Source organism: Pseudomonas sp. B21-017 (assembly GCF_024749245.1).
GTDB lineage: Bacteria > Pseudomonadota > Gammaproteobacteria > Pseudomonadales > Pseudomonadaceae > Aquipseudomonas.
On record NZ_CP087194.1, the window covers coordinates 2,371,533 to 2,832,905 of the forward strand.

The 461,373-nt window shown below is 59.6% G+C and carries 396 protein-coding genes, 3 tRNA genes, 9 pseudogenes and 2 riboswitches (2 of these 410 running past the window's edge); of the genes and pseudogenes, 192 read left to right on the forward strand and 216 right to left on the reverse strand.

The genetic code is table 11. From position 1 onward, the window contains the following. Positions 1-7, forward strand: the end of a protein-coding gene (locus LOY28_RS10770) for a DUF6124 family protein (RefSeq protein ID WP_258613722.1). The gene continues 353 nt to the left of window position 1, outside the view; only the last 7 of its 360 coding nucleotides appear in the window; the start codon falls outside the window, past its left edge; it ends in the stop codon at positions 5-7. Between the two features lie 274 nt (positions 8-281). On the opposite strand, the gene ppnN is transcribed toward LOY28_RS10770, so the two are convergent. Continuing rightward, complete coding sequence (ppnN, locus tag LOY28_RS10775) at positions 282-1,655, reverse strand: nucleotide 5'-monophosphate nucleosidase PpnN (protein WP_018928007.1); 1,374 nt, start codon at positions 1,653-1,655, stop codon at positions 282-284. Between the two features lie 228 nt (positions 1,656-1,883). Here ppnN and LOY28_RS10780 point away from each other — a divergent pair, with 228 nt between their 5' ends. After that, entirely contained in the window at positions 1,884-2,411 is a 528-nt protein-coding gene (locus LOY28_RS10780) for a DUF3087 domain-containing protein (protein ID WP_258613724.1), read from the forward strand. A 150-nt stretch (positions 2,412-2,561) separates the two neighbouring features. Beyond that, a complete protein-coding gene (locus tag LOY28_RS10785; protein WP_258613730.1) occupies positions 2,562-4,139 on the forward strand; it encodes a sensor domain-containing diguanylate cyclase in 1,578 nt (525 codons plus the stop codon). A 2-nt stretch (positions 4,140-4,141) separates the two neighbouring features. On the opposite strand, the gene LOY28_RS10790 is transcribed toward LOY28_RS10785, so the two are convergent. Continuing rightward, on the reverse strand, positions 4,142-4,537 hold the full coding sequence (locus tag LOY28_RS10790; protein ID WP_258613732.1) for a DUF2784 domain-containing protein: 396 nt from the start codon (positions 4,535-4,537) through the stop codon (positions 4,142-4,144). A 60-nt stretch (positions 4,538-4,597) separates the two neighbouring features. After that, entirely contained in the window at positions 4,598-5,473 is an 876-nt protein-coding gene (dapA, locus tag LOY28_RS10795) for a 4-hydroxy-tetrahydrodipicolinate synthase (RefSeq protein WP_258613734.1), read from the reverse strand. A gap of 379 nt (positions 5,474-5,852) precedes the next feature. Between dapA and LOY28_RS10800 the strand changes: the two genes are divergently transcribed. The 5 genes from LOY28_RS10800 to LOY28_RS10820 all read left to right on the forward strand — a co-directional run bounded on the left by LOY28_RS10800 (position 5,853) and on the right by LOY28_RS10820 (position 8,728). Beyond that, positions 5,853-6,551 (forward strand): AzlC family ABC transporter permease, encoded by a 699-nt coding sequence (locus LOY28_RS10800; RefSeq protein WP_018928001.1) that lies wholly within the window; start codon positions 5,853-5,855, stop codon positions 6,549-6,551. Further along, a complete protein-coding gene (locus LOY28_RS10805; protein ID WP_162830927.1) occupies positions 6,551-6,862 on the forward strand; it encodes an AzlD domain-containing protein in 312 nt (103 codons plus the stop codon). The genes LOY28_RS10800 and LOY28_RS10805 overlap by 1 nt, the downstream gene beginning before the upstream one ends. Positions 6,863-6,923: 61 nt before the next feature. Continuing rightward, positions 6,924-7,082, forward strand: coding sequence for a hypothetical protein (locus tag LOY28_RS10810; protein WP_173861163.1), 159 nt, complete (start codon positions 6,924-6,926; stop codon positions 7,080-7,082). A gap of 219 nt (positions 7,083-7,301) precedes the next feature. Next, positions 7,302-8,201 (forward strand): polysaccharide deacetylase family protein, encoded by a 900-nt coding sequence (locus LOY28_RS10815; RefSeq protein WP_018927998.1) that lies wholly within the window; start codon positions 7,302-7,304, stop codon positions 8,199-8,201. Between the two features lie 275 nt (positions 8,202-8,476). Then, positions 8,477-8,728: a DUF1652 domain-containing protein gene (locus tag LOY28_RS10820; protein ID WP_258613736.1), complete on the forward strand. Its 252-nt coding sequence runs from the start codon at positions 8,477-8,479 to the stop codon at positions 8,726-8,728. A 158-nt stretch (positions 8,729-8,886) separates the two neighbouring features. On the opposite strand, the gene LOY28_RS10825 is transcribed toward LOY28_RS10820, so the two are convergent. Beyond that, positions 8,887-9,774, reverse strand: a complete 888-nt coding sequence (locus LOY28_RS10825; RefSeq protein ID WP_018927996.1) for a LysR family transcriptional regulator — start codon at positions 9,772-9,774, stop codon at positions 8,887-8,889. Between the two features lie 129 nt (positions 9,775-9,903). On the opposite strand from LOY28_RS10825, the gene LOY28_RS10830 reads away from it, so the two are divergent. From LOY28_RS10830 to LOY28_RS10865, 8 genes are all read left to right on the forward strand, one after another. Then, positions 9,904-11,052: a muconate cycloisomerase family protein gene (locus LOY28_RS10830; RefSeq protein ID WP_018927995.1), complete on the forward strand. Its 1,149-nt coding sequence runs from the start codon at positions 9,904-9,906 to the stop codon at positions 11,050-11,052. Between the two features lie 10 nt (positions 11,053-11,062). Continuing rightward, complete coding sequence (catC, locus tag LOY28_RS10835) at positions 11,063-11,353, forward strand: muconolactone Delta-isomerase (RefSeq protein WP_007936026.1); 291 nt, start codon at positions 11,063-11,065, stop codon at positions 11,351-11,353. A gap of 51 nt (positions 11,354-11,404) precedes the next feature. Continuing rightward, a complete protein-coding gene (catA, locus tag LOY28_RS10840; RefSeq protein ID WP_018927994.1) occupies positions 11,405-12,334 on the forward strand; it encodes a catechol 1,2-dioxygenase in 930 nt (309 codons plus the stop codon). Positions 12,335-12,454: 120 nt separating this feature from the next. Next, positions 12,455-13,414 (forward strand): AraC family transcriptional regulator, encoded by a 960-nt coding sequence (locus LOY28_RS10845; protein ID WP_018927993.1) that lies wholly within the window; start codon positions 12,455-12,457, stop codon positions 13,412-13,414. A 275-nt stretch (positions 13,415-13,689) separates the two neighbouring features. After that, positions 13,690-15,054, forward strand: coding sequence for a benzoate 1,2-dioxygenase large subunit (gene benA, locus LOY28_RS10850; RefSeq protein ID WP_019649241.1), 1,365 nt, complete (start codon positions 13,690-13,692; stop codon positions 15,052-15,054). Beyond that, on the forward strand, positions 15,051-15,539 hold the full coding sequence (benB, locus tag LOY28_RS10855) for a benzoate 1,2-dioxygenase small subunit (RefSeq protein WP_018927991.1): 489 nt from the start codon (positions 15,051-15,053) through the stop codon (positions 15,537-15,539). Before benA ends, benB begins: the two co-directional genes overlap by 4 nt. A gap of 10 nt (positions 15,540-15,549) precedes the next feature. Next, positions 15,550-16,563, forward strand: a complete 1,014-nt coding sequence (gene benC / locus LOY28_RS10860; RefSeq protein ID WP_018927990.1) for a benzoate 1,2-dioxygenase electron transfer component BenC — start codon at positions 15,550-15,552, stop codon at positions 16,561-16,563. A 208-nt stretch (positions 16,564-16,771) separates the two neighbouring features. Then, complete coding sequence (locus tag LOY28_RS10865) at positions 16,772-17,545, forward strand: 1,6-dihydroxycyclohexa-2,4-diene-1-carboxylate dehydrogenase (RefSeq protein WP_018927989.1); 774 nt, start codon at positions 16,772-16,774, stop codon at positions 17,543-17,545. 29 nt (positions 17,546-17,574) lie between these two features. Here the strand turns inward: LOY28_RS10865 and LOY28_RS10870 are convergent, their stop codons facing one another. Further along, positions 17,575-17,937: an NUDIX hydrolase gene (locus LOY28_RS10870; protein ID WP_018927988.1), complete on the reverse strand. Its 363-nt coding sequence runs from the start codon at positions 17,935-17,937 to the stop codon at positions 17,575-17,577. A gap of 222 nt (positions 17,938-18,159) precedes the next feature. On the opposite strand from LOY28_RS10870, the gene LOY28_RS10875 reads away from it, so the two are divergent. Continuing rightward, positions 18,160-18,363 carry a hypothetical protein gene (locus LOY28_RS10875; protein WP_007941550.1) on the forward strand — a complete coding sequence of 68 codons (204 nt, stop codon included), beginning with the start codon at positions 18,160-18,162 and terminating at the stop codon, positions 18,361-18,363. 51 nt (positions 18,364-18,414) lie between these two features. On the opposite strand, the gene osmE is transcribed toward LOY28_RS10875, so the two are convergent. Further along, on the reverse strand, positions 18,415-18,774 hold the full coding sequence (osmE, locus tag LOY28_RS10880) for an osmotically-inducible lipoprotein OsmE (RefSeq protein ID WP_018927987.1): 360 nt from the start codon (positions 18,772-18,774) through the stop codon (positions 18,415-18,417). 11 nt (positions 18,775-18,785) lie between these two features. Beyond that, positions 18,786-19,025, reverse strand: coding sequence for a hypothetical protein (locus tag LOY28_RS10885; RefSeq protein ID WP_018927986.1), 240 nt, complete (start codon positions 19,023-19,025; stop codon positions 18,786-18,788). A 91-nt stretch (positions 19,026-19,116) separates the two neighbouring features. Here LOY28_RS10885 and LOY28_RS10890 point away from each other — a divergent pair, with 91 nt between their 5' ends. The 3 genes and pseudogenes from LOY28_RS10890 to LOY28_RS10900 all read left to right on the forward strand — a co-directional run bounded on the left by LOY28_RS10890 (position 19,117) and on the right by LOY28_RS10900 (position 21,120). Next, positions 19,117-20,343, forward strand: a complete 1,227-nt coding sequence (locus tag LOY28_RS10890) for an RtcB family protein (RefSeq protein WP_018927985.1) — start codon at positions 19,117-19,119, stop codon at positions 20,341-20,343. A 98-nt stretch (positions 20,344-20,441) separates the two neighbouring features. Then, a pseudogene (locus LOY28_RS10895) lies at positions 20,442-20,677 on the forward strand (hypothetical protein). Between the two features lie 107 nt (positions 20,678-20,784). Next, positions 20,785-21,120, forward strand: coding sequence for a hypothetical protein (locus LOY28_RS10900; protein ID WP_258613750.1), 336 nt, complete (start codon positions 20,785-20,787; stop codon positions 21,118-21,120). Between the two features lie 282 nt (positions 21,121-21,402). On the opposite strand, the gene LOY28_RS10905 is transcribed toward LOY28_RS10900, so the two are convergent. Beyond that, positions 21,403-21,597 carry a hypothetical protein gene (locus LOY28_RS10905; RefSeq protein ID WP_081625797.1) on the reverse strand — a complete coding sequence of 65 codons (195 nt, stop codon included), beginning with the start codon at positions 21,595-21,597 and terminating at the stop codon, positions 21,403-21,405. A gap of 178 nt (positions 21,598-21,775) precedes the next feature. Between LOY28_RS10905 and LOY28_RS10910 the strand changes: the two genes are divergently transcribed. The 3 genes from LOY28_RS10910 (at position 21,776) to LOY28_RS10920 (ending at position 22,952) form a co-directional block, all read left to right on the forward strand. Next, a complete protein-coding gene (locus LOY28_RS10910; RefSeq protein ID WP_018927982.1) occupies positions 21,776-21,970 on the forward strand; it encodes a hypothetical protein in 195 nt (64 codons plus the stop codon). A gap of 343 nt (positions 21,971-22,313) precedes the next feature. Next, entirely contained in the window at positions 22,314-22,445 is a 132-nt protein-coding gene (locus LOY28_RS10915) for a hypothetical protein (protein WP_256597093.1), read from the forward strand. Positions 22,446-22,697: 252 nt separating this feature from the next. Beyond that, entirely contained in the window at positions 22,698-22,952 is a 255-nt protein-coding gene (locus LOY28_RS10920; RefSeq protein WP_258613752.1) for a hypothetical protein, read from the forward strand. A 187-nt stretch (positions 22,953-23,139) separates the two neighbouring features. Here LOY28_RS10920 and LOY28_RS10925 read toward each other — a convergent pair whose 3' ends face one another. Continuing rightward, positions 23,140-23,553, reverse strand: coding sequence for a CBS domain-containing protein (locus LOY28_RS10925; protein ID WP_018927979.1), 414 nt, complete (start codon positions 23,551-23,553; stop codon positions 23,140-23,142). 327 nt (positions 23,554-23,880) lie between these two features. On the opposite strand from LOY28_RS10925, the gene LOY28_RS10930 reads away from it, so the two are divergent. After that, positions 23,881-24,456: a hypothetical protein gene (locus tag LOY28_RS10930; RefSeq protein ID WP_018927977.1), complete on the forward strand. Its 576-nt coding sequence runs from the start codon at positions 23,881-23,883 to the stop codon at positions 24,454-24,456. 204 nt (positions 24,457-24,660) lie between these two features. On the opposite strand, the gene LOY28_RS10935 is transcribed toward LOY28_RS10930, so the two are convergent. After that, complete coding sequence (locus tag LOY28_RS10935) at positions 24,661-25,404, reverse strand: anti-sigma factor (protein ID WP_018927976.1); 744 nt, start codon at positions 25,402-25,404, stop codon at positions 24,661-24,663. Continuing rightward, entirely contained in the window at positions 25,397-25,909 is a 513-nt protein-coding gene (locus LOY28_RS10940) for a sigma-70 family RNA polymerase sigma factor (RefSeq protein ID WP_007941935.1), read from the reverse strand. Before LOY28_RS10940 ends, LOY28_RS10935 begins: the two co-directional genes overlap by 8 nt. 153 nt (positions 25,910-26,062) lie before the next feature. On the opposite strand from LOY28_RS10940, the gene LOY28_RS10945 reads away from it, so the two are divergent. Then, positions 26,063-27,031, forward strand: a complete 969-nt coding sequence (locus LOY28_RS10945; protein WP_018927975.1) for a metallophosphoesterase — start codon at positions 26,063-26,065, stop codon at positions 27,029-27,031. Between the two features lie 14 nt (positions 27,032-27,045). Beyond that, positions 27,046-27,354 carry a cupredoxin family copper-binding protein gene (locus LOY28_RS10950; protein WP_007941931.1) on the forward strand — a complete coding sequence of 103 codons (309 nt, stop codon included), beginning with the start codon at positions 27,046-27,048 and terminating at the stop codon, positions 27,352-27,354. A 163-nt stretch (positions 27,355-27,517) separates the two neighbouring features. Here LOY28_RS10950 and LOY28_RS10955 read toward each other — a convergent pair whose 3' ends face one another. From LOY28_RS10955 to LOY28_RS10965, 3 genes are read right to left on the reverse strand one after another with little or no spacing between them, the layout of a single operon-like run. Beyond that, positions 27,518-28,162, reverse strand: a complete 645-nt coding sequence (locus LOY28_RS10955) for a TetR/AcrR family transcriptional regulator (RefSeq protein WP_111453849.1) — start codon at positions 28,160-28,162, stop codon at positions 27,518-27,520. Further along, entirely contained in the window at positions 28,149-29,000 is an 852-nt protein-coding gene (locus LOY28_RS10960; protein WP_258613762.1) for a 3-hydroxybutyryl-CoA dehydrogenase, read from the reverse strand. The genes LOY28_RS10955 and LOY28_RS10960 overlap by 14 nt, the downstream gene beginning before the upstream one ends. 16 nt (positions 29,001-29,016) lie before the next feature. Then, complete coding sequence (locus LOY28_RS10965; RefSeq protein WP_064617060.1) at positions 29,017-30,201, reverse strand: acetyl-CoA C-acyltransferase family protein; 1,185 nt, start codon at positions 30,199-30,201, stop codon at positions 29,017-29,019. Positions 30,202-30,333: 132 nt separating this feature from the next. On the opposite strand from LOY28_RS10965, the gene LOY28_RS10970 reads away from it, so the two are divergent. After that, entirely contained in the window at positions 30,334-31,350 is a 1,017-nt protein-coding gene (locus LOY28_RS10970) for an AraC family transcriptional regulator (RefSeq protein WP_018927971.1), read from the forward strand. Between the two features lie 360 nt (positions 31,351-31,710). On the opposite strand, the gene LOY28_RS10975 is transcribed toward LOY28_RS10970, so the two are convergent. Together LOY28_RS10975 and LOY28_RS10980 are read right to left on the reverse strand one after the other, a co-directional pair. Continuing rightward, the gene (locus LOY28_RS10975; RefSeq protein ID WP_026286569.1) at positions 31,711-32,385 is read right to left on the reverse strand and encodes a polysaccharide lyase family 7 protein; all 675 of its coding nucleotides are present in this window, start codon (positions 32,383-32,385) and stop codon (positions 31,711-31,713) included. Between the two features lie 327 nt (positions 32,386-32,712). After that, a complete protein-coding gene (locus LOY28_RS10980) occupies positions 32,713-33,441 on the reverse strand; it encodes a helix-turn-helix transcriptional regulator (RefSeq protein ID WP_018927969.1) in 729 nt (242 codons plus the stop codon). Positions 33,442-34,113: 672 nt separating this feature from the next. On the opposite strand from LOY28_RS10980, the gene LOY28_RS10985 reads away from it, so the two are divergent. Further along, entirely contained in the window at positions 34,114-34,491 is a 378-nt protein-coding gene (locus tag LOY28_RS10985) for a cytochrome c (RefSeq protein ID WP_258613764.1), read from the forward strand. 289 nt (positions 34,492-34,780) lie between these two features. On the opposite strand, the gene LOY28_RS10990 is transcribed toward LOY28_RS10985, so the two are convergent. Next, on the reverse strand, positions 34,781-35,740 hold the full coding sequence (locus tag LOY28_RS10990) for a GlxA family transcriptional regulator (protein WP_064617065.1): 960 nt from the start codon (positions 35,738-35,740) through the stop codon (positions 34,781-34,783). A 96-nt stretch (positions 35,741-35,836) separates the two neighbouring features. Between LOY28_RS10990 and LOY28_RS10995 the strand changes: the two genes are divergently transcribed. The 6 genes from LOY28_RS10995 to LOY28_RS11020 all read left to right on the forward strand — a co-directional run bounded on the left by LOY28_RS10995 (position 35,837) and on the right by LOY28_RS11020 (position 42,893). Then, complete coding sequence (locus LOY28_RS10995; RefSeq protein ID WP_138867248.1) at positions 35,837-36,292, forward strand: tautomerase family protein; 456 nt, start codon at positions 35,837-35,839, stop codon at positions 36,290-36,292. Between the two features lie 1,793 nt (positions 36,293-38,085). Further along, positions 38,086-38,754, forward strand: a complete 669-nt coding sequence (locus LOY28_RS11000) for a GntR family transcriptional regulator (RefSeq protein WP_018930317.1) — start codon at positions 38,086-38,088, stop codon at positions 38,752-38,754. A gap of 72 nt (positions 38,755-38,826) precedes the next feature. Further along, positions 38,827-39,633 (forward strand): ABC transporter substrate-binding protein, encoded by an 807-nt coding sequence (locus tag LOY28_RS11005; RefSeq protein WP_007941906.1) that lies wholly within the window; start codon positions 38,827-38,829, stop codon positions 39,631-39,633. Between the two features lie 12 nt (positions 39,634-39,645). Continuing rightward, a complete protein-coding gene (locus LOY28_RS11010; RefSeq protein WP_258613767.1) occupies positions 39,646-40,419 on the forward strand; it encodes an amino acid ABC transporter permease in 774 nt (257 codons plus the stop codon). A 2-nt stretch (positions 40,420-40,421) separates the two neighbouring features. Then, positions 40,422-41,201, forward strand: a complete 780-nt coding sequence (locus tag LOY28_RS11015) for an amino acid ABC transporter ATP-binding protein (protein WP_018930320.1) — start codon at positions 40,422-40,424, stop codon at positions 41,199-41,201. A gap of 81 nt (positions 41,202-41,282) precedes the next feature. Further along, a complete protein-coding gene (locus LOY28_RS11020; protein ID WP_258613769.1) occupies positions 41,283-42,893 on the forward strand; it encodes a gamma-glutamyltransferase family protein in 1,611 nt (536 codons plus the stop codon). Positions 42,894-43,152: 259 nt separating this feature from the next. On the opposite strand, the pseudogene LOY28_RS11025 reads toward LOY28_RS11020, so the two are convergent. Next, positions 43,153-43,314 (reverse strand): annotated as a pseudogene (locus LOY28_RS11025) (EamA/RhaT family transporter); the annotation flags it as partial. A 345-nt stretch (positions 43,315-43,659) separates the two neighbouring features. Here LOY28_RS11025 and LOY28_RS11030 point away from each other — a divergent pair. Next, complete coding sequence (locus LOY28_RS11030) at positions 43,660-44,316, forward strand: HAD hydrolase-like protein (protein ID WP_018930324.1); 657 nt, start codon at positions 43,660-43,662, stop codon at positions 44,314-44,316. Between the two features lie 153 nt (positions 44,317-44,469). After that, positions 44,470-45,039: a DJ-1/PfpI family protein gene (locus tag LOY28_RS11035; protein WP_082920838.1), complete on the forward strand. Its 570-nt coding sequence runs from the start codon at positions 44,470-44,472 to the stop codon at positions 45,037-45,039. A gap of 271 nt (positions 45,040-45,310) precedes the next feature. On the opposite strand, the gene LOY28_RS11040 is transcribed toward LOY28_RS11035, so the two are convergent. The 5 genes from LOY28_RS11040 to LOY28_RS11060 all read right to left on the reverse strand — a co-directional run bounded on the left by LOY28_RS11040 (position 45,311) and on the right by LOY28_RS11060 (position 49,780). Continuing rightward, positions 45,311-45,472 (reverse strand): hypothetical protein, encoded by a 162-nt coding sequence (locus LOY28_RS11040; RefSeq protein WP_018927603.1) that lies wholly within the window; start codon positions 45,470-45,472, stop codon positions 45,311-45,313. A gap of 349 nt (positions 45,473-45,821) precedes the next feature. Beyond that, the gene (locus LOY28_RS11045) at positions 45,822-46,820 is read right to left on the reverse strand and encodes an NADP-dependent oxidoreductase (RefSeq protein WP_258614434.1); all 999 of its coding nucleotides are present in this window, start codon (positions 46,818-46,820) and stop codon (positions 45,822-45,824) included. A 67-nt stretch (positions 46,821-46,887) separates the two neighbouring features. Beyond that, the gene (locus LOY28_RS11050; RefSeq protein ID WP_258613770.1) at positions 46,888-47,757 is read right to left on the reverse strand and encodes an alpha/beta fold hydrolase; all 870 of its coding nucleotides are present in this window, start codon (positions 47,755-47,757) and stop codon (positions 46,888-46,890) included. An 81-nt stretch (positions 47,758-47,838) separates the two neighbouring features. Next, positions 47,839-48,627: an SDR family oxidoreductase gene (locus LOY28_RS11055; protein ID WP_019649210.1), complete on the reverse strand. Its 789-nt coding sequence runs from the start codon at positions 48,625-48,627 to the stop codon at positions 47,839-47,841. A gap of 52 nt (positions 48,628-48,679) precedes the next feature. Next, positions 48,680-49,780: an alkene reductase gene (locus tag LOY28_RS11060; protein WP_258613772.1), complete on the reverse strand. Its 1,101-nt coding sequence runs from the start codon at positions 49,778-49,780 to the stop codon at positions 48,680-48,682. Between the two features lie 149 nt (positions 49,781-49,929). On the opposite strand from LOY28_RS11060, the gene LOY28_RS11065 reads away from it, so the two are divergent. From LOY28_RS11065 to LOY28_RS11075, 3 genes are all read left to right on the forward strand, one after another. Continuing rightward, complete coding sequence (locus tag LOY28_RS11065; RefSeq protein WP_258613776.1) at positions 49,930-50,529, forward strand: TetR/AcrR family transcriptional regulator; 600 nt, start codon at positions 49,930-49,932, stop codon at positions 50,527-50,529. 167 nt (positions 50,530-50,696) lie between these two features. Then, positions 50,697-51,233 (forward strand): dihydrofolate reductase family protein, encoded by a 537-nt coding sequence (locus LOY28_RS11070; protein WP_258613778.1) that lies wholly within the window; start codon positions 50,697-50,699, stop codon positions 51,231-51,233. A gap of 156 nt (positions 51,234-51,389) precedes the next feature. Continuing rightward, positions 51,390-51,974 (forward strand): contractile injection system protein, VgrG/Pvc8 family, encoded by a 585-nt coding sequence (locus LOY28_RS11075; protein WP_258613780.1) that lies wholly within the window; start codon positions 51,390-51,392, stop codon positions 51,972-51,974. 1,098 nt (positions 51,975-53,072) lie between these two features. Here the strand turns inward: LOY28_RS11075 and LOY28_RS11080 are convergent. The 4 genes and pseudogenes from LOY28_RS11080 to LOY28_RS11090 all read right to left on the reverse strand — a co-directional run. Beyond that, positions 53,073-53,261, reverse strand: a pseudogene (locus LOY28_RS11080) (integrase); the annotation flags it as partial. A gap of 22 nt (positions 53,262-53,283) precedes the next feature. After that, positions 53,284-53,790, reverse strand: coding sequence for a transcriptional regulator (locus LOY28_RS30070; protein WP_408981035.1), 507 nt, complete (start codon positions 53,788-53,790; stop codon positions 53,284-53,286). 311 nt (positions 53,791-54,101) lie between these two features. Further along, a pseudogene (locus tag LOY28_RS11085) lies at positions 54,102-54,310 on the reverse strand (hypothetical protein). 205 nt (positions 54,311-54,515) lie between these two features. Then, positions 54,516-54,603 (reverse strand) — tRNA-Ser (locus LOY28_RS11090). Positions 54,604-54,726: 123 nt separating this feature from the next. Between LOY28_RS11090 and LOY28_RS11095 the strand changes: the two genes are divergently transcribed. Further along, positions 54,727-55,398, forward strand: a complete 672-nt coding sequence (locus tag LOY28_RS11095) for a Bax inhibitor-1/YccA family protein (protein WP_018927616.1) — start codon at positions 54,727-54,729, stop codon at positions 55,396-55,398. A gap of 88 nt (positions 55,399-55,486) precedes the next feature. On the opposite strand, the gene LOY28_RS11100 is transcribed toward LOY28_RS11095, so the two are convergent. Then, entirely contained in the window at positions 55,487-55,924 is a 438-nt protein-coding gene (locus tag LOY28_RS11100; RefSeq protein WP_007941786.1) for an Lrp/AsnC family transcriptional regulator, read from the reverse strand. Positions 55,925-56,059: 135 nt separating this feature from the next. Here LOY28_RS11100 and LOY28_RS11105 point away from each other — a divergent pair, with 135 nt between their 5' ends. Beyond that, positions 56,060-56,953, forward strand: coding sequence for a DMT family transporter (locus tag LOY28_RS11105; RefSeq protein ID WP_258613782.1), 894 nt, complete (start codon positions 56,060-56,062; stop codon positions 56,951-56,953). A gap of 8 nt (positions 56,954-56,961) precedes the next feature. Here LOY28_RS11105 and LOY28_RS11110 read toward each other — a convergent pair whose 3' ends face one another. After that, positions 56,962-57,981, reverse strand: coding sequence for an FUSC family protein (locus LOY28_RS11110; protein ID WP_019578458.1), 1,020 nt, complete (start codon positions 57,979-57,981; stop codon positions 56,962-56,964). 86 nt (positions 57,982-58,067) lie between these two features. Beyond that, the gene (locus LOY28_RS11115) at positions 58,068-59,693 is read right to left on the reverse strand and encodes an NADP-dependent glyceraldehyde-3-phosphate dehydrogenase (RefSeq protein WP_018927619.1); all 1,626 of its coding nucleotides are present in this window, start codon (positions 59,691-59,693) and stop codon (positions 58,068-58,070) included. A 216-nt stretch (positions 59,694-59,909) separates the two neighbouring features. Between LOY28_RS11115 and LOY28_RS11120 the strand changes: the two genes are divergently transcribed. Next, positions 59,910-60,797, forward strand: a complete 888-nt coding sequence (locus LOY28_RS11120) for a Dyp-type peroxidase (RefSeq protein WP_064617076.1) — start codon at positions 59,910-59,912, stop codon at positions 60,795-60,797. 100 nt (positions 60,798-60,897) lie between these two features. Here LOY28_RS11120 and LOY28_RS11125 read toward each other — a convergent pair whose 3' ends face one another. Together LOY28_RS11125 and LOY28_RS11130 are read right to left on the reverse strand one after the other, a co-directional pair. Next, positions 60,898-61,635, reverse strand: coding sequence for a TorF family putative porin (locus tag LOY28_RS11125; protein WP_258613790.1), 738 nt, complete (start codon positions 61,633-61,635; stop codon positions 60,898-60,900). Positions 61,636-61,739: 104 nt separating this feature from the next. Further along, positions 61,740-63,482, reverse strand: a complete 1,743-nt coding sequence (locus LOY28_RS11130; RefSeq protein ID WP_258613797.1) for an amidohydrolase — start codon at positions 63,480-63,482, stop codon at positions 61,740-61,742. 103 nt (positions 63,483-63,585) lie between these two features. Here LOY28_RS11130 and LOY28_RS11135 point away from each other — a divergent pair, with 103 nt between their 5' ends. The 7 genes from LOY28_RS11135 (at position 63,586) to LOY28_RS11165 (ending at position 72,983) form a co-directional block, all read left to right on the forward strand. After that, the gene (locus LOY28_RS11135) at positions 63,586-64,503 is read left to right on the forward strand and encodes a LysR family transcriptional regulator (RefSeq protein ID WP_258613802.1); all 918 of its coding nucleotides are present in this window, start codon (positions 63,586-63,588) and stop codon (positions 64,501-64,503) included. A gap of 38 nt (positions 64,504-64,541) precedes the next feature. Then, the gene (gene lexA / locus LOY28_RS11140; RefSeq protein ID WP_258613807.1) at positions 64,542-65,159 is read left to right on the forward strand and encodes a transcriptional repressor LexA; all 618 of its coding nucleotides are present in this window, start codon (positions 64,542-64,544) and stop codon (positions 65,157-65,159) included. Continuing rightward, positions 65,159-65,776, forward strand: a complete 618-nt coding sequence (gene imuA / locus LOY28_RS11145) for a translesion DNA synthesis-associated protein ImuA (RefSeq protein WP_019578465.1) — start codon at positions 65,159-65,161, stop codon at positions 65,774-65,776. Before lexA ends, imuA begins: the two co-directional genes overlap by 1 nt. Positions 65,777-65,783: 7 nt before the next feature. Beyond that, entirely contained in the window at positions 65,784-67,199 is a 1,416-nt protein-coding gene (locus LOY28_RS11150; RefSeq protein ID WP_258613812.1) for a DNA polymerase Y family protein, read from the forward strand. Continuing rightward, on the forward strand, positions 67,175-70,273 hold the full coding sequence (locus tag LOY28_RS11155; protein WP_408981036.1) for an error-prone DNA polymerase: 3,099 nt from the start codon (positions 67,175-67,177) through the stop codon (positions 70,271-70,273). Before LOY28_RS11150 ends, LOY28_RS11155 begins: the two co-directional genes overlap by 25 nt. Positions 70,274-70,453: 180 nt before the next feature. Continuing rightward, positions 70,454-72,565, forward strand: a complete 2,112-nt coding sequence (locus LOY28_RS11160; protein ID WP_258613821.1) for a PAS domain-containing sensor histidine kinase — start codon at positions 70,454-70,456, stop codon at positions 72,563-72,565. A 175-nt stretch (positions 72,566-72,740) separates the two neighbouring features. Further along, positions 72,741-72,983, forward strand: coding sequence for a DUF465 domain-containing protein (locus tag LOY28_RS11165; RefSeq protein ID WP_019649197.1), 243 nt, complete (start codon positions 72,741-72,743; stop codon positions 72,981-72,983). Positions 72,984-73,119: 136 nt separating this feature from the next. Here LOY28_RS11165 and LOY28_RS11170 read toward each other — a convergent pair whose 3' ends face one another. From LOY28_RS11170 to LOY28_RS11200, 7 genes are all read right to left on the reverse strand, one after another. Beyond that, entirely contained in the window at positions 73,120-74,208 is a 1,089-nt protein-coding gene (locus tag LOY28_RS11170) for an SMP-30/gluconolactonase/LRE family protein (protein ID WP_018927631.1), read from the reverse strand. Then, complete coding sequence (locus tag LOY28_RS11175; protein WP_258613827.1) at positions 74,205-75,350, reverse strand: SRPBCC family protein; 1,146 nt, start codon at positions 75,348-75,350, stop codon at positions 74,205-74,207. Before LOY28_RS11175 ends, LOY28_RS11170 begins: the two co-directional genes overlap by 4 nt. Before the next feature lie 114 nt (positions 75,351-75,464). Beyond that, the gene (locus LOY28_RS11180) at positions 75,465-76,328 is read right to left on the reverse strand and encodes a LysR family transcriptional regulator (RefSeq protein WP_007941771.1); all 864 of its coding nucleotides are present in this window, start codon (positions 76,326-76,328) and stop codon (positions 75,465-75,467) included. Positions 76,329-76,485: 157 nt separating this feature from the next. After that, entirely contained in the window at positions 76,486-78,204 is a 1,719-nt protein-coding gene (locus tag LOY28_RS11185; RefSeq protein WP_258613831.1) for a hydrogenase maturation protein, read from the reverse strand. A gap of 198 nt (positions 78,205-78,402) precedes the next feature. Beyond that, complete coding sequence (locus LOY28_RS11190) at positions 78,403-80,250, reverse strand: amidohydrolase (protein WP_064621239.1); 1,848 nt, start codon at positions 80,248-80,250, stop codon at positions 78,403-78,405. A 305-nt stretch (positions 80,251-80,555) separates the two neighbouring features. Further along, positions 80,556-80,870 carry an SCP2 sterol-binding domain-containing protein gene (locus tag LOY28_RS11195; protein ID WP_007941766.1) on the reverse strand — a complete coding sequence of 105 codons (315 nt, stop codon included), beginning with the start codon at positions 80,868-80,870 and terminating at the stop codon, positions 80,556-80,558. 64 nt (positions 80,871-80,934) lie between these two features. Next, the gene (locus LOY28_RS11200) at positions 80,935-81,645 is read right to left on the reverse strand and encodes a histidine phosphatase family protein (RefSeq protein ID WP_018927636.1); all 711 of its coding nucleotides are present in this window, start codon (positions 81,643-81,645) and stop codon (positions 80,935-80,937) included. 330 nt (positions 81,646-81,975) lie between these two features. Between LOY28_RS11200 and sohB the strand changes: the two genes are divergently transcribed. Further along, positions 81,976-82,998 (forward strand): protease SohB, encoded by a 1,023-nt coding sequence (sohB, locus tag LOY28_RS11205; protein WP_018927637.1) that lies wholly within the window; start codon positions 81,976-81,978, stop codon positions 82,996-82,998. A gap of 189 nt (positions 82,999-83,187) precedes the next feature. Then, on the forward strand, positions 83,188-87,018 hold the full coding sequence (locus LOY28_RS11210; RefSeq protein ID WP_258613834.1) for a dermonecrotic toxin domain-containing protein: 3,831 nt from the start codon (positions 83,188-83,190) through the stop codon (positions 87,016-87,018). A 42-nt stretch (positions 87,019-87,060) separates the two neighbouring features. Here LOY28_RS11210 and LOY28_RS11215 read toward each other — a convergent pair whose 3' ends face one another. Then, on the reverse strand, positions 87,061-87,555 hold the full coding sequence (locus LOY28_RS11215) for a DUF934 domain-containing protein (RefSeq protein WP_018927639.1): 495 nt from the start codon (positions 87,553-87,555) through the stop codon (positions 87,061-87,063). After that, on the reverse strand, positions 87,539-89,197 hold the full coding sequence (locus LOY28_RS11220; RefSeq protein WP_258613836.1) for a nitrite/sulfite reductase: 1,659 nt from the start codon (positions 89,195-89,197) through the stop codon (positions 87,539-87,541). The genes LOY28_RS11215 and LOY28_RS11220 overlap by 17 nt, the downstream gene beginning before the upstream one ends. A gap of 522 nt (positions 89,198-89,719) precedes the next feature. Between LOY28_RS11220 and LOY28_RS11225 the strand changes: the two genes are divergently transcribed. Then, entirely contained in the window at positions 89,720-90,805 is a 1,086-nt protein-coding gene (locus LOY28_RS11225) for an ABC transporter substrate-binding protein (protein WP_111453873.1), read from the forward strand. 6 nt (positions 90,806-90,811) lie between these two features. On the opposite strand, the gene LOY28_RS11230 is transcribed toward LOY28_RS11225, so the two are convergent. Both LOY28_RS11230 and metH read right to left on the reverse strand, forming a co-directional pair. After that, positions 90,812-91,042, reverse strand: a complete 231-nt coding sequence (locus LOY28_RS11230) for a DUF2970 domain-containing protein (protein WP_258613839.1) — start codon at positions 91,040-91,042, stop codon at positions 90,812-90,814. Positions 91,043-91,225: 183 nt separating this feature from the next. After that, positions 91,226-94,936 (reverse strand): methionine synthase, encoded by a 3,711-nt coding sequence (gene metH / locus LOY28_RS11235; RefSeq protein ID WP_258613842.1) that lies wholly within the window; start codon positions 94,934-94,936, stop codon positions 91,226-91,228. A gap of 155 nt (positions 94,937-95,091) precedes the next feature. Between metH and LOY28_RS11240 the strand changes: the two genes are divergently transcribed. Both LOY28_RS11240 and nfuA read left to right on the forward strand, forming a co-directional pair. Continuing rightward, complete coding sequence (locus LOY28_RS11240) at positions 95,092-97,377, forward strand: fatty acid cis/trans isomerase (RefSeq protein WP_018927644.1); 2,286 nt, start codon at positions 95,092-95,094, stop codon at positions 97,375-97,377. A gap of 106 nt (positions 97,378-97,483) precedes the next feature. Beyond that, positions 97,484-98,068 carry a Fe-S biogenesis protein NfuA gene (gene nfuA / locus LOY28_RS11245; protein WP_007946504.1) on the forward strand — a complete coding sequence of 195 codons (585 nt, stop codon included), beginning with the start codon at positions 97,484-97,486 and terminating at the stop codon, positions 98,066-98,068. 204 nt (positions 98,069-98,272) lie between these two features. Here the strand turns inward: nfuA and cobM are convergent, their stop codons facing one another. The 4 genes from cobM to LOY28_RS11265 form a co-directional block, all read right to left on the reverse strand. Beyond that, complete coding sequence (gene cobM, locus LOY28_RS11250) at positions 98,273-99,019, reverse strand: precorrin-4 C(11)-methyltransferase (protein ID WP_096480601.1); 747 nt, start codon at positions 99,017-99,019, stop codon at positions 98,273-98,275. Positions 99,020-99,101: 82 nt separating this feature from the next. Continuing rightward, a complete protein-coding gene (locus tag LOY28_RS11255) occupies positions 99,102-99,515 on the reverse strand; it encodes a cobalamin biosynthesis protein (RefSeq protein WP_258613843.1) in 414 nt (137 codons plus the stop codon). After that, a complete protein-coding gene (locus LOY28_RS11260; protein ID WP_258613844.1) occupies positions 99,512-100,216 on the reverse strand; it encodes a CbtA family protein in 705 nt (234 codons plus the stop codon). The genes LOY28_RS11255 and LOY28_RS11260 overlap by 4 nt, the downstream gene beginning before the upstream one ends. Positions 100,217-100,227: 11 nt before the next feature. Then, entirely contained in the window at positions 100,228-100,431 is a 204-nt protein-coding gene (locus LOY28_RS11265; RefSeq protein WP_018927647.1) for a CbtB domain-containing protein, read from the reverse strand. A gap of 121 nt (positions 100,432-100,552) precedes the next feature. Beyond that, a riboswitch (cobalamin riboswitch) is annotated at positions 100,553-100,781 on the reverse strand. 118 nt (positions 100,782-100,899) lie between these two features. Continuing rightward, positions 100,900-101,113, forward strand: a riboswitch (cobalamin riboswitch). Between the two features lie 101 nt (positions 101,114-101,214). Between LOY28_RS11265 and cobW the strand changes: the two genes are divergently transcribed. The 5 genes from cobW (at position 101,215) to LOY28_RS11290 (ending at position 109,774) form a co-directional block, all read left to right on the forward strand. Then, positions 101,215-102,282: a cobalamin biosynthesis protein CobW gene (cobW, locus tag LOY28_RS11270; protein ID WP_309475740.1), complete on the forward strand. Its 1,068-nt coding sequence runs from the start codon at positions 101,215-101,217 to the stop codon at positions 102,280-102,282. Positions 102,283-102,285: 3 nt separating this feature from the next. Continuing rightward, positions 102,286-106,194 carry a cobaltochelatase subunit CobN gene (gene cobN, locus LOY28_RS11275; protein WP_258613846.1) on the forward strand — a complete coding sequence of 1,303 codons (3,909 nt, stop codon included), beginning with the start codon at positions 102,286-102,288 and terminating at the stop codon, positions 106,192-106,194. A 184-nt stretch (positions 106,195-106,378) separates the two neighbouring features. Further along, positions 106,379-107,386 carry an ATP-binding protein gene (locus LOY28_RS11280; RefSeq protein WP_018927650.1) on the forward strand — a complete coding sequence of 336 codons (1,008 nt, stop codon included), beginning with the start codon at positions 106,379-106,381 and terminating at the stop codon, positions 107,384-107,386. A gap of 119 nt (positions 107,387-107,505) precedes the next feature. Continuing rightward, positions 107,506-108,045: a VWA domain-containing protein gene (locus tag LOY28_RS11285; RefSeq protein ID WP_309475741.1), complete on the forward strand. Its 540-nt coding sequence runs from the start codon at positions 107,506-107,508 to the stop codon at positions 108,043-108,045. Between the two features lie 82 nt (positions 108,046-108,127). Continuing rightward, the gene (locus LOY28_RS11290) at positions 108,128-109,774 is read left to right on the forward strand and encodes a phospholipase D-like domain-containing protein (protein WP_018927652.1); all 1,647 of its coding nucleotides are present in this window, start codon (positions 108,128-108,130) and stop codon (positions 109,772-109,774) included. A 63-nt stretch (positions 109,775-109,837) separates the two neighbouring features. Here the strand turns inward: LOY28_RS11290 and LOY28_RS11295 are convergent, their stop codons facing one another. Beyond that, positions 109,838-110,293: a co-chaperone YbbN gene (locus LOY28_RS11295; protein WP_018927653.1), complete on the reverse strand. Its 456-nt coding sequence runs from the start codon at positions 110,291-110,293 to the stop codon at positions 109,838-109,840. A gap of 340 nt (positions 110,294-110,633) precedes the next feature. On the opposite strand from LOY28_RS11295, the gene LOY28_RS11300 reads away from it, so the two are divergent. The 8 genes from LOY28_RS11300 to LOY28_RS11335 all read left to right on the forward strand — a co-directional run bounded on the left by LOY28_RS11300 (position 110,634) and on the right by LOY28_RS11335 (position 117,169). Then, positions 110,634-111,482 (forward strand): transporter substrate-binding domain-containing protein, encoded by an 849-nt coding sequence (locus LOY28_RS11300; RefSeq protein WP_018927654.1) that lies wholly within the window; start codon positions 110,634-110,636, stop codon positions 111,480-111,482. A 52-nt stretch (positions 111,483-111,534) separates the two neighbouring features. Beyond that, positions 111,535-112,197, forward strand: a complete 663-nt coding sequence (locus LOY28_RS11305; RefSeq protein WP_019649174.1) for an amino acid ABC transporter permease — start codon at positions 111,535-111,537, stop codon at positions 112,195-112,197. A gap of 8 nt (positions 112,198-112,205) precedes the next feature. Then, positions 112,206-112,868: an amino acid ABC transporter permease gene (locus tag LOY28_RS11310; RefSeq protein WP_018927656.1), complete on the forward strand. Its 663-nt coding sequence runs from the start codon at positions 112,206-112,208 to the stop codon at positions 112,866-112,868. Then, a complete protein-coding gene (locus LOY28_RS11315) occupies positions 112,865-113,656 on the forward strand; it encodes an amino acid ABC transporter ATP-binding protein (protein ID WP_018927657.1) in 792 nt (263 codons plus the stop codon). The genes LOY28_RS11310 and LOY28_RS11315 overlap by 4 nt, the downstream gene beginning before the upstream one ends. A 30-nt stretch (positions 113,657-113,686) precedes the next feature. Continuing rightward, positions 113,687-114,076, forward strand: a complete 390-nt coding sequence (locus tag LOY28_RS11320) for a RidA family protein (RefSeq protein WP_018927658.1) — start codon at positions 113,687-113,689, stop codon at positions 114,074-114,076. A 124-nt stretch (positions 114,077-114,200) separates the two neighbouring features. Continuing rightward, positions 114,201-114,965, forward strand: coding sequence for an IclR family transcriptional regulator (locus LOY28_RS11325; RefSeq protein ID WP_258613847.1), 765 nt, complete (start codon positions 114,201-114,203; stop codon positions 114,963-114,965). Positions 114,966-115,002: 37 nt separating this feature from the next. After that, complete coding sequence (locus tag LOY28_RS11330) at positions 115,003-116,220, forward strand: amino acid deaminase (RefSeq protein ID WP_018927660.1); 1,218 nt, start codon at positions 115,003-115,005, stop codon at positions 116,218-116,220. Between the two features lie 13 nt (positions 116,221-116,233). Then, on the forward strand, positions 116,234-117,169 hold the full coding sequence (locus LOY28_RS11335) for a sugar kinase (protein ID WP_192351068.1): 936 nt from the start codon (positions 116,234-116,236) through the stop codon (positions 117,167-117,169). Positions 117,170-117,240: 71 nt separating this feature from the next. Here the strand turns inward: LOY28_RS11335 and LOY28_RS11340 are convergent, their stop codons facing one another. After that, positions 117,241-117,516 (reverse strand): peptidylprolyl isomerase, encoded by a 276-nt coding sequence (locus tag LOY28_RS11340; protein WP_007933743.1) that lies wholly within the window; start codon positions 117,514-117,516, stop codon positions 117,241-117,243. 66 nt (positions 117,517-117,582) lie between these two features. Then, positions 117,583-120,120: a PAS domain S-box protein gene (locus LOY28_RS11345; RefSeq protein WP_258613848.1), complete on the reverse strand. Its 2,538-nt coding sequence runs from the start codon at positions 120,118-120,120 to the stop codon at positions 117,583-117,585. 119 nt (positions 120,121-120,239) lie between these two features. On the opposite strand from LOY28_RS11345, the gene LOY28_RS11350 reads away from it, so the two are divergent. After that, the gene (locus LOY28_RS11350; RefSeq protein ID WP_086946288.1) at positions 120,240-121,349 is read left to right on the forward strand and encodes a PilT/PilU family type 4a pilus ATPase; all 1,110 of its coding nucleotides are present in this window, start codon (positions 120,240-120,242) and stop codon (positions 121,347-121,349) included. Positions 121,350-121,409: 60 nt separating this feature from the next. Here the strand turns inward: LOY28_RS11350 and LOY28_RS11355 are convergent, their stop codons facing one another. The 11 genes from LOY28_RS11355 to LOY28_RS11405 form a co-directional block, all read right to left on the reverse strand. Continuing rightward, complete coding sequence (locus tag LOY28_RS11355; protein WP_258613849.1) at positions 121,410-123,365, reverse strand: acetoacetate--CoA ligase; 1,956 nt, start codon at positions 123,363-123,365, stop codon at positions 121,410-121,412. A 152-nt stretch (positions 123,366-123,517) separates the two neighbouring features. Then, positions 123,518-124,291 (reverse strand): 3-hydroxybutyrate dehydrogenase, encoded by a 774-nt coding sequence (gene hbdH / locus LOY28_RS11360; protein ID WP_018927665.1) that lies wholly within the window; start codon positions 124,289-124,291, stop codon positions 123,518-123,520. Positions 124,292-124,298: 7 nt separating this feature from the next. Further along, positions 124,299-125,690 carry a GntP family permease gene (locus LOY28_RS11365; RefSeq protein WP_258613850.1) on the reverse strand — a complete coding sequence of 464 codons (1,392 nt, stop codon included), beginning with the start codon at positions 125,688-125,690 and terminating at the stop codon, positions 124,299-124,301. A 287-nt stretch (positions 125,691-125,977) separates the two neighbouring features. Further along, a complete protein-coding gene (locus tag LOY28_RS11370) occupies positions 125,978-127,393 on the reverse strand; it encodes a sigma-54-dependent Fis family transcriptional regulator (RefSeq protein WP_258613851.1) in 1,416 nt (471 codons plus the stop codon). Between the two features lie 44 nt (positions 127,394-127,437). After that, complete coding sequence (locus LOY28_RS11375) at positions 127,438-129,018, reverse strand: ABC transporter ATP-binding protein (RefSeq protein WP_018927668.1); 1,581 nt, start codon at positions 129,016-129,018, stop codon at positions 127,438-127,440. Between the two features lie 14 nt (positions 129,019-129,032). Further along, positions 129,033-130,055 (reverse strand): ABC transporter permease, encoded by a 1,023-nt coding sequence (locus LOY28_RS11380; RefSeq protein ID WP_258613852.1) that lies wholly within the window; start codon positions 130,053-130,055, stop codon positions 129,033-129,035. Continuing rightward, a complete protein-coding gene (locus LOY28_RS11385; protein WP_064617099.1) occupies positions 130,055-131,116 on the reverse strand; it encodes a microcin C ABC transporter permease YejB in 1,062 nt (353 codons plus the stop codon). The genes LOY28_RS11380 and LOY28_RS11385 overlap by 1 nt, the downstream gene beginning before the upstream one ends. Then, a complete protein-coding gene (locus LOY28_RS11390) occupies positions 131,116-132,984 on the reverse strand; it encodes an extracellular solute-binding protein (RefSeq protein WP_258613853.1) in 1,869 nt (622 codons plus the stop codon). Before LOY28_RS11390 ends, LOY28_RS11385 begins: the two co-directional genes overlap by 1 nt. Before the next feature lie 135 nt (positions 132,985-133,119). Continuing rightward, positions 133,120-133,401 (reverse strand): peptidylprolyl isomerase, encoded by a 282-nt coding sequence (locus tag LOY28_RS11395; RefSeq protein ID WP_007933754.1) that lies wholly within the window; start codon positions 133,399-133,401, stop codon positions 133,120-133,122. 95 nt (positions 133,402-133,496) lie between these two features. Beyond that, positions 133,497-134,378, reverse strand: coding sequence for a triacylglycerol lipase (locus tag LOY28_RS11400; RefSeq protein WP_018927672.1), 882 nt, complete (start codon positions 134,376-134,378; stop codon positions 133,497-133,499). A 276-nt stretch (positions 134,379-134,654) separates the two neighbouring features. Next, positions 134,655-135,743 (reverse strand): 3-deoxy-7-phosphoheptulonate synthase, encoded by a 1,089-nt coding sequence (locus tag LOY28_RS11405; RefSeq protein WP_258613854.1) that lies wholly within the window; start codon positions 135,741-135,743, stop codon positions 134,655-134,657. Positions 135,744-136,388: 645 nt separating this feature from the next. On the opposite strand from LOY28_RS11405, the gene LOY28_RS11410 reads away from it, so the two are divergent. The 6 genes and pseudogenes from LOY28_RS11410 to LOY28_RS11435 all read left to right on the forward strand — a co-directional run bounded on the left by LOY28_RS11410 (position 136,389) and on the right by LOY28_RS11435 (position 140,918). Further along, complete coding sequence (locus LOY28_RS11410; protein ID WP_018927674.1) at positions 136,389-137,147, forward strand: carbon-nitrogen hydrolase family protein; 759 nt, start codon at positions 136,389-136,391, stop codon at positions 137,145-137,147. Further along, a pseudogene (locus LOY28_RS11415) lies at positions 137,148-137,590 on the forward strand (GNAT family N-acetyltransferase). It begins immediately after the preceding gene. Positions 137,591-137,717: 127 nt separating this feature from the next. Then, on the forward strand, positions 137,718-138,359 hold the full coding sequence (uvrY, locus tag LOY28_RS11420; RefSeq protein ID WP_008015884.1) for a UvrY/SirA/GacA family response regulator transcription factor: 642 nt from the start codon (positions 137,718-137,720) through the stop codon (positions 138,357-138,359). A 2-nt stretch (positions 138,360-138,361) separates the two neighbouring features. Further along, positions 138,362-140,185 carry an excinuclease ABC subunit UvrC gene (gene uvrC / locus LOY28_RS11425; protein WP_007933764.1) on the forward strand — a complete coding sequence of 608 codons (1,824 nt, stop codon included), beginning with the start codon at positions 138,362-138,364 and terminating at the stop codon, positions 140,183-140,185. Positions 140,186-140,218: 33 nt separating this feature from the next. Next, positions 140,219-140,779, forward strand: a complete 561-nt coding sequence (gene pgsA / locus LOY28_RS11430; protein WP_007933765.1) for a CDP-diacylglycerol--glycerol-3-phosphate 3-phosphatidyltransferase — start codon at positions 140,219-140,221, stop codon at positions 140,777-140,779. 63 nt (positions 140,780-140,842) lie between these two features. Further along, a tRNA-Gly gene (locus LOY28_RS11435) sits at positions 140,843-140,918 on the forward strand. A 441-nt stretch (positions 140,919-141,359) separates the two neighbouring features. Here LOY28_RS11435 and LOY28_RS11440 read toward each other — a convergent pair. The 8 genes and pseudogenes from LOY28_RS11440 to LOY28_RS11470 all read right to left on the reverse strand — a co-directional run bounded on the left by LOY28_RS11440 (position 141,360) and on the right by LOY28_RS11470 (position 145,849). Then, positions 141,360-141,965, reverse strand: coding sequence for a hypothetical protein (locus LOY28_RS11440; protein WP_258613855.1), 606 nt, complete (start codon positions 141,963-141,965; stop codon positions 141,360-141,362). Positions 141,966-141,978: 13 nt separating this feature from the next. After that, positions 141,979-142,101: pseudogene (locus LOY28_RS30075) on the reverse strand (RHS repeat-associated core domain-containing protein); the annotation flags it as partial. Beyond that, positions 142,044-142,331 (reverse strand): hypothetical protein, encoded by a 288-nt coding sequence (locus LOY28_RS11445; protein WP_258613856.1) that lies wholly within the window; start codon positions 142,329-142,331, stop codon positions 142,044-142,046. The gene LOY28_RS11445 and the pseudogene LOY28_RS30075, both read right to left, overlap by 58 nt. 50 nt (positions 142,332-142,381) lie before the next feature. Further along, positions 142,382-142,954 (reverse strand): hypothetical protein, encoded by a 573-nt coding sequence (locus tag LOY28_RS11450; protein ID WP_258613857.1) that lies wholly within the window; start codon positions 142,952-142,954, stop codon positions 142,382-142,384. Further along, positions 142,911-143,270 (reverse strand): hypothetical protein, encoded by a 360-nt coding sequence (locus LOY28_RS11455; RefSeq protein WP_258613858.1) that lies wholly within the window; start codon positions 143,268-143,270, stop codon positions 142,911-142,913. Before LOY28_RS11455 ends, LOY28_RS11450 begins: the two co-directional genes overlap by 44 nt. 24 nt (positions 143,271-143,294) lie before the next feature. Further along, positions 143,295-143,783 carry a hypothetical protein gene (locus LOY28_RS11460; protein ID WP_258613859.1) on the reverse strand — a complete coding sequence of 163 codons (489 nt, stop codon included), beginning with the start codon at positions 143,781-143,783 and terminating at the stop codon, positions 143,295-143,297. 328 nt (positions 143,784-144,111) lie between these two features. Then, positions 144,112-144,450 (reverse strand): hypothetical protein, encoded by a 339-nt coding sequence (locus tag LOY28_RS11465; protein WP_258613860.1) that lies wholly within the window; start codon positions 144,448-144,450, stop codon positions 144,112-144,114. A gap of 70 nt (positions 144,451-144,520) precedes the next feature. After that, positions 144,521-145,849 (reverse strand): hypothetical protein, encoded by a 1,329-nt coding sequence (locus LOY28_RS11470; RefSeq protein WP_408981037.1) that lies wholly within the window; start codon positions 145,847-145,849, stop codon positions 144,521-144,523. A gap of 507 nt (positions 145,850-146,356) precedes the next feature. Here LOY28_RS11470 and LOY28_RS11475 point away from each other — a divergent pair. Beyond that, positions 146,357-146,989, forward strand: coding sequence for a LysE family translocator (locus LOY28_RS11475; RefSeq protein ID WP_018927726.1), 633 nt, complete (start codon positions 146,357-146,359; stop codon positions 146,987-146,989). Between the two features lie 84 nt (positions 146,990-147,073). Here the strand turns inward: LOY28_RS11475 and LOY28_RS11480 are convergent, their stop codons facing one another. From LOY28_RS11480 to LOY28_RS11500, 5 genes are all read right to left on the reverse strand, one after another. After that, entirely contained in the window at positions 147,074-147,730 is a 657-nt protein-coding gene (locus LOY28_RS11480; protein WP_309475742.1) for an aminotransferase class I/II-fold pyridoxal phosphate-dependent enzyme, read from the reverse strand. A 71-nt stretch (positions 147,731-147,801) separates the two neighbouring features. Next, entirely contained in the window at positions 147,802-148,329 is a 528-nt protein-coding gene (locus tag LOY28_RS11485; protein ID WP_256597204.1) for an aminotransferase class I/II-fold pyridoxal phosphate-dependent enzyme, read from the reverse strand. A gap of 61 nt (positions 148,330-148,390) precedes the next feature. Next, positions 148,391-149,536, reverse strand: a complete 1,146-nt coding sequence (locus LOY28_RS11490) for a PLP-dependent aspartate aminotransferase family protein (RefSeq protein WP_258613861.1) — start codon at positions 149,534-149,536, stop codon at positions 148,391-148,393. Beyond that, positions 149,533-151,017 (reverse strand): AmmeMemoRadiSam system radical SAM enzyme, encoded by a 1,485-nt coding sequence (gene amrS / locus LOY28_RS11495; RefSeq protein ID WP_018927729.1) that lies wholly within the window; start codon positions 151,015-151,017, stop codon positions 149,533-149,535. The genes LOY28_RS11490 and amrS overlap by 4 nt, the downstream gene beginning before the upstream one ends. A gap of 100 nt (positions 151,018-151,117) precedes the next feature. Further along, positions 151,118-151,837, reverse strand: coding sequence for a YitT family protein (locus LOY28_RS11500; protein WP_018927730.1), 720 nt, complete (start codon positions 151,835-151,837; stop codon positions 151,118-151,120). 200 nt (positions 151,838-152,037) lie between these two features. Here LOY28_RS11500 and LOY28_RS11505 point away from each other — a divergent pair, with 200 nt between their 5' ends. Then, entirely contained in the window at positions 152,038-152,469 is a 432-nt protein-coding gene (locus LOY28_RS11505; RefSeq protein WP_019578517.1) for an Lrp/AsnC family transcriptional regulator, read from the forward strand. 139 nt (positions 152,470-152,608) lie between these two features. Continuing rightward, positions 152,609-152,797 carry a short-chain dehydrogenase/reductase gene (locus LOY28_RS11510; RefSeq protein WP_081791079.1) on the forward strand — a complete coding sequence of 63 codons (189 nt, stop codon included), beginning with the start codon at positions 152,609-152,611 and terminating at the stop codon, positions 152,795-152,797. Between the two features lie 72 nt (positions 152,798-152,869). On the opposite strand, the gene LOY28_RS11515 is transcribed toward LOY28_RS11510, so the two are convergent. The 3 genes from LOY28_RS11515 to LOY28_RS11525 form a co-directional block, all read right to left on the reverse strand. Beyond that, positions 152,870-154,078 (reverse strand): MFS transporter, encoded by a 1,209-nt coding sequence (locus tag LOY28_RS11515; RefSeq protein ID WP_258613862.1) that lies wholly within the window; start codon positions 154,076-154,078, stop codon positions 152,870-152,872. 89 nt (positions 154,079-154,167) lie between these two features. Then, complete coding sequence (locus tag LOY28_RS11520) at positions 154,168-155,190, reverse strand: alpha/beta hydrolase (protein ID WP_018927734.1); 1,023 nt, start codon at positions 155,188-155,190, stop codon at positions 154,168-154,170. 44 nt (positions 155,191-155,234) lie between these two features. Continuing rightward, positions 155,235-156,284: an NAD(P)-dependent alcohol dehydrogenase gene (locus LOY28_RS11525; protein ID WP_019649142.1), complete on the reverse strand. Its 1,050-nt coding sequence runs from the start codon at positions 156,282-156,284 to the stop codon at positions 155,235-155,237. A gap of 165 nt (positions 156,285-156,449) precedes the next feature. On the opposite strand from LOY28_RS11525, the gene LOY28_RS11530 reads away from it, so the two are divergent. The 3 genes from LOY28_RS11530 (at position 156,450) to LOY28_RS11540 (ending at position 159,912) form a co-directional block, all read left to right on the forward strand. Continuing rightward, positions 156,450-157,376, forward strand: a complete 927-nt coding sequence (locus tag LOY28_RS11530) for an AraC family transcriptional regulator (RefSeq protein WP_258613863.1) — start codon at positions 156,450-156,452, stop codon at positions 157,374-157,376. A 439-nt stretch (positions 157,377-157,815) separates the two neighbouring features. Further along, positions 157,816-158,442, forward strand: coding sequence for a TetR/AcrR family transcriptional regulator (locus LOY28_RS11535; protein ID WP_018927737.1), 627 nt, complete (start codon positions 157,816-157,818; stop codon positions 158,440-158,442). Between the two features lie 198 nt (positions 158,443-158,640). Next, the gene (locus tag LOY28_RS11540) at positions 158,641-159,912 is read left to right on the forward strand and encodes an OmpP1/FadL family transporter (RefSeq protein WP_258613864.1); all 1,272 of its coding nucleotides are present in this window, start codon (positions 158,641-158,643) and stop codon (positions 159,910-159,912) included. A gap of 111 nt (positions 159,913-160,023) precedes the next feature. On the opposite strand, the gene LOY28_RS11545 is transcribed toward LOY28_RS11540, so the two are convergent. Together LOY28_RS11545 and LOY28_RS11550 are read right to left on the reverse strand one after the other, a co-directional pair. After that, positions 160,024-160,809, reverse strand: coding sequence for an SDR family oxidoreductase (locus tag LOY28_RS11545; RefSeq protein WP_064617137.1), 786 nt, complete (start codon positions 160,807-160,809; stop codon positions 160,024-160,026). Positions 160,810-160,948: 139 nt separating this feature from the next. Next, positions 160,949-162,409 (reverse strand): efflux transporter outer membrane subunit, encoded by a 1,461-nt coding sequence (locus LOY28_RS11550; RefSeq protein WP_258613865.1) that lies wholly within the window; start codon positions 162,407-162,409, stop codon positions 160,949-160,951. 220 nt (positions 162,410-162,629) lie between these two features. Between LOY28_RS11550 and LOY28_RS11555 the strand changes: the two genes are divergently transcribed. Next, complete coding sequence (locus LOY28_RS11555) at positions 162,630-163,739, forward strand: efflux RND transporter periplasmic adaptor subunit (protein ID WP_258613866.1); 1,110 nt, start codon at positions 162,630-162,632, stop codon at positions 163,737-163,739. Continuing rightward, positions 163,736-166,885 (forward strand): efflux RND transporter permease subunit, encoded by a 3,150-nt coding sequence (locus LOY28_RS11560; RefSeq protein WP_258613867.1) that lies wholly within the window; start codon positions 163,736-163,738, stop codon positions 166,883-166,885. Before LOY28_RS11555 ends, LOY28_RS11560 begins: the two co-directional genes overlap by 4 nt. 98 nt (positions 166,886-166,983) lie before the next feature. Here LOY28_RS11560 and LOY28_RS11565 read toward each other — a convergent pair whose 3' ends face one another. From LOY28_RS11565 to LOY28_RS11580, 4 genes are all read right to left on the reverse strand, one after another. Then, the gene (locus tag LOY28_RS11565) at positions 166,984-167,940 is read right to left on the reverse strand and encodes a 2-hydroxyacid dehydrogenase (RefSeq protein WP_258613868.1); all 957 of its coding nucleotides are present in this window, start codon (positions 167,938-167,940) and stop codon (positions 166,984-166,986) included. Positions 167,941-167,973: 33 nt separating this feature from the next. Continuing rightward, positions 167,974-168,732, reverse strand: coding sequence for an SDR family oxidoreductase (locus LOY28_RS11570; RefSeq protein WP_138867308.1), 759 nt, complete (start codon positions 168,730-168,732; stop codon positions 167,974-167,976). Between the two features lie 43 nt (positions 168,733-168,775). Then, complete coding sequence (locus LOY28_RS11575) at positions 168,776-169,468, reverse strand: fumarylacetoacetate hydrolase family protein (protein WP_258613869.1); 693 nt, start codon at positions 169,466-169,468, stop codon at positions 168,776-168,778. A gap of 98 nt (positions 169,469-169,566) precedes the next feature. Then, positions 169,567-170,916 carry an MFS transporter gene (locus LOY28_RS11580; protein WP_258613870.1) on the reverse strand — a complete coding sequence of 450 codons (1,350 nt, stop codon included), beginning with the start codon at positions 170,914-170,916 and terminating at the stop codon, positions 169,567-169,569. A 584-nt stretch (positions 170,917-171,500) separates the two neighbouring features. Between LOY28_RS11580 and LOY28_RS11585 the strand changes: the two genes are divergently transcribed. After that, complete coding sequence (locus LOY28_RS11585; protein WP_026286543.1) at positions 171,501-172,433, forward strand: AraC family transcriptional regulator; 933 nt, start codon at positions 171,501-171,503, stop codon at positions 172,431-172,433. Between the two features lie 139 nt (positions 172,434-172,572). On the opposite strand, the gene LOY28_RS11590 is transcribed toward LOY28_RS11585, so the two are convergent. Genes LOY28_RS11590 through LOY28_RS11620 form a run of 7 tightly spaced genes read right to left on the reverse strand, consistent with a single transcriptional unit; the run spans position 172,573 to position 180,798 of the window. After that, positions 172,573-173,838 carry a TIGR02270 family protein gene (locus tag LOY28_RS11590; RefSeq protein ID WP_258613871.1) on the reverse strand — a complete coding sequence of 422 codons (1,266 nt, stop codon included), beginning with the start codon at positions 173,836-173,838 and terminating at the stop codon, positions 172,573-172,575. Between the two features lie 22 nt (positions 173,839-173,860). Beyond that, the gene (locus LOY28_RS11595; RefSeq protein WP_258613872.1) at positions 173,861-174,769 is read right to left on the reverse strand and encodes a hypothetical protein; all 909 of its coding nucleotides are present in this window, start codon (positions 174,767-174,769) and stop codon (positions 173,861-173,863) included. A 29-nt stretch (positions 174,770-174,798) separates the two neighbouring features. Beyond that, a complete protein-coding gene (locus tag LOY28_RS11600) occupies positions 174,799-175,974 on the reverse strand; it encodes a PAAR-like domain-containing protein (protein ID WP_018927754.1) in 1,176 nt (391 codons plus the stop codon). After that, complete coding sequence (locus tag LOY28_RS11605; RefSeq protein WP_258613873.1) at positions 175,974-177,011, reverse strand: hypothetical protein; 1,038 nt, start codon at positions 177,009-177,011, stop codon at positions 175,974-175,976. The genes LOY28_RS11600 and LOY28_RS11605 overlap by 1 nt, the downstream gene beginning before the upstream one ends. Next, a complete protein-coding gene (locus tag LOY28_RS11610) occupies positions 177,011-178,123 on the reverse strand; it encodes a DUF2169 domain-containing protein (RefSeq protein WP_258613874.1) in 1,113 nt (370 codons plus the stop codon). The genes LOY28_RS11605 and LOY28_RS11610 overlap by 1 nt, the downstream gene beginning before the upstream one ends. A 15-nt stretch (positions 178,124-178,138) precedes the next feature. Further along, positions 178,139-178,585 carry a DUF6484 domain-containing protein gene (locus LOY28_RS11615; RefSeq protein ID WP_028940907.1) on the reverse strand — a complete coding sequence of 149 codons (447 nt, stop codon included), beginning with the start codon at positions 178,583-178,585 and terminating at the stop codon, positions 178,139-178,141. 11 nt (positions 178,586-178,596) lie between these two features. Next, complete coding sequence (locus LOY28_RS11620) at positions 178,597-180,798, reverse strand: type VI secretion system Vgr family protein (RefSeq protein ID WP_258613875.1); 2,202 nt, start codon at positions 180,796-180,798, stop codon at positions 178,597-178,599. Positions 180,799-181,455: 657 nt separating this feature from the next. On the opposite strand from LOY28_RS11620, the gene LOY28_RS11625 reads away from it, so the two are divergent. Next, positions 181,456-182,475 (forward strand): substrate-binding domain-containing protein, encoded by a 1,020-nt coding sequence (locus tag LOY28_RS11625; RefSeq protein ID WP_018927759.1) that lies wholly within the window; start codon positions 181,456-181,458, stop codon positions 182,473-182,475. Further along, the gene (locus LOY28_RS11630) at positions 182,463-185,483 is read left to right on the forward strand and encodes an EAL domain-containing protein (protein WP_258613876.1); all 3,021 of its coding nucleotides are present in this window, start codon (positions 182,463-182,465) and stop codon (positions 185,481-185,483) included. The genes LOY28_RS11625 and LOY28_RS11630 overlap by 13 nt, the downstream gene beginning before the upstream one ends. Here the strand turns inward: LOY28_RS11630 and LOY28_RS11635 are convergent. Beyond that, a complete protein-coding gene (locus LOY28_RS11635) occupies positions 185,480-185,692 on the reverse strand; it encodes a hypothetical protein (protein ID WP_018927761.1) in 213 nt (70 codons plus the stop codon). The two genes, LOY28_RS11630 and LOY28_RS11635, sit on opposite strands and share 4 nt — an antisense overlap. A gap of 154 nt (positions 185,693-185,846) precedes the next feature. Continuing rightward, positions 185,847-187,412 carry a PAS domain-containing methyl-accepting chemotaxis protein gene (locus LOY28_RS11640; RefSeq protein ID WP_026286544.1) on the reverse strand — a complete coding sequence of 522 codons (1,566 nt, stop codon included), beginning with the start codon at positions 187,410-187,412 and terminating at the stop codon, positions 185,847-185,849. Positions 187,413-187,708: 296 nt separating this feature from the next. On the opposite strand from LOY28_RS11640, the gene moaC reads away from it, so the two are divergent. The 7 genes from moaC to LOY28_RS11675 all read left to right on the forward strand — a co-directional run bounded on the left by moaC (position 187,709) and on the right by LOY28_RS11675 (position 193,033). Next, entirely contained in the window at positions 187,709-188,182 is a 474-nt protein-coding gene (moaC, locus tag LOY28_RS11645) for a cyclic pyranopterin monophosphate synthase MoaC (protein WP_026286545.1), read from the forward strand. Beyond that, a complete protein-coding gene (locus LOY28_RS11650) occupies positions 188,179-188,424 on the forward strand; it encodes a MoaD/ThiS family protein (RefSeq protein ID WP_018927765.1) in 246 nt (81 codons plus the stop codon). The genes moaC and LOY28_RS11650 overlap by 4 nt, the downstream gene beginning before the upstream one ends. A 4-nt stretch (positions 188,425-188,428) precedes the next feature. Next, positions 188,429-188,875: a molybdopterin synthase catalytic subunit MoaE gene (gene moaE, locus LOY28_RS11655; RefSeq protein WP_018927766.1), complete on the forward strand. Its 447-nt coding sequence runs from the start codon at positions 188,429-188,431 to the stop codon at positions 188,873-188,875. Positions 188,876-188,929: 54 nt separating this feature from the next. Next, positions 188,930-189,373: a CopD family copper resistance protein gene (locus tag LOY28_RS11660; protein ID WP_018927767.1), complete on the forward strand. Its 444-nt coding sequence runs from the start codon at positions 188,930-188,932 to the stop codon at positions 189,371-189,373. Positions 189,374-189,492: 119 nt separating this feature from the next. Further along, on the forward strand, positions 189,493-190,878 hold the full coding sequence (locus LOY28_RS11665) for a coproporphyrinogen III oxidase (protein WP_026286546.1): 1,386 nt from the start codon (positions 189,493-189,495) through the stop codon (positions 190,876-190,878). After that, on the forward strand, positions 190,862-192,250 hold the full coding sequence (gene hemN / locus LOY28_RS11670; protein ID WP_018927771.1) for an oxygen-independent coproporphyrinogen III oxidase: 1,389 nt from the start codon (positions 190,862-190,864) through the stop codon (positions 192,248-192,250). The genes LOY28_RS11665 and hemN overlap by 17 nt, the downstream gene beginning before the upstream one ends. A gap of 39 nt (positions 192,251-192,289) precedes the next feature. Then, positions 192,290-193,033 carry an SDR family NAD(P)-dependent oxidoreductase gene (locus LOY28_RS11675; RefSeq protein WP_018927772.1) on the forward strand — a complete coding sequence of 248 codons (744 nt, stop codon included), beginning with the start codon at positions 192,290-192,292 and terminating at the stop codon, positions 193,031-193,033. A gap of 186 nt (positions 193,034-193,219) precedes the next feature. On the opposite strand, the gene LOY28_RS11680 is transcribed toward LOY28_RS11675, so the two are convergent. The 12 genes from LOY28_RS11680 to LOY28_RS11735 all read right to left on the reverse strand — a co-directional run bounded on the left by LOY28_RS11680 (position 193,220) and on the right by LOY28_RS11735 (position 202,655). Further along, complete coding sequence (locus LOY28_RS11680; RefSeq protein ID WP_018927773.1) at positions 193,220-194,713, reverse strand: cytochrome D1 domain-containing protein; 1,494 nt, start codon at positions 194,711-194,713, stop codon at positions 193,220-193,222. Further along, positions 194,710-195,546, reverse strand: a complete 837-nt coding sequence (cobA, locus tag LOY28_RS11685; protein WP_018927774.1) for a uroporphyrinogen-III C-methyltransferase — start codon at positions 195,544-195,546, stop codon at positions 194,710-194,712. The genes LOY28_RS11680 and cobA overlap by 4 nt, the downstream gene beginning before the upstream one ends. A 70-nt stretch (positions 195,547-195,616) precedes the next feature. Beyond that, a complete protein-coding gene (gene nirJ, locus LOY28_RS11690) occupies positions 195,617-196,795 on the reverse strand; it encodes a heme d1 biosynthesis radical SAM protein NirJ (protein WP_258613877.1) in 1,179 nt (392 codons plus the stop codon). A gap of 212 nt (positions 196,796-197,007) precedes the next feature. Further along, positions 197,008-197,523, reverse strand: a complete 516-nt coding sequence (locus tag LOY28_RS11695; protein ID WP_018927776.1) for an Lrp/AsnC family transcriptional regulator — start codon at positions 197,521-197,523, stop codon at positions 197,008-197,010. Beyond that, complete coding sequence (locus tag LOY28_RS11700) at positions 197,498-197,941, reverse strand: Lrp/AsnC family transcriptional regulator (RefSeq protein WP_064617203.1); 444 nt, start codon at positions 197,939-197,941, stop codon at positions 197,498-197,500. The genes LOY28_RS11695 and LOY28_RS11700 overlap by 26 nt, the downstream gene beginning before the upstream one ends. Then, entirely contained in the window at positions 197,934-198,449 is a 516-nt protein-coding gene (locus LOY28_RS11705) for an AsnC family protein (RefSeq protein WP_258613878.1), read from the reverse strand. The genes LOY28_RS11700 and LOY28_RS11705 overlap by 8 nt, the downstream gene beginning before the upstream one ends. Then, positions 198,446-198,904 (reverse strand): Lrp/AsnC family transcriptional regulator, encoded by a 459-nt coding sequence (locus LOY28_RS11710; protein ID WP_064617206.1) that lies wholly within the window; start codon positions 198,902-198,904, stop codon positions 198,446-198,448. The genes LOY28_RS11705 and LOY28_RS11710 overlap by 4 nt, the downstream gene beginning before the upstream one ends. A 1-nt stretch (position 198,905) precedes the next feature. Beyond that, complete coding sequence (locus tag LOY28_RS11715; RefSeq protein WP_258613879.1) at positions 198,906-200,084, reverse strand: cytochrome D1 domain-containing protein; 1,179 nt, start codon at positions 200,082-200,084, stop codon at positions 198,906-198,908. Continuing rightward, positions 200,081-200,407 (reverse strand): cytochrome c, encoded by a 327-nt coding sequence (locus tag LOY28_RS11720; protein WP_018927781.1) that lies wholly within the window; start codon positions 200,405-200,407, stop codon positions 200,081-200,083. Before LOY28_RS11720 ends, LOY28_RS11715 begins: the two co-directional genes overlap by 4 nt. 15 nt (positions 200,408-200,422) lie before the next feature. After that, entirely contained in the window at positions 200,423-200,737 is a 315-nt protein-coding gene (locus LOY28_RS11725; RefSeq protein WP_192351166.1) for a c-type cytochrome, read from the reverse strand. Between the two features lie 24 nt (positions 200,738-200,761). Then, a complete protein-coding gene (locus LOY28_RS11730; protein ID WP_408981038.1) occupies positions 200,762-202,453 on the reverse strand; it encodes a cytochrome D1 domain-containing protein in 1,692 nt (563 codons plus the stop codon). Continuing rightward, positions 202,437-202,655 (reverse strand): hypothetical protein, encoded by a 219-nt coding sequence (locus LOY28_RS11735; RefSeq protein WP_064617208.1) that lies wholly within the window; start codon positions 202,653-202,655, stop codon positions 202,437-202,439. Before LOY28_RS11735 ends, LOY28_RS11730 begins: the two co-directional genes overlap by 17 nt. A gap of 7 nt (positions 202,656-202,662) precedes the next feature. On the opposite strand from LOY28_RS11735, the gene LOY28_RS11740 reads away from it, so the two are divergent. The 6 genes from LOY28_RS11740 (at position 202,663) to LOY28_RS11765 (ending at position 208,339) form a co-directional block, all read left to right on the forward strand. Next, on the forward strand, positions 202,663-203,445 hold the full coding sequence (locus tag LOY28_RS11740; protein WP_370695265.1) for a CbbQ/NirQ/NorQ/GpvN family protein: 783 nt from the start codon (positions 202,663-202,665) through the stop codon (positions 203,443-203,445). Beyond that, on the forward strand, positions 203,429-204,016 hold the full coding sequence (locus LOY28_RS11745) for a cytochrome c oxidase subunit 3 (RefSeq protein ID WP_018927785.1): 588 nt from the start codon (positions 203,429-203,431) through the stop codon (positions 204,014-204,016). The genes LOY28_RS11740 and LOY28_RS11745 overlap by 17 nt, the downstream gene beginning before the upstream one ends. Positions 204,017-204,027: 11 nt before the next feature. Further along, positions 204,028-204,285 carry a cytochrome C oxidase subunit IV family protein gene (locus LOY28_RS11750; RefSeq protein ID WP_028940889.1) on the forward strand — a complete coding sequence of 86 codons (258 nt, stop codon included), beginning with the start codon at positions 204,028-204,030 and terminating at the stop codon, positions 204,283-204,285. Positions 204,286-204,548: 263 nt separating this feature from the next. Beyond that, positions 204,549-204,989, forward strand: coding sequence for a cytochrome c (locus tag LOY28_RS11755; RefSeq protein WP_018927787.1), 441 nt, complete (start codon positions 204,549-204,551; stop codon positions 204,987-204,989). A 3-nt stretch (positions 204,990-204,992) separates the two neighbouring features. Then, positions 204,993-206,420, forward strand: a complete 1,428-nt coding sequence (locus tag LOY28_RS11760) for a cbb3-type cytochrome c oxidase subunit I (protein WP_018927788.1) — start codon at positions 204,993-204,995, stop codon at positions 206,418-206,420. 77 nt (positions 206,421-206,497) lie between these two features. Next, on the forward strand, positions 206,498-208,339 hold the full coding sequence (locus LOY28_RS11765; protein ID WP_258613880.1) for a nitric oxide reductase activation protein NorD: 1,842 nt from the start codon (positions 206,498-206,500) through the stop codon (positions 208,337-208,339). A 171-nt stretch (positions 208,340-208,510) separates the two neighbouring features. Here LOY28_RS11765 and LOY28_RS11770 read toward each other — a convergent pair whose 3' ends face one another. Both LOY28_RS11770 and LOY28_RS11775 read right to left on the reverse strand, forming a co-directional pair. Then, positions 208,511-208,705 (reverse strand): protein DnrP, encoded by a 195-nt coding sequence (locus tag LOY28_RS11770; protein WP_258613881.1) that lies wholly within the window; start codon positions 208,703-208,705, stop codon positions 208,511-208,513. Continuing rightward, positions 208,702-209,385, reverse strand: coding sequence for a Crp/Fnr family transcriptional regulator (locus tag LOY28_RS11775; protein ID WP_018927791.1), 684 nt, complete (start codon positions 209,383-209,385; stop codon positions 208,702-208,704). The genes LOY28_RS11770 and LOY28_RS11775 overlap by 4 nt, the downstream gene beginning before the upstream one ends. 584 nt (positions 209,386-209,969) lie before the next feature. Here LOY28_RS11775 and LOY28_RS11780 point away from each other — a divergent pair. Beyond that, a complete protein-coding gene (locus tag LOY28_RS11780; RefSeq protein WP_258613882.1) occupies positions 209,970-211,160 on the forward strand; it encodes an NnrS family protein in 1,191 nt (396 codons plus the stop codon). Between the two features lie 28 nt (positions 211,161-211,188). Then, the gene (locus tag LOY28_RS11785) at positions 211,189-211,626 is read left to right on the forward strand and encodes a membrane protein (RefSeq protein ID WP_018927795.1); all 438 of its coding nucleotides are present in this window, start codon (positions 211,189-211,191) and stop codon (positions 211,624-211,626) included. Positions 211,627-211,702: 76 nt separating this feature from the next. Here the strand turns inward: LOY28_RS11785 and ytfE are convergent, their stop codons facing one another. After that, positions 211,703-212,377 (reverse strand): iron-sulfur cluster repair protein YtfE, encoded by a 675-nt coding sequence (gene ytfE / locus LOY28_RS11790; protein WP_018927796.1) that lies wholly within the window; start codon positions 212,375-212,377, stop codon positions 211,703-211,705. 154 nt (positions 212,378-212,531) lie between these two features. On the opposite strand from ytfE, the gene norR reads away from it, so the two are divergent. From norR to LOY28_RS11825, 7 genes are all read left to right on the forward strand, one after another. Beyond that, the gene (gene norR, locus LOY28_RS11795; RefSeq protein ID WP_026286548.1) at positions 212,532-214,061 is read left to right on the forward strand and encodes a nitric oxide reductase transcriptional regulator NorR; all 1,530 of its coding nucleotides are present in this window, start codon (positions 212,532-212,534) and stop codon (positions 214,059-214,061) included. 99 nt (positions 214,062-214,160) lie between these two features. Then, the gene (gene pdxH, locus LOY28_RS11800) at positions 214,161-214,808 is read left to right on the forward strand and encodes a pyridoxamine 5'-phosphate oxidase (RefSeq protein ID WP_258613883.1); all 648 of its coding nucleotides are present in this window, start codon (positions 214,161-214,163) and stop codon (positions 214,806-214,808) included. Between the two features lie 162 nt (positions 214,809-214,970). After that, positions 214,971-215,525: a molybdenum cofactor biosynthesis protein B gene (gene moaB / locus LOY28_RS11805; RefSeq protein WP_018927799.1), complete on the forward strand. Its 555-nt coding sequence runs from the start codon at positions 214,971-214,973 to the stop codon at positions 215,523-215,525. After that, positions 215,522-216,757: a gephyrin-like molybdotransferase Glp gene (gene glp / locus LOY28_RS11810; RefSeq protein WP_258613884.1), complete on the forward strand. Its 1,236-nt coding sequence runs from the start codon at positions 215,522-215,524 to the stop codon at positions 216,755-216,757. Before moaB ends, glp begins: the two co-directional genes overlap by 4 nt. 214 nt (positions 216,758-216,971) lie before the next feature. Beyond that, positions 216,972-217,967: a peptidase U32 family protein gene (locus LOY28_RS11815; RefSeq protein WP_064617223.1), complete on the forward strand. Its 996-nt coding sequence runs from the start codon at positions 216,972-216,974 to the stop codon at positions 217,965-217,967. A 10-nt stretch (positions 217,968-217,977) separates the two neighbouring features. Next, entirely contained in the window at positions 217,978-218,868 is an 891-nt protein-coding gene (locus LOY28_RS11820; protein WP_018927802.1) for a U32 family peptidase, read from the forward strand. Next, positions 218,862-219,332, forward strand: coding sequence for an SCP2 domain-containing protein (locus tag LOY28_RS11825; RefSeq protein WP_018927803.1), 471 nt, complete (start codon positions 218,862-218,864; stop codon positions 219,330-219,332). Before LOY28_RS11820 ends, LOY28_RS11825 begins: the two co-directional genes overlap by 7 nt. 219 nt (positions 219,333-219,551) lie before the next feature. On the opposite strand, the gene LOY28_RS11830 is transcribed toward LOY28_RS11825, so the two are convergent. The 4 genes from LOY28_RS11830 to LOY28_RS11845 all read right to left on the reverse strand — a co-directional run bounded on the left by LOY28_RS11830 (position 219,552) and on the right by LOY28_RS11845 (position 223,220). Next, positions 219,552-219,938 (reverse strand): putative zinc-binding protein, encoded by a 387-nt coding sequence (locus LOY28_RS11830; RefSeq protein ID WP_258613885.1) that lies wholly within the window; start codon positions 219,936-219,938, stop codon positions 219,552-219,554. Between the two features lie 74 nt (positions 219,939-220,012). Continuing rightward, positions 220,013-220,687, reverse strand: a complete 675-nt coding sequence (locus LOY28_RS11835) for a Crp/Fnr family transcriptional regulator (protein WP_258613886.1) — start codon at positions 220,685-220,687, stop codon at positions 220,013-220,015. A gap of 86 nt (positions 220,688-220,773) precedes the next feature. Beyond that, entirely contained in the window at positions 220,774-221,421 is a 648-nt protein-coding gene (gene narL / locus LOY28_RS11840) for a two-component system response regulator NarL (RefSeq protein ID WP_028940874.1), read from the reverse strand. After that, positions 221,418-223,220, reverse strand: coding sequence for a HAMP domain-containing protein (locus LOY28_RS11845; protein ID WP_018927807.1), 1,803 nt, complete (start codon positions 223,218-223,220; stop codon positions 221,418-221,420). Before LOY28_RS11845 ends, narL begins: the two co-directional genes overlap by 4 nt. Before the next feature lie 303 nt (positions 223,221-223,523). Here LOY28_RS11845 and LOY28_RS11850 point away from each other — a divergent pair, with 303 nt between their 5' ends. From LOY28_RS11850 to LOY28_RS11900, 11 genes are all read left to right on the forward strand, one after another. Beyond that, on the forward strand, positions 223,524-224,828 hold the full coding sequence (locus LOY28_RS11850; RefSeq protein WP_018927808.1) for a nitrate/nitrite transporter: 1,305 nt from the start codon (positions 223,524-223,526) through the stop codon (positions 224,826-224,828). Then, a complete protein-coding gene (locus tag LOY28_RS11855) occupies positions 224,806-226,203 on the forward strand; it encodes a NarK family nitrate/nitrite MFS transporter (RefSeq protein ID WP_018927809.1) in 1,398 nt (465 codons plus the stop codon). The genes LOY28_RS11850 and LOY28_RS11855 overlap by 23 nt, the downstream gene beginning before the upstream one ends. A 68-nt stretch (positions 226,204-226,271) precedes the next feature. After that, positions 226,272-230,045 carry a nitrate reductase subunit alpha gene (locus LOY28_RS11860; RefSeq protein ID WP_018927810.1) on the forward strand — a complete coding sequence of 1,258 codons (3,774 nt, stop codon included), beginning with the start codon at positions 226,272-226,274 and terminating at the stop codon, positions 230,043-230,045. A gap of 1 nt (position 230,046) precedes the next feature. Further along, positions 230,047-231,585 carry a nitrate reductase subunit beta gene (gene narH / locus LOY28_RS11865; protein WP_258613887.1) on the forward strand — a complete coding sequence of 513 codons (1,539 nt, stop codon included), beginning with the start codon at positions 230,047-230,049 and terminating at the stop codon, positions 231,583-231,585. A gap of 2 nt (positions 231,586-231,587) precedes the next feature. Further along, a complete protein-coding gene (narJ, locus tag LOY28_RS11870) occupies positions 231,588-232,343 on the forward strand; it encodes a nitrate reductase molybdenum cofactor assembly chaperone (protein WP_018927812.1) in 756 nt (251 codons plus the stop codon). Further along, a complete protein-coding gene (narI, locus tag LOY28_RS11875; protein ID WP_018927813.1) occupies positions 232,336-233,016 on the forward strand; it encodes a respiratory nitrate reductase subunit gamma in 681 nt (226 codons plus the stop codon). The genes narJ and narI overlap by 8 nt, the downstream gene beginning before the upstream one ends. A gap of 10 nt (positions 233,017-233,026) precedes the next feature. Further along, on the forward strand, positions 233,027-233,983 hold the full coding sequence (locus LOY28_RS11880; RefSeq protein ID WP_018927814.1) for a peptidylprolyl isomerase: 957 nt from the start codon (positions 233,027-233,029) through the stop codon (positions 233,981-233,983). 25 nt (positions 233,984-234,008) lie between these two features. Then, positions 234,009-235,001: a GTP 3',8-cyclase MoaA gene (gene moaA, locus LOY28_RS11885; RefSeq protein WP_028940866.1), complete on the forward strand. Its 993-nt coding sequence runs from the start codon at positions 234,009-234,011 to the stop codon at positions 234,999-235,001. A gap of 175 nt (positions 235,002-235,176) precedes the next feature. Beyond that, positions 235,177-237,192, forward strand: coding sequence for a ribonucleoside triphosphate reductase (locus LOY28_RS11890; protein WP_258613888.1), 2,016 nt, complete (start codon positions 235,177-235,179; stop codon positions 237,190-237,192). A gap of 32 nt (positions 237,193-237,224) precedes the next feature. Beyond that, positions 237,225-237,392, forward strand: a complete 168-nt coding sequence (gene nrdD, locus LOY28_RS11895; protein ID WP_028940864.1) for an anaerobic ribonucleoside-triphosphate reductase — start codon at positions 237,225-237,227, stop codon at positions 237,390-237,392. Further along, on the forward strand, positions 237,389-238,084 hold the full coding sequence (locus tag LOY28_RS11900; RefSeq protein WP_173861141.1) for an anaerobic ribonucleoside-triphosphate reductase activating protein: 696 nt from the start codon (positions 237,389-237,391) through the stop codon (positions 238,082-238,084). Before nrdD ends, LOY28_RS11900 begins: the two co-directional genes overlap by 4 nt. Before the next feature lie 16 nt (positions 238,085-238,100). On the opposite strand, the gene LOY28_RS11905 is transcribed toward LOY28_RS11900, so the two are convergent. Genes LOY28_RS11905 through LOY28_RS11920 form a run of 4 tightly spaced genes read right to left on the reverse strand, consistent with a single transcriptional unit; the run spans position 238,101 to position 241,202 of the window. Next, positions 238,101-239,480: a 4Fe-4S binding protein gene (locus LOY28_RS11905; RefSeq protein WP_258613889.1), complete on the reverse strand. Its 1,380-nt coding sequence runs from the start codon at positions 239,478-239,480 to the stop codon at positions 238,101-238,103. Continuing rightward, on the reverse strand, positions 239,468-240,322 hold the full coding sequence (locus LOY28_RS11910; protein WP_026286551.1) for an FTR1 family protein: 855 nt from the start codon (positions 240,320-240,322) through the stop codon (positions 239,468-239,470). The genes LOY28_RS11905 and LOY28_RS11910 overlap by 13 nt, the downstream gene beginning before the upstream one ends. A 22-nt stretch (positions 240,323-240,344) precedes the next feature. Beyond that, on the reverse strand, positions 240,345-240,677 hold the full coding sequence (locus LOY28_RS11915; RefSeq protein WP_192351189.1) for a cupredoxin domain-containing protein: 333 nt from the start codon (positions 240,675-240,677) through the stop codon (positions 240,345-240,347). Next, complete coding sequence (locus LOY28_RS11920) at positions 240,678-241,202, reverse strand: iron transporter (protein ID WP_018927822.1); 525 nt, start codon at positions 241,200-241,202, stop codon at positions 240,678-240,680. Positions 241,203-241,426: 224 nt separating this feature from the next. On the opposite strand from LOY28_RS11920, the gene LOY28_RS11925 reads away from it, so the two are divergent. Continuing rightward, complete coding sequence (locus LOY28_RS11925; RefSeq protein ID WP_018927823.1) at positions 241,427-241,639, forward strand: DUF3079 domain-containing protein; 213 nt, start codon at positions 241,427-241,429, stop codon at positions 241,637-241,639. A gap of 71 nt (positions 241,640-241,710) precedes the next feature. Here the strand turns inward: LOY28_RS11925 and antC are convergent, their stop codons facing one another. The 15 genes from antC to LOY28_RS12000 form a co-directional block, all read right to left on the reverse strand. Beyond that, positions 241,711-242,742 carry an anthranilate 1,2-dioxygenase electron transfer component AntC gene (gene antC / locus LOY28_RS11930; RefSeq protein ID WP_064617268.1) on the reverse strand — a complete coding sequence of 344 codons (1,032 nt, stop codon included), beginning with the start codon at positions 242,740-242,742 and terminating at the stop codon, positions 241,711-241,713. Between the two features lie 18 nt (positions 242,743-242,760). Further along, on the reverse strand, positions 242,761-243,249 hold the full coding sequence (antB, locus tag LOY28_RS11935) for an anthranilate 1,2-dioxygenase small subunit (RefSeq protein ID WP_018927825.1): 489 nt from the start codon (positions 243,247-243,249) through the stop codon (positions 242,761-242,763). Position 243,250: 1 nt separating this feature from the next. Continuing rightward, a complete protein-coding gene (gene antA, locus LOY28_RS11940) occupies positions 243,251-244,636 on the reverse strand; it encodes an anthranilate 1,2-dioxygenase large subunit (RefSeq protein ID WP_086945715.1) in 1,386 nt (461 codons plus the stop codon). Between the two features lie 154 nt (positions 244,637-244,790). Further along, positions 244,791-245,615: a DUF4198 domain-containing protein gene (locus LOY28_RS11945; RefSeq protein ID WP_028940857.1), complete on the reverse strand. Its 825-nt coding sequence runs from the start codon at positions 245,613-245,615 to the stop codon at positions 244,791-244,793. Between the two features lie 8 nt (positions 245,616-245,623). Further along, the gene (locus LOY28_RS11950; RefSeq protein ID WP_026331603.1) at positions 245,624-245,947 is read right to left on the reverse strand and encodes a hypothetical protein; all 324 of its coding nucleotides are present in this window, start codon (positions 245,945-245,947) and stop codon (positions 245,624-245,626) included. Between the two features lie 30 nt (positions 245,948-245,977). Further along, positions 245,978-246,775: a metal ABC transporter solute-binding protein, Zn/Mn family gene (locus LOY28_RS11955; protein ID WP_258614442.1), complete on the reverse strand. Its 798-nt coding sequence runs from the start codon at positions 246,773-246,775 to the stop codon at positions 245,978-245,980. Between the two features lie 194 nt (positions 246,776-246,969). After that, positions 246,970-247,875 (reverse strand): metal ABC transporter permease, encoded by a 906-nt coding sequence (locus LOY28_RS11960; RefSeq protein WP_258613890.1) that lies wholly within the window; start codon positions 247,873-247,875, stop codon positions 246,970-246,972. Then, entirely contained in the window at positions 247,872-248,579 is a 708-nt protein-coding gene (locus LOY28_RS11965) for a metal ABC transporter ATP-binding protein (RefSeq protein ID WP_064617283.1), read from the reverse strand. Before LOY28_RS11965 ends, LOY28_RS11960 begins: the two co-directional genes overlap by 4 nt. Continuing rightward, entirely contained in the window at positions 248,576-249,508 is a 933-nt protein-coding gene (locus tag LOY28_RS11970) for a metal ABC transporter solute-binding protein, Zn/Mn family (RefSeq protein ID WP_018927832.1), read from the reverse strand. The genes LOY28_RS11965 and LOY28_RS11970 overlap by 4 nt, the downstream gene beginning before the upstream one ends. Next, positions 249,505-250,227 carry a DUF6162 family protein gene (locus tag LOY28_RS11975; protein ID WP_018927833.1) on the reverse strand — a complete coding sequence of 241 codons (723 nt, stop codon included), beginning with the start codon at positions 250,225-250,227 and terminating at the stop codon, positions 249,505-249,507. The genes LOY28_RS11970 and LOY28_RS11975 overlap by 4 nt, the downstream gene beginning before the upstream one ends. A 38-nt stretch (positions 250,228-250,265) precedes the next feature. After that, positions 250,266-250,754 carry a DUF6644 family protein gene (locus tag LOY28_RS11980; protein ID WP_018927834.1) on the reverse strand — a complete coding sequence of 163 codons (489 nt, stop codon included), beginning with the start codon at positions 250,752-250,754 and terminating at the stop codon, positions 250,266-250,268. A gap of 32 nt (positions 250,755-250,786) precedes the next feature. After that, positions 250,787-251,275, reverse strand: a complete 489-nt coding sequence (locus LOY28_RS11985; protein WP_018927835.1) for a DUF6644 family protein — start codon at positions 251,273-251,275, stop codon at positions 250,787-250,789. A 20-nt stretch (positions 251,276-251,295) separates the two neighbouring features. After that, positions 251,296-252,804 (reverse strand): alpha/beta hydrolase domain-containing protein, encoded by a 1,509-nt coding sequence (locus tag LOY28_RS11990; RefSeq protein WP_019649039.1) that lies wholly within the window; start codon positions 252,802-252,804, stop codon positions 251,296-251,298. A 32-nt stretch (positions 252,805-252,836) separates the two neighbouring features. After that, the gene (locus LOY28_RS11995; protein ID WP_019578579.1) at positions 252,837-253,619 is read right to left on the reverse strand and encodes a hypothetical protein; all 783 of its coding nucleotides are present in this window, start codon (positions 253,617-253,619) and stop codon (positions 252,837-252,839) included. A 67-nt stretch (positions 253,620-253,686) separates the two neighbouring features. Continuing rightward, on the reverse strand, positions 253,687-254,079 hold the full coding sequence (locus tag LOY28_RS12000; protein WP_019649037.1) for a DUF6152 family protein: 393 nt from the start codon (positions 254,077-254,079) through the stop codon (positions 253,687-253,689). 237 nt (positions 254,080-254,316) lie between these two features. Between LOY28_RS12000 and LOY28_RS12005 the strand changes: the two genes are divergently transcribed. Beyond that, a complete protein-coding gene (locus LOY28_RS12005) occupies positions 254,317-255,654 on the forward strand; it encodes a hypothetical protein (protein WP_019649036.1) in 1,338 nt (445 codons plus the stop codon). Positions 255,655-255,775: 121 nt separating this feature from the next. On the opposite strand, the gene LOY28_RS12010 is transcribed toward LOY28_RS12005, so the two are convergent. From LOY28_RS12010 to LOY28_RS12030, 5 genes are all read right to left on the reverse strand, one after another. Further along, positions 255,776-256,099, reverse strand: coding sequence for a DUF190 domain-containing protein (locus LOY28_RS12010; protein WP_019578582.1), 324 nt, complete (start codon positions 256,097-256,099; stop codon positions 255,776-255,778). A gap of 10 nt (positions 256,100-256,109) precedes the next feature. Beyond that, entirely contained in the window at positions 256,110-256,493 is a 384-nt protein-coding gene (crcB, locus tag LOY28_RS12015; protein WP_064617293.1) for a fluoride efflux transporter CrcB, read from the reverse strand. A gap of 154 nt (positions 256,494-256,647) precedes the next feature. Continuing rightward, on the reverse strand, positions 256,648-257,211 hold the full coding sequence (locus LOY28_RS12020) for a cytochrome b (protein WP_018927842.1): 564 nt from the start codon (positions 257,209-257,211) through the stop codon (positions 256,648-256,650). A gap of 105 nt (positions 257,212-257,316) precedes the next feature. Further along, positions 257,317-258,771, reverse strand: a complete 1,455-nt coding sequence (locus LOY28_RS12025; RefSeq protein ID WP_026286552.1) for an aldehyde dehydrogenase — start codon at positions 258,769-258,771, stop codon at positions 257,317-257,319. A 33-nt stretch (positions 258,772-258,804) separates the two neighbouring features. After that, entirely contained in the window at positions 258,805-260,181 is a 1,377-nt protein-coding gene (locus tag LOY28_RS12030; RefSeq protein ID WP_018927844.1) for an aspartate aminotransferase family protein, read from the reverse strand. Positions 260,182-260,395: 214 nt separating this feature from the next. Here LOY28_RS12030 and LOY28_RS12035 point away from each other — a divergent pair, with 214 nt between their 5' ends. The 3 genes from LOY28_RS12035 (at position 260,396) to LOY28_RS12045 (ending at position 263,809) form a co-directional block, all read left to right on the forward strand. Continuing rightward, complete coding sequence (locus tag LOY28_RS12035; RefSeq protein WP_258613891.1) at positions 260,396-261,370, forward strand: helix-turn-helix domain-containing protein; 975 nt, start codon at positions 260,396-260,398, stop codon at positions 261,368-261,370. Between the two features lie 60 nt (positions 261,371-261,430). Further along, complete coding sequence (locus tag LOY28_RS12040; RefSeq protein ID WP_018927846.1) at positions 261,431-262,171, forward strand: IclR family transcriptional regulator; 741 nt, start codon at positions 261,431-261,433, stop codon at positions 262,169-262,171. A 189-nt stretch (positions 262,172-262,360) separates the two neighbouring features. Continuing rightward, positions 262,361-263,809, forward strand: coding sequence for an APC family permease (locus tag LOY28_RS12045; protein WP_018927847.1), 1,449 nt, complete (start codon positions 262,361-262,363; stop codon positions 263,807-263,809). A 39-nt stretch (positions 263,810-263,848) separates the two neighbouring features. Here the strand turns inward: LOY28_RS12045 and LOY28_RS30080 are convergent, their stop codons facing one another. The 4 genes and pseudogenes from LOY28_RS30080 to LOY28_RS30095 form a co-directional block, all read right to left on the reverse strand. Further along, positions 263,849-264,196 carry a hypothetical protein gene (locus LOY28_RS30080; protein ID WP_258613892.1) on the reverse strand — a complete coding sequence of 116 codons (348 nt, stop codon included), beginning with the start codon at positions 264,194-264,196 and terminating at the stop codon, positions 263,849-263,851. After that, positions 264,196-264,543 (reverse strand): annotated as a pseudogene (locus LOY28_RS30085) (MFS transporter); the annotation flags it as partial. The gene LOY28_RS30080 and the pseudogene LOY28_RS30085, both read right to left, overlap by 1 nt. A gap of 86 nt (positions 264,544-264,629) precedes the next feature. Beyond that, positions 264,630-265,385 (reverse strand): methyl-accepting chemotaxis protein, encoded by a 756-nt coding sequence (locus LOY28_RS30090; protein ID WP_408981047.1) that lies wholly within the window; start codon positions 265,383-265,385, stop codon positions 264,630-264,632. 102 nt (positions 265,386-265,487) lie between these two features. Next, positions 265,488-266,759 (reverse strand): annotated as a pseudogene (locus LOY28_RS30095) (HAMP domain-containing protein); the annotation flags it as partial. Between the two features lie 265 nt (positions 266,760-267,024). On the opposite strand from LOY28_RS30095, the gene LOY28_RS12065 reads away from it, so the two are divergent. The 3 genes from LOY28_RS12065 (at position 267,025) to LOY28_RS12075 (ending at position 271,325) form a co-directional block, all read left to right on the forward strand. Beyond that, positions 267,025-268,473: an APC family permease gene (locus tag LOY28_RS12065; protein ID WP_018927850.1), complete on the forward strand. Its 1,449-nt coding sequence runs from the start codon at positions 267,025-267,027 to the stop codon at positions 268,471-268,473. A gap of 89 nt (positions 268,474-268,562) precedes the next feature. Beyond that, a complete protein-coding gene (locus LOY28_RS12070) occupies positions 268,563-269,996 on the forward strand; it encodes an aldehyde dehydrogenase family protein (protein ID WP_018927851.1) in 1,434 nt (477 codons plus the stop codon). Between the two features lie 3 nt (positions 269,997-269,999). Continuing rightward, entirely contained in the window at positions 270,000-271,325 is a 1,326-nt protein-coding gene (locus LOY28_RS12075) for a hypothetical protein (RefSeq protein ID WP_018927852.1), read from the forward strand. A gap of 49 nt (positions 271,326-271,374) precedes the next feature. Here the strand turns inward: LOY28_RS12075 and LOY28_RS12080 are convergent, their stop codons facing one another. Then, on the reverse strand, positions 271,375-272,133 hold the full coding sequence (locus LOY28_RS12080; RefSeq protein WP_018927853.1) for an IclR family transcriptional regulator: 759 nt from the start codon (positions 272,131-272,133) through the stop codon (positions 271,375-271,377). A 248-nt stretch (positions 272,134-272,381) separates the two neighbouring features. Here LOY28_RS12080 and LOY28_RS12085 point away from each other — a divergent pair, with 248 nt between their 5' ends. The 9 genes from LOY28_RS12085 to LOY28_RS12125 all read left to right on the forward strand — a co-directional run bounded on the left by LOY28_RS12085 (position 272,382) and on the right by LOY28_RS12125 (position 281,845). Continuing rightward, positions 272,382-273,923 (forward strand): acetolactate synthase large subunit, encoded by a 1,542-nt coding sequence (locus LOY28_RS12085; RefSeq protein WP_258613894.1) that lies wholly within the window; start codon positions 272,382-272,384, stop codon positions 273,921-273,923. 11 nt (positions 273,924-273,934) lie between these two features. Further along, positions 273,935-275,425 (forward strand): aldehyde dehydrogenase family protein, encoded by a 1,491-nt coding sequence (locus tag LOY28_RS12090; protein ID WP_018927855.1) that lies wholly within the window; start codon positions 273,935-273,937, stop codon positions 275,423-275,425. Between the two features lie 26 nt (positions 275,426-275,451). Further along, positions 275,452-276,246, forward strand: a complete 795-nt coding sequence (locus LOY28_RS12095; RefSeq protein WP_018927856.1) for an SDR family NAD(P)-dependent oxidoreductase — start codon at positions 275,452-275,454, stop codon at positions 276,244-276,246. A 12-nt stretch (positions 276,247-276,258) separates the two neighbouring features. Next, on the forward strand, positions 276,259-277,299 hold the full coding sequence (locus tag LOY28_RS12100) for a VPS10 domain-containing protein (protein WP_018927857.1): 1,041 nt from the start codon (positions 276,259-276,261) through the stop codon (positions 277,297-277,299). A gap of 11 nt (positions 277,300-277,310) precedes the next feature. Then, complete coding sequence (locus LOY28_RS12105; RefSeq protein ID WP_018927858.1) at positions 277,311-277,769, forward strand: VOC family protein; 459 nt, start codon at positions 277,311-277,313, stop codon at positions 277,767-277,769. 10 nt (positions 277,770-277,779) lie between these two features. After that, entirely contained in the window at positions 277,780-278,382 is a 603-nt protein-coding gene (locus tag LOY28_RS12110; RefSeq protein WP_018927859.1) for an amino acid synthesis family protein, read from the forward strand. A 62-nt stretch (positions 278,383-278,444) separates the two neighbouring features. Further along, positions 278,445-280,052 (forward strand): bifunctional 3-(3-hydroxy-phenyl)propionate/3-hydroxycinnamic acid hydroxylase, encoded by a 1,608-nt coding sequence (locus LOY28_RS12115; protein WP_064617307.1) that lies wholly within the window; start codon positions 278,445-278,447, stop codon positions 280,050-280,052. Beyond that, complete coding sequence (locus tag LOY28_RS12120) at positions 280,049-280,828, forward strand: 2-keto-4-pentenoate hydratase (RefSeq protein ID WP_258613895.1); 780 nt, start codon at positions 280,049-280,051, stop codon at positions 280,826-280,828. The genes LOY28_RS12115 and LOY28_RS12120 overlap by 4 nt, the downstream gene beginning before the upstream one ends. Positions 280,829-280,903: 75 nt before the next feature. Further along, the gene (locus LOY28_RS12125) at positions 280,904-281,845 is read left to right on the forward strand and encodes a helix-turn-helix domain-containing protein (RefSeq protein ID WP_019649023.1); all 942 of its coding nucleotides are present in this window, start codon (positions 280,904-280,906) and stop codon (positions 281,843-281,845) included. A gap of 89 nt (positions 281,846-281,934) precedes the next feature. Here LOY28_RS12125 and LOY28_RS12130 read toward each other — a convergent pair whose 3' ends face one another. Next, the gene (locus LOY28_RS12130) at positions 281,935-282,762 is read right to left on the reverse strand and encodes a helix-turn-helix domain-containing protein (RefSeq protein WP_018927863.1); all 828 of its coding nucleotides are present in this window, start codon (positions 282,760-282,762) and stop codon (positions 281,935-281,937) included. Positions 282,763-282,947: 185 nt separating this feature from the next. On the opposite strand from LOY28_RS12130, the gene LOY28_RS12135 reads away from it, so the two are divergent. The 5 genes and pseudogenes from LOY28_RS12135 to LOY28_RS30100 form a co-directional block, all read left to right on the forward strand. Beyond that, complete coding sequence (locus tag LOY28_RS12135) at positions 282,948-284,087, forward strand: tyramine oxidase subunit B (RefSeq protein WP_018927864.1); 1,140 nt, start codon at positions 282,948-282,950, stop codon at positions 284,085-284,087. A 34-nt stretch (positions 284,088-284,121) separates the two neighbouring features. Beyond that, positions 284,122-284,544 (forward strand): RidA family protein, encoded by a 423-nt coding sequence (locus LOY28_RS12140; protein WP_111454530.1) that lies wholly within the window; start codon positions 284,122-284,124, stop codon positions 284,542-284,544. Positions 284,545-284,601: 57 nt separating this feature from the next. After that, positions 284,602-285,894 carry an FAD-binding oxidoreductase gene (locus LOY28_RS12145; RefSeq protein ID WP_026345799.1) on the forward strand — a complete coding sequence of 431 codons (1,293 nt, stop codon included), beginning with the start codon at positions 284,602-284,604 and terminating at the stop codon, positions 285,892-285,894. 34 nt (positions 285,895-285,928) lie between these two features. After that, the gene (locus LOY28_RS12150; RefSeq protein WP_258613896.1) at positions 285,929-286,777 is read left to right on the forward strand and encodes an alpha/beta fold hydrolase; all 849 of its coding nucleotides are present in this window, start codon (positions 285,929-285,931) and stop codon (positions 286,775-286,777) included. Between the two features lie 10 nt (positions 286,778-286,787). After that, positions 286,788-286,895: pseudogene (locus LOY28_RS30100) on the forward strand (aldehyde dehydrogenase family protein); the annotation flags it as partial. Here the strand turns inward: LOY28_RS30100 and LOY28_RS12155 are convergent. After that, a complete protein-coding gene (locus LOY28_RS12155; RefSeq protein ID WP_258613897.1) occupies positions 286,883-287,626 on the reverse strand; it encodes a GntR family transcriptional regulator in 744 nt (247 codons plus the stop codon). The pseudogene LOY28_RS30100 and the gene LOY28_RS12155 sit on opposite strands and share 13 nt — an antisense overlap. Before the next feature lie 135 nt (positions 287,627-287,761). Between LOY28_RS12155 and LOY28_RS12160 the strand changes: the two genes are divergently transcribed. From LOY28_RS12160 to LOY28_RS12175, 4 genes are all read left to right on the forward strand, one after another. Continuing rightward, positions 287,762-288,601: an ABC transporter ATP-binding protein gene (locus LOY28_RS12160; RefSeq protein WP_192351221.1), complete on the forward strand. Its 840-nt coding sequence runs from the start codon at positions 287,762-287,764 to the stop codon at positions 288,599-288,601. Next, complete coding sequence (locus LOY28_RS12165) at positions 288,598-289,599, forward strand: ABC transporter substrate-binding protein (protein ID WP_258613898.1); 1,002 nt, start codon at positions 288,598-288,600, stop codon at positions 289,597-289,599. Before LOY28_RS12160 ends, LOY28_RS12165 begins: the two co-directional genes overlap by 4 nt. 7 nt (positions 289,600-289,606) lie before the next feature. Then, positions 289,607-290,356: an ABC transporter permease gene (locus LOY28_RS12170; RefSeq protein ID WP_192351225.1), complete on the forward strand. Its 750-nt coding sequence runs from the start codon at positions 289,607-289,609 to the stop codon at positions 290,354-290,356. A gap of 61 nt (positions 290,357-290,417) precedes the next feature. Next, positions 290,418-292,787: a hypothetical protein gene (locus LOY28_RS12175; protein ID WP_258613899.1), complete on the forward strand. Its 2,370-nt coding sequence runs from the start codon at positions 290,418-290,420 to the stop codon at positions 292,785-292,787. A 50-nt stretch (positions 292,788-292,837) separates the two neighbouring features. On the opposite strand, the gene fdhA is transcribed toward LOY28_RS12175, so the two are convergent. Next, complete coding sequence (gene fdhA, locus LOY28_RS12180) at positions 292,838-294,037, reverse strand: formaldehyde dehydrogenase, glutathione-independent (RefSeq protein ID WP_018927872.1); 1,200 nt, start codon at positions 294,035-294,037, stop codon at positions 292,838-292,840. 390 nt (positions 294,038-294,427) lie between these two features. Here fdhA and LOY28_RS12185 point away from each other — a divergent pair, with 390 nt between their 5' ends. The 3 genes from LOY28_RS12185 (at position 294,428) to LOY28_RS12195 (ending at position 298,288) form a co-directional block, all read left to right on the forward strand. Then, complete coding sequence (locus tag LOY28_RS12185) at positions 294,428-295,690, forward strand: serine hydrolase (protein WP_258613900.1); 1,263 nt, start codon at positions 294,428-294,430, stop codon at positions 295,688-295,690. A 117-nt stretch (positions 295,691-295,807) separates the two neighbouring features. Then, the gene (locus tag LOY28_RS12190; protein WP_258613901.1) at positions 295,808-297,145 is read left to right on the forward strand and encodes an alginate export family protein; all 1,338 of its coding nucleotides are present in this window, start codon (positions 295,808-295,810) and stop codon (positions 297,143-297,145) included. 39 nt (positions 297,146-297,184) lie between these two features. Further along, positions 297,185-298,288 carry a polyamine ABC transporter substrate-binding protein gene (locus LOY28_RS12195; protein ID WP_258613902.1) on the forward strand — a complete coding sequence of 368 codons (1,104 nt, stop codon included), beginning with the start codon at positions 297,185-297,187 and terminating at the stop codon, positions 298,286-298,288. A gap of 91 nt (positions 298,289-298,379) precedes the next feature. Here LOY28_RS12195 and LOY28_RS12200 read toward each other — a convergent pair whose 3' ends face one another. Together LOY28_RS12200 and LOY28_RS12205 are read right to left on the reverse strand one after the other, a co-directional pair. Further along, entirely contained in the window at positions 298,380-298,991 is a 612-nt protein-coding gene (locus tag LOY28_RS12200) for a TetR/AcrR family transcriptional regulator (RefSeq protein WP_028940835.1), read from the reverse strand. A 217-nt stretch (positions 298,992-299,208) separates the two neighbouring features. Next, complete coding sequence (locus LOY28_RS12205; protein WP_258613903.1) at positions 299,209-300,984, reverse strand: sigma-54-dependent Fis family transcriptional regulator; 1,776 nt, start codon at positions 300,982-300,984, stop codon at positions 299,209-299,211. A 293-nt stretch (positions 300,985-301,277) separates the two neighbouring features. On the opposite strand from LOY28_RS12205, the gene LOY28_RS12210 reads away from it, so the two are divergent. From LOY28_RS12210 to LOY28_RS12255, 10 genes are all read left to right on the forward strand, one after another. Next, the gene (locus LOY28_RS12210) at positions 301,278-302,753 is read left to right on the forward strand and encodes a benzaldehyde dehydrogenase (protein ID WP_111454916.1); all 1,476 of its coding nucleotides are present in this window, start codon (positions 301,278-301,280) and stop codon (positions 302,751-302,753) included. A 71-nt stretch (positions 302,754-302,824) separates the two neighbouring features. Then, positions 302,825-303,592: a coniferyl-alcohol dehydrogenase gene (locus LOY28_RS12215; protein ID WP_064617331.1), complete on the forward strand. Its 768-nt coding sequence runs from the start codon at positions 302,825-302,827 to the stop codon at positions 303,590-303,592. 185 nt (positions 303,593-303,777) lie between these two features. Continuing rightward, on the forward strand, positions 303,778-305,427 hold the full coding sequence (locus tag LOY28_RS12220; protein WP_064617333.1) for a DUF1302 domain-containing protein: 1,650 nt from the start codon (positions 303,778-303,780) through the stop codon (positions 305,425-305,427). Between the two features lie 15 nt (positions 305,428-305,442). Next, entirely contained in the window at positions 305,443-306,804 is a 1,362-nt protein-coding gene (locus tag LOY28_RS12225; protein ID WP_018927881.1) for a DUF1329 domain-containing protein, read from the forward strand. Between the two features lie 71 nt (positions 306,805-306,875). Continuing rightward, positions 306,876-307,976 (forward strand): YCF48-related protein, encoded by a 1,101-nt coding sequence (locus tag LOY28_RS12230; RefSeq protein WP_258613904.1) that lies wholly within the window; start codon positions 306,876-306,878, stop codon positions 307,974-307,976. A gap of 52 nt (positions 307,977-308,028) precedes the next feature. Next, positions 308,029-310,452, forward strand: coding sequence for an RND family transporter (locus LOY28_RS12235; RefSeq protein WP_258613905.1), 2,424 nt, complete (start codon positions 308,029-308,031; stop codon positions 310,450-310,452). Positions 310,453-310,596: 144 nt separating this feature from the next. Further along, complete coding sequence (locus LOY28_RS12240) at positions 310,597-311,580, forward strand: helix-turn-helix domain-containing protein (RefSeq protein WP_064617340.1); 984 nt, start codon at positions 310,597-310,599, stop codon at positions 311,578-311,580. 78 nt (positions 311,581-311,658) lie between these two features. Continuing rightward, positions 311,659-312,594, forward strand: coding sequence for a transporter (locus LOY28_RS12245; protein ID WP_258613906.1), 936 nt, complete (start codon positions 311,659-311,661; stop codon positions 312,592-312,594). 10 nt (positions 312,595-312,604) lie between these two features. After that, positions 312,605-313,852: an MFS transporter gene (locus LOY28_RS12250; protein WP_258613907.1), complete on the forward strand. Its 1,248-nt coding sequence runs from the start codon at positions 312,605-312,607 to the stop codon at positions 313,850-313,852. A gap of 16 nt (positions 313,853-313,868) precedes the next feature. After that, positions 313,869-315,329, forward strand: coding sequence for an amidase (locus tag LOY28_RS12255; protein ID WP_258613908.1), 1,461 nt, complete (start codon positions 313,869-313,871; stop codon positions 315,327-315,329). 205 nt (positions 315,330-315,534) lie between these two features. On the opposite strand, the gene mhpT is transcribed toward LOY28_RS12255, so the two are convergent. Next, positions 315,535-316,761: a 3-(3-hydroxy-phenyl)propionate transporter MhpT gene (gene mhpT, locus LOY28_RS12260; protein ID WP_018927888.1), complete on the reverse strand. Its 1,227-nt coding sequence runs from the start codon at positions 316,759-316,761 to the stop codon at positions 315,535-315,537. Positions 316,762-317,093: 332 nt separating this feature from the next. Here mhpT and LOY28_RS12265 point away from each other — a divergent pair, with 332 nt between their 5' ends. Then, positions 317,094-318,404 (forward strand): OprD family porin, encoded by a 1,311-nt coding sequence (locus tag LOY28_RS12265; RefSeq protein ID WP_258613909.1) that lies wholly within the window; start codon positions 317,094-317,096, stop codon positions 318,402-318,404. Between the two features lie 6 nt (positions 318,405-318,410). Here the strand turns inward: LOY28_RS12265 and LOY28_RS12270 are convergent, their stop codons facing one another. Next, a complete protein-coding gene (locus LOY28_RS12270) occupies positions 318,411-318,899 on the reverse strand; it encodes a MarR family winged helix-turn-helix transcriptional regulator (protein WP_018927890.1) in 489 nt (162 codons plus the stop codon). Positions 318,900-319,111: 212 nt separating this feature from the next. On the opposite strand from LOY28_RS12270, the gene LOY28_RS12275 reads away from it, so the two are divergent. The 5 genes from LOY28_RS12275 (at position 319,112) to LOY28_RS12295 (ending at position 325,576) form a co-directional block, all read left to right on the forward strand. Further along, the gene (locus LOY28_RS12275; RefSeq protein ID WP_007895816.1) at positions 319,112-319,942 is read left to right on the forward strand and encodes a p-hydroxycinnamoyl CoA hydratase/lyase; all 831 of its coding nucleotides are present in this window, start codon (positions 319,112-319,114) and stop codon (positions 319,940-319,942) included. A 129-nt stretch (positions 319,943-320,071) separates the two neighbouring features. After that, on the forward strand, positions 320,072-321,520 hold the full coding sequence (locus LOY28_RS12280; RefSeq protein WP_258613910.1) for an aldehyde dehydrogenase: 1,449 nt from the start codon (positions 320,072-320,074) through the stop codon (positions 321,518-321,520). Between the two features lie 143 nt (positions 321,521-321,663). Further along, positions 321,664-323,547 (forward strand): feruloyl-CoA synthase, encoded by a 1,884-nt coding sequence (locus LOY28_RS12285; RefSeq protein WP_258613911.1) that lies wholly within the window; start codon positions 321,664-321,666, stop codon positions 323,545-323,547. Beyond that, positions 323,544-324,785 carry a thiolase family protein gene (locus LOY28_RS12290; RefSeq protein WP_258613912.1) on the forward strand — a complete coding sequence of 414 codons (1,242 nt, stop codon included), beginning with the start codon at positions 323,544-323,546 and terminating at the stop codon, positions 324,783-324,785. Before LOY28_RS12285 ends, LOY28_RS12290 begins: the two co-directional genes overlap by 4 nt. A gap of 77 nt (positions 324,786-324,862) precedes the next feature. After that, positions 324,863-325,576 carry a GntR family transcriptional regulator gene (locus LOY28_RS12295; protein ID WP_019578625.1) on the forward strand — a complete coding sequence of 238 codons (714 nt, stop codon included), beginning with the start codon at positions 324,863-324,865 and terminating at the stop codon, positions 325,574-325,576. Between the two features lie 10 nt (positions 325,577-325,586). On the opposite strand, the gene LOY28_RS12300 is transcribed toward LOY28_RS12295, so the two are convergent. The 3 genes from LOY28_RS12300 to LOY28_RS12310 all read right to left on the reverse strand — a co-directional run bounded on the left by LOY28_RS12300 (position 325,587) and on the right by LOY28_RS12310 (position 329,195). Further along, positions 325,587-326,537 carry a PDR/VanB family oxidoreductase gene (locus LOY28_RS12300; protein ID WP_258613915.1) on the reverse strand — a complete coding sequence of 317 codons (951 nt, stop codon included), beginning with the start codon at positions 326,535-326,537 and terminating at the stop codon, positions 325,587-325,589. Further along, a complete protein-coding gene (locus tag LOY28_RS12305) occupies positions 326,534-327,580 on the reverse strand; it encodes an aromatic ring-hydroxylating dioxygenase subunit alpha (RefSeq protein WP_258613917.1) in 1,047 nt (348 codons plus the stop codon). Before LOY28_RS12305 ends, LOY28_RS12300 begins: the two co-directional genes overlap by 4 nt. 127 nt (positions 327,581-327,707) lie before the next feature. Continuing rightward, positions 327,708-329,195: an aldehyde dehydrogenase family protein gene (locus LOY28_RS12310; protein ID WP_258613919.1), complete on the reverse strand. Its 1,488-nt coding sequence runs from the start codon at positions 329,193-329,195 to the stop codon at positions 327,708-327,710. A gap of 274 nt (positions 329,196-329,469) precedes the next feature. Here LOY28_RS12310 and LOY28_RS12315 point away from each other — a divergent pair, with 274 nt between their 5' ends. Continuing rightward, entirely contained in the window at positions 329,470-330,639 is a 1,170-nt protein-coding gene (locus LOY28_RS12315; protein WP_028940823.1) for a p-hydroxyphenylacetate 3-hydroxylase oxygenase component, read from the forward strand. A 68-nt stretch (positions 330,640-330,707) separates the two neighbouring features. Further along, entirely contained in the window at positions 330,708-331,664 is a 957-nt protein-coding gene (locus LOY28_RS12320; RefSeq protein ID WP_018927899.1) for a p-hydroxyphenylacetate 3-hydroxylase reductase component, read from the forward strand. 108 nt (positions 331,665-331,772) lie between these two features. On the opposite strand, the gene LOY28_RS12325 is transcribed toward LOY28_RS12320, so the two are convergent. The 4 genes from LOY28_RS12325 to LOY28_RS12340 form a co-directional block, all read right to left on the reverse strand. Beyond that, entirely contained in the window at positions 331,773-332,879 is a 1,107-nt protein-coding gene (locus tag LOY28_RS12325; protein ID WP_018927900.1) for a class II histone deacetylase, read from the reverse strand. Positions 332,880-332,914: 35 nt separating this feature from the next. Continuing rightward, positions 332,915-334,078, reverse strand: a complete 1,164-nt coding sequence (locus LOY28_RS12330) for an MFS transporter (protein ID WP_096480355.1) — start codon at positions 334,076-334,078, stop codon at positions 332,915-332,917. A 22-nt stretch (positions 334,079-334,100) separates the two neighbouring features. Further along, positions 334,101-334,982 carry a transporter gene (locus tag LOY28_RS12335; protein ID WP_018927902.1) on the reverse strand — a complete coding sequence of 294 codons (882 nt, stop codon included), beginning with the start codon at positions 334,980-334,982 and terminating at the stop codon, positions 334,101-334,103. Between the two features lie 128 nt (positions 334,983-335,110). Beyond that, a complete protein-coding gene (locus tag LOY28_RS12340) occupies positions 335,111-336,088 on the reverse strand; it encodes a helix-turn-helix transcriptional regulator (protein WP_064617365.1) in 978 nt (325 codons plus the stop codon). Positions 336,089-336,354: 266 nt separating this feature from the next. Between LOY28_RS12340 and LOY28_RS29925 the strand changes: the two genes are divergently transcribed. After that, the gene (locus tag LOY28_RS29925; protein ID WP_018927904.1) at positions 336,355-337,260 is read left to right on the forward strand and encodes a methyl-accepting chemotaxis protein; all 906 of its coding nucleotides are present in this window, start codon (positions 336,355-336,357) and stop codon (positions 337,258-337,260) included. Between the two features lie 39 nt (positions 337,261-337,299). Here the strand turns inward: LOY28_RS29925 and LOY28_RS12355 are convergent, their stop codons facing one another. After that, on the reverse strand, positions 337,300-338,628 hold the full coding sequence (locus LOY28_RS12355) for a hypothetical protein (protein WP_018927905.1): 1,329 nt from the start codon (positions 338,626-338,628) through the stop codon (positions 337,300-337,302). Positions 338,629-338,933: 305 nt separating this feature from the next. On the opposite strand from LOY28_RS12355, the gene LOY28_RS12360 reads away from it, so the two are divergent. The 3 genes from LOY28_RS12360 to feaR all read left to right on the forward strand — a co-directional run bounded on the left by LOY28_RS12360 (position 338,934) and on the right by feaR (position 342,079). Then, on the forward strand, positions 338,934-340,433 hold the full coding sequence (locus LOY28_RS12360; protein ID WP_096480354.1) for an APC family permease: 1,500 nt from the start codon (positions 338,934-338,936) through the stop codon (positions 340,431-340,433). After that, positions 340,414-340,998 (forward strand): DUF3156 family protein, encoded by a 585-nt coding sequence (locus LOY28_RS12365; RefSeq protein ID WP_096480353.1) that lies wholly within the window; start codon positions 340,414-340,416, stop codon positions 340,996-340,998. The genes LOY28_RS12360 and LOY28_RS12365 overlap by 20 nt, the downstream gene beginning before the upstream one ends. Positions 340,999-341,116: 118 nt before the next feature. Further along, positions 341,117-342,079, forward strand: a complete 963-nt coding sequence (gene feaR / locus LOY28_RS12370) for a transcriptional regulator FeaR (RefSeq protein ID WP_018927908.1) — start codon at positions 341,117-341,119, stop codon at positions 342,077-342,079. Between the two features lie 59 nt (positions 342,080-342,138). Here feaR and LOY28_RS12375 read toward each other — a convergent pair whose 3' ends face one another. From LOY28_RS12375 to LOY28_RS12400, 6 genes are all read right to left on the reverse strand, one after another. Further along, positions 342,139-342,906: an SDR family oxidoreductase gene (locus LOY28_RS12375; protein WP_111454930.1), complete on the reverse strand. Its 768-nt coding sequence runs from the start codon at positions 342,904-342,906 to the stop codon at positions 342,139-342,141. Beyond that, positions 342,899-343,699, reverse strand: a complete 801-nt coding sequence (locus tag LOY28_RS12380; protein WP_258613924.1) for an SDR family NAD(P)-dependent oxidoreductase — start codon at positions 343,697-343,699, stop codon at positions 342,899-342,901. Before LOY28_RS12380 ends, LOY28_RS12375 begins: the two co-directional genes overlap by 8 nt. Next, positions 343,692-344,513 carry a molybdenum cofactor biosynthesis F family protein gene (locus LOY28_RS12385; RefSeq protein WP_111454932.1) on the reverse strand — a complete coding sequence of 274 codons (822 nt, stop codon included), beginning with the start codon at positions 344,511-344,513 and terminating at the stop codon, positions 343,692-343,694. Before LOY28_RS12385 ends, LOY28_RS12380 begins: the two co-directional genes overlap by 8 nt. A gap of 93 nt (positions 344,514-344,606) precedes the next feature. Next, positions 344,607-345,272 carry a LuxR C-terminal-related transcriptional regulator gene (locus LOY28_RS12390; RefSeq protein WP_018927912.1) on the reverse strand — a complete coding sequence of 222 codons (666 nt, stop codon included), beginning with the start codon at positions 345,270-345,272 and terminating at the stop codon, positions 344,607-344,609. Positions 345,273-345,324: 52 nt separating this feature from the next. Beyond that, positions 345,325-345,690 (reverse strand): cupin domain-containing protein, encoded by a 366-nt coding sequence (locus LOY28_RS12395; protein WP_018927913.1) that lies wholly within the window; start codon positions 345,688-345,690, stop codon positions 345,325-345,327. Between the two features lie 53 nt (positions 345,691-345,743). After that, on the reverse strand, positions 345,744-347,042 hold the full coding sequence (locus tag LOY28_RS12400; RefSeq protein WP_018927914.1) for an FAD-binding oxidoreductase: 1,299 nt from the start codon (positions 347,040-347,042) through the stop codon (positions 345,744-345,746). Positions 347,043-347,274: 232 nt separating this feature from the next. Between LOY28_RS12400 and hpaR (LOY28_RS12405) the strand changes: the two genes are divergently transcribed. After that, positions 347,275-347,697, forward strand: coding sequence for a homoprotocatechuate degradation operon regulator HpaR (gene hpaR, locus LOY28_RS12405; RefSeq protein WP_064621252.1), 423 nt, complete (start codon positions 347,275-347,277; stop codon positions 347,695-347,697). 63 nt (positions 347,698-347,760) lie between these two features. Here hpaR (LOY28_RS12405) and LOY28_RS12410 read toward each other — a convergent pair whose 3' ends face one another. The 9 genes from LOY28_RS12410 to LOY28_RS12450 all read right to left on the reverse strand — a co-directional run bounded on the left by LOY28_RS12410 (position 347,761) and on the right by LOY28_RS12450 (position 356,684). Continuing rightward, positions 347,761-349,215 (reverse strand): NAD-dependent succinate-semialdehyde dehydrogenase, encoded by a 1,455-nt coding sequence (locus tag LOY28_RS12410; RefSeq protein WP_258613928.1) that lies wholly within the window; start codon positions 349,213-349,215, stop codon positions 347,761-347,763. Between the two features lie 16 nt (positions 349,216-349,231). Then, a complete protein-coding gene (gene hpaI, locus LOY28_RS12415) occupies positions 349,232-350,032 on the reverse strand; it encodes a 4-hydroxy-2-oxoheptanedioate aldolase (RefSeq protein WP_258613929.1) in 801 nt (266 codons plus the stop codon). A gap of 18 nt (positions 350,033-350,050) precedes the next feature. Next, complete coding sequence (gene hpaH, locus LOY28_RS12420; protein ID WP_111454934.1) at positions 350,051-350,854, reverse strand: 2-oxo-hept-4-ene-1,7-dioate hydratase; 804 nt, start codon at positions 350,852-350,854, stop codon at positions 350,051-350,053. A gap of 12 nt (positions 350,855-350,866) precedes the next feature. Continuing rightward, a complete protein-coding gene (locus tag LOY28_RS12425) occupies positions 350,867-352,171 on the reverse strand; it encodes an MFS transporter (protein ID WP_018927919.1) in 1,305 nt (434 codons plus the stop codon). A gap of 49 nt (positions 352,172-352,220) precedes the next feature. After that, the gene (locus LOY28_RS12430) at positions 352,221-352,613 is read right to left on the reverse strand and encodes a 5-carboxymethyl-2-hydroxymuconate isomerase (RefSeq protein ID WP_018927920.1); all 393 of its coding nucleotides are present in this window, start codon (positions 352,611-352,613) and stop codon (positions 352,221-352,223) included. Between the two features lie 201 nt (positions 352,614-352,814). Beyond that, positions 352,815-353,672 carry a 3,4-dihydroxyphenylacetate 2,3-dioxygenase gene (hpaD, locus tag LOY28_RS12435; RefSeq protein WP_018927921.1) on the reverse strand — a complete coding sequence of 286 codons (858 nt, stop codon included), beginning with the start codon at positions 353,670-353,672 and terminating at the stop codon, positions 352,815-352,817. Positions 353,673-353,780: 108 nt separating this feature from the next. Beyond that, positions 353,781-355,241, reverse strand: a complete 1,461-nt coding sequence (hpaE, locus tag LOY28_RS12440) for a 5-carboxymethyl-2-hydroxymuconate semialdehyde dehydrogenase (RefSeq protein ID WP_258613933.1) — start codon at positions 355,239-355,241, stop codon at positions 353,781-353,783. Further along, entirely contained in the window at positions 355,213-356,016 is an 804-nt protein-coding gene (locus tag LOY28_RS12445; RefSeq protein WP_258613936.1) for a fumarylacetoacetate hydrolase family protein, read from the reverse strand. Before LOY28_RS12445 ends, hpaE begins: the two co-directional genes overlap by 29 nt. Before the next feature lie 11 nt (positions 356,017-356,027). Next, positions 356,028-356,684 (reverse strand): fumarylacetoacetate hydrolase family protein, encoded by a 657-nt coding sequence (locus LOY28_RS12450; RefSeq protein ID WP_028940811.1) that lies wholly within the window; start codon positions 356,682-356,684, stop codon positions 356,028-356,030. Positions 356,685-356,873: 189 nt separating this feature from the next. On the opposite strand from LOY28_RS12450, the gene hpaA reads away from it, so the two are divergent. Further along, complete coding sequence (gene hpaA, locus LOY28_RS12455; RefSeq protein WP_018927925.1) at positions 356,874-357,776, forward strand: 4-hydroxyphenylacetate catabolism regulatory protein HpaA; 903 nt, start codon at positions 356,874-356,876, stop codon at positions 357,774-357,776. A 115-nt stretch (positions 357,777-357,891) separates the two neighbouring features. On the opposite strand, the gene LOY28_RS12460 is transcribed toward hpaA, so the two are convergent. Beyond that, positions 357,892-359,148 (reverse strand): OprD family porin, encoded by a 1,257-nt coding sequence (locus LOY28_RS12460; RefSeq protein WP_018927926.1) that lies wholly within the window; start codon positions 359,146-359,148, stop codon positions 357,892-357,894. A gap of 254 nt (positions 359,149-359,402) precedes the next feature. Between LOY28_RS12460 and hpaR (LOY28_RS12465) the strand changes: the two genes are divergently transcribed. The 4 genes from hpaR (LOY28_RS12465) (at position 359,403) to pcaG (ending at position 362,340) form a co-directional block, all read left to right on the forward strand. Then, on the forward strand, positions 359,403-359,825 hold the full coding sequence (gene hpaR / locus LOY28_RS12465) for a homoprotocatechuate degradation operon regulator HpaR (protein ID WP_026286558.1): 423 nt from the start codon (positions 359,403-359,405) through the stop codon (positions 359,823-359,825). 145 nt (positions 359,826-359,970) lie between these two features. Next, the gene (pcaQ, locus tag LOY28_RS12470; protein WP_258613938.1) at positions 359,971-360,900 is read left to right on the forward strand and encodes a pca operon transcription factor PcaQ; all 930 of its coding nucleotides are present in this window, start codon (positions 359,971-359,973) and stop codon (positions 360,898-360,900) included. 103 nt (positions 360,901-361,003) lie between these two features. After that, positions 361,004-361,723, forward strand: a complete 720-nt coding sequence (gene pcaH / locus LOY28_RS12475) for a protocatechuate 3,4-dioxygenase subunit beta (RefSeq protein ID WP_258613939.1) — start codon at positions 361,004-361,006, stop codon at positions 361,721-361,723. An 11-nt stretch (positions 361,724-361,734) separates the two neighbouring features. Continuing rightward, positions 361,735-362,340: a protocatechuate 3,4-dioxygenase subunit alpha gene (pcaG, locus tag LOY28_RS12480; RefSeq protein WP_258613940.1), complete on the forward strand. Its 606-nt coding sequence runs from the start codon at positions 361,735-361,737 to the stop codon at positions 362,338-362,340. 105 nt (positions 362,341-362,445) lie between these two features. On the opposite strand, the gene LOY28_RS12485 is transcribed toward pcaG, so the two are convergent. The 10 genes from LOY28_RS12485 to bcsQ all read right to left on the reverse strand — a co-directional run bounded on the left by LOY28_RS12485 (position 362,446) and on the right by bcsQ (position 379,750). Next, the gene (locus tag LOY28_RS12485; RefSeq protein ID WP_258613941.1) at positions 362,446-364,869 is read right to left on the reverse strand and encodes a glucose/quinate/shikimate family membrane-bound PQQ-dependent dehydrogenase; all 2,424 of its coding nucleotides are present in this window, start codon (positions 364,867-364,869) and stop codon (positions 362,446-362,448) included. Positions 364,870-365,112: 243 nt separating this feature from the next. Further along, the gene (locus tag LOY28_RS12490) at positions 365,113-366,267 is read right to left on the reverse strand and encodes an alginate O-acetyltransferase AlgX-related protein (RefSeq protein ID WP_064617408.1); all 1,155 of its coding nucleotides are present in this window, start codon (positions 366,265-366,267) and stop codon (positions 365,113-365,115) included. Next, entirely contained in the window at positions 366,267-367,676 is a 1,410-nt protein-coding gene (locus LOY28_RS12495; RefSeq protein WP_258613942.1) for an MBOAT family protein, read from the reverse strand. Before LOY28_RS12495 ends, LOY28_RS12490 begins: the two co-directional genes overlap by 1 nt. A gap of 18 nt (positions 367,677-367,694) precedes the next feature. Next, complete coding sequence (locus tag LOY28_RS12500) at positions 367,695-368,369, reverse strand: alginate O-acetyltransferase AlgF (RefSeq protein WP_258613943.1); 675 nt, start codon at positions 368,367-368,369, stop codon at positions 367,695-367,697. After that, positions 368,366-369,034 (reverse strand): SGNH/GDSL hydrolase family protein, encoded by a 669-nt coding sequence (locus tag LOY28_RS12505; protein ID WP_026286561.1) that lies wholly within the window; start codon positions 369,032-369,034, stop codon positions 368,366-368,368. Before LOY28_RS12505 ends, LOY28_RS12500 begins: the two co-directional genes overlap by 4 nt. A 17-nt stretch (positions 369,035-369,051) precedes the next feature. Further along, positions 369,052-372,912: a cellulose biosynthesis protein BcsC gene (locus tag LOY28_RS12510; RefSeq protein ID WP_258613945.1), complete on the reverse strand. Its 3,861-nt coding sequence runs from the start codon at positions 372,910-372,912 to the stop codon at positions 369,052-369,054. Next, the gene (gene bcsZ, locus LOY28_RS12515) at positions 372,888-374,129 is read right to left on the reverse strand and encodes a cellulose synthase complex periplasmic endoglucanase BcsZ (RefSeq protein WP_258613946.1); all 1,242 of its coding nucleotides are present in this window, start codon (positions 374,127-374,129) and stop codon (positions 372,888-372,890) included. Before bcsZ ends, LOY28_RS12510 begins: the two co-directional genes overlap by 25 nt. Positions 374,130-374,136: 7 nt before the next feature. Beyond that, entirely contained in the window at positions 374,137-376,440 is a 2,304-nt protein-coding gene (bcsB, locus tag LOY28_RS12520; protein ID WP_258613947.1) for a cellulose biosynthesis cyclic di-GMP-binding regulatory protein BcsB, read from the reverse strand. After that, complete coding sequence (gene bcsA / locus LOY28_RS12525) at positions 376,437-378,668, reverse strand: UDP-forming cellulose synthase catalytic subunit (protein WP_258613948.1); 2,232 nt, start codon at positions 378,666-378,668, stop codon at positions 376,437-376,439. The genes bcsB and bcsA overlap by 4 nt, the downstream gene beginning before the upstream one ends. Further along, positions 378,665-379,750: a cellulose biosynthesis protein BcsQ gene (gene bcsQ, locus LOY28_RS12530; RefSeq protein ID WP_111454945.1), complete on the reverse strand. Its 1,086-nt coding sequence runs from the start codon at positions 379,748-379,750 to the stop codon at positions 378,665-378,667. Before bcsQ ends, bcsA begins: the two co-directional genes overlap by 4 nt. 614 nt (positions 379,751-380,364) lie before the next feature. Between bcsQ and LOY28_RS12535 the strand changes: the two genes are divergently transcribed. Next, on the forward strand, positions 380,365-381,141 hold the full coding sequence (locus LOY28_RS12535) for an alpha/beta fold hydrolase (protein WP_018927942.1): 777 nt from the start codon (positions 380,365-380,367) through the stop codon (positions 381,139-381,141). Positions 381,142-381,338: 197 nt separating this feature from the next. On the opposite strand, the gene LOY28_RS12540 is transcribed toward LOY28_RS12535, so the two are convergent. The 8 genes from LOY28_RS12540 to LOY28_RS12575 all read right to left on the reverse strand — a co-directional run bounded on the left by LOY28_RS12540 (position 381,339) and on the right by LOY28_RS12575 (position 392,341). After that, positions 381,339-382,037 carry an outer membrane protein gene (locus tag LOY28_RS12540; RefSeq protein WP_258613949.1) on the reverse strand — a complete coding sequence of 233 codons (699 nt, stop codon included), beginning with the start codon at positions 382,035-382,037 and terminating at the stop codon, positions 381,339-381,341. 84 nt (positions 382,038-382,121) lie between these two features. Next, positions 382,122-382,598 carry a polyketide cyclase gene (locus LOY28_RS12545; protein WP_019578642.1) on the reverse strand — a complete coding sequence of 159 codons (477 nt, stop codon included), beginning with the start codon at positions 382,596-382,598 and terminating at the stop codon, positions 382,122-382,124. Positions 382,599-382,660: 62 nt separating this feature from the next. Next, positions 382,661-386,071, reverse strand: coding sequence for a beta-ketoacyl synthase N-terminal-like domain-containing protein (locus tag LOY28_RS12550; RefSeq protein ID WP_258613950.1), 3,411 nt, complete (start codon positions 386,069-386,071; stop codon positions 382,661-382,663). A gap of 83 nt (positions 386,072-386,154) precedes the next feature. Further along, complete coding sequence (locus LOY28_RS12555) at positions 386,155-387,240, reverse strand: acyl carrier protein (RefSeq protein ID WP_018927946.1); 1,086 nt, start codon at positions 387,238-387,240, stop codon at positions 386,155-386,157. Positions 387,241-387,358: 118 nt separating this feature from the next. After that, entirely contained in the window at positions 387,359-389,122 is a 1,764-nt protein-coding gene (locus LOY28_RS12560; protein WP_018927947.1) for an FAD-dependent monooxygenase, read from the reverse strand. 3 nt (positions 389,123-389,125) lie between these two features. Next, the gene (locus LOY28_RS12565; RefSeq protein ID WP_018927948.1) at positions 389,126-389,737 is read right to left on the reverse strand and encodes an HAD-IB family hydrolase; all 612 of its coding nucleotides are present in this window, start codon (positions 389,735-389,737) and stop codon (positions 389,126-389,128) included. Beyond that, on the reverse strand, positions 389,727-391,247 hold the full coding sequence (locus tag LOY28_RS12570) for a class I adenylate-forming enzyme family protein (RefSeq protein ID WP_064617441.1): 1,521 nt from the start codon (positions 391,245-391,247) through the stop codon (positions 389,727-389,729). Before LOY28_RS12570 ends, LOY28_RS12565 begins: the two co-directional genes overlap by 11 nt. Positions 391,248-391,327: 80 nt before the next feature. Beyond that, entirely contained in the window at positions 391,328-392,341 is a 1,014-nt protein-coding gene (locus LOY28_RS12575; protein ID WP_018927950.1) for an SDR family oxidoreductase, read from the reverse strand. Between the two features lie 532 nt (positions 392,342-392,873). Between LOY28_RS12575 and LOY28_RS12580 the strand changes: the two genes are divergently transcribed. Continuing rightward, entirely contained in the window at positions 392,874-393,470 is a 597-nt protein-coding gene (locus tag LOY28_RS12580) for a TetR/AcrR family transcriptional regulator (protein ID WP_018927951.1), read from the forward strand. A 117-nt stretch (positions 393,471-393,587) separates the two neighbouring features. Here the strand turns inward: LOY28_RS12580 and LOY28_RS12585 are convergent, their stop codons facing one another. Continuing rightward, on the reverse strand, positions 393,588-394,208 hold the full coding sequence (locus LOY28_RS12585; protein WP_064617447.1) for a glutathione S-transferase family protein: 621 nt from the start codon (positions 394,206-394,208) through the stop codon (positions 393,588-393,590). Positions 394,209-394,578: 370 nt separating this feature from the next. On the opposite strand from LOY28_RS12585, the gene LOY28_RS12590 reads away from it, so the two are divergent. Beyond that, a complete protein-coding gene (locus LOY28_RS12590; RefSeq protein WP_018927953.1) occupies positions 394,579-395,451 on the forward strand; it encodes a DNA/RNA non-specific endonuclease in 873 nt (290 codons plus the stop codon). A gap of 182 nt (positions 395,452-395,633) precedes the next feature. On the opposite strand, the gene LOY28_RS12595 is transcribed toward LOY28_RS12590, so the two are convergent. From LOY28_RS12595 to LOY28_RS12610, 4 genes are all read right to left on the reverse strand, one after another. Next, the gene (locus LOY28_RS12595; protein WP_258613954.1) at positions 395,634-396,674 is read right to left on the reverse strand and encodes an ABC transporter substrate-binding protein; all 1,041 of its coding nucleotides are present in this window, start codon (positions 396,672-396,674) and stop codon (positions 395,634-395,636) included. Between the two features lie 388 nt (positions 396,675-397,062). Then, a complete protein-coding gene (locus LOY28_RS12600) occupies positions 397,063-398,028 on the reverse strand; it encodes an FAD:protein FMN transferase (RefSeq protein ID WP_111454955.1) in 966 nt (321 codons plus the stop codon). After that, complete coding sequence (locus LOY28_RS12605) at positions 398,018-400,198, reverse strand: PepSY domain-containing protein (protein ID WP_111454956.1); 2,181 nt, start codon at positions 400,196-400,198, stop codon at positions 398,018-398,020. The genes LOY28_RS12600 and LOY28_RS12605 overlap by 11 nt, the downstream gene beginning before the upstream one ends. A gap of 24 nt (positions 400,199-400,222) precedes the next feature. Further along, positions 400,223-400,693, reverse strand: a complete 471-nt coding sequence (locus tag LOY28_RS12610; protein ID WP_018927958.1) for a DUF2271 domain-containing protein — start codon at positions 400,691-400,693, stop codon at positions 400,223-400,225. Positions 400,694-400,855: 162 nt separating this feature from the next. On the opposite strand from LOY28_RS12610, the gene LOY28_RS12615 reads away from it, so the two are divergent. After that, positions 400,856-401,515, forward strand: coding sequence for a response regulator transcription factor (locus LOY28_RS12615; RefSeq protein WP_111454957.1), 660 nt, complete (start codon positions 400,856-400,858; stop codon positions 401,513-401,515). Then, positions 401,512-402,852 (forward strand): ATP-binding protein, encoded by a 1,341-nt coding sequence (locus tag LOY28_RS12620; protein WP_111454959.1) that lies wholly within the window; start codon positions 401,512-401,514, stop codon positions 402,850-402,852. Before LOY28_RS12615 ends, LOY28_RS12620 begins: the two co-directional genes overlap by 4 nt. 118 nt (positions 402,853-402,970) lie before the next feature. Here LOY28_RS12620 and LOY28_RS12625 read toward each other — a convergent pair whose 3' ends face one another. Beyond that, a complete protein-coding gene (locus tag LOY28_RS12625; protein ID WP_258613959.1) occupies positions 402,971-403,636 on the reverse strand; it encodes a bifunctional 2-polyprenyl-6-hydroxyphenol methylase/3-demethylubiquinol 3-O-methyltransferase UbiG in 666 nt (221 codons plus the stop codon). Between the two features lie 188 nt (positions 403,637-403,824). Between LOY28_RS12625 and LOY28_RS12630 the strand changes: the two genes are divergently transcribed. The 4 genes from LOY28_RS12630 (at position 403,825) to LOY28_RS12650 (ending at position 409,616) form a co-directional block, all read left to right on the forward strand. Then, positions 403,825-405,603, forward strand: coding sequence for a type I secretion system permease/ATPase (locus tag LOY28_RS12630; RefSeq protein ID WP_258613960.1), 1,779 nt, complete (start codon positions 403,825-403,827; stop codon positions 405,601-405,603). Next, positions 405,581-406,894, forward strand: a complete 1,314-nt coding sequence (locus tag LOY28_RS12635) for an HlyD family type I secretion periplasmic adaptor subunit (protein WP_018927963.1) — start codon at positions 405,581-405,583, stop codon at positions 406,892-406,894. The genes LOY28_RS12630 and LOY28_RS12635 overlap by 23 nt, the downstream gene beginning before the upstream one ends. Before the next feature lie 2 nt (positions 406,895-406,896). Further along, positions 406,897-408,276, forward strand: coding sequence for a TolC family outer membrane protein (locus LOY28_RS12640; protein ID WP_018927964.1), 1,380 nt, complete (start codon positions 406,897-406,899; stop codon positions 408,274-408,276). A 623-nt stretch (positions 408,277-408,899) separates the two neighbouring features. After that, positions 408,900-409,616, forward strand: a complete 717-nt coding sequence (locus LOY28_RS12650; protein WP_026286568.1) for a LuxR C-terminal-related transcriptional regulator — start codon at positions 408,900-408,902, stop codon at positions 409,614-409,616. Between the two features lie 117 nt (positions 409,617-409,733). Here LOY28_RS12650 and LOY28_RS12655 read toward each other — a convergent pair whose 3' ends face one another. The 6 genes from LOY28_RS12655 to LOY28_RS12680 all read right to left on the reverse strand — a co-directional run bounded on the left by LOY28_RS12655 (position 409,734) and on the right by LOY28_RS12680 (position 431,955). After that, entirely contained in the window at positions 409,734-415,796 is a 6,063-nt protein-coding gene (locus tag LOY28_RS12655; protein WP_138867393.1) for a DUF5801 repeats-in-toxin domain-containing protein, read from the reverse strand. Between the two features lie 285 nt (positions 415,797-416,081). Then, positions 416,082-422,111, reverse strand: coding sequence for a DUF5801 repeats-in-toxin domain-containing protein (locus LOY28_RS12660; RefSeq protein ID WP_408981039.1), 6,030 nt, complete (start codon positions 422,109-422,111; stop codon positions 416,082-416,084). Positions 422,112-422,406: 295 nt separating this feature from the next. After that, complete coding sequence (locus LOY28_RS12665) at positions 422,407-426,603, reverse strand: DUF5801 repeats-in-toxin domain-containing protein (RefSeq protein ID WP_138867686.1); 4,197 nt, start codon at positions 426,601-426,603, stop codon at positions 422,407-422,409. A gap of 211 nt (positions 426,604-426,814) precedes the next feature. Continuing rightward, positions 426,815-428,791, reverse strand: coding sequence for a metallophosphoesterase (locus LOY28_RS12670; RefSeq protein WP_258613962.1), 1,977 nt, complete (start codon positions 428,789-428,791; stop codon positions 426,815-426,817). 157 nt (positions 428,792-428,948) lie between these two features. Next, the gene (locus tag LOY28_RS12675; RefSeq protein ID WP_258613963.1) at positions 428,949-430,688 is read right to left on the reverse strand and encodes a dipeptidase; all 1,740 of its coding nucleotides are present in this window, start codon (positions 430,686-430,688) and stop codon (positions 428,949-428,951) included. Between the two features lie 154 nt (positions 430,689-430,842). Next, a complete protein-coding gene (locus LOY28_RS12680; protein ID WP_018928888.1) occupies positions 430,843-431,955 on the reverse strand; it encodes a CapA family protein in 1,113 nt (370 codons plus the stop codon). Between the two features lie 224 nt (positions 431,956-432,179). Here LOY28_RS12680 and LOY28_RS12685 point away from each other — a divergent pair. Further along, positions 432,180-432,254: transfer RNA gene (locus LOY28_RS12685), tRNA-Gln, on the forward strand. Positions 432,255-432,425: 171 nt separating this feature from the next. On the opposite strand, the gene LOY28_RS12690 is transcribed toward LOY28_RS12685, so the two are convergent. Together LOY28_RS12690 and LOY28_RS12695 are read right to left on the reverse strand one after the other, a co-directional pair. After that, entirely contained in the window at positions 432,426-434,423 is a 1,998-nt protein-coding gene (locus LOY28_RS12690; RefSeq protein WP_018928889.1) for a U32 family peptidase, read from the reverse strand. 83 nt (positions 434,424-434,506) lie between these two features. Continuing rightward, positions 434,507-436,030: a PLP-dependent aminotransferase family protein gene (locus tag LOY28_RS12695; protein WP_258613964.1), complete on the reverse strand. Its 1,524-nt coding sequence runs from the start codon at positions 436,028-436,030 to the stop codon at positions 434,507-434,509. 129 nt (positions 436,031-436,159) lie between these two features. Between LOY28_RS12695 and LOY28_RS12700 the strand changes: the two genes are divergently transcribed. Then, positions 436,160-436,795, forward strand: coding sequence for an FMN-binding negative transcriptional regulator (locus LOY28_RS12700; RefSeq protein ID WP_204125426.1), 636 nt, complete (start codon positions 436,160-436,162; stop codon positions 436,793-436,795). Between the two features lie 37 nt (positions 436,796-436,832). On the opposite strand, the gene LOY28_RS12705 is transcribed toward LOY28_RS12700, so the two are convergent. From LOY28_RS12705 to LOY28_RS12730, 6 genes are all read right to left on the reverse strand, one after another. Then, complete coding sequence (locus tag LOY28_RS12705; RefSeq protein ID WP_028940763.1) at positions 436,833-437,825, reverse strand: LacI family DNA-binding transcriptional regulator; 993 nt, start codon at positions 437,823-437,825, stop codon at positions 436,833-436,835. A 75-nt stretch (positions 437,826-437,900) separates the two neighbouring features. Further along, positions 437,901-439,403 carry a sucrose-6-phosphate hydrolase gene (locus LOY28_RS12710; RefSeq protein WP_258613966.1) on the reverse strand — a complete coding sequence of 501 codons (1,503 nt, stop codon included), beginning with the start codon at positions 439,401-439,403 and terminating at the stop codon, positions 437,901-437,903. After that, positions 439,400-440,533, reverse strand: coding sequence for an ABC transporter ATP-binding protein (locus LOY28_RS12715; RefSeq protein WP_258613967.1), 1,134 nt, complete (start codon positions 440,531-440,533; stop codon positions 439,400-439,402). Before LOY28_RS12715 ends, LOY28_RS12710 begins: the two co-directional genes overlap by 4 nt. 27 nt (positions 440,534-440,560) lie before the next feature. Beyond that, complete coding sequence (locus LOY28_RS12720; protein WP_086945641.1) at positions 440,561-441,403, reverse strand: carbohydrate ABC transporter permease; 843 nt, start codon at positions 441,401-441,403, stop codon at positions 440,561-440,563. After that, positions 441,400-442,362 (reverse strand): carbohydrate ABC transporter permease, encoded by a 963-nt coding sequence (locus LOY28_RS12725; protein WP_028940760.1) that lies wholly within the window; start codon positions 442,360-442,362, stop codon positions 441,400-441,402. Before LOY28_RS12725 ends, LOY28_RS12720 begins: the two co-directional genes overlap by 4 nt. Before the next feature lie 21 nt (positions 442,363-442,383). Further along, the gene (locus LOY28_RS12730) at positions 442,384-443,658 is read right to left on the reverse strand and encodes an ABC transporter substrate-binding protein (RefSeq protein ID WP_258613970.1); all 1,275 of its coding nucleotides are present in this window, start codon (positions 443,656-443,658) and stop codon (positions 442,384-442,386) included. A 167-nt stretch (positions 443,659-443,825) separates the two neighbouring features. Between LOY28_RS12730 and LOY28_RS12735 the strand changes: the two genes are divergently transcribed. Next, positions 443,826-445,391 (forward strand): carbohydrate porin, encoded by a 1,566-nt coding sequence (locus LOY28_RS12735; RefSeq protein WP_258613972.1) that lies wholly within the window; start codon positions 443,826-443,828, stop codon positions 445,389-445,391. A gap of 120 nt (positions 445,392-445,511) precedes the next feature. On the opposite strand, the gene LOY28_RS12740 is transcribed toward LOY28_RS12735, so the two are convergent. Then, complete coding sequence (locus tag LOY28_RS12740; protein ID WP_258613973.1) at positions 445,512-447,398, reverse strand: sigma-54-dependent Fis family transcriptional regulator; 1,887 nt, start codon at positions 447,396-447,398, stop codon at positions 445,512-445,514. Between the two features lie 346 nt (positions 447,399-447,744). On the opposite strand from LOY28_RS12740, the gene LOY28_RS12745 reads away from it, so the two are divergent. The 5 genes from LOY28_RS12745 to LOY28_RS12765 all read left to right on the forward strand — a co-directional run bounded on the left by LOY28_RS12745 (position 447,745) and on the right by LOY28_RS12765 (position 453,152). After that, the gene (locus tag LOY28_RS12745; RefSeq protein WP_258613974.1) at positions 447,745-448,803 is read left to right on the forward strand and encodes an ATP-NAD kinase family protein; all 1,059 of its coding nucleotides are present in this window, start codon (positions 447,745-447,747) and stop codon (positions 448,801-448,803) included. Between the two features lie 33 nt (positions 448,804-448,836). Beyond that, complete coding sequence (locus tag LOY28_RS12750; RefSeq protein ID WP_018928914.1) at positions 448,837-449,814, forward strand: thiamine pyrophosphate-dependent dehydrogenase E1 component subunit alpha; 978 nt, start codon at positions 448,837-448,839, stop codon at positions 449,812-449,814. A gap of 33 nt (positions 449,815-449,847) precedes the next feature. Continuing rightward, positions 449,848-450,867, forward strand: coding sequence for an alpha-ketoacid dehydrogenase subunit beta (locus tag LOY28_RS12755; protein WP_258613978.1), 1,020 nt, complete (start codon positions 449,848-449,850; stop codon positions 450,865-450,867). Further along, the gene (locus tag LOY28_RS12760; RefSeq protein ID WP_258613981.1) at positions 450,864-451,976 is read left to right on the forward strand and encodes an acetoin dehydrogenase dihydrolipoyllysine-residue acetyltransferase subunit; all 1,113 of its coding nucleotides are present in this window, start codon (positions 450,864-450,866) and stop codon (positions 451,974-451,976) included. Before LOY28_RS12755 ends, LOY28_RS12760 begins: the two co-directional genes overlap by 4 nt. Positions 451,977-452,066: 90 nt before the next feature. Further along, the gene (locus LOY28_RS12765) at positions 452,067-453,152 is read left to right on the forward strand and encodes a 2,3-butanediol dehydrogenase (protein ID WP_258614443.1); all 1,086 of its coding nucleotides are present in this window, start codon (positions 452,067-452,069) and stop codon (positions 453,150-453,152) included. A 71-nt stretch (positions 453,153-453,223) separates the two neighbouring features. Here the strand turns inward: LOY28_RS12765 and LOY28_RS12770 are convergent, their stop codons facing one another. From LOY28_RS12770 to LOY28_RS12795, 6 genes are all read right to left on the reverse strand, one after another. Then, positions 453,224-454,279, reverse strand: a complete 1,056-nt coding sequence (locus LOY28_RS12770; RefSeq protein WP_258613982.1) for a hypothetical protein — start codon at positions 454,277-454,279, stop codon at positions 453,224-453,226. A 33-nt stretch (positions 454,280-454,312) separates the two neighbouring features. After that, positions 454,313-456,121 (reverse strand): hypothetical protein, encoded by a 1,809-nt coding sequence (locus LOY28_RS12775; protein ID WP_018928920.1) that lies wholly within the window; start codon positions 456,119-456,121, stop codon positions 454,313-454,315. A gap of 3 nt (positions 456,122-456,124) precedes the next feature. Beyond that, a complete protein-coding gene (locus LOY28_RS12780) occupies positions 456,125-457,435 on the reverse strand; it encodes a hypothetical protein (protein WP_258613984.1) in 1,311 nt (436 codons plus the stop codon). A gap of 19 nt (positions 457,436-457,454) precedes the next feature. Further along, complete coding sequence (locus LOY28_RS12785) at positions 457,455-458,378, reverse strand: hypothetical protein (RefSeq protein ID WP_138867414.1); 924 nt, start codon at positions 458,376-458,378, stop codon at positions 457,455-457,457. Positions 458,379-458,445: 67 nt separating this feature from the next. Further along, positions 458,446-460,824, reverse strand: coding sequence for a hypothetical protein (locus LOY28_RS12790; protein WP_258613985.1), 2,379 nt, complete (start codon positions 460,822-460,824; stop codon positions 458,446-458,448). A 10-nt stretch (positions 460,825-460,834) separates the two neighbouring features. After that, on the reverse strand, positions 460,835-461,373 hold the 3' end of the coding sequence (locus tag LOY28_RS12795; RefSeq protein ID WP_019651677.1) for a hypothetical protein. Its footprint extends 601 nt past the window's final position; the window shows 539 of its 1,140 coding nt (coding positions 602-1,140); the start codon falls outside the window, past its right edge; its stop codon occupies positions 460,835-460,837.

Below are 461,373 nucleotides of genomic sequence, written 5' to 3' on the forward strand. Positions count from 1 at the left end.
GAACTGAGTGACCCATTGTGGCGAGGGAGCTTGTCGGATCGCCGCACCGTCCCGCTCGGCTGCGCAGCAGTCGCAAAACCGGCATATGCGGTGTGCCAAAAAAATGCGGTTGCTGGATTTGGGGTCGCTTCGCAACCCAGCGGGAGCAAGCTCCCTCGCCACAGTGGGCTCCACTGACTCAGTCCCCAAAAACAAGAAACCCCGCATCACGCGGGGTTTCTTGTTTCCGGTGGTTCGGGAAAGCGGGCCATCGCGGGCCTGCTTCCACAGGGTTTCGCGTATCAAGCCACTACTTGGTAACACGGCACATACGCCGCGCCACCCGGCAGTTTCATCCGGTGCTGGGCAACGAAGGCTTTGAGCAAGTGGTCCAGCGGCTGCAAGACCTCGGCATCACCGCGAATCTGGTACGGCCCGTGTTCTTCGATCAGGCGGATGCCCTTGTCCTTGACGTTGCCGGCGACGATGCCGGAGAACGCGCGGCGCAGGTTGGCGGCCAGTTCGTGGGGCGGCAGGTTGCGGCTCAGTTGCAGGTTGGCCATGTTGGCGTGGGTCGGGTCGAACGGGCGCTGGAAGCCTTCGTCGATCTTCAGTAGCCAGTTGAAATGGAACGCGTCGTTGCGCTCACGGCGGAACTGTTTGACCGCTTTGAGGCCCTGAGTCATCTGCCGCGCTACTTCGGCCGGGTCGTCGATGATGATCTCGTAGTGCTGCTGCGCTTCTTCACCGAGGGTTGCGCCGACGAAGGCGTGCAGTTGCTCCAGATACGGTGCGGCGCTTTTCGGCCCGGTAAGGACCACCGGGAACGGCAGGTCCTGGTTGTCCGGGTGCATCAGGATGCCGAGCAGGTACAGGAATTCCTCGGCCGTGCCCGCGCCACCCGGGAAAATGATGATGCCGTGGCCAACCCGCACGAACGCTTCCAGGCGTTTCTCGATGTCCGGCAGGATCACCAGTTCGTTGACGATCGGGTTCGGTGCTTCGGCGGCGATGATCCCCGGCTCGGTCAAGCCGAGGTAACGGCCGCCGTGGATGCGTTGCTTGGCATGGGCGATGGTCGCGCCTTTCATCGGGCCTTTCATCACGCCAGGGCCACAACCGGTGCAGATGTCCAGGCTGCGCAGGCCGAGTTCGTGGCCGACTTTCTTGGTGTATTTGTATTCTTCGGTGTTGATCGAGTGGCCGCCCCAGCACACCACGATTTTCGGCTCGACGCCGGGGCGCAGGGTGCGGGCGTTGCGCAGCAGGTGGAAGACGTAGTCGCTGATGCCCTGGGAGGTGCTCAGGTCGATGCTCAAGGCGTCGAGTTCGTTTTCGGTATAGACGATGTCGCGCAGGGCGCTGAAGAGCATTTCGCGGGTGCTGGCAATCATTTCGCCATCGACGAAAGCGTCGGCGGGGGCATTCAGCAGTTCCAGGCGTACGCCACGGTCTTGCTGGTGAATGCGGATTTCGAAGTCTTTATAGGCTTCCAGAATGGTCTTGGCGTTATCGACATGGGCGCCGGTATTGAGGATGGCCAGGGCGCACTGGCGGAAGAGGGTATAGGTGATGCCGGATGAGGCTTCGCTCAGTTGCTGTACTTCACGCTGGGAGAGCGTTTCCAGGCTGCCTTTAGGGCTGACCGAGGCGTTGATTACATGTCGTTGGGTCATTCAATGATCCTTAAAACGATGTCACCCGCCAGCAACGGCGCATGGCATCCGAATAGTGTGTATCCATGATGAAGATGGCACGAACTGCGCTGTATCGCCATGCTCCCGTTTGACGATGAAAAGATGAAAAGGAGCTCCAGCATAGCTAAATCCTTCGGGGAGGCGATAATGCCTCGCAGTCTTTTTGTCACAGCGCCTTTTACCATCGATGCAAGGAACCCCGTCGCGATGTTCGAAATCCAGCCAATGAATGCCGAAACCTATCGACGCCAGACGCGGCGCAGCACGGTGATCATCGCCCTGATGTTCCTGGCGCTGGCGATGGTGCTGTCGACGGCGGCGGTGACGTTGTTCGGTGAACCCGGCGGCGATAATCTGCGGTTCAACGTGGGCGGTGTGTTTGCCGCGTTGTTGCTGACAGTGGCGCTGATGCGCGGCAAGTTCTGGAGCCAGGAGTGGATGGCGCCAGCGGTCTATGGTTGGCAGCTCAAGCGCAGCCTGATGAGCGTCACCAACGTCATGCACCAGGTGACGGCGGCGGTGAAGCAGGGCGACCCTGCCGCCATGAAGCTGCTGCGCTTTTATCACTTGGGGCTGAGCCAGATGCACCAGTTGGACGGCAATTCCAGCGACCATAGTCAGCTGGCCCGAGAGATGGACCAGCACAAGGCACGGATGGAAGCGTTGGGCATCGATACCGAACAGAGGCGATTGAATCCGGCCTGGTTTGAGGCGATCAAACAGACGCCGATGTAGCGATTACGATCGCTGGCAATGAGCGTTTTTGTGCAAATCACCTATCGTATCGGTATCGGGTTGTAATGGTTTGAGCGCCGGTCACGGCTGGCTGGCGCTAAAAGGGCGAACGGGAAAATTCGCCATGTCATAAGGGATTCAGGGAGCGTCATGGGGCATCCGTCCGTCAAAGATCGTATTGAACACACCCGGTTCGCCAAGCCTTGGGTGCCCGAGCCGGTTGAGACAACGCTCAAGGTTCGATACGCGGTTTCTCTGCTGATTGCGGTGTGCCTGTCCTTGATGGCCATTGTGATCGGTGAAAGCTGGAACTCGCGTCAGTACCATCTGCGTGAGAGCGAAGTGGCGATGTCCAACCTGGCGCAAACCCTGGCCTCGCAGGCGCAGGCATCGATCAAACAGGCCGACACGCTACTGTTCTCCCTGGTGGACCGCCTCGAAATCGATGGCATGCAACCGGAAAAATTTCCCCGACTGCAACGTTTGCTCCAGGCTCAGCGCAGTGAGTTGGTACAGATCCATGGGCTGTTCGTGTTCGATGAAGAAGGACGCTGGCTCGCCAACGCCATTAACGTCATACCGCCCAATGCCAATAATTCCGACCGTGAATATTTTATCTACCACCGTGATCATCCCGACCGCGGCCCTCATATCGGTCCGTCGATAAAAAGTCGCTCGACCGGTGAGTGGATCATGACCGTGTCACGCCGGATCAATCACGCTGATGGCCGGTTTGCCGGCGTGGTGGTGGCTTCGATCTACCTCGAGCATTTCCTGGATTTGTACAACAGCATCGACATGGGCAATAACGGCGTGATCAACCTGATCTCCGATGACGCCACCATCGTCGTTCGGCGCCCGTTCAACGAAGCCGATATCGGCACCAGTGTTGCCAAAGGGCCGCTGTTTACCCAGCTGTTGCCCAAGGGCGATTCCGGTACGGCAACGGTCAGGTCCTTTGTCGACGGGGTGGTGCGGGTCGTGGGGTTTCGACGGGTCGAGGGGTATCCGCTTGTCGTCTTTGCCGGGCTCGACAAGGATGAAGTCCTGGCCAGTTGGCGGCAGGAATCAATATTCAGTGCGGGCATCGTCCTGTTGCTGCTGGGGTTTCTGGGGGCTCTCGGTTATCGCCTGATCCGCCTCATGAAGCAGCAGAATCATATTCAGAACAATCTGTTGGAGACTCAGGACAAACTCATTGAGGTCAACCGCAGCCTGGAGTTGCTGGCACTGGAGGATGCACTGACCGGACTTTCCAACCGGCGTCAATTCGACCTGTTCATGCTCGCGGAAATGGGCCGCGCCAGGCGTAGCCAGGCCCATCTTGCGCTGTTGATGATCGATGTCGACCACTTCAAGAACTTCAATGATCACTACGGTCATTTGGCGGGCGATGAGTGTTTGCGCAAAATCAGCACGATCATCACCGAAAACATCAAACGCCCCGGCGATCTCGCGGCTCGCTTCGGTGGTGAGGAGTTTACGGTGGTGCTGCCTGGTACCGACTACGTGGGGGCGTTTCTGGTAGCGGAAAACATCCGCCGTGCGGTTCAGCAGGCCGGCATCAAACACGTTGAGGGTGTGGAGGGCGTGGTCACGGTCAGCGTGGGTGTCTGCGCTTACGACCCGGCCTCGCAAGCCCAGCCCGACGACATTGTCGGCGCCGCGGACAAGGCGCTGTATGTGGCCAAGGCCAGTGGCCGGAACATGAGTGTTATCGCCAACTGAGTTCAACCGGACCGGTGGTTACTGCCTGAACGGGTCGGATGCTTCCAGTGCCGGAACAGCCGCACATAGATCAGCACGTTGAGCGCCAACACCACACTGCCCAGTGCCAGTTGAATCGTGGGCGTCAGCCCGGCCGGATAAATGATCGGCCACACGTAGTGTTCGATAAAACCGCCGCCGTAACCGGTTTGCCCGGCCGCGTGGCGCATGCGGTTTTCCCATTCGGTGAGTGGGCACGCCAGGTGGAAGACTTCCACGATCACACCCCATGCAGCGGCGGGCAGGTGCCACCAGATCAGGTGGCGCCATTTGAGCACCAGCAGCCCGCCGAACAGCACGAACAGAATGAACAACAAGTGAGACAGCACCAGCCCGTCGGCGGCGATTCGGTAAAGCATGTCGATTCCCTGACGCGTTAGGTGAATCGCTCCATGGTACTCGGGCTGGACGCTTGTGCTCTATCGATTGCCGCCTTCAAGCGCTGCCAGTACTTCTTTCAAACGCACCGTCGTGCTTTCACTGCTGCGTTGCATTGGCGCTCGCAGCTCGTCGTGGATCAATCCTCCAAGGGCCAGGGCAGTTTTCACCGGAGCGGGATTGGGCTCGATGAACAGGCTGTGGATCAGCGGCAGCAACTGGAAGAAGGTCGTTCGGCCGGCCGCTAAGCGGTTGTCGCGAAGCTGTTGATACAGCGTCACGAACAGCTCGGGATGAACATGGGCCGAGGCGGCAATTGCGCCTTTGGCCCCCAGGCATAGCGCGCCGAAGATCTGATTATCTTCGCCGCACAGCACGTCGACGTTACCGCTGGAGAGCAATGCGAAGGTGTTGGCTGGGTTGCCGCCGCAGTCCTTGATCGCGACGATCCGCTCATGGGCGACGATCCGGAGCAGGGTCGCCTGCTCGAAGGCTATGCCGGTGCGATAGGGGATGTCGTAGAGAATAATCGGGACGCTGGACGCATCGGCGACGGTCTTGAAAAAGGCTTCGAGGCCGGCCTGGGAAGGGCGGATGTAGTAGGGCGGCGGCACCAGCAAGCCCGCCAGGGGACGCTTCAGGATTTCGCTTTGAAAGTGCAGCAACTCGGTGAGGTTGTTGCCGGCCAGGCCCATGACCACGCGTTCTGGTGGAACCTGTTCCAGCACCGCATCGAGCACCGCCAGTTGTTCATGTTTGGCCAGCGCCGCGGCTTCCCCGGTGGTGCCGCAGACCACTATGCCATCGACGCCTTTTTCCAGCAGATGACTGACCAGCCGCCGCAATCCGGCGAAGTCGATCGCGCCATTGTGAAACGGCGTAACGATGGGAACCCAGATACCTTGAAACGATGACATGCACTTTCTCCTGAAGGTTGACCGATTTCGTCACCGTCAGAAGCGTAGAAGGAAGTCAGCAAGAGGAGGGGTGTCCGTCGCGCTCAATGTCCTGTCAGCTCATCTGACGGGACAGCGCGCCCCGGTCACATGAGCGACTGTTTCTTCGATTTAGGGGCGTGCGCAACGCAACCTTGCGCCTTGGCAATCAAGCCAATGACGACAGTGTTGAGGTTGAAGGTTGCGGACATGGTTGCTTACACCCTGAATGAGGCGCCCAGTTTTAAAAGCCGACGGGGTATTTGTCAATCGTGAAGTCGTTGCAAGTGCGCAAGATTGTTCAAGCCATCGGCCATGACTGCTGGCACAGTCTGAAGACTTTTCCTGGTTGTAGAGCGTTATGTCCAACTCATTCATGCCGCGCACTGCATTCCTTCGTGGCGCCGCGGCCATCATGCCGTTGTCCCTGGCGACCGCGCCCTGGGGATTGCTGGCCGGTTCCATGGCCATCGAGGCCAACCTCACGCCCCTGCAAGGCCAGGGGCTGTCGAGCATCGTGTTTGCCGGCGCGGCGCAATTGGTCGCCATCGGCATGCTCAAGGGCGGCGCTGGGGTCTTTTCGATTCTGTTGACCACGTTGCTGTTGACCTCCCAGCATTTGCTGTACGGGATGAGCATGCGCTCGGTGATTTCCCCGCTGCCGGGCCGCTGGCGTATCGGGCTGGGCTTTTTGCTCACCGACGAGTTGTTCGCCCTGACCAGCCAGCACGACAAACAGCAGTTCAACCGCTGGTACGCCCTCGGCGTGGGCCTGACGTTTTACATCGCATGGAACCTCTTCACCCTGGCGGGCATTGTGCTGGGCAGCAGCATTCCGGGCCTTGAACACCTGGGGCTGGATTTCTCCATCGCCGCGACCTTTATCGCCTTGATCACGCCGGTGGTGCGCAACGTTCCGACGGTAGTCTGCGTGGCGGTCTCGCTGTTCTGTTCGGTGCTGTTCAGCTATTGGCAATGGGGCTCGGCGCTGGTGCTGTCGGGATTGGCGGGCATGACCGCAGGGTTCATCTGCAACAAACTCTACGTGGGGCGCACATGATGGTCTGGGCTGTGATTATCGGGATGGGCCTGCTGGTGTTCCTGAACCGCTACGTATTTCTCGAACCTCGGCTGCCGGTGCGCTTGAGCAGCAATGCCCGGCAGTTCCTCGGTTTCGCGGTGCCGGGCATGCTCACCGCGATCTGCGGGCCGATTGTGTTCATGCCCGACAAACAGTTGAACCTGCAGTGGGACAACCCCTACCTGATCAGTTCGCTGGTGGCCGTGGGCCTGGTGCTTTACACCCGCAATACTCTGCTCAGCATGTTGTTGAGCATGGGCTTTTTCTTTTTACTGCGCTGGTGGCTCTGAGTCGTCCGGCGCGAAACTGTTCTACGCTTAACGGATGATCCCTTGAGGACGGGAGGTGGACATGGCCACTGAACCAAAGCGTCCGGACCTGGATGATGAGACCGATGAACCGACAGAGGAAGAAATCGAGCGGCAGAAGCGTTCGACGCCGGACTGGAAGCACCCCGACGACGGCAAAGAGCTGTCGGACCGCGACCAGGAACGCCCGCTGAAGCCCTGATCGGTTTGCACATCCCCAAAGCCCCGCCAATAGATGGCGGGGCTTTTTAGTTTTTGTAGTTTGAAATGCAATCACCTGGGGAGCAGGCGCTGGAACCAAACACTGTGTACCCTTATCCAACCTCGGCTCGCAGCGATTGGCGGGCCGGTCGAAGGATGAATGGGCGAGGGGTTTTTGCCATTAAACGTGACGGTCGCAAGGTCTGGCCCAAGGCAAAACATGAAGCAGTTGATCAAGGTTCTATCCGTATTCGCCATCGCTGTCGGCCTGTTTGGCTGCATCGCCGCGCCCATTGAAATGACGCCGCAGACGCAACAGCGTCTGCAAGCGCAGGCGCCGATCCGCTTTCTGCTGACCTTCGACGACGGGCCCAGCGCGTCCGGTTTTTACAACCCGACCGCCACTGTACTCGACAGCCTGGCGCACAATCCGCTGCAACCGGACATCAAAGCCGTGTTCTTCGTGCAGACCCGAGCCTCGGGCGCCGGCGGCAGTGACGTGGGGCGCCAACTCATGCGGCGCGAACAGGCCGAAGGGCATCTGCTGGGCTTCCACACGGCCACTCCCCACCACACCAACCATCGCTCCCTGGAGCCGGAGCAACTGGAGCAATCGCTGACCAACGGCAGCGCAGACATCGCCGCGATCACTGGCGCCTCGCCGATCCTGGTGCGTCCGCCGTTCTGGAATTATGACAAGCGCACTTTCGCGGCCTATCAGCAGCACGGCATGCATGTACTGCTGACCGACCTGAGCGCCAATGACGGCAAGATCTGGGGCTTCAACGCCAGCCCTCGGCGGCGGGCCAATATGCTGCGGCAGCTGTCCGAAGTCCGCGAGCGCATAGCCCTTGGCGAGTTGCCGACGGTGGATGGGGTGATTCCGGTGGTGGTGACCTTTCACGACCTCAACCGCTACACCGCCCGGCATGCCCGCGAATACCTGCAAATCCTCCTCGACAGTGCCAACGCCACCGGTCTGGCCACGGCGCAGAAGCCGTTTTACGACGACACGGCAGCGCTACAGCGGGCGGCCATGGCGCGCACCGTCAAGCAGAGTTCCGAGCCTGTTCGTTTGCCAGGGATCTGGAATTGGATATGGGATGGGGATGCTCACTGAACGACGTCGGGGGTGATTGACTGTGTAGCAGCTGTCGAGCCTGCGAGGCTGCGTTCGGCTGCGCAGCAGTCGTGAATCCGGCTGGCGGGGTTTGCCTGATGCACCGCAAGTTCTGGTTTGACGACTGCTGCGCAGCCGAACGCAGCCTCGCAAGCTCGACAGCTGCTACGGCGAACGCGGGCTCGCCAGCTCCTACGAAGCTCACTGGCGCATTGCGCAAGCTGAACTAATCTCAGTGGATCCAATCGGGAGGCCGTCCAGGGAGGGCGTCTGTCATGGTTTCAATTGAGCAGCTTTGCCAGATTGTCGAGTCCGGTTTCAAGCCGCTCTCCTGCGAATGCACCGTGAACCATGATGAAACCTTGCGGATCAAGGTTTTCGATCAGAGCACCGGGCGGATTGAATTGTTGATCACCGGCGTATCCCCCGACAAACTGATCAGTGTTCGCGATATTTCCAACCTGATCGGCGAACTTCGCATAGAAATGCGTGCCGGTCGCCGAGCGTTCGCCGGTGTCGTGGCCTAACCGCGACTTCTTGTAGCAGCTGCCGAAGGCTGCGTTCGGCTGCGTAGCAGTCGTAAAATCGGAGATCGCGATACATCAGGCAGACCGCATTAGCCGGATTCACGACCGCTACGCAGCCTCGCTGGGGCTCGACAGCTGCTACGGATTGCATTTACGGCTCAACTGTCGCGCGGCAGCAGTTCATCGATCATCTGCAAGCAATGATTCAACCCCGGCGACACATCGCCCACGCGCCTGCTGAGAATAATCGGCGAGATCGCGTTGTCTTCCAGCACCGGGGTGAAGCCAATGTCGTCGCGGTGCAGCAACTGCACCGAGGCCGGTACCAGCGTCACCCCGATTCCCGCCCCCACCAGACCAATCGCCGTTTGCAGCTCGTTGGTCCATTGCGCCACCTTGATGTGCACGCCACTGGCTTCGAACAATGCGATCACGTGGTCGGCGTAACTCGGGCGCGGGTTGCCGGGGTAGAGCACAAAGGGTTCCTTGGCCAGTTCCCGAAGGCTGATGGGCCTGGCGAGGAGCGGATGGCCGGCGGGCAGGGCGGCCACCAGTCGGTCTTCGGTGAGCACGGTCTGCAGGATGGCCGGGTCGTCGATGCGGATGCGCCCGAAGCCGACATCGATACGCCCGGCCTTGAGCGCCTGCACCTGTTGCAACGTGGTCATTTCCGAGAGCCCCAACTCCAGCGCCAGAGGCTCGCCGCTGCGCAACCGGCGAATCAGTTCCGGCAGCACGCCATAGAGTGTCGAGGGCGCAAAGCCGATGCCCAGCCAGGTCTTTTCGCCCAGGCCGATCCGCCGCGTGTTGTCGCAGACCTTGCCCAGTTGTTCGAGCAGGGCGGTGGAGTGTTCATGGAAAAAACGCCCGGCGTCGGTCAGCTTCAACGGTCGGCCGCGCTCCAGCAGCAGTACCCCGAGTTCGTCTTCCAGCTGCTGGATCTGCCGGCTCAGCGGCGGTTGGGCGATGTGCAGCAGTTCGGCGGCGCGGGTGAAGTTGAGGGTTTGAGCCAGCACCTGAAAATATCGCAGGTGACGCAGTTCCATGGGGCCTCCGGACGTCGATCTGTTAAATACCTTTAAGGTATCGAGTCAGACCAATTCTATATTGGCTTCCCGAAAAAAGCCGTACCAGAATCGGTTCCAGAACTTTAAGAACCTGACGGGTATCGCGACATGCTTGCAACAGCCATTGAATCGATCGAGACGATCATCGTCGATCTGCCGACCATTCGCCCACACAAGCTGGCGATGCACACCATGCAGAACCAGACTCTGGTGATCATTCGGGTGCGCTGTGCCGATGGCATTGAGGGTATCGGTGAGTCGACCACCATCGGCGGCCTGGCCTACGGCAACGAAAGCCCGGACAGCATCAAGACCAACATCGACAAACACTTCGCGCCACTGCTGATCAGCCAGGACAGCGGCAATGTGAATGCCGTGATGTTGCGCCTGGAGCGCAGCATTCGTGGCAACACCTTCGCCAAATCGGGTATCGAAAGCGCCTTGCTCGACGCCCAGGGCAAGCGCCTTGGCCTGCCGGTCAGCGAACTGTTGGGTGGACGGGTTCGCGATGCATTGCCGGTGGCCTGGACCCTGGCCAGCGGCGACACCGCCAAGGACATTGCCGAAGCGGAAAAAATGCTCGACCTGCGCCGCCACCGGATCTTCAAGCTGAAAATCGGCGCCGGCGAGGTCAACCGCGACCTGGCTCACGTTATTGCGATCAAAAAGGCCTTGGGCGATCGCGCCAGCGTGCGGGTCGATGTCAATCAGGCTTGGGACGAAGCAGTCGCTCTGCGGGCCTGCCGGATCCTCGGCACCAACGGCATCGACCTGATCGAACAACCTATCTCGCGCAATAACCGCGCCGGCATGGTGCGCCTGAATGCCATGAGCCCGGCGCCGATCATGGCCGATGAATCCATCGAGTGCGTGGAAGATGCCTTTAACCTGGCACGGGAAGGCGCCGCTTCGGTGTTCGCTCTGAAAATCGCCAAGAACGGCGGCCCGCGCGCCGTGCTGCGAACCGCCGCGATTGCCGAGGCGGCCGGTATCGGCCTGTACGGCGGCACCATGCTCGAAGGCGGAATCGGCACGCTGGCCTCGGCCCATGCCTTTGTCACCCTGAATACATTGAGCTGGGATACCGAATTGTTCGGCCCGCTGCTGCTGACCGAAGACATCCTCAGCGAGCCCTTGGTCTACCGCGATTTCCAACTGCACGTCCCGTCAACACCGGGGCTGGGCCTGACCCTGGATGAAGAGCGCCTGGCGTTTTTCCGTCGGGACAAAAGTTCCACTGTCGTTCATCAAGCCTGAGGAGGGCATCATGCTGTTTCACGTAAAAATGACCGTGAATTTACCGGTCGACATGAACCCGGAGCGCGCCGCTCAACTCAAGGCCGACGAGAAAGCCCTGGCCCAGCGCCTGCAAGAGCAAGGCAAGTGGCGTCATCTGTGGCGCATCGCCGGGCTCTATGCCAATTACAGCGTGTTCGATGTCGACAGCGTTCAGGAACTGCACGACTTACTGATGCAATTGCCGCTGTACCCGTACATGGCCATCGAGGTCAACGCGCTGTGCCGGCATCCTTCTTCCATTCGCGAGGATGACCGCTGAACCCAGCCTGTTCAGTTCGCTACGCTAATAATTACAAGATGAGGATCCACCATGAACGTCAAGATTTCCCACACCGCCAGTGTCCAGAAGTTTCTCGAAGAAGCCAGCGGCCTGCTCAATGAAGCCGGCGATCCGCGGGTCAAGGCGCTGGTTTACCGCATCCTGCGTGATTCGGTGAACATCATCGAAGACCTGGCCGTGACCCCGGAAGAATTCTGGAAAGCCGTCAATTACCTCAACGTGCTGGGCGCGCGGCAGGAGGCCGGTCTGTTGGTTGCCGGGCTCGGTCTTGAGCATTACCTCGACCTGTTGATGGATGCCGAAGACGAGCAGGCCGGCAAATCCGGCGGCACCCCGCGAACCATCGAGGGGCCGTTGTATGTGGCGGGTGCGCCGCTGTCGCAAGGCGAAGCGCGTCTCGATGACGGCGTCGATCCGGGTGTGACTCTGTTCATGCAGGGCCGGGTGTTCAACACCGCCGGCGAACCGCTGGCCGGGGCGGTGGTGGATGTCTGGCACGCCAACACCGGCGGCACCTATTCGTACTTCGACACCACCCAGTCCGAGTTCAACCTGCGTCGCCGGATCGTCACCGATGCCGAGGGTCGTTATCGCTTCCGTAGCATCGTGCCGTCGGGCTACGGCTGCCCGCCGGATGGTCCGACCCAGCAACTGCTCAATCAACTGGGCCGTCATGGCCAGCGGCCGGCGCACATTCACTTCTTCATTTCGGCACCGGATCATCGTCACCTGACCACCCAGATCAACCTCGATGGCGATCAGTACCTGCATGACGATTTCGCCTACGCCACCCGTGACGAACTGATCGCCAAGATCACCTTCAGCGACGATCCGCAGCGTGCAGCGGCCCATGGCGTGAGCGGTCGTTTTGCCGAAATCGATTTCGACTTCACCCTGCAGTCGTCCGCCCAACCTGAGGAGCAGCAACGCCACGAGCGGGTGCGTGCGCTCGAGGACTGATACCTCTCGAGCAGCCGAACCGGGTCACGAGATAACCGACCGTTTATCTCGTGGCCTTCTGTGTTTCGGGCAGGACACTAGAATGGCGGCGCCACTGATAACAACAATGAGAGTGAACCGATGATGCAAGCGCAATTGTTGAGTCATCGCAGCAGAATCTTCGACCATGCCGACCCGTATGCGGTGTCGGGCTACGTCAATCAGCATGTCGGCAACCATTGCCTGCAGATGCCCAGGGCCGGCCGGCCGCTGGCCAGCCTCGATCATCGCAAGTTTGCCAGCCTTGATCTGTGCCGCATCAGTTATGGCGCCAGCGTGCGGGTTACCTCTGGCGCGCTGGACAGCATCTATCACTTGCAAGTGCTGTTGCGCGGCAATTGCCTGTGGCGTGGCCACGGTCAGGAACATTACTTCGCGCCCGGGGAGTTGCTGCTGATCAACCCGGACGATCCGGTGGATCTGACCTATTCCAGTGATTGCGAAAAATTCATCCTGAAAGTCCCCACCCGGCTGCTGGAGTCGGTGTGCGAGGAGCAGCGCTGGCGGTATCCGGGGCAGGGCGTGCGGTTTCTGGAAAACCGTTATCAGCTCAATCAACTGGAAGGTTTCGTCGGTCTGCTGGCGATGATTTGCCAGGAAGCTGAGGCTTCCGAGCCGATTCCTCGCGTGCAGGAGCACTATGCGCAAATCGTGGTCAGCAAGATGCTGGGCCTGATGAAAACCAACGTCATGCGCACCGATCCCGGCTCAGCCTCGGCCACGTTCGAGGCGCTGGTCGATTACATCGCCTGCAACCTCAAGCAAGACATCGACAGCGAAGAACTGGCGCGCCAGGCGCGGATGAGCCTGCGTTCGCTGTACGGGCTGTTCGAACGCAATGCGGGGGACACGCCGAAAAACTACATCCGGCAGAAGAAGCTCGAGCGCATTCACGCCAACCTGAGCGATCCGACCTGCAATGTGCGCAACGTCACGGAGGTGGCCATGGATTACGGCTTCCTGCACCTGGGCCGGTTCTCCGACAGCTACCGCAAACAGTTCGGCGAATTGCCTTCGGACACCCTCAAGCGCCGTCATTGATTGCCAAGACGTTTGACGAATAACCTGTGGCGAGGGGGCTTGCCCCCGTTCGGCTGCGCAGCAGTCGTAAATCCTGCCGACGCGGTGTGCCTGACAGAATGCCGGGGGCCGCTTCGCAGCCCAGCGGGAGCAAGCTCCCTCGCCACATTGGCAACCATCAACCACCGACCGCCCCTTGCACAAAACGGATACAGGTCTGCACCCGGCGGATAGTCCGCCCCATCCCCACGTTCTAGCATGGCCCTGCCTGAATAAAAACAATGGAGGCGGCGGCCATGTCCCTGCGACCCGAATACCTTCACTCCCTGCTTGAAGAAAACCCTGAACAGGGTATCTATCGCTGCAAGCGCGAGATGTTCACTGACCCGCGGCTGTTCGACCTTGAGATGGAACACATCTTCGAAGGCAACTGGCTGTACCTGGCGCACGAAAGCCAGATCCCCAACAACAACGATTTCTACACCACCACCATGGGGCGCCAGTCGATCTTCATCGCGCGCAACAAGGATGGCGTGTTGAATGCCTTTATCAACGCATGCAGCCACCGCGGGGCGATGCTCTGCCGGCACAAGACCGGCAACAAGAGTTCGTACACCTGCCCATTCCACGGCTGGACGTTCAACAACTCCGGCAAGCTGCTCAAGGTCAAGGACCCGGCGGCGGCCGGCTACCCGGCGAGCTTCAATTGCGAAGGCTCCCACGATCTGACCAAAGTCGCGCGTTTCGAGTCCTATCGCGGCTTCCTGTTCGGCAGTCTCAAGGCCGACGTGGTGCCGTTGGTGGAGCACTTGGGCGAGTCGGCGAAGATCATCGACATGATCGTCGACCAGTCCGCCGATGGCCTGGAAGTGCTGCGCGGTTCCTCCAGTTACATCTACGAAGGCAACTGGAAACTCACCGCCGAAAACGGCGCCGACGGCTATCACGTCAGCTCCGTGCACTGGAACTACGCCGCCACCCAGAATCAGCGCAAACAGCGCGAAGCGGGCGAAGACATCCGCACCATGAGCGCCGGCACCTGGGCCAAGCAGGGCGGTGGTTTCTATTCCTTCGACAAGGGCCACATGCTGCTCTGGACCCGTTGGTCCAACCCCGAGGACCGTCCGCTGTACGAGCGTCGCGACGAGTTGGCCCGGGACTTCGGCCAGGCTCGCGCCGACTGGATGATCGAGAACTCGCGCAACCTGTGCCTGTACCCGAACGTGTACCTGATGGACCAGTTCAGCTCGCAGATTCGCATCGCCCGGCCGATCTCGGTCAACCGCACCGAAATCACCATTTACTGCATCGCCCCCAAAGGTGAAAGCGACCACGCCCGATCGAGCCGCATTCGGCAGTACGAGGACTTTTTCAACGTCAGTGGCATGGCCACTCCAGACGATCTGGAAGAGTTTCGCTCCTGCCAGACCGGTTACCAGGGCAGCGTCACCACCTGGAATGACATGTCCCGTGGTGCCGAACACTGGATTGAAGGCGCCGATGACGCGGCCAAGGAAATTGACCTGCACCCATTGCTCAGCGGGGTGCGTACCGAAGACGAAGGCCTGTTCGTGCTGCAACACAAATATTGGCAGCAGACCATGCTCAAGGCCCTGGCCGCCGAACAGTCCGAACTGATTGCAGTGGAGGCCGTGCAATGACCATGACCTATGACGCGGTGCGCGATTTTCTCTACCGCGAAGCGCGCTACCTCGACGACAAGCAATGGGATGACTGGCTGGAGTTGTACGCACCGGACGCCACTTTCTGGATGCCGTCCTGGGATGACAACGACGAGCTGACCATCGATCCGCAGCGGGAAATCTCGCTGATCTGGTACGGCAACCGCACGGGCCTGGAAGACCGCATCTTCCGTATCAAGACCGAGCGTTCCAGTGCCAGCGTGCCGGACACCCGCACCTCGCACAACCTCAGCAACATCGAGCTGATCGAACAGGCCGACGGCCTGTGCAAGGTGCGTTTCAACTGGCACACCCTGAGCTTTCGCTACAAGACCGTCGACAGCTATTTCGGCAGCAGTTTCTACACCCTGGATGTGCGCGGCGAGAACCCGCTGATCTTGGCCAAGAAAGTGATCCTGAAGAACGACTACGTTCGCCAGGTCATTGATGTTTACCACCTCTGAGGCGGCCGTCATGACTCATTCCATTGCGTTCAATTTCGAAGACGGCGTCACCCGGTTCATCGACGCCAACGCCGGCGAAACCGTGGCCGATGCTGCGTACCGCCAGGGCATCAATATTCCGCTGGACTGCCGCGACGGCGCTTGCGGCACCTGCAAGTGTTTCGCCGAAGCCGGGCGCTACGACCTGGGCGAGGACTACATCGAAGACGCCCTCAGCGCTGACGAAGCGCAGCAGGGTTTTGTCCTGACTTGCCAGATGCGTGCGCAGAGCGATTGCGTGGTGCGGGTGCCGGTTTCATCGGATGTCTGCCGTACTCGTCAGGCCAGTTACGACGCGACCATCAGCGCCGTGCGTCAGCTGTCCGACAGCACCATCGCACTGTCGATCAAGGGCGAAGCCCTGAGCAAACTGGCGTTTTTGCCGGGGCAGTATGTGAACCTCGGGGTTCCGGGCAGCGAGCAGACCCGTGCGTATTCGTTCAGCTCGTTGCAGCGTGACGGCGAAGTCAGTTTCCTGATTCGCAACGTGCCCGGCGGCTTGATGAGCAGTTTCCTGACCGGCATGGCCAAGGCCGGCGACAGCATGAGCCTGGCCGGACCGTTGGGCAGTTTCTATCTGCGCGATATTCGCCGGCCGTTGTTGCTGCTGGCCGGTGGCACCGGTCTGGCGCCGTTTACCGCGATGCTGGAAAAAATCGCCGAGCAGGGCAGCGATCATCCGCTGCATTTGATCTACGGCGTGACCAACGATTTCGACCTGGTGGAAATCGATCGACTGGAAGCCTTTGCCGCACGAATCCCGAACTTCAGCTTCAGCGCCTGCGTGGCCAACCCCGACAGTCGGCACCCGCTCAAGGGCTACGTGACCCAGCACATCGAGCCACGGCATCTGAACGATGGCGACGTCGATGTCTACCTGTGCGGCCCGCCGCCGATGGTCGAAGCGGTCAGCCAGTTCATTCGCGAGCAAGGCATCGCGCCTGCGAACTTCTACTACGAGAAATTTGCCGCCAGCGCGGCCTGAGCCGCGACACGCTCTAGTAGCAGCTGTCGAGCCCCAGCGAGGCAGCGTTCGGCTGCGAAGCAGTCGTGAATCCGGCAAACGCGGTTTACCTGACATACCGCAGTTTTTTATTTTGCGACTGCTTCGCAGCCGAACGCAGCCTCGCTGGGGCTCGACAGCTGCTACAGATCGTGTTTCCCGCGAAAGCGATTTCGCAACGAGGGTATGTATGAACAGATTCCACGAAAAAATCGCGCTGATTACCGGTGCCGCCCAAGGCATCGGCCGGCGTGTGGCGGAACGCATGGCCGCTGAAGGTGCGCGGTTGATTCTGGTCGACCGCTCCGATCTGGTGTTCGAGTTGCAGAAAGAACTGGGGCGGGACAGCCAGGTGCTCGCCCTGACCGCCGACCTTGAGCAATACAACGAATGCAGCCGCGTGATGCGCACCGCCGTCGAGCGCTTCGGGCGCCTCGATGTGTTGGTCAACAATGTCGGCGGCACGATCTGGGCCAAGCCTTTCGAGCACTATGAAGAGTCGCAGATCGAGGCCGAAGTCCGACGTTCATTGTTCCCGACGCTGTGGTGTTGCCATGCCGCGCTGCCGTTCATGCTTGAGCAAGGCAACGGCGCCATCGTCAACGTTTCATCCATCGCCACCCGCAGCGTCAATCGCGTGCCTTACGGTGCGGCGAAGGGTGGGGTCAACGCGTTGACCGCGTGCCTGGCGTTCGAAACCGCCGGCCGTGGGGTACGGGTCAACGCGACCGCTCCCGGTGGCACCGAAGCGCCGCCGCGGCTGATCCCGCGCAACACCGCGGAACAAAGCGCTCAGGAAAAGCTGTGGTATCAGCAGATCGTCGACCAGACCCTCGACAGCAGTTTGATGAAGCGCTACGGCACACTGGATGAACAGGCCAGCGCTATCCTGTTTCTGGCCAGCGACGAAGCCTCCTATATCACCGGCATGGTCATGCCGGTCGGTGGCGGCGATCTGGGCTGACCTTTCAGGAGGGCGTCGGCTGTATTGAGCTACAAGCGACGCTGAAATGCTCTGACGATTCTGAGTGTGGCGTCGCTTGTGTTCAGGTTCTGGACGGCGTCCAGCGGGTACCAGATGCAGTCGAAGATTTCATTCTGGGGCCGCGCCTCGGCCACGTTTATGACTGATGCCTCGTAGACATGATGCCTGGTGCTGGTCGTGTCCAACTCCATCAAGTACAGCAGGCTGTCGACCCCAAGCCCGGTTTCTTCATAAAGCTCTCTTGTGGCCGCGCCCGCGATGGTTTCGCCAGGCTCGATTTTTCCACCCGGCAGGGTCCAGCGCCCCCTGGGTTTGCGCACCAGGAGAATGTGCCGGTCCTGCTCGCAAATGACGGTTGCGCGTACTTTCATGGATTACCTGACTGCCGGTTGTCATAAAACAGTCATAAAAATGCAATATTCAGACCGCAATCCGCAGACGTGTCTGCTTCAAGGGTTAGAGTCGACAGGGCGGTTGAAAGTGCAATGGGATGCCGGAATCCTGACGCGACGTCTGGTCGGCACTTCTGCGAAGGTCGGGTGTAAGGTAGTTGAGTGGACCCTGGACTATCACTGCCGAAATGGAGGTGACTAATGAGCGTTCCGATGCTGACCAAAATGCACATGAACGGCTATGACGTACTCAGCGTGAACAGCGGCCCGTGGCGGGTGTGCACCAAAGGTGACCGGCTTGGATCCTTTGGCAGCCGAGAAGAAGCACTGGCCTATGCGGCTGCGCTTCCCGCCTACAGAGCCCGGTCGGGCAGATCATCGCGTAGCCACAAATCAGACAAATAGTGTGCCTGAAGCCCCGGTACGCCGGGGCTTCTCGTTATTAAAGTCGTGGGCTCAGTAACCACCACCCATCCCGCCCGTGGACGGGGAATACGCTCTGGCTTTTTGTTGGACGCGACTCCACTCGGCGCAGGTCATGAAGGCTTTATGGTCGACCTGGCCCCTGCCATCAAAACTGACGCTGTACGGCTGCTGATTGCCGGCCTGGGTCAACTTGTAATCAAAGCAAGCGCCTGGCTCCACCGTGCGATCGGTGATCGATAGCGGCTTGCCGCCAATCTGCTCGACCTGATCCTTGGTCATGCCGGCTTCGACCTTGGCGACCAGCGGTTGGTCCCGGTAGATATGCGATTCCGTGTTACAGCCACCTGTCGCCGCCAGCACGGCGATCAGCGCGCATAGAGGCTTGTTCATGGCAATGCTCTCTAGTGAACTTTCGTTCGAGTGATGGTTTTTGCTTTCACTTCTTCAGCATAGCCCGCCAGCCGCTCTTCATCGCCCTGGAACAAGGAGCACAGCCTGAGCGTCGCCTCTGCGTCCACATCATTGCCGGCCAGGCGCAACTGCTCTGCGATGCGCAAAAGCTCTACCGCCGACCACCTCAGATCCGACGCCACACCTTGCAGATCGCGCCGTAGTTGCTGTTCATATTCGTTAAGCCACATGATGACCTCCTGCAATTCCCCGCTACGAAATAGTAATCCCATTTACCTCGATGGAGCGTTATGTTCGTCTGATCCAAAGAGAGTCGAAATCATGCAACAACCTGCCTACCAACTGCTGGAAGTCGCCAACGGCAAGCCGATCAAACTCTGGACCGAAGGCGTGCCGGTTGAAAGCGAAGCCCGGCAGCAACTGATCAATACCGCGAAGATGCCGTTCATCTTCAAGCACCTGGCGGTGATGCCGGACGTGCACCTGGGCAAAGGTTCCACCATCGGCAGCGTGATCCCCACCGTGGGCGCGATCATTCCGGCGGCCGTGGGCGTGGACATCGGCTGCGGCATGATCGCCGCGCGCACCTCGCTGACCGCTGCCGACTTGCCGGATAACCTGCATGGTCTGCGCACTGCCATTGAAAAGGCCGTGCCCCATGGCCGCACCTTGAGCCATGGCCGCCGTGACGAAGGCGCCTGGGAACACGTTCCACAGCAGGCCGATCAGGCCTGGGCGGCGCTGAACCCTCGGTTCAAGGCGATCACCGACAAGTACCCGAAACTCGCCAGCACCAACAACCGCCAGCACCTGGGGACCCTCGGCACCGGTAACCACTTCATCGAGGTCTGCCTGGACGAGGCCAATCGCGTGTGGTTCATGCTGCACAGCGGCTCTCGCGGCGTGGGCAATGCCATCGGTACTCTGTTCATTCAATTGGCCCAGGCGGACATGCGCCAGCACATCGCCAACCTGCCGGACCGTGACCTGGCCTACTTCAAGGAGGGCAGCCGGCACTTCGATGACTACGTCGAAGCGGTGGGTTGGGCTCAGGACTTCGCCCGGCAGAACCGTGCCTTGATGATGCAAGCGGTGATTCACGCGGCGCGGCAGGTGATCCGCAAACCTTTCGAGGTTGCGCTGGAGGCTGTGAACTGCCACCACAATTACGTGCAGAAAGAGCGGCATTTCGGCGAGGACATCCTGGTCACCCGCAAAGGCGCGGTGTCGGCGAAGAAGGGCGAGCTGGGGATCATTCCCGGTTCCATGGGGGCCAAAAGCTTCATCGTTCGCGGCCTCGGCAACGAGCAATCGTTCTGTTCCTGCAGCCACGGCGCCGGTCGCACCATGAGCCGCACCAAAGCCAAGAACACCTTCACCGTCGCCGACCAGATCCGCGCGACCGCCCATGTGGAATGCCGCAAGGATGCGGCGGTCATCGATGAGATCCCGATGGCCTACAAGGACATCGACAAAGTCATGCACGCCCAGCGTGATCTGGTGGAAGTGCTGCATACGTTGCGACAGGTGGTGTGCGTGAAGGGGTAGGGATGGGAGTATTCCGCTGGTCGGGAAAATCAACGGGAGTGGTCAGCTCTGCTGTCGTATGGAGGTAGTGATCCATTCGCTGGGGCGAGGTATCTCAAATGACGGCGACTGATGATTTCAGACACCATGCGCATGAACTGATCGCGGACCTGGATGCGGCCACCACGGAAATGATGAAGTTGATTTCAGCCCATCAGCTCAGTGGGCCGGAATGGGAACGGGTCACGAAATGGCAGCATGAAGCGTACGAGCGGTGGATGAAGTATCTGAATGCGAGTTCGTATACCGATTCCGGCTCGGGGTCGATCCGGGGCAGGGTGAGGCCTCTGTATAGAAGCCTCTGTATAAGAAAGCTCCTTTATAGCGGCGTAACCCCAGCGTTTGCTGGATGTCTGTCCAAGTACAGGTTACATTTCCCGTTTTTCAGGATAGAGAAGCATCATGCGGATGTTGATAGCGGGAGTAGCGGTGGCTGCGTTGGCGGGCTGTTCATTGCCCGCATCCCTGGTGCCCGGTGAGCCTAATGTCAGCAAATACAGCGATAAGGCACCCAAGGAATATGCCGGGTGTGTATTGCCGTTGTGGCGTCAGGAGATTGCGGGCACAACGCAAACCGCGATTTCCAATGGCTATCGGATTACTGCGCCGAGCGTCATCACAGCTGACGAAATTCTGGATATCGTGAAGTCGAAGGATGGCAGCCAGGTATCGCTTTACCAAGGACCGCCATGGGCCAAGTCAGGAGCGTTGCGCCAGGCTGTCCGGGATTGTCTGTAACGGCTTCTTCAGTAAATGACTCAAAAATAGTGTGGATATTTAATGAGTTACGAGATTTAGTAACTGGATGGTGAGTCAAAATATCTTGTTACAGATCAATTGATTGGGTAATATTGCCCTGCGTTCACCACCACGGTTTATGCATTTTTAAAGCCCAGGCGTCCATCAGCTGCCTGGGCTTTTTTTTGTCTGGCATTTAGGGATGGCTTACAAGCACGCTGCCGGCAGAGTGCCAGCAGCGTCGGTGATGAGGTGGGTAAGCGCTATTGCTAAAATCTGTTGTTACCCGGCCGGATCGGCCTTGCGTCGATCACTGCCAGAAGGATTTCCAGTGTTTATAAGCCTTCTCTCGACCAGGACATTTCGCAGGGCCTGGCGTGCCGAAGGATCCAGTTGATGTTCTCTCTCCTTGAGTTCAAGCAAGATGGGGCTGGACCAGCCACGATAGGTTTGCTCGGTAATACGAGTAGGCGTCATCTATCTCTCCCTTGTGAGTCGCCCGACAACACAGTGGGCGAAGTCCTGTGCGATAAAAATCCTAGTCGAGGAAACGATTTGTCGCCAGCGATTGGCAGTGCCGACTGTCCTGCACAGCGTAGGTTGTTGGTGATTCGGGCGTAAACTGAAAAGGCTACCTCATCAAAAGGAGCCGCATATGATCGCCGACCAAACGATTAGACAGGCGTCGGAGCAAAGCACTGTTTGGGACCAATATTTCTGTGCTGCGCTGATTGCCGAAAGCCATCTGACGGCACCGGTGGTAGGAGAAACCACCCACGAAGACAGGCAAAACATGCTGATCCAAAGAGCCAAAGCGCTCGCCGACAAGATGCTTGAAAACAGAAGATAAAACGGAGCCCGGCCATTGCGGCCGGGCTCTTCACTTATCGCCCCTTTGACAGGTCACCTGGCCAGGCTGTCACTGGGTGGCGCGATGGACTGCCCCGGTTTTTTTGGGCGCTGAGTTCTTTGTTCGTGGATCGTCTACAGTTGGTAATTCATGGATACGGAGATCGAACATGAAGTGCTTAATTTGTCACGCTGTCTCTAACACTGTTCATGTGGCTGAAGACTGGTCAGAAGTTGCATGCTCGGCTGGATGTGGACGCTTCAGGGTCTCGGCCAACCTGATTAAAAGCATGAAGGGCAGGAACGAATCCTTTGACATCGAGCGCACAAGACAATGGCTCAAGATGTCCCGCAACGACGAGCCGGTGCCGTTGATATCCCGCTATGACTACAACGTTGCCTTGTTGCATCGCGACACCGGGGAGAAGTCGGCCATCGCGCCGAGTCGCTCCAGGCAGCCGCTGACTTCGGATTAGATTTTCGACCGGTTGTAACACCACCTTCCGAAGGCTGCGATCTTTTGATCTTCAGCGGCTCCTGAACGATCAAGAGATGCAGCAGCTGCCGAGCGACGCCTAACGTTCGACCGTCATGTAAAAACAAGCAACCTCCTTGGATCGCCCGTGTCGATATCAACATATCCGCGCGATTCGTCATCACACCTGCCCAGGTTGTCAGCGTTTATGGCGGGCTGAAAGCGGCTATAGCTGAATGTTCAGGAGGTGGTTATGAACTGTCCGCTGTGTGGTAATACCAATGCGCTGGAAGATCGTTCGTTCGGGGGCGGATTGCGCATTCATTGCGAACCGTGTGGTGGTTTCTATCGAATTTCATCGACCCTGCATGCCTTGGCTGAAGGAAAGTCTTATGACACCGAGCGCGCTCGAACCCGCCTGAAGAAGAAGCGTGAAACCGGCAAATTGGAGGATCAAGAGCCGGCGCTAGGCCCGGAAGACAAAGACCTACTCATTGAGCCGGGCTAACGTGTCGCGCAACGCGAATGCAGTTCAGCGAAGGGTGCGTTGCGTGGGGGAAGGCGCAGCGACTATTTACAGAAGGACTCGCCTGGCCTTGGAGCCGAATTTCCAATGGATTCCAGGTCAGGCGAGCGTGTCGGATCCATGGGGCTTTAATCCTGATGAACACTTGAACGGCTCATTATCCAATCGGTTAATGAGCCTGTGCCACGCCGCACAAAACAGTCGCGGCGGCGGACTGAGATCGTGTGCTGGCAATGTTTCCCAGCGACACGACGCCAACCAGACGCTTGTCTCGGTTAAGCACGGGCAGGCGACGGAGGTGGACGTCCGCCATGTTTCTAGCGACATGCTCGATGTCTTCATCCTCATAGCAATAGCGGATGCCGCCACTCATTATTTTACTGATAGGGGTTGTTCCGGTGAGTCCTTCGGCGACTGCTCTGATGGCGATGTCCCGGTCCGTGATCATGCCAATCAGGCGCTCTTGCTCTTCAACCATAATGGCGCCGCTATCGATCCTGGCCATCATGCTTGCAGCCTCCTGGATCGTCTGGCTTGGTTTGGCTGTTAAAACATCTTTCGTCATAACTTCCGAGATCTTCATGAAAAAGACTCCTTTTAAAGGGATGCTTCAGTGATTACTGACTGTCTATTTTTCGACTTGGAGGGGATGTACAGGGTTCAGAATGTTTTGTCTCCGCTCGTCATCGTGGTGAACCGGGATTCTCCAGCGCCGCTCATTGAGCGGCGTTTTCGTATTCGGGCGTTGCTCAAGGAACAGCGCAACACCGCAAACGTGCGAGAGGGCAGGCGGCTTCGGATGGATGGCTGAGTTTGTAACTTGCTCGATACAAATATGAATCTGTATCATTTAGTTTCAAATCAAGGGTGCGAGGGAGTGCATTACCCACATAAAAATAAGGTTCAGGTAATGCTCAAAATGCTACTCGTGTACGGTCATCTGATTGCCACCTGTATTGCTCTGGGGAGGGTGCTGCAGGCAGATCAACAGCTATGGAGCTGGCGCAAGGATGTGTTGAGCCAGGTGCAACGTGAGTATCTCGACGAGACTCAAAAAATCGTCACGCTCGCGCTATTGGCTCTTTGGGGAAGTGGCTTGCTGCTGGTGCTCCAGGGTTACCTCTATGAGGGGACCACGTATCTGCTCAATCAAAAGCTCTGGGCCAAGGTGAGTGTTGTTGCGCTGCTTAGCCTCAACGGCGCTTTGTTGCATCGAATCGGTTTTCCGCTGCTGCAGAAGGCTCCCTTTGTTTTGTTACACAGCTGCGCCCGGACTCGCCTTGCACTGTTGGGCGCTCTCTCTATGAGTGGCTGGTTATTTGCCGCATTCCTGGGGGTGGCTCGAGCGTGGAATCACGTGCTGCCTTACTTGCATGTGATGGGTGCTTTTGCCGTGTTCTCGTTAGTGGCTTGTGCAGTGGCGTGGATAGTCGCCAGCACAGCGGGTGCCATGGATGATGAGTGGTCGCGCACTGGCAGTGAGTAAAACCTGATTATGCCGGACGCAGGTTGTTCAGGTTTATTCAGAATTGTGTTCGGGACACAGGGCGCAACTCTGGATAGAGTTCTCACCGCTCACCCAGCTTCGGTTCTTTACCAGGCACGGAGTGCTAGGCCTTGGTTGGGCGAGCACCCATTTTTGATTGTTCTCGACAGAGAGAATGACGGCGCACGCGAAACCATGCTCCCTTCAGGCACCGTCCCTGAGCAACTGGCTGAACGCCTCCAGCTCACTTTTTTCCACATCGGAAACCAGCACGAAGCGCATGTGATTGGTTTGCCAGGACACCACGTTAAAGCCACGAATCGTCTGGGTCTGCCGCGGCTTGTCTGCCTCCGGCACAGGCAGGATAAACACATTGATGATGTGTTTGGCCCTCCCGTAACTCAGGGCTGCCGTGGTCTGGTGTTGCAGATAATCCAGCCGCCCGCCCAGTAATGGAAATCCCTGCGCCGAGTAATCGAATACCGGCGGCGAGAAGTCGAGTTTGCCGGTGAACCAGGGCTTCACGGTGTGACGGTCGGAGGACACCACATCGTTCAAATGCTCGCCCATCAACGAGCGGACATGGCTGGAGACAGCCTCATCCATCAGCGGTTGCTCGCTGCCCGGCGTCATCACATAAAGCACCGCTGCCAAGGCCAGCGCCGCCGTAGAAAACGTCGGAGCGAACCATTTCCGCCAGCGCTCGACGGCGCGAGTCGCGGGAGCACCTGTGGCAAACACGCTGGCCGCTAACGATGCCGGCGCCGGGTAATACGGCGCCTGGCGCTTCACACTGACCTTCAGCAGTTTCACTTCATCATGCAGCCGCGCGCACTCGGCGCATGCGGCCAGATGCGCAGCTACATCCGCAGCCGTCGCAGGATCGAGTTCCTGATCCAGATAACCATGCAGCCGTGTCTGGCAAACCGTGCAGTCGAGTTCATTCATGATCGTGCAACTTCAGTAGTTCGAGCTTGAGCATCGCGCGCCCCCGGGCCAGTCTCGACATGACGGTGCCGATGGGGATATCGACCACCAACGCGATGTCCTTGTAAGGCATGTCTTCGAGTTCTTTCAGCACAATCACCTCACGAAACACCGGCGGCAGGGCGCACAGCGCTTGCTGGATCAGCGCCGCGTTTTCCGTGTGAATAGCCAGCAATTCCGGGGTCTGGCTGTGGCTCAGTGCGCCTTCGTCATCGCCGATGTCGTCATCGAAAGCAACCCAATGGCGCCCGGCCGAGGCTTTGAGCCAGGTGTAGCTTTCATTGCGCACGATGGTCAGAAACCAGGCCTTGGCGTTGCCATCGGCGAAACGCTGCAAAAACCTGAAGGCGCGCAGGGCACTTTCCTGCACGACATCGCGTGCGGCGGCGTCGTTGCCAGTGAGCCAGCGCGCGAGGTTGTAAGCGGCGTCCAGATGGGGCGCAATCAGGTCCTCAAATCGCTTCATGGTGGCTTCCGCACTGTCACACCCCTATAACCGTGGTGCGTGGTCTTTTATTCCCTGAAAAGAATTTGTTTTCCAGCACGGAATAAACACTCATCCCGCAAGGTTTACCTCGTGTCAGCTACATCACTGTAGTCCGCCAGCGAGGACATACCGATGGACATTCAATCAAAACACCCATTGCGCACCGACGACTTGCTGAACCCTGACCGCCGCACGCTGCTCAAGTGCTCGGCGTGGGCCGGGGCAGGGGTTATCTGGGCCCTGAGCGGCGGCATTCCCCGGGCCTTTGCGCTGGATGAGGCAGGCAACGTCGCCGACCCCAAGGCACTGGCCAGCACGTTTCACTTCGTGCAGATCAGCGACTCGCACATCGGCTTCAACAAGGAAGCCAACCCGGAGCCGGCAAAGACATTGCAGGTGGCGATCGACAAGGTCATCAAGCTGCCAAAACCACCGTCGCTGATTCTGCATACCGGCGACATCACGCACCTGTCCAAGCCTGAGGAGTTCGACACTGCGGCACAGTTGCTCAAGGGGCTGCCGTCCACCGTGCATTACGTGCCGGGTGAACACGACACCCTCGATGAGGGCGGCGGCAAGCTTTACCTGGAGCGATACGGCAAGGGCACCAAAGGCAATGGCTGGTACAGCTTCGATGACCACGGCGTGCATTTCATCGCACTGGTAAACGTCTTCAACTTCCAGGCCGGTCACGAAGCCACCCTTGGCGCCGATCAACTGGCCTGGCTGGCCGATGATTTGCGGGCGGTGACGACCAGTACACCCATCGTCGTGTTTACCCACATTCCGCTGTGGACGATTTATCAGCCGTGGGGCTGGGGCACCGAGGATGGTGATCAAGCGATTGCGATGCTGCGCAAGTACGGTTCAGTGACGGTATTGAACGGCCACATCCATCAAGTCATCCAGAAGGTCGAAGGCAACATCACCTTCCACACCGCCCGTGGCACGGCTTACCCACAACCTGCACCGGGTGCGGCGCCGGCACCGGGGCCGATGACGGTGGCCGCCGATCAATTGCGCAATTACCTGGGGATCACCGATGTGCGAGCGACACAGGGCGATCATCCGCTGGCGCTGATTGATTCGACACTGGTCTAGGGGAGGGCGGTCAGATGAAAACGCGACTGTTGGCGGTGGTGTGCCTGATGCTGTCGATGCCGGCGTGGGCTCAGGAGGTGAAGATCGATATCAAGGAGTTCATGTTTGCACCCAAGGATTTGACCGTGGCCGTGGGCACCAAAGTGACGTGGGTGAATGACGACCAGATTCCGCACACGGTGGCAGAAACCCACAAGGTGTTTCGCTCGGGGGCGCTGGATACGAATGACAGTTTTTCCTGGGTGTTCAATACACCGGGAGAGTTCGAGTATTTTTGTGCGCTGCACCCGCAGATGATCGGGAAGATTGTGGTCACCCAGTAAACAAAGGGCGCTGGAAGGTCAAAAGACCGCAGCCTTCGACTGTTCCGACGTCTGCCGGCTCAACCAGCAGGTATCCCCAGAAATGACAAAGCCCCGAATAATCGGGGCTTTGTCGTACGGAATCTGCTGACGACTCAGTTCGAGGAAGAGCCGCATAGGCTTGTTATTTCGTAGTTGGCTGCTTCGTACTGTCGCCCGCGTTGGCAGTCGTCGCCCAATTACGCGTCTTTGGCGCCAATAATCGCTCGATGGCGCCACTCACCATGTTTTCCATCAAATTATCACGCTCTTGTTCATCCAGCGAATGTTGCATCAGCCAACTGGGCGCGCTATTGAGCAAGGCTGCAATGGCTCGACCCGCGGCCCGTTGCGCCGGTTCGCTCACGCGGGGTTTGGCTCCGAGCATCAGCAGCAATTTGCGTTCGTATTGCTCACGCAAGTGGCGAACCTGTTCCTGCTGCTCCTCGTTCAGGCAGCCACTATCGCGCTCCGCCAGTCGAAAATGCCAGGGCATTTCCTGGTGCAGATTCAGGTGGGCGCGGATCAGGCTGTTGAGCCTGTCGCGTTTTGCCGGCGCCTGTTGTTCAAGGCGCCCCAAGGTTGCCAACAGCTCTTCGTAGAACTCCTCGATCAAGTCGAGCAGCAAGTGCTGTTTGCTGGGGTAATGGTGATACAACGAGCCTGGAGTGAGCCCCAGGCTTGTCGCCAGCTCACGCATGCCGACCTGACCGAAACCCTTGCTGGCAAACAGCTCCAGCACCTTGCCCCGGTACTCGGCAAACCGTGAGCAACGCTCAGGCATAGGCATGGAAGCCACGTCCCGTTTTACGCCCCAGGTAACCAGCGGCGACCATTTCCTTGAGTAGCGGTGCAGGGCGATATTTGCTGTCATTGAAGCCGTTGTAAAACGCTTCAAGAATGGCCAGTACCGTGTCCAGACCGATCAGATCCGCCAGAGCCAGTGGCCCGATCGGCTGGTTGCAACCCAGGCGCATGCCGGCGTCGATGTCTTCGGCGCTGGCCAGGCCTTCCTGAAACACCAGGATCGCTTCGTTGATCATCGGCACCAGAATCCGGTTGACCACGAAGCCCGGACGGTTGCCCGCGGTGATCGCGGTCTTGCCGAGGGTTTTTGCCATGTCCAGCGCCAGGGCGTGGGTGGCATCGCTGGTTTGCAGGCCACGAATCACTTCGATCAGGCCCATCACCGGCACCGGGTTGAAAAAGTGCAGGCCGATGAAGCGTTCAGGCCGGCTCACGCTGGCCGCCAGTTGGGTAATGGACAGCGATGACGTGTTGGAGGCGATCACGCACTCGGCGCTGACCTGCGCGGCGATCTGTTGCAACACGCGCAGTTTCAGATCGAGGTTTTCGGTGGCGGCTTCGATCACCAGTTGCGCGTTCAGCAGGCAGCCGTAATCAGTGCTGGTGCGAATCTTGTCGAGGGCGGCGAGTTTTTGTTCCTGCGTCAGCGCGTCCTTGGCGACCTGCCGATCAAGGTTTTTATCGACGGTCGCGATTGCCTTTTGCAGAGCGCTCTCGGAAATGTCGATCAGGGTCACGTTGAAGCCGGCCAGGGCGCAGACTTGCGCGATGCCATTGCCCATGGTGCCGGCGCCGATAACGCCAATGTTCTGTAGGTTCATGCGTATGTCCTTGTGATCAAACCCGTTCGAACAACACGGCGATGCCTTGGCCGCCACCGATGCACATGGTCGCCAGGGCATAACGGCCCTGACAGCGGTGCAGTTCATGAATGGCTTTGGTGGCGATGATCGCGCCAGTGGCGCCCACCGGATGGCCCAGCGAGATGCCCGAACCGTTGGGGTTGACCTTCTGCGGATCGAAGCCCAGCTCTTGCGCTACGGCACAGGCCTGGGCGGCGAAGGCTTCGTTGGACTCGATCACGTCAAGGTCGGCAACGGTCAGGCCGGCGCGCTTGAGCACCAAACGGGTGGCGGGAATCGGTCCCAGCCCCATCATTGAGGGCTCAACGCCTGCGTGGGCATAACCCACCAGTCGAGCCATGGGCTTGAGACCCTGTTCCTGAACAGTTTGACCGGTGGCCATGATCAGTGCGCCGGCACCATCATTGAGACCAGACGCGTTGCCGGCGGTGACGGTACCGTCCTTTTTGAAGGCGGGTTTCATGCGGCTCAATTGCTCGACGTTGACCTCAGCCCGTACATGCTCATCCGTCGCAAAGGAAACCGTCCCTTTGCGGGTCGCTACTTCGATCGGCACGATCTGCCCGGAAAAACGCCCCTCGGCAATCGCCCGGGCAGCACGCTGTTGGCTGAGCAGCGCCAACTCATCCTGGGCCTGACGCGTGATGCCATAGTGCTCGGCGATATTTTCAGCGGTGATCCCCATATGGAAACCGGCAAACGGGTCTTGCAGTGCGCCAAGCATGTAGTCGACGGCCTGCATGTCGCCCATTCGTGCGCCCCAGCGCGCCTGCGGCAACAGGTACGCGCCGCGGCTCATGGACTCGACGCCACCTGCCAGCGCAGCGCCCGCATCCCCCAGCATCAAACTTTGCGCGGCACTGACAATCGCCTGCAAACCCGAACCGCAAAGACGGTTGACGTTGAAGGCGGGAGTCTCTTTCGTCAGGCCGGCATTCATCGCTACGACCCGGGAGATGTAGGCATCGCGTGCCTCGGTCGGGATCACATGTCCCATCACCGCGTGGCCGATATGCTCGGGCGCCAGGCCAGATCGTTCGATAGCGGCGCGGCAAACATCGGTTGCCAACTGAATAGGCGGTACATCCTTGAGTGAACCGCCAAAGCTGCCGATGGCAGAACGGACGGCGCTCACTACAAAAATATCGGAATGGTTCATGTTGGCTCTCTTGAACAGGTCTTTTTTGTTGAGCACGAGTCTAGAATCAGCAGCGCCGCTGGCCTATGCCAAAACTGTTCAAGGGTGATGGCGTTTTTTGCCATGTTCAGATGTAACGAGAGAGGCATTCAAATGCGGGAAACGGATTCGGTGGCGGTTTACTTCATGTATCCCATGATCCATGCGTTGCGTGAGAAGCCGCAGCGTCTGCGGTCACTCCTTGAACAGGTGGGAATTGATCCGGCACTGATGGATCAGCCGACAGCACGGGTGCCGGCCACGGCTTTCGCCGCGTTGTGGCTGGCGCAGATTCGTGAGTTGAACGATGAATTTTTCCAGTTGGACTCCCATGGTATGCCGCCGGGCAGTTTTGCCTTGATCTGTCGGGCATTGATTCAGGAGCCGACGCTGGAAAAAGCCATGCGTCAGTGCCTGGCCAATTTCGCCTTGTTCCTGCGTGATTTTCGCGGCACGTTGAGTGTGCGTGGCAAGCGTGCGGTCATCAGCTTACAGACCCGCTCGCAGAACAGCGAGGTCAGCCGGCTGGGCGAAGAAACGTTTCTGGTGTTGATGATCAGTCTGCTGTGTTGGCTGGGCGGGCGGCGAATTCCCATCGATCGTGCGGACTTTCGTCATCAGCGTTTGTCGCTGCGTGATGACGCCTTGCTCTGGGGGCCCAACCTGACCTTTGGTACCGAACACACCGAAATCGAGTTCGCCAGTCACTACTTGCGGCTGCCGGTGGTTCAGGACCTTGCCTCGCTGAAAGTGTTTTTGCGCACCGCACCGCAATGGCTGGTGATCCGCTTCCGCAACCAGCATGGGCTGGCATCGCAGGTTCATCAGCGCCTGCGCCATAGCCATTACAGCGAATGGCCGACCTTGCAGGACTTCGCCCTGGAACAGCACCTGAGCCCCAGTACCTTTCGCCGGAAACTGGGACGTGAGGGCTGTTCGTATCAGGAAATCAAGGATGAAGTGCGGCGCGGGGTGGCGTTTGAACGGTTGCGCCAGAGTAAGGCGAACATCAGTGATATTGCCGAACAGTTGGGGTTTCAGGAGCCGAGTGCGTTTCACCGCGCCTTCAAAAAATGGACGGGGGAGAGCCCGGGGCAATATCGTTTGCGGTTTCAAGGTCGGGATGATTGACCCATCCGGGAAGTCTTCTTGTGGTCTGTTTAGTTCGAGACGTGTTGAGCATTGCGCTCGGATATCTGCCTCAACCGAGAATCGCTTTTTCCAGTGGTGCATTCAGGTCGTGAACTGATCCAAAACCACTCGGCTGCGCTCATCCGTGCCGTGCGCAGCGGGGGGGATCTGCGCGAGGTCGTCACCTCTGGCTCTGCCTGCGCCGGTCTCTGCCCGGCGTACTCAGTGGCTGGCCTGATTACCGGTCAGGTGCCTGCTTTGCTACAGATCACACTCCGATGCGCTCTCATTGAGAGGGGCGGGCAGTTATCGTCAGGCTGACGTGACGCTGGTTGTCTTGCTCGCACGAAATGCGCGATTTCAGAGGTGGGTGATGGAAAGGTCGCTGATGATGCAGACCGAACCGTCTTGCGGGTCAGTGGTGTCGGAGTAATCGATCTGGTTGTACACACCGCCGTGGAAGGCGAGAGTTTTCGTGTCCCAGGTGTTGTCGAGGCGCATGATTGCAGAGGTGGATTTGACGCCATTACAGCTCGCCGAGACGGATACAGCGCCGCTCGAATTGGCGTGAATGTTGATTTTGAAAAGTGCACCGAGTGGCACGTCTTCCAGAATCGTCGTGTTCACCGGGTCTTCCTGGAGATAGCTCGACCGAAATCCCATCGTGATTCGGCCTTTGTTCCAAAACACTTTTACAGGTGGCCTTTCCGAACCCTGAACATGAATCTGGCTGATCACAACCTTCTGCAGTGAGTTGACCTTCGTGACTCGCATTTCTTGTCGGTTCCAGTGGTCAGCAGCGCTGGCGAACAACCAATAGCCCGGCTCTTTCCACTCGCAGCGCGTCCGCAGGGTGCTCTTGCTCGAAGCACCGAGCGTCGGCGCCGTCATTTGCAGCGAGCCATCTGGAAGCATCGAAACAACTTCCGGGCATTCAAGCAGTGCCCGCCAGCCGATCAATTCAAGCGCGATCGGGTTGGTGTCGGAGATTGGAAGCGGTGTAGCGATTGTGTAGTTGCTGATGTCTACGGTCATGGTCATTTCCCTATTTCATTTGATGTCACCCTTTGCTCAGTTGAGCCTTACTTTTGGTGCTGCTGGGCCTGTGATGCGTTGGCTTGGATTTGAATATAGGTATTCCCGTAATTTGTGTCAATGGGTATTCCCATAATTCGGCCGCTCCCACATTCTTATGGTGAGAGGGAGTCTGCATTTGGTGAGATTGGATGCGCTGAAATTCTTCTTGGGAGTGCAGCCACGCGCAGTACGACGAACGCCTCAAGCTCGTCCAGGCATTGAGGAGTGGCGTCCAGCAGAGCGTTGTTCTGCCAAGGCTGCAACCGTTGGAGCCAACTCAGCCCTTCAACGCGAATACATCGCCCACCAGAACACATGTCCCAGAATCGAAATCTGCTGCTCCTGGATTTGCTGGAACGTGTAGTCCTCGTCCGGATGTTCGTCTCGGTTGAAGCTTCGCAGGCGAATTCCGGTGGGCGTGCGGTACACCTGTTTGACCCTTAGCTGGCCGTGGTGGTTGATCGCGTACATCTCGCCGTCGACGATATCGCTCAATGTGTTCTTGCCAACGTTCACGCCAACCGTGGCGCCGTCGCGCAGCACCGGCAGCATGCTGTTGCCGCTCACCGCGACGCACTTCGCGTTGCTGAACTGAACGTTGTTGTGGCGAAGGTCTTTCTTGAAGAAGCGCAGCCTGGCGCTGGTGCTTTCGGCAATCGCGAATCGGCCGGAGCCCGCTGCTAACTCCACTTCCTGGAGAAATGGCACGTAAACCTCGTCGTCATCGAGCGGGGTTTCGTCATCCCATGTCTCAATGTCTGACATTGCCACGTTTGGTTGAGTGCGCTCAGCGGTTACTGCAACACCTTTGAGCATGTCGCCACTGCCTTCAGCGAGCCACATAGGGGAGACACCACAGACCGAAGCAATCTGAGCAGCAAAGGCTGTCGCCTTCGATTTGCCGCGCTCAAGGTCGGAAATTGATGTCTGCGTGAGGCCGGCGCGCTCGGCAAGCTCGGTCTGGTTTAGACCGGCATGGCGACGGGCGATTTTGAGTCTTTCTTTAAATTCCATCCGCGAAGTATTACGGGCGCTCCCATACTCTTGCAAATCGGTATTCCTATAATCATGTGGTATGGGTGTTCCCGTATGGGCGGTCCCCCCCAAAGCGCTCAATGTCTGGAAGCAATGCGCGCCGTGCAACGACCACAAGTCCGGTAGCGTTGTGATCACCACAGCCTGGGTGGGCTCACTAAATTCAGAGCCGCATCATTGGCAGTGGGCTCAGTGGGTTCGTTAGCAGTCGTTTGAGCGAAAGCTGAACTAAGCGAATGTGAAATCCTGCATCAGGAAAGGCCGAGAATATCTCACGTCGCTTCTGTCGTGAGAGTCCAAAAGTAACCGCACCACGGGAGACGTCGACCCAATCGGCTTTGCGAAATACCTCTGCTAGGTTCTGTGGATCGCGATGGGACCGAGTTATTTTATGGTGGTTGCGAATGATCATTCGACCTGACCAGTCATTTGCATTCGTTCTGACCACCGATTGCATCGGATTCGAGCAGCACGCTTTGCAACCATGTACGGCAGAGAACGGCCAGAAGCGGTCAGCGGGATGCGCCTGGAAAACGAGTTGATTCAATGGGCATCAGAAATGACGGTGCGTGCGGACACGATGGCTGATATCTTTCCTGCGCACCAAATCGCGTCCAGTCGACGCTGATCCCATCAAGGAAGATAGAAACAATGAAAGTGTTATTCATCGCTTCGCTAGGAATTGCATCGCTAATTCAAGCATCACTATCCTTCGCGGATAATATTAATGGAAAAAATCTCTATTTACAGCGATGCAGCATGTGCCACGGAGTAGATCTTAAAGCAACAGGACCATTGGCTAATAAAAGCAATCCTCCTACGCCTGATCTAACAACATCCGCTTTCAAAAAGCGATTAAATGATTATCCGGGCGTAATTGTATCATCGATAATACTTCGTCCAAATGGAGACTTGATTCCAAGAACGTTGCGAGAGAATGGTGTAAAGCTATCGCCGTACGCTTGGAGGATTAAAGATCTACGCGATTTAAATGAATACATGGGTGGTGTGATTTCAAAGAATCGATGATTTTAGAGATGAGAGGCAGGCACAGAAATTTAAATGCCATTTTAGGTTTTAGGGCTTGTGGGGCAATGCCGGTGAGTCAGTCGGCCTCGCGCGGGCACATCGATAATGAACAATCCCCGATTAATACAAGCTCGGGTGGCTCTTCGCATCAAGCAGCAGTCGGCTGCGGTCGTGACAGGCAAGTAACGGCCAATTGCAGCCCTTCGCGACTGGCAGCAAACGGCCAATATTGAACTGCCTGAGTCGCACGCCAAATCGGATAATTGAATTAAAAAGATCGTCGCAGCAGTTAACGCAGTTGCCGAGGTGTTGCGTTCAGCATTTTTTTCATCAGTCGCCGCAGGGATGTGGGATCTCTGTATCCAACTTGTTCGGCAATGGTGTCGATTGAGTATTTACTGTTTGCCAGCAGTTCCCGGGCTTTATTGGCCTGGACACGCTGGATCAGCCGCAACGGGCTATATCCGGTGGCCTTGTGGATGTGTCGAGACAAGGTCCGCTCTGACAGACCAAAGTCGGATGCGAGTGTGCTGACGCTGATAATCGCCGGTAGCGAGGCTTCAATATGAGCCGTCAATTGTGCGATCAATTCGTTCCCCTGAGCCATCATTGCCGGAACCATAAAAGGCGATTGCAGTTGCCGACCATCGATCAGTAGCGCCCGAGCAACGCCATCTGCCAAAGCTGGGGAAAAATGGCTTCGCAGAAGATGCAACATCAGATCGCTATGACCTAGCGCTGCACCCGCAGTAATCAACGGCGGATCGAGGATTACCATGCGCTCGGCATCTACCTGGCACTCCGGCGCCCACTGCTGGAGTAAGGGTGCCATCCACCAAGAAGTGGTTACACAGCGCCCAGCGAGCAGGTTTGCAGCCTGTAGCACGAATACCGCAGAACATGATGCGGCTACGTTACCCCCGGCCTGCACATGCGCGCGTAATGCCGGAACCAGCAGAGCAATATCCGCCTGTTGTAATCGGTGCTCGATCATGGGGGCGTCAGCCACTCCGATGCCGGGGATGATCCAGCAAGAGCGGTCATCAGGGTTGATAGCCAAGGGCTGAACCGCAATCTGCATACCGTGGCCGAGCGTCACGCAATCCGTGTTTACCCCACAGACTTGCCAGCGAGGTACAGCGGAGCCCAGTCGCTGGGCGAGTACGGCCGCCGTTGAAAGGATATCCAGAGTCAGTGCGACACTGGAGGCAAAGGCGCCAGGAACTACCAGAATCGTGAAGTCATTCATTGGCTGATTATGCACGAAAGATGTCAAGTCGGTCGCTGGTTGCAGTGGTCGAGGGCTGACTTAATAACGCTTCCATTTCATCGAGCGTTAACCCGTATGCCAAATATCCTGATCAAGGTGCCTCAAGGTTCTTTTACTTGCGAACAACGGGCACTGCTGTGCGAAGAGATTACGAAAGTGGCCATCGCGGTCGAGCAAATCGGCGACGATCCACGTCAACGGGGCCTGTGCTGGACTCTCATTGACGAAGTGGCTTCTGGCTCCTGGACATGCGGCGCAGTGGATATCAGCGCTCAAGCCATCCCCTGCATTGTGCAGGTTAAGGTCCCCGGCGGTGTGCTGAATGAGGCCATGCGAAGCGACTATGTGCAGCGTTTGCATCAAGCAGTAACCCGGTCGCAAGCAGCGGACGACCTGCGGATCATCATGACTTCGATCATCCTTGATGAAGTCAGAGATGGCTTCTGGGCAGCCAACGGAGCGATTTGGCATTTGGCCGATTTCATTCAGGCGGCTGGGTACCGACATCTGCAAGGGCAGGCGGAGCAGTAAGGTATTACAGCTCGCAGGACATTTGTCGCACCACTGCGAGTGGTTGCTATAGGGCGTTTTCAGTCGGTCGCGGCCGGCTGAAAACGGCCATTTCCGGTCAACCGTGACAGATACAAACTCGCCAGCAGGCCTTGCTGCGGCTCCAGATTTTTGCCTGGAGTGGGGGACGAGCATATCGGATTAACATTCCAACATTCTCAATGTCACATCTATCACATTTCATGTCGCAGATAATTGAGAACCTGCGACAGACTCACGTGATATCACAAAGCCTTTGCTGTCAAGCCCGAGTGAGTCGTCGCATAACTTAGAAGTTATGCGACAGTTTTTTAACGCCGCTACACCAGTATCAAAGCGCAAGGTCAATCGTAAAAAGTGAACTCACTCATCTTGAACGCTGCGCCCACGGCCACCCCTAAATTCATAAGTTCGTTAGTCATCATCAGCCATATGACCATGCGAGGGGTGTATTGCCGCTTACCTCACGTAAATTCCCGAGACGGCTCCCCATTAATATGTATGGCTTGAGTGAGGCAGTAGCCGCGATTTCTGACTGCGCGAAAGAGATGCCGTCCTCCTGCGTTTTTCTTGAATTTTATTTGCAGTCTACTCAAACTCATCTCCAGGCCGCGATAGAGCTCAGGATCTCTCCCAATACTACTAATTAGCTCTGCTCTACTGATTACGCGTTCCTCCTTGAGGAGCATGTTTTTTACAATGATGCCCTCAATATTTGTTAAGTGTATTTGAATGGCGTCGTCGAATAAGATTCGATTATTTATATCGAGCTTCCAGCATTGAGGGTGTTGAAGTGATGTCTCTGCAAGTTTTGTCATGGTTTCTGATTATAAAATTCATGAATGCAACAAAAAACAAATCGCAAAAACATTACTTATTTTTGTCTTCCGCAATGTAGTTCTAGGGGCGTATTTTTAAGTGTGAGTTCTATTAAGGTGAGTGCACAGTAGGTCGTGGGTTTTCAGTAATATATTTGTAGGTTGGACATTAAGCGCTTACTAATGGAATTAGTTTTTTAAAACTCTTAATTATCCAGATTCAACGTTGAAGCAGGTAATCGTAGGATGTATCGATCAGCCGTGGCTTGATCGACCGCTCACTCATTGTCTCTTCTCCATTCGTGGGAAATGCGTGGATTTCTCCATAGGTGTTTCGCACCCGTGAGAGCCCTGGGCTTGCTGCGCAGGCTTGAGGAGGAGTTTATAGACGGGGCGCGCGCCAGCCTTTCATTTGGCGACAGCGCTTTTTCATTTCATGACAAACCATAACCTTTGGTTGATCTGACAATGCACATAGCGTTGTTTGAGTCAGTTTTTGCGTGGTGGTCATGCCCCTCTCCAGACGTACCAATATGTCATCAGTGGTGTGCAAATTCGCGGATGGGGTCTGAGAGTACGAAATCCTGAGGGGTCAGCTTTGGGCCATTCTCTGCCGGTCATGTCCGCGAAATGCGCTGGTCAGATCCGTTGCAAATGACAGGTCAGGCCGAATGTAAATGGGTGGGCAAGTCTGTGCAATTACTCAGAGAACGCGCCAAGGGCTTTGGGGGCATTCGGCGAAATGATTTGTTACCTGGGTACCATTTTTCACCCATTTGGGGCGCACTGGGCCATTTCGTAGCGCACGGTGAGTACCACGCTGATCTATAGATCAGCGTCTCTTGAGTCGAAAATCCTTTCCAATTAAGCGCTTGAAGCAGTGCTACGCAGCCTGGCACGGTTTCTGCTTTTTTGAATCTATGGATAATTGGATACAAAACTGCAAAGGGTGACTTTATGCAATTCGCTCCCGCTTACATTGAGCGTCAGCCCCTGACTGCCGAGGAGGAGGCTTACAACTTTCTGCTGGAAGCGATCTGTGGCGGTCGTTACCGCAAAGGCGACCGGTTGATCGCCGAGGACATCGCCACTGAGATCGGCATGAGCCGCATGCCAGTGCGCGAAGCCTTCCGACGCCTCGATGCTCAAGGCCTGGTGACCTTGCGGCCTAACCGCGGGGCGATAGTCAGCGGCCTGAACATCGACGAACTGCACGAAGTCTTCGAGATGCGCAGTGCCCTCGAGGGCCTGGCCATCCGCGTCGCCGTGGCCAAGATCGGTGAGCGTCAGCTGGCGGCTCTGGAACGCATGCTGGACGAGATGGATGACTACCGCGACGAAAGCGCTGAATGGGTCAGCCGTCATCGGGCTTTCCATGAATACCTGTGCAGCCTCAGCGGCCGTCCGCGTTTGATGAAGCAAATCTCGGCCCTGTACTCGTTGATCGAGGCGCCCATGCGCCTGTGGCTGCAACACGGTGAAAAGCCCTTGAGTGCCCGCCAGGAACACGCGGTGATTCTTGATGCCATTCGCTCAGGCGATGCCGACCAGGCCGAGTCGGTGGTGCGTCAGCACATCGAGGGCACAGTGCCGGCGCTGATTCAGTTCCTGCAATCGGAAAAATAGAATCGGGCTCGAGCCCGACCGTGTGTTGACTTTGAGTACTGCCCCGTTACTAAACAACTGGAGTGTCTGGTCATGCATAAACGCCGTGTGTTGCTTGCTGCTGTATCCCTGGGACTCTGCGCACAGTGGGCGTTCGCCACGCCCCAAGTGCCGGAACGACTGCAAAAGGCCGAAAAACTCACGTATTGCTCGGGCATGGACTCGCCACCCTTGGTGTCTTTCGATGAGGCGCAAAAACCCAGGGGCCTGACTGTCGATCTGGGGCTGGAAATCGCCAAACGGCTGGGAGACAAACCGGTGCAATGGCGGGTCATTCCATTCTCCGGGTTGCTGCCGGCATTGCTCGCCCAGCAGTGCGACATGATCGTTGATCAGCTGTTCGACAAGCCCGAACGCCGGGAAGTGATCGACATCGTCAACTACATGTATTCCAGCCAGTCAGTGGTCGTTCCCAAAGGCAATCCCAAGGGCATCAAAACCCTGGATGGACTGTCTGGGCACAAGGTGGCAGTGCTCAATGGCTCCACGATCAAAACCTTGTTGGACGCCGAGAATGAAAAGCTCACCAAGGCTGGCAAGACACCGATGAAACTGGTGGTTTACAACAGTGACACTGACGCCTTCCAGGCGCTGCGTATCAGTCAGGTGGACGCTTACGGCACCACCGTAGAAACAGCAGGTTACTACGCCGCAATGGCGCCTGATTTATTCGAGGAGGGGGTGCCAGCCTTCAGCCGGATTCTCACGGGTTTAGGGACCCGCAAGGATGATTCCCAGCTCACCACCGCAGTACAGCAGATCATCAGTGACATGCGCAGTGACGGCAGTTATGTGCAGTTGTTGAGCAAATGGCATGTTTCCAGCGACACACTCGACTGAGGCGAGCGCTCGATGAATTTCAATTGGGATGTGTTCTGGCAATACCTTTTTCAGCCCAGCGGGGTGTACCTCACTGGGCTCTGGTTGACCTGCCTGATCAGTGTGCTGGCAATGGTGTTGGGCTGCGTGCTTGGGCTGGCAGCGGCGCTGATGCGTCTGTCGCGCAACCCGTTGCTCAACCTGCCGGTACGGTTCTATGTGTGGCTGATGCGCGGCACTCCGCTGTTGGTGCAAATCGTTTTTCTCTATACCGCATTGGCGGCCGGCGGCATCTTCCGTTTCGAGGACGTGGAACTGTTTGGTTTGGTGGTGCCGGGCAATATTCAGGCAGCGATCATCGCCCTGGGCCTGAACGAAGGTGCCTACATGGCCGAGATCATTCGTGCCGGGATCGGCGCTGTCGACAAGGGACAGTATGAGGCTGGGCGTTCGCTGGGCATGACCTTCGCCAAACTGATGCGGCGTATCGTTTTGCCTCAGGCGTTCCGGGTCATCGTTCCGCCGTTGGGCAACGAATTCAACGTGATGCTCAAGAATACGACGCTGGTCAGCGTGATTGGCGTGCAGGAGTTGCTGCTGAGTACGCAAATGGTCACGTCGGCGACATTCCGGGTATTTGAACTGTACCTGGTGGTGGCGATTTATTTCCTGCTGCTGACCACCCTCTGGGGCTTCTTCCAGCGTTGGCTGGAAGCGCGTTTCGGACAGTCCGATCGACCCGCACCGCCAGCGGCCGGCAGTCGCATGTTTGGCCGCGGCACGCTCAAATTGCTGAGAGGGCGTTAAGCATGGCGCACAAAAGTGAAGAACTGATTATCGAGGCCCTGGACATTCATAAGTCTTTTGGCGACCTGGAGATTCTCAAGGGGATTTCCTTGCAGGTGCGGCGCGGTGAAGTGGTGGTGTTGATCGGTGCATCGGGTTCAGGCAAGACCACCTTCATTCGCTGCATTAATCTGCTGGAGGACATTCAAGGCGGGCGCATACGCGTCAACGGTCGCTCCATGGGGTATCGCGAGCGCGCCGACGGCAGCCTGGTGCGCGACTCCGAGCGCAACATCGCTCGCCAGCGTCGGGACATCGGCATGGTCTTTCAACGTTTCAATCTGTTCCCCCACATGACCGCGCTGGAAAACATCATTGAGGCACCGATCCAGGTGCTCGGCGTGCCACGCGCCGAAGCGTTGGAACAGGCCCGGGCCTTGCTCGCCCGGGTCGGTCTGGCGGACAAGGCCATGCATTACCCGTCGATGTTGTCCGGTGGACAGCAGCAGCGCGTGGCGATCGCCCGGGCGCTGGCGATGAAACCTCAAGCCATGCTGTTCGACGAGCCCACCAGCGCCCTGGATCCGGAAACCGTCGGCGAGGTCCTGCAGGTGATGAAGCAGTTGGCCGATGACGGCATGACCATGGTAGTGGTCACCCATGAAATGGGTTTTGCCCGGGAAGTCGCTGATCGCGTGGTGGTTCTCGATCAGGGCGAACTGATTGAGCAGGGTCCGCCGGAGCAGATCTTCAGTCGACCGACACACCCGCGAACTCGGGCCTTTCTCAGTCGCGTGCTGTGACCTTCTCAGTCAGGGTTTTTTACCCGGCAATGGAACCGGATACCTACGGCCATTGAATCTTTGTTTGGAAGAGCTTTTGCCATGTTGAAATTTTCTGCCCACGAATATCCCTATCCGTCGCAACGTCAGAGTGTGTTTGCCCGCCGTGGCATGGTCGCGGCTTCACAGCCACTGGCCGCCGAGGCCGGCATCGAAATCATGCGCAACGGCGGCAATGCCATTGATGCCGCGATCGCTACAGCGGCGGCGCTAACGGTAGTTGAACCCACCGGCTGCGGCTTGGGCGGCGACGCCTTTGCTCTGGTCTGGAGCAAAGGCCAATTGCACGGACTGAACGGCAACGGCCAAGCGCCGGCGGCACTGACGATCGATGCAGTCAAGGCGTGTGGTCACGAGCGGATGCCGCTTTATGGCTGGACGCCGGTCACGGTGCCCGGTTGTCCTTCGGCCTGGGCGGAGTTGTCCAGACGGTTCGGCAAGCTGCCCTTTGCCGAGTTGCTGCAGCCCGCGATCATTCTGGCCCGGGAGGGCTTCCCAGTGTCGCCGGTGGTCGCCCGACAATGGCAGACTGCTCTGGATGAATTCAGCCCCCATCGAGACCCGGTGCTAGACGCCTGGTTCGACACGTTCCTGATTGATGGCCGTGCGCCAAAGGCCGGTGAATTATTCCGCAACCCGGCGCAAGCCCGAACGCTGGAAGAACTGGCGGACAGCACTTGCGAAAGCCTCTATCGCGGCGCTCTGGCTCAGCGGCTGGATGCCCATTCCCGCGCCACCGGCGGCTACCTGCGAGCCAGCGACCTGCAGGACTATCGCGCCCAATGGGTGGACCCGATCAGCATCAATTACCGCGGCTACGATGTGTGGGAAATCCCTCCAAGCGGGCAAGGATTGGTGGCCCTGATGACCCTGAAAATCCTTCAGGGTTTCGACTTCGATCACCGAGACAGCCAGCAGACCTGGCATCGTCAATTGGAAGCCATGAAGCTGGCCTACAGCGATGGCCTGCATTACATCACCGATCCGCTGCACATGCGTGTGGCGGTGGCTGATCTTCTCAGCGACACCTATAGCAGCCAACGCCGTGAACAGATCGTTGATCAGGCTCAGCAACCTGATCCCGGCGATCCTCACGCCAGCGGTACGGTGTACCTGGCCACGGCAGATGCGCAGGGCAATATGGTGTCCTTCATCCAGAGTAACTACCACGGCTTCGGTTCTGGCGTGGTGCTGCCAGACAGCGGCATCGCCTTGCAGAACCGTGGGCAGGAATTCAGTCTCGACCCTGACCACGCCAACTGCCTGGCACCGGGCAAAAAGACCTTCCACACCATCATTCCTGGCTTCATCAGTAAAGGTGACGCGCCGGTGGGACCGTTCGGCGTCATGGGTGGCTACATGCAGCCCCAAGGCCATGTGCAGATGGTCATGAACCTGGTGGATTTTGGTCTCAATCCTCAAGCTGCGCTGGACGCACCGCGATGGCAATGGCTGGGAGGCATGAGAGTCGGCATCGAGCAGGGGGCGTCGAGGGACTTGGCCGCTTCGCTGGCCCGGCGCGGACATAAGGTTCAGGTCGATTGCGACCTGATCAACTATGGCCGAGGGCAGATCATCATCCGCGACCCGGACACCGGTGTGTTGTGCGGCGGCACCGAGCCGCGGGCCGATTCCCATATTGCTGTGTGGTAACGGGTAGCTGAAAACAAACGAAGACGACTCGGTCTCTTCTGCGTGAAAAATACGCTGTGCATCCGTGCGCGGAACTGATGCACAGCGTGGCCTCGCGTGTTCTCTAGCCTTCTTCGACTGGACGTGGTTGGGGCGCGGTAGGTTCAGTGGAGATTGCTGGGGCTTAGAGGGGCTGCTCGCTCGCATCCCCAGAAACGCCAAAGCCCTGAAAACACTTCAAAACCACTGATTGCTAAAGCAATCAGGATCCGAAAATAGCTCACTCGGTCGAAGGGACGGATGCTTTGCTGCCCAAGCGGATCAGCTCATTGGAAAAACACAGGCCGACGATGATCAGTACTGCCCCTGCGTACAGGCTTTCGCGCGGTACTTCATTGAGCACCACAAACGTCAGCAGCGCGGCGAACAACGGCTCGGTCAGCATTGCATTGATGACGATCCCTGTCGCTGATTTGTCGTTCGATAGAATGCCGCCCCACATCGATGGGACGTTTACTCCCATGCATCGCCGTGAAGGAGTGCTGAAGCGGATGGTTGAGGTGATTGCGGGTGGCGAGAAAAACGACTTTGGCCTTGGCAATCATCGGAATATGCTCGGCGAGCCTTGAAGGTAGTCAGATACGGCAACAGCGTTAAGCCACTTACTCCTTCCGGGCAGATTCCGGAGCAGGGATAATGCGCCTTTCCCACCAATCGGGTGAATCAATCGCCCAGCACAAGCAGCCGCCCGGACTCGGCTGCCACCACTACAGGAAGGAGCTTTTACATGTCATACCGGCTTGCCATTTTCGACTTTGACGGCACGCTCGCTGATTCCTTTCCGTTCTTTGTTTCAGTGTTCAACCAGGTTGCTGACAGACACGCATTCAGTCGAATTCACCCGCAAGAGTTGGACGGTTTGCGCAAGCAGGGGGCTCGGGAGATCATGGCTCATATCGGAATGCCTCGCTGGAAGTTGCCTCTGGTGGCGCGAACCTTCATGAGCTTGATGAAGAAACATCGAAGCTCGATCCCACTGTTCAATAACATTGCAAATACCCTCGCCCATCTTGACGAGAGAGGACTGATTCTGGCGGTGGTATCTTCTAACTCCCAAGAAAATATCAAGCAAATTTTGGGCTCCAGCTGTCAACATATCCGGGCCTTCGAGTGCGGCGCCTCCATTTTCGGCAAGGCGTCTCGCTTGCGCCGTGTCATGCGCAAATTCGACGTGGCGCAAGAGGAAGTTATCTACATCGGCGACCAACCTACGGATGGTGAAGCAGCTGCGACTGCCGGTATCGCCTTTGGTGCGGTCGCCTGGGGGTATGGAGCATATGATGCATTCCACAGTCTTCAGTCCCATGAGTGGTTCGCCGATGTGAGCGAATTACGGCGACTGGCAGGAAGTGATACGCACCTTGAGTCATCCGCAAGTTTATAGGCTTGACCATTGAGTGGCGATTTCAGCCGATTTCAACAACCAGCCTCTGGCCGAAAGCTGTCAGTGGTGAGGGGAAACTTTCGACCCAAGGCAGCCGTTGAGACCTATGTGTTGTCGCTTTATGTTATTCGTTTTCATGGAGGATTCTGACTGATGGCACGCGTGGGATTGATACTGACACCCGGTTTTGCGGACTGGGAATATGCTTTCATTGCAGGAACCGCATCCCCGTTCTACGGGATCGACGTTAGGTTTTTCGCCTCTACTACGGGACAGTTCCGCTCGCAGGGTGGATTGGCAGTAACTGTGAATTGCAGCTTGCAACAATGCCTGGACTGGAAACCGGACGTTGTTGTCGTCATCGGTGGAATGATCTGGGAACGTGCAGATGCACCGGATATTCGGGACTTTCTTCATACTAGTCGTTCAAGTGGCGCGACAATTGCCGGTATCTGTGGGGGAACGCTGGCACTTGCGAGAGCCGGGCTTCTCGACACGGTTTCTCATACCTCGAACAGCGCTGACTTTTTACAACAGAATGCCGCAGGTTATGAAGGGTCCTCGCTTTATCGAAGCAGTCCAGTAGCTGTGGTTGCTGACCGCATCATAACTGCGCCAGGTCCTGCACCCGTTAGCTTTACCTGCGCAGTGTTCGAAGCTGCCGGGTTATCTTCAGAGATCATTTCTCAATTCAGGTCAATGTTGGCAGCAGAACACGGGTGACCGCTTCGTCCTGAAAAAAACAGCCAACCAGGTGATGCGCTCGAGTGTCCGCTCTTGGCCGATTCTGTTGAAAAAGTCGGCTTCGGTTTCCACGGCAGAAAAGTACGTGCCTGAGATTTAAATCTGTGTTTTGGGCAGAAGGTTCAGGACTCGGATTTCAATCTCGGACGCGTACTTTTCTGATGCGCAAACCAAGGCCGACTTTTTCAACAGAATCGGCCCGAAAACTTCAAAAAAATGCCCGGACTTAGCCGGGCTCGTTAAAAAAAATTCAGCGCGAATCCACCTCTTTCGCGATCTCGACGGATGATTTTTCCCTGCGCCTCTGAAGCCAGCTATAGAACGCATGTACCGGATGGAGGACGGCAGTAAGCACGCCAAGCAGCAGGATGATGAAAATGATGATCAGCGGGATGCTTTCGTGCGAGAACATGGTGGGTTACTCCTGTATTCACTATGTCGGAACCCACAGGCTAGACGCATAGAACAATGTTTTTGATGAACGTATATTCATCCTCGGGTTCGTCAATTGTGCTACGGAGAGAGTCGCCAAACTGATTATGAATGTGCTTTGTACGGTGGCTGTGGCGAGGCCGAGATCTACTGCTTAAGCATCAAACTGCGCCATAGGATCACAGTTGGTGCTACAGGCACGACGTCCGTTTGCTGCGCTTCCGGTTTCGGCAACTCTAGTGTCGTCAACTCGCTCAGCCCGGATGAAGAATGCTGGCGTGCTAAAAGTTTGTCGGGCTCTTCGGTCGACTCATCGATAGGCGGCTTAGTCATTTGATCGAAACAACGACCTTGCCTTTGGCTCGTCCCTGCTCGACATACTTCAACGCCTCTGCCGTTGATTCAAAGGGGAAGGCGCGGTCAATCACCGGTTTGATGATGCCGGCCTCGATGAGCGCGGTTATTTGTTGCAGTTGGGCGCCGTTGGCCCGCATGAATAAAAACCTGTAGCTGACGTCTTGCTTGCGGGCCTTGCGCCGAATACCGAGGCTCAGCAGGCGCATGACTTGTTGCAATGGCCAGGACAAATCTTGCTCCTGTGCGAACTGCGCAGTGGGTGGCCCAGAGATGGAAATGAGCTGGCCACCTGGCTTGAGCACCTTGAGTGACTTCTCCAGGACATCGGCGCCGAGACTGTTCAACACTACGTCGTAGTCGTGCAAGACACTTTCGAAGTTCTGCTGTTTGTAGTCGATCACCAAATCGGCCCCCAATGCCTTCACCCATTCGACATTCGCTGTGCTGGTGGTTGTAGCGACAAACGCACCGAGGTGTTTGGCGAGCTGGATGGCGAGGGTGCCGACGCCGCCGGAGCCGGCGTGAATCAGCACTTTCTGACCCTTTTTCAGTTGGGCGGTTTCGACCAGCACTTGCCAGGCGGTCAGTGCAACCAAGGGGAGGGACGCGGCTTGTGCCATGCTGGTATTGGCAGGTTTCAGGGCGATCGCGTTCTCGTTCACGGCGATCAATTCGGCGAACGTGCCGATCCGCGCTTCCGGTGGGCGAGCGTACACTTCGTCTCCCGGTTTGAAGCGTGTCACCTTCGAGCCCACCTCAATCACGACGCCTGCCAGATCGTTACCCAGGATCAACGGAAATGAGTAGGGCAGGATCAGCTTGAATTCGCCTTTGCTGATCTTCGAATCCAGTGCGTTGACGCTACTGGCGTGTACCTCGATCAAAACGTCGTGGGCACTCACTGCGGGGGCGGGCGCTTCGCCAATCCGCCCGGGGTTCTTGCCATAGCGATCAATTAGAAATGCTTTCATCGTGGTGCAGCTCTTTTCGGTTGTAAGGAGGGTAGCCGGTGTGTTGCGGCGTTGCTGCGCCGTGTTGTCAGGTATCGAGGAACGCCTGTGCCTTGGCCACAAAGTCAGCGTGGTGTTGGAAAATACCGCCGTGCCCGGCATCCTCATAAATCACCAGTTGTGCGTTGGGGATACGCTTTGCCAGTGCACTCGAGTTAACGCTGGGCACCATGATGTCGTTGTCGCCGTTGACGATCAGCGTCGGTGTCCGCAAGCGCCTGAGGTCTTGTGGCGCCTGTTTGCCCCACGCGGTGATGGCTTTCAACTGCCGCAGGAAAGCGCTGGGCGTCGGGCCCTTGTCTCGATTTTTTTTGCGTGCTTTCAGACGTTGTAAATACTGCGAGGCGGATCGACGGCCATTGGGCGTCGAAGTAAAGAACAGGTAGAACTTCGGATCGCGCCAGGTCAGCAAGCCTTTGAGCATCAATGGCCATGTCACCGAGCCGACCTTGTCGATACCGCTGCCGCCGGCTGGTCCGGTGCCGGTCAGAATCAAACGCCGCACCAAATCAGGCGCCTTCAGGGCGATGTCCTGAGCGACGAAGCCGCCGAGGGAAAAACCGAGCACATCAACGGTTTCCAACCCCAGCGCCTGGATCAGCTGGATGGCATCGTCAGCCATTTCGCCGACGGTCAGTGGTGCGCTTCCACCAGAGCCGCCGATGCCGCGATAGTCGGTGGTAATGACGCGTCTGGTTTGTGCAAGGCCATCGATGATCGCGGGGTCGAAGTTGTCCAGCACCGCGCCCCAATGGTTGAACAGTACGAGGGGCACATCGGTTGCTGGGCCGGTATCGCGATAGGCAAAGGGAATGCCGTTGACCGTGATCGACTGGTTCGTCGCGTTGATGAACGACGTCTGTGAACCCGAGGGCGTACTTGTCTGCGTTGAATTCATTGCTACTCCGGACAGTGGCCGGGTTCGATGCAGTGCCCTGCGCCTGCATCGAATCCGGCGTGAATGCTCGCTACCAAAAGATCACGGTTGGGTCTGGTAGCGCTGGGCGACTGCAGACTGGCGGATTTGCCCCAGCAGGCCCTGACGTGCGCTCTGCAGCTCATCCCAGCGTTCCGCTTCGTGCAGCGGCGGGATGGTCACCGGTTCGCGACGATCAAAACCGACTAGGGCGGCATCCACCAGATCGCCCACTTCCATGATTTCGCTCAAGGTGTTGATGTCGACGCCGGAGCGATCCCAGATTTCCGTGCGGGTGGCGGCGGGCAGCACGGCCTGCACGTAGACGCCCTGAGGCGAAAGTTCCAGGCTCAGGCCCTGGGAAAGGAACAGCACAAATGCCTTGGTCGCACCGTAGACCGTCATGCCGAACTCCGGCGCGAGGCCCACCACCGAACCGATGTTGATGATCGCGCCGTCGCCTGCCTTGGCCAGGCGTGGGGCGATGGCGCTGGCGAGCCGCACCAGCGCCGTGGTGTTGAGGGCGACCAGTTGCGCAACGCTGTCGGTGCTTTGGTCGATGAAGTTACCGGACAGCGCGGCGCCGGCGTTATTGACGAGGATGCCGATGCGGGCGTCGTCGCGCAGGCGGCTTTCAACGGTTGTCAGATCGCTGAGTTGGGTCAGGTCCGCCGCAATGACATCGACGGCGACGTCGTGTTCGCTGCGCAAGCGCGCTGCAAGTGCATCCAGGCGCGCCTGATCGCGGGCGACCAGTACCAGATCGTGGCCGCGTTGCGCGAAGCGCTCGGCGTAGACCGCGCCAATGCCGGTGGAGGCGCCAGTGATGAGAACAGTAGGGCGAGTGCTCATGGGTTATCTCTCTTTCAGGATGTGAGAAACAGAAAGCGCGATCACTGATGGCTCAGCTTGCGATAGCGCTCGATTCAGCCAGCGTCGGGTAGTCGATGTAGCCAGCCGCACCGCCGCCATAGAGGGTGGCGGGATTGAATGCGGACAACGGCGCGCCACGTTTGAGGCGCTCCACCAGATCCGGATTGCCAATGAACGGGCGACCGAAGGCGATCAGGTCGGCCTGGTCTTCAGCGAGTTTCGAAGTCGCCAGGTCCAGGTCATAGCCGTTGTTGGCGATGTAGGTGTTTTTGAAGCGCTGGCGCAGGGCGCCGAAATCGAAGGGCGCCACGTCGCGCGGGCCACCGGTCGCGCCTTCGACCACGTGCAGATAAACCACGTCGAGGGCGTCGAGTTGTTCAACGACGTAATCGAATTGCGCCTGCGGATCGCTGCTGGATACGCCATTGGCCGGCGAAACCGGAGACAGGCGCACACCGGTGCGATCCGCGCCGATTTCATTGACAACCGCCGCCGTCACTTCGAGCAACAGGCGCGCACGATTCTCAATCGAACCGCCGTAAGCGTCGGTACGCAGATTGGCGCTGTCCTTGAGGAATTGATCCAGCAAATAGCCGTTTGCACCGTGAATCTCCACACCATCGAACCCGGCGGCGACCGCGTTTGCCGCGGCCTGGCGGAAATCGGAGAGGATCCCCGGCAGTTCGCTGATGTCCAGTGCGCGCGGCTCGGAGACGTCTTCAAAACGGTTGTTGACGAACACTTTGGTGGCGGCGCGCAGTGCAGAAGGGGCCACAGGAGCGGCGCCGTTTTCTTGCAGATCAACATGCGACACGCGGCCGACATGCCACAGTTGCAGAAAGATTTTTCCGCCCTTGGCATGGACGGCATCGGTCACGGTGCGCCAGCCGTCTATCTGCGCCTGCGTGTAGATCCCGGGGGTGTCCTGATAGCCCTGGCCCTGTCGGGAAATCTGCGTGGCTTCGCTGATCAGCAGGCCGGCGCTGGCGCGTTGGCTGTAATAGGTGGCCGCGAACTCGCTGGGGACGAAGCCCTGGCCTGCGCGGTTACGTGTCAGCGGCGCAAGGACTACCCGGTTCGACAGCGTTAGGCTGCCAAGGGTGTAAGGGGTGAACAGATTCTGATTGGTCATCTGGTATTTCTTCCGTGCCCGTTGATGGAGATCGGTGTTGCGTGCAATTAGGATGATGATCGAAATCTAAACTGTCAACGGTTTTGATTATGACCAGCATCTATGTATGATTGGACGCGTGATTTCCCGGTAAACACGAGGTATTGCACGTGAGAGTGACCAAGGCCCAGGCGCAGGCCAATCGAGAGCACATCGTTGAAACGGCCTCAGAGCTGTTCCGTGAGCGCGGCTTTGATGGCGTCGGTGTGGCGGATCTCATGGCGGCTGCCGGTTTCACCCATGGAGGCTTCTACAAGCACTTCGGGTCGAAGGCCGACCTGATGGCCGAAGCCTCGGCCTGCAGTCTTGCCAAATCGCTGACAGGCGCCCAAGCGCTCGATGTTCCGGGCTTCATCAACGTCTATGTGACCCGAGAACATCGGGACGGACGTGGCAGCGGTTGCACCATGGCCGCGTTGTGCAGCGACGCGGCGCGTCAATCGGATGATGTGAAAACGACATTTGCCGAAGGCATTGAACACACCCTGCAAACGCTGGGAGAGAAATATCCGACGGGACCGGATGCCGAGGAGGGAGAGGGGAGAAAGAAAATGATCGACCTTCTGTCTCGCGCTGTCGGCGCGATTATTTTGTCGCGTGCCTGCCCGGATGATTCTGCGCTCGCGGATGAGATCCTTGAGGTTTGTCGCGCTGAAATGTTTGCTTCGTTGCCGGTCGATGAAGTTGAACCGGTGTTGAAGGGAGATTAATTCAAAGCGTGAGCCGCCTATCCGCACGATCAAAATACGCTACACAGTTTTTTGACCAATTTGATTTGAGCGGGATTTGTAGAAAACCAGCTAAGAAATTTAGCTATATATTAGTTTTGCTATCCTCTTTGCGGTCAGTCATGCGTCGTCTGAATAAGGAAACTTCTATGACTACTGCACATGTTTTCATCGCCATCAGTCTAGATGGCTATATCGCCAGGTCCGACGGTGACATTGGCTGGCTATTGCAGCGCGATGATCAGAGTGAGGATCACGGCTACCTGAGCTTCATCGCCGATAAGGATGCTATCGTGATGGGGAGGGGGAGCTATGAGAAAGTGCTGACCTTCGACACTTGGTTCTACGACCTGCCAGTAATCGTGTTGTCTCAACAGTTGGCCGATTCACAGGTGCCTAATGCGCTAGAGGGAAAAGTGCGTTTTTCCAACCTCACTCCTTCAGACCTGCTGGCGGAACTGGCGAGGCAAGGTGTGCATCGAGTCTATGTCGATGGCGGGCAATTGGTGCAGTCATTCCTGCGTGACGGGTTAGTCGCCGATATGGTGATCACCACTGTTCCCGTGCTGATTGGGTCGGGAAGACCATTGTTCGGGGCCCTTACGCAGGACATTGAATTGAAGCTAGTAAATAGCCGATGCTTTCCTTCCGGTCTAGTGCAGTCAACCTATCAGTTGGCTCCTTGATTTTCCGGAGGGAGACCCGATCCAAAACGCTGGGCGCTCTGGGCGCTCTGGTCGCCAAGATGGCCAAGGAGCATGCTACATTGCGGCCGTAGCGCCGGAGCTGGCAAAGCATGTTTTCAGCCATATCGACCAGCGCGCCGAATCCGATATGAACCTATGACGCGTTTGGCACGTGAACTGGGCGCCGTGGCGAAGCCGGTCGACGGTCGCCTGGTAGTGGTGCCCAGGGGCGTGGCTCAGACCGTCACCGGCGCGGCGCTGCCGACCGTCGTGATTAGTGATCCGGAAAACAGTAGCGGCCGGGTCACGATCCAAGAGCGCAACGACTATCAGTTGGTGGTCGCGTATTGGTTCAACGAAGCCGAGCAGCGCAAGGTGCCGGTAGTCACGGGCATAGTCGCCGGGGCGGTGTCGGTGTACGGCAATGCCCCGGACAATGCCGGTGAGGCCAACGAGGACGCCGACAGTCAGGCGGGTCCGCGCTACATCATCCGCAAGACACATACGGATCAGAAGAGCGCCCAGGAAGCTGCAACGGCGCAACTGAAGAAGCTGCAACGCGGCAAGTCGACCATGTCCATCACTCGGCCGCTGACGCCTGGAATGGTCGCCGAGGGGCGGATCGATGTGCGCAACCATCGCGCCAGCGCGAACAGACTTTGGCAGGTCGAGTCGGTCATGCATGTCATCGGTTCGGGCGGGGTGTCATCGTCGGCGGCGGAATGTGTGACGCCAGCGTGAGGCCGTCGGGGGAGATCAAGGGACCTACTCGGCCACCGTACGCGGCCCCATGCCGCCCCGAGAAGGAGTTCCAACGCTTGTCTTAGCAGTTGATGGTGATCTTGCAGGCGCCGGTCTTGTAGTCAGGGTTGTCTTTGTGGCCGCAGCCCTGCAGCCCGAAGGGGGATCGGGTCGAGCCATGGCGTACCGGTGATGACCAGCTTGGTTAACGCCGTAGTCGGAATCTTTGCAAGCTCCGCTCGCTTGAGAAACCTCCCGAGTCACCTCGAAGAGCATAGAGGCTTGCCCTGTAGAGGGCCGTTCTTCGAGAGCAACCAAAACTCCGGATTTTTTTATAGGCCCATTCCCAACCCCGAGACTTGGTCTTTTCAGCAGGTGTTAATTTCACTTCAGAGCCTCTAGCAGTGGAGTTTGCCGGGATCATAGCAATGTGCCTCTGTTAGAAAAGCGTCAAATAATAACCTTTCATGTATCAGGGGTAATACATATCCGGCGCTTGGTCTTTAGGAGGAAAAAACACGCTGAATACTCGGTTTTTTGGCTGGTGCGTAAGGGCAGGGGCAAACTAGGGGCTTGGGGTTCAGGTCGGCAGAACGCCTGGAAGGGAGGGCACTACTGTCGGAAAATGTACAACCTCGTGTCCCTCGTCCCGGTCTACCTTGTTGCGATCCAGCAACCCGGTGTAATGCGGGTTGTCGCCTTGATCTGCCGACCAAGTGTACTTGTACACCAAGTCACTCTTCGTGATTACAGCCATGTCCCTTCCTCGAGGTGACGGGCAGACAATTCTACGCCATCTCGAAGTTCTAGCGGATGCAGAAAGTTTCGCAATGTCACCTCGTCATTCTCCTGCGGTGGCTTGCGCAAAACCTCCTCTGGAGGCCGCGTGTTTCCGTTTGCATAAGCACAAAAAATCGAATGTTTTGCCACTCTTAAAGGTGGTCATATTCGTTCTAAAACAATAGCTTAGGTCGTTACAGTCCCCGGCATGAGGTGCTAGGGGTCGAGTGTTCGAATCACTCCGTCCCGACCATATTTCGTGAGGAGATCAAGCGCTTAGTGGCTTGGTCCCCCTTCTCGTTTCAGGTCTACGCAAAACTACCCAGTGATTTCGCTGATATTCAGATCCGGTATCGCCTCAGGCCGGACGATTTTCTCGTGGTCCCGCTGGTAGTTTTTGGTCATGCCCTCGCTCGCGTGCCCTGCGATCTTCTGTCCATCGTTTCCGGCGTTCTTCCACAGGTGCAGCGACGGCGCCCGCACTTCATGGAAGCTCGGCACCTCCTCCGTGCCAGAGCCGCTACATACGTCAACCCAATAGGCAGATGCATCGGCTAGCAAGTAGATGCTGTGGCGGGGGGGGGGGGGGCGAGCAGCGCTTCCAGGTTTTTTCATCGCATGCGGTATGCCTGTTAGATAAGTCCTTCTCAATGTGTATTGTTTGGACGATGCAGTAGCCGCGATTTCTCACCGAGCGGAAAAGGTTATCTCCTCTAGCGGACCTCTTGAACTTCGCTTGTAGCCTGCTGAGGCACATCACCAGTCCCTTATAGTGGTCAAGGTTTTTGTTTAGTTTTTTGGCAATGGCATCATTACTTACTATCCGTTCTGTGCTGCTTATTAACAAGTCGAGTACTGCGTACTCCATCTTGGTTAGATTGATAGTTTTTTCATTGTTAGTAAGTAATCGCAGAGGCTCGACTAGCATCCATGCATTTGAACTTTGTGCGCGTATTGCGTTGAACATACTCTTTTCAACGGGGGCGTGCGCCTCGAAAGCGGAGGGTCGTCTGGAGGGGGGCGTATCGATATTCATCTAAGTAAGGATGTTTCTTTGGATGTATTGCTCTTCCGCTAGCTGGCTCGAAATAGAGAAATTCCTAGGTCAGCGGAGATGGCGCAGTGCAATGCAGAGTGTATTTCGGTTAAAACCGGCTAATTTCGGTGATGATACGTTTCAGCAATCGTAAAATCTTTAAAAAAGATCGAACGTACGTTGGTTTTGATAGGGAGGATTAAGGACATTCCAGCCAGTTGCGGGTGTCTTCGATTTCGTACGGATCCACGGTTTCGCCTCAGTATTTGAGGCGAGGTGGTAGCGGGGTAGCGATAAGATGCAGTGCTAATTCACTCCAGCGTCATCAGTACCGCGAGCGTCATCTTGATGAACTCTTCGTTCTTGTCGATGGTGTCCAAGGCGCCGCGCACGTTGTCGGCGACGTCGGCTGAGCCGCGGGCTTCGACCCAGTTGGAAAGCTCCATGATGGCGGCTTCGAGCGCGAGTTGGTTTTCGTTGATCTTGTGCAGCAGGGAGGGGGGAGGTCCGAATGTGGCATCGCAAATCCTCGGTTTTGAGGACAGCGTAGCATCACCTTACGTGAAGGATTTTTAACGATCAGCAGGACGCCGGAGGAGGGGGGTCAGCCGCTGAGTTCTGGAACACGTCCATAATAGTTATGGAACACATGCCGAGAGCCGAGATTTTCACCAAACCCCAGAAACGACAAAGCCCTGAAAAATCAGGGCTTTGTCGTATAAAGATGGCGGAGGCGATGGGATTCGAACTCATGGACCTGTTACAGTCGACGGTTTTCAAGACCGTTGCCTTAAACCACTCGGCCACACCTCCGTTTGCGTTGCGGGCGCCATAATACCTGAATGAAACACACTGTCAAACTCTCTGCATGGCTTGTTACAGAGCGTCTGTTATGATCTTTGCGACTGAACGTTTCAAACCAACAGGAGTGTCGCCATGCGCGAACAGGATTACGCAGTTAATAACAGCGTGCAGGCTGAGCAGCTAGAGGTTAGCCGCGTCCTGCGCAACACTTACGGCCTACTCGCCCTCACCCTCGCATTCAGCGGCGTGATGGCGTTTGTCGCACAGCAGATGCGTGTCGGTTACCCGAACGTCTTCGTGGTGCTGATCGGCTTCTACGGCCTTTTCTTCCTCACCAACAAACTCCGTGACTCGGCGTGGGGCCTGGTTTCTGCGTTCGCGCTGACCGGTTTCATGGGTTTCCTGCTCGGCCCGATCCTCAATCGTTACCTGGGCATGCAGGGCGGCGCGGAAGTGGTCAGCTCGGCCTTCGCGATGACCGCGCTGGTGTTCGGCGGCCTGTCGGCTTATGTGCTGATCACCCGTAAGGACATGAGCTTCCTGGGTGGTTTCATCACGGCCGGTTTCTTCGTGTTGCTGGGTGCGACGCTGGCGAGCTTCTTCTTCAAGATCAGCGGTCTGCAACTGGCGATCAGCGCAGGTTTCGTGCTGTTCTCCTCGGTCTGCATTCTGTTCCAGACCAGCGCCATCATTCACGGCGGCGAGCGCAACTACATCATGGCGACCATCAGCCTGTATGTATCGATCTACAACCTGTTCATCAGCTTGCTGCAGCTGTTCGGCATCATGGGCCGCGATGATTGATCGCCAGCCTTGAGTAAAAAACCCGCTTCGGCGGGTTTTTTATCGCCTGGGAATCGGGGTATCCACGTCTTTGCGAACCAAACAGCACTCACGCCATCGGTGGCAGCCGGCGTTTGATCGGGGTTTTCTTGACGATGGCGGTGTTGGTTTCGGCGTGGGTGTTGAGGCGGTCGAGGAGGGTGTCCAGTTGTTCCATCGAGCGCACATGCAGGCGGGCGATGAAGCAGTCGTCGCCGGTGACTTTGTCGCACTCGGTGAATTCGGGGATCGCCTGAATCTGCCGTTCCACTTCCTGCAACTGGCCCGGTAACGGGCGGATGCGGACGATGGCCTGGAGTTGATAGCCGAAGCATTTAGGGTCGATTTCGACGGTATAGCCCTTGAGTACGCCGCGTTCTTCGAGGCGGCGCAGGCGCTCGGCAACGCTGGGCGAGGACAGGCCGCTGATCTGTGCCAGGGCCTTGAGCGAGCGGCGGGAGTCTTCCATCAATGCGCTGATCAGCACTTGGTCGATGTCGTCGGTCATGGCGAATCCCCTGTTAGGCAATCGGCTGGATAAGCCTTGATAAAAAAGGCAGATACCGAGTTTAGCCTGCTTTTTGCGCTGGAGAAGCCCCTCGGCGGATTGGCATACTTTGGCCTCAAACACAGGAGGTTGATGATGGACAGAACACTACGTCGCGGCTCATTCGAGATGACCGCCGCCATGCTGATTTCCGGAACCATTGGCTGGTTCGTGCTGGTGTCCGGGCAACCGGTGCTGGACGTGGTGTTCTGGCGCTGTGTGTTCGGTGCCGCCACCTTGTTGCTGATTTGCGCGGCGTTCGGCTTTCTGCGCCCGGGCATTTTGACGTCCACCACTTTCGTGTTGGCCGTACTGAGTGGTGTGGCGATTGTCGGTAACTGGGTGTTGTTGTTCGCGTCCTATTCTCGCGCCTCGATTGCCATCGGCACGGCGGTTTATAACGTCCAGCCGTTCATGTTGGTGGGGCTGGCCGCGCTGTTTCTCGGGGAGAAAATCACCCTGAAAAAACTGTTCTGGCTGGGCATTTCGTTTCTCGGGATGCTGGCGATTGTCAGCGCACATGGTGAGCAAGGCGAGGGTGGCAACGATTACCTGATGGGGATCGCTCTGGCCTTGGGTGCTGCCTTCCTGTACGCGATTGCCGCATTGATCATCAAACGCCTGACCGGCACGCCACCGCATCTGATCGCGTTGATCCAGGTCTGCACAGGCGTGCTGTTGCTCGCGCCCTTTGCGCACTTCTCGGCGATGCCGCAAGCGCCCAGTGCCTGGGCCAGCCTGGTGACCCTGGGTATCGTGCATACCGGTTTGATGTATGTGCTGCTTTACGGGGCAATTCAAAAGCTGCCGACCGCCCTGACCGGCGCGTTGTCGTTCATCTATCCGATTGCGGCGATTTTCGTGGACTGGTTTGCCTTCGGTCATCGCCTGGAGCCGCTGCAATGGATCGGTGTCGCCGCGATTCTGCTGGCCGCCGCCGGGATGCAACAGGGTTGGGGCCTGAAGCTTCGGCGGGTGGCTACACAATAAACGGCCTCTCAGATGTTCCAGCGCGGTGCGGTTTTCGCCAGACGCTGGCGCATCTCGCCGATGTTCGCGGCCAATTGTCGGGTCAGCAATCGGTAGCCATCCAGTGGACTGTAGACCGGCATATCAAGCGTAGAGTCCAATGGCGGTTCGGCTGGCCGGCTGAGCCGTTGTGAAGCGCCCGATTTCAATGCCCGGGCCATACCGATCAGTTGCACCCGGATCTGTCGGTGCTCGGTTTTCAATGCCGATTGCAGGTGGGCCATTGCCTCAGAGTCATCGGCATTCGGCCGGCTATTGCCGAGGATTTCCAGGATGCTGACGCACATCCGCAGGTTGCGCTGAATCGCATCGAGTTCGGTCATGGAAACCCGCACCTCCTTGGACACAGAGGGCATCAGTGAGCGCAGTTGCACCATGACTGCGTTCAAGCGATTCATGAGCTTCAAGTGCTCGTCAGCGGCGACGGACTCGCCGTTGATGATACGGCCATAGATTGCCGCGCAGTCGCGCAACGCATCGGCCAGGTTGTAGCGCCAGGAGTACACCGCGTACAGCGGCAGGGCAAAGGAGAAAGCCAGTGCCAGGGCGATGCCGATCAGAATATCCACCCCGCGCCACAGGCCATCGGTGACCGGGTTGTCACCGTGCCCGGCAACGATAAACACGGTGATCGCCGACAGCAGCGCCGTATAACCACCCTTGCCGATGGCGTGGTACGAGAAAAACCCGCACACCACCGACATTGCGAAATAGGTCAGCCACGGCATCCCGAGCCAGGCCTGTTGCGCCACCAGCAACAAGCCGACACCGGCCCCGATCAAGGTGCCGATGGCTCGCTCGGCGGCTTTCTTGCCGATATTACCGTGGTGCTGCAAGCCGCCGATCACCACCAGCATGGTCACCGACGCCCATTCGCCGTGGGGCAGATGGATGCCGGTAGTCAGCAGAATCGTCGCCAGCAACCCCAAGGAAACCCGCACCGCATGGATCAGTTTGGCGTGGCGGTAGCGCCGGTACGGGTCCAGCAATGGACGCAGTATTCGGCGCAACAGCGGCGGCAGTCGAAGGCCTTTGATGATGCTCAGTCTGGTGTCCTCAGAAAATTTTGGTGTCCTCAGAAAATATAGTCGGTGGTCAGGAAGCTCGAGTTCCGGCCGCTGATGATCTCGCTGAGAAGCTCTTTACTGCTTTCCTGGAACTTGGTCGCCACCAGGGTCCGGATCGAAAACACCCGCAGCGCATCATGCACCGACAAGGTGCCCTCGGCGGAGTTCTTGCGGCCGTTGAACGGGTAGGTGTCGGGGCCGCGTTGGCACTGGGCGTTGAGGTTGATCCGGCCGACCTGGTTGGCGAAGGTGTCCACCAGCCTGCCGACCGCCACCGGGTTGGTGCCGAAGATGCTCAGTTGCTGGCCGAAGTCCGATTCCAGGACGTAATCGATCACGGTGTCCAGATGACGGTAAGGCACGATCGGCACGACCGGGCCGAACTGTTCTTCCTGATAGACGCGCATCTGCGGTGTCACCGGGTACAACACGGCCGGGTAGAAGAACGATGCCCGGGACTCACCACCATTGGGGTTGACCACGGCGGCGCCTTTGCTGACCGAGTCCGCCACCAGCGAATGCAGATAATCGACTTTGCTCGCCTCCGGCAGCGGTGTCAGGGCCACGCCGCTGTCCCACGGCATGCCGGGTTTCAGTGAGGCGAGCCTGGCGTTGAATTTCTCGATGAACGCTTCGACCACGTCTTCATGGACGAAGAGGATTTTCAGCGCGGTGCAGCGCTGACCGTTGAACGACAGGGAGCCGGTGACGGCTTCGCTGACCGCGTTGTCCAGATCCACCTCTGGCAACACGATGCCGGGGTTCTTCGCATCCAGGCCCAGTGCCGCACGCAAGCGGTGAGGCCGCGGGTGAAGCTTTTTCAGGTCGCTGGCAGCCTTGTTGGTGCCGATAAACGCAAAGATATCGATCTTGCCGCTGGCCATCAGTGCGCTGACGGTCTCGCGGCCACTGCCGTAAATGACGTTGATCACCCCGGCCGGGAAGCTGTCGCGAAAGGCTTCCAGCAGCGGACGAATCAACAGCACCCCCAGCTTGGCCGGCTTGAACACCACGGTGTTGCCCATGATCAGCGCCGGAATCAGCGTGGTGAAGGTCTCGTTCAGCGGATAGTTGTAAGGCCCCATGCACAACGCCACGCCCATCGGAACGCGGCGGATCTGGCCGAGGGTGTCCTGTTCCAGTTCGAAGCGGCTGGAGCGGCGGTCGAGTTCCTTGAGGGCGTTGATGGTGTCGACGATGTAGTCGCAGGTGCGGTCGAACTCTTTCTCCGAGTCCTTGAGGTTCTTGCCGATCTCCCACATCAGCAACTTGACCACCGCCTCGCGCTGTTCGCGCATGCGACCGAGGAAGGTCTCGACATGCTGGATACGCTCGGCCACGCGCATGGTCGGCCACAAACCCTGGCCCCGGTCATAGGCACGGACAGCCGCGTCGAGCGCGGTCAGGGCGGTGTCGGCATCGAGCAGCGGCGTGCTGCCGAGGATCACTTGTTCGTCGCCATTCGCGCCGCTCAGGTACACCGGGCTGCGCACCTGGGCGAGGGGGCCGGACCAGGTTTTCAGTTCACCGTCGACCAGGTATTCGCGCTGTTCGGTCTGGCCGTTGAGGCGATACTTTTCCGGGATGCCGTCGGCGGTGGGAAACAGGTTGCCAAGGATCGATGCTGTGGTCATGTCGCTACCCCGTCTGGATTGGGTGATGCACTGATGAATCGTTTTAGCAGACCTCGGCCTGGCTTGTCATGATTCATCTTAGGGTTTTTTGGGCTCGGCGTTGTGGATCGCGAATCTGTCGGCTCATCCGCTCATGAAAGCCGATCTTTTCCCCTTGAGAACACACAAGTAACGATCCCCCGGTTAAACTTCGCGCTCTTTCTCAAAGGAGTTCATATGAGTTACTACCAGCCGGGCATCCTCGCCACCCCAGTTCCGCCTCAAGCTCGTCATATGTTCTTCGCCCTCGAATCCGCCGAGGCACTGCCGGCAGCGCTGGATAACCTGACGCGCCTGGTGGACGGAAAATCGGCGGTGGTCGGTTTCGGCGAGTCCCTGGTCAAGGCGCTGCACGCGCAGATCGACGGCTTGCGCGCCTTTCCTGCGCTGGTCGGTGTCGGCGTCGACAACCCGTCGACCCAACACGCGCTCTGGTGCTGGTTGCACGGTGTTGACCGTGGCGAACTGCTCAATCGCAGCCACGCGATCGAAGCCGCGCTGGCACCGGCCCTGCGTCTGGTGCAGATGAACGAAACCTTCCGCCACATGACTGGCCATGACCTGACCGGTTACGAAGACGGCACCGAAAACCCTCACGACGAAGCCGCTGTCGCCGCCGCGCTGCTGGGCAAGGGCGCTGAGGGGCTGGTCGGTGGCAGCTTCGCCGCGATCCAGCAATGGCAGCATGACTTGAAAGGCTTCCACGCGATGCCGTCCCACGAGAAGGACAACATCATGGGCCGGCGCCTGAGCGACAACGAAGAACTCGACGACGCGCCGATCTCTGCCCACGTCAAACGCACCGCCCAGGAAAGCTTCGCACCGGAAGCCTTCGTGGTCCGTCGCTCGATGCCGTGGATCGAAGGCGATCGCGCCGGCCTGATGTTCCTGGCATTCGGTTTTTCCCTCGATGCATTCGAAGCCCAACTGCGACGCATGAGCGGTCTGGAGGACGGCATCACCGACGGTTTGTACCGCATCAGCCGACCGATCACTGGCGGCTACTACTGGTGCCCGCCGCTCAAGGACGGTCGCCTCGACCTGCGCGCATTGCGTGTCGGCTAAATAGCGGATCGCGTACACGTGTAGGAGCGAGGCTTGCCCGCGAAGGCGGTGTGTCAGGTAAAACGCTTTCGCGGGCAAGCCTCGCTCCTACAAAAAACCATTAAAAGGATTTGCTGACACTCGCCACCAGGGTCGCGCTGCACACATCGTCGAACCCCCAGTTGCTGATGCATTGGCTTTTCGACAAATCGGTATCGATGTAACTCAACCCTAGCAGCACCCCGGCCACTTCGCGGGTCAGCTTCGCCTCCCACTCGTGGTAAGCCTCCTCGCCATGCCCCGAGGCCGAATACAGGCGCGGGTCTTTGAAGTCCATTTCGCCGTAGCGCAGTTTCAGCCCCAGCCCATAGGGCAATTCGGTTTCGTAGCCAACGTAGCGGTACAACGTGCTCTGTTTGCTGTCGATGCCCGGTGCATCGGCAGAGTAATAGGCCGCGAGTTTCACGCCATAGACGTCGAGAATCCCGTAGACCTCGCTCTGATTGAACTGGCTCTCTTTTGGATACGCGTATTTGAGATAGCCGACATCCAGGCTGACGGCGTCGGTCGCCTGCCACAGCCAACCAACGTAGTAGTCGACTTCCTGACGGGTTTTCAGGCCACCGCCGAAATCGACGTTCGAACTCCAGGCGCCCAGGTACAGGCCGCTGCTGTGGGCCAGGGTCACACCGGCTTGCACGGCGGGGTCGTTCTGGGTTTGCGAGATGCCGCGAGTGCGATAGTCGCTGGCCAGGGTCAGGTCGACCAGCACGGCGAAGTCGTCATTCAAGGGCAGGGCCTGGCTGCCCAGGGGCAACAGGCTGAAGGATGCGAGGGCGAACGGGGTGAACGCTTTCATGGTGCAGTGCCTTTGTTGTGATTGTTATGGGCAGATTTGAGACAACGCTGCTCCAGACCCCAGCGATGAATGCGGAGTTGGGCAGCGTGTACAGGCGATTTTTCTCAGAGTGTCGGGGCGTAGACTTCGCGACCGGCGAACCAGGTTTGCAGCACTTGGGTGTCGTGCAGGGCTTTCTCATCGACGCTGAACACGTCGCGGTCCAGAACGATGAAATCGGCTTGCTTGCCGGGGCTCAACGAGCCGATTTGCTTCTCTAGACCGATAGTGCGGGCGGCGTTGAGGGTGTAGGCGTAGAACATCGTTTCCCGGTCGATGCGTTCGTCGGCGTTCAACACACCCAACGGGCCGTTTCGGGTGATCGCCTGGGCCATGGCGTTCCACGGATTGGGCGAAGACACCGGCCAGTCGCTGGCTCCGGCGATCGTCGCGCCCTGTTTGAGCAGCGAGTGCGCCGGGTACTGATAGCGGAAGGCGAGGGCGCTGACGTAAGGCTTGATCATGTCCAGGGTGTAATCGTCGGCGGAGGCCCAGAGCAACTGCATGGAGGCGATGACGTTGAGCGGTTTGAACCGCGCAAACTCTTTCGGGTTGACCATTTGCAAGTGGGTGATCGAGTGAGTCACGCCGCTCTGGCGATCCTTGCGCGCCTGGGCGATGCCGTTCAGGGATTCGCGTACCGCGCGGTCGCCGATGGCGTGGATGTGCACCCGCCAGCCGCGTTGATCGATGGCACTGACCAGTTCGCCGAAGTGCTTCGGATCGATCAGCAACTCGCCCTGTTTTTGCGAGTTGGTGTAAGGATCGATCATCGCCGCGCTCTGGGCCGGGTATTCGATCACGCCGTCGGCAAAGATCTTGATACCGGGCAGGGTCAGGTTGGGGATGCCCTGGAATTGCTGGCGGACCTTGTCCAGCGTGTCGAGATCGGCCGGTACGCTTTTCGGATTGGCCACCAGCAGGGCCGCGACGTGGGCGGTCATGCCACCGCTTTGCGACAGCGCTTTGTACACCGGCAGTACGCCGACGGTTTTCTCCGTGGGTTTAAGGGCAAACACCGGCTCGCCGGGGGCGGCGTTGGCAGCGGGGTCCATCCAGGCCGTAATGCCCAGGCTGTTGTTGTAGCGCACGGCGGTTTGCGCGGCGCGCAGCATGTCGGCGGCACTGGGCGCGGGCATTTTTAACGCAACCCGATCCCAACCGGCGTCCACCAGAAAACCGTTGGGGCTACCGTCGGCAAGCTTGCCAATGGTGTCGAGTTCGGCGGCCGGCAGGTTTTGCAGCAGGATGGCGTCGATGCCCGCGCGTTCGAGCATGACGTTGTTGGCCCAGGCGGTGTGGTGGTCGCTGCCGGTGAACACCACAGGCACCTTGGCCCATTCGCCGCTGTTGAATTTTTTGCCGAGGGCCTCGGCCTGGGCCCAATACGCCGAACTCATGCCGGCCACGCTCAGCACATCGCCGTGTTTCGCCTTGCCGTCATCACGCCATCCGCGCAGGCGTTTTTCCAGCTCATCGAGGTCGACCACCTCATCTTCCATATTGGCCGAGGCCATTTCCAGACCGCCGAAAATCGCGTGGGAATGGCTGTCGATCAGGCCGGGCATCAACGTCTTGCCGCCGAGGTCGATCACTTTCGTTTGCGATTCAATCAAGGCTTTTATCTGTGCATCGCTGCCAACTTGCAGCACTTTGCCGTCCTGCACCGCCAGGGCCTGCACCTTGGGCTGGTTGCGGTCGGCGGTGAATATCTTGCCGTTGAGCAGCACCAGATCGGTCGCTGCCATGGCTTCCATCGAGGCAAAAGCCACAGCGGCCATCAATAGATTCGGGAGGAATCTTTTCATTGAATGTTTCCTTGTTATTGCGTCTGATGGCCAGATTAGTGGCTGCTTATGCTCAACAGAACGCCTCACTCACGAAAAACGTTTTTGCCGGAATGGAAAAAGAATGGACAAGTTGGGTGCGTTGAAAATGTTCGTGGTCACGGCGCAACTGGGCAGTTTCAGCCGCGCCGCCGAGCAACTGGGCAAGACCCCGTCGGCCCTGACCAAAGCGGTCAATCACCTGGAGGCCGAGCTCGGTGCCCGGCTGTTCGAGCGCAGCACCCGGCGGATTCTGCTGACGGAAGTGGGGCGGCTCTACCTGGAAACCGCGCGTCAGGTGTTGCAGCGGCTGGACGAGGCCGGTGAGGAAATCGAGCAGTTGCAGCATGGCCTGCGCGGCAATCTGAAAATCACCGCGCCACTGGCCTATGGGCATGCCTTTCTCGATCAGGTGTGTGGCGGTTTTCTGGAGCAGTATCCGCAGATCAATCTGCAAGTGGACCTGTGCGATGAGTTCGTCAATCTGCTGGAAAGCGGCTACGACCTGGCCCTGCGCGAAGGCCATGACGACCTGCCGGGGCTGATCGCCCGCGTCGTTGGCAGCAATCGTCTGGCGTTGTGTGGCAGCCCGGCCTATCTGGCGCGCAAGGCGTTGCCGGTCACCCCGCAAACCCTCGATGAGCACGAATGGTTGCTGTATCGCCATCCCTTGCTCAGCCGCGAATTCTGGTGGGCCGAGCGCGATGGGCAGCGCTTTAGCCTGCCGCAACCCCAGGCGCCACGGCTGCGCAGCGACAATTACGACTTGCTGCTGGCCAATGCGCTGGCCGGACGCGGGTTGTTGCACACGCCGCTATGGAGCGCTGCGCCGTATCTGGCCGACGGTCGACTGGTGCGGGTGATGGCGGACTACGACATCGATCCCGACAGCTTTGGCCCGCACATTCTGGCGGTGTACCCGAGCCATCGGCGAGCGACCGCCAAAGTCGTGGCTTTTATCGATTACATCGCCGGGTTTCTGGCCTCTCGCGGGCTGAGCTGACTGGCGGTCCTTGCCAGGAAAAAGCCGAAAGAGTACAAATGTACTCCATGACGACTTTAACTCCCCGCCGTACCGCCATCCTGACCTTCATCCGCGATCGCATCGCCGAACACGGTCAGTCCCCGAGCCTTGCTGAAATCAGCGAGGCCTTCGGTTTCGCCTCCCGTAGCGTGGCGCGCAAGCACGTGCTGGCGCTGACCGAGGCGGGTTTCATTGAGGTCAATCCGCATCAGGCGCGCGGCATCCGCTTGTTGAACCAGCCGCCGCGGCCCGAGCTGCTGGACGTTCCGGTACTGGGCCGAGTGGCGGCCGGTGCGCCGATCGGTGCCGATGCCGAGGTCCACAGCCGCTTGCTGCTCGATCCGTCGATCTTCTCGCGGGTGCCGGATTACATGCTGCGGGTCCAGGGTGATTCGATGATCGAGGACGGCATTCTCGACGGCGATCTGGTGGGCGTGCGGCGCAATCCTGAAGCGCTCAACGGCCAGATCGTGGTGGCGCGGCTCGACGGCGAAGTCACCATCAAGCGTTTCGAGCGGGTCGGCGATGCCGTTCGCCTGTTGCCGCGCAATCCGGCTTACCAGCCGATCATTGTTCGAGCCGATCAGGAGCTGGCCATCGAAGGCGTGTTCTGTGGTCTGGTGAGGCAAGGGTGATGGGCGCCGTCGTTGCGCTGGATACGCTGTTCAATGGCGGCCAGGTCTGGAAGGGCCGACCTGCGCCACCGGCCGTCAGCCCGCAACCCACGGGGCATGCGGCGCTGGATGCGGCGTTGCCGAGCGGTGGCTGGCCGGAAGCGGCGCTGAGCGAAATCCTCCTGGCCGGGCAGGGCGTGGGTGAGTTGCAACTGGTGTGGCCGACGCTGGCACGGCTGTCGGCGGCGGGCGAGCGCATCGTGCTGGTGGCGCCGCCTTACGTGCCGTATCCCCAGGCCTGGCAGAACGCCGGGGTCGATCTGCGCCAGTTGTCGATCATCCAGGCCAGCGAGCGCGATGCGCTGTGGGCGGCGGAACAATGCCTGCGTTCGGGCAGTTGCGGGGCGGTGTTGTGCTGGCCGCACAAGGCCGATGACCGGGCGTTGCGACGTTTGCAGGTGGCGGCCGAAACCGGGCAGACCCTGGCGTTCGCCTATCGCTCGCTCAGTGAAGCCATCAACCCGTCGCCAGCGGCCCTGCGCATCGCCATCGACGCCAAGCCTGCTCAGTTGCGGGTGCTCAAGTGCCGGGGCGGGCTGGCCCGTTCGGCGCCGATTGCCTTTGCCGTGGGGCATTGAGGTTGCCATGCGCTGGGTGTGCATTGTCTTCCCACAATTGGCGCTGGACGCGGTACTGCGTCAGCGCCCCGACCCCGATGAGCCGTTGGCGCTGCTGACCGGCCCGGCCCAGCGGCGGGTGCTGCAGGCGGTCAACGGTGCGGCACGGGCGCTGGGTTTGCGACCCGGTCAGTCTATGACCGCCGCCCAGGCCCTGAGCAAAGGGTTCGTCACCGCCGAATACGATGCCGCCGAAATCGAACATTGGCAGCAGTTCCTGGCCGCCTGGGCCTATCGGTTCAGCTCCCAGGTCAGCGTGCATTACCCGCGTGCCGTGGTGTTTGAAATCGAATCCAGCCTGGGCTTGTTCGGGCCCTGGCCGCAGTTCGAGGCGCGGCTGCGCGCCGAGCTCGCTGAGCTGGGGTTTCGCCATCGGATTGTCGCCGCGCCAAATCCGGTGGCGGCGCGGGTGCTGGCCAACGTTTATGACGGTCTGGTGGTGCCGGACAGCCAAGCCTTGCAGCATCACCTCGGGCAACTGCCCGTCGATCGCATTGCCCTGGAGCCCAGCGTTGCTACGGCGTTATCGCGCATGGGGCTGCGCACCTTGAGTCAGGTGCAGGCGCTGCCCCGGCATAGCCTGGCCCGGCGTTTCGAGGCCCAGGTGCTCAAGCATCTGGACAGCCTGTTCGGTGAGCGGCGGCTGGCACTGGCGTTTTACCTGCCGCCGGACCGTTTCGATGTGCGCATCGAACTCAATTTCGATGTGCAATCCCATCAGGCATTGTTGTTTCCTTTAAGACGATTGACCGGCGATCTGTCGGCGTTCCTCTGCGGCCGGGACAGCGGCGTGCAACGTTTCGACTTGCACCTGGAACACGCCGGCTTGCCGGACACCGTGATCAAGGTCGGCCTGCTCAGCGCCGAGCGCGATCCGGCGATGCTGTTCGAACTGGCCCGAGGGCGGCTGGAACAGGTTCAGGTCGAAGCCCCGGTGCGCGGTTTTCGTCTGCGCGCCGAAGATCTGCCGGCCTTCGTGCCCCAGCGTCAGGAGCTGTTCGACGATCGTCCGCAGCAGTCCTTGCCCTGGGAGCAACTGCGTGAACGCTTGCGCGCACGGCTGGGGGATGACGCGGTGCAGGGCTTGCGCTTCCAGGCCGATCACCGGCCGGAATGCGCGTGGCAGACCACTGTCGACAGCCAGGCCTGCGAGGGGCTGCCTGCCGTGCAACGTCCAGGCTGGTTGCTGACTGAACCGCAGGCGGTACACGAAAGCTCGACGCGCATCCTCATGGGGCCGGAGCGCATCGAGTCCGGCTGGTGGGACGGCGACGACGTGCGCCGCGATTACTACCTGATCGAAACCCGTTCCGGTCAGCAGGGCTGGGCCTATCGGGCGGTGGGCGAAGACGGTCCGTTGTGGCTGCAAGGCTGGTTCGCATGAGCGTCGACTATGCCGAGCTGCACTGCCTGTCGAACTTCAGTTTCCAGCGCGGTGCCTCCAGTGCGCTTGAGCTTTTTCAACGGGCGAAAAAGCAGGGCTATCAAGCGCTGGCAATCACCGACGAATGCACGCTGGCGGGTATCGTCCGTGCCTGGCAGGCGGCCAAGACCGTGGAGCTGCCGCTGATCATCGGCAGCGAAATACGTATCGAAAATGGCCCGAAACTGGTGCTGCTGGTGGAAAACCTCGAAGGTTATCAAGCCCTGTGCCGACTGATTACCCGCGCCAGACGCCGCACGCAGAAAGGCCAGTATCAGGTGCTGCGGGAGGATTTCAGTGAGCCGTTGCCGGGGCTGTTGGCGTTGTGGGCGCCGGACGCCGTCGATGATTTTGCGCAGGGCCATTGGCTGAAGCAGAGCTTCGCCGAGCGCCTGTGGCTGAGCGTTCAGTTACATCGCGGGCAGGACGACACCCGGCGACTGGCAGCACTGCTGACCCTGGCGCGGGAACTGCGGATCCCGGCGGTGGCCAGCGGCGATGTGCATATGCACGCCCGCGGCCGGCGCGCCTTGCAGGACACCATGACCGCAATCCGCCATCACGTTCCCGTGGCCGAGGCCGGGTTGCGTCTGCACCCCAATGGCGAACGGCATTTGCGCAGCCTCGACGACTTGCGCGATCTCTACCCGCAGGCGCTGCTCGACGAGACGCTGAACATCGCCCGGCGCTGTACTTTCGACCTCGGTCAGTTGCGTTATCAATATCCCCGGGAACTGGTGCCCGAGGGGCACACGGCCACGTCCTGGCTGCGGGTGCTGGCAGAAAAGGGGATTCGCTGGCGCTGGGAAAAAAGCCCCAAGGCCGAGGTGTTGGCGCAGATCGACAAGGAACTGGAGCTGATTGCCGAGCTGGGGTACGAGAGTTATTTCCTGACGGTTCACGACATTGTGAATTTCGCCCGCCAGCAACACATCCTTTGTCAGGGCCGCGGTTCTGCCGCCAACTCGGCGGTGTGCTTCGTGCTGGGGATCACGGAGATCGACCCGGAACGCAGCACGCTGCTGTTCGAGCGTTTTCTCTCCAGGGAACGCAACGAACCGCCGGACATCGACGTGGATTTCGAGCACGAGCGGCGCGAAGAAGTCCTGCAGTATGTGTTTCAGCGTTATGGCCGGGCCCGTGCGGCGCTGACGGCGGTGGTCAGCACTTACCACGGTGCCGGCGCAATCCGCGACGTGGCCAAGGCGTTGGGTTTGCCGCCGGATCAGGTCAACGCCCTGGCCGACTGTTGCGGCCACTGGAGTAATCAGGCGCCGCCCGTCGAGCGCCTGCGTGAAGGTGGTTTCGACCCCGATAGCCCGGTGTTGCGTCGAGTGCTGAGCCTGACCCAGCAACTGATCGGTTTTCCCCGGCACCTGTCCCAGCACCCCGGCGGTTTCGTGATTTCCGAGCAGCCTCTGGACAGCCTGGTGCCGGTGGAAAACGCCGCCATGGCCGAGCGCACCATCATCCAGTGGGATAAGGACGATCTGGATGCGGTCGGGCTGCTCAAGGTCGATATTCTGGCGCTGGGCATGCTCAGCGCGATTCGCCGTTGTTTCGATCTGCTGCGTCGGCACCGGGGCCGCGACCTGAGCCTGGCGACGGTGCCGGCCGAAGACCCGCAAACCTACGAGATGATTGGCCATGCGGACACCATCGGGGTGTTCCAGATCGAGTCCCGGGCACAGATGTCGATGCTGCCCAGGCTCAAGCCCAAGAACTTCTACGATCTGGTGATCGAGGTGGCGATCGTTCGTCCGGGGCCGATTCAGGGCGGGATGGTGCATCCCTACCTGCGGCGGCGTAAGGGCGAAGAAGAGGTGAAATACCCGTCGAAAGAACTTGAAGCGGTGCTGAAACGTACGCTGGGCGTGCCGCTGTTTCAGGAGCAGGTGATGCAGATCGCGATTGTCGCCGCCGACTACAGCCCCGGCGAGGCTGATCAGTTACGCCGCTCCATGGCGGCCTGGAAACGCCACGGCGGACTGGAACCGCACAAGGAACGCCTGGCGGACGGAATGAAGAAAAACGGCTACACGGCGGAGTTCGCCGTGCAGATCTTCGAGCAGATCAAAGGCTTCGGCGATTACGGTTTTCCCGAATCCCACGCCGCCAGTTTCGCCTTGCTGACCTACGCCAGTTGCTGGTTGAAATGCCACGAGCCGGCGGCTTTTGCCTGTGCGCTGATCAACAGCTGGCCGATGGGGTTCTACAGCCCGGACCAGATTCTCCAGGACGCCCGCCGCCATCATTTGCAGATTCGCCCGGTGGACGTGCGGGCCAGTGACTGGGATTGCAGCCTGGAACCGATCACCGGCGCGCAGCCGGCGATTCGCATGGGGCTGCGGATGATCAAGGGCTTTCGCGAAGACGATGCCCGGCGTATCGAGACGGCAAGGTCGAAAGGGGCGTTTGCCGACATCGCCGACCTCGGCGAACGGGCACGACTCGATGCCCGCGCCCAGGAACAACTGGCCGATGCCGGTGCACTGCGCGGGCTGGCCGGTGACCGGCATCGGGCGCGCTGGGAGGTGGCGGGGGTGCAGAAGCAGCTCGGTTTGTTTGCCGGTCTGCCGAGTCAGGAAGAGCCGGCAGTGGAGCTGCCCAAACCCACCGTGGGCGAGGACCTGCAAGCCGATTACGCCAGTGTCGGCACCACCCTCGGCCCGCATCCGCTGGCGTTGCTGCGGGGGGAGCTCAAGGCCCGACGCTGTCGCAGCTCCAGGGAACTGCTGATGGTCGAGCATGGGCGTCCGGTCAGCGTCGCCGGGCTGGTCACCGGTCGGCAGCGTCCGGGAACCGCCAGCGGTGTGACCTTCGTGACGCTTGAAGACGAATTCGGCAACGTCAACGTGGTGGTCTGGCGCGACCTGGCCGAACGGCAACGGCAGGTATTGGTCGGCTCGCAATTGCTCAAGGTCGACGGGCGCTGGGAACAGGTGGGCGAGGTGCGGCACCTGATTGCAGGACGCTTGAGCGACCTGAGTTCATTGCTCGACGGTATCTATGTGCGCAGTCGGGATTTCCACTGAGCCTTGGCGGTGGATATGTCACCTGCGCAGGAGCAGCTTGTCGCAGGGGCCGGTCGAGAATCAGCTATACCTCAATGAAACCATTGGCGTCGGCAGTGCTCGAAACAAACGGGCAGGCACCGTCTCCTCATGCTGTTGCACTGCCTGAAAACATGTCATTCACAAGACATAGGCCAGTCGATGCAGTTTCTAGACAATAGCCACGGTTGTACCGGTTGGAGCGGCGAAATGGCCGAACGCATTCGTGCGTTCGACTGGAGCCTGACCGAACTCGGACGCATCGACACCTGGCCCGGGAGTCTGTGCAGCGCGGTGCAGTTACTGCTCGCTTCACCGCTGCCGATGGTGATGCTGTGGGGCCGCCCCGGTTACATGATCTATAACGACGCCTACTCAAGATTTGCCGGTGGCCGCCATCCTTACCTGCTGGGCTCCCCGGTGGAGTTGGGCTGGCCGGAGGTCGCCGAATTCAATCGGCATGTGGTGGACACCTGTCTTGCGGGCGGCACCTTGTCTTATCACAACAAAGCCCTGGTATTGCTGCGCGACGGCGTTCCCGAAGACGTCTGGATGGACCTTTACTACAGTCCTGTCTCCAATGATGACGGGTGTCCCGCCGGGGTCATGGCAATGGTGGTCGAAACCACTGACCATGTGATTTCCGAACGCCGACGCCAAGAAGCCGAAAACGCCTATCGTGCCGATAATGAAAGGGTTCGCCTGGCCCTCAATGCCGGGGCTTTGCTCGGCTCGTTTGTCTGGGACATCAAGGCTGATGTGCTATCGGGCGACGAGCGATTCGCACGCACGTTTTCCTATCCGCCAGGCCAGGACCTGGCCAACTTGCCACCAGCCATCGCCCAAATGCAGATCCATCCCGATGATCGCAGCTGGGCCCGGGAGCGGATGAATCAGTCGGTGGAAACCGGCGTGCCCTATAACGCCGAATATCGGGTCCTGCGTCCCGATGGCAGTTACCTGTGGGTGCTCGCCAGCGGGTGTTGCGAGTTCAATGAGCAAGGTGAAGCGTTGCGCTTTCCAGGGGTGTTGATCGACATCCACGAACGCAAGATTGCCGAAGAGTCCTTGCTCAAGTTCACCCGCAACCTGGAGCAACGAGTCGCTGAAGAAGTCGAGGCGCGGCTGGCGGCCGAAGAGCAGCTGCGTCAATCACAGAAACTCGAAGCCATTGGCGGTCTCACCGGCGGGGTGGCCCATGACTTCAACAACCTGTTACAGGTGATCGCCGGCAACCTGCACTTGCTGGCGCGTCATGAGCCGGATAACGCCAACGTGCAGCGCCGGGTCGGCGCCTCAATTGCCGCAGTCGAGCGCGGGGCCAAATTGTCTTCGCAATTACTCGCCTTTGCCCGACGTCAGCCGTTGTCACCGGCCGTATGCGACCCACGGCAGATCTTCGAAGACCTCGGGGAATTATTGCAGCGCGCGCTGGGAGAGACGATCCAGATCAAGGTGTCCGCACCTGACGATCCATGGCACTTCTACGTGGACTGCAATCAACTGGAAAACGCCATTCTCAACCTTGCGATCAACGCCCGAGATGCCATGAACGGCGAGGGGACCATTGCCCTCAGCGCAGAGAACATCGTCCTCGACCGCAAGTTTTGCGCCGGCAAGGGCATCGTCGCTGGCGATTATGTCTGCGTGACGGTGGCGGACTCGGGCGTCGGCATGCCGCCGCAAGTGCTTGCACAGGCCTTCGAGCCGTTTTTCACCACCAAGGCTGATGGTCAAGGCACCGGCCTGGGTTTGAGTATGGTGTTCGGGTTCGTCAAACAGAGCGGCGGGCATATCGAGATTTCCAGCGTCGTCGGGCGGGGCACTCGGGTGCAGCTGTATTTCCCTCGCAGCTTGCGCCCGTTGCCTGACGAAACAATGCGCCATGCTCCGCAGCACCGGGGCGGGCATGAAACCATTCTGGTGGTCGAGGACAACGAAGCGGTGCGCAGTTCGGCCGTGGACTTGTTGTGCGAAGAGGGCTATCAGGTCCTGACCGCGGCCAACGGTGACCTGGCGATGCAGATGTTGCTCGACGGTGCGACAGTGGACCTGATCTTTACCGACGTGGTCATGCCCGGCTTGATCAAAAGCTCGGACCTGGCCGCCTGGGCCAAGGTGCAAAACCCTCCGGTGGCGGTGTTGTTTACCTCCGGACACACCCGCGACATCATTTCGCGCGATCACCAACTCAGCTCTGACACTTATTTGCTGAGCAAACCTTATGGTCCCGAGGCGCTGACACGAATGGTTCGTACGGTACTCGGTGGTTGATTCAAGGGGGGCTTTCCAGGCGCTCGGGCAAGGGGGTATCGCGTTTGCGACAGGACGACGAACGGACGCCGCTGGTCTGATAGACGGTCGACAGAACCGGGTAAGCGAGGCCATTCTGATAATTGGCGAACGCCATCGATCACGTTTGCCACCGATTAACAAACGGAGGTGTTCCATGCCGGTGACCCATGACCTTTATCAGGACTTGCGCTGCACGAAGGAAGAGATCCAGCAAAAACGCACCAAGGATCCGTTACTGGATTCACTGCTCAACAAGTACATCCAGGCGGACGCAGAGGTGGTGAAGGCCGAGTCCGCACAATCGGATGCGCCCAGCGATGAGGTACTGAAGAAGCTCAAGGAGAAGCGTGTGCAGGTCAAGGACAAGATCGCTGAGCGACTTAAGACGCCGTCCTGAGGACGCTGTGCAGAATCACCGACGACCGGTGACTGAACAATTGGAACGGGGATCAATACGAGATCTGCGTTGATTCAAAATCAAAAGATCGTCCGAACGCGGTCCGAACCTTCGGGCGATCTTTTGGCTACACCCTCTATTTCAATGCGGCACTCAACGGCAACCGCGCCATGTGCCGGGCTTTCAGCGACCCCAGATACAACCAGTCCCCATATTCGCGCACGGTGGTGATGGGTGAGTAGTTGCCGCTGCTGGCGTCCTGCAGATTGGCAATCACTTTGCCGTCGAGGTCCAGTCCCAGGACGAAGGCACGTTTCTCCAGGGGCTTGGGCAGAATAGTCATCGCCCGCACGATCATTTTGCGTACCAGAGGGTAGGGCGCCGTGGTGTCGAGCAGTGCATTGCGCGGTGCATACAGCGCCACCCAGAAACGGTCGCGGCCATTGAATGCCAGGTTGTCCGGCAGCCCCGGCAAATTGTCGATGAACAGATCGTGGGTGCCGGCTTTCGGCCCGGTCAGCCAATAGCGGCTGATGCGATAGGCGCCAGTTTCATTGACCAGCACAAACGCGTCGTCAGGCCCCAGTGTCACGCCGTTGGCGAACTCCAGTTTGTCCAGCAGGACCGCCGTATTGCCGGTCTGGAAGTTATAACGCAGCAAACGGCCGTCGCCACCGTGCTCGATGATCGCCTCGCCATCCTTGCCGTAGCCCCAACGGCTGGAGGAGTCGCTGAAATAAGCGTAATGCCCGGGCTTGTCGATGGCCACGTCATTGGTAAAACCGAAGGGCAGGTTGTTGGCCGTGGTGGTCAATGGAATCAACCGGCCCTGAGCGTCGAGCGACAGCAAGCCTTTGACCCCGTCGGCGATCACCAACAAACCATTGGGGTGCCGCGCCAGGCCCAGCGGCCGGCCACCGGTATCAGCCAGCACCTGGGTGGTTTTGCCGTCGAGGCTGGTGCGAATCAACCGGCCGTCATGCAGGCCGGTGATAAGGGCGTCTTTCTCCAGCAGCAACGCCTCAGGGCCGTCGATGTCAGCAGCACCGACCCGCTTCACGCCTTTGAGTCGCTGGTTGTCGGCGTAGATGCCCTCGACGAGGGAGGGCGCCGTTGGCGGTGTCCAGGCTACCGGTTGAACCTTGGTCGGCAATAGAAACAGCAAGGCACTGATCACGATGATCAGCAGCAGCAACCAATGCCGAAACTTGAGGGGTCTTTTCATGCGCTGACTCCTGCCAGGGCCAGATGTTTTTGCGCCATCTCGCGTAACGCCAGCATCGACTCCGCCGATTCGCGCTCGATGCGCCGCTTGAGCACCAGACGATTGGCAATGCGCATTGCCAGGCCGCTGAAGCTGTATTCCAGAGTACGGACAAACCGCGTGTCATCGCCCTCAACCTCACACTCGTAAGTCACCACCAACGACAGACCATGATCGCCCCGGGCCCGAGCCCTCCAGCGGCGTCCGGGCAGGTATTCGTCGACTTCCCAGCTCAAATGCCCCTCACGCCCGCCGGCCCGAATGTCTTCCTCGAATCGCTCCCCGGCATACAGCGGGCCGCTCTGGCCGTCGACCTTGAGGGAGGACGGATGCCACTGCGGCCAATGGGTCGCTGTGCTGGCGTAGGCGAGCACAGCCACTGGGTTTCCAGCGATGTCGATCACATGCTGCATACGGGTCATGGACGTGCTCGTCAGGTGCGGGGGCGCTTGCTCCGGTTCCCAGTAGAGGGTGTCGAACAGGTAGTCCATCAGGGGCAACACGATATTGAAATTGCGCTCCTGCATCAGCTCACGACGGTGATGCAGCTCATGCAGACGGCGCATCTGGCGGATCCACGGCAAACGCGTCACCGGGTTGCCGGGCGGTAGATGCTCGCAGGCATGGAACACCTCGTAGGTCAGGTAACCGAGCACCATGCAGCCGCCAAACAGCCCCGCGACGTTGCTATTGATCTGAGCCAGCAACCACCAGGCAGGCCCCGTGATGACGAGGGTGTGCAACACGATCAGCCAGGCTGGAAACAGGATCACTCGCCAGTCCCGGGCGCTGTCACAGGTCATGTGTCCGGGGGTGAAAAAGCTGTGATGGTCACCGGCGTGACGGGCGTAGAACATCCGCGCCATGCTCTTTTTGTGGTGCCCCAGATGCCGATGCACGACGTACACGCCGAAGTTGAAAAACAACAGGGTCAGCGGCACCGCCAGCCATTCCAGCGGTTGCACCTGATGCACCGTGCTCCAGAACCCACCGATGGCCAGCAACCCGAACAGCAACACAAAGGCGCCGTGCAACCAAGGGTTGTAGAGCGGATGAATGTCGGCACGGTAGCGCGCGCGGAACGCTTCGGTGGTCTGCCTCACTGGGTTCACCTGTGGTTATTGTTATAACCAGCAGATTAGCCGATCCCGCCGCACAGGCAGGCCGAACCTTGAGGACACAAGCGCCATGCTCCGGTGCAGGACGTCTGTTTGGCGTCAGGTCAGCGGGTTCCAGCGCTGGGACCAGTCGTCGTCCGTCTTGATCACTTCCCGCAGCAGGTCGAACGCCCGTTGCAGGGTCGCCGAATCGCGGTCCCGGGAGTAAACCAGATAGGTCGGGTAGCTGAACTCCGGAGCTTTGGGCACTTGTTCCAGCAAGCCGTTTTCCAGGTAACTCTGGACCACCCGAGTGCGGAAATAGCCGCTGCCGCCGTTTTCCAGGATGTATTGCAAGGCCAGCGGACCGAGGTTGAAGCTCAGGGCTGCCTTGGCTTTTTCCGGCAGCGCCGCATCGTGCTGGCGACGGAAATCCGGGCCCCAGTCGATATACACGTAAGGATCGGGTTTTCCGGCCAAGCGTACCAGAATCAGTTTTTCTTCCAGCACCTGCTCGACTTGCAGGCGTGGCCAGTATTCGGGCTGATAGACCAGCGCCGCATCCAACACCCCCAATTCCAGTTGGCGCAGCAGGTTTTCGCCATCGCGGATTTCCATGCGCAGGGCGTGGCTGGGAATCTTCTCGCGCAGTTCCCCGGCCCAACTGAGCATCAACGGGTTGCACAGGCTGACCTCGCCACCGATGTGCAGCACGTCGCGGTAGCCCTCGGGCAGCGGCAAGTCCCGGCGTGCGGCTTCCCAGGTCTGCACCAGTTGATTGGCGTAAACCACAAAGGCCTCGCCGTTCGGCGTCAGGCGCGCGCCGGCGCGATTGCGCACAAACAGCGTGCTGCCCAGCTGACTTTCGAGCTTCTGCACCCGGGCAGTGATCGCGGTCTGGGTGACGTGCAGCTTTTCAGCCGCCGCGGCCAGGCTGCCGTGGCGGACGATTTCCAGAAAGGTACGGGCGAGGTCGATGTCCATGGGCAGGCCGATGTGGGAGGTGCGGGCATTGTAAGAGCAGCCATGGTCTTCCGATACCGTCTGTGGCGAGGGAGCTTGCTCCCGCTGGGGCGCGAAGCGGCCCCAAGCTCCCTCGCCACAGAGTTCACTGTCCGGCCTGATCACCCGTGCCAAACAATCAGTCCGCCAACTCAACCTCCCTCACCACCGCCCAATCGGCTACCAACCGCTGCGGCGTGCCACACGCCTTGCGCTTAAGCACAAAATTTTTGCTCTTCTCGGCGAACTGTTTACGGTTTTGCACCATGTCCTGATGCATTTCTTCCAGCTCGGCATTACGGCAGTGCTGCATCAGTTGAGGATCGAGCTGACTTTTGCGCTCACGTATCGCCTGGTACGCCGGATCACTCAACGCACCATTGGCACGCTGCAATAACCAAAGACCAAACTCATCCGGGCAGCGCGGACCGATTTCCTGGACCATGCCTAACTGCAAGGCCTGGAGGGCGCTGATCGGCAGGCAGTCTTCGGTGAGTTTTTCCGCCATCGCCGGGCCGACGGCGCGGGGCAGGCTGTAGGTCCAGTATTCGGAGCCGTACAGGCCCATGGTTTTGTAATGGGGGTTGAGCACGATGTCGGAGCGGGCGAAAACAATATCGGCAGCCAGCGCCAGCATCACGCCACCGGCCCCGGCATTGCCGGTCAGGCCGCTGACCACCAGTTGCCGGGCGCTGAGCAGTTCCTGGCAGACGTCGTCGATCGCCTGAATATTGGCCCAGGCTTCCAGCCCCGGAACCGCTGCGGCCTGGATCACGTTGAGGTGCACGCCGTTGGAGAAACTGCCGCGTCCACCCTTGATCAGCAGCACTTGGGTGTCCCGGGACTTGGCCCAGCGCAGGGCCTCCACCAGTCGTTGGCACTGTTCGGTGCTCATGGCGCCGTTGTAAAACTCGAAGGTCAGCTCGCCGACATGCCCCGACTCGCGATAGCGGATCGGTTGATAGCTTTCGTTGTTAAACGGCTGAGAGGCGATCGACCAATCAAGGGTCGGGACGTGCGCAAGCTGTTCGGCGAGTACATGCCGGGCCGGACGCTTGAAGGTTTCTTCGCCGGGCCGGGGTTTGCGTCGCAGCGAACCGATCCACAGGCTGTGATCACCGGTCGCGACCAGCACCGCATCGTCGTGCACCGCGAGAATCTCTCCCGGCGTGCCGCTGCGCGAATCCAGATGAGCGTCATACAGGTAATACTGACCGCCGGCCAGGCTGGCCAATACGCCGGGCTGACCGTCGGCGGCGTCGATGCTGCGTTTGATGAAGTGTGCGCTGTCGTGCCAGCTGAAGATCCGGTCAGCTTGCTTCATGTTCGGCTGCAAGCGGCCAATCACATGGCGTTGGCTGTAGTCCAAAGGCACTGGCTCGAAACCGTCGATAAACTTTTCCACGACTTCGCGGATACAGGTGATTGCCGCGTCGCTGACGCGCCCGTTGTACAACTCGGATTTGCGCAGACCCTGGGGCAGGTTGAATTCACAAGTGGCCCAGACCGGCCCGGCGTCCATTTCCTCCACCGCTTGCAACGCGGTCACGCCCCAACGGCTGAGTTCACGGGTGATCGCCCAGTCCAGCGCACTGGCGCCACGGTCGCCGACGATACCCGGATGAATGATCACTACAGGACGCTGGAGATTGCTCCACAGTTGTTGTGGCACCCGATCCTTGAGGAACGGGCAGATCACCAGATCGGCGCCGGAATGCTCGATCTGCTCGCACACTGCCTCTTCATCGGTGAACAGCACCACGCTGGGCGAGTGGCCGGCCTGACGCAAGTCCAGCCAGGCCCGCTGGGTCAGGCCGTTGAACGCCGATGCCAGCAGAATGATTTTCAATGACCGCATGATTGACTCTTCCTTGAGAATGATCGGCCGCAGGCTCCCGATGAGCCGTCCTTGGCCTTCGATGGAAGAGCGATAGTAGAGAGTGTGGGGGGGAGGGCAACTGATCGAGATCAAGCTTGTGTCAGCGAGTGTTGCAGAGGCTCAAAATCAAAAGATCGTCCGAACGCGTCCCGCGCCTTCGGACGATCTTTTCTCTTTTCAAAACGCAAAACACGAACAGCCAAACGCCCCCCAGAACCCTTGAAAGTCACTGACCGGCGCCGACGACAATCGCGCTCGTTCATGGCTATGGGCATGCACCGCGCAAGCGCCCACACACTGGTGCACTTGCGCGGTCATTGGCGCCAGGGGTTTCCAGTGCCCCGGTACATTCACCACGGGCGACCACTCAGGCACCACCGGGATTGGCGGTGGCCCCAGTTTTTCAAACTCGACGCTACCGTGGACGATCTTGCCGTCGACAATGGTCAGCACCGACTCGATCCACTTTATGGCTTCGTCTTCGATGTGAAAGTAATCTGCCGACAGCGCAATCAGGTCCGCCAGTTGCCCGACTTTGATCTGACCTTTCTTGCCCTGTTCGGAGGAGAACCAGGCGCTGCCGTGGGTGAACAGTTCCAGTGCGGTATCGCGGCTCAAGCCTTGCGGGTAGAGCGCCAGCCCGCCGACGGTGCGACCGCTGACCAGCCAGTACAGCGATGTCCAGGGGTTGTAGCTGGAGACGCGCGTGGCATCGGTGCCGGCGCCCACTGGAACGCCCTCGGCGAGCATGCGTGCGATCGGTGGCGTGGCTTCGGCCGCCTTGGCGCCGTAACGGTCGACGAAGTATTCACCCTGGAACGCCATGCGGTCCTGAATGGCGATGCCGCCACCCAGGGCCTTGACCCGTTCGATGTTCCGGGGGGTGATGGTTTCGGCGTGATCGAAGAACCACGGCAAACCGTTGAACGGAATATCCCGGTTGACCTTCTCGAACACGTCGAGCATGCGGCTGATGGATTCGTTGTAGGTGGCGTGCAGGCGGAAGGGCCAGCGCTGTTCCACCAGATGGCGCACCACCGGTTCCAGTTCCTGCTCCATGGTTTGCGGCAGGTCGGGGCGTGGTTCGAGGAAGTCTTCGAAATCCGCTGCCGAGAACACCAGCATCTCGCCGGCGCCGTTGTGCCGCAGGAAGTCATCGCCCTGGCCGTAATGGGAAGTGCTGGTCCAGTTCTTGAAGTCGGTCAGTTCTTCCTTGGGTTTCTGGGTGAACAGGTTGTAGGCAATGCGCACCGTGAGCTGTTGATCTTTGGCCAGTTGCTGGATGACTTGATAGTCGTCCGGGTAATTCTGATAACCGCCGCCGGCATCGATGGCGCTGGTGATGCCCAGTCGATTGAGTTCGCGCATGAACTGGCGGGTCGAGTTGACCTGATACTCCAGCGGCAGCTTCGGCCCTTTGGCCAGGGTTGAGTAGAGGATCATCGCATTCGGGCGGGCGATCAGCATGCCGGTGGGGTCGCCATTGGCATCGCGCTGGATCTCGCCGCCCGGTGGGTTCGGCGTGTCACGGGTGTAGCCGACCACTTTCAGTGCGGCACGGTTGAGCAGGGCGCGGTCGTAGAGGTGCAGGACGAATACCGGAGTGTCCGGCGCGGCTTTGTTCAGATCTTCAAGGGTCGGCATGCGTTTTTCGGCAAACTGGAACTCGTTCCAGCCACCGACCACCCGCACCCATTGCGGGGTAGGGGTGCGGTCGGCCTGATCCTTGAGCATGCGCAACGCATCAGCCAGGGACGGCACGCCTTCCCAGCGCAGTTCGAGGTTGTAATTGAGGCCGCCACGAATCAGGTGCAAGTGGGAGTCGTTGAGGCCGGGAATCACCGTGCGCCCATGCAGGTCAACGATTTGCGTACCGGGGCCTTGCAGGGCCATGGCCTGGGCATCGCTGCCGACCACCACAAAATGCCCGTCCTTGATCGCGACGGCGCTGGCCTGGGGTTTCTTGCGGTCGACGGTGTGCAGGCGTCCGTTGTACAGAATCAGGTCGGCGGGGGTGTCGGGCATGGTTTTACTCCCTGCGGTTAGCGGACTGATCCAGGCACCGATGGCGCCTGCCGAAAGACCTTGCAGTACACGGCGGCGACTGAAGTCATTGTGCTCGTCAGGTGGGCTCATGGCAGTGCTCTCCACACAGTTCTTCATAAAAGAAGCGAGGGCAAACAGCCGATGTCTGACGCATGCGGCCAGAAGGAATATAGACGGCATATCCACAGATAGCCGTTTTCCGAGGGTGAAAAACGACGAATCCCGCCACGAGGGGCGGGATTCGCATGCAGCCAGAGAGGCTCCCGAGAGCGGGAGCCGTCGTCTTAGCCTGGGAACAGCTCGGACAGTTTCATGGCCAGCATCATGTCGCCTTCAGCGCGCAGCTTGCCGCCCATGAACGCTTGCATGCCGTCGGTCGAACCGTCGACGATGCCTTCCAGGGTTTCGCCGTCCATCACCAGAGTCACCTGGGCGTCCGGGTTTTCGCCTTCTTGCAGCTCGCAGGTGCCGTCTTTGACGATCAACGAGAAGTTCTTGGTGTCGTCGATGCGGAAACCGAATACCAGGTCCAGACCGGCAGCAGCGGCTGGGTTGAACTTGGCTTTCATTGCTTGTACGGCATCAGCTACGGAGGTCATGGTTCGATCCTTTCTTGGGTAATAAGAGCTGGGTGAATACAGCCAGGGTCACAATAGTCCGGAATCAGCGAAACGTGATGAGTTCCGGGGCCTTCAGCAGTTGCAGGTGTGTATGACTGTTGAAGGAAGCCAGGGCCACCTCGCGACCACGAAACTTGAGCAGGTTGAGCGAGGTGTTGACGATTTGCCAGTTCAGCTCAAAGGCCTGCCGGGCAGGCATTTGCGTAATAAGGTGGAGCAGGGCAGTGATGGTGCCGCCGGAGGTGAACACGGCGATTTTCTGGGTGTTGTCGGCATGTTCGAGCAGCCGCTGCAGGCCAGCCTGCACACGATCGACGAAGCCCAGCCAGCTTTCCAGGCCCGGTGTGTCATAGGTACCGGCGAGCCAGCGCTCGATAATCAGGGCGAAGATGCGTTGGAACTCGGCACGGTTTTGCGCGGCGTTGCGCAGGATCTCCAGCGCCTCGGGCTCGTCTTCCAGCATGGCCGGCAGCAGGGCGCGGATCACCGCGTCGGCGTCGAACTCGTTGAAGGCCGAATCGATTTCCAGGGGCGGCACCGGCAAACCGACGGTGGCGTACTGTTCCAGCGCGCTGGTGGCCGTGTGTTGCTGACGGCGCAGGTCGCCCGACAGGCAGCGATCGAAGCTCACACCAAGCTCGGCCAGGTGCCGGCCAAGGACTTCTGCCTGGCGAATACCGGTCGGCGACAGAACGTCATAGTCGTCTGCACCAAAGGAGGCCTGGCCATGTCGAATCAAATAGATGCTGCCCACGTCCGCGTCATCCCGGTACGTTGAAGGTTTGGCGAGGTTATGAGGATGACGGTGAGCTGTCAATGAAAAAACATACGCTTGTTTGAAATGCCCGTTACAGGCCTGTTGGTAGTGTCCTGTCTCACAAATACGTTTCTCTTTTGACGAGTGGCTGTTGTCGTCAGGCGAGGAGCGGCAACGCAGCATGACGGCAATGGACGCCGTAAAAAGGGAACAGTATTTGTGAGACAGGACACTCGAGGTTTCACGACTGGTCGCCGGGCCGGCTCATGGGTATGCTGAAGGTATCCCGCGCGTGTTCATGCCGCGCATCGTGTTGAAGGAGTCTCTGTGGAGTTTTTGTCCGAGTACGCCAGTTTCCTGGCTAAAACCGTGACACTGGTGATCGCCATTCTGGTGGTCCTGGCCAGTTTTGCGGCGTTGCGCAGCAAAGGTCGGCGTAAGTCGACCGGCCAACTGCAAGTCAGCAAACTCAATGATTTCTACAAAGGGCTGCGCGAACGCCTGGAGCAGACCTTGCTCGACAAGGACCAGCTCAAGGCTTTGCGCAAATCCCAGGCTAAAACCGAGAAAAAGCAAAAGAAGAAGCCCGAGGCCAAGCCGCGGGTGTTCGTGCTGGATTTCGACGGTGACATCAAGGCGTCGGCTACTGAAAGCCTGCGCCACGAAATCACCGCGCTGCTGACCCTCGCCACGCCAAAGGATGAAGTGGTGCTGCGCCTGGAAAGCGGCGGCGGCATGGTTCACAGCTATGGCCTGGCATCTTCGCAACTGGCGCGCATTCGCGAGGCCGGCGTGCCGTTGACCGTGTGCATCGACAAGGTCGCGGCCAGCGGCGGCTACATGATGGCGTGCATCGGCGAGAAAATTATCAGCGCACCGTTCGCGATTCTAGGCTCGATCGGCGTGGTGGCGCAGTTGCCCAACGTCAATCGCCTGCTGAAAAAGCATGACATCGACTTCGAAGTGCTCACGGCTGGTGAGTACAAGCGCACCCTGACAGTGTTTGGCGAAAACACCGAGAAGGGCCGGGAGAAATTCCAGGAAGAGCTGGACATCACCCATCAGCTGTTCAAGAACTTCGTTTCCCGCTATCGCCCGCAACTGGCTATCGACGAAGTGGCCACCGGTGAAATCTGGCTCGGTGTTTCGGCACTCGACAAGCAACTGGTGGACGAGCTCAAGACCAGCGACGAATACCTCGCTGAGCGCGCTAAACAGTCCGAGCTCTATCATTTGCATTACGCCGAACGTAAAACCCTGCAGGAGCGCATCGGCATGGCGGCCAGCGGTTCGATCGATCGCGTATTGCTGAGCTGGTGGAGCCGGTTGACCCAGCAACGCTTCTGGTAACCGTACCAGGCATCACCGTCAGTAAAAAAACCGTGGATTGCCCACGGTTTTTTTTTGACCTTCAGAAGGTGTCCACTCACCCTCAAGAAATAACGAATTTTCCTAATGCCATTGTCGATCGGTCGCGCTTTCGTGTGGAGTCAGGTGGGGTAGGGTGACTGGCCTGAATTGACTGCAATGGATTGCACCATGAATGAGCTCCTTCACCACGTTGCCGCACCTCATCCAGCCCCATCGTTGCGAATGCGCGACGAACTGAAAGCTGCACTGGACATCGCTCTCCCCCAAACCCCCGGCCAGTTGGGCGCACACCTGATCAAGGAAAAATGGGGGCAGGACATCGACCCGCAGACGACCTTGATGGTCACCCTCGATTACCACTACAAGGGCCACCCTGAAGAGAACGGTTTCCAGCAGGGCCAGGTGGCGAACTCGCGGTCGCTGCTGCAAGCGCTGCTTTCAAATTACCAGACGGTTGGGGACGGCCGTTTTGCTGAAACCGCCTTTGGTCTGTACACACCGCCGGACGTCGGCCCGACGGTGCGGATTGTCGAGCATGTCGACGAGTTCGCTGATTACGGCAGCGGCAATCACGACACCTACGAAGGCATCTATCGGCAAACGACGCCGCAGACTTACGGTCCCGCCTCACAACTGAAGCTGAGGCCGGCCGATTTCAAGAAATGGGTCTGGGAGCTGGACTTCAAGCACGTGTACGAGACCTATCTTGAAAAGGTCTGGCCCTCTGACGAGGTGCTCACTGCGTCCGGCCCGTACGCCTTGAGGACATCGGTCAAGGCAGCGTTTGTGATGACGGCCTGGTTGCAGTTCAAGGAGCGCTGCCTGTCGAAAAAAGGACTTGAGCTCGCGATGGAGGCGGCTGGCTTGCCGCCCGGTCAGGCATGGGAAACGCTGACCATCGAACAACTGCAAGCGGCGACGCGCACCCCTTTGTCCATCAGGGCCGGCCGTTTGAAGCTATACCGTTACACCGCAACAGATATCTGGGCGTTCCGTGACACTGCCAGTACCCGAGTGCTGCTGTACATCCCAGGCAACTCTTCCCCGCTGCACGAATTCACCGATGCCACTCAACTGCACCAATGGGTCGTCGCGCAGGGCAAACTCAGCGAGACAAAACAGGCATTGGCCGCCCATTTTGCCGAAGATGATCGCGAGGACGGTACGTTTCATGCGGGGGTGCTGACGGCATTGGACGGCATGGCGCAGTACCCCGCGATGCATCGGCTGACCAACAACGCCGGTTTTTTCAATAACGACGGCTACTGGGACCCCGCCGATTACATTGGCTACGACAATCCGCCATCGGCGACCGATCCGTTTGCGCAACTGGTGCTGACGATGAAGCAGGCCGCCCACGCCAGCATCGAAAGCATTCGTACCGATGCACAGGTCAATCGTGACAATTTAAGTGCGGTGGTCGAACCGGTGGTGCAATGGATCAACCGGTTCGGGCCATTGGCGTTGTTCGTCCCGGGAGGCGAAGGCATATTGGCGCTGGCCGGGCTTATTGACGCCGGTTACGGTCTTGATCAGGCAGTAAACGGTGAGACACCACGTGAACGGTCGGAGGGCGTGTCGCGCACCGTGTTCGGTTTGCTTAATGCGCTGCCGATCGGCGCACAAGCGGCGCTGAAGGATGAAGCGGCTGTCGAGTCAGTACGTCCGTCTTCGCAAATCGCCGTTGCCCCGACGCCCGAGCCACCGGTTTCCGTACTGTCCTCCCGCGTGGAGCTGATCCGCGGAATCGGCCCGACTGTGGCGTCTTTCAGCGATGAAGTCCTGGCACAGATCGGCAAGGTCAGTGTGATTGACGATGACATGCTGCGACTGATGCAAACGGGGCGTCCACCAACGCCTTTACTGACGGATACGATCAGTCGCTTCAAGATCGATCAGGATCTGGGGGCGGCCGGCACGCCTGAGCAATTCAACAGGCGTTACGCCGCACTTCAACAGTCGGAACATGAGTGGGTGCGGCTGTTTCAGCAGCAATACCCGATGCTGCCCAAAGGTGCCATCGAACAAATGCTCGACCGCTATGGCGTGGATATCCAGCAAGCCCCCGATGTGACCGAGGTCAGGCAAGTGTTCACGCGTCTGGACAGCAAGGCGCGGCAGTACCAGCAGCATGTGCGGCTCAATCGCGCTTATGAAGGACTTTATCTGCGTTCGGTGGCGAGCCCGGACTCGGACATCCTGGCCTTGCACTCGCTGCAAAACCTGCCGGGCTGGCCGCGGAACCTGCGGATCGATGTCCTTGATCAATCCGTCGCGGGGCGAGTGCTGGACCGCATCGGCGCGCAGGATGCCACGGAGGTCCGGCGCTTGGTCAGAGTCGGACAGCACTATCTGCATCAGGCCTCGCCAACAGACTTTTATACGGCGCTTCTCGGTGTGTTGACGGACGACGACCGTTCAGCGCTGCTCCTGACGTCGCCTGGTTCAGTCGACGAACTACGACTCGTCATCAGCAACCAGGCGTTGCCCCGATCACAGGTGATACTCGGGCTGCAAAGAATGGACGGTGGGTTGCCATTCGATGCCCACGGGCTCAGCGGCGGCGGTTTTCCGGGAACGCCCCAGGCCGAGGCGCTGACGCACCAGATGATGAGGCTGCAACTCAAAGAGGTCTATCCAGACTTCACCGATGCCCAGGCAGATGCGGTTCTTCAACGCGAAGGTGTAAACGCGCAGGCGCACATTGAGTGGTTGAAGCAACAGCTGCAGCAACTCGACATCGACCTGACCGCCTGGGTAGATCAGGTGGCGGATGACATTCATGACATGGTTATCGATTTCCTGGCCCCGAATGATCCCGAAGCAGCGGGATTGAGCGCTGCACAAATCGAGGCCTATAACGTTCAGTTGGTGCAGACCGAAATGCAACAGGAGCGAGCGATTCGAAATGAGTTGGCCGAGGAGCTGGTCTCCATCTGGCAACGACGCAGGGCGCTGCTGGATCCGTTACTGCCTGCTGATCAGATACGCGGCGTCAGGCTGGATCTCGACTTCGAGAATTATCACCGGTTACCCACGTTGAATGTCCGGTTCAATAATATTCTCGAGTTATCGATGCGCGGCTTTCACCTGACTGAAGAAGAAAGTCTGAACGGATTTCTCGAGTGTTTTCCAAATCTTGAAGTGCTGAACCTGGAAAATGTCGACCTGAGTCACTTCAACCATGGCGGCCTTGCGGAGTGTGCACTGCCTCCTTCGATCAACCAGATGGCGCGTCTCTCTTCGCTGAATCTGAGGTCGACGAATCTGACGTTCAATGAGCGCGCCGCCTCTCAATTGACCGGGTTGACACACTTGCAGACGCTGGACCTGAGCAACAACCCGCTGGGCGTCCCGCCTTTGGTGCTCGGAATGCACGACTTGCGCTGGCTGAACCTGAGCAACACCGGGATCACTGGTTGCCCAGTCGGAATCATGGAGCAGCCCTATCTGACGTCATTGGACCTGCGTAATAACCAGATAACCCGAGTGCCGCCAGCAGTGCTGAACCAGGCTATCTCGAGGGACCGTGTGCTGCTGCAGGGCAATCCATTGACGGATGAGGACACCTTGTTGCGCATTGTCGATCATCGGCGGCGAACGGGTATCAACCTGTGGTTAAGTGATCCCGGGGTTAATTACGGGAATGTCATCGAGTGGTTGCGCGAAGGCGATGGGGAGTTGCAAGCGACGCGACGATTGATCTGGCAGAGGCTGGCAGCCAGGCCCCTTGGCGCCCGGTTCTTGAGGGTAATGGATGGACTGAGCCTGACGGCGGACTTCCGGGTCGATTATCTGCCGCTTCAGGCGAGGGTGTGGCGACTGCTCGGTGAAGCCGATGCTTCGCAAGCGCTTTGGGAAAGACTGGTCCAGGATATTGAATCGGCCGAGGTCGATCCTGAAAACCCGTTTGAGCTGTTCACGGCACTTGAGGACCGTGCCCGGTTTTATCGGAACTGGGAGGCCATGGGGCGACCGTTTCCGATAGGCACGCAGTAAGGGAAAAACCTTGAACCCCGCAAGGGGTTCAAGGTGTGACGATCAACGGCGACGGAACAGCGGCAGCGGTTCGTCGGTGGCGGCCTGATAGGTCACCGAGAAGTCCTTGAGGCCTTCAAGGGCTTCGTAGGGGTCTTTATCGGCGCGAATGGCAAACGCATCGAAACCGCAGCGGTGCATGTAGAACAACTGGTCGCGCAGCACATCGCCAATTGCCCGCAGTTCGCCTTTGAAACCATAGCGGTCACGCAGCAGACGGGCGTTGGAGTAGTTGCGACCATCGGTGAAGGCCGGGAAGTTCAGGGCGATGACCTGGAAGTTCGCCACGTCATCACCGATTTCTTCAGCTTCTTCATCGGCATCCAGCCACACACCCAGGCCGCCATCGCGGGCCATGAGCATGCGGCTGTGTTCGCGCCACATGTGCAACGGGACGATCAGGTCGTCGCAGTTGCTGATTTCATCGATGTTGAAATCTTTCGGCAGCAAGTGCCAGGTTTCGTCGACGACTTCGTTGTTCTTAATTATTCGCTGCATAGACGCGCTCCTTGAAGAGGTCGATGCCGATACGCTGATAAGTGTCGATGAAGCGCTCGTCTTCGGTACGTTGTTCGATGTACACGTCGATCAGCTTCTCGATCACATCAGGCATGGCTTCCTGGGCGAAGGAAGGGCCGAGGATCTTGCCCAGGCTCGCATCGCGGCTGGCGCTGCCACCCAGGGACACCTGATAGAACTCTTCGCCTTTCTTGTCCACTCCGAGAATACCGATGTGGCCGACGTGGTGGTGACCACAGGCGTTCATGCAGCCGGAGATGTTCAGGTCCAGCTCGCCAATGTCGAACAGGTAGTCCAGGTCGTCGAAACGGCGCTGGATCGATTCGGCGATCGGGATCGACTTGGCGTTGGCCAGGGAACAGAAGTCGCCGCCAGGGCAGCAGATGATGTCAGTCAGCAAGCCGATGTTCGGCGTGGCGAAACCTTGCTCGCGCAACTCGCCCCACATGGCGAACAACTGGCTCTGCTCGACATCGGCCAGAATGATGTTCTGCTCGTGGGAGGTGCGCAGCTGACCGAAGCTGTAACGGTCGGCGAGGTCGGCAACGGCATCGAGCTGCTTGTCGGTGATGTCGCCCGGTGCAACGCCGGTCGGTTTCAGGGACAGCGTCACGGCGACGTAACCCGGCTTTTTGTGGGCCAGGGTGTTGCGGGCACGCCAGCGGGCGAAGCCCGGGTGTTGTTTGTCGAGGTCGGCCAGTTCGGCCGTCTGATTGTCCAGGGACTTGTAGTCCGGATCGACAAAGTGCTTGGCCACGCGATGCACTTCGGCCTCGGTCAGCGTGGTCTGGCCACCGCGAAGGTGTTCCATTTCCGCATCGACTTTCTGCGCGAACACTTCAGGCGTCAGGGCCTTGACCAGAATCTTGATCCGCGCCTTGTACTTGTTGTCGCGACGGCCGTAGCGGTTGTAGACCCGCAGAATGGCGTCGAGGTAGCTCAACAGGTCCTGCCACGGCAGGAATTCGTTGATGAACGCGCCCACCACCGGAGTACGGCCCAGGCCGCCACCGACCAGCACACGGAAGCCCAGTTCGCCCGCGGCGTTGTGCACCGGCTCGAGGCCGATGTCATGGACTTCGATGGCCGCACGGTCGGACGTCGAACCGTTGATGGCAATTTTGAATTTACGCGGCAGGTAAGCGAATTCCGGGTGGAACGTGGTCCACTGACGGACGATTTCGCACCATGGCCGCGGGTCGATCAACTCGTCGGCGGCGACACCGGCGAACTGATCGGTGGTGACGTTGCGCAGGCAGTTGCCGCTGGTCTGGATCGCGTGCATCTGCACGGTCGCCAGCTCAGCCAGGATGTCCGGGATGTCTTCCACGGCCGGCCAGTTGAACTGCACGTTCTGCCGGGTACTGATGTGGGCGTAGCCCTTGTCATAGTCGCGGGCAATCTTGGCCATCATTCGCGTCTGGCGCGAAGTGAGTTGGCCGTAAGGCACCGCCACCCGCAGCATCGGGGCAAAGCGCTGGATATAAAGGCCATTTTGCAGGCGCAGGGGGCGGAATTCTTCTTCGCTCAGCTCGCCTGCCAGATAGCGTCGGGTCTGATCACGGAACTGCTTGACGCGGTCCTCGATGATCCGCTGATCGTACTCGTCGTATACGTACATATAAGTCCTGTTCTCAGGCTTGGGCCGGTCGGATACAGCTGCGTTTTCGCAAGCTTTCATCCGATTCTGCCTCGGCAATTCTGCGCGCACGGCCGCGCACTCCCAACGGAGCCGACGCAAGATACCAGTTTGCAGTTATGCGCAAAAGTGATGTTTGAGTATATGCAAAGAACCAAAACGACTAATGAAAGTCGTTGTGATAAAACCCTCATTTGTCGTGCGGGCAATCATCGTCTTAACTGTGCTCGAGTCTTTATGCAATCACCGATAAAACCGACAAGAGGCGATGCAATGAGCAACCCAACCAAAGCAAGGAAAAGCGATAGCACGGTCGATGCCTGGGCGATTCTGTTCCTGATCATCCTGGTCGTGGGTACGGCGGTATTCTGGGTCAGCCATCAATAAACGACCCCGTCCGGGCCCGGCGCCGACGATTGTTGGACAAAAAGCCGGAATATGCGCCGTTTCCAGGGACTTCGCTGGCTATAATGCGCGGCGGATTTTCGGGGGCTCGGACGATCAATGTTGAAGTTCTTCTATGGTGTAGTGCTGGCGCTTGGCGCGGTGCTGGGGCCGTGTGCCCAGGCGGCGTCCGTATTGTTCCTCAATCCCGGGACCAGCCAAGAGACGTTCTGGGTCAGTTACTCGCAGTTCATGCAGACCGCGGCCAAGAACTTGGGCATGGATTTGCAAATCCAGTATGCCGAGCGAAACGCCGAGACCACACTCAAACAGGCCCGCGAAGCGCTGCAAGGGCCGAGTCGGCCGGACTATCTGGTGTTCTCCAACGAACTGTATGTCGCCCCCGAAATCCTGCGCCTGGCTCAAGGCAGCGGTGTGAAGCTGTTTTTGGTCAACAACGGCCTGACCGCCGACCAGATGCGTCTGCTCGGCGCCCAGCCGGACAAGTATCCCGACTGGTTGGGTAGCCTGGTGCCCAACAATGAGGAGGGCGGCTACCTGATGCTCAAGGAACTGATTCGCCTGCATGGCCCGGTAGCACCCGGTGAGGTCATTGAACTGGTGGCCTTTTCCGGCCTGAAAATCACGCCGGCCGCGCAAGAGCGTGAGCAGGGCATGATGCGGGCATTGGCCGAACACCCCGAAGTGCGGTTGCGCCAGTTGGTGTACGGAGGCTGGACCCGCGAGCGCGCCTATGAACAGGCCAGGTTATTGTTCAAGCGTTACCCGCAAACATCGCTGGTCTGGTCGGCCAACGATGAAATGGCGTTCGGTGCCATGCAGGCATACGCCGAAACGGGAGGCCAGCCGGGCAAGGGTGTGCTGTTCAGTGCCATCAACAATTCACCGGCCGCGTTGCAGGCGCTGTTGGAAGGGCGGCTAAGCGTGTTGTTGGGCGGGCACTTCACTCTGGGCGGCTGGGCTCTTGTGCAGTTGCATGACTACGATCAGGGGGTGGATGTCAGCCAGTACGGCGGGCGCGACCGACAGATTCCCTTATTGCAGTTGATCGACCACGCGCAAGCCCGGCGACTGCTGGGCTTGAGCGCCACTCAGGATTACGACGTGGATTTTCAAAAGCTCTCGGCCAAGGGGCGGCCGACGTCGTACCGCTACCCGTTCAGCCTGCAAACCCTGATGCATTGAGCCGGCTCAGATTCCGGCCAGGTGCAACACCAGTTTGACGATGCCGAACAGCGTCAGGGCGAACACCACCGTGAATAGAATCCCCAGAATCACAAAATGACTGGGCTTGCCATGGGTGAAGTCCCGGGCCCGGTTTTTCCCGCTCTGCACCCCGAACGCCGCCGCCATGACGCTGTGCAGCATCTGCCAGAAGGTCGGCGGCTTGTTGTGATTATTGTTGTCGACTGGATTGTCCATAAATCCCCCGTCACGAATGTGTATGAGGCAAGCATAGACAACAGACTCGAACTCTGTGGGAGCCGTTGTGGCGAGGGAGCTTGCTCCCGTTGGGTCGCGAAGCGGCCCCAAAAAATGGGACTGCTACGCAGTCCAACGGGAGCAAGCTCCCTCGCCACAAAGAATCTCCCACAGGGGAAGGGGTTAGTTGTCGTAACCCAGGTTAGGCGCCAGCCAGCGCTCGGTCACGCTCAACTCCTGGCCTTTGCGCGAGGTGTAGCTCTGCACCTGATCCTTGTCGATCTTGCCCACGGCGAAATACTGCGCCTGTGGGTGAGCGAAGTACCAGCCGCTGACCGCCGCCGCCGGGAACATCGCGTAGTGCTCGGTGAGGAATACGCCGCTGCGGCCGGCCTTGAGCTCTTCCGCTTCCGGGTCCAGCAGCTTGAACAGCGTGGCTTTCTCGGTGTGATCCGGGCACGCCGGGTAGCCCGGAGCAGGGCGGATGCCGGTGTATTGCTCTTTGATCAGCGCCTCGTTGTCCAGCGTCTCGTCCTTGGCGTAGCCCCAGTAGTCTTTACGCACTTGCTGGTGCAGCCACTCGGCGCACGCCTCGGCCAGACGGTCGGCCAACGCCTTGACCATGATCGAGTTGTAGTCGTCGCCCGCTTCCTGATAGGCCTTGGCCACTTCTTCGGCGCCAATCCCGGCGGTGGTGATGAAACCACCCACGTAGTCGGTCACGCCGCTGTCCTTCGGCGCGACGAAGTCGGCCAGGGAGAAGTTCGGCTTACCGTCGGTCTTGATGATCTGCTGGCGTAAGTGATGCAGCTTGGCCAATGGCTTGCCGTCATCGCCGTAGACTTCGATGTCATCGTCGCGCACCTGGTTGGCCGGCCAGAAACCGAACACCGCACGGGCGCTGATCAGCTTCTCGTCGATCAACTTGGCAAGCATTTCCTGGGCATCGGCGTACAGCGCGGTGGCGGCTTCACCGACCACTTCATCCTGCAGGATGCGCGGGAACTTGCCGGCCAGGTCCCAGGAGATGAAGAACGGTGTCCAGTCGATGTATTCGGCCAAAACCTTCAGGTCGATGTTGTCCAGCACCTTGGCGCCGGTGAACGTCGGTTTGACCGGCTCATAGTTGGCCCAGTCGAACTGCGGTTTCTTGGCGATGGCCGCCGGGTAGCTCAGGCGCTCGGTGCGGGCGCTGCGGTTGGCGGTGCGCTCGCGAACGTCGATGTATTCCAGGCGGGTCTTCTCGACGAAACCGGCTTTCAGCTCCTTGGACAGCAACTGCGTCGCCACGCCCACGGCGCGGGAGGCGTCGGTGACGTAGATCACCGCGTCGTTGCTGTACTTGGGCTCGATCTTCACTGCCGTGTGCGCCTTGGAGGTGGTCGCGCCACCGATCATCAGCGGCAGGTGGAAGTCCTGACGCTGCATCTCGCGGGCCACGTGAACCATTTCGTCCAGCGAAGGCGTGATCAGGCCGGACAGGCCGATGATGTCGCATTTCTCGTCTTTGGCGACTTGCAGGATCTTCTCCGCCGGCACCATCACGCCGAGGTCGACGATGTCGTAGCCGTTACAGCCCAGCACCACGCCGACGATGTTCTTGCCGATGTCGTGCACGTCACCCTTGACGGTGGCCATGAGGATCTTGCCCTTGGCCTCCGGCTTGTCGCCTTTTTCCAGTTCGATGAACGGGATCAGGTGGGCCACGGCCTGCTTCATCACGCGGGCGGACTTCACCACTTGCGGCAGGAACATTTTGCCGGCGCCGAACAGGTCGCCGACGATGTTCATGCCGGCCATCAACGGGCCTTCGATGACTTCGATCGGGCGCGCGAACGACAACCGCGATTCTTCAGTATCTTCAACAATGTGCGTGGTGATGCCCTTGACCAGCGCATGCTCCAGACGCTTGTTGACGTCCCAGTTGCGCCACTCTTCGGTCTCGGCTTCCTTGACGCTGCCGTCGCCCTTGTACTTGTCGGCGATGGCGAGGAGGGCGTCGGTGCCTTCCGGAGTACGGTTGAGGATCACGTCTTCAACGGCGTCGCGCAGCTCCACCGGGATCTGGTCGTAGATCTCCAGTTGGCCGGCGTTGACGATGCCCATGGTCAGGCCGTTGCGGATTGCATACAGCAGGAACACCGAGTGAATCGCCTCGCGCACCGGGTTGTTGCCACGGAACGAGAACGACACGTTGGACACACCGCCGGAGCTCAGGGCGTAGGGCAGTTCGTCGCGGATGTAGGCACAGGCGTTGATGAAGTCCACAGCGTAGTTGTTGTGTTCTTCGATACCGGTGGCCACGGCGAAGATGTTCGGGTCGAAGATGATGTCTTCCGGCGGGAAGCCGACTTCGTTGACCAGAATGTCGTAGGAACGTTTGCAGATTTCTTTCTTGCGCGCTTCGGTGTCGGCCTGGCCGGCTTCATCGAAGGCCATCACCACCACCGCGGCGCCGTAGCGTTTGCACAGTTTGGCGTGATGAATGAACTGCTCGACACCTTCCTTCATGCTGATGGAGTTGACGATGCCCTTGCCCTGGATGCACTTGAGGCCGGCTTCGATTACTTCCCACTTGGAGGAGTCGATCATGATCGGGACGCGGGAGATGTCCGGTTCGCCGGCAATCAGATTGAGGAAGGTCACCATGGCCTTCTTCGAATCGAGCATCCCTTCGTCCATGTTGATGTCGATCACCTGGGCGCCGGCTTCGACCTGCTGCAGGGCGACTTCCAGGGCCTCGGTGTAGTTGTCTTCACGGATCAGGCGGGCGAACTTGGCGGAACCGGTGATGTTGGTCCGCTCGCCGACGTTGACGAACAAAGAGCTGCGATCGATGGTGAACGGTTCCAGGCCCGACAAGCGGCAAGCCTTGGGGATGTCCGGAATTTCACGCGGGGCGTAACCGGCGACCGCTTTGGCGATGGCTTCGATGTGGCCCGGTGTGGTGCCGCAGCAGCCGCCGACGATGTTGAGGAAGCCACTTTGGGCGAACTCTTCGATGACCTTGGCGGTTTGGGCCGGCAGTTCGTCGTACTCGCCGAACTCGTTCGGCAGGCCGGCGTTCGGGTGCGCCGACACGTGGGTGCTGGCCTTGTTCGACAGCTCTTCCAGGTATGGGCGCAATTCACGGGCGCCGAGGGCGCAGTTCAGGCCGACGGAAATCGGCTTGGCGTGGGCCACGGAGTTCCAGAACGCTTCGGTGGTCTGGCCGGAGAGGGTGCGGCCAGAGGCATCGGTGATGGTGCCGGAAATCATGATCGGCAGCTCGACGCCCAGCTCTTCGTAAACCCCTTGCACGGCGAAGATCGCCGCTTTGGCGTTGAGGGTGTCGAAAATGGTTTCGATCAGGATCAGGTCGGCGCCGCCTTCGATCAGGCCTTTGGTGGCCTCGGTGTAGTTCTCCACCAGTTCATCGAAGGTCACGTTGCGGTAGCCGGGGTTGTTCACGTCGGGCGACAGCGAGCAGGTACGACTTGTAGGGCCGAGCACCCCGGCGACGAAACGCGGCTTGTCCGGGGTTTCCAGGGTCTTGGCGTCCGCCACCTTGCGCGCCAGGCGTGCGCCTTCTACGTTGAGTTCGTACGCCAGGCCTTGCATGCCGTAGTCGGCCTGGGACACCTGGGTGGCGTTGAAGGTGTTGGTTTCCAGAATGTCGGCGCCGGCATCCAGGTAGGCTTTTTCAATAGAGCCGATCACATCCGGGCGGGTCAGCACCAACAGGTCGTTGTTACCTTTGACATCGCTCGGCCAGTCGGCGAAGCGTTTGCCACGGTAATCCTGTTCCTCGAGCTTGTAGCTCTGGATCATTGTCCCCATGCCGCCGTCGAGAATCAGGATGCGCTCTTTGAGGGCGTGCTTGAGAGCTTGAAGGCGAACGCTGCGATCGGACATTTGGACTACTCGGTAAGGCCATGACGAAGGGCCGGGATAATAACAAACCTGTGTGCTTTTGGAGCATATGCCGGTTTTGCATGAATATCGTTCATGTTGGTGCGCGGGTCGGACCGGTAGAATCGCGGCGTTTTCTCATGATCAGGACCAGGGATATGTCGTATCGCGTCGTCACCAGCCTATTGATGCTGTTTTTAAGCGGGGGCGCCGCTGCGCAAGGTCCGGACATTTCCTACGTTCGCGACATTCAACCGATCTTCACCGAAAAGTGCGTGGCCTGCCATGCCTGCTACGACTCCGCCTGTCAGCTCAACCTGGGCAGTGGCGAAGGGGCGTCCCGAGGTGCGACGAAGGCGCCGGTCTATGACGGCGAACGGAGCAAGGCCGCCGCGCCGACCCGGTTGTTTTATGACGCCTTCGGCAAGCGTGCCTGGCAGCAAAAGGGCTTCTATTCAGTGCTCGACGCCCAAGGCAGCCAGGCGGCACTGATGGCGCGGATGCTTGAACTAGGCCATAGAACGCCGTTACAACCCAACGCCAAATTGCCGGAAGAGATCGTCCTGGGCCTGAACCGGGAAACGCTGTGCGCCATGCCGGCGGAGTTCGACGGTTACGCCAGCTCTCATCCGAAGGAGGGCATGCCGCTAGCGGTCACCGGTCTTACCGATCAGCAATACCAGACGCTGCAGCGCTGGCTGGCTTCCGGCGCGCCGATCGATCAGCAGGGCCTGGTGCCCAGCGCCAGGGAAGCCTTGGAAGTGGTGCAGTGGGAAAACCTGCTGAATGCGCCGGGCGCCCGGGAGAGCCTGGTCGGGCGCTGGCTGTTCGAGCACTGGTTCTTGGCCCATATCTATTTCAAGGACGGCGAACCGGGGCATTTCTTTCAGTGGGTACGTTCGCGCACGCCGACGGGGCAGCCCATCGACCTGATCAACACCCGCCGTCCGAATGATGATCCGGGCACTCAGGTCTATTACCGTCTGTGGCCGGTGCAAGGCGTGATCGTGCACAAGACCCACATCACCTACCCGCTGAGCGCGGCGAAGATGGCGCGGATCAAGAGCCTGTTTTACAACGGTAACTGGCAGGTCAACGCGTTACCGGGCTACGGGCCGGAGCGGCGGGCCAATCCGTTTGCCACGTTCGAAGCGATCCCGGCCCAGGCGCGTTACCAGTTCATGCTCGATAACGCCGAATACTTCGTGCGTACCTTTATTCGCGGCCCGGTCTGCCGGGGCCAGATCGCCACCGACGTGATTCGCGACAACTTCTGGGCACTGTTCCAGGCCCCGGAACATGACCTTTACATCACCGACCCGAAATATCGCGGCAAGGCTACGCCGTTGCTGGCGATGCCGGGGCAGAACGATGACGTCGGCAGTGTCCTGAGCCTGTGGCACGACTACCGCAACAAACGCAACGAATATGAGGCCCTGCGCCGGGACAGCTATGCCGACTTGCCAGCGCCGAGCTGGTCGACCCTGTGGGCCGGTAATGACAATGCGTTGCTGAGTATCTTCCGGCATTTCGACAGCGCCTCGGTGACCAAGGGCCTGATCGGCGATGTGCCGCAGACGATGTGGCTGTTCGATTACCCGTTGCTGGAACGCACGTATTACCAGTTGGCGGTCAACTTCGATGTGTTCGGTAACGTGTCCCATCAGGCCCAGACCCGGCTGTACTTCGACCTGATCCGCAACGGCGCCGAGCAGAACTTCCTGCGCCTGATGCCGGCCAGCTCACGGGACGGCTATCTCGACGATTGGTACCAGAACAGCGGCAAGTTCAAGATGTGGCTGGATTACGAGGACATCGATAACGACAAGCCGACGGCGTTGACGCTGGACGAAAACGACCCGAAACGCGATTTCGCCTTGCAGCTGCTGTCCCGTTACGGCGAACTTAATGCCAGGCCCGATCCGATCAACCGCTGCGACGGCGCTTACTGCTCGCGGCCGAACATTGATCCGGCGTTGCAGAACGCCGAGCAAGCCTTGAGCCGCCTGACGTCGCGCCCGGCCGCCGGTTTGAAAGTCATCGATCAGTTGCCGGAGGCCACGATGTTGCGCATCGAGACCTCAAGCGGCAAGCGTGAGGTCTACAGCCTGCTGCGTAACCGCGCCCACAGCAACGTGGCGTTCCTGCTCGGGGAGTCGCTGCGTTATCAGCCGGGGCTCGACACGTTGACGATCTATCCGGGTGTTCTGAGCAGCTACCCGAACTTCATGTTCAACATTCCGGCCGGGCAGGTGCCGGCGTTTGTCGACGAGATGGAAAATGCCAAAGACGCCGCGAGTTTCGAAAAAATCGTCGAACGCTGGGGCATTCGTCGCAGTCATCCGCAATTCTGGCAGTATTTCCATGATCTGAGCCGGTACATCCACGACACCGACCCAGTGGAAGAGGGCGTGCTGGACATGAATCGCTACGAGAATCTCTGAAATGCCTGCAACCCGGTGTGGGAGCCACAGTTCCCGACAAAAATACTAGGACTTTGTGCGGCGCGTCGATTGGCGTAAACTGCGTCCAAGCCTGCGAGGAGTTTCCATGACCGCTATTACCATTACCGACGCCGCCCATGATTACCTGGCCGATCTGCTCTCCAAGCAGAACACCCCGGGTATCGGCATCCGCGTCTTTATCACCCAGCCTGGCACCCAGTACGCCGAAACCTGCATTGCCTACTGCAAGCCGGGCGAAGAAAAACCTGAAGATACAGCGCTGGGGCTCAAAAGCTTCACCGCCTATATCGACTCGTTCAGCGAAGCGTTTCTGGACGATGCGGTAGTCGACTACGCCACCGACCGCATGGGCGGCCAACTGACCATCAAGGCGCCAAACGCCAAAGTCCCGATGGTCAACGCCGACAGCCCGGTCAACGAGCGCATCAACTACTACCTGCAAACCGAGATCAACCCGGGGCTGGCCAGCCACGGCGGTCAGGTCAGCCTGATCGATGTGGTCGAAGACGGCATCGCCGTGCTGAAGTTCGGCGGCGGTTGCCAGGGCTGCGGCCAGGCAGACGTCACCCTGAAGGAAGGCATCGAGCGCACCTTGCTCGAGCGTATTCCCGAGCTGAAGGGTGTACGTGACGTGACTGACCATACGCAGAAAGAAAACGCCTACTACTAAGGTGTTCGCTGCAAACATAAAAAACGGTGCCCGTGAGCACCGTTTTTTTATGGATGATCGATAACCTGTGGCGAGGGAGCTTGCTCCCGCTCGACTGCGAAGCAGTCGCAATCCAGCCGATGCATTTTCCCGTGATGAATGCGTTGGCTGATTTTGGGGCCGCTGCGCGGTCCAGCGGGAGCAAGCTCCCTCGCCACAAGTGCTTCAGGGTCTGTATAGGTGCGCATGCCCCGCGCGATACAGCGACGATTCACTGAAGTGATCGCTGCCCAGCACTCGACCCACCAGAATCAGCGCCGTCCGGCGAAAGCCCTTGGCTTCAACCTTCCCGGCAATATCCGCCAGCGTTCCCACCACCCAATCCTGATCCGGCCAGGTCGCCCGGTGGATCACCGCGATCGGGCAGTCGGCGCCGTAGTGCGGTAGCAATTCGGCAAGGATCTTCTCTAGATGATTGACCCCCAGGTGGATCGCCATGGTCGCCCCGTGTTGCGCCAGGCTGCCCAGTTCTTCGCCAGCGGGCATGGCGGTCTTGTCGGCGTAACGGGTCAGAATCACGCTCTGTGACACGTCCGGCAGGGTCAGTTCGGCACCCAAAAGGGCCGCGCAGGCGGCGGTGGCGGTGACGCCGGGAATGATTTCGAAAGGGATGTCGAGTTCACGCAAGTAGCGAATCTGCTCGCCGATCGCGCCGTACAGGCTCGGGTCGCCGGAATGCACCCGGGCCACGTCCTGGCCGTTGGCGTGGGCGGTCTTGATCAGCTCGACGATCTGTTCCAGGTGCAGTTCGGCGCTGTTGACCACCTGTTCGGCCCGGTGGCCTTCCAGCACGGCGGCGGGGACCAGGGAGCCGGCATAGATGATGACCGGGCAGCTACGAATCAGCCGCTGGCCTTTGACGGTGATCAGTTCCGGGTCGCCGGGGCCGGCGCCAATGAAGTAGACGGTCATCGTCGTTTCCTGTCAGAAATAGGTGCTGGGCATGCTTCAGATGAAGAATGCTCATGATCGAAGGCGGGGATTATCGGGGATTTTACGCGGCGCTGGCCAATGCCAAGGTGGCCTGGGCGTATTTTTGTCGTGGAATCAGCAACTTTGCCGGTGCCTGGGCCAATTGTTCGGCCAGGGCCAACGCAGCGCTTTCCGCCACGCCGTAGCAACCGGTGCGTTCAAACGCGATGTCCGAGTGGTGGCTCAGTTGTGCTTGATAGGTCGCCAATTGTTCGCTGCTGAAGTACATCAGCGGCAATGCCAGCTGTTCGGCCAGTTCGATCAGACCAGGCTCTTCGCGCTTCAGGTCGATGCTGGCCAGGGCCTTGATCTCACGAAGCTCGATTTGATGGGCCTGTAGCGCCTGATCGAGCAGCGCCCGCAGCGTGCTGACGGGGCAGCCGCGCTGGCAGCCCAGGCCGACCACCAGGGTCGGCACTGTGCCGTTTTCAGTCATGCGCTGTAATGGCCATCGCTTTTGCGGCGGAACAACCAGGCGCTGATCAGGCCCAGGGCCAGCCAGAACGCCACGTTGGTCAACTGCGAAGCGATTTTGAATTGCGCTTCCAGGGCTTCCGGCGCCAGCATCGAATGGACTTCCGGTTGTGGTGCGCCAATCACATGCGGCACGGCCAGGATCGCCACGCCGAGAGCTTTCATCAGCCAGTGACGGCTGAACACGATCAACGCGATGCCGACGGCCGTGGACGCGGCAGTGCCGATCCACCAGATTTGCCGTTGCGCCAGATCAGCCGCGGCAGTGCCCGGCAGCTCAGGCGGCAGGCCGAGAGTCGGAGCCAGTACGAACGTCGCATAACCGGCCAGGCCCCAGAGCAGGCCCTGAGAGGTTTTGGTCGGTGCGCGCAGGGTGTAAAGACCGGCGAGCATCAGGGCGAAACCGACGGCTACCACCAGGTTGCCGCCGGTAGTAGACAGCACGCGCTGCCAGCCGTCTTCCGGTTCCCAGGCTTCGGCATCGTGGGTATGAGCGACTGCGCCCGCGGCGTGCTCGTGGATTTCAACAGCAGTCGGCTCGGATTTTTCGTAGGTCTCGGCCTGCAAAATCAGCGGGGAGACCCAGAAGCTTTGCAGCAGGGTCAATAGCAGGGCGGCCAGCAGCCCGGTGAAACCTGCGGTTTGCGCAATACGCTTGATCATCTCAGCAGGTCTCAATGGCACGGAAAGGCAGAGCTGTGACGGGTATCGTGCGCGGCGTTGTGCACCGCTTCGATGTGCGAGAAACCGGCGAAATACACAAGGCTGGCGCCAAGGATCGACGCACACACGGCGGCGGTCAGGCGTTGAGTCAGGGTCGTGGTGGTGCTGGCGATGCTCTTGTCGGTGTTGCTGGCGGTGCTGCTGATGATCGTCATGGCGCTTCCCTCTGGTCTGTCAGCGGGTGAATAGAGCGCATGAAAATCTCCGCACGCCAAGGGCTCGCAGAGATTTCGAACAGCGCCCGCCCACCGCGGGTTTGTTATTCAGTGAACGTAAAAGTCACTTTGTGTTGCGGGCCGGTCTCCGGGCTCGCGAGGGGCTGGGCTTGCGCCTGGACCTGCAAGCATCACCTTCCCATGCCATATGACCGGCACAGTGGATCTGACGCTTCACTCGCTTACCGTTGCGGGGGCAGCACCGGACTGACATGGCTTTAGAGTAAAGCACATGATTCACCGGTTTCCCGTTTCACCCTGTGAAGGGCACCCGTAACAAGGCGTGTAGGAGAGCATGGGCGAGGGCGGGGAGTCAATTGGCAGGGGTTCTCACTTGGATACCAAAATGATTGGCTCTTTGTAAGTGCGGGTGGCGTGCGCAGTGATTGACCCGCCCCCACACGATGCGTAGCCTTGCGCTTTCGAGGTTCTTCGGCGTCTGTCGAAGCTAAGAAGGGAACGCGGTCGATGCCGCGGCTGCCCCCGCAACTGTGAACGGTGATGTTCGCTGCCACGCCACTGCAAACCCTGTGCAACGGGTTCGCGGGAAGGCGCAGCGAATGCCGGGCCAACGCCCGGCGCACCGTCAGCCAGGAGACCTGCCTCGACACAGATTCTCACTTTCAACCGGGCGGGGTGATCCGGTGGCGAACTCTTCAGGCACGCGCGCCCGCGTTGCCGGTTGTCGTCCCGTATGCCCGCCACCTTGCCAAAGGGCATCCGATGAAAACACTGGCCAAACTCCCCGTCACCATCGTTACCGGCTTCCTCGGTTCGGGCAAAACCACCTTGCTGCGGCACATGCTCGACAACGCCCAGGGCCGTCGCATCGCGGTGATCGTCAACGAGTTCGGCGAGCTGGGCATCGACGGCGAGATCCTCAAGCAGTGCTCAATCGGCTGCACCGAAGAAGAGGCCAGCGGCCGCGTCTACGAGTTGGCCAACGGCTGCCTGTGCTGCACCGTTCAGGAAGAATTCTTCCCGGTGATGCGCGAGTTGGTTGCTCGCCGCGGCGACCTCGACCACATCCTCATCGAAACCTCGGGCCTGGCCCTGCCAAAGCCTTTGGTTCAAGCCTTCCAGTGGCCGGAAATCCGCAGCGCCTGCACCGTTGACGCGGTGATCACCGTGGTCGACAGCCCGGCCGTCGCTGCCGGCACTTTCGCTGCATTCCCGGATCAAGTGGACGCCCAGCGCAAACTCGACCCGAACCTGGACCACGAATCGCCGCTGCACGAACTGTTCGCCGACCAACTGGCCAGCGCCGACCTGGTGATTCTCAACAAGGCCGACCTGATCAGCGCCGCAGACCTGGCCCGCGTGCGCCTGGAAGTCGCCGAAGAGCTGCCACCGGCGGTGAAAGTCATCGAAGCCAGCAGCGGTCGCTTGCCACTGGACGTGCTGATCGGCCTCGGTGCCGGTTCCGAAGAACACATCGACAGCCGTCACAGCCATCACGATCATCACCATGAAGGTGAAGACGACCACGATCACGACCATGACGCGTTCGACTCCATCTCGATCGAGCTGCCACAAGCCGACGAAAGCCTGCTGATGGACGCGCTGACGCAACTGGTGGTGCAGCACGGTATTCTGCGGGTCAAGGGTTTCGCGGCGGTGCCGAACAAGCCGATGCGCCTGCTGATTCAGGGCGTGGGCACGCGTTTCGACAAGCACTTTGACCGTCAGTGGGGCGCCGGCGAAGCGCGCACCACCCGTCTGGTGTTGATCGGTCAGGCGCTGGACGCCGTTCAACTCGAAGCGCAATTGCGCGCTGCGCTCAGCGTTTAACCCATGCACCTGCTCAGGACCCAGCCCGGCGGTTTCGTGTCGGATGACAACATTGCCGACCTTGGACAAACCCCCGCCGAGCTGGTGATCCTGTGCAGCGGCGATTCCAGTCTGGCGTTGCTCGCCGAGGCGGCGCAGCAGCTGCCCGACGATTACCCGAGCCTGCGCCTGGCCAACCCGATGCAGGTGCAGAATCACGCCTCGGTCGATCTTTATGTCGACGAAGTGCTGCGCCACGCCAAGGTGATTCTGATCTCGCTGCACGGCGGCATCGCCTATTGGCGTTACGGCATCGAGCGTCTGGTGGAATTGTCCCAGCGCGGTGTGCAGTTGATTCTGGTGCCGGGTGACGATCGCCCGGACCCGGAACTCAGCGATCTGAGCACCGTGGCCCCCGAAGACCGCGACCGGCTCTGGCACTTCCTGCGTCAGGGCGGCATGGCCAATGCGCTCGACCTGTTTCGCTGCCTTGCCAGTCGTTGGCTGGGTCGTGATTATCCATGGTCCGAGCCGCAAACCCTGCCACGCACCGCGATCTACCACCCGCAAAAAAGCCCCGCGCACCTTCAGGATTGGCAAGCCGATTGGCAGGCCGATCAGCCGGTGGCGGCGGTGCTGTTTTACCGCTCGCACTTGCAGGCGGCGAACACCGGTTTCATCGATATTTTCTGCCAGCGTTTGCAGGCGGCAGGGCTCAACCCGTTGCCGATTGCGCTGGCCAGTCTGAAAGAGCCAGGCTGCCTGGCGGTGGTCGAGGACTGGCTGGATGAAGTCGAGGCGGGGGTGATTCTGAACACCACCGGTTTCGCCCAGTCCAGCCCTGAGGCACCGCATCTGCGGCCGTTTCGTCGCAACATCCCGGTGATTCAGGCGATCTGCGCCCAGGACAACGAGCCCGGTTGGCGTGCCAGCGAGCAAGGCCTCGGTCCCCGTGACTTGGCGATGCACATCGCGCTGCCGGAGCTGGACGGGCGAATCATCAGTCGGCCGATCAGCTTCAAGGATCTGGCGTGGCGCAGCGAGCGCAGTCAGTCCGATGTGGTTTGCTATCGACCACAACCGGAACGCATGGATTTTGTCGCTGAACTGGCGCGGCGCTGGATCGATCTGGCGCGGCTGCCCAACAGCGAAAAACGCATCGCCCTGATCCTCGCCAACTACCCGACTCGCGATGGACGCATCGGTAATGGCGTCGGTCTCGACACCCCGGCCGCGGCGCTGAACATCCTGCGTGCCCTGTACGCCGAAGGTTATCCGTTGCCGGCCGAGTTGCCGGACAGCGGCACCGCGCTGATCCAGCAACTGCTTGGTGGTGTCAGCAATGATCTGGACACTATCGATCAACGTCCGTGCCAGCAAAGCCTGGCGCTGGATGATTACTTTTTGATGTTCAACGCACTGCCCGAAGCCAATCGCGAGGCGGTGCTGCAACGTTGGGGCACGCCCGAAAGCGATCCGATGTTCCGTGGCGGGCGAATGATGATTGCCGGGTTGCGCTTCGGCCTGACTTTCGTCGGCATTCAACCGGCCCGGGGGTATCAGGTTGACCCGAGCGCGGTCTATCACGACCCGGACCTGGTGCCGCCCCACGGTTATCTGGCGTTCTACTTCTGGTTGCGCAACACCTACGGCGCCCACGGCGTGATCCATGTCGGCAAGCACGGTAACCTCGAATGGCTGCCGGGCAAGGGCGTCGGGTTATCTGAAAACTGCTGGCCCGACGCGCTGCTCGGACCGCTGCCGAACATCTATCCGTTCATCGTCAACGACCCGGGCGAGGGTGCCCAGGCCAAGCGCCGTACGCAAGCGGTGATCATCGATCACCTGATGCCACCGCTGACCCGCGCCGAAACCTACGGCCCGCTGCGCAACCTTGAGTTGTTGGCTGACGAATATTACGAAGCGCAGTTGCTCGATCCGCGCCGCGCCCGGGAACTGCAACGCGACATTCTGCAACTGGTGCGCGACACGCACATTGATCGCGAACTGCAACTGGACGAGAAGCTCGACAGCGATGCCGACGCGGCGATCTGGTTGCCGCGCCTGGACACTTACCTGTGTGACTTGAAGGAATCGCAGATCCGCGATGGCCTGCACGTGTTTGGCGAGTCGCCGACCGGGCGATTGCGCATCGACACTTTATTGGCCTTGCTGCGCATTCCTCGCGGTGACGGTCGTGGCGCGCAATCGAGCGTGCTGCGGGCGCTGGCCAAGGCGTTCGAATTGGGCTTCGATCCACTGGATTGCGTGTTGGCCGAGCCCTGGAACGGTCCTCGGCCGGATGCCTTGCAGGCGGTCAGTGATGAGCTGTGGCGCACGGCGGGGGACACCCGTGAGCGTCTGGAACTGTTCGCCGCGCAACTAATCTCGCAGACGTTGAATGCCGAGCCTGGCCCGTGTGGGAGCGAGCCTTTGTGGCGAGGGAGCTTGCTCCCGTTGGACTGCGTAGCAGTCCCATTTTTTGGGGCCGCTTCGCGACCCAACGGGGGCAAGCCCCCTCGCCACAAGGCCCCTCATCACCTAGACCCGCTCCCACAGGAGGCAGATTGTTCCGAAGTGAGCGCGATCATCGACAGTTTGCGCGAGGTCGTCGCCCCGCGCCTGGACGCCTGCGGCCCGGCGGAAATGCGCGGCCTGCTGGACGCCCTCAGCGGGCGATTCGTCCCGGCCGGGCCGAGTGGTGCGCCCAGCCGTGGACGGCTGGACGTGTTGCCCACCGGGCGCAATTTCTATTCGGTGGACGTGCGCAACCTGCCGACCACCACGGCGTGGCGCATCGGTTTTCAATCCGCGAACCTGATTCTTGAGCGGCACTTGCAGGATCACGGCGATCACTTGCGTCAGCTCGGCCTGTCGGTCTGGGGCACCGCGACCATGCGCACCGGCGGCGATGACATTGCCCAGGCCATGGCCTTGATGGGTGTGCGGCCGGTGTGGGCGACGGGCAGTCAGAGGGTCGACGACTTCGAGATTCTGCCGTTGAGCCTGCTGGACCGGCCGCGGGTGGACGTGACCTTGCGCGTCTCCGGATTCTTCCGCGATGCCTTTGCCAACCTGATCCGGCTGTTCGACGCCGCCGTGCAAGCGGTCGCCGCGCTGGATGAGCCGGACGATCTCAACCCGTTGGCAGCCAAGGTTCGTGCCGAGCGCGAAGCGCTGCTGACGTCCGGTCTGGATGAAGAAGCGGCCAGGCGACAGGCCGGCTGGCGGATCTTCGGGGCCAAACCGGGTGCTTACGGTGCCGGCGTGCAAGGTGCCATCGACGGTCGTTTGTGGCAGAGCCGCGAAGACCTGGCCGAGGTTTACCTGAACTGGGGCGGCTACGCTTACGGCGGCTCCGATGAAGGCACCGCCGCACGCGAGCAGTTCGCCCAGCGTCTGAGCCAGGTGCAGGCCGTGCTGCAAAATCAGGACAACCGCGAGCACGACTTGCTCGATTCCAACGACTATTACCAGTTCCAGGGCGGCATGCTGGCGGCCGTCGAAAGCCTCAGCGGTGCAGCGGCGGCGAGTTATCACGGCGACCACAGTCAGCCGGACTTGCCGAAGATCCGTACATTGAAGGAAGAGCTGAACCGGGTGATCCGTTCCCGGGCGGCCAATCCGAAATGGATCGACGGGATCAAGCGTCATGGCTATAAAGGCGCGTTCGAACTGGCGGCGACGGTCGATAACCTGTTTGCGTTCGACGCCACCACGCAGTTGATCGACGATCACCAGTATGCGTTGCTGGCGGACGCCTATTTGCTTGATCCGGCGACCCGGGAGTTTGTTCGCGAACACAATCCCCACGCCTTGCGCGACATGACCGAGCGCCTGCTCGAAGCGCAGCAACGGGGGATGTGGCAGGAGCCGGGTGAATACCGCGAGGCGCTGGAGAATTTGTTGCTGGACATAGAAGAAGACAGTTAGCCGGTGAGCAAAGGAAATTTGTGGCGAGGGAGCTTGCTCCCGTTGGGCTGCGCAGCAGCCCCAAAACAAAAAACCAGGCTCTGTCAGGCACACCGCATTTTCAGGTTTTACGACTGCTACGCAGCCGAGCGGGAGCAAGCTCCCTCGCCACAGAGTAATCACCGACCATGACCGAGATTTGAACATGACCGACACCCCCCATTTCCCGCTCTCCGCCGTGGTCGGCGCCGATGACTTGAAGCTCGCCCTGTACCTGACCGCCATCGATCCGAAAATCGGAGGCGTGCTGATCGAAGGCCCGCGCGGCATGGCCAAGTCGACCCTGGCCCGAGGCCTGGCGGACCTGCTGGCCAGCGGTCAATTCGTTACCTTGCCCCTGGGCGCCACCGAAGAACGGCTGGTCGGCACCCTCGATCTCGACGCGGCCTTGAGCGAAGGGCGCGCACAGTTTTCTCCGGGTGTATTGGCCAAGGCCGACGGCGGTGTGCTCTACGTCGATGAAGTGAACTTGCTGCCCGACCATCTCGTGGACCTGCTGCTCGATGTGGCCGCCAGCGGCACCAACCTGATCGAGCGCGACGGGATTTCCCATCGGCATTCGGCGAAGTTTGTGCTGATCGGCACCATGAACCCGGAAGAGGGCGAACTGCGCCCGCAACTGCTCGACCGCTTTGGCCTGAACGTTGCCCTCAGTGGCCATACCGCACCCGCCGAGCGCGGCCAGATCATCCGTCGTCGACTGGATTTCGACAGCGATCCGCAAGGCTTCTGCGCCGAGTGGGAAAGTCAGCAACACGCCCTGCGCGAGCGTTGCCAGAAGGCGCGTGCGGCCCTGGCGAGTATCCCGCTCGACGATGCCGCACTGGCGCAGATCACCGAGCGCTGCTTTTCTGCCGGCGTCGATGGCTTGCGGGCCGATCTGGTCTGGCTGCGCGCGGCGCGGGCACATGCGGCCTGGCGCGGTGCGAACGCCATTGCCGAAGAGGATATCGACGCGGTCGCCGAATTTGCCTTGCGTCATCGTCGTCGGGAGCATTCGACCTCTGCGCCGCAACACTCCCAAGCGCCACAGCAATCCCCTGCGCAAACCACCAACCCGAACGAAGGTCAGGGCCAGTGGGGCGAAATGCCCGCCCAGGCGCTGCCGGTCGGTGCTCGACGTGAAGTGCCGAGCTGGCCAAAAAAGCCCTAGGCATTCGCCCTCGATCAGACGCGGGGGCGAATGCCAGACCCCGCGCAGGCCGGCTGGATCACGGTAAACAGGGCAAGCGTCACGCCGCCCGTAGCGGATCGGTCAACTGGCCCGGCACCTTGCTCAATGGCCGACCGCGTCAACGCGATGACCTATTGTTCCATCTGCGGACCCGCACCCCGCATGAACTGTGGCTGGTGATCGTCGATGCCTCGGCTTCGACCCGGCGCCATCAGGCGTTGAGCGATGCCAAGGGCTTGCTGGCGCAACTGTTCGACGATGCCTATCGCCAGCGCGCACGCCTGGCTTTGCTGACCGCCAGCGGTCACTTGCCGAAGTGGCAGGTGCAGGGGTTGAAAGCTTCTGCGGGCTTACGCGATTGGCTCGAGGGATTGGGCGCCGGCGGCGGGACGCCGATGCTGGCGGCGCTGGGCGAGGCGGGGCACTGGCTGGTGGCACGGCAAAAGCGTTTTCAGGCCGAACAGCAGCGGCTGTTGCTAGTGACGGATGGACGGTTGAAGGAATGGTCGACATTGCCGGAGCTGGATTGTCCGGGGTTGCTGATCGACATCGAGCGCGGGCCGATTCGGCTCGGGCGGGCAAAGGTGTTGGCAGCTCAGTTACAGGTTGATTATCGGCATATCGATGAGCTGATTTAAGGTTGAATTTTGTGCTGACAGTGCTGGCCCCATCGCATCGCTGCCCTATGCTCTGTAAGCAAACCCATCACAGGAGTGACCCATGCGCGTTCTAGCCCGCAACGATCAGGACGATTTCCGCGTCAAAGCCTACGCTGGCACCAACGGTGTGCTGCTGGCCATCGACCTGGCCGAACCCCGCCGCAAAGGCCTGTTGGGGTTTGCCATCGAAAAACAGCAAGGTGACAAACCCTGGTTGTTTCTGTTCAACAGCCTGACCTTCCCCGGCAAGGATCATACGTTCCCTCAGTTTCACGCCACCCCCAGCGATGCCGCGCCTTTGCAGAAATTTCGCTGGGCCGATTACGCGGTCAATCCGGGTGTGACGATCCATTATCGGGTTCACCTGGCTTATGGCACTGCCGATGCGCCACAGTTGGGTGAAAGCCTGGAAGTGACGGTCACCACGGACGATGGCCTGCCCAAGGGGCAGAACGTGATATTCAACCGGGCAGTGGCTGCCAGTCAGGCGTTCCAGCGCAAATTCGCCGACCTCGATGCGCTACTCAGCGTCAACAAGACACTGCCCATCGAAGAGTGGCCCGATGCGCCGCGCCAATGGCTGGAAAATGGTCTGCTCGCACGCTTGCTCGGGTTTATCGAGCGTGCCGTGGATGGCCAGTGGGCGCTGGACATCGCGATCTATGAATACCAGTTGCAGGCGATCGTCGATGCGGTGAACGCCGCCTTCGAGCGTGGCGTAAAGGTTCGGGTCCTGTACCACGCCCAACCTGGCGAAGACACCACGGCGCTGAACGAAGCCAGCCTGGAAAAAATCCCGGCGGCGAACAAACGCGGGCGAGTCACCCACAATATCTTTCACGACAAGTTCATGGTCCTGAGCCGGCTCGATGCGGCGGGGCAGCATCAGCCCGAAGCGGTACTCTGCGGCAGTACCAACTTCACTGCCAACGGCGTCTACCGTCAGGCCAACGTCGTGCATGTGCTGGACGACGCTCGGATCGGCGCCACTTACCTGCAAACCTTCGAGCAGGTCTGGGCCACACCGACGGACGTCGGCGCCACGCGGGACTGGCTCACGGAACACAATCCGATGCAGCCTGACCAGCCGCTGTTCGCCGGTTTTTCACCGCGCTCGGGCGAGGGCGACTTGAGTGAGTTCATCAAGATCATCAACGCCGCCAAAAAAGACCTGCTGTTTGTCACCGCATTCACCTTGCCGGACAAAATACTCAACGCGCTGCTCGGCCAACCCCACGACGACATCTTGCGTTACGGCCTGCAAAACACGGTCAGCAACATCACCGGTTTCCATGCCGACCGCACCGCCGAATTCGCCGCCACCGCGCTGCTCAACACCGGCCTGGAGGGCTGGCTCAAGGAAAACATGAAAGGCCAGAAGGGCAACCTGCTGGTGCACACCAAAGCCATCGTCGTCGATTTCACCAGCGATTCACCGACCATCATCAGCGGCAGCCACAACCTCAGTGACGCGGCCAGCAACGGCAATGACGAAAACTACCTGATCATCCGTGGCGACACCGACCTGGCCGATCGTTACGGGCTGGAACTGCTGCGCTTCTACGAACATTACCGGTTCCGCTACTTCGCAAAGAAACTGCAACTCAAGCAGGTCCGGCCGTTGGCGGCGGATGACAGCTGGACCGATGACTATTACCGCGAGGGCGACCTGCGGATGTTGTCGCGGCTGCGTTTTTCCGGACGATAAACACACCGGCGGGCACTTTTTGTAGCAGCTGCCGAGCAGCGCAAGGCTGCTGCTACAGGTCAGTTATTTGCCCATTGCATTACTCATCAAACGTGCATTCAACCGCTCCCGTGCCCGAGGCGCGGTGCATAAAGTGCTGAGGGTTTTCTGTAACCACGGCAAGTCGCGACGAGGTTTGCGGGCAACTCTTTTGGGCCTGAGCTTGCCGATGTGCTTTTTGAAATGTTCTTCCAGGGTTTCCGGGGTCCCTATGCCCTTGAGCTTCGTCAGCAGCTTCCCCTCCTTGTAAAAGAGCACAGTGGGTGTGCCTTTGACTTCCGGATGCCGAGGGGACTTGCTTGTATCCAGCACATAGATGCACGCGTGATCTTTGTACTTCTCGGCAATTTCACGGAAAACCGGCTCGGCCCATTTGCAGGCGGGACAGTGGTCGTTGCCGAAATACAGAATCACCGGGCGCCAGGTGTTGAGCGCTTTGCGGTAGGCCGGATCCAATGACTGGGTGGACATCGAACTCATTGAAATCTCCTTTTCAAAGACTGTCGAAGGCCAGTTGACGTTAAAGGAGGCAAGGGGGTGGGTCTACTATCAAAAATTACAGGTGCGCTCTGCTTCTTTTTGACCTGCAATGCACCGCAATGTGACTCAACCACACACAGCCTGTAGCCAACGGTAGCGTTCAGCCAGCTGTCTTTTCGTAACACTTTCTTCGCGCCTGTGCGCATCCATTTGATTCAAAACACTTTTCAAATCCTCCGAGATTCCGGCCACATCCTGTGGCACACTTTCTGCTGTCTATTCCGTTGTTACATACTAAGTTCCGGTATAGCGGAATAAACACAGCCCTGGAGTGCTTGCCATGCATCGTCGACTTTCCTTGTTTAAAGCGTGTGTTTTCGTACTCGCGGCTTCGGCCGCTGCCGTGGGTGTCGCTCAAGCGGCAGACAGCAAGCTCGACAGCGTGCTGGCCCGTGGGAAATTGATCGTGGGCACGGGCAGTACCAACGCGCCGTGGCACTTCCAGGGAGCCGACGGCAAGTTGCAGGGTTTTGATATCGATATCGCGCGGATGGTGGCCAAGGGGTTGTTCAACGACCCGAGCAAGGTCGAGTTCGTGGTGCAGTCGTCCGATGCGCGGATTCCGAACCTGCTGACCGACAAGGTCGATATGAGTTGCCAGTTCATCACCGTGACCGCCAGCCGGGCCCAACAGGTCGCGTTCACGCTGCCGTACTACCGTGAAGGTGTTGGCCTGTTGCTGCCGGCCAACAGCAAGTACAAGGAAATCGAAGACCTCAGGGCCGCCGCCGACGGCGTGACCGTGGCGGTGCTGCAGAACGTGTACGCCGAAGAACTGGTGCATCAGGCGCTGCCCAAGGCCAAGGTCGATCAGTACGACAGCGTGGATCTGATGTATCAGGCGGTGAACTCCGGCCGTGCCGACGCGGCGGCCACCGATCAGTCGTCGGTGAAATACCTGATGGTGCAGAACCCTGGCCGTTATCGCAGCCCGACCTACGCCTGGAGCCCGCAGACCTACGCCTGTGCGGTCAAACGCGGCGATCAGGATTGGCTGAACTTCGTCAACACCGTGCTGCATGAAGGCATGACCGGCGTTGAATTCCCGACTTACGCGGCTTCCTTCAAACAATGGTTCGGTGTCGACCTGCCTACACCTGCAATTGGTTTCCCAGTCGAATTCAAATGATCCCGTGAGAGCGGGGCGGTGATACATCGCCCCGCTCAAGGTACTGCTGACCATGAACTATCAGTTGAATTTTGCCGCCGTGTGGCGCGACTTCGACACCTTGCTGGCGGGGCTCGGTCTGGGTCTTGAGCTGGCGCTGGTGTCGATCGCCATCGGCTGCGTGATCGGCCTGCTGATGGCGTTTGCTTTGCTGTCGAAGCACCGCGCATTGCGGGGGCTGGCGTCGGTGTATGTGACGGTGATCCGTAATACGCCGATTCTGGTGTTGATTCTGTTGATCTACTTCGCGTTGCCGAGCCTGGGCATTCGTCTGGACAAGATCCCCTCGTTCATCATCACCCTGTCGCTGTATGCCGGGGCGTACCTGACCGAAGTGTTTCGCGGCGGGCTGTTGAGCATTCCCAAGGGGCTACGTGAAGCCGGGTTGGCGATCGGCTTGGGCGAGTGGCAGGTCAAGGCGTACGTCACCGTGCCGGTGATGCTGCGCAATGTGCTGCCGGCGCTGTCGAACAACTTCATTTCGCTGTTCAAGGACACCTCGCTGGCGGCGGCGATTGCCGTGCCGGAGCTGACCTATTACGCGCGCAAGATCAATGTCGAGAGCTACCGGGTGATCGAAACCTGGCTGGTGACCACAGCGCTCTATGTTGCGGCCTGTTACCTCATTGCCATGATGCTGCGTTACCTCGAGCAGCGTCTGGCGATTCGCCGATAGGAGGCCCCATGTACGAATCCCCCAGCTGGTTGCATGAGTTATGGGTGGCCCGGGATGTCCTGTGGCAGGGCTTTCTGACCAGTGTGCAGTGCTCGGGCCTGGCGATTTTGCTGGGTACGCTGGTCGGCATCGTCGCCGGCCTGGTACTCACCTACGGCACGTTTTGGATGCGCGCGCCGTTCCGGTTCTACGTCGACATCATTCGCGGCACGCCGGTGTTTGTATTGGTACTGGCCTGCTTCTACATGGCGCCGGCACTGGGCTGGCAGATCAGCGCCTTCGGGGCTGGCACTTTGGGCCTGACGCTGTTTTGCGGTTCCCATGTCGCCGAGATCGTGCGCGGTGCGTTGCAAGCGCTGCCCAGCGGTCAGATGGAAGCGAGCAAGGCCATCGGCCTGACGTTTTACCAGGCGCTGGGTTATGTGTTGTTGCCCCAGGCGTTGCGGCAGATCTTGCCGACCTGGGTCAACTCGTCCACCGAGATCGTCAAGGCGTCGACCTTGTTGTCGGTGATCGGCGTCGCCGAGCTGCTGCTCAGTACTCAACAGATCATCGCCCGGACCTTCATGACCCTGGAGTTTTACCTGTTCGCCGGATTGCTGTTTTTCGTCATCAACTACGCCATCGAATTACTCGGCCGGCACATTGAAAAGCGGGTGGCCTTGCCATGACACAAGCTCAAGTTTCGACCCAGAACCAAGCGCTGCTGGACATCCGCGGCCTGCACAAACAATACGGCCCGCTCGAAGTGCTCAAGGGCGTCGACCTGACCATGCAGCGCGGCAATGTGGTCACGCTGATCGGCTCCAGCGGCTCGGGCAAGACCACGCTGCTGCGCTGCGTGAACATGCTCGAAGAGTTCCAGGGCGGGCAGATTCTGCTCGACGGTGAATCCATCGGCTATGACGAGGTCAACGGCAAGCGCGTGCGCCATCCGGAAAAAGTCATCGCCCGCCATCGCGCCATGACCGGCATGGCCTTCCAGCAATTCAATCTGTTCCCGCACCTCACCGCGTTGCAGAACGTCACCCTCGGGTTGCTCAAGGTGAAAAAACTGCACAAGGATGAAGCCGTGGCGCTGGCGGAGAAATGGCTGGAGCGGGTCGGCCTGCTGGAGCGCCGCGATCATTACCCCGGTCAGTTGTCCGGTGGTCAGCAACAGCGCGTGGCGATTGCCCGGGCGATTGCGATGAACCCGAGTTTGATGCTGTTCGATGAAGTCACCTCGGCCCTCGATCCGGAACTGGTGGGCGAAGTGCTGAACGTGATCAAGGGCCTGGCCGAGGATGGCATGACCATGCTGCTGGTGACCCACGAAATGCGCTTTGCCTTCGAGGTCTCGGACAAGATCGTGTTCATGAATCAGGGGCGGATCGAAGAGCAGGGGCCGCCCAAGGAACTGTTCGAGCGCCCGCAGTCGCCGCGACTGGCGGAATTTCTCAAGAGCACCCGCTTTTAAGCCTTCACTTTTTAATCAGGAGAAACACCCATGAGCATTACTCGTTACGGCACCGGCAGCACCGCCGGTGGCGGCCAGCCCCGTCCTTTTGCCCGCGCCGTCGAAGCCGATGGCTGGCTGCACGTGTCCGGCCAAGTGCCGGCGGTGGATGGTGAAATCATCGTGGGCGGGATTGTCGAGCAGACTCACCAGACCATGAAAAACCTGATCGCGATTCTGGAAGAGGCCGGTTACGGGCTCGAAGACGTGGTGCGCACGGGCGTGTGGCTGGAAGACCCGCGGGACTTCTGGAGTTTCAACAAGGTGTTTTCCGAGTACTTCAAAAGCGAACACGCCCCAGCCCGGGCCTGCGTGCAGGCGAACATGATGGTCGATTGCAAGGTCGAGATTGATTGCATCGCGTACAAGAAAAAGGCCTGAACCGCAGTGAATTCTTCGCGGGCAAGCCTCGCTCCTACAAACGGCGAAATCCTGTAGGAGCGAGGCTTGCCCGCGAAGGCGGCCTTCTGGGTAAACTCCCGGCACTTTGAATGGGACCACTGAAATGACCGAAGACACCATAAAGCGCCGGGCTCGCGGTCTGGACCGGGCGTTCGACATCCTCGATTTCCTCAAGGAAATCGGCCAGCCCCTGCGCCCGAACGAAATCGCCAGCGGCATCGGCAGCCCGAAATCCACGGTCTACGAACTGGTTGCGTCCTTATTGGAGCGGCGCATCCTCGAACCCGTGGGCAAGGAAGGTCACGTTTACCTCGGTCGTCAGCTGTACTTCCTCGGACAAGCGCATTTGCGTCATTTCGATCTGTCCCGCGAGGCCGATCACGCCTTGCAGGAAATCGTCAGCCAGACCCGCGAAACCGCGCAGATGTGCCTGCTCAACGGGCGCAAATACACCGTGGCATTGATGAAAGAGGGGGAGCGGCATTTCCGCATTTCCTCGGACATCGGCGAAAACGCGCCGATCCCCTGGACCGCTTCCGGGCGCCTGCTGCTGGCGCACCTGAGCGATCAGCAAATTGTCGATTTGATCGACCCCGACGACTTCATCCTGCCCGACGGCGAACGCCTGCCACTGGAGCAGTTTCTTGAGGAAATCCGCCAGGCCGCCATCGACGGATTCTTTTCCTTCGACAGCGTCGCCGACACCTTTACCCATTGCTTCGCCGCCCCGGTCAAAGACCCGAGCGGCGTGGCCATCGCGACCCTGTGCATCGTCGCCCCACGGGCCGATGCGAAGAACAATTACAACGACTATCGCCGGGTGCTGATCGACAGCGCCAACAGCCTCGCCCGGCGTATCAACGAATAACAGCGGCTGCCTGCGGCCGTGTGTGAGGAGATCGACCATGTCTACTGCCATCAATACCGCCGCCGTGGAAAAGGGCGCCGCCCAGACCGGCGCCAACCTGGTGCGGGACGTCAGTCTGCCGGCGCTGGTGCTGCACCGCGACGCGCTGGAACACAACATTCGCTGGATGCAGGACTTCGTCAGCCACAGCGGCGCGGAACTGGCACCTCACGGTAAAACCAGCATGACCCCGGCGCTGTTTCGTCGCCAACTGGACGCCGGTGCCTGGGGCATCACCCTGGCCAGTGCCACGCAAACCCGCGCGGCATACGCCCATGGCGTGCGCCGGGTGCTGATGGCCAATCAACTGGTTGGCACGCCGAACATGGCGTTGATCGCCGACCTGCTGGCTGACCCGACTTTCGATTTCTATTGCATGGTCGATCACCCGGATAACGTCGCCGACCTCGGCGCGTTTTTCGCCTCGCGGGGCGTGCGCCTGAACGTGATGATCGAGTACGGCGTGGTCGGCGGTCGTTGCGGTTGTCGCACCGAAGCCGAAGTGCTGGCACTGGCCAAGGCTATCAACGCTCAACCGGCGTTGGCGCTGACCGGCATCGAGGGCTACGAAGGGGTGATTCACGGTGATCATGCGGTGAGCGGCATCCGCGAGTTCGCCGCCTCCCTGGTGCGTCTGGCGGTGCAGTTGCAGGACAGTGGCGCGTTCGCGATTGCCAAGCCGATCATCACCGCGTCGGGGTCGGCGTGGTACGACCTGATCGCCGAGTCGTTCGAAGCGCAGAATGCCGGCGGGCGTTTCCTCAGCGTGCTGCGCCCCGGCAGTTACGTGGCCCACGACCATGGCATCTACAAAGAAGCGCAATGTTGCGTGCTCGACCGTCGCAGCGACCTGCACGAAGGTTTGCGCCCGGCGCTGGAAGTCTGGGCGCATGTGCAGTCGTTGCCCGAACCGGGTTTTGCGGTGATCGCCCTGGGCAAGCGCGACGTGGCCTACGACGCCGGTTTGCCGGTGCCGTTGCTGCGTTACAAGGCCGGCGTGGTGCCGGCGACCGGCGATGATGTAAGTGCCTGCAAGGTGACGGCGGTGATGGACCAGCACGCGTTCATGACCGTGGCGCCGGGGGTTGAGTTGCGGGTGGGCGATATCATTTCGTTCGGGACTTCGCACCCGTGTTTGACGTTCGACAAGTGGCGTATCGGGTGTCTGGTGGATGAGCAGCTGAATGTCATCGAAACCATGGAAACCTGTTTCTAAGAGCCCCCACAACATGAACAACATCAGCCCTCTGGGCCCCAACATCCCGCGCATCGCCCTGATCGGCGAGTGCATGATCGAACTGCAGCAGCGCGCCGACGGCTCTCTGCAACAGAGCTTCGGCGGCGATACCCTGAACACCGCGGTCTATCTGGCCCGTGAACTGGGCGATGGCGGCACGGTGGATTACGTCACTGCCCTGGGTGACGACAGTTTCAGCGATGCGATGTGCCAGAGCTGGGCCAGCGAACACATCGGCCTGGGCATGGTCCAGCGTTTGCCCGGTCGCTTGCCCGGTCTGTATTGCATCCAGACCGACGCGGCCGGCGAGCGGCGTTTTCTCTACTGGCGCAATGAAGCGGCCGTGCGCGATTGCTTTACCACCCCGGCGGCCGCGCCGATCCTGGCAGCGCTGCCGGATTACGACGTGCTGTATTTCAGCGGCATTACCCTGGCGGTGCTCGGTGAACAGGGCCGGGAGAAACTGCTGGACACCCTGATCGAAGCCCGACAGCGGGATGCGCGGATCGTGTTCGACAACAATTATCGACCACGCCTATGGGCTTCGGTCGAGGACGCACGAGCGGCTTATCGCGAAGTGTTGCCCTATGTCGACTTGGCGTTGCTGACGGTTGATGACGAGCAGGCGCTGTTCCACTTTTCCGATTGCGCGGCGGTGTTTGCCGCTTATGAGCAGATGGGCACGCCCGAAGTGGTGCTCAAGCGCGGTGCCGAGGCGTGTCTGATTCGCTGTGACGGCGAGTCGTTCGAAGTGCCGGCGCAAGTGGTCGAACGGGTGGTGGACACCACGGCGGCGGGGGATTCGTTCAGCGCGGCGTATCTGGCTTGCCGCCTCAAGGGTGGGAGCCCGGTCGAGGCTGCTGAAGCGGGGCATCGCTTGGCGAGTCGGGTGATTCAAGTGCCGGGGGCACTGATCCCCAAAGATTGAAATGCAATCTTTGGGGGATGCTGTGATTTTTTGTGACGAGGGAGCCTCACCCTGTACATCGAGCCAACCGATCAGTCCCGGTAAAACACCTGCACCAAGTGATACCCGAACTTGCTCTTGATCGGCCCATGCACCACCCGCAGCGGTTTTTTGAAGATCACCGCATCGATTGCCCCGACCATCTGCCCGGGCCGTACTTCGCCAAGATCCCCGCCGCGTTTGCCGGACGGGCAGGTGGAGTATTTCTTGGCCAGCACATCGAAGGCTTCACCCTTGGCGATGCGTTGTTTGAGCTGCTCGGCTTCTTCCGAGGTTTTCACCAGAATATGGCGGGCTTGGGCTTTCATTGGGCGTACCTTGCAACGGTGGTGGCTATGTTGGTGCCAGCGTGGGGCGCGCGATTATGCCTTAACTCAGCCGGCTTGGCCGATCATCGTGCGAATCTTGTTGGCCAACAGGTCCATGGAAAAGGGTTTGGCCACCATGTCCATGCCTTCCTCCAGGAAGCCCTGGCGTTCGGCGGCTTTCTCGGCATAACCGGTAATGAACAGCACTTTGAGCTCCGGGCGGTGCTGACGAGCGATTTCCGCCAGTTGCCGACCGTTCATGCCCGGCAGCCCGACGTCGGTTACCAGCAGATCGACCCGCAGGTCGGACTCCAGCAAGGGCAGGGCGCTCTGCGCATCTTCGGCTTCATGGGCGTGATAACCCAACTCTTTGAGCAGGTCGAGCACCAGCATGCGCACCGCCGGATCGTCTTCCACCAACACCACGGTTTCACCGGCAACCGCTGGCGGTGCTTCGCCGGTGACCGGCAGCTGCGCGTGTTCCGGCAGGGCGACGTGCAACCGTGGCAAATACAGGCGAACGCTGGTGCCCTGGCCAGGCCGGCTGTGCAGGCTGACGTGCCCGCCCGACTGCTGGGCGAAACCATAGATCATCGACAACCCAAGGCCGGTGCCCTGGCCGATGGGTTTGGTGGTGAAGAACGGATCGAAGGCCTTGGCCAGTACTGATGGGGTCATGCCGGCACCGTTGTCGCTGACGGCAATCATCAGGTAATCCCCGGCCCTGACTGGCTCCAGCGGAGTGACGTCGCTGCCGTCGAGGTGAACATTGGCGGTTTCGATCAACAACTCGCCGCCATCGGGCATCGCATCCCGGGCGTTGATCACGAGGTTGAGCAATGCGTTTTCCAGTTGGCTGACATCGGTACTGACCGGCCAGACCTCATCGGCCAGCTTCAGTTTGAGCTCGATGTGATCGCCCTTGGTCCGGCTGAGCAAGTCTTCCAGGGAATGCACCAGCTGGTTGGCGTCCAGTGGCCTGCGATCCAGTGACTGACGCCGTGAAAATGCCAGCAACCGATGGGTCAGGGCGGCGGCGCGATGGGCCGAGGACACCGCCGCTTCGGTGAAGCGACCGATCTCGGCCGCGCGCCCATCGGCGATGTAGCGCTGCATCAAATCGAGGCTGCCGATGATCCCGGTGAGCATGTTGTTGAAGTCATGGGCGATGCCGCCGGTGAGCTGGCCGACCGCTTCCATTTTCTGCGCATGGCGCAAGGCGTCTTCGGCACGCTCACGCTCGAACATCTCGTTCTGCAGTCGCTGGTTGGCTTCGGCCAGTTGTTGGGTGCGAGCGCTCACGCGTTCTTCCAGGGTTTCGTTGAGGTTGCGCAGCGCCTCTTCAGTCTGTTTGCGCTCGGTCTCGTCGATCACGAAGATGTAGAAACCATTCACCGCGCCGTCTGCGCCGTGGCGTGGCAGGTAGTTCATCAGGGCCTGGCGGGTGCTGCCATCGCGGTGATCGGCGCTGATGCTGAAACAACAGGTCTTGCCTTTCAGCGCCTCGGCGATGTATTCGGCGCGCAGGGCATAGGCTTCATCGCCAAGCACTTCACGAATGGTGCGGCCGTAAAGCTCTTGGGGCGTGAGGCCATACCATTCCAGATAGGCGGCATTGTTCAGGCGAAAGCGCTCTTCGCGGTCCACATAACTGATCAGGATCGGCATCGCGTTGATGATCAGTTGCAGCTCGGTCTGGCTTTGGCGCAAGGCCTGTTCGATATGTTTGCGTTCGGTCAGGTCCAGCGCGGCGCCGAGAAAACGGATCGGCCGGCCATGGTGGTCCTTGTAGCAACGACCCCGGGCAAACACCCAGCGCAACTGGCCGTCGGCTTGCAGCAAGCGATATTCCTCGGCGTACTCGCTGCCATGGGTGATGCAGTGCTTGATGCTGCGGGCGATCATGGCGCGGTCTTCCGGGTGCACGCCGTGGAGGTATTCGCTGATCGGCAACTGGTTGGCCATGGCCGGATCGACGCCATGCAATTGCGCGAAGTGCGCATCGGCAATGAAACGGTCTTCGCCAATGTCCCAGTCCCAGGTGCCGACGGCATCGGTGGCGGCCAGTGCCAGTTGCAGGCGCTGCTCGGTTTCTTGCTGGGCCTTGAGGCTGGCGGCGGAGCGTTGTTCCAGTTCGAGGGCGATGCGGCGACGTTCGTTGGTTTCGATGGCCGTGACCAGAATCCCGGCAACCTCGGCGCTTTCGTTGCGAATGGGGCTGTAGGTCAAATCCAGCCAGAAGTCAGAATCCCGACCGTCGCGTTGCAAGGTGAAGCGCTGTTCGCTGTAGGTCCGCACCTGACCCTGTAGGACGGCGCTGTAAATCGGGTCGGTAAAGTCTTTGAGTTCCGGCCAGATCTGGTGCGTCGGTTGTCCGAAAGCGTGAGGGTGTTTGCTGCCGGCGAGGAAGGCGAAGCCGTCGTTGTAGATCTGGGTGAGATGCGGGCCCCACAGCAATAGCATCGGCATTGGCGAGTGGATCACGATGTCCACCGCGGTGCGCAGGCTCTGCGGCCAGTTTTCGGCGGCGCCCAGCGGGTTGTTTGTCCAGTCCAGTCGGGCAATCAAGGCCTGGGCATCGCTGGCGGTCGGTGGTGCGTTCATCTACATGTCCTGCGCATGAGTCAGTGTGGCGGCGTCTACTATCCTTGCAAGGCGGTAGACGCTGGATGACCCGCATGGGGTCATTTTTTTCATTGAATGCTTCGCGGGTGTTTTTTGCCATGGAAATCGATGCACTGTTGCAGATTCTGGCCAGCCGCCATGGCTCCGATCTTTACCTGTCCACGGGCGCGCCACCCAGCGCGAAATTTGACGGTGTGCTCAAAGCCCTGACCGATCAACCGTTCAAGCCGGGAGAAGTGGCGGCCATTGCCGCGTCCATCATGGACGCCGAACAGCGCCTGGAGTTCGATCGGGACCTGGAAATGAACCTGGCACTTTCCCTGCCCGGGGTCGGGCGTTTCCGGCTCAATATCTTCAAGCAGCGCAATGATGTGTCCATCGTGGCGCGCAACATCAAGCTCGACATTCCACGCTTCGAAGACCTCAACTTGCCACCGGTGCTGCTCGAAACCGTGATGCTCAAACAAGGGCTGATGCTGTTCGTCGGTTCGACCGGCTCGGGCAAGTCGACCTCGCTGGCGGCGCTGATCGATTACCGCAACCGCCATAGCAGTGGCCATATCATCACTATCGAAGACCCGGTCGAGTTTATCCATCGGCACAAGAAGTCGATCGTCAATCAGCGCGAGGTCGGCGTCGATACCCGCAGTTTCCACGCTGCGCTGAAAAACACGTTGCGCCAGGCACCGGACGTGGTGTTGATCGGCGAAATCCGTGACCGCGAGACTATGGAACATGCGCTGGCGTTTGCCGATACCGGTCATCTGGTGATTTCCACGTTGCATGCGCACAACGCCAATCAGGCGCTGGACCGCGTGATTAACTTCTTTCCCGAAGAGCGCCGGGGGCAGTTGCTCAACGACCTGGGCAACAACCTCAAAGCGTTTGTGTCCCAGCGTCTGGTGCGTACCCGCGACGGGCAGCGCCGGGCGGCGGTGGAGGTGATGCTGGGCACACCAACCATCGGTGACCTGATCCGGCGCAATGAGTTTGGCGAACTCAAGGGGATCATGGAGAAGTCTTCAGAGGTGGGGATGCAGACGTTTGACGGGGCGCTGTTCGCGCTGTTTGCCGAGGGCGCAATTGATGAGGCAGAGGCGTTGAAACATGCTGATTCGGTGAACAATCTGCGCTTGCGCCTGAAAATGCACGCCGAGGCCACACCCGGCCCCCATACGCCGCCGGGTGAATGGGGGTTGATGGACTGAAGGGGCCGACGCTGTTCAAAAATGCGGGAGCGGGTTTGCTCCCACAGTAGATCTACGGCGTCAGTCATTCAGTTCGGGGCGGTTTCGAAATTGCTCCAGGGCTTCGGGGTTGGCCAGTGCATCGGTGTTCTTCACCTTCTGGCCATGCACCACGTTGCGCACCGCCAGTTCGACCACCTTGCCGCTGATGGTCCGCGGAATGTCCGTCACCGCGACAATCTTCGCCGGCACATGCCGTGGCGTGGTGTTGGCGCGGATGACCTGGCGGATCTGTTGTTGCAGCGCTTCGTCCAGCTCGACGCCTTCGCGCAAGCGCACGAACAGCACCACTCGCACGTCATCCTGCCATTGCTGACCGATGGCGACGCTGTCCAGCACCTGCGGGATTTTCTCCACCTGACGGTAGATTTCCGCCGTGCCGATGCGTACGCCGCCGGGGTTGAGCACCGCGTCGGAGCGGCCGTGGATCAGCATGCCGCCATGGGGCAGTTGCTCGGCGTAATCGCCCTGGGCCCAGACGCCGGGGAACAGGCTGAAATACGAAGCACGCAGCTTTTCCTGTTGCGGGTCGTTCCACAAGCCGATGGGCATGGCCGGAAAATGTCGGGTGCACACCAGCTCGCCTTTTTCACCGATCACAGGCTTGCCATCGTCGTTCCACACTTCGACCGCCATGCCCAGGCTCTTGCATTGCATCTCACCACGGCGCACCGGCAGGACCGGGTTGCCAATCACAAAGCACGAAACGATATCGGTACCACCGGACATCGAAGACAGGCACAGGTCGGACTTGAACGCGCGGTAGACGTAATCGAAGCTTTGCGGCGACAGCGCCGAGCCGGTGGACAGGATGGTTCTCAGGCTGCTCAGGTCATGACTGTCGCACGGCTTCAAGCCATTGCTTTCCAGCGCAGTGAGGAATTTCGGGCTGGTGCCGAAGACATTGAGGCGTTCGTCGTCGATCAGGTCGATCAAGCGCTCCGGCCCTGGATGAAACGGCGAGCCGTCATACAGCACCACGGCGCTGCCGACGGCCAACGCCGAGACCAGCCAATTCCACATCATCCAGCCGCAGGTGGTGTAGTAGAACAAACGGTCACCGGCACCGAGGTCGGTGTGCAGGCCATGTTCCTTGACGTGTTGCAGCAGCACGCCGCCGGTGCCGTGCACAATGCACTTCGGTACGCCGGTGGTGCCGCTGGAGTAGAGGATGTACAGCGGATGGGCGAAAGGCACGGGAACGAATTGCGGCTCGCCGCCCGGGTCGTAAAAATCGTCCCACAGCGTCACGTTGGCCTGGCAGCGGAAATCCTCGATGCGCGCTTGAGGACGCGCATAAGGCACAACAATCAATTGCTGCAAGGACGGCAACTGTCCGAGGATTTCATTGACCTTGGTGGTCTGGTCGATCTCTTTGCCGGCGTAGCGGTAGCCGGCGCAGGTGATCAGCACTTTTGGTTCGATCTGGCCGAAGCGATCGATCACCCCGTGGGTGCCGAAATCCGGTGAAGAACAGGACCAGATTGCACCCAGGCTGGTGGTGGCGAGCATGGCCACCAGGGTCTGCCAGGTGTTCGGCATACACGCTGCCACGCGGTCGCCGAGGCCGACACCGGCGGCTTTCAGGCTATTTTGAAAACCGGCGACGTGGCTTGCCAGTTCGGCCCAGGTCAGCTGTTCCCGTTGACCGTTTTCGCCGATGGCGACGACTGCCACGGCATCGTCACGACGGCGCAGCAGGTGTTCGGCGAAGTTCAAGGTAGCGCCGGGGAACCACTGGGCGCTGGGCATTTGCGCGCCTTCGATCAGCACCGCGTCTGGCTGATCGTGAAAACGGATGTCGAAGAAATCGACGATGGCCTGCCAGAAGGCTTCCCGCTGGTCGATGCTCCATTGGTGCAGGGCAGGGTAGTCGGCGATCCCAAGGGTGTGTCGCTGATTGACGAAACGCCGGAAGGCCTCCATGCGGCTCTTGCCGATGCGCTCGGTGCCGGGTTGCCAGAGGATGTCGGACATGGCTTGGCCTCTTCTTGTTTATGCATCACACACAGGCTTTTGTGGCGAGGGAGCTTGCTCCCGCTGGACAGCGCAGCTGTCCCAAAACCTATTTACGACTGCTTCGCAGCCGAACGGGAGCAAGCTCCCTCGCCACAGGGTCCGGCGGCAGGCTACTGCGCCAACCACCCACCATCTATATTCCACGCTGCGCCACGCACCTGGCTACCGGCTTCGCTGCATAAAAACAGCACCAACTCACCCAGCTGCGGCGGCGTCACGAATTCCAGGGAGGGCTGTTTCTCGGCCAGCAAATCGTGTTGCGCCTGCTGCGGGTCAATCCCGGTCGCGGCGCGATCATCAATCTGCTTCTGCACCAGCGGCGTCAGCACCCAGCCTGGGCAAATGGCGTTGCAGGTAACGTTGGTGGTGGCGGTTTCCAGGCCGACCACTTTGGTCAGGCCGATCACGCCATGCTTGGCCGCGACATACGCCGCTTTACCCACCGAACCGACCTGGCCGTGCACCGAAGCGATGTTGATGATGCGTCCCCAGCCCTTGGTACGCATGCCCGGCAGGCTCAAGCGGGTGCTGTGGAACACCGACGACAGGTTGATCGCAATAATCGAGTCCCAGCGCTCCACCGGAAAATCTTCCACCGCCGCCACGTGCTGGATGCCGGCGTTGTTGACCAGGATATCCACGCCGCCGAACTCACGCTCGGCGTACTCGATCATATCGGCGATCTGCGCCGGGTCGCTGACGTCGGCCGGGTGATGGCCGACCTTGCCACCGAATTGCTCGACCTCAGCGATTACCGTCGACGCATCGCCGAAACCGTTGAGGATCAGGTTGGCGCCAGCCTTGGCCAGGCTCAGGGCGATCCCCAGACCGATGCCGCTGGTGGAACCGGTGACCAGTGCGGTCTTGCCCGAAAGAGTCGTCATGAATACCTCACACAATGCCAGTGGCGTAGAAAGTACCGATCACCACAAAAACAGCGAGTGTCTTGATCAGCGTAATACAGAAAATGTCTTTGTAGGCCTCGCGGTGGGTCAACCCGGTGACCGCCAGCAAGGTAATCACCGCGCCGTTGTGCGGCAGGGTGTCCATGCCGCCACTGGCCATCGCGGCGACCCGGTGCAGCACTTCCAGGGGAATATTGGCGGCGTGGGCAGCGCTGATGAAACTCTCGGACATCGCCGCCAAAGCGATGCTCATCCCGCCTGACGCCGAGCCGGTGATGCCGGCCAGCAAGGTCACAGTGATCGCTTCATTGACCAACGGGTTGGGAATGCTCTTGAGCCAGTCGGCCAGCACCAGAAAACCTGGCAACGAGGCGATCACCGCCCCGAAACCGTATTCCGACGCAGTGTTCATCGCTGCCAGCAATGCGCCGCTGACCGCACTTTTACTGCTTTCGGCCAACTTGCCACGAATCGCCTGAAAGCCGAACACCAGCACCATGACGATGCCCACCAGCAAGGCCGCCTGGACCGCCCAGATCGCCGTCAGCTTGGCGATGTCGGTGGTCACCGGGGCGGCCATGCCCGGCAGCGAAAGGCTGTGGGTCTTGCCGTACCACACAGGAATCCAGCGGGTGAACAGCAGGTTCATCAGGCCCACCAGCAACAGCGGCGACAGCGCGATCCACGGATTAGGCAGCTGGATGTCCGGTGCGGTTTCCGGCTCGTTGCGCAGTTCTGAGCCGTAACCTTCACCCGTGCGCTGGGCCTTGTTGCGCTGGCGCTGCAGAAACAGCATGCCGGCACAGAACACGAAAATCGTGCCGATCACTCCCAGCCACGGCGCCGCCCAGGCGGTGGTGTTGAAGAAGGTGCTGGGGATGATGTTCTGGATCTGCGGCGTGCCAGGCAGGGCGTCCATGGTGAACGAGAACGCGCCGAGGGCGATGGTCGCCGGGATCAGGCGTTTGGGAATATTGCTCTGGCGGAACATCTCGGCGGCAAACGGGTACACCGCAAACACCACCACAAACAGCGACACACCGCCGTACGTGAGCAGGGCGCAGACCAGCACGATCACCAGCATCGCCTGACGGGTGCCGAGCAAGCGAATCGCCGCCGCGACGATGGAGCGGGAGAATCCCGACAACTCGATCAGCTTGCCGAACACCGCGCCGAGCAGGAACACCGGGAAATACAGTTTGACGAAGCCGACCATCTTTTCCATGAACACCCCGGTGAAGACGGGGGCTACGGCGGAAGGGTCGGTGAACAGGACGGCGCCGAGGGCGGCGATCGGGGCAAAGAGGATAACGCTGTAGCCACGGTAAGCAGCCACCATCAGCAGCGCGAGGGCTGCCAAGGCAATGATCACACTCATGGTGTGTCTCTCCAGGATTGTTATTTTTGTAGGGTGAAGCTTGGTGGGAGGGCTATAGCGGGTTTCGTGCCAGCTATCTAAGCTATTGAAATATAAGGAGATTATTTGTTTGTGAAGTGATTTTGGTGATTTTTGTCTCTGTATTGAGATTTCTGGCGATTGTGCTGACGCTTTCGCGGGCAAGCCTCGCTCCTACGGGAGTGTGGTTATCTACGAAATTGCACGACCCGTAGGAGCGAGGCTTGCCCGCGAAGAGGCCCTATCTACCAATAGAGATGCATGTCTCTTTATAGAGACTCAGCAATCCCCAGCGCCGCCATCTTCTTGTACAGCGTCGACCGCCCCAGCCCCAACCGCGCCGCCGCTTCGATTACCTTCCCACCGCATTGCGCGAGGGTCGATTCAATCAACTGCCGATCAAACCGTTCGCGAGCCTCACTGAAGGTTTCATGGGCAATCGGCTCAAGGGGCAGAGGCGCCGCACGCTCCACCGGGGTAAAGCTGCCAATCGCCGCGCGGATATCCGCCGCGTTCAGCATCAAGTCATCACTGAGCAACGCCGCCCGCTCCAGCACGTTGCGCAGTTCACGAATGTTCCCCGGCCAGGCGTGTTGCCCCAACAAATCCAGGGCTTCGCGGTTCAATTCGTGCTGGCTGCGCAGTTCCTCAAGGATCGCTTCACTGAGGGCCGGCAGGTCGTCGAGGCGATCACGCAGGGGCGGGACCTGGATCGGCAGCACATTGAGGCGGTAATACAGATCGGCGCGAAACTCGCCGCGTTTGATCGCCGCCACCAGATCGGTGGAGGTGGCGGCGATCACTCGCACATCACTCTGAATCACCTCGTTGGAGCCCACCGGTTCGAATTCCTTCTCCTGCAACACCCGTAGCAACTTGCTTTGCAGCGGCAGCGGCATGTCGCCGATTTCGTCGAGAAACAGCGTGCCGCCCTGGGCGATTTGCAACTTGCCGGCGCGGCCCTTGCGATCGGCGCCGGTGAACGCGCCGGGCGCGGTGCCGAAGAACTCGGCTTCCAGCAGCGACTCGGGAATCGCTGCGCTATTGATGCTGACGAAGGCTTTATGCGCCCGGGGTGATGCGCCGTGGATCGCCTGGGCCAGCAGTTCCTTGCCGGTGCCGGTTTCACCGAGCAACAACACCGGCGACTCTGCACTGGCGCTGCGTCGGGCGCGGCGTTTGACTTCGAGGCTGGCGGCGCTGGTGCCGATGAAGTGCGCGAAGTTGTACTTGGTCTGTCGCGCCCGCAGTAGAGAACGGGTGGACGCCAGCTCTTCCTGCATGCTCAGGTAGCGCTTGAGCATTGGCGACAGGCTGCGCAATTCGTCGAACAGGGCAAAACCGATGGCGCCGATCACCGCGCCGGCATCGTCGTGAATCGGCAGGCGCATCACCACCAGCGGTTCCTTGGGGGTGTCTTGCATGTCCAGCAGGATCGGCCGTCCGGTACGCACCACCTCGCGCAACAGGCTGCCGGGGATCACGCTTTCACAGGCCCTGCCGATGGCGCCTGCGGCCGACTCCAGGCCGAATCGCCGGGCATAGCGCTCGTTCATCCAGACAATGTTCGCATCGCGGTCGACAATCACCGTGCCTTCGCTCGATTGCTCGATGATCTCGAACAGCGAGCGGATCGCCAGGGTGCGAACGCGCTGGTAGTCCTTGAGGCTTTCGGTGGTGTTCATCGGAGTGTCCATTTTTGGAAATCAAGATCAAAACATCGCAGGGATTATGCCAACCCCGGATGCGCCGCCGCCAACAGCTCTTTGGTGTATGGGTGCTGCGGTGATTCGAACACCGTGTGGCTGGCGCCGCTTTCCACCACTTTGCCGTCCTTGATCACGATCATGTCGTGGGCCAGGGCACGCACCACCGCCAGGTCGTGGCTGATGAACAGGTAGGTCAGGCCATATTTCTCCTGAAGCTGGCGGAGCAGGGCGACCACTTGTTTTTGCACCGTGCGATCGAGCGCCGAGGTCGGTTCGTCGAGCAGGATCAACGCCGGTTTGAGCACCAGCGCGCGGGCAATGGCAATGCGTTGGCGCTGCCCGCCGGAAAATTCGTGCGGGTAGCGATGACGGCTTTGCGGATCGAGGCCGACTTCTTCCAGCACCCGGATTACCTGGGCTTCGCATTGGGCAGGGGTGGACTGGCTATGGACCTCAAGGCCTTCACTGATGATCTGCGCCACGGACATTCGTGGGCTGAGGCTGCCAAAAGGATCCTGGAATACCACCTGCATCTTCTTGCGCCATGGCCGCAGTTGCTTTTGCGTCAGGCCATCCAACGCCTGCCCCTGAAAGCGAATGCTGCCTTCGGAATCAAGCAAGCGCAGGATCGCCTGACCGAGCGTGGACTTGCCTGAACCGGACTCACCGACGATGCCCAGGGTCTTGCCGCGCTGAACGTTCAGGCTGATGCCGTCCACTGCACGCAGGTACGTCTTACGCTGGAACAGCCCGCCACCGAGGGTGAACTGCACTTGCAGATTCTCCACTTCCAGCACGTTTTCACGCTCGTCCCGGGGCAGGGCTTCACCTTCCGGCTCGGCGTTCAGCAGCACACAGCTGTAAGGGTGTTTCGGCTCGGTGAACAGCGTTTCGCAAGGTGCCTGCTCGACGATTTCCCCGGCGTGCATCACGCACACCCGCTGGGCCATGCTGCGCACCAGATTGAGGTCGTGGCTGATCAGCAGCAGCGACATGCCAAGCTGCTGTTGCAGGGATTTGAGCAGCCGCAGGATCTTGCGCTGCACCGTCACATCCAGCGCGGTGGTCGGCTCGTCGGCGATCAGCAATTCCGGTTCGCAGGCCAGGGCCATGGCGATCATTACCCGTTGTCGCTGGCCGCCGGACAGTTGATGAGGGTAGGCCTTGAGCCGCTCTTCGGGCTTCTGGATGCCCACCAGTTGCAGTAATTCCAGAATCCGCGCTTGCGCCGCTTTGCCACCCAGCCCTTTGTGCAGCAGCAGGGTTTCGCCGATCTGTTTCTCGATGCTGTGCAGCGGATTGAGGGAGGTCATCGGCTCCTGGAATATGATCGCGATCCGGTTACCGCGCAGTTCGCGCAAGACGTTAGCGTCGGCGCCGATCAATTCCTGGCCGCGATAGCGAATGCTGCCGGTGGTTTGCGTACCGTTTTCGGGCAGCAGTTGCAGGATCGAGTGGGCGGTCACCGACTTGCCGGATCCGGACTCGCCGACCAGCGCCAGGCATTCGCCGGGGCGAATGTCCAGAGATAGGTTGCGCACCACGGTCTGGCCACTGAAGGCCACGTTGAGGTCACGGATTTCGATCAGGTTGTCAGTCATTTCACCAGTCCGCTTCAAGAACGAGGGTCAAAGGCATCACGCAACGCCTCGCCAATGAATACCAGCAAAGAAAGAATCAGCGCCAGGGTGAAAAACGCCGTCAGCCCCAGCCACGGCGCTTGCAGGTTCTGTTTGCCTTGGCCAATCAATTCGCCCAGGGACGCACTGCCGGCTGGCATGCCGAAACCGAGGAAATCCAGCGCCGTGAGGGTGGAAATCGCCCCGGTCAGGATGAACGGCAGATAACTCAGGGTGGCGTTCATTGCGTTGGGCAGAATGTGTCGCACGATCACCTTGCGGTCGGTAAGGCCCAACGCACGGGCGGCTTTGACGTATTCCAGGTTACGCCCGCGCAGGAACTCGGCGCGCACTACGTCCACCAGCGCCAGCCAGGAAAACAACGCCATGATCCCCAACAGCCACCAGAAATTCGGCTCGACGAAACCCGACAGAATGATCAGCAGGTACAGCACGGGCAGCCCCGACCAGACTTCCTGCAAGCGCTGACCAAGCAGGTCGACCCAGCCGCCGTAATAGCCCTGCAATGCACCGGCGGCGATACCGATCAAGGCGCTGATAAACGTCAGCATCAGCGCAAACAGGATCGACACCCGTGCCCCGAAAATCACTCGCGCCAGCACGTCCCGGGCCTGATCGTCGGTGCCCAGCCAGTTGACCTTCGACGGCGGACTCGGCGCCGGTTGATTGAGATCGTAATTGGGCGTGTCGTCGCTGAACGGGATCGGCGCAAACAGCATCCAGCCGTCGCCCTTGTGAATCAGCTTCTGCACGTAATCGCTGCGAAAATCGGCCTGAAACGGCAACTGGCCGCCGAATTCTTGCTCGGTGTGGTGTTTGAACGCCGGGAAGTACAGCGAGCCCTGATAACTGACCACCAGCGGTTGGTCATTGGCGATCAGTTCGCCGCCCAAGGTCAGCAGGAACAAACCGACAAACAACCACAACGACCACCAGCCCCGGCGGTTTTTCTTGAAGCGTTCAAAACGGCGACGGCCCAGCGGCGAGAGTTTGAACATCAGGCGTTCCTCGCGGCGAAGTCGATACGCGGATCGACCAGGGTGTAGCACAGGTCACCGATGATTTTTATCAGCAGGCCGAACAAGGTGAAGATGAACAGCGAACCGAATACCACCGGATAGTCCCGCGATACCGCCGCTTCGTAACTCATGCGACCCAGGCCATCGAGGGAGAAAATCACTTCGATCAGCAGCGAGCCGGCGAAGAAAACGCTGATAAAGGCCTGGGGAATTCCCGAGACCACCAGCAGCATGGCGTTGCGAAACACATGGCCGTAAAGCACCTGGCGTTCGCTCAAGCCCTTGGCCCGGGCGGTGACCACGTACTGGCGGGTGATTTCATTGAGGAAGGAATTTTTGGTGAGGATGGTCAGGGTCGCAAAGCCGCCGACCACCAGCGCCGTTACCGGCAGTACCAGGTGCCAGAAGTAATCGGCGATCTTGCCCACCGTCGACAGCGAATCGAAGTTGTCCGAGACCAGGCCGCGCACCGGAAACCAGTTCAGCGAGGTGCCACCGGCGAAGACCACGATCAGGAACATCGCGAACAGGAACGCCGGCATCGCGTAACCGATGATGATCGCGGTGCTGCTCCAGATATCGAAATGGCTGCCGTGGTGCACGGCCTTGCGGATGCCCAGCGGAATCGACACCAGATAAGTGATCAACGTCGCCCAGAGCCCGAGGGAAATGGTCACCGGCATTTTATCCAGGATCAGGTCGGTGACCGTGGCACCGCGAAAAAAGCTCTTGCCGAAGTCGAGGTGGGCGTAGCTCTTGAGCATCAGCCACAAGCGTTCCGGCGCTGGCTTGTCAAAGCCGTATTGCTTTTCGATCTCCTTGATCAGCTGCGGATCGAGCCCGCGGCTGGCCCGAGAGCTGCCGTGCATGGTCTCACTGGAACCGCCGCCGATACTTGCGCCACCGATGCCTTGCAGGTGTGCGATGGCCTGTTCCACCGGGCCACCGGGCGCGGCCTGGACGATGGCGAAGTTGACCAGAAGAATGATCACTAAAGTCGGGATGATCAGCAGCAAGCGCCGCAGTACGTAAGCCCACATCAGTGCGACCCTCCGGATTTGCCGCGCTTGATGAGTTCGGCGGTCATCTGTTCGTTGGTCAGGGGTGTGGAGCTGACTTCCCACCAACTCTCGATGGCTTCGTCATTGCTTGCTTGTACAGAGGGAATGCCGAAGCGGTTCCACCACACGGTCGAACTGCCGGGCGGGTAATAGTTGGGAATCCAATAGAAGTTCCATTGCAGGACACGGTCCAGGGCATGGGCGTAGCGCAGCATGTCGGCCTGGGTGTTGGCGCGGACCAGGCCGTTGATCAACGTATCGACCGCCGGGTTCTTCAGCACCATGTAGTTGTTGGAGCCCGGATCGCTGGCCGCTGCCGAGCCAAAGTAGTTGTACAGCTCGTTACCCGGCGAGTTGGTGACCGGGTAGCCGGTGACGATCATGTCGTAGTCCCGGGACATCAGGCGGTTGACGTACTGGGAGGCATCGATGCGCCGAATGTTCAGGTCGATGCCGATTTGTTTCAGGGTGCGCTTGTAAGGCAGCAGCAATCGGTCCATGCCGTTCTGGCTGATCAGGAAGGTGAAGCTCAGCGGTTGACCTTCGGCGTTGACCAGTTGATCGCCATCGGGTTTCCAGCCGGCCTGTTCGAGCAGGTCCAGGGCTTGCAACTGTTTGTCGCGAATCACGCCGCTGCCATCGGTTTTCGGTGCTTCGAAGACCTGAGTGAAGACTTCGTCGGGGATCTGCCCGCGCAGCGGTTCGAGAATCGCCCGCTCACCCGCGTCGGGCAGTTGTCGGGCGGCGAGGTCGGTGTTGGAAAAGAAACTCTGCTGGCGGATGTACAGGTCGCGCATCATCTGCCGGTTGCTCCATTCGAAATCCCAGAGCATGGCCAGCGCTTGGCGCACGCGGCGGTCCTGGAACATCGGGTTTTGCAAGTTAAATACAAAACCCTGGGACGGTTGTGGTGCCTGCGTTGCCAGGTGGGCTTTTTGCAGACGACCGTCGCGCAAGGCCGGGCTCTCGTAGCCGATGGAGTAGGCGGTGGCGGAGAATTCGCGGTTGTAGTCGTAGGCGCCGCCACGCAGGACCTGACGGGCGACGTCGGTGTCGCCGAAGTACTCGATGCTGAAATGATCGAAGTTGTAGAGGCCGCGACTGACCGGTAAATCCCTGGCCCACCAGTCGGCGTTACGCTCGAAGGTGATGCTGCGCCCGGAGTCGACCTTGCTCACGCGGTACGGCCCGCTGCCCAGCGGCGGCTCGTAACCGCCACCGTTGGCGAAGTCGCGGGTTTTCCACCAGTGTTCGGGAAGCACCGGCAAAGTGGCGATGTCGAGGGGCAGGGTGCGGTTTTCGTTGCTCTTGAAGTCGAACCGAATGGTTTGCGGTGATTCCACTTCGACGCCTTTGACGTCGGCGAATTGCGTGCGATAGCGCAGGCTGCCCTGGGTCATCAGCAGGTCGAAAGTGTAGCGCACGTCTTCGGCGGTGATCGGCTTGCCATCGGCGAAACGGGCCTTCGGGTTCAGGTAGAAACGCAGGGACAGTCCATCGTCGGAACGCTCCATCTGCTGCGCCACCAGGCCGTACACGGTGTAGGGTTCGTCCAGTGAACGCACGGCCAGGGGCGAGTAGATCAAGCCATCGACTTGTGTGACGCCAATCCCTTTGTCGATGTACGGCAGGATGTGGTCGAAATGACCGATTTCCAGCGCCGAGCGACGCATCGTGCCGCCCTTGGGCGCTTGCGGGTTGGTGTAGTCGAAATGACTGAAACCGGCGGGATACTTCGCCGGTTCACCGTACACGGTCAACGCCTGTTGCGGTTCAGCGTTCACACCGGCGGCGCCCAACAGCAGGGCCACGGCAGTGAACAGTAAAGTGGGGAAAGCCAGTCGCATTGTCAGCCTTAGAGCCGGGTGATCGATAAGCACAATTTGTACGCTAGCGGCGCGTCCCTCGCCAGCCGTATCACGTAACGAAAACACAACGGCCCACCAAAAGGCGGGCCGTTGTGGAGAAAACTCAGGGGTTGATCAGTCCTGACGGCTGGTCACTTCCAGCAGGTGGTAACCGAACTGGGTCTTGACCGGGCCTTGCACCACGTTGATCGGCGCGCTGAAAACCACGGTGTCGAATTCCTTGACCATCTGGCCTGGACCGAACGAACCCAGGTCACCGCCCTGGCGGCTCGATGGGCAGCTGGAGTTGGCTTTGGCGACTTCGGCGAAATCGGCGCCGGCTTCGATCTGGGCCTTGAGTTCGTTGCACTTGGCTTCGCTGGAAACCAGGATGTGGCGGGCGGTGGCTTTGGCCATGGGAAAATACTCCATTCAATGTTCAGTAAAGTGCGGAGCCTACCGGATTCAGAGGGCTATTTCTTCTCAAAATGCCGTCCAGCTTAAGGCATTGTCTAAAGCCCGGCATTTCTTAAGCGTTCGGCATGTTGCACATACAGGTCAATGGGGTCGATGCCCTTGCGGACTTGACCTGTGGTCTGGCTGAGGCTGTCCAGATGATCCAGCGGATAGTCGGAACGGATCACTTTACCCAGATGGGAGCTGAACCGGCCGACCATGCCGTCATTCTGCTCGGCTTCGGTAGTGAAGTAGTGGGAGAACGCCCGCAGGAACCCGTGCAGCGGGTTGAGCGCATAGAGCCCTTCGTCGAGGATGTTTCCCTGCAGGGTGCCGCTCCAGGAGTAGTAGCGTACGCCATTCACCAGTTCGCGACCCTTGCCGCCCCAGGTTTTCGGCAACCCTTGAGGGTACTTGTCGTTGAATGCGCCGACACCTTCGGTGGTCAGCGCGTTGAGTGCGGCGATGGCGTTCTGCGGCAGGTGCCGGTTGCCGCTGAGCAACGACAGGAAGTCGGCGAACAGGGTGGCCACCGCTCCGGCGACCTGTTCTGGCAGGCGCCCGGGCGTCAGCGCCTTGCGCAGGAAGTCGGCCAGTTCTGAGCCGTGGTTCGGCCCGCTGACCGATGTCACTGAAGCGACCATCTGTGGCGCCAGCGCCCCCGCATATCGTGCAGCCAGTGCGCCCTGGCTGTGACCAATCAGGTTGACTTTGCTTGCACCGGTTCCTTGCAGTACCCGTTCGATCTGCACCAGCAACTGTTCGCCACGGGTTTCATTGCTGTGGGTCGCCGACAGGTGCGGGATGAAAACCCTCGCACCGGCGCTTCTCAGGGCCTGTTTGACGTCATGGAACAGTTCGAGTTTGCCGATGCGATCAAAGCCGAAGAGCCCGTGGACCAGCAGGATCGGATAGTCAGTGGTTGCATTCCGTAGCATGTACATTTCCTTTTTCGGAGTAGGTCAGGTGTGTGCTCAAGGGGGCACTCTAAAGCACAGCCACTGCTCGGCGATGTATGAAAAAGCCGCTGTAACCTGATGAAAACGGAATAGAAATCGTACGAAAACTCGAATGAGCGTGAGGTCTTGGTCGGAATATCCGGACATCTTTTTAACGATGGCCGAGATATTTCTTTCAATGACCTACCTCTGGTAGGTCATTTTTCCGTGCAAACCGACCCGATCGCGCTGCATCGCGGTTCTCGGCGACACGGCTTACTTTGGCTGCTGAGCGCTTCGTTGTGCACGAAGTCGCTCGGCGCCCTGCAACAACAATTGTTCCGTCCCGGTCCAGCCAAGGCAGCCGTCCGTTACCGACACCCCGTACCGCAACGAAGGGCTCAACGGTTGGCAGCCTTCGAACAGATGACTCTCAATCATCATGCCGACCAGCGAGCGATCACCTTGCAGGCGTTGTTCCAGCACGTCGTTGAACACGGCGGGCTGACGTAACGGATCTTTACCGCTGTTGGCGTGGCTGCAGTCGACCATGATCCGCGCCGGAATCTTGAGTCTGGTCAAGTCGCTGTGCACTTTGGCAATGCTGTCGCGGTCGTTGTTCGGCCCGCGATGGCCACCGCGCAATACCAGGTGAGTGTCGGGGTTGCCCGGTGTCTGGATAATCGCAGGATGGCCCTGGCTGTCGACACCGAAATGGCGGTGCGGATGAGCGGCCGAGCGCATGGCGTCGCTGGCGACAGCCACACCACCATCGGTGCCGTTCTTGAACCCTACCGGCATGCTCAGGCCACTGGCCATTTCCCGATGGATCTGCGATTCGGTGGTGCGGGCGCCGATCGCGACCCAGCTCAGCAGGTCGTCAAAGTAACCGGCGGCCATCGGTTGCAGCAGCTCGGTGGCAACGGGCAGGCCCAGTTGGAGCATTTCGCGCATCAATTCGCGGGACAGGGTCAAACCGCCCGCCATGTCATCGCTGCCATCCAGGTGCGGGTCGTAGGCCAGGCCTTTCCAGCCGACCGTGGTGCGGGGTTTTTCGACGTAGGCGCGCATCACCAGCAGCATCTCGTCGCCGACTTGTGCAGACAGACGGGCCAGGTTGGCGGCGTATTCGAGGGCAGAACGTGGGTCGTGAATCGAGCAGGGACCGACGATCACCAGCAGACGGGAGTCTTCACCGTTGAGGATCGCGCGGACGGCCTGGCGGTGGGTGGCGACTTGTTGGGTCAGGGCATTGCTGAGTGGCAGTTGCTGTTTGAGTTGCAATGAGCTGGGCAGACGCAAGGTCAGCGCTTCATTGGCAGGGCTCAAGGTGGACAGCGGCAGAGCAGAGACGGACGAGTTCATATTCGGGCTTCCTGGGCTGGCGGCGGGGTCGTCCCGCGCGCTCGGCCCTAGTGGGGTGTTCGACAATTGGCCGGATTGGCTGCGTGTGTGTGCTTGCCACCTGTGGGTGACCGATCGGAGGCGGCAGGCTGTCCCGAGCGGAAGCTGGTAAATCGCCAGGCGGTAAAAGTGTCGTAACGGTAATAAGTGGCGTAATTCATGTCGTAAATCCTCAAGTTGTCTGGTGTAACGCAAAAAATGTTCAGGGCTGAAAAAACAAAACCCCCGGTCGGGAGGCCGACCGGGGGTTGAGAATTCTCTGGTGGCGACCCGTTTAAAGTGGGCGCCGTGTGGGTATCAGGCGCGCCAGTGGCTAAACCAATACCCAAAATAAAAGCTGACCGAAGCACAAACGTCATTCGCCCGGGCAGCCGCAACCGAGCGCGGGGCGCTGGCGGTACGAAGCGGTGAGAGGGCGTTGAACATGGTCTGTCTCCGATGAGTGAGCCGAGCTTACTAGAGGCCGGTACGCGGATTCAATCAGAAAATGCTATCGGGCATCACGGGACGTTTCTATCGGTTGGGTGCGTCGGGAGTTGTGACACACTTTACGCAACGGGCGGCGTGTAACCGGCGTCCAAACCATCAACCTCAGAGGGACGAACCATGACGACGCTGACCATCGCCGCCGCACAATCGATCTCCGTCGCCGGTGATCTTGCCGCCAATATTGCCCGGCACCTGCGCTTCATGCAGGTTGCCGCGGAGCAGGGCGTGCAATTGCTGGTGTTTCCAGAACTGTCGCTGACCGGCTACGAGCGCGGTCTGGCAGCGGAGCTGGCCATCGCGCCAGACGCCAGAGTGCTGCAACCTCTGCGCGATTTCGCGCGGGAGGTCGGTGTGACCAGTGTCGTCGGGATGCCGATTCGTCTGTCGGACGATTCGCCGGTGTTGATCGGTGCCCTGGTATTGGGGGCCGATGGTTCGCTCGAGATCTACAGCAAGCAGCATTTGCACCCAGGGGAGGAGGTGGCATTTGCCCCGGGAACAGGCGGTTCGACGTTGAAGATCGGTACCGACACCGTCGCGTTGGCGATATGCGCCGATTTTTCTCACGCCAGTCATGCAGCCGCCGCGGCACGGCAGGGCGCTGATCTTTATGCCGCGGGCGTGTTGATTACAGAAAGCGGCTACGCTCCAGATACCGCACTGTTGCAAGGTTATGCCCGCACCCACTCGATGGCGGTACTGATGGCCAACCATGGTGGCGCAACGGGTGGCTGGGAGTCGGCAGGGCGTAGTGCAATCTGGGCGGCGGACGGCTCGTTGGTTGCGGCGGCACCGGGGACGGGGAATCTCATGGTGGTTGCTCGTCGCAATGCTGACGGCTGGAAGGGGCAAATCGTGACTGTCGCGGAGGCTTGAATGGGGTTCGAATTGCGCCCGGCAACGTCTCGTGACCTGGACTTCGCGCGTGACCTGACTTGTCGAAATATGCTGCGCTACTACATTCAACATGAACTGTTGTGGCAGGACGAGGCTTTCGATGTTGCTTGGGAGGGACGCGAAAACTGGCTGATTGTGCGTGATGACACACTGATGGGGTATGTCAGCCTGAGCCGTGACGCCAGCGCCTTGTATATCCGCGAATTGCATTTACTTGAAGCGTGCCGGGGCAGGGCGCCGGTTCGTGGGTGATCGATCAGGTATTCGCCATGGCCTGCAAGGAACGGCGCCCGGCATTGCGTCTGACCGTATTTGAAAATAATCCGGCAAAAATACTTTACGAGAGAAAAGGACTGAAGGTGGTCGGCAAGGACCAGTGTTTCCTGAGAATGCAGCGTGATATCAATGGACTGCATCGCTGAAACACACTGCCAGCAAGCCTCGCCAGAAGAATTGACACTTTTTATATGCTGCTTTCCGCTAGGTCTGCCAGTCGCTTTTTGCTAAGGTGTCCGGCAACCCAATAAGACCAAATCGCGAGGTGTCTGCTTGATTAGGGTGCTAGTAGTCGATGACCATGATCTCGTTCGTACAGGCATTACACGAATGCTGGCTGACATCGATGGCCTGCAAGTAGTCGGTCAGGCCGAGTCGGGAGAGGAATCCCTGCTCAAAGCGCGTGAGTTGAAACCCGATGTGGTGCTGATGGACGTCAAGATGCCCGGGATCGGCGGTCTTGAAGCCACGCGCAAATTATTGCGCAGTCATCCCGACATCAAAGTCGTCGCGGTCACCGTGTGCGAAGAAGATCCGTTTCCAACCCGCCTGTTACAGGCAGGTGCCGCGGGCTACCTGACCAAGGGCGCCGGATTGCCGGAAATGGTCCAGGCCATTCGCCTGGTGTTTGCCGGGCAACGCTATATCAGCCCGCAAATTGCCCAGCAACTGGCGATCAAATCGTTCCAGCCAACCAACGATTCGCCGTTCGACGCCTTGTCTGAGCGGGAAATCCAGATTGCGTTGATGATTGTCGGCTGTCAGAAGGTGCAGATCATCTCCGACAAACTGTGCCTGTCGCCAAAAACAGTGAATACCTACCGTTACCGTATTTTCGAAAAGCTTTCGATCAGCAGCGATGTCGAGTTGACGCTGTTGGCGGTTCGTCACGGCATGGTTGATGCCAGCCTCTGAAAATGACTGAAACCTTCGATCCAAGTGCTTTTCTGTCGACGGTCAGTGGGCGGCCGGGTGTCTATCGCATGTTCGACAGCGATGCCCGTCTGCTTTATGTCGGCAAAGCCAAGAATCTCAAGAAACGTTTGGCGAGTTACTTCCGCAAAACCGGTCTGGCTCCCAAGACCGCCGCGCTGGTAGGGCGTATCGCCCAGGTCGAAACCACCATCACGGCCAACGAAACAGAGGCCTTGCTACTCGAGCAGACGCTGATCAAGGAATGGCGCCCGCCGTACAACATCCTGCTGCGCGACGATAAGTCCTACCCTTATGTCTTTCTCTCGGATGGCCAGTTCCCGCGTTTGAGCATCCATCGCGGAGCGAAAAAGGCCAAGGGCAAGTATTTCGGCCCTTACCCCAGCGCAGGAGCGATCCGCGAAAGCCTGAGCCTGCTGCAAAAGGCTTTTTTTGTACGTCAGTGCGAAGACAGCTATTACAAGAACCGCACGCGACCTTGTCTGCAATACCAGATCAAGCGCTGCAAGGCGCCGTGTGTCGGCCTGGTCGAGCCCGAGGTGTATGCCGAAGATGTTCGCCACTCGGTGATGTTTCTTGAAGGGCGCAGCAACGCGTTGGCGGACGAGTTGTCCGCGGCCATGGAGGAGGCGGCGGTCAATCTGGAGTTCGAACGTGCCGCCGAATTGCGCGACCAGATCTCATTGCTGCGCCGGGTCCAGGACCAGCAGAGCATGGAAGGCGGGACGGGCGATGTCGATGTGATCGCAGCGTTCGTCAATCCGGGTGGCGCCTGTGTGCACTTGATCAGCGTACGCGGCGGTCGGGTGTTGGGGAGCAAGAACTTCTTCCCGCAGGTGGGTATTGAAGAAGACGTTTCCGAAGTCATGGCGGCGTTTCTCGGCCAGTACTTCATCAGCAGTCCCGAACGCGACTTGCCGAGCGAGCTGATCGTCAACGTGGTTCACGAAGACTTTCCAACCCTGATTGCGGCCATTGAAGAGCTGCGCGGTCGTGAACTGACCATCAGTCATCGTGTACGGGGCACCCGCGCGCGCTGGCAGCAATTGGCGGTCACCAATGCCGAGCAGGCGCTGGGTGCACGTCTGGCGAACCGGCAACACGTCGCGGCACGTTTCGATGCCCTGGCCGAAGTGCTGAGCCTGGACGAGCCGCCGCAACGTCTCGAGTGCTACGACATCAGTCATTCCAGTGGCGAGGCCACCGTGGCGTCGTGCGTGGTGTTCGGCCCGGAAGGCCCGATCAAGTCCGACTACCGCCGCTACAACATCGAAGGCGTCACGCCAGGCGACGACTATGCCGCGATGCACCAGGCCCTGACCCGACGCTTCAGCAAGTTGAAGGACGGAGAGGGCAAACTGCCGGACATTCTGCTGGTCGACGGCGGTAAAGGTCAGCTGTCGATGGCCCGTGACGTGCTCAATGAGCTGGCCGTGCCCGACCTGATTCTGCTGGGCGTGGCCAAGGGGGCGACGCGCAAGGCCGGTTTCGAAACCTTGTACCTCAACGATGCGGCCCATGAATTCACCTTGCGCGGTGATTCCCCCGCGCTGCATTTGATCCAGCAGATCCGCGACGAAGCCCACCGTTTCGCCATCACCGGGCACCGTGCACGGCGCGGTAAAACCCGCCGCACCTCGACGCTTGAGGGGGTTGCCGGTGTCGGACCGACACGTCGACGGGATTTGTTGAAACATTTTGGTGGATTGCAGGAGCTGTCTCGTGCCAGCATCGAAGAGATCGCCAAAGCACCCGGGATCAGTAAAAAGCTCGCAGAGTTGATTTATGCAAATCTGCACAGCGAGTAGAATGCCCAACTCACCTCGTAGCCAGTTGTGTCGATGAATATCCCTAATCTGATTACCGTTCTACGCGTCCTGCTCATCCCGATCTTCATTTTGCTGTTTTACTTGCCTTACCACTGGAGCTATCTGGCGTCGGCTTCGGTTTTTGCCTTTGCCGCCGCGACCGACTGGCTGGACGGGTATCTGGCCCGACGTCTGGAACAAAGCACACCGTTCGGGGCTTTCCTCGATCCTGTTGCGGACAAGCTGATGGTCGCCGTTGCGCTGGTGCTGCTGGTGCAAGAACACGGCAACCTGTGGCTCACACTGCCGGCCGCCGTCATCATCGGTCGCGAAATCGTCGTATCGGCACTGCGCGAGTGGATGGCCGAACTCGGTGCCCGTGCCCATGTGGCGGTATCGAACCTGGGCAAATGGAAAACCGCCGCGCAAATGCTGGCGCTGGTGATCCTGCTGGCCAATCCGTCGGACTTCAGCTTCTGGGTCCTGATGGGCTACGCTTTGCTGATGGTGTCCGCTGGCCTGACCTTGTGGTCCATGGTCCAGTACTTGCGGGCCGCCTGGCCGCATCTGAAGACGGATGTGGAAAAGAAATAAAACTTTTTTGAATCAAGGGGTTGACGGGGCATCTGGATTCTATAGAATGCGCCTCACCAAGACGCGGGAATAGCTCAGTTGGTAGAGCACGACCTTGCCAAGGTCGGGGTCGCGAGTTCGAGTCTCGTTTCCCGCTCCAAATACAGAAAAACGCCACTCATTGAGTGGCGTTTTTTTTGCGCGGTATTTTGTTGTCAGCATTGAAAAAAGAGGCTTTTGCCTCTTTTTTTCGTTCCAGTGATTTCTACTGAGAACCACCCCCAGCCACGCTTTTTTGTACATTAAAACGTACGTCGAAATCCGGTCCCAGGGCATGCCGGTTTTCAGATAGATGACGCATTGCTGGAACCCGTACATCTCTCCTCAATCGATCGAGACGAGGAGATGTACATATGCCTTTGACTGAAAATGCGAAAGGGGATTAATCCTCGAATCGCTCGAAGAGAGGATCGTCTCACTGCCTTGGCTGCTGGCGAGAATTCTCTTACAGCAGTCTTTCTGGCCTGGCGAACCTTCAAGGTGGTTACATTGAGGCTCGACCCAGTTTGATGTAGAGCTTGGGGGTGATGAAAGCACTAATCTAATGCTGAGGATTTTCAATGAGTTGCGGGTTTTTTGACCTGATCTCGGACTCAAAATTATCGATAGCGCTTAGTGCTAGAGTCTTTTGCTCAGATAGATTTTTTCTCGTTACACGCATCACTCGATTTCTTCTTGCTTTTAGATAATCCAATTGGCCCGCTGGGTTATCACTCAATGAAAGTGGAAGCATGGTTAAGGTGTCACTGAGTTCCTGCTTTGAGAGCTGTCCTTTCTTCGCGAAAATCAATAAGCGTTCCATATGGTGGTCAGAAAATAGCCCCAGCGCTATAAGTGAGTCTTCTAAATTTCCGCCATCTAGCACTCTTAAGTGCTCAACTAAATACTGAGCGCTCCAATCATTTCCTTGTTTAACCAAATGCATCAATTGGTTGAGGTTGCTGTTCGACTGCTCGATAACCGACCAGCATTCAGTTTCGCTAGCATCTGATAATGCAATAAGAGTACGCTTTTCTGGAGTGGTTAAAAACATCATAACTGCCTCTCGGCAATGGGGTGAACTATCACTCCCCGAAGCTGGCATGCCTAAGCTTGTAAGTGTGAGTAGCGTAAATAAAAATTCAAGTGTCGACTTTTTTATGATCATGGCGCACCACCTTTCAAAGTTCTAAACCAAATGGATCAATGAAATTTGTCGGGTTTCCCGATACATAGACAAATATATTTATCCCTCCCGCAGGACCAATCGGATCTCCCGAGATAAAACGCCCAAAACCTGGTTGGTAATACCGTGCCCGATAGTAATAGAGACCCGTGCCATCATTTTTTCGATCGGTGTACTGCTGCTGTTAACACTGGCGGAGCCGCTGCTACTGGTCTGGCCATAAGGGTCATAGGTGTATTGCGCGGTGAGCGCGCCAGTGCTGTCGGCAAGTGCTTGGGGTTGAACCCAGCGCATCAACCAAGTGGCTGTAGGTGCTGCCACTGGCCTCGGTGCGGTTGAATACTTCATCCAAGCCGCCCGTGAGGAGATTTGGCCCGTACCGTGGGGGTTACATTACCTTATCTTTCCAGAAGATTCTTCAGTGATGCATGACTGTCAATATATTTGATATCTGCAATTCTCCATCCTTTCGGAGAATCAATCATTACATACGAAAGCTTGATTTTTTCATGATTTGATGGATAAACAAATTGCACGTCAACGCGCCTTGGATTGATGCTCTTTATGCTTAATTCTGATGCGGAAGCATCTTGTGAGGCGAATATTGGATTAAACTCTAACTTGCAAATCTCGCCGGGATTGTTTGCAATGCAGTCTGCCTCCTTTAAAATGAGGTGCACAAGTTTGTCATCAAAATACTTCTCGAGTTCTTCCTTCGATTGCATTAGAAGAGGGTCTCCAATGCTCTTCTTGGCATCATCTGGAGATGAGAATAGCGCCTCCCAACCATAATTCTTATATAGTTGATATACAATATCTGTCGATTCGACATCTTGTGGGTAGGCAGGTTGTGCAAATAGAAGCGGCACTCCAGCGACATGCAGGAATACCAGGTTTCGCAAATAGACTAATGTTATAGATTTTATATTATTGATTTGGTGCTCGATATATTTGATATGTCGAGTTTTCATGTCCGATACCTGGTGAGAAATGATTTTTGTTGAAGTTTGACACCAATTGATCACTAATGAATATTTCAATATATCCAGGCGGATTTCCGCCAGGATGTGGTTGAAATACTACGGTATCACCTGCTGAGGAGTCATACCCGGTGGTCTGTCTGGCAATCGTCTTCTGGCTGCGTCTGTTGGCCGCCTCATAAATGAAGCTCCCGGACGTGGTGCCTTTGAGTGTGCTCAGGCGCTGGCGCGAATCCCAAGTATAGGTATTGCTGCCGTCACTGGTCATATTGCCGTTGGCGTCATACAGAAAGGATGCCGCTGACATAGGCGTAGAACCTATCCCCAAATTTTATCGTCGCATCCGTGCAGATTCCATCAGGGCATTTTCAGCACTCTGTCGAATAACCCTGCAAAGTTTTTCCACCGGTGCATTATTAATGCATGTATTGGAATTTAATATGATTCTATTTAGGTCGTCATCTGAGACAGTCGCATCGATATGTCGTATCGCCCAATTTTGAAAGTCAGGGTGTATTTTTGCAAGTGCAACAAATGTATCGAACTGATCCCATCCTTGGGTGAAGAGGTTCGCCACTGCTTCAGAATAGCCCTCGCCAAGCTCACCATCATCACAAGAAACGAAGACTCTCTGATGCTTGAAAAGGGAGGGCCAATCTCCGCGCGCATCAACTAAAAAAGACCCTGCTTGGCTATTCATTTCGGGAGGGCAGTTTCCGTATGCCGAAGCCTGAGAGAGTGACACACATCCCAATCCAAGTCCGAACAACAAGACTAAGAAGGTCAGGGAGCGAGTGCATAAAAATCTGATGAGCATCATGATTATCACCCTGTCGACCACACTACTGTTGCGTACCAAACTGAGGAGTATTGACGTTATTGATGATAGCAGTCATGGATGTTGCTGGGGCAGGTGTTATGAGATTACGCACGAATCCCATAGCAGCGTCTGTCGTTCGGATGCCTACCAGCGTCGGATGGTTTTGTGCACCGCTATTCGCTCTTCCTGAATGGAGTCCCATTCCTGTTCGCCCCGGAACGTTGAAGATGATAATCCAATGCAAACCATATGGGCCATTGGTACCACTCTCTGGATGCGGATTGGGGCCGTTGCCCTGATACTCAGAGTGATGACAAAATCTCATTGTTTATTTTAGTGAGAAAAGACCCCACCAAATTAGGCAGGTCCCCAGGATGGGGAATATTAGAATTAGCCAGTGTTTGGTAAGCCCATAATATATGCCGATACCCAGAATGCCATAAAGCGCAATATTTGCCAGTACGGATAATAAATACGGTTCATCGCCACTTGCTGCTAGCATAAAAAAGGAACTTGGCCATAAGGCTAAAGTTATTTTTTGTAATATTATTTTTGCACTATTGCTAAGAAGAGGCATGTTGTTATCTAGGCGCCATATGATATGGAGAATGATAGGAGTAAATGCTCCTGCAGTTGCAGACCAAATCAGAAGACGTGAGAGTTTCATTTTGCCTCCGGGGTGTAATTTTCTTTTAAGTTTTCCATCAGTCGTCTTGGCCATATTGTATATATAGAGTTTATTCCTCCGGCGCTAAGTGTGTCATGCACTGTGGTTGAGCAGTTTGGTCCTGTAATTCGGTAGTTTCCGGGGTTTTTTTAATTTGATCGGCGGCCTCTTGAACTTTGCGGTCTTGCTCAGGTGTTGTGTGAATTATTATTGTGCTTTCTGGAACTCTGTCTGTCTCTGTATTTTCCATTGTGCCAGGCACAGCTTGGCCGGTTATAATATCCAACATACTTGCTCCGGGAGCAGGAGCGAAGCCGGCAGGCTTTGAGGAATTTACATTGATAGTCCCAGTCAGCTCCTGCACCAGATTGATACCGTCAAAGACATACCCGGTGGTCTGGCCGGCAATCACCTTCTGGCTGCGCATATTGGCTGGGTCATAACTGAAGCTCCCGGATACGGTGCCCGTAAGCGTGCTCAGGCGCTGGCGCGAATCCCAGGTGTAAGTGTTGAGGTTGATCAGTTGACCGGCGTTATCGTAACCGTAACTGACGGTCACCCCGTTGGGCAGGGTCAAGGTGGCACGACGGTTGTCCGCGTCATAGGTGAACGCCGCGCTCTGGCTGCCGTTACTGAGATTGGTCAGACGACTGCCAGCGTCGTAGGTGTAATTCACAGCGGGCTGGCCCGTCACCGTCATACTGGTGCGGCGATCAGCGGCATCGTAGGTGTAGGAAACGGTGCCTAGGGAAGTAGTCTCGCTAAGCAGGTGATCCAGATTGTCATAGCTGCGGGTGATCGTGCCGCCTTGAGTATCAACAATCTGCGTCAGACGGTTACCACCATCGAAGGTGTAGCCCACGGTGGCATCCGGTGCTGTCAACGAGGGACCACTGCCAATCAAGGTCTGTCCGAAGGCTGATTGCGTGCGGCGATTCAAGGCGTCATAGGTGTAGGTGGCGATGACGCCATTGCGGGCGGTCCGCTGTGTCACATTACCCAAGCCGTCGAGACCATAGCTTTGCGTAGCGTTCAATGGGTCGGTGTAAGTTATACGACGATCGCGAGCATCATAGGTGTACGCATGCTCTCCGTTCTTGGCGTCAGTGACGCTCAGGAGATTACTGTTCGTGTCGTAAGCAAAACCGGTCACGCTTCCTGGCGGGTCTGTGATCCTGGTTTTGCGATCCAACACGTCGTACTCCATCAGGGTGCGGCGTCCCACGGTGTCAGTCAATGCCATGACGCGTCCCACGTTGTCGGTGACGTAGCTGGTGGTTCGCCCCAATGGGTCACTAACGCTGGCGAGGTCTCCAAGAGAATAGTTGAGAGCGGTATTCGCTCCGATGGGATCGGTGATCTGCGTCACCCGCCCTTGGCTATCTGATGTGAATTTCACGGTATTGCCCAAGGGGGCGGTAATCTGTGTCAGACGTCCCAAACTGTCGTAGCTGTAGTTGGTAGTATGGCTCAGACCATCGGTGTGACTGGTCAGTTGGTTGAAGGTGGGGTCAGCTGTCCGTTACGGCCTGCGATGTCCCTTGCAGTTGGGGCACGCTGGTGAGATTTCCCATGCCGTCGTGTGTATAGCCGGTTATTCGTCCCACGGCATCGGAGATAGAAGGAGCGGTAGGGGAAATCCCTGAAGTGGGATCTATCGCACAAAAATGCAAAAGCGACGCAGAAACGAAAAAGCCTGCAACGTCCTGGCCGGTGTCATCGTCGAAGGCGAATGGCATCCCGATCGTGTTTAGTAAGGCTCATCACAGAGTGCACCTTAATAATGAAGGAAAGATAAGAATACTTCTTACAAAATTATCAAAAAAACCTCTATGGGAATTAATAATTAATTCATAAAAAAATGTACTTCTCCTAACCTTTAAGCATCAATTGCGGAGGTGCATTTATGTTGATTTTCATTAAGTCGATGATCATTGGGCTTTGTATCGCAGCCCCTGTGGGACCCATTGGGCTGTTGTGCATACAGAGGAGCCTTGCGCTTGGATGGAGAGCAGGTTTCGCGACAGGGTTAGGGGCGGCCACAGCCGATTCGATCTATGGATTTGTCGGTGCGCTGGGAATCACAGTCATCATAGCGACACTCATTAGCTTTAAGCCATGGTTGTGTATTTTGGGGGGGATGTTCCTCGCGTACATTGGTTATCAAACAATAAAATCGAAAGCGAGCTCAACAGCCCTGGCGGGTGAACGAGCCAACCTGTTAAAAGCCTACTTGAGTACACTGTTTTTGACACTGTCGAACCCAATGACCATCCTGTCGTTTATTGCGATATTTGCTGCCATGAGCGATGGCATGGCTAATGATCAAAGCGGTCAGCACTCAGTGCTGCCTATGGTGACAGGTATATTTCTAGGCTCGGCTGTCTGGTGGCTGGGATTGAGCGGATTCTCCTCCATATTCAAGACCAGAATCTCCCAATCAAAGCTCAGGTTGATCAACTATTTTTCCGGGTCAACCATCACCATTCTGGGTGCCTACCAAGTAGCCACTGGCGTTATGCTCGCCACAGCAGCTTAATAGGGAAATGAGGCAAGGCTTATTTCTTATTGGCTGATGAGTAAGCCTTGGCATCAATCCCCTACGGTTTGACGGGAGGATGCTTTACTGCATTCTGGATTCAATGTACGCCCTGAGGCTGCCTATCGCTTGTTTGATTTCTGATTCTGTCGCATTGCTAAACGACAACCTGACCTGAGTGACAGCCTGACTCGTCAGCGAAAACAAGGAAGTGGGAAATACAATAACCTTGAAGTTCCTGGCGCACTCGTACATTTCAAAACATCCAAATGTGAAAGGCAGCTGTACATTGATGAAAAAGCCTCCCTCTGGATGGTTCCAGGTGACACTTCTTCGAGAGTCAGCCTTGACCGGGAATTCACATTCAAGGCATTCAATCATATAGTTTCTTTTTTGCCTGTAAGACAACACTCTTGGTTGATTAAGCTGTTTTAAAGAGTAATTGTTCTCTATCAGCAAACCTCCGACAATCGCTTGGCACAGGGCAGGCGTATTGACGGTGATCAAGCTTTTGGCTTTACATAACCTCGCACTAAAGGAAATCACCCCAGCGTTCTCCGGGGCGACTACATAGCCCATACGCAATCCCGGAAAAATTGACTTTGCAAAAGAGCCAAGAAGGAATACTCGACTACTGTCGATTGACTTCATCAAGGGGATTTTATCTCCCTCGTACCTGAAGTAGCTGTAGGCATTATCCTCCAGGATAAAAAAATTCATTTCATTGGCCAAGGAGAGCATGGCCTTTCTGTCTTCATAGGACAGGCTGTTAGCAGTAGGGTTACTAAAATCTGAAATCGCGTACAGCGCTTTTACCTTTTCCCCCTGGACTCAAGATCTTCAGCTACCTTGCGCAGGGCAGATGGATCGAGGAAGGTGTCCTCGGGAACGGGTACAATTTTTATTCTTAATAATTTCGCAATACCCGTTATTCCGGAAAACACAGGGTCAGGCACTAATAAAACACCACCTCCTTCAAAAATTGATAGCAGTGTCAAGGTCGCAGCTTCCTGAAACCCCATGCACACGACAATACTTTCAGGGTTGAAAATCTTTATGCCTTCATCCACCTGCAAGTGTTCGGCTATTATGCCGTTGATAATTCCGGTGGTTTTTCCATATTGGCAAAGTAGTGTCGCAAGCGAGTGTTCCGGATTGACGGCGTATCGTGCATAGCTGGCCAGCCCTTTATCGATGAGGGACAGGTCGCATTGCTCGTCGTCAGGTCGACCGGACGCCAGAGAGATTGCCTCTGGATTTTCACTGGAAATGGAATTTAGAAGATGGATAACGTTCAGAGTAGGGTCTTCGAATATCGTTTTTTCGAGTACGCTGGGCAATCTCGCTTCTCCATAAAAAGCAACGAGCCGTTGAAGGCTCGTTGCTCATGATTAACATCTGTTACGCAGGTTTAAGTGCACTTTTTTGATTGGCCATATTTTCCATGGCCACAAATGCCTGAAGCAGATCCTCTTTAAGATCCTCAAGGGCCTCTAAACCAAAACACAATCGTACCAACCCCTTTTCAATCCCCATATCCGCTTTTTCCTGCTCAGTCATCGAGGCATGGCTTCCACTAAAGGGTTGCGCAACCATTGACGTGACACAGGCCATGCCCGTACCCGTTCCAAACCATTTGAGGGAGCTGGTGAAGGTTTTGTAAAAGGGGACCAGATCGGGCCGAATATCAACAAACACAATGCCACCGTAGCCGGTCAATTGTTTACCATCGACTCGTGGATAATATACATGCTCAATGAAGGGCAGTTCCCGTAGATAGTTGAGCATGCTGGAGGTTGTGTTGCTGTGTTTCTCCATGCGCAGGTTAAATGTTTGCATGCTTCTGCGAAGCAGCCATGCGCTATTAGGCGCTAATATTGAGCCTGAGTAAAAGCGGCCTTCGAGGAGGCGCGTATAAATCATTTCATTGTTGACGAGTACCAGGCCACCCATGACATCGCTATGCCCGGAGAAATACTTCGTTGCGCTGTACAGAGAAATATCCGCGCCGAAGTTCAGAGGCTTTTGAAATATCGGAGTGGCCCACGTGTTGTCAACGACCACCAGAGCGTGTGGGTTGTTTTGCTTAACCGCCTTGCTGACCGCATGAATATCAATGTCTTTCAGAAAGGGATTGGTCGGTGTTTCGAAAATGACCATGTCCACGTCCGGCGGCAACTCTTTCAATCCACTTTCCGTGGTGAGATCCAGAATCGTCAGTTTCGCACCGATACGTGCCGCATATCGCTGAAACAGCTTATAAGAACAGCCATAGATATATTTGTTGATCACCAGCGACCCACCAGGTTTCAGCAGCTCCAGCACCATGTAGATGGCACTCATTCCGGTGCTGTAGGCCAAGGCGTATTCGCTTCCTTCCAGTGCAGCGACAACCTGTTCCAGCTCAGTCACATTGGGATTGGCTTTTCTCGAGTAGAAGAACGCCGAGTCAGCGCTAAAAGCGCTGCACTGATAAATAGGCGTCACGGATGGGTGGGCCTCTCGGTCATCGACCCTGATGTGGAGTATTTCAGTAGACACGCTCATGATTTGCTCACCAGTTTGATAACCTGCTCATACATGTTCTGCTTGCCTTCATACCCAATGGTCGGCGTGATGTCGTTTTGCGAAATACCAATCTCTTCAATCGACTCGGTTGGGAAGTGAGCCCTGTCGAATACTTCATGAAGATTTGAGTTCACCCCCTTGGGAAGCCAGACTTCAGGGCCTGATTCATCAATTCGTGCCTTGGCAATAATAAATCTATAGCTTTCATACGGCCGCAATGTCAGTGATTTCCAATCACTGTTGAGCCCGTCGGTATAGTTGCGCCGCAGGTAGACGGTCTGTTCAAAGTCTTCAGTATTCAGCACTTGGGCGTGCAGCGATACGATATCCCCATGCCACTCGAACTTTCGCTTCTCGTAAGAGGTCAATGCAGCCTCTCGCAGTTCAACAGGCATGTTCGCTTTGTGTTCGCCCAGTAACTTGAAGTGTGCGTCGTGCCCACACCGGGTGCAGCAACCGTTGCTATCCAATCCGATCAGTTCAGCATTCAAACCGTAGCGGGTAACGAGTAGAGCGTTACAATTATTGCAGTTGGTATTGGTGCCCTCGACATCATTTACGTTACCCAGATAAACATGCTCAACCCCCATGCTCCGGGCAATGTCCCGAGCCTTCAGGAGTCTATCCACGGGCGTCCTGATGCTATTACTCATTTTATAATCAGGGTGAAACCTTACAAAGTGGAGCGGTACATTCGGGCCCAGTTCATCCAGTACCCACTGGCTGATTTTCCTGGCGGTATCCTCATCGTCACTGATATCGGTAACCATCAAGGTGCTGACTTCAACATATTTACCAGCATCGTATACTTTCTTGATGCCAGCCAGAACGGGCTCTACCCAGCCTGTTGTGACTTTTCGATAGTATTCGGGGGAGATGGATTTTAGCGAAATCGAGAATATGTCGATGACGGGCAATAGTTCATCAATGGCTTCTTCACTGATAAAAAAAGCTGATTTATATAAATTGATTAAGCCCGCTTCCTTTGCCAGTTTTGCCGTATCGAGGATAAATTCATGCCAGACAACAGGGTCGTTATACGTCCAGGAGATAACGCGTATACCATGCTTTAAGGCGGTTTCTACAACCTGTTCAGGCGTATAGTAGTAAACATCTTTGTCTGTCACATACTTGGCCTGAGAGGTCTTCCAATTGTGGCAGTAGCCGCAGTTAAGCATGCAGCCGATATTGCCTAGGGAAAGGATTCGCTCTCCGGGAGCAAAGTGGAATACCGCCTCGGTTTCGATGGTCTCTTCGGTGCTGTGAACGCCTTTGCCATAATTCAATGTAACTAACCGGCCGCCTCTGTTTCCGCGCACCTTGCAAAAACCTACTTTACCCTCCTGAATGACACAGTTTCGGGGAGAAAGATGACACTTTACAACGCCGTTCGGGAGTATTTCTTCCAACTTTGCAGGCGTGCTTTCCAAGGTCCAGTTTTTATTTTTTGTAGTGTCCATCTCTCACTCCTCATTTCACGGAAGTTGCTGTCAATATCATCGGTTTAAATAGTCGAGGCGAAACAACCCCGCCGCCACAGTGGCGGCAATCCCCTAGTAGTTATTGATAGGCGGAAGAAACGCTGGTCAATCCATAATTCTTAAGTGAAAAACGCCTGGCGTTTATATTCATGAATGGCTGTATAAGAGGGCCTATGACCAACAAGAATGCAATGGTTCCCATACCGAAGGGCCCGCCTAGAAGCCATCCGGTTGAAAAGATGCCAATTTCAATTATCATTTTGGCTTTGGTGAATGACCACGCCCATTTGGACACCATGGTAAGCACCACAAGGTCCATGATTCTGATACCAATACCGCTCATGATAATCAGTGCAGACGAATAAGCACACAGCACCAGACCCATCGCCAATATCGTGTACTCATTCACTCTGACAATCAAATACTCTCCAAGCCCCAGCACGGACCAGAGGTCAATCAACAGACCTGTAAGTGTGGTTGTAACAAATGGGCTTATCGGAGGATATTTCTTGTTCCAGAGCATCCACCACAGCAGAAAGAATAGAGAAACGATACCCGAACAAACGCCCATTCCGAGCATGAGTATTTTATTTATCGAGATGATCAGGACATCTAATGGGTCAGTCCCCAGTTGACTGACTATGAAAAACTTGGCCCCCACCGAGAAAAGGGCGACGCCAGCCAAATACATAAAAATCTGATCCATCTTGAAATCACGAAAACTTAGGACTTGCGTTCCAATATAATTCGCGAATGATGGATAGGATTTTTTTTCACACTTTATTTTTTCATCTTCCATACGAACACCATCCCTGGAGGAGAATATTTTATTATGCAGTGCGTAACGCTAAGGATTCAGAGCTATTGATTACCCGGGTTCTTGTTAGGCTTTACCGGGCTGCAAATAGACTAGCACTCTGCTTTATTTTGGTGCATTATTTTTTAATGAAAACCGGGTGCTTTTCATTAAAATTTATACTTTTTGCTGTGGGAGCTTACATGGACCGTATAGACATCAAAATCTTGGGGAAGGTGCAGGACTTTGGTCGCATTTCCATCACGGAGCTGTCCAAGCACGCAGGTCTTTCTATTCCCGCCACCACTGATCGGTTGCGAAAGCTCGAAGATTCTGGGGTCATCAAGGGATATAGCGCTCAGTTAGATCCAACCAAACTAGGGTTCGGCATATCTGCTGTCGTCGGCATGACCACCCTCAAGCCTGCGAAATCCAAATTGATAGCGACGCTCAACGACATACCCGAAGTCGTTGAGTGCCTGCACGTCACGGGTAACGACTCCTACCTGATCAGGATCTATGCCAGGTCAATGGCCGATATCGAAAATATCATTGCGAAGATCAACGCGTACGGTGAGACACGTACAAGCATTGTCTTGTCTGTCCCCATCGAGAGAAGAAAGCTTGTCCCTTGAGCCCGTACATAGAACAGTCAGCGGTCAGCTATTTCAAGGGTGATCATTTTGTTTGCCCTGAACGGCGCCAGCAGCGATTCATCTGTCCCTGAATCGGTAATTAACGTCCACGGCTCTTTGAGGAACGGTGAACAATGTCATGCCGGTCGCAGACACTTGGGGTACTGCGGCCGATGTGCCTGCACCCACTAACGTACTTGGCCGTTATGGATCACCCGAAGAGGACATCGCACCGGTGGTGCTGTTTCTCGCCAGCAAGGATGGGCAATTTTTGACGGGGTATAGCCTGACGCCTGACGGTGGCCAAATCATCGATAGCGCACGCTGATTTTACCGTCCAGTCTGCAACCGATTGCCCCACAGGGAACACAAGACTCGCCTTGGCATGTCTTGTGTTTTTTCAAGCGATGCTCTCCGATGCAACAGGTTCTCGCGAGGCAGCGCGTGCCGCCAGGAAGGCAAGAACTGCCGCCACGCCCAGCAGCGTGGCGCTCAACTCGAAAGTCGCTCTATAGCCATTCGAGTCAAATACCAGCCCGCCAACGGTTGCGCCGGATGCAATGGCCAGTTGGATGATCGCCACCATTAAGCCGCCTCCGGCTTCAGCATCCTCTGGCAATGTTCTGGCCAGCCATGTCCACCATCCCACCGGCGCCGCGGTCGCAACCAGCCCCCAGAGACCCAACAAGACGGTGGTGGTAGCCGCAGAGCTGCCGAACGAAACGAGTGCCAGTGCGATCGCCGCCATCAATATCGGGATGACGATGAGGGTGCGATGCAGGCCATTTTTCAAGAATGCTTCAATCAGGAAGGTTCCCGCGAGGCCTGCCAGGCCGAGGACGAGCAACATCAGTGACAGCATGGAAATACTGACGTGCGTGACTGTTTCAAGGAACGGGCGCAAGTAGGTAAATAGCATGAACTGGCCCATGAAAAAGACACTGACCGCCGCCATGCCTAACGCGACCGGTGTGCTTTTCATCAACCTGAAAACATTTCCAGTGCCTGAACCGCTTTGCGACTTCATCGCAGGAAGGCTCGCCCAAAGCCAGAGACTGGCGATTACCGCGACCGGGATGACGCACAAAAATGCGCCGCGCCATCCGATGAAGGCTCCGAGAAAACTGCCCAGAGGTGCTGCAATCACTGTCGCCAGAGCGTTGCCGCCATTGACGACTGCCATGGCGCGAGCGATCTGGTCGTCAGGCACCAGGCGTATGGCAGTTGCCGCCGACAATGACCAGAAACCACCAATTGCTACGCCGATCAGCGCGCGGCCGGCCATGAACACCCAGTAGTTCGGCGCGAACGCGACCACGGTTCCCGAAACGATCATCAGCAGCGTCAGGGACAACAGCAGTGGCTTGCGGTCGACCCGCGCCGCCACCGAAGCGGTCAGGAGGCTGGCGAATAGCGCAAACAGCCCAGAGACTGAAATGCCCTGGCCCGCTTGCCCTTCGGTGATATGCAGATCGGCGGCAATCGGTGTCAGCAGGCTGACGGGCATGAACTCCGATGCCACCAGGACGAAGGCGGCGAGCGACATGGCGAATACGGCACCCCATGATTGTTCAGGTTTTCGCGGGGCTGAGAGCGTGGGTTGGATCATTGATTGAATCCCGTAATGCGCGAAGCGTCGCGGCCCCGGGAACGAGGCCGCGCGTGAGAACGGATGCCCGGCCAGGGCACTGTTCAGTGCTACTTCAGGTTGCTTTTGAAGAATGTGGTCAACTTGGCGAATGGAATGAGGTCGACCCGGTCGTAAAGATCCACATGGCCGGCATCTGGAATGATGAGCAGTTCTTTAGGTTCTGCCGCGCGTTTGTAGGCATCCTCGCTGAACTCGAGTGAGTGTGCCCGGGCGCCAGCAATGAACAGCAGTGGGCGAGGGGAGATCGTCTCGATGTCGTTGAACGGATAGAAGTTCATGAATTTCACGTTGCTGGTCAGCGTCGGCATGGTGGTTGTCTGTGCCGATGCGCCGGCAGGGGTGACCTCACCACGCGGTGTGCGATAGAAATCGTAGAACTCGTCACCCACGGCGTTGCCGGTCAGCTTCAGTGGTGAGCCGCTGGTATAGCGGACTTCGCCACCCCAGAATTCGGCGTTGCGCTGCTGCGCCGCTTCGCGAATGATTTGCTGGCGTTGTTCGATCGTTACACTGTGCTTGAGGCCATTACGATTGGCGGCGCCCATGTCGTACATGCTGACGGTGGCGATGGCCTTCAGACGCGGATCGATCTTGGCCGCACTGATGGCGAAGCTGCCACTGCCGCAAATACCGATGACGCCGATACGTTCACGGTCGACCAATGGGCGAGAGCCGAGAAAGTCCACGGCGGCACTGAAGTCTTCGGCGTAGATATCAGGCGAAACGGCCTGGCGAGGCGTGCCTTCACTTTCACCCCAGAAGGACAAGTCCAGCGACAGTGTGACAAATCCCTGCTCGGCCATTTTTGTGGCGTAGAGGTTTGCACTCTGCTCCTTCACTGCCCCCATTGGATGACCGACAATGATCGCGGCATTCTTCGATTGAGGATTGAGGTTCTTCAGGATGAACAGATTGCCCACCACCTTCATGCCGTATTGATTCTTGAAGGTGACCTTTTCTACCGTCACTTTTTCGCTTTTGTAGAAGTTGTCCGCGCCGTTCGACAAATCGGCTCCCGTTGAAGAAAAAGAGGTAACAAGCAGCCCTAGGGCAAGCAAAATGCCTTTCACTGGATAGTCCTTTTGATGAGTGGTTATTCGCTGGCGCCTTTCGCTTAGCCAGCCAATGTGGCGTTGTCGATCACGAAGCGATACTTGACGTCGCCCTTGAGCATCCGCTCATAGGATTCGTTGATCTGATCGACCCGGACCAACTCGATGTCGGCGACGATGCCGTGCTCGGCGCAGAAATCCAGCATCTCCTGTGTCTCGGGGATACCGCCGATCATCGAGCCGGCAATCGTTCGTCGTTTCATGATCAGGTTGAACACGTTGGGCGATGGATGCGGCGAGGCGGGCGCACCGACCAGGGTCAGCGCACCATCGCGCTTGAGTAGAACCAGAAAGGCATCGAGATCGTGGGGGGCTGCGACGGTGTTGAGGATGAAGTCGAAGCTCTTGGCATGCGCGGCCATCTCCTCAGCGTTGCGCGATACCACCACTTCGTCAGCGCCCAACTCCTTCGCCGCTTCGCGCTTGGATTCGGATGTAGTGAACGCCACGACGTGGGCGCCCATCGCGTGGGCCAGCTTGATGCCCATGTGGCCCAGGCCACCAATGCCGACCACGCCGATTTTCTTGCCCGGACCGGCGTTCCAGTGACGGAGTGGGGAGTAGGTGGTGATGCCCGCACACAGCAGTGGTGCGACGGCGGCCAGTTGTTCTTCGGGATGGCGGATACGCAGAACATAACGTTCATGCACCACGATGTTTTGTGAGTAGCCGCCGAGCGTCCAGCCAGGTGCGTCCGGGGTCGGGAAGTTGTAGGTGCCGACCATGCCGTCGCAATAGTTTTCCAGCCCCGTGGCACAGTCTTCACAGTGTTTGCAGCTGTCGACGATGCAACCGACACCGACCAGATCGCCGACTTTGAAATCCACAACATGCGCGCCGACCGCCGATACACGACCCACAATTTCGTGCCCCGGTACGCAGGGAAATTGCGTGCCCGCCCACTCGGCGCGCACCTGGTGCAAGTCCGAATGGCAGATGCCGCAAAAGGCAATATCGATCTGAACGTCATGGGCGACGGGTGTACGGCGAATGATTTGCAACGGTTCAAGGGGCTTGTCACCCGCATGAGCACCATAGGCTTGTACAAGCATGGGAGAGTCCTCAATGGCTTTGTCGGATGAACATTTTCCGGCTCTGCCCAGACTCCCTGTAGTGCATTGCACTGGATTACTTGCCTGATTCTATGAGTCTCTGTTTTTTTGCAGGACGGTCGTAAGCGGGCGAGTTAGAGTTCAGCGAAGAGGTACAAGGCGAACATGACGATCAAACACGACACCGCTGCTCAACACCTGTCGCCACAAGAAACGCTTGCGCGGATCATTGGCGAGCAGATCCCGAAACCAGGTGACTACGGTACGCCCATTACGGGCCTGGGCTTTTTCAGGCGCGAACATCCGTCGCCGCCCGTCGTCTGCATGGTCGAGCCAAGCATCATCCTCGTCGCCCAGGGGGAGAAACAGCTTTGGGTAGGTGGCGAGGGCTACCCGTATGACACGTCGCGATTTCTGATCACCTCATTGGACTTGCCCGCCAATTCTGAGGTGCTGGCGGCAAGCCCGGAGCAGCCATGCCTGGGGCTGACTTTGAAGCTCGATTTGCGCATGCTGGCTGAGCTGATAGTGCAGGGTGACTTGCCGCCAACCCGTGATCGATCAGTGGTGAAAGGTGTCGGGATTGGTTCAGTAACGCCTGCCATGTTGGCGTCGTTCGAGCGCTTGCTGGCGCTACTCGATGAGCCTGAAGCCATCCCTGTGCTTGCGCCCCTGATTCAGCGCGAAATTCACTATCGTCTCTTGAAGAGTGATCAGGCTGCCAGGTTGCGGCAGATTACCTCGGTCGATGGCCAGGGTTATCGCATCGCAAAAGCCATCGACTGGCTGAAGTTGAATTACGCCTCGGCGCTTCGCGTCGAAGAACTTGCGGCGCGAGTGCAGATGAGCACACCCACCTTTCATCACCACTTCCGCCAGCTCACCTCGATGAGCCCGTTGCAGTACCAGAAGTGGTTGCGATTGAACGAGGCGAGGCGATTGATGCTCAACGAGCATCAGGAAGTATCAAGCGCAGCCTACCAGGTCGGCTATGAAAGCCCATCGCAGTTCAGCCGCGAATACAGCCGTCTGTTTGGCGTACCCCCCAAGCGGGATATTGCGATGTTGCGAGGGCAGGGGGTAGCAACATAAATACACCCTGTCAGGCAGGCGCCATCAGGACGGTTCTCAGCTGGCAGCTAAGGCTATACAAGGCCGACAAACGACAGAATAACCAGGACAATCACAACTGCCCCGACGATGTAGATAATATTGTTCATGAAAGCCACCTCTCTATCCCAACAGGATTGCGACACCACGGTGCCTATACAGATGACACCTGCGTTCGCAGTTCCGTTCCCCGAACCAGTCTCGACGGCAGCGCTCACCACTGAAGGACTATCAGATAATGTTCTCCAATAAATCAGTCGTGTGTCGCGCAGCAGCAACTCCTCGAGGCAGCCACTGTCGACCGGCTCAAGTGATGAAGTTTGTGGGCGCTCGGAAAAGTCGTTCAAAATGGCCGATTCGTGACTAGATATCTTATCGGTCACAAGTTGTCAGTCGGCGATTGGGTGAGTAAGCTGTTCCCATGAATCAGCCATCAATATCTTCAGCTTCGCCCAGCCCCCGTGGCCCAGCCGATCACGACATTCGAGACCAGATTGTTGCGGCGGCCAACGAACACTTCAGTCAGTACGGCTACGGCAAAACCACGGTTTCCGACCTGGCTAGGGCCATTGGGTTTTCCAAGGCCTACATCTACAAATTTTTTGATTCCAAGCAGGCGATCGGTGAAGCCATCTGTGCAAATTGTCTGGCAGAAATCGTCGCGGCTGTGGAGCAGGCGATCAATGTAGAAGACCTGTCGCCGACGGAACGCTTTCGACGATTGGTCAAAACTGTGGTCGCCACAGGCGTGAATCTGTTCTTTAACGACCGAAAACTCTATGACATTGCAGCATTTGCGGCGTCGGAAAGCTGGCCCAGTACGCAGGCTTATGACGCACAGATCAAACGCTTCGTGTTGCAAATCGTGCGGGAGGGGCGAGAGATCGGCGAATTTGAACGCAAGACTCCCCTGGACGAAACAGTAGAAGCGATACATCTGGCTTTGCGGCCTTTCGTCAATCCTTTACTCCTGCAGTACAACCTCGATTATGTCGAGGAGGCGCCCACGCTCACCGCCAACCTCATTTTGCGTAGCCTCATGCCTTGACCTTCGGCTAACGGTTTTACGTCACGCCTGTGTAAGCGACACATCACCAAAACGGCTTTTCACTTTGCCCTTCTTCCAGTCGTCGAAGGGCATTTCATTTATTCGCGTTGTGACCATTGACTGAATTGGTCACATGAATAAATATGGTGAGCCGTTACTTCTACTGCTTCATCTCAGTGATCCCATAGAGTTCAAACAATGAAAAAAATGTTGCTCAAGAGCCCATTTGGCCTCGCTGTCGTGCTCGCATCTTCAAATGTGTTTGCAAGCGGTTTCGCTCTCAATGAACAAAGCGTCAGTGGGATGGGGTCCGGGTTTGCCGGGCGCTCCTCATCCGCTGAAGATGCGAGCACGGTCTTCGGTAATCCGGCGGGTATGTCTCGATTGAAAAGAGAGCAGGTCAGCGTGGGCGCGGCGACTCTATTCGCGAAGACCGACATAAGCCAAACCCGCAGTACATTCGGAGGCCAGGAAGACGGCGACATGGTGCCAACCACCACAGTGCCTATGGGTTACTACGTCAAACCCATCGATGAGCATTGGGCGTTCGGTGTAGGGTTTTATGTACCTTTCGGTCTGATGACTGACTATGGCAGCGGTTTTGCCGGGCGTTACTACGCCAACAAAAGTGAGGTCACGACCCTTACGTTCCAGCCCACCATCAGCTATGCCTTCAACGACAAAGTTTCGATCGGGTTCGGTCCGACCATCAACCGCATCACCGGTGAGCTGTCCGGGATGGTGCCCAATCCACTTAGCCCAGGTCGCAATGACGGAAAACTCAAAAGCACGGGCGATGACACGGCCCTCGGTTTCAACGCCGGTATCCTGGTGCAGGCTACAGACCAAACTCGCTTGGGCATGACTTACCATTCCAAGGTCAGTTACCACTTGGACGCCAAGACCAAGGTCACCGACGGCATCTTTAGCGTGTTGGGGGTCAGCGGCCGGAGTTATGACGCTTCGCTGGATGTGGATACCCCAGAGTCAGTGGATTTCTCGGTGACTCATCAGCTCAATAATGACTGGACTCTATATTTGGGGAGTACCTGGACACGCTGGAGTCGCTTTAAAGAATTAACCATCGAGAACACGGGTTTACCCCCTTTGTTGAGCGGCTCGCTGGGCACTATTACCGAAGAACAGAACTGGCATGATACGTGGGCTCACGCTATCGGCACGGCGTACAAATTGAACAGCCAATGGGTACTTCGCGCAGGCTTCTCGGTCGACCAGTCTCCCACCAACAACACCAACCGTGGACCACGTATTCCTACGGGTGACCGGAAGGTTATCAGCTTCGGTGCTGGCTGGACTCCGGCGGACAATGTCACGATCGATGTTGCTTATTCCTACCTATGGGAGGAGAGCGTGCAGATCAACGACGCCTCTGCGAATAGAGGTGCATACAGTGCCAAATTTAAGAGCAGTGCGAACGGGCTCGGTACGTCTGTGAGTTACCGCTTCTAATTGAGTGCTGTTACACGATGAATGTCCTGTCGGGAGCACGCGTTGCCTCCCGACCTTTAGGAACACATCTCGGGCCTTTCCCCTGAGGTAAAAGGCCTCTTTGTCTCCCCCTCAGACTCCCATCACCTGCGCCATAAGGCCCTGATGAAACCGACGAGGCGTGGCCCAAGTCAAGACAGTAATGGCCTTGTTGCCAAAACCCGGCACCACGCTCATGCGTCCGGCTTGCAGCGCACGGATTCCTGCACGTACGACGGGTTGGGGCTGCATCATCACCCTTTTCAAGACCGGCGTGATCTTTTGCTTGGCGCTTTCTGCAAATCCGGTATCCGACATTCCTGGGCACAGTGCGGTAACGACGACGCCGTCTTTTTTCAGTTCGCGATGAAGCGCATCAGAGAAGCGAAGAACATAGGCTTTCGCGGCAGAGTAAACGGCGAAATTCTTCACGCCCTGGAAGGACAGCAAGCTGGCGACCATCAGGATGTGCCCACGTTTGCGGGCTCGCATGTCGGCCGCGAAAAGGCGTGTCAGGGCTGTCAGGCTGGCGATATCCAAATCAATCATGGTCAGGGACTCATCCAGAGGTTGATCCAGGAAAGGCCCCTGCAATCCATGACCCGCATTGTTGATGAGCACATCGATCACTATATTGCGTTCGCTGAGTCGCTCATGCAGTCCGATGATCGCCGGGATCGAGGACAGGTCTACTTGTTCGACGATCACATCAACGCCGAAGCGTTCGCGCAACTGCGCCGATAGCGCTTCGAGCTTACTCAGCCTTCTTGCTACCAGAACGAGCGATTTTCCCTGCGCTGCATATTGCCGGGCAAACTCCTCGCCAAATCCGCTTGATGCGCCGGTGATGAGCACCCAGGAATTTTCGTTCGACTTCATTTCGCTGTACTCCGGTTGGTTTCTATTGAGCAATTGGCTGCTGACCGCGTCAGTCGGTGAGCGAACCCACTCTCGGATTGGGTAGTAGCTGAAAGAGGGGGGGAGGTGCGTGCATCAAGTGCTACGTCACCTGGTTAAATCATCGTGTCGCAACAGGCTGGGCTTCAGGAGGCTGCCAGCCACCACCGAGCGCCTTGAATGCCGCGACCGCCGCCCGTGCCGATTCCGTTCGTGCTTGTGCCCGAGCATCGGAAGCCTGCAGCATCGTCTCGTCGGCGTGCAGGACATCGATCAGGCTGGCCGTGCCTTTCTCATAGGCAATGAACGACGATTGGCGAGCCTGTGTCAGAGATGCCTCACCCCCGGTGAGGGTGGTTGCTTGAGCTTCCCGATTCACCAGTGAGGAGAGCGCGTTTTCGACATCCTCGGTGGCGCGCAGCACAGACTGACGGTAAGCGGCCAGGGCTTCGGCTTCCTGTCCCTTGGCTTGGTCGATTTGGGCGTTTATGCGACCAAAATCGAAGAGCCTCCAGCGCAGTCCCAATACGCCCGCCGACTGGCTGGCGCCGCCAGTAAAAAGGTTGCCAGCGGATACAGCCGTGGCACTGCCCAGCAATGCGCTAAGGGAGAATTTCGGGTAGTACTCAGCAATCGCCTCCCCGATGCGTGCATTTGAGGCCGCAAGACGGCGCTCAGCCACAATGAGGTCTGGCCTGCGGCGCAGCAAATCGGCCGGCGTTCCCATCGCCTTTAATTGCGGCGCTACAGGAATGCTCCCCGCACTGGCCAGTTGTGTGCGGTGAGTGCCTGGCGGCGTGCCGAGCATGACATCCAGCGCATTCATGGCAGCATCCAGACCGGTCTGCAGGACCGGCACTGTCGCCTGGACCTGCGATAGCGCCCCTTCGGCCTGGCGAACCTGATAGTTGGCGGCGAGCCCCTTGCTGTAGAGCAATTGGACTTTCTCTAGTAGCTCCTGCTGTGTTTTGACTTGTCGGTTCGCAATGTCCAGCCGGGTCTGCAGTCCGCGGATAGTGATGTAGACATCGGCGGTCTGTGCAGCGACGGCCAATCGTGTGGCAGCGGCGCCCGCCTGGGAAGCCTGGTACTCGGCCAGAGCAGCCTCGCGTCCGCGGCGCAATCCGCCAAAGACATCTACCTCCCAGCTGGCATCGAGGTTGGCCTCGTAGGAACTTCCGTACCGGTCATAGCCAGGCGTTGAGTTCAACACCTGGCCGAGCGGAGTCTCGATTGACTGGTAGGAGTGCGCGGCCTGTCCGCTGATGTTCCCCGAGGGCAGTAAAGCGGCATTTGCAGCGCCCAGTCCGGCCCGTGCCTGCGTGACTCGCGCCGACGCCTGCGCCAGGTCCAGGTTCTGCTCAAGTGCCTTGGAGACGAAGTCGGCTAACAGCGGATCACCAAAGCCTTCCCACCAGGCGACAAGACTGGCCGGCGTCGCCCCAGGCCTCTGTTCGACAGAAGACTGCCCCAAGTAATGGTCCGACAGTGGGGCGTCCGGACGGTGATAGTCCGGACCGACCGCGCAACCTGTCATCAAGCTGGCACTCACCAAGAGAGCAATGGGGCGGAGGGGAGGCATTGAGGTACCTTCAATTGAGGATGTTAGTGACTATATTACGTTATGGTCACTATCTGTCAATCGACGCTCTTTGGGCTGAGCTCGAGGTTGGCCAGCAGTATTCGGCAATACTAGTGCTGAGATCATGGGGTTCGGTACTTCATGATTCGTGACCATTGACAGGTATGGTCACTAGACTGAGAATGAAGCGCCAGTCCTATTTGTTTAAGTAAGGGAACCTATGCGCCGGCTTCGACCTGTCCCCATTGCCGCTTGCTTGTTGCCTCTCGTCCTGACGGCGTGTGGCGACTCATCCACCGTTGAAGATCCACGCACGCATGCCCCTCTGGTGAGGTCCTCTGCGGTTCAGGGTTCGTCCGACGTCTCACGTTCTTTCACGGGCGTCGTGGCTGCCCGCGTCCAGGGCGACCTGGGCTTCCGGGTATCAGGCAAGGTGCTTGAGCGTCTGGTTGACACCGGTCAGACCGTTAAGCGTGGTCAGCCACTCATGCGTCTCGATCCAATCGACCTGGGGTTGCAGGCGCGAGCACAGCAAGAGTCAGTCATAGCCGCTCGGGCCCGAGCCAAGCAGACTGCAGATGACGAGGCGCGATATCGCGACCTGGTCGCCGCAGGCGCTATTTCCGCATCGGCTTACGACCAGATCAAAGCCGCAGCGGATACCGCAAAGGCGCAGCTCAGCGCCGCTGAAGCGCAGGCTGATGTAGCCCGCAATGCTTCTGGTTATGCGGTGCTGTTTGCGGATTCCGACGGCGTAGTGGTGGAGACGCTCGCCGAGCCCGGGCAAGTCGTCAGCCCGGGGCAGCCCGTGGTTCGACTGGCGCGGGCGGGGCAGCGCGAAGCCATCGTGCATCTGCCCGAGACGCTACGCCCCGCAGCAGGATCCACCGCGCAGGCGACGCTTTATGGCAATACCACGGGTGCTGTTACAGCGAAGCTGAGGTTGCTTTCTGACTCGGCCGACCGAATGACACGCACCTTCGAGGCGCGGTATGTGCTTGAGGGCGCGCTGGCCAATGCACCGCTAGGTTCGACCGTCACGCTTCGGATCGCTGAAGGCGCCACGCAAGGGCAGGGGCTACAAGTGCCGATCGCTGCCGTTTATGACCCAGGCCAAGGCACTGGCGTGTGGGTCATTGCCGGTACACCTGCGAAGGTGGCCTGGCGACCTGTTCAAATCTTGGGCTTGAGCGACGACGCAGCGCGAGTCGCAGGCGATCTCAAGGTCGGCGAGCAGATTGTAGCGTTAGGCGCGCATCTGCTGCACGATGGTGAGGAGGTGAGGCTGGCTCAACCGGATGGCGTCAAGGTCGCAGGGAGTCATCCATGAGCGAGGGGCGCTTCAATCTCTCCGCGATCGCCGTTCGCGAGCGCTCCATCACGGTGTTTCTGATCTTCCTGATCGCCGTTGCGGGCATCCTGTCGTTCTTCCAACTGGGGCGTGCGGAAGATCCTCCGTTTACGGTCAAGCAGTTGACGGTCATTACCGCGTGGCCGGGCGCCACGGCGCAGGAGATGCAGGATCAGGTAGCAGAGCCACTTGAAAAACGCCTGCAAGAACTGAAATGGTACGACCGCACGGAAACCTACACCCGTCCTGGCCTCGCTTTCACCATGGTGTCACTACGCGATAGCACGCCGCCCTCGCAAGTGCAGGAGGAGTTCTATCAGGCGCGTAAAAAGCTCGACGATGAGGCCAGGAAGCTGCCGGCGGGTGTCATCGGGCCAATGGTCAACGACGAGTTTTCGGACGTGACATTTGCACTGTTCGCCCTGAAAGCCAAAGGCGAACCGCAGCGACTGTTGGTACGTGATGCAGAGTCGTTGCGCCAACAACTGTTGCATGTGCCGGGCGTGAAGAAGGTCAACATCATTGGGGAGCAACCCGAGCGCATCTTTGTTTCCTTTTCCCATGATCGGCTGGCCACCTTGGGCGTATCACCTCAGGACATCTTTGCCGCGCTGAATAATCAGAACGTGCTCACGCCTGCCGGTTCGATCGAAAGCGACGGGCCGCAGGTCTTTCTTCGGCTGGATGGCGCCTTCGATAAGGTGCAGAAGATTCGTGACACACCCATTGCGGTTCAGGGGCGGACGCTGAAGCTCTCGGACGTGGCGACGATCGAACGTGGTTATGAAGATCCGGCAACCTTTCTCGTGCGTAATAACGGTGAAGAGGCCTTGTTGCTGGGGATCGTGATGCGTGAGGGTTGGAACGGTCTTGACCTGGGCAAGGCGCTGGACGCGGAGACGGTCAAGATCAATGAAGGCATGCCGTTGGGCATGACGCTCTCCAAGGTCACCGATCAATCTGTAAATATCAGTTCGGCCGTCGGCGAGTTCATGGTCAAGTTTTTCGTCGCGCTGCTTGTGGTGATGCTCGTCTGCTTTCTCAGCATGGGCTGGCGTGTAGGCGTTGTGGTCGCTGCGGCTGTGCCGTTGACGTTGGCTGTGGTGTTTGTGGTGATGGCGGCCACTGGAAAGAACTTTGACCGTATCACCCTTGGCTCGTTGATTCTGGCGCTCGGACTGTTGGTGGACGACGCCATCATTGCTATCGAAATGATGGTGGTGAAAATGGAAGAGGGCTACGACCGCATCAAAGCTTCCGCGTACGCCTGGAGTCATACAGCCGCGCCGATGCTTTCCGGTACGCTGGTGACGGCTATCGGCTTTATGCCCAACGGTTTCGCGCAGTCGACAGCCGGCGAGTACACCAGCAACATGTTCTGGATCGTGGGCATTGCCCTGATTGCCTCCTGGGTGGTTGCGGTAGCTTTTACCCCGTACCTGGGTGTGAAGATGTTGCCGAACATCAAGAAGGTGGAGGGTGGTCATGCGGCCATCTACAACACCCGAAATTACAACCGCTTCCGTCAGGTGTTGACGCGTGTCATCGCTCGCAAATGGCTGGTAGCCGGTACTGTTATCGCAATGTTTGGCGTGGCGATTCTCGGCATGAGCCTGGTCAAGAAACAGTTCTTCCCTACCTCGGACCGTCCAGAGGTATTGATTGAAGTGCAAATGCCTTATGGAACCTCCATTGAGCAGACCAGCGCCACCACCGCCAAGATAGAGGCCTGGCTGCAAAAGCAGGGTGAGGCAAAAATCGTCACGGCCTATATCGGGCAAGGCGCGCCGCGTTTCTATCTGGCGATGGCGCCGGAACTCCCTGATCCATCGTTCGCGAAGATTGTGGTGCTGACGGACAGCCAGGAGGAGCGCGAGTCCCTCAAGTTCCGTCTCCGCGAGGCCGCTGCTGAGGGACTTGCCCCAGAAGCGCGTGTCAGGGTGACTCAGCTTGTATTTGGTCCATATTCGCCGTTCCCTGTTGCCTATCGGGTGATGGGGCCTGATCCGTCAAAATTGCGCGAGATCGCGGGCCAGGTGCTGGACGTGATGCAGTCGAGCCCGATGATGAGAACCGTCAACACTGACTGGGGGCCACTGACGCCGACGCTGCATTTCGCCCTGGATCAGGATCGCTTGGAGGCGGTGGGGTTGACGTCAAACTCAGTCGCGCAGCAACTGCAATTCCTGTTGACCGGAGTACCGATCACCGCAGTTCGTGAGGACATTCGCTCGGTGCAGGTGGTCGGTCGCGCAGCGGGTGATATCCGGCTCGATCCCGCCAGGATAGAAGGCTTTACGCTGGTGGGCACGGCGGGTCAGCGGATTCCGCTGTCTCAGGTGGGAGAGGTCGATGTTCGTATGGAGGATCCGATCCTCCGACGTCGTGACCGCACGCCGACCATTACCGTGCGCGGTGATATTGCCGAAGGCCTGCAGCCACCGGACGTCTCGAGCGTGATCATGAAGGAGCTGCAGCCGGTCATCGACCAGCTGCCTGACGGGTACCGGATCGAGCAGGCGGGTGCAATCGAGGAGTCGGGCAAAGCCGGTAAAGCGATGTTGCCGCTGTTCCCGATCATGATTGCCATGACGCTGCTGATCATTATTCTGCAGGTACGTTCGATCTCGGCGATGGTCATGGTGTTCCTCACCTCGCCACTGGGGTTGATTGGTGTGGTGCCGACACTGCTTATCTTCCAGCAGCCGTTTGGTATCAACGCTCTGGTAGGTCTAATCGCCCTTTCAGGCATTTTGATGCGCAATACGCTGATTCTGATTGGGCAAATCCATCACAACGCCCAAGAAGGGCTGGATCCGTTTCACGCGGTGGTCGAAGCCACGGTCCAACGTGCCCGCCCGGTACTGCTGACAGCGCTGGCGGCGATCCTGGCATTCATTCCCCTGACACACTCCGTCTTCTGGGGGACGCTGGCCTACACGCTGATCGGAGGCACGTTCGTCGGAACCATCATGACGCTGGTGTTCCTGCCAGCGATGTACTCCATCTGGTTCAAGATCCGTCCCGACCATGCGGGGAAAACTGAACCAGCCAATAAGCAAGCAAGCCTGGTGGATAGGACGCCACCTCGTCCTCTCGATGTTCACCAAACCACAGAGCTTTAGCCGTAGGCCATAGCGTGCTGCTTTAGTGGGCGTCGACGTGGCTGTTTACCTGACACCGAACCGCCGAGGGGACGCAACGTCTCCTCGGCGGCCAACGTTCAGTCAGTCACAGACCCCTGCGGTATTCTCCCGGCGAAACTGTCCACCAGGCTCGCCACCACCATCTCTCCCATTCGCGTGCGAGTCTGCAGCGTCGCACTCGCGCGATGGGGCTGCAGTACCACGTTCTCGTTGGCAAACAGTGCTTCGGGCACGTTCGGTTCATCGACAAACACATCCAGCGCCGCACCCGCTATCTCTCCAGCGGCCAGTGCCGTCACCAGATCTACCTCGTTGACCAGCTTGCCGCGCGCCACGTTGATCAGATACCCGTCCTTGCCCAGCGCCTGCAGCACCTCGGCATTGATGATGGCTTCAGCCTTGTCGGCAGCGGCCGCGAGAATCAGTGCATCACTGTTGCTGGCCAGCTGCTTCAGATCGGCGATGAACGTGTGGTTCACATCGCTCATCGGCTGCAGATCGGTGTAACTGATCGGGCAGCCGAACGCCGCGGCCCGGGTCGCCACGGCACGGCCGACCCGGCCCATGCCGACGATGCCGATGCGCATGCCCGACACCTGACGTGCCAACGGCAACGGAGCCAACGGCGTCGGGCTATGGGGCCATTGGCCCGAACGCACATAACGATCACTGGTGCACAGACCCCGGCACACGGCAATCAACAAGCCGATGGCCAGGTCGGCGACGTCTTCGGTCAGCGCTCCGATGGTTGCCGTTACGCGGATTCCGCGATCCCGGGCGTAAGCCAGATCCACCGCATCGGTACCCACGCCATTGACCGCCACCACTTCCAGTTTCGGTAGTTGCGCCATCAGCGCCTGACTGATTCCGGTATGCCCGCCGGTGATCACCCCGCGAATGTTCGCACCGTGTTCCTGCAAATAAGCCTGCTTGTCGGCCTGCTGGAAGTAACGTCTGACGGTAAACAGCTCATCGAGCCGCGCGTTGATTTCAGGGATCAGGATCGGGCTGAGCTGCAAGACTTCTGGCTTCATGTAAACCTCGCGTAGCGGAATAAAAAGACCGGTTCAACCGCGACCGGCAAACGGCATGGCAGTGGCCATGACGGTCATGTTCAGGACGTTCGCTTCCAGCGGCAGGCCGGCGATGTAGCGCACGGCATCGGCCACATGTTTGACGTCCACCATCGGCTCCACGGCGATGGTGCCGTTGGCCTGGCGCACGCCTTTGGTCATGCGCACCGACATTTCGGTCAAGGCGTTGCCGATGTCGATCTGGCTGCAGGCGATGTTGAATTCGCGCCCGTCCAGGGCCAGGGATTTGGTCAGCCCCAGCACCGCATGTTTGCTGGCGGTGTAGGCGCTGCTGAAGGGGCGTGGGGTATGCGCCGAGATCGAACCGTTATTGATGATGCGTCCGCCCTGTGGCTGTTGCCGGCGCATCAGTGCGAAGGCACCACGGGCGCAGAGGAAAACGCCGTTGAGGTTGGTGTCGATCACGTTTCGCCACTGCTCGAACGTCAGCTCATCGAGCGGCACTGCAGGGGCGTTGACCCCGGCGTTGTTGAACACCACGTCGAGGCGTCCGTATACCTCGGTGATGGTGGCAAACAGCGCATCGACGCTGGCCGGGTCGCGCACATCAGTGGGCACCGCCAACGCTTCGTGTCCTTCGCTGAGCGCCAATTCGACCAAGGCCTGCAAAGGCTCCGCTCGGCGACCGGCCAACACCAGGGTGAATCCGTCTGCCATCAGAGCCAGCGCCACGGCGCGGCCGATTCCGCTGCCGGCGCCGGTGACCAGGGCCACTTTCAAAGGACTGGACATGTTGTTATCTCCTTTTTCCAATTCACGAGAGCGTATGTCGGGTTCAAGGTCGCTGACCGACGCGCATTTCCAGTTGGCCGATGCCGTCGATCCCGGCATTGATGATGTCGCCCGGTTGCAGCACATCGACACCCGCCGGGCTGCCGGTCATGATCAAGTCACCGGCCCGGAGCGCTACCGATTGCGAGATGCGGCTGATGATTTCACTGACCGACCAGATCTGGCTGTCGAGGCTGTCGCGTTGGCGCTCTTCGCCGTTGACGTTCAGCCACAATTCGCCGTCCGGGTGTCCGGCGCGAGTCACCGGCACGATGGCGGTCATCGGCGCGGCGCCGTCAAACACCTTGGCACCTTCCCACGGCAAGCCATTGCTTTTGGCCGCACGCTGGACATCACGGCGGGTCAGGTCAAGGCCGACGGCATAGCCCCAGACATAGGCCAGCGCCTGGCTCTCCGGAATATTGGCGCCGCCTTCGCCGATGGCCACGACCAATTCGATTTCGTGGACAAACTCTTCGGTCAACGGCGGGAAAGTCACTTCGCCCGTCGCATCCACCACGTTGCTCGCCGGCTTCATGAAGAACACCGGCGGCTGGCGGGACTGGCCTTGGGTGTCTGGCCAAGGGTAGTTGCGGCCGACGCAAAATACTCGGCCAACGGGAAAGCGTTGCTGGCTGGCGGCAACCGGCAAGGTCACGGGCAGGTCCGGGGTAAACACGTACTCGGTCATCGTCATTTTTGTAGTCGTCCTGTTTGAAGCGTCAGCGTACGGCGGCAATCTTTTGCAAAGTTGGACGAAAGCCGTCTCGTGTTGGAGAAAAACGGTTTCTTGGCTCAGCGCGCCTTGAGTTCGATGCGATACAAGCGACCGAGCAGCAACGAATAGGACAAGGTCCCCATCAGCGCCACGCCGCCAATGAACCAGAAGGCGTAGGCAAACGAGCCTGTTGCGTGGACGATTCCGCCAATCACAATCGGGGTGACGATCCCGCCGATGTTGGCAGCCAGGCTGGTGACCCCGCCGGTCAATCCGATCAACTCCTTCGGCGCGACTTCCGACACCGCCGCCCACGACGAGGAGGCGATTCCCTGGGCGAAGAAAGCCATGGTCAGCACGGCAATGCAGATCACGTTCGAGTCGGTGAAATTCACCAGCACGATCGACATACCCAGCATCGAGCCGACCACCAATGGCAACTTGCGAGCGAAGGACATTGAGTAACCACGACGGATCAGCAAGTCGGAGATGATGCCGGCCAGCAGAATGCCGACCGTTGCACCTACGAACGGCAGCACGGCGAAGACCCCGGCCTTGATCATGGTCAGCTTGCGTTCTTCGATCAGATACGTCGGGAACCAGGTCAGGAAGAAGTACAACGCCGAGGTGCTGGCGAACTTGCCGATGCAAATCGCCCAGATCTGCCGATAGCTGAACAGCTCGGCGATCTGCCGCCAGTTGAACCGGGTGCGCTCCTGACTGCTCTTGACCAGTCCACCCCCGGCTTCGATGTACTTCAGTTCTTCCTGGCTGACGTTCTTGCAGCTCAGCGGATCGCGGTAAACGAAGAGCCAGATCACACCAAACACGATGCCGAGTATCCCGGTGCTGTAGAAAACATGGCGCCAGTCATAGGTCGTGGCCAGCCATAACAACATGCCGGTAAACAATGCCGTGCCCAGATACTGGCCGCACACGTAAATGCTGCTGGCCAGGCCCCGTTCGCGGGCCGGGAACCATACCGTCACCGCACGGCTGTTGGCCGGAAATGCTGGAGCCTCCATAGCACCGACAGCCAGGCGCAGCCCGAACAGCGAAGCGAATCCTGTGGCAAAGCCTTGGCACACGGTGACCGTCGACCAACTGATCAGCGACACCCCGTAGGTGAACCGGGAACCGAAGCGATCGGCGATGAACCCGGCGGGGACCAGAGCGAGTGCGTAGGTCCAGGCAAACGCGGAAAAAATCAGGCCCATTTCGATCTTGTCCAGGCCCAGATCCTTGGCCATGAACGGTGCGGCAATCGAGATATTTACGCGGTCGATGTAGTTGATGATGGTCGCAATCAGCAGCAATGACAGCATGAACCAGCGCCGCCGCGTCGGTAGTCGCTGAGGCAACAGGGCGTCCCGGGCGCCGGCGCTCACCGACGGCGCGGTGGACGGGGAGGTTTGCGAATTCGACATGAGTAGACCTTTTTATTGTTAGGAGAATCGAGATGTTCGCGCGCAGCCGAAGCCGATGCCCCCAGTGCCGGGGCAGGGCAATCGCTACTTGAATGAGGGCGCGGACAGCTACTGTCAGGCGCTCAGATACGCCTTCGGACTGGCTCGGTCGGGGGAGGGTTGGCGAGGGAAAAAAGCAGGTTCATCACGAGCGCACCTTTTGATTGTTTTTGGAAGGGTCGGGCTGCATTGGTTGTTACAGTGGTCGTACAACCTCTCAAAATCAACGGAGGCGTTAGATCGTTTTTTCTCCTGTAAAAGGCGATTAATGCAGGTGTCCAAGAGAAATCAAATCGGCTCATTTCCTTCGGTATGCGTTATTCACTTCATAAGTTGATGTTTTTAAATGATTAAATATTTTTGTGCGCTCGTAGTTTTTTGGACAGGCGACACATCACACACGGATACAATTAATTCTCTGTGTTTCGTTGTCATCCTATGACATGTTGAAGCCAGCGGTGTCTGCCTTCACAATCACTGCGGTCGCCGCCTGCGTCGCGGCGCGACGACAACCTGTCCATGTACCTGTCGAGGATCCTCAGGCGATGTCGTCACCGAGTCGAGTACCCACTTACGTCATGCAGCAACGCAGCGAATTGACGGACTTTTACATCCGCGACAAAAAGGGCCGGCGCGCCGAAACCAGCCCGCATCGCCATGAGTATTTCCAGATCCAGGTCAACCTCGGTGGCGATACCGTGCAGCACATCGGCAACGTCGAGCGGCCGTTTCCGCGCAACACGCTAGCCTTCATCCTGCCGCATCGCGTGCACGTGATTCCGCATCCGGCCGACAGCAATTTCATGGTGATCAACTTTTCCCAGACCTTCCTGTTGCCGCATTTGCAGTGCGACCCGATGGACCTGGAGGAAGTCTCGATTCTGCTGGCACCCGAGTTGTCGCCGTTCCGCTTTCAGGAGCATCTGGATTTCATTCTGTCCGATGAAGATTTCAGCAAAGTCTGTGCCCTGATCGAACAGATGCGCGTGCTCGATGAAAACCGTCAGTTCGGCACTCGCGAGATGCTCAAGGGATTGTTGCTGCAACTGGTGGGGAGCGTTTGTGCCTTGTATGCCGAGCCGCTCAAGCGGTTGGCCGAGGAGAATGCCGCCGAAGTCAGCCGACGCGATGCGCTGAGCAGGATGTCCGAATACTTGCGCAAGAACATTGCCGATCCCGACCTCAACCTGATCAAGGTGGCTGCTGCGACTTACCTGTCACCGACGTACCTGACGCACTGGTTGCGCAAGGAAATCGGCAAGACCTTCACTGAGCTGGTGCTCGAGCGCAGGATGCACGCGGCACGCAATTATTTGCTCAATGGGACACGACCAGTGGGGGAGGTGGCGAGGTTGTGCGGTTTCGCTGACGAGGCTTATTTTTCGCGACGCTTCCGCCAGATCCACGGCCAGCCTCCAGGGCAATTCAGGCGTCAGCAACTCAATCCTGATACGCCGCAATCACCGTCCAACACGTGATTGTTCATCGTTCACATTGCAGCGCAGGGGGCGCAGCCAGTCTCCGTAATCATGAAGAACCCTGCATGCCGAACGCTGGCTCCGTGCTGATCAAGCCATACTGCCTGGCTTAGGGGCTGCATTCTATTTTGGCAAAACCTCAGAGGCGCCGAACGGGCGGCGCCGGCTCCCCCAACAACATCTTTTGCCGCCAGGCGGGTGCGCTGGTGGGGAACAGCACTTCGTTCGGTCGCCAGCGAGCAACGCCGAAGGCGGCCGCAATACGCTGGCGTTGCTGGCCCTGGACAAGGACACGCCGGTAACTGTTCTCACTCTGCTGTAGCCCCAGCACATAGCCCACGCCCGCCTGGAAATCGCCTCCATGGGCCTGCCACCAGGCTGCAATCAATTGCGGGTCGGGCCAGGGCAGGTTTTCATCGGGGTCCATGGCGACATTAGCGTCCTCAGGATCGTCGTTCGGGCCGGCATCGAAATCCGGCAGGTCCTGCAATTCCAGGTCGAGCAGCGCCAGGTCAGCGCCAGTGATCAGACTGAAGGCTTCGCCGGCGACGCGGGCATGAGGCAGGTCGCTCATCTGCTGGATCAACCAGGGCACACTGAACGGATCGCCCAGCAGCCCGATGGCCTGGATGCCGATGCGCTGTTGCTCAGGGTTCTCTATCAATTGGCGTATCCAGGCGATGCTGTTTTCACGCTTTTGCCAGGCCAGCAATACGCAGAGCGCGCGGTACTGGAACTCGCCCGGTTGCTCGGCGAACTGGCGCAGCGGTTCCAGGGCGTGCTCATCGCCCATCTGTGCGGTGGCCCAATTGGCCCAGAAGCGCGTGGCTGGATCCGGGTGTAGACGGTGGGCACGAATTGTCGACATCAGGTCACGACGACGCAGCTCGCCGGCAGTGCGGGCGGCACGTGCCAGCACGCTTGGGTCGGCGTGCGAAAGTCCGGTAAGCAGGGCAGGGCCAGGGTCGTGGCGGTGCATGCCGCAGGCGGCCAGGCCGAGGCGGTGGAACAGAGGTTCAGGGGAGGCGAGCATGCGGTCGATCCAGGGCGATATCCATTCCCAGTCGAGCCAACCCAAGGCCATCAGATAACCGCGCTCTGTATCCACGGCACTGCGCAAATGCTGGCTGAGCCGTGACAACACCTGCGCGTTACCCGCCTCGAAGGCCAGTACTGCACTGGCGAACATCTCGCCGATGGCGTGTGGGCCGAGTTGGGTCAGGAGGGTTTCCAGGCCGGTGGTGCCGGCGATTCGAAGGCCGTCGAGGTAGGCGTCGATGCGGCTGTCGAGCTTGCTGAGGTCATCCAGATCGTAATGCGGCGCGCGCTGGGCATAGTCGCGCAGGACGGCTAGGAAGCCGGCTTCTTCGGCGTGTTGGTCGATGATGATGGGTAGGGATATCAAACTAAGCCTGCCTGGGTCGATATCACGGGGTCACCTCGGTCCAACGCTGCCCATCCTCGGTCCAGACTACGTTCTTCGGTCCGCAGGACCAGAGAACACCATCATTTGCATGGAGATGGCGGCTACTGGGCTTACCGGGCAAATTCATGTCGACTGCAACCAGATTGTCATTGTCGTCGAGGCGCAATAGACCGGAATCACAGGCCAAATAGAGCTCGCCGTTGAACCACTCCATACCCCAGAGGTCTTCGCTGGTTGCGTCCTGTCCAACGGCTTCCCACTGCGAACCATCGCCACGCAGCAAAGTGCCCATCTGCCCGCATACAAACACTAAGTCTTCGCGAACGACCTTGACCCGATGCAATACGAGATTGGTTGGACTTTCCCGATTGAACCATTTGCCTTCCAGGCGTTGCCAAATTTCGCCATTGAATCCGACGGCATAGAGATTTTCTTCTCTGATACCGTCGATGGAGTTGAAACCGCATAGTTCAATCTCGCCTCTGGGTAAAACCACTCCCTGGTCCTGACGCGTCCATTTGGCTGGTCCCTCGCGACGGTAAACCTGGCGGCCCATGCCAGTGGCGTAGGGAACACCGTTGATGAGTTGCAGATCCCGAATAGGACCGCGACGAGCAGGGCCATCGAGCGAGTCGTCGATCTCTTCTTCGGTTGAGCCAACCATTGTGCTGACTGACACAATACCGTCTGGACCCGTAGCGAAAACCATGATTTCCGGTACTTCAATTGCGCAGATTCGCGTGGCGTGCCACTCGAGGTTGAAGGAGAACCAGCGGTTCTGGGACCTGTCCCACTTGAGCAGTTTGGAGGCGGTCGAGCCACTTTCCTTCAATGCATCGACTTGGGCGATGACTCGACCAACATTGCGGCTCTGCATGAAGCCGGAAAGGAAGGAGTATTCGTTAGACATAGCAAACCTATCGTTCTTGAAATTGAAAATTAAGCGGCAGAGTGGGCGTTGGATGTGATGCCTTTGATGGCCTCGATCGCCTGGTCGACGGCGTTCTGCTGCGTGGCAGTCAGCGTGCCGGAAGAGCGCTTGTCCGAGCCTGGATCGCTGCGCACTGGTGTGTTGTCTTCCATGTCACATTTTTTCTGGTGATAGTCGTCCAGCTGGTTGGCTATGCACTTCGAGTTGCAATGAGGGAATGCCGTACTGTGGGCAAGTGCACCTGCTTCACGGGCATTTTTGTAAGTCCATTTGGCATTAGCGGGTAGTCGCTGGTCGCTGCCTGGTTTGATCTTGTCACCGGAGTCCGGCCAGGATTGCAACACCGGACCGTCGTTGTGGGCCGCCTCCATCTGGCCCTGGACCGCATGGAGGATTCCATGGGTACCGTCGTCGCGCGACTGGGATGCACACACGCACGGCGCGTTGTCTTGCTTGTACTTCTCGAAGCCAGTCAAGGCAGTGCCACGTTCCCCCGTCTTAGAGAAACAATGTACCTCGATCAGGTGGTGACCTGTGATCTCCGGGTGACAGCAAAAACTCTTGTCTTTTTTTTTCGGTTTGAGCACGCATGCCTTGGCTTTCTTGCATTCATCGTCGCAATCCATTCCATCCGGTACTTTGTTGCCTCTCTCGGTCTCCCGCTTGGGACGTATCTTCGCATCCTTGCATTTATCCTCGGCAGCGTTTTGCTCGTCTTTGCAGACCTGGCCTTCGCTGGTGTCGAACGCTATCGCATCCACATGCATCCACGTTGGCGTGTTACCAGGTGATGATGCGTGGTTGTGGGTTGTCAGGTCCATGTGTCGCACTACGTTCTCGCCTTCGAACTTCACATCCATCGACCAGGAGGTGAAGTACACCTTGCCCTTGATCTTACTGGTGATCACGCCCTTCTTCGGGGCGCAACCGGCCTCATCCCCATAGCTGGTCTTGAAGTAACTCTTGTTCTTGAGCATCACTTCCTTACCACTGATCTTCACCGTACGACTGCCCTTGGTCGTGTCCTTGGCCATACCGGTATTCGGATAGGGGATGGGCACTCCCGTTGGCGTGGGCGGCGCCTGAGGCGGGGTGAAGCAGACATCCGGAAAGCAGGCGATCGACTTGCCAGCCGCCGCCTTGCAAGAAACCTCCATATTGTTGGCGTAGACCTCATTCGCCATCACGCAGCCCTCACAGTCTGGTAACTGAGCATCGCGGCGGCGCGTTCGCCGGCGTCGTTGCCCAAGTGGCAGAAGATATTCGGGCCTTCGCCATAGCCCTTGCGGCTGGCGGCCAGGGCCACGGCGAGCATCGCCGGGCCGATGGCGGCGCCGACTTCGCCGATGCAGTCGGCGGGGTGCCAGAGGTGGAAGAACTCCTTGCGCACGCGCAGGGTGCGGCTCAGGACCAAGGACGCTTCCTTGAAGTAGTACTGCTCGCCGGAGATGTCGGTGAGCCGATAATCCATTTGCTCCAACCCACAGCCGACTTCGCTCAGGGCGGCGCGTACGGCTTGAGTCAGGCCATCGGCGCGCAAGGGAATGTCTTCGGCCTCCACCGTGGCCTTCTCCATACCGAACCCCAGGCCGATGCAGGCCAATTGCGGCTCTTTGCTGGCAACGGGGGCGGCCAGCACCACGGCGGCGGCGCCTTCGCCGGGGATAAATCCGTTGGAGTTCTGGCTGGTGAGCAGGCGTTCGCGTGCTTCGAAAGCGGCCAGGGTCGGTCCGCTGAGGAAGGAGTCGACGCCGGCAATCAGCACATGGCGATGGCCGCCCTGGTAGATCAGCGTGCGTGCATTCAGCAGGGCCACGGCAGCGCTGACCCGACCACGGGCAATGACGTTGGAACCGGGATGAAAGCGCAGGCCCAGTTCAGCTTCGATGGCGTGCAGCAGCCCCTTATCGAGACCATCGAGGCGGCCGGGGCGCTCGACTTCCGCCACCCCCAGCAGCAGCGGGGTCTTTTCCGGGTCGACGTTGGGGGTGCTTTGCAGCGCCTCGGCGATGGCCCGGGCGGCCATCTTGATCAGCTTGGTGCGGCCGCGCCAGGGCTGTTCCAAAGGCACGCTGGCGGCAATCAGCCATTCGCCGCCTTGGTCGATAAAGCGGGTTTCCTGGAAATTGTCGATGGCGCAGCGGATCGCCGCGCAGCTCGCGGGTGCGCTGAGGCCGACAGCACTGACCATGCCGGAGCCGATGATGCAAAGCACGGTCATCAGTCCGTCTCCTCGGGTGCGTGCTTGTCTTTTACCAAGGAGGAGAGCGACGGGTAGTAATCCTTGCCCAGTTCACGGGCGCGCCACCAGCCCGTGGACATCGTGCCGACCAGCACCTGAGCGATCTCGAACATGTTGCGCCGTAGCGGGCGGGCGACACGCCAGGTCAGTTGCACCTGGAGCGCGTCGGTGTCGATCAGCAGGGTGTCGATCACCGCCTGCACAGTCTCATGACCACCTTTTTTCAGAAAGAAGGTCACCGGCACGTCGATTTCGGGGATGCGAAAGCCCGCGCGCTCCTGGGGTGTGAGGTTGAGCAGCAGCACGTCCTCGCCGCCTCGCAGATAGTGGATCTGCTGATCGTCAGGGGCCGCCTGAAAGTAGCGGCGGTCGAAATCACCCGGCAGAAACGGAAAGCAGTCGGCCAACCAGGCCTCGTCGTAAGTACCGGCGAAGCGGGCGCGTTGCGGCCAGCTACGGCCGATGGGGCCGAGGGCCATCGGGCGGTAGTCGCCAGAGGGACTGTCGATCGCCTTGCCCAATTCCTCGGTGTTCGGCATCGGCATGCCAACGATGTCAGCACTACCCATGCGGCTTGGGAACCAGCCACAACCGGTCGGATTGTCCAGGTAGCAGTGACGCATTTCGGAGTTTTTGGCCATCGGATGACTGCCGCCAAAGGCCTGGGCATAAGAGATGTGCTGCTCGGTGAAGGGCTGCGGTAAGCCGGGAGAAACGCCCAACAGCCCCGGTTGCCACTGCCGGGGGCCGAGGACGGAAAAGGCTTTGCTCATCTGACCGACGCGAATGCCCGCAGCCAGTTGCCTCACGGGCCGCCCGCCTGGGGCATAGGCCTTGCCGCGCACCAGCACATCGCAGAATGGCTTGACCGGGGCGAAGTCCATTTCCTGCAGCGGGGCGCTGAGACCAGGCTCGCCGAGGAAGGTATCGGCCATCAGCAGCGGTTGCTGGCTGTCGGCGAGGGTCGCCGCGCGGCCGTCCAGCGGCAGATTGAAAGTGCCTTTGGCCACCACCACCAGGGATTCGCGGCCATCGGGCTCCGTGCCCTGGGTATAGGCAGCAAGCAGTTTGCTGGCGTTGAGCAGTTCCATGGGCCGAATACCTGTCTAGTTGATCTGCACCGAACCACCCTTGATGCGGTTGACCCCGCTGGAGCGGCTGGACAGGTAGGCGCCCTGGATAATCACTTTACCCGCGCGGGTCAGGGTGATGCTGGCCTTGCCGCAGCGCAGCACGATCTCGCGTTCGGCACTCAATTCCAGGCGCTGGTCGTCCAGTTGCACGCAGGCAACCGGTGCGGGCGCCGCGGTCTGGCCAAGCAGGCGGCCGATCACTAGCGGGCGGAAAGGGTCGCCATCTTCGAACATCAGCGCCACCTGGGTGCCGATGTCTGCAGGGGCGAGCAGGGTGGTGCTGCGGGCGGCGATGCTCTGTTCCTCGGGGCAACCGGGGTAGGTCACCAGGGGCGCACTGGCTTGCGGCAGGTCGAGCAGGACGCCGATGACCACGCCATCGATGCGGGCCTGGGTGGGTAGTGGGTATTGAACCGTCATACGCGTGACTCCTAGTTTTGCAGGATCTTGCGTCCCTTGATCACCACGTTCTTGTTGGCCTTGATGTTGATCGCGCCAGAGCCGTCTATGGTGATGTCCTTGCCGCGGATGCTGATGGTGCCGTCCTTCTTCATGACGATGCTGGCTTTGCCGGTGGTGATGGTCACCGAGTCACCGGCATCGATGACAAGGTCCTTGCCCACCGTCAGCGCATCGTTGTTGTCGATATCGGTTGTGCGTCCTGCACCGACCTTGCGCGATTCGTTTGCCTTTACCGTGGTTGAAAGATTGGCACCCACGTCCACCGAGCGGTTGGCGCCCACATTGGTCGACTGGTAGAGGCCCACATTGACGTTTTGGTAGGCCCCGACATTCACCGTTTGAAAGGCACCGATGACAACTTCCTGCGCTGCGCCGATGGCGATCGTCTCGTTGATACCTACCGCATGGGTGCGCTGCAGGGTCACGGTCGCGGTTTCGTTGGCGCCGACGCTGATCGTGCGGTTGCTGCCAATGTTGATGGTCTCGTTGCTGCCGACGTGTTCCGTACGGTTGACGCCAATGGTGATGGTCTCGTTGTTATCGACGGTTTCGGTGCGGTCGTGTTTGACGTGCACGGTTTCGTCGTTGTCGATGCTCTTGCTGCGGTCGTGGCCGACCCAGTGGGTCTCGTCGTTCTCGACCTCAATGTCCTGGTTCTTCTCGGCGTGGATAAACAGTTGCTCCGCACCCTTTTTGTCCTCCATGCGGATTTCATTGAAGTTGGCCGGTGAGCCGCCCTTGCTTGAACGGCTCTTCACGCCGCTCTGGGTGGCATTGGCCGGCAGCGTGTAAGGCACCGTCTGCTCGGCGTTGTAGACGCGGCCGGTGATGATCGGCCGATCCGGGTCGCCTTCGAGGAAACTGACAATCACTTCCTGACCGATTCGCGGGATCTGCATCGCCCCCCAGTTCTTGCCGGCCCAGGCCTGGGAGACGCGCATCCAGCAGGAGCTGTTCTCGTTGGATTGGTCGTGGCGATCCCAGTAGAAGTGCACTTTGACCCGGCCATACTGGTCGGTCCAAATCTCCTCGCCATTGGGGCCGACCACCACCGCGGTCTGTGGCCCTCGGACAATCGGCATGGGGGTCAGGGGGAGGGGGTGGAAAACCTGGCTGGCATCCATGCAAGCGAGTTCGCCCACGAACTGCTCGGAGAGATCCTGGGTGCCACTTTCATAGGGCTCCTGGTGGATGTGGTAGCGCGCGCTGACCACCAGGTATTCGCGGTTCTGGTCTTCGCGCTCATAGCCGGTCAGCGAGAACAGGTGGCCGGAGCCCAGTCCGCGGGCACGGCCGCGCAGTTGTACGCGCTCGAACTGGCTGTGGATGGCTTCGATGCGGGTACGCGCATAGTGCTCGCCGTCGTTGCTCTGTGCGTATTCACCGGGGTAGTCGTAGAGCGGGTAGTCGCCGTTGCTGTGGCTGCGCGACACACTGGAGCGCACCTCAAGGTTGGCGCGGGGTCGCTGGAAGTCGTAATCGTTGAGCTCCAGCGAACCGGGTTGGACTTCCCGCGTCAGTTGCCAATCGTAGAAATGATCGCGCTCGCGCATTTGCCGATCGGGCGGGTAGAACGGCACTGAGTCGTAATCTGCCACCGTGGAGTGGGCGCCATAGGCGTCGGCCAACACCAGTACATGACGCGCTTGCTCATGGCGGAAGTAGTAATAGATCCCTTCCTGTTCCATCAAGCGGCTGACGAAATCGAAGCTGGTTTCGCGGTACTGCACGCAATATTCCCACTGGCGGTAGCTGCCGCTCAGGCTGTCTTCGAAATCGGAAAAACCGAGGTCGCGGAACACCTGCTTGATGATGTCCGGCACCGTATTGTTCTGGAAAATCCGGCAATCCGAGGTGCGCGTGAGCAGCCAGAACCAGGGCCGCAGGCTGACGTGGTAGCCGGCGAACTGGCCATGGCCGGTCAGTTGTCGACAGCTGCAGGCAATGCCGTGGAAGTAGCGTTTGCCGCCGTCGTGCAGCTCCAGGGTCAGGCCCATCGGCTTGCCCAGCAAATGGTCGAACGTGATCGCCCGGTCTTCGGAGGTGAGGTTCAATTCGTAGTGGAACAACCGCCCCAATTCTTCGTTGCCTTCCATGCTCCGCAGCAGCTGGACATCGCCGCCGAGGGGGCAGTTGACCTGCACCAAACGGTTGTTTTGCGTGATTGCCATGCACGGCTTCCTCTGCCTCGTGTTTGGGCGTCAGTCGGCCGTCTCGAATACATAACGCAACGTACGACTGAATCCGTTTCCAGCGGATTAACCTTTTGCCCAACGCCTCTTTGGCGTTATCTCTAATCCTTACAATTCAAGGAAGTGTTAGCGCTGTTCAATTCTTGTCAAGAAACTCTCCGACCAGTGGGGTGAACACCGAGGCGTTTCAAGATCGGTGATCGGAGGTCATTATTTAGTATCTTTGGTTATAGGCTTTATTCTAAAAAGTGAGTACCCGCGCAATTTATTCAGGCGCGAATTCAGTCGTGCTTATGAAGAGCATCTTTCAAAGTTGCGTAAAGGATGAGTACTGTAAAACTAAAGTTAGCGCACTTTTAACCACCGAAGACCTGATGACAGCAGAACCGACTATCCTTTCGGATAGTGAACGCTGCACTCTTGGCAAAAAGGGACGCCATGCCAGACTATGATCGCGCCATCGGCTCCACACCCGGCATTACATACGGTGATCGAACCTGTCTGATCGGGCCCTGGTTACTCAGGCCCTGGCTACTCCGGATGGCTTCAATTACGGTTTTCTGTCTTTTCACGGCAACACCCGGATACGGCCAGAACCTGCCAACCGCGGCAGGTGTCGAAAACGCCACGGTAACGGTGATTCAAGCGCAGGAAATCGTTTCCAGGGCCACCCTTGAAGCCGTTCGCTGGAGCGGCCCTGAGTCCGGCCCGAAAGCCCAGCGGGGCAAGAGCATCGCCCTTGTCGCAGAGGATTTGCGTAACGGAGGCATCGTCGGTGTCGCGCAGGGCGCTCGCGAGGCAGCCAAGGCGATGGGCTGGACGCTGAAGATATTCGATGGCGCTGGATCATCGGCCGGGCGCGCAAAGGCTTTCTCCGATGCGCTGGCAGAGAAACCCGACGGCCTCATTCTGTGCGGTTCCGATGCCCTTGAGAACAATGCGGCGCTGATCCTCTTCGCCAACAGGGATGTGCCGGTGGTTGGCTGGCACGCCGGGGCACGCCCCGGGCCGATTGACGGCACGCCGGTGGCCATGAACGTCACGACCGACCCGCTCGAAGTGGCTCGCCTCACGGCCATGGCGGCAGTGGCACAGTCAAACGGACACGCCGGCGTGGTCATCCTGACCGACTCCAAGTACAGCATCGCCATGGCGAAAGCCAAGGCCATGGAAAACGTCATTCGGGCCTGTCGAGAATGTACGTTGCTGGAAGTGCGCGATGTGGCGATCTCCGAAAGTGGCGAGAAGATGCCGGCGCTCACCAAGGAGCTGCTTCAGCGCTATGGCAAGCGCTGGACCCACACGCTGGCCATCAACGATATCTATTTCGACTACTCGATTGCCTCATTGACCAACGCCGCAATGCCCAGTGACGGCATCAGTCTGTTATCTGCCGGTGATGGCAGCGCTTCGGCTTTCTTGCGCATACAGGCAAAAACCTACCAGACCGTCACCGTGGCCGAGCCGCTCAACCTGCATGGCTGGCAAGTGATGGATGAATTGAACCGGTTGTTTGCAGGGCAGCCGGTGAGCGGCTTCGTAGCACCGATTCACTTGGTCAATGCCGACAATATTGCTTTCGACGGCGGGAAGAAATTCCAGTACGACCCTGACAATGGTTATCGAGACATTTATCGCCACCAATGGAATCCCTGACATTGGACGTTATTTCCCGGCTCGGACGCCGGCTATTGCCGCAGTCGTTGCGCGCACAGTTCACACTGGCGTTCCTGACGCTGGCGCTGCTGATCCTGGCGGGTGGTGCCACAGCGGTCTACGCGTTGCGCACGTCAAACAGCGCCACCCGCCAGCTGACGGATGAACGACTGGTGCGCATGCAAAATGGGCAAGACATGGTGCAGCGGACCTTGCTGATCGAACGCCAGACCGATCAGCTTCTGACAACCCGTTCCCCCGACGCCCTGCGTTCAAGCTATGCGGCGACCGTCGAACAGCTTGAAGCCCTTGATCAACTGGTGCAGGAGCTGACTGCCGCGAACAGTGGCGAGGCGATACTCGACATGCATCAGTCGAGTCAGATGTTCCGCAATACCGCCAACATCGTTGCGCAACTGCGAGAAAGCCTGTTGCAGACCGAGGTCACCTTCGAGCAAGCCCTGGAGGATCACGCTGCCCGGTTAACCGCGACCAAGTCCCGGTCCAGCCTGGAACTGGCGGTGTTACTTTTCGATCTGCCGCAGGCTAATGACAGTGATGCCGTGCAACGGCTGCGGATCCGATATGAGCGCCTGTCACGCGCCGCTGGCAAGTTACCCGACGCTGATGGGGAAACGCCCGATCTCTTCTCCCTGCGCCTGAGACTCATCAATCAGCACAACGTCATCCAGCGCTTCAATGAGGAGTTGAAGAATGAGGCCGGGGTTCTGGTCGCGGTGGCCCGTGCGCAATCCAGTGCTTACACCGAAGACTATCGCGAAGCCGTGCAGCGCCTGGTCGAGGCCTCAAATCGTAGCCAGCAATGGGTGCTGATCATGTTGGGCGCCAGCCTGGTGTTCGCCTGGTTCGTGACCCGGGTCTTCATGGGCCGTCATGTGCTTGTGCGCCTGAATGAAATAAGCCGGCAATTGCGTCAGGAACGCACTGACAAAACGCATTTGATGATGGTGGAACATGGGAAAGACGAGATCGGCAACATGGCTCGCGCGGTGAATCAATTCCTCAAAGACCGTCTTCAGCTGGAAAAAAAGACGGTCCAATTGAGTATCGCCACAGAGCGGCTCGCCCTGCAAAACAACCGATTAGAGCAAGAAGCCATCATCCGTGCCGGACAAGGTCATGTCCTGGAGCTGATCGCCAGGAGCACCGAGCTTGCAGAAGTCCTCGAGAGTCTGGCTCACCTGGTCGAGTCCCAACTGGAGGGGATGATGGTGTCCATCCTGGTGCTGGATGAGGATGGCAAACACCTGCTGCACGGGGCTGCCCCCAGTTTGCCGAAAGCCTATAACCAGCTCATTGACGGGATTGCGATCGGTCCAAACGTCGGCTCTTGCGGCACCGCGGTGTATCGACGAGAACCGGTCATCGTCACGGATATCGAGCTGGACCCGCTGTGGGAGGAGTACCGATCAGCCGCTGCGCCCTATGGATTTCGTGCCTGCTGGTCGACGCCGATTCTGTCCCATGAACGAAAGGTATTGGGTACGTTTGCCTTGTATTCCAACACCGTCCGCAGCCCTAGCTCGACCGAGACGCGACTGATCGACATGGCGACACCTCTTGCCGGTATTGCGATAGAACGCCAACTGACCGAAAAACGCATTCGCTATATGGGCGACCATGACGCACTGACCGGGCTGCCGAATCGCACCCTGCTCGAAGACCGTCTCAAGCAGGCAATACTGTATGCCCAGCGCTACAGCCGGCTGGTGACGGTGGTGTTTCTCGATCTGGACAAATTCAAACTGGTGAATGACAGCCTTGGGCACAGCGCTGGAGACGTACTGCTGAAAACCGTCGCCCAGCGCATGCAGGAATGTGTGCGCCGCACCGACACCGTCGTGCGACTGGGTGGCGACGAGTTTGTGATCATCCTGTTCGACCAGCCCTCAGACCTCGACGGCGTTACTCCAGCCCTGCACAAGATCCAGGAAGCCATCCTGCAGCCGATTCAGCTCAGCGGGCATACACTCCACGTCACCTGCAGCATGGGGTTGGCTACCTACCCAGCCGACGGCAGCGATACCGACACGTTGCTCAGCAATGCGGACGCCGCCATGTACCGGGCCAAGGAACTGGGTCGCAACAGTTACCAGTTCTATACGAGCGAGATGAATAACAAGGATCAGGGCAAGCTCGCCATGCAAGACGGGCTACGAAACGCACTCAACCATGACGAGTTCCTGCTGCTGTACCAGCCACAGGTGGATTTGCAGTCAGGTCAGATTATCGGCGTAGAAGCACTGATCCGCTGGCAGCATCCCGAACTCGGCATGGTGTCTCCAGTCAAATTCATTCCGCAGGCCGAAGAGACCGGGTTGATCGTGCCCATAGGCGATTGGGTGATTCATACCGCGTGCAGACAGAACAAGGACTGGCAGGATGCGGGCTGGCCGCCGATCACCATGTCGGTGAATATTTCAGCACGCCAGTTCATCGAAAGGGACCTGATCGACCGGGTGAGGCATGCCTTGCAAGAGACCGGACTGGACCCGATGTACCTTGAGCTGGAGCTGACCGAAAGTCTGATCATGCAAGACCTTCAGCAAGCCATCAGCAAAATGAAGGAACTGCAATCAATGGGGATCAGTCTGTCGATCGACGACTTCGGCACCGGCTACTCCAGCCTCGCCGCATTGAAAAGCTTCCCCATCGCAAGGCTCAAGATCGACCAGTCTTTCGTGCACGATCTGCCCGACAACGAGAACGACAAAGCCATCGCTACCGCAGTGATTTCGTTGGGGCACCAACTGAACCTCAAGGTCATAGCCGAAGGTGTCGAAACCGAAGAGCAGCAAACCTTCCTGCGTGAAAACGGCTGCGATGAAATTCAGGGCCACTTTTTCAGCAGAGCGGTCAGCGCAGAGGAAATCAGTCTGTTACTGCGCACGCCCCGATTACCTCAACCGAGCCGCATTACCAGCCCTGACACGGTAAGGCGAAAACGCGATGTAAAACGTCCACGCAGTCCAATGCCCGGGCGTTAATGACTTGGCGTACGGTAAAACGCTGCTGTGTCGACCTGCGGCAAAAAAGACATCGGCGACTTTCTGCTGCTCACCCAACTGGTGACCAGAGAAACCACCAGAGTGGCCAGCACCGGACGACGGAATTTCGCTTCAGCATTTTTGATGGACTGTGGCATGGCACGCTCGGCATTCAGCAAGAGAGAAAACTTGCATCTGGCATGAACCATGGTGCCAATCTCGATGAGCCGGGTAGTGTGGCAGGGGAACGACCTATGAAGGCCGTCCCCATGCCGATTGTGGCGCAAACCACTTGAGGTCGGTGCTCTCCCGTATTTTCGCCGGTCAACTGCGAGCTTCTTCGGTCAGCTCAAACACCTCTAGTTATCGATTAAAACGCTCGACCAATGAATACTGAGTATTAGCTGTCCGGGTCAATTCCTTGCTTAACTCTGCCGAATGATGGGCCTGCTCCGACGTCTGATCTGCCAGGTGCGCGATGGTGGTGATATTACGGCTGATTTCCTCTGCAACGGCGGTTTGCTCTTCAGTGGCCGCTGCAATCTGGGTTGTCATATCAGTGATGTTGGCGACCGCTTCACTGATACCTACCAACGCTTTGTCTGCCTCAAGCACCCACACCACACCTTCTTCGGCCTGACGGCGACCACTTTCCATCGTCTGCACGGCGTTATCGGAAGACATCTGGAGCTTGGTTATCAAGCCATGGATTTGCGTCGTGGATTCAGAGGTGCGCTGCGCCAACTGACGCACCTCGTCCGCCACCACGGCGAAGCCTCGACCCATATCACCAGCGCGCGCAGCTTCGATCGCGGCATTCAGGGCCAGTAGGTTGGTTTGATCGGCAATGCCTTTGATGACATCGACCACGGTTCCGATTTCATTGCTGTCCTTGGCCAACTGCGCGACCGTCTGCCCGGTTTCGCCAACCACTGCGGACAGTCGCTGGATCGCTTCGCGGGTATCTCGGGCCACATCGCGTCCGCGTCCGGTCAGCAAGTTAGCTTCTTGGGAGGCGTCAGCGGTGCGTTGGACATGGCTGGCGACTTCTTGTGTGGTCGCCGCCATCTGATTGACCGCTGCGGACACTTGTTCGGTTTCGACACGCTGGCGATCAAGACCGCGTGAGCTGTCGGCGGCCAATACGTCGGACCTCCCGGCTAGTCCGCTGAGTTGCTCCGCGGTGTCCTGCAGACGTGTAAGACAGGTCTTCAGGCGCGCGGCCTGGCTCACAAAGGCGGTTTCAAGGCGTGCCTGAGGGCCACACTCGTCGCTGTACATTTTCGCGATCAGTTGATCGGAGGTGGAGGGTTCAGCCATCTGTAGCATGCGCAATGTCCCCTGCTTTTGCCAGCGCGTGACGATCAGTCCGAGCGGTGCAGAGACAGCTGCGGTGATGGCAATGGCCACGAAGGTGTTGAGTAAGACACCACTCAAAGCCCCCGCCAAGCCCATAACCAGGAATGGCAACCAGCCAAGCAGGGCCGGTTGCCACTTGTCACGCGCGGGGATGGCCGCCTTGCCCTGACTGATGCGCTTGTAGAGGGCTTCGGCGCGGTGAACTTGTTCGGCAGTGGGTTTGACCCTGACCGATTCATAGCCAACCACTTGGCTGCCTTCGAAAATCGGTGTGACGTAGGCATTGACCCAGTAATGGTCACCGTTTCTGGAGCGGTTTTTGACAATGCCCATCCACGGGTTGCCTTGCTTAAGAGCGCCCCACATATGGGCGAATACGGCAGGAGGCACATCGGGATGGCGGACGATATTTTGCGGTGCGCCAATCAGGTCGGCTCTGTCGAAGCCACTGATTTCTACGAAGGCGTCATTGCAGTAAGTGATGACTCCTCGAGCATCTGTTGTCGAGATGAGTTTCTGTTGAGGTGCAAGCGCGACCTCACGTTGCGTAACGGGTTGGTTGTTCCTCATTCCTGCAGCTCCCTGGGTCCGGTAAAAAAGCCATCGGCAGACGCCAGGAAAATGTGAGTAATTTTTTTAAAATTATATTTAACAACAATGAGTTACATTAATTTTGATCATTGGAAATCGGGTCCAGATTAGATTTTTTTTCAGGTCCGTCCTCGACATCCTGGTTTACGCAAGGTTGTAGGAATGGCCTTGTCTGGATTACTTGATTGACGTCAACCGCCTGTGTCGGCCTGCGCTGTATTCTGCGCTGAAACCGACTGTTGGTAGCGCAAGGCTTATTGCTCATGACTGAATTGATGCTGACTCACCTCGACTCACTGGGACGCGTGCGAATGGTCGATGTTACGGATAAATGCGTGACGTCCCGAGAAGCCGTGGCTGAGGCATGGGTTCATATGCTTGCCGAGACCCGACAACTGATTGCCAGTGGTGCTCACCCTAAAGGTGATGTATTTGCGGTAGCGCGGATCGCCGGCATTCAGGCGGCCAAACGCACGAGCGAGTTGATTCCGCTCTGTCATCCGCTGCTTCTGAGCAGTGTTAACGTTGAGTTGAGTTTTGAAGGTGACCAACGCGTACGCATTGTTTCTCGGTGCAAGCTGTCCGGACAGACCGGCGTCGAGATGGAGGCACTGACCGCCGCCAGTGTGGCGGCCTTGACCTTGTATGACATGTGCAAGGCCGTGGACCGGGGCATGAGTATCGAATCGGTGCGGCTGTTGGAGAAGCAGGGTGGTAAAAGTGGTTGGTATCAGGCGCCGCAACAATGAAGCTGAATGTTTTGTATTTCTCGCGGTACCGCGAAACGCTTGGCCTTGACGATGAAACGATTGAAGGTGATTTCACTTCTGTCGATCAGTTGCGTCAGCACCTGATACATCGGTCTGGCGTCTGGCAGGTGCTGGCCGAACAGAACCTCATGTGTGCCCGCAATCAGGACATGTGTGGGCTCGATGAGCCGTTGATCGACGGTGATGAAGTGGGTTTTTTCCCAACCGTAACGGGAGGGTGATTCGATGATTCGAGTGCAGACAGAGCGCTTCGAACCCGGCACCGAAATCAATGCCCTGCAGGCTTTGAGCCTGAATGTCGGTGCCGTGGTGAGTTTTGTCGGGTATGTACGTGACACCAACGTCGGACAAGAAGTCGCCGGGATGTTTCTTGAGCATTACCCCGGTATGACCGAAAAGGTCCTGGGCAAGATCGCCGACGAAGCCCGACAGCGCTGGCCGTTGCTCGGACTGGTGCTGATCCATCGAATCGGCGCGCTGCAACCGGGAGACCCCATTGTCTTTGTCGGCGTCAGCAGCAGTCATCGTCAAGCGGCTTTTGATGCCTGTGCGTTTGTAATGGATTACCTGAAAACCCGAGCGCCATTCTGGAAGAAAGAACAGGTGGCCGAGAGTTCCCATTGGGTCGAGGCTCGCCACAGTGATCGCGAGGCGGCGCAACGATGGGAGTGACGTTTCCCTCGCGGTGAGTGGAACGTGTTCAGCTGTATTGAGAGCGAGAATCCCATGCTCTATCCGCTGTTTCTGACATTGCACCTGTTTGCCGCGATGATTTTCATCGGCACGGTATTCTTCGAAGTCCTGTTCCTTGAAAGTATCCGCAAACAACTGCCGGTCAAGGTCATGTTACTGGTCGAGCAGGGTGTCGGTCGACGTGCACGCACCTTGATTCCATGGGTCTTGCTGGTGTTGTTCGGTGCCGGGTTGGGGATGGTCTGGCTGCGCTATTTACCGGTCCTTGCCACACCAATGGCCTCATCGTTTGGCACGTTGCTGATGTTGAAAATCGTGGTGGCCGTCAGCGTACTGCTGCATTTCCTGGTCGCCATGTTTTTGTTCAAAAGTGGCCGGATGAGTGCTCGATACCTGCATTTCATCCATGGCAGCCTGTTCTGCCACATGGTTGTCATTGTGCTGTTGGCCAAGTGGATGTTTTACCTGACGTGGTGACTGGGCTTGCCTGGTGTCCGTTGCGCGACAAGCACTTCGCTCGCGCTTGATGCAAATCAAGGAGCATGGGTCGCCAGGCTCCGACACTGGCGGTCCGCAGCCAGTCTCGGAGACCCGTTATGCTCAATTCGTTTCACAGCCCTGGAGAGCTGAACGTCCGGTGCGATCAAGGCGTGCTCGACCCCAACGGCCATGTCGACACTGAAAAATTTCACGACGGCATCGGCTCTCTGGATTTGCATCGTGCATTGCGCGTCAGCCGTCAGAAGTGCCGTCCGCTGTCGCTGAACGTGCAACTGCCTTCTAACCTCAAGCGTGCCTTGTGGTCCCCTCGCGAAACTTCATGCGAGCACAGTGGTGTCGAACACTATCTTCAGCGTCTGCAACATGAGATCGACCTCGTCGGTTGTCATCTGGGAGCCGGGCAGCGGGTCGAGCAGTTCCATCTGGGGGGCGGAACACCCGCCATCGCCCAACTGAGACGGCTGATGAATCACCTTCGTGGCCGATTCAACTTTCTTGGACATGAGTGCGGTGACTACAGCATAGAAGTGGACCTTCACCATACGGATTGGTCGACCATGGGCATGCTGCGTGACCTGGGGTTCAACCATGTCAGCATCGGCGTTCCGGACATCGGTGCCGACCGTGCGATGTCGGTGGCCTGCTACCAGAATCCGGCACCGATCCATTCGCTTATCGATGCCGCTCGTACCTTCGGCTATCGATCCATCAATGTCGATCTGGGTTATGGCCATACCTGGCAGACGCCAGAAAGTTTTGCGCTGAAACTGGCGACCATCATCGAACTGGAGCCGGACCGGCTGCTGGTGTTTGACTATGCCCGGCCACCCCAACGCTATCGGCCAAAGACTGCAGACACAATCGGGGCGTTTTGCAGCGAGGAAGATAAAGGCGCCATGCGCCGGATCTGCTTTGAACAGTTGATCGGCGCCGGTTATCACTACATTGGCCTGGGGCAGTTTGTCCGGCCCGATGACGATTTGGCGATTGCTCAGGAGCGCGGCCGATTACGTCGCAATTGTGAGGGGTTTACCCGTCACGGGCATTGCGACCATATCGGGTTCGGTTTGGGCGCTATCAGTCAGATCGACGGTTTGTATGCGCAAAACACCGACGAACTGGAACGGTACCAGCAGCAACTGGACATGGACCAACTGCCGACGAGTCGTGGCTGGCGCTGTGAGGAAGGGGATCAGGTCAGGCACATGGTCATGGAACGCCTGGCGTGTGATCTGGAGCTGGATATCCAGGCAATCGAGAGGCGTCATGGAGTCATTTTTCGCCAGTACTTTTTCACCGCCTGGCCTGTGCTTGAGCAATTGAGCCGTGACGGGTTGATTGAACTGTCTGACCGTTTCATCAGCATTCTTCCGGCCGGTCGGCCGCACGTGGATGCCGTCTGCAACCTGTTTGAAAAGGATTCGGACGGTGCGGGGCATGAACCCCATTACGAATGGATTGATCATGACAACTTCATTTGATTTCAATCGTGCCCTGGTCGAAAAGTATGACCTCCCGGGGCCGCGCTATACCTCTTACCCGACCGCGCCGCAGTTTCATCAGGCGTTCGCCGTCGATGACTATCAGCGTGCGGCCTCGGACAGCAACCAGGCGACAACGCCAAAATCGCTGTCGGTGTACATCCACATCCCGTTCTGCAAGAGCCTTTGTTACTACTGCGCCTGCAACAAAATCATTACCCAGAAAACCCACCGCGCCGTCGAGTACCTGACGTACCTCAAGCGCGAAATCGTGATGCAGGCTGCCTTGTTCGACCGCACCCGCAAACTCACGCAACTGCACCTGGGAGGTGGCACGCCGACCTATTTGACCGGCGAACAACTGGCTGACCTTATGGACTGCCTGCACCAGGCATTCGACATGGACGACAGCGATGACCATGAGTTTTCCATCGAGGTCGACCCTCGCACCATCAGTACGCAACAGATCCAGTTGTTGCGTCAGTTGGGGTTCAATCGTTTGAGCTTTGGCGTACAGGACTTCGATCCCGACGTGCAGGCAGCGGTCAATCGGCAGCAAAGTGAAGAGCAAATCCATGCGCTGGTCGCTGCGGCGCGCCAAGCGCGATTCAAATCGATCAGTGTCGATCTGATTTACGGCCTGCCATTGCAAACCGTGGAGAGCTTCGATGTCACCCTCGGCAAAATCATCGCGCTGCGTCCGGACCGGATTGCCGCCTACAGCTACGCCCATCTGCCGGAGCTGGTGCGCGCGCAACGGCTGATTCGTTTGGCTGACATGCCGCCACCGGAGCGCAAACTGGAATTGCTTGAACTGACTGTCCGTCGTCTGACTGAGGCCGGTTATATCTATATCGGCATGGACCATTTTGCCTTGCCGGACGATGAGTTGGCGTTGGCCCGGGCCAATGGCACGTTGCAACGCAATTTCCAGGGTTATTCCACCCATTCCGACTGCGATTTGATCGGTCTCGGGGTGTCCTCCATCGGCAAGGTCGGCGACAGCTACAGCCAGAGCGTCAAGGAGCTATCGCAGTACTACGCCCGCATTGATCAAGGCTTGTTGCCTGTGCATCGGGGTTACCGGTTGAGCGCCGATGATCGTCTGCGCCGTGAAGTGATCAGCGATCTGATGTGCCACGGCCGGATCGACTTCGGCAAGTTTGAAGCGGGTCATGACATCTGCTTTACCGATTACTTTGCCGATGCGCTGATGCAACTGGACGAGCATGTTCGCGATGGCTTGCTGCAGATTCACAAAGACGCGTTGGTGTTGTTGCCCCACGGGCATTTGATGATGCGCAGCGCGGCGATGGCGTTTGATGCCTATTTGGGCGCTGATCAAAAAGGCCGGTTTTCACGTACCGTTTGAAGTCCCCAGTGCTGGCGTCCGCGATGCCAGGAGGAAATGATGAGAACCGAGTTTCAGGATCGTTTGGCGGTGGTCACGGGTGCCAGTTCCGGGATAGGCCTGGCCCTGTGTGCGGCGCTGTTGCCGCGCGGGGTCAAGGTGCTGGCGATGTCACGGAAAATCGGGGAACTGCCGGCCTTGCAGCAGATCTATGGCGAGCGCCTGCAATGGTGTGCCGGTGACGTGACCTGTCAGGATGACCTGCAGGCGCTGGCCCAACGTGCATCGACACTGGGCCAGGTGGATTATCTGGTGCCCAACGCGGGTATCGCCGAAATGGCCGATAGCCTCGACATGCCGGCCTTCCAGCGTCAGTGGGCGGTCAACGGCGCCGGGGCGTTGAATACCCTGGCGGCGTTACGCGGGGAGTTGGCGAGTCCGGCTTCGGTGGTGTTTGTCGGCAGCTTCCTGACCGGCTCGAGTTTTCCCGGTCTGGCCGCCTGCATTGCCAGCAAGGCCGCGCTGGCGGCGCAGGCGCGCACGTTGGCGGTGGAATTCGCGCGTTATGACGTGCGCATCAATCTGGTCTCCCCGGGGCCGACCGCGACCTCGATGTGGGACAACCTGGGGTTGAGCGACGGGGAACTCGACGACGTTGCCGGCACCCTCGGCAAACGTCTGCTGCCCGGTCATTTCCTCGATGCGTCTGCGGTGGCCAACGTGATTGTCTTTCAGCTGTCTCAAGGCGCGCGGGGTGTTTATGGTCAGGACTGGAAAGTCGATAACGGTTATACCCTGAGCTGAAGAGGTGAACACAAACCCTGTGGCGAGGGAGCTTGCTCCCGCTCGGCTGCGTAGCAGTCGTAAAATCAGCACCTGCGTTTAATCTGAATGTACGCAGTGACTGCTTTTAGGGCCGCTTCGCGCCCCAGCGGGAGCAAGCTCCCTCGCCACAAGTGCAATGTGTATTTCGATGTTCAGACACAAAATCTAGTGCGACGTACCCTCGGCAAACTCGATTTTATTGCCCACGTTGTACTTACCCGACGGCTTGTTCATCGGCAGGCGTTTGATCTCTTTGAGGGTGTTGCTGTCGTAGACGATCAGCGCACCGTCGGTGGCCCAGATACTCAGCAGCAGGTAGCGACCGTCGCGGGTGAATTCGACGTGGGCGGCGGTCTTTCCGGGCATCGGGCGCAGGGTGTGGGCGATTTCCAGGGTCTGTTTGTCGATCAGGTGGATCGCATCGTTGTCGGGGCCGAAGAACACGTCGGCCCAGGCATACCGCGAGTTGACGTGGCTGCGCATGAAGAAGCCCGGCCCCAGGGTCGGTATTTCCTTGAGCAGTTTCCAGGTCTTGAAGTCGATGACCGAGATCAGGCCCTTGCTGATGTTCGGCGTGGCGAACACCCACTCACCGTTACGTTTCCAGTAGGTCCCGGACCCCAGGTGCGGCATGCCCGGCAGTGGAATGTCGGTGACCACCTTGCCACTGTCGAGGTCGATCACCTGGCCGCCCTTGGCCGCGCGCGACGTGGCCAGCAGTTGCTTGTAGTCCGGTGAAAAGGAAAAGTCGTCCAGCATATCTTCGGCGTGGATCCGTCGCGGTTCGAAATCCGGTGTGCCGGTGCAGGGCAGTTCCCAGACTTCCTTCTCGTCCTTGAGCGCTACGATGAAGCTGTCCCGTGGCGGCGCGGTGTAGACCGCGCTGACCCGTGACGCGGTACCGTCCTGGCCGATCGCCGGAATGGTTTTGACCAATGACAGATCACGGGCATCGAGCACCACCAGGTTGCCAGGCAGGTAGTTGCCCACCAGCACCCATCGGCCGTCCTTGCTCACCGCGAGGTTGCGGGTGTTGAGCCCGGCGCGGACCTCGGCGATCAGTTTCAGGTTATGCAAGTCATACAGGCTGATCCAGCCATCGCGAGAAGCCACGTAGACGAAGCGTCCGTCCGGCGAAAACTTCGGCCCCCCATGCACTGCAAAGTGCGAAGCGAACCGAGCCAGCACTTCAAAGCGGTCGCCGTCGAGGATGTCGATATGATGATCACCGGCTTCCACCACCACAAACAGGTTCAGGGGATCGGCGCGATGCTGGGGTGTGTCGGGCAGTTTGTTGATATCGGCGAGAATCGAATGACTGCCGCGAATGTCATCGTTGCTCCAGGTGGGTGGGGTGGCGGGTGGTTGCTGGAGGTAGTCCACCAACGCGTCGATCTGCGTGGCGTTGAACACGTTGGCATACCCGCTCATCTGACTCGCGGGACGACCGTCCTGGATCACGCTGCGGATTTCGTCGGGTTTGATCCGGCTCAGGCTTTCCGGCAGCAAGGCCGGTCCCGTACCGCCGAGACGATTGGCGCCATGGCAGCTCTGGCAATGCTGTTGGTAGAGGTTGGCGGCCACGTCGGAGGGCGGAGTCGCTGCACCGGCGTGAGCCGCACCGATCCATAACAATGGGCCAAGCACCATGCGCCTCATATCGCCACCTTGCGCTGGCGTTGCAGCGCTGCGGGGTAAAAGCGCGCCGGGAATTCCTGTTGTTGGGCAGCGAACAGATCGACCACTTTGCCGATCACCGCAAGCGTCGGAATGCCAGGTGGGCATTCCCGCGCCAGGGTCGGCAATTGGTGCAGCCTGCCTCGTGCAACATGCTGGTCGGGACGCGTGCCATTGCTGATCAGCGCCGCCGGTGTCTCGGCGGGCATTCCAGCTTCGATCAAGCGCTGGGCGATAATCCCGAGATTGGATAACCCCATGTAAAACACCAGGGTCTGGCTGCTGTCGACGAGGCTGCTCCAGGGTAATTGCAACTCACCATCGTGCTGCAGGTGCCCGGTGATGAATCGACAGGAGTTGACCAGCTCCCGATGGGTCAGTGGAATGCCAGCGTAAGCGCTACACCCGGAGGCGGCAGTAATGCCGGGGACCACCTGGCAGTCAATGTTGCGTTGCAGCAGGTACTCCAGTTCCTCGGCGCCACGGCCGAAGATGAACGGGTCGCCACCTTTGAGCCGGACCACACGCTGCCCCAGATCGGCGAGGTCGGCGAGTAGTTCGTTGATCTGATCCTGTGGCAGGCTGTGGCAGCCGCTGGCCTTGCCGACGTAATGCCGGGCGCAGGTGAGGGGGATCAATGCCAGCAGCTCGGGGCTGATCAGGCGGTCGTAAACCACGGCGTCGGCTTGCATCAACAGGCTCCAGGCGCGCAGGGTCAGCAAGCGTGGATCGCCGGGGCCAGCGCCGACCAGGGCAACTTCGCCCGGTCTGAACGGGGACTCAAGTGCAGCCGGTAAAATAATCGATGGATGCATGGGACGTCCTTGGTACTTCATCAGGTGGGCCGGCCCCATCCTTTGTCAGATGGCTCGCCAGGCGGGTGCTTCAGTGCATGACGCAAGGGATGGTCGTTAATGGTGGTATGCCGATTTCTTCATCGCTGAGGTGGCATCCGGGGTCCTGGCCCCAGAGATCACCTTCGGCCCAGGCGCGGGTGCGGGTATTGCCGTTGCAGATGCTTAGCCAGCGGCATTGAGCACAGCGGCCACCGATGGCCCGAGGATGCGCGCGCAGTTGCTGCAACAAGGCGTCCGGGCGGTCCAGCCACAGCGTGCGAAACGGCGTGTGCCGGACATTGCCCACCGAGTGCTGCCACCAATAGGTGTCGGGGTGCACTTCGCCTGTGTTGTCGATGTTGGCGATGCCACTGCCCGAGGCGTTGCCGCCCCAGGCGCGGAGCATGTGTTCCAGGCGCCGGTAATGCTCGGGTAGATGCAGGCCTACCCATTGCAGCAGGAGAATCGCGTCGGCATCGTTGTTGCCGCTGACAAAATCGCTGTCGCGACCGTGCTGGATGTCCTCCCAGGCCCGTTTGAAGATCAGCGTCATCGCCTCGCGGCTCATCTGCTGCCGGGCGTCGAGTTGGCGGCTTCGTTTGCCGCGACCGCTGTAGTTGAGGTGCGACAGATAAAACTTTTGCACGTCGTATTCGCGCATCAGCGCCAGCAGTTGGGGCAGCTGCGCATGGTTCTCCTGGGTCAATGTGGTCCGTAGACCGACGCGAATGCCCTGTTCGCGACAGAGCCGGATCGCCCGCATGGAACTGGCGAAGCTGCCCTTCAATTGGCGGAAGGCGTCATGGGTGGCTTCCAGGCCGTCGATGCTGATCCCGACATAATCGAAATTCGCTGCGCGGATCTGCGCGATGTTCTGCTCATCGATCAATGTGCCGTTGGTGGACAAAGCCACAAAGAAACCCTTTGTGCGGGCATAGGCGCTGAGCACAAACAGATCGTCACGCAGCAGGGGTTCACCGCCGGAAAGAATCAATACCTTCACGCCGGCATCGTGCAGATCGTCGATCACGGTCAGCGCGGCGGGCGTATCCAGTTCGTCGCGAAAGACGCTGTCGGCGGACGTGGCGTAGCAGTGTTTGCAGGTCAGGTTGCAGCGCCTGAGCAGGTTCCAGATCACCACCGGCGGCCGGTTGCTGCCCGGTGGGCTGGTTCTGGGGGCGGGCACCTGGCCGGTCAGGGCACGCAGGTATTGGCTGATCCTCAACATGCAACTCTCCTTGAGTCAGGGTGTGTTCAGCGCGAAGCAATAAGCAAACGCAAGCCTGATGCCCGTAGCAGCTGTCGAGCTTGCGAGGCTGCGTTCGGTTCGGGCCGCGATCGGACGCAGCAGTCGTATAACCTGTGTGCAAGGTTTATCTGAAACACCGTATCGCCTGATTTCACGACTGCTTCGCAGCCGAACGCAGGCTTCGCCAGCTGCTACAAGGTATGCGTTGAACTGAGCGGCATTAAACGCACACCGGTTTTTTTCAGGATGCGACTGCTCACCAGCATCTCGTCGGCGACACAGGCGTCGCCCAGCAAGTAGCGCAGGTGTTCGCGGTAGCTGTCGATTTCCTCGCGGCTGCGACCGTGCACCATGGCGAACAGGTTGTAGCGCCACGCGGTTCGTCGCGGGCGTCGATAACAGTGGCTGACAAAAGGCTGTGCGCCGATCAGCGCGCCGAGGCGCGGCATGTCGGTGTCGCGCACATCCCAAACGGTCATGCCGTTGTAGCGATAGCCCAGGCGATAGTGGTTGGGGACGGCGGCGATGCGCCGGATCGCGCCCTCGGCCTGCAAGCGCTTGAGCAGATCCAGGGTGGATTCGATGCTCAGGTCCAGCTGTTCGGCGAGCCAGGCCCACGGGTCGTCCAGCAGCGGCAGGCCGGCCTGGGTCAGTTCAATCAGCCGGTGTGCCAGTGTGTCTTCAGACCGGGAAGTACAGACCGACATGGTAAGTCTCCTCTTTAGGCAAGTTGAGCAGCGGCAAACCGGTCAGGGTTTCGATGTATTGCAAGGTTTCGGTGACGTCTTGTTCGGTCGCGCAGCCGAGCACGAACCACATGTTCCAGGCGTGTTCGCGTCGATAGTTGTGCGCCACTTCAGGCAGGGCATGCAGTTGCTCGGCGACCTCTTCGAACCGTTCTTCCGGCACGGCCAGCGCCGCGAGGGTGAAGGCGCCACCGAGGCGTTCGATGTCGAACATAGGACCGAAGCGCGTGAGTATTCCTTCACAGAGCAGTTCGTGGAGGCGGTGGAGCAATTCAGGGCTGCTGCTGTCCAGTTCGCTGGCCAGCGCCTGCCAGGGGTTACGCACCAGTGGCAGGCCCAGTTGCAAGCGGTTGATCAACCGACGGTCAAGATCATCCATGGGGCTTGGTTCCCGTTGAGGAGGCGACAAAGCGTCCGCCGCATTGTTTGAAGGCATGGGTGCTGAACAGCAGTTGATGGGGCAGGTCACTCAGCAAGTGTTCTTCCAGCAACGCCTGGATCTGCGCCTCGACCTGCGCGCGTTGGCGTCCGTGAACCATGCAGAACAGGTTGTAGCGCCACTGCGGCAGGCGCCGTGGCCGTTGATAGCAGAGGGTGATACCGGACGCTCGCCCCAGGCGCTGGCCGACTTCGTCGATCAGCGCGTCCGGAACATCCAGCACCAGCATGGCGTTGGCGGTAAAGCCCAGTGCGCGATGGTTGAGCACCAGGCCGACCCGGCGAAACAGCCCTTGTTCGTGCCACTGGTGCATCTGCGCGAGCACCTGGTTTTCGTCGGCGTTTATCCGTTCCGCGAGGGTTTGATAGGGGCGCGAAACACGCGGTAATCCGTCTTCCAGGTGCCTTCGTAAGGCTTGTGTCTGTTCGGGGCTCAATCCCGTCTTCATGGGCCTTCTCCCAAGGCAAAACCGAGGTCGATGCGGTAAGCGGTCAACATCGGCAGATCCAGCGGAACAAGGCCGGTTTCGTTCTCAAGTGCTTCGAGAACACGTTCGATGTGGGGGCGATCAGGCCCGGTCAGCACAAACCACAGGTTGTAGAAATGCTCCCGTGCGTAGTTGTGGTTGACCTCGGGATACTGGCTGACGCGCTCGGCGACCTGTTGCAGACGTTCGGCGGGCACGGCGAAGGCGGCGAGGGTGCTGGCCCCGGCGCGGCTGTGTTCGAACACCGGGCCGATGCGTGAGAGGGGGCCGGCCTGAGCCATTTTTTCCAGACAATCCATCACCTGGGCCTCGCGGCAACCGAGAATCCGGGCCATCTCCTTGTAAGGTTCCGGGCACAACGGCATGCCGTGCTGGAAGCGGTCGATAAGTTGGCGGCTGAGCAGGTCGAGGTTCATTTCAATAGCCCATTTTCTGCGCGCGACTGCTGAAGAAGATGCCGCTCGGCGCGGTGGCGGGAAGGGTGCTCAGCTGCTTCAGGCTGTACGGATCCCAGACCTGAACCTGATCGCCATCGCGTAACGACAGCCACAACTGGTCGCCGCGCGCGGTGAATTCCATGTGCAGCACCGCCGGCCCCGGTCGCAGATCGGCGACTACGGCACGGGTTTCGGTGTCGATGACCTGGACCCGATCGTTGTCCGGGTAGGCGAAATTGACCCACAGTTGCCGACCGTCCGGCCGCGACGTGACGAACACCGGTTGGCCGGCCACCGGGATGGCAGCGGTCTGCTGCCACGTGCGGGAATCCATCACCAGCACCTGATGACGGCCGACGGCGGGCACGAAGGCCTGGTTGTCGGCAACGGCCCAACCCTCCAGATGCGGCATCTTGTAGACGGGCAACTTCGCCTGGCCGCGTCCGTAATCACCGAGCACTCGCTGCACCCCGCGCTCGGGGTGCCAGAGGTCGAGTTGCGCCATGCCGTCTTCGCCGAACAGCCCAGCCATGTAATAGCGACCATCGGGGGTAATCAGCGCGTCGTAGGGTTGCTGGCCGATGCCGGTGAAGCGGCTGATCCGTGGCGTGCTGCCCTGACTGAAATCGGCGGTCCAGATCTCGCCGGTATCGAACAGGCTGAACACAAAACGCTGACCGGGCGCGTCGACCAGGCCGACCACCCGTGAGCGTTTGCTGCCATCGGCGAGCGGTGTCGCGGGAATATCGGCCACCTGTTGCAGAGTGACGGCATCGAACACCTTCACGCCGCCGGGCACGTAGTTGGAGACTGCGATCAACTGGCCGTCCTGACTGATGGCGCCGCCGATGCTGTTGCCGCCCTGGATGACGCGATGGTCGATGCGTTGGGTCAGCAGGTCGATTTTGCTCAACCCGCCGTCGCGGCCGAACACATAGGCATAACGCTGGTCGCGGGAAAACACCACCGAGGCATGGGACAGATCGCCGAAGCCTTCGAGTCGGGCCAGTGCCGTGCGGGTATCGCTTTCGATGATTTGCACGCTGCCGGAGGTGCGCTCCACCACCACGCCCAGATCGCCGGTACCACGCAAGGGTGACTGAGCGCAGGCGGACAACAACAGCCCGGTCGCCGCTGACAGCAGGGTTGAACGGATCATGGTGCGGGATATCCCTGGAGAAGAAGATCAACCAGCCAACGAATGTCGTCCGGGCTGAGCAACGGGGCCCAACCGGGCATCGCGGTGCCGGGGCGACCTTGGGTGACGGTGGCAATCAGGCTGTCGCGGGACTTGCCTGCCAGCGTTGCGCGCGTCAGGTCGGGACCCAGCCCGCCGGTCATGTGCAGTCCATGGCAGGCGCCGCAATCCTGGGCCAGCAGGTGCTCGAGTTGGGCCTGACGCTTGGCGTTCGGCGCCGCAACCGAGGTCGCGCAAAAAAGGAGGAGGGCCGCCAGAACCACTGCGTGTCGATGAACCATCATGGCGCCCTCCGTTGGCTATTTGAGACTCAGGACCCAAGTTGCAAGTGTCTTCGCTTCATCATCCGTCACCGGGTTGGCCGGCATTGGTATCGGGCCCCAGTTGCCTTGCGTACCGTTCTTGATGTGGTTGGCCAGGGTGTCCGTGGCACCGGCCACGCCAGCGTTCCGGGCGGCTACTTCCTTGAGTGCCGGGCCGACTAATTTAGTGTCGATGGAATGGCAGGCTGCACAGGGTTTGCTCTTGAACAGCTCCGGCGCGTCTTGGGCCACCACCGGTTGCAGGCTCAATGCGCCGGTCAGGGCGATCAGTGAAAGCAGGGTATTTTTCATGAGGATTCCTTTCATTGATGGAGCTCAATAAATGTCGTGTTGGGTGTTGTAGACGTTGAATTTTCCCGTGGGCGTGATCAGTCGTTTGTCCTTGATGACTGTTTTGAGCTTCAGGGTTTTGTCGTCGATCACCACCAGCGCCGATTCGTCCGACTGGCCGCTCCACACGGAGAACCAGACCTCGTCGCCAGCCTTGTTGTATTCCGGCTGCACGACCCGCATGGCGCCTTGCTTGATGCCGGCGTACTCGGCGATGGGCAGCACGGTGTAGCCGGCGTCGAGTTTGTCGAGGTTGAACACCGCCACCGACTGGCTCAGCTTGGCGTCCGGGTTGAGGGTGGTGTCGACATACAGGTGGCGCGAGTTGGGGTGGGTTTTGATGAACAACGAACCGCCGCCCTGGCCCTTGAGCGAGGCGACCTGTTTCCAGGCGTATTGCGGGTGTTTGGCCGGGTCGGTACCGATCAGCGAGATACCGTCGTCTCCCAGGTGGCTGGTGGCCCAGACCGGGCCGTAGACAGGGTGATCAAAGTTGGCGCCACGACCCGGGTGAGGGGTTTTGCCGACGTCCACCAGGGCGGCCAACTTGCGATCCTTGGAGTCGATCACGGCGACTTTGTTGGAGTTGTTGGCGGCGGTCATGAAGTAGCGATGGGTGCTGTCCCAACCGCCGTCATGCAGGAAAGGGGCGGCATCGATGTAGGTGATGGTGAGGTTTTTGATGTCCTGGTAATTGACCAGCATGACCTTGCCGGTTTCCTTGACGTTAACGATGAACTCCGGCCATTCGTGGGAGGCGATGATCGCCGCGACCCGGGGTTCCGGGTGATATTCCTGCTTGTCGACAGTCATGCCGCGGGTCGAGACGATCTGTTTTGGCTCCAGGGTTTCACCATCCATGATGGTGAATTGTGGTGGCCAATAGGAGCCGGCGACCGTGTATTTGTCTTCGTAACCCTTGAACTTGGAAGTCTCCACCGAGCGCGCCTCGATGCCCACTTTGACTTCGGCGACCTTGGTCGGCTCCACCGGCCACAGGTCGATCATGTCGATCCGGGCGTCTCGACCAATCACCAGCAGGTAGCGACCGGAGGCAGAAATGCGCGAGATGTGCACCGCGTAACCGGTCTCGATCAGCTTGACGATTTTCTTGCTGTCACCGTCGATCAGGGCAATCTTGCCGTCATCGCGTAACGTCACCGAAAACAGGTTCGGCAGATTGAGTTTGCTCAGTTGCTTCTTCGGACGATCCTCGGGCTTGACCAGCACTTTCCAGGTTTTCAGCGTCTCGGCCATGCCCCATTCCGGTGGCGTGGGCGGTGTGTGCTGAATGAACTTGGCCATGGCCGTGATCTGATCCTTGGTCAGTGCATTCGATGTTCCCCAGTTCGGCATGCCCGCTGGTGAACCGAAGGTAATCAACGCTTCCAGATACGGTTGGCCGCGAGACTGGGTGATGTCCGGCGTCAGTGGTTTACCCGTGGCGCCTTTGCGCAGCACGCCGTGGCAGCCGGCGCAGCGCTGGAAGTAGATTTCCTTGGACGCGTCGAACTCGGCCTGACTCATGTCGGGCGCTCCGGCGGTTTTGACCATCAGCGGGCTGGCCGCAGCAGCAGCGGGCTCGTCGGCCCGGGCCGCATGAGTCACCGCAAGGGCCAGCGCCGACCACAATGTGGCGACAGTCAGAGCAAACGTTTTTCTATTGCTGATCAGCATTCCATTTCTCCTCAGGCAAGACCTTTGCGATGTGCTGGAACGGCAGCGCAGAACGCAGGTTCTTAGTGCCGTGCAAGGCTATGCCCGAGCAGGCCAATGCTTGCTTGACCGCGATCAAGTTTGCCGGCCATGTCACTTGCCAGGTTGTCGCAGGCGCCCGTAGCGTGTGGCTTGAATCCGCTTTTTGGAACAGACAGCCCATGGACCGAATCCAGTCTTGCGAACCCTTCTATCAACCGCTCAATAATGAGGAGGCGCTGTTCGAGCAAGCCTGGCGACACGGCATGCCGGTGCTGATCAAAGGCCCGACGGGGTGCGGCAAGACCCGTTTCGTCCAGCACATGGCCCATCGGCTGAAGCTGCCGCTGTACACCGTGGCGTGCCATGACGACCTGAGTGCCGCCGACCTGATTGGCCGTCATCTGATTGGCGCCCAAGGCACCTGGTGGCAGGACGGGCCGCTGACCCGCGCGGTGCGTGAAGGCGGCATTTGTTATCTGGACGAAGTGGTCGAGGCGCGGCAGGACACGGTGGTCGTACTGCACCCACTGGCCGATGATCGTCGCGAGTTGTTCCTGGAGCGCACCGGCGAAGTGTTGCAGGCGCCGTCCTCATTCATGCTGGTCGTGTCGTACAACCCCGGCTACCAGAACCTGCTCAAAGGCATGAAACCCAGCACCCGACAACGTTTCGTGGCGATGCGTTTCGGCTATCCGCCGGTGGCCGACGAAGAGCGTATTGTCAGCCGGGAAGCGCAGGTGGACAGCGCGCTGGCGGCGCAAGTGGTCAGGCTGGGGCAGGCCCTGCGAAGGCTGGATCAACATGATCTTGAGGAAGTCGCCTCGACACGGCTGCTGATTTTTACTGCGCGAATGATCCGCTCCGGCATGAGCCCGCGTGAAGCGTGCATGGCTTGCCTGGCCGAGCCGCTGAGCGATGATCCGCTGACGGTTGCGGCGCTGATGGGCGTGGTTGATGTCCACTTCGGCTGAGTCCAGGGGCGTTGCGCGTGGCCACCTGCCGGGCGATCTGGCGATGTGGTTTTTCATTTTGGCCGAGTTGTCGGTGTTCGCCATCCTGATTCTGGCGTTCGCCGTGACCCAGGCACTCAAGCCGCAGTTGTTCGGTGAAAGCCGTCAATTGCTCAACACTTCTACCGGCCTGGCGATGACCCTGAGCCTGCTCACCGCCGGGCTGTTCGCCGCGCTGGCTCAGGAGCAGGTCAGGCGTTCCCGGTCCCGCCACGGCGCCGTACTTCTGCTGGCCGCGTTGCTTGCCGGCAGCGTCTACGTGGTGTTGAAACTTACCGAATACCGGCACTTGCTGGCCTCGGGGCTGGGCATGGAGCACAACACGTTTTTCACCCTCTACTGGATCCTCACCGGTTTTCATTTTCTCCATGTATTGCTCGGCATGGTCATTCTCGGATGGCTGGCTGAGCGCTGCCGTCGAGGCCTGTACAACGCCGTCAACCGCAGCGGGTTTGAATCGGGCGTGCTGTATTGGCACATGGTCGATCTGATCTGGGTCGTGCTGTTTCCGCTGGTGTACGTGCTGAATTGACGGAGGTTCTGATGTCGGCTTCCAGGTTGTTGCTCGTCTGCTGGGCAGCGTTGGCCACATTAAGCGTGTGCACCGTTGTGTTGTCACAAGTCGGCGCGACGTGGCTGTTGTCCATTGCCATTTTGCTGGTGGCGGTTGGCAAGGCCTGGCTGATCACCGATGGCTTCATGGAGATGCGCCATGCGCCGCGATTGTGGCGCCGGTTGATGGTGAGCTGGGCGCTGGTGTTGGCGGCCGTTGTGGGGCTGACGCTGCTGTCGATCGGCTAACCAATCCATGTAGCAGCTGGCGAAGCCTGCGTTCGGCTGCGCAGCAGTCGTAAATCCTACCGCCTCGGTCCATCTGAAACACCGCGGTGGCTGATTTCACGACTGCTTCGCAGCCGAACGCAGGCTGCGCCAGCTGCTACATGGACCGAGTACGACTTAAGCGTATTACCCGACCAAAACCATCTGCCTTTCTTGATCGCCATCAAGCAGGTTTTACCCCCTCGCTTTCTATCATGAGCACGCCAAGCAAAGAGGAAGCGACCATGTCAGAGACCTTCACCAAAGGCATGGCCAGGAATATCTACTTCGGGGGAAGCGTCTTTTTCTTCCTGATATTCCTGGCCTTGACCTATCACACGGAACAGACCTTTCCAGTGCGCAGCAACGAAGCGCAGTTAACCGAATCAGTGATTCGAGGCAAGACGGTCTGGGAGCAAAACAACTGCGTCGGCTGCCACACGTTGCTGGGCGAGGGCGCCTACTTTGCGCCAGAGCTGGGCAACGTATTCCAGCGGCGCGGCGGGGAGGAGGGCTTTAAACCTTTTCTACATGCCTGGATGAAAATGCAGCCGCTGGGCGTACCGGGCCGACGAGCGATGCCGCAGTTCAAGTTGAGCGAGCAAGAGGTGGATGACATCGCCGAGTTCCTCAAATGGAGCTCGAACATCAACACCAATGGCTGGCCGCCAAACAAGGAGGGCTAAGAGATGAGCATCGCTAATCCGCATCTGAAATTCGCCTCGCAAGCCGTAGCCAAACCGTACTTCGTGTTTGCCCTGATGCTGTTTCTCGGTCAGGTGCTGTTCGGTTTGATCATGGGGGTGCAATACGTGATCGGAGACTTTCTGTTCCCGATCATTCCCTTCAACGTGGCGCGGATGGTGCACACCAATCTGCTGATCGTCTGGTTGCTGTTCGGCTTCATGGGCGCCGCCTATTACCTGATTCCGGAAGAGGCCGACCGCGAACTGCACAGCCCGAAGCTGGCGATCATTCTGTTCTGGGTATTCGCCGCTGCTGGTGTGTTGACGATTCTCGGCTATCTGCTGGTGCCTTATGCGGGCCTGGCCAAACTGACGCATAACGAGCTGCTGCCGACCATGGGCCGGGAGTTCCTGGAGCAGCCGACCATCACCAAGATGGGCATTGTGGTGGTGTGCCTGGGCTTTCTCTACAACATCGGCATGACCTTGCTCAAAGGTCGCAAGACCACCGTCAGCATGGTGATGATGACCGGGTTGATCGGCCTTGCGGTGTTCTTCCTGTTCTCCTTCTACAACCCCGGTAATCTGGCCCGCGACAAGTTCTACTGGTGGTGGGTGGTGCATCTTTGGGTGGAAGGCGTGTGGGAACTGATCATGGGCTCGATGCTCGCCTTCGTGCTGATCAAGATCACCGGTGTCGACCGGGAAGTCGTGGAGAAATGGCTCTACGTGATCATCGCCATGGCGCTGATTACCGGGATCATCGGCACCGGTCACCACTTCTTCTGGATCGGTGCGCCCGAGGTCTGGCTGTGGGTCGGCTCGATCTTCTCCGCATTCGAACCGCTGCCGTTCCTGGCCATGGTGATCTTTGCCTTCAGCATGGTGAAGAACCGTCGGCGGCAACACCCGAACCGTGCCGCCACGCTGTGGGCCAAGGGCACCACGGTCACGGCGTTCTTCGGTGCGGGTGTCTGGGGCTTTCTGCATACCCTGGCGCCGGTCAACTTCTACACCCACGGTTCGCAATTGACGGCAGCGCACGGTCACCTGGCTTTCTACGGTGCTTACGCGATGATCGTGATGACCTTGATCAGCTACGCCATGCCACGCCTGCGCGGGCTGGGTGAAGCGGGTGACGAGCGTTCACAGACCCTCGAAGTCTGGGGCTTCTGGTTAATGACCCTGTCGATGGTGATGATCACGCTGTTCCTCACCGCGGCCGGTGTCGTACAGGTTTACCTGCAACGCTGGCAGGCCGATGGGATCGCGTTGCCATTCATGGCCACGGTCGAACATCTGCAAGTGCTGTTCTGGGCGCGTCTGGGTGCTGGTATCGGCTTCTTCGCCGGGCTGCTCTGTTACCTGTTCAGCTTCAAGCAACGTGGCCGCGCAGCCTTGCGCGCTCCGGCGGCGGTTGTACCTTCATGATCGGGTGCAATGGCTAGGAAAAGGTCGGCCCGGCTGATACAGCGGGCCGTTTTTTGGTTCCAGCAAGGGCAAGCCTCATGGCGTTTACCGTCGAACTGGAAGAGTGGGTAGGCAGTGTCTGGCATCGTTTCATCACCCGGCGCGCCAGCCCTGATTTCCCCGAAGCACGGGTTGAACTGGCCAGCCAGCAACGCCCGCTGGCGCTGTTGTTCCGCGCCATGGGCGGTGCCAATGGCGTCGGTGTGGAAGCGGCCAGCGACCGCGATCTGCTGCTGCGACGCAACGTGTTGCAGCAAATCGCCGGCACCTGCAAACAAGTGCCGCTGGCGTGGTGTGACGAGCGTAATTTACGGCTGCCATCGAGCCTGGCGGTGTTTCCCGAAGTGGCACTGAATGAGGAACTCTATCGCTGGCTCGCGTTGCTGGCGGCACAGGCCGGGCAGATGCGCCACTGGGGCCGGGACAATCAACGCTGGACGCAACAGCTGCTGCGACGCTATCCCGCGCTGCGTGTTCGTTACCAACGACTAGTCGATGCCCATCTGCAATTGCGCCCCGATCCGGCCTCGTTGAACGGCAGCGAAGCGGTACTGGAACGGGCGTTATGCCAGGCGTTGCGCGAGCCCGGCAGTGTCGAGCACTTTCCCCGTAGCGAACGGGCCGCGTGGCCGCTGCCGCTGTGGTTGTACCCGCCGCAAAATCTCGCTAGTCCCCAGGCTGCCGATCTGGGCGATGAGTCCGAAGAGTCTTTGACCACGCCACCCGGCGAGCAGAAAGGCGGGCGTAAGCGCGCGACGCGGATCGATGAAAGCACCCGTGAAGGCGGGTTGCTGGTGGTGCGTCTGGAGAACCTGTTCAGCTGGACCGAGCACGTGGACCTGGATCGCTGGTCGGATGACAGCGAAGACCCGGACGCTGCCCGAGTCGCCGACGACCTGGACGAGTTGACGCTGTCGCGCACACGCCTGCGCAAGGGGGGCGGTCTCAAGCTGCATCTGGATTTACCACCGGCCGATGTCGACGATATTCCCCTCGGCGAGGGCATCAAGTTGCCGGAGTGGGACTATCGCAAACAACGGATGCAGGACAGCTTCGTCAACCTGCAGATGCTGGTGCCCCGCGACTGTGAGGCGCAGCCGCTGCCGCTACGCTTGAAGGCCTCGGCGCACCGTTTGCGGCGTCAGTTCGAGCACCTGCGCAATGATCGTCAATGGTTACGCCAACAACCTCAGGGATCAGAGCTGGACATGCAGGCCTGGCTGGATTTTCACGTTGATCGCGAGCATGGCCAGTGCGCCGAACGCGGTTTGTTCATGGAGCAGCGGCAGACTCGCCGCGACCTGGCGTGCCTGTTGCTGGCCGACGTGTCGATGTCCACTGACGCCCACCTGAACGATCAGCATCGTGTCATCGACGTGATCCGCGACAGCCTGCTGCTGTTCGGCGAAACCTTGTCGGTGCTGGGTGATGATTTCGCCCTGTACGGGTTTTCCTCGTTGCGTCGTCAGCAAGTGCGCATGCAGGAACTCAAGTCGTTCATCCAGCGTTATGACGACACCACCCGAGGTCGTATTCAAGGTCTCAAACCGGGGTATTACACACGCATGGGGGCTGCCATTCGCCAGGCCACGCAACTATTGGGCACGAGCAAGCGGCGCAGCAAACTGTTGCTGCTGCTGACGGATGGCAAACCGAATGATCTGGATCTGTATGAAGGGCGCTACGGTGTTGAAGATACTCGCGAGGCGGTGCTTGAGGCACGGCGTCAGGGGCTGACGCCGTTCTGTATCACGATCGATCGCGAGGCCGGGGATTACTTGCCGTACATGTTCGGCGCCAATGGCTACACCTTGATCCGCCAGCCCGAACAACTGCCCCTGCGCTTGCCGCAGTTGTACCGCCAGCTGACCCAACCGTGATGTCCTTGACCACCTGCGCTCCTGTAGCAGCTGCCGAAGGCTGCGTTCGGCTGCGCAGCAGTCGCAAAACCATACAACGCGGTGTTTCAGTCGTACCGTGGGCTCAGGATTTACGACTGCTGCGCAGCCGAACGCAGGCTGCGCCAGCTGCTACAGGGATATGTGCGATCTTCAGCTGCGCGGCAGCCAGAAAAACATCACCACGCAAAAGACCGTCAGGCCAACGCAGAACCACATGAATTGGCGCTGCCGACGTTCCCCGGCGTGTTCAGCCAGTGCCGGCAGGGGCATGCCGCATTGGTGGCACTCGGTTTCTTGTGAAGGGTTGGCATGTTGGCAATACAGGCAGACGGGCATGGCACTCACTCGAACTGTTCCAGGCGCAGACGATCAAGAATGGCGATCTGACGGCCGTCCTGAGTGATGATGTTTTCATCGATCAAGCGGCGGATGATTCGCGAAAAGGTTTCTGGCTGGATCGACAGATGCCCGGCAATCAGTTGCTTGGCCATCGGCAGTTCGAATTGGCAGTCAACGGTTTGCTGGCGCACCAGTTGCGTCAGCAGATAACGCACGACCCGGTGGGTGGCGTTTTTCAGCGACAGGGTTTCGATTTCGTTGACCCGTTGATGTAAGCGAACGCAGAGCTTGCCCAGTAGTGCGAAGGTCAACCGACTATTGCTCTGCAGCAGGCGCATGTAGGTGCTGTTGGATAAACGATAGAGCTGGGTGGGGCAGATCGCTTCGGCCGAGGCCACATAGTTTGGGGTGTCCATCAGCATCATCGCCTCTGCGAAGGTTTGCCGCTCGCTGATGACCTCGAACACTTTCTCCTGCCCATCCGGTGTCAGCCGGTAGATTTTTACCGCGCCGGCAATCACGAAGTAGAACGCATCGGCTGGCTCCCCCTGACGGAACAACGGCTCGCCTTTGTCGATGCTCAGCAATTGGCTGGTACTCATCAATTCGTCCAGCTGCTCTTCGTTCAACGGCTCGAACAGATGATGACTGCGCAGAATCTGGTGATGGACGCGGTGAAGCACCATGAGAATTCATCCTGAAGATTGAGAAGGGGGGCTGGTGAACAAGTCAGACGAGGCCTAGGGAAACGCCGCTGGCCACGGCCAGGATTGAGGTCAACACCACGAACCAGGCCAGTGGCTGGATGACTTTTTTCATGACGACTCCTGGGATCGGTTTGTTTGATTTCCACAAGCTTGAGCAAGACATGGGCCAGGCTTGGAGGCCTTTATTTAGCGGGGTTCTCAGGCGTGAGGGTAAAAAAGACCCTGAGGATTAGGGTGAAAATAACCCTTTAATGGTCATTTGTACCCTGATCCGGAATGCCCTGTGGCGAGGGAGCTTGCTCCCGCTGGAGTGCGAAGCACTCCCAACATCGATCTACGCGGTATGTCTGATAGAACGCATTCGCCGGTTTTACGGCTGCTGCGCACCCGAGCGGGAGCAAGCTCCCTCGCCACAGGAATACGAGAAAGCATCAGGGCACGCCCCTTGCACACTTGATCTGCGACAACGGCAATGGATCGGTAATACCCGATGATTGCTCCTGGATTTACCTCGGCGCCTGCGGGTTGGTGTCAGGTCAGCAACAAGGTAGAGGAGTGGTTTTATGCAAGTGCTTGACCGCCGTAAAGCGATGGCAATCACGCCGCTGTTTCGGCTGGCCTTTCGGCCATTTTTCCTCGCCGGTTGCCTTTTGGCAGTGCTGGTCATTCCACTCTGGCTGGCGGCCTTCAGTGGTTCGATTTCCAACTGGCAGCCGGCGGGTGGTTGGCTGGGCTGGCATCGGCATGAATTGCTGTTCGGGTTCGGGTTGGCGATTATCGCGGGCTTTCTGTTGACGGCGGTGCAGACCTGGACCGGTCGCCCAGGCCTCAGCAGCAAACCGTTGGCCGCGCTGGCGTTGCTGTGGTTGTTGGCGCGGGTGGCCTGGCTGGCCAATGCGCCATGGCCGTTGCTCGCAGTACTGGAACTGGCGTTCCCGTTGGCGGTGGCGGTACTCATGGGCTTCACCTTGTGGAAAGTGCGGCAGAAACGTAACTACCCGATTGTGGTGGTCTTGATGTTATTGGCCTTGGCTGACGGGTTGTCTCTGTACGGCCTGGTCGAGGGGCACGAAGGCTGGCAACGCCAGGGCGTGCTGAGCGGCCTCTGGCTGGTGGCGGCGATGATGGGGTTGATCGGCGGGCGGGTCATTCCGTTCTTCACCCAGCGCGGCCTTGGTCGGGTTGAAGGCGTTGCCGCCTGGCCCTGGCTGGATCGCCTGCTGTTGGTCGGTTCGCCGCTGGTGGCGTTGTTGTATGCCGCAGGACCGGCGCTCAACCCCAATGTCTGGGTGGGCCTGCTGTTCGCGGTGCTGGCGGCAGGGCATCTGGTGCGCCTGGTGCGCTGGCATGACCGGGCACTCTTGCGCGTGCCGTTGCTGTGGTCGCTGCATCTGGCCTATGGCTGGCTGGCGGTGGCGTGTCTCGGGATGGCGCTGTGGCATTTCGGTGTGCCGGTTAACCCGAGTCTGGCGGTGCATTGCCTGACCATCGGGGCCATGGCTGGCCTGGTGCTGGCGATGATCGCGCGGGTCAGCCTCGGCCACACCGGTCGCCCCCTGGAACCGCCATCGGGCGTGACCCTGGCGTTCATTCTGCTAAACCTGGCGTGTCTGAGCCGGGTGGTGTTGATCCTGTTTTTCCCCTTGGCCGCATTGTGGTTGGCGGGCCTGTGCTGGGCGCTGGCGTTTGCGCTGTATGCCTGGCGCTATGGGCCGATGCTGTTGCGGGCCCGGGTCGACGGTCATCCAGGATGAATACGCGAATGAATGGAGGCAGCCGCTGATGTATCCCTTTTTACTGGTCACGCATTTGCTGGCGGCAATCGCCTTCATTGGCACGCTGTTTTTCGAGGTGGTCATCTGGCATCGCGCCCGCCAGCCGTTGACGGAGATTGCGCAAGTGACGGCGGATCAGGCGATTGCCCTGCGTTCGCGTAAGGTTCTGCACGGCGTGGTGTTGCTGTTGTATGGCGCCGGCATCGGTTTGGCGTGGCAGTACCGTGGCGCATTGAGTCAGCCGCTGGCCAGCAGTTTTGGTACGTTGCTGAGCCTGAAAATCCTGTTGGCCTTGAGCATCATCGGTCATTACTTGCTGCTGGCCTATTGGCTGACCCACGGGCGCCTGACCGCGACCCGCGCAAGCTGGATTCGCCGCAGCATTCTCGGGCACATGGTGTTGATCGTGATCCTGGCCAAGGCCATGTTCTATTGGCACGGCTGATCGCAATACGTCCCTCATAAACAAAACCCGCGTCATCCGGTTGGATGGCGCGGGTTGGGGGGTGGCCGGTAATCGATCAATGGCGGGGGTTCAGGGCATTAATGAACAGCACGTTGTTTTCCAGGTGGATGTGTTGCATCAGGTCGTCTTTGAACTCCAGCAGCCCACGGTAGAGCGCACGCCAGGTGTTACAGGCATCGGCGGGCGGGATGATGTGATTGGTCAGGGCGAGCATCTTCTCCAGCGCTTCACCATGTTGATCGTGTTCGAAACGCAGCACCTGGATCGGCGGTGCGGCCTGAGGGCCAACGCCTTGTTGCAACATCGGGAAGAGCACTTGTTCTTCCTTGAGCATGTGGCCTTCGAGTTCCTGCTGCATGTCTGTCAGCAGATCGGCCAGGCCGTTGGGGCAACTGCTGCGCGCGCCATGGACCTGCTCGACGCGGCGAGCCAGTCGGATCAGCTCCGGCAGTTGCTCGCGGTGGCGGGCGTGGTAGCGCGCCAGAAGGTGGGCGATCAGCAGTTCCGACGGTTCGTTGCGCCAGTCGTGCTGGGTTTCGCCGGCGTCTTGCAGAATCTGCAGGGCGTCGGCAATGAGGACCGGATCGAGGTTTTTGCCAAGGGCCGCTTCACGCAGGCTTTTATGCCCGCCGCAACAGAAGTCCAGTTTGAAGGTGTGAAAGATCCGGGTGGCACCGGGAATGTCGCAGGCCAGTTGGCCGAGGCTTTGTTCCAATAGGGGCTGGCTCATCAGGGTTCCTTGTTTGGGTTTCAACGGTTCCCCAGGCTCATTGCACCCGGCATGCCATTTTTAACGTATTGAAAAACATGGATTAATTTTTAGTTGTGGTGATATTCACCCTGATGCTTCAGGGTAAATACAACCATAGAGGGTGATGACTACCATGCTGCGAGAAAGCCTGGCGGCCGACCTGATCGTCGAGTTGCCCAATGCCGTGCGGTTGCAACGACTGGTCCAGACCCTGCGCGAATACTTCAACAGTGGCGCCGTGGGCTTGCTGCGTCTGGATGACGACAGCCTCAGGCCCGTTGCAACGGTGGGGCTGGTTCATGAAGCGTTGGGGCGCCGGTTCGTCATTGCCCAGCATCCTCGGCTGGCGGCAATCATGGCGTCGCGCGAGCCGACCTGGTTCGAGCCCGACAGCCGCCTGCCGGACCCCTACGACGGCTTGCTCGACAACCATGTCGGCGAACCGCTGCCGGTGCATGACTGCATGGGCGTGAGCCTCTATGTCGAGGGGCGGATCTGGGGCGCGATCACCCTCGATGCGCTGCACGCCGGGACCTTTGACAACCGGGCGCGGGAAGAACTCAAGCGTTGCACTTTGCAGATCGAAGCCGCCGTGCGGGTCACCCGCCTGGAGCAGGAAAACCGCAGCTTGCGCCTGTCCCGCAGCGATCCTCAGGACTTGCGCGTGCCCGTCGGAGAAGGCGAGATCCTTGGGCAAAGTGAGGTGTTGCATCAGTTGCTCAATGAGCTGGATGTACTGGCCGATTCCGATCTGCCGGTATTGCTGCTGGGCGAGACCGGCGTCGGCAAAGAGCTGTTCGCACGGCGCTTGCATCGTCTTTCAAGGCGCCACCACAAACCGCTGATACAGGTTAACTGCGCAGCCTTGCCGGAGTCGCTGGCAGAGAGTGAGTTGTTCGGGCATGTCAAAGGCGCCTTTTCCGGTGCTACGAGTGACCGTGCCGGACGCTTCGACGCCGCCAACGGTGGCACGCTGTTTCTCGATGAAGTCGGGGAGTTGCCCTTGAGTGTGCAAGCGAAATTGCTGCGCACCCTGCAAAACGGCGAGATCCAGCGCCTGGGCGCCGACAAGCCGTTGCACGTCGATGTGCGCATCATCGCCGCCACCAATCGGCACCTGCCGGACAGCATCCGCGATGGCTTGTTTCGCGCCGATCTGTATCACCGCCTCTCGGTGTACCCGGTGCCGATTCCAGCGCTGCGCGAGCGTGGTCACGATGTGTTGATGCTGGCCGGGCATTTTCTGGAGCTCAATCGGGCGCGGCTCGGCCTGCGAGGTTTGCGTTTGTCGCCGGCGGCGGAGCGAGCTTTGCTGGCATACACCTGGCCGGGCAATGTGCGCGAACTGGAGCACGTCATCAGTCGGGCCGCATTGAAGCAGCTCAGTCGCGGGACGAGTCGCACATCGATCATGACGCTGGAGCCAGAGGTTCTCGATCTCGACAGCCCGGTGGCAGCATCGGGGGCAGAGGTCGAGCCATCCCGGGACATTACGGTTGATCTGCCGTTCCAGCCCCTGGGCGAAGCCGTCGATGATTACCAGCGCAAGAAGATCCTCGAGGCCCTGAGCCTGTCCGGAGACAACTGGGCCAGCGCCGCGCGGATGCTGGAAGTCGACCCCAGCAATTTGCACAAACTGGCGCGACGCCTGCGTCTGAAGTAGGTCAGGGCGCTGCCGTGTCGACGCTCGGTGTTGATGGCGGTCAAGGTGGTATCGCGCAGTGCCTCGCACACTGCGCAAAACCTTCCGGAGATCACCGTCATGCCCCTGTCCTTGGCCCAAATGCGCCGTAACTACACCCTTAATGGCCTGCAAGATGAGACAGCGCTGGACGATCCACTGGCGATGTTCCGGCAATGGCTGCAACAGGCCCGCGACACCGAGTGCGCACCTGTCGAGGCCAATAGCATGGTGCTGGCGACGGTCGATGATGAAGGGCGGCCGCACTGCCGTGTGCTGTTGCTCAAAGGCTTGAGCGATGAAGGTTTTACTTTTTTCGGCAATTATCAGAGCGACAAGGGGCGGCAACTGGCCGCCAATCCCTATGCCGCCATGACGTTTTTCTGGCCGGGGCTGGAGCGTCAAGTGCGCATCGAAGGCCGGGTGTCCAGGCTCGACCCGCAACTCTCGGATGCATACTTCGATTCCCGCTCGATGGCCAGTCGCCTGGGCGCCTGGGCTTCACCGCAAAGTCGTCCGTTGGCCAGTCGTGCCGCGCTGGAGTCGATGTTGGCGCAGACCATCAAGCGCTTCGTTGGCCAGACCGTCTCGCGCCCCGAACATTGGGGCGGTTATTGCCTGCACCCTGAACGTCTGGAGTTCTGGCAGGGCCGTGCCGACCGCTTGCATGACCGTCTCGATTACCGGTTGCGAGATGGTGCATGGCAACGGCGCCGCTTGGCGCCTTGAGCGACGAGTAAGTTCCCCCGTAGCAGCCTGCGGCAGCTGCTACGGGCTTGAGTCCCCCATTAATCCATAGACCCCGACGAGGTACCTCCTTGGAGGAATAGGCTCGTTCGCTATTCCGGTTCAGGCTTTGGGCCATACCCTCATCTACGGGAAAGCCTGGATATGGCCCATCTGACGCAACGCAGTTTCGAACCCCTGAACATTGCCGTGCTGACCATCAGCGATACGCGCACCTTTGACACCGACACTTCAGGACAGACCCTGGCGGATTTGCTGCAAACGGCCGGGCATGTGCTGATCGATCGTGGCCTGGTCAAGGACGACATTTATCAGATCCGCGCAACGGTCTCCCAGTGGATCGCCGACCCCCGGGTGCAAGTCATATTGATGACTGGCGGCACCGGTTTCACCGCTCGTGACAACACACCGCAAGCGGTGCTGCCACTGCTGGACAAACATGTGGAAGGCTTCGGCGAATTGTTCCGCCAGGTGTCGCTGGAGGAGATTGGCATGTCCAGTCTGCAGTCCCGGGCACTGGCCGGGATGAGTAACGGTGTACTGGTGTGCTGCGTTCCTGGCTCGCCGGGTGCCTGCCGGACTGCCTGGAACAAGATTCTGCTCGAGCAACTGGACAGTCGCACCGGCCCGTGTAACTTCGCCCCGCATTTGAAAGCGCAAGCACAGCGGGTCATCGACGCCTGCGAGACACGCTCATGAGCGGCCGGGTGTGCGACCTCGGCAACCTGATGCCCGTGGACGAGGCCATCAGCCGTCTGCTCGACCAGGCGCCGCCACCGCCCCTGGCGCAAATGGTCCGTCTGGACCAAGCCATGGGGCGGGTACTGGCGGTGGACATTCATTGCCCGGTGAACCTGCCGGCCTGGGACAACAGTGCCATGGACGGGTATGCCCTCAGGGCTGGTGACCTGCCAGCGGAAGGTGGCTGTTTGACGATTGGCGGGCGAATTGCGGCGGGGGATCAGGCGCGCTCGCCCTTGCTTGCGCAGCAAACGGTGCAGATCTTTACCGGCGCGCCATTGCCACCGGGTGCCGATACCGTGGTGCCGCAAGAGCGCTGCCGGGTCGAAGGCGAGCGCGTCTGGTTCCCGCCCGTAGCCGTTGGCGATCACGTACGCAAGGAGGGTGAGGAAGTTCGCCGCGGGAGCCTGTTGCTCAAGGCCGGCAAGCGCCTGCGCGCACAAGAGCTGGGGTTGCTGGCCGGCGCCGGGATCGCCCGGGTCGAGGTCTATCGGCCGTTGCAGGTGTGCCTGCTCAGCAGCGGTAACGAACTGCGTGAGCCGGGCGATCCCTTGGCGCCGGGGCAAATTTACAACAGCAATCGGTATTGCCTCGCCGCGTTGTTGCGCGGCTGGGGCGTCGAGGTGCATGACTATGGCGTCATGGCCGATGAGTTGGTGGCCAGCCGGCATGCCTTGAGCCTGGCGTCTTCGGAATGCGACTTGCTGTTGAGCTCCGGTGGCGTGTCGGTCGGCGAGGAAGATCACCTCAAACAGGCCATCGAGGAACTGGGCAGTGTGGATTTCTGGCGGCTGGCCATCCAGCCGGGTAAGCCATTGGCCTATGGCGAAGTGGCCGGTAAACCGTGGATCGGTATGCCGGGAAACCCGTCAGGGGCGCTGATTACCGCGTTGGTGGTGGTGCGTCCGTTCCTGCTCCGGGCCCAGGGCGTGACTGACGTGCTGCCAGTGCCGTTGGCTGTACCCGCCGGGTTCGACTGGTTGCAGCGTAACAAGCGTCGACAATACCTGCGGGCCAGGTTGATTCCCGGTGCCGATGGCCAGTTGAGTGTGGAACTGCACCCTCAGCAAAGCTCGGCCATGTTGACCGCCGCGTGCTGGGCCGACGGGCTGGCGGTGATCGAGTGCGAGCAGCAAGTGCTCAAGCACGACAACGTGATGTTCCTGTCCTTCGCCGACCTGATGCAGTGATGGCAATTGATTGCCGTCAAGGCTGTGCCTGCCGGTCTGGCTAGACTGTGTGGCGAGGGAGCTTGCTCCCGCTGGGTCGCGAAGCGGCCCTGTTATTCAGGCCTGCTGCGCAGTCCAGCGTCGGAACGCCGCCCGGAGCAAGCTCGCTCGCCACAAGCGCATTCCAACCATGGCTGATCAGGCTCCGGACTGCGCTTTTTGATGAGGATTACCCATGCAACTGGTCTGCCCGGCAGGGAATCTGCCTGCGCTTAAAGCGGCGGTGCGCCAAGGCGCCGATGCCGTGTATGTCGGCTTTCGCGATGACACCAATGCCCGGCATTTCGCGGGGTTGAACATGGACGACAAACAGTTCGACGCCGCCGTCGCCCACATCCGCCAACATCAACGCAAACTCTACGTCGCGGTCAACACGTACCCACAACCCAAGGGTTGGGAGCGCTGGCAACGGGCGGTGGATCGTGCCGCCGATTTCGGCGTCGATGCGCTGATCGCCGCCGACCCCGGGGTGCTCGACTATGCCAGTCAGCGTCACCCGCAATTGGCCCTGCACCTGTCGGTTCAGGGGTCGGCAACCCATGCCGCGGCGCTGGAGTTTTATGCGCAACGCTACGGCATTCGTCGCGCGGTATTGCCACGGGTGTTGTCGTTGGCGCAGGTACGTCAAGTCGCCGCCAGCAGCCCGGTGCCCATCGAAGTCTTTGGCTTCGGCAGCTTGTGCATCATGGCCGAAGGGCGTTGCCACCTGTCTTCCTACATCACCGGTGAGTCACCGAACCTGTGCGGTGTCTGTTCGCCGGCCAAAGCCGTGCGTTGGAGTGAGGATGCCGAAGGCTTGAGCGCGCGCCTCAGCGAAGTGCTGATCGATCGCTACACCCCTGACGAATCGGCCGGTTACCCGACCTTGTGCAAAGGCCGTTTTCTGGTCGATGGCAAACGCTTTCATGCGCTGGAGGAGCCCACCAGCCTCGACACACTGGACTTGCTCCCGGAATTGACGGCCATTGGCGTCGAAGCGGTGAAAATCGAGGGCCGCCAACGCAGCCCGGCGTATGTCGAACAAGTCACCCGGGTTTGGCGCGCGGCACTGGACGCTCACCGTGGCGCGCCCGGCAGTTTTCGGGTCAAGGAAGAATGGCGTCAGGTGCTGGCCGGTTTGTCCGAAGGCAGCCAGACCACCCTGGGCGCTTATCATCGATCATGGCAATGAGGGACGCGACATGAAGCTCAGCCTGGGACCGGTCCTGTTTTATTGGGACAAAGAGCAACTCAGCAACTTTTACGCCGACATGTCGACCTTGCCCCTGGACGTGATTTATCTGGGGGAAACCGTGTGCTCCAAACGCCGGGCCTTTTCCCTGGATCAATGGCTGGGGCTGGGGCGCGAGTTACAGGAATGCAGCCAGGCACAGTTGGTGCTTTCCAGCCTGACGCTGATCGAGGCTGCCTCCGAACTCTCCAGCCTGCGCCGGCTGTGCGACAACGGCGAGTTGTTGGTGGAGGCCAACGACATGGGCGCGGTGCATTTCCTGGCCGAGCGCAAGTTACCGTTCGTGGGCGGCCCGGCGCTCAATCTGTACAACGGCCACTCATTGGCACAATTACTCGACAGCGGAATGACTCGCTGGGTGCCGCCCGTGGAGTGTTCGGCGACGCTGATCAGCGACGTGATCGGGCAAGTGCGCGAGCTGGGCCGTGCAGTGCCGGAAGTTGAAATCTTCGCCTATGGGCACCTGCCGTTGGCCTATTCCGCCCGCTGCTTCACTGCCCGTGCAGAAAACCGGCCCAAGGACGACTGCCGGTTCTGCTGCATCAACTACCCCGATGGCCTGGCGCTGACCAGCCAGGAGGGGCAACCACTGTTTACCCTTAACGGTATTCAAACGATGTCGGCCGAGGTGACCAACCTGCTGGCCGATTACGCCGGACTGGTGGCCTGTGGTGCCGATCTGTTGCGCTTGAGCCCTCGTGCTCAGGGCATGGACGAAGTGATCGCGGCCTATCAACGGGTTCGTCTGGGCGAAACACCGCCGCTGTTCGTCGAAGGTTGCAATGGCTATTGGCATGGTCAGGCCGGCATGCTGCGCGTCGAGGAGGTTGGCCTGTGCTGAATCGAAAGAAGTGGCTGTTGAAAGGCGCCGACCGGTTGTTGCCACTGGTGCGCCGGGTGCCTTTTGCCGTGCAGCGCCTGGCGTTGCAGCAGACGCTGAATCGCTGCCTCGCCGAGCCATTGCGCGAGGGCGAGTTCGAAGTGCTGCGCGGGCGCTGGCTGTGCTTGCGGATTCCGGACCTGGGTTTGTCCTGGTACCTGACGCTCAGTCGTCAGGGCTTGCGGATTGCCGAGCACGCTACGGCGAACGTGACCATCAGCGGTAACTGGCGCGAATTTTTATTGCTGGCCAGCCGTCAGGAAGATCCCGACACGTTGTTCTTTCGCCGGCGGCTGGTCATCGAGGGCGATACCGAACTGGGGCTGGCGCTGAAGAACCTGATCGACAGCCTTGATCCCGATGTTCTGCCTGTGTGGTTGTGGCGCAATCTGGAGCGGGCGGGGAAGGGCTTGGCGGCGGGATGACCAACGTAGATTAAATGTGGGAGCGAGCAGGTCGAATCGTCGCACCGCCGCTCCCACAGTTGGATTTTCGTTGGCCCTCAGGCCATCGTTTACTGTAATGCTGTTCACTTAAGCCGTAATGCGATCTGTAGCAGCTGTCGAGCCTGCGAGGCTGCGTTCGGCGGCTGCTACAAAGAATGCGTCGCGGCTGAAATTGCTTAAGTGAACAGCATTAATCGTTTACTGGCGGCTTCCGTGCTGTCGGGCATCACTGGCAATCAACTGCCTGATCCCTTCAAACAACTCATCACTCTGCGCCTGCGTGCAGTCCTCGCCATAGCGTTTGCGCAGCCCGTAATGGCTGAGAATCAGGTGCACGTCCGCGTGCAGGCCATGTTGCTTGAGGCTGTTCTCGACGCATTGCAGCGGGCAGCCGTCCAGCGCGAAGATCCGGCGCCCCGAGCGCGCTTTGTTGACCAGCGCTGCCACATGCCCGCCGACACCAACGATGCAGGACATTTCAGCGAGACCACTGCGATCCAGGCGCACGGCCAGGGTGTTGGCCAGTTGGGCGACGTTGGAGCAGCCTGAGCAGGAGTAAACCAAAGGCAGGGTTGAACGGGGCATTTGCACTCTCCGTGGATGGGCTCTGTCAGTGTGCAAGAGGTGTGGATGGGCGCCTTGATGACGGTCAATTCCGACTATTGGAAAGCGGCCAGTTCCTCTTCGGCGAGGATGCTGATGTGGCGTCGTTCCATGGCAATCAGGCCGCTTTCCACCAGGCGATGCAGTATCCGCGAAAAGGTTTCCGGCTGAATTCCCAGCTTCGACGCCACCAGGCGTTTGGACATCTGCAAGACAATCTGGCCGGTCACCGGGTGGCGTTCCTGGAACAGGAAATTGATCACCCGACGGCTCGCACTGGCCATGGTCAAGGTATCGATATCGCGCAGACGCAGGTGCAGGTGAACGCTCATGCTCGCCAGGATGGCCAGGCAGACTCTCGGCTGGTCCTCCAGGGCATTGCGGTAATGGTTGCCGTCGATGCTCACCAGCACGCTGTCCTTCAGCGCGGTGGCGCTCACCGGATACAGACGAGCCTGGCTGAACAGCAAGGCTTCGGCAAAAGTCTGGCCGGGCTGAATGATCTCCACCAGGTTCTCCTGGCCTTCGCCGGTGAGCCGGTACAGCTTGACCTGGCCGCTGACCAGCAGGAAAAAACGCCTGGCCGGATCCCCTTGATGCATGAGCGTACTGTGACAACTCAGGCGCTTGAGCATGGCCAGGCCGCAGACTTCCTCGAAGACTTTCTCCGGCAGTTGGCTGAACAGATGATGACGGCGCAACGTTAAAACGATGGAAGGGTGAGTCAGCATGGCGTACCTCCGCTGACGGCCATAGTAGAGAGCGCAGGCTTGATGACCTATGCCTCTGCAGGCCTACCTCCAAAGAGGAATACCCGTCAGCCGGCGTTGCGCAGATGTTCCATGGCCCACACCGCCGCCTCTACTCGTGAGCGCAAGCCGAGTTTGTGCAACAGGTTTTTGACGTGAACCTTGACCGTGCCTTCGGTGATGCCCAGTTTGTGCCCGATGACCTTGTTGCTGAAGCCGCTGGCGATGGTTTTCAACACCTGACGCTCACGCTCGGTCAGTTCCACCACGGCCTGACGCGCAGGAGCACGCAGTGCTTGCGCCATGACTTGGGTCAGTCCCGGGCTGATCACCAGCGCGCCGTTCAGGGCATCGCGGATGTACTGAATCAACAGTTCGGGCTCCATGTCCTTGAGCAGATAGCCGTCGGCATCCAGGCGCAGTGCATCGCGAATATCGTCTTCGGCGTCCGATACCGTAAACAGCAGCACTTTGCCGGTGTAGTGCATGGCTCGTAGTCGGCGCAGGGTTTCGATGCCATTCATTTGCGGCATGTTGTTGTCGAGCAAAACCAGGTCCGGTTGAAGCGGCTCAATGAGACTGAGTGCTTCTTCACCCTGGCTGGCTTCGCCGACGATCAGGAAATCATCTTCGAGTTCGAGCATCTGGCGAATGCCGTGACGCATCATCGGGTGATCGTCTACCAGCAGGATTTTGTGTTGTGGGGACAGGGTCATGTGGCGCTACCTTCTGTTTGCTGCCCGAGAAACTCCGGGTGGAATTCCAGTTGGACACGGGTGCCTTGGGGCTCCCTGGAAAATATCTGCAGTTGGCCGCGCAGGCTGCGAGCCCGCTCATCCATGATGTTCAGGCCGTGGTGTTCGCGCTGGTCGACGTTGCCACTGAACCCACGCCCGTCGTCTTCGACCGACAACCTGACGGTCTCGCCATCCTGGCGCAGTTGCAGCCAGGCGTTTTGCGCATGGGCGTGGCGCAGGCAGTTGGAGAGCGCCTCGCGGGTGATCTGCAAAATGTGGATTTGTTCGCTGGCCGATAGTTGAAAGGCCAGCGTGTCGACGTGCAGGTGCACCTGGAATTCTCCGCGACGGGAAAACTCCTCGGCCGTGTCCTTGAGTTCCTGTACCAGTCCCGCGTCGTGAATCTGCAAGCGAAACGTGGTCAGCAACTCGCGCAACTGGCGATAGGCATTGTTCAGTCCCTCGCGCAATTCGCTGGTGACGGTTTCCAGGGTCTGGACCGGTTCGCCCCGGCGCATCAGGGTCTGCATGCGGCTGACTTGCAGCTTCATGTAGGACAGGGCCTGGGCCAGTGAATCGTGCAGCTCGCGGGCGATGATCGTGCGTTCTTCGAGCAGTAGCAGGCGATGATCCTGTTCCCGTTGACGCTTGAGCGAGAGCGAGGTGCCGATCAGATTGGCCAGGGCCTGGATCAGTTGGGTTTCCCAGGCTTGCATGGGGTGCCCGTCGACAAAGTGCGCCTTGAGTTCCCCCAGTTCACTGCCCTGGTTGCTGATGCTGAAGATTTGCGGGTTGGTTTTAGGGTGTCGCTGGCACGTGGCGCAGTCGCTGCTGGCACAGACTTCCCGGATGTTCGCGCCATGCAGGGCGAGCAGCTGCTGGGCCGGTGCCTGCAACTGTCCCTGCAGGCACAGCGACAGGCGCAAGCCGGGCAGGCGTTGCTGGAAGCGCCGAATCAACTCATCCAGGCCTTCGGCATTGGCCAGGCGTGTGGCCAGGCTTCGGCTGCTTTGATACAGAAGCTCCAGGGCGGCATTGGCTTGTTGCAGGTTCAGGGTTTTTTGCCGGACCTGACTTTCCAGGGTGCGATGCGACTCTTCGATCGTCTCGGCCATGGTGTTGAAACTCATGGCCAACTGGCCCAGCTCATCCTCGGACTGATGGTTGACCCGCACCTTGAAGTCGCCGCGACGAAAGCGCTGGGTTGCATCCACCAACTCCTTCAAAGGGGTAACGACGCCGTACTGCAGTTCGTAGAGCCCGAGCAGCAGGACGATCATGGTGGTGAACAGGGCCAGGCCCTGGATCGCCTGTTGCCAGCCTTGCTTTTGTTCGCTTTGGCGTTGCAACAGATCGACGAACTGGTTCAGTTGCTCAACGAAGGACTGCGCCTGGGCCTGAAAGGCCGCCGCATCGCCGCGCTCCAGTGCCGGACGCAAATCCTCATTCCAGTGTTGCTGGATTTGCCCATAACTGAGTTGCAATGCGGTGGTCGGGCCATCTTCCAGTACCGCTTTGAGAGAGTGGCTGTCCAAGCGGTTTTGCAGGCTGTCGATGATGGTGGTGATTTCTTCGTCGGCGACGCCAGCGGCGAGCTTCCAGCTCAGGTGATAGGTCTCCATGCGCACCGAGCCTGCGGTGTTGATGGCAGCGGCATCGCCCTGGCTGAACCAGGCGATCAGCCCGGCGCTCAATGAACTGGCGAGCGCCAGCACGGCGATCAGGATCACCGCCAGCCCGGCGCGAGCGGGCAGGGAGCTGCGCAACCAGCGGATCATCGGCGCAGGTCCGGGAAAGCGATAAGAAAACAGAGCATGCACGTTCCAGCGTGGGGTTTTGCCGCCGTTCCTGGGCGAGCTACCTCTAAAGAGTTGTCGACAGTTCCTTGTCGGCAAAAGCGTGGGTTGAAACCCTTAACAAGCTGATAAATAAAGGTTTTCAAGGTTTTCTAGCACTACCTCATTGGAGGTAGGCGGGCTAAGCATAGGCTTAGGCCCACATGGGCATCGTTGACCTGGGTCAAGTTTTTGCGGGGTTTGCCTCTCTAGTCTGCCGCCATGGCTAATTGACGGGAGAGCATTGTGACCCAACCGCGTGTACGACAAGGCTTGGTGCTGGGCATGAGCACGCTGGCCTTCACTGTGTGCTTCATGGTCTGGATGATGTTTGCCGTGCTCGGCGTGCCGATCAAGGAATTGCTCCAGCTCAACGAAACCCAATTCGGCCTGCTGGCCGCGACCCCGGTGCTGACCGGCTCGCTGGTGCGTTTGCCGCTGGGGTTGCTGACCGACCGATTTGGCGGGCGCAGCGTGTTTTTCCTGCTGATGCTGACTTGCGTCACGCCGCTGTACTTGATCAGTCACGCCACCGCCTACTGGCAGTTCCTGGTACTGGGTTTGTTCGTCGGCCTGGCCGGTGGCTCGTTTTCCGTTGGGATTGCCTACGTCGCCAAATGGTTCGACAAGGAGAACCAGGGTTTCGCCATGGGCATCTTCGGCGCCGGTAACGCCGGGTCGGCGGTGACCAAGTTCCTGGCCCCGGCGCTGATCGCCGCCGGCAGCTGGCAGCTGGTGCCGAAAGTCTTCAGTGCGATCTTGTTTATCACTGCGCTGCTGTTCTGGTTCCTGACCTCAGAAAACAAGGGCCATCGCAGTGCCACGGGCGCCAGCTTGCGTGAGCAACTGCGCTCGCTGAAGGATCCTGCGGTGTGGCGCTATTGCCAGTACTACTCGATCGTCTTCGGCGGCTACGTCGCCCTGGCACTGTGGATGACCAAGTACTACGTACAGGAATACGGTTTCAGCCTGCAAAGCGCGGCGCTGCTGGCGGCCTGTTTTTCCCTGCCCGGCGGCGTACTGCGTGCCGTCGGCGGCTGGATGTCGGATCGCTGGGGGGCGCAAAGCGTGACCTGGTGGGTGTTGTGGGTCAGCTGGATCTGCCTGTTCCTGCTCTCGTATCCCCAGACCCAACTGCAAGTGCAGACCATCGACGGTCCGCTGGATTTCCACATTGGCCTGAGCCCCGCGTTGTTCACCGTGCTGCTGTTCGTCATGGGCATCGCCTTCGCATTCGGCAAGGCCTCGGTTTTCAAATACATCGCCAATGAATACCCGAAAAACATGGGCGCGGTGTCCGGCATCGTTGGCCTGGCGGGTGGCCTGGGCGGTTTTGTGCTGCCGATCCTGTTCGGCGCCCTGGTGGACCTCACCGGCGTGCGTTCTTCCTGCTTCATGTTGATGTACGGCGTGGTCTGGGTCTCCCTCACCTGGATGTACTTCAGCGAAATACGCAAAAGCCCGGTGCTTGGTAAAGAGCCGCTGCTGATCCCGTCCCCGATTTCCAGCATTGCCCAAGGAGAAGAACATGTCCGTTCTGCAAACGCCTGACAAAGGCCCGGTCATTCATGACTGGCGCCCCGAGGACCCCGCGTTCTGGGGAAGTAGCGGCAAACAGACCGCCACTCGCAACTTGTGGATTTCCATTCCTGCGCTGTTGTTGGCCTTTGCGGTGTGGATGGTCTGGAGCACGGTGATTGTGCGCTTGAACGCCATCGGCTTCAGCTTCACCACCGACCAACTGTTCTGGCTGGCGGCATTGCCGGGGCTGTCCGGTGCGACCTTGCGGGTCTTCTATTCCTTTATGGTGCCGATCTTCGGCGGCCGGCGCTGGACCGCCCTGAGCACTGCGTCGCTGCTGCTGCCATCGATCTGGATGGGCTTCGCCGTGCAGGACCCGAGCACCTCATACAGCGTGTTCGTGTTGATTGCCTTGCTCTGCGGTTTCGGTGGCGGCAACTTCGCCTCGAGCATGTCCAACATCAGCTTCTTCTATCCCAAGTCCCAGCAGGGCACAGCTCTGGGCCTCAACGCCGGACTGGGCAACCTGGGCGTCTCGGTGATGCAGTTCTGTGTGCCGCTGGTGATTACCTTCGGTGTGTTCGGCTTCATGGGCGGCTCGTCGCAAGCGTTGCCGGACGGCGGTCAATTGTGGCTGCAGAACGCCGGCTTCATCTGGGTTCCATTTATCGTCCTGGTGACGGTGTTGGCCTGGTTCGGCATGAATGACCTGTCCAGCGCCCGGGCCTCGTTCAGCGAACAGGCAGTGATCTTCAAGCGCAAGCACAACTGGCTGATGTGCTGGTTGTACCTGGCGACTTTCGGTTCGTTCATCGGCTTTTCCGCCGCGTTTCCGCTGCTGATCAAAACCTCCTTTCCGGATGTCATTGCCTTGAAATTCGCCTTCCTTGGCCCATTGGTCGGTGCGCTGGTACGGCCATTGGGCGGCTGGCTGGCGGACAAGCTCGGTGGCGCGAAAGTGACCCTGTGGAACTTCGTGGCGATGATCGCGATGGTCTTCGGCGTGATGCACTTCTTGCCGCAGAACGGCGCGGGCGGCAGCTTCTACGGCTTCCTCGGCTTGTTCATGCTGCTGTTCATCACCACTGGCGTGGGCAACGGCTCCACCTTCCGGATGATCCCGGTGATCTTCCGCACGCAGCACGAAAAAGCCTCGGCCGGGAAATCGCCAGCCGTGCGTGAACAGGCGCTCAAGGATGCCGGCAAGGAATCGGCCGCCGTCCTGGGCTTCAGTTCGGCCATGGGCGCCTTCGGTGCGTTCTTCATTCCCAAATCCTTCGGCACTTCGATGGCCCAGACCGGCGGCCCTGAGATGGCCTTCTACATGTTCGTCGTTTTTTACCTGAGCTGCATCGTGGTGACCTGGTGGTGGTACGCGCGCAAAGGCGCCGCGACACCCTGCTGAGACGACCTGAATCCAACCATTGCGTGGGCGGGGCGCAGAACCCCGCAGCAAGCCTGAGAGGACACACCGTGAGTCATTTACTGGATCAACTGCGGTTTTTCAATCGCAAGCAAAACGAGTTTTCCGATGGTCATGGAGAGACTCGCAAAGAGTCTCGCGACTGGGAGAACGTCTACCGTTCGCGCTGGCAGTACGACAAGATCGTGCGTTCCACCCACGGGGTGAACTGCACCGGCTCGTGCTCGTGGAAAATCTACGTCAAGAACGGCCTGATCACCTGGGAAACCCAGCAGACCGATTACCCGCGCACCCGCAACGATTTGCCTAACCACGAACCCCGCGGTTGCCCGCGTGGCGCCAGTTACAGCTGGTACATCTACAGCGCCAACCGCCTCAAGTACCCGAAAATCCGCAAGCCGTTGCTCAAGCTCTGGCGCGAGGCGCGGCAGACCATGGCGCCGGTGGAAGCCTGGGCCAGCATTGTCGAGAACAAGGCCAAGGCCGACTCCTATAAAAGCAAGCGCGGCATGGGGGGCTTCATTCGCTCCAACTGGGAGGAAGTCAACGAGATCATTGCCGCGTCCAACGTCTACACCATCAAGCAATACGGCCCAGACCGGATCGTCGGTTTCTCGCCGATTCCGGCCATGTCGATGGTCAGCTATGCCGCGGGTTCGCGTTATCTGTCGCTGATCGGCGGTGCGTGCCTGAGTTTCTATGACTGGTACTGCGACTTGCCACCGGCCTCACCGATGGTCTGGGGCGAGCAAACCGACGTGCCGGAATCGGCCGACTGGTACAACTCCAACTACATCATTGCCTGGGGCTCCAACGTCCCGCAGACCCGTACCCCCGATGCGCACTTTTTTACCGAAGTCCGTTACAAGGGCGCCAAGACCGTCGCCATCACCCCCGACTACTCGGAAGTCGCCAAGCTCACAGACCTGTGGCTCAACCCCAAGCAGGGTACCGATGCGGCGCTGGCCCAGGCGTTCAATCATGTGATCTTCAAAGAGTTTCACCTGGACAAACCGAGCGCGTATTTCACCGACTACGCCAAGCGCTTCACCGATTTGCCGGTGCTGGTGCTGCTCAAACAAATGGTCGACAAGGCGCCGGGCGCCGGTTACCAGCCGGACCGTTTCTTGCGCGCCTCGGACCTTACCGACAACCTCGGCCAGGAAAACAACCCGGAATGGAAAACCATCGCGCTGGATGTCAGCGGTGAACTGGTTTCTCCTCAGGGCTCCATCGGTTATCGCTGGGGCGAGAAGGGCAAGTGGAACATCCTGCCTCGTGAAGGCGGCGAAGGGCGTGAGATCGATCTGAAGCTGAGCCTGATCGGCGATGACGTCGCCGAAGTGGCGTTCCCGTATTTCGCTGGCGAGTCCCACGAACACTTCCAGCACGTCGCTGGCGATGCCGTGCAATACCGCCGCGTGCCGGTGCACAACGTGGTACTGGCCGATGGCAGTGTGGCCAAAGTCGCCACTGTGTTCGACCTGTCGGCCGCCAACCTGGCGATCGATCGTGGCCTGGGTGGCGCTAACGTCGCCAAGGACTACAACGACGCAAGCGTACCCGGCACCCCGGCCTGGCAGGAGCAGATCACCGGCGTCAGCCGCGAGAAAGCGATCCAGATCGCCCGCGAGTTCGCCGATAACGCCGACAAGACCAAGGGGCGCTCGATGATCATCGTCGGCGCGGCGATGAACCACTGGTACCACATGGACATGAACTACCGCGGGCTGATCAACATGCTCATGCTCTGCGGGTGTGTCGGCCAGACCGGTGGCGGTTGGGCGCACTATGTCGGTCAGGAAAAACTGCGTCCGCAATGCGGCTGGCTGCCCCTGGCGTTCGGCCTGGACTGGAACCGTCCGCCACGGCAGATGAACGGCACCAGCTTCTTCTACGCCCACAGTTCGCAATGGCGCCACGAGAAGATGAGCATGCACGACGTGCTCTCGCCGCTGGCCGATAAATCACAGTTTCCCGAGCATGCCCTGGACTACAACATCCGTGCCGAACGCGCCGGCTGGTTGCCCAGCGCACCGCAACTCAACACCAACCCGCTGCACATTTGCCGCGATGCCGCGGCAGCCGGCATGGACCCGAAAGACTACGTGGTCAAGTCGCTGCAAGACGGCTCGCTGCGCTTCTCCTGCGAACAGCCGGACAGCCCGGTGAACTTCCCGCGCAACATGTTTATCTGGCGTTCCAACCTGCTGGGCTCCTCGGGCAAGGGCCACGAGTACATGCTCAAGTACCTGCTCGGCACCAAGAATGGGGTGATGAACGAAGACATCGGCCAGGTCGGGGATTGCAAACCCGAAGAAGCCGAATGGGTGGACGAGGGCGCCATCGGCAAGCTCGATCTGGTCACCACGCTGGATTTCCGCATGTCCTCGACCTGCGTCTATTCCGACATCGTCTTGCCGACCGCGACCTGGTACGAAAAGGACGACATGAACACCTCGGACATGCACCCGTTCATTCACCCGCTGTCGGCCGCCATCGACCCGGCGTGGGAATCGCGTTCCGACTGGGAAATCTACAAAGGCATCGCCAAGGCCTTTTCCAGCGTGGCTGAAGGGCATCTGGGCGTTGAGAAGGACCTGGTGACCATCCCGCTGATGCACGACAGCGTCGGTGAACTGGCTCAACCTTTTGGCGGCACCGACTGGAAAAGCGCCGGCGTGGCCCCGGTGCCAGGCAAGAACGCGCCGAACCTGCATGTGGTGGAGCGTGATTACCCGAACATTTACAAGCAGTTTTCCTCGCTGGGACCATTGCTGGAAAAACACGGCAACGGTGGCAAGGGCATCAACTGGAACACCGACGCCGAAGTGAAATTCCTCGGTGCGCTCAATCACCGCGAAGGGGCTGCCGGGATCAGTCATGGCCGGCCGAAAATCGACTCGGCGATCGATGCTGCTGAAGTGATTCTGTCCCTGGCGCCGGAAACCAATGGCCATGTCGCCGTCAAGGCCTGGGCTGCGTTGTCGGAATTTACCGGCATCGATCACAGCCACCTGGCGTTATCCAAGGAACACGAGGCGATCCGATTCCGCGACATTCAGGCGCAGCCGCGCAAGATCATTTCCAGCCCTACCTGGTCGGGTCTCGAAGACGATCACGTCAGCTACAACGCCGGCTACACCAACGTTCACGAAGCCATCCCATGGCGCACCATCACCGGTCGCCAGCAGTTCTACCAGGATCACCCGTGGATGCAGGCATTCGGCGAGCAACTGATGAGTTACCGCCCGCCGGTCAACACCCGCACCATTGCAGGGGTGAAAGGCAAGCGCAGCAACGGCGAGACCGAAATCGTCCTGAACTGGATTACTCCGCACCAGAAATGGGGCATCCACAGCACTTACAGCGACAACCTGCTGATGCTGACCCTCAGCCGCGGCGGGCCGATTGTCTGGCTCTCGGAGAACGACGCGAAACGCGCCGGCATTGAAGACAACGACTGGATCGAATGCTTCAACGCCAACGGCGCGCTGACCGCACGAGCGGTGGTCAGCCAGCGGGTCAAGGACGGCATGGTGATGATGTACCACGCCCAGGAACGGATCGTGAACGTGCCTGGTTCGGAAACCACCAAGACCCGTGGCGGCCACCACAACTCGGTCACCCGCGTGGTGCTCAAACCGACCCACATGATCGGTGGCTATGCGCAGCAGGCCTACGGTTTCAACTATTACGGCACGGTCGGTTGCAACCGCGATGAATTCGTCGTGGTACGCAAAATGGCCAAAGTCGACTGGCTCGATGGCTCAAACGGCGATGACCTGCCGCGTCCTCTGCCGACCGATATCGAGGAGAACTGAGATGAAGATTCGCTCACAAATCGGCATGGTCCTGAACCTGGACAAATGCATCGGCTGCCACACTTGTTCGATTACCTGCAAGAACGTCTGGACCAGCCGCGAAGGCATGGAATACGCCTGGTTCAACAACGTCGAATCGAAACCCGGCATCGGTTACCCGAAAGAATGGGAAAACCAGGACAAGTGGAAGGGCGGCTGGATCCGCAATGCCAACGGCACGATCAACCCGCGCATCGGCGGTAAATTCCGGGTCTTGGCGAATATTTTCGCCAACCCGGACCTGCCGAGCCTCGACGATTACTACGAACCGTTCGACTTCGATTACCAGCACCTGCATACCGCGCCGCTGGGCGAGCATCAGCCCACTGCGCGCCCGCGTTCGCTGATCTCTGGCAAGCGCATGGAGAAAATCGAATGGGGCCCGAACTGGGAAGAAATCCTCGGCACCGAATTCGCCAAGCGCCGCAAGGACAAGAACTTCGACAAGATCCAGGCGGACATTTACGGCGAATACGAAAACACCTTCATGATGTATTTGCCGCGCCTGTGCGAGCACTGCCTCAACCCGGCGTGCGCAGCGTCGTGCCCGAGCGGGGCGATCTACAAGCGTGAAGAAGACGGCATTGTGCTGATCGACCAGGAAAAATGCCGTGGCTGGCGGATGTGCATCAGCGGCTGCCCGTACAAGAAGATCTATTTCAACTGGAAAAGCGGCAAGTCCGAGAAGTGCATCTTCTGCTACCCGCGTATCGAAGCCGGGATGCCGACTGTTTGCGCCGAAACCTGTGTCGGGCGTATCCGTTACCTCGGTGTGCTGCTGTATGACGCCGACCGCATCAGCGAAGTGGCGAGCACCGCCAATGAGCAAGACCTGTACGAGAAACAACTGGAGATCTTCCTCGATCCGAATGACCCGGCAGTGATTTGCCAGGCCCTGGCCGATGGCGTACCGCAGTCGGTGATTGATTCCGCCCAGCGTTCGCCGGTCTACAAAATGGCCGTGGACTGGAAACTCGCACTGCCGCTGCACCCGGAATACCGCACCTTGCCGATGGTCTGGTACGTGCCGCCGCTGTCGCCGATCCAGAACGCCGCCACTGCCGGCACCGTGGGCATGAACGGGGTGATCCCGGATGTCGACAGCCTGCGTATTCCACTGAAGTACCTGGCGAACCTGCTGACAGCGGGCGATGAAAAACCGGTCAAGCGCGCACTTAAACGCTTGCTGGCGATGCGCGCCTACAAACGTTCCGAGCAAGTCGATGGCGTTCAGGACCTGCAAGTGTTGAAGGACGTCGGCTTGAGCGTGGCCCAGGTCGAAGAGATGTATCGCTACCTGGCGATTGCCAACTATGAAGACCGCTTTGTGGTACCGAGTGCCCACCGTGAAGACGCCATGAGCGACGCCTTTGCCGAGCGCTCCGGTTGCGGCTTCAGTTTCGGCAGCGGTTGCAGCGGCAGCTCCGACACCAACATGTTCGGTGCGAAGAAAGCCAACCGCCGCGACGTCCTGAAAACCGTCCAGTTGTGGGAGGAATGAGCATGCAAATTCTCAAAGTGATTTCGCTGCTGCTCGACTATCCGACCGAGACGCTGATTGGCGGGCGCGACGAACTGGAGCAAGCGATTATCCAGTCACGGGAAATCAGCCCTAAACAGCGCGGTGCGTTGTTCGAATTGCTGGAGTTGATCTGCGCCAATGACCTGATGGACGGGCAGGAGCACTACGGCGCGCTGTTCGGCCGGGGGCGTTCGCTGTCGTTGCTGTTGTTCGAGCATGTGCACGGCGAATCCCGCGATCGTGGCCAGGCCATGGTCGACATGATGGCGCAATACGAAGCCGCCGGTTTTGCCATCGGCGTCAAGGAGCTGCCGGACTATATCCCGCTGTACCTGGAGTTCCTGTCCACCCGCGAAGACCTCGAGGCCCGCGAGGGCCTGGCGGATGTTTCGCACTTGCTGGCCTTGCTCGCGGCGCGTCTGGAAGAGCGCGAAAGCGCCTATGCCAGTTGCTTCCGGGCGTTGCTGCAAATCGCCGGGGCCGAGCCGCATCAGGCGGTGGCCGACCTGCGGGCGCAGGTGGCGGCGGAACCGCGCGACGACTCCCTCGAAGCCCTCGACAAGATCTGGGAAGAGGAGGCCGTGGACTTTCTCCAGGCCGAACAGCAAGACCGTTGCAGTTCGTTGCCTGGCGCCCCGGGCAAGGCCCGGGAAGAAAGCGCCGTGCCGTTGCACTGGGTGGATTTTCAGCATGAAGGGTTGGCCACCGTGCCAGCCAAGGAGGTAGGCAATGTCTAAATGGAACCTGTTGTTGTTCGGGATCTATCCCTATGTCGCTTTGGCGATTTGCCTGATTGGCAGTTGGGCCCGTTTCGATCTGTCGCAGTACACCTGGAAGGCTGGCTCCAGCCAGATGCTCAACCAGCGCGGCATGCGCGTGGCGAGCAACCTCTTCCACATCGGTGTGCTGTTTGTACTGGCCGGGCATTTCGTCGGCCTGCTGACGCCTGCATCGGTTTATCACCATGTGATCAGCACCGAGAACAAGCAGTTGCTGGCGATGGTCTCCGGCGGGCTCTTCGGCCTGCTGTGCCTGATCGGCTTGCTGATGCTGGTCAATCGGCGGCTCACCGATCCTCGGGTACGTGCCGCCTCCAGCGCTTCGGACATTTTGATTCTGCTGGTGCTGCTGGTGCAGTTGCTGCTCGGTTTGCTGACGATTGCAGCGTCCACCGCGCACATGGACGGTTCGGTGATGGTGATGCTCGCCGACTGGGCGCAGAACACCGTGCTGTTGCGGCCGATGGAAGCGGCGGCGTCCATTGCGCCGGTCGGGCTGACCTACAAGCTGCATGTGTTTCTCGGCTTGACCCTGTTCGTGTTGTTCCCCTTCACCCGTCTCGTACACATCGTCAGTGCACCGATCTGGTACCTGGGGCGTCGTTATCAAATCGTTCGGCAGAAAGTCTGAGGAGAACATCATGTCAGGTGGATGTGGATGTGGCGGCGGTAACGGCGGCAGCGGTGGCTGCGGTTCTTCTAAAAATGCAGAGCTTTCGGTACCGGAAGTTGTCGACATCGCGCAGTTTGAAGCACTGCCGGTCGAGCCGGCGGCGGCCGAGGACGCCCCGGTGCAGTTGATCGCCAGCAGCGAACAGGAGTGGCCGATCATCAGCGTCAACGGGGTGTCGATCACGCCTGAGGCAATGGCCCAGGAGCTGCAATATCACCCGGCCGAAAGCCGTGAAGAGGCGGTCTATCTGGCCGCCAGGGCACTGGTGATCCGCGAATTGTTGCAGCAGCGCATTGCCGAACTCGGCCTGGCGCTGGAGATCGGCGCTGGTGAGAACGAAGAAGAAGCGGCCACGCGTTTGTTGCTCGAACGCGAGGTGCACGTGCCGCAGTGCGACGAGGAAACCAGCCTGCGCTACTACGAAAACAATCGCGGGCGCTTTCACAGCGCGCCGTTGCTGGCGGTGCGACACATCCTGCTCGAGTGCGCGCCGGATGATGTCGAGGCTCGCAGCCTTGCGCATGCTCAGGCCGAGATATTGCTGCAACGTCTGGAGGATTTCCCCGGCAGTTTCGCCGAGCTGGCGGTGAAATATTCGGCCTGCCCGTCGAAGGCTCAAGGCGGTTCTCTGGGGCAGATCAGCAAGGGCCAGACCGTGCCGGAACTGGAGCGTCAGCTGTTCACGCTGGCGCCCGGCCTGGCCAGTAAACCGCTGGAAAGTCGCTACGGCTGGCATGTGGTGAGTGTCGATCAGCGGATTGAAGGCATGCCGTTGCCTTATGAAGTGGTGTCGACGGCGATCCGCACGCAGTTGCAGCAGGGCGTCTGGCAAAAAGCGCTGGTGCAGTATCTGCAAACCCTGATCGGAGCGGCGGATATTCGTGGCATCCACTTGCAGGGCGCCGACTCACCGCTGGTGCAGTGAGCATCGAGACAAACCGGGAGATGTGATGAACGCTGTCATGCAGGATGGTTTTGGACGGCAGATCGATTATCTGCGGATGTCGGTGACGGACCGTTGTGATTTTCGCTGTGTGTATTGCATGGCGAAAAACATGACCTTCCTGCCGCGTCAGCAGGTCCTGACACTGGAGGAATTGCAGCGCCTGGCAACGCTGTTCGTCGGGTTGGGCGTCCGCAAAATCCGCCTCACCGGCGGTGAGCCGCTGATTCGTCCGGGCATTGTCGAACTGTGCCGCAACATCGCCGCATTGCCCGGTTTGCGCGAACTGGTGATGACCAGCAACGGCTCGCAGCTGGGCCGTCTGGCCCGGCCGTTGGCGGAGGCAGGCGTCAAGCGGATGAACATCAGCCTCGATAGCCTGGACGGGCAGAAGTTTCGCGCAATCACCCGCAACGGCGATCTCGATCAGGTGCTGGGTGGCATTGAAGCCGCGCGGGACGCAGGGTTTGAGCGGATCAAGCTCAACTGCGTGGTGATGAAGGGGCGCAACTTCGATGAAGTCCCGGCGTTGGTGCAGTACGCCATCGATCAGCGCATCGATATCAGTTTCATTGAGGAAATGCCCTTGGGTGATGTCGGGCGTTCCCGGGGCGAATCGTTTTGTTCCAGCGATGAGGTCCGGGCGCTGATCGCCAGTGGTCACCGGTTGCTCGACAGCACTGAAAACAGCGGCGGACCGGCGCGCTATGTGCGCCTGGAACGCCATCCCGAGACTCGGATCGGTTTCATCTCACCCAACAGTCACAATTTCTGTGGCACCTGCAACCGGGTGCGGATGACCGTTGAAGGGAAGCTGTTGCTCTGTCTTGGCCAGGAAGACGCGCTGGACTTGCGCGGATTGCTGCGGCGTTATCCGCTGGACGACCAGCCGCTGATCAATGCGGTGCAAAAGGCCTTGCGCGGCAAGCCATTGCGCCACGACTTCAACCCCGAAGGGGAGGTGCAGATTGTGCGGTTCATGAACATGAGTGGCGGTTGAGCACGCCCCCTCGCCACAGTGTTCGCACCGATTTTTCCTTCACCGCCTTCGGGCGTTTTTTTTCACCGGCAAATCTTGATGTCGATCAATTGCAGAACAGCACTTTGTCCGTAGTCTTCACTGCATGTTGTGTTTGATTGTGTCTGAACATCTATATGTAGTATCTGGAGGCCAAATGCAGAGCACGCTGATCTCAGTGGGATGTAACCGCTTGCACAAACGCGATGGCAGTCTGGTCGCCTTCGATGCCGACAAGATCCGCCAGGCATTGATCGCCGCCGGCAAGGCGACTGGGGAGTACACCGAGGTTGAGGTTGAAGGCTTGCTTCAGGCGGTACTCGCCCGACTGGAAGGGCTGCCAAGGTTGCACGTCGAGCAGATTCAGGATCGGGTCGAACGGGTATTGATGGATGCCGGTTACTTCTTCGCCATGCGCGCCTACATCGTCTACCGCGAACAGCACGGGCGTTTGCGCCGCGACCGCCGGACCATGGTCGAGGTGGCGACTTCTATGAATGAATACCTGGACCGTGAAGACTGGCGGGTCCAGGCCAACGCCAATCAGGGCTACTCCCTGGGCGGGCTGGTGTTGAACGTGTCGGGCAAGGTCACCGCCAACTACTGGCTGGACGAGGTGTACAGCGAGGCCATCGGCCAGGCCCATCGCGAGGCGGATTTGCATGTGCACGACCTGGATATGCTCGCCGGTTACTGTGCCGGTTGGTCGCTGCGTACTCTGTTGCACGAGGGGCTCAACGGTGTGCCGGGGCGTGTCGAAGCCGGTCCGCCAAAGCACTTGAGCAGTGCCCTGGGGCAAATGGTGAATTTTCTCGGCACCCTGCAGAACGAATGGGCCGGTGCCCAGGCGTTCAGTTCATTCGACACCTACCTGGCGCCTTACGTGCGCAAGGACCAGCTGAGTTACCAGGAGGTGCGCCAGGCGATCCAGGAGTTCATCTACAACCTCAATGTGCCGTCGCGCTGGGGCACCCAGACGCCGTTCACCAACCTGACCTTCGACTGGGTTTGCCCGCAGGATTTGCGTGAGCAGATACCCGTCATCGACGGTGAGGAGATGCCGTTTGCCTATGGTGATCTGCAAGTCGAAATGGACCTGCTCAACCGCGCGTACATCGAGGTGATGCAGGCTGGCGACGCGAAAGGGCGAGTGTTCACCTTTCCGATCCCGACCTACAACATCACCCATGACTTTCCATGGGACAGTGACAACGCCGACCGTCTGTTCGAGATGACGGCGCGTTACGGTTTGCCGTACTTCCAGAACTTCCTCAATTCGGACATGCAGCCCAATCAGGTGCGTTCGATGTGCTGCCGGTTGCAGCTCGATGTGCGCGAGTTGCTCAAGCGCGGCGGTGGCTTGTTCGGTTCGGCGGAACAGACCGGATCGCTCGGCGTGGTGACCATCAACTGTGCACGCCTGGGCTATGTGTTCAAGGGCAACACCAGTGGCTTGTTGCGACGCCTGGACACGCTGATGGAGCTGGCAATGGAGAGCCTGGAGGTCAAGCGCAAGGTCATTCAGCACCACATGGATGCCGGTTTGTACCCTTACACCAAGCGCTACCTGGGCACCTTGCGTAACCATTTTTCCACCATCGGCCTCAACGGCCTGCATGAAATGCTGCGCAATTTCACTGGCGACGAGGAGGGCATGCACACCGAACATGGCCGACAGTTTGCCCTGAATCTGCTGGACCATGTGCGCGCCACCTTGCTGCGTTTCCAGGAGGAAACCGGTCATCTCTACAACCTGGAAGCGACACCGGCAGAAGGCACCACCTACCGCTTCGCCAAGGAAGACCTCAAGCGCTATCCGGACATTCTCCAGGCGGGCAGTGCGCAGGCACCGTATTACACCAACTCCTCGCAACTGCCCGTGGGCTACACCGAAGACCCCTTCGAGGCCCTGGAACTTCAAGACGAACTGCAATGCAAATACACCGGCGGCACGGTCTTGCACCTGTACATGGCCGAGCGGATTTCCTCGGTGCAGGCCTGCAAGCAACTGGTGCGCAAGGCCCTTGGACGTTTCCGCCTGCCGTACCTGACCGTGACCCCGACGTTCTCCATCTGCCCGGTGCACGGCTACCTCGATGGCGAACATGAGTTCTGCCCCAAATGCGACGAGGCCCTGCTGTTGCAAGAACAGAAGGCTGGCACCGTTCATTGATTTTGATCCACTCAACCGCAAGGAGCTTCACCATGACTGCATCGCAAACTCTGCCCCAGGCTCAACGCCAACGCTGCGAAATCTGGACCCGCGTGATGGGCTATCACCGTCCTGTGTCAGCGTTCAATCCAGGTAAACAGTCGGAGCACCGCGAGCGGGTGCACTTCACTGAAGGCGCAGCCCTGGCCGGGCGCCAATGAGTCGAATGCTTCGGGTCGGGGGCATGGTGCCCCTGACCACTATCGACTATCCGGGACAGCTCGCCTGCGTGCTGTTTTGCCAGGGTTGCGCCTGGCGTTGTCGTTACTGTCATAACCCGCAGCTGATTCCGCCTCGTGGCAGTGAGGAAGTGGATTGGCGGCGGGTGTTGGTGTTTCTGCAACGTCGTCAGGACCTGCTCGATGCCGTGGTGTTCAGCGGCGGTGAGCCGACCCTGCAGGACGGCTTGCTCGGCGCCATGGATGAAGTGCGGGCGATGGGATTTCGCATCGGCTTGCACAGCGCCGGCATCAAGCCTGCCGCCTTCGCCAAGGCACTCACGGGCGCGGATTGGGTCGGTTTCGACGTCAAGGCGTTGCCCGAAGATTGCCTGGCCATTACCCGGGTCGAGGGCAGTGGAACGGCTAACTGGCGCAGCCTTGAGCATCTGCTGGCCAGTGGTGTGGACTACGAATGTCGCACCACAGTGCATTGGCATCTGTTCGAGCCGGCGCGTCTGCTGATCCTGGCAAAACGCTTGAGTGCGCTCGGCGTCAAACGCTTCGCCGTGCAACTGGTCCGCACTGAGCGGATGTTCGATCCGCTACTGCCAAGCATTTCGGCACAAGCCTTGTTGCCAGAGTTGTGGGAGGCCATGCGCGAGTTGTTCCCAGCCTTCGTGCTGCGGGGGTAACGGGGGCTGGGGAAACTCAAGCCCAGCCCCAGAACTGCAACCACCAGCCAAACCCGATCAGGGCGTTGGCGAGGAACAGGCAAACTCCACCCGACACGCGCCGAGCCAGGGGAATACCTTCGTGTTTCAGCCGTTTCCAACCCAGTAGCAGGCTCCACCCCATGGCGGCCAATAGCAGGCAGGCCCTGGCGGGTTGTACCCACTCCAGCAGCAGACCTTCATAACGCAGTAATTTGACGGTGGTGGCCGACAGCCCGAGAAACAGTCCGGCACCACCCACAGGCGTGAGTGTCAGCGCCAGAGGCCAATACAGTGCGCGATCTCGCGCCAGTCGGGCCGTCAGGCACAGGAGCAGCATCAACGCCGTGCCGAGCATGATCGAACTCACACTCAAGTAAGCGACAATGCTGAAGCCGTCGAGCCAGCTGAAGCTGTCGTTGAGTTGCGGGTAATGGGTCAGCAACCACCAGGGGGCGTTGTCCCGTAAGGCCCAGAGCTGGTTGTGTTCCACCAGCCACTGGGCCAGGGTTTGTTTGAGGGCGATAAACCATGGGCTGACCGTCCACTGAAACGCGCCCATGGCCAAGCCGATCACGCCGAACAGCAGCAAGCGTGTATCCCAAGGGGACAGCGCCTGCGCGGTTGCGTGAAGAATCTCCTGATTGCTGGAGCGGGCGATCAGCTGCACGGCGCCGCGTTGCCCGCTGCAGCGTCCGCAGGCGTGGCAATCACTGGCGCCTTGCAGGCGACGGATATCGAGCAGGGGAGCGCAGTTGGGGGGCGGCAGGCGTGGCGCGGCATTCTCTATCCAGCGTTGCTCATCGACCTGAAAGTGCACGGGGGCCAGCCTTGCGAGCAGGGCGAAAACCCCGCTGACCGGGCACAGGTAACGGCACCAGACCCGCTTGCCCCGGGCGAACAACAACCCGACGATGACCGCTGCGACGGTCGAGCCACCCAGAATCAACAGTGCGGCCTGGGCGTAGTCATAGACGCTGATCAATTGGCCGTAGAGGGTCGTCAGGCAGAACGCCAATGTGGGCCAACCGCCCCAACGCAACCAACGCGGCACACCCAGGCCTTTGCCGTAATGACTGGCCCATTCGCTGAGCGAACCTTCCGGGCACAGAACGCCACACCAGAGTCGACCGAAGCACACCATCGACAGCAACACGAACGGCCACCAGATTCCCCAGAATAAAAACTGCGCGAGCAAGGTCAGGTTGTCGAGTATCCGTGCCTGGCTGTCCGGCAACGGCAACAGCGCCGGGGTCACCAACAGCACTGCGTAAAACACTACGACAGTCCACTGCAGCGCACGGATGACGGACGCATGGCGACGCATCCCGTCACCCAGGCGCTGGAGCCATCGATTGTGCCGGCTCAGGTCAGGCATGGGACTTTCTCCGCAGCCCGTTGGCGTAGCCAGGCGCTGACGACCAGCCAGTAACCGACCCACACCAGTAAGGTCATGCCGCTGGGCGTTGCGCGATAACCGACAAAACTGGCCAGAAAGCCACCCAATCCATGGCTGTCGCTCAGCCAAGCGCTGCTGTCCCAAAGCGATTCGCCTACGAGGCTGTAAACCACGTCCGGCACATCCAGGGCGAGCAGTTGGCCGCCGATTCGCTCGGTGCCGCTGACCAGCAACCCCGCGCCGAGCATGAGCAAGATGACTTCGCTGAGGGCAAAGAATCGTTGCCATGAAATGAAGCGGCGACTGCTGTGCAGCAGCGTAATGGTCAGCGCGGACAGCACCAGCCCCAACACGCCGCCGACGGCAAACAAACCGAGCTGCGGACCTCGCAACCGGGCGCCGGCGCCATAGAGAAATACCACCGTTTCGCTGCCTTCGCGGCTGATCGCGAGCATGGCCAGCAGTAATAGACCTGCGCCTCCTTGGCGGGCCAGGTGGCTATCGGCGTGACGTCGCAAATCGTGGTTGAGGGTGCGCCCGTGACGGTGCATCCAGCCGACCATTTGCACCATTAACAGGCTGGCAAACAGTGCGAGTGCGGCCTGGAACCATTCACTGGCCGACCCGCTCATGGCCTCACCGGCAAACAGAATCAACACCGCCAGCAGGCCCGAGAGCATCAACCCCAGCATCACACCCGCCCACAGGTATTTGACCAAGCGATGACGCTGGCCTTGTTGGCTGGCCCAGGCCTGGAGAATGCCGATCACCAGCAACGCCTCGACGCTTTCGCGCCAGACGATGAACATTGATTGATTCATGGAAGCTCCGTGCGCTAACAGGTTATTTCGCGAGGATGCCGCCCTCGGGCAATTGCGGATTGAACTCGTCGAAAAAGGGATAGTGGCCGGGCCTGAGCGGGTGAATGACGACGAAGGTTGTCACGCCCGGCGACAGTACTTTTTCAACCCGCAACGGCGTGCTCTCGAACTCGGCCGGACCTTGGCCGACGTTTTTCAGCACGATTTTGAAGCGCTGTCCGGCCGGGACTTCAAGCAAGGCAGGGGAGAAGTGGCCATCGCGCAGGGTCAGCTCAAAGCTCGGCAACTCGGCATGGGCCGTCAACGGCGCAACTGTTCCGGCCACGATCAGCCAGGCAAGATGCAGGCGCTTCATTCAATAGCCGCCTTTTTTACCGATGCCGGCGTAGATGAACTCGTAGTGCAGTTCGCAGCGTTCGAACCAGGGCGCCACACCGGTTTCCTTATCGGTGTGACGCCCGAGGGAGCCGTGACCGGTGGGTGGTAGCACGGTGAACGTCAGCCGATATTTGCCCGGCCCCAGCAGCTTCACATTGTCGCCATAGTGCGGGCCGTCATTGGCGACCATGGCATGGAAGTCGCCCTTGATTTCGTCCGGGTTACCCGCTCTGCTCAAGTTGAACGAGACATTGAGGTAAGGCACGAAACTGCCTTCCTGAAAGCCCTGTCGATTGTCCGCGGTGGCCCGAATGTCGGCTTCCAGGTGAACATCAGAATCGACAGTAGCGCGCATCATGCCAGCCGGGGCCATTTCGATCGGTTGCAGATACACCGCCCCGACTTCCAGCCCCTGACACAGCTGTGGCTCCCCGATCGGGTATTCCTTTGCGTGAGCCAGCGGTACGAGCAAGAGCAGGGCGAGTGAGAGGTGGGTACGCATAATGTCTTCCTGGGCACTGACGAGTAGGAACCCGAGTCTAGGAAGCTTTGCTGCGAACAATAATGATTGTTATCAAGTTTTGATCAATTAAACCGTTAGAAGCTTAGCTCCAGGATCGCGATAGGGAGGGCAGTCGCTCGATGTCGATTCTTGATATCCATCAAGGATGGTTTTGCACAAAGGCTGTAGGTTGGAAGAACGTCTCTCAATGACCGGAGATCGAAATGGCCAAGAACTTCCCCGTCAACCCCAAGCACCCCGAGCGGATCTGTTGGGGATGTGACCGGTATTGTCCGGCCAAGTCCCTGGCATGCGGCAATGGCTCCGACCGTACGATGCATCCGGCCGAGATGTTCGGAGAGGATTGGTATTTGTCTGGCGACTGGGGCATCGAGCCCCTCATCGTCACGGACAAGACAGCGGATGATGGCGTCTAGTGCATGCCAAAGCTCGCAGATTAAAAAATCAGGGAAATATCTGGATGCCTCTCCGGATATTTCCCTGTTGCTCAATGTTTGGAATTGCTATCGATAAACTTCTCGTAATACATCTGGAACTGCTCGATCTTCTGATCGTTGAACCAGGTTTTAATCGCGTCGACCATGGGCGGAGGACCGCACAGGTAGATGTCGAATGGGTTGGCGTCGAACGACTGACGGTCGAAGTGATCAGGAATCCACCCGGTTTTACCTTGCCAATCCACGGAGGGTTTCGAAACCACAAGGTGATAGTCGAAGTCGGCGATGCGGTCGCGATAATCAGCCAGGCGTTGAGTTTCGCACAGGTCATTGTCCTGCGTGACGCCATAGAACAGTTGGATCGGGTGCCCGCAGCCACCTTTTTCTGCAATGTTATCAAGCATCCCGAGGAAGGCCGACAGGCCGGTTCCTCCTGCCACCAGTACGAGAGGTTTGGTCACCTGACGTAGATAGAAGCTCCCCAATGGGGCCTCGAGCTCGAGTACTTGACCGGGGCGGCAATGCTCGCGGATGAAGTTGCTCATCACGCCATCAGGCAGGAGCCTGATGAGAAACTGCAATTGGTTGGTGGGGTTGGGGCGGTTGGCGAATGAGTAGGAGCGCCACTCACTGGTGCCCGGTACATGCAGTCGAGCGTATTGCCCCGGAAGAAAGTCCAATTGCTGCTGGTGGGCGCAAGCGTCCAGATGAAGGATCGCCGTGGTGGCCGACACCTGTTCTACACCGGTGATCACCGTTTGCAGTAACCGGGTTGCGCCAGCGTTGCACAAGCTCGAATCGAAGTCGAAATAGAACGACGCATCCGATTGCACGCGGGTCTGGCAAGAGAGCATTTTGCGTTGCGCCAGATCCTGCTCGGAAAGAGCCTCTTCATCGACGTAGTCTTGAGTGAATTGGCCTGATTCGCAGCGACCCTGGCAAGTGCCACAGACACCTTCGCGACAGTCCAGCGGGATGTTCACGCCATTGCGTAGCGCGGCGTCGAGCAGCAGTTCGTTGGGCTTGACCTCGAAGAACGAGGTCTTGCCATCTGCGAAGCTGAAAGCGACTTTATGGTTCATGACAGCGTGCCCCACAGTTCACAGGTGATAGAAATCAAGCACTGAGTTGATCGTGTCGTTGAGCAGCACGATGTGCTTGCGGGTGATCTTCCAGCTGTCTGCGTCCGCTTTGAGGTGGTAGGTCACATGGCCGTAGAACTGCTCGGACAGCCCTTGCCGGGTGTAGAGCGTGACCCAGGCGGCCTTGACTTCAAGCAAGCCGTTATCGATCTCCTTGATTCGCACATTGCTGATTTGATGCAAGGTGCGCGGCATCGGGTTTGAAGCTGCCGACTTGCCTGTGCGCAGACGAAATACCCGGTCTTCCAGGCCGGAGCGGTTCGAGTAGTAAATCAGCGACATGCCGCGCTTGGGATCGGTGGTGTACACATGCTCCGACTCCCATTGCGGCAGGTGGAATTCGCTCTGTTCATCAAACAGGGCGATGTAGGCGTCCCAATCCTGCTGATCACACAGCTCGGCTTTGCGGTAGAGGAATTGTTCGACGGAATGTTGTAGTGCGCTCATTTCACACCTCCTTCAACTTCAGGGCTTTTTGTGCAAGACCTTGCAGAAGGAAGCGCTGCCAGGATCCGTGCTGATTGATGTAGAGCCCCTCATGCGTGAACTCGGTGCCGGTCAGTACCGGGTTGATGCCCAGAGCCTCGCTGTTCGGGGTGGGGCCTTCGACCCATTTCTCACTGCCGCGGGACACTTCGTTCCAGCGCTCGAGGCGGGCCTGGAATCCGCGTTGGGCTTCGCGAAACTCCACCAGGTCGTCGGGAGTGCCCATGCCTGAAACGTTGAAGAAGTCCTCGAACTGGCGGATCCGGTTTTCCCGATCTGCGTCGGACTCACCCTTGACGCCGATGCACTGGCTGGTGATCTCGGTCTTGTTCCAGGCCACTGGGCGCACGATACGCAGCTGCGAGCTGATCTGATCCATGAAGAACAGGCTTGGGTAGATGTTGAGATTGCGTAGACGATGCATCATCCACTCGGCTTGTTGCTGGCCGTATTCCTTCACCAGACGCGGCATGACGCTGGCATACCCGGCGCGTACAGTCGGGTTGGGCATGTCGCTGAACAAGAGGCTGTGGCCATTCTTGAACGAGAACCAGCCGTCGTCGGTTTCGGCATCTCCGGCGCCCAACTTGCTGTAGTCCAGCGTGTCGGAGCCGCCGCCCTTGGCCGAGTTGACTTGCTGGCGATGCTGCACCGTGGAGACGTAGTTGTAGTGCACGGTGCTGACGTGATAACCATCCAGGCCGTTTTCGTGCTGCAGTTTCCAGTTGCCGTCATAGCTATAGGTCGACTTGCCGGGCAGTACTTCCAGTTCGCCGGTCGGAGACTGCGCGACCATCATGTCGAAGAACACTTTGGCATCGCCGAGGTAGTCCTCCAACGAGTCGCTGCCATTGACGTCCAGGCTGATAAAGACGAAGCCCTTATAGCTCTCGATCCGGGCCTTCTTCAGGCCGCGGGTTGCTTTGTCGAAACCTTCCGGGTATTCCCCCGGAGCCTTGACCTTGACCAGGCGGCCATCACTTTTGTAACACCAGGCGTGGAACGGACAGGTGAAGGTTGATTGGTTACCTTTGCTGACGCGAGTCAGGGTCGCGCCCCGGTGCTGGCAAGCGTTGATCAGCGCGTGGAGCTGATTGCTTCCATCGCGGGTGATGATCATCGGCTGACGACCTGCGCGCATCGTCAGGAAATCATTGGGATTGGCGATTTCACTCTCGTGGCAGGCGTAGATCCAGTTCTTCTCGAAGATCAGCTCCATCTCCAGGTCGAACAGTTCCGGCTCTGTGAACATGTCACGGGCGACACGGTAAATACCTTCAGCCGGCCGAAAATCCAGGCAACCCTGAATGTAATCTTGCCACTGCGCAATGCTTCTAGAGCTGTTCATCAGGTACACCCTTTTTGTAGTTTTAGGCACGACCTGATTGAAAGCCTTTCTGTGCGGTGCATCTATCCGGATTCGAGGCGATATCTATCCGTTTCTGAGGGGGCGGGGGGCGCTTTCCGTGAGGGCTATCAGGCGCGGTTGCTTTATGCGCTTTTCATTTCATATCCCTGGCTTGCACCCACAGCACCGCGTCTTGCGACAAGGGCTTGCCCTTGTGGGTTTTCGTTGTCCCGATGTCGAGCGCTGCAATACCCCACCAGCCGGCCCGGGGCAGGCCGATGGTCACGACACCCTGGGCGTCCGTGTACGTGCTCAGGGACTTGAATGAAGCTTGAGGTGCCGTTACATAGTCTTGCTGGCCGAAGGCGTTTTTCTCGATATCGACGGAATGGTTGATGTATTCGATTTCGATTTCGGCAAACGGAACGGGCTTGCCATCGGCCAGCACCAAGGCGCGGAACACTCCGCCTGTCCAGTTTGCATAAGGCTTGTTCAGTGGCTGGATCTCAACCGGCAACCCTTGTGGTTCTGCCCAGTTGCCGGGTACTCCGCCCACGTTCACGATCAGCTTGGTGAACTGTTGGATGTAGACGTCTTCCTCGGTTTCCAGGTAGGGCTCGGGCTCGAGTACGAAGATATGGTCACCCAGTGAGCGAACCAACTCCCGCGGAATCGACGCACGATAGGCAGTCGTTTGGTTATCGCGACTCTGCCACTGGACAGGGCGCAAGTATTGGCGAAGATCGATTTTTTCCCCGCCGTGCGAGCTGATGTGGCTAAAGGCGCGGGGTTCATCCATGGTCATGGTGGGGCCGCCGGAGAAGGGATGCGTGAACACCAGCGCGAACTCCAGTTTATCCGCACGCGGCAGCGCCGTTTCCTCGACGTAGAGCATCTGGAAATGGGCCTGTGCAGCGCCTGTCAGGCAACCTAATGTAACGGCGGCAAGTGCCTGGAGCAGTCGTCGTTTGATCGGCATGGTCGATTTCACCTTGAAATGTCGGATGACTGAATCGTGGCTTGATGGTTGTCTCCGCCCATGAACACAACGGAGTATTTCCCGGCTGGGGGCTGGAATGCGTAGGTGTTGTCGGTGCCGACGTTTCCTTCGAGCAACACCTTGTTGCTGGTGTCCTGGACATGGACCTTTCTGCCAGCGGCGGAGCTGCCGTCGGTGTAACCCGCCTCGCACTTCACCAGATCATCGCTCTCTATGTAGCAGTCGAAGACGGGGCCATGAGCGAAGGCTGCCTGGCAGAACACCAGGGCGCCGGCGATCAGTATCCGATGTGCTGAGCCTAGGGGTTTCATAAGGTCTTCGATCTCCACGGTCGAGGTTGATCATTGGAGCGGCGATTTGTGATCGCCGCTCGTATTGGGGCCAGGTGGCGCGAAGGCCGTCAGTAAGGAATCCAGGTTCGAACTCAGGAGTGCTTCGTACCCGTTGGCCGCGTCGGCGAGCATTCCCGGGTTGCCGGCGTCCAGTATCAACAACCGTGCGCCGCCGTCCTCGATGGCCTTGGCAATCCTGGCGTCCGGTGCCCACTTGTGGACCACCACGTGGATGTCACGCTCGCGCAGGTATCGGGTCAGTGCGGTGCAGTCGGCGTCGCTCCAGTCGATGTCCTGTCGGACGAACCAGCCGTCGACAAAAATCCCGAACTCGCCGAACAGGTAGGTGAACTCACTGGCCAGCGACAGCACGCGCAGATCCGGCACTGCCAGCAGCCGGGCACCGTAGTTGGCCTTGAGCTGGCGCAATCGGCCTTCGAGTGCGGCGAGGTTGCGCTCTATCCGAGGCGCATCGGGGGGAGACAGGCGTGCCAGGTCGGTAGCGATAATCGCCGACATGCGCATGGCGTTGACGGGGCCGAGCCAGGCGTACGGCGACAGTCCGCCATCGACGTCGCGTTCGGTTACCCAGGGAACGTCGTTCGATGGCACGCGGGCCACGGCCACTCCGGGCTTGACGGTGTCCCATGAGTGCGAGGCATCGATCTCGACGATTCGCAGATTGTGGCGACGTGCCGTGGTGTAAAGCGGATCCGCGCGCCAGAGGTTGCCCAGGGTCACCACGGCGGTGGCCTGCTGGAACACGGCGGGCTCCAGGCGCGATAGCGCGTTGGCCTGGCTCTCCATGGGCACGGCAGCGTCTGCCGGAAGGCGGACGACCTTGAGGGTCGTGCCGTCGCTGAGCGTCGAGGTGAGCGCATACACCGCCGGCAGTGCGACAAGCACCTGCTGCCTGCCGGTATCCGCGAAGGCAGAAAGCGGATTGCCCAGCAGCAGTAGCAGCATCGCTAGCCAGGGTCGACGTGACATGCAAAGCCATTTCATACGCTGGCACCTCTGAACCGGGCCCCGGTAGCGCGGATGACGGTGGTGACGACGAATACCAGGGCGGCGGCGATCACGATTGCGCCGCCTGTCGGTACGGGGATGTGGAATTGCATGGGGGCCAGGATGCCGACCACGCAGGAAAAAGTCGCGATCAGGATGGCGCGCACGACCAGCCCCGGGAGCGAATGGCTGATGTTGCGTGCTGCCGCGGCCGGTATGAGCAGAAGGGCTTCGACGAGTACTGCGCCGATGATTTTCAGGCAGGCTACCGTCACCAGGGTGACCAGTACGACAAACAGGTACTCGACGCTTCGCACGCGCACGCCGCGAGCATGTGCCAGGCTCGGATTTAGGCTGGCCAACAGCATGCCGTTGTACATCGGCAGTCCGAGCAGAGCACACGTCGCCGTTACCACAAGCAGCACGTTCATGTCGGTGTAGTCGACCGCCAGGATGGAACCGAACAGCACGCTTTCCATTACGTGCGTGTTGATCTTCGCCGACACGAACAGCAGCAACGAGGCCCCGACCGCCAGCGAGATGGACAAGAACACGCCGATCAGCGTGTCATTGGCCAGCGTGGTGCGGTGCTGCGTGTACTTCAGCGTCAGGGCGAACAGCAGGCAAAAGCCGAACATTGAGAAGTAGGGGGAGGTGTAGGACTCGCCGATCAGCACGCCAATGGCAACGCCGGTCATCGCCGCATTACCGACGGCCTGACTGAAGAACGCCATGCGCTTGATCATCACCATCGAGCCCAGCACGCCCAGTAGCGGTCCGATGAGCACTGCACAGAGCAGCGCATTGATCACGAACTCGTACTCGAACGGTTGCGGCAGGATGCCACTCGCGGCAAGCGCCTGGAGCTGGTTGCGAATCAATTCGTACAGGGCACTCATTGGGTAGCCTCCAGAGGGTAGGCGACCTGGTCGGGCGAACCATGGAACAGCACCCGCCGGTTGATAACGGTCACCGATTGCGCGATGCGCCTGACTTGTTCCAGGTCATGGTTGATCCAGAGGATGGTGACGCCGCGGCCGTTCAGCTCGGCCACCAGCGCCTCCACCAGTCGCACACCCGGTTCGTCGATGCCGGCGGTCGGTTCGTCAAGGATCAGTAGCCAGGGCGCCGGGCTGATCGCCTGGGCCAGCAGCACTCGCTGACGCTGGCCACCGGACAGGCTGCCAAAAGGTTTTGCGCCCATTCCGGCCACGCCGGTGCGCTCCAGTGCTTGGGCATTGGCCGCCTTGGCAGATCGGCTTGAGCCCAGGAAGGCCGGCCTGCGTTGACCGAGAAGGGCCATGATGTCGTTGACCGTCATCGGCACGTTGCGGTCGAAGTCCGGCAATTGCGGGACATACCCCATGGGTGTCGTGACCTCGCCTTCGAACCGGACCGTCCCTGAATGCGGCATCTGGCCCAGCAGCGCACGCACCAGTGAAGTCTTGCCGCCGCCGTTCGGGCCTACCAGGCAGTGCAGCGCACCGGCTTCTACCCGGAAGCTCACTTTGTCGAGCACTTGCGTACCTCCCAGTTGCAGGGAGACGTTATCGAACACTATGGCGGGGCCGCGCATCGCTTGTTCCTCCTTCATCGCGTTCATCGCTGCGTAAACTCAACGGCTTCGGCCAAGGTCTCGAGGTTTTCACGCATCGCCACCTCGAATTCGTCCGGGCTGTAGGTATTACCGGTGATGTGAGACAGCGCGAACACCTTCACGCCGGTGGCTGCCTCGATAGGCTTGGCCAGGTCGAGGGAGAAATTCTTCTCGGCAAAAAGCACACGCACATTGGCCTTCTTGATCGCGTCGATGGTGTTGGCCAACTGGCGCGCAGTCGGCGCGACGCCGTGACGCGGCTCGATCACCGCACTCACGAACAGGCCGAACTCTTGCATCATGTAGTCGTAGCCAGCGTGGGTTGTCGCGCACCGGAAGGAAGACAAATCCAGCGCGGCGAAACGGGTCATGAAGCCGGCCCTTAGCGCCCGGATACGCGCGGCATACGCCAGGGCGTTTTGTCGATACGCTGCAGCGTTGTCCGGGTCCAGTTCCCCCAACCGGCGAGTGATCTCGAAGACCTGTTGTATCGCTGCCGTGGTGGATACGAAGGTATGCGGATTGACCACCTTGACGCCGTCCTGGCCGCCGCCGATTGGAATGAGCGCAACCGAGGCATTGGCCTGGATGATCGGCAGGGTCGCCCCGCGGCCAGCGGCCTTGATGATCTGGAAGGCCCATTCATCGTGTCCGATGCCGTTGACGACCAGAACATCGATATTCATCGCGCGGGTGATGTCATCGGGCTGCGGCTGGTAGTTGTGCGGATTCGCTTCCGCCGGGATGAGCGCAACGACTTCCGCCCGATCTCCAACGATATTTGCCACGAAGCTGTAGTAGGGATGCAGTGTGACGCCGATCTTGAGCTTCTTGCCCGAAGAGGGAGCCGGGCTGGCGAGTGCGATGGCGGGTATCAGCAGCAATAGCGCGATGCATCGGCGCCACAGTGCGCGGTGTTTCGTAGAAACGGTCATGGCTGGGTTCCTTTTACGCGTTCGACTTCGCTGGCACCGTTGTAAGGGATGACCTGGCGCCAGCCATCGCCGACCAGCGATTCGGGCTTGACGATGCCAGGGTAGGGCGCGTTCGGGTCGCGGTGGACCCAGATCGTCGCTTGGTTGGCCCACATGACACCGGCATGCGCGTGACCGATGACGAGCAGGTAGGCGCTCTGGCCCGGCGCGCGGCCGCCCGAGCCGTAATAGACCGTAGCGCCCTGGCCCTGGGTGGCTTGCGACACCTTGTTGGCGGTCTGGTCCGGCGGGGTGACAGGCGCATCGGCGTGCACGTCGCCGGAAGCGGCATGCGGCAGGTGAGTGCCAGGCAGAATCAATTGCCACTGCACCTCGCCATTGGTCTTCCAGAAGGCGTCACGGTAGAAGGGCGGCAGCAAGATTTTCTGCGCACGCTCCAGCGTGATCCAGCCGCCGGTATCGTTGTTGAACCAGATGATTTCTTCACCGGCCGGCAGCAGAGCGCTGTGAATCGCCTGATCGACCGCACCCAGGCCATCGAAGGAACGCACCTGCCAGCTCAAGGTTATCGGTGGGCCGACTTTCTGGGGGCGCAGCGTTATATAGCCTGCCACGCTGGCGATGACTGCCAGGGCCGCAAGCAACAGCGCCAGCGATTCCCATCGGCCGGATACCGGGCGCACCACCTTGATTGCGCTGTTTGCGTGATCGCTGGGCATATCTGCACCGGATGCGCGACGCGGCGATAGACGAGCCATCAGAGAAACGCGATCCAGCGGCCGAGGAACACCACGCCCGCCCACAATGCCAACGAACTGAACCCTGCGACACGCGCCTGGCTGGGAGGCGTTAGCGTTGTGTCCCATTCGGCAATGCGGCGAAAGACGCCCAAATGGAATACCCCCATGTTGAGCCCCGCCAGCAGTAACACGCCCATCTTGCACAAGAACGCGGTGTTCTCGGCATAGGTCGTGGCATTGGCGGCGAACATGAGCAGGCCGGTGATCACGCAAGCCACGAAAGCGACCCAGGTGAACGGCAGCAAATCTTTTATCAGCCGTAGCGCGCTGCGGCGATGGGAGGCAACGCCGAGCAGACGCAAATCGACGACGGCGATGGTCCCGAACACAAGGGCGATGCCGATCACATGCACCGATTCAAGGGTTGGAAAAGCGGAGCCCGACTCTCGGATGAAGGTGGCGACAGAGGTGTCCTGGAGGGCTTGTAGTGTTGGTTGAATGTCCATGGCGAATACCTGGGAGCTTTCGTTGAAAACGCTTAGATCGCGTAGGCGATCCAGCGACCACAGATGATGACGACGCACCACAAGCCGATCGACAGCCAGGCTAGCGCCTTGACAAGAGGAGGCTTGCCATCACGTTGTGCATCGTCGGCAGGGCGCAGAAGGGGGCGCCGCAGAAGCAAGGTCAGCGTGAACGCACTCACGACCAGCGCCATCTTCAGCCAGAAGGTCGAGTTGACGAGTACGCGATCAGGCTCGGCGATGATCATGATCAACCCCGTGAAGAGCAGGACGAGGAGCGCATTGCGCATCCACGGGTAGTACCGGCGAACGACGCCACGCAAGGGCTCGTCCGTGGCGAACACACCCGCCAGCCGAAGATCGGAGATGACCGCAGAGCCGAAGAGCACTGTGATAGCGAGGATATGAATGCTCTGGACGGTGGGTATGATCCAGAGAATGTCCCGGATGGCTGTGCTCAAAGGTGACGCATAGATCCAGGCAATGATGAGTGATGATGACATTTGCTGTTCTTCCCAATGGGTTAGAAGTCTTGAGGCGTTGCGATCGAACGCAGGCCCGCCGCATCTTCTGGCAGTAGGTAGCCTTCCTTTATCGAAAGGGCTTTGGCGTCTTCGAATTTCTGTTCGTAGTTGCTGAAGCTTCCATAACGCTGGTCAAGCACGTCCTTGGAGTAAGGCACCTTGGTGTCGTAGATCAGTCCGCAGCCGGTCTCCTGATCCGTGAGGTAGGTCGCACTGGGCACCTGGATCCACGGTGGGCGTACGCCCCCTTGCAGGTTGCCGGTAACAGGGTCGCGCGCGGCGGTCTTGCCATCGCGGGCGACCCGCGGAGCATTCGGCATGGGTTTGCCTTGGCGCACCCATTGGTCCATGCGATCCAGGAGCGCCGAGACGACCAGCTCCGCCGGTTCGTCGTACAGCGTCCGGCACCGTGGGTCGTCGCCCTTGCCGATGTCGGCAGCGAGCTTTTCGGTATGCTCCGTACCGAGGTCGGCCAGCCGCAGGTGCGGCATGCCGGTCACTTCGTAATAGCGAATCTGCGGGCTGTCGGTGTCCGGCGGCAGGTTGATGCCTTCGATCACGTCGTGCATCAGTTCGGACTGGCTGTAGACGGTCACGAACGGCACGCCATCGGGCGTATGGCGCGGCACCCGGATGACGTCGCCGCCCACTTCTCCGTAGGCCATGCGGCCGGTCATGTAGGCATCGATCAGCGGCCTTGCGTCGGGCATACGCCATTGCTGGTGCCGGCCCTGGTCGAGGTAGTCCATCCAGACTTGCGCGGTCACGGCCCAGCTATTGACGTAGATGCGTTGAACATCGAGACCGGCCAACGGGCTTTGCGCTGCATTGGTTTTCAGCAGCAACGCCAGTTGCGCCCCGATGCCCTGGGACTGTGGAGCAAACGGATCGGGAGCTTCACCGCGGGTGAAGTGTTCCGGGTCGTAATAGGTGCCCAGCGGCGCGTAGCGTGCAAAGTCGAAGCGGCGCATGAACTCGAAGTTCACGATCCGTCCGTACTGAGCGATCTGCTCGGCCTCGGCAGCCGGGGTGTCCGAGATGAACTTGGGATCGACTGGTGGCTTGTTCACATTCAGCGTGTACCCGACGTACGCGTAGCCGCGACGCAGCAAATAGTCGCGGGTCAGGATCCATCCCGCGGCGCGCTCGCCGAACCAGCTGAACGGCTCGATCACGACCGTGCCATTGAAGCGCGCGGGGTCAGCCGGTTTGCGCACCAGAATGCGTGTGGTGTAAGGCGCCTCCAACAGGGTTTTGCCCGAGGCGGTAATGGCCGGGGCAACGCCTTGCAGGTAAAACTCCTCCTCGATGTAGCCGTACTTGTCGAGGTCGCTGTATTCGGTGCCCGGGCGTTTCGCCGACGAGAGCGGTGGCTTGCCGGAGGGCGGCACCGCGATGGCCGTGGGCATGCGCGGCACTTCTGCGAATGTGTTCGACGTGAGGATCAGCAACAGCAGGGCGCTTTGCAGCGTCGGCCGCAGGATGCTGAAGGTTGTCAGTCTTTCCATTTGGTCAGCTCCGATGGCGATTAATGGCGACTTCACTCGAGACTGAGGGATGCCTTGCCCTCTTTATCGATCACGATCTGATTGTTCTCGCAGACATACTCTTGAATGGCGTAGTTGGACCGTTTGTACTCGAACGTGAAGCGATACGGGGTCTTGAGCACCTGCGGGTCCTCGATCACGACCTGGTTCTCCAGGTGATCCGGCGCCGTCAGCCTGATGCGTTCGGTGATCTTCATGTCCTTGCCGTGTGGAACGTCGTAGAAACTCACGTCCGTTCGCACCCGTTGTGTTTCCACGACGAGCGTGTCGCCTTCCCAATGGCCGCGTGAATGGCCTTGATATTTAGGGTCCAGGGTCTCTTTTGCAGGCATCGCTTCGTTCAAGAGAATCCGGCGGACCTGCTGGAGATACTCACCGAGGACAATCACTTGCTTGTCGTCGTGAATGATCTGGATCGGGAAGAGCGCCGCCATCAACGTTGGCATTCCCTCGGGCAGGCATCTGGAACTTGTTGTGGCCAACGGCGTTCCGGCCTCGTTCGCAGCGGCTTGTTTCTTCTTCAGCGCGACGTATTCGTCGGCATAGGGCGCCTTCAGGTCCATCGGTCCGCCTGGGTGCACCGGGTTGTCGGGGTTCTCACCGAACCAGTCGTCCGGGGTTCGTTCCCAGGTGCCGCTGATGTCGGGGCGTGCGCTGACGCTGTGTTTGTCGCTTAGAGGTTTGGAAGGTGTAGCGGCGTTGCACATCCCGGCGACAGTCACGAGGGCGATGCCCAGGACGATCATTGCCGTGTTCAAGGTTCGTGTCGGTTTCATTGAAACGTCTCCACGCTGCTGGTCTGGTCCGGTCGGTTAGGTCGTCATGAAGCCAGGGAAGGATTTCTCATCCGCCGCCCGTGAGTACGACGTCACCGATCTTGATCTCCACGAGCAGCCCTCCTGGCTCACCGTTTTTCAACGGTTTGAAGGACACCTCGGCAGTCTCGCCGGCCTTGATCGACTCAGCGGTCCAGCCCGTGCGCTGTAACGCGTTGACACTGCCCGTTTCGATCTTGAATCGCTGGGCCGGCGGGCCGGGTGTATCGAGGTAAATCGTGATGTGAGGATTGCTCCAGGCAAAGCGCTCGACGACACCCTTGATCGAGACGGTCTGGGTCTGGTCGAAAAGCGCGAACGAATGGTGTGCACTGGCAACAGGTGCCAGGGCACTGCAGGCGAAGAGGGTCAGAAGACAAAGCCCCTGACGTAACAGCGGGGAGGGTGACAAAGGGGTCATGACAGGTGCCTCGGTTCTTATGGTTCTTATGGGCCCAGCATAGGGGGAGTGCGCTCAGAGGCCGTAGCCCAAAACGGCAACCATTCGAGGCGCTGAGGATGTTTTGCAGCGGGGGAGGTATCGCGCGAGGGGATGGGCGGCCAGCCCCTTGAAAGTGCTGATTTGGGTTACCGCTTGCGCGACCCAAGCCGGAACACTCATGGCTCGCCTCATAAATATAAAAACAGGAGAGACGTCATGCGCACCCTCAGTTACGCCCCATTACTTTCGCTGGTCGCACTCTGTACATTTGAGCCGCAGGTACACGCCTACCAGCTCTACAACGAAGACGATGGCGGAACCGTCCTGAACGCCGACCTGTCGGCGGCGTTTGGCTGGTTCGGCAGCGAGAAAAACTACATTGGCGACCCTGAGAGGGAGCCTGGCAGGATGCGCTGGCAAGAAGGCTACGCCAAGTACGGTCTCAACGGCACGACAAACAAGATCACTGCCGGTTCCGTCTATGGCGGGCTCAGCTGGATCAGCACGGGGTCATTTGGCGATGGGGACGCGGGAGGACTCACCGTCGGGGATGAAAGAAGAACGGCTGTGGAAGACGCCTACCTGGGCTGGAAGTCAGGTGACCTGATTCCTGCGCTGGGCAAGGACGGCGTTGATTTCTCTTTTGGCCGGCAGCTCGTTACGGTGGACGGCTTCCTGATCACTGACGACGGGTTCGCCCCCGGGAAGGCCTTCAGCCCTATCGAGGGCGTAAGGGATGGCCGGTTCAATCGCGGTGGCGCCTTTTACCTTGGCCCGCGGTTGGCGTTCGGGAATACGGCAGTCTTGAAACTGGGTGGTCAGGAGGGCCTGCACGGTAGCCTGATATGGCTCAAATCCGATAACCCCGGGCAGTCGAAGACCGAAGTGGCTGCCGCCACCCTCGACTACACGACGCCCGTCGGCTCGATCGGTTCGACGTACGTGCACGGCCTGGATGTTGACGAGCGATATGCCTTTGGCGATCGGCTTGAGCGCAAGGGTATGAACGTCTACAGCATTCGTGGGCAGGGCAATGCCGGGATCGAGAATGCCGACTTTGCGTTCGAGGTCGCACGTCAGGAAAAACGCTCGGGCTCACAGCGGGCGATGTTCTTCGAAGCGGGCTACACCTTTGCCGACACCCAATGGCAACCGACGGTGAGCTATCGATATTCGCGCTATTCCGAAGGTTACGACTTTCTGTTCCAGGGAGGTTTTCGCAAGCGATACCAGGGTGAAGTCGCCGCCAATTACGCAGGTTCAGTGACCTCGAACATGGCGATCAACGACGTGCTCCTCTCAGTCAAGCCGACCGATAAATTGACCCTTAACGCAATGGCCTTCAACTACCACCAGCTCTCCCGTACGCATGAGCAGGACTTCGCTGCACGTGAGGTCGACCTTTTTCTGGATTGGATGGTGACGGATAACGTCACACTCTCGCCTCTGGTCGGCTTCTACAAGCCCGAAAAGTGGCTCGGGGACGGTGGTCTGCAGAGCGGGAGCGCATCAACGAACACTTACTTCCAGTTCATCGTGTGGATGACGTTCTGAGTCGCCGCTCACGCCGTAACGACGAAGGTTTGTTGCCGGTATCTTGATCGGGGGCGCCACCCGCGGTGGCGCATTCCCGATGGGAGGTCGCCAGGCAACAGACGATCGAGGAGGGGCCAGGCTAGGTGGTTTTTTTGCCGACGAAGCCCATCTCGATTGGGGTCTTTATGTAGAACACAGAGATTTCCTCAGCCTCCAGCCTCTTGAGCAACCTTTCGGATTCGTCCTCGGTGATAGCCATGCGAATCTCCGTAGGCTGATCCGCGAGTTCAAAAAAATGCGAAGAGTGCAGTCGACCGGTGTGTCCAAAACCCTCGATAGCCGTAGAGAGAGTCGCACCACGCAGCCCCATCTCCTTGGCCACATCGACGATCCATTCGCCAAGCATCTTTCCCTGATAACGGCGGTTCTGTTGAGTGAAGAAAATCACCAGAAAACCTTTCATTTTCATCTCCTCATCGCATGCCAATGATTTGATAGGACAAAAGCCCGGCAGCGGTCATCACCAACGAGCCTACGACGTGCAATGAAATTGAGCCGAGCGCCCAGAGCAGTCTGCCTTCCTGGATCAGGGCAACTGTTTCGGCGGAAAACGTAGAAAAGGTGGTAAGCCCACCGCAGAAACCCGTGATGATCAGCAGGCGCCACTCAGGACTCAAGGTGGGTGAGGCGGCCAAAAACGCGATAGCCAGGCCAATGATGTAGCCCCCGACCATGTTCGCGACCACCGTGCCCGGGGGAATCGTGGGGAACAGGGCGTTCAGCTTCATGCCCAGGAGCCAGCGCAACCAGGCACCAAGTGACGCACCAACGGCGATAACTGCGAGTGATTTCAGCATGGCGGGCTCACCTCGTCAGACCTGGGCCAAACTGATAGCAGGTAAGCACAACAGAACTGAAAACTTCAAGAACCCCGTACGCAAGTGACTGTACCGGGCCCCCTCAGGTCAGAGCCACGAAGGCGTGGACATCTTGCGCCCACGCCTCATCAAGTTACAGCATGCGGCGCAGGACGTCGTTTCGAGGGTCCCGGTCGTAAAACCGGTGTTTGAGGGCGCCTACGACATGCAACAGGATCAGTCCGAGCAGGGTGTAGGCGAGCACTTTGTGCAGCCATTGGAAGACGACGAACCAATTGTCATTTTTCGGAAGGAGCTCCGGCAGGTTGACCCCAAAAAAGAACACCCCGTCGCTCATCGTGTAAGTGCTCGACATTGAGTAACCCATCAACGGCACGATCACGACGAGCGCATACATGACACGCTGCGTAAGCCTTGACAGGAACCTTTCATAACTTGCCAGCGTTTCCAGCGGCTGCGGAAGCACGGGGGTCCGAAAGCGCAGGGCGATCTGGGTCAGGACAACCAGAAACACCAACAGCCCAAAGGATTTGTGCCACGGGTAATAGAGCTCGTACTTGCTCGCCACTTCGTCATTCAGACCGGTCATATGCCAGCCTGCCCAGAGGAGGCCTGCGATGAGTGCGGCACGCACCCAGTGCAACATTCGCAGGGACGTCGGATACCGATCGGTTGTTTGTTGATCTATCGGGTTCATCGCAGTCTCTCCATTGATTATCAACGGCATCAGGGATGCACTTTTGAACGCTAACCCTCGCGGCACAGGGGCCGGAGGGTTATTCGGTCAGGACAGGGATCGTGCTCAGGAAGGTAGCAGCACGGTGATGACTTTCTCCTCGGTGTAGGCCACCGCGCCGGCAAACCCGCCTTCACGGCCGATACCGCTGGTCTTTACGCCACCCCAGGGCAGGTTGGCGTCCAGCGGACTCCAGCAGTTGATACCCACGGCACCGGCCTTCACCGCAGCGGCTACGCGGTGCGCTCGCACCAGGTCGGTCGTCCAGACCGTGGCCGCCAGGCCGTAGGAGGAGTCATTGGCCAGTGCGATAGCTTCCTCTTCGCTGTCGAACGTGATCAGCGTGCCGACGGGCCCGAAGATTTCGTCTTGGGCGATCGCCATGGCGTTGTTCGCGTTGGTGAAGATCGTCGGCCGGACAAACCAGCCCTGTTCAGGCGTCGATACACCACCGGCCAGCAGCGAGGCGCCTTGGTCTATTCCCAGTTGGATGTATCGGTTAACGCGATCGAATTGCGCTTTCTTGGCCACCGGTCCCATCTGTACACCGGGCTGGCGAGGGTCGCCCACGTTGACTGCCTCTGCGGCATCGGCCAGCGCTGCGCCGAAGCGATCTGCGATGCTGCGGTGCACCAGGATGCGCGAGCCGGCCGCACAGACCTGGCCCTGGTTGGCGAACAGGCCGAGCGCACACCCGCGCAGCGCGTCTTCGAAAGAGGCATCGTCGAAGACAATCTGGGGGCTTTTGCCGCCCAGTTCCAATGCCACGCGCTTGAACAGCACACCGGCGGTGCGCTGGATTTCGCGTCCGGCCTCGGGGCTGCCGGTGAAGCTGATCTTGGCAACGAGCGGGTGTTCGCACAAGGCGCGACCCACCTCATTGCCGTAGCCGGTGACCACGTTGATCACACCGTCAGGGAAGCCCGCTTCCTGAGCCAGCACCGCCAGGTGCAGGGCAGACTGCGGCGTCTCTTCCGAAGGTTTGATGACCACGGTGCAGCCTGCCGCCAACAACGCGGCGAGCTTCCAGACGGTGATCATCAACGGCGAATTCCAGGGAACGATGGCGCCGACCACACCCACGGGCTCGCGTACCGTGTACGAAAGAGTCTTGGTGCCGAAGTAGCCACCGGTGGGAATGGTGCGCCCTTCCAGCTGGTTGGCCCAGCCAGCAGCGGCACGCAGGTTGGCGATCGCGTTGGGCAAGTCCATCCGGCGCGGTTCGATGGGTGAGCGACCGATGGCGTTGGCGTCCAGATCGGCCAGCAATTCGCTGTCGCGTTCAACCAGGTCAGCGAGTTTAGATAGCAGTCGACCGCGCTGGGCGCCGTCGAGCTGGCTCCAGGCGCCACCCTCAAGTTGGCGGTGTGCGGCCCCCACTGCGCGGTCCACGTCCTCAGTCGTGCCCTGTGCGGAACTGCCGTACACCTGTTCTGTCACGGGGTTGACGAGGTTTATGCGACGACCGTCGGAGGCTTCGAAGGACGCGCCTTCGATGAAGTGATTCAAGTGCTCAGTCATTTTGCGGTCCATAAGTGATGTGCAGTGGTCGGGTCATGCCTCAAGGGAAGCCAGGGCGTCGCCGAAGATGTCCAGTGCCTTGAAGAACAGCGAGCGTGAGATCGTCAGCGACGGCATGACTCGCATCACGTTGCTGTAGCGACCACAGGGAATCATCAGCACGCCGTGGTTCAGCAGGTAGCCCATGAGCTGGCCGATTTTTTCGGGCGCCAGGGGAGCCTTGGTGGCTGGGTCTTCAACCAGTTCGATACCGATCATCAGGCCGCGGCCGCGGACTTCAGCGACGAACGGGCTGTTGAAGCCACGGATACGTTCCTGCGCCTCCAACCCCAGGGTGTGCGCACGGTTGAGCAGATCGAGCTCCGGGTCCTGCAGGATGCTGATGTTGGTCAGCGCAACCGCCGCAGACAACGAGTTGGCGGCAAAGGTGTTGGGCATCGATCCGTCAGGAATCGCCGCCGCCAGGTCCGAACGCATGATCAGGCCCGCCATTGGCAGGTCGCTGCCGATGCCTTTGCCGAACGTGAGCATGTCCGGCTTCACGCCCGAGTGCTCGACCGCCCACATCTTGCCGGTGCGCCCTGCGCCGGATTGCACTTCATCGACGATCAGCAGCGTGCCGCTACGGTCGCATGCTTTGCGCAAAAGCTGCAGGAATTCTGGTGAAGGAGGCACGTAGCCGCCTTCGCCCTGCACCGGTTCCACAATCACGGCAGCCACGTCATCGGCGGCGGTGTAGGGGGTGTTCAACAGGTAGTCCACATATTCGCCGGCGATCTGCTCGGCGCTTTTGTGAGTGGTGTCGAAAGGGAAACGGTAGGCGTAAGGGTAGGGGGCGTGAATCACCCCGCCCATTTGGGCTCCGTAACCCTTGCGGTATGCCGTACCTGTCGTCAGGGAACCCGAGGCGTTCCACACGCCGTGGTAGCCTCCATGAAAGGCGATGATCTGGTGCCTCCCGGTGATGCGTTTGGCGAACTTGATGGCTGCTTCAAGCGCATCGCTGCCGCTTTGCGTGAAGAAGGTGATGCAGTCGCCACGCAAGCCGTCGGGCGCGATCTCGGAGAGCTTGGCCGCCAGCTCGGTGCGCCGGGTGCTGTTGACCTCCAGGGCATGCATCAGCACTTCGGACTGTTCGCGGATCGCCTGCACCACCTTCGGATGGCAGCGGCCTACGCTGCTGACGCCCACGCCGGCGGACAAATCGATGTAGGTGTTGCCATCCGGGTCTTTGAAGGTCGCGCCGAAGGCGCGGTCCATGGCCACAGGCATGCGTCCGCCGCCGCGCGCCATCGACTCGGTACGCGCCGACAACGCCAGGGCCTCGCTGGTTTTGGGGCCGGGAAGTGTGCTGGAGGTAATTCGCGGGGCATCCGCGAAATGGAGGGATTCAAGTTTGGCTTCACTCATGACGTTCACTCTGGATGTCGATTTAAGTGTGCTGATCATCTCCGTGGTGTGTGTATGGCCGGTAGCCCGAATTGGCATATGAGTGGACCGCCCTGAGCGCACTGTCCAGTGAATTTAAAATCTCATAAAGAATTGTGCAAAATTCTCACTATGTGCGAATATCGCATAGGAAGGCGATCTAAAAACAAGAATATTGGCAGAGGCTTTCGACATCATGAAAAATCAGACTATCAGCCATTTCAGAGACGTCCATGTCCATGCGGCCACCGTCCAGGAGTGGAACCAGGACTACAGTCAGCTAACGGCAGGCTCGACTGAGAGTTCGCTGATGCAGTTGTCGACGGCGGGTGTCCACGTCTTTCTCGAGCCGATCAACCAGCGTGTCGTGCAGCACGGCGTGGCTCCCCGAGGCAAGATGTGCTTTGCCGTGCCGATCACCACCCCGGGTTCGATTCGGATGCAGGGACGGGAGGCGGACGATAGCAGCCTGTTCTTTCTTCACGGTGGCGAGGAGTTCATGTTCCATATGCCGATGGGCATGGAGCTGCTGTCCATCACCTTCGAACGTGAATTGTTCGAGCAGGCGTTGGCGCAAACGGCTTCGGCGAAGGAGGTCAGCCTGTTGCTGCGTCAGCCGGTGATCAGGGTTTCCACGCCGCGCTTTGCAGACGCTCGTCGCCGATTGCTGGCGATGTTCTCCCAGGCCCTGGTGTACGAAGAACTCGACAGCACGCGAGATCGGGAGCGGGAGCTGGCGCTGGAACAGGCGATGCTCGGCGAGTTGCTGCAACTCATGACCGACCCGGCTTGCGACAAGCAACAACGCTCCGCAAGCTCCACGCGCAGCTTCATTGTCGAGAAATGCCACCGTCTGGCGACCGCGGAGATGATCGACGTGCCCAGCGTGATCGAGTTGTGCCAGCGACTCCAGGTCAGTCGGCGTACCGTGCAGAACAGCTTTCGCTCGGTTGCCGAGACGACGCCGCTGAATTACTTGCGCTCTGTGAGGCTCAACGGTGTACGCCGGACCTTGATGTCCACCCGCGCGTCGCATCTCTCGATCGGCGATGCCGCTGCCCAATGGGGCTTCTTTCACCTCAGCCATTTTGCGGCGGAGTACCAGGAGCTGTTCGCAGAGTTGCCGTCCCATACCCCCCGCGCTGCCATCACCGGTTGCGCTCATGCCTGAACACCCGCCCGCTGAAAGCAGTGTGGGGTGACCGTTGGCTTCACAAGGATGTAGAGAAAGATGAATAGCCTGCGCCGTCTGCTCATGGTCTTCGACCTGTTTCGCCCGGAACAACCGGTCATCGATGTGGACATCATTTGCCGGGAGCTCGGCTACACGTCCGCCACCGCCTATCGTTATCTGCGCGAACTGGGCGACGCGGGCTTTTTGAAGCGATTGCCGCGCGGTTATGCGCTCGGCCCGCGAATCGTCACGCTGGAGCATCTGATGACGAACTACGATCCGTTGTTGGCATGCAGCCGGGATCTGGTCGACAACCTGGTCGTCGACACCGGCCTGGACGCGCTGGTCAGCGAGTGGCATGGCGACTCCGTGGTCAACGTGCTGATCCATCGTGGCTCCGATGCTGGACCGGTCGGTAGCGGCAGGGGGCGGTCGATCGATCTTTTCCACAGCGCGACCTCCCGGGTCGTACTGGCTTATCTGCTACCGCGCCAAATCCGACGTGTTTACGACGCGCACGTGAACCCATCCGAATTGCAGCATCTGGGGCTGGAGTGGAAGCCGTTCATCAAGAGCCTGCTCGCCATCCGCAAGCAGGGCTACTGCATCAGCGAAAGCGAGCTGCACCCAGGACGCAGTGGCGTCGCGGCGCCGATCTTCGACGAAAAGCAGCGCGTCCTAGGGAGCATGACCCTGGTGGGGCGCAGTGAGCGGTTCGGTGCGTTTCAGCAAGGCTATCTGTGCGACCTGGTGACCGGCGCGGCGTCAGAACTGACGGCGCGTCTCGCTTCGCAGTGAGGTCAGGCAGGCGGATGGCGCTGTTCAGGTGATGGCGTAACAGGTTACCGATTTGGGATACCGGGGCGTTCACGGTGAGGCATAGGATCGAATCCAGCGTGCGATAAAAGCGACAAGCTCTATCGGTGACGGTGAACGGCTTGCTGCACCGATCCTACAGCGACTGCCTCATACAATAAGGTCAAGAACATGAGCGTATCTATCCCGATCAACAGTTCGACGGAGTTGAAGCGTGGTGCCCTGGGTGTTGGTTTCATCATCTTCTTCGTGGTGTCGGCGGCGAGCCCGTTAAGTGTCATCGCCGGTGGCTTCCCGATTGGCATCATGCTGGGCAATGGCGCCGGCACGCCGGCGTTGCTGATCCTGGCGTTGCTGGTGCTGCTCGCGTTCTCGGTGGGTTACACCACCATGTCCCGGCACCTGACCAATGCCGGCGGTTTTTATGCGTTCACCTCACGTGGTTTGGGTGGCCTGGCAGGCGGCGCGGCCGGGGTGTTGGCGATGTTTGCCTATAACATTCTTCAGGTCGGGTTGTATGGCATGTTCGGCGGGGTGGTCAGTGGCACCATGGAAAGCATGTTCGCACTGGTGCTGCCGTGGTGGTCTTACTCGCTGATGGCGATGGCGAGCATTGCGATTCTGGGGTATCGCAAGATTGACCTGTCGGCGCGGCTGCTGTCGGTGATGGTGATCGCCGAGTACCTGGCGATCCTGATCCTGGATTTTTCCATCCTCAAATCCGGCGGCGACAGCGGCATCAACCTTGATGCGTTTGATCGCGGTCATGTGTTCAGCGGCACACCGTCAATCGGCTTGCTGTTCTGCTTCGCGGCATTTATCGGCTTCGAGGCGACGACTATTTACGGCGAAGAGGCCAAGAACCCGCAGCGTACTATCCCGATTGCCACCTACTGCTCGGTGTTGCTGATCGGTGGTTTCTACGCACTGTCGGTATGGTCGATGGTGGTGGGCGTGGGTGCGGACAAAATCGTGCCGATGCTGCAGTCCTTGCAGGACCCGACGACGTTTATCTACGGCATGTCCGACCACTTTGTCGGCCCCTGGCTGACTCAGATTATCCGGGTGCTGTTCATGGTCAGTATCTATGCCGGCCTGCTGGCGTTTCATAACGCCGCGGCCCGTTACTTCTACGCGATTGGGCGTGACGGCCTGTTGCCGCACCGCTTGGGTACTACCCATCGCGTGCACCAGAGTCCTCATATGGGGTCGGCGTTGCAGAGCCTTATTTCGGCGGTGGTGGTACTGATTTTCGCCGCCATGGATGCCGATCCGATCCTGCAGCTGTTTGCCTGGCTGTCCAACTTGGCCACGCTGTGCGTGATTTTGTTGATGGCGCTCACGTCCGCAGCGGTAATCTTCTTTTTCCGGCGTCACCCCGAACTCAAGGTGGGGATCTGGCGCGGGCGGATTTTCCCCGGTTTCTCTTGCATTGCCCTATTGGCGGTCCTGGTACTCGCGGTGGTGCACTTCGATGTACTGACGGGCGCCAGCCTGGCCTTGTCATACAGTCTCTGCGCGATCATTCCCGCGGCCCTGCTGGGTGGCGTGTTCCTGGCGGCTCGACTTCGCAAGGCGTCGCCGCAGCGGTACCAGGCATTGGGTAGCCACAAGCTTTAAGGCCCCACGCAGAACTTTTCAACCAAATCTGCGCGTTGCTTACCAAGGAAGGTCTGCGACCTCGCGCGGCTGCGCCTGTCTGCTCAGCATGACCAGCAGCGAGGCGATCAACAGCAGGACTGCCGACGCTGCCAGCACGGCAACAAAGCCTGCATCGAACGCCGCACGGGCGAATGCGCTCAGCATCGCGCGGCCTTCGGGTGACAACGTCTCGGCGACGACCAACGCGTCGTCGAGACTCTCGAATGTCGCGGGGTTCAGGGTCAGCCATGCCGGAATCATCAGGCCCGCCGAATACGCATAAATCGCCGATGACAGACTGCCCGCCAGCGTCACACCCACAGCACCGCCCAGTTCAAAGGACACTTCCTCGATGGAGGCGGCCATGCCGGCATCATCATCGCCGCGCCGACAGCCAGGAAGCCGCGGGCACCGATCAATACGCTGGCCGATGGCGAGAAGGCCGCGATCAGCGAGAACAGGCCAAACACACTCAGCCCGCCGATAAACAGGCGTTTGTGCCCGAGGCGGTCACCGAGTGTGCCCATGCCCAACAGCAGCCCGGCAGCGATCAATGCATAGATGTTGATGATCCAGAGCTTTTGCGAGGCCGAGGCATCGAGCTCACGGGTCAGTGTCGGCAGGGCGGTGTACAACACCGTCATATCAATGACGATCAGCAGCAATGCGCTGGAAATAATGGCCAGGATCAGCCAACGACGTGGGGGGATCATGGGGGGGCTCGATGAACGATGGTCGAAAGCCGGCAACTGTAACTCAGTCAAGACGTCAGCACCGGCAGGTAGCCTGCCGTGCCCCTTTACACTCGAAAATGGCCGACAAGCTGCTGTTGATGGTTGGCCATTTCATGGAGTGAGTCACTGGCCGTTGAGGCATCGCTCATCCGTTTGGTCAGTGTTTCGCTGATGCTGCGAATGCCACTGACCCGATGGCTGATATCTTCCACGACCGTGCTTTGCTCCAGCGCCGCGCTGGCGATCTGCTGATTCATCTGCTCGATCACATCCACGGCCTGGGAAATATTCTCCAGCGCCGTACGGGTCTGTTGCACCTGGATCACGCTGTTGCCGGCTTGCTCGCGGCTCAGCTGGGTACTGTGCACCACCTCCTGGCTCAACTGCTGCAACATTTCTATCACCGTGCGGACCTGTTCGACCGAGCTCTGGGTGTTGCTGGCCAGGTGCCTGACTTCATCGGCTACCACCGCGAAGCCGCGCCCCTGTTCGCCCGCTCTGGCCGCTTCGATGGCCGCATTCAACGCCAGCAAGTTGGTCTGCTGCGCGATGGTGCTGATGACGTCCAGCACCTGGCCAATCTGGGTGCTGCTATCGGCGAGGGCATGCACTTGCTTAAGGGTGGTGTCCAGACGCTGATCGAGGCTTTCGATGCTGCTTTCGGCGATGGAGAACACCGCTTGACCTGATCGGCTCGCGCTTTCGGCGGCTGTCGCTGCGTCGGCGGCACCGTGGGAATGGCGCGCCACTTGCTGGGCACTGGCACTCATTTCGTGCAGCGCGGTCGCGGCCAGCTCCACTTCGCGGTACTGGCGTTGCATCCCTGCGCTGACTTCCCGGGCAATCCCCGACGAGGTATTGGCGCTGTTGCGGGTATCCAGGGAGGCGGTTTGAATGTCGCGAATAATTGGCTGCAACTTGTCCAGAAAACGGTTGAACCCATTGGCTAATTGGCCCAATTCGTCGCGTCGCCCGGCGGGCAGGCGTTGGGTAAGGTCACCATCGCCATCGACGATGGCATCAAGCAGGCCTGCCACCTTCAGCAGCGGGCGTGTCACCCCGTAGGCGGCCAGCCAGATCAGCAACATGCCGAGGCAACTGGCCAATACCCCCAGGCAAAGGTTGAGCCAGTTGGCCTGGCGGCTTTTGTCGTCCAGTTCGCTTTGCATTTGCCGGGCGGGTGCCTGCACCAGGGCTTGGGGAACCTTGATCTCCAGTTGCCAGAGTGGATTGCCTGCCACGGGTTGCAGAGCCTGGCGTATATCGAGGGTGGTCCCGGAGACTTCGCCGCTGCGTCCTGCCACCTGGCCGGAGGCCGACACAATGGCCACTTCGCTGTTGCCTTGATACAGGTCCTGGCCGAGGTCGGCAGCCAGCTTTTGCAGCGTGTCGAGGCCAATGTCCATGCCGACCACGCCGAGGATCTTGCCGTTGGCGATCAGAGGGACAGAAATGCTGCTCATCAGGACTTTCTGGCCTTCCACCTCACTGGTGTAGGGCTCCACCACGCAAGTGCGCCTTTGAGCTTGAGGGCAGGTGTACCAGACGTTTGTCGGTTCGCTGCCGGGGGGCGCTGTGTTGGTGAAGATTTGCGCCTCGGTGAGCACATCCTGGACCAATTGTCCCGGCTGGCTCTGTGACCAATACAGCGCAAAACGACCTTTTTCGTTGCTCGCCAGTGCACGTTGCCCGACGAAATTAGCGTCTGCGCCCGCCAACGCGTCAGGCAGAAGGATGACGTACAGGCCGAGCACTTTTTCGCGGTTGAGCAATGTCTGACGGGTCACGCTGATCAGCGCTTCGCGCAATTGCCCAGCCGTGAGGCGTCCATTGAGCGTTTGATCGCGCAGTTGCAGAACCTGTTGCGCGAACCCTTCGCTATACAGCGCCGTTTCGTTGAAAAAGCGTTCGACCTGTTGCCCATGGGCAGCGGCCTGGGCTTGCAAGCGCTCCACGGCGGCTTGCCCGAGCAGGTGACTGCTCTGCTCCTTCAGCAATTTTGCACTTTGTTGGTTCTGGTACACCGAGGTGCCTACCAGCGCGCCGACGACAGCCAGCAGGCACAGTCCGCTCAGGAGTGTGATCCGCCATTGGATAGTGAGATGAGCTAAACGCATGACTGGGACTTCCTGCAGAGGGCTTTGGCTGCGATGGGCTGTGGACCAGGCCCTCGCTTTTATTATCGGTGCCGGCATCTGGGTATAGAGCGGGTGACGCTAGCATGCGGGAGGGAACGGCCAGCCGGTTATCCCGAATCGGCAAGGACTGCCGGATTGCGGGTGCCGCATCGACCTGTTTTGGGGCGGCGCCTCGGATGCTACCGATTTGGGATAGCGAGCGGTTCAGGGGCGGGCATAGGATCGAGTTCAGCGCGCAACTAAAACAAAACGCTAATTGGTGCCGATGGAATTCAATCGGGCCACCCCAACAGCGACTGCCTCATACAATAAGGTCAACAACATGAGTGTACCTATCTCGATCAACAGCTCCACGGAGCTCAAGCGTGGCGCCCTGGGCGTCGGGTTCATCATCTTCTTCGTGGTGTCGGCGGCGAGTCCTTTAAGTGTGATCGCCGGTGGCTTCCCGATTGGCATCATGCTGGGTAACGGTGCCGGTACTCCGGCATTGCTGATCCTGGCGTTGCTGGTGCTGCTCGCGTTCTCGGTGGGTTACACCACCATGTCCCGGCACCTGACCAATGCCGGCGGTTTTTATGCGTTCACCTCCCGTGGTTTGGGTGGCCTGGCAGGCGGCGCGGCCGGGGTGTTGGCGATGTTTGCCTATAACATTCTTCAGGTCGGGTTGTATGGCATGTTCGGTGGGGTCGTCAGTGGCACCATGGAAAGTGTATTTGGGCTGGTGTTGCCGTGGTGGTCCTACTCGCTGATGGCGATGGCGAGCATTGCGATTCTGGGCTATCGCAAGATCGACCTTTCTGCGCGGGTGCTGTCGGTGGTGGTAATCGCCGAGTACCTGGCGATCCTGATCCTGGATTTTGCCATCCTCAAATCCGGCGGCGACAGCGGCATCAACCTTGATGCGTTCGACCGCACCCATGTGCTCGGCGGTACCCCGTCCATCGGCCTGCTGTTTTGTTTTGCGGCATTCATCGGCTTTGAGGCGACGACTATTTACGGCGAAGAGGCCAAGAACCCGCAGCGTACTATCCCGATTGCCACCTACAGTTCGGTGTTGCTGATCGGTGGGTTCTACGCGCTGTCGGTATGGTCAATGGTGGTGGGCGTGGGCGCGGACAAGATCGTGCCGATGCTGCAGGCCTTGCAGGATCCCACGACGTTTATCTACGGCATGTCCGATCACTTTGTCGGCCCCTGGCTGACTCAGATTATCCGGGTGCTGTTCATGGTGAGTATCTATGCCGGCCTCCTGGCTTTTCATAACGCCGCCGCGCGTTATTTTTACGCGATCGGCCGTGACGGCCTGCTGCACAGTCTGTTGGGCACCACTCACCGCGTGCATCAGAGCCCCCATATGGGTTCGGTGTTGCAGAGCCTGATTGCTGCTGTGGTGGTACTGATTTTCGCTGCATTGGACGCGGACCCGATCCTGCAACTGTTCGCCTGGTTCTCCAACCTCGCCACCCTCTGCGTCATTTTACTGATGGCGCTGACGTCGGTAGCGGTCTGCGTCTACTTTCAGCGTCATCCCGAGCTTAACGTCGGGATATGGCGCGGGCGCATCCTGCCTGTTTTCTCCTCCCTGGCATTGGTGCTCGTGCTGGGGCTGGCGGTGGTGCATTTCGACGTGTTGACCGGGGCCAGCCAGCTATTGTCCTACGGACTCTGCGCCATCATTCCCGCGGCCCTGATCATCGGCGTCATGCTCGCCGCGCGCTTGCGAAAGATCTCCCCGCAACGGTTTCTTGCCTTGGGCAGCCACAAGCTTTAAGGCCGCACTCGTTACTGCTCGACTAACCAGACAATTCCAGCCTGCCGTTGCCCGGCATGGCTCGTCAGTGTGTGAAAGGAAGGTTTCAAATGCACAACTACAAGATGCTCATCAATGGCGTTCAGGTCGCCGGTGAACAGGGCCAGTTTGATGTGATCAACCCGGCCACCGGTGCTGCATTCGCCCAATGCCCCGCCGGCTCGCTGGCGCAACTCGACCAGGCGGTCGACGCTGCACAAGCGGCGTTCAAAAGCTGGCGGCACAGCACCCACGCAGACCGTTGCGAGCGCCTGTTGGCGGTTGCGGCGGATATCGAGCGGGAGGCAGAGTCACTGGCCCGACTGATTGTGCTGGAACAAGGTAAACCACTGGAACTGGCGTTTTCCGAAGTCATGGGGTCCGCCGCCTGGACCCGCTATGCGGCCGGGCAGGAGATTGCCGTGGAGCTGGTGGAGGAAACCCCCACCCAGCGGATCGAGTTGCATCGCAAGCCTTTGGGTGTGGTGGCGTCGATTACGCCGTGGAACTGGCCGTTCATGATCGCCGTCTGGCACATCATGCCGGCGCTGCGAGCCGGTAACTGTGTGATCAGCAAACCGTCGAGCCTGACCCCGCTGAGCACCTTGCGCCTGGTGGAGATCATCGCCCGCCATGTGCCTCACGGCGTGATCAATTGCCTGACGGGTGAGCAAGGTTTCGGCAGCGCAATCACTTCGCACACCGGCATTCAGAAGATTGTGTTCACCGGCTCGACCGCCACCGGACAAAGCGTCATGCGCGGCGCCGCCAACAACCTCAAGCGCCTGACGCTGGAGCTGGGTGGTAACGACGCGGCAATCGTTCTGCCCGGTACGCCGGTTGAGGCGGTGGTCGAGGAGATTTTCCAGGCGGCGTTTCTCAACATGGGCCAGACCTGCGCGGCCCTCAAGCGCCTGTATATCCACGAATCGCAGTACCAGGCCTTTGCTGATGCGCTGACCCTGATTGCGACGCGCCAAGTGGTGGGCGATGGCCTGGAAGCTGGCGTCACCTTTGGACCGGTGCAAAACCTTGAGCAATTGGAGCTTGTCGACGCGCTGGTCGCTGACGCGCGGGCACAAGGCGCACGCGTGCTGTGCGGCGGCGCGCGTCTGGATCGCCCCGGTTTCTTTTATCCGCCGACCCTGGTCGCGGACGTGACAGATGGCCAGCGTCTGGTCGACGAGGAACAGTTCGGTCCTGTGTTGCCTTTGATCGCGTACCGGGATGTCGAGGATGTACTGCGGCGCGCCAATGCCGGCGACATGGGGCTGGGCGGATCGGTCTGGGGGCCGGATGTCGAGCAGGCCCAGGCACTGGCCAGCCGCCTGGAAAGCGGCGTTGCCTGGGTCAATTGCCACGCGCAGATTCAGCCGAACACACCGTTTGGCGGCAGCAAGATGTCCGGGTTTGGCGTCGAGTTCGGCCTTGAGGGGCTGCTGGAGTTCACTGGCCAGCAACTGCTGTTTGTCCGCCCTTTTAAAGGCGCACCACAAGGAGCTTGAGCCATGCGCAATCCATCACGCCATCCCGTGTTTGGTAGCACGCTTGTGTGCACATTGGTGCTATGCGCCATCAATCAGGCCCAGGCCTATGAGTTGTACAGTGATGAGAGCCGTCACCTCAACGCAGACATGACCGCCGTGTTCGGCCAGTTCAACAGTCGCAAGAACTACGACGGCACACCCGGTGGATCTACCTGGCGCGAAGGCTTCATCAAGTACGGCTTGAATGGCGACCAGTCCCTGGCGGGCAATGGCACCGCGTATGGGGCATTCGCCCTGGTCAGTTCCGCCACCTGGGGCGACGGCGACCCAGGCGGCAATTCCCTGGGAACCGAGCGCACAACAAAGATCGAAGACGCCTACCTGGGCTGGCGCTCCGGCGACCTGTTCCCTGCGTTAGGCAAGGACGGGGTTGATATTTCCGGCGGGCGCCAGGTGGTCAAGCTGGGCCGAGGGTTCCTGATCAACGATGACGGACTGAACCTGGGCGAGGGTCCGGCCAATGGCACTATGAACCGTGGGGGCGCTTATTACCTGGCTGCACGGCATGCGTTCGATCAAACCGCGCTGTTGCGCCTGGGTGGGCAAGATGGCCTGCACGGCAGTCTGGTGTGGCTCAAATCCGACAACCGCGTCCAGGCCGAAACCGAACTGGCCGCCGGCACGCTGGATTACACCACCCAGCCGGGTACGATCGGGTTGACCTGGGTACACGGCATCGACGTGAGCGATCAATGGGCCACCGACGTTCAACGCCAGCGCAAAGGCATGAACGTCTACAGCGTTCGCGGTGAAGGCGATGCGGGCATCGAGAACGTCAGCCTGGCGTTCGAATACGCCTGGCAGGACAAGGACGCCGGGCCTGAGAAAGCCTGGTACGGCGAAGCGGGCTACACCTTCGCCGATACCGCCTGGGCGCCCAAGGTGACCTATCGCTATACCCGCTATTCACAGAAATGGGATCCGCTGTTCACTGGCTTGAGCATGGGCTACGGCACCTGGTTCCAGGGCGAAGTCGCCGGAAACTACGCCGGGCCGTTCAACAGCAATACCAGCATTCAGCACGTCGGTCTGAAGGCCACTCCGCTGGAAAACCTGACCTTGGGCGCGCTGTACTTCGATTTCGACACGGTGCGTAAAAACAACGCGCTGAACCTCAATGCCCGTGAGCTGGATATCTACGCCGAATGGGCAGCCAACCCGCACTTGATCATTACCCCGCTGATTGGCCTCTACAAACCCGATCAGGACTCAACCACGGGCGGTAATCAAGTCGGCGGCAATGGCACTAACCTGTACAGCCAATTGACGGTGGCTGTTCCGTTCTGACCGCACATCCGCCGCGTCCCCGGTAAGAGACTGGCGGCTTGTCCATAGGCTAGGGCGTGGTGGTGTTCGACTGATTACGCATGTTTTCGGCGATGCGCCGAGTGGTATCCATGACCATTTCGATCACGGTTTCCTGGCGCAGCAGCTTGAAGCTCTGCGTGCTGCCGACGGCGGACAGGCTGCCAACCACTTCGTCGATGTCCGTCTGGATGATCGGCGCGGCGATGCCGGTCAAGCCCAGGTTGAGTTCATCATGGGTGAGGCAGTAACCGTCCTTGCGAATCTTTTTCGCGGCCTTGGAGAAGCTTGACCAGTCATAAGGGCAGTCCGGGTCGTTGGCCATATGCTCGTCGAACAAGCGTTGCAAACGGCGACCTTTCTGAAAGGCGATCAACACCTTGGATTGCGCGCCGCGAAAGAACGGCAGCGGTTGCCCGCGCCCGAACGCAAAGTGGTAGGTGTCGGTGGGTTCGGCGATGTAGGTGTTGATGATGCGACCGTCATAAAAAACGCTCGCAAACACGGCCAGGCCGGTTTGCGCGGACAGCTCGTGCATCAACTCGCGCCCGGCAACGAGGATAGGGTCGTACTGACGCATCATCCAGTCCAGTTCGATGACTCGCGGTCCCAAGCCATAACTGCCGGCGTCCACGCGGGTCAGCAGGCCGGCGTCGCACAAATCCTTGACGTAGCGGTACACGGTCGCACGTGACAGGCCCATGCGCTCGGCAATGGTGTCGGGGTCGATTTTCAATGTCTGTGGACCGAACAGGTCCAGGACACTCAGCAATTTGCTCAGGCTACTCATTTCGTTCCTAAAGACGGGGGGAGGGCGCGTGCTTCGTTCCGGCGTAGACCAGACATCCCGCAGAAGCGCCAAGCGCTGGCGCAACACTACCTCAGTGAGAGAAAAACGCAATCTCGGCAGTCTTTCTGGTGCAAATAAAATCGCATAAATCTCACAAAACGAGACAAATACGAATTTAATGCTTGTTGGTTGAGTATTTGTGTGTGATAAATCTCATCACTGCAAATGCTCAAGCAAGAGGGCTGAAAATGAATGGTGCGCAACTGATAGTGAATGCGGCAGCGGCAAGCGGTATCGAATACTGCTTCGCCAACCCCGGAACCACCGAAATTCCATTGGTGGCGGCCATGGCCAGCGCACCAGCACTGAAGCCGGTGTTGTCGTTGTTCGAAGGGGTGTGCACGGGGGCGGCGGATGGGTATGGCCGGATTGCCGGCAAGCCGGCGATGACCCTGACGCACCTGGGCCCCGGGTTTGCCAATGGCATCGCCAACCTGCACAACGCGCGTCGTGCCAATACCCCTATCGTCAACGTGATCGGTGATCACGCGTCATGGCATGTCAACTACGATCCGCCGCTGGCCAGTGACATCCAGGCCTTGGCCGGGACTGTCTCCGGTTGGGTGCGCACCTCGCGCACGGCGTCGGGTATCGGCGAAGATTTGCAGGAAGCGGTGCGGTCGGCCTGGCAGGCCAAAGGGCAGATCGCCAGCCTGATTCTGCCCATGGACCTGCAAGCCAGCGCAGTGACGCACAACGGCGTGTTCGCTCCGATGCGGGCGCCGATTCGCCGGTTTGCCGGTGACCGGGTCGAGACGGTGGCACAGGCACTGCGTGACGGGCAGCGCCTGGTGTTTATTGTCGGGGATGAGGGGTTGTCGGTTGCCGGTCTGGAAGCAGCGGGGCGCCTGGCCCAACTGCCTGGCGTGCGCCTGTTTGCCGAGACCTTTCCACGGCTCAGCTACCGTGGTGGTGGTTTGCCGGATCTGGATCGCCTGCCGTACTTCCCGGAAGTGGCCATTGAAATCCTCGAGCAGTACGACCAGGTCGTGTGTGCCGGGGTGCCGGAGCCCATCAGTTATTTTGGCTATGAAGGCATCCCGTCGCGCCTCGCCGAGCGTGAGCGTCTGCTGACGCTGGCCGATGTCGGTGACGATGTAGCCGGCGCGCTGACAGCGCTGGCCGATGCCCTCAATGCACCGGCCTACGTGCCGACACCGATGGGCATCGAACTGCCGCCAGGCCATGCCGAGCTCACACCTCAGTCCATCGGCCAGGTTTTAGCCGCATCGCTGCCGGACGACAGCATTGTCTCCGTGGAAGGCGGCACTTGTGGCTATCCGTTTTTCACCGCCTCTGCTAGCGCCGCGCGGCACCGGGTGTTGACCAATACCGGTGGCGCGATCGGCCAGGGCATTCCGGTGGGGTTCGGCGCCGCCTTGGCGGAGCGGGGCAATCGCGTGTTCTGCCTGCAATCCGACGGCAGTGCCCAGTACACCATCCAAACCCTGTGGAGCATCGCCCGTGAGCAGGTGCCGGTGGTGATCCTGATTGCCGCCAACCATCGCTACGCCATTTTGCAGAACGAACTGCGCCGCTTCGGCATGACTGAAATGGGCCCCGAAGCCCTGCGCCTGACGGTGCTCGATAGCCCGCGGATTGACTGGAAAGCGCTGGCCAAGGGCTACGGTGTGCCGGCCTGCACGGTGCGCACCAATGCCGAACTGCAACAGGCGCTGGCCAATGCCAATGCCGACGGTGGTCCTTGCCTGATCGAAATGGCGCTGTGAAGGAGTCGATGATGAAACAGTTCGAAGTGCTACCTGCTGTGCAACATTTTCTGTCCCAGCCTGGCCGCCTGTTTATCGGTGGCAGTTGGCAGGACGCCGCCGCTGGCCGACGGTTTGCCGTGGAAAACCCGGCAACTGAAGAAACCCTGACGGAAGTGGCCCAAGGTGACGCGAGTGACGTAGATGCGGCCGTTGCGGCAGCCCGCGCAGCGTTCAACGGCGCCTGGGCGCTGCAGTCTCCCGCCCAGCGCGGTCTGCTGCTGTTTCGACTGGCGGACCTGTTGGATCAGCACCGCGAGGAGCTGGCGCAGTTGATCACGCTGGAGAACGGCAAGCCCATCTCGGCCGCTCGAGGTGAAGCGGCCAGTGCGGCGACCATCATTCGCTACTTCGCCGGCTGGCCGACCAAGATCGAAGGCAGCACGTTGCCTGTATCGCCGGCCAGCGGTGCGCCGATGCTCAACTACACCTTGCGTGAACCGGTGGGGGTGTGCGCGCTGATCGTACCGTGGAACTTCCCGTTGAACATGTGCGTGTGGAAGCTTGGCCCGGCGCTGGCGACAGGTTGTGTCGCGGTGCTCAAGCCCGCCGAGCAAACGCCGCTGGTTGCGATTCGACTGGTGCAGTTGATCGAGGCCGCCGGGTTTCCAGCGGGGGTGGTCAACCTGATCACCGGTCTTGGCGCGGAAACGGGCGGACCGCTGGCGCAGCATCCCGACGTGGACAAAATTGCCTTTACCGGCTCGACCCAGGTCGGTCGGCTGATCGCTCAGGCGGCCACCAGCAACATGAAAAAGGTCTCGCTGGAATTGGGCGGCAAGTCGCCGAACATCATCTTGCCAGACGCCGATATCGTGCGCGCCGCCAAAGGTGCCGCCGATGGCATCTTCTACAACCAGGGCCAGGTGTGCACGGCTGCCTCACGTTTATACGTACACGCCAGTGTGCTCGATCAGGTGCTCGAAGAACTTGAGCGGCATGCCACCGCCCACGTGCTCGGTAATGGTTTGGACCCGGCCACCAGCATGGGCCCACTCGTGTCGGGCCGCCAATTGAGCACGGTCAAAGGCTACCTGCAACGTGGTCAGGAGGAGGGCGCCGAACTGATCTGCGGTGGCGGCCGTCCCGCCCACCTGGAGCGCGGCCACTTCATTGCGCCCAGCGTGTTCCTTGATCGCGCCGAACGTGCCTGTGTCGCCCGCGAAGAGATATTCGGTCCGGTGTTGACCGTCATGAGCTGGACCGAAATCGACGACCTGGTGCTGCGCGCCAACGATTCGCCTTATGGCCTCGCAGCAGGCCTGTGGACCCGCGACCTGCGCTCGGCGCATCGCGTGGCAGCGCAGCTCAAGGCGGGCTCGGTGTGGATCAACTGCTGGAACGTGGTCGACGCGGCTTCGCCGTTCGGCGGCTACAAGCAATCTGGCTGGGGCCGGGAAATGGGTAAAAACGTGATCGATGCCTACACCGAGACCAAGAGCGTCTTCGTCGATCTCGCCTGAACCGAATAATCACAAGAGGAAATGCTATGGATCTGGAATTGAAAGGCCGCGTGGCCATCGTCACCGGCGGCGGTATGGGTATCGGCAAGGAAGTCGCACGTTTTCTGTCCGAAGAGGGCTGCAAGGTAGTGATCTGCGCACGCCGCATGGAGTTTCTCCAACAGGCTGCCGAAGAGATCACGGCTCAGACCGGCAACGAAGTACTGCCGCTGTACTGCGACACCAATCAGATGTCGGCCGTGTCTGACATGGTCGAAGCCGCGCACAAACACTTCGGCCGCATCGACATCCTGGTCAACGGTGCCGCAGCGCCGTCCGGAGTGGTGCGCAATGACATCGAACATGCCGGCGACGACGAGTTGCTGTCGGATCTCAACACCAAGGTGATCGGCTACTTCCGTTGCGCCAAGGCAGTGACCCCGCACATGAAGGCCGGCGGTTTCGGTCGCATCATCAACATCGGCGGCCTCACCGGGCGCAGCAGCAAAGTCCTCTCGGGGATGCGCAACCTGGCGGTCGCCCACATGACCAAAACCCTCTCCGACCAGTTGGGCCCTTCGGGCATCACGGTCAACCTGATTCACCCCGGCGTGGTCGACACCCCGCACATCCAGGAGCTGTACGAGCGCGAAGCGGTCAAGCAAGGCAAGACCTCGGAACAGGTTGAGCAGGCCTACATCGACGCGACGCCGATTCGCCGCACCCTGGCACCGATTGAAATGGGCTGGCTGATTGGTTTCCTGGCGTCGCCAAAGGCTGGCGCGGTGACCGGAGAATCCATCGGCATCGACGGCGGTTTGACCCGCGGTATCTACATCTGAGGAGTACCAACGATGAGTAACGGAACCCTGTTAGTGGCCACGGTAGGGCAGGCGGTGATCCGCAGCGCCGACGAGGGTCGGACCTGGCATCGCCTGGGCCTGGGCCAGGATCTGGAGTTCGACGCGATCACTCGATCCTTGAGCGTGCACCCCGGCGAGCCTGAGGTGATCTACGCCGGCACGGACGTAGGTTTGTGTGTCAGCCGCGATACCGGCGGCCATTGGCAGCGGGTCGATTCGCCGTTCAACGGGCAGACGGTCTGGAAAGTCGCCGTCGATCCGCAGGACGCGCAACGGATCTTCGTCGGCACCGGTGCACCTTCGCGCGCCGTACTGTGGCGGACCCTGGACGGTGGTCTCAGTTGGGATCGTGCGCCGGTGGAGATTCCGGAGTTCTGCGACGGAGTCAGCCGCCCACGGCTGCTGGCTTTCGCCTATGACCCGACCGACCGCAACCAGCTATGGTTCGGCCTTGAAGAGGGTGGGTTATTCCACTCCCGTGACGGTGGCGACAGCTGGACGCGCGTCGATGATCGGCTGCTGTGGGACTACAACTCGGATGTCCACAACATTCTGGTACTGCCCAATCATGGTCAGAAAGTCATCGTGGTGGTCTGCGTCAACGCCGTCTACCGCAGCCTGGATGAGGGGCTGACCTGGACTGGCATTATCGGTCGAGAAGCGTTCGGCCTGTACTACATGCGCGCCATGAACGCGCCGTTGGGCACGCAAAGCGACCTGTACCTGAGTATTTCCGATGGCACGCCCGGTACCACCAGCAAGATCCTGGTGTCCCGTGATGCTGCGCTCAGCTGGGAAGTGCTGCCCCTGCCGCAACAACCCAATTCCTGCGTCTGGGCCATTGCCTTCAACCCGGAAAATCCGCGACAGATCGTTGCGGGAACCAAGTACGGGCACTTGTTCACCTCCGGGAATGGCGGTGATGGTTGGCAGAAACAGTGGCGCGAATTCAGTGAGATCGCTGACGTGCTCTGGACCCCCGCGGTGGCGCAGATCAAGGCAGGGCATCAATCCGTGGTCAAAAAAAGCTGAGGTATCACGCGATGAAAGTCGAAATCCTTCGTACTCACTTATCGCTCTCGGTAAGTGATCCTGATGTGTCGGCACGCTGGTACGCCGACATCCTGGGCATGCATGAAAGTGCCCGGGGCGAAAGCTGGGTCATGATGGCGTTTGGCACCAAACATCACGACATCGCCTTGCTTCGTGCAGAGCCCGGCGCCCATCAGGGCGGGTTGGGGTTGCAACACTATGGATTGGAAATCGCCGGGGACATGACCACCTTGCGCCAGCTCTACGGCATGTTGCTGGGCAAGGGCGTCGAGGTGGTGAAGATCACCGATCACGAAATCGGCCATGGTGTGTATTTCAACGACCCTGACGGTAATCGCATGGAATTTTTCCTTGAGACCGAACACGACGATGCGCGCGGCAAGGCCCGGTTCAAGGCCGCTGGCGCGCCAAGCCGACATTTCAATCTAGACCCACTAGACCCACTTTGAGGCAACCCAGATGAAAACCGCGAATTTTGCTTCGTATCACATCCGCAAGTGGTACAGCTTTGTCGAAGAAACCCTGGCCAACGAAAGTGGCCAGTTAGCCGATGGCGAGCCGCTGTTCAAATATGCCGTCGCCGCCGTTATCGCCAACCCCTATGCCGGTCGCTACAGCGAGTCGCTGACAGAGCTGGTAGAACCGTCGCCGCTGCTGGGCGAAGAGTTCGGTCGTCGCATTCAGGCGCTGGCCGGCTCGCGGGATATTGTCAGCTACGGTAAAGCTTGCATGGTGGGCAGCCAGGGCGAATACGAACACGGCAATGCGTTCCTGACCAACCCGGCTGCCGATCCGGTGCGCCTGGCGCTGGGCGGGGGCAAATCCTGGGTGCCGTCCACCGGCAAACGGGGCGCCCCGGGTTCAACCATCGATGTGCCGTTGGCCCACAAGGATGCACTGTATGTACGCTCCCATTACGACAGCATGTCCCTGATGTTTGGCGACGGCCCCGCGCCGGATGAGGTAATCGTGATCTGGGCCTTCGCCACGCGCGGGCGCTTGCATGCGCGGCTGGGCGGTCTGCAGGCGGCAGACGTCAAAGGTATTGATGGGCTGCACTGATTTCAGGCGCATGGCTTTAGCGGCGTCGGATTAAAAACACAACAAGAAAGCGGTGAATAGCGATGAAGCAGGAGAAGACCCAAGTTGTCATTGTCGGCGGCGGCCCTAACGGGATCACGGCCGCACACTATATGGGGATGTACGGTATCGACTGCGTCGTCCTTGAGCTTGCCGACGGCGTACTGCCTTACCCACGCGCGGTGGGCATGGATGATGAAGCACTGCGCGTGCTGCAGGGGATCGGCATCGCCGATCTCGCTGTACGCGACATGATCTGCGATGTACCGCTGCGCTATTACAATGCACGCGGTGTGTGCTTCGCCGAGGTCAAGCCGAGTACCGCCCATTACGGCTGGCCAATGCGTAATATTTTCATGCAGCAGTTGCTGGAAGGCACGTTGCGCGAAACCCTGGGACAGCGTGCCAGCGTTGTGTTGCGCCAAGGCCACGAAATGCTCGAACTCGAGCAGGACGGGCAGGGCGTGACATTGCAGGTGCGCGATGCTCAAGGCGAGATTTATCAACTGCGGGCTGACTATGTCATCGGCGCCGATGGCGGACGCTCCACGGTGCGTAAAAAGCTCGGTATCGAGCTGTCGGGGCTGACACATGCGCGCAAATGGGTGGTGGTCGATACGGCCAATGACACCCTCGATGCACCCTACACCGCACTGCATGCCGACCCGGAGCGGCCCTTCGTGTGCATCTATCTGCCGTACCAGCAACGCCGCTGGGAATTCATGCTCCTGGAGGGCGAAGATGAAGCGAGGATGTGTGAGGAAAGTACCATTCGCGACTTGATCCGTGGGCATATCGGCAACGCGGTCGATCAGTTGAACATCATCCGCATCCGAGCCTATACCCACCACTCCCGGGTCGCGGTGCGGTTTGTCGAAGGGCGTGTGGCGCTGGTGGGTGATGCCGCGCATATTTCTCCACCCTGGGCCGGGCAGGGCCTCAATTCCGGGCTGAGGGACGTGGCCAACGTGGCCTGGAAACTGGCGGCGATCATCCAGGGCCGTGCCTCGCACTCGATCCTCGCCAGCTACGACCAGGAGCGCCGTGGGCATGCCACCGAGCTGGTAGCCCTGGCCGACAACATGGGCGCGGTACTGGGAATGACCAACCCGCTGATGGCCGGCGTGCGCGACTGGCTGTTCCAGGCGGTGAACAGTGTCGACAACCTGCGCTCGCACCTGCTGGAGTTCAAATTCAAACCCAAGGCCACCATCACCAAGGGCCTGGTCTATCACGAGCGGGCCGAGTTGCGCGAGGACGACCTGGTCGGCCAGCTGTTTGTACAGCCGCATATCGAAGACGCCCAGGGGCAGCGTCGTCGCCTGGACGAAGTGCTTGGCAATTCCTATGCGGTGCTGGGTTATCGGGTGAACCCGCGCGAGCAACTCAGCGAGGAAATGGCCGCTTATTGGGCGCGCTGGGACACGCGTTTTATTCAGGTCAATCGTTCGCGCAGCGGCATCGGACGTGGCCAGCCGTTGACGGCCTCGGACGCCATCAGCGTGGAGGACGTGGATAATCGCCTGGGTGAATGGTTCTCCAAGGTGCGTGACTGCATCGTAGTGGTGCGTCCGGACCGGTTTGTCGCCGCCATTACCACACCAGAGAGGCTTGAAGGTGTGCTGCGCAAACTGGCGGAGCAACTGTCATGAACAGCGGCAACGCGCTACTTAACCGGCTACATCAGGCAACGCGCACGGTGCAAGCCATTGCGCCACTGGCCCCCGAGGCGATAGATCGGCTTGCGGGTTATGCGCTGCAACGCGAAGCGCTGGATCACCAACAAGCCGCAGGCGAGCGACTGAGCGGGTGGAAGGTCGCCTTCGCCGGCAGCGCCGCGCAAAAACGCTTTGGCCTTGACGAGCCGGTGTATGGCGGCCTGATGGATAGCATGATCGTCGAGCCGGGTACGGCGGTGGCGTTCTCGCGATTGATCCAGCCCAAGCTGGAGATCGAATTGGCGTTTGTATTGGGGCGTACCCTGGCGCCGGGGGATTACCGTGACGAGGATATTCTGGCCGCCATCGGCGACGTAGCGCCCGCGTTCGAGATCGCCGACTGCCGTTGGCAGGGCTGGGATTTCGGAGTGGGCGCCTTTCTTGCCGACAACGCGGCGGCGGGGCTTTATTGTCTCGGACCGCGTATCCCGTTCGATCCTGTACACCACGTCAACGTAGCGTATCGCCTGGAGTGCGACGGCGCGCTCTGCGGAAACGGTGATACGCGTGATCGGGAGGACAGCCCGCTGGCCAATCTGTGCTGGCTGATTCGGCGTCTGTTGGCCGACGGTCAACCTGTGGAGGCTGGGCAGGTCGTGTTGTCCGGGGCGTTGTTGCCGCCGATGAATATCCAGCCCGCCACGTACTGCCTGCACATGCTTGGCATGGAACTGGCTTTGGTTTTCAAGGCGGACGCCGCCCCGGTGTGAACGATAGCTGCCGTCACGGATGACTGAGTCCCTTTCAGGCCGATAAACAAACGGGGCCACCGAGGAACGACGACCATGCTTGCTGAAGTTCGAACCTTCAATGACCCTCAACAACACGCTGGCTCCATCCAGGGCTGGCGACAAGTGTATGACCAACTCGGCCGTGGCTGCCTGACCAGTGAGCTGCGGCAGTTGTCCTCTGACCGCTTTCAAATCTTCCAGGAAGTGCTGGACAAACGCGTGGTACAGCGCGGCTATGCGCCCAAAGGTCGGCTGTGCGCAGCCATGTCGTTAGGCTGCGCGCCGGTGGTGCAGGGGCAACAGGTGGGCACTCACAGCGTGGTACTGTTGCGTGACGGCGAGGAGTTTGTGTTGCACGCCCCTGAAGGCATGCACTTCTTTGCGCTCAATATCGACGCGGTACGCTTCGCCAAACTGGCGGCCTTCGAATTGTCTGACGATCAACTCAAGCGCCTGAAGACCACGTCCCAACTCAGCGTGGATGATGCGTTACTGTTGCGAATACGTCAGCGTATCCACCCGCTGTTTCATCACCTTTTGGAACAGACGGACGCTATCAACTCAACCGCCGAGAAAATGCTGGAGGAAGAACTGCTCGGCGCGTTCCTCGATTTGTTCAGCCACGCCACCGATGAGGTACGTTGTCGTCGCGGTAATTTCGCCGTGAGTGCTTACCTGGTGAAGCGTTGCCAAGAGCTGATCGATGCCAGTGGTGAAACACCGCTGAGCATTCTCGACCTGTGCGAGCACCTGCGGGTGAGTCGCCGGACCCTGCAGAACAGTTTTCAGGCAGTGACCGGAATGCGTCCGGTCGAATACCTGCGCAATCTACGCCTCAACGCGGTGCGACGCCGCTTGATCACAACCTCTGCCTGCACTCACAACATCAGTGAGATCGCGATGGCGATGGGCTTTTTTCATCTGAGCCACTTTGCCGCGCATTACCGGCAATTGTTCGGCGAGTCACCGTCTGAAACGCTCAGGGCTATGCGCTAAAGACCTCATGTGCGGCTGACGCTGTCCTCCCACCCGATTTCCTTTTCCAGGCTGATATTCAAGCGCTCGTGAAATTTTGAAAGGGCGGGTCAGGCGTAGTTGATGCGGTCGCTATAGGCGTTTTGGACCATTTTGCGTTGATAGTCGCAAGGCGTTGTACTGACCAATTTCTTGAAGTCGCGCAGGAAGTGCGATTGATCGGAAAAGCCCAGGTCGAGGGCCAGCTCCGAAAACGATACATCGTGTTGGGTATTGAGGGTGTCCAGAGCTGCCTGGCAGCGGATGATTCGGCAAAAGGTCTTGGGTGACATACCAGTGTCCTGGCTGAACTGTCGGTGCAGCGTGCGACTGGTGTACCCGCTGAGTTCTTCCAGTTGCTGAATACGAATATCACCGCGGTGGCGCAGCGCCTGCTGAATGACCATGGCCGTGAGTGCTGACGTTCTCCCCATCAGGCGGGGGGCGAGGTAGTCGTTGAACAGCCGCATCTGATCGCCCAGCAGTGGTGCTTGAACGATATTTTCGAAGATGCGCTGGGCGAACCCCGAGACCTCCAGCAGGTCGAGTTCCCGTTCGGTCAATTCCTCGGCCAGCACATTGATAAATCCGGGAATGACGCCCGGTGAAAAGCGCACGCCGAAGTAGTGATGGTTCTGGTGTAACTCGACCGCTTGGGCAGCCAGCGGCGTGCCACAGATCCGGGCGGTAGGGCGTGTTGCATCACAGTCGAAAACAATATCCACGCAACCGTCCGGCACGGCCAGCAGGTTGGCTGATTGAGCCACATCGAAGGCATAGAAATGCGAGATCGCCGGGTGTTCGGAGGGCATGACCGAATACCGTGAAGAGTTGAGCACGAACCAGGGCTGTTCGTTCGCAGTGTGGTGCCTGGGAGGCGGCGCGCACTGTTTGATCATGGTTGCACCTTCGATGAGCAGCGATACGGAAGTTTTCACGCATTAATCACGCCAACTGTTGCGCGCCGGTCAATCGGGCATGTCCGAAATTTACAATACCGCCGAAAAGCGCGCCCTGATACTCGAGGTCGACAGCGTGGAGCTGCGCCTACCGCAGCGATATCACCTTCAGCCCGAGAATAACTATGTCTACAAATACAAAAATCGACTTCATCTACCTCTCCGAGCAGGACATGATCCGCGCGGGCGTGACTGACATGCTGGCGTGCGTGAACACTATGGAGGAGATGTTCGGCCTGCTCTATGCCGGTGACTATCGCATGGCCGGTCCGAACAATGACTCCCATGGCGCGATGGTGATCTTCCCGCAGGATTCACCCTTCCCGAACATGCCCAAGCCCACGGCTGACCGACGCATGATGGCCATGCCTGCCTACCTGGGCGGCAGCTTTTGCACCGCAGGCGTGAAGTGGTACGGCTCCAATATCGCCAACCGCGAAAAAGGCCTGCCGCGCTCGATTCTGATGTTTACCTTGAACGACCCCGACACCGGCGCACCGCTGGCCCATATGTCGGCCAACCTGCTGTCCGCGTACCGCACCGGTGCGATTCCCGGCGTGGGCGCGCGCCACTTGGCACGCAAGGACTCGAAAGTCGTCGGCCTGCTCGGCCCGGGTGTAATGGGCAAGACCACACTGGCGGCATTCATCGCGGTATGCCCGCATATCGACACACTGAAGATCAAGGGTCGCGGCCAGAAGAGCCTTGATAACTTTATTGCCTGGGTCAAGGAAACCTACCCGCAGGTCACCACGATCGAAGTGGTCGACACCCTTGAAGCGGTGGTTCGTGACTCCGACCTTGTTACTTATTGTAGCTCCGGTGAGGTGGGTGATCCCACAACCTACCCAATTGTGAAGCGCGAGTGGGTCAAGCCAGGTGCCTTCCTCGCGATGCCTGCATCCTGCTCCCTTGACGACGGGATGGAACAGCGCGACGTACGCAAGGTGCTGGACAACACCGGTCTCTACCAAGCCTGGTTTGAAGAACTGCCCAAGCCTGCGCATCACTGCGTGCCGGTGATTGGCGTGCGCTTCATGGACATGATTGCCGAAGGCAAGATGCGGCTCGAAGACGTCGAGGACATTGGCAAGATCATCGCCGGGGCCGCGCAAGGCCGTAAGAACGATGAAGAAATCATCATCATGTCGGTGGGCGGAATGCCCGTGGAAGACGTGGCCTGGGGCACGGTGGTTTACCGCAACGCCATCGAAAAAGGCATCGGCGTCACCTTGAACCTGTGGGAAACCCCGGTTCTGCGCTAAGCCAGCCATCACTAATATTGACGAGACATTCCACATGACAAAAATCATCAAGCTCAAGACCGGTTCCCCGTTTGAAGATCAGGCCAGCTATTCGCGCCTGGTGGTCGTGGACAACTGGATCTACGTGTCCAACACCGCAGGCCGCAACCCACAAACCAAGCTGATTCCGGAAGGTATCCTCGAGCAGACGCATCAAGTGTTTGCCAACATCGAGGCGGCCCTGGCGGCGGTCGATGCGAGCCTGGCGGACGTGGTGTGTTCGCGGGTGTTCATCCAGGACCCCAAGGACGTACCTGCCGTGATGGCCCTGATCGGCGAAAAGTTTCGCGGCGTTGATCCAGCCAGCACCGTCACCTGTCCGCCCTTGGGGTCGACGGTCTACAAGGTGGAGCTGGAAGTGACGGCGTATCGCAACGCGTCGAAGGCGCAAGTTGAAGTCATTCGACTGTCGCAGTAACTGTCACGCGGCCATGCGCAGGCGTGGCCTACCTCATTCGTTTACCGAGTCTTGATCATGGCACCCACTATAGCGCCCGTGAAAACGTCTACCGTGTTTCCCTCCGCAACCTCCGTCGTCATCATTGGCGGCGGGATTATCGGCCTGACTGCAGCGTTGACATTGGCCGAACGCAATATTGCGGTGGTGGTGCTGGAAAAAGGTCGTATCGCCGGCGAGCAGTCGTCACGCAACCTGGGCTGGGTACGCAAGACCAGCCGCCATGCGGCCGATATCCCCCTGGCCCTCGCCGCTGACCGTCTGTGGGCAAAGATGCCTGAGCGGGTAGGGGCGGATGTCGGGTATCGCCAGGAGGGCATCATGTTCGTGGGTCGCAACCCATCGCAGATGGCGATGCATGAGGGATGGCTCAAGTCGGTGGAGCATTTGTCGCTGGATTCACGGCTGCTCAGCAAGCGCGAGATTGACGCGTTGGTGCCCGGTGGCGTGGGTGAATGGGCCGGTGGCATCTTCACGCCGTCCGATGCGCGTGCAGAACCGACGCTGGCAAGCAGCGCTATCGCCAAGGCCGCCATGGCCCTGGGTGTGGTGATTATCGAGCAGTGCGCGGTACGGACGCTGCAGATGTCCGCCGGCACGGTCAGTGGCGTGGTCACCGAGCAAGGTGAGATTCGCTGTGATCATGTGCTGCTGGCTGGGGGGATGTGGTCACGGCGTTTTCTGGGCAACCTCGGTGTGTCGTTGCCGACCTTGCCCTTGACCTGCTCGGTGCTACGTACTCACCCAATGGAGGGGCCGACGGAAATTGCTGTCGGCGCACCGGATTTTTCGTTTCGCAAGCACAAGGACGGCGGCTTCATCATTACCCAGCGCGGCAAACTGGATGCCTTCCTGACCCTCGACCACCTGTTGCTCGCCAAGCAATACATGCCGCAGTTCCGTGCGCAACGCAGCGTTCTGAACGTGTCGTTGGGCAAGCCTTTTTTCAATGACCTGGCGCTTGCCCGGCGTTGGAAATCCGACAGTGTCAGCCCGTTCGAGCGCGTCAGGGTGCAGGACCCGGCCGCCAACCCGCGGCTCAATAACGATGCGATGAACAACCTCATTGCGGCCTGGCCGGTATTTGAACAGGCGCGGATTGCCCAGGCCTGGGCAGGCACTATTGATGTCACACCCGATTCGAATCCTGTCATTGGGCCGGTCGCGCAGATTCCGGGGCTGACCGTGGCCACCGGCTTCTCGGGGCACGGCTTCGGCACGTCGCCGGCGGCAGGTCACCTCGCCGCGGATCTCGTCAGCGGTCATGCGCCGATCATTGATCCAAGCCCTTATCGGTTCGATCGTTTCTAGGTCGGTCGAAGCCACGCATATAAGGAACCAAACGATGCCTTCTGACAGCTGTTTCTTTACCAACCGATCTGGCTTGCGCCTGCACTTTTTGCGCTGGGGTGAATCCACCGGTGTGCCTCTGGTGCTATTGCATGGCTTGCGGGCTTATGCCCAAACCTGGGAATCGCTGGTGCAATCTCTGGGTGCAGGCTACTGCATCTATGCCCTGGACCAGCGCGGTCGAGGACTGAGTGACTGGGCCGCGCCCGGCAGCTACCACACGCAGTCGTATGTCGAGGACCTCGAGGACTTGGTCGCCCATGTTCGCTTGTCGCGTTTTGTATTGCTGGGGCACTCATTAGGGGGCGCCAACGCCCTTGAATATGCGCGGCAAAACCCGGGGCGATTGGTTGGCTTGATGATCGAGGACATCGGCCCCGGCTCCTCAATCCAGGGCGATGGCGCCGCGCGTATTCGCCGCGAAATGAGCCAGACGCCTTTGCAGTTCGATAGCTGGGAGGCGGCCCGCACATTCTGGCAGGCTTCGCGCCCTGGGTTGTCGGAACAGGGCCTGGCATCAAGGCTCACTCATTCGATGAAAGAGAGCGATGGCGTGATCACTTGGCGCCATGATCAGCAGGGTATTGCCGAGGCGCGCCTGAGTATCGAGCCGACGGACCTATGGCCGGCGGTACGCGCGCTGGATTGCCCGACCCTGTTCATTCGCGGCGGCCGCTCGGACTTTCTGCCACCCGCGATGCTGCAGGCGATGAGCGCCAGCAATCCGTACGTCCAGACGGTGGAGGTCGCAGGCGCCAGTCACTATGTACACGATGATCAAGGCGAGGCGTTCAACGCGCTGGTCGCAGGCTTTCTCAAAAGCCTTGAGCTCCCGGGCCAATGAAACCCACGGCACGGTGAGAATCAAACCGGCGATGGAAACCCCATTGACCGCCATGCGTCGGGTTGAATTGGCGATTGAGGCGGGCATTCCTGCGGGTGCACTGATTCAGCTGGCGGGTCTGGACTTGAAGACACCACTCAAGACAAAGGCATAACGTTCCGGGCGGATGTAGAAGGTCGTACGGTCGCAGCAGCGGCCGTCGGCAAACCAGGAGGTGCGCTCCATGACCAGCAGTGCCGCGCCACGTTTGATGTGCAAGGCACTGGCCAGGTGTTTATCGGCTTCTTGCGCGCGGATCGCCAGATCGGCTCGGATGACCGCCATGCCAGTGATCGACTCGAGAATGGAGTAAATCGGTTGATGCTCGACTTCAGTCCAGACCACGCTGGCCAATTCGGCCGGTAAATGGCTGCGGCCCAGCGCGATGGGTTCGTCATCGACGAAATGCAGTCGTTCCAGAAGCAGGCAATCGTCCGCTTCTTCAAACAAACCACGCAATGCCTCTGGAACCGGCTGCAGGGTATGGCTGATGACGCGCATGCTCGGTTCGAGCCCTTGCAGCAACAAGGCTTCATGAAAACTACGCAACGCGTCCAGGCCGTGCCGCACCTGTTTGGCCGCCACGAAGGTGCCTTTGCCTTGTTTGCGCTCCACCACGCCGTCGTCGCTGAGTTTGCCCACCGCCAGGCGAACGGTGACGCGGCTCACCGCAAAACGTTTACCCAGCTCTGTTTCTGACGGCAGCTTGCCGCTGGGCTCAAAGTCGCCACGTTGAATCTCTTCCAGCAATTGCTGGGCAATCTGCTCGTAGAGTGAGGTGGTGCTGTCGCGAAGAATGGACGTAGACACTGTCGGTTTCCATGGCCTTGGAGGAGGGCGGTGCGCCTTCACTTCTAAGGTTATAAAAATAGGTTATTGGGACGACTTGTATTAATACGTATTATGTCAGGTATTCCCATTGTAAACGACCTGACGACACTTGCCATGTTCAAAACCCTCCCTTACGCACAGCAGCAAGCCGATGCGCTGACGGTCGATGACATCAGCTTCAGCTACCCCAATGGGCATCGCGTGTTTTCCTCTTTCAGCCTGAACGCCAGGCCCGGTGAGTTCGTTGCGATCCTGGGGCCATCCGGTTGCGGGAAAACCACCTTGCTGAACTTGTTGTCAGGTTTTGTGCAACCGCAAAGTGGTCAGATCAGTATCAACCAGACGGCGGTGCGTCCAGAGCGTTCGGAGTTGGGTTATGTGTTTCAGGCGCCGCAGTTGTTTCCCTGGTTGAGCGCCTTGGAAAACGTCCGTTTCGGCCTGCGAATGGCGGCTCGGATCAACGAATCGCAGCAGCGTTCTCAAGCCTTGCAGTACCTGCGTCTGGTCGGTCTGGAGAATGCCGCGCATCGGTTGCCGCATCAGTTGTCTGGCGGCATGCAGCAGCGGGTTTCCCTGGCCAGGACCCTGGCATTGGAGCCCAGCGTGTTGCTGATGGATGAGCCATTCGCTGCACTGGATGCCATCAGCCGCAACAGCATGAACGAAGAGACCTTGCGCATCTGGGCTGAATTGGGTCAGACGGTGCTGTTCATTACCCACGATATCGACGAAGCGGTGTTTCTGGCGGATCGGGTCATCGTGCTCAACATCGCCCCCGGCGGTATCCACAGCGAACTGAATATTCATTTGCCGCGTCCTCGCTCCAACCTCGAAACCCGCCGGTTGCCGGCCTTTCTCGATTACCGCAATGAGCTGATGGAGCGCATTTCCCAGGTCATGGAAGTGCCTGCAGCCTCCGCTTACCCAACCCGCCAACCTGAGTTGACAGCATGATCAAACATTCGCTGCTTGCCCTTTCCTTGTCTGTTGCCGCCTTGGCAAGCAGCGTATTCGCCATGGCTGGCGAAGAGAAACCCTTGCGTGTGGGTTATGTATTCGCGATGGCCAACGCCCCGGCGTTGATCGCCGACAAACAGGGCTACTACCGCGAGGAAGGCTTGAATGTCGATCTCATGGCCTTGGGCGATGGTCCGGTAATCCAGCAGGCGCTGGCCGCTGGCGAGCTGGATGTGGCCTATGTCGGTACGCCGCCGGTGTATCAATGGTTTTCCCGGGGGCTGCAAAGCCGGATTCTGGCCAAGGTCAATTACGGTCAGGCCGCGGTGATTGTCGACGCCAAGAGTCCGGTTACCGCCCTGGATGAACTCAAGGGGAAAAAACTGGCCGGGGTCAAGAAGGGCAGTGGCATGGATGTGCTGCTGCGCGGCTATGTGCTGAAAGAAAAGGCCGGGCTCAATCCTGACAAGGATCTGGACATCATCGACATGCCACCCGGCAATATGAACGCGGCGCTGGAGCGCGGCATTGTCGATGCGGCGTTTTCCTGGGAACCCTTTGTCAGCCAGTCGTTGTTGCGCGGGTCGAGCCGGATCCTGCTCGACGTCAATCAGGCGCTGCCGAATTACCCTTGGTACGTGGTGATCGCCTTACCCAAAACCTTGCAGGAGCGACCGGACGATGTGGTGAAGCTGCTGCGTGCGCACCGCAAGGCCATCGCCTTTCTCAACGAGCACCCCGATGAGTCGAATCGAATCATCGCCGAGGCGTTCAAGCTTGAAGCGGTGCAAGGCGTAGACGGCAAGACCATCGCCCCGCAAGCCATCGTCGCCCAGGCACGTACCCGGTTGGGCTGGTCAGCGGACTTGCAGCCTGCGGATATTCAATTCATCCAGCGCCTGATGAATTACTCCCACGACCTGGGTTTTATCGATACCACGCTCAAGACCGAACAGATCGTGGATACCTCCTACCTGCAAAAAGCCTCGCACTGAGTCTGTCATGTCCTTGCCAAAACCGAATTGGGGATGGGCGTCACTGCCATTCCTGCTGTTGATCTGGATGGCCCTGGCCAGCCGCTTTCCCACTTACATCCTGCCGCAGCCATGGGATGTTGCCCGCGAGGCTGTGCGCTGGCTGGGCGACAGTTCGTTGTGGCAGCACCTGCGGGCCAGCGTCCTTGAAGAGGTTGGCGGCTTTTGCGCGGCGGTGATCGTCGCGATTCTGCTGGGTACTGCCGGTGGCCTGTCCTCGCGTTTTCGCGATTTCATCTCGCCGCTCAACAGCCTGTTCATGGCGATCCCGCCGATCGCCTGGGCGCCGCTGATCATGATCATTTTTGGCTTGGGCTATGTCTCCATCGTGTTGGTGATTTTCATTGCCGCGATGTTCCCCATGGCCGTGACCATTCAGGAGGGCGTGCAGAGTATCCGCGGCGGTGAAGTCCGTGCGGCACGCACCTTGGGCGCCAACCGCTGGCAACTGCTGGCCCACGTTTACCTGCCGGCCTCGCTGCCCTTCGTGACAGCGGCGTTGCGCATCGGCTTCAGCCAGGGCTGGAGGGCATTGGTCGCGGCGGAAATGATCGGTGCGTCCCAGGGCATCGGGTGGATGGTGTCGACGGGTGGGCAGATCGGCAATAGCAGCCAGGTGCTGCTGGGCATTGTGGTGATCGGCCTGATTGCCTGGCTGATGGAGAGTTTTGTGTTCAGGCGTATCGAGCGTCATTACCAGAAATGGCGAGTGCAGTAAGCATCGTCATTTGACTTCAACCCCCTTCAAACCTTCAGTGGACCACTGCACGAGGTGTCATGTGAGTAACGTTTTCGATCCCCGCGAAGCCGGGTATTACATTGCCCCTCAAGGCCTCTACGAACGCAACAAACAACGCCCGTTTCTGGGCAGCATCCACTGTGATCGTGACACGCTGATTGCCGGCCAATGGGATGAAATTACCCTGGTCTACGAGGTCGGCGGCAGCGGCCTCGCAGACGGCGCCTGGTTGAAACTGGCCTTCAAGTTCTACTCCGACTGGGCCTTGTTCCAGACCTCGAATCCGACTGGCCCCAACTATGTCAGCGCCGAATATCAGGCAGGCGAGCTGGTCCCTGGCCAGAGCCAGGCCTCTGTGCAGCATCTGAAAGTGCGCTTCGACCAGAAGGGGCATGAACGGCCGTTTCAGAAAGCGATCATCATCGACATCATCGACGGTTACCTGAATCCGGGAGACAAAATAATCATTCGCCTGGGCGATCGTCGTCAGGGCGGCGCGGGTACGCGGGTGCAGAGTTTTGTCGAGAAGGACTTCCGTTTCCGTTTGTTCATCGACCCGCTGGGCAGCTCGAAATTTGCCGAGGTGCCGGGTGACCCGCTGCTGAACATCGTGCCGGGACCGGCGCAAAGCGTGCAGTTGATCGTGCCTCGCCTGGTCAGCGCGGGTGAGGCGTTCGACGTACTGCTCAGGGTGGATGATGCCTGGGGCAACACCTGCCGCAACTTGCCGCTCCAAGGTTTCCTGACTCTGGTTGATCCCGAAGGGGGGGAGCGACAACAACCGTTCACCCTGGCGGCTGAAGGTTGGGCGACTGCCCGGCTTGAGGGTTTTGATCTCGGTGCGGTGGGGGAGTGGCGCTTGTCGGCCGAGGTGGCGGCACCTTTTGTGCGTGCCGCTCGGGCGTTTGTCACTGTCGATCCGGCCGGCACTGCATTGCGCCCGCTGTACGCCGACCTGCATGTGCACTCCGATGACACGGTGGGCACCAACGACACCTTGTACAACCTCAGCTACGGTCGCGATGTCGCCGGGCTCGATGTCCTCGGTTACACCGCCAATGATTTCAATATCACTGAGCAGCGCTGGGATCAGGCGGTCAACCTGATTCACGAACTCAATGAACCAGGACGATTTGTTTGCTATCCCGGCACCGAATGGTGCGGCAACTCTTGCGCGGGTGGTGACCGTAATGTGGTGTTCCTGCATGACCGCAAACCCGAGTTTCCCTTCGACAATCAAGGTCGGCTGGTGCGTTCTTTCGAGTGGAACGAGTTCACCGCCGGCACCATCAAGCCGGGTGCCTGGCCGGTGGATGAGTTGTATGCCGCCTATGCCAAGGACCCCGAAGGGCATTTGATGATGCCTCACGTCGGTGGGCGCCGTTGCAACCTCGACTGGCACCATCCGGAGCTGGAGCGCCTGATCGAGGTCGGCTCGGCCTGGGGGCAGTTCCATTGGGTCTACGCCGAAGCGCTTCAGCGTGGCTATCGGGTGGGTGCCGCGGCGAACAGCGATGAGCATCAGGGGCGTTGTGGCGGTGGTGTTCCGGCCACGGCGGTGTTCGGCTCTCGCGGCGGGCTGACTGGCGTGGTGGCCGAGGCCTTCGATCGAGCCAGTGTTGGCAAGGCACTTCGCGCCCGTCGCACTTTTGCCACCACCGGCGAGCGTTCATTTGCCAGCCTGCGCCAGGGCCAGCATTTCATGGGTGAAGTGTTCACCGCCGATGCAAATGCCCCGCTGGACTATCGACTGCTCGGAGAGGCGGGCTGGGAGCAGGTCGATCTGTTCGATGGCGACAAGCTGATCTGGTCGCGCAACCTGCATCAGGAATTGGGTTTTTCCAGCCAACGTATTCGTCTGCGCCTGGGCGGCGCAAGGATCAAGGACCGTTATCGCGGCGCCTACTGGACCGGCGAGATTCGCGTGACGGGTGCGGTCATCAACGGCTTTCGCGCCTTGGGTCTCGATCACCCCGAACAAACTGTATGGCGCAAGGATGCAACGGTTCTGGCCTTTCGCACCGACACCAACGGCGACACCGACAGCATCGAAATCGACCTGTCGCAATTGGCCGGCGCCACGCTGCAGGTTCATAGCCGCATCGATAACTACATCAAGGTCGGCGACCCGTCTGAACCGCAACCTTACGTGCATGCGCCGACGGTGCTGATGGAGTTGTCCGGCGATGAGTTGCTGGTGCAATCGCAAGTGACCGAAGAGCTGCCGGGCGCGGAGTTGAAGGTGTCCCTCGAAAGGACAACCGCTGGGCCGCTGCCTCGTGAACTGCAAGGGCAAATCGAGCTTGCCCGATTGAATCTGGAGCAGGGGCGTGAACATCCATTGTTCATCTGCGCCCGGCAGCGCGATCAATCCCGAGTCTGGACCTCGGCGCTGTTTCTAACGTTATAAACGGCCATAAAAAGGGCAGCTCAAAAGCTGCCCTTGTCCCAACCCATTCCTTAGGCCGCGGTAAACAGCTTATGCGGATCCATGACGAATTTCTTCGGCGCCCCGGCATCGAACTCGTGGTAACCACGCGGCGCGTCGTCCAGGCTGATCACCTGTACACCGACGACCTCGGCAATCTTGATCCGGTCCCACATGATCGCCTGCATCAGCTGACGGTTGTACTTCATCGTCGGGGTCTGGCCGGTGTGGAAACTGTGGGACTTGGCCCAGCCGAGGCCGAAACGGATGTTCAGGCTGCCATGCTTGGCGGCTTTGTTGACCGCACCCGGGTCTTCGGTGACATACAGACCGGGGATACCGATATTGCCGGCGACGCGCACCACGCCCATCAGCGCGTTGAGCACATCGGCCGGGGCCTCGTGCTGCGCGCCGTCATGGCCGTGGCCACGGGCTTCGAAACCGACCGCATCGACCGCACAATCGACTTCCGGCTCACCGAGCAGGTTGGCGATTTGCTCGTGCAGCGGAGTGTCCAGGGTCAGGTCGGCGATCTCGAAGCCCTGGGCCTTGGCATGCGCCAGGCGCAGCGGATTGACGTCGCCGACTATCACCACCGCCGCACCCAGCAGACGGGCAGAGGCGGCGGCAGCCAGTCCGACCGGACCGGCACCGGCGATATACACCGTGCTGCCAGGGCCGACACCGGCGGTCACCGCGCCATGGTAGCCGGTCGGCAGGATATCGGAGAGGCAGGTCAGGTCGCGGATTTTCTCCATTGCCTTGTCGCGGTCGGGCAGCTTCAACAGGTTGAAGTCGGCATACGGCACCAACACATATTCGGCCTGGCCGCCAACCCAGTCACCCATGTCCACATAGCCATAGGCACCGCCGGGGCGCGCCGGATTGACCGTCAGGCAGACGCCGGTGTGCTGCTCCTTGCAACTGCGACAACGGCCGCAGGCGACGTTGAACGGCACCGATACCAGGTCACCGATCTGCACGTTTTCCACGTCACGGCCCTTCTCGATGACCTCGCCGGTGATCTCATGGCCAAGCACCAGCCCGACCTGGGCCGTGGTCCGGCCACGCACCATATGCTGGTCGGAGCCGCAGATATTGGTCGAAACCACGCGCAGGATCACGCCATGGTCAATGCGCTTGCCGCGCGGGTCTTCCATTTTCGGATAGGGGATGGTTTGCACCTCGACCTTGCCTGCGCCGAGATACACGACACCACGATTACCAGACATGATTTCACCTCGCTTTTGTTGTTGTGAGAACACGGCCCTTGTACTGCGAAGGGTCGCGCGGCCTTACAGTGCGGCGGTAAATGTCTTGCGTTTGCGCGTGAATGCAGATGGGTTGGAAGTCACCTTCCAACGATGCGTGATAAGCAGTCATCGTATTGATCCTACGCCTGGTATCAGCACCCTGCGAGGGCATTTAGCACCCAATTACCCCCCCGGTTGGCAGGGCTGTCGCAGGAGTAACGGGCGCTGAACGCCGTGTTTGCCCCCCCATCAAAGCACAGCGCTAAAAATATTTTTATCTGATAAATGTTTTATTGACTAAAAAATAATACCGGGTAATTATTTCCCTGCATCTGCTTTCACGCAGAGTCATTTTGCAGGGGAAACCCGATGAGTCAGAACACCGTGCCGTTGCTGGCCAGTCTTTACATCGAGACGAATGAATCGTCACTCCACAGGCGCTTGGCGCCTTTGTTTATGCAGGGTTTTCCGGCCGAGCCGAAACGCCGCGTCACCTGGAACAACTGGATGCGTCCACCGTTCAATCAGTGGGGGTTCCGCAATCTGGCGCGCCTGCGTCCCTCCATTGATGTGGAGGCGGGTGGCGGACCGGTCAGCGTCTTGAAGGAAGCGCCACAAGCGCTGGATGAACTGCACTTCGACAGTGAATGTGGCTTGAGCGTCAGTGTCATCGATCATCTGGTGGTCAGTCAGACCGACGCCTTTTTGGTGATGCAGGGCGACACCGTGCTGTTCGAGCGTTACTTCAACGGCCAGCGTCCCCGGGACCGGCACGTCATGTTCTCGGTGACCAAGTCGCTGATCGGCACCCTGGGGGAGCAACTGGTCTGCGATGGCATCCTCGATCCGCAATTGCCGGCGGCGTATTACGTGTCCGAACTGTTGGGTAGCGCGTTTGGCGATGCCACGGTGCGCCAGCTGTTCGACATGGCCGTGGGCATCGACTACAGCGAAGTCTACGACGATCCCAACTCCGAGAGCTCGCAGTACGGCTATGCCTGCGGTTTCCAGCCGGCACCTGCGCAGTACGCTCAGTTCGAGTCGCTGTATCAGTACCTGCCGTCGCTGAAAAAACGCGGCAGTCACGGCGGCTTTTTCCATTACGTGACCGCCACCACCGAAGCCCTGGCCTGGGTCATGGAGCGCGCTTCGGGCAAGGCTTGCAATCAATTGCTGCAAGACATCTGGAGCCAGTTGGGGTGTGAGCGCGACGGCTACTTCATGGCCGATCCTTGGGGGCGTAGCGTTGCCGGTGCCGGTTTCAACGCCACCTTGCGAGACATGGCGCGGTTCGGTCGGCTGCTGGCCGACGACGGTCGCCATGATGGGCTGCAATTGCTGTCGACCGAAACGGTTGCACGCATTTGCGCCGGCTCCGATCCCGCGATCTACGCCAAAAACTCCGAGTTCTCCCAATGGACCCCTGACGCTTCCTACCGCAGCCAGTGGTACGTCTTCAACGACCACAGTCAGGCGATCATGGCCGGCGGTATCCACGGCCAGTACCTGTTCGTCGATAAGCCGTCCGGTGTGGTGATCGTCAAGCAGTCATCGCTGACCGAGGCTGTCAGCCCGTTCGATGCTGACAGCGTGCGCATGCTGCGTGCCATCGCCGCGCACCTTACTCACTGAAACGCCTCATAACGACAAGAAGTTTGCGACCTATTCGCCTGGCTCGACCAGGTGTTGGCGGCGCTTTGCGCCGCCATTCACTGCCCTGTAACAACAATAATCACACAGGAGCTTCATATGGTTCTCATGACGCGTTTCTCTCGAACGCTCTTAGCGGTCAGCTTACCCCTGACCGCCCAAGTCGCACTGGCGGGCTACACCTTCGAGGATGGCAACCTCAAGGGTGAGGTCAACTTCACTGCCGGCGGTGCGACCCTTTCCACCCGTAACGTCAACTTCGGCAGCGGCCGCGTCGATGCGCGCAGCGGCAAGAATGGCGGTACGAAAATCGACTGGCAGGAGCTCTACGTCAAGCCCGGCGTCAAGCTGGAATACGCCCTGCAGCCAGACTTCAGCCTGTTGGCCGGTGGCTCGCTGGTGGCGGCGACCACCTTTGGCGACGGCGATGCCGGCGGCTTCACCCGCAGCTCTGATGGTGACGTGGCCACCGAAGAACTCTACGGTGGTTTCCGGGCCGGGGAGTGGACGCTCACAGCCGGTCGCCAGAACTACATGATCGGCACCGGCTTCATCGTCATGGACGGTAACCTCGACCAACTCAAGGACGGCGCCTACTGGCTTGGCCCCAGAACCGCCTTCAAGGATTCGGCCATTCTGGCCTGGGATCATGGCGCATTGAAAACCCAGGCCTTCACCTTGCGGGTCGATGACGATCTGGGTGACTTCCGCATGACCGGCGCTAACCTGGACTACAACCTCGACGACCAGGTGACACTGGGGGCCATGGCGATGAAGGTCAATGCGCTGGGGCCCAAGGGCAGTACACTGCCACGACGCCGGGACGGGATGCAGGTGTACAACGTGCGTGCGTTGAAGGCCAAAGTACCGGGCGTGCCGGACCTGACCCTGAATGCCGAATACGCCGTGGAACGGGGCAGTGGTGAAGGCGTGGATTACGATGCCAACGCCTGGTACGGTCAGGCGGATTACGCCTTCAACACGTTGCCGCTGACCCCGGTGATCGGCTATCGCTACGCCAGTTTTTCCGGCGACGACAACCTCGCCGACAACCGACAGAAAGCCTGGGAGTCACTGAGCAAGGGCTTCGTCGACTGGAGCACCTGGCTGGTGGGGGATGTCGTCGGCAACTACCTGCTGTTCAACAGCAACGAAAACGTCCAGCAGTTCTCGCTCAAGACCCACCTCAATGAAACGCTGACCCTCGGCGCGATCCACTATCAGTTCTGGCTGGACGAGAAAAACTACATGGGTGCGCAGGTCAGCGATCGGCGCTTTGCGGACGAGAGTGTGGTTTTCCTCGACTGGACCCCGACGCCGTCGTTCTATACGTCGCTCTCCTATAACTGGGTCAAGCCGCTGGCCGCCGCCAGGCAGGTGTTCGGCGATGACCAGAGATTCAGTGCGCTGGAACTGTACTTCACCTACCGCTATTAAGTGCCGCGAGCCTTCGCGGCCGCGCAGGAGTGCTTAACCATGAACATGTTTTTGCGTAACACCTTATTGGGCGCTGTAGTGTCGTTGCTGGCCAGCGGGGTGTGCCTGGCTGAAGAGCGCACGGTGCGGATCTACAACTGGATCGAATACCTGCCACCTGAAGTGCTCAAGAACTTCCAGGAGGAAACGGGCATCCGTCCGGTCTACGACGTTTTTGACAGTGTCGAAACCCTGGAGTCCAAGCTGCTGACCGGCAATTCCGGGTATGACGTGGTGTACCCCGGCAGCGCCAACCTGAGTCACCTGATCGCCGCCGGTGCCGTCCAGCCGCTGGACCGCAACCAGCTGCCGAACTGGCAGCACCTGGACCCGGAGTTCATGAAAACCCTGGAAGCTGCCGGTGATACGGGCAACCGCTACGCAGCACCGTACCTATGGGGCACCACGCTGATCGGCTACAACGTCGACAAGGTTCAGCAAGTCCTGGGCGCCAATGTGCAGATGAACACCTGGGACATGATCTTCAAGGAAGAGAACCTCGCCAAGCTGGCCAGTTGCGGTGTCGGTTTCCTCGACGCAGCCAACGAAATCGTGCCCATCGCCTTGCACTACAAGGGCCTCGACCCCAACAGCCAGAAGCGCGAAGACTACCCGCAGGCCCAGGCGGCGATGATGAAGATTCGCCCGCACATCACCTACTTCAACTCCTCACGCTACGGCATGGACCTGGCCAACGGTGACATTTGCGTAGCCGTCGGCTGGTCGGGTGGCGTGGCGCTGGCCAAGCAACTGGCCGATGCGGCCGGCAAGGGCGTCAGGGTGGAGATGGCGTTACCCAAGGAAGGCGCGCCGATGTGGTCGGACGTGATGATGGTGCCGACCAACGCCCCCCATACCAAAGAAGCCTATGAGTTCATCAACTACATCCTGCGCCCTGACGTCATTGCCCGGATCAGCAACAAGATCGGTTACCCCAATCCGAACAAGGACGCCACCGCACTGGTGAACGCCGAGATCCGTAATAACCCCAACATGTATGTGCCGGACGAAGCGCGCAAAACACTGTTCGCTCTGCAGCCCATGCCGGCAGCCGTGGAGCGGATCCGCACCCGCACCTGGACCACCATCAAGACCAACCGCTGATCATCGTGGCCCGGCGTCGTGACGCCGGGCTCGCCAGCAATGACGCGCCTCGGCTATGGCATGCAGCCAGTCTGGGAGGAGGCTGGCGTTCTCAGGCCCGCATTCCGTAAAAGAGCAGCTCGGTGATACGCCTTACCTGGGCGGAGTGTGACTCGATGTCCGGCTGTTCCTGGTTGACCAGCCTGAACAACTGCAGGTGTGAGTAGTCGTTCAACAGGAAGGCGGCCAGGTCGACGTTGAGGTCGGCGCGTAGCTTGCCGGCCTGTTGCAGTTCTCTGAGTAAACCGCTGATTTCGGCCCTGAGCGCATCGTTCATGGCCCGATAACCTTCGGGCAGTCCGTTATCACCACCAAATAGAATCAACGGCAGCAGTTCACGCCAGAGACTGGGATGCATGACTTCCAGGGCGTAACCGGTCAGCAGGCGTTCCAGGTAGCACAGGGCCTCGACCGGATCTTCTATTTCAGGGATCTGGTTGCGGGTGTCCTTGAGGGCGCGCTGGTCGGCGTCGTGCAGGATTTCCAGGATGATTTCCTGCTTGTTGCCGAAGTACTTGAACACGGTGGGCGCCGACACCCCAGCCTGGTTGGCGATCTGTTCGATGGTGGTGTTCTGGAAACCTTGACGCTCGAACAGTTCGATCGCTGCCTTGCTGATGGCTTGGCGTCGTTCGACTTTCTGACGTTCACGCAGTCCGCTCACGGTTGATCCCTTGTCGCTATGAATAAAGGGGGCGCATGTCGCCCAATCATCCATGCAAAATACTTAATCGGGTAAAACTTTTAAAGCGCTAATTTCTGTAGTGCGCGTTTATCCCGGAAGCGAAAAGTCTCGTTGGCTGATGGCGAGAGTCCTCAGGCTTTATAGTTAATTTCATTAATCTTTTACACACTGTTCACCGTGCATTGGTCCGTCTGAATCAAGCCGATGCCTGTCGGTATTTTTTCAGTCGATAGGCAAACTGCGCACGACTCAAACCCAGCAGTCGCGCGGCAGCGGCCAGATTGCCTTGGCTTTTTTGCAGCGCTTCATCGATCAGGCGCGACTCCAGCCCTTCAATGGAGAAGCCGTGTTCCAGGCGAGCCAGGGTCTCCAGCAAGGCTGGGCGAGGCTGTGTGCCGGCGGGACTCTGGTCAGTTGCGGCGAGGCTGCCATTGTCGTCCAGAGAGTACGCATCCTGCGGCATGGGTTCGTTGCGAAACAGGTGGATCAGATCGATGGCTTGGCCGTCTTCGCTGGCGATCAGGCCGCGCTCCACCAGGTTCTGCAGTTCCCGTACGTTGCCGGGGAAGTCATAGCGCAATAACACCTTGAGTGCGCGCATGGTCAGGCCGGCGGGTTTGCGGGCGTAGGCCTGACAGAAGCGCCGCAGGAACGCGTTGACCAGCAACGGAATGTCGTCGCGACGTTCTCGCAGCGGTGGCAGCACGATGGGGTAGACATTCAGCCGGTAGAACAAGTCTTCGCGAAATTCTCCGGCCGCCACGGCTTTGCGCAAGTCGACATTGGTGGCCGCCACCACCCGGACGTCGACCTTGATGGGCTGGCCACCGCCGATGCGCTCGATCTCCCGCTCCTGCAATGCACGCAGCAACTTGCCCTGACCCGGCAGGCTGAGGCTGGCGATTTCGTCGAGAAACAGCGTGCCGCCCTGGGCGCGCTCGAAGCGTCCGGGGCGCGAATGGGTCGCGCCGGTGTAGGCGCCACGTTCGACACCAAACAGCTCAGCCTCGATCAGATTGTCCGGGATGGCGGCGCAGTTGAGCGCCACGAAAGGTGCTTGATGGCGTGGGCTGAACTGATGCAACTGACGGGCGAACAACTCTTTGCCGACCCCGGACTCGCCGCTGAACAACACCGTGGCGGGCGTCGGCGCCACGCGCTGCAAGGCGAGGGTAGCGGCATTGAAGGCCGCGCTGGCGCCAATCGGTTTTGGCCCGCCGGGGTTTTCGCTGTCGTCATCCTGGGGGGCGGGCGCCGGGGCTTGAGGCTGTTTGGGCGCGGCGCTTGAGGGTGAGGCGGTGAGATAACTCAGGTCCTGCTCGACATCGCCCCATTGCTCGGCGGTCTTGCCGATCACCCGGCAGCTCTCATGGCCCATGCCCCGGCATTCGGTTTCGCGGAAGATCACCAGACGGCCGAACAGCCCGCTGACATAACCGATGGCATAGCCCAGTTCGGTCCAGCACACCGGATCCTGGCCGATCCCGTAGGCGGCGATATGTTCGTCCGCCTCACAGGAATGGTGCCAGAGGAATTCACCTTCATAGAAGCCTGAGTCGGCGTCGAATTTGAAGTGCAGGGGTTCGACCTTGGTCATGCCTTCGAGTGTATGCAGACGCGTGCCGGCCGAGAAAACCGCCGCGGCGTCGGCGTCTGGCCAGCGCTCGCGGATCAGTCGCGCATCGCGTGCGCCGGAGAGATAGCCGGTGCGGGTAAACAGGCCGCGGCTCTGTTCCAGTCCCTGGCGCTCGATAATTTCTCGTCGCAGCGCGCCGAAGGATGAGCTGTGCAATAGCAGCATGCGCTGGTCGTTGAGCCAGATACGTCCGTCAACAGGGGAAAAGAACAGGCATTCGGTCAACTCGGCCAGGGTCGGTGAGTTGCCTTCGGCCAGTTGGGTACTGTCGCCTCGGGGCGAGAAATGCTCCTCCTGCACGGCAAGATGAGGAAGCAGCGAATGGGGATTGTTCATTGTTATGCCCCTGAGCGAGTCGACTGATCGAAATGATCAACTAGCAAAACAGTTATTAAACATAACTTTATCATTTGGACAAGTGGCGAGCTGCCGGCTGTACGCCAAGCACCTTGTCCTATTCGCAAACACCCCTCTACAGCCCGCAAGCCAGAGCCTTCGCCACTTGAAATGCGGCGCGACGCAGGAAGTCGGCACAGCCCTTGCTCTAGCGCTTTCACCACGCAGACGCCTTGCATCGTTTTAGCAAGGCCGCGTCAGGCAATGACAAACACAAGAGCCGGGAGACCGAAATGTCGGTAAGTGAACCATCTGATTTTCTGCGGGACGAGCCATGGCGTGAACGCATCTTCAATGGTGACTGGCTACGTCCATTGGGCGGCAGCCATAGCGTCATCGAACCGGCCACCGGCGAGGTGTTGACCGTCACCGGTTTGGCCGACGCAGCAGACATCGCGTTTGCCAGCCTGAACGCCGCTCGTGCTCAACCGGCCTGGGCGGCATTGGGGCCACGGGAACGCGCAGAGATCTTTCGTAAAGCTGCCGCACTGGCCCAGCAACACTTTGCCGAACTGGCGTTGTACATCGCCCGGGAAAGTGGCGGCAGCCTGTTCAAGGGTGAACATGAGGTCCGTGAGGCGATCGTGTTGCTGCATCAGGCGGCCGGGCTGCTGTCGCAACCCCATGGTCTGGTTCTGCCGAGCGAAGCGGGGCGCTTGTCCTATGCACGCCGGTTGCCCCATGGCGTGGTCGGGGTGATCTCGCCGTTCAACTTTCCCTTGGTGTTGTCCCTGCGTTCGGTGGCGCCGGCGCTGGCGGCGGGCAACGCCGTGGTGCTCAAGCCCGATCCGCAGACCCCGGTCAGTGGCGGTTTCATCATTGCCCGGTTGTTCGAGGCGGCCGGTCTGCCCAAGGGCTTGCTGCAGGTGTTGCCGGGTGCAGCGCCAGCCGGAGAAGCGCTGTGCCGCGATCCGCATGTGCGGATGATCGCGTTCACCGGCTCCACCGCAGCGGGGCGCAAAGTCGCGGAGCTGGCTGGGCGTCATCTGAAAAAAGTCGCCCTGGAGCTGGGCGGCAAGAACTCGTTGATCGTGCTCGAAGACGCCGATCTCGAACTGGCGGCCAGCAACGCCGCGTGGGGTGCCTGGCTGCATCAGGGGCAGATTTGCATGGCCACCGGACGCATCCTGGCTCATGAGTCGATTGCACAAGAACTGGTCCGCCGGTTGGCAGAAAAGGCACGGGCAATCACGGTCGGCAATGCCGCTCGCGGTGAGGCGGTGCTGGGGCCGTTGATCAACAAACGCCAGCTGTTGCGAGTGCATGAAATCGTCACGGAGAGTGTGACGGCCGGGGCAACTCTGCAAGCCGGCGGCGAGTATGAGCAGCTCTTCTACCAGCCCACGGTGCTTTCCGGTGTGCGCCCGGGCATGCGTGCGTTCGACGAGGAAATCTTCGGCCCGGTGGCCACGGTGGTGAGTTTTGCCAGCGACGATGAGGCCATCGACCTGGCCAACCGCACCGAGTATGGCTTGTCCGCGGGGATCATTACGCCTTCGGTCGGGCACGCGATGGCGATGGGCGAGCAACTCAATTGCGGGCTGCTGCACATCAACGACCAGACAGTGGCCGACGAATGCATCAACCCCTTCGGCGGACGCGGCAGCTCAGGAAATGCCGGCAGCGTAGGCGGCCCGGCCGACTGGGATGAATACACCCAATGGCAATGGGTGACGGTCAAGGATAAGGCGCCGCGTTACCCGTTCTGACGGGCCGGTTTTGTCGGGCCGACAAGGTAGGTCGGCTCACCGAGTACACAAAAATAATAAGAGGACTCAACATGAAACTCGACAACAAGATTGTGCTGGTGACCGGCGTCTCTTCGGGTATCGGCGCGGCCACGGCAAGCCTGCTGCGCAGCCACGGCGCCCACGTGATTGGCGTGGACCTGAAGGCGCCGCACATGACCCTGGATGGTTTTGTTCAGGGCGATCTGAGCAGTGCCGAGAACATCGACCGGTTGCTGGCGCAGCTACCGGCACGGATCGACAGCCTGTGCAATATCGCCGGGGTGCCGGGCACTGCAAACCCGCAACTGTTGGCGCGGGTCAACTACCTGGGATTGCGCCACTTGAGCAGCGCGTTGCTGCCACGCATCAACGCTGGCGGCAGCATCGTCAATATCGCCTCGATCCTCGGCGCCGAGTGGCCGTTACGTCTGGAACAGCACAAGGCGCTGGCGTGCATCGAAGGTTTCGCCGCTGGGCAGGCCTGGCTGGCCGAGCACCCGGTACCGGACCAGACCTGCTACCAGTATTTCAAGGAAGCCTTGATCGTCTGGAATTACCTGCAGGCCCAACCCTGGTTTCTCGAACATTCGGTGCGCATGAACAGCGTCGCGCCAGGTCCGGTTTTCACGCCGATCCTCGGCGACTTCGTGAGCATGCTCGGTGAGGCCCGAACCCAGGCCGATGCCCATCGCATGAAACGCCCCGCTTATGCCGATGAGGTAGCGGCGGTGATCGCTTTCCTGTGTGCCGACGAGTCGCGCTGGATCAACGGCGTCAACCTGGCCGTCGATGGCGGATTGGCCTCCACCTACATCTGAAATGCACACCTGTAGACAGCGGCTGTGGCGAGGGAGCTTGCTCCCGTTCGGCTGCGAAGCAGTCGTAAACCGGTGCACCGGTTCTACTTGAGGGCCGTTGCGCGCCCCAACGGGGCGATGCGGCGTTCCGACAAGCCCCCTCGCCACAGATGCACAGGCAAAAATAAAAATAATGAGGAGCGTCCATGGACAACGTTAAACGTTGCTTTCGTTTCAAGCATTGCGCCCTGTTTCTGGCGTTATGCAGCGCCGGTGTGATGGTCGAAAGGGTCGAGGCCATGCAAATGGACCTTGGTGATTCCGACTGGAAACTGCGTTGGGACAACACCATCAAGTACAGCCAGGCCTGGCGTCTTCAGGGGCAGGACAGCCGATTGGTCAACGCACCGACCGCCAACGGCCTGTATCCCTCGATCCAGAGTCAGGGCGATAAAAACTTCAGCAGTGGCCTGGTCTCCAATCGTCTGGACCTGTTTTCCGAAATGGACCTCAGCCGGCAAAACTATGGCCTGCGTGTGAGCGGCGCAGCCTGGTACGACGATATCTACAACAAGGACACCGACAGCAGCGAGCAAACGCATTTCCTCAGCGAAACCCGCAAGCTCCACGGTCGCGACGCGGAAATTCTCGACGCCTTCGTGTTCCTGCGCGGTGACCTCGGTGAAGACTCCCAGGGCGTGGTGCGTCTGGGCCGACACAGCCTGATCTACGGCGAAAGCCTGTTCTACGGTGGCAACGGCATTGCCAATGCCCAGGGCCCGACCGATGTGGTCAAGTTGCTCAGCGTGCCGGGGACCCAGTTCAAGGAGATCCTGCGTCCGGTCAATCAGATCTCCGGGCAGTTGCAGATCAACCCGCAGCTGTCGGTGGGCGCTTACTACCAGTTTGAGTGGGAACGCTCCAATGTGCCCGGCGCCGGCAGCTACCTGAGCGATATCGATGCCATCGGTTACGGCAGCGGTTCACTGCGCGAAGTGTTCGGCAACGACACGGTGAATGGCGGTGATTTGAAACCGCGAAATTCGGGGCAGGGCGGTATGCAGATCCGCTTCAAGCCGACCGGCACCGAGCTGGAGTTGGGTTTCTACGCTGCGCAGTATCACGACAAAACCCCGACCGGCCTGTACGCCTACCTCGACGGTGCGGCTGCGGCCGCCACGGGGTTGCCGATCCTGAGTTCCTATCGTCAGGTCTACGCCGAAGACATCAAGACTGCCGGTGTCAGCTTCTCCACCGCTTATGGGCCGTTCAACTTTGCCGGTGAAACTTCCGTGCGCTGGAACGCGCCGCTGGTGAGCAATCTGCAAGTGGTGGCCCCTGGCGTGGCGGCCGATGGCGACGATAACTCACTGTTTGCCAGGGGCAAAACCGCTCACGCCAACCTGTCGGCGATTTACCTGTTATCGCCCACCGCATTTTGGGATGGCGGCTCGGCACTGGCCGAGCTGGCCTGGAACCGCACCCTGAGCGTGACCGAGAACGCCGCCGCGCTGGATGCCAACACCACCCGCGATGCTACGGCACTGCGGGTATTGGTGGAGCCGGCGTACTTCCAGATTGTCGACGGGATCGACCTGACCGTGCCGATCGGCATGGGTGTGGTACTCGATGGGCGCTCTTCGGCGGTCAACAAATCGGGCTTCGGCAATACCCATTCCGGCGACTGGAGTGTCGGGCTCAAGGCCACCTACCTGCAGCGCTGGGATGTCGGCCTGAACTACGTGAACTTCTTCGGTGCCCCAAAAGCCGGGCTGCGTGAGGACGGCAATTTCAGTTACGGGCAGTCGTTGGCCGACCGCGACTTCGTCTCGCTCTACGTGAAAACCTCATTCTAATAAGGTGGATTCGCCATGCAGAACAAAGCATTTCTCAACACTTGCGTCCTCACCCTGGCCCTTGCCGGCATGAGCCTGGCGCAGGCGGCCGTGTCGCCTGAGCAGGCTGCACGTTTGAAGACTGAACTGACACCCCTTGGTGGCGAGCGCGCCGGCAACGCCGATGGCAGCATCCCGGCCTGGCAAGGCGGTTACACCAAGGTCGCGCCTGGCTACAAGCCAGGTGACAAACGTCCCGATCCATTCGCCGGTGAAAAACCGCTGTATTCGATCAAGGCCTCGAACATGGAGCAGTACGCCAATGTATTGGCCGAAGGCACCAAACTGCTGCTGAAGAAATACCCGGACTATCGCCTGGACGTCTACCCGACCCATCGCTCGGCGGCAGCCCCGCAATGGGTGTATGACAACACCGGCAAGAATGCCACCCGCGCCACGCTGGACGTGGCGAGCGAGAAAGTCACCGGCGCCTATGGCGGCATTCCGTTCCCGATCCCGGAAAACGGTACGCAAGTGCTGTGGAACTATCGATTGTCCTGGCAGGGCGGCGACACCATCAGCTCGCCTTTCGATACCTGGCTGATGACCGCCGGCGGCAAGAAAGTCCAGGCAACCCGCGCCCAGTACACCTACCAGTTTCCCTACTACGTCGAAGACGGCAGCCTGGAAAACTTTTCCGGCAAGTACCTGGTGGGCAAGCTGCTGACCGAGTTGCCATCGTCCAAGGCCGGTGAAGGCCTGATGACCCATTGGGACCTGGACCCGGCCAACCGCGCGGCCTGGCAGTATCTGGTCGGCCAGCGCCGGGTGCGTCGTGCGCCGAACATTGCCTACGACACCCCGGACTTCGTGACCTCGGGGGTCGGTCTGTTCGACGAAGCGTTCATGCTGTTCGGGCCTACCGATCGCTATGACCTCAAGCTGATGGGCAAGAAAGAACTGATCGTCGCCTACAACAATAACCGCGCCGGCCTGGCCAAGAGCGACGACCTGGTCAAACAGAACTTCCTCAATCCTGACCTGGTGCGTTGGGAGAAACATCGGGTCTGGGTGGTCGAGGCCACGCTCAAATCCGGCAAGCGCCATGTGGTGCCGCGTCGCACCTACTACATCGACGAAGACTCCTGGCAGATCCTGATGGCCGACGGGTATGACGCCCAGGGCAAGCTCGGACGGCAGATGTATTCGCTGACGCTGTTGGCGCCGGACCTGCCGGCCCTCACCGCGCAGGTCATGTGGGGCAGCTACAACCTCGACACCGGCGCCTACTTCCTCAACTCCTCGAGCAACGATCTGGCGGTCCAGTACCAGAAAGTTGCGAAACCTTCGGCGTCCTATTTCACGCCGGATGCCATGGCCAACGAAAACATGCGTTGAACCTGAGGGAGGCCGCGGCGGGTGAGGGTGCGCGCTGCGGTCGCCTGTGACTTTGCGAGTGGGATACCGACATGATGGGGCAAAAACGCTATGCGGGCTTCGGCCTGCGCCGGGGCGCGTGCGTCCTGGCATTGGGCTTGATGGCGTGTGTGTTCAACGCCCAAGCGAGCACGTTTGCAGTACTGCAGCAGCCGGCACTGCCGACCGCCAAGGCCCAGCGCGCGGCATTGCTCGGGCTGACCCGGGCCGGCGAGCGTCTGGTGGCGGTCGGCGAGCGCGGGATTGTGCTGCTCTCGGATGACGCTGGAAGCAATTGGCGCCAGGCCAGTATGCCGGTCAGCGTCAGCCTGACGGCGGTGCAGTTCGTCGATGCCGAGCAGGGTTGGGCAGTCGGTCATCTGGGCGTGGTGTTGCACACCGAGGACGGCGGTGAAACCTGGCACAAGCAACTCGACGGTGAACGCGCCGCCGCGCTGGCGGTGCAGGCCGCTGAGCGCGATGCCGATCAACCGGGCGGTGCCGGCAACCTGGCGCAGGCCCGGCAGATGCTCGACGACGGACCGGACAAACCGTTCCTCGACCTGTACTTCAGTGACCGCCTGCATGGCTACGTCGTTGGCGCCTATAACCAGATCTACCGCACCGACGACGGTGGGCGAAGCTGGCAGCCGTGGATGCAGCATGTGGACAATCCGCAGGGCTTGAACCTGTATGGCATTCGCGTCTCGGGCAACGATCTGCTGCTGGTGGGGGAGCGCGGTTTGCTGTTGCGTTCGACCGATGCCGGGCATTCATTCCAGGCCTTGAAGTCACCTTATGAAGGCAGCTTTTTCGGCCTGCTCGGCACTCGCGGCGGCGCCTTGATTGCCTATGGTTTGCGCGGTAACGCCTGGTGGTCCGATGACCGTGGCGGCAGTTGGCGACGCCTCGACACCGGCATCGAATCAACACTGGCGAGCGCCATCGAACTGCGCGATGGCAGCCTGCTGTTGGCCAGCCAGGGCGGCGAGCTTTTATTCAGCCATGACCAGGGTCGTAGCTTCGACAAACGCCAGAGCCGCAGCGGCGGGACTGTCGCTGCCGTGCAACAGGCGGCCGATGGCAGTCTGGCCAGCGTTGGTTTGAGCGGTGTGGCCGCTGACCAGGATCCACGAGCCTCTGGCAAACCTTGAATCTTCACGGTGCAGCGCTATCGGGCCACGGCCCGTGCAACAGGAGTCAGACTTGAAAGACGACCAAACCCAAACCGTGATCGGCCGCCTGGCAGACTTCGACCAGGCGTCGGGCAACTTCGCCGAGCGGGCGATCTTCAACCATCGACCGCTGGTGATCCTGCTGTGTCTGCTGGTGACGCTGGTGCTCGGCTGGCAAGCCACGCGCATCGGCATCAATGCCAGTTATGAGAAAACCATTCCCACGGGGCATCCCTATGTCGCCAACTTCCTGGAGAATCGCAGTGAGTTGAGCGGCCTGGGCAACTCGCTGCGGATCGCCGTGGAGGTCAAACAAGGCAGCATTTTCACCAAGGACTATCTCGACACCTTGGCCAGGCTCAACGACGAGCTCTATCTGCTGCCGGGTGTCGACCGGCCCTACATGAAATCGTTATGGACCCCGACCACGCGCTGGACCGCCGTGACCGAGGAGGGGCTTGATGGCGGCACCGTGATCCCCGACGACTACGATGGCTCGGCGGCCAGTATCGAACAGGTGCGGACCAACGTCGCGCGTTCCGGTGAGGTCGGTCAATTGGTGGCCGGCAATTTCAAGTCCAGCGTGATCTTCGTGCCGTTGCTGGACATCAGTCCGCAGACCGGCAAGGCCCTGGACTACGGCGAGTTTTCCCGGCAACTGGAAGCCCTGCGGGACAAGTACCAGAGCGATGACCTGCGGATTCACATCACCGGTTTCACCAAAATCGTCGGCGACCTGATCGAGGGGCTGACTCAAGTTTTGCTGTTCTTCGTGGTGGCGGTACTGGTGACGGTGTTGGTGCTGTTTGGCTATACCCGCTGCGCGCGCAGCACGCTGGTGGTGGTGACGTGTTCGCTGGTGGCGGTGCTCTGGCAGCTGGGTCTGCTCGCCATCCTCGGTTATGAATTGGACCCGTACTCGGCGCTGGTGCCGTTTCTGGTGTTCGCCATTGGCATGAGCCACGGCGCGCAGAAGATGAACGGCATCATGCAGGACGTCGGTCGCGGCACCCACCGGGTGGTGGCCGCGCGTTATACCTTCCGCCGACTGTTCGCGGCCGGCATGACCGCGTTGCTCTGTGATGCGGTGGGCTTCGCGGTGTTGCTGCTGATCAATATCCGGGTGATTCAGGATCTGGCGATCACCGCCAGCCTCGGCGTGGCGGTGCTGATCTTTACCAACCTGATTCTGTTGCCGATCCTGCTCAGCTATATCGGTGTCAGCCCGGCAGCGGCGCAACGCAGCCTGAGTTCGGAAAACGCCGAACTGCAGGCGCAGATCAAGCATCCGTTGTGGCGCGTACTCGATTTGTTCACCCAACGGCGCTGGGCCATGGGCGCCATGCTGGGCGGTCTGCTGCTGGCAGCGTTCGGTTTTGCCGTGAGCCTGCACCTGAAGATCGGCGATCTCGACCCCGGCGCTCCGGAGTTGCGGGCTGACTCGCGCTACAACCGCGACGCGCTGTTCATGACCCAGAACTATGCGGCCAGCTCGGATATTTTCGTGGTCATGATCAAGACTCCGGAAGATCAGTGCACCCGCTACGCGAGCCTGTCGGCAGTGGATGCGCTGGCCTGGCGACTGGAGCAATTGCCCGGTGTGGAGTCGACCACCTCGATGGCGGCGCTGAGCAAAATCGCCACGGCCGGTTACAACGAAGGCAACTTCAAATGGTATGAGCTGATCCCCAATGACGGTGCGCTGGGCGCCGTGCAAACCCGTGCTCCGCGGGAGCTGTTCAATCAGGGCTGCTCGATGTTGTCGCTGTACGTTTACCTGGCCGATCACAAGGCCGATACCCTGAATCGGGTGGTGCAGGCCAGCGAGAAATTCATCAGCGAACATCAGATCCCAGAGGTCAAATTCATGCTCGCCGCCGGCAGCGCCGGGATCGAAGCCGCGACCAATATCGTGGTGAAAAAATCCATGCGCGAGATGCTGTTCTGGGTCTACGGCGCGGTCAGCCTGTTGTGCCTGCTGACCTTCCGCAGCTGGCGCGCAACCCTTTGCGCGATGCTGCCGCTGATGCTCACCTCGATACTGTGCGAGGCGCTGATGGTGGGGCTGGGCATGGGGGTTAAAGTCGCGACACTGCCGGTAATCGCATTGGGCGTGGGCATTGGCATCGACTACGCGCTGTATGTCTTGAGTGTAATCCTGGCTCGCATGCGTGCCGGCGACACCCTGGCCCAGGCGTATTACCAGGCGCTGCTGTTCACCGGCAAAGTGGTGTTGCTGACCGGCATGACCCTGGCGGTCGCAGTGTCGACCTGGGCGTTTTCACCGATCAAGTTCCAGGCCGACATGGGGATTCTGCTGGCGTTCATGTTCCTGGTGAACATGCTCGGCGCCCTGATCCTGCTGCCGGCCCTGGCCTGGCTGTTGCTGCCGCAGAAGGTCTTCGCAAAAAAGCCTGAAGCGAGCCGGCATGGGCTGTTGGTCAAGGAGGGCTGAGGACTCGGCAAGCGCTACACGAGGACGGGGACAGTGAGGACCGACTAGCCGTTTTCGGCACAATTGCGCCAATGCCTGTTACGGCGGAATGGAACTTGCCTCCCCAACGGCCTGCAAGCCTTGTGTGCCCAACAGGAAAGGTCCATGAATAACAATAACCCTAGCGTGGAAGGCGCCACCGGTACGCCGGACATGACTGCGGCGATTCATCGTTATCGCACCAACGACATCGATCAGCACGCACAGAACATGGACGGCTGGCAGGTACGCTATGACCAGCTGACGCCCGGTCGCTTCGAAGGTGAGTTGATCGAGTTTCGCGCCGGATGGATGCAACTGGCGCGCGACCGCTCTAATCAGGCGATGCTCAAGAGTGGCAGCGCCTGGAAGGGAGCCATCACCTTCAGCGTGCCGCTGAGCGCTCAGGGGGCGGTGTTTTGTGCGGGGCATCCGATTCATGATGCGAGCCTGTTGGTGGCCCATGGTGATCACTTGCCCGATCTGCGCACGCCCGAACATCTGGATCTGTTGGGGGTGGCGGTTGATGTCCAGGCCCTTGAACATGTGCTGGAGCGCCAGGGCGCCCGGTTTCGAATTACCGATCTTCCCAAGTGTTACCGTCTGGGGGCTTCCTCGGTGCAGGCTGAGTTGGCGGCGCTGTTCGACGAGCTGGCCGCTGCCGATCAGGGCCACGACAGCCTGCTGGGCTATGAGGCGATCCGTCATGGCATTCGCGATGCCGTGATGGTGCAACTGCTGGAGCTGGTCGCGCCGGATCAGGCCGCGCCCCTTAACCCGACGGCGCGCAAACGCATGGTCGATCGTGCCAGGGAATACGCGTTGGGGCATCTGGACGAACCATTGTCGATCCTCGATCTGTGCAATCACATCGGCGCCAGCCGACGCAAACTCCAGTACTGTTTCCAGGAAACCCTGGGTATCAATCCGGTGGCGTATTTAAGGGCGTTGCGCCTCAATGCAGTGCGTCGTGAACTGCGTGACAGCCCCCATGAACATGGGGTGCAAGAGGTGGCGGCGCGTTGGGGCTTCTGGCACCTGAGTCGCTTTGCCAGCGATTACCGCACACTGTTCGGAGAGACGCCCTCACAGACCTTGCGTCGCCATTAACTGTGCTGAAAACGGATAACCCGCCTACCGGAGTCGTTACTAGGATGGCCCACACCATTTGGTTGGGAGGGGCATTCGATGAATCACAAGAACAACAACTCAGGCATCAGCCGCGTCACTGTATTCACCCTGGGGCTGTTCGGCCTGTGCGCCGGCGCACAGGCCACTGAAAACGGGGCGCCGACCACCGCAGTGGGCGTCTATGACTTCGGCGCCGGGATGATGCCGCCGGCCACGCCATTCGGCACCCTGGGCCTGCGCACGGCCTACTATTCGGCCAACGTGCAGAAGGACCGCCACGGTCGTTCTCTGGACAACAATCTCTCCCTGGACGTGCTGTCCATCGGCCTCGCCTATATGCGCATGACGGACTACAGCGTCCTCGGCGCCCAATACGGTTTCGGCACGGTGGTGCCTTTCTTCAAGATGGATGCTTCCCTGGAGGTGCCGACGCCGGGCGGTCCTTTGAAGCTTGAGGCCGATCCGTTCCGCCTGGCAGACGTGCAGTTTCTGCCGCTGATCCTGCAGTGGAACCTGTCGCCCAACCTGTTCGTCAACACCCAGTTTCAGATCCAGACCCCCACCGGCGACTACGACAAGAACCGGCTGATTTCCCCCGGGCTCAATCACTGGACTTTTTCCCCCATCGTCAATGCCACTTACATCAGTGACACCGGCTTCGAGGTGTCATCGAGCTTCGAGATGGACATCAACACGCGCAACCCTGCCACTGACTACAAGAACGGCGTGGAGTACCGGCATGAGTTCGCCGTGGGCCAGCACTTCGGCCCCTGGACCGCCGGTATCGGCGGGTACTACTACCGTCAGTTCACCGATGACGACGCCCCGGGCCTGACGAGTGGCAATCGCGCCAGGGTGCTGGCTGTGGGACCAGCGGTGAGCTACGTCAAACCGGGCCTGCCGCCGGTCTGGCTGCACCTCTACAAAGAGCAGGGCGCGAGCAACCGCGCCGAAGGCTACACCGTCGCCTTGCGCGTTTCCCAAAGTTTCTGAGGACCGGACCATGACTTCTGTGCATTGCGCTTCAACCCTGGCGACGCCTGTCGTGCGTCAGGCCACGGGACGCCGCGAAGGGCTGGTGCTGGTGCTGGGCAGCAGCCTGACCATCATGGGCTCGGTGATGATCGCGCCGATCCTGCCCAAACTCGGTGCCGAGTTCGGGCCGCTCACTTCCCGGGCCGACCTGCTGGTGCCACTGGCGGTCACCGGACCGGCGCTGGCGATTGCGGTGTGCGCGCCTCTGGCCGGTTGGCTCGCCGATCGAGTCGGGCGCAAGGCGTTGCTGGTGATCGCCACCTTGCTCTATGCCTTGCTCGGCGCGTTGCCGGCGGTGCTGGGAGATCTGCAGTCCATCGTTGCCGTGCGCCTGCTGTTCGGGGTGGCCGAGGCGGCGGTGATGACCTGTTGCGCGACCCTGATCGGCGACTATTGGCAGGGCGAGGAACGCTTGCGCTACATCAATCGTCAGGTGGTCACCATCGGTTTGGTCGGTGCGTTGTTCTTCGTCGTTGGTGGCGCTTTGGGCGAGCACTCCTGGCGCTTGCCGTTCCTCCTCTATTTGCTGCCGCTGCTGCTGGTGCCGGCCATGGTGAAGGTGCTCTGGGAGCCGGTTCGTACGCAGCCGTCCGTTGAGGTTCAGGGACCGGAGCGGGTGGCGATTCTGCCGCTGGTGTTGGGTTATCTGCTGATCCTCGTCGGCATGGTGCTGAGCTTTGTGGTGCCGGTACAGACGCCCATTTTGCTGGTGGGTCTCGGGGTCACATCCAGCACCATGATTGGCCTGTCCGCCGGCTTGAGCCTGCTGGCCACCCTGGGCGGTTCCCTGGCCTGGCCGCTGCTGCGTCGACGCTTGGGGATCGCCGGTACCAATGCGGTGTTGCTGCTGTTGCTGGCGCTCGGGTTGTGGTTGCTGATGCGCGGGCAAAGCTACAACCAAGTGGTGTTGGCGGTGGTGATCCATGGCCTGGGCGCGGGATTGCTGGTGCCCAATGTCATGGCGCCGATGATGGAGGCCTTGAGTGCTCGAACCCGTGGTCGGGGATTGGGAGGCTTCACCGCGTGCCTGTATTTCGGTCAGTTCGTCAGCCCCTTGGTGGTGGCGATGCTCGGCGCATTTGCTGGCGACCTGCGTCACGCCATCGAATGGCTGGCCTTTGCCAGTCTTGCTGCCGCGTTGCTTTGGGCGATCGCCGGGTTATCGCGCCGCCGCTCGAACTCTTCCGTGCCATCCACCCATTCGTCATTGAAATAGATCCGGAGTATCAAACATGCAAGACATCCAGCAGTTGTTGGACAAGGAAGACGCCACCGGCCTGGCCGCTTGGGTCAGGCGTGGTGAAGTGCAGCCCGTGGAGCTGGTCGACGCAGTGATCGAGCGACTGGAGCGGGTTGAACCGCAACTCAACGCAGTGGCCGAGCGGCTTTACGACAAGGCCCGCGAGGCAGCGCTCGAACCTCAGGTTCGGGACGGACTGTTTGCCGGTGTGCCGACCTTGATCAAGGACCTGTTCGCGCCGGTGCAGGGTGCCGCAATGACCAATGGTTCGCTGGCGCTGGGCGGGGCCCGCGCCGATTTCGAATCCGAGGTGGTGATCCGCCTGCGCCGCGCCGGTTGCCTGATCGTCGGCACCAGCACGGCACCGGAGTTCGGCACATCCTATTCCACCGAGTCGACACGTTTCGGCGCCACCCGCAATCCGTGGAACACCGAGCACAGCGCCGGCGGCTCCAGCGGCGGGGCGGCGGCCCTGGTGGCTGCGCGGGTAGTGCCGTTTGCCCATGGCAATGACGGCGGTGGTTCGTTGCGGGTGCCGGCGTCCTGCTGCGGAGTCTTTGGCCTCAAACCAAGCCGTGGCTTGCTGCCCTCCGGGCCAATGATAGGCGAGGGCTGGGCGGGCATGGGCACCAACCACTGCATCACCTTATCGGTACGTGACAGCGCGGCTTTGCTCGACGCCACGGCGGGAATCGATTTGGGTGCGCCCTATGCTGCGCCGCTGTCGGCGCAACCGTATGTGACTGCTGTACAACAGACTCCGCGGCCAATGCGTATCGCCCTGGTGGAGCAGATCGGGTCTTGGCCGACTTCCACACAAAGCCTGGAGGCGGTGCGTCAGGCTGCGAGCCTGTGTGAGTCGCTGGGGCATCGGGTAGAACCCGCCCGGTTACCGGTGGTGCTGCCTGAGTTTCTTGACCAGGTGTTCACTATCATCGGTGCCAGCACGCGAAACTACGTCGACCTGTTGGGCCAATTGCGTGGCGCGCCTGTACAGCCCGAGGAGCTGGAAGCCCGTACGCGGATCATTCTGCGCGACAAGGGCGGGGTCAGTGGCGCGCAATACGCGGCAGCGGTGGAGTGGATTCATGCCCTGGGCCGGCAACTGGCGCTGTTCATGCAGGATTACGACCTGATCCTCAGCCCGACCCTGACCCGTGAACCGGTACCGATCGGCGAGCTGGACCTGCGGGACGACCGCTTGAGTCTCGATGAATTGATCGAGCGCTTCCACAGTTACTCGCCGTTTACCGCGTTGTTCAATGCCAGTGGGCAACCGGCAATGTCGGTACCGCTTCACTGGAGCCCGCAAGGCTTGCCCATGGGCGCGCACTTCGCAGGCCGCTTCGGCGAAGAGGCGACCTTGCTGAGCCTGGCCGCACAACTGGAGCAGGCTCAGCCCTGGCGGCAGCGCGTACCGCCGGTGAATGCGTGCCTGCGCACCACGCCGTAACACGATTGGTAGCAGCTGCCGAGCCTGCGAGGCTGCGTTCGGCTGCGCAGCAGTCGTGAATCCGGCTGATGCGGTCTGCCAGACGTACCGCAAGTTCTGGTTTGACGACTGCTTCGCAGCCGAACGCAGCCTCGCAAGCTCGACAGCTGCTACGGCCGAACGCAGTCACGCAGGCTCGGCAGCTGCTACAAGGAGGGCGCCCCGGTCAGGTTTTATCCGCAATCGGGTTCGCCGTACGCAACGGCGGCTCGGCCGAGCGGGCAATCACGCTGATGATTGCCAGTGCTGCAATCAGCAGCCCGGGCGAGGTCGCCAGCAAAACTCCGGTGGTGCCGGCCCCAGCCGCCAGAATCTGCCCGGCGGCCAACGGCCCGGCTACTGATCCGAGGCGACCGATCGCCACCGCAGCGCCGACGCCGGTGGCGCGCACCGAGGTCGGGTACGACGGCGGTGCCAGGGCGTAAAGCACCAGCTGCGCGGCCATCACAAACAACCCGGCAGAAAAACCGGCGATGGCCATGGGGACGATGCCCACTGACAGGCCGACTCCAGCCAGCGCCGCCAGCAACCCGGCGTAGACAAACAGCACCACTTTGATGCCGTTGCAGCGATCCAGCAGCAGTCCGCCGAGCAGGGAACCGAGGGCGCCGCCGATGTTGAACAGCATCTGCACCAGGCCTGCCTGGGGTTTGCTGAAACCCTGTTCCAGCAACAGCGATGGCAGCCAGTTGAGCAGCATGTACATCACGGTCAGGGTGAAGAAGTAGCTCAGCCACAACGCCAGGGTGACGCGGGTCCGGTCTTCGCCGAACAGCGCCTGGCCGGTTGACGCGCGCGCCACGTTGACGCTGCCTTGTTGCTGGCGAAAGGCGCTGGACTCAGGCAGCAGCAGGACCATCAACGGCACCACCAGCAAGGGCACGAGACCACCGATGATGAAGGTCATCTGCCAATGCTCGGCAAACAGCATGGCGACCACCGCCGCCAGCGCGCCGCCCAACGGCACGCCGGCATACATGATGCTGATCGCGGTGCCGCGACGTTGCTCACCCACGGCTTCGGCACACAGCGCGATCAGGTTGGGCAGGGCGGCACCCAGGCCCAGGCCCGTCATGAAGCGCGCCAGCAGCAGGCCGGAAAAACTGCTGACATAGGCCGTGTTGAGGGAGAACACGCCGAACAGCAGCACCGCGCCGATGAGGATTTTCTTGCGGCCGATGCGATCGGCGATCCAGCCGCCGAAGAAGGCGCCCGGCAGCAAACCGATGATGCCGGCGCTGAATACCCAACCCATCATTTTCGGGTCCAGGGCAAAGGTCTGGCGCAGGCCTGCGGCGGCAGTGCCAGCGGCTTGCAGGTCGAAGCCTTCGATCAGTGCAACGATAAAACACAGGGCGATGGTCAGCGTCGTGCGACGTGATGGGGTGTCCATGGCGAACCTCATTATTGTTTTTGTTGGGGCTTACGGGGGAACGCGAGCCTGATTGCTGTAGGCGATAGCAGGCTGAAATTAAGATTAACAAAGATAACTAAAAAATGAATGACCAAGGTTTTTTACTGAAAAATGCCATTAATTTCATTTAAATCAATGTGATGACATAAGGTGGAAGATGTATTTAAAAAATAGATAATAATATTAATGTTCGATTATCGGTCATTGTGGATTGACGCCACCCTCAGGCGTTTCCATTCTCTGACCGGAGATCCTTGGGGCAACCCGACGATCCCGTTCAAAAAAACAACAACAATAAGTGGACATCGAACATGCCAAATCTCCCTCGGGACGCCCTCGTGGCGATCTCAATCTTACCTGTTCGCGCACGTCATCTGGCCCTGTTGGGTTTGAGTGTGATTGCCACTCCGGCGCTGGCCGAAGGCTTTATCGATGACAGTCACGGCACCTTGACCCTGCGCAATTACTACCTGGATCGGGACTACAAGGACGACGGGGCGAAGACCGCGGCCCGGGAATGGGCTCAGGGTTTTATCATGAATATGGAGTCGGGCTTTACTCCGGGGACTGTTGGTTTTGGCCTGGACGCTCGCGGCCTGATGGGCGTCAAGTTGGACTCGTCGCCGGACCGCAGCGGCACCGAGTTGTTGCCGGTGTCTGCCAGTGACAAGCGTGCGGCGGACGAGTATTCGCGCCTGGCCATGACCGCCAAGATGCGTTTTGCCCAGACCACGGTGAAGACCGGCGATGTGTCGATCTTCCTGCCGTTCGCTTTCGCCAGTCCGTCACGGCTGCTGCCACAGACGTTTCGTGGCACCACCCTCAGTTCAAAGGACATCGACGGGCTGACCTTCAACACTGGCTACATCGATCGCATCAACAAGCGCGATTCCACCAACTACCAGCCGATGAGCATCGCCTCGCCGAACCGGCGTTTCAACGGCGCGGCCACCTCATCGCACATGGCCTATGTCGGTGGCGATTACCAGGTGAACAAGGATCTGAGCCTGCGTGCCTATCACGCCGAAGTGGCGGATCTGTATCAGCAGAACACCCTGGCCTTGCTGCACACGCTGCAGGTAGGCGAGGGCACGTTGACCACTGACTTGCGCAGTTTTTTCAGCGACGAGGACGGCAGCGCCAAGGCCGGCAAGGTGGACAACCGCAACCTCTCGGCGTTGTTCGGTTATCGCTTTGGCGGCCATCGCCTGAGCCTGGGTTATATGCACTCCAGTGGTGACACCGCGACGCCTTATGTGTCGGGTACCGAGTTGATGGGCATGAGTGAGCTGACCATGAGCTCGGACTTTCTCAATGCCAAGGAGCGAACCTGGCAGGCGATCTACGACTATGACTTCGCCGCCGCCGGGGTGCCCGGCCTGAAGAGCCGGCTGCGTTATGTGCGCGGTGACCATATCGAACTGGCGGCGCTGAATGCCGATGACCGCAAGGAGCGGGAGTTCCAGATGGAGCTGGGGTATGTGATCCAGAGTGGCCCGCTGAAGAACGTCGGGCTGATGGCGCGCAAGTCGATCTATCGCAATGACTTCCCCACCGGCGCGGCGTTTCGCGATGAAAACCAGACCCGCTTTCTGGTGCTCTACACCGTGCCGATCTGGTAAGTCGTTTCAGGCCTGATAGACCTTCTTCAGCAACCTGAGCAGTTCTTCGCGTTCCTGACTGTCGAGGGCGGACGTGGCATCCATGTCGCTCTCGGCAGCGATCAGTTTCAGCTCCTTGAGCAGGGTTTCGCCGGTCTTGCTGAGAAAAATCCCGTAGGAGCGTTTGTCCGGTTTGCAGCGCACTCGCACCGCCAGCGCCCGGCTTTCCAGTTTATTGAGCAGCGGCACCACTTGCGGTGGCTCGATGGCCAGTGCCTTGGCCAGGTCGGCCTGCATCAGCCCGGGGTTCTGGTCGATGATCGCCAGGGCCGAGAACTGCGCCGGGCGCAAGTCGTGGGCCGAGAGCCGGCCAATCAGGTTCTGGAACAGTTTCAGCTGCGCCCGGCGCATGGCGTAACCGATCAGGTCGTCGAGGGCTGCGTCCAGCGACGCCTGGGTTTCGGGGCTGTCGGCAGGCGCCTCGGGGGCGGCGGCAATCTTGGAAGACTTGGCCATTGCAGGGTGAATCCTCGGGCTGGCGGTTAAGAAGGCTATCTAGTTTGCCGAGATTGGCCGGGGATAGCCACGACCTCTTTCAGATTTCTGGGCGCTGCGCCCGTTTCAGGCACGAAAACAACTCGGTTAATTTTATTAATAGTTAATTGACATAACTATATTTGCGGTTTAGTTTTTACCCATCGTCAAGCCAAGAACAAGAGAGCATCGCCATGAGCAATTACGAAGGTCGCTGGACAACGGTCAAAGTGGAAATCGAGGAAGGCATCGCTTGGGTCATCCTCAACCGTCCGGAAAAACGCAACGCCATGAGCCCGACCCTGAACCGCGAGATGATCGACGTTCTGGAAACCCTGGAGCAGGATCCGGACGCCGGTGTCCTGGTGCTGACGGGGGCGGGCGAAGCCTGGACTGCAGGCATGGACCTCAAGGAATACTTCCGCGAAGTGGACGCCGGCCCGGAAATCCTTCAGGAAAAAATCCGCCGCGAAGCCTCTCAATGGCAATGGAAACTGCTGCGCATGTACGCCAAGCCGACCATCGCCATGGTCAACGGCTGGTGCTTCGGTGGCGGTTTCAGCCCGCTGGTGGCCTGCGATCTGGCGATCTGCGCCGATGAAGCGACTTTCGGCCTGTCGGAAATCAACTGGGGCATTCCGCCGGGCAACCTGGTGAGCAAGGCCATGGCCGACACCGTGGGCCATCGCCAGTCGCTGTACTACATCATGACCGGCAAGACCTTCGGCGGGCAGAAAGCCGCCGAGATGGGCCTGGTCAACGAGAGCGTGCCGCTGGCGCAACTGCGTGAGGTGACGATCGAGCTGGCGCGTAACCTGCTGGAGAAAAACCCGGTGGTGCTGCGCGCAGCCAAGCACGGCTTCAAGCGTTGCCGCGAACTCACCTGGGAGCAGAACGAAGATTACCTGTACGCCAAGCTCGATCAGTCGCGTCTTCTGGACACCGAAGGTGGCCGCGAGCAGGGCATGAAGCAGTTCCTCGACGACAAGAGCATCAAGCCCGGTTTGCAGGCTTACAAACGCTGAGCCCTGGCGTTTAGAACAAGGCGAGCTGGCCGGGCGATCGAGCGTCCGCCAGCTGTTCGCCCCGGCGCCTCGGCGCTACTGTGAGCCCCTCGAACGTATTCCCGATAAAGACAATAAAGAGGAATCACCATGCTGGACGTGCCCCTGCTGATCGGCGGCCAGTCGTGCCCCGCCCGAGACGGTAGAACCTTCGAACGGCGTAATCCGGTGACCGGAGAAATCGTGTCGCGGGTTGCCGCCGCCACCCTGGAAGATGCCGACGCCGCCGTGGCTGCGGCCAAAGCGGCATTCCCCATCTGGGCGGCCCTGGCCCCCAATGAACGACGCACCCGGTTGTTGCGCGCCGCCGAGCAGTTGCAGGCCCGCAGCGCGGAATTCATCGCCGCCGCTGGCGAGACCGGCGCCATGGCCAACTGGTACGGTTTCAATGTGCATCTGGCGTCGAACATGCTGCGTGAAGCGGCATCCATGACCACCCAGATCACCGGCGAAGTCATTCCTTCGGATGTGCCCGGCAGCTTCGCCATGGCCCTGCGTCAACCGTGTGGCGTGGTGCTCGGCATCGCGCCGTGGAACGCCCCAGTCATCCTCGCCACCCGCGCCATCGCCATGCCGCTGGCCTGCGGCAACACCGTGGTGCTCAAGGCGTCGGAGTTGAGCCCGGCGGTGCACCGGCTGATTGGCCAGGTATTGCAGGACGCCGGCCTCGGTGACGGCGTGGTCAACGTCATCAGCAACGCGCCCCAGGATGCCGCGGCGATTGTCGAACGGTTGATCGCCAACCCGGCGGTGCGTCGGGTCAACTTCACCGGCTCGACCCATGTCGGGCGCATCGTTGGTGAGCTGTCGGCGCGTCATCTCAAGCCGGCGTTGCTGGAACTGGGCGGCAAGGCGCCGTTCCTGGTGCTGGAAGATGCCGACCTGGATGCGGCGGTGGAGGCAGCGGCCTTCGGTGCCTTTTTCAATCAGGGGCAGATCTGCATGTCCACCGAGCGCCTGATCGTCGATGCCAGGGTGGCCGATGCCTTTGTCGCCAAACTGGCGGCGAAGATCGCCACCTTGCCCGCCGGCAACCCCAATGCGGAAGGTTCGGTGCTGGGTTCCCTGGTGGACAGCAACGCCGGCGAACGGATCAAACTGATGATCGACGATGCTCTCGACAAGGGCGCAACCCTGGTCGCAGGTGGCCGGTTGGAGGGCAGTATTCTGCAGCCGACTATGCTCGATAGCGTCACCGATGCCATGCGCCTGTACCGCGAAGAATCCTTTGGCCCGGTGGCGGTGGTGCTGCGCGGTGAGGGCGATGAAGAGCTGCTGCGTCTGGCCAATGATTCCGAGTTCGGCTTGTCGGCGGCGATCTTCAGTCGTGACACCGGCCGTGCTCTGGCCTTGGCCCAGCGGGTCGAGTCGGGCATCTGCCACATCAACGGCCCGACCGTGCACGACGAGGCACAGATGCCTTTCGGCGGGGTCAAGTCCAGCGGCTATGGCAGTTTTGGCGGCAAGGCGTCCATCGAGCACTTCACCCAATTGCGCTGGGTGACCTTGCAGAACGGCCCGCGGCACTACCCGATCTGAGCAGCTGTCGCAGCGTCGGGCGACGTACGCTTGAGAGCGCCCGTCGCCCGCGTGCAGGCCAGAAATAACAATAACAAGGCTGCCATGCCCCAGTTGACTGCTTCGCAGCGGACCGGTGGCGTGCCTTGATGGAGAACAAGCACGTGAGTTCCGAATTCAGATCGCCACCCCAGACCGAAGCCAGTGCACCGCGCTATCGCCAGGTATCCATTGGCTGTCCTGCGGTCGAAGTCAGCGAAGAGCAGGGCATATTGCATATGCGCTCCCTGGAACCCTTGGCCGAGTTGCCCGTACGCTTGCTCGATCGCCTGGTGCATTGGGCCCGGGTGCGCCCGCAACAGACCTTTGTTGCCGCTCGCCTGGAGGGCGGCGACTGGCGCCGGGTGAGTTACGCCGAGATGCTGACCAGCGTCCGCGCCATTGCCCAGAGCCTGCTGAGTTACGGCCTGTCGGCCGAGCGACCACTGGCGATCCTCTCGGGCAACGACATCGAGCATTTGCAGATTGCCCTGGGCGCTATGTATGCCGGCATTCCCTATAGCCCGATTTCCCCGGCCTATTCGTTGTTGTCCCAGGATTTCGCCAAGCTTCGGCATGTCTGCGATCTGCTGCAACCGGGGCTGGTGTTCGTCAGCGACGCCGCGACCTATCAGCGGGCGATTGAGGCGGTGCTGCCGGCCGAAACGCCGCTGATTACCGTGCATGGTCAAGTACCGGGCCGCCGTCAGGCGAGTTTTGCCAGCCTGCTGGAACAACCCGGCGGTGCCGAGGCCGATTGCGCCTTCACGGCTACCGGACCAGACAGCATCGCCAAATTCCTGTTTACCTCAGGCTCCACCAAACTGCCCAAGGCGGTGGTCACCACCCAGCGCATGCTCTGCGCCAACCAGCAGATGCTGTTGCAAACCTTCCCGGTGTTCGGCGAAGAACCTCCGGTGCTGGTGGACTGGCTGCCGTGGAATCACACCTTCGGTGGCAGCCACAACGTCGGCATCGTGCTGTACAACGGCGGCACTTTTTACCTGGACGACGGCAAGCCGACCGTTCAGGGTTTTGCTGAAACACTGCGCAACCTCAAGGAAATATCGCCCACCGCCTACCTGACCGTGCCCAAGGGCTGGGAAGAGCTGGTCAACGCTCTGGAGCAGGATGGCGAGTTGCGCGAGCGTTTCTTCTCGCGCATGAAGCTGTTCTTTTTCGCTGCCGCCGGTTTGTCGCAACGGGTTTGGGATCGCTTGGACCGGGTCGCTGAACAGCATTGTGGCGAACGCATTCGCATGATGGCCGGGCTTGGCATGACCGAGGCGTCGCCGTCCTGCACGTTCACCACCGGGCCATTGTCCATGGCCGGCTACATCGGCCTGCCGGCACCCGGTTGCGAAGTGCGGTTGGTGCCGGTGGACGGCAAGCTGGAAGGGCGTTTTCGCGGGCCGCACATCATGCCCGGTTACTGGCGCGCGCCGCAGCAGACCGCCGAGGTGTTCGACGAACAGGGTTTCTACTGTTCTGGCGATGCGTTAAAGCTGGCTGACCCCTGTGATCCGCAACTCGGGCTGATGTTCGACGGGCGCATCGCCGAGGACTTCAAGCTCAGCTCCGGCGTGTTTGTCAGCGTCGGTCCGCTGCGCAATCGCGCGGTGCTTGAAGGTTCGCCCTATGTTCAGGACCTGGTGGTGGCCGCGCCGGACCGCGAGTGCCTGGGGGCGCTGGTCTTTCCCCGGTTGTATGAATGCCGACGTCTGGCGGGTTTGAGTGCCCACGCCAGCGATGCCGAGGTTCTGGCCAGCGCGCCGGTGCGTCAGTGGTTCGGCGATTGGCTGCAGCGGCTCAACCGCGACGCCACCGGTAATGCCAGCCGCCTGGAATGGATCGCGTTGCTCGACGAACCAGCTTCCATCGACCGTGGTGAAATCACCGACAAGGGCTCGATCAATCAGCGTGCGGTGTTGCAGTGGCGTGCCGACAAGGTCGAGGCGCTGTATCGCGGTGAAGATCCTTCCATCCTGCGTGCCGGACCTCTGCCGTGAACGGTGCGGGGCAGTATTCGAGCTTTAGCGATGTGGCGATTTTCGAAGCCCTGCGCACGCCTTGGGTCGACCTTGGCGGGGACTTGGCTCAGGTCTCGCCGATCGATCTGGGGATCAAGGTCGGGCGCGAGGTATTGGCCCGCGCCGCTCTCGATCCGTCCTCGGTGGACAGTGTGCTCGCTGGCTCCGTGGCTCAGGCCAGTTTCGATGCTTACCTGCTGCCTCGGCATATCGGCCTCTACAGTGGCGTGCCGCAAGAGACTCCGGCGCTGGGGGTGCAGCGTATCTGCGCCACCGGTTTCGAACTCTTGCGGCAGGCCGCCGGGCAGCTGGATGACGGCGTGCAGCTGGCCCTGTGCGTGGCAGCCGAATCGGTGTCACGCAACCCGATTGCCGCTTACACCCACCGCAGCGGTTTCCGGCTCGGCGCCGAGGTGGCGTTCAAGGACTTTCTCTGGGAAGCCCTCTACGACCCGGCCCCAGGCGTAGACATGATCACCACCGCCGACAACCTGGCCCGGCGGCATGGCCTGAGCCGCGACGAAGTGGATCGCTACGCTCTGTGCAGTCATCAACTGGCATTGCAGGCGCAAGCCGACGGCTGGTTCGAGCCGGAACTGGTAGCGATTGGTAATGAGCGTTTTGAGTTGGCCGGCTATCAGCCACGCAATATTCAGTTGCCACGGGGCGTGGACCGCGTAACGCACGATAGCCACCCGCGACCTACCGACCTGAGCGCTTTGGGCCGGTTGCAGTCGGTGCATGCCGGCGGTGTGCAAACGGCCGGCAACAGTTGCGCGGTGGTCGATGGTGCGGCGGCCGCGCTGGTGGGGCGAGCCTCTGCGGCTCGGCGTCCGGTGTTGGCCCATTTGCTGGCCAGTGCCGTGGTGGGGGTGGCACCGGAGTTCATGGGCATCGGCCCGGCACCGGCGATCCAGTTGCTGCTGCAACGCAGCGGCCTGGCCATTGACGACATCGGCTTGTTGGAAATCAACGAAGCCCAGGCGGCACAAGTGCTGGCCGTGGCGCAGGTGCTTGAACTGGACGGCGACCGCCTCAACCGGCGGGGCGGCTCCATCGCCCTGGGGCATCCCTTGGCCGCCAGCGGATTGCGTCTGGTGCTGACCCTGGCCAGGCAACTGCGCGAGGGCAATCTGCGTTATGGCATTGCCGCCGCGTGTGTTGGCGGAGGGCAGGGTATGGCGCTGCTGATCGAGAATCCTGCCTATCAAGGCTGAACACCGCGACCTCTGCCCAAACCTGGCGTCTCTCTCTTGCGTTACTATGCAGGCCCACCTTTCTGGAAGTTGCCTGGATGAGTAAGCCCGGTCAAACGGTGTTGGTCGCATTGCGCAAGATGATCGCCTCGGGCGAACTGGCGGCGGGCGAGCGGTTGATGGAAATCCCCACGGCGCAGCTGTTCGGTGTTTCGCGGATGCCGGTGCGCATGGCGTTCCGCACGCTGGAGCAGGAAGGCTTGCTGGTGCGTTTTGGCGGGCGCGGGTTTCAGGTGCGTTCGGTCAGCCCCGATGACATTGCCGGTGCGGTCGAAGTACGGGGCGTACTCGAAGGCCTGGCGGCGCGTCAGACCGCCGAGCGCGGGCTCTCAGACGAAGCCCGGGCGACCCTCGAACAGTGCCTGATGCAGGGTGATCAGCTGTTCGATAAAGGGTACGTGACCATAGAAGACCTGGAGGTCTATCACGACCTCAACATGCGTTTTCATGAGGTGATCGTCGAAGGCAGCCATAACCCGGCGATCGCCGACGCCCTGGCGCGCAACGATCATTTGCCCTTCGCTTCGGTGACTGCCCTGGCCGTGGACCGCAACGACATGGTCCGGGAGTACCGACGTTTCAACTATGCCCACATGCAACACCATTCGGTGTTCGATGCCTTGGTTAACCGCCAGGGTGCGCGTGCCGAAGCGATCATGCGCGAACACGCCAACGCCACGTTGCGCTACGCCGAGGTCTTCGGCTCAGCGACGGCCGAGGAGCGGATGAAGGTCATTCTCCGCTCGGAATAAGCGCGGTTTATCAGATATCCAGCACCAGCAGCGGCGTTTTCGAGCGCGAGCAGCAAGGGGTGAACTGGTCGTTGCAGGCCTGTTCATCCTCGGTGAGGAACAGGTCGCGATGCTCCGGCACCCCCTCCAGAACCCGAGTCAGGCAAGTACCACAAATGCCTTGTTCACAGGAAATGGCGATTTCGATGCCGTGGTCTTGCAGTACTTGCACCACGCTCTTGTCGGCCGGCACCTCGAAGACCTGACCGCTACTGGCGAGCTTGATCGAGAAACTGCCATCGGCGCCAGTGTCGACGGGCGCGGCGGCGAAGTACTCGCGGTGCAGGTATTGTTCCTGCCAGCCCTGCTTCCTGGCCGTGTCCAACACGTGCTGCATGAAGCCGCCGGGGCCACACACATATAAATGAACGTCGTTCAGCGGCGTGGCCAGAACCTTGGCCGCGTCCAGCGCGGTGTCGGGTTCCTGATCGAAATGCAGGAACACCCGGTCGGCAAAAGGCGAGCGTTGCAGGCGTTCGACAAAGGCTGCACGGTCCCGTGATCGGGCACAGTAATGCAGCTCGAAATCCGCGCCACTGTGTGCCAGGCGTTCGGCCATGCACAGGATCGGCGTGATCCCGATACCGCCAGCGAACAGCAGGCTGCGCCTGGCCTCATGGACCAACGGGAACAGGTTGCGCGGTTCACTGATCGGCAGGCGCGTGCCGGGGTGGATCCGCTCGTGCATAGCCAGTGAACCACCGCGGGAGGTCGGGTCCTTGAGCACGCCGATCAGGTAGCGATGGCGTTCTTCGGGGTGATTGCACAGGGAGTATTGCCGGATCAAGCCGCCGGGCAGGTGCACATCGATGTGCGCACCGGCGCTGAAGGCCGGCAGCGGTCGGTCATCGACACTGGCCAGCTCATAGCTGCAGATGTCGTGGGCTTCGTTGTTGCGCGATACCACCAGCACTTCGATCATGCCATTGACTCCTGCGAGGCTTGCTCCCTGGCGATCAGGCGCTCCAGAACGCGACGCGACTGCACGCCGCCAGCGTCGATATTGAGCTTGAGCAAATTGCGCGCGGGATGGCTGAGCAGGTTCTGTTGCTGGCGTTCGAGCATCTCCAGGTCCTCGCTGAAAATCTTGCCCTGTCCCTCGCGAATGCTCGCGGTCAAGGCTTCATCCTGCGGATTGAAGTTGCGCGCCATGCCCCAGAAGTACCAGATCGAGGTCTCGGTTTCCGGCGTGATGAAGTCGACGACGATGCTCGACGCCTTGAACTGCTGGGGAGCCTGATAACCGCCATGGCCGGCATGGGCCACGCCGACTTCGATCAGCACATGGCTGGGCGGGGTGAAGCGGCAGATCTGCCAGCGGTCCACCGGCACATCGTCGGCCAGGTTGTTGCCGCGCAGGGCCATGCGCCAGAAGGGCGGGGCCATGATGTTGTCCATGTGGCGGGCGGTGACCACCTCATCGCCTTCGACCGTTGTGACCGGCGGCGCTTCGTCGATTTCCTTTTGGCCGATGCTGGACGCATGAACGTAGGTTTCATGAGTCAGGTCCATCAGGTTGTCGATCATCAGGCGGTAGTCGCACTGGATGTGGAACAGGCCGCCGCCATAGGCCCACTCGTCACTGACGGCCCATTCCAGGTGATGGATCAGCGCCGGGTCGGCCAACGCCTGATCGCCGGGCCAGACCCAAATAAAGCCGTAGCGCTCGACCACGGCAAAGGTCTTGTTGCACGGGAAGCCGCGAACCCGCTGCCCGGGCATTTCCACAGTCTTGCCGTCGCACCCCATCACCAGGCCGTGATAGCCGCACACCAGATTGCCGTTTTCCACATAACCCAAGGACAGCGGCGCGCCGCGATGAGGGCAGAAGTCCTCGACAGCCGCCACCTTACCCTCGTGGCCGCGGTAAAAAACCATCTTTTCACCGCAGATCTGACGGCCCAATGGCTTGCCAGCGATTTCATCGGGCGTGCAGGCGACGTACCAAGTGTTCTTGGGGTACATGGAGATTCTCCAAGGTTGTTTGTTGTTATTTAGTGGATCCATTAATGGTGATTTATTGAGTTTTGTCAAACTGATTCTGTTTATTAACGATTTAGTGGATCCACTGGTGGCTTTGGAATCCTCCGAATCAATAGCGGATCATCACGGATTTCAGCTCCGTGTAGTCGTCGATAAACGCGCCGCCGAATTCACGGCCGATGCCTGAAGACTTGATGCCGCCGAACGGTACTGCCGGGTCGAGGAGGGTGTGCATGTTCACCCAGACGGTGCCGGCTTCGATGCTCGGGATCATGCGCATGGCTTTGGACAAATCGTTGGTCCACAGGCTCGCGCTCAGGCCGTACGGTGTGTTGTTCATCAGTTCGAGCAGCTCGTCTTCGGTGTCGTAGGGGAAGAAGGTGGCGACCGGGCCGAAGGTTTCTTCGTTGAGCAGGGTGTCGTTGACGGTGTTGGCGAGGATCACCGTCGGTTCGACATAACAGCCGGGGCGGTCGATCAGGTTGCCACCGCAGATGATGGTGTTGTTTTCAGCACGGGCCTTGTCGAAAAACGCGCCGAGCTTGAGTTGATGCTGGCGGTTGGTCACCGGGCCGAATTCGGTGCGCTCGTCCAGGGGCGAGCCGATGTTCAGCGTGCTCAAACGTTGGGCCAGTTTGTCCATGATTGGCTCGATCTGTGAGCGATGGGCGAAGAACCGTTCGGCAGCGGCGCAGATTTGCCCGGAATGCAGGAAGCCGGCTTCGATGATGCCGTTGACCGCTTTATCCAGATCGACGTCGCGCAGGAACCCCGCCGAGTTTTTACCGCCCAGTTCCAGGGTGGCGCGGGTCAGGCCGGCACCCATGGCGCTCTGACCGACGGCAATGCCGGTCGGCACCGAGCCGGTGAACGACACCTTGTCGGTGCCCGGGTGTTCGATCAGCCCTTTGCCAACCAGCCCGCCCCCTGTCAGTACGTTCAGTGCGCCGGCCGGGAGACCGGCTTCAATGGCCAGTTCGGCGATCCGCAGGATGGTCAGCGGGGTGAACTCACTGGGTTTGATGATGATGCTGCAACCGGTCACCAGTGCCGAGGCGAGTTTCCAGATAGCGATCATGGTGGAGAAGTTCCACGGCACGATGCCGACCACCACCCCGACGGGTTGGCGCAAGGTGTAGGCGGTATAGCGTTCGCCGGCGAAGGAGGGCAATGACGGGGTGATGGTCTGGCCGCTGATCTTGGTCGCCCAGCCAGCGTAGTAACGCAGAAAGTGAGCGGCCTGATCGACTTCGAAAGCCCTGGAAATCTGGATGATCTTGCCCGATTGGCAGGTTTCGATCTGTGCCAGTTCTTCGCGGTTGCGCTCCAGCAAGTCCGCCAGTTTCAGCAGCACATTGCCCCGCGTCGCCGGTGTGGCCTGGGACCATTGTTTGAAGCCACGTTTGGCCGATTCCACCGCCGCGTCGATATCGGCTGGATCGGCATTGGCGACCTGGGCAATGACCTTGCCAGTGGCAGGGTTGATCACTTCCAGTGTCTGGCTGGAACGGCTCTGGACGTAGCCGCCGTCGATAAACAATGCATGGCTTCGACGGAGGAAGGCTTCAACTTGAGGCAGCAGCGCAATATCGCTCATGGGGGTTTTCCTGATCGCGAACAAGAGAAAAACCCGAGGTTAATCCGTGGGGGCATGCGTGGCTTGACTGTGCCTGCCGTGCTACATGCCCGTGGGTGCCAGAACGGCTTCAAGTGTGGGCAGAATGATTGGATCGTTGCCTTTGAAAAGTACAATCTTGGCTCTGGAAGGTGCATTTTCTACCGCGATGGCGGGTTCCATACTGGCCCTGTATCCGGCGCCGTGCCTCGATTCGGGGCACCGGGCGGACATCCAATAATAAGCAGGGCCGTCCATGAAAAAGCCAAACCCGCTCCTCGAAGACCTCAAGTCCATTCTGCCAACCATCGCTGCCAATGCCTTTGAGGCCGAGCGGAACCGCAAGGTCCCCGACGAGAACATTGCGCTGCTCAAAAGCATCGGCATGCACCGTGCCTTTCAGCCGAAGAAGTTCGGCGGCATGGAAATATCGCTACCGCAATTCGCCGACTGCATTGCCTTGCTTGCAGGCTCTTGTGCCAGCACGGCTTGGGCCATGAGTCTGCTGTGTACTCACAGTCATCAACTGGCCATGTTCTCAGCCAAATTGCAGCAGGAAGTCTGGGGCACTGACCCGGATGCCACCGCCAGCAGCAGCATCGCGCCTTTCGGCCGTACCGAAGAGACCGACGGTGGCGTGCTGTTCAGCGGTGAAATGGGCTGGAGCAGTGGCTGCGATCACGCCGAGTGGGCGATTGTCGGTTTCCGTCGCAAGAATGCCGAGGGTACCCAGGACTACTGCTTCGCGGTGCTGCCGCGCAGCGACTACCAGATCCGTGACGACTGGTTCGCCGCTGGCATGAAAGGCAGTGGCACCAAGACTTTGATCATCGACAATGTGCTGGTACCGGAACATCGCATCCAGAAAGCCAAGGACATGATGGAGGGCAAGTCCGCCGGTTTCGGTCTGTACCCGGACAGCAAGATCTTCTACTCGCCGTACCGTCCTTACTTTGCCAGCGGTTTCTCCACGGTGAGCCTGGGTGTCGCCGAGCGCATGCTGGAGGTGTTCCGTGAAAAAACCAAAACCCGCGTGCGTGCCTACACCGGTGCGGCGGTCGGTGCCGCGACCCCGGCATTGATGCGCCTGGCCGAGTCGACCCATCAGGTTGCAGCGGCCCGGGCCTTTCTCGAAAAAACCTGGCAGGAGCATGCCGAGCACAGCGAACGACATGAATACCCAAGCCGCGAAACCCTGGCGTTCTGGCGCACCAACCAGGCTTACGCCACCAAGATGTGCATCCAGGCAGTGGACCGTCTGTTCGAGGCCGCCGGCGGCAATGCCTGGTTCGAGCACAACGAGATGCAACGTCTGTTCCGCGACTCGCACATGACCGGGGCCCATGCCTACACCGACTACGACGTCTGCGCGCAGATCCTCGGCCGCGAGCTGATGGGTCTGGAGCCCGACCCGAGCATGATCTGAACCAGATCGTCACCGCGTCCCCATAACAACAATCAGGACTGCTCCTGAAAGCAGTCCGGGAGTCTTGCATGTCTGATAACAGCGTTTGTGCAGCTACTGAAACGACCTTCGACCCACGGGCCTTTCGCCGGGCGCTGGGCAATTTCGCCACCGGGGTGACGGTGGTGACTGCCGCCAGCGCATCCGGGCGCAAAGTCGGGGTGACCGCCAACAGCTTCAACTCGGTATCCCTCGATCCGCCGCTGGTGCTGTGGAGCATCGACAAGCGTTCCAACAGCCACGAGGTGTTCGAGCAGGCCAGCCATTTCGCGGTCAACGTGTTGGCGGCGGACCAGATTGACCTTTCCAATAATTTCGCCCGGCCCAAGGAAGATCGTTTCGCCGAGATCGAGTTCGAACCGGGCGAGGGCGGGGCACCGGTGTTCGCCGATTGCTCGGCGCGTTTTCACTGCGAGAAGTACCAGCAGGTGGATGGCGGCGATCACTGGATCATGATCGGCAAGGTGGTGGCGTTCGATGATTTCGGTCGCTCGCCCTTGCTCTATCACCAGGGCGCCTATTCCATGGTCTTGCCCCATACCCGCATGACTAAACGCGATGAAAGCCAGCCACCGAGCAGCCATTTTCAGGGGCGCCTCAGCCACAATCTGTATTACCTGATGACCCAGGCGGTGCGGGCCTACCAGTCCAGCTACCAGCCACGGCAACTGTCCACCGGCCTGCGCACCAGCGAGGCGCGCATGCTGATGGTGCTGGAAAGTGACGCAAGGCTGAACCCCAACGATCTGTTGCGTGAGGTGGCGATGCCTGTTCGGGAAATCGATGAGGCCGTCGCCAACCTCAAACGCAAGGGGTTGGTGAACGACGATGACAACGGTGTACGTCTGACGGCTGCCGGTATCGAGCAGACCGAAGACCTTTGGGCGATCGCTCAGGCGCAACAAGAGAAAGTCTTTGCCGAATTCAGCGAGACGCAGATAGAAACGTTCAAAACCGTGTTGAAACGACTGATCAGCAACTGCTGACCGTTTGATCTTGGGGTAGAAAAATCCGATGCCGGTAATGGCATCGGATTTTTTTTTGCGTCACGCTCGGGCCGTTGAACTGCGCTGCAACATTGTCAGCGCCAAGGCTCAGCGTGCTACGGCCAACTCATCGATCAAGTGCCGTTGAAATGCCGCAAACGCTTCCTTCGGTTGCTGCAGCTGCACAAACTCCAACATGGGGTCGGTGACTTCAGTCCTGATGCCAGCCAATTCCTCAATGGTCGCTAACCCGCAAAACGGCACATACGCTTCGGAGTACCCGCCTTCATGCACCAGAACGAGACGGCCTTGACACAACCGTTCGGCGGCTTCGCGCACGCAGCGAGTCATCTGCCGGTACGAGTCGCTGTGTAACAGCATCCGGGCGAGGGGATCGACGGCGTTGGCGTCGTAACCGCAGGCAACGATGATCAACTCGGGCTCGAAGCGCTCCAGCGCCGGAATCACGATACGCTCCATCGCATAGAGATAAGCCTCATGACCGCAGCCTGGGGGCAACGGAATATTGATATTCGCTCCCAATCCCGCGCCGCGGCCGCGATCGGCTTCACCGCTGTAACCGGCGGGGAAACAGCTGTCTTGATGCAGCGAAATGGTCAGCACATCACCGCGTTCCTCAAAGATTGATTGAGTACCGTTGCCGTGGTGCACATCCCAGTCGATCACCGCGACTTTGCCCAGGCCACGGTGTGCTTTTGCGGCTTCAATGGCGATGGCGATATTGGCCAGGAAGCAGAAACCCATGGCGCTGTCGGCCAGGCAGTGGTGACCCGGTGGGCGTGACAGAGAGTAGGCATTGTCGACCTCGCCGGACAGTACGGCATCGACCGCTGCCATGGCCAGTCCGGCGGACAGCCTGGCTATTTCATAACTGCCGGGCCCAATGGGAGCGTTCGGCCCCAATTCGCCGCCGCCGGCATCACTCATGGCCTTGAAGCGTTGCAGGTAGTCAGGCGTATGAACCCGTAGCAGATCCTCATCCGCTGCCGCATTGGCGCTTCGTACCTGTAAGTGTCGGGTCAGGCCGGAAACGTCCAGCAGGCTCTTCAGACGGCGCTTGGTTTCCGGCGATTCGGCGTGGCCGGCAGCGGCAGGCGGTTGCACCCAACCTCCCACCGGCAAGGTCAAGGCGTGCAGTCCGGCGCTGTGCCAGAGGCTGAGTTCGTCGAAGAAAAACGCACTTTTTCGGCTCATCGTTCTTTCCATTTTCTTTAGGGTAAAAGGACCACTCACGCGCTAGGGCGGCAGCTCAGAATCAACACCAGGGACAGCAAAGTGATGCAGGCCGCTCCGATAAGCAGCGATTGGAAACCGCCGCTGGCTTCGATCAGCCGGCCAGCCACTGTCGGGCCGATGGCGAGGCCACCACCGATCACAAGGTTGGAGGCATTCATCAGTTTTCCGGAACGGTCGAGGTCGGCCAGGCAGGCCAGAATCAACGGCAGAATGAAGGTCCAGGTGAACTTGAAAAGCAGCGCAGCCAAAGCAAAGCGCAGCATTTCAGGTTGGCCCAGCAACAGCAGCACCGAGCCTGCCATCAGCCCGTAACCCAGCAGCAACAACAGCAGGCGTGGCAGACGATTGCCGATCAGCGAGGCACAACCCGCACCGACAATGCCTGTCACCGTAGCAACGGCAAGAATCTCGCCGCTGGACTCGGCAGAGAGGCCGGCGTGGGTGCTGATGGAACCGATAAAGGTCCAGACGCCGCTCAGGCTGATGTAAAAACTCAGGATGGCAAGAATGCCCAGTGCCGCCTTCCACTTCGAGGCGAGGGCTACTCGCTCGGCGGTTTTCTCAGTCGGCGGGCTGCCTTGGGGAAAGTAACGGGCCATTGGCAAAAAGACCGTCATCAGCCCTGCAAGGATCAAGTAGCAGGCTGACAGCCCGTAGTGTTCGAACAGGCGTGGCAGGATGCTCAAGCCAATCGCCCCGACCACCAGTTGCCCCATCACCCATAAGCCATAGACGCGATCGGGGTTGGACGTCGAGGCGGCACTGGACAGACAGATGATCATCAGTGAACCGCCGGCCAGGGCGCTGCAAAAGCGCAATGCCAGGAGTAGCGAATAATCGTGGGCAAGCATCGAGAGCAGGTTGGCTGCAATGAACAGTATCCCGGCCAGCAATGCGGCGCGGCGCCAGTCGATACGTTTGAGCCACCAGAGAGCGGGCAGGGTGGCCAGGCTCATGGCACCGAGTTCGGTGGAGAACAGATTGCCTATCTGTGACGGGCTCAGCTGCCATTGAGTTGCCAGTTGCGCCGCCACAGCCGGTGCGGTCATAAGGATGGTCGGGGTGATGGCGGCGAACAACACAATGGCTGCCAGCAATGCCAGTTGGGATGATGCGAGCGAGCGGTGATTGGTCAGCGGTTTGGTCTGGGTGTTCATGTTCAAGCTCCGATGAATGAATTCAGAACACATGGACCAGACGCAGCAATGCGTCGGTACCGTGATAGCCGTTGTCGGTGGCGACGTTCTGCGAGAGGCTGAACATCAACTGATTCTGTTTATCGAGCCAGTGACCGACTTCGAAACCCACCTGGGTGTAGCGCTTGTGGGTGTCATCGATGCGTTGTTCATTGATCCGCAACTCGCCGCCATCGGCGTGGATCAGTCGCAACGCGCCATAGGTGCTCGACGTGAAGTCATAAGAGGCAAAAGCTTGCAAGCGATACAGAGGGTCCTGTTTGAGGTCATTGCTGAAGTAGTCGTCGTTCTTGCCATAGAGCTGGGCTTCGAGGTTGGCTTCCAGCACCCATTTTTCACCGATGCCCTGGGTGTAGTTGTAAACGAAGGTTGCCCCCCAGCGATTGGCACCGGGTGACACATCGGGATTTGTGCTGTGGTACTCGCCCACCGGCAGGGTAATCAGGGTCAGCAACCCGCTGTAGGTGCGCGAGGTGGGGTCGTTGATGAAGAACAGGGTGCCGCCGACCTGAGGGTCACCGAAACCGCTTTCTCCGGTGTGCTGACTGGCACCTGGCAGGTGGGCGCTGATGTCGGCGAAGGGCACGATGAATTGTGGGGTGCAGAGGGTGCCGCAGATGTCGGTGAAAAAGACCTGGCGATAAGCCACGGCGTTGACCTTAAGGTCGGCCTTGCCCGTGCTGTCGGCGGGGCCGTGGAAATCATTGGCGCGGCTTGCCGGCAAATACAGCACGCCCAGGGTGGTGCCCGAAGGGGCGCCGAAAAAATCCCGGGCGTTGAGGTCGGCGGCGCCAGCATGCAGGCTCGACAGACCACTGATAAGAGCCAGTGCAGTGTTGCGGGTGAAGGTACTGGTCATGGGCATTGCGTCTCTTCTTTGAGTTGTTGTGCGGCGAACGGATCGCCCCTACGTGGCATAGGGAAAAAAGGGCAAAAGTGTCCCGTGGCTGTCAAAAAGGCAGCTAAAAAGTCAGCGCGAGTCAGCGGGGTAGATCAGTCAGGCGGGGCGTGCAGCAGATGGGCAATTCGGGCTTTGTCCTTGACCCCGAGTTTGCTGTAGATGGCGCGGATGTGGTGGCGCACGGTATTGGGTGACATGCCCAGATCGCGGGCGACTTCCTTGTAGGTCTTGCCTTCGCCGAAGCCTTGAGCCACATCGTTTTCTCGTGGACTCAATTGCATCAGCACAGTGCGGCTGCGGGCTGCCAGCAAGAACAGATCACCGACCGTCGAGGCCTCGATCTGCAGATGCTTGCCTTCATACCCATTAGCGTCCATTGCCACCGGCAGGCAAGGGCCGGTCCAGTCCGTCCACTCGGTCAGCAGCAAGTCGACGAAACCACGTTCCGCGCAGTGCAGTGTGCCGCGCTGGTCGCATACGGCGAGCGCCAGATTGCGCGGGCGGGTGAGGGTTTCGCGCATGGCCACAAGGGTGCGGATCTGGTTGGCCGATACCGCAGCAACCAGATGAAGCATGAGGTTGTTCAGCAACCGACAATCCTGATCGGAAAAGCGCGGTGCTTCGGGAGCGCGATACACCGTGAGGTGATCGCTGAGGTGGGTTTGTGGGTCGACGTACACAATGCACAGCAATTCGCCAATACCATAGGATTCGCCGAGCCAGTTGAGTCCGGAACCGTTGGAAGGGTCGCGCATGTCGACGATGACCGCTTGCCCGGGGATGTCGTGGACCCTGCCGACGGTCACGTCGATGTGGCGAATCGATTGCCAGTCCGACAGGTAGCTGCGGGGCAATTTGTAGAGATAGGAGTTGTGTTCTTCAGGCAACCCTTCAATCAGCGCCGCACGCCCCCACCAGGCACTGTCGAAGGGTAACAACTGGTTGATGCAGCCCAGCGCGGCGTGGTGGAAATGCTCGATGTCTTTGTCCTGTGCCAGGCGCTGAAGCTCCAGTGTCATTGCACTGAACGCCTCTAGGAGGCTGGCGTGACCATGATCATGACGGCTCATTCGTATGTACCTCTGTGCGACATTTTTATTGTTTTCGTCACGAAGTCATTAAGGACCGAAACGTCGTTTGGACGTGGGCAGGGCCTGAGGACGAGTATCGGCGGGTTGAGAGAGTATCGCTATCCTACAGATGCACGATGGCTGCTACAGGAAGGCCTTTTGTGTGTGGCAGACAGGAGCAAACGCCTCAGCAGCCACGTACAAGCAATCATCTCCCGTTTGCTATCAGATCCAGTGTCTCGACTCGATGAACAAAGGACAGGCTGATGTTCTTCAAGAAACATAAACAGCAGCAGGCGCTCACCGAGGCCTTGCAACTGGAACGGTTTACACAAGAAAAAAACCAAATCGTGCAACGTCTGCGGGTCGCCGAGGAGCTGTCCAAGGGCCAGGCCTGCCAATTGGAGCGCAGCGAGCAGGCGCTTGAAACGCTTCGCCAACAGCTGGAACAGACCCGGCTCCGCGAGCAGGCGCTGGAGGCCGAGTTAAGCCTGCACGTGCAGTTGTCCCACCAGCACCGGCAGGAGGAACAGATCTGGGAGCTGTTGCAGTCGACGCTGACCGAGGGTTGCTGGGACATCACCGTGGTCAACGGTGATGTGCAGGATCCAGCCAGTTGCATGCGGTTTTCCAGTCAGTTCCGCCTCCTCATGGGGTATGCCCCGCACGAGCTGCCCGACGGTTGGGATGCTCAAGTCAACATCACCCATGCTGACGATCTGCCGAAGATCATGGCGATCTTCGATCGGGAAATCCTCGCAACCCACGGCAGTGGTGAATACGTCTTTGAATACCGGATGCGCCACAAGACCCGAGGTTACATCTGGTGTCGCGAGCGTGGTCGCGCAGCCCGTGACGAGCAGGGCCGCTTGACCCGAGTGATCGGCGCGGTGCGCGACATTAGCGATGAGCGTTCAGCCGAGGCCACCCATCAACGAATGCTCGAGCAGAATCAGGCGACCTACGGCCAGATCGCGACGGTGGTAGGAGTCATTAAAGGCATCGCCGACCAGACCAACTTGCTGGCCTTGAACGCCGCCATCGAAGCGGCCAGGGCGGGGGAGGTCGGGCGCGGGTTTTCAGTGGTGGCCGATGAAGTGCGCAAACTGGCGGAAAATACCCGCCAGGCGACTCATCAGATTCAGACGATGTTGCATCAGCACAAACAGTAAACCGCGTCAGGAGCTGCGCCAGGCAGCTCCTGACATGGATTAGAAAGGCACGGCCACGGTCAGTTGGCTGTAGACATTGGTGCCGTTGCCACCAACCTGATTACCGCCGTTGCTTTCATCCTTTTCCGGCTTATACAGGCCCACCAACGGGGTGACGATCAGGTGCTCGTTCACCGCCCATTCGGCATACAGGTCCAGTTCACGACCATCGAGGTCCAGCGCATTGTTCTTGTGCAGGGTCTTGTAGTCGAAAAACAGCACGCCAACGGTCACTGGCTCCAGTGGTTTGACTTTGAGCGCCACATGCTGGATCGCGGTGTTGCTGTTGAACGGGCCCGAATAATTACCGGCCACTTCGCCCTGGAACCAGGTGCCGTAGCCACGGTTGACACCGTTGAACATCGAATCCCAATCTTTGGAATAGCGGCTGTAACGGTACGTCAGGTCCGGCGACCATGGCAGGTCGGCAAAGGTGTAGCCGGCTTCGGTGTACCAGGCTTTTTCCGGGCCGGCGTCCTTGTCCTGCCAGGCATATTCGAAGGAAAAGTGAGCGTTCTCTATTCCGGCATTGCCAGCGCCCCGCAGGCTATAGATGTTCATGCCTTCACGTTGCTTCTGGAAGTCGCTGGCATAACGATCATCGACGTCAATGCCGTGAATATACGTCAGCCCGAGGGTACCTGGCGCGGCGGTGTATTCCAGGGTGCTGGCGGCCATCTCGGTCTTGGCCTGGGCGCGGTTGTCCGACTTGATCCACATCAGGCTGCCGTGCACGCCTTCCTTGCCGCCCAGGCGCAGGACGGCCGTTTCGTCGAATGCGTGGCGCGCCGCGAGATAATAGGCACCACCTCGGTTGAACTCACCATCCGCCACACCTTTACCCAGGTTCAGGCCGTCGTCGTTGATGATGAAACCGTCACCGAGAGTAATGACCTGGCGCCCAAACGACACATCCACGCCATCCTTGCCAAGTACCGGGAACAGGTCGCCGGAACGCCAGCCGGCGAAGGCTTCATCAAACTTTGTGGTTCGTTCGGTACCGTCGGTGATGCCCGCGGCATCGCCATCGCCCCAGGTGCCGGAACTGACCAGATTGGCCGTGCCGTAGGCGCTGCCCAGGCCGCCGAGCGTTTGCTCGACACTCAAGCCATACTTGATAAATCCTTCGCGCCAGCTAGACCCGCCTGTGGTGCCGTCATAGTTCTTGCGACTGTTGAACATCCCATAGACCGCGAGGAAGTTGCCCGTGACCTTGGTGTCGTTATCGGCATACAGCTCGTACGCCTGGGCCGACGAGTCGGCGATCAAGAGCGCGATCCCCAAACCAACGGCCTTGGGCAGCGCTCGTGCTTTCAGTGTTTGCTCCATTGTTGTTTTCCCCAGCTTTTGTTGGACAGTTCGATAGGTCGAGTGCGCATTAGGGCGACTGGAGATGGGGGAAGTCTTTCACCTGCGTGCCAGGCATTTGATCCTGTCAGCCACGCGGTGAAGCATGGCAGGGAGCAACAAGACCGGCGGCAGACATGGGCAAGACGATCTGGGTGGCAGAGGAGCACAGTCACTCTGCACACGGCGCCGTTTCGCTCAGGGACTGGCTGGGGAGGGCTTTATCGCCAGCTCCTTGAACGGCTCGATACATCCACTATAAAAATCCGCTTTCGAGGATCTGCACTATGTCGATCAATGACAGACTCACCGAGCATTTGAACCGGGGCACGGTCGGTTTTCCCACTGCGCTCGCCAGTACCATTGGTCTGATCATGGCCAGCCCGGTGATTCTCACCGCGACCATGGGCTTTGGCATCGGCGGCAGCGCCTTCGCGGTGGCCATGCTGATTGCCGTGGTGATGATGTTGGCCCAGGCGACCACCTTCGCTGAAGCGGCATCGATCCTGCCGACTACCGGTTCGGTCTACGACTACATCAATTGCGGCATGGGCCGCTTCTTTGCTATCACTGGCACGTTGTCGGCCTACCTGATCGTGCATGTGTTCGCAGGCACTGCCGAGACCATTCTTTCCGGGGTCATGGCCCTGGTGAACTTCGAGCACCTCAATACCTTGGCAGAATCTGCCGGTGGTTCCTGGTTGCTTGGGGTTGGGTTCGTCGTGGTGTTCGGGATTCTCAATGCCTTCGGCGTCAGCGCCTTCGGCAGGGCAGAGATCATTCTGACCTTCGGCATGTGGACCACGTTGATGGTGTTTGGCGTGATGGGGTTGATCGCGGCGCCAGCGGTGCAACTGGATGGCTGGTTCGGTGTATCCCTTGTGGGTACTGACCTGATCACCATCCTGTCGCTGGTGGGCATGGCCATGTTCATGTTCGTCGGTTGTGAGTTCGTCACCCCTCTGGCGCCGGACTTGCGCCAATCGGCCAAGGTCATGCCCAAGGCGATGATTCTGGGGTTGTTGAGCGTTGCGTCGTGCATGTTCATCTATGGCGCGGCAATGAAGCGTCAAGTGGAGAACGTGTTGCTTGATGCCGCCGGTGGCGTGCATCTGCTCGATACACCGATGGCCATTCCAAAGTTCGCCGAGCAGGTGATGGGCAATATCGGTCCGATGTGGCTGGGGATCGGCTTTCTGTTTGCCGGGGCGGCGACCATCAATACGCTGATGGCGGGTGTGCCGAGGATTCTTTACGGCATGGCAGTCGACGGCGCATTGCCCAAGGTCTTCACCTACTTGCACCCACGCTTCAAGACGCCGCTGCTGTGCATTCTGGTGGCGATGCTGATTCCTTGCCTGCATGCGCTGTATCTGGGCGGTAACACTGACAACATCATGCATCTGGTGTTGGCCGCCGTTTGTGCCTGGAGTTTTGCCTATCTGCTGGTGACGCTGTCGGTGGTAATGCTGCGCATCCGTCGTCCCGATCTGCCACGGGCCTATCGCTCGCCCTTCTTCCCGTTGCCACAGATCCTTTCCAGCGTCGGCATCCTGCTGGGCATGTGGTTTATCACGCCGCCCGGCATGAACCCCGCGGATATCTATGTCCCGTTCGCGGTGATGCTTGGTGGCACCGCGGTGTACGCGCTGTTCTGGACGTTAGTCGTGCAGAAGGTCAATCCATTCAAGCCTGCTTCGGTGGAAGAAGTGCTGGCCAAGGAGTTCTCCAATGAACCGGGGCACCCTCACAACGGGTATATCGACCATGCTGCAAAAACTGTCTGAGCTGTTCAGCGCCAGACGCGCCCCAGCCGGTTATCGACCTGGGGTGACGCTCGAGCACCTGCGGCGCAACCTCGGTCTGGCCAGTTTCGAGCAGACAGAGCCGACAGCGGCCCGGGCTTCGCTGGACGATGGCAGCCTGCAATTGGAGATCGTCGAGCGCACCGAGTCGCAGCTGTTGATGCACCTGGTCATGACCGAGTTCGTGATCCGGGTGCCTGCCTCGACTGAGGGCACGGCGAGCTTCGAACTGCACCATAGCGGGGCTGTTCGACGGACCGGGATCCGCTGTCGGCAGCGTGCTGGAGACGCCGCGCTATTAGCCAGGTTGCAGGCCAGGTTGCAGGAGGACAGTGCGCTGCACCAGGCCTTGATGCCGTTGGACTTCAAACGCTTGCGCATCGATCTGCAAGGGCATCAGTGGTGCGTACGGCTGGAGCATATGGGTGGCAGCGAGGTGGTCAACCGGATGCCGGCCTTTCGTCGCTACATCGCTTTGAGCCGTGATCAACGTACTTGGCTGCTTGACACGTTGACTGGATTGCAGCGCCTGTTGCGCACGTTCTGATTCGCGATTTTGGCATCATTAGTGCTACTCACTTTGGCAGACACGTACTTGTTGCGCGCATATAGATAACATGTTAACTATTGCGCAACAAAAACAAAAAGCCATTGTGGAGAGCCCCATGAGCATCCATCAGTCTGTGCAAGACGGGTTGGAAACCTGGACCCGGGATCTGCGAGCAGCCTGTGGTCATTTCGACACAGAATTGGCCTACAACCGTTCGCTGTTCATTGGTGAGGTTTCCGAGTGTTCCCGGGGCGGTCTGTCCTTGGCGAACTTGCGTACCAACGCAGGGCTTATCAAGCGCGACAAGCCCAACGCCGATCACGACAACGAACAGGATTGTTTCCTGGTCAGCCAGCGCAGCGGTTACTGCCAGATCACCCAGTACGGACAGAGCATCCAGTTGGCTCCCGGGGACCTGCTGCTGATGGACTCGGCAGGTTCCATTGAAATAAGCCCATTCGGGCTGATCGAGCATGTCTCGGTCTCCTTGTCCCGCAACGAAGTGTGCAAACAGCTTGGCAGCCAGTCCCGGACGTTCGGCAAGATTTCCTCGAGCAAGGCCTGTGGGCGGATGCTGCATGTGCTGGTGGATCAGCTGTGCAAGGACGCGTGGGTGGGCGAGGGCGCAGTCGGTGAGGGTGAGGCGTTGCAATCGGCTTTTGTATCGTTGCTGGGTTCGGCATTCGATCAGGATCAGGTGTCGGGGGATGACGTTACTTCGTTGCAGGGCAACAACCTGCGCAGTTATGTGCAGAAAGTCATCGACGAGTCCCTGACCCAGCCGGGCTTGAGTCCCGTCGGGCTGGCCAATCGATTGAACATTTCAGTGCGGCATTTGTATCGGTTGTTTGAAGAGCAGGACGATAGCGTCTGTCGCTACATTCAACGGGCGCGGCTCAAGCGCAGCGCCGATGACCTGACCAATCCGTTCTTGCGTAGCGAATCGATCACCTCCATCGCTTACAAGTGGGGCTTCACCGACTCGGCGCATTTCAGCCGCTCGTTCAAGAAGCAGTTCGAGTTGTCACCCAAGGATTTTCGTTCCAGTCATTTGCAACAGGCGGTGGGGGCGGCTTGACTCTCTGGATGAAAAAGGGGGCTTTTCAAAGCCCCCTTTCAGCATGAAAAAACGCTATATCAAACCTCTGGCAAGGTCGAGCCGCCATCGACCACCAGCGTCTGTCCGGTGATGTAAGTTGCCAGATCCGATGCTAGAAACAGCATGGCTCCGGCAATATCCGCCGCCTTGCCAAGCCGTCCCAGGGGCACTCGACTGGCGATATTTTCGTTCAGTTGGTCGTCCCCCAGATTGCCCATGGCTGGCGTCGCGATCATGCCCGGCTCGACGCCATTGACCCGCACGTTGTGTCCGGCCAGTTCCAGTGCCGCGTTGCGGATGAAACCGTTGACCCCGGCTTTTGATGCCGCGTAATGGCTCAGGCCCGGATAAGCCACTTTTGGGCCGGTAACTGACGAAGTGACCAGCACACAACCACCGCCCTGACGGTGAAACATCGGCAAGGCCGCCTGGGTCAGCCAGAACAATGCCGAGAGATTGACCGCCAGGGTGCGCTCGAGAATGGATGGCGTGATGTCGGCAAACGGTGTCAGCGGAAAATACCCGGCGTTGTGCACCAGAATATCGAGCCGACCCCAGCGTTGCTCCAGTGCCCGGACCATGTCGAACACTGCCGTGGCATCGGCCAGATCGACGCCCACAGCTTCGACCTGACACGTCTGCCCGGACAATTCGCTGGCCAGTGCCTGAGCCTGTGACAGTTGCAGGTCGGCGATTACCACTCGCGCACCGCGCCAGGCGAAGGCTTCGACGATCGCCCGGCCAATGCCTTGGGCGCCGCCGGTCACCAGTACGGTTTTACCGCTGAAATCCAGGTCATCAGGCATGAGACGGCTCCATGTGGGTGTAGGCCAGGGTCGGCACATCGACGATGCTCGAGCCGCCGTCGGCCACCACGGTTGCGCCCGTGATAATCGACGCCTCGCTAGAGGCCAGGAAGCGGCAAACCCTGGCAATTTCCTCGGCGCTGGCCGGTCGTCGCAACGGCACGTCGGCGCAGACCCGGTCATAGGCTTGCTGCAGCGTTTCGTCATAAAAGTCCATCAGCGGCTGCATCTCCTGATCGGCCATGGGCGTGCGCACCCAGCCCGGGCAGACGGCGTTCACTCGTACACCGCGCGGGCCGTAATCCCTGGCCAGCGAGCGGTTGAGGCCGAGCAGCGCGTGCTTGGCGGTGGTGTAGCCGCAGACTTCGGGGCCCGCCGCCAGTGAGGCAATGGACCCGATCAGCACGATGTTGCCGGTACTTTCCAGCAGCAGAGGCAGGCAGGCCCGGGCACTGTAGAAGGCGCTGTCCAGGTTGCTGCGCAACGCCGCTTCCCAGGTCTGCGGGCTGGTGTCGGTGGCGCTGCCCAGGCCAAGGCCGCCGGCACAGGCCAGCAGTACATCAAGGCGCCCGTAGCGCTGACGAATCTGCGCCACGAATCCTGCCCAGGTGTCCGGGCAGGCGGCATCGCCGACCAAAACCAGCCCGCCGGTTTCCCGGGCAATTTGCTCCAGGGGCTCGCGGCGGCGGCCGATCAACACCAGACTGGCGCCTTCGGCTGCATACAGCCGGGCACAGGCAGCACCGATGCCCGTCCCGGCACCGGTGATTGCAACGATACGTGGCTCAGGCATTGGGATACTCCGTCCGGTTGAGAACCTGGCAGTAAGAGCTGACCGGAAAGTTCGACAGTTCATCGAAGGACGACCCGGCATAACCGAAGATCTTGCCGTCGCTGCGGTGCTGTTGCAGGTCGATCAGCACCAAGCCGAGGGTCGGGATGATCTTCTCGCGCCAGACGAACAGGTACAGCTGATCGGCGATCTTGTAGTAGTGACAACGGTCGGTGTCGCACAGGCCTTGCTCGACGCCCTTGAGGCACTGCCAGGAATAGAACTGATCGTTGAGGTAGATGTGTTCGTAGACTTCACTTGGGCTGTAGCGATACAGGTTGCGCAGGCCGCTCAGTTCGCTGGTCGGTGCGTGAGGGCATTGGCCTTCCTGCCACGGACGATCAAGGCTGCCATGCAAAAACTCGACTTCGACCGAGGTCAGGTGCTTGCCCGCCAGCGCACGGCTGTAGAGGCCTTCACGGGTTTGATCCTGGGTCGGCATGCGGCCGATCACGGCGGTGAATGCAGCGCTAACGGTGTCGAGCACCAGGCTGATCGACCAGGCTTGACCACCTTCGTGCTTGATGAAGTCCACCAGATACAGACCTGGACGCACTGAGGTGGCTCGATAGTTTGCAGTGCCCGTGGAGTGCCCATCGGCAGCGGTCCAGGATAGGGCTTCGGTGTCGAAACGATGTTCGATCTGCCAGCCATTGGCGAAGTTCAGCGTGAAGGCCTTGCCGTTCAGGTCGGCCAGGTTCGGCAGGATGAAGGCTTCAGGGGCGAAGCCGTCGGCCAGGGCGCCAACGGTGATCCAGTCGGATGATGTTGTCATTGCAATGCTCCAGTTGAGTGAAATAACAATCTGGAGCATGCGGTTCGCAAACAAGCTCGCCTATCAACCGGATGGTTGAGCCGGGCTAAAAAATCAGAGCTGGAGAAACAGGGTTCCGACCAGCTCGGTGCGGCTACTGACGCCGGTCTTGCGAAACAGGTTGATCAGGTGGGTCTTGATGGTCGGCAGACCGACTTTCAGTTCCAGGGCCAGTTGCTTGTTGCTGGCGCCCTGGCGCAGTAACAACGCGATCTGCCGCTCCTTGGGCGTCAGGCCGGTCAGCGGATCTTCGCAGGGCTGTATGTTCGCGACGGCGAGTTGCAGCAGGGACTGCAAGGCATTGAGCTGGGCCAGTTGGTCGGTGGTGAAGGCGCCTTGTTCGGCGGTGCGTAACATCGAGATCGCGGCCTGAGGCTGGCCGGCGCGATGGGCGAGGATTTCCACCACATCGACAATGCCATAGCGCTGCAGAAAGTCCCGATAGCGCCGACTGTCCCGTGTCGGCTGTCGGGCCATGGCAAAACCCAGAGGCACCACGGCTCGCCCGCTGGACAGGCAATTTCGCGGTTGCAAAGGGTCGAACCGACGGTAGTTGTCCAGATAGTCGCGATGCATCTCATCGCTCATGCAATGCAGCCGGAAGTCACGGGCTTGCAGTTGCCGGTCGACACAGTAGAACGCCGCCTGACTGGCAGGTACAAGTTGAGTGAAAGCTTGCAGGCAATGGCCGGCGATTTCCTGGGTGGGGAGGGCATTCATGTTCGGTACCTCGCCAAGGGGCTACCGGCTGTTCGCCGGCAACCCGAATCGGTCAAGCGACAGCGAAGTAGTGTTTGACGAAGCTTTCGCTGACCACTTCCCACAGCACGGGAGTGCCTTTGGTCACGAACCAGCTGTCGCCGGCCTTGTAGCGAGCACTCTGGCCGGTGGATTCGTTGGTCAGGACCACTTCGCCGGTAACCACCGTAGCTTGTTCGGCGAACGGATAGACCATGCGGAACTTGCCCTGGGTGGTGCCAAAATAGGCACTGCTGACCGGGTCGGTCGGTGCGCCGAAAGTCATTTTGCCGAAGGCTTTGACTTCGCCTTCGAGGATTTCCGAGCCGAGGTCGGCAACGGAGCCCCAGGCGTCCAGTTCGGACAGCTGGATGTCTTTCTTGAGGGTGGTAAGGGTCATGGCAGTTGCTCCTGATGAGTAAAAAAACAGAAAAGGGAAGAGCGCCTTGGCAGTTACCGACGCCCGTTCCAATAACCTGACAGCTGGTGCCAGGACTTGCCGGCGGTCAGCAACAGTGGGCGAAACGCATCTTTGCCAAGGATGGTAGGGCGGTGGATCGAGCTGACCAGGTCATAGCGCGCCGAGCCTTCACTCATGCCTTCGGCCAGCACCTTGCAGATGATGTGGCTGGGGGTGACGCCGAAGCCCGAATAGCCCTGAACGAAGAAGGCGTTGCTGCGACCGGGCAGGGTGCCGATCTGCGGGAACAGATTCGGGCTGCAGGCCATCGGACCGCCCCAGGCCAGATCGATTTTCACGTCCTTGAGGTACGGGAAAATTTTCAGCATCAGGTTGCGGTTCCAGGCTTTCAGGTCCAGGGGAATGTGCTCGACCAGCGGTGTGGCCGCACCGAACAACAGACGGTTTTCGTTGGTGACGCGGTAGTAGTCGATCACCGGACGAATGTCGCTGTAGGCGCCGCGAATCGGGCTGATGCGGTTGATCAACTCGTCCGACAGTGGCTCGGTCATCATCTGGAAGGCGTAGGTGTTGATGGTCGATCGGTGTAGTTCCGGTTCCAGCTTGTTGAGGAAACTGTCGCAGGCCCACAGAAGCTTGCTGGCCTTTACTGAACCACGGCCGGTGCGCACGGTGATGCGCTCGCCATAGCTGACTTCCAGCGCTGGACTGTTCTCGAAAATCCGCACGCCGTGCCCAACCAGTGCCTTGGCTTCACCGAGTAGCAGGTTCAACGAATGGACGTGACCGCCGCCCATGTGCAGCAATGCGCTGCTGTAGGCATCGGAGCCGATGATTTGCTTGACGTCCGAACCACCGAGAAAGCGAATCTCGTGTTTGCTGTTGATCGATTTGAAGTCTTTTTCCCAGGCGCGCAGGGTCTTTTCCTGGCGAGCGTTGAAGCCCATGTAGCCGTAGCCGTGGCAGAAGTCGGCATCGATGTTGTACTTGGCGATGCGGTCCTTGATGATGTCCGCGCCCAGGTCGCTGATCTCGAAGACCTGGCGCAGACCGTCCTCGCCCACGTCCTTCTTGATCTTCTCCAGGTCGTGACCGATGCCGGCCATGATCTGCCCTCCATTGCGCCCGGTGCCACCGAAACCCAGGTAACGCGCCTCCAGCACAACGATGTTGGTGATGCCTTTTTCGGCGAGCTCAAGCGCGGTATTGATGCCGGAGAAACCACCGCCAATGACCACAACGTCGGCTTCCACATCCTGTTCCAGGGTCGGGAAGCTGAGATTGTATTTTTTGGTGGCCGTGTAATAGGTGGGCGTTTCGATATTGATCATGGCGCAGCCTGAAAAAGTGAAGAAAAACTCAACGCAGGGCCTTTGATTAGCTCTGTACCGGATGACTCCTATTAAGAGCCTTGGCTCGGTGGATGTCTTGATTCTCTATGCCGGGATTTTTGATTCAGCGCGCCAGAAGGCCTTTGCGATAAGAAGTTATGGCGCGTTCGGGAGGACAGGATGATAGAGTTTCGTTAAATTATTAACTAAATCAACCGTGATCCTGACTCCGATGCTCAAACCCCGGCAATCCCTGACCTTGACCCTGCTGCAAGCACGTGAAGCAGCCATGAGTTTTTTTCGTCCCTCGCTCAACCAGCACGGGTTGACTGAACAACAGTGGCGGGTTATCCGCATTCTCAGTCAGCACGGCGAGCTGGAAATCTACCGGCTGGCGGAACTGGCGTGCATCCTCAAACCGAGCATGACCGGTGTGCTGGTGCGCATGGAGGCGGCCGGCATGGTCCATCGGCGCAAGGCCGAGCAGGACCAGCGACGGGTGCTGGTGACCCTGGCCGAAAAGGGCGAGGCGTGCTTTGAGTCCATGAGCCAGTGCATGGAAGAGAACTACCAACGGTTGCAGGCACAGTTGGGAGAGGAGAAGTTGCAGACGTTGCTCGGGCTGCTCAACGAGTTGAAGACCATCAAGCGCTGACAATATCGGAGCGATTTCGCGAGCGAGCTTGCTCGCGAAATCGAATGACGCGTTGTACAGAGATTATTTGATACTCAGACACATGTACTTCTGCTCGATGTAATCATCGATCCCATACTTGGAACCTTCGCGGCCCAACCCTGACTGCTTTATCCCGCCGAACGGCGCCACTTCGGTGGAGATCAGTCCTTCGTTGACTCCGACCATGCCGTACTCCAGCGCCTCGCTGACGCGCCAGGCCCGGCCCAGGTCGCGGGTGTAGACATAGGACGCCAAACCGAACTCGGTATCGTTCGCCATGGCGACGGCCTCGGCTTCGGTGTCGAAACGGAACAGCGGTGCCAGCGGGCCGAAGGTCTCATCCCGGGCCACCAGCATGGCCGGGGTGACGTCGCCGAGCACCGTGGGTTCGAAGAAGTTGCCGCCCAGTGCGTGGGGTTTGCCGCCGGCCAGCAGCCTCGCGCCCTGGGCGAGTGCGTCGTTGATGTGTTCCTCGACCTTGGCCACCGCCTTGGCGTTGATCAACGGCCCTTGTTGCGCGCCTTCGGTCTCGGCCCGGGCGACCTTCAGGGCGTCGACTGCCAGCACCAGGCGGCGGGCGAACTCGTCATAGACACTGTTTTGTACCAGCAAGCGGTTGGTACAGACACAGGTCTGGCCGCTGTTGCGGAATTTCGAGCCGATCGCACCTTCCACGGCGGCATCCAGGTCGGCGTCTTCGAAGACGATAAAGGGCGCGTTACCGCCCAGTTCCAGGCTGACTTTCTTGATGGTTTGCGCACACTGGGCCATCAGCAATTTGCCGATGCCGGTGGAGCCGGTGAACGAGAGTTTTTGCACTGCCGGGTTACCCGTCAGCTCCGCACCGATTTCTCGAGAGCGGGTGCCGGTGACGACGTTCAGCACGCCCGCCGGAATGCCGGCGCGTTCGCCGAGTTCAGCCAGGGCCAAAGCCGACAATGGGGTTTCTGAAGCCGGTTTAAGCACCACGGTGCAACCGGCGGCCAGCGCTGGACCGACCTTGCGGGTGATCATTGCATTGGGAAAATTCCACGGTGTGATGGCCGCCACCACCCCGATGGCTTGCTTGATCACCACCAGCCGCCGACCTTGCTTGTCATGAGGAATCACATCGCCGTAGACCCGCTTGGCCTCTTCGGCGAACCACTCGATAAAGCTCGCGCCATAGGCAATTTCGCCACGACTCTCGGCCAGCGGTTTGCCTTGTTCCCAACTGAGCAGGCGAGCCAAATCTTCCTGATGGGCCATGATCAGCTCGAACCATGTGCGCAATACCTTGCTGCGATCCTTGGCGGTTTTGCCGCGCCAGGCGGGCAGGGCAGCCTGGGCCGCGGCGATGGCGCGGGCGGTTTCGGCTTGGCCGAGGGAGCTGATTTGGGCGATGACTTCGCCATCCGCCGGGTTGGTCACCGCGAAGCGTGAACCGTCATCGGCGTCGACCCATTGGCCATTGATGTAAGCCTGCTCGCGCAGCAGTTTCAAATCGTTAAGTTTCATCGGGCTTCTCGAAAAATCAGTACACGCCGCCGGAGCTGGTGGGCACCGGAGCATCTTTGAATTTGCCGGCGAGGGTTTGCAGGCCACGCATCAGCACGGTGGTGTCGACACCCACGGCAACGAATGCCGCGCCCAACTCGATATAGCGCCGGGCGAGTGTCTCGTCGGCGCTGAGAATGCCTGCGGCCTTGCCGGCCTTCTGAATCCGCACGATGGCGTCCTCGATGGCCGCCTGCACCTCGGGATGCCCCGGATTGCCGCGATGGCCCATGGACGCGCTCAAATCCGCCGGGCCGATAAACACCCCGTCCACGCCCTCGACCGCCGTAATGGCATCCAGGTTGGCCAGGCCTTCGTGGTTTTCGATCTGTACCAGCAGGCACATTTGTTCATCCGCTTTGTCGAGGTAACCGGGAATGCTGTTCCAGCGTGACGCACGGGCCAGCGCACTGCCGACACCGCGTATGCCCTGGGGCGGATAGTGAATCGCACGCACCAGTTCCCGTGCCTGTTCGGCACTTTCGACCATCGGCACCAGCAGGGTCTGGGCGCCGATATCCAACACCTGCTTGATCAGCGCGATATCGCCGATCACCGGGCGTATCACCGGATGACTGGGGTAGGGCGCCACTGCCTGAAGCTGGCCGAGCAACCCGCGAAGATCATTGGGTGCATGTTCGCCGTCGATCAGCAGCCAATCGAAACCGGCATTGGCTGCCAGCTCGGCACAGTAGGCGTCGGCCAGACCGAGCCAGAGGCCTATCTGAGCTTCGCCGCTTTTGAGGCGTTGCTTGAAACGGTTGATGGGCATGTCCATGGAACAGTCCTCCAGGGATCAAACAAAGCGGCAGGAGATGGAACCCAGCATGTCGTAATCGACATGGAAGGTATCACCGGGGTTGGCCACCACCGGGCGGGTGAAGGAGCCGCCGAGAATGATTTGGCCCGCTTCCAGGGTGACGTCGTAGGCGGCCAGTTTGTTCGCCAGCCAGGCCACGCCTTTGGCCGGATGATTGAGCACGGCGGCCGACACCCCGGACTCCTCGATCACGCCGTTGCGGTAGAGCACCGCAGGCACCTTGCGCAGGTCGATCTCGGTCGGCCGCACGGCACGACCGCCCATGACCACGCCAGCGTTGGCGGCGTTGTCGGAAATGGTGTCGAACACCTTGCGTGTCGCCTTGGTCTGCGGGTCGATTTGCTGAATTCGCGCATCGATGATTTCCAGCGCCGGGATCACCCATTCAGTGGCGTCGAGCACGTCGAAGATCGTGCAGTTCGGACCTTTGAGCGGCTTGCCAAGGATGAACGCCAGCTCCACTTCCACCCGCGGCACGATGAAGCGCTCGAACGGAATGTCCGTGCCCTCGTCGAAGAACATGTCATCGAGCAAGGCACCAAAGTCCGGCTCGGTGATGTTCGAGGACACTTGCATGGCCCGCGAGGTCAGACCGATCTTGTGCCCGACCAGTTTGCGCCCGTCCTTGATTTTCTGGGCGACCCAGGCGCGCTGGATGGCATACGCGTCTTCGATGGTGATAGCCGGGTGATCGAGGGAAAATTGCCGGACCTGCTCCCTGGAGCGTTCAGCCCGATCCAGTTGTGCGGCGGCGTGAAGGATTTGCTGTTGATCGAGCATGACGAAGATCTCTTATTGTGGATTGACGATGGCCGCATTGGTGCGCAGCACCAGGAAGCCGCCGAGAGCGATTAACAGCGCCAGGACATACAGGGCCAGGCTGGCGCTCTGAGTGGTGTCGCGCATCCAGCCGATCAGGTAAGGCGCGAGGAACGAGGCGATGCTGCCGAACGAGCTGATCAGGGCAATGCCGGCGGCTTGTGTGCAGTTGGAGAGAAAGGCCGGAGGCAGTTGCCAGAACATCGGCAACGCGGCGCTGGCACCCATGCCTGCGACGGTCAAGCCGCCCATCACCAACAGCGGGTTGCCCGGCGCCAGGCCCGCCACTGCGATACCGGCGGCGGCCATCAGTAGCGGCACACACAGGTGCCAGCGGCGTTCGCGGTTACGGTCCGACGAGCGTCCGCAGCCGATCATGAAGAAACAACCGGCCAGATAGGGCACTGCACTGAGCAGGCCTACCTTGCCGTCGCTGCCAATTCCCGCGCCGTGGATCAGTGTTGGCATCCAGAAGGCCAGGGTGTTGACCGCCAGCATCACCGCAAAATAGATCGCCACCAGCAGCCAGACCTGCGGGTCGCGCACAATCCCACCGAAGGAGGTGATGGATTTACGCTGTTCTTCGCTGCTCAGTTGCGCGCGCAGTTGCTGTTTCTGCGCCGGGTTCAGCCACTTCACGACTTCGAAGTTATCCGGCAAACACTTGAGCACCACCAGGCCCAGCAAGACCACCGGCGCCCCTTCGATCAGGAACATCCACTGCCAGCCGCGCAGTCCACCGAAGTCATGGAGGTTTTCCAGAATCGCCCCGGACAGCGGTCCGCCGATGACTCCGGCCATCGGCACGGCAATGGCAAACAGCGCGGTGACTTGAGCCCGGCGCCGGGCCGGGTACCAGCGATTGAGGAACACCAGGATCCCGGGAAAGAAGCCGGCTTCGGCTACGCCCAGCAGAAAGCGCAGGACATAGAAACCGCTGGAGCTTTCGACCCACAACATGCTGGCAGAAAGTACGCCCCAGACCACCATCAGGCTGGCGATCCAACGCCGTGGTCCGACCCGGTCAAGGGCCATGTTGCTCGGTACCCCGAACAGCGCGTAGGCAATGAAGAACAGTCCGGCTCCGAAGCCGTAGACGGTGTCGCTGAAGTGCAGGTCGGTACTCATCTGCATCTTGGCGAAGCCGATGTTGATCCGGTCCAGATGGGCGAACAGGTAACAGATCAACAGCAATGGCATCAGGCGCCAGGTAACGGTGCTGTGGGTTCGATCGTGCTCGGCAAGGGTGATGCTGTCAGCGGTATTGGCTGTGCTCATGATGTTGTACTTTTTGTTTGAGTGGCCGTTGGCGGAAGGAGGGCGTGAATCAGCCCGCCTGGTTCTTCAAGAAGGCATGGACGTTGTTCTGCTTGAAATTCAGTTCGGGGTGCAGCTCGATCATCTCGAACGACAGCGCCAGCAGCCGTTGCGACTGCAGTTCGGCGAAGTGCTCGGTGATTACGTTGAACAGTGTTTGTGCGACTGTCTGTCGGGTCGGCAGATCTCGTCCGTGACCGACCTTGAGGGTCATATGGACGAAGGCGTAATCGTGCTTGCCATCAGCCATGCGCCAGGTGTCCAGGCGCACTCCACGACTGCGGATGCCGCCCAGGGGGAACACGCCGCTGTCGCCGAGGGAGGCGTGGACTTTTTCGAACAGGCTGGGCAAGTCGGCTTGTTGTTCGATGTTGTCGGTGTATTCAGCAATGAAATGAGGCATGTGAGTCTCCCGTAACGTTGATGTTTCGCATCGCGTAGCAGCTGTCGAGCGGAGCGAGGCAGCGTCCGGCTGCGAAGCAGTCGTAACCCCATACACCTCTGTGTTTCAGGTAAATCGAGAGCACCGGTTTTACGAGGACTACGTCCTCGGACGCCGCCTCGCTCCGCTCGACAGCTGCTACGCCAGTTCCTGTCTGGTACCTCAGAGAGGGAAAATGGCGTTGATCTGGCCAGTGCCTGAACTGCCGAAGGGCTCGGTCAGTACTTCCACCGGTTTGTTGTACTCGGGCCCGCCAAGCAGTCCGAGGAGCATCGCGGTGTCGTGCATCTTGCCTTCGCCGAAGCAGTGCTCGGCGTAGTCCGGGAGCATTGCGCAGAACTCCTTGAAGCGACCTTGCTTCCACATCTCGACCACGTGCAGGTCCATCTGCTTGTCGAATTCACGGGTCCAGTTGTGAATGTTGGCTTCGGCTTCACGGTCGTCGGAGAAACGGTGGGACAGCGAGCCGGAGGCCAGCACCAGCACCTTGCGGTCGCTCCTATCGATGGCCCGGCGCACGGCAGCGCCGAAGGCGAAGCTGTCTTCCAGGCGATGCCAGGCGCACCAGGCGGCGATGGAGATCACGTCAAACTTCTGCTCGTCCGGGACGCCCATGTGCATGTAGCGCATAGGTACCAGAGTGCCGTATTCCAACTCCAGGCTCGGGATGTTGTGGGCCATGGTGCGCACCCCGGCCTGATTGGCCTCGGTGGCGATCAGCTCGCCCAACGCTGGGCAACCCGGGTACTCGTACTCCATGTTCTTGATGAAGTGCGGCAGTTCGTTGCTGGTGTAGATGCCCTTGAAATGCTCGCCGCAGTTGACGTGATAGCCGCTGTTGACCAACCAGTGCACGTCGAACACCACGGCGGTGTCGGCACCGAGCTCGCGGGCGCGACGGCCGATTTCCTTGTGTCCGGCAATTGCCGCCTCGCGACAACCGTGATGCTTGCCGGGCAGTTCCGACAGGTACATCGAGGGTACATGGCAGATTTTCGCGGCCAGGACGACTTCGCCCATGATGATTCTCCTGAAATTGTTGTTATTCGATTCAATCTGGTGGCCAGTGAAGGCTGCGATGAGCCGATGCGCGGCCCATCGCTGCCTTCAGCAGCGACCATCGGCTGTTCAGAGACCCCAACGCGGGATGTGATGACTGCCCATGGAAATGCAGATGTTCTTGATTTCGGCGAACACCTCAAAGCTGTACTGGCCGCCTTCGCGTCCGGTACCGGAACCTTTCACACCACCGAACGGCTGACGCAAGTCCCGCACGTTCTGACTGTTGATGAACACCATGCCGGCTTCGATGCCGTAGGCCAGGCGATGGGCCTTGCCGATGTCCTGGGTCCAGATGTAAGACGCCAGGCCATACTCGGTATCGTTGGCCAGTTGCAGGGCCTCGGCTTCGTCCTTGAACGGAATCAGGCACACCACCGGACCGAAGATCTCTTCCTGGGCGATACGCATCTTGTTGTTCACGTCGGCGAACACCGTCGGCTGAATGAACTGGCCTTTACTCAGGTGCGCCGGCAAGTTGGCCGGACGTTCCAGACCACCGGCGAGGAGGGTGGCGCCTTCCTCGATGCCGATCTTGATGTAGCCAGTGACCTTGTCGTAGTGGGCCTGAGTGATCATCGAGCCGACCTGAGTCTTCGGGTCCTGTGGATCGCCGACGATCAAGCGTTTCGCGCGGGCAGCAAACTCGGCGACGAACTGAGGGTAAACGCTTTCCTGAATGAAGATCCGGCTACCAGCGGTGCAGCGTTCGCCGTTCAGCGAGAAGATGGTGAACAGTGCGGCGTCGAGGGCGCGCTCCAGGTCCGCATCTTCAAAGATCAGCACTGGTGACTTGCCGCCGAGTTCCATGGAGTATTTTTTGAGGCCGGCGGTCTGCATGATTTTCTTGCCGGTGGCGGTACCTCCGGTGAACGAAATTGCGCGCACATCCGGGTGCCGAACCAGTGCGTCACCGGCGGTGGCTCCGTAACCCTGGATGACGTTGAGCACGCCATTGGGAATGCCGGCCTCAACAGCCAGACGACCGAGTTCGTTGGCTGTCAGCGGGGACAGCTCGGACATCTTCAGCACCGCAGTATTGCCCAGTGCCAGGCACGGCGCGGTTTTCCAGGTGGCAGTCATGAACGGCACGTTCCACGGTGACACCAGACCGCAAACACCCACCGGCTGATACAGGGTGTAGTTGAGCATCTGGTCGTCGACGGGGTAAGAGTGACCGTCCATGCGGGTGCAGACTTCGGCGAAGAAATCGAAGTTGTGCGAAGCGCGGGGGATCAACACATTTTTGGTCTGATGGATCGGAAGGCCCGTGTCCAGCGTTTCCAGTTCGGCCAGACGCGGGACATTCTGCTCGATCAGCTCACCGAGCTTGCGCATCAGTCGGGCACGTTCCTTGGCTGGCGTATTAGCCCACTTGGGGAAGGCTTCCTTGGCCGCGGCTACGGCCTGAGCGACTTCTTCGGCGCCGCCGCTGGCGACTTCGCCGATGGCTTCACCGGTGGCCGGGTTGTAGTTGACGAAAACGTCTTTGCTTTCGACCTCACGGCCGTTGATCCAGTGTTTGATCATGTTGCTCAAGCCTCTTTCCGGCGGAGAAGAATTCCGCTTCGCTAACAATTCGATTAACCAGGCGACCCACGCCTTCCACTTCCACAATCACTTCATCGCCTGGAACCACATCGGCCAGACCTTCCGGCGTGCCCGTAGCGATCATGTCGCCGGGCTGCAAGGTCATGAAGCTGGACAGGTATTCGATCAGGTAAGGGATGTCGAAAATCATGTCGGAGGTCGAGCCTTCCTGACGTAACTCACCGTTGATCCAGGTGCGCAGTTTCAGGTTGCTCGGGTCCGGCACGTCGGCGACGTCGACGATCCACGGACCGACCGGCGTCGTGGCATCGCGGTTCTTCACCCGCAGGTTGGGCCGGTAGTAATTTTCCAGGTAGTCACGGATCGCGTAGTCGTTGCACACCGTGTAGCCGGCCAGGTACTGGAGGGCGTCTTCACGCTTGACGTTACGCGCGGGCTTGCCGATGACGGCGACCAGTTCGCACTCGTAGTGCATATAGGCGACGTTGTCCGGGCGCCATGTAGCCTGGTTATGGCCGGTGTAGGTGCCCGGGGACTTGATGAACGCCAGGGGCTCGGTGGGCGGCTTGAAGGCCAACTCGGCGGCGTGGTCGGCGTAGTTCAGGCCCAGGGCGAACATGCTGCCGGTGGCCGGTGGCAGCCATTGCACTTGTTCTTCGGCCAGCAGGCGGCCGTCGGCCAGGCGCACGGCGTTGTGCTCTTCGACATGGACGAGGTGGACTTCACCTTCAAAGCGGATACGGGCGTGTTTCATGGAAGCTCCTGTTACTCGGCCACGATGTGGTTGACGAGGCGGCCCAGGCCGCTGATTTCGACTTCGACGGTGTCACCGGGCTGGACATCGACACGGCCTTCAGGGGTGCCTGTGATCAGCACATCGCCTTCGTGGAGGGTCATGAATTCGCTGATTTCGGCGATCAACTGGGGAATGCTGCGGACAAAGTTGGCCGTGGAGTTTTCCTGGCGCAGTTCACCGTTGACGAACAGTTTCAGACTCAACTGATGCGGATCGGCGAGCTGGTCACGGCCCACCAATTCCGGGCCCAGCGAGCAGAAGCCGTCACGACACTTGGCTTTCACCGCCGGGCGGTAGTAGCTGTCTTCCGGCAGGCTGAACTCATTGACGATGGTGTAGCCGGCCACATGTTCCAGCGCATTCTCGATGCTGACCCGGCTGGCGCTTTTACCGATCACCACACCCAGTGCAGGCCCCGGTTGCAGGCGTTCACCTTGCGGATGAATCACCGCGCGGTCATGGCCATTGCGGGTGTTGGGCGTCTTGATGAACAGCACCGGTTTAACCGGCGGTTTCTGGTAAGGCGCTTGCCCGAATTCGGCGATACGTTGGTTCAGCAACCCTTGATAGTTCAGCGCAACGCCGAACAGGGTGCCGTTCGCAACATCATGCAGGGCACGGCTCATGCTTTTCTCCTGGCAATGGCGGAGCAGTGACTGCTTCGCGAAATATTCGTTAACCTGTTAACGTTATAATTAATATGTTAACAATCGTCAAGCGTGGCAAAATGCGCTGGCAGTGGTTAGCCGCCGCAAACCGGCGCAGGATGAAAGTCCTTGCACTGCCAACACGCAAACAAGAAAGAGAACCGAGCGATGATCGATCGTCAGCCGATCCCCAATATCAACATCGGTCAGGTCTACGACCAGCGTTACAGCGATGCCGAAGTGCACTACGACAAACTCGGCAATCTGGCTGAGTTCTTCGGCCGCAATATGCCCGTGCACCGACACGACCGGTTCTTCCAGGTGCATTACGTGAAGAGCGGTGCGGTGCGGGTCTATCTGGATGACCAGCAATACCTCGAGTCGGGACCGATGTTTTTCCTCACGCCACCGACGGTGGCCCATTCCTTCGTCACCGAAGCGGACGCCGACGGGCATGTGTTGACGGTGCGCCAGCAACTGGTCTGGCAGTTGATCGATGCCGATCCGAGTCTGGCGCCGGGCTCGCAGTTGCCAGCGGCTTGCGTGGCATTGGCGGGGCTGGCACCACAGTTCCAGCCCGAGGTCAGGAGACTGGAGTTTCTGTTCGAGGAACTGTGCAACGAGATCAACGGCGACAAGCCAGGGCGGGGGGCGGCCTTGGAGAGCCTGACGCGATTGATCGTGATCAGCCTGCTCAGGCTGTGCGCCAATTCCCTGGAAGCCCGCCCGGCACGCCATGAAGACTTGCGGATCTTCCACCGCTTCAACGAATTGATCGAAGACCATTACCTGCAGCACTGGCCGCTGTCGCGCTATGCCGATGGCATTGGTGTTACCGAGGCACGGCTCAACGATGTCTGCCGGCGCATTGCCGACCTGCCGTCCAAACGTTTGATCCTTGAACGGCTGATGCAGGAGGCCAAGCGTCTGTTGTTGTTCACTGGCAGTTCGGCCAATGAAATCTGCTACCAGCTGGGCTTCAAGGACCCGGCCTATTTCAGTCGGTTTTTCCAGCGTTATGCGCTGGTGACCCCTGGGGAGTACCGCCTGCGGCAGTCGGGTTTGCGCTGAGGTAGCCATGTTTGCTTCTCGATAGGCGCCGAGTGTTTGTCGAGCAATCATGGTCGCAGCCGGTGCCCTGAAAAATGGCTTTTACAGGGAACCGATTGCACTTTTCATGGGCGGCTCACCACAAGGCCAGGCTGTAGCCGATGATGATCCGGTTTTCGTCTATATCGCTGGTCAGGCCGTTGCTTGAGCGAAGAGTGGCGTTGCGTAGCCGCACATTGACGTTCTTCAGCGGACCACTCTGCACCGTGTAAACCAGGTCGGTGTCACGCTCCCATTCCCGACCGTTACGCACGGTGGAGGTTTGCACATGAGAGCCGTCGACATAGCGAGTCATGAAGGTCAGCCCAGGCAGGCCCAGGGCCGCGAAGTTGTAGTCGTAACGCGCCTGCCAGGCGTCGGTCTCGGCCTTGGTGAAGACGTTGATGGTCACCAGGTTTACTGAATATGGGTCCAGGCCCGGAAAGGCGAAGTCGCCGTCTCCGGAGAGATTCTGGTACCCCAGGCCGAATTTATGGGCACCCATCGACAGGCTTACCATGCCGTTGAAAAAACGGTTGTCGATCTTGCCGCCATCGACCCTGGATGGACTGCGCAATTCATGGTTGCCTTGTTCGCGAGTATCGAAATAGCGCAAATCGCTGCGCAGATTCACACCTTCTGCCAAGGGCAATTCATGCACCAGACCGATGAAGTGCTGGCTGTAGATGTCCTGCATCCGGGCGTAATAATAGGTCGCTGCCAGGTGTGGATTGATCGCGTAGGTGCCACCGGCCAGATCGAGATGGCTGCTTTGCACACCGGCGTAACTCATCTCGTCATTGCTGGAGGAGTCTCGTAGGTTCTGCTTTTCCAGGCGGCCCAGATTCAGGGTCAGGCCGTCGACTTCCTGGGAGGTGACCAGCTCACCGCTGTAGGTTGAGGGCAGCAGTCGGGTGTCGTTATAGGCGGCCACGGGCAGTTGCGGCTGTAGGGTGCCGAGTTTGAGCACGGTCTTCGATGTTCGCAGCTTGGCGGTCAGGCCCAATTCGCTGTAGCTGTCCTCTGGTTGCTGGCTGGCGCCAAAGGGCAGCAAGCCGGTGCCTCGACGATCGCGACTGGAGTCAAGTTTCACCCCGAGTTCGCCCAAGGCATCGACCCCGAAACCGACCATGCCGTCGGTGTAGCCCGACTCCAGGCGTAATACAAAACCCTGGGCCCACTCTTCGGCCTTATTCTGTGGTGCGTTGCTCTGACGAAAGTCTCGGTTCATGTAGAAATTGCGCAGGTCCAAACTGGCTTTACTGTCCTGGACAAAATCAGCGTGAGCGCTAAACGGGCTAAACGCGGCGCACAGGGCAACGCTTGCCGCCGTGCGAAGGAGGCACGAATGCATGAGGGGGGTCCTTTTGTTGTTTTTGTAGGTATCACCCCCTATTCGGTAAGGGGTGTCATATAGTTAACATCTTATCTATTATTTTCGTAGCGTTTTTTTCAGTTTTTTCAGAAAAAGCAGGGGTGGTGGCGATTATTTTTTATCTGAGATCATTGATTTGTTTATAAGTTAATGATGTGCTGCAGAGGGGATGTTGCATGCACTCTGTGCCGACTCTAAGCTTTGAGGCTTCGACCTCTTTTTCCGCGTGAACCATGCCGACCCCCAGACCGTCCCTTACGCTCACCTTGTTGCAGGCCCGCGAAGCAGCCATGGCATTTTTCCGGCCGTTGCTCAACGAACATGATCTGACTGAACAGCAATGGCGGGTGATCCGTATCTTGCGTCAGCACGGCGAACTGGAAAGCCATCAACTGGCTAATCTGGCATGCATCCTCAAACCGAGCATGACCGGCGTGCTGTCCCGGCTGGAGCGCGACGGTATCGTCCGGCGCAGGAAGTCGTCCGAAGATCAGCGCCGGGTATTCATCGCCCTGACCGAGCAGGGGCAGCAGTGTTTCGTCGACATGAGTGCGGGGATGGAAAGCAACTACTTGAAGATTCAGGAGCAGTTCGGCGCGGAGTCGCTTGAGCAGTTGCTGGAACTGCTCAATAAATTGAAGAACATCAAGCCCTGATTGACGCAATGTCCTGTATTTGACATCCCCTCCGAGCAAGTCAAAAAAGTCCATTGCCACCATCCGATCACCAGGAAATTGAGCGCACGCTAAGATTGCCTGCAAACGTTTCGATACCAATGAGGCAACCTCACGGGGCTCCGTAGTGAACATCGACACCCGCATCAAATTCCGTCACCTCGTGTGCTTTCTCGAAATGGCTCGTCAGGGCAGTCTGGCGCGGGCGGCGGATGTGTTGGCGGTGAGTCAGCCAGCGATGTCGAAGACGCTCAAGGAGCTGGAGGAACTGCTGGCGGCAAGTCTGTTTATACGCAGTAAAAGTGGTGTGAACCTGACCGAAGCCGGGGTTGCCTTTTTGCGTTATGCCGGGCCTTCGGTGCAGGCGCTGCGCGATGGGGTGAACACCTTGCGCGGTGGCGAATATGCGGCAGGCACGGTTCGACTCGGCGTGTTGTCGACAGTGGAAAGTTTGCTGGTGCCTGAGGTTGTACGGCGCTTGCACGAGCGCCATTCGGCGCTGGTGGTGAGTGTGGTGACCGGGCCAAGCGCCTATTTGTTGTCGCAGTTGCGGGTGGGTGACGTGGACCTGGTGGTCGGCCGTATGACCGATAGCCCGGAGATTCAGGGGCTGACCTTCGAGCATCTGTACAGTGAATCCATGACACTGGTGGTGCGTCCCGATCATCCCTTGCTGGCCGAGTCACTGGAGCGTAGCGCCCTGGAAGATTTCCCGCTGGTGCTGCCGCTGGCAGGAACGACGATTCGCAAATATGCCGATAGCCTGTTCGTGCAATGTGGCATCAGCCAGTCGCGGCAGCGTCTGGAAACCTTGTCCGTGACCCTGAGCCGTCGTTATGTGTTGTCCAGCGAGGCGATCTGGATCGCGCCTCTGGATGCCGTGCGCCTGGATCTGGCAAGCGGCGAACTGCTTGAGATCAACCTGGGGCAGCGCGAACCGGGTGGTTCGGTGGGGATTTCCAGTAACGCCAGCTTGCCGTTGTCACTGGCGGCCCAGTGGTGCGTCGAGGTGCTGCGCGAGGTAGGGCAGGCGTATCGCGAAGGGTCTTATCCATAACCATTTGGTTATGTGTTGAGGGTGGCTTTTCAATATTCCCCAGCCTTCTGTTGTTTGAAACTGCGCAGGTAGTGCTCCATAAATCAAACAACAGGAGATCGACATGTCTGATGCAGACAGCAGTCGTTTCGTTATTCGTGACCGTAATTGGCACCCCAAAGCCCTGACCCCTGATTACAAAACCTCTGTCGCCCGTTCTCCACGCCAAGCCTTGGTGAGCATCCCCCAGTCGGCCAGCGAAACCAGCGGCCCGGATTTCTCTCACCTGAAGATGGGGCGGTTCGATAACGACCTGCTACTCAACTTCAATAATGGTGGGCTGCCGGTCGGCGAGAGGATCGTCGTTTCCGGCCGGGTCTGTGATCAATATGGCAAGCCCATCCCGCATACCCTGGTGGAGATGTGGCAGGCCAACGCCGGTGGTCGCTACCGGCACAAGAATGATCGCTACCTGGCACCACTGGACCCGAATTTCGGCGGTGTCGGCCGGGCTCTGACTGACCGTGACGGCTACTACAGCTTCCGCACCGTGAAACCCGGTCCGTATCCTTGGCGCAACGGTCCGAATGACTGGCGCCCGGCGCACATCCATTTCTCCATCAGCGGACCATCGATCGCCACGCGCCTGATCACCCAGCTGTATTTCGAAGGCGATCCACTGATCCCGATGTGCCCGATCGTCAAGTCGATCGCCAATCCAGAGGCGGTACAGAGCCTGATCGCCCGGCTCGACATGGGTAATGCCAATCCGATGGATTGCCTGGCCTATCGCTTCGACATCGTGCTGCGCGGCCAGCGCAAGACCCACTTCGAAAACTGCTGAGGAGTCCGTCCATGCCTATCGAACTGCTACCCGAAACCCCTTCGCAAACGGCCGGCCCCTATGTGCATATCGGTCTGGCCCTAGAGGCTGCCGGCAACCCGACACGGCCGGAAGAAATCTGGAATCAGATGGCCAAGCCGGGTGCCGAGGGCGAACAGATTCTGCTGATCGGTCATGTCTATGACGGCAACGGTCACCTGGTGCGAGACTCGTTCCTGGAGTTTTGGCAGGCCAACCATGAAGGGGTTTACGACCCGGTCTTCGACTCGGAAAAAACCTTCAACAGTTTCGGCCGAACCGCCACCACCTTCGATGCAGGGGAGTGGACACTCAATACCATCAAGCCGGGCGTGGTGAAGAACGCCGCCGGGGTGCCGATGGCGCCGCACATCAATGTGTCGCTGTTTGCCCGCGGGATCAATATTCACCTGCAAACCCGGCTGTACTTTGCCGATGAGCCACAAGCCAACTCGACGTGCCCGGTGCTTAATCTGATCGAGCAACCGCAGCGTCGCGAAACGCTGATAGCGCAGCGTTGCGAGGTGGATGGCAAGGCGGCTTATCGTTTCGACATACGTATTCAGGGGGAGGGTGAAACGGTGTTCTTCGATTTTTAAAACCCGCTTCGCGCCGAGCCAGCGAGTTCAACGGGCCAAGCGTGCAGACAACAAAAAAGCCGCTGCCACCCTCACAGGGCGGCAGCGGCTTTTTGTTGTTACAGGTTACTTGCTATCAGGCAGCGCGTAAGCGATCACATAATCGCCGCGATCGGGCGACTGACGCGCACCACCCGCGGTGATGACAACGTACTGCTTGCCTGTTTTCGGCGACACATACGTCATCGGGCCACCCTGGCTGCCCACGGGTAGCCGGGCTTTCCAGGCCTCTTGTCCGTTGGCGGAGTTGAAGGCGCGCAGGTAGTAGTCCTGTGTACCGGCGATGAACACCAGGCCGCCCTGGGTAGAGAGCGTACCACCCAGCGTCGGCATGCCGATCGGCAACGGCAGATGCATCTTGATACCCAACGGGCCAGTGTCCTGGACGGTGCCGACCGGCACTTGCCACGCGACTTTCTGGGTTTTCATGTCGATCGCGGTCAGTGTGCCAAAAGGCGGTGCCTGGCAAGGGATGCCGGCAACCGACAGGAAGCGGTTCTTGTTCACTGCATACGGGGTGCCTTTGAGCGGTACTGCGCCCATGCCGGTGTTCAGTGCTTCACCACCGGAAGAGGTCTTGGCATCTTTCTGCGCCGCAATCATCTGGATCCACAGGCCCAGACGCATGTCGTTGACGAAGATAAAACCGTGTACCGGGTCAGTCGAGATACCACCCCAGTTCATCCCTCCCAGCGAGCCCGGGAAGCTCAGCGAGATATCGGTGCCTGGTGCGGTGTACAGCCCGTCGTAACGCATTTTCTTGAACGAGATACGGCAGAGCAGTTGATCGAACGGCGTTGCCCCCCACATGTCCGACTCGGTCAGCGTTTGCGCGCCGATCGCTGGCATGCCCACCGATTTCGGCTGAGTCAGCGAGTAAGGTTCGTTCGGGATGTTCGAGGTTTTGACCGGAACCTCTTCCACCTTGGTCAGCGGTTTGCCGGTGGCGCGGTCAAGCACGAAGATCTGGCCGGCTTTGGTGCCGATCACTACGGCGGGCACCTTGCTGCCGTCGGCTTTGGTGAAGTCGATCAGGCTTGGCTGCATGGGCAGGTCGAAGTCCCACAGGTCGTTGTGGACGGTTTGGTAGACCCACTTTTCTTCGCCGGTTGTTGCGTTCAGTGCAAGAACGGAAGCGCCGTACTTGTGGTTCAGTGCCGTACGTTCCACACCGTAGATGTCGGTGGACGAACTGCCCATCGGCAAGAACACGGTGTTCATTGCCGGGTCGTAGGACATCGGTGCCCAGCTGTTGGGCGTGCTGCGCACGTAGGTGCTGCCGGCCGCCGGAGCCTGCTTGTCTTCGGGGTTGCCCGGGTCGAATGCCCAGCGCATCTCGCCGGTGACGACGTCGAAACCACGGATCACGCCACCTGGCATGTCGGTCTGGACGTTGTCGGCGACACGGCCGCCGACGACCACGGTGGTCCCGGCCATCAGCGGTGCCGATGACAGCTGGTAATAGGAATCAGGGACGTCACCAAGACCTGCTTTCAGATCAACCTGGCCGTTGTTACCGAAGCCCTGGCAGAACTCCCCTGTATCTGCGTCCACTGCAATCAGGCGCGCATCGATGGTGTTGGTCAGCAGACGGCGCTGGCAGTTGGCGCCGGCCGGTATCGACACGGGTTTGACAGGTGTGCTGCCGTCAGCAGGCTGGGCGAGCGCAGCGGTAGCGTCGAAGTAGGCGATACCGCGGCAACGTTGCCAAACACGGGTCTTGGCGTTGATCTCGTTTTTCCACAGCTGTTTACCGGTGTCGGCATCCAGTGCGATGAGGTTGTTGTGCGGGGTGCAGATGAACACCTTGTCGCCAACCTGTAACGGCGTCATCTGATCTTCGGCGCCATTGCCGTCGCTGATCGCGATGTCCCCGGTATTGTAGGTCCATGCCGGCACCAGCTTCGAGACGTTGCTACGGTTGATCTGGTCCAGAGCAGCGAAGCGGCCGCCACCTTCGTCGTTACCGTAGTGTTCCCAGTTTTTCTGGGCCTTGGCAGGGTCGACCGTGGTCAGGCCAGGGCCGTCACCGGTCGGCGAAACAGGGGCATGGGGTACGAACATACCGGCACCACCTGCAACGATGGCGACTGCCAGCACACCGCTCAGAGCGTAGCCACTGCGACCGCTGGCCAGGCTATTGGCCTTGCGCAGATGGGGGTAGACCAATGCCACCAACAGGCTCAGCACGCCCAGGGCGAACAAGCGAGAGATCAGTGGCCAGAAATTCAGTCCGACATCGGCCAGCGCCCAAATCACGGTCAGCACCATCACCGCCGCGAACAGCCAGGCACCTTGCAGACGCTGCTTGAAGAGCAGTACGGCAGAGACGATCAAACCGAAACCGGCGAGCAGGAAGTACCAGCTGCCGCCCAGCGTGGCGAGGTAGCCACCACCTGCTGCGAAGAATAATCCAAATACCAGCACACCGAAGGCGACGACCCAGATGGGCCAGCGGCTGACGGATGCCGAAGGTCGAGACTTAGTCATGTTGCATGATCCTACTGACGCATGAACGTTTGTGGGGAGGGTTAAGAGCAGTGAAGGCAAGTCTGAAAATAGTTGTTAACTATTTGGTTAATTGCGCAAAGATATCAAAAAAAGCGAGCCCTGCGACAAATTGTCATTTGCCGGAAAGGAGAAACACTGTTGCGAAGATGGTAACAATCGAGAGAAATGCCCTGAACACACGGGGCGAGCTGGCGAAGATTGCCTTCAGCCAGGTGTGATTGCCTACCGCAAAGAGCGATAGGCAATGGGGTCGACGTACGCCGATTGCAGGTCCCGCTCCGGGATTTCCCAGATGATTTGCTTTGGCGGCGTTTCTTTGGAAGCCGGGTTGTTGAGGTAGCTGTTTGCAGCGCCAGAGAACGCTCCACCGTCTTTGGCGAAGTTACCCACGGGGGCGCCCAGTGCCTGCTGCAGAAACCCTGCGAAGTTGGAGTTGCGTGAGAATGAAGTGCCGATGAGCGCGGTGTTGGGGAGGTCGGCATCGCCAAAAAGGTCTGCCTCAGTGTCAGGGTTGGCGGCCGACGTAACGGGAAGTTCGTGGGTGCTGGTTTGGGCGACCATGTCAGGTGCGGGTTGCCATTTGAGCGGCAGCCAGTCGATGCCCGCCAGATGGACCAGATCGCCAGGTCGAACTGCGAGCGGGGCATGACGTTCATTGAACGACCTGCTTGGCGTGGCGCTGATGCCCAGGGTCTTCAGGCGCTGTGTGATGGCATCGGCCGCCGTTTTCGCGCCGGATTCGCTCCAGTGCGTATCGGTGCGCAACCAGGCACTGGCCCCCAGTGGCGTCAGCGCCGCGGTGAGGTCCAGATTCGACACGCCGCCCGCATCCAGCTTTGAGGTCCAGGCCTGGATGCGTCCTTCGAGAGCGGCTGGGCGGTGCAGTGTGCAACGCTGCTCGGAAGCGATGCGGCTCTTGTCTGGAACGATGACCACCAGCAGGCTGATACCACGCTGGGAGAGCTGCTGCTTTAGATCAATCACGGCCTGGGCTTTGGCATCGGCATTGCGCTGCGCTTGATGATTAACCTTGAGCTCATCGGCCAAAAACAACCAGCCAGGACAACCTGAGCGAACCCTCGGCCCGGTGTCACTGAGGAGCAGCCAACTGACTCCGCGCTCCAGCTTGGCGAAGGTCGTGGGGAGGTGAGCGTTCGACAGTTCCTTGGCGAGTCGATGAGTGATATCGCCGTCAAGAATCTGCGAGGTCTGCACTTCACCGGGTAACAGTGAGATCTGCCCTGAAACGATCAGACGGCCAGAGGACAGCAGTCCGACGAACAGGAATATCAGCAGCGCCACGCCTGCCAACCGACTGCTGCGAATCGCCAAATCATCTGGCTGAGTAGGGAGCGGGGGAGGCTTTAGGGTTGTCATCAGAATTGGAAGTACAGGAAGGGTACGGTTTCGCGACTGGCGATCAGTGCGAACGACAGCATGAAACCGGCGATGGGCCAAAGGGCGGTGGTGTGGAGCAATAGGCCGCCCAGTCGTTTCTCACAGTAAGGGTGCAACAACGGTGCAACGACACCGAACACCCCCAGCAAACCCGCAAGGCCGTGTACCGGGCGTAGGGTCGCGGACAGTTCGTCACCGAGGGCAATGCCCTGCAGGCCGAACTGTCCGGCATACAGGCTCAGCGCGCTATGAAAGTCGGGGGCGCGGAACAGTGTCCAGGCCAGGCAGACGAACAGCAGGGTCAGCCCATGGGAAAACACTGGCTGTAACGGGGGCAGGGTAGAGCTGTTCCAGACACGATTCACACACAACGCAATGCCATGGGCGCTGCCCCACAGCAGATAATTCCAGCTATCGCCACCGTGCCAGAGGCCGGCGATAGCCATGATCAGGAACAGGTTGCGATAGGTTTTCCAGGTGCCGTTGCGATTACCACCCAGCGAAATATACAGATAGTCACGCAGCCAGCTGGACAGCGACAAATGCCAGCGGCGCCAGAAGTCCTGGATGCTGTTGGCCAGATAGGGACGGTTGAAGTTCTCGGGAAAGTGGAAGCCCAGCATCAATCCAAGGCCAATGGCCATGGCGCTGTAGCCGGCGAAGTCGAAGAACAGTTGCAAGGAGTAGGCAAGGCAGCCGATCCAGGCGTCAGAGAAACTTGGGTTCTGCACATTGAACGCCACATCGACCACCGGCGACAGGGTGTCGGCCACCAGGACCTTCATGCTCATCCCGACCATGAACCGGCGTGCGCCCAGCGAGAAATTCTGCCAGTTGAAGTGACGCTGATTCAGCTCACGCCGAACCCAGTCATAGCGAATGATGGGACCGGCGACCGAATGGCCGAACATCGAAATATAGGTGGCGTAATTAATGAAGCTGCGTTCGGCCGGCACGGTGCGGCGGTGTACATCCACCAGATAGGAAATCGCCTGCAAGACGATAAACGATAGCCCGGCCGGCATGATGACTCGCTGCCAGTCCAGCGGCATGGCGCCAGACCAGGCAAGGGCATCGATCAACGTACCGGCGACGATGTTGGCGTACTTGTACCAGCACAGCACCGCCGTGTTGAGCACGATCAATGTCACGAGTAGCCGCACGCGGCGCTTGTCTTTTTCCCGCAAGGCGTCAATCAGCAAGCCGCCGGCCCACGCCGTGATCGTTAGCACCACATGCACTGCGAGGAACCGAGGGCTCAACCAGCCATAGAACAGCCAGCTGCCGATCAGTAACGTGACGTTGCGCCAGGCGGCTGGGCACACTGCATAGCTGCACAAGAACAGCGGCAGGAACAACGTCAGAAACTCGAGAGAGGCAAAAACCATGGTGGTGGCGCGATCCGATCAGTGGGCCAGGACGTCAGTCGCGAGCAACAGGTGCGGGCCATTTGCACCAGGCAGCAGCACAACGCTGTAGCGCTCGCCGGCCTTGAGCTGGCCGAGGTCAAGTGGCGCACCGACATTGGTTTGGGCGCAGACCAATTGAACCGACAGGCTGACCGGGTTGATCGCTCGGCGTTGCACGCTGCCGTCGGCCACCTCCTTGAACAGGTCGGTGTTTTTCCCCGCAGCACGCAAACCGGCCTGGGTGCACGCTGGATCGGCACTGATAAACGCCAGCGAGGCTCTCAGGCTATTGAAATCGTCGGGTTGCTCACGGATGACGACCTGACGGATACCTTGAGCGCTATCTGGCAAAGCGATCACACTGGCGAATTCGCCTGCTGCCACCTGGATGTCCAGCGGCTGGCTTTTGCCGTTGCGTTCCAGGGTGCCCTTGATCGGCTGGTTGGCGGGCACGGGCAGGTAGTCGGACACGGCATTCGAATCCTCGAGCCTGAGGCTGGCCCGCGAGCCTTCGGCCAGCAGCTGCAAGGGGCGGTCGGCGGCGTTGATAAAGCGCACGAAGGCCGAGTCCTGATCCGGGCCCGTCGGGTACAGGGCAATGTCGGCGGCCTGGGCGTGCAGGCTCAGCATCAAGGGCGCGAACAGCGCCCAGCCACATGCGGATCGAGTCATTTGCCGGCTCCTGTGCTGCTGACGGTGTCGGCGGGCAACTTGGCCAACGCACCACCAATCGCAGTGCCCCAGGCTTGATAACCGGCAACGGTAAAGTGCTGCCCATCGGTGGTGATCCACTGCCCGGGTTTGGAGAACGTCAGCGAATCGATGTAGGTGCAAGGCGCCACGTTCGCGGCTAAAAACTGCGACATCAACTGGGTGCGGGCATCATTCTTCTGGTACATGCCACCGGCTTTGCCCCAGGCCGGGCCCACCCAGGCGCAACGGGTCCCGGTGGCCGCGATGGCCTTGGCCAGGCCGGTGACGCTTTGCCATGCCCAGGCCTTCGGAAACACGGGCTTGTCGTAGGACGCCATGGTGTCGCCGATGACCAGTACCACCAGGTCGGGCTTGTCGGCGGCGATCAGGTCCTGGATCGGTGTGGTGGTGGCGTCACGACCCTTGATCACCATCTTGTCGTTGCCTTTGCGCTCGGCACCGCAGTCGACCTTTTTACTGATCAGCCAGTCGCCGGCGCTGGCGCCACAGGCACCGATGGAGTGAACCAGGGCGCCTTGGCGAGTCAGGTTGTCGTGCAGCGGCTCCAGCAAATGGTCCGCGAGGCTCATATGGCTCTCCCCAAGAACAAGGAGCGTCAGGCCGGCAAGGGCAGAAGTGGGCATCGGAAACTCCAGAATGATCAGTTGGAATAAGGTGAGGCGTACGGACTGACCGGCAAGCTCATGGGGCCGCTGATGTCCTCGAACAGGTAACGCAAAGACAGGGCGCCGCTGAATTGTTGGTAGTCGTGGGCGTTGTCCAGGCCCAGATTGGCGCCCAGCAGGAAGTTCGAAGCGACCTTGTATTCAGCCGCTGCGGCGACGCTGTAGCCGATCCCGGTTTTGTTTTGCCCGGCGTAACGCAGGCCCGAGGCCGCCTGCAGGGCTTTGTCGGTCGGGAAATAGTCGACACTGTCTTGCTCGAAATGCTGCACGCCGACCGAGCCCTTGACTTGATACGTCAAGCGCCCGGTGCGTTGTGCCCAGGTCACCGGTACGCCCAGGGCGAAGAACGTCTGCGGACTGAAATAGCCGCCGTGGCCATAGGTGAAATAGTCCTGATTGTTCGCGTAGCTGATGCCGGTCATGCTCAGGCCGACGGTCAGCTTGCTGTCCGTTGCATTTTGCAGGTACCAGTAGATGCCGCTGCCCAGTTCACTGCGGCTGTTGGATTCGACATGGTTGCCCAATAGCTGGTGCCAGGAGGCGTAGCCATAGGCGCCGACTTCACTGTCGTCATAGCTCAACTGGCCGCGCCCGCCGTTGGCGGTCACACCGCCCCAGGACTGCCCGCTGCGTTTGTCCGTGGTACCGGCAAACGAGGTGACGCTGTCAGTCACCGGACGCCGGGAAACGCTCACCCCGTAGCGGACATTAGAGGAGTCGCTTATGGGGCGATCAACGCTGATGCCGCCCGTGGCGGTGGAGTATTTGAAGCCGAGCGGGGTGGTGCCGAGATCGGCCTTGAGCCCTTCCGCGGGCCGTTGGATAGCGACGGAAAGACCGACACCCTCGGCTTTTTGCGAGCCGGCGCCTTCGCTCTGCGCACCGCTACCGAAGCGCTGCAATGCTTCGCCGCTGGCACTGCCGGCGTTCAGCGAGACCGGTGTCACGCGCAGGGCGACGCGGCTTTCATCCAGCGGGATATTGATTTCCAGCGGCGTTTCAATATCGGTCAGCTTGCTCAACCCCGACTCACTGTTGTTGCTGCGAATGCTCACGCCCTGGGTGACGTAGGCACTGCGCTCCTGAAGGATTTTATTCAGCGCCAGTTGCGCGGGGCTGATGTCTTCACTCACCAGTGCTGCGCGCGGCAGCTGCGACTCGAATGGATTGCTCGCCTGCTGGGGCCTTGGCAGGGCGTCGATGCCAAAAGGGGAGGTAGACCTCACGCTGCCCGGCATTTCCTGAGCCGGTGGCGGGATCGCTGCCAGCAAGGCGTCGCGACTGACCTCGCTACGTGGCCCCGACACCCCCGCAAAAGGGTTGGGTGCCACCGTCGACCCGGCCAGTTGGCCGCTCTGGTTTCTGCGTTTCTCGCTCTGTTCGATGGCCACTGCCTTGCGCAGCAGATCGGCCGCCATGCCGGTCTTGCCCATGTTCTGGTAGAGGCGTGCGGCCTCGGTCAGCGTTTGAGGGTTACCGGATTCGGTCTTGAGCAGCTGTTGCAGTACCTGTTCGGCAAAGCCTGTGTCATGTGCCAACACCGCCGCGTCGGCGGCACCCAACAGCAGTTGTGGGTCGTTTGGCTGACGTTGTAACAGCGGCTTGTAGAGTTCGAGGGCTTTTGCCGTGTCGCCGTTGGCCGAATACATTCGTGCCAGCGCCGCGACGGCGGCGCTGTCACCGGGACGTTGCGCCAGCGCGGGCGCCAGCGTGTCATACGCGCTGGCCAGATTGCCTTGTTCGCGTAGATGGTCAGCCTGGCGGATGCGATAGAGATGGAGCAGGTCGTCGAAACGCTTGCGAGTCGGTGCGTTCAAGGGCTTGTTCTGAAGGTCGCGCAGAATCTCGTTGACCTGGGCGTCTTCCCCGGACTCAAGCAGGACCGAGGCGTATTGCAGGATGAAGTCCGCCGAGGGCGCAGCGGTGTGTTGCAACTGGCCGCGCATGAGGGCCAGCGCTCGGGTCGGCTCGCCGATCTCGACATAGGCCGAGGCCAGGCTCGCCGTGCGATCTGGACTGTTGTTGGCCGTCGGCTGAGTACGATCGAGCAAGGTCAGGGCTTCCTGGCGCTGTCCGCGCTTGCCCAACCCGATCGCCTGGCTGAGTTGCAGGTTGAGGCTGACATCAGCGGCCAGTGCTTCCATGTCCGGGGTGCGCTGGTCGGGGCGCAAGCGTCCCAAGGTTGCCTGGGCGGCTTTCCACTCACCCATCTGGACCGACAGCAAGGCGCTGACGTAAAGCGCATCGGCATTGTCGGGGTGGGCCTGGAGCATGGTGTTGATCAGGTCCCGAGCCTTTTGCGGTTCGCCCATTGCCAGGTTCAGGCGGGCCAGGGCGAAACGTGTCCAGATGTTGTCCGGCTCAACGCGCAGCGCGTCTTGCAAGGCGTTGCGCGCAGCGGGCAGGTCGTTGCGTTGTTCGGCGAGGGCGGCCAGTTGTGTCGCGCGCAAGGCTTGCAGGCGTGCGGACTGGCCGGTCTTTGCCTGTCCGGTGGCTGGCAGGCTGTTGATCAGTTGCAGGGCTTCATCGTTCTTGCCGCTCTTGAGCAGCACATTGACCAACCCTTCCTGTGCTCGAGGGTCGTCGCGGCGCAGATTCAAAATTTGCCGATAGTTGCGCTGAGCCTCATCGAACTGGCCCGCGCTGGCCTGAATATCCGCCAGGGCGAGGAGAGCATCCGCCCCGTTTGGATTCTGCCGCAGCGCCTGGTTCACCAAGGCCTGTGCCTGGGCTGTCTGGCCTTTGGCCTGGGCATCGCGGGCCTGCTGCAACGCAGACCAGTAGCGCACTTCGTTCAGCGCCACTTGCCAGCGGCTGCCGTTGTGTTGTCGCGTGGCCTGCCCCAGGAGCTTTTCCGCTTCGGCCAGTCGCTGTTGCTGCTGGCGAATAACTCCAAGGCCGCCCAGCGCGTCAGCGTCATCGGGCTGGGTTTTCAAGCGTGCTTGAAACGCCTGTTCGGCGGTGGCCTGGTCGCCTGCTTTGAGCGCCTTCAGGCCGCGCGCGACTTCGGCGGGCGGTTGCCATTCCTTGCTGGCCGTCGTTGCCGGCTGTTGCTTGCCCTTGTTCATCTGCGCGCGGATTTCCACGTCATCCGGATGCGTCTTGAGGTACGCCTCGAACAACGGTACTTGTGCCGGATTGGGCGGACCGATCCAGGTCAGTGCCAGTCGCCAGCTTTCGTCGGCATCACCGGCAATGTCGGTACGCTGGGTCAGCGCGGCCAGTGCACGAATGCCCTCGGCACGGCTGTCTTCACGACGGACCAGATGCTTGGCGTAAAACAGCGCGACGATCGAGTCGTTGGGCATCTCACGTTGCAGGCGCTGGAACCCGCTGCGCGCTTCAGCCCAGTCAGCCTGATTGAAGGCAAGGTTGTTGTAATACTCGCGGCCGATCGTACCTTGAGGTGGGCGGCCATCGAACAGCGAGCGAAACACGGCGGTCGCCTTGTCACGCTCACCGGCATCGACGAGGCGCCGAGCCTCCTCCAGGCGCTGCTGGTTCTGCGGTTGGGCCACGCCGATGTCCTGCGCCAATTGCAGAGCCTGCCGAGGCGTTGGCTGGATGGCCTGCAAGCGGGCGAGGTATTGCTGCGCCTGTTGTGGCTTGCCCTGTTGCACGCCGATCAAGCCCAGGCCATAGAGTGCGTCAACCTGGACCGGGTCCAGCAGCAGGACTTTCTGCCAGACTTCCGTAGCGCGTTGAGGGTTGTTGTGCGACTGCCAGTAATGCCCTTGCTCGACGAGTAACGTCTGTGGCGTCGGACTTTGAGCGTGTGCAGCAGCCGTCCATGCGCTCATGACGGCGATGGCTAGCGTGCGGTGGTGCGCGTGCATGCGGTCTCCCAGGAGAGTTTCAGCGTTCCGTCTTCCCGGAATCGGTAATGTTTATCTGCCCAGCCGAGCGCGAACAGGCTAAGCATGAAGTTGTAGTAACGCGGCGGACTGGCGTCGGCATCAGGCCTGGCCAGCGCCTCTTGCAAGGCGAGCTCCACGCGCTGGCGTTGTTGATCGGCCAACCGGGGATGCCCCTTGGCCTCAAGGTAGGGAATCAGTGCAGCCCAGAATCCAAACGGGCTCTGACCCTGGACACTGCCGTGGAGAATCCGGACTGTTTCCGGGGGGTAACCCGTCGCGACAGTGCTGCGAGCCATGCCGTCCAGCCGTTTGAGCAGGAGCGCTGCCAGCGGTTCGGAGGCGTCGCTCATGCCCAGCCAGAGGTACGCGCGAATGGCATCGTAGCTACCCGTGTCGCCGTTGATCGGGTCGCTGACGAAGACACCCGATTGCGCTGAAGTGCCTTGATAACCGACCCAGTCAGCGACAAAACCGTGGTGGCTTGATTGGGCAATCATCGTCGCGGTGTTGTTGGCAATCGCTTGCCAGGGGCCGTTGGGAGCTTCCTTGGCCAGCCGCCGTAATAGTGGCAGTGGCAGGTAGCTGGGGTTCAGGCGCCAGAGAGCATCCGGCAGGATGAAGCCCTGTGGTCCAGGCAATACCATCGGACCCAGCCCGGGCAGCGTGACGACCAATTGCGCTTCAATCGTCGCCATCAGGTGCAGGGCATCCTGGCGATAGTCCGGCCGATGCCACAGTCTTGCGGCCTCGAGCAGGGCGTAGGCGATCCACAGGTCGGCGTCGGCAGCCGAATTGGCGTCTTGCAGGCGCCACTGACCGTCGGTGTCTTGCCCCCATAACCAGCCTGGCAGGCGAGTGGCGGTGGCGGAGCCTGCGAGGTTGGCTGATGTCCAGCGCCAGAGTTTGTCAAAGCGTGGCTGATCGTTGCCGATCAGTGCGAAGAGCATGCCGTAGGATTGCCCTTCAGAAGTGCTGTGATTATTCTCCAGGCTCGATTCCAGAACCCGGCCGTCGGCCTGGACGAAGCGCGTTGCGTAGGTTTGCCACAGTGGCCAGGCCGGCAACTCACAGGGAGTTGTGGCGGCTATCGCAGGCACCGGCAGGGCGAGCGCAAGCACAACGCTCAACCTGCGCACGTTACCGCGCAGGCACTGGCGAAGTGAAACCGCCCGGCTGCTCATGGACGACACAGGCATGCGCAGCTCATTGGCCAAGACGACGTTTGGCCCGTAAGCGCAGGGCCAGGTAAGTCATCGAAGCAAGCAGCAGGACCCCGAGGAGCGTGAACAGCATGAGCGCCATTATGTTTTGCGAGAGGTACCACTGCAGATAGCGCAATGGCCCCAGGCTCCCGACGTAGTAGTCCTGTTCGGCGACCAGCGATTTGACATGCTTGCCCTTGACCACCACCAGACTGCCTTGCAACTCGTGGGCGTTTTCTTCGCTGCTGAGCAGGGCGTTGGTCACGTCGGCCAAGCCGTTGGGCCTTGCGCTGGCGATAAACACCACACTGCGCCCACTCTTGAGCGGCGATTCGAATCCAGTCAGATAAGCACTGCCGTCGTCAGCGCTGAACCTGAAGCTGCTGCGCGCTTCACGCAGATTGGTTTTCGTATCCGGGCTGATCCAGTTGCGCAGACGCAAGGGCAGGTCAGACAGTTCAAAGTACTGCGCAGCAGCTTCGTCCTTGGCCGGCAGCAGGCTTTGCCATTGCTCCAGCAGCGGCTGATTGTTGCCCGAGGCGAGCACCAGCAGATCTCGGTCGCGTTGCTCGGCCACCTGGTCGGCGTGGACCACCTTTACGCCGGTGGCCGGATAACCGGTGGAGTCGCCGAAGCGGCCCAGCACGGTCAGATAGGCGCTCAGATCGGCCGGGCCTGGCTCGTTGGGCAGGATCACCGATGTTTCAGAAAGGTCGGCCATGCGGGTGAACGGGAAGCCGCTGTCCTTGAACACCCCGAGGTTGGGCATGGCCATGAAGTGTTCGTATTGGCTGAGGTCCAGGGTCGAGTCCGGGTCGATCACACCGCGCATGTTGTCGATGATGATGTCGCGGCAGTCGCCCTGTTTGATGTAGTCATACATAAAGCGAAATTGCAGGCGTGATTGCAGCGCTACGGAATTGAGCGGCAACAGCATGCGCGACGTGCGGGCCAGGCTGTCGTCGGTTTTGAGCATCGCCAGCAGGCTGTCGCTGCTGCCGAGTTTCTCGATCGAAGGCAGATCGATCGACTTGATGAAGGTATCGTTGAAATTGACCAGCAACGAGGAATTGGTGGAGACCGGCTGCGGCGTATAGCGGTATTTCAGGTCAAGTTGTGCGCCGGGTTCACGCCAGTTGAACAGGTCGGGTGGCAAGCGCAGCGCAACCGTCATTTGTCCCGGGTTGTAACCCGATACATTGAGTTCTGCGGGCTTCGCCAGCTCACCCAGGCGAACCGGGCGGTCGGAGGGCAGCCAGTTAGGCGCGTCGTACGGTCGGCGTGGCTTGAGCGAGTCGATCCGGTCGATCACCACGCTCTGCCCGGAAAAGGCCGAGCCACCGAGGGCCAGCGCGGTCGCGGCGACCTTGAGATCGGCGCCATCGCGCCCGGAGACGATCAACAGTTTGCCCTGAGCATCATTCGGGTTGCTCACGAGTGTCAATGTCGGCCCCGTGGCCGCTTTGATCGGCAAGCCACTCAAGGCCGTCGATTCGCCACTGCTGACAAACACCACGGCGTTGCCTTTGGCCGGCAGGCTGGTGAGGCTGGCGGGGAAGGTTGCGCCGCGGTAGCTGGCCAGGGCGCCAAACCAGGACGACAGGATACCGGCGGCCTCAAGCTCAGGGCCGCCCGGGCGCGCAGTGAACACGAAGGGCAGCTTCAGGGGCGAAGCATCTCGACGATCGAACAAGGGCAGAGGCAGAGCGGACAGGTCGTTGGGCTGTTTAATCGAGGACACCTGGAGGCTCAGCTGGCTATCGTTGCCGATCTTGGCCCACAGGCTGGAGTGCAGAGGGTCTTCACATTGCATCGTGTAGTGACCGATGAACTGCAGGCTGAGCCGGTTGAATTCGGTGATGGTTTGCGGCGGAATCTGCACGGTCCGGGTCTGCAATTTACCGGCCTCTTCCTTGGGGAGGGGCAGGCTGGCGGCCACTTGATCGTTGATCAGCACGTTGATTTGCGAAAGGTCGGCCAGCAGCGCCGGTGAATAGCTGTACTGCAGCGTGACCTGCGCAGCCGTGACGACTTCATCGGCGCGCACATTGAAGTTCACACTGTCGGTAGCCTCCACGCCTTTAAGGTTCATCGAATAGCTTTTGCCGAGCTCCTTGAGGGTGCGGGTATAGCTGTTGCTCGGGGCATCGGTCCCGGGCAACGATGCGACCGGCATCACCGCCGGCTCTGTGGCGTTGATTGGGGTGGTAGCACTCAACGCCCAGTCGCTCCAGCCCACTAGTGAGCAGGCGAGCAGCATGAGTGAGCGACGAGGAGGAAAGGTTCGGCGAGTGGAAGGCTTCAAGATCGTTGCGTGTCCGCGGTGGGGTCGATGGGTGATGGAGTGGCCGGGCGTTTGCGCAGCAGCGCCTGGCTGTCCTTTAGGGTGGCAACGAACAAGCGCAGGATGGCGCGCAAGCCAATGCTGCTGACCTCGCGCAACGCTGACATTGGCGCGTCGAGGCGGCCGTTGCCCCACGTGTTGGCCCAGGTGTCGGCCCGTGAAAAGGTCAGTCGCACCAGCTCACTTTGCTGGCGCAGGGTCAAACCCTCGAATTTCACGCCTGCCACGTTGTCGTTGCTGAAGATCGTTGTTGCGGGAAAGAGGCTTGAGGGAGGTGTGCGCAGAATGCACAGCCGCAGCTTCTCTTTGGCGCTGAGCTGAACTTGCGGTGGCAGTGCCAGACCCACGCCGTTTTGTGAGAAGTCCCGGGTTATGCAATCGAACGATGTGCCGTCTTCGCGATAGACGCGCACGGGCAGATCCGCGGGCACCCTGGGCTCGTTGCGCACCTGAGAGGACTCAGTGGCCACCGCCACGGCGGTGCTGACGATGATGATGTTGTACACGGTCCAGATCAGGTTGATCAGCAGGGTAGTGACCTCGGCCGAATCACTCCCGACCAGTTTCACCACGCCGATCGCCAGACCGATCATGTTCAAGGTCAACAGGACGATGTAAGGCCGCGCGAGCTTCCAGTTGAAATAGTCCTTTTCGACGGTGCCGCCCTTGTCGGTCACGTTGAATTTGCCCAGCGAAGGGCTGATCAGGGCCAGCAGGACCGGTCGCATGATGTGCCAGGCCAACACCGACTCATACACTTCGTTCCAGAAGGAATGGCGGAAGCGCCCCTGGATGCTGGAGTTGGTCAGGCTGGAATGGAAAATATGCGGCAGCACATAGACCGTGACCATCAACGCCGAGGCATGGAAAATCTGCGCGTCGAAAAACAGGTAGGCCAATGGTGCGGTCAAGAACACCAGGCGGGGCAGGCTGTAGAAAAAGTGCATCATGGCATTGAGGTAGCAGATGCGCTGCCCCAGGTTCAGCCCTTTGCCAAACAAGGGATTGTCGGTCCGAAAAATCTGCACCATGCCCCGTGCCCAGCGTATGCGCTGGCTGATGTGTCGGGAAAGGCTTTCGGTGGCCAGTCCCGCCGCTTGTGGAATGGCGAGGTAAGCGGTGTTGAAACCACGGCGATTGAGCTTGAGTGCCGTGTGCGCATCTTCGGTCACGGTCTCGGTGGCGATGCCGCCGACTTCCAGCAAGTGAGTCCGCCGGATGACCGCGCAGGAGCCACAGAAGAATGCCGCGTTCCACAAGTCGTTGCCGTCCTGCACCAGGCCGTAGAACAGCTCACCTTCATTGGGTACCGAGCGAAAGGTATCGAGGTTTTTTTCGAACGGATCGGGTGAGTAGAAAAAATGCGGCGTTTGCAGCAACGCCAGGTTCGGGTCCTTTAAAAACCAGCCCATGGTGATTTGCAGGAAGGAGCGGGTGGGCACGTGGTCGGCGTCGAATATGGCAATGAACTCGCCATCGGTGACTTTGAGTGCCTCGTTGAGGTTGCCGGCCTTGGCATGTTGATTGTTGTCGCGGGTGATGTAGTTGACACCAATCTGCTGACAGAAAGCCTTGAATTCCTCCCGGCGTCCGTCATCGAGCACGTGCACCCGCAGTTTGCCCTCGGGCCAGTCAATGGCCTGAGCCGCGAGCACCACCAGTTTGACGATACCCAGTGCTTCGTTATAGGTGGGAATGAACACATCCACCGTCGGCCATTCAGCGGGTGGCTGTTGCAGAAACTGCGGTTTACGTTGCAACGGCCAGGCGGTCTGTATATAGCCGAAGACCAGGACGAGCAAGGCATACAGTTCTGCCAGCACCAGCCCGTAGCCAAATACGGCATCCTGCCAGTTGTCGAAGTCCAGGGTGTCGGACAGGCGCCAGTACATGTAACGCAACGAAGCGATCAGCGAGAGGGTAATCAGGGTCAGGATCGCCAGACGCCCGGTTTGCTTACGGATGATCAGGCTGGCGGCAAAACAGACGGAGGCAAACACGGCCTGGGAATACAGACTCTGCGGCGCAGTGAGGATACCCAGCACCAACAATGCTGCAATCAGCCCGCCTGAAATTTTCAGGCCCAGGCGCCAACGCAGGGGCCATTGACTGAAGCGATCCTGGAAGCTATCCAGCAGCTTCTGCAACCACCAGGTCTTTGCAGGTAGCTGATTCAGCTGGACGGTCATAGCGTGCCCTGCTGGCTGGAAGCATCCGCGAAAAGCAGGGCATGGACCGCGCCTGATAGCGACAGAATGTCCTGACAGCCAATGCTCTCAGGTGCGTACTGCAACAGGTCCCGACCATAGGCCAGCGACTCGTTGAACTGGTGATCGAGGCGAATCGTCCCGATCAGGTTAGCGCCGAGCCGTCGCTGAAACAGCACGCCCATGTCCCTGCTGAACGCACGAGAGTCATCCCGTTGGTTGAGCACATACCGCTGCCGCTGTGCGCGTCGCGGGCTGGTTTCCAGCCACTGGGTCATGGTGTCCAGTGCCAGGTAGGAGGCCGCGTCGGCCACCGTCATCACCAGCACCAGATCGGCGGCGTCGAGTGCCTGTTGCGAATAGACGGTCGCGCCCGAAGGCGTATCCAGGATCACGATATCGTTTTCGCTGAGGTTCATTGACGCCAGGTGCTGATTCAACCAGTCAGCATCTTCAAGCAGCATCTGCCTGAGCAATCGGCGTTCGTTCAGCTCGCCAGTGCCGAAGGGCAGGCACTCACTGTCACTAAAGCCCGGCAGGCGATGAACGCCCCAGTCGGCGTCCTGCTCTTTGAGCTGGATCAGCCCGGGAGCCGGCCTGGTGATACCCAAGTGGCTGGACAGCGCGTTCTGAGGGTCCAGATCAATCGCGATGACTCGCCCTCCAGGGTGCCGAAGGGTTTTCGCGAGGCCAGCGGCGACGGTACTTTTACCCACCCCACCATTCGCTGAAACGATGGCAATGACCTTCGCCTTCGTCCGCTTGTGAATCGTTTCTGGCAGACCGTCTCGGCGAACCTGGTTGAGTTCTCGCAACAGGTCGCTCAATCGCTGACGGTCACCCGTAGCAGAACTCGCAAGTGGTTCGGTCAGGGGAGGGGGCTTGGGCGATGGTGGCGAGGGGGGAATATTTTTCACCGGTTCGACCGGCGGTTCTGGCTCAGCCACCGCAGGTATGACCGGGTCGTCTTTGAAATCTTTATAGTTTGGTTGTATTTCCTGGTAAGTCTCTGCGTTTGCGCCAAAACGTGTAAAGAGTTTCGTAATGTCGTCTACATATTTCATGCGTTGTACCAGGAATGAAATAACTTAGAAACTCAGCATTCCATTAACTTAACAAAGTTGATGCGTCGTCTAGGCGTTGGCAGAGTGCCATTAATTTAGGGTTTCCATGTAGGTGTGTCAATAATTGTTATAAAAAGTCAGCGAGTCATGTTGGTGTTTGTCCAAGTATTATTTGTGTGTTGTGATATTTGTAGAAAGTGTGAATGTTAAAGTGCGCTAAAATAATAACTGTCCAATGAGGTGTGGTGCGGTAGCAGATAATAAGTGCATTTATCGGGAGAAATAATTTCAGAGTATTTCTGCTTCAGGAATAAAAGAAATCTCTTCGGTTTCAATGGGGGTGGAGTAGTGTGAGTCTCGTTTCCGCTAAAGTTATTGTTCTATTGGCTTTCGTTGAAGTTCGTGAAGATTGAAAAAAAGAAACTTCGGTCTCTTTTTATGGTTACCAAGTTCCACCACTTCTGACGCAAATGTATCTCTGTGTATCCAGGCCGCATGCCGATACAGACTGTTTCTTTTATGGGCGGTTGGTGACACATCCGGGATACCCGTTCGGCGTCAAATGAACTCCATCGAGACATCGTTCAATAGTTCAACCACCCAAGGAGTTTCCAATGAAAAAAGTAATGGCCGCTCTGGCCTGCACCGTTAGCCTGATCATCGGCGCCAACGCGTCGGCGCAAACTGAAAAGCCTACTGTTGTTCTGGTGCACGGCGCCTTTGCCGATGCTTCGAGTTGGAATGGCGTGGTGAAGATCCTCGAAAAAGATGGATACCCTGTTGTGGCCGCCGCCAATCCATTGCGCAGTGTGAAGAGCGATGGCGCTGCTGTTTCTGCGTTGCTCGATGGCATCAAGTCGCCTGTTGTGCTGGTCGGCCACTCCTACGGTGGCAACGTCATCAGCGAAGCGGCCAACGACCATGCCAATGTAAAGGCACTTGTTTACGTCGCCGCCTTCGCGCCCGAGGCGGGCGAAACGGTCGCCGGGCTAGCCGGAAAATTCCCGGGGAGTACCCTCGGCCCAACCCTCGCAGCGCCTGTCGCACTGGCTGATGGCGGCAAGGATTTGTACATCCAGCAGGACAAGTTTCACGATCAGTTCGCCGCTGACGTCCCCACCGCGCAGGCGGCATTGATGGCGGCGACTCAGCGCCCGGTCACCGAAGCGGCGCTGAACGAACAGTCAGGTACGCCCGCCTGGAAGCACATTCCGTCCTGGTACATCTATGGCGACAAGGACAAGAACATTCCACCGCAGGCCATGGAATTCATGGCCAAGCGAGCCGAGGCCAAGGTGGTGAAAGTCGTTAAAGGGGCTTCCCATGTCGTGATGGTTTCAAACCCGGAGCCGGTAGCCCGGCTGATTGAAAAAGCGGCTGCGGCGATGTGATTCCTGCGCTTGTGAAGTGTAGGTAGGCAGAGGGTCAAGTATCGAATCAAGGCATCAAGTGAGGAACTCATTTGTGCCTTGATCGATTTTTGAACGGGTGGTCGTCAGTAAGTTGATCAGCCGGTGAGCCTCTGCGCCGAAGCATTTCACCGGCTTGCCGTAGCGACGCCTCGCAAGGCACCGATCTGTTTAACCCCTTAGAACCAATAATGCAGGCCGAGCATTAATGACTGGGCGCTGTAGTCAGTACGCACATCGCCTTGGGGCAGGCCCTGAATGTCACCGAAGTGCGCATCGCGAGTCTTGAGGTATCGATAATCCAGGGACATGGACCATTGTTCGGTGAGTTCGTAACCTATACCGGCGCCGAGTTGATAGGCCGATACAGTGTCGCGATGAGTGCCGCCGAACTGGACGCCACCGGCTTCCAGGCCACTGACCGACAGCGTGGTGTAACCCAGGCCGCCGCCGATGTAAGGGGTGAACCGACTGAAGGGTGCTGGCAGGTTCAAGACGTCATACCAGAGGTTGGCCATGACGCTGGTGGCTTCCTCTTCGCCTTTACCGTCGATGCTCCCGCCGCCTTCATAGACCCGGTTATTGAATTGGGTCAGGGTGTTTTTGCGGTAGCTGAGTTCCACTTCAGGTCTGAGCCCGATGGGGAAGCGCCAGCCCAGTGCCAGTCCGGTGGCGTAGCCGGAGTGTAACGGTTGGTTGAATTCCATTTCGACAAAGTCGAGGTTGTTCTGGTTAAGGTCCTGCGGAGCCACCCAGTTCAGACCACCCATGACACTGACATAGGGGCCGAGCGTGTCGGCGGAACTGGACTCAGGGGCAATAAGGCCCATGCCAATGACGCCCATCACGAGATACTGAGGTTTTTTAAATAGGTTCATGCTCGGTCCGAAGTGTGCCGTTATCGATAAGTAAGCGGGGGGTGTTAGGGAGCGAGCGTTCAACACGCTCCCTCCCGGGATATTTCATACACGGTGCAAATGCTTTCCAGGTTTTTCGAGCCCTGGGGTACTGATGGCGTTCGCTCGTTGTTCAGCCAGCGTGCACAGGTTGCGCAGTGCCGTGGTCATTGCCGCGGTCAGCATTTTGCGTAGCAGCCCGCGGTATAAAAAACTCAAGGGGCCAGAGATCTTCGCGCTATGGATGACCTGGGTTTCATTCGGGGAAAGCCTGCGCATCTGGTGATCGAACTCAAGGTCGATCCAAAGCAGTCTTGCCGTGTTCCGATAGCTTTCATGCAGCTTCACTGCTTCCAGTTTCAGCGGCATATTCAGGCCATTTTTGAGGACGCATTTGCCTCGTGTTCCAGGTTGAAACGGGCCATTGAGCTCACACTGGCGAACGTCGGTATCCCATAGCGGCGCTTCTGAAAAATTGCTCCAGATATTCCAGATTTCAGCACGCGGCGATTTGACTATGACTTGCACTTTGACATCGTTCACGGCGACACCTTGATTGTTGGGGGCACGGTCATGCGGGAGAGTAGTGGGATCAATTGAGTGCCTCAGGCAGCGGGTGCGGATTGACTCAGCACTTGAGCTGTAATGCTGGCTTGACCGATTTTTTCGCCCCGGTTGAACAGGTCGATATAGATGCGGTTGGTTTTGAACGGCTGCTGTGCGTCAAAACCGGCTTGCGGTGCCAATGACAGCGGACTGTTCCTGGGGATTGGCCGATCCAGGGTGAAACTCAAGGCCAGCAGGTTCATCGGGGTGTTGAGTGGAATCCGCAGATGGCTGTGGGCAATCTGCATGTAGCACTGGCGGGCAACTTCGAGGAAATACACCATCGAATGGTGCTCGGGGTCGCCCTCCTGGAAGAAGTGCTCATCCGGCAGTTTGAGCGTGTCCACGCTCAAGCCCTGAGCGATGCCGCTCATGTCACTGACGATGACGTTTTCTTCCCTGGCCTTGTGCAGCAAGGCCTTGTCGCGGCAGCGAGTGGCCGTGAACTCGCCGGCGGGCGATTTCTCGAACGCCGAGCTGTAGGCCATCCCAAGGACGCAGGTGCACATCAGCTTTCCGGCTTGCATCACCTTGGCATTGAACACATGCGGGTCTTTACCCTGTTCCAGATGCAGATCGATCACACCCTGCTTTTGTACGTATTGCTGGAACTTGATATTCAGGGTTTTGACATAGGCGACCCGTCCACTCAGTGGCGGCATGGCAAGTTCAATCAATTGCAACACGCCCTCAAGCAATAAAATGCCGGGGATGTGATCAAGAGGGTGATCGAAGAAATAAGGGTGCGCTTCATTCACCACGAGCTGGGCGCGTAGTGACTGGGGGCCGCGCTGGACGTTGGTGATTACGACGTTTTCCGGGCAACGTTGCCAGTGCGCCGGGCGCTGGGCTTCAGTGCCACGGTGCAGGGCGAAAAGACTCTCCATGGCGCGAACCCGGACACGCAACCCTGAGAGCAGGGTGTTGGTCAGCATGTCGCTGAGTTGCAACACATCGACGCCGTCGTTTTGTGGTTCGCGGACAAGGCTGACAGGACGGGCAGGCGGGATCACCGGCTGCAGTTCATGGTGGGCCGAGTGAGCAAAACGCAGGGTAAAGGGATGCTTGATGGCAGGAGCGGGTTCGGCCGCCGTGCTCCATTCCCGAAGCTTTTCAGTAAACAACCACATCACTGCCTTGCCGGCTTCGCGAACCTCGATCACCGTGTGAGCCGATGCACTCAACATCACCGCCAACAGGGTTTCGATGCCACTGGCTTCAGCCAGGAAACCGGTAATCTCTTGCAGAGATCCACTGGCATGAGTCGCGTCAGGTTGCAGCTCGCAGACTTCAATGTTCTGGTATTGACTCCGCTCTTTGCCCAGCAGTTGGCAAGCCTCTTCCAGCGAGTTCGCGGCATGGGCGAGAACCGCCGCGCGGATCACCAGTAAAGGTTTGTCGCTGGCGTCTGGTTGATAGGGACGCAGCGCAATCAGCCCCAGTCCTTCACCTTGCACCGTCGCTGAATGTCGGGCGCGCTCGATCTCGATTTCACCGCTGATAAAGCGTCCTGCACCGAGCAACAGCGTGGTTATGCCGTTCTTGAACCATTGCTGCGATGCCAGCAAGGTTTGCCAGAACAGACCCGGGGTGCCGACCAGTGTTTGATGGAAACCCTTGAAGTCAAAAATTTGCGTCGGGTAACCGGACAACATGTTCGGCAACATGGTTGCCACGTCCGCTACCTCCACGCCCGGTGGCGTGCCTTGAGCCTGGGAGTAGAAGTTGTGAGCGCTGCTATACGCATTGCTGAAGCGTTCCCCACCCATGTTGCAGCACATGACCATTGCCGTGCCAGGTGAGCCGGCCACGCCCGGCAGGCGTCGCAGCAAATGATTGACGCGATCGGTGATCAACAACTTGAACGGATCGACATGGGCCAGAGGTTTGGGGCCCATGCCGAAACCGTCGATATCAATGACGCGATCCTGCGCCAGGAATTGGCCCAGTAACGGCTGACCTGGGGCAGGGGTGTAATCAACGAAACGCCCATAAGGGAAACTGACTGATGGCGCTGCCGGCCGATCGAGCTGTTGCTTGAATGACTGCAACGAGCCGTGACTGCCGATCGCTGCTTCAGCTTCGACAATCGCAAGGTCCAGCATTAACACGCCGGGGTTGGCGTGAGGGGCGACAGGGCGGTTGTCGGGAATATATTCATCCACTACCAGATGCGCATTGGCGCCGCCAAAACCGAAGCTGGATATGCCTATGCGGATCGCCGACTGCCGGTCCGCGAGGGGCTGTATCTGCCTTGTGGCCAGTCGCAGGCTGGTCTCGTCGACTTTTGCGCTGGTACGGTAGTCGGGCTGAGGTGGAATCCCTTTGTGACGCAAGATCATCAGCGCCTTGGCGAGCGAAGCGCCTCCAGCGGCGGCCAGTGGGTGACCAATGACGGACTTGATCGAACCGATGGTGATTTTTTTGCCGTCTGTGCAGTGGGGGGCGAAGAAGCTGTTCAGCGAGTCCAGCTCTGTCGCATCACCCAGCGGAGTACCGGTGCCATGGGTTTCGATGTAGTCCACGTCATTGGGATCAAGACCGATATAGGCACGCTGGTAAGCCGTGTACTGGGCCTGTTTGCCAGGTGCAAACACTGAACCTTCGGCGCCATCGGCGGACATTCCCAATGCCCGTAAAACACCCAGGGGACGGCGCTGCGCAATCAGGGCCTGCGATACAGGTTCGACCAAAAAGGCGACTGCACATTCGCCCGGCACAATGCCGTCAGCGTCCTGGCCGAACGCCTGCATTTGGGCCCGGGCGGAAAAGGCGGTCAACTGCGAGAAGCCCAGAAACAGCGCCGGTGGCAGCACGGTGTTCAGTGCCATGACAATCGCGTTATCCGCCTGTCCGCTATTGACCAGGGCCTGAGCCATGTCGATTGCATAGGGGAACGAACTACAGGCGGTGTCGACCGATAACGCCGGGCCACCGAAGGCAAAAGCCGCCGCCAGTTCAGCCACTTGTTCACCCGGCGTGTAGCCCTGTGGTGCTTCGGCTTTTCCGGACATGCCGGTGACGAAATAACTCTCGTCACTCCAGGATGTTGCGACCACCAATGCGGTGCGTTCTTTGATCAGAGTCGAGCCTTGTCCGGCAAGCTGGGCGAGGAGTGTCTGCAGTACTTTCTTACCGATGGCGACCTGCCGTCCTTCATGCCGTGAAGGGGTTGATGCGTCATCGGTCAGGCAAAAAGCGCTGTCCAGGTAAACGCGATCCTTTTCACCTGCCTTTGCTGAATAGATTGACGCCTTATCCAGTTCCCAGCGTGTCAGCATCGAATTGATAGGTGCTATCTGTCCTTGCGTCAGCAAATGCCAAAGCGCATCCGTTGACGGTGCCCCGGGAAACTCGCCGGCCATTGCGCTGAAGCAAAAGTCGCCCTCTGTTGTTACCGCGCCATTCATACCCTGTCTCCTGATTGCCAAAATGCTGGGTGATCTGTCCGATCACCCGGATTCCATGCCATTTTTTACAGCGGCTCAGTGCTTCAGCTCAGTCGTGCCAGAAGCGACAAGGCGTCCTGCGGCGTACGACGCGACATCAGTGCTTCACCGGCAAACTCGCTGGCAGAGCACTGTTGCGCCATTGATTGGCAGAGTGCTTCTCGGGCAAAACCGTTGAGCCCCAACTGTGCAAAGGGCGTCTCAATGTCGATCGACTGTGGCGCGTCCGGGATCAGGGGTGACAGGGAGTTGAAAAGCAGGTTGCTTGCCTGCCCTTGGTCGTCCGTTGTGGCAGGTGCTTGCACTTCGGTAGCGGGTGTTGATGTCGACTCGGGGGCGGCCAGGGCGGCTTTAATCAGGGCGATTGTTGCCTGCGGATACTTGGCGTTGGCCAGCTCAGTGCTGTTGGCCTTGAGTTGCGGCCACAATGCGACGACCGACTCCAGGAAGTCCAGCTGCACGAGGGAGTCCAGGCCCAGGCTTTCGTAGCTTTGTTTTTGGTCGATCTGGTCAACCGTAAAACCGGTGATATTCGCCAGTTGTTCCAGTACCCATGCTTCGACATCCACGGCAGGTGCCTGCGGATCGGCTTCAAGCCGCGCCAGCAAAGCGGTAGGAGTGGGGGCATCAAAGAGCTGCGAGGTGAGCTCTTTCTTTTCCGGGAAGTGCTGGGCCAGGGATTCGAAAATATCGACCATGCCGAGAGAGTCGATACCCAGGCTTTCGAAACTTTGATCGAAGTCGATTTGTTCTTTTTTGAATCCTGTGACCGTACTTATTTCGGCGCGCAGCCATTGCCCGTAGTTGAGTGCGGGTGTTTGTTCCGCAACAGGTGTCGATTCCAGTATTACCGGGTTCGAGTGTACGGGCTCCAGCACCGCAAGGTTTTTATTGACGGGGGCTTCAATCCCATTGGCATAAACGCCCTCGAGGACTTGTTGGTGAGCATTGAAGTAGTGCGCAGTGACGGATTCGGCCTGCTCCAGCAAACGCATCAATATTGATTCTTTTGCGATATTGGACTCGCACAGTGAATCAATGATTTTTTCTGAAAGAGAAAAATAGCTGTTGGCTATTTTTCCATTGGACACGATGAATTCCTGCACAACATCGTTGAGTTGGAAGCGCATGAGGTTCTCCTAACCAAAGTCGGTATATGTTTTCTACAAACAAGAAATAACAAGTCTTGGCCCAGGGTTGGGCCTTGTGTGAATCAATGAACCAGGTTGGCAGTAGCCATATAGCGACTTAAAGTTGGAGTTCCACTGCGTCGATCTCGGAAGATGTTGTTTTTCTGGCTCCTTTGAGCAGCCCGGATCTTACGTTCAGATAAGTGAAGAGCGTTATTGCATCGGCTCCCTGGAAAGCGATGTAGCCGTCAGGACGAATCAACATCAACGTGCCCGCTTTGGCATGGTAACGCTTGTGCAGCCGCCAATCGGGGTCCAGCAACGTCGAGTGCCAGGAAGGCAGTTCGGCGCTGCTCAGGGCATCAATAACGCAATAAGCCTTGATGCCCGGGTAGTCCTTCTCCACCGACTCGGCCAGCGAGTAATAGCCCGGCAACAACGGGGAAAACTGATCGGCTGCGCTGAAAATCAACAGCGTGAACGTTCCGTGGAACAAGTCGATCAAGCGCTTTGGCGGCATACCTTGCAGTTGCCACAACTCGACATCGGGTGCCAGTTGCCCGGCGCGAGGCACCGACGTCTGGAATTCGGGTTTCTTGCCTTTTTTATCCCAATTCATGCGCTGCTTTTTCGTCAGCGATTCCTGGATGTAATCACTCTTGCCGTAGTGGTACTGATGACCGGAAATCATCGACGGCAGTTTGCGCTGAACCTTGCGCCTGTTGCTTATCAGTGGCAGAACATTGTCACGCAGCCAAACGAGGGCGCGATGCTTGACGGTAATCAGTCCGGTCAGTCGATGTGCCGTGTTCTCGACTTCCAGGGCCACCGGGTAGCGCTCTTCGTTGTAGCTTTCCAGCAACGATGGATCAGCCAGGCCCTGATCGACATAGGCCATTTTCCACGCCAGGTTATAGGCCTCGGAAACCCCCAGGTTCATCCATTGGCCACCGATCGGGCTGCCGATATGAGCCGAGTCGCCCACCAGAAACACAGAGCCTTGCTGCAACGACTGCACGCGGCGATGTTGGAAAGAAGCGATGGTGGTCGATGAAATATTGGACAACGTCATCTTTTGCCCGCGTCCTTCGCACAACCGCTGAAAGTTCTCCAGGCTCAAGGAAGGGCGCTCACCTTCTGGCGGCAGGTTGTAGGGCATCTCGATGAAAAGTCGATAACGGGATTGAGCGCTGATCGGCGCGACCGCGACATAACCGTCCTGTGCACCCAGGAAGAAAGCGCCTTCGTCCTTGCTTCCAGACCACTCGATATCGGCATCGGCGAGCATGAAGAAGCGGTCGTAGGACGATCCTTCGAAGGTCATATCAAGACGTTTTCTGATGTTGCTGCGAGCACCGTCGCACGCGACCACCCAGCGGCTGGAAAAGGACTCGGCGCTGCCGTCCGCATGCTGAAGCGTCATCTGCACTGAGCCCGGCTGGTTTTCTATGTCGACCAGCTCGGTATTCCATTCAACATCTGCTCCCAACTTGTTCAGTCGCTCAAGCAGAATCTTCTCTGTCTGCGGTTGTGGCAGGCTGAGGAGCAGGGGGTAGGTGGCGTCCAGGTAGGAGAAGTTGTAGTTCAGCACCCGTTTGGCGTTCGATTGCACCGAAAACTGGTTGATAGTGAATCCGTCGCTGATGGCCTGATCGGCAACTCCCAGATCTCGGAAAATTTCCAGGGTTCTGGAATGGATGGCCATCGCTTTGGTAGCGGTCGAGGGACCGGCATTCTTTTCAATGATGCGAAAAGAGACGCCCCACTTCTTCAGCATGATTGCCAGGGACAGGCCAATCGGGCCGGCGCCTACGATCATGACTGTCGGGGTATTACCGGGTTGGCTGAAGTGCTTGGGGGCCAAAGTGCTCAGAGTGTTCATCGGTTAGTACCAGTTTCTGTAGAAGGGAGAGTTGGCAATGCCGAGCAGGGCATCGTCACCGGATGAATCCCCGTAGGCATAAATGTAAAAGTCATCAAGGTTGCTCAGGCAGCCCTTGAGCCGTGTGACTTTCTCTCTCTCAACACAGTTGGTACCTGATATTCCTCCGGTCAGTTTGTTCTTCGCCGTCGCCAGGCGAGTGCCGCAGACATAGTCAAAACCCGCTGCCTGACCCCAGGGAATCAGGTAGTTTTCCGGCGAGTTGCTGACCAGCGCAGTGACATGCCCCATGGACTGATGCCATTGCAGCCGGCGCAGGGCCTCGGGCCTGAGCCAGAGCGGTAGCAGCTCGCTGATGAAATACTTGGCATGCTCGCGCTCTTGCTCAACGGACAGACCGCCCAGATAACAGGCAATGAATGCCAGTCGGGCTTGCATCAATGGCGTGATGCCAACGATTACACTGAGCATTTTGGGCAGCAGGGGAATGATCCTGAGCCAGAACGATCGGGTTCCCACGATATAACGCATGTAGCGCCAGAACGTATGTCTGTCGGTCAATGTGCCGTCAAAGTCAAACACGGCCAGTACCGGTTGTGTGCCATTAGCTTGCATGAATCTCTTCCTTGAGAGAGATGATCTCGATGGTTTTGGGCAACTTGAAGCCCGAGAGGTAGCGCGAGAGCAGGGTAGAGACAGCGCTCTGGGTCAGGTCGCCGCTCCCTTCAACGCACAGGTGCAGTACGTTGACTTCCTTGTTGTCCGGGACGATGTAAGCTTTCGCGCGCACCACGTCCGGGTGCTTCAGGGCAATGGATTCGATTTCAGTCAGATCGACCATTTGCGCTTTGATCTTCGAGATTCGCAGGCGTTGGCAATAGAAGAACACATGCCCGTCGTCGTCCCGCCAGACCAGATCACCCGTGTGTAGCCAACCATCACGGAAGAACCGGGCATTGGCGTCCTCTGCATCGTTATAGCCGTCAATCACCATCGAACCGCGAATCAGCAGTTCGCCAATCCGTCCGGGTGCGACATCCCGCCCTTCGGCATCGACGACCCTTAGTTCTACGCCTCTGATCGGTTGTCCCATGGCGCCGCGATGGACCTTGCCAATCGAGCTCTGGACAATCACCGGCATGCTCTCGGTCAATCCATAGCCTTGCAGCACCGGATTGCACCCCAGCAGCCTTCCCAGCTTCTCGGCTTCGTCTGCGGGTAAATGACTGCCACCCGAATAAATCATCAGGTGAGGGTGCAACGGCAACAGCGCGCCCTTGCGTTTGGCCAGTCGTGTATTGAAGTAGCGAATGACGTCGGGTACCAGGCAGGCAAAGGTGACCTTATGCTGGGACAAGACTTCTGCCAGATCCCTGTTGAGCAGGGTGTTAGTCATTAACAGTGTGGCGCCCACGCTCAAGGGGAAAACCATCATCACCGACAGGCCGAAGATGGCATACAGCGGCAGCGTCACCAGATGAACGGAACCGACACCTTGAAGATGAAACTGCTCATGCAGGCCATCACTCGATTGCGTCAAATCAAGGTAGCGGTGAGAAACGGCCAGCGGTTTACCGATGCCCCGGTAGGTGAACTGTACCGAGACAATCGGATTGCCTTCGGGCAGTAACAAGGGCTCGGTCTGTCGGGGAAGCCGAGAGTCCGCCGTTGCGTTGTCGGGCAGGGGCGATGACGGCTCGCTTGCGGCGTTCAACACCAAGGAGTGCTTAACGCCGTAGTCAGGCTGAAATGTCTCGCTATGCTGCTCGAACAGCGTTTCGGTGGTCACTACCAGCGTCGGTCTGGCGATGCTGATGACGCTGTTCATTTCGAATGGCGTCAGTTTGTAGTTGAGAATGACCGGAACCGCACCGCGACCGATGATCGCCAAATAGTAAGCGATGAATTCCACCCCATTGGGTAGAACGAGGGCTACTTTGTCGCCAGGCAATACATTTAATGCTGAGAGTGCGCCATTGCACTCTTCAGCCTTTATACGCAACTCACGGTAAGTGACGGTATCTTCTTCCGCGTCCAGGTTCCTGATAGCAATGTGCTCGGGGAACGACTCTGAAAAACCGACGAACCGATGCAGAAAACCTTCTTTAGATGAAAGGCTTTTCATTTACCAACCTCTCTCAATCCTTGAATTTATGGTCAGACAAAAAAGTACTACAGAGGCAGGCTATATATAAATTGTTTCAATTAAGCATCAATGTAGTTATTTTTCCGATACCAATCCAGGGTATCGGTCAATGTTTCCGTCACGGGGCGGAACTTGCACTGCAATTCTTTCAGGCTTTTGTTGTGGCTGAAATGGGTGCGCCCTTGCTCTTGTTCCATGAGTTTGACAGTGGAAGTGCTGATGAGCACCGGCTTTTTCGTGATTCGGTAATAACCTTCATAGATCAAGGCAATTATACGCAGCATGAACAGTGGCACTTTGCGCTCCGGCGCTTTTACGCCGCTGACACTGGAGAGCGCCTGGAAAATGCTTTTCATGTCCATGTGATTGCCGGCTGCCAGGTAGCGTTCTCCGGATCGGCCGCGTGTGATCGCCGCGAGTTGATGCTCTGCTACATCCCTGGCATCGACAACGGAAAAACTTCCAGGCAGTACGCCGGGCAATTTCTGTCCGACAAAGTCGAGCAGGAACTGTCCTGATGAGGTCGGGCCGATGTCCCCAGGGCCAAACATCCAGCCAGGCAATACCATGGCGACGAACATATCCGGATGCCGCGCCAGGAATTCCTGAACTTTCTGTTCAGACAATATTTTACTCAGGTAGTAATCGTCAGCCTCCGATTCACTGCGAGACATTGTTTCATCGATCACCTGATCTTTATCGCCCTTCAAGACGGCAATGGAGGAGGTATGGACTGCACGACGAATGCCTGCGGCATAAGCGGCCTGCAACAGGCGCTCGGTACCGGTCACGTTAGTGTCATACAGTTTCTGCCAGTGCTTTCCACCTTTGTAACTATCGCGGAAATAGGCGGCCGTATGAAACAAGGCATCACAGCCTTGCAAGGCATGGCTGAAGGCGTCGACATTGAGCATGTCGCCTTCGACAAATTCGACAGGCAGATTGCCGAACTGCTTCTTGGCTTTTTCGACGGAGCGGACCAGTGCTTTTACTTTGATGTTTCGCTTTAAAAGCGCATGAACCACATTATTGCCGAGCAGGCCTGTAGCGCCTGTAACAAAGGCATATTCCATTAAAATCCAGCTCCTGTGGGGTGGTAACCTGCTACTGCATTGAGATTGATGTCACCGCGCTCGATGCTTTGACCAGGCAGGGGGCGTCAACGGCGGCAAGTAAAAACCATTCGGTATCTGGAAATCAAGCGGTATTTAACAGTCGCCACAAGGTCGACGTCCTTGAACCCGACCTGAAACACGAAAATCCTGTGGTTTAGAGCGTTGTCGACAGCAGGCATTCACCGGGATCGGGCGGATTGAGGTCATCGCTAGACATTTTTGCCGTCCGTCGCCTGCCTTCTGGGGGGAGTCAAAAGACACCCTTGCTGACTCGATTCATCAGGGCGCGCGCGTCAGGCTGGATACCAAGGCGCCTGAACGTGCGGGGCCCAATACATGGCATTTACATGGCACTCCTTAAAAGTTTAAATGCAAAGTGATTAAGAGGGCTTAGTATAAGATATGATAGTTAAAACAGGTTTGCGCAGTGAGTGGCAGATCCGTTGCATCCAGTTACAAATAGATTTGTTTGGCCAAAGGAGCCGAAGGCGTGATTAAAAAGAGATTAGGTCGAGAAGAAAGTCAGCAAATAACAAGGGATAAGTTATTCGATACCGCCACTGACCTTATGGTGAGAAAAGGTTTTCACGCCACCAGTGTCAACGCTATTTCCGAGGAGGCCGGTTTTTCGAAGGGGGCCTTCTTTTCAAACTTTACAAGTAAGTCGGACTTGCTTCTGCAGTTAACTCAGAGATTCAAGGGAGTTGAGATTGATCGATTGAGTGTCACCCTGACTTCAGGGTATTCATCGGAAGAGCTGACCCATGGATTGAATGCCTATATTGACACGCTTAAAAATAATACCAGTTGCGCGATTCTTGATGCTGAGTTGCAACTGATCGCCTTGCGTGATGAAGAGTTCTCAACGCATTACTACGATCTGCATCAGGAAAATAGTGAAGCCTTGGGTAAGTTGATTACCATCATATTTAATCATGCAGGCAAGAAGCCTCCTTTGGCGAATGCCGCTCTTGCAAGGACCTTCACCGCTTTGTCGGAAGGTTTGATACTGCAAGGGCATAAAGATCCAGCCTCTGAAATAAAACTGGTGTTGAACTCGCTTATCCAGACAGCAGAGCCCTTATAGAACGCTGCCATTCTTGTGATACATACGATATTCGCATGTCCGGGGCTCAGACCTCGGGCAGGATGCGAGCTGCCATGCCCATCTTTAGCGCACACAATAAGGTCTGCGCAGTAGCGCTCAGTGATTCTGGAACGTTTTCAATCCTCGTTGTACGGCGGGCCTGGCTTCGATCGCGTCGAACCAGCGTGATAAGCGTGAAAGCACTGCCCAATCCAGCCGATCACGAAATGATGCCGCAATGGTGAAAGCGGAGATGTCCGCCATGGAGAACTGATCTCCGGCCATAAAGTCGTCGGTAAGAAACCGTTCTGCGTAGACGAGTTGTTCAATGACGCGTTGATCGATAACTGTGGCCGCATCATTAAATCCTGCCTGGCGCAGGGAAAATGCAGCATGACTGGGCCCGATGACGTCCGTTACGAAAAAGAAATAACGATCAAACACCCGGTCGCGTTTTGGTCCACGATGCGCAGGTGCAAGCCGACCCGGAGCTTTTGCATCAGCGAACTGAATGATTGCGTTCGATTGGTTAATGACCAGCGGGGGTGTCGATGAATGGTCGACCAGGGTTGGGACTTTTCCTGCCGGATTAAGCGCCAGGTACGACAAGTCGCGTTGCTCATTCGCCTGCAAGTTCAGTCTTCGTGCGGTGTAGGGGATACCTGCTTCCTCCAAGGCTATTGCAGCCCTCAGACTGTTGCCGGTAGGCGCGCCATACAGCTCTATTTTCGGGCTCATCAGACACTCCCTGAAAATGAATGGATGATTATTGGATGCTAAGTGAAAAGCGGCATACGCGCCTGTCTACAAGGAGTACGCACAACGTTTCGCGTCAGTTAACCAGTCCGCTTAGGTATGCCCATTCGACGAGCATGGCCAAGTAGAATGTGTACGCCGCTCAGCACTAATGTGACTTGTGATGGTCAATACACCCCGCGCGACCGTCAGCGGTCGTACTGCCTGGCGCCGACCGGATCCGCATCGGCAATTTGATCAAGGACAGTGAAAGCATGCTCACCGCAATATAATCCGCAACCGCTTCTACCTGGTTTCGTAAATCGGGACTCGTCGTACGTTTACCCCTCAATCCAATTCGAAGATTTAAAGCATGCACCTACGCAAAATTGCAGTTGGGCTGTCGGCCCTTGTTTTGCTCTCGACCGGGGCACAAGCCCGCAGTCTGCTGGATTTCATCAAGCCGCCCACCCAGCATCAGCAACAAACCTCCCACTCGGGCTCGATCAGCCAGAGCGCGGCGCTGGAACTCTATTCAAACAAACAGAAACAGGCATCGTTTGACGGCTGCGCGGATCTGTTCCCGGCCGCGAAACCGATCAACATGGCCACTGTGCCTGCCACAATGAAACCCTTGGCCCTGTGTTCCGATAACTTCGCGGTGCTGTACTCGCAAACCAGCAAGACACCGCTGGTAGTGGTCGAACGCCTTAATGCCGCCCAGCTGCAGGATGCCAAAGGGGAGGAGCGCACCAACCAGTTCTATCCGGACCCACGCATTCCCAAGAGTGGGCGGGCAGAGTTGAGCGACTACCGTAGCCAACATCCGGCCGTGGACCGTGGCCATCAATCCCCGGCAGCCGATGCACCGAACCCCAATGCAATGGCCCAATCCTTTGCGCTGTCGAACATGGTGCCGCAAGACCCAACCAACAACCGGAAGATCTGGAGTAAGGTCGAGTCCGATGTCAGAAAGTTTGCCAAACGAGCCGATGGCAATGTCTTTGTCTTTACCGGCCCGCTCTTTGATTCAGGCCACGGCACCGTCGGCGACAACAAGGTCTGGGTGCCGACCCGCCTGTTCAAACTGGTTTACGACGCATCGTCCAAGCGTGCCTGGGCTTACGTACTGCCCAACGCTGAAACCCGCATCGAGAAACCGATGGACTATGACGCTTTCGTGAAGAGTACCGGGCTCAACTTGCTGGGAAATCTACCGGTCACAGGTTCCGTGGGGCGCTCTTGATGGCTTGATTGATTAATCCGTAGCAGCTGTCGAGCCGGGGCGAGGCTGCGTTCGGCTGCGCAGCAGTCGTAAAACCAGAACTTACGGTGTATCAGGCAGACCGCGTCAGCCGGATTCACGACTGCTTCGCAGCCGAACGCAGCCTCGCAGGCTCGGCAGCTGCTACAGAGAGTGTGTCGCGGCTAACGCGCCGCCCAGGCGTTGAAGTGTTCTTCCAGCTCCTCGCCGTGGTCCACCCAGAACTCCGCATCTACCGACCGGGCCTTGGCCAAGTTGGCTTCGGCCGTCGGCAATTGCTGCCGTACCGGCTCCGGCAGCAGTGCCAGGGCCTGGCGGTGGACGGGGCCGTAAGGGATGTTTTCCGAGAAAACCTTTTGGGCCTGCGGCTGGCTGGCAAACGCGATGAAACGCTCGGCCAGCGCCTTGTTCGGCGACCCTTTGACCACGGCCCAGTATTCCGGGTCGTACAGGCTCTGGGGCCAGACGATGCTCAGGTTCATACCTTCTTTTTGCGCCGAGGCGATACGACCGTTGTAGGCGGCACTCATCACCACGTCACCGGCGATCAACCACTGCGCTGGTTGGGCTCCAGCCTCCCACCACTGGATGCTCGACTTGATCTTGTCGAGCTTGGCAAAGGCACGGTTCACGCCCTCGGGGGTGCCCAGCACTTTGTAGAGCTCGTCTGGCTTGACACCATCGGCCAGCAGAGCGATTTCCAGGGTGTACTTGGCGCCTTTGCGCAGGCCGCGCTTGCCCGGAAAGTCGGTGACGTTCCAGAAATCCGCCCAGGAAGTCGGGGTCTTGGCCAGCTTGTCCTTGTTGAAGGCCATGACCATCGACCAGACGTAGGTGGCCACACCACACTCGGTCAAGGTCCCCGGTACGAACTGGGCCTGGTCGCCAAAACTGGCCTTGTCCAGTCGCTCGAACAAGCCGGCATCACAGCCACGCAACAGTTCCGGACTCTCCACCTCGACCACATCCCAGGTGGCATGGCCCACATCGACCATGGCCTTGATCTTCGACAGTTCGCCATTGTATTCGCCGGCGACGATGCGTCCTGCACCGCTTGCATTGAAGGGTTGGAAATAGGCCTTGTCCTGGGCCTGCTTGGTGGCGCCGCCGAACGAAATGACGGTCAGGGCCTGAGGCTCGGCGAACACGCCGGTGCACAACAGGGCCAGGGAAAAAGGAACACAGGTACGTAAGGATAAAGACATGGAACGCTCCCACAGCTGGTTTTTAGAATGGTGTAAAGCCGGGCAGTGCTGGCCAGAGGCCGATAAGGTTCCACCGTGCCGGGCTCTTGGGGCTGGCATCGTTATGAACAAAGCTTTCATCCGGGAAAGCCGGACCAGAGGTGCTCAGTGCGGTTTGATAGTGCGGCATCAATCGGAAGAGGAAAATTATTAAAAATATGCTTGGGAGCTATAAAAAAGCTCTTCAGCAGTGGGCACTGCTGATCCGGGTTGTATTCAGATGAGGTGGATCAACCGGTCACAGGGTCTTCTACCGACCTGTTACCAATGAAGGCTCGAACTGGGCGAGGCCGCCCAGGGCGTCATGTCTCATCTGGCGGTTTGATTCGTACTGATTTCGAATGGTCCTTCAGCGCATTTCAATCTGCGCCTGCAACTGGCCGCCGACGATGGATATTTCTTTGAACTGTTCACCGTCGCGCAGCACGAACAACGCGTCCATCCCGCGCTCTTGCGCCAGGCGCGGGCCTTCGGTTTCGCCCAACACCATCAGCGCCGTGGCCCAGGCGTCGGCGAGCATGCATGAGGCCGCCACCACTGTGACGGCCGCGAGCGCGTTGCACAGCGGTGCGCCGGTGGCCGGGTTCATGGTGTGGGCGTAGGACTGCCCCCTCACATCGACCCAGTGTCGGTAGTCTCCAGACGTGGCGATGGCAGCGTCGCAGAGTTCCATCACACCCATGACTTCGCGCACACCCCGGCAGGGTTTTTCAATGGCTACGACCCAGGGGTGGGCATCAGGTTTGACGCCGCGGGCGCGCATCTCGCCATCGATGCCGACCAGATAACGAGTGATGCCAAAACCCTCCAGACAGCGGGCCAGCTCATCGACAGCAAAACCCTTGGCGATACCGTTCAGATCGAGGTTCAGCGACGCACGTTTGCGCACCTGATTACGTTGCGGGTCAACGCTCAGCGCCGCACTGGCGGACAGGCGAGCTTGCGGCGGCAGCGTGTCGAGCATCTGCTCCGTGACGGTCTGTTCGCCGGGGCCGAACCCCCAGGCATTCACCAGATCGCCGACCGCGATGTCGAAGGCGCCGCCGGATTGCTGACTGACACGCAGCGCGGCAGACAGCACCATGGCCAGTTCCTTGGGTACCGGCACCCACTCCTGTTCGGGGGCGACGTTGAGGCGGTTGAGATCGGAGTCGGGTTTCCAGGTGGACATTTGCTGGTCTACCCGGGCCACGGCGCGTGCCAGGCTATGGTCGATGTTGTCGGTATTGATCCCGGCTTGCGCATAGAACAGGGCGGTGTAACGGGTGCCCATGGTCTCGCCATTCAGGCTGTAGCGTTGCAAGTCAGTAGACATCTTCACGGTAGCGTCCTTGTGCCTTGAGGGTCAGCACACTCAGGTTGATCGGCGCCAGCACTTCATCCAGGGCCTGCATCACGCCCTTGGCCATCTCGCGACCGCCACACACCAACACTTGGGCGCCTTTCTCAATCAACCGGCGCAAGACCAGCGCATCGCTGATCAACCGGTCTTGCACGTAACTGCCGCCCATGACCTGGGAGAAGGCGGCACGCAATGCCGTGAGGCGCTGGTCCGCCAGGTAACGTTTGAGCTCCGATTCATAGAGAAAATCCGAAGCCGGATTACGCCCGCCCCAATACAAGTGCATGGGGTGTCGGGCCTTGTTGTTGCGAATAAAACCGGTCAAGGGGCCTATACCGGTACCGGCGCCGATCAGGATCACCGGGTGCGCGCCCGACGCCGGACGAAATTGTGGGTTGGGCTGGATAAAAGCTTCGATCGACGCACCGATGTCCAGGTTGTGAAGGAATTGCGAGCACACGCCACCTTCGTGTTTACGTACGCAGATTTCCAGCACACCGTCCTGCGAACTGCTGGCCAGCGAGTAAAACCGCGGGATCGCGCTACCAGGGGGCAGAATCCCTGCCAGGTCTCCGGCCAGAAACTCCGGCAGCTCGCTGGCTGCCTTGAAGCGTAGTACGTGGGTCGGCGCATTCACCTGTTCGCCGTAGGCGATGCGCTCCATCAGAATCAGTTGATGGGTACGTGGCTGCTCCGGAGTGTGGACCAGCGTCAGGTCCTGCCCCAGTACTTTGCCCAGTGCGCGGCCCCAGCGAGCAAATTCCTGGGCGGACTGGCGGTTGACGGTTTCCAGCTCCAGCAGCGGTGAGCCACCGGCCTGTAACATCGCGTCCTGCACCTGATGGGCGTACTGACAGAACTGCGCAAACTGGCGGTCGCCCAAGCCCAGCACGGCAAATGGAAGGCCGGGTTTGAGGCCGACCCTGGTCAACCGTGCCAGGAACTGCGAAGCCGAGGCCGGGGCGTCGCCGTCGCCGTGGGTCGCGGTGAGGATGAACACCCGTTGGGCATTGCCGTATTCGCTGGTGTATTGATTCATCGCCGCGCTATGTACTCGGTGTCCGGCCTGGTGCAAAGCGTCATGCAAGGTGTTGGCAAAGCCCCAGGTGCTATTGTTTTCACTGCCGACCAGAATCACGCTGTCGGCAGATTGCGCGGTGCAGTTTTCACGGATGTTCGGAGCGGCCTTGCGGCGGCGCCACCACAGCAGGATACCGGTCACGCTCATCAACGGCACGCAGAGGGCACAGAGCCCCAGCGGCAGACCGAGCCACCAGAGGCCTTCACCGGTGTGCAATTGATAAATCAATTCGTAGACGTTGCGCATCGAATCGTGGGCTTGATAGGACAGCAAAGTGCCGCTGGCCTGGTCCACGTAACCGTCGCCCTGGGCCGTGCGCAGGGAAAACATGTCTTGCGGGTTATTGGGGTTCGGGTAGACCAGCTCGCGCAGGTCATTCAGGTCAGTGGCCTGCAAGGCTTTCAGGTTCGCCACCGGCAAGGCCGGGCCGGCGCTGACGTGGGCGGGGAAGGTGGGCTCATTCTGACTGCCATCAGCGATAAAGCCGAAAGTCGTGGCGCACATATAGAGCCCGCTCAGTGCCGACAACAGCAGCCCAAGCAATGCCAGGCGTCCGACTTCAGCATGCCAGCGCTGGCTGAAGGAACCTCGCAGTGGCCGCAACAGGTTGCGCCAGCCGCCCAGCCGCCGGGCCAGCAACAGCGCACCAGACACCGACAGCATCAGCATCAACAGTGCGCCGACTCCAGACACCCCGTGGCCAGGTGTGCCAAGGAACAGCGAGCGGTGCAGGTCTTTCATCCAGCGCGAGAAGGCGGATGGCTCGTAAGGTGCGAGGCCTTGACCGGTCAGTGGATCGACCTTTTCGGCCCCGGCCTGACCGTCCTGGTTGTAGTAGACGATGACCGTCCCGGACGCTGTGCGCTGGATCTGCTCCACGCCCTGGAAATGGCTGGCTACGCGCCCGGCCAGTTGACTGACGTTGACTTGCCCGGCAGCGGTGGACGTGCTGTGCAGGCGTTCCAGGGCGGGGTCGACAGACAGCATCGCGCCGCTGATGGCCAACAGCATGACCAGCAGGGCGGCGATCAGGCCGGGCAGGGAATGGAACTGGCGAAGCATGTTCAGCCTCCAGAATGGCCAGTGCTACAGATCGTAAGTAAAGGACTCGACGTAGGTGCTGCCGGTCGCCGGCTTGCCTGCGCCCTTGGACGTCAGGGGCACGCTGACATCGGCGCGGGCATCACGTTTGTCCTCGACGGCGCTGTCGATGCGGATTTGATAGCCGGCATCGATCAGGGTGTCTGCCAGTTCGACACTGACTTTGAGGGTGCGCCCACTGCCGACGCTGGCGCCGCTGACTCCGTCAAACTCGCTCGGGTTCATCCCGCTTCCACGGGCCCAGTCGGCCAGATGTCTGTAATACTTGGCCTTCTTGCCGGCCACCCAGAGGGTTTTCTGGTATTGGCCAGTGGCGTCGGTGACGTAGATCGCCAGATACGCATCATTGCCGCTGTAGTCCTTGAGCTGAGTGGTCAAGGTCACTTCACGGGCCTGGACCAGTCCTGGCAGGGCAACGGCGCCGGCGAGGCAGGATGCAGCGATAATTTTTTTCATGGGAGTGTCCTTTTGATCGTTGGGTCCAGATCCTGGACTTGCTTGCTGACAGCAACCTGAAGCGCAGTAAAAATCATCGACAGAGGAACTCACCTGAGTCTTCAGATTTACGTCAGGTAAGACGATTAAGGTGCTGCACGATAACCATCAAGGAGGTGCCAGATGCGGGTTTTATTGGTCGAGGACGCACCGGGGTTGGGGGAGGCGGTGCGCGAACAGATCGCCGATGACGGCCACGCCGTCGATTGGGTGCAGCGCCTGGAGCATGCGCGCAACAGTGTGCGCACTACCCCTTACGACCTGATCCTGCTTGACCTGATGTTGCCGGACGGTCGCGGGCTGGATTTTTTGCGTCAGCAGCGTTCCGCAGGGGATGCAACGCCGGTGATCATCCTGACTGCCCAGGATCAGATATCCGATCGTATCGCCGGCCTCAATGCCGGGGCCGATGATTATCTGGTCAAACCGTTCGACCTGTTTGAACTTTCGGCCCGTGTGGCTGCTGTGGCTCGCCGTTATAGTGGCAACCCCAACCCGCAGATCAAACTCGGCGAATTGCAGATCGATATGAGTGCCCGTACGGTGCAGCGGGCCGGTGCGACTGTGGACCTCACGGCGCGGGAGTGGGCGCTGTTCGAGGCATTTGTCCAGCGCCCCAGCGCACTGCTGTCCAAGGCGCAGCTCGAAGAACGGTTGTACGCTTTCGGTGCCGAAATCGAGAGCAACACAATCGAGGTCTATATCAGCCGGTTGCGTAAGAAACTCGGGCGCGACCTGATTGAAACCGTGCGCGGCATGGGCTACCGGTTGACGTCCGCATGAAGTCGTCCAGCCTGCAAAAACGTCTCGGCGTGGGCTTGACCCTGGGCATGACCTTGCTTTGGCTGGGGGCGACCGTCGGCGCCTGGCTGGTGGTGCAACATGAGTTGAATGAGGCATTCGACAGCGCGCTGGAAGAGACGGCGCAACGCATGCTGCCCCTGGTCGTACTGGAAATCAGCAATCGGGAAAAGCCCGATGAGACACACCACGTGGCCCCCCTCACAATGCACAAGGAATACCTGACCTATCTGGTGCGCGATGCGAGGGGCAAGATCCTGATGCAATCCCACGACGCCAACCCGAATATCTTCAACAAACAACCGACCGAAGGTTTCTCCACCACTGAAAAATACCGTCTGTATGGCGCCAGTGCGTTGCGGGAAACGCTGTTCATTGAAATCGCCGAGCCCCTTGGCCATCGCCGTGAGGCTGCGCGGGAAGCCTTGTTTGCCTTGCTGATGCCGCTATTGGCGCTGATTCCCATCAGCCTGTTGGGCACCTGGTTATTCGTGCGCATCAGCCTGCGCAGCGTATTGGCCTATCGTCGAGCGGTGGAGGCCCGTGGGGTGGGTGATCTGTCGCCGATCAAAACGTCGCGCCTGCCGGCCGAAATCGATCCGCTGGCTGACGCGGTCAACCATCTGCTGGAGCGTTTGCGCAAGGCCCTGGAGGCCGAGCGTAGTTTTACCGCCAATAGCGCTCATGAACTGCGCACGCCACTGGCCGCTACCCTGGCGCAGGTCCAGCGGCTGCGTCACGAAGCGCCCGAAGGCCCGTTGCGAGTGCGCGCGGCAAAGATCGAAAACTCGTTGCGCGAGTTGGCGCGGCTCTCGGAAAAGCTCATGCAACTGGCCAAGGCCGAAGGCGGTGGGCTGCTGTCCGAAACGCCCCAGGATCTCGTTCCGTTGCTGGTCCATGTGGTTGATGAGTGGAACCATAGCAGCGCTCGCCACATCGAGCTGCAGCTGCCAACCCAGGCCTGCGTGTACTCGGTCATTGATCCAGACGCTTTCGGTATTCTGTTGCGCAACCTGATCGAGAATGCGCTGAAGTACGGTGCGATGGATCAACCGATCGAAGTCAGTCTGACCGACCAGGCGTTGCTACGGGTGGTCAACGGTGGCCCGGTGGTGCCGGAGCCCGTGTTGCAGCACCTGACCGAGCGTTTTGTGCGCGGTCACAGTGAAGCCAGCGGGTCAGGGTTGGGGTTGGCGATTGCCAAAACCATTGTGCAGGGGGTCAACGCGCGAATGATGCTGGTGTCGCCGGCAACAGGTCGACAGGATGGATTCGAAGTCTGCGTCTGGTTACCGCTCGTGTCCGCTGTCGAAGGCTGAGGGCATGCTTGGCATGTGCTAACTGTTCGCCACTATTTTCTCTGGCTGCCCATGAACGAGGAGAGTCCGGGCAGAATTACAGCACCGATCTCAGACCAGGTTGACATGCGTAAAAGCGTTATCGCTCAGCCACCAACAACAACGACTGCGGCACCGGACTTTGCGGGTGCTGCGGCTCCTGCAGGGCGGCCAGCCGAAAACCGGCCATGTCCAGGGCGTTGAGCCAACTGGACAAGGTGCGCGAGTACCACGGCATGGGTTGCCACTGCCCCTTGAACCCGGCGAAGGTCTCTTCCCGCCAACCGTCCTGATAGTTGCCCGCCGCCGCAGTCCACGGATGCAGCGTCTGGATCACCAGCGCGCCGCCGGGGGCGAGCAGGGCGTTCATGGCGGCGAGCAAGGGGATGATGTCCTGGTGCAGCAGGGCGAAGTTGGCGCAGATCAGGTCGTAGTCACTGCCGATGTCCACCTTGGCCTCTACCAACTCGTCATAGCTCGCCAAATGCACCCGCGAAGAGCCCGCCGCCCGTGCTGCTTCGACCAGTGTCGCATCGCCATCCACACCGACCGCCTCGATGGCCCGCTCAGCCAGCGCACGCAACAGCCAGCCCTCGCCGCAGCCCAGGTCGAGCACGCGCTCGGTTTGGCGGCCCAGTATCGCCAGCAGGATTGCCTGGTCGGTGACCTTGAGGCGGCTTTCGATGGTGCCGGTGCGGATAGCCTCGATCCAGGGCTTGGCGTTGTGGTGCCAGCTCTGGAGGAGGGTGGATTCGGGGGCGGGCATTTTGATGTCCAGAGTAATGGGGTGGATGGAAGGATAGGACAAGTGCGGGGCCTTGTTGGGGAAAGAGCTGAACCGGGGCAATTGCAGGGATAAAACTCGTGTGCCTTTGACGGTCTGTCGATTGCTACACACAGTCGTTCGGCATGATCTAAGCTCCTCAAGGTATGACTTTCCGAGCAGGGGTTTCCATGCGAAACACACCTGAAAACAGTCTGAAAATAGCGTTGAAAGCCTGTAGAGACAGCTTTGTTTCTGTTGGTTTTTTCAGCTTTTTCATCAACGCGCTGATGCTCGTTCCTACCTTCTATATGCTTCAGGTGTATGGACGAGTGGTCACCAGCGGAAGTCTGACGACCCTGGCGATGCTGACGCTGATCATGACCGGGTTGGTGGTAACGCTCGGTTCTCTGGAATGGGTGCGTTCACGCATCATGGTTCGGGTCAGTACCCGGCTGGATGTGTTGCTGGGTCGCCAGGTCTATAAGGCCAGTTTCAAACGGGCGCTGGAAAGTGGCGGCATGGATGCCTCGGCCCAGTCGCTCAACGACTTGACGGGCTTGAGACAGTTTCTCTCCGGTAATGGATTGTTCGCCTTTTTCGATGCGCCCTGGTTACCTATCTATGTCGCTGTGATGTTCATGTTCCATCCCTGGTATGGCTGGGTAGCGGTGGGCAGTGCGTTGTTGTTGTTATTTCTCGCGTTTCTCAATGAGAGGTTGACGGGGCCGGCACTTGCCCAGGCCAACAAGGAACATATCAGCGCGACGCTCCACACCACGAAAAATCTGCGCAACGCTGAAGTCATCGAGTCCATGGGCATGCTTGAAACCCTGATGGACCGTTGGGGGCGTCGCCAGAGAAATGTCCTGTTGCTGCAGTCCGGGGCGAGCGACAGAGGTGGCATCATCAGCACGCTTTCCAGGTCCTTCCGGATCCTGGTGCAATCGCTGATCCTGGGGCTGGGGGCGTACCTGACCGTGGATCACCAGGTGGGGCCAGGCATGGTGTTTGCCGGGTCCGTGCTGCTAGGGCGCGCCTTGGCCCCCATCGATCTGATTATCGGCAGCTGGAAGGGCTTTATTGCGGCCCGTTCGCAGTACCGCCGTCTCAACGACATCCTCGACAAACAACAGGCTCAGCCCGAGCGTATGTCATTGCCTGCGCCTCAGGGGCATGTGCAGGTGGAGAATCTGATCGTCGCGGCACCTGGCTCGAAAACCCCGATCATCAAAAACATAAGTTTCAGCGTACCTGCCGGCTGCATTGTCGGAATCATCGGTCCAAGTGCCGCGGGCAAGTCCACCCTGGCCAGGGCACTGATGGGGGTATGGGCGCCGCAGCATGGGGTGGTCCGGCTCGATGGCGCGGACATCAGCGCGTGGGACAAACATGAACTCGGGCCGTACATAGGTTACTTGCCCCAGGACATTGAATTATTCGAAGGCAGCGTCAGCGAGAACATTGCCCGCTTCGCCGAGGTCGACTCCGAGAAAGTCGTTCTGGCGGCCAAGTCCGCCGGGGTTCACGAAATGATTCTGCTGTTGCCCGATGGCTATGACACCGTCATTGGCAGCGATGGCGTCATGCTGTCGGGAGGGCAGCGCCAACGCATCGGCCTGGCCCGTGCCCTGTATGGCAACCCGCGGCTGATTATCCTCGACGAGCCCAATTCCAATCTCGACGAAGTCGGTGATCGTGCCCTGGCGGTGGCTATCCAGCAGCTCAAGCTGACAGGTGCAACCGTTTTTGTGATTACCCACCGAACCAACATTGTGTCCCAACTTGACCGGCTGATGGTGATGAGTGATGGCGCCATCAGTCTCTATGGACCACGCGAACAAGTGCTGGCCGAACTCGCGCAGCGGGCACAAAAGCACGCCACGCAAGCAGGCGCAAGCGTGGCTTCGGTGGCTACTCGCAAGGGTGATGCCGATGAACAGTACGATGCTCAGTCGTCAAACAGATAACTTCGCCGACCTGGCGGTCTCTGATCGAAAGATCCGTCGCCTGGGTTTTGGCATTTTATTGATGACCTTCGGGGTGTTCGGCACCTGGGCGGCGGTCGCACCGATCGATGGCGCGGCTTACGCGCCTGGTGTGGTCACCGTGCAGGCTTATCGGAAAACGGTACAACACCTCGAAGGTGGCATCGTCAAAGAGGTGTTGGCCCATGACGGTGACATCGTCAAGCAGGATGACCCGCTGATTATTCTCGATGATGCCCAGCTGCGATCCGAATACGAGATGACCCGAAGCCAGCTCATTGCCGCCAGAGCCATGGAGGCAAGACTCAAGGCTGAGCGGGACAATCTGCCAGTCATTGGCTTTGACGTCATGACCGATGCCGACAGTCTGCGAGGTGCCGAGGCGCGCCAGGGCGAGACCCAGGTATTCAACGCACGACGGGGGTCACGGTTGGGCCAGATATCGGTGCTGCAAGAGCGCATTGGTCAGTTGAATCAACAGATCAAGGGGCTGGAGGCGATGATCGGGGTCAAGAGCCAACTGAATAAATCCTACAGCGGTGAAATCGTTGAATTGACAGACATGTTGTCACAAGGGTTCGTCGACAAACAACGCCTGCTTGAGCAGCAGCGCAAGCTTGAAATGGTCAAGTCCGAATTGGCCGACCATCGTTCGACCATCACCAGGACGCGCCTGCAGATCAATGAAACACAGCTGCAGATTCTACAAGTCGATAAAGACTTCAATGCCGATGTCGCCAAACAATTGGCCGATGTCCAGACCAAAATCTACGACCTGCAAGAGAAGGCTTCCGCCCTGGAAGACCGGCTCAGCCATATCATCATCCGCGCACCCGAATCGGGCATGGTGATCGGCATGACGGTGCACACGATTGGCGGCGTCGTGCGCTCGGCGACGCCTTTGCTGGACATCGTTCCCTCGGTTTCTGAACTGGTCATAGAGGCCCAGGTGGCGCCGGTCGATATCGATCGCATCGCCATCGGCAAGCGTGCCGATATCCGTTTCGGCGCGTTCAACAGTGCGACCACGCCGGTGATCCAGGGCGAGGTCATCAGTGTCTCGGCGGACCGGCTGGTCAACGAAAAGACCGGGACTCCCTATTACCTGGCGCGGGTCCGGGTCACCGAAGCCGGCGTGCGCGCCTTGGGTGATCGCAAATTACTGCCAGGGATGCCTGCGGACGTGTTGATCATCACGGGGCAACGCACGCTGTTGCAATACCTTCTGCAGCCGGCCCGCAATGTCATCTCTCAAGCGTTGATCGAGGAGTGATCATGCGAGCGTCGACAGTTCTGCTGGGCGGGGCGTTCATGTTTGCCGCGGGTGCCGTTCTGGCGCAAACCACTGAAGCAAAGCCGACCGGGGTCAGTGCCTCGACTTACTCCACTGATCTCATGCAGTTGTACCGCGAGGCCCGGCTGGAAGACCCGCGAGTGTTGGCCTCGTATGCGCGAGCGAAGGCGGGCGAGGAACATCAGCGCGAGGCCCTGGGCTCGCTGTTACCACAGGTATCGCTCAACGCCGGGCAGAACCGGATTCATCAGGAGAGCGACCTGGTGCAGCGCAGTTACGACAGCGAAATCTACAGCCTGGTGCTGCGTCAGTACCTCTACAACAAGGCCGCGTGGGAGAACTACCAAAGATTCAAAAGCCTGGCCAAGCAAACCGAATCAGAAGCGCAGGAGGCCCAGGCCGAGGCTACAGTGGATCTCGCCCAGCGTTACTTCGCCGCATTGGCGGCCGAGGATGAACTGGAGTTGGTAAAGGCGGAGCGTCAAACCACGCAAAAGAGCCTGGACAGGGTCAATGCGTTGTACGAAAAGCAGCTGGCAATGATTACCGATCAGCTCGACCTCAAGGCCCGGGTCGATTTGCTGGCGGCGCAGGAACTGGATGCCCAGAACCAGGCCAGTATCACTCGCGAGGCATTGGCGGAGATCGTCGGCCGGCCAGTCAAGGAGAAGCTCAACCGGATTCGCGATGACGTGCAACTACAGGTGTCGACGCAGAGTCTTGAAACGTGGGTTCGCGAGGGTATAGCGCAAAACCCGGCGCTCAAGGCCAACGAAAGTGGTGTCGAGGCCGCAGGCGCTGCGTTGCGCGGCGGCAAGGGCGGACACTATCCGACCGTGAGCCTGTCTCTGAGCGCGCAACAGACCAACGAGGGCTACAACAACTCCCTGGCGCCGCGTACCGACAGTTATGTCGCCGGTATTGGCGTGCAAGTGCCGATATACAGCGGTGGTTCAACCTCGGCGCGGGTGCGGGGGCTCTACCAGGATCAGATTGTGGCGGAGCAGCAACTGGAAGCAGTCCAGCGGCAGGTGGTCAAGGAGATCACCACCGCTTACCTGACGGCCAACTCGAGCGCAGAAAAGATCAGTGCGAGCCGGCATGCCCTGGCCTCGGCACAGCTGTCCAGAGTGGCGGCAGAGAAAGGACTCAGTTACGGAATGGTCAATGCCGTCGATGTACTGACCAGTGTACGCAACGAATTCCGGGCTCGTCGTGATCTGCTCAAGACCCAATACGACTTCGTCACCAATGTCTTCACGCTCAATCGCTGGGCGGGCAAGCCGCCTGTCGAGAGTGTCGAAAACGTCAATGCCTGGCTGAGCCCCCGCAGCTCCAGCCAAAAACTCACATCCCCCTGAACTTGCCAGCAATACCGCCGTTGTAGACCCTCCACGCCAGGCTGGTTTTTCAGTGCCTGCCCACGGCCTGGGGCCGGCTTTTGGGTGGCTCGGCGAGGTGGGTTTCGCCGATAAATTGACGCTGGTTTTATTGTCGTGCTTTTCTGCACGCCACTCGTCGGTTAATTGACGATTTTGATCGGGGCAGACTTCAGCCGCAGGTCGCCGGTGGCGAGCCTAAGACCTTGATTTTCTAGGGGAGATGGCACCGTTGGGAACATCAGCCGGGCTATCCGCATGAGGCTGAGTCGACGACTGGCGGATGGCTGGGCTGGCAGCGCGCCGAGCTGGCCTAGACTCAGTTGAGCGGTTCGCAGGAGCACTTCATCAAGCGCAAACTATTGATGATTATTCCTATTTTTGTTGTTTCGATGGCTTTTGCCCGGCTTCTGGGAACGTCCGCAATCCCTGCCGGTGCAACGGGTGGAAGTGTCCCCCAGGGTTAATACCCGGGCGGGCACTGTCAAGGCCTGTCGGCGCTCGTATCTGTCCGTCAATCGTGAAGGACAGGTGAATGAGCTGCTGATCCAGGAAGGCCAACGGGTGGAGGCCATCGTTCATTTTTCAAGGGAGTCAGGACGGTAATGACGACCCAAATAAAACCAATAAGCGTGATGCTGATCGACTGTCGTCCTCTTGTTCTTATGGGCCTTCAAGACTTGATCAATGCCCGCAAGCCTCAGATGGAAGTGAGCGGGCAGGCCACCACCTATACCAAAGCGCTGGATCTTGCCGATCAGTTGCGTCCCGATGTCATTTTTTTCAGTTTCTTTCCGGATGCGCTGAACCCATTGGCGGTCGTCGCGGGGCTCGCCCGCAGCGCCGAAATGAAAGTCCTGGTGCTCAAGAGCCTGTACGAAACCGTCCCTGTTGCCCAGGCGATAGAGGCGGGCGCACGCGGCGTCGTGCTGGCGGAAGACCCGACGGAATCGATCATCCGAGCCATCATCCAGGTCCACCATCGCGACATCGGGCTGGATAGAGCCTGGGTCGGTGGGCTTTCCGACTATGCCGCGACCGGGCATATACCTTTGAAATGCAATTCGGAGCAGGCGAAACAGGCGCGGCTGACGCTGCGTGAAAAGGAACTGATTCGCGCCATCGTGGGGGATCCGTCTGCCAAATACATGTGCATCGCCGGGCGCCTGGGTATCAGCGAGCACACCGTGCACAATCACCTCAGTAACATTTATCAAAAGCTTAATCTCGTTAACCGGATCGACTTGCTGATATACGCACAGAAGCACGGGCTCACCAACAACGAAGAACCGCCCGAGTCCACTTGGGTGCAACTGCGCTGAATTTCTTCGGGGCGCCCAGCCGTCACTGTGTCGCCGTTCGTGAGCCTCATATCAGACCTGTAAGGCATGCGAGGGTGGTTTCTCACCACCCTCGCATTCTTTTACGCGTGCGCTTCCTCAGGCGCTGCCATGGACAATGTCGGTATTCAGGAGATCGACCCCGACCAAGGTGATGGTCGTGATTTGTCCGCCCGTTTCGGCAATCGTCACGACGCTGTTAGCGCCGCTGTTGTCGATCGACTGGACAACGGAGCTTTGGTCGCCGTTGAGCACCAGCGTGTCGCGCAGCCCTGCGCTCGCATCGAAGCCGGTGACCTGGTACTTGTTCTGGGTGAATGACAAGTCGACGTTGAAGGCATCCCGCACACCGGCCGTGCCAGCCAGCGTGAAGTCGAAGGTGGTGCCCAAGTCGTTGGCGAACAGGTTGGCGTTGAAACCACTCGTCGCCGAGTCCCCATCCTTGTCCGTCAGCGTCGCGTTGAACGCCAGCTTGATATCACTGGCCATGTTCTCGGTCTGCTGAATGAACTGGATCACCGGGATCTTGACATCGCCTCGGCCCATCGTGAGCTGAACCGCGTCAATCAGCAGCGAGCCTTCCTTTTGAACGAGGAAGGACACTTGTCCGCCGGCTTCTGGCGTCAGAGTGTTCACCTCGGTGAGGGCCGAAAACGTGCCATTCTCGTAGTAGATCCGGTAGTACAGGTCCTCGGTCGCCGTGTTGTACCCCCCCACGGAGTTGTCGATGAAAATCTTCATCCCCGTCAGCAGGCTTTCCGGATTGATCACGAAACTTTCATCGGCGGAGCTGATGGCCGCCAGGCTGTCTCCCTGGAGAAGGTTATTGCCGACGCCGATGCCGGACGTGCTGACGTTCATGGCCGCCGGGTCGATGTACGACGGCAGCGGGGTGGTCTGTAGCTGGGCTTCGGTGGGGTCGGGTTTACCGACCCCGATACCGGGAAGGATGTCCGAAGGCGACGCCGTTGCCTTGGCGGAAAAGAACACAATCTCCTCGGATGGCGAAGGAATCGTCGGCGGATTCTGCGCCGGGATCAGCAAGGTGCGCACCGGATCCGGGCCGCCGGCACTGAGCGAGCCGTCGGCACTGCTGAGCACGATCGTCGAACTGAAGCCTTGCACCAGGTCCAGTGTGTAGCTGCCATTGGTGTAGGCGGTCAGCGTGTAGTCGACGCTGGTATTTGCCGTGGAGGCGTTGTTGTCGAAATCGCCGGTCAACGTGCCTGCGAAATGGTAGGCGCCGTTGGCATCCGGTGAGGGTGACTGCTCGGTGAGCGTGCCGGTGCCGGTGGTGGTCGTGTTGTCTGGCCGGACGAGGGTGAATTGGTTATTCACCAACGAAATATCCAGCCCGGTTGCACCCAGCCCGTCGGCTCCGTTCGAGTGATCCCAGTACCCTGTTTGTGGAAGGATACTACCGGTCCCGATCAGGTTGCCGAAGGCAAGTGTAGGGCCGTCGTCCTTGAACACCAGGTTCTGCCCTATGTTCAGGGTCGCCTGGGCGCTGTCGCCGTCCCCATCGGTCTTGGTCGCTATCAGCGTCACCAGGTTGTCCGCCGACAGCGTCGTCGAATCATCGGGATTGCTGGCGTTGGGATGCACCACGGCACGGAGCTGGTCGAGGGTGACGTCGCCATTGGCGGCGACGCTGGCCGTGAACACCAGCAAGTTGCTGGTGGCCGTGCGGCCTTCGACCACGCCGCCGTTGAGCGACAGGTTCACCGCCTGGCCGCTGGCCGTGTCGGTCAGCCCGGAGGCCCCCACCACCACGCCCAGCGCATAGGTCAGCGTGCCGGCGCCATCGGCGCCAAACGCGGAGGTGAAGTTAGCCGCGAAGCTCTTGGTATCGTTGGTCGCCAGCACCGTCTCGTCGACCGTCAGTGTCGGCTCCGTGCCGGTGGTGCTGATGCTCGGTCCGTCGTCCTTGAACACCAGGTTTTGTCCGATGTTCAGGCTCGCCTGGGCGCTGTCGCCGTCCTTATCGGTCTTGGTCGCCGTCAGGGTTACCAGGTTGTCCGCGGTCAGGGTCTTCGAATCATCGGGATTGGTCGTGACGGGATGCACCACGGCCCGGAGTTGGTCGAGGGTGACGTCGCCGTTGGCGGCCACGCTGACCGTGAATACCAGATCGTTGCTAATCGCCGTGTGGCCTTCGACCACGCCACCGTTGAGCGACAAGTTGACCGCCTGGCCCGTGGCCGTGTCCACCAGCCCGGAACCGCCCGCGACCACGCCCAGCGCATAGGTCAGGGTACCGGCACCGTCAGCGCCAAACGCCGAGGTGAAGTTAGCCGCGAAGCTCTTGGTATCGTTGGTCGCCAGTACCGTTTCGTCGACCGTCAGGATTGGCTCGGTGCCGGTGGTGCTGATGCTGGGGGCGTCATCCTTGAATACCAGGTTCTGGCCGATGTTGAGCGTTGCCTGGGCGCTGTCGCCATCACCATCGGTCTTGGTTGCTGTCAGCGTGACCAAAGTGTCCGCAGTCAGGGTCTTCGAATCATCCGGATTGGTCGCGTCGGGATGCACCACGGCGCGGATCTGGTCGAGGGTGACGTCGCCATTGGCGGCGACGCTGACCGTGAACACCAGCAGGTTGCTGGTGGCCGTGCGACCTTCGACCACTGCGCCGTTGAGCGACAGGTTCACCGCTTCACCGGTGGCCGTATCGGTCAGCCCTGAGCCTCCCGCGACCACGCCCAGGGCATAGGTCAGCGTGCCGGCGCCATCGGCGCCAAACGATGAGGTGAAGTTGGCGGCAAAGCTCTTGGTATCGTTGGTCGCCAGCACCGTTTCGTCGACCGTCAGCGTTGGCTCGGTGCCGGTGGTGCTGATGCTTGGCCCGTCATCCTTGAACACCAGGTTCTGGCCGATGTTGAGGGTGGCCTGGGCGATGTCGCCGTCCTTGTCGGTCTTGGTCGCCGTCAGGGTCACCAGATCGTCCGAGGTCAGGCTCGTCGAGTCATCGGGATTGGTCGTGACGGAATGCACCACAGCGCGGATCTGGTCGAGGGTGACGTCGCCATTAGCGGCGACACTGACCGTGAACACCAGGTCGTTGCTAATCGCCGTGTGGCCTTCCACCACGCCGCCGTTGAGCGACAGGTTGACTGCCTGGCCCGTGGCCGTATCCGTCAGCCCGGAGCCGCCCGCGACCACGCCCAGCGCATAGGTCAGGGTGCCGGCACCGTCGGCGCCAAACGCCGAGGTGAAGTTGGCGGCAAAGCTCTTGGTATCGTTGGTCGCCAGTACCGTTTCGTCCACTGTCAGCGTCGGTTCTGTACCGGTGGTGCTGATACTTGGCCCGTCGTCCTTGAACACCAGGTTCTGGCCGATGTTGAGGGTGGCCTGGGCGCTGTCGCCGTCCTTATCGGTCTTGGTCGCTGTGAGCGTCACCAGGCTGTCCGAAGTCAGCGTTTTCGAATCATCCGGATTGCTTGCGTCGGAATGCACCACGGCCCGGAGTTGGTCGAGGGTGACGTCACCGTTGGCGGCGACGCTGACCGTGAATACCAGATCGTTGCTCGTCGCCGTGCGGCCTTCCACTACGCCGCCGTTAACCGACAAATTCACCGCTTGGCCGGTGGCGGTGTCGGTCAGCCCGGAGCCTCCCGCCACCACGCCCAGGGCATAGGTCAGCGTACCCGCACCGTCAGCGCCAAACGCCGAGGTGAAGTTGGCGGCAAAGCTCTTGGTATCGTTGGTCGCCAGCACCGTCTCATCGACCGTCAGTGTCGGCTCGGTGCCGGTGGTGCTGATGCTCGGCCCGTCGTCCTTGAACACCAGGTTCTGGCCGATGTTGAGGGTGGCCTGGGCGCTGTCGCCGTCCTTGTCGGTTTTGGTTGCCGTCAGGGTCACCAGATTGTCCGCGGTCAGCGTTTTCGAATCATCGGGATTGGTGGTATCGGGATGCACCACGGCCCGGATCTGGTCCAGGGTGACGTCACCGTTGGCGGCGACACTGACGGTGAACACCAGCAGGTTGGTGGTGGCCGTGTGGCCTTCCACCACGCCGCCATTGAGCGACAGGTTCACCGCCTCGCCCGTGGCTGTGTCCACCAGCCCTGAGGCTCCCACCACCACGCCCAGCGCATAAGTCAGGGTGCCGGCTCCATCAGCGCCATACGCCGAGGTGAAGTTAGCGGCAAAGTTCTGGGTGGCGTTGGTCGCCAGCACCGTTTCGTCGACTGTCAGCGTTGGCTCGGTGCCGGTGGTGCTGATGCTGGGGGCGTCATCCTTGAACACCAGGTTCTGCCCGATATTTAGCGTGGCATGGACGCTGTCGCCATCCCCATCGGTCTTGGTCGCCGTCAGCGTCACCAGGCTGTCCGAGGTCAGCGTCTTCGAATCATCGGGATTGGTCGCGTCGGGATGCACCACGGCGCGGATCTGGTCGAGGGTGACGTCGCCATTGGCGGCGACGCTGACGGTGAACACCAGCAGGTTGCTGGTGGCGGTGCGGCCTTCGACCACGGTGCCGTTGAGCGACAGGTTGACTGCCTCACCGGTGGCCGTGTCGGTCAGCCCGGAGCCACCCGCGACCACGCCCAGGGCATAGGTCAGCGTGCCCGCACCGTCAGCGCCAAACGCCGACGTGAAGTTGGCGGCAAAGCTCTTGGTATCGTTGGTCGCCAGTACCGTTTCGTCCACCGTCAGGGTCGGTTCCGTGCCGGTGGTGCTGATGCTCGGCCCATCATCCTCGAAGATCATCTTGGAGCCGATTTCGGCGGTTGAGGTGCTGGACTGCAGCACCTTGAAGCCGCCAATGTCGAAGTCAGCGTGCGTCTTGTCGCCGCTCTTGTCGGTCAGCAACCCGGCGTTCTCGATCATCACGCGGTTGTGGTCGGTCGCCGTGCTGTAGGTGATCTGCGAATCGGTCGGAACGCCGGTGATCAGCACCGTGCCGTCGGCGTTGTAGGTGATGACGGCGGTGCTGACGGTGGCGCCCGCGAACGTCTTCACGGTGACACTGCCGTTAATGATCGCGACCTTTTCGGTGCTGTCGTTGGCGTAGCTGTTGATGAAGTTGACGCCGCTCTGCGACCCGCTGATGTTGTCGGCGTTCTTGACGGCGGTGAGCAAGAGCTTCGCGGTGGTGCCGCCGGTCTCCTGCACGACCTTGAAGGTCGCGGAGCGGGCGCCGAAGTACTGGGTGAAGTCGATGTTCGCTTCGACGCCCGCTTCGCCCGGGCTCAGGTTGGGGATCGTGAAGTCCGCCTTGGCACCGGTGACGAAGCTGAAGCGCAGGCCTTCCTGTTCGGTGATCGCCTGGTTGTTGGTGCCCAGGGTTGTGCTGCCGCCGCCCTGGCTGCTGTTGACCGTGTCGGCGCTGGTGATGGCAGCACTGCTTGCCGACTGATCCAGCGGATCCCTGCCGGTGACGACGATCGAGACGCCGGGAATCCGGCCGTTCGCATCGGCCGTCGCGCCCGCGGTCGTGAACATCAGGAACAACTGCTGGCCCGACGGCGCATTGGCCAGACTGAATTCCGCGTCCTGACCGGCTCCGATGAACACCTTATTCAGCAGATTGACCGCATCGTCGGGGTTCGTCGCATCTGGATGCTTGAGCGGTTGGTACTCCACGGTCCAGATTTTGCCGCCCGACAGCGGCGACCCGGTTTCTTCGATATAGGCTGCGAACACGATTGCGCCGGTTGCGCTCCCGGCTCGGCCCACCAGGATGTTGTCGTTGCTCGTATCGGTATAGAGAAGGATGCTGGTGCCATTGAGGGTATCCAGTCCGCTGTCCACGCCATTGAGCAGTGCGCCAGTGCTGTCGACGAAGCTGATATTGGTAATGGTTGCTCCGGGGTCAGCGCTGACGCTGAACGCATTGCTGCCGGTATTGCCCACGGCGCCGGTATAGCCACTCAAGGCCGCACCCGTTGCGGTACCTGCACCCAGTGCGGTCAAACGGGTAGAGAAAGTCGAGGGCAGGGACGCCAACGGAATGTCGTTGTCATCAGCGTCTCCCGCGGGGCTTGGCGTGGCGGTGAGGTTCTGTAGCCCGGCCGTTTCGTCCAGCGTAACGTTCGCGCCGGAGGCCACGACGCTCAGCGCGTTGGTCGTAATCGACGTTGTCAGCGATGGGTCGAGGGTCGAAGTGTAGAGGGAAGTCGGATCGCCCGGCAGCGATGAATTTTGCTCGACAATAGTCATAACTTGTTCCTGGGGTAGTTGCGGTCATCGAGGCCTGACCGTTGACCATTGGTCGCAACTATGGAGAAGCACCGGGGATTGCACATCAGCCGAAACTCCCACGCGGGCTGGGAGTTTCAGACTAGTCGTCCTCGTCGCAGGCCTGGCCGCAGGGGGCCAGTGTTCAAGGCTTGTGGTGCTAGAGCGCTCACAACGAATGCGATCCGTGCGGATCTGATATTGGCACTGCAAAAAAATGCGAGGGTGGTTTCCACCACCCTCGCATCCTTTCACGCACGCGCTGCCTCAGGCGCTGCCATGGACAATGTCGGTATTCAGAACATCAACCCCGACCAAGGTGATGGTCGTGACTTGTCCGCCCGTTTCGGCAACCGTCACGACGCTGTTGGCGCCGCTGTTGTCGATCGACTGGACAACGGCGTTCTGGTCGCCGTTGAGCACCAGCGTGTCGCGCAGCCCTGCGCTCGCATCGAAGCCGGTGATCTGGTACTTGTTCTGGGTGAGTGACAAATCGATGTTGAAGGCATCCCGCTCACCACTCGTGCCCACCAGCGTGAAGTCGAAGGTGGTGCCCAGGTCGTTGGCGAACAGGTTGGCGTCGAACGTGCTCGTCGCCGAGTCCCCATCCTTGTCTGTCAGCGTCGCGTTGAACGCCAGCTTGACATCGCTGGCCAGGCTCTCGGTCTCATGAGTGAACTCGATCGTCGGGATCTTAATCTCGCCTCGGCCCATCGTGAGCTGAACAGCGTCGATCAACTTCGTGCCCTGCTGCTGAATGAGGAAGGACACCTGTCCACCGGCCTCCGGTGTCACGGTGTTCACCTCGATCAGGTTCGAGAACGTGCCATCCTCGTAGAAGGCCCTGTAGTACAGGTCCTCGGTCGCCGTGTCGTAACCCCCCACGGAGTTGTCGATGAAGACCTTCATGCTCGTCAGCAGGCTTTCCGGGTTGATCACGAAGCTTTCATCGGCATTGCTGATGGCCGCCAGGTTGTCTCCCTGGAACAGGTTATTGGCGATGCCGATGCCGGACGTGCTGACGTTCATGGCCCTCGGGTCGATGTACGACGGCAGGGGGTTGGTCTGTAGCTGGGCTTCGGTGGGGTCGGGGGCTCCAAGCCCGATACCGGTCAGGATGTCCGCAGTCGACGCCGTTGCTTTCGCGGAAAAGAACACAATCTCCTCAGATGGCGAAGGAATCGTCGGCGGATTCTGCGGTGGGATCAGCAAGGTGCGCACCGGATCCGGGCCGCCGGCAGTGAGCGAGCCGTCGGCACTGCTGAGCACGATCTCGGAACTGAAGCCTTGCACCAGGTCCAGGGCATAAGTGCCATTGGCAAAGGCGGTCAGCGTGTAGTCAACGCTGGTATTCGCGGTGGCGGCGTTGTTGTCGAAATCACCGGTCAACGTCCCTGCGAAGTGGAACGCGCCATTGACATCCGGCGAAGGCGATTGCTCGGTGAGCGTGCCGGTGCCGGTGGTGGTCGTGTTGTCTGGCCTGACGAGAGTGAATTGGTTATTCACCAACGAAATATCCAGACCGGTTGCCCCCAGTCCGTCGGCTCCGGTTGAATGATCCCAGTATCCCTGTTGTGGAAGGATGCTACCGGTGCCGATCAGATTGCCGAAGGCAAGTGTAGGGCCGTCGTCCTGGAACACCAGGTTCTGGCCGATGTTGAGCGTGGCATGGGCGCTGTCGCCGTCTCCATCGGTTTTGGTCGCCGTCAGGGTTACCAGATTGTCCGAGGACAGACTCGTCGAATCATTCGGATTGGTTGGATCGGGATGCACCACGGCCCGTTGCTGGTCGAGGGTGACGTCACCGTTGGCGGCCACGCTGACGGTGAACACCAGCAGGTGGGTATTGGCTGTGCGGCCTTCCACCACGCTGCCGTTGAGCGACAGGTTGACCGCCTCACCGGTGGCCGTGTCGGTCAGCCCGGAGGCACCCGCCACCACGCCCAGCGCATAGGTCAGCGTGCCGGCGCCATCGGCGCCATACGCCGAGGTGAAGTTGGCCGCAAAGCTCTGGGTGGCGTCGGTGGTCAGTACCGTTTCGTCAACCGTCAGGGTTGGCTCCGTGCCGGTGGTGCTGATGCTTGGCCCGTCGTCCTTGAACACCAGGTTCTGGCCGATGTTCAGTGTTGCATGGGCACTGTCGCCATCTTTGTCGGTGATGGTGGCGGTCAGGGTCACCAGATTGTCCGAGGTCAGCGTCTTCGAATCATCCGGATTGGTTGGGTCTGGATGCACTATGGCCCGTTGCTGGTCGAGAGTGACGTCACCGTTGGCGGCCACACTGACGGTGAACACCAGCAGGTTGGTGATGGCCGTGCGGCCTTCGACCACGCTGCCGTTGAGCGACAGGTTGACCGCTTCACCGGTGGCCGTATCGGTCAGCCCGGAGCCGCCCGCTACCACACCCAGTGCATAGGTCAGCGTGCCGGCCCCATCGGCGCCAAATGCCGAACTGAAGTTGGCGGTAAAGCTCTGGGTGTCGTTGGTGGCCAGCACCGTTTCGTCGACCGTCAGGACTGGCTCCGTGCCGGTGGTGCTGATGCTCGGTCCGTCGTCCTTGAACACCAGGTTCTGCCCGATGTTGAGGGTGGCATGGGCACTGTCGCCGTCCTTGTCGGTGATGGTGGCGGTCAGGGTTACCAGATTGTCCGAGGTCAACGTCTTCGAATCATCCGGATTGGTTGGGTCGGGATGTACCACGGCGCGGATCTGATCGAGGGTAACGTCACCATTGGCGGCGACGCTGACGGTGAATACCAGATCGTTGCTAATCGCCGTGCGGCCTTCCACGACTGTACCGTTAAGCGACAAATTCACCGCTTGGCCGGTAGCGGTATCGGTCAGCCCGGAACCGCCCGCGACCACGCCCAGTGCATAGGTCAGCGTACCCGCACCGTCAGCGCCAAACGCCGAGCTGAAGTTGGCGGTAAAGCTCTGGGTGTCGTTGGTCGCCAGCACTGTTTCATCGACCGTCAGGATTGGCTCCGTGCCAGTGGTGCTGATGCTGGGTCCGTCATCCTTGAACACCAGGTTCTGGCCGATGTTCAGCGTGGCATGAGCGCTGTCGCCGTCCTTGTCGGTGATGGTGGCGGTCAGGGTCACCAGATTGTCCGAGGTCAGACTGGTCGAATCATCCGGATTGGTTGGGTCGGGATGCACCACGGCCCGTTGCTGGTCGAGGGTGACGTCACCATTGGCGGCGACACTGACGGTAAACACCAACAGGTTGGTGGTGGCCGTTCGGCCTTCCACTACGCTGCCGTTGAGTGACAGGTTCACCGCTTCACCGGTGGCTGTATCCGTCAGTCCCGACGGGCCGGCAGTCACGCCCAGCGCATAGGTCAGCGTGCCCGCACCGTCGGCGCCAAATGCCGAGCTGAAGTTAGCCGCGAAGCTCTGGGTGGCGTCGGTGGTCAGTACCGTTTCATCGACCGTCAGGGTTGGCTCCGTGCCGGTGGTGCTGATGCTGGGTCCATCGTCCTTGAACACCAGGTTCTGGCCGATGTTCAGCGTGGCATGAGCGCTGTCGCCGTCCTTGTCGGTGATGGTGGCGGTCAGGGTCACCAGATTGTCCGAGGTCAGACTGGTCGAATCATCCGGATTGGTTGGGTCGGGATGCACCACGGCCCGTTGCTGGTCGAGGGTGACGTCACCGTTGGCAGCAACGCTGACCGTGAATACCAACAGGTTGGTGGTGGCCGTTCGGCCTTCCACTACGCTGCCGTTGAGCGACAGGTTGACTGCCTCACCAGTGGCCGTATCGGTCAGCCCGGAGGCACCGGCTACCACGCCCAGTGCATAGGTCAGCGTACCCGCACCGTCGGCGCCAAACGCCGAGGTGAAGTTGGCGGCGAGGTTCTGGGTGGCGTCGGTCGTCAACACCGTTTCGTCGACCGTCAGCGTTGGCTCGCTGCCGGTGGTGCTGATGCTTGGCCCGTCATCCTTGAACACCAGGTTCTGGCCGATGTTCAGCGTGGCATGGGCACTGTCGCCGTCCTTGTCGGTGATGGTGGCGGTCAGGGTCACCAGGTTATCCGAGGTCAGACTCGTCGAATCATCCGGATTGGTCGCGTCGGGATGCACTACGGCCCGTTGCTGGTCGAGGGTGACGTCACCATTGGCAGCAACGCTGACCGTGAATACCAACAGGTTGGTGGTGGCCGTGCGGCCTTCGACTACGGTGCCGTTGAGCGACAGGTTGACTGCCTCACCAGTGGCCGTATCGGTCAGCCCGGAGGCACCGGCTACCACGCCCAGTGCATAGGTCAGCGTTCCCGCACCGTCGGCGCCAAACGCCGAGGTGAAGTTGGCGGTGAAGTTCTGGGTGGCGTCGGTCGTCAACACCGTTTCGTCGACCGTCAGCGTTGGCTCGCTGCCGGTGGTGCTGATGCTCGGTCCGTCGTCCTTGAACACCAGGTTCTGGCCGATGTTCAGCGTGGCATGGGCACTGTCGCCGTCCTTGTCGGTGATGGTAGCGGTCAACGTCACCAGATTGTCCGAGGTCAGGCTCGTTGAATCATCCGGATTGGTCGCGTCGGGATGCACCACGGCCCGCAGCTGGTCGAGGGTGACGTCACCGTTGGCGGCGACGCTGACCGTGAACACCAGCAGGTTGGTGGTGGCCGTGCGGCCTTCCACGACGGTGCCGTTGAGCGACAGGTTGACGGCCTCACCGGTGGCGGTATCGGTCAGTCCGGAGCCGCCCGCGACCACGCCCAGCGCGTAGGTCAATGTGCCCGCGCCATCAGCGCCAAACGCCGAGCTGAAGTTGGCGGCAAAATTCTGGGTGGCGTCGGTGGTCAGCACCGTTTCGTCCACGATCAGCGTTGGTTCCGTGCCGGCCGCACTGACGCTCGGCCCGTCGTCTTCGAAGATCATCTTGGAGCCGATTTCGGCGATCGAGGTGGAGGCTTGGCGCAGCGAGAAGCCGCCGATATCAAAATCGGCGTGGTTATCGCCTCTGGCGTCGAGGGCCGCGCCGTTCTCGATGAGTACGCGGTTGTGATCCGATGTCGTGGTGTATTCAATCTGGTAGCCGGCTTTAATGCCGGTGAGTGTTGCAACCCCACCCGTAAAGCTGATGGTGATGGTCGGATCATTCACCGAACCGTCGGAATTTTCGATCACCAGCCCGGTACTATTGTTGATGACTTGAACATTGGTGATGGCAACCGGCGTGTCATTCGCATAGCCGTTGACGAAATTCGCGCCAGGTTCAGCTGCGGTGTTGAATGCGCTGATTTTTACCACCGCACTCTTGCCGCTTTGCAACTGCACGATGTCAAAATTGGCCGATGTCGAATTGTAGACACCGGTAAAGTCGATGTTGGATTCAACATCGGCTTCGGTCTGGCTAAGGTTGGGAACGGTCACATCCTGCCGGGCACCCGTGACGAACGAAAAGCGGATACCTTCCTGTTCCGTAATCATCTGGTTATTGGTGCCGATGGTGGTCGGGCCACCGCCCTGGCTGGTATTGATCGTGTCGCCAGTGTTTATGTTGGCGCCACTTGACTGGTCTGCGGGGTCCTTACCGGTGGCGATGATGGAGGGATCGGTGATCCGTGTGACACCATTGATAACTTCAGTTGTCGGGTTCGCTTTCGTGAACATCAGGAAGAGGTTCTGACCGGAGGGCGCACCGGCCAGGCTGAATCCCAGGTCCTGACTGACTCCGACGAACACCTTATCCTGCAGATTGAGCGAATCATCGGGGTTCGTCGCATCTGGATGCTTGAGCGGTTGGTATTCCACGGTCCAGATCTTGCCGCCCGAGACTGGCGATCCGGTTTCTTCAATATAGGCCGCGAACACGATCGCGCCATCTGCGGCCCCGGCTCGGCCCACAACGATGTTGTTGTCGTTCGTATCGGTATAGAGAAGGATGCTGGTGCCATCGAGAGTATCCAGCCCGCTGTCCACGCCATTGAGCGGTGCGCCAGCGCTGTCGACGAATCTGATATCGGTAACGCCGGACGGGTCGGTGAGGGTGAATGCATTGCTGCCCGTGTTGCCCGCGGCACCGGTATAGCCGCTCAAGGCCGCACCCGTTGCGGTACCTGCACCTAGTGCGGTCAAACGGGTAGAGAAGGCCGAGGGCAGGGAGGCCACCAGAATGTCGTTGTCGTCAGCGTCTCCCGCGGGGCTTGGCGTGGCGGTGAGGTTCTGCAGCCCGGCCGTTTCGTCCAGCGTAACGTTTGCGCCGGGCGTCACGCTCAGGGCGTTGGCTGTAATCGACGTTAAGTTGAGGGAGGTCGGATCGCTCGTTAGCGATGAGTTTTGCTCGCGAATAGTCATGACGTTCTCCTGAGCAATTACGGTCATCGAGGCCTGACCATTGACCTCTGCAACTATGACTAATCGCCGGGGATTGCACATCGGCCGATACTCCCATGCGGGATAGGAGTTTCGGCCTAGCTGTCCTCGTTGGTGGCCTGCTGCATGTCGTTCTCGTTGTTTTCTGCCGTGTTTAAGCCTTGTGGTGTTTGAGAACCCACAGCGAATTCGATCCGTGCCGATCTCATTTTGGAACTGCAAAAACAATGCGAGGGTGACTTTCGCCACCCTCGCATCCTTTCACACACGCGCTGCCTCAGGCGCTGCCATGGACAATGTCGGTATTCAGAACATCAACCCCGACCAAGGTGATGGTCGTGATTTGTCCGCCCGTTTCGGCAATCGTCACGACGCTGTTGGCGCCGCTGTTGTCGATCGACTGCACAACGGCGCTCTGGTCGCCGTTGAGCACCAGCGTGTCGCGCAGCCCTGCGCTCGCATCGAAGCCGGTGATCTGGTACTTGTTCTGGGTGAGTGACAAATCGACGTTGAAGGCATCCCGCTCACCGCTTGTGCCCACCAGCGTGAAGTCGAAGGTGGCGCCCAAGTCGTTGGCGAACAGGTTGGCGTCGAAACCACTCGTCGCCGAGTCCCCATCCTTGTCCGTCAGCGTCGCGTTGAATGCCAGCTTGATATCGCTGGCCAGGCTTTCGGTCGGCTGAATGAACTGGATCACCGGGATCTTGACATCGCCTCGGCCCATCGTGAGCTGAACCGCATCAATCAACTTCGTGCCTTGTTGCTGAACGAGGAAGGACACCTGTCCGCCGGCCTCCGGCGTCACGGTGTTCACCTCGGTGAGGGCCGAGAACGTGCCATCCTCATAGTAGGCCCTGTAGTACAGGTCTTCGGTCGCCGTGTTGTAACCTCCCACGGAGTTGTCGATGAAGATCTTCATGCCCGCCAGCAGGGTCTCCGGATTGATCACGAAACTTTCATCGGCAGAACTGATGGCCGCCAGGTTATCTCCCTGGAGAATGTTATTGCCGACGCCGATGCCGGACGTGCTGACGTTCATGGCTGCGGGGTCGATGTACGACGGCAGCGGGGTGGTCTGTAGCTGGGCTTCGGTGGGGTCGGGTTTCCCTAGCCCGATGCCGGTCAGGATGTCCGAAGTCGACGCCGTCGCCTTGGCGGAAAAGAACACAATCTCCTCGGAGGCCGAAGGAATGGTCGGGTCATTCGTCGTCGGAATCAACAAGGTGCGCACCGGATCCGGGCCGCCGGCACTGAGCGAGCCGTCGGCACTGCTGAGCACGATCTGCGAACTGAAGCCTTGCACCAGGTCCAGTGTATAGCTGCCATTGGTGTAGGCGGTCAGCGTGTAGTCGACGCTGGTATTCGCGGTGGCGGCGTTGTTGTCGAAATCACCGGTCAACGTGCCTGCGAAATGGTAGGCGCCATTGACGTCCGGTGAGGGCGACTGCTCGGTGAGCGTGCCGGTGCCGGTGGTGGTCGTGTTGTCTGGCCGGACGAGGGTGAATTGGTTATTCACCAACGAAATATCCAGTCCGGTTGCCCCCAATCCGTCGGCTCCGGCCGAGTGATCCCAGTACCCTGTTTGTGGAAGGATGCTACCGGTGCCGATCAGATTGCCGAAGGCAAGTGTAGGGCCGTCGTCCTGGAACACCAGGTTCTGGCCGATGTTGAGCGTGGCATGGGCGCTGTCGCCGTCTCCATCGGTTTTGGTCGCCGTCAGGGTTACCAGATTGTCCGAGGACAGACTCGTCGAATCATTCGGATTGGTTGGATCGGGATGCACCACGGCCCGTTGCTGGTCGAGGGTGACGTCACCGTTGGCGGCCACGCTGACGGTGAACACCAGCAGATGGGTAGTGGCTGTGCGGCCTTCCACCACGCCGCCGTTGAGCGACAGGTTGACTGCCTCACCGGTGGCCGTGTCGGTCAGCCCGGAGGCACCCGCCACCACGCCCAGCGCATAGGTCAGCGTACCCGCACCGTCGGCGCCATACGCCGAGGTGAAGTTCGCCGCGAAGCTCTGGGTGGCGTCGGTGGTCAGCACCGTCTCATCCACCGTCAACGTCGGTTCGGTGCCGGTGGTGCTGATGCTCGGTCCGTCGTCCTTGAACACCAGGTTCTGGCCGATGTTGAGGGTCGCCTGGGTGCTGTCGCCGTCCTTGTCGGTGATGGTTGCCGTCAGGGTCACCAGATTGTCCGCGGTCAGCGTTTTCGAATCATCGGGATTGGTCGTGTCGGGATGCACCACGGCGCGGAGCTGATCGAGGGTGACGTCACCGTTGGCGGCGACGCTGACCGTGAATACCAGCAGGTTGGTGGTGGCCGTGTGACCTTCGACCACGCCGCCATTGAGCGACAGGTTCACCGCCTCGCCCGTGGCTGTGTCCACCAGCCCTGAGGCGCCCGCGACCACGCCCAGCGCATAGGTCAGGGTGCCGGCACCGTCAGCGCCATACGCCGAACTGAAGTTAGCCGCGAAGCTCTTGGTATCGTTGGTCGCCAGTACCGTTTCGTCGACTGTCAGCGTTGGCTCGGTGCCGGTGGTGCTGATGTTGGGGGCGTCATCCTTGAACACCAGGTTCTGCCCGATATTTAGCGTGGCATGGGCGCTGTCCCCATCCCCATCGGTCTTGGTCGCCGTCAGCGTCACCAGATTGTCCGAGGTCAGCGTCTTCGAATCATCCGGATTGGTCGCATCGGGATGCACCACGGCGCGGATCTGGTCAAGGGTGACGTCGCCATTGGCGGCCACGCTGACCGTGAACACCAGCAGGTTGGTGGTGGCCGTGCGACCTTCGACCACTGCACCGTTGAGTGACAGGTTGACTGCCTCACCGGTGGCGGTGTCCGTTAACCCTGAACCTCCCGCGACCACGCCCAGGGCATAGGTCAGCGTGCCGGCCCCATCAGCGCCAAACGCCGACGTGAAGTTGGCGGCAAAGCTCTTGGTATCGTTGGTCGCCAGTACCGTTTCGTCCACCGTCAGGGTCGGTTCCGTGCCGGTGGTGCTGATGCTCGGCCCATCATCCTCGAAGATCATCTTGGAGCCGATTTCGGCGGTTGACGTGCTGGACTGCAGCACCTTGAAGCCGCCAATGTCGAAGTCAGCGTGCGTCTTGTCGCCGTTCTTGTCGGTCAGCAACCCGGCGTTCTCGATCATCACGCGGTTGTGGTCGGTCGCCGTGCTGTAGGTGATCTGCGAGTCGGTCGGAACGCCGGTGATCAGCACCGTGCCGTCGGCGTTGTAGGTGATGACGGCGGTGCTGACGGTGGCGCCCGCGAACGTCTTCACGGTGACGCTGCCGTTGGTGATCGCGACCTTTTCGGTGCTGTCGTTGGCGTAGCTGTTGACGAAGTTGACACCGCTCTGCGACCCGCTGACGTTGTCGGCGTTCTTGACGGCGGTGAGCAAGAGCTTCGCAGTCGTGCCGCCCGTCTCCTGCACGATCTTGAAGGTCGCGGAGCGGGCGCCGAAGTACTGGGTGAAGTCGATGTTCTGTTCGACACCCGCTTCGCCCGGGCTCAGGTTGGGGACTGTGAAGTCCGCCTTGGCACCGGTGACGAAGCTGAAGCGCAGGCCTTCCTGTTCGGTGATCGCCTGGTTGTTGGTGCCCAGGGTTGTGCTGCCGCCGCCCTGGCTGCTGTTAACCGTGTCGGCGCTGGTGATGGCAGCACTGCTTGCCGACTGATCCAGCGGATCCCTGCCGGTGACGACGATCGAGACGCCGGGAATCCGGCCGTTCGCATCGGCCGTCGCGCCCGCGGTCGTGAACATCAGGAACAACTGCTGACCCGACGGCGCATTGGCCAGACTGAATTCCGCGTCCTGACCGGCTCCGATGAACACCTTATTCAGCAGATTGACCGCATCGTCGGGGTTCGTCGCATCTGGATGCTTGAGCGGTTGGTACTCCACGGTCCAGATCTTGCCGCCCGAGAGTGGCGATCCGGTTTCTTCGATATAGGCCGCGAACACGATTGCGCCGCTTGCGCTCCCGGCTCGGCCCACCAGGATGTTGTCGTTGCTCGTATCGGTATAGAGAAGGATGCTGGTGCCATCGAGGGTGTCCAGTCCGCTGTCCACGCCATTGAGCAGTGCGCCAGTGCTGTCGACGAAGCTGACGTTGGTAATGGTTGCTCCAGGGTCGGCGGTGACGCTGAACGCATTGCTGCCGGTATTGCCCACGGCGCCGGTATAGCCACTCAAGGCCGCACCCATTGCGGTACCTGCACCCAGTGCGGTCAAACGGGTAGAGAAAGTCGAGGGCAGGGAGGCCAGCAAAATGTCGTTGTCGTCAGCGTCTCCCGCGGGGCTTGGCGTGGCGGTGCTGTTTTGCAACCCGGCCGTTTCGTCCAGCGTAACGCTCGCGCCAGAGGTCACAACGCTGAGAGCGTTGACCACTGAGTCGAGGGTCGGAATGTATAGGGGGGTCGGATCGCCCGTTAGCGATGAATTTTGCTCGCCGGTAGCCATGACTTTCTCCAGAGCAATTGCGGTCATCGAGGCCTGACCGTTGACCTTTGGTCGCAACTATGGAGAAGCGCCGGGGATTGCGCATCGGCCGAAACTCCCATGCGGGATGGGAGTTTCAGACTACTTGGGAGGGGAAAGAGGAGGAGGGCGCGAAGGAGTAACGTCGTATATTACGTTTGTGAATGAGCACAAGACGGCGGCGGGGGCGACCTCATGAGCTGGTTCCTCCACGCCGAATCACGATGGGCGGCTCGATCAGCCGCAGTTCGAGCTCGCCCGAGGCCGGCACGAAGCGCGGGCCAGTGCTTTCAGGCGTTGCCCGCAACCTCCAGGTGCGCTGCACCTTCGCCAGTTTGGCGACTCCCGACGCCACGGACCAGCGCCGGCAGACCTTCTCCAGTTTGAGCGGGTAGAGGGTGAGTTGGTCGCCGTTGAAGTGCATACGCAGAAAGCATTTGTGGTCGGCGATGCGTTGCGAGGAAAAAACCACTTCGCTATGTAGCCCCCATAAAGTATTGGCCATGACCATCCAGGCACCGAATAGCAGGCCTCCCAAACTACCGCCGAGCACCAGTGTCCCCACCAGGAACAACAAGACCTGGAGCAGGTTTTCTACCTCGAACTGCAAGTAGTGGATGTTGATACGGCCCATGAGCCACAGCAGCCCGATCGCCAGTCCCAGATGAAGCAACCCGTGAACGGCCCCGACGCCATAGGCAAGCTTTCGGGTGCGTTTGACCCCGGCGGCTGAAAGCACTGCGCAGCCCAGCACAATGGTCACGGCGAGCATCACCGACGAAGGACTGTGTGCCAGGACCAGGACCAGCTGTCGCCATACCTCGCGCAGGTTGGGAATAGAGGCTTCGAGGCCAGACAATACCTCGACCAGGCTGCGATTATCGCGCGCCGGATGGGGCACCTTGCTGGCGCTTTCTACCATCCAGTCGAACAGCAAGTACAAGATCGCCAGCATGCCGCAGAACGAGAGGTTGTGGGTGGGTAGCCGCCATGCCCGGTTACGCAGCTGTTCGGAGGTCTTTTTGTCCGGGTAGGTTGCCGCCAGCTCGTAGTGCTGCGGCGTTCCGCCGACGGTGATTGGCTCGGGCGGATCTGGAAGTTGATGAGTGCCATGCAGGAAGGCGCCACCGCCTCCGCAGGTGATGCGTTGCGGTGCCTGGCTGCCGGCTTTTGGCTGGTAGCGCGCGTAGTGGTGCGAGTCTCCGGCCAGGACCACCGCCAAGTGGTCACCCAAGAGCTGCTCGATCTCGCGCAGACTGCTGAAGCGCAAGGTCTGGGTCTCGATCGAGGGCAGGGTCTTGCGCCCCACGCGTGCGAGTCGTTCGGCCTCATCCACCCAGCTCGGCTCGGGTGTACAGAGGATCACGCGGTCGCCTGGCTGCAGTTTGGCGCGCATCTCTTCGAAGTACTGCTTCTGCTGGCGGTCGATCATCGACTCCAATTGCAGGTCCAGGCCCCAGATCCACCAGCCATTGGGCAGCTGCAGCACGTAGTAACTGGTGTGTTGACGGGTTTCCCAGCCGCCGATGGGCTTCTGCTCGCAAAACAGTTGGGAGAACCCGCGCAGGCCGTCATACCAATCGTGGTTGCCGGGCGTCGCCACTATCCACGGTGCACCTGGCTGCAGCACGGGCTGGTCCTGCTCATTCGGGCGGACCTTGGGGACCGGCGCGGGGAAGGCGGCGCGGAAGGGATCAAGGAAACGGGTGCGATAGCCGGATTGGGCCGGTGTAGGGTAGACCTGATCGCCGCCGAGCAGCAGCACGTCGCCGCGCGGCAGCGTGAGCTCCGGCAACTTGACATCCTGGCTGACGCACAGCGCCATGGAATAGGTGGAGTCCCAGCCATCGCCGGTATCCGCCAGATAGTCGATCCACACGTCACCGTCGGCAGCCAGCTGGATGGGCGGGTTGGAGTCCCGGGGGTTGAGCATGGCCAGCACATCGCGTGGGTCCGCGAAGGCACCCATGGTGGTGGCGGCGGCCGATTGCATGCCCGTGCGCATGAGCTGAAACGGGCCTAGCCAGTTGACCATCGACTCCTGGGTGTAAAGTTCGATGCGGCTATTGGTCGTGGAAGATTGGGTGGCGTGGGTCATGGCGAGGAGCGCAGAGTGCCCCTCTTCAAAGTGTCCCTCTCCAGGGCGGAACTCAATCGATTGCTCCTTCATCGCCTAGCCTCCATTGCTGTAAAGAGTCCGGGTACATCAGGTGGGGTTTGACTTCTTGTCGGTTGATTCAGAATAGGTCAGTTATGCGATAGCCGCCGGTTCATGGCAAGAGGATCAAAACGATGGACCCGCCAGAATGGCGGGTCCGGACGGGGGATCAGAGTGTCGGCAACTGCCCGATGCGACCCATCATCTCGGTCACGATCTGCAGGTCCAGCAGGAACTGGTCGACGGTCTTGAACTCGTTGTCGTTGTGGCCGGTGTATTTGAGCTCAGGCCTTGCCAAGCCGAACTGCACACCGTTGGGCAGCTCATGGACCGAAGTGGCGCCGGCTGAGGTACCGAACTTGTGTTCCATGCCAAGGTTTTCGCTGGCCACGGCCAACAGCGCCTTGACCCATTCACCTTCGGGGTTGCGGTACATCGGCTCGGCGATCTTGTAGTCGAAAGCCACTGCAATGTGAGTCTTCTTGCTCCAGGCACCCAGCTTTTCGGCGATTTCAGCCTTGAGCGCTTCCGGGGACTTGCCCTTCGGCACGCGCAGGTTGACCGCAAGCTTGAAGGCTTTTTCATCCATCCCGACATAGGTCAGGGAGGTGGTCAGCGGCCCCATGAAGGCATCGGAAAAACCGACCCCCAACTTGCCGCCCAGGTAGTCCAGTCCCCAGTTGTCGACGGCATAACGGGCGGCGTCGGTAATGTGGTTGTGCTTGAGCGCGACCTTGCCGTCGAGGCTGTTGATGAAGCCCAGCATCCGTGCCACCGGGTTGATGCCTGACTCGGGCTCGGAGGAGTGGGCGGAAACGCCGGTGACCGTGAGCTTGACGTCCTTGCCGACGACCTTGGCGGTCACCTCGAAGTTGCCGCCATTGCGCTTGGCATAATCGCTACCTGCCTTCTGCAGGCTGGCGGCCAGTTCGGCGGGCTTGTCAGTCACAAGGGTAGCGACCGACGTTGACGGAATCTGGTTGGTTGCCAGGCCGCCGGTCATTGAGGTGATTTCGGCGCCCTTGCCCTGAGCGCTCCGCAGGGCAAAGTTCGCCATGACGGTGCCGTAGCCTTTCTCGGCAATCACCACCGGGTAGCCGCCATCCAGCGCCAGGTTGTAGTTGGGTGTCGGGTTGTGTTCGAAGTAATAGGGGATGGCGTCGCCGGTGGTTTCCTCGGTGGTGTCTACCAGCAGCTTGAAATGGCGAGCCAGCGGCAGCTTCTCTTCCTTGATGATCTTCATGGCGTAGAGCGCGACCACGATGCCGTTTTTGTCATCCTCGGTGCCTCGGCCATACATACGGTCGCCGACCAGGGTGACCTTGAACGGGTCGAGGCGGGTGCCGTCTTTCAAGACCCAGTTCTCCGGCGTCACGGGCACCACATCGGCATGTGCGTGAATGCCCACGATTTCGTCGCCAGCCCCTTCGAGGGATATTTCATAGACTCGGTTGTCGATATTGCGAAAGTTCAGGTTGAAGGCCTGGGCCAGGCCCTTGAGCTTGTCGCCGATCTTGATGAATTCAGGGTTGTCGTGTTGGGCCACGCCGTCCACGCGGAAGGTCGGGATGGCCACCAGTTCGCGCAAGGTCTCGGTAGCAGCGTTGCCGTACTTCACCCGCGCATAGAGGCCAAGCAGGCGATGAATCTCGTTCTGCTGTTCAGCGGAAAGGGGCTTGTTGCCCTGGAAAGCACTGATTGTCGGGCCGAGGTTGCCGGTTTTGGCAAGCTCGCTCTTGGCCAGGCGTTCCAGGAACTGCCTGAAATCCGTTACCGATGCATCGCTGAAGGTCTTGAGGATGGTCGCGCTCTGTTGCGGGGTAATGTTGGCGTGCGCTGAGGTGGTGAACGACGAAAGGCTGGCCAGCATCAGGGTTGTCGCGGCCAGTTGCTTAAGTGAAAAGTCCATTGCTGGGGGCATTCCTTTGCAGGTGGTTGGTAGGAAATATCTGATTGATTAGTCAGAAACTTTTCCAAACTAACACCAAGAGGGAGTAGTACGGGAGTACCTGAAGTGCGATCTGTCGCACAGAAATGCAAAAGCGACGCAGAAATGAAAAAGCCTACCAATGCAACTCGAAGGCATTTTGCGCGCCCGTCTGGAGGCTGCTGCCCAAGCGTTTGCACTCGCGAGAAAGGGTGTCTTGCAGCCATTGACGGTCATCCCCTTCGGCGCGACAGAGGCGAAAGCGCTGCAGGCGAGTGGGTATCAGCTCCAGCGTCTGCAGGTGCCCGTCCGGGGCCAGCGAGGCAAAGTACAAAAGCCCCAGGTCGCCGCGATAATCTGCGTGGCCCTCGATGCCTTCGTAATCGTTTAGCAGATCCCCGCAGCCATAGAGAATCAGGCGTTCGCGGTACACCTCGATGCCCTTGATGTGGTGCGAGGAGTGGCCGTGCACCACATCAACTCCGGCCTCGTCGATCAAGGCATGGGCGAACCGGACCTGTTCACGAGGGATCTCAAACCCCCAGTTGCCGCCCCAATGAATGGAGGCCAGCACCCGATCCCCCGGATTTTTGTACTTGAGAATCCGTTCGGCCACAGGGCGCAGGCTTTGCATCGACAGATCTTCCAGCCGTGCGACGCCCGCGCGGCTATCCGTGGCGGCCCACTGCGGTGGAATGCCGCTGTCGGGAGCGCCGAGGCCAAACACCAGCAAGCGCCGCCCGTCAGGCTGTGCCAGCACGGCGGGCGCTTCGGCGGATTGCCGGTTGTGCCCGGCGCCGGCACTGCACATGCCGTTGTTCGCCAGGGTGGCCAACGTATCGGCCAGGCCAGGCGCGCCCCAGTCCAGCACATGGTTGTTGGACAGCACGCAGCAGTCGATGCCGGCGGCACTGATGGCCGGGAAGTTCTCCGGGCTCATGCGGTAATTGATGCCCTTTGGCTCCGGTCGTCCGCGTCGGGACACCGCTGTTTCCAGGTTGATGATGCGTGCGTTTGGCTGGCGACGTTCGAACTCATCCAGCGCAACGCCCCAGATATAGGTGAAATCGACCGGGCGGGGAATCGGGCCATTGCGTCGTTCTGCCAACCGGACGTAATCGCCGGCTTTCTTGACGTAGTCTTCGTAAAGCCGTGGATCGCCAGGATGCGGCAGCACTGCGTCGATGCCTCGGGCGGTCATGACATCGCCGGTGAGAAACAGCTTCAGCGTATCGGTAACGGCTGCCATGGCACCCTCCGGATATCCCGAATAGCCTGGATCAACAGTAAATCTCTGTTTTAAAACAAATTAGTTTGTTTTTGGGCTTCCCAGATGCAGCGAAAGTTGATAAATTTCCGCGCGTTCTTGCAGAGGCCCTTACGGGGCTTGCAGCGTAGGGACGCAGCAGCTCGATATTGCTCGCAAGCTGCACATTCAGAAAGAGAGTGCCAGGCACTCATCGCAACAGCTACAGGGGCGTCGCCAAGCGGTAAGGCAGCAGGTTTTGATCCTGCCATGCGTTGGTTCGAATCCAGCCGCCCCTGCCATTTTCCTTACACTTATTCAGTCATGACTCAGTCGGCGGTATTGCGCGAGTCCTGGATGGTCGTGTTTACGAGAAACGCCAGTGCCGATTCGGCCTGGCGTTTTTTTGTGTCGGTTAAATATCCCTCCGAACACAGCGAGCGCGCCGCCGTAGCGGCGCGCTCGCCCGTCACTCAATGGGGCGCGCGAGGGATGGTCTTGAGCAGGTCTTCAGGGCTGATGTGCCCGACAACCTGCTGCACGCTGCCCGGTTGTGGCAGACCAAGGATGTGCCCCTTCATCTTGCCGATCACGTGCATCTCGCAAGGCTTGCAGTCGAACTTCAACGTCAATACCTCGTCACCGTGCACCAGCTGCATCGGCGCGACCTTGGTGCGCACGCCGGTGACGCCTTTGGCCTGCTTGGGGCAGAGGTTGAAGGAGAAGCGCAGGCAGTGCTTGGTGATCATCACCGGCACCTCGCCGGTCTCCTCGTGAGCCTCATAGGCCGCGTCGATCAGCTTGACGCCGTGGCGGTGATAGAAGTCGCGGGCTTTCTGGTTGTAGACGTTGGCCAGGAACGACAGGTGGGACTCCGGGTACACCGGTGGCGGATTGGTCTCGGCCTTGCGACCACCCCGTGGGTGGGCTTCGATGCGGGCCGCGGTCAGCGCTTCGATGACTTCGCGGCGCAAGGCCTTGAGCTGCGAGTTCGGGATGAAATACGCCTGCGGTGCATCCAGCTTGATATCCGTGGCGTGGTATTGCGTGGTGCCCAACTGGCCGAGCAAGTCGTGCAGTTGCTCCAGGGCCTGTTCCGGCTTGTTGGCCAGGCCGAATGGACCGTCCAGGGCGACATTGGCGCTGACACCTTCCTCGCTGGTGGCGGTCAGTTCCAGGCGATCCTCGCGCAGGCGAGCGACCCAGGCCAGGCCCACCCGGCGCTCGGCGGAGGTCTTGAGCAGGGCTTGCTGCCAGTTGTGGTCGAGGTTGCGGCTCAGCGGGTGATTCGGCCGCAACTGGTGCAGCCCCTTCGGCATTTCGTTGGGCTCGACACGGTAGCGGTAGCGCTTTTCACCGTCTTCTTCGAACTCGCCTTTCGGTTCGGCGATGTTGGTACGCCAGCCCACCACCTCGCGCTTGACCAGCACATTGAGGCCGTCGCCGTTGGACAGCGGTTCGTGGGTGACCACCAGCAGGTCGCGCTTGCCGACTTTCTCCACCACGCCCACCGGCAGGCCGGTGAAGGTCGGCGAGTCGAAGGCGCCGATGTCGATCTTGCGCTCGCTGACGAAGTAGTCGGTGCTGCCACGATGGAAAGTCTTGTCCGGATCGGGCAGGAAGAAGTGCGCGGTGCGGCCGCTGGAAGCGCGAGCCAGGTCCGGACGGTCTTCGAGGACGTCGTCCAGGCGCTGGCGATAGTAGGCGGTGATGTTCTTCACATAGCCCATGTCCTTGTAGCGTCCCTCGATCTTGAACGAGCGTACACCGGCTTCCACCAGCGCGCGGATGTTGGCGCTCTGGTTATTGTCCTTCATCGACAGCAGGTGTTTTTCGTAGGCGATCACACCGCCTTTTTCATCCTTGAGGGTGTAGGGCAGGCGGCAGGCCTGGGAGCAGTCGCCACGGTTGGCGCTACGGCCGGTCTGCGCATGGGAGATGTTGCACTGGCCGGAGAACGCCACGCACAGCGCGCCATGGATGAAAAACTCGATGGCCGCGTCGGTCTCGTCGGCAATGGCGCGGATCTCCTGGAGGTTCAGCTCGCGGGCCAGTACCAGTTGCGAGAAACCGGCCTGATCGAGGAACTTCGCCCGCGCCAGGGTGCGGATGTCGGTCTGGGTGCTGGCGTGCAGCTCGATCGGCGGAATGTCCAGCTCCATCACGCCCAGGTCCTGGACGATCAGCGCATCGACGCCGGCGTCATACAACTGGTGGATCAGCTTGCGCGCCGGCTCCAGCTCGTTGTCATGCAGGATTGTGTTGATGGTGGTGAACACCCGCGCGTGATAGCGACGGGCGAATTCCACCAATTGGGCGATATCGCTCACCTCGTTACAGGCGTTGTGGCGGGCGCCGAAGCTCGGGCCGCCGATGTACACCGCGTCGGCGCCATGCAGGATGGCCTCGCGGGCGATGGCCACGTCGCGGGCGGGGCTGAGCAATTCCAGGTGATGCTTGGGTAGGGACATGTTTTTTTAGTCTGGCTTGTCACGGTCAAGGTGCGCATTGTAGCGGCGAAACGCTTGACCGGCACCCATGTGCTGCCCGATGGCTACGTTGTGATCGAGTCTTTGGCCGCCGCTGAGGGCCGCGCAGCTAATGTGATGACCTGCGCAAGGCGCCGGGTGGCGGAATCAATGTCTTCGGCACTGAAACCACCCAAGCCCAGAATCAATCCCGAACGGCCATTGCCACCGGCATACATCGGCGACACGGCACGTACCGATACCTGAGCTTCGGAAGCTTTGGCGGCGACCCACTGATCGTCGATACCTTCCGCCAGCCAAAGCACCAGATGCATGCCCTGATCGCTCGGTTCCAGCCATGCAAGTTCGCGAGGAATCAGCCTGGCAACCGCCTCGATGATTTGCCTGTGGATGTCTGCGTATACGCCGCGAATTCGCCGGATGTGCCGATCCAGATATCCTTCTGCGATGAATGCTGCGAGCACGTGCTGATCGGCGTTGGCGGGATGCCGATCCATCAGGACCCGCGCACCGCAGAAGGCTTGCACCAGGTAAGGCGGAACGATTGCGTAGCCGAGTCGCAACGAGGGGAACAGTATTTTGCTGAACGTCCCCAGGTAGATAACCCGGTCGGGGTCCAGCCCTTGCAAGGATGGAAAAGGGTGGCCGGCGTAACGCAGTTCACTATCGTAATCGTCCTCGACGATCCAGGCATCGGACGCCCTGGCCCATGCCAGCAAGGCATCGCGCCTGGCCATGCTCATTGGCATGCCGAGTGGATATTGATGTGACGAGGTCACGAAGGCTGCCCGTGCCTGGGGGCATTGCGCTATGCCGTTTTCAACATTCAGCCCCTCGGCATCAACCGGGACGCGGATCATTTGATTTGTATGGCCTGCGCTTTCCAGAATTCCTGTGATACCCCGGTAGGCCGGATCCTCCACCCACGCGAAATCCCCCACGTCGAGCAGCACCTGACAGGCGAGATACAGGCCCTGTTGCGTGCCGGAAGTAATGATCACCTGGCTCGCCTCACAGCGCACTGAGCGTGACTTGCGCACGTAATCCGCTACCGCTTCCCGTAACTCAAGCGCGCCTTGTGGATCGCCGTATCCCGAGGGCGCTCCAGCCCCTCGCGCCCTGATGCGATTGCCAAGGCGACGCCAAATATCATCAGGCGCCGCTTTACCAATCGGCACCGATACCGAGAATGGAATCTGCGCAGCCGCTTTAAATTGCTGGGCCACCTGAGCGAACCGTTCGATTCGGGAAGAGGGCGTCCACGACCTGGTTTCAGTTGGCCGACCTTGTTCCTGCCGGGTGGTTGGCGACGCTTCTGCCAAAGAGCGGGCCACCCGCGTGCCTGCTCTGCCTTGGGATTCCAGGAAGCCCTCGGCGATCAACTGCTCAAAGGCTTCGATGACGGTGCCTCGGGCAATCATCAGCGATTTTCCGAGAATGCGCGTCGACGGCAACAGCTCGCCTGGCTTGAGATCACCCCTGCGGATCGCGGACCTGAGCGCTTGAGCCAACTGGCGTCCCAATTGACCGGCGGTTCGATCCAGCGTGCCCAGCGATGGAATTTCAACAACGTTGGCTTTACGTGCCATCAATTCTGGCTCAGTGATTATGTTGGATATTGGCTCTATATCATGGGCCAGTTCATCCACACAATTCACACAAAGGCCACCTCACCACTGGCGCGCTGTCCCCACCCTTGAACGATTGAAGGAGTTGATATGTACGTACCTGCCCATTTTGATGAGCCTCGCGCCGAAGCCCTTCATGAACTGATCGTGCAGCACCCGCTGGGCATTCTGTTTACCAACGGTGAAAGCGGGCTGGATGCCAACCACATTCCTTTCGAGTTGAAGGCTGCGCAGGGGCAGTTCGGTGTTCTCCAGGCGCACGTCGCGCGCGCCAACCCAGTCTGGCAAGACGTGAAAGACGGGGACGAAGTGCTGGTGGTTTTTCGCGGTGCCGAGGCTTACATCTCGCCCACCTGGTATCCGAGCAAGCACGAGACCCATAAACAGGTTCCGACCTGGAACTACAAGGTGGTGCACGCCCATGGGAGGATCACCATTCACGATGATGAACGCTATGTCCGTGGGTTGGTGGCGCTCCTGACCCGAACCCATGAGTCCTCCCAGCCCGAGCCATGGAAAATGACGGACGCCCCGAAGGACTACATTGCCTCAATGCTTAAGGCGATCGTAGGGATAGAGATCGAGATCACCCGCCTGGTTGGTAAGTTCAAGCTGGGTCAGAACAAGGAAGCGAGAGACATCCGTGGTGCCGCTCAGGCACTCAAGGACAGCGGAAAAATCGTATTGGGAGAGGCAATGCTCGCGGGTGTCGATGCCAAATCCTGAGACGCCTCGTGCACCGGCTGGTCTGCGGCGCTCGCACTCATAGCGACGCCCTGACCACCAATGGACAATCAACCGGCTGGGCTCCCTCTACCTCAAGGGCTTCGATCAGATGCCGGGCAGCCCGGCGACCGATCTCGTAGTACGGCAGTTGCACCGTGGTCAGCGGCGGGATGAACAGTTCGGCGATACCGATCATGTTGTCGTAGCCGAGCACGGCGACATCGCCGGGAATTTTCAGGCCTCGGCTCAACAACAGCTGATAGGCACAAAACGCGATGCGGTCGTTGCCACAGATCAGAATGTCGAATTGCGGACGACCCTCAACAATGTGCCGGTCGAGGATGGCGGCGGTTTCACCGTAGGCGTCATGCTCGGAAAGGTCGTATTGCAGAAGCGCGTCAGGCGCCAGCCCGAATGCCTGACAGGCGCGCAGCAGGCCTTCTTGCCGCAGCCCCCAGGCCAGGCTCTGTTTTGGCAGATTGATGCACAGTGGGCGCCGATAGCCTTGGCTCAACGCGTGATGCACGGCGCGATACTGCCCCGTCTCGTCGTCCGGTACGTAACTGACCAGGCGACTGTCATCGGCCAGACAATTGGCGAGTACCAGCGGTTTGCTCTTCAAACGCTCGGGAATGCTGACGTGGCGAAAGCCCATGGCGCTGAAGATCAACCCGTCGGGACGGTGCGACAACATCAGGTCGATGTTCTGGTCAGTGGGCGGGTTGCTCAACAGGTTAAGGATGAAGACATTCCAGCCAGCCTGCTGCGCGGTCTGTTCGATGGACAGCAGCAGTTCCACCGCGAACGGTGTGGTCGCGGTGTCCAGCGCGAACACACCGATGGTGCGCGACTGGAGGTTGTCGCCGCGCATCTTGCGCGCCGACAGGCTCGGTACGAATTGCAGTTCATCAATGGCGCGACGCACCCGCTGAAGGGTTTCGGGGCTCAGTTTTTCCGGGTTGTTGAGCGCTCGAGAAACCGTCATCAGGGACACGCCGGCCAGTTGTGCAACGTCTTTCACTGAAGTCATGCGAGGCGAGGCCGGTCAGGTTGACGCAGAATCATGACACAGGGCCCGGGTTTCTCGCGACTCGAATGACAGCGCTCATACCCAACCTGAAGCGAGAGGCCACGCCCTGGGAATCGAAGCACGCCCGCCACTGCCGTGGTTAAACAACTTCACGCCCAGACTGTCGGGCCGCGGATAGAGGCGACTGCTGAGGCTGAAACGCCCGTTTTCGTCGAACACCTCGATGGACGAGCGATCGAGAAACACGCGCAGTTCCAGTCGCTCTTGTGTCGGGTCTATCGACACGCTGCGCTGGCCGCTGACTTGCGCACCCGAGCGGCTGCGGTCCAGCACCAGGCGCTGCAGCGCCGCATCGTAGTAGAGTAAGGTTTCTTCATCATCATCGTCACTGCAGCGCAAGGCGATTCCCAAGTGCCCGTCGGTGCAACCGAGCAGATCCAGATGCACATGGATTTCCAGCAGGTCGCCATTCACTTCCGGTACCCGCCGGGCCCCCGAACCATCCCACCAGGACGTACCCGGCAATGGCGCCTCGCGCAGCGCGGTGAGCTCCCGTGCCGGATACACGCAAAGGCGATCGTCATGCAGTTCAAGTTCGCGCGGCAAACCGAGCATGCCGCACCAGTGATGAGCCTGGCTCGGCATTGGGCTTTCCCACATGTCGAGCCACGCCCACACCAGGCGCCGACCATCGGCGGCCACCAGCGTTTGCGCGGCATAGAAATCGTGGCCGTTATCCAGCTCGATAAAAGGCCCGCCGGTGAAGTGCCATTGGCTGTCGAGTTGGCCCACTCGATAACCGGTCTGGTACTTGTTGAGCCGTTCGTAACCGTGGGGTTGCATGCCCTGAGGGGAGTACAGCAGCACGTCGCGCCCGTTCAGGCGAAACAGATCCGGGCACTCCCACATATAGCCATCGCCCTCGCTGCCGCTGGCTACATAATCGAGGAACTCCCAGGTGTGCAGATCCGTGGAACGGTACAGTGGCAGCAGCGGCTTATCGCCCAGCCGTGCGCCGGCAATCAGGAACCAATAGTCATCTTCCCGCCAGACCTTGGGGTCACGAAAGTGCATGATCGAGTCTTGTGGCGCGGTCTCGATGACAGCGCCATGCTTGACGAAGCGAATGCCGTCGACACTGGTGGCCAGGCACTGGACTTGACGAATCGAGCTTTCATCACCCACATCCTTCAGCCAGGTGTGCCCGGTGTAGATCAGCGCCAGGGTGTCTCCACACACCACCGCGCTACCGGAAAAACAACCGTCGCGGTCGAATTCATCGCCGGGCGCCAGGGCAATCGGCAGATGCTGCCAATGGACCAGGTCGGCACTCTTGGCATGCCCCCAATACATCGGGCCCCACTTCGCGTCAAAGGGGTGGTGTTGATAGAAAACGTGATACTCGCCACGGAAGTACACCACCCCGTTAGGGTCGTTCATCCAGCCTGTCGGGGGGGCAAGGTGATAACCGGGGCGGTAATCGTGGATGACCCGAGACAGGCCGTCACTGAGCGCTCGCTGCGCAAGGTCAAGGGAATCAGGCATTGGATCGCTCATGGTATTCAAAGACAAAGTCATAGGGCGCCTGCTCGTGCCGGGCGCAGAGGGACGGTTTCAATGGCATGTGGGTGACGCTTCAAGGCTGTGCCGTCAGCGTCGAACAGGTGCAGGTTGTCGACGTCCAGTTGCAGCTCGACCCGGTCGCCCGCCTGCCATCCGGCGTTGACTTCACAACGACAGATCAGTGGCTCGTCCTGACCTGTCTCGAGGTGCACATAAGTTTCACTGCCCAGGTATTCGACCGCGGTCACCACGGTGCCAGCGGCTCCTTCCGCTGCCTTGAGCGACACGTGTTCCGGGCGAATGCCCAGGCTCAGCGGAGCGTCCGTCGCCAGGTTCGAGCTGTCGAAGGGCAGGGACGTCATCCCCAACACGGGGCTGTCGACCAGGCTGGTTTCGCCCGACGCCTGCAAGCGCGCCGGCAGAAAGTTCATTCTGGGTGAGCCGAGAAAACCGGCGACAAAACGACTGGCCGGGCGCTCATAGAGTTCGCGTGGTGAGCCGACCTGTTCGACGCGACCGCCATTGAGCACGACAATTTTGTCGGCCAGGGTCATCGCTTCAACCTGATCGTGGGTGACGTAGATCATGGTCGAGCCCAGCCGGGCATGCAGCCGGGCGATTTCGTTGCGCATCTGCACCCGCAAGGACGCATCCAGGTTGGAGAGCGGCTCATCGAACAACAGAATGTCCGGTTCCCGTGCCATGGCTCTGCCCATGGCGACACGCTGACGCTGCCCGCCAGACAATTCCTTTGGCTTGCGTTGCAGCAGCTTGTCCAGTTGCAGGATTTGCGCGGTTTTCAGCACACGCTCGCGCAGGCTGGTCTTTTCGGTCTTGGCCAATTTGAGACCAAAACTGATGTTGTCGTAGACGCTCATGTGCGGGTAGAGCGCATAAGACTGAAACACCATGCCGACGCCACGCTCGCGCGGCTCCAGGTCGTTGACCCGACGCCCGTCGATCAGCAGGTCGCCGGCGCAGATCGAATCCAGTCCGGCGATAAGGCGCAGCAGGGTCGACTTTCCGCAGCCCGAAGGGCCGACGAACACCACGAACTCACCCGCCGCGATCTCCAGATTGACGTCGCGCAGAATCCGCGCACCGCCCAATTGTTTGTTCACGTTATCCAGTTTCAACTTGATCACGATGCTGTTCCTTGTAGTTGTCGGGCATCAACCCTTTAACGCGCCGGTAGTGAGGCCGGAAACGATTCGGCGCTGGAAGATCAGCACCAGAATCACCAGTGGGACGGTGACCAGCACCGATGCCGCCATCAACAACCCCCAAGGCAACTCATGGGGGCTGCCGCCGGAAATCAGGGCGATGGCCACTGGCACCGTGCGTTGGGTGTCGGTGAGGGTGAAGGTCAGGGCAAACAGGAACTCGTTCCACGCCGCGATGAAAGCCAGCAAGCCAGTGGTGACCAGGGCGGGCCAGAGCAGCGGCAACAGCACCCGGGTCAGCGTGATCCAGGGTGAGGCGCCATCCATGATTGCCGCTTCTTCCAGTTCATGGGGCAGTTGACCCATGAACGTGGTCAGCACCCAAACGGTGAAGGGCAGGGTGAAAATCGTGTAGCTGAGAATCAACGCCCAGGACGTGTTGTACAGGCCCAAGGCACGGATCACCTCGAACAGCCCCGACAGCACCGCGACCTGGGGAAACATCGACACCCCAAGGACCATCATCAACACCGTGCCACGCCCACGGAATTTCACCCGGCCCAAGGCATAAGCAGCGGTCAGGCTGAGGAACAGCGCCAGCGTCACTACGCTAAGCGCGACCACCAGTGAATTACCGATAGCCCGCAAGAATGAGGCTTGGTTGAGCACCGCCGCGTAATTGGAGAAGTCGGGTTTTTTGATCCAGTAACTCACCTCGAACAAGGCGCTGGACGGCTTCAGCGACGTGACGATGGCGTAGTAGAAAGGGAACACCGCATACAGCAGCAACACCCCGATCAGGCACCAGAAACCGAAGCGCAACAGCGCTTTTTTCAGTAGGCGAGGGCTCATGACCGGACCTCCAGTTGACGGCGTCCGAGGTAGAGATAAAGCATGGCGATCACTGCAACCACCAGAAACAGCAGGGTCGAGGCGGCGCTGCCGTAACCGACGTCCTGGAACTCCACCAGGTGTTGGCGGGCATAGACCGACATGCTCATGGTGCTCGACGAGTTCGAGGTCAGCACATAAATCACGTCGAACACCCGCAGGGAGTCGAGGATGCGGAAGATCGCCGCCACCAGCAATGCGGGCATCAGCAGTGGCAGCGTGACCCGCCAGAACACCTTCAGTGGATGAATACCATCGACCCTGGCGGCTTCGTAGCAGTCACTCGGCAACATCTGCAAGGCGGCGAGCATCAGCAGGGTGACAAACGGCACGGTCTTCCAGACGTCGACGATAATCACCGCCCACATCGACAGATCCGCATCTGCAGTCCAGGCCAGAGGCGCGGTAATCAGGCCGAGGCTGAGCATCAGGTGATTGATGATGCCGAACTGGTCATTGAGCATCCACGACCAGATCTTCGCCGAGACAATGGTCGGAATCGCCCACGGAATCAGAATCAACGCTCGCACCAGGGAACGGCCGGTGAACTTGATGTTCAGCAGCAACGCCACCAGCAGCCCCAGCACGACTTCCAGCCCCACCGACACCACGGTGAAATGCAGGGTGTTGCGCACCGCGTTCCACCATTGCGGATCGACCAGGATGCCCGACCAGCTGGAACCGTTGTGGAACAGATAATTGCTCAGGCCAACGAAGGTGCCGCCAGCGGTGTCCGCCAGGTTGGCGTCGGTCAGGCTGAACCAGAATGTCCGCAGCAACGGCCAGGCCGCCACCAGGGCCAGACACAGCAACATCGGCGTCAGAAATAGCCAGGCAGCGCGCACTCGGCGACGCTGTACCGGCGTTTCCCTGGTGAGCAGGAGCTCGTCACAGGGAGCATGGGCAATAGAGACAGACATGGTGATTTTCTTCCTTGTGGCTTACCAGTTCCGGTGTTTGATGCGCGTGAGTTCGCCTTCCAGTTCGGTCAGCGCCTGATCGACCGGCAACTCGCCGGCCAGCACGCCATGCACTTGATCGAAGAACGCATTGGAAACCCGTGGATAACGCGCGGCGGTGATTGAAGCGGGGCGCATGACGCCATCGTTGAGAATGCTGCGCAGCTGACTGTAATAAGGCATGGCCGCGAGCAGCTCGGGATCCTGGTAAAGCGACTCGATCACCGGGTTATAGGCGCCAATCAACGCACGATGTTTTTGCTGTTGGGCACTGCTCAGGTAGCTCACCAGTTCGGCGGCAAGCTTCGGGTTGGCGCTGTAACGCGATACCGCCAAACCCCACCCGCCGAGGGTGGAGGCATGGGTGCCGGTGCTGCCGCCACGGGGCAGGGGAGCGACCCCGACCTTGTCTTTTACCGCACTGTCCTGGCTTTGCACCAGGGCCCAGACATAAGGCCAATTACGCATGAACAGCGCATTGCCCGACTGGAATACGCCGCGTCCTTCTTCCTCGGTGTAATTGAGCACGCCACGCGGGGAGATGTCGCCTACCCAGCTTTTGGCCAGGGTCAACGCCGTTCTTGAGGCCTGGCTGTTGACCACGATGTCGCCTCGTGGATTGACCAGCCCGCCGTCCGGTTGGCTGCTGATCCATTCCAGCGCATTACACGTCAGGCCTTCGTAGGCGCGCCCTTGAAAGATGTACCCCCATGCGTTGGCGTTGCCGGCATTGCGCTCGGCTTGTTGTACATCCTTGGCGGTAGCGGTCATTTCCTCCCAAGTCTGGGGGACTTGCTTGTTGTATTTCTCGAGCAAGTCCTTGCGGTAATACAGCAGGCCCGAGTCGGTGAACCACGGCATCGTCACCAGCCGTCCGTTCACCGTGGCGTTGTCCACCTGTGCCTGGAAGTAGCCTTGGGTTGCGTCGGCGGGCAGCACCTCGCGCAGATCCAGCAGATGTTTGGCCAGCATCCCCGGCCACACCATGTCGATCTGAATGATGTCGATGTCGCTGGACTGCGCACTGAGGATCTGTTGATAGAACGACAACCGCTCGGTTGCCGAGTTAGGCGTGGACACCACCTCGACGTGATTGCCGGTCTGTTGAGACCACGCCTCGACGGCCTCTTTGCACAGTTGTAATTCCGCGCCCACCGCACCGCAGGAAATCGTCAGATTGGCTGCGCTGGAGAGGGATGGAAGCCCGGCGCAAAGGGCAAGCAGTGCTGCTGGAAAGAGTGATTTGAGCTGTTTCATAAAGCCCTCTTTATTTTTGTTTTTAGAAAAGTTAACGTTAACATCGCCAAATGTAGCAGCGTATTTGCGATGAGGCATCCTTTTTTTCGTGGATTTTGACAATTAACAATTCACGAAAAAAAGGCCGGTCGCAGGACAAAAAATAAAAACAAAACAGGAAATCCCCCATGCAGAAAGCATCAAGCTGGCTACTCGCAGGCGTACTCGGCACCTCGGCGGCCACTGCTCAGGCCGCGACTCTGGAAGAACGCATGGCCGCGTTTGAAGCCCGCGCCAGCGCTGCGGAAAAACGTGCAGCCGCCGCCGAACAACAAACCCAGGCGCTCGCCAGGGAACTGCAGCAGCTCAAACAGTCCACTCCCGCCTTGCAGCCTGTTGCGTCCACTGCGACCGCCACTGCGGCGCCCACGTTGGATACACGGCTGGCAAAACTCGAAGCCCGTCAGCAAAGCCTGGAGAAGGAGAGCAGCACCGGACACCTCACCGACGGGTTCAGCTTCAAGGGCTACGCCCGCTCCGGATTGCTGATCAACGATGGCCTGGGGGGCGGGCGGGGCGGTCCTTATACAACGCCTGCCGGTTCAGTCGGTGGTGCAGTCGGGCGACTGGGTAATGAAGACGATACTTACATGCGTATAGACCTGTCGAAAGAAGCCTATGCGCAGAACGGCACCCATTCCAAATTCACGGTTTCCATCGCCGATGGAGTGGAAAGCTCCAATGACTGGACGGCCGCCGAAAGTAACCTGAATGTGCGCCAGGTATTTACGGAACTCGATCATCTCGCCGCATTCAAGGGCAATTCGACGTTCGAGAACGCCACCTTGTGGGCAGGCAAGCGATTCGACAGGGACAACTTCGATATCCATTGGCTGGACTCGGACGTCGTCTTTCTGGCCGGCACCGGGGGTGGTATCTACGACGTGCAGATGAACAAGAACTGGCGCTCGAATTACTCGTTGATCGGGCGTAACTACGGGGATTTCAGCGAGGGCGGTGTCAATGCCGATGTGGAAAGCTACATCCTCACCTCCAACCAGTTCTTCGATAATGGTCAGTGGCAGTGGATGTTCAATGGTATTGGTTCAAAGAAAAACGACTTTAGCACTCGCACCAATGAAGCGGGCCTGAAGCCTGCGGACTCCGGCTTGCACAGCATGGTGGCCAACCACCAGAAAAACTTTTTCGGCAGGGAAGGCTTCTTCAAGACGGCGCTGCTCTACGGGCAAGGGTTGGGGGCCGAGGTCAAGAACATTGGCTCGGACGGCGAACTGATCGAAGACGCCCGTGCGCTGCGCCTTGCGCTATACGGCGAGACACCGATTGCACCCCACTGGCGCATCGGTCCAAGTCTGCTGGCCGAACAAAGCAAGGATCGCTACGTAAAGGGTGACGACTACCGCTGGATGACCCTGAACATGCGGTTGGCCAATGAAATCAACAGCAATTTCGAGATGGCCTACGAAATGAGCTGGCAAACCATGAACCTCGACCCCAAGGGTTACCTGCAACGTAATGCGGTGGACGGCAACTTCTGGAAATTCACCATCGCCCCGACCTTCAAACCCGACGTTGGAGACCTGCTCACACGCCCAGAATTGCGCGTGTTCGCCAGCTTCATGAACTGGTCTTCGGACCTGGACCGATACAGCTCCACAGACAACTTTGGCAAGACAGACTTCAACGCTGGGGGTGTGTGGCAATACGGGATACAGATGGAGACCTGGTTTTAATAGCCGGGGCTTGCTCCCACATTTATTCGATGCCGTTCACCAATACTGTGATCGATGCAAGTCCATTGTGCTGTCCGGTGGCCAACGCTCATTGAGCGGGGCCGCCGGATGAAATTGTGGTCAGCCCCTGCCAGGCATGTCGATGCCATGTTGATGGACCCGTCGATACAGCGTTGCCCGGGAGATGCCCAAAGCCTTGGCCGCTGGTGTGGGTTTCCAGCGATGACGCACGAGGGCATCGATGAGTGCCTCGCGTTCCGGACTGGCGCAGCGTTCCAAGGCGTCAGCTGACGCCGAATCATTGAGTCGACGGCCGGGCAGATGCTCAGGCAAGTCACTCAACAGAATCAAGTCGGTCTCGCACACCGCGCAGGCGTAACGCAATACGTGCCGCAGTTCGCGCACATTACCCGGCCAGCGATAGCCGAGCAGGCATTCCAGTGCGGCGCTTCCCAGTTGCATCGCCATCGCGCAGGCCGACGATTCTTCTTCGAGTATCCGGTTGATCAATGCCAGTCGATCACTGCGTTCGCGCAACGGCGGCAATTGGAATCGCGCACCACTGAGGCGGAAGTACAGGTCCTCGCGAAACTCGCCGCTGGTCACCAGGGCTTCCAGATCGCGGTGGCTCGCGCAGACGACCTGAATGTCTATCGCCTTGCTTCTCGACGCTCCCAGGGGCGCCACTTCGCCCTCGGCTAAAACCCGCAGTAGCCGGGTTTGCAGGGTCAGGGGCATATCGCCGATTTCATCGAGAAACAGAGTGCCGCCATCGGCCTGTTCCAGCAGACCTTGCATGCCTTTATTCGAAGCACCAGTGAAGGCGCCGGCTGCATAACCAAACAGCTCGCTTTCGATCAGGTTTTCGGGAATCGCTGCACAGTTCACCGCAATAAAAGGTCGATCACGGCGCAGACTGGCCTGGTGCAGCTGGCGGGCGAAGACTTCCTTGCCGGAACCGGTTTCGCCGTGGATCAGCACCGGCAGATTACGGTCTTTGACCCGAACCGCAAGGCGCAAACTTTCTTCCAGTCGCGGGTCGAGTTCGGCGGGTGACAGTACCCGCCGAGCCGGGCTGCGTTTCACCTGCCGTGGCGCGCTGAGTCGCCCATGCAAGACATGGCGGCCACCCCGGCAGTGAAACAGGCAGAGTGATTCGTCTTTGGCGCGATGCAATAACTGCTGATCGAACACTTGGCCGATGTGGTCCGGCAGGTGACCAAAACTTTGCGACAGCCACTGCCGCGCCGCGGGGTTGAGTGCCTGCAGTTGGCCGTCGTCGTCCCAGGCGAGCAGGTAATCGGGCTGGCTGTCGACGTAGCCCGGGCTGTTGTGGGCCCGCAGCACCCAGTAACCCTGGGCACTGTTCATGAAAAACGCCTGTTCTATTTCCCGTGCGCTCTGCACTACCAGCTGCCGGATCAGATGCTGCGAACGACGGTCGTCCGGCGAACGCACCGCAGACACATCGAGCACCCCGAGCAGTTCCCCCCGAGGGTCGAAGACCGGAGCGGCGGAGCAGGTGAGTCCGATAAAAGCCGCGCGGAAGTGATCCCGCTTGTGCACCGTAACCGGTGTTCGTGCGGTCAGCACCGCAGCCACCCCGCAGGTGCCTTCCTCACCTTCTGACCAGCAGGTACCCAGGTACAGGCCTGCTTTGCGGCAATCATTACGGATGGAGGTTTCCACGCGATAGTCGATGGTCTGGCCCTGGGCGTCGGTGAGCAACACGCAGTAGTCGGCATCGCGCACACGACCATGGAGTCGGGCGACTTCTTCGCTGGCGATGCGCAGGAACAGTTCTGAGCGTTCTCGACACTCTTGCAGCACGTTCTGGGACAGGATCCGCGGCCCTTGTAATGAGCCAGGGTCCAAGTGGTGTTGCTCCATGGAGCGGCGCCAGGAATCCAGGATCAAGTCCGGCACCGGCAGTTGCGGCAGGTGCGCTGCGTTCTTCAAAACACGGCTGACGCAATCCACATGCGCCTTCGAGTGTGCGGAAAGCATTAGGGCCTCCGATTCGATCTTCTTTTAGTTGTGCGGGCTATTAAGCGCCGTTCACGGACGGTCGACAAGCATCGGTTCACCTCACTGCGAAGCTGAGACGCGACGTCTCAAGGTCTGACCACTAACCCGTGCAGGCTGACATGGGACGTCTCAATCGAGCGGGATCCTATCACTTGGAAATGTAGTCAAAACCGCTCTGGAACGGGCTTTTCGGCGATCTTTTGCGATTCTGGCACCGGCCTTGCTCTAACCCTGGCAACCAGCACGACTGGCAACCCGATAATAACAAGAGGTGCCCTATGTCCTCCTGCCGAGGCTTTTACTTTGCCGTACCCGTGGTGGCGACATGAGTCGCTTGCCCCTGACCGTCGGCATCATTGCCAATCCGGCGTCCGGCCGGGACGTAAGGCGCCTGACGGCGAATGCCGGGCTGTTTTCCAGCACCGACAAGGTCTCGGTGATCCAACGGCTGCTGGCGGCTTTTGGCGCCACCGGTGTCGAGCGCGTGCTGATGCCCACCGACATGACCGGCATCGCGGCGGCGGTGAAGAAGAACAGTCATGGCCGCCAGGCGCGTGACAGCCACTGGCCAACTCTGGAGTTCCTGGAACTGACCTTGCGCCAGAGCGTGGCGGACACTCGCCAGGCCGCGCGCTGGATGGCTGAACGCGGCGTGTCGCTGATTGCCGTGCTCGGCGGTGACGGCACCCACAAAGCGGTGGCTGCCGAAGTCGGCGACATTCCGCTGCTGACCCTGTCGACGGGGACCAACAATGCCTTCCCGGAACTGCGTGAGGCCACCAGCGCCGGGCTGGCCGGCGGGCTATTCGCCAGCGGCCGGATCCCACCCGAAATTGCCTTGCGTCGCAATAAACGCCTGCTGGTGCGGATTCCGAGCCGCGACCTGTGCGAAGTGGCGCTGGTAGACGTGGCAGTGTCCCCGCTGCCCTTCATCGGCGCCCGTGCAATCAGCCGTGGGATCGATCTGGCGGAGGTGTTCGTCACCTTCGCGGAACCTCAGTCCATTGGCATATCGGCCCTCTGCGGCTTGTGGTTTCCGGTCTCGCGCCAAGCCCCCAACGGTGCCTGGATGCGCCTTGATCCGCAATCGTCCGAAGCCTTGCTGGTGCCCCTGGCGCCCGGCCTGTTGCAAGGCTGCGGCGTACTCGCGGCCGCCAGCCTTGAACCCGGTGTTGCCCATCGCCTGTGCCTGAGCAGCGGCACCCTGGCCCTGGATGGCGAACGGAAAATCGAATTCAACGCCGATGACTTGCCCACCGTCACCCTCGATGCCGGCGGTCCGCTGAGCATCGATGTCAATGCGGCGCTGGCCTATGCCGCGCAAGAGCGGCTGCTGGCCATCGGTCGTGAACACCCGCAACACCCTTTGAACCTTGCACTTTGAAACTTGAGCCTCAAGACACCCTGGAGAATAAAAATGTCGACACAGCTGACTGCTGATCAATTGCTGCATGCCTATCGGGTGATGCGCACCATCCGCGTCTTTGAAGAGCGCCTGCACGTGGAGTTCGCCACCGGCGAGATTCCCGGTTTCGTCCATCTTTATGCCGGTGAAGAGGCCTCGGCCGCCGGTGTCATGGCTCACCTGAGGGATGACGACTGCATCGCCTCCAACCACCGTGGCCACGGTCATTGCATCGCCAAGGGCGTTGATGTGCACGGGATGATGGCCGAAATCTACGGTAAGAAAACCGGAGTCTGTCAGGGCAAGGGCGGCTCCATGCACATCGCCGATTTCGAGAAAGGCATGCTCGGTGCCAATGGCATCGTCGGTGCCGGTGCACCGCTGGTGGTAGGGGCGGCCCTGGCCGCCAGGCTCAAGGGGACCGACGGCGTCGCCGTGGCGTTCTTCGGCGACGGCGGTTCCAACGAAGGGGCCGTGTTCGAAGCGATGAATATGGCATCGGTGTGGAACCTGCCGTGCCTGTTCATTGCCGAGAACAACGGTTACGCCGAGGCCACGGCGTCCAACTGGTCGGTGGCCTGCGATCACATCGCCGACCGCGCAGCCGGTTTCGGCATGCCTGGGGTCACCGTCGACGGCTTCGACTTTTTCGCCGTTCACGAAGCCGCCGGTGCCGCGGTGGCGCGCGCCCGAGCCGGTGAAGGACCGTCGTTGATCGAGGTCAAGCTGACCCGCTACTACGGTCACTTTGAAGGCGACGCCCAGACCTATCGGGCACCGGACGAGGTCAAGTATTTCCGCGAACACAATGACTGCCTGATGCAGTTTCGCGAGCGCACCACTCGGACCGGCTTGATCGATGCCAGCCAGTTGGACCAGATCGATGGCGAAGTGGACCTGTTGATCGAAAATGCCGTGCGCAAGGCCAAGTCCGACCCCAAGCCAAGCGCCGCCGACCTGCTCACCGACGTCTACGTTTCCTATCCCTGAACGCCCCCTATAACAAGAATCGAGACCTTTATCATGGCGAGAAAAATCAGTTATCAGCAGGCAATCAACGAAGCCCTGGCTCAGGAAATGCGCCGCGACCCCAGCGTGTTCATCATGGGGGAAGACGTCGCCGGCGGTGCCGGTGCTCCCGGTGAAAACGACGCCTGGGGCGGGGTATTGGGCGTGACCAAGGGCCTCTACCACCAATTTCCCGGCCGCGTGCTGGACACGCCGCTGTCGGAGTTGGGTTATGTCGGTGCCGCGGTAGGCGCAGCGACCTGCGGCGTGCGCCCGGTGTGTGAGTTGATGTTCGTCGACTTCGCCGGTTGCTGCCTGGACCAGATCCTCAATCAGGCGGCCAAGTTTCGCTACATGTTCGGGGGCAAGGCTTCCGCCCCGTTGGTGATTCGCACCATGGTCGGCGCGGGCCTGCGGGCCGCCGCCCAACACTCGCAAATGCTCACGTCGCTGTGGACCCACATCCCCGGCCTGAAAGTTGTCTGCCCGTCATCCCCTTATGACGCCAAGGGCCTGTTGATCCAGGCCATCCGCGACAACGATCCGGTCATCTTCTGCGAACACAAACTGCTCTACAGCATGCAGGGCGAGGTGCCGGAAGAGCTCTATACCATCCCGTTCGGCGAGGCCAACTTCCTGCGCGACGGCAAGGACGTGACCCTGGTTTCCTATGGGCGCACGGTCAATACGGCGATGGATGCAGCCCGCAGCCTGGCAGGGCGGGGGATTGACTGCGAGGTCATCGACCTGCGCACCACCAGCCCGCTGGACGAAGACAGCATTCTGGAAAGCGTGGAAAAGACCGGGCGCCTGGTGGTGATCGACGAAGCCAACCCGCGCTGTTCCATGGCCACCGACATCTCGGCCCTGGTGGCGCAAAAAGCGTTCGCCTCGCTCAAGGCGCCCATCGAGATGGTCACCGCGCCGCACACACCGGTGCCGTTCTCCGACTCTCTGGAAGACCTCTATATCCCCGACGCGGCGAAGATCGAAAACGCCGTGCTCAAACTGATCGAGTGGAGCAAGCGTTCATGAGCCAGATCCATACCCTGACCATGCCCAAGTGGGGCTTGTCCATGACCGAAGGCCGGGTCGATGTCTGGCTCAAGGAGGAGGGCCAGGCGATCGCCAAGGGCGATGAAGTGCTCGACGTAGAAACCGACAAAATTTCCAGCAGTGTCGAAGCGCCGTTTTCCGGTGTGCTGCGCCGGCAGATCGCGCGCCAGGATGAAACCCTCGCGGTCGGTGCATTGCTCGGCATCGTGGTCGACGGCGAAGCCAGCGAGGCCGAGATCGATGCGGTGATCGAGCAGTTCCAGGCCGCGTTCGTGCCAGGTGACGGTGCCGAGGAAGACAGTGGGCCGAAGCCGCAGAAGGTCGAACTGGACGGGCGACTGATCCGTTACTTCGAGCGCGGCGAAGGCGGGGTGCCGTTGGTGCTGGTGCACGGGTTCGGCGGTGACCTGAATAACTGGATGTTCAATCATGACGCATTGGCCGCCGGGCGCCGGGTGATTGCTCTGGATCTGCCGGGCCATGGCGAGTCGAGCAAACGGTTGGAGCACGGAAATCTGGATGAGTTGAGCGGGGTGCTGCTGGCTCTGCTCGATCATCTGGATGTTCCCGTGGCGCATCTGGTGGGGCATTCCATGGGCGGGGCGGTGTCGCTGAACACGGCGCGCCTGGCTCCCCAGCGGGTGCGTTCCCTGAGCTTGATCGGCAGCGCCGGCCTGGGTGCGGAAATCAACGGCGATTACCTGCAAGGTTTTGTCGAGGCAGCCAGCCGCAATGCCCTCAAGCCACAATTGGTGCAACTGTTCTCCGACCCCGAACTGGTCAATCGGCAGATGCTCGAAGACATGCTCAAGTACAAGCGTCTGGAAGGGGTGGATGCGGCCCTGCGCCTGCTGGTTGCGGGGCTGTTCAAAGACGGGCGGCAACAACTCGACCTGCGCGGCGTGGTGCAAGAAAACCGGCAACCGGTGTTGCTGATCTGGGGCAGTGACGACGCGATCATTCCTGCGACCCACAGCGCTGGCCTGACCGCCCGGGTCGAAGTCCTGCCGGGTCAGGCGCACATGGTGCAGATGGAAGCGGCCGAGCAGGTCAATCGGCTGATTCTGGACTTTGTCCAACAACACTGATGCCTCCCCTGGCGGCCATTTGCCGGGCGCCAGGGCCGACGATTTCAAGGAGATTCCAACATGAGCCTTCCAATTGATCCGACCCGCAGCATGCGTGCCGCTGTCTGGCATGGTCGTCACGATATCCGCGTCGAAGATGTGCCGTTGCCCGTATCGCCACCGGCGGGCTGGGTGCAGATTCGCGTGCAATGGTGCGGTATTTGCGGCTCCGACTTGCATGAATACGTGGCCGGGCCAGTGTTCATTCCGGTGGATGCGCCGCACCCGCTGACCGGCATCAGGGGGCAGTGCATTCTCGGTCATGAGTTCTGTGGCGAGATCGTCGAAATCGGCACCGGGGTCCAGGGGTTCAGTGTGGGCGAACCGGTGGCAGCCGATGCCTGTCAGCACTGTGGCACTTGTTATTACTGTACCCATGGGCTGTACAACATTTGCGAGAACCTGGCGTTCACCGGGCTGATGAACAATGGCGCGTTCGCCGAGTTGGTCAACGTACCGGCCAACCTGCTTTACAAGTTGCCGGCCAACTTTCCCGCCGAAGCCGGGGCGTTGATCGAACCGCTTGCAGTGGGCATGCACGCGGTGAAAAAGGCCGGGAGTTTGCTGGGGAAAAATGTGGTGGTGGTTGGCGCGGGAACCATCGGCCTGTGCACCATCATGTGCGCCAAGGCGGCTGGCGCGGCCCAGGTCATTGCTCTGGAAATGTCGGGAGCGCGCAAGGCCAAGGCCCTGGAGGTGGGGGCGAGCCAGGTGCTGGACCCTAATGAGTGTGATGCGTTGGCTGAGGTGCGGCGGCTGACCGGCGGGCTGGGGGCGGATGTCAGTTTCGAATGCATCGGCAACAAACACACGGCCAAGCTCGCCATCGACCTCATCCGCAAGGCCGGCACGTGTGTATTGGTGGGCATCTTCGAGGAGCCCAGCGAGTTCAATTTCTTCGAGCTGGTCGCCACCGAAAAACAGGTGCTGGGTGCACTCGCCTATAACGGGGAGTTCGCAGATGTGATCGCCTTTATCGCCGACGGTCGGCTGGACATCACGCCGCTGATAACCGGGCGTATTCAGCTGGAACAGATTGTCGGGCAGGGCTTTGAGCAATTGGTTAACAACAAGGAGCACAACGTGAAAATCATCGTGTCACCCGCTCGAATCCGAGACGCCTCAGAAAGCGATTGACGCGAACCGAGCCTGAACATTCCTGCCGAATTCGGGGCAGGTAATGTTCAGGCAACGTGTGGCCCACCTTTTCAGAGCTGCACCCGCCGCAGCCTGCCGCTCAACGGGACGACGGTGTTGTCTGGCATGGGCAGTGGCCGGCCGGTCAAACCCATGCCTTCGCTCACCAGTACCGCATCCTCCAGCAGACACAAGTTGGAAGGGGTATCCAGGTCGCGGGCGAGCACGGCGACCTGGGCGGTTTGCAGATTGCAGCTCAGCAGTCGCCCGGTAAAACGGGTAAAGCCGCCATGCAGCGGTTCGCCGTTCCAGTCGGGTGGCAAGGGTTGCTGCAGGCGATCGCAGAGTTCCAGCACCAACACGTTGCCCTTCGGACACAGCGCCAGTCCGGTGGGCAGTTGCAGGCCGCGAATCAGGAGCTCGATTTGCCCACTGTCAGGCCAGACCCGAATCACCTGGCCGGCCTTCTCGGCGAAGTCGACGCCCTTGCGCGTCGGGTCGCCCTGCAACTCTCCGGAAAACAGACTGATCAGCACTGCGTCGGTCGCCGGTTCGTACACCAGGGTCACCGGGACGGCTTCCTGGCCCTGGTCCAGTTCGGGCAACCGGACCAGCACGCGTTCGTCCTGTCCGCTGGTGAATTCCACCAACTGATTGGTATCGGGCTTGACCGCCAGCCAACTGCGGCGGGTCGGGTGGTAACACAGCGCATTCAGATTGCCACGGCTGTGAAACACCGGTTCGGGCGGTGTGAATTGCAGGTCCAGCAGTTTGGAACCCTCGACGTAATCGGTCTGGCTGACCAGACAGCGCCCGTCACCGCAGGCGATGTCCGACAGCCCCATGATTTCATCGCGCAGCATGCGGGCCTGCATGTTCATGGCGCGAAAACCTTGCGCCAGTATCTCGCCGGGCAGATAGGCGCCGGGCTTGTGCGGATCCGGTCGCAGTCGACTGATACGACCGCTGAAGGGCTGTTCCGGCAGGCCCGAGCCGGCTTCGGTCAGCAGCAGGCTGCCATCGGCCTGCACGCAAATGCCCCGAGGGTTCAGCAGGCCTTCGGCGATGATGGTGCTCGGGCACAGGGTTTCGCTGGGCCGCGCAGGGATATTAATGGGAATGGGCATAGGGCTCTCTCCATGAATAACGGATGGATGCGGTTACTGCGGCGGTTGCCACGGTTCACCGGTGAGATAAGCCCGGAGCAGCGCCCGCTGGCAGGGCGACATCGAGCGCACCACAGGCATGAACAGCGTGGTGCCTTTGTACGCATCCGAAGTTCGGGCGAGGATGGGGTTCTTGGCGCCCATGACCGCGTCGGGCTGATTGAGCGGGATGTAGCGCGACATGGCGGGGAAGGCCAGGTAGTGAAAGCGCAGGACGTTCGGGTACATCAGCTCCCAGGTGATGTGGGTGCCCGCGGGGATGCCGAAGTCGGTCTGTGCGTATTTGCGGAAGCTGGTGAAGTAGCCACTGCTTGGAAGGCCATTGGCCGTGCAGGTCAAGGCGACAAAGCCCGCCTGGGCGGCAGAACCCGCTTTGACGGTGACCGGGAAACTGATCGCGAGCTGGCCAGGGTTAACGGTCAGCGATGCAGGAAAATCGAGGAAATCCCAGTATTGCGGTTCATCGTAAACAGCAGGAGCAGCAGCCTGCAGGTCGATTTCGGTGGCTTTGGGGACCGGACCGCCCAAGTACCTGACCTGCAAGGTGATCGACAGGCCATTGGGGTAGTCCTCCAGATACACGTTGCGCTGATCGGCATACACCCGATAGGTCGATTCGGTGGCTTGCAACGTGGTACCGGCGACCTTGCCGGGCGCGTTGATCGCCAGGGCGGCGGTCTGCACTGCCTGTAGCTGGTTGGCGGTCAGGGGCAGGTCGACGATGCCGCCATACACGTAGTAGTCGAATAGAAAGCGGTTGGTCGGGTCCAGGGTGGCCAGTTCAGTGGTGCCTGCGGTGATGGTGACGGGGCCGTAGTTCGCGTTCGGTCCGATAGGGCTGGTGATATCGTCCCTGACGGCCCTGAAGGTTTGCTTCGGAATGACGTTCACCATGTCGATGCTCAGGTAACCGTTGCCGCCCAGGTCGGCATAGCCGGCATTCCCCGTACTCTGGTTGACCAGTTGCCGGCCCGGCTGGCAGTTCAGCGGCTCGTCGGCGAAGGCCGGGGCCAGTGTACCGATGACCCTGCCGATGCTCGGGTTGGGGGTGTATCGGCCGGCGGCATAATCGGCGTCCAGTTGTTCCGTGGTCATCGTGGGGCACATTTCGAACATGACGAAACGCAGGACAATGCCGGTCGCACCCGGTGCCTGGATGATCGAGCGCAGGCCACTGCTGTTCTGGTTCCAGCTGACGATGCTGCTCAAAGGGAAGGTCAGTTGAAACGTACCGCTGGCGTGGAAAGATCCCGGCGCATCCATTTTCGCGGGCAACAGCACACGTCCCGCCACGTCGAAACTGCTGCACACGGTATTACTGCGAATCAGCAACTGGATGTCGCTGTTACCACCAATCTGCAGGCCGCCGACGAATATCTGGGTGGTCGTTGAGGAGGTGGGGTCCAGGTCCACCATCATCGGGCCGGAGACGGGGCCTTGTCCGGTCACCGGATCCACCGAGCCGAGCAGATAAACCGGCTGGCCCACCATGTCGCCGGTGGTGCTGATGCTGCCCGGATTGCCCTGGGAACTGATCAAGGCGTTCTGCATGTCGACGACATGCTGCCCATAGTGATTCCAGCCGCCAGCGGTGTAGTAGTCGCCGTCGGGCGCGTTGATCATGTTGTTCAGCTGATCGTCGGTATAAGACTGAGCAGTCGGTGCCAGGGTCGAGGTGGTCAGGTCGAAGAGCGGCCATTCCTCATTGCCGTCGTAAGGAATGGTGGGGGAGTTGTTTGGCAGGCTGACGTCCGTGCGGATGCCGCCCCAGAAATTCAGGCGTGGTCCATTGAGAATGCTCATGATCTATTCCTCGTCCTTGGTGGTTTTGCCGACAGGCGCGTTGGCGAATTTGAACATGTAGGAGAAATCGGCCTTGTAGGGACTTTTGACCGGTGTCGCCATGGAGTGGCAATTCATGCAGCTGCTGTTGGGCTGGATGTAGCTCTCCATGGTGACGTTGGCCGAGAGCGACGGGGTCGGCTGGCCCAGTGGATTGCTGGGGTTGTCCGGCATCAGCGGGCGCTGGGTGGTGATGAGTTGGTAGTACTTCAGCACGCTTCTTTGCAGGCCCGGGTCGGTGCGGTAATTGGTGTTGACGGCGTTGGTGATCTCGGCAATCGGGGTGACCCGGTTCAGCGGGTTCGGGGTCTGGAACGTGGTGCCGGGCTTGGGCACGCAGACCAGTTTTGTACCCTGAGTCTGCCAGTCGCAGGGTGACTGGTTGAGGGTGATGGCCGGGGCCGCGGGGTTGAAGTAGGAGTAGGTCATGCCGGCTGTTGGCTGATCGACCCATTGGCCATGCACCAACTCCTTGGGCGGAACGTTATCGATCTGCTCGAAGGTCGACCAGATCCACTGCGGATAGCCGTTGACCTTGGTGATGATGTGCAGGCCCACCAGGCCCAGGTAGGCCTCGGTGACACCGCTGCGCTGGCCCTGGTCGTTGAACGTGGCCACGCGCGCCAGCATGGTCAGGTAGTGGCTGGCATTGTCGTTGGGGGTGAGGATGCGCCAGCTCGACTTGACCTCGATGACCCCATTGGGGAAGTTGATGTTATTGGCTTTGGAAACGACGTCGGCGTTATAGAAGTTGTTGTTGACGATGTAGTCGTAGGACGTCTCGTTGGCCGAGATGTCGTAGTAGGTCGGGTTACCTGCCTGGTCGATCAGCCAGCCGCCGACGGCCTGGTCGACGGCATTCACCTGGGTGCTGTTCTTCAGCGCGGCGATGTTGATGATGCCCAGGCTTTTGGCGGTCTGCGGGGTATTCCACGGGCCAGGATTGGCACCCCTCGGCAGAAAGATTTCCTCCACGGTCTTGTAGGTTTGCCAAACGGTGTAGCCGGGATCCCCAAGCTGTTTGGCGCAGTCGGGATCACCTCGTTGCCCATCCTGTGCGGGCCAGTTCAAAGCGATGAACATCTGCCAGCTGTATTGATCGAACTGGTCCTGACTGGCGGTGGCGACCGGCGCGGTGCTGGGGGGTTGGCAACTCAGGTTACTGGCCTGCGTCGACGGCATGGCCTGTTCTCGGGCCAGGGCCTGCTCCAGGATCAAGGCCGGCAGACTGGCCAGGCCCACTAACATCACGCAGAAACGGAATGTGGTTTTCATGGCGATCCTTCGTCGTTATTCAGGGTTTGCGTTGCATGAGCTTGTTCCACTGCGCCTTTTGGCCGTTGCTCTGTGACGCCGGTGGCTCGAACAATTGGCAGGGCGGCGGATTCGCCGGGCACATGGCGGCCACTTGCGCCCAGGTCTGGGCCGGGTCCGGTTTGGCGATGCGGAAGTTGGTGTAGTTCTGGCTGACGATGGGGGCGTTGGCGACGCTGGCATCACCGGAGAAATAGAACGATTGCGGATGCCGGTAGGGCGGTTGTCCCGTGACGTTCTTGTAGAAGGCGTAGCCGAACAGGATCGGGCCTTGTGGCGAGTCGACATCCAGGGCATAGGCTTGCACGCTGCCATTGAGGTTCTGGCTGCGCGCGGCACTGTAGGGCAGGTGCTTGATGAAATCCTGCCGTGGTGGGTGGTTCATCGGCGAGAACATGCAGCAGGCCGGCATGTCCTTGGGACGGTCCTGGGGATAGGTCAGGAAGTAGGCCTTGTTGCCCAGCGACACGAAGGAGCAGGTGTAGTTGTTGTTCTTGATCGGGAAGATCGGCAGGCAGTATTTCTCGTAGTGTTCCATCATCGCGCCGAAGCCGTCGCCATCCGGCGGGATGTAGGCGGTGTCGTAGTAACTGGTGCCGCGAGAGACGGTGTAGTCCGCCGGGGTCAGGGTGGTGGGTGGATTGCTGTAGGGCGGCGGGTTTTTCTCGTAGTTGTGCATCACCCGGTACATGGTCCAGTCGCTGATCCAGTAGGCCGGGAAAAACGGATCGGAAGGCTCGCCCGGTGCTCGTGTTGCGATGCAATTACCGTTCTGTTCATTGCACCCCTCGGTGTTGTGCACCCCCATGGTGAAGTACACGGCACCGCTGTCTGCCTGGGCGAATAGAGCCGGGATGAGTAGCAGGGTCAACAGCAACAGCCGGTTCAAAATGCTGGCTTTCATATGACACTCCTGTGAAGTGCCGGGTGACAGACTCGTCACCCGGTGGTCCTGCTTGAGCGTTGTAGTTTTAGCCTTGTTCGTAGTCGCTCATGCTGAGCGGGATGGGCGGGTAATTGCGTTTCACCAGGGACTGCGCCCACAGCTCCAGTACGGCGCGTCGGCTTTGTGACATGTCGCGGGTGATGGGCATGGCGAGTGTGCTTTCCTCCTGGTACTCCTTGCTGATCAGCACAATCAGTTGGTCGATGGCGCCTTCAACTCGTGCCTGGGAGTTGAGCGGCATGAACTTGTTCATGATCGGGTACAGGTAATAGAAGGTCTGCAAGATGCGTGGGTAGATGAAGTTCTCCCACAACAGCGTCGCGGCGTTCTGACGCGTGCAGATGGAGTTCCAGTAGGTGATGAAGTCCTGTTGCAACTGAGGATCCAGTGGCAGGACGCGCATCGGGGCGAGGAAGTCTGTGTAGGCCTGGGTGTAGTTGAAACTGAAGGGGACGGCCGGGTTGTTGTGATCTTCCTGCACGAAGAACCGCAGAGTGGGAAAACCCGGGGCTCGAGCACTCACGCCCAGTTGGGCAATGCCGCTGGCGTTGGTGGTGATCTTTGCAACAGAGTAATTGACGATGCTGTTCTGAGCATCGCGCAGCGTCCCGGTTCGGGAGATGGCTGAGTCGAATGTCAGGCAAGGGCGCAAATTGACCGCGACTGGTTTGCCCAAGTCATGCAGGAACTGCTGATAATTTACCGGTATTCCCGAAGGCCCGGCATTCGACGTATCCACGGCCTGTAGGGCGATGAGTCCACGGCCGCTACCGGTAGCCAGGTGGCTTGATATCGCGAGCATGTCGTTGAATTGCGGCAGATTGGGCTTGTTCAATGTACGGTCTGCCGGATGGTCGTAGAACAGTGTGAAGTCGGCCGGATTACTGAATGCCAGATAGTAGTTGCTGGTGGTCACCGAGAAGGGGTTGCCATACTCCGCCACCCACAGCACGGTGTTGGCCGCTGGCTTGCCATCCTTTTGCACCATGATTTGCAGCGTCTTGTGATCACCCACGTCGATGAAACTGCCGCTTTCTATCACTTCGGCGGTCCACATCTGCTGAGTGGAAGCGATCTGGGGCGTTTGTGTGCCCTGTAGCTGCAGCTCCAGAGGGCCGGCCTGCAGGGTCGCCTTGTCTGCGTCGTTGAGCGTGAAGTCCAGAAGGCCGGAACGTTTGTCGAAGGCAGCTTGTCGATACTGCTCGAAACCGAAGTTGATCACCGGGTTGAACTGTCCATCCTTGCGTACGCCCAGTAGATAGTTGCCGGCATGGAATTTTTCGGCCGTCGGGATCGGGGCGTTGGAGTCCACTGGATAGAACGGAAAAGTGTTGCCCAGATCCAGCGACAGGGTGTTGCCGGTAATCTGGGCCGACATCACACCCAGTGTGATGCTTGTGGCATCGACAGGCTGGTTTGTTTTGAAAACAGGTACCGGATTGGCAGATACCAGGCGCCGGCCGGCGGGTGCGGTGGGGTATTCGTCGGCAAACCAGAGACCCAAGGTCGCTGCGGTGCGGCTGTAGGCGGGGTTGAAGAATATATCGGAAACGTTGTCCAGGCCCTTCTGATACATCGCTTGCACTTTGGCCATGTCCGCGGCTGTCGTGGAGTGGGTATTGATCGGCGGGAAATCGTTGAAAATGCCGTTCTTGTCATAGTAGGTCAGGTAGGTGGAAAACCTGAACATCAAGCCACGAGCTCCTTGTTGCTTCATCTGCTGTTGAAGCTGACTCAGCAGCGCGGAGTTGCCGATAACCCATTCCAGGTTTTCCTGAGGAAAGCAGGTCTGCCAGGTGGTGGTGACATACTTCAGACCACCGAGGGCCCCCCAATTGAAGTTCAGGAATCGATCCAGCATCCGGTATTGCCGATTGAGGGTCAGGCCGCATTTATCATCCCCCAACATCAGCTTGTCGAAATACAACGCGGTGAAGGTGTTCTGCCACGGGCTGATGTCCACGAAGCGCGCGGCAGTAGGACTGGCGCTGCCAAAGGGGTTACCGAGCAATTGGTAGTTCTTGCCGACCAGCGCATCCTGGGCGATGTAGTTGTTGGCCTGCAGCTCGCCGCCGATGACCACGGAGCGGATATCGTCGTAGCTCACCGTGCCGCAGGCATTGTCGCCAAACAGATCCCATTCTGCGGGAATGTAGGGGGTCGGACTGCCATTGGTCGGCACCATCGACACATAGTCCGGGACGTTGTTCACGGGACTGATGACCCAGGGCATCAGCTTGTTGGGGGCGTTCTGGCGCGTGATGTCGTAGAAGTTCACAAACGGCCAGTTAATATCCATGTTGACCGCGTCATAGAGTGGAAACACATCGTTGTTGTTGGCTGTTGGCGGGTTCCAGAACATGTGGCCGTTGAGGTAGATACGGGGGAAATTCAATACGCTCATGTCATGCTCCTTAGCGTTGCCACTGGGCGTGTTTCAACGACCAGACAAAATCCAGTTTGTTGTAACCGGCGAAAGCCGAGTTCGGCAGCGGGGTGGTGGGGTAGACAATGCCGCCCTGTTCTTTCAGGGCGAAATTGAAGTAACCCTTTTGGTTCGAGTAGGCGGCGGTGCCGTGGCAGGCCAGGCAGGATGAGGTGTTCTGGAAGGCCGATTCCAGCTGGGAGTTGGCCAGCACCTGAGTGATGGGCTGGAATTCCACCCCGATCAGTTCGTACTTCGACAGGGAGGGATTAGCGGCCTGAAAGCTGGTATTGACCGATTGGGCAGCCGGTGTCGGTCCTGTGGTGTTGGTCATCGGGGTGGCCGGTACGGCATTGGTCACGGTGTACTTGCTGTTGTTGATGTTTTCGAAGGTGGTCCAGACCCAGTTGGCGTTCAGCTTGTTGACGACGTGTAAGCCGCTTAATGCTGCATAGCCGACCTTGTATTGACCGTTTTTCAGGTAATAGGCCTGGGCGATGTAGTAACCGTCTTTCTCCAGTTTCTGTT

Coding starts and splice junctions, on each gene's coding strand:
- ppnN (WP_018928007.1), bottom strand. CDS start 1,655: ATGACCCAACGACATGTAATCAACGCCTCGGTCAGCCCTAAAGGCAGC.
- LOY28_RS10780 (WP_258613724.1), top strand. CDS start 1,884: ATGTTCGAAATCCAGCCAATGAATGCCGAAACCTATCGACGCCAGACG.
- LOY28_RS10785 (WP_258613730.1), top strand. CDS start 2,562: ATGGGGCATCCGTCCGTCAAAGATCGTATTGAACACACCCGGTTCGCC.
- LOY28_RS10790 (WP_258613732.1), bottom strand. CDS start 4,537: ATGCTTTACCGAATCGCCGCCGACGGGCTGGTGCTGTCTCACTTGTTG.
- dapA (WP_258613734.1), bottom strand. CDS start 5,473: ATGTCATCGTTTCAAGGTATCTGGGTTCCCATCGTTACGCCGTTTCAC.
- LOY28_RS10800 (WP_018928001.1), top strand. CDS start 5,853: ATGTCCAACTCATTCATGCCGCGCACTGCATTCCTTCGTGGCGCCGCG.
- LOY28_RS10805 (WP_162830927.1), top strand. CDS start 6,551: ATGGTCTGGGCTGTGATTATCGGGATGGGCCTGCTGGTGTTCCTGAAC.
- LOY28_RS10810 (WP_173861163.1), top strand. CDS start 6,924: ATGGCCACTGAACCAAAGCGTCCGGACCTGGATGATGAGACCGATGAA.
- LOY28_RS10815 (WP_018927998.1), top strand. CDS start 7,302: ATGAAGCAGTTGATCAAGGTTCTATCCGTATTCGCCATCGCTGTCGGC.
- LOY28_RS10820 (WP_258613736.1), top strand. CDS start 8,477: ATGGTTTCAATTGAGCAGCTTTGCCAGATTGTCGAGTCCGGTTTCAAG.
- LOY28_RS10825 (WP_018927996.1), bottom strand. CDS start 9,774: ATGGAACTGCGTCACCTGCGATATTTTCAGGTGCTGGCTCAAACCCTC.
- LOY28_RS10830 (WP_018927995.1), top strand. CDS start 9,904: ATGCTTGCAACAGCCATTGAATCGATCGAGACGATCATCGTCGATCTG.
- catC (WP_007936026.1), top strand. CDS start 11,063: ATGCTGTTTCACGTAAAAATGACCGTGAATTTACCGGTCGACATGAAC.
- catA (WP_018927994.1), top strand. CDS start 11,405: ATGAACGTCAAGATTTCCCACACCGCCAGTGTCCAGAAGTTTCTCGAA.
- LOY28_RS10845 (WP_018927993.1), top strand. CDS start 12,455: ATGATGCAAGCGCAATTGTTGAGTCATCGCAGCAGAATCTTCGACCAT.
- benA (WP_019649241.1), top strand. CDS start 13,690: ATGTCCCTGCGACCCGAATACCTTCACTCCCTGCTTGAAGAAAACCCT.
- benB (WP_018927991.1), top strand. CDS start 15,051: ATGACCATGACCTATGACGCGGTGCGCGATTTTCTCTACCGCGAAGCG.
- benC (WP_018927990.1), top strand. CDS start 15,550: ATGACTCATTCCATTGCGTTCAATTTCGAAGACGGCGTCACCCGGTTC.
- LOY28_RS10865 (WP_018927989.1), top strand. CDS start 16,772: ATGAACAGATTCCACGAAAAAATCGCGCTGATTACCGGTGCCGCCCAA.
- LOY28_RS10870 (WP_018927988.1), bottom strand. CDS start 17,937: ATGAAAGTACGCGCAACCGTCATTTGCGAGCAGGACCGGCACATTCTC.
- LOY28_RS10875 (WP_007941550.1), top strand. CDS start 18,160: ATGAGCGTTCCGATGCTGACCAAAATGCACATGAACGGCTATGACGTA.
- osmE (WP_018927987.1), bottom strand. CDS start 18,774: ATGAACAAGCCTCTATGCGCGCTGATCGCCGTGCTGGCGGCGACAGGT.
- LOY28_RS10885 (WP_018927986.1), bottom strand. CDS start 19,025: ATGTGGCTTAACGAATATGAACAGCAACTACGGCGCGATCTGCAAGGT.
- LOY28_RS10890 (WP_018927985.1), top strand. CDS start 19,117: ATGCAACAACCTGCCTACCAACTGCTGGAAGTCGCCAACGGCAAGCCG.
- LOY28_RS10900 (WP_258613750.1), top strand. CDS start 20,785: ATGCGGATGTTGATAGCGGGAGTAGCGGTGGCTGCGTTGGCGGGCTGT.
- LOY28_RS10905 (WP_081625797.1), bottom strand. CDS start 21,597: ATGACGCCTACTCGTATTACCGAGCAAACCTATCGTGGCTGGTCCAGC.
- LOY28_RS10910 (WP_018927982.1), top strand. CDS start 21,776: ATGATCGCCGACCAAACGATTAGACAGGCGTCGGAGCAAAGCACTGTT.
- LOY28_RS10915 (WP_256597093.1), top strand. CDS start 22,314: ATGTCCCGCAACGACGAGCCGGTGCCGTTGATATCCCGCTATGACTAC.
- LOY28_RS10920 (WP_258613752.1), top strand. CDS start 22,698: ATGAACTGTCCGCTGTGTGGTAATACCAATGCGCTGGAAGATCGTTCG.
- LOY28_RS10925 (WP_018927979.1), bottom strand. CDS start 23,553: ATGAAGATCTCGGAAGTTATGACGAAAGATGTTTTAACAGCCAAACCA.
- LOY28_RS10930 (WP_018927977.1), top strand. CDS start 23,881: ATGCTCAAAATGCTACTCGTGTACGGTCATCTGATTGCCACCTGTATT.
- LOY28_RS10935 (WP_018927976.1), bottom strand. CDS start 25,404: ATGAATGAACTCGACTGCACGGTTTGCCAGACACGGCTGCATGGTTAT.
- LOY28_RS10940 (WP_007941935.1), bottom strand. CDS start 25,909: ATGAAGCGATTTGAGGACCTGATTGCGCCCCATCTGGACGCCGCTTAC.
- LOY28_RS10945 (WP_018927975.1), top strand. CDS start 26,063: ATGGACATTCAATCAAAACACCCATTGCGCACCGACGACTTGCTGAAC.
- LOY28_RS10950 (WP_007941931.1), top strand. CDS start 27,046: ATGAAAACGCGACTGTTGGCGGTGGTGTGCCTGATGCTGTCGATGCCG.
- LOY28_RS10955 (WP_111453849.1), bottom strand. CDS start 28,162: ATGCCTATGCCTGAGCGTTGCTCACGGTTTGCCGAGTACCGGGGCAAG.
- LOY28_RS10960 (WP_258613762.1), bottom strand. CDS start 29,000: ATGAACCTACAGAACATTGGCGTTATCGGCGCCGGCACCATGGGCAAT.
- LOY28_RS10965 (WP_064617060.1), bottom strand. CDS start 30,201: ATGAACCATTCCGATATTTTTGTAGTGAGCGCCGTCCGTTCTGCCATC.
- LOY28_RS10970 (WP_018927971.1), top strand. CDS start 30,334: ATGCGGGAAACGGATTCGGTGGCGGTTTACTTCATGTATCCCATGATC.
- LOY28_RS10975 (WP_026286569.1), bottom strand. CDS start 32,385: ATGACCGTAGACATCAGCAACTACACAATCGCTACACCGCTTCCAATC.
- LOY28_RS10980 (WP_018927969.1), bottom strand. CDS start 33,441: ATGGAATTTAAAGAAAGACTCAAAATCGCCCGTCGCCATGCCGGTCTA.
- LOY28_RS10985 (WP_258613764.1), top strand. CDS start 34,114: ATGAAAGTGTTATTCATCGCTTCGCTAGGAATTGCATCGCTAATTCAA.
- LOY28_RS10990 (WP_064617065.1), bottom strand. CDS start 35,740: ATGAATGACTTCACGATTCTGGTAGTTCCTGGCGCCTTTGCCTCCAGT.
- LOY28_RS10995 (WP_138867248.1), top strand. CDS start 35,837: ATGCCAAATATCCTGATCAAGGTGCCTCAAGGTTCTTTTACTTGCGAA.
- LOY28_RS11000 (WP_018930317.1), top strand. CDS start 38,086: ATGCAATTCGCTCCCGCTTACATTGAGCGTCAGCCCCTGACTGCCGAG.
- LOY28_RS11005 (WP_007941906.1), top strand. CDS start 38,827: ATGCATAAACGCCGTGTGTTGCTTGCTGCTGTATCCCTGGGACTCTGC.
- LOY28_RS11010 (WP_258613767.1), top strand. CDS start 39,646: ATGAATTTCAATTGGGATGTGTTCTGGCAATACCTTTTTCAGCCCAGC.
- LOY28_RS11015 (WP_018930320.1), top strand. CDS start 40,422: ATGGCGCACAAAAGTGAAGAACTGATTATCGAGGCCCTGGACATTCAT.
- LOY28_RS11020 (WP_258613769.1), top strand. CDS start 41,283: ATGTTGAAATTTTCTGCCCACGAATATCCCTATCCGTCGCAACGTCAG.
- LOY28_RS11030 (WP_018930324.1), top strand. CDS start 43,660: ATGTCATACCGGCTTGCCATTTTCGACTTTGACGGCACGCTCGCTGAT.
- LOY28_RS11035 (WP_082920838.1), top strand. CDS start 44,470: ATGGCACGCGTGGGATTGATACTGACACCCGGTTTTGCGGACTGGGAA.
- LOY28_RS11040 (WP_018927603.1), bottom strand. CDS start 45,472: ATGTTCTCGCACGAAAGCATCCCGCTGATCATCATTTTCATCATCCTG.
- LOY28_RS11045 (WP_258614434.1), bottom strand. CDS start 46,820: ATGAAAGCATTTCTAATTGATCGCTATGGCAAGAACCCCGGGCGGATT.
- LOY28_RS11050 (WP_258613770.1), bottom strand. CDS start 47,757: ATGAATTCAACGCAGACAAGTACGCCCTCGGGTTCACAGACGTCGTTC.
- LOY28_RS11055 (WP_019649210.1), bottom strand. CDS start 48,627: ATGAGCACTCGCCCTACTGTTCTCATCACTGGCGCCTCCACCGGCATT.
- LOY28_RS11060 (WP_258613772.1), bottom strand. CDS start 49,780: ATGACCAATCAGAATCTGTTCACCCCTTACACCCTTGGCAGCCTAACG.
- LOY28_RS11070 (WP_258613778.1), top strand. CDS start 50,697: ATGACTACTGCACATGTTTTCATCGCCATCAGTCTAGATGGCTATATC.
- LOY28_RS11075 (WP_258613780.1), top strand. CDS start 51,390: ATGACGCGTTTGGCACGTGAACTGGGCGCCGTGGCGAAGCCGGTCGAC.
- LOY28_RS30070 (WP_408981035.1), bottom strand. CDS start 53,790: ATGAATATCGATACGCCCCCCTCCAGACGACCCTCCGCTTTCGAGGCG.
- LOY28_RS11095 (WP_018927616.1), top strand. CDS start 54,727: ATGCGCGAACAGGATTACGCAGTTAATAACAGCGTGCAGGCTGAGCAG.
- LOY28_RS11100 (WP_007941786.1), bottom strand. CDS start 55,924: ATGACCGACGACATCGACCAAGTGCTGATCAGCGCATTGATGGAAGAC.
- LOY28_RS11105 (WP_258613782.1), top strand. CDS start 56,060: ATGGACAGAACACTACGTCGCGGCTCATTCGAGATGACCGCCGCCATG.
- LOY28_RS11115 (WP_018927619.1), bottom strand. CDS start 59,693: ATGACCACAGCATCGATCCTTGGCAACCTGTTTCCCACCGCCGACGGC.
- LOY28_RS11120 (WP_064617076.1), top strand. CDS start 59,910: ATGAGTTACTACCAGCCGGGCATCCTCGCCACCCCAGTTCCGCCTCAA.
- LOY28_RS11125 (WP_258613790.1), bottom strand. CDS start 61,635: ATGAAAGCGTTCACCCCGTTCGCCCTCGCATCCTTCAGCCTGTTGCCC.
- LOY28_RS11130 (WP_258613797.1), bottom strand. CDS start 63,482: ATGAAAAGATTCCTCCCGAATCTATTGATGGCCGCTGTGGCTTTTGCC.
- LOY28_RS11135 (WP_258613802.1), top strand. CDS start 63,586: ATGGACAAGTTGGGTGCGTTGAAAATGTTCGTGGTCACGGCGCAACTG.
- lexA (WP_258613807.1), top strand. CDS start 64,542: ATGTACTCCATGACGACTTTAACTCCCCGCCGTACCGCCATCCTGACC.
- imuA (WP_019578465.1), top strand. CDS start 65,159: ATGGGCGCCGTCGTTGCGCTGGATACGCTGTTCAATGGCGGCCAGGTC.
- LOY28_RS11150 (WP_258613812.1), top strand. CDS start 65,784: ATGCGCTGGGTGTGCATTGTCTTCCCACAATTGGCGCTGGACGCGGTA.
- LOY28_RS11160 (WP_258613821.1), top strand. CDS start 70,454: ATGCAGTTTCTAGACAATAGCCACGGTTGTACCGGTTGGAGCGGCGAA.
- LOY28_RS11165 (WP_019649197.1), top strand. CDS start 72,741: ATGCCGGTGACCCATGACCTTTATCAGGACTTGCGCTGCACGAAGGAA.
- LOY28_RS11170 (WP_018927631.1), bottom strand. CDS start 74,208: ATGAAAAGACCCCTCAAGTTTCGGCATTGGTTGCTGCTGCTGATCATC.
- LOY28_RS11180 (WP_007941771.1), bottom strand. CDS start 76,328: ATGGACATCGACCTCGCCCGTACCTTTCTGGAAATCGTCCGCCACGGC.
- LOY28_RS11185 (WP_258613831.1), bottom strand. CDS start 78,204: ATGCGGTCATTGAAAATCATTCTGCTGGCATCGGCGTTCAACGGCCTG.
- LOY28_RS11190 (WP_064621239.1), bottom strand. CDS start 80,250: ATGCCCGACACCCCCGCCGACCTGATTCTGTACAACGGACGCCTGCAC.
- LOY28_RS11195 (WP_007941766.1), bottom strand. CDS start 80,870: ATGACCTCCGTAGCTGATGCCGTACAAGCAATGAAAGCCAAGTTCAAC.
- LOY28_RS11210 (WP_258613834.1), top strand. CDS start 83,188: ATGAATGAGCTCCTTCACCACGTTGCCGCACCTCATCCAGCCCCATCG.
- LOY28_RS11215 (WP_018927639.1), bottom strand. CDS start 87,555: ATGCAGCGAATAATTAAGAACAACGAAGTCGTCGACGAAACCTGGCAC.
- LOY28_RS11220 (WP_258613836.1), bottom strand. CDS start 89,197: ATGTACGTATACGACGAGTACGATCAGCGGATCATCGAGGACCGCGTC.
- LOY28_RS11225 (WP_111453873.1), top strand. CDS start 89,720: ATGTTGAAGTTCTTCTATGGTGTAGTGCTGGCGCTTGGCGCGGTGCTG.
- LOY28_RS11230 (WP_258613839.1), bottom strand. CDS start 91,042: ATGGACAATCCAGTCGACAACAATAATCACAACAAGCCGCCGACCTTC.
- metH (WP_258613842.1), bottom strand. CDS start 94,936: ATGTCCGATCGCAGCGTTCGCCTTCAAGCTCTCAAGCACGCCCTCAAA.
- LOY28_RS11240 (WP_018927644.1), top strand. CDS start 95,092: ATGTCGTATCGCGTCGTCACCAGCCTATTGATGCTGTTTTTAAGCGGG.
- nfuA (WP_007946504.1), top strand. CDS start 97,484: ATGACCGCTATTACCATTACCGACGCCGCCCATGATTACCTGGCCGAT.
- cobM (WP_096480601.1), bottom strand. CDS start 99,019: ATGACCGTCTACTTCATTGGCGCCGGCCCCGGCGACCCGGAACTGATC.
- LOY28_RS11255 (WP_258613843.1), bottom strand. CDS start 99,515: ATGACTGAAAACGGCACAGTGCCGACCCTGGTGGTCGGCCTGGGCTGC.
- LOY28_RS11260 (WP_258613844.1), bottom strand. CDS start 100,216: ATGATCAAGCGTATTGCGCAAACCGCAGGTTTCACCGGGCTGCTGGCC.
- LOY28_RS11265 (WP_018927647.1), bottom strand. CDS start 100,431: ATGACGATCATCAGCAGCACCGCCAGCAACACCGACAAGAGCATCGCC.
- cobW (WP_309475740.1), top strand. CDS start 101,215: ATGAAAACACTGGCCAAACTCCCCGTCACCATCGTTACCGGCTTCCTC.
- cobN (WP_258613846.1), top strand. CDS start 102,286: ATGCACCTGCTCAGGACCCAGCCCGGCGGTTTCGTGTCGGATGACAAC.
- LOY28_RS11280 (WP_018927650.1), top strand. CDS start 106,379: ATGACCGACACCCCCCATTTCCCGCTCTCCGCCGTGGTCGGCGCCGAT.
- LOY28_RS11290 (WP_018927652.1), top strand. CDS start 108,128: ATGCGCGTTCTAGCCCGCAACGATCAGGACGATTTCCGCGTCAAAGCC.
- LOY28_RS11295 (WP_018927653.1), bottom strand. CDS start 110,293: ATGAGTTCGATGTCCACCCAGTCATTGGATCCGGCCTACCGCAAAGCG.
- LOY28_RS11300 (WP_018927654.1), top strand. CDS start 110,634: ATGCATCGTCGACTTTCCTTGTTTAAAGCGTGTGTTTTCGTACTCGCG.
- LOY28_RS11305 (WP_019649174.1), top strand. CDS start 111,535: ATGAACTATCAGTTGAATTTTGCCGCCGTGTGGCGCGACTTCGACACC.
- LOY28_RS11310 (WP_018927656.1), top strand. CDS start 112,206: ATGTACGAATCCCCCAGCTGGTTGCATGAGTTATGGGTGGCCCGGGAT.
- LOY28_RS11315 (WP_018927657.1), top strand. CDS start 112,865: ATGACACAAGCTCAAGTTTCGACCCAGAACCAAGCGCTGCTGGACATC.
- LOY28_RS11320 (WP_018927658.1), top strand. CDS start 113,687: ATGAGCATTACTCGTTACGGCACCGGCAGCACCGCCGGTGGCGGCCAG.
- LOY28_RS11325 (WP_258613847.1), top strand. CDS start 114,201: ATGACCGAAGACACCATAAAGCGCCGGGCTCGCGGTCTGGACCGGGCG.
- LOY28_RS11330 (WP_018927660.1), top strand. CDS start 115,003: ATGTCTACTGCCATCAATACCGCCGCCGTGGAAAAGGGCGCCGCCCAG.
- LOY28_RS11335 (WP_192351068.1), top strand. CDS start 116,234: ATGAACAACATCAGCCCTCTGGGCCCCAACATCCCGCGCATCGCCCTG.
- LOY28_RS11340 (WP_007933743.1), bottom strand. CDS start 117,516: ATGAAAGCCCAAGCCCGCCATATTCTGGTGAAAACCTCGGAAGAAGCC.
- LOY28_RS11345 (WP_258613848.1), bottom strand. CDS start 120,120: ATGAACGCACCACCGACCGCCAGCGATGCCCAGGCCTTGATTGCCCGA.
- LOY28_RS11350 (WP_086946288.1), top strand. CDS start 120,240: ATGGAAATCGATGCACTGTTGCAGATTCTGGCCAGCCGCCATGGCTCC.
- LOY28_RS11355 (WP_258613849.1), bottom strand. CDS start 123,365: ATGTCCGACATCCTCTGGCAACCCGGCACCGAGCGCATCGGCAAGAGC.
- hbdH (WP_018927665.1), bottom strand. CDS start 124,291: ATGACGACTCTTTCGGGCAAGACCGCACTGGTCACCGGTTCCACCAGC.
- LOY28_RS11365 (WP_258613850.1), bottom strand. CDS start 125,690: ATGAGTGTGATCATTGCCTTGGCAGCCCTCGCGCTGCTGATGGTGGCT.
- LOY28_RS11370 (WP_258613851.1), bottom strand. CDS start 127,393: ATGAACACCACCGAAAGCCTCAAGGACTACCAGCGCGTTCGCACCCTG.
- LOY28_RS11375 (WP_018927668.1), bottom strand. CDS start 129,018: ATGACTGACAACCTGATCGAAATCCGTGACCTCAACGTGGCCTTCAGT.
- LOY28_RS11380 (WP_258613852.1), bottom strand. CDS start 130,055: ATGTTCAAACTCTCGCCGCTGGGCCGTCGCCGTTTTGAACGCTTCAAG.
- LOY28_RS11385 (WP_064617099.1), bottom strand. CDS start 131,116: ATGTGGGCTTACGTACTGCGGCGCTTGCTGCTGATCATCCCGACTTTA.
- LOY28_RS11390 (WP_258613853.1), bottom strand. CDS start 132,984: ATGCGACTGGCTTTCCCCACTTTACTGTTCACTGCCGTGGCCCTGCTG.
- LOY28_RS11395 (WP_007933754.1), bottom strand. CDS start 133,401: ATGGCCAAAGCCACCGCCCGCCACATCCTGGTTTCCAGCGAAGCCAAG.
- LOY28_RS11400 (WP_018927672.1), bottom strand. CDS start 134,378: ATGCTACGGAATGCAACCACTGACTATCCGATCCTGCTGGTCCACGGG.
- LOY28_RS11405 (WP_258613854.1), bottom strand. CDS start 135,743: ATGAACTCGTCCGTCTCTGCTCTGCCGCTGTCCACCTTGAGCCCTGCC.
- LOY28_RS11410 (WP_018927674.1), top strand. CDS start 136,389: ATGACGACGCTGACCATCGCCGCCGCACAATCGATCTCCGTCGCCGGT.
- uvrC (WP_007933764.1), top strand. CDS start 138,362: ATGACTGAAACCTTCGATCCAAGTGCTTTTCTGTCGACGGTCAGTGGG.
- pgsA (WP_007933765.1), top strand. CDS start 140,219: ATGAATATCCCTAATCTGATTACCGTTCTACGCGTCCTGCTCATCCCG.
- LOY28_RS11440 (WP_258613855.1), bottom strand. CDS start 141,965: ATGATCATAAAAAAGTCGACACTTGAATTTTTATTTACGCTACTCACA.
- LOY28_RS11445 (WP_258613856.1), bottom strand. CDS start 142,331: ATGAAGTATTCAACCGCACCGAGGCCAGTGGCAGCACCTACAGCCACT.
- LOY28_RS11450 (WP_258613857.1), bottom strand. CDS start 142,954: ATGAAAACTCGACATATCAAATATATCGAGCACCAAATCAATAATATA.
- LOY28_RS11455 (WP_258613858.1), bottom strand. CDS start 143,270: ATGTCAGCGGCATCCTTTCTGTATGACGCCAACGGCAATATGACCAGT.
- LOY28_RS11460 (WP_258613859.1), bottom strand. CDS start 143,783: ATGATGCTCATCAGATTTTTATGCACTCGCTCCCTGACCTTCTTAGTC.
- LOY28_RS11465 (WP_258613860.1), bottom strand. CDS start 144,450: ATGAAACTCTCACGTCTTCTGATTTGGTCTGCAACTGCAGGAGCATTT.
- LOY28_RS11475 (WP_018927726.1), top strand. CDS start 146,357: ATGTTGATTTTCATTAAGTCGATGATCATTGGGCTTTGTATCGCAGCC.
- LOY28_RS11480 (WP_309475742.1), bottom strand. CDS start 147,730: ATGCTCTCCTTGGCCAATGAAATGAATTTTTTTATCCTGGAGGATAAT.
- LOY28_RS11490 (WP_258613861.1), bottom strand. CDS start 149,536: ATGAGCGTGTCTACTGAAATACTCCACATCAGGGTCGATGACCGAGAG.
- amrS (WP_018927729.1), bottom strand. CDS start 151,017: ATGGACACTACAAAAAATAAAAACTGGACCTTGGAAAGCACGCCTGCA.
- LOY28_RS11500 (WP_018927730.1), bottom strand. CDS start 151,837: ATGGAAGATGAAAAAATAAAGTGTGAAAAAAAATCCTATCCATCATTC.
- LOY28_RS11505 (WP_019578517.1), top strand. CDS start 152,038: ATGGACCGTATAGACATCAAAATCTTGGGGAAGGTGCAGGACTTTGGT.
- LOY28_RS11510 (WP_081791079.1), top strand. CDS start 152,609: ATGCCGGTCGCAGACACTTGGGGTACTGCGGCCGATGTGCCTGCACCC.
- LOY28_RS11515 (WP_258613862.1), bottom strand. CDS start 154,078: ATGATCCAACCCACGCTCTCAGCCCCGCGAAAACCTGAACAATCATGG.
- LOY28_RS11525 (WP_019649142.1), bottom strand. CDS start 156,284: ATGCTTGTACAAGCCTATGGTGCTCATGCGGGTGACAAGCCCCTTGAA.
- LOY28_RS11530 (WP_258613863.1), top strand. CDS start 156,450: ATGACGATCAAACACGACACCGCTGCTCAACACCTGTCGCCACAAGAA.
- LOY28_RS11535 (WP_018927737.1), top strand. CDS start 157,816: ATGAATCAGCCATCAATATCTTCAGCTTCGCCCAGCCCCCGTGGCCCA.
- LOY28_RS11540 (WP_258613864.1), top strand. CDS start 158,641: ATGAAAAAAATGTTGCTCAAGAGCCCATTTGGCCTCGCTGTCGTGCTC.
- LOY28_RS11545 (WP_064617137.1), bottom strand. CDS start 160,809: ATGAAGTCGAACGAAAATTCCTGGGTGCTCATCACCGGCGCATCAAGC.
- LOY28_RS11550 (WP_258613865.1), bottom strand. CDS start 162,409: ATGCCTCCCCTCCGCCCCATTGCTCTCTTGGTGAGTGCCAGCTTGATG.
- LOY28_RS11555 (WP_258613866.1), top strand. CDS start 162,630: ATGCGCCGGCTTCGACCTGTCCCCATTGCCGCTTGCTTGTTGCCTCTC.
- LOY28_RS11560 (WP_258613867.1), top strand. CDS start 163,736: ATGAGCGAGGGGCGCTTCAATCTCTCCGCGATCGCCGTTCGCGAGCGC.
- LOY28_RS11565 (WP_258613868.1), bottom strand. CDS start 167,940: ATGAAGCCAGAAGTCTTGCAGCTCAGCCCGATCCTGATCCCTGAAATC.
- LOY28_RS11570 (WP_138867308.1), bottom strand. CDS start 168,732: ATGTCCAGTCCTTTGAAAGTGGCCCTGGTCACCGGCGCCGGCAGCGGA.
- LOY28_RS11575 (WP_258613869.1), bottom strand. CDS start 169,468: ATGACGATGACCGAGTACGTGTTTACCCCGGACCTGCCCGTGACCTTG.
- LOY28_RS11580 (WP_258613870.1), bottom strand. CDS start 170,916: ATGTCGAATTCGCAAACCTCCCCGTCCACCGCGCCGTCGGTGAGCGCC.
- LOY28_RS11585 (WP_026286543.1), top strand. CDS start 171,501: ATGTCGTCACCGAGTCGAGTACCCACTTACGTCATGCAGCAACGCAGC.
- LOY28_RS11595 (WP_258613872.1), bottom strand. CDS start 174,769: ATGTCTAACGAATACTCCTTCCTTTCCGGCTTCATGCAGAGCCGCAAT.
- LOY28_RS11600 (WP_018927754.1), bottom strand. CDS start 175,974: ATGGCGAATGAGGTCTACGCCAACAATATGGAGGTTTCTTGCAAGGCG.
- LOY28_RS11605 (WP_258613873.1), bottom strand. CDS start 177,011: ATGACCGTGCTTTGCATCATCGGCTCCGGCATGGTCAGTGCTGTCGGC.
- LOY28_RS11610 (WP_258613874.1), bottom strand. CDS start 178,123: ATGGAACTGCTCAACGCCAGCAAACTGCTTGCTGCCTATACCCAGGGC.
- LOY28_RS11615 (WP_028940907.1), bottom strand. CDS start 178,585: ATGACGGTTCAATACCCACTACCCACCCAGGCCCGCATCGATGGCGTG.
- LOY28_RS11620 (WP_258613875.1), bottom strand. CDS start 180,798: ATGGCAATCACGCAAAACAACCGTTTGGTGCAGGTCAACTGCCCCCTC.
- LOY28_RS11630 (WP_258613876.1), top strand. CDS start 182,463: ATGGAATCCCTGACATTGGACGTTATTTCCCGGCTCGGACGCCGGCTA.
- LOY28_RS11635 (WP_018927761.1), bottom strand. CDS start 185,692: ATGGTTCATGCCAGATGCAAGTTTTCTCTCTTGCTGAATGCCGAGCGT.
- LOY28_RS11640 (WP_026286544.1), bottom strand. CDS start 187,412: ATGAGGAACAACCAACCCGTTACGCAACGTGAGGTCGCGCTTGCACCT.
- moaC (WP_026286545.1), top strand. CDS start 187,709: ATGCTGACTCACCTCGACTCACTGGGACGCGTGCGAATGGTCGATGTT.
- LOY28_RS11650 (WP_018927765.1), top strand. CDS start 188,179: ATGAAGCTGAATGTTTTGTATTTCTCGCGGTACCGCGAAACGCTTGGC.
- moaE (WP_018927766.1), top strand. CDS start 188,429: ATGATTCGAGTGCAGACAGAGCGCTTCGAACCCGGCACCGAAATCAAT.
- LOY28_RS11660 (WP_018927767.1), top strand. CDS start 188,930: ATGCTCTATCCGCTGTTTCTGACATTGCACCTGTTTGCCGCGATGATT.
- LOY28_RS11665 (WP_026286546.1), top strand. CDS start 189,493: ATGCTCAATTCGTTTCACAGCCCTGGAGAGCTGAACGTCCGGTGCGAT.
- hemN (WP_018927771.1), top strand. CDS start 190,862: ATGACAACTTCATTTGATTTCAATCGTGCCCTGGTCGAAAAGTATGAC.
- LOY28_RS11675 (WP_018927772.1), top strand. CDS start 192,290: ATGAGAACCGAGTTTCAGGATCGTTTGGCGGTGGTCACGGGTGCCAGT.
- LOY28_RS11680 (WP_018927773.1), bottom strand. CDS start 194,713: ATGAGGCGCATGGTGCTTGGCCCATTGTTATGGATCGGTGCGGCTCAC.
- cobA (WP_018927774.1), bottom strand. CDS start 195,546: ATGCATCCATCGATTATTTTACCGGCTGCACTTGAGTCCCCGTTCAGA.
- nirJ (WP_258613877.1), bottom strand. CDS start 196,795: ATGTTGAGGATCAGCCAATACCTGCGTGCCCTGACCGGCCAGGTGCCC.
- LOY28_RS11695 (WP_018927776.1), bottom strand. CDS start 197,523: ATGTCGGTCTGTACTTCCCGGTCTGAAGACACACTGGCACACCGGCTG.
- LOY28_RS11700 (WP_064617203.1), bottom strand. CDS start 197,941: ATGGATGATCTTGACCGTCGGTTGATCAACCGCTTGCAACTGGGCCTG.
- LOY28_RS11705 (WP_258613878.1), bottom strand. CDS start 198,449: ATGAAGACGGGATTGAGCCCCGAACAGACACAAGCCTTACGAAGGCAC.
- LOY28_RS11710 (WP_064617206.1), bottom strand. CDS start 198,904: ATGAACCTCGACCTGCTCAGCCGCCAACTTATCGACCGCTTCCAGCAC.
- LOY28_RS11715 (WP_258613879.1), bottom strand. CDS start 200,084: ATGATCCGTTCAACCCTGCTGTCAGCGGCGACCGGGCTGTTGTTGTCC.
- LOY28_RS11720 (WP_018927781.1), bottom strand. CDS start 200,407: ATGATGGTTCATCGACACGCAGTGGTTCTGGCGGCCCTCCTCCTTTTT.
- LOY28_RS11725 (WP_192351166.1), bottom strand. CDS start 200,737: ATGAAAAATACCCTGCTTTCACTGATCGCCCTGACCGGCGCATTGAGC.
- LOY28_RS11730 (WP_408981038.1), bottom strand. CDS start 202,453: ATGCTGATCAGCAATAGAAAAACGTTTGCTCTGACTGTCGCCACATTG.
- LOY28_RS11735 (WP_064617208.1), bottom strand. CDS start 202,655: ATGGGCTGTCTGTTCCAAAAAGCGGATTCAAGCCACACGCTACGGGCG.
- LOY28_RS11745 (WP_018927785.1), top strand. CDS start 203,429: ATGTCCACTTCGGCTGAGTCCAGGGGCGTTGCGCGTGGCCACCTGCCG.
- LOY28_RS11750 (WP_028940889.1), top strand. CDS start 204,028: ATGTCGGCTTCCAGGTTGTTGCTCGTCTGCTGGGCAGCGTTGGCCACA.
- LOY28_RS11755 (WP_018927787.1), top strand. CDS start 204,549: ATGTCAGAGACCTTCACCAAAGGCATGGCCAGGAATATCTACTTCGGG.
- LOY28_RS11760 (WP_018927788.1), top strand. CDS start 204,993: ATGAGCATCGCTAATCCGCATCTGAAATTCGCCTCGCAAGCCGTAGCC.
- LOY28_RS11765 (WP_258613880.1), top strand. CDS start 206,498: ATGGCGTTTACCGTCGAACTGGAAGAGTGGGTAGGCAGTGTCTGGCAT.
- LOY28_RS11775 (WP_018927791.1), bottom strand. CDS start 209,385: ATGGTGCTTCACCGCGTCCATCACCAGATTCTGCGCAGTCATCATCTG.
- LOY28_RS11780 (WP_258613882.1), top strand. CDS start 209,970: ATGCAAGTGCTTGACCGCCGTAAAGCGATGGCAATCACGCCGCTGTTT.
- LOY28_RS11785 (WP_018927795.1), top strand. CDS start 211,189: ATGTATCCCTTTTTACTGGTCACGCATTTGCTGGCGGCAATCGCCTTC.
- ytfE (WP_018927796.1), bottom strand. CDS start 212,377: ATGAGCCAGCCCCTATTGGAACAAAGCCTCGGCCAACTGGCCTGCGAC.
- norR (WP_026286548.1), top strand. CDS start 212,532: ATGCTGCGAGAAAGCCTGGCGGCCGACCTGATCGTCGAGTTGCCCAAT.
- pdxH (WP_258613883.1), top strand. CDS start 214,161: ATGCCCCTGTCCTTGGCCCAAATGCGCCGTAACTACACCCTTAATGGC.
- moaB (WP_018927799.1), top strand. CDS start 214,971: ATGGCCCATCTGACGCAACGCAGTTTCGAACCCCTGAACATTGCCGTG.
- glp (WP_258613884.1), top strand. CDS start 215,522: ATGAGCGGCCGGGTGTGCGACCTCGGCAACCTGATGCCCGTGGACGAG.
- LOY28_RS11815 (WP_064617223.1), top strand. CDS start 216,972: ATGCAACTGGTCTGCCCGGCAGGGAATCTGCCTGCGCTTAAAGCGGCG.
- LOY28_RS11820 (WP_018927802.1), top strand. CDS start 217,978: ATGAAGCTCAGCCTGGGACCGGTCCTGTTTTATTGGGACAAAGAGCAA.
- LOY28_RS11830 (WP_258613885.1), bottom strand. CDS start 219,938: ATGCCCCGTTCAACCCTGCCTTTGGTTTACTCCTGCTCAGGCTGCTCC.
- LOY28_RS11835 (WP_258613886.1), bottom strand. CDS start 220,687: ATGCTGACTCACCCTTCCATCGTTTTAACGTTGCGCCGTCATCATCTG.
- narL (WP_028940874.1), bottom strand. CDS start 221,421: ATGACCCTGTCCCCACAACACAAAATCCTGCTGGTAGACGATCACCCG.
- LOY28_RS11845 (WP_018927807.1), bottom strand. CDS start 223,220: ATGATCCGCTGGTTGCGCAGCTCCCTGCCCGCTCGCGCCGGGCTGGCG.
- LOY28_RS11855 (WP_018927809.1), top strand. CDS start 224,806: ATGTCCGTTCTGCAAACGCCTGACAAAGGCCCGGTCATTCATGACTGG.
- narH (WP_258613887.1), top strand. CDS start 230,047: ATGAAGATTCGCTCACAAATCGGCATGGTCCTGAACCTGGACAAATGC.
- narJ (WP_018927812.1), top strand. CDS start 231,588: ATGCAAATTCTCAAAGTGATTTCGCTGCTGCTCGACTATCCGACCGAG.
- narI (WP_018927813.1), top strand. CDS start 232,336: ATGTCTAAATGGAACCTGTTGTTGTTCGGGATCTATCCCTATGTCGCT.
- LOY28_RS11880 (WP_018927814.1), top strand. CDS start 233,027: ATGTCAGGTGGATGTGGATGTGGCGGCGGTAACGGCGGCAGCGGTGGC.
- moaA (WP_028940866.1), top strand. CDS start 234,009: ATGAACGCTGTCATGCAGGATGGTTTTGGACGGCAGATCGATTATCTG.
- LOY28_RS11890 (WP_258613888.1), top strand. CDS start 235,177: ATGCAGAGCACGCTGATCTCAGTGGGATGTAACCGCTTGCACAAACGC.
- nrdD (WP_028940864.1), top strand. CDS start 237,225: ATGACTGCATCGCAAACTCTGCCCCAGGCTCAACGCCAACGCTGCGAA.
- LOY28_RS11900 (WP_173861141.1), top strand. CDS start 237,389: ATGAGTCGAATGCTTCGGGTCGGGGGCATGGTGCCCCTGACCACTATC.
- LOY28_RS11905 (WP_258613889.1), bottom strand. CDS start 239,480: ATGCCTGACCTGAGCCGGCACAATCGATGGCTCCAGCGCCTGGGTGAC.
- LOY28_RS11910 (WP_026286551.1), bottom strand. CDS start 240,322: ATGAATCAATCAATGTTCATCGTCTGGCGCGAAAGCGTCGAGGCGTTG.
- LOY28_RS11915 (WP_192351189.1), bottom strand. CDS start 240,677: ATGAAGCGCCTGCATCTTGCCTGGCTGATCGTGGCCGGAACAGTTGCG.
- LOY28_RS11920 (WP_018927822.1), bottom strand. CDS start 241,202: ATGCGTACCCACCTCTCACTCGCCCTGCTCTTGCTCGTACCGCTGGCT.
- LOY28_RS11925 (WP_018927823.1), top strand. CDS start 241,427: ATGGCCAAGAACTTCCCCGTCAACCCCAAGCACCCCGAGCGGATCTGT.
- antC (WP_064617268.1), bottom strand. CDS start 242,742: ATGAACCATAAAGTCGCTTTCAGCTTCGCAGATGGCAAGACCTCGTTC.
- antB (WP_018927825.1), bottom strand. CDS start 243,249: ATGAGCGCACTACAACATTCCGTCGAACAATTCCTCTACCGCAAAGCC.
- antA (WP_086945715.1), bottom strand. CDS start 244,636: ATGAACAGCTCTAGAAGCATTGCGCAGTGGCAAGATTACATTCAGGGT.
- LOY28_RS11945 (WP_028940857.1), bottom strand. CDS start 245,615: ATGCCGATCAAACGACGACTGCTCCAGGCACTTGCCGCCGTTACATTA.
- LOY28_RS11950 (WP_026331603.1), bottom strand. CDS start 245,947: ATGAAACCCCTAGGCTCAGCACATCGGATACTGATCGCCGGCGCCCTG.
- LOY28_RS11955 (WP_258614442.1), bottom strand. CDS start 246,775: ATGGAGAGCCAGGCCAACGCGCTATCGCGCCTGGAGCCCGCCGTGTTC.
- LOY28_RS11960 (WP_258613890.1), bottom strand. CDS start 247,875: ATGAGTGCCCTGTACGAATTGATTCGCAACCAGCTCCAGGCGCTTGCC.
- LOY28_RS11965 (WP_064617283.1), bottom strand. CDS start 248,579: ATGAACGCGATGAAGGAGGAACAAGCGATGCGCGGCCCCGCCATAGTG.
- LOY28_RS11970 (WP_018927832.1), bottom strand. CDS start 249,508: ATGACCGTTTCTACGAAACACCGCGCACTGTGGCGCCGATGCATCGCG.
- LOY28_RS11975 (WP_018927833.1), bottom strand. CDS start 250,227: ATGCCCAGCGATCACGCAAACAGCGCAATCAAGGTGGTGCGCCCGGTA.
- LOY28_RS11980 (WP_018927834.1), bottom strand. CDS start 250,754: ATGGACATTCAACCAACACTACAAGCCCTCCAGGACACCTCTGTCGCC.
- LOY28_RS11985 (WP_018927835.1), bottom strand. CDS start 251,275: ATGTCATCATCACTCATCATTGCCTGGATCTATGCGTCACCTTTGAGC.
- LOY28_RS11990 (WP_019649039.1), bottom strand. CDS start 252,804: ATGGAAAGACTGACAACCTTCAGCATCCTGCGGCCGACGCTGCAAAGC.
- LOY28_RS11995 (WP_019578579.1), bottom strand. CDS start 253,619: ATGAAACCGACACGAACCTTGAACACGGCAATGATCGTCCTGGGCATC.
- LOY28_RS12000 (WP_019649037.1), bottom strand. CDS start 254,079: ATGACCCCTTTGTCACCCTCCCCGCTGTTACGTCAGGGGCTTTGTCTT.
- LOY28_RS12005 (WP_019649036.1), top strand. CDS start 254,317: ATGCGCACCCTCAGTTACGCCCCATTACTTTCGCTGGTCGCACTCTGT.
- LOY28_RS12010 (WP_019578582.1), bottom strand. CDS start 256,099: ATGAAAGGTTTTCTGGTGATTTTCTTCACTCAACAGAACCGCCGTTAT.
- crcB (WP_064617293.1), bottom strand. CDS start 256,493: ATGCTGAAATCACTCGCAGTTATCGCCGTTGGTGCGTCACTTGGTGCC.
- LOY28_RS12020 (WP_018927842.1), bottom strand. CDS start 257,211: ATGAACCCGATAGATCAACAAACAACCGATCGGTATCCGACGTCCCTG.
- LOY28_RS12025 (WP_026286552.1), bottom strand. CDS start 258,771: ATGACTGAGCACTTGAATCACTTCATCGAAGGCGCGTCCTTCGAAGCC.
- LOY28_RS12030 (WP_018927844.1), bottom strand. CDS start 260,181: ATGAGTGAAGCCAAACTTGAATCCCTCCATTTCGCGGATGCCCCGCGA.
- LOY28_RS12035 (WP_258613891.1), top strand. CDS start 260,396: ATGAAAAATCAGACTATCAGCCATTTCAGAGACGTCCATGTCCATGCG.
- LOY28_RS12040 (WP_018927846.1), top strand. CDS start 261,431: ATGAATAGCCTGCGCCGTCTGCTCATGGTCTTCGACCTGTTTCGCCCG.
- LOY28_RS12045 (WP_018927847.1), top strand. CDS start 262,361: ATGAGCGTATCTATCCCGATCAACAGTTCGACGGAGTTGAAGCGTGGT.
- LOY28_RS30080 (WP_258613892.1), bottom strand. CDS start 264,196: ATGGCCGCCTCCATCGAGGAAGTGTCCTTTGAACTGGGCGGTGCTGTG.
- LOY28_RS30090 (WP_408981047.1), bottom strand. CDS start 265,385: ATGCAACGCCAGTACCGCGAAGTGGAGCTGGCCGCGACCGCGCTGCAC.
- LOY28_RS12065 (WP_018927850.1), top strand. CDS start 267,025: ATGAGTGTACCTATCTCGATCAACAGCTCCACGGAGCTCAAGCGTGGC.
- LOY28_RS12070 (WP_018927851.1), top strand. CDS start 268,563: ATGCACAACTACAAGATGCTCATCAATGGCGTTCAGGTCGCCGGTGAA.
- LOY28_RS12075 (WP_018927852.1), top strand. CDS start 270,000: ATGCGCAATCCATCACGCCATCCCGTGTTTGGTAGCACGCTTGTGTGC.
- LOY28_RS12080 (WP_018927853.1), bottom strand. CDS start 272,133: ATGAGTAGCCTGAGCAAATTGCTGAGTGTCCTGGACCTGTTCGGTCCA.
- LOY28_RS12085 (WP_258613894.1), top strand. CDS start 272,382: ATGAATGGTGCGCAACTGATAGTGAATGCGGCAGCGGCAAGCGGTATC.
- LOY28_RS12090 (WP_018927855.1), top strand. CDS start 273,935: ATGAAACAGTTCGAAGTGCTACCTGCTGTGCAACATTTTCTGTCCCAG.
- LOY28_RS12095 (WP_018927856.1), top strand. CDS start 275,452: ATGGATCTGGAATTGAAAGGCCGCGTGGCCATCGTCACCGGCGGCGGT.
- LOY28_RS12100 (WP_018927857.1), top strand. CDS start 276,259: ATGAGTAACGGAACCCTGTTAGTGGCCACGGTAGGGCAGGCGGTGATC.
- LOY28_RS12105 (WP_018927858.1), top strand. CDS start 277,311: ATGAAAGTCGAAATCCTTCGTACTCACTTATCGCTCTCGGTAAGTGAT.
- LOY28_RS12110 (WP_018927859.1), top strand. CDS start 277,780: ATGAAAACCGCGAATTTTGCTTCGTATCACATCCGCAAGTGGTACAGC.
- LOY28_RS12115 (WP_064617307.1), top strand. CDS start 278,445: ATGAAGCAGGAGAAGACCCAAGTTGTCATTGTCGGCGGCGGCCCTAAC.
- LOY28_RS12120 (WP_258613895.1), top strand. CDS start 280,049: ATGAACAGCGGCAACGCGCTACTTAACCGGCTACATCAGGCAACGCGC.
- LOY28_RS12125 (WP_019649023.1), top strand. CDS start 280,904: ATGCTTGCTGAAGTTCGAACCTTCAATGACCCTCAACAACACGCTGGC.
- LOY28_RS12130 (WP_018927863.1), bottom strand. CDS start 282,762: ATGATCAAACAGTGCGCGCCGCCTCCCAGGCACCACACTGCGAACGAA.
- LOY28_RS12135 (WP_018927864.1), top strand. CDS start 282,948: ATGTCTACAAATACAAAAATCGACTTCATCTACCTCTCCGAGCAGGAC.
- LOY28_RS12140 (WP_111454530.1), top strand. CDS start 284,122: ATGACAAAAATCATCAAGCTCAAGACCGGTTCCCCGTTTGAAGATCAG.
- LOY28_RS12145 (WP_026345799.1), top strand. CDS start 284,602: ATGGCACCCACTATAGCGCCCGTGAAAACGTCTACCGTGTTTCCCTCC.
- LOY28_RS12150 (WP_258613896.1), top strand. CDS start 285,929: ATGCCTTCTGACAGCTGTTTCTTTACCAACCGATCTGGCTTGCGCCTG.
- LOY28_RS12160 (WP_192351221.1), top strand. CDS start 287,762: ATGTTCAAAACCCTCCCTTACGCACAGCAGCAAGCCGATGCGCTGACG.
- LOY28_RS12165 (WP_258613898.1), top strand. CDS start 288,598: ATGATCAAACATTCGCTGCTTGCCCTTTCCTTGTCTGTTGCCGCCTTG.
- LOY28_RS12170 (WP_192351225.1), top strand. CDS start 289,607: ATGTCCTTGCCAAAACCGAATTGGGGATGGGCGTCACTGCCATTCCTG.
- fdhA (WP_018927872.1), bottom strand. CDS start 294,037: ATGTCTGGTAATCGTGGTGTCGTGTATCTCGGCGCAGGCAAGGTCGAG.
- LOY28_RS12185 (WP_258613900.1), top strand. CDS start 294,428: ATGAGTCAGAACACCGTGCCGTTGCTGGCCAGTCTTTACATCGAGACG.
- LOY28_RS12190 (WP_258613901.1), top strand. CDS start 295,808: ATGGTTCTCATGACGCGTTTCTCTCGAACGCTCTTAGCGGTCAGCTTA.
- LOY28_RS12195 (WP_258613902.1), top strand. CDS start 297,185: ATGAACATGTTTTTGCGTAACACCTTATTGGGCGCTGTAGTGTCGTTG.
- LOY28_RS12205 (WP_258613903.1), bottom strand. CDS start 300,984: ATGAACAATCCCCATTCGCTGCTTCCTCATCTTGCCGTGCAGGAGGAG.
- LOY28_RS12210 (WP_111454916.1), top strand. CDS start 301,278: ATGTCGGTAAGTGAACCATCTGATTTTCTGCGGGACGAGCCATGGCGT.
- LOY28_RS12215 (WP_064617331.1), top strand. CDS start 302,825: ATGAAACTCGACAACAAGATTGTGCTGGTGACCGGCGTCTCTTCGGGT.
- LOY28_RS12220 (WP_064617333.1), top strand. CDS start 303,778: ATGGACAACGTTAAACGTTGCTTTCGTTTCAAGCATTGCGCCCTGTTT.
- LOY28_RS12225 (WP_018927881.1), top strand. CDS start 305,443: ATGCAGAACAAAGCATTTCTCAACACTTGCGTCCTCACCCTGGCCCTT.
- LOY28_RS12230 (WP_258613904.1), top strand. CDS start 306,876: ATGATGGGGCAAAAACGCTATGCGGGCTTCGGCCTGCGCCGGGGCGCG.
- LOY28_RS12240 (WP_064617340.1), top strand. CDS start 310,597: ATGAATAACAATAACCCTAGCGTGGAAGGCGCCACCGGTACGCCGGAC.
- LOY28_RS12245 (WP_258613906.1), top strand. CDS start 311,659: ATGAATCACAAGAACAACAACTCAGGCATCAGCCGCGTCACTGTATTC.
- LOY28_RS12250 (WP_258613907.1), top strand. CDS start 312,605: ATGACTTCTGTGCATTGCGCTTCAACCCTGGCGACGCCTGTCGTGCGT.
- LOY28_RS12255 (WP_258613908.1), top strand. CDS start 313,869: ATGCAAGACATCCAGCAGTTGTTGGACAAGGAAGACGCCACCGGCCTG.
- mhpT (WP_018927888.1), bottom strand. CDS start 316,761: ATGGACACCCCATCACGTCGCACGACGCTGACCATCGCCCTGTGTTTT.
- LOY28_RS12265 (WP_258613909.1), top strand. CDS start 317,094: ATGCCAAATCTCCCTCGGGACGCCCTCGTGGCGATCTCAATCTTACCT.
- LOY28_RS12270 (WP_018927890.1), bottom strand. CDS start 318,899: ATGGCCAAGTCTTCCAAGATTGCCGCCGCCCCCGAGGCGCCTGCCGAC.
- LOY28_RS12275 (WP_007895816.1), top strand. CDS start 319,112: ATGAGCAATTACGAAGGTCGCTGGACAACGGTCAAAGTGGAAATCGAG.
- LOY28_RS12280 (WP_258613910.1), top strand. CDS start 320,072: ATGCTGGACGTGCCCCTGCTGATCGGCGGCCAGTCGTGCCCCGCCCGA.
- LOY28_RS12295 (WP_019578625.1), top strand. CDS start 324,863: ATGAGTAAGCCCGGTCAAACGGTGTTGGTCGCATTGCGCAAGATGATC.
- LOY28_RS12300 (WP_258613915.1), bottom strand. CDS start 326,537: ATGATCGAAGTGCTGGTGGTATCGCGCAACAACGAAGCCCACGACATC.
- LOY28_RS12305 (WP_258613917.1), bottom strand. CDS start 327,580: ATGTACCCCAAGAACACTTGGTACGTCGCCTGCACGCCCGATGAAATC.
- LOY28_RS12310 (WP_258613919.1), bottom strand. CDS start 329,195: ATGAGCGATATTGCGCTGCTGCCTCAAGTTGAAGCCTTCCTCCGTCGA.
- LOY28_RS12315 (WP_028940823.1), top strand. CDS start 329,470: ATGAAAAAGCCAAACCCGCTCCTCGAAGACCTCAAGTCCATTCTGCCA.
- LOY28_RS12320 (WP_018927899.1), top strand. CDS start 330,708: ATGTCTGATAACAGCGTTTGTGCAGCTACTGAAACGACCTTCGACCCA.
- LOY28_RS12325 (WP_018927900.1), bottom strand. CDS start 332,879: ATGAGCCGAAAAAGTGCGTTTTTCTTCGACGAACTCAGCCTCTGGCAC.
- LOY28_RS12330 (WP_096480355.1), bottom strand. CDS start 334,078: ATGAACACCCAGACCAAACCGCTGACCAATCACCGCTCGCTCGCATCA.
- LOY28_RS12335 (WP_018927902.1), bottom strand. CDS start 334,982: ATGCCCATGACCAGTACCTTCACCCGCAACACTGCACTGGCTCTTATC.
- LOY28_RS12340 (WP_064617365.1), bottom strand. CDS start 336,088: ATGAGCCGTCATGATCATGGTCACGCCAGCCTCCTAGAGGCGTTCAGT.
- LOY28_RS29925 (WP_018927904.1), top strand. CDS start 336,355: ATGTTCTTCAAGAAACATAAACAGCAGCAGGCGCTCACCGAGGCCTTG.
- LOY28_RS12355 (WP_018927905.1), bottom strand. CDS start 338,628: ATGGAGCAAACACTGAAAGCACGAGCGCTGCCCAAGGCCGTTGGTTTG.
- LOY28_RS12360 (WP_096480354.1), top strand. CDS start 338,934: ATGTCGATCAATGACAGACTCACCGAGCATTTGAACCGGGGCACGGTC.
- LOY28_RS12365 (WP_096480353.1), top strand. CDS start 340,414: ATGCTGCAAAAACTGTCTGAGCTGTTCAGCGCCAGACGCGCCCCAGCC.
- feaR (WP_018927908.1), top strand. CDS start 341,117: ATGAGCATCCATCAGTCTGTGCAAGACGGGTTGGAAACCTGGACCCGG.
- LOY28_RS12375 (WP_111454930.1), bottom strand. CDS start 342,906: ATGCCTGATGACCTGGATTTCAGCGGTAAAACCGTACTGGTGACCGGC.
- LOY28_RS12380 (WP_258613924.1), bottom strand. CDS start 343,699: ATGCCTGAGCCACGTATCGTTGCAATCACCGGTGCCGGGACGGGCATC.
- LOY28_RS12385 (WP_111454932.1), bottom strand. CDS start 344,513: ATGACAACATCATCCGACTGGATCACCGTTGGCGCCCTGGCCGACGGC.
- LOY28_RS12390 (WP_018927912.1), bottom strand. CDS start 345,272: ATGAATGCCCTCCCCACCCAGGAAATCGCCGGCCATTGCCTGCAAGCT.
- LOY28_RS12395 (WP_018927913.1), bottom strand. CDS start 345,690: ATGACCCTTACCACCCTCAAGAAAGACATCCAGCTGTCCGAACTGGAC.
- LOY28_RS12400 (WP_018927914.1), bottom strand. CDS start 347,042: ATGATCAATATCGAAACGCCCACCTATTACACGGCCACCAAAAAATAC.
- hpaR (WP_064621252.1), top strand. CDS start 347,275: ATGCTCAAACCCCGGCAATCCCTGACCTTGACCCTGCTGCAAGCACGT.
- LOY28_RS12410 (WP_258613928.1), bottom strand. CDS start 349,215: ATGAAACTTAACGATTTGAAACTGCTGCGCGAGCAGGCTTACATCAAT.
- hpaI (WP_258613929.1), bottom strand. CDS start 350,032: ATGGACATGCCCATCAACCGTTTCAAGCAACGCCTCAAAAGCGGCGAA.
- hpaH (WP_111454934.1), bottom strand. CDS start 350,854: ATGCTCGATCAACAGCAAATCCTTCACGCCGCCGCACAACTGGATCGG.
- LOY28_RS12425 (WP_018927919.1), bottom strand. CDS start 352,171: ATGAGCACAGCCAATACCGCTGACAGCATCACCCTTGCCGAGCACGAT.
- LOY28_RS12430 (WP_018927920.1), bottom strand. CDS start 352,613: ATGCCTCATTTCATTGCTGAATACACCGACAACATCGAACAACAAGCC.
- hpaD (WP_018927921.1), bottom strand. CDS start 353,672: ATGGGCGAAGTCGTCCTGGCCGCGAAAATCTGCCATGTACCCTCGATG.
- hpaE (WP_258613933.1), bottom strand. CDS start 355,241: ATGATCAAACACTGGATCAACGGCCGTGAGGTCGAAAGCAAAGACGTT.
- LOY28_RS12445 (WP_258613936.1), bottom strand. CDS start 356,016: ATGAAACACGCCCGTATCCGCTTTGAAGGTGAAGTCCACCTCGTCCAT.
- LOY28_RS12450 (WP_028940811.1), bottom strand. CDS start 356,684: ATGAGCCGTGCCCTGCATGATGTTGCGAACGGCACCCTGTTCGGCGTT.
- hpaA (WP_018927925.1), top strand. CDS start 356,874: ATGATCGATCGTCAGCCGATCCCCAATATCAACATCGGTCAGGTCTAC.
- LOY28_RS12460 (WP_018927926.1), bottom strand. CDS start 359,148: ATGCATTCGTGCCTCCTTCGCACGGCGGCAAGCGTTGCCCTGTGCGCC.
- hpaR (WP_026286558.1), top strand. CDS start 359,403: ATGCCGACCCCCAGACCGTCCCTTACGCTCACCTTGTTGCAGGCCCGC.
- pcaH (WP_258613939.1), top strand. CDS start 361,004: ATGTCTGATGCAGACAGCAGTCGTTTCGTTATTCGTGACCGTAATTGG.
- pcaG (WP_258613940.1), top strand. CDS start 361,735: ATGCCTATCGAACTGCTACCCGAAACCCCTTCGCAAACGGCCGGCCCC.
- LOY28_RS12485 (WP_258613941.1), bottom strand. CDS start 364,869: ATGACTAAGTCTCGACCTTCGGCATCCGTCAGCCGCTGGCCCATCTGG.
- LOY28_RS12490 (WP_064617408.1), bottom strand. CDS start 366,267: ATGACAACCCTAAAGCCTCCCCCGCTCCCTACTCAGCCAGATGATTTG.
- LOY28_RS12495 (WP_258613942.1), bottom strand. CDS start 367,676: ATGGTTTTTGCCTCTCTCGAGTTTCTGACGTTGTTCCTGCCGCTGTTC.
- LOY28_RS12500 (WP_258613943.1), bottom strand. CDS start 368,369: ATGACTCGATCCGCATGTGGCTGGGCGCTGTTCGCGCCCTTGATGCTG.
- LOY28_RS12505 (WP_026286561.1), bottom strand. CDS start 369,034: ATGCCCACTTCTGCCCTTGCCGGCCTGACGCTCCTTGTTCTTGGGGAG.
- LOY28_RS12510 (WP_258613945.1), bottom strand. CDS start 372,912: ATGCACGCGCACCACCGCACGCTAGCCATCGCCGTCATGAGCGCATGG.
- bcsZ (WP_258613946.1), bottom strand. CDS start 374,129: ATGCCTGTGTCGTCCATGAGCAGCCGGGCGGTTTCACTTCGCCAGTGC.
- bcsA (WP_258613948.1), bottom strand. CDS start 378,668: ATGACCGTCCAGCTGAATCAGCTACCTGCAAAGACCTGGTGGTTGCAG.
- bcsQ (WP_111454945.1), bottom strand. CDS start 379,750: ATGAAATATGTAGACGACATTACGAAACTCTTTACACGTTTTGGCGCA.
- LOY28_RS12535 (WP_018927942.1), top strand. CDS start 380,365: ATGAAAAAAGTAATGGCCGCTCTGGCCTGCACCGTTAGCCTGATCATC.
- LOY28_RS12540 (WP_258613949.1), bottom strand. CDS start 382,037: ATGAACCTATTTAAAAAACCTCAGTATCTCGTGATGGGCGTCATTGGC.
- LOY28_RS12550 (WP_258613950.1), bottom strand. CDS start 386,071: ATGAATGGCGCGGTAACAACAGAGGGCGACTTTTGCTTCAGCGCAATG.
- LOY28_RS12555 (WP_018927946.1), bottom strand. CDS start 387,240: ATGCGCTTCCAACTCAACGATGTTGTGCAGGAATTCATCGTGTCCAAT.
- LOY28_RS12560 (WP_018927947.1), bottom strand. CDS start 389,122: ATGAACACTCTGAGCACTTTGGCCCCCAAGCACTTCAGCCAACCCGGT.
- LOY28_RS12565 (WP_018927948.1), bottom strand. CDS start 389,737: ATGCAAGCTAATGGCACACAACCGGTACTGGCCGTGTTTGACTTTGAC.
- LOY28_RS12570 (WP_064617441.1), bottom strand. CDS start 391,247: ATGAAAAGCCTTTCATCTAAAGAAGGTTTTCTGCATCGGTTCGTCGGT.
- LOY28_RS12575 (WP_018927950.1), bottom strand. CDS start 392,341: ATGGAATATGCCTTTGTTACAGGCGCTACAGGCCTGCTCGGCAATAAT.
- LOY28_RS12585 (WP_064617447.1), bottom strand. CDS start 394,208: ATGAGCCCGAAAATAGAGCTGTATGGCGCGCCTACCGGCAACAGTCTG.
- LOY28_RS12590 (WP_018927953.1), top strand. CDS start 394,579: ATGCACCTACGCAAAATTGCAGTTGGGCTGTCGGCCCTTGTTTTGCTC.
- LOY28_RS12595 (WP_258613954.1), bottom strand. CDS start 396,674: ATGTCTTTATCCTTACGTACCTGTGTTCCTTTTTCCCTGGCCCTGTTG.
- LOY28_RS12600 (WP_111454955.1), bottom strand. CDS start 398,028: ATGTCTACTGACTTGCAACGCTACAGCCTGAATGGCGAGACCATGGGC.
- LOY28_RS12605 (WP_111454956.1), bottom strand. CDS start 400,198: ATGCTTCGCCAGTTCCATTCCCTGCCCGGCCTGATCGCCGCCCTGCTG.
- LOY28_RS12610 (WP_018927958.1), bottom strand. CDS start 400,693: ATGAAAAAAATTATCGCTGCATCCTGCCTCGCCGGCGCCGTTGCCCTG.
- LOY28_RS12615 (WP_111454957.1), top strand. CDS start 400,856: ATGCGGGTTTTATTGGTCGAGGACGCACCGGGGTTGGGGGAGGCGGTG.
- LOY28_RS12620 (WP_111454959.1), top strand. CDS start 401,512: ATGAAGTCGTCCAGCCTGCAAAAACGTCTCGGCGTGGGCTTGACCCTG.
- LOY28_RS12625 (WP_258613959.1), bottom strand. CDS start 403,636: ATGCCCGCCCCCGAATCCACCCTCCTCCAGAGCTGGCACCACAACGCC.
- LOY28_RS12630 (WP_258613960.1), top strand. CDS start 403,825: ATGCGAAACACACCTGAAAACAGTCTGAAAATAGCGTTGAAAGCCTGT.
- LOY28_RS12635 (WP_018927963.1), top strand. CDS start 405,581: ATGCTCAGTCGTCAAACAGATAACTTCGCCGACCTGGCGGTCTCTGAT.
- LOY28_RS12640 (WP_018927964.1), top strand. CDS start 406,897: ATGCGAGCGTCGACAGTTCTGCTGGGCGGGGCGTTCATGTTTGCCGCG.
- LOY28_RS12650 (WP_026286568.1), top strand. CDS start 408,900: ATGACGACCCAAATAAAACCAATAAGCGTGATGCTGATCGACTGTCGT.
- LOY28_RS12655 (WP_138867393.1), bottom strand. CDS start 415,796: ATGACTATTGTCGAGCAAAATTCATCGCTGCCGGGCGATCCGACTTCC.
- LOY28_RS12660 (WP_408981039.1), bottom strand. CDS start 422,111: ATGACTATTCGCGAGCAAAACTCATCGCTAACGAGCGATCCGACCTCC.
- LOY28_RS12665 (WP_138867686.1), bottom strand. CDS start 426,603: ATGGCTACCGGCGAGCAAAATTCATCGCTAACGGGCGATCCGACCCCC.
- LOY28_RS12670 (WP_258613962.1), bottom strand. CDS start 428,791: ATGAAGGAGCAATCGATTGAGTTCCGCCCTGGAGAGGGACACTTTGAA.
- LOY28_RS12675 (WP_258613963.1), bottom strand. CDS start 430,688: ATGGACTTTTCACTTAAGCAACTGGCCGCGACAACCCTGATGCTGGCC.
- LOY28_RS12680 (WP_018928888.1), bottom strand. CDS start 431,955: ATGGCAGCCGTTACCGATACGCTGAAGCTGTTTCTCACCGGCGATGTC.
- LOY28_RS12690 (WP_018928889.1), bottom strand. CDS start 434,423: ATGTCCCTACCCAAGCATCACCTGGAATTGCTCAGCCCCGCCCGCGAC.
- LOY28_RS12695 (WP_258613964.1), bottom strand. CDS start 436,030: ATGGCACGTAAAGCCAACGTTGTTGAAATTCCATCGCTGGGCACGCTG.
- LOY28_RS12700 (WP_204125426.1), top strand. CDS start 436,160: ATGTACGTACCTGCCCATTTTGATGAGCCTCGCGCCGAAGCCCTTCAT.
- LOY28_RS12705 (WP_028940763.1), bottom strand. CDS start 437,825: ATGACTTCAGTGAAAGACGTTGCACAACTGGCCGGCGTGTCCCTGATG.
- LOY28_RS12710 (WP_258613966.1), bottom strand. CDS start 439,403: ATGACTTTGTCTTTGAATACCATGAGCGATCCAATGCCTGATTCCCTT.
- LOY28_RS12720 (WP_086945641.1), bottom strand. CDS start 441,403: ATGAGCCCTCGCCTACTGAAAAAAGCGCTGTTGCGCTTCGGTTTCTGG.
- LOY28_RS12725 (WP_028940760.1), bottom strand. CDS start 442,362: ATGTCTGTCTCTATTGCCCATGCTCCCTGTGACGAGCTCCTGCTCACC.
- LOY28_RS12730 (WP_258613970.1), bottom strand. CDS start 443,658: ATGAAACAGCTCAAATCACTCTTTCCAGCAGCACTGCTTGCCCTTTGC.
- LOY28_RS12735 (WP_258613972.1), top strand. CDS start 443,826: ATGCAGAAAGCATCAAGCTGGCTACTCGCAGGCGTACTCGGCACCTCG.
- LOY28_RS12740 (WP_258613973.1), bottom strand. CDS start 447,398: ATGCTTTCCGCACACTCGAAGGCGCATGTGGATTGCGTCAGCCGTGTT.
- LOY28_RS12745 (WP_258613974.1), top strand. CDS start 447,745: ATGAGTCGCTTGCCCCTGACCGTCGGCATCATTGCCAATCCGGCGTCC.
- LOY28_RS12750 (WP_018928914.1), top strand. CDS start 448,837: ATGTCGACACAGCTGACTGCTGATCAATTGCTGCATGCCTATCGGGTG.
- LOY28_RS12755 (WP_258613978.1), top strand. CDS start 449,848: ATGGCGAGAAAAATCAGTTATCAGCAGGCAATCAACGAAGCCCTGGCT.
- LOY28_RS12760 (WP_258613981.1), top strand. CDS start 450,864: ATGAGCCAGATCCATACCCTGACCATGCCCAAGTGGGGCTTGTCCATG.
- LOY28_RS12765 (WP_258614443.1), top strand. CDS start 452,067: ATGCGTGCCGCTGTCTGGCATGGTCGTCACGATATCCGCGTCGAAGAT.
- LOY28_RS12770 (WP_258613982.1), bottom strand. CDS start 454,279: ATGCCCATTCCCATTAATATCCCTGCGCGGCCCAGCGAAACCCTGTGC.
- LOY28_RS12775 (WP_018928920.1), bottom strand. CDS start 456,121: ATGAGCATTCTCAATGGACCACGCCTGAATTTCTGGGGCGGCATCCGC.
- LOY28_RS12780 (WP_258613984.1), bottom strand. CDS start 457,435: ATGAAAACCACATTCCGTTTCTGCGTGATGTTAGTGGGCCTGGCCAGT.
- LOY28_RS12785 (WP_138867414.1), bottom strand. CDS start 458,378: ATGAAAGCCAGCATTTTGAACCGGCTGTTGCTGTTGACCCTGCTACTC.
- LOY28_RS12790 (WP_258613985.1), bottom strand. CDS start 460,824: ATGAGCGTATTGAATTTCCCCCGTATCTACCTCAACGGCCACATGTTC.